This is a genomic window from Bradyrhizobium genosp. SA-4 str. CB756 (assembly GCF_000473125.1).
GTDB lineage: Bacteria > Pseudomonadota > Alphaproteobacteria > Rhizobiales > Xanthobacteraceae > Bradyrhizobium > Bradyrhizobium arachidis.
Genome location: NZ_KI421499.1, coordinates 1,693,757 through 2,140,204, shown reverse-complemented (window position 1 = coordinate 2,140,204; position 446,448 = coordinate 1,693,757). Strand labels below are relative to the sequence as shown.

Genomic DNA, 446,448 nt, shown 5'->3' with positions numbered 1-446,448 from the left:
GCGAACAAGGCCGGGAGCAACGCGGTGATGGTCGTGCCGATGTTCTGCGAGATCGCCATTGCCGACACGCGGGTGCGGGTCGGAAACAGCTCCGGGTAGAAGCTCGGGAAGATCGCGTTGTAGCCCTGGTAGACGACGCCCCACATCAACAGCGACAGCAGGATCGCGAGCGGCACGTTTCGGATGCTGATGGCATAGAGGTAGCCGAACGCGAGCAGACCGGAGAGCAGCGCGCCCACGATGATCGGAGGCTTGCGGCCGACCTTGTCGGAGAGATGGCCGACGAAGGGAATGACGAACACGGCCAGCATGTTTCCGAGCACCGGGATCCAGAGATAGACGTCCTTGGCGAAACCGATGCCGTAGGCGGGCTGCACCGCGTAGGCCGCACCGAAGATGGTCGCAACGACGGGGATGACGTTCATCAGCGCCATGCAGATGACCCTGAGCATGTCGCGCCAGCTCAGCTTGATGGCCTGGACGATGGGCGCCCGCGGCGTTTCCCCCCGCTCGCCCTCGCGGGCAAAGGCCGGGGTCTCGTCGACTTCGCGGCGAATGATGTAGCCGGCGACGATGACGAAGAAGCTGAGCAGGAACGGGATCCGCCAGCCCCAGCTGTTGAAGGCTTCGGTCGGCATATAGGCCGCCAGCGGCAGGAACACGGCCGCCGCCAGGATCTGTCCGGCCTGCACGCCCTGGAGCGCGAAGCTCGCATAGAAGCCGCGCCGTCCGAACGGTGCGTGCTCCAGGATCATCGAGCTGGCGCCGGAGATTTCACCGGCCACGGCAAAACCCTGCACGAGGCGGAGGATGACGAGCAGGATCGGCGCCAAGATGCCGACCTGCTGATAAGTCGGCAGAAGCCCCACCGCCATGGTCGAGATGCCCATCAGGAACATGCAGACGATGAGCACGGTCTTGCGGCCATGGGTGTCGCCCCAATGTCCGAGCACGAAGGCGCCGATCGGCCGGGCCACGTAGCCGACGCCATAGGTCGCCAGCGATGCGACGATGGCAACCGTGGGATTGTCCGACGGGAAGAAGATTTGCGGGAAGATCAGCGAGGCGGCGGTGGCGTAGATGAAGAAGTCATAATATTCGAGAGCCGAACCGATCCAGCCGCTGGCAGCGGCCTTCCTGGACTGACTCGTCTGACGGGTCGCGGTCATCTCAAAATTCCTCCACTGGGTTTTTCTGACGTCCCGCTGCCGGGCTTCTTGGAGCAATTGGGCAGCACTCTCCGCCCGCTCTGCGAAAGCTTCGCGAGCGCTTGTCACTGCCGATAGGTGTCTGATTGGTCGCGACAATAGGCTATCGCTGGGCTAACACAATTACCCAGTTATGCGAGAAACCTAACATGATGTTATTTGCACGCGAAGGCTCACCCCCCACAGCATGGGCGCGGACCGACCCAACAAGCTGTTACAGAGAGATCAACTCAGGCTGATTGAAGGTATGGCGAAAGACGCCGATCAGACTCAGCTCGGCTATCAGCACACCCATTCATCGCCATTTCCGCGGCGGCTTCGGCGCGGCACCGGCCGGTTGACTGTCGTCGTGCAGTGCACGCCATCCGCGGCTTCCAGTCACACAAGACCAGCAAACGCGCAGTCAGGCAGTGTGGCCGGGATCGACCTGCTTCGGCGTCTTCTTGTCACGCTGAGGCGTCATCTTCGCCGGGTCAGGTGCGTTGGGCACACCTCGGGGGCCCAACTGATCACGCTGGATGTCGTCTTCGGACCGTGAAGGTTCGACGCCGTTCGGCTCACGAGGCTTGCTCATCATGAGCTCCTTGTTTTTTGCAGGTCCGCTGTCGGACGCCTCAAATTCCCAGCGCGTTCTCGCCGGCGTCGCGGCCGGGCACGCTGACATGGACTTCGTGGCCCTCACGCAGCGCCAGGGACGCTGCCGCGACAGCCGACTCGAATGCGGCTTCCTTGGTGGCATATCTGCTCTTGACGTCGCCGTCGTGCAGCACGCCCCATTCGTCCTGCACCGGCACAATTGTGTATTGAGCAAGGCCCATGGTCTCCTCCTCCAGCTCTTTCCAATCCGTGTCTATCGTTGCGTGAGCTGCGGGTGCGCGGCGGTCACGCGCCACACCGTGTTGCCGCTGTCGTCGGCGACCAGCAGCGCACCTGATTTGTCGATGGCGACGCCGACCGGGCGGCCACGCGCGTGGTTGTCGTTGTCGAGGAAGCCGGTCACGACGTCCTGCGCCGGGCCGCTCGGCTTGCCGTCCGCGAACGGCACGAACACGACCTTGTAGCCGTTCAGATTCTGCCTGTTCCAGCTGCCGTGCTCGCCGACAAAGGCACCGCCCCGATAGGCGCTCGGCAGGCTGGTGCCGGTGGTGAAGGCCATGCCGAGCGGCGCGACATGCGAGCTCAGCGCGTAATCAGGCACGATCGCCTTGGCGACGAGATCCGGCCGCTCCGGCTTGACGCGGGGATCGACGTGCTGGCCGTAATAGCTGTAGGGCCAGCCGTAGAAGCCGCCGTCCTTCACCGACGTCATGTAATCGGGCACGAGATCGGGACCGAGTTCGTCGCGCTCGTTCACCACCGTCCAAAGCACGCCGGTCTGCGGCTCGAAGCTGAGGCCGTTCGGATTGCGCAGGCCGCTTGCAAAGATCCGCCAGCGCCCGCTGGCGCGGTCGACCTCGAGGATGGCGGCGCGATTGTGCTCGGCTTCCATGCCGTTCTCGGTGATGTTGCTGTTGGAGCCGACGCCGGCATAGAGCTTCGAGCCATCGGGGCTCGCGACCAGACTCTTGGTCCAGTGGTGATCGATCGGACCGCCCGGCAGCTCCGTCAACACCGTGCCCTGCGCGGTGATCTTGGTGTCGCCTTCCGTGTAGGGATATCTGACGATCGCGTCGGTGTTGGCGACGTAGAGGTCGTTGCCGACCAGCGCGACGCCGAAGGGCGAATTGAGGTGATCGAGGAAGACGCTCTGCGCATCAGGCACGCCGTCGCCGTTGGTGTCGCGCAACAGCGTGATGCGATTGCTCGGTCCGGTATCGCCGCCCGATGTCGCCCAGGACTCGACATAACCCATCACGATTTCCTTGGGCCGCTTGATCGGCGCGGATTTCGGCGCCTTGGATTCCACCACCAGCACGTCGCCATTCGGAAGCACGTAGAGGAAGCGCGGATGCTGCAGGCCGGTCGCAAAGGCCTTGGCCTGGAGCCCCTGCGCAACAGTCGGCGTCTCGTCCTTCTTCCAGCCGACGATGCGCGCGATGTGCATCGGCGGCAGCAGATATTGCTGGATGTCGGGCAGTTTTGGATTGGCGCCGATCTGCGCCTTGGGATCGCCGCTGCCGTCATTGCACCCCGCGAGGCACAGCAGCGACGAGCATACAAGCGCGTGGGCAATTGAGAATTTCATCGCGCAACTCCTACGCCGTGGCGGTACACCATGGCCCAGCCGAGCCAACCAGTGACGGGCAGGATCAGCACGGTGATCGCCGAGAGGATGAGCCCGGTCGGCCACACCGAGGTCCAGGCATCGCGCGTGTGGATCAGCAGGTTGAAAATCGCCAGGATCAGTGCCACGGCGTTGCCGATCAGATGCGGCCAGGCCGGCGGCTGTGCCCGCACCAGGCGGTTGCCGAGGAAATCGGTCAGGCCCGCGATCGCCGCCAGCACGCCGAAGACGACGCCGAACAGCAGAAGCCAGGCGGAGAAATCCGCCCACATGATCTCGGCGCTGACGACATAGGCGATGTCGGTCAAGAGCGCGCCGATGAAGCACGCAATCGGGATCGGCACCAGCATTGGATGAATTGGATGGCCTGCGATTTGCGCGGTGGAGCGCACGCGCACAGCTTCTTGCACGGTTGGCCTCATGTGGCTTTCGCCCTGCCCGACCGGCCAACTCGTGCTTGCAGCGAAGGTTCCTACACCTGCGCAGTCATGCCAGGCCGGCCAGATAGGCCGCATAGGCGCGCTTCAAGCCATCGTGAAGCGAGGTGGTCGCGCGCCAGCCGAGCCCATTGAGGCGGCCGACGTCGAGCAGCTTGCGCGGCGTGCCATCGGGACGCGAGGTGTCGAAGCTGATCTCGCCGCTGTAGCCGACGATCTCGGCTACGACACGCGCGAATTCGGCGATGGCAATGTCCTCGCCGGTGCCGATGTTGATGAGCTCAGGCCTCGAATAGGTCTTCATCAGGTGCACGCAGGCATCCGCCATGTCGTCGACAAAGAGGAACTCGCGCCGCGGCGTGCCGGTGCCCCAGACTACGACATTCGTCGCGCCGGACACTTTCGCCTCGTGGAAGCGGCGGATCAGGGCGGCGACCACGTGGCTCATCTCAGGATGATAGTTGTCGCCGGGGCCGTAGAGATTGGTCGGCATCACGCTGATGAAATCGCTGCCATACTGGCTGCGATAGGCCTCCACCATCTTGATGCCCGCGATCTTGGCAATCGCATAGGGCTCGTTGGTCGGCTCCAGCGGGCCGGTCAGCACGGAATCCTCGCGCAGCGGCTGAGGCGCCAGCTTCGGATAGATGCAGGACGAGCCCAGAAACATCAGCTTCTCGGCGCCGTTCTGGTGCGCGGCATGGATCACGTTGGCCGCGATCGCTATGTTGTCGTAGATGAACTCGGCGCGCAGCGTGTTGTTGGCGACGATGCCGCCAACCTTGGCGGCGGCAAGGAAGATCACCTGCGGCCGCACGCGCGCGAACCAGTCGAACACGGCGGCCTGGTTGCAGAGATCGAGCTCGCGGCGGTCCACCGTGACGAGCCTCGCATCCTCCCGTTCGAGCCGGCGCACCAGCGCGGCTCCGACCATGCCGCGATGGCCGGCGACGTAGACGCTTTTGCCTTTCAGCTCAAACGCTGTGCTTGCCACGGCCGGCGTCCCGTTTCGCGTCCGCCAGATCGCTCGCTACCATCTCCTCGACGAGTTGTGCAAACGTCCGCTTCGGCTTCCAGCCGAGCACCTGGCGCGCCTTGCTGGCGTCACCGACCAGGAGATCGACCTCGGTCGGGCGGAAATAGGTGGGATCGATTCTCACCACGGCCTTGCCGCTCGTCTCGTCGACGCCGGTTTCGTCGACGCCCTGCCCTTGCCACGCGATGCGGCGGCCGACCTGCGCAAAGGCCAGTTCGACCATCTCGCGCACCGAGCGCGTCTCGCCGGTGGCGAGCACGAAGTCATCAGGCTTGTCGGCCTGGAGGATCATGTGCATGCCTTCGACGTAGTCCCTGGCATGGCCCCAGTCGCGCTTGGCTTCGAGGTTGCCGAGATAGAGCGTGTCTTCGAGGCCGACTTCGATGCGGGCGACGGCACGGGTGATCTTGCGGGTGACGAAGGTCTCGCCGCGGATCGGGCTCTCATGGTTGAACAGGATGCCGTTGCTCGCGAACATGCCATAGGCTTCGCGGTAGTTCACCGTGATCCAGTAGCCGTAGAGTTTGGCGACGCCGTAAGGCGAGCGCGGATAGAACGGCGTGGTCTCCTTCTGCGGGATCTCCTGCACGAGGCCGTAAAGCTCGGAGGTCGAGGCCTGGTAGAACCGCGTCTCCTTCTCCATGCCGAGGATGCGGATGGCCTCCAGGAGGCGCAGCACGCCGATGGCGTCGGCATTGGCGGTGTATTCCGGGCTCTCGAAGCTGACGGCGACGTGGCTCTGGGCAGCGAGATTGTAGATCTCGGTGGGGCGGATCTGCTGCATCAGGCGGATCAGATTGGTCGAATCCGTCATGTCGCCATAGTGCATCAGGAACGGCACATTGCCGACATGCGGGTCCTGGTAGAGGTGATCGACGCGCGCGGTGTTGAACGAGGACGAGCGGCGCTTGATGCCGTGCACGACATAGCCGAGCGACAGCAGATATTCGGCGAGATAGGCGCCGTCCTGGCCGGTCACACCGGTGATGAGAGCGATCCGCTCGGTCATATGGCCCTTAAGCTCCCGGCGGCCACCCGACACGGGCGGTCCGCGCGTACGTGGCATCCGTCGATTTGACGCCCTTCTTGGACAGAACGGCCGTCAGCGTCAACTCGTATGGGACCAAAGGGGGATTTGGAACGGGCGAAGGGACTCGAGCCCTCGTATCCAGCCTGGAGGACAGGCATTTCCGAGGGCAAAAACAGTCACTTAACCTCATCGAGAACTGGCACGATCGCCGCAAAGCGACGCATCTTGCTTTGCTTAAGAGCAAGGGCGGGCTTCTCGATCAGGAACCAAGATGCCGCGGCAAAGGAGAGACCGATTCCGTAACAGGCCGGGTAAAGCCACCAATGTCCTTTGATGCCGAGACCAAGGAACACGGATACGCCGAGCATGTGCCACAGGTAAAGGCCGTACGACAGATCGTTCCCGTGAAGAAGCGTGGCACAGCTCTTCGCGGTATATGCGAGAGAAATGACAGTTGCGCCCATTACGACGACCCGCACCAGGGTGATGATGTTCGGCTCCATTTTGTATTCAAGCTTGATGGGCTCCCCGAGAGCTACGACGGAAACGACAATCAGGAAGAGATACCCCGCCAGCCAGAACAGAGCGCGCCCTTCAAACCATCGGCTGATGTGCTCCCACCACAGGCGAATGAGAACGCCGATGCCGAAGATCCAAAAGTATGGAGTCACGAGTTCGTTCAACGCGGGGTGCGCCTGGGAAAATGCATCGTCAGTCACATGCGCGATCGAAAATGATCCAATCATCAAGATTGCAATGAAAAGCGATCCCGCTTTCTTGGATACCGCTGCAAGGCTGAGGACAAATGGTAGAACTACGTAGAACGATAGCTCCACCGTCAGTGTCCAGAGCACCCCGCTCGGGTACCCCTGGAAAAGCCACGACTGGGCGTAGATGGCGTCGGGAAACACCGTCCCGGCGAAATGAATCGAGGCGGTCGGCAGGTAGACGATGAGATGTTTCGCGTAGGCCCAGGCGGTCGTGCTGATGCCGCCTGTCGCACCAAAGACGAGTTCGAGGACGAGGAGATTCACGATGAGCGCGGGGTAAATCCGCACGGCTCGCTTCCAGGCGAAAGACGTCACGCTGGTGCTGCGCAAATATGAATCCGAGACCAGAAAGCCGCTGATCACGAAGAATACTGCGACTCCCGGAAATTGTAGCAGCACCTCGAACAGTCCGGCTTTCGGCAGGAGCAGATGCCCCGAACTGTGCATGAATACGACCTGACAGGCCGCGAAAAGTCGCAACAGATCAAAATTGTTCCTGCGGTCCATCATGTCTCCATCCACGGCAACTTAAAGCGCTTCGGCCGGGGAAAGAAGGGGACATTTGTTCGACCAGGCAGACCATCGTCCGCATAGAACTTGGGGATGCGCCGAGCGCGGCGAATGCGGCCCGCCAGCCCCGGCCGATCAGGGCTGTCCGAACCGGAAGTTCACGCCGACCGTCGCCATATGGACCTGGCGGCTGGCATCGACGAAGAACGAGGCGCCGTCGGTGTTGCGCGTGTAACTCGCGCGGTGGGCACCGACATCGATGTAATTGTATTCCGCGAACACCGACCAGTTGCGCGTGAGGAGATATTCGAAGCCGGCGCCGACGGTCCAGCCGAAGTCGCTGCGATCGGGCGTGGTGTAGGACAGGATGATTCCGAGCGCGGGACCGGTGCGGTCATCATGCGTCCGCACCCACGCGGCACCGCCCTTGAGATAAAGCAGAGCCTGCGGGGCGACGGTGTAGCCGACCCGGCCGGTCGCCGTCGCGAGCCACGAGATCTTGCTCGTCCAAACCAGCGGGAATGCGTTGATGGGGTCGAGATGGCTGCCCTTGATGTCGGCGGCGTCGAACATCGCCTGGGCGCCAAACACCCAGTTTCCGGTCTGGTAATCGCAGCCGACCTGTCCGCCGCCCACAACGCCCGAGCCATTGTTAGAACCGAGGCTGCTGCCGTTGAAAGCTCCTTGCGTGGGGTCGTCGACCCGATAGCCGGTGTGCGCCCAGCCGCCGCCGACATTGCCGCCGACATAGCAGCCCGTCCAGACAAAGGGGACCGGCACTGGTGCCTTGTAGATCGGTGCCTTGGCGGCCATGTCCGCGGCCAGAGCAGGAGCGCTCGCGACCGCAAGCGCCGCAACGAGACCAAAGCAAAGCTTTTTCATTTCAACCTCGGTTCAAGTATCGGCAGGATCATACCCGCCTCGGGAACCGAAGGCTGTTGCCGCACGGCCACGATGACCGGAATGCATGCGGCAACCGTGCATTGAAATTGGACTGGAGCGTCATAAGGAGGACTGGAGCGGGTGAAGGGAATCGAACCCTCGTATTCAGCTTGGAAGGCTGAATCCTCCGGCCTCCGGAAGCGTCTGCGCGGACACCAATAAGTCATTGATAAAACGTCGAATACTGCCAAAATAGGGGATGCGAACACAGCAAGAACTCGCGGAGGCCTGTTATGGCTGTTTTGTATGAGCGTTGTACGAGGTTGGCCCTCCCCACGCCGCCTCCAAAGTTTCTGCGCAAATCGCTCCGCTTGACCGAAGACCACCTCTACGATGCGATCGCCATGAGCGAAGACGAAAGGCTCACTCGCACGGTCGTAGAGTTGGGAGACGAAAAGACCAAGGGCCTCACGATCCGCATCACTCCGCACAAGCCGATCTGGTACATCCGCCGACGGGAGAAGACGCTCCGCCTCAAGGATATTCGCGAACTGTCGCTGGAAGACGCCAGATACGTTGCAGACCAAATCGCGCTTGCCGCGAAGCGCAACCGGGACCTGAACGACCTGGTGCACATTCTTCTGGAGTACGCCCCTCGTCCCAGCGACGGCAGCACTTTTCGAGATCGTGACGTCGAGACCAGGCTCGACCACATGCTAGCTTGCCGCGATGAGGCGAAGGGGATCTCACCGCCTCCGTTCTGGACCTGGAAGCAGTTGACCGATGAATTCCTCCAGCGGAAGCAGCGGCGTCTGAAGGCCAGTTATCGCCGCAAGTACGAGCGCTACCTCAGGCTCGAACAGTTTGCATCGATCAACAACAAGATGGTGCGCGACATCAAACTGAGCGATCTGGAACGCGTACGGGACGAAATCGACGCCAATTACGCCCCATCCACAGTGGACCGCGCGCTTAGCCAATCCAAGGAAATGTTGACTTGGGCCTGGAAAAATAAGGCGACCGCCTCCGGATTGGACACGTTGTACAAGTGGTGGGACCGCTGGTCGTACGAATGCACGCCCAAGAAGAGGCCGCCCCGTACTCCCACCATCGAAGAAATCGCACGCACCCTTATCATCGCCGAACGCTGCAGGCATTTGGCCGACGGCGAACATGACACCAATCCGGGAACGATCGGCGCACTTTGGGGGGTAGCCCTGACTGGTCAGCGGTCTGGCGCGTTAACGAAGCTCAGGACGGACCGTCTGTTCCCCGCTGATAAGGAATACCGCAAACTTAAAGCGTGGATGATCGCCAATTGGACCTTCGAAGAAATGAAAGGGGGGCGTGATGGTGGCAGGCCCCATTCACTTCCAATTCCACCCGAAGCGCTCAAGGTCATGAACCGATACCACAAAGAGGCCTGCGGCGATTCCCCGTGGATGTTCCCCGCGCGCAACCCCGACCAACATGTGAGCAGGTCGGCGCTCGATCAATTGATCTATCGTCTGCAAGGAAAGGTCTACGACCACACCGTGAGGCAGAAGCCCCACCGCAAGGGGAAGCCCGGGCCGCAGCCGCGCCCGTTGAAGGTTCGGCTGAACCTGTTCGAGCGATTTGGAGTCCGCCACTGGACGCCGCAGGATTGCAGGAGAACGATCACCACGTTCCTGGTCGACCGCAGGCTTGAAGGAGCGGCCAGTGCCATACTTGGCCACAAGCAACCCAAATCGGACGCCAACCGGGACGCCAATCGCGAGGAGCGCGAGAGACTCGCGCGGGTCACGGAGCAGCATTACAATAGCTCGCAACGCATTCGATTGAAGGCTGATGGCATGGCCCCATGGGTAAAGGCCCTCCTAAGTGCTTACAATCGAGAGCAGAGGCGCCTTCAGACGACCTTGCAGCATCGTGCTGCCGCATAGCGCCGGACCATCTCGTCCCCGCGGCGCAAGCTAACTCGCGACGGTTTTGAATCGGAGAATTTCTTCGAGCTTGCTCTTCGCAGAGGCTCTATCCGCGCCATAGCTGTGCAAAGTATGCGAGACCGCAAGAAGTGCCGTGCTCGCTGCCATCGAATCATACCGCCAACTCACAAGCCGAACTGCGAAGCCCTCATTGAGTGCAAACGCACGCATTCTGGCCGCAAGATCGCGAAAAGCGTCTTGAGCGTCGCCCAATCTCTCTAGCTCGTTCTCACCCAGGTCGACCGGGTTATCCATGTCTCGGGTAGCGCGTCCGAAATTTTTCGTAACGGCCACAAGTGCCATGGCCCCCTTCAGCACTAGCCGATCACGCAATGCGGAATGCGCCAGCCGGGCCAGGAAGCGTTCGAACACGTAACGACGCGTTAATAGCTCGTGCGAGATCCCGATTTTGCGGGATTCGTTGAGGATACGTCGGCGCGTGGTGTCGGCGAGAGCATCCTTGTTCATCGCATCGGCCTCGGGATGAGGGGTTGAATTTCTTCGGCAGCGCGCACCGCGGGTTCAACGGATTTCGTCCATCCCAGCTCGCGGGCGATTTCGAGCACCAAATTTAGATCGCCGCCGGAGGCGGCGTAGTCCTTGAGCGTTTTCATGGCCGGCTCGTCGCCGAGCTTGGTACGGTAGCGCAGCATGTCGACGACGGTGCGGGCTGGGCTTGTGATCCTCACTGGCACGCCCGCGATCTCTACAGTATCGACACCGATGCTGCGTGCGGCTTCACTCCAATGCACCAATCTGACGGGATCGCGCGCCGCGCCGACCACCTTCATGGTTTTGCTTCCGACGGCGTAGAAGATCGCGTCGGGATTTTCGTCCGAAAGACGGTGATACAGAGCGGCCGAACTCAAGCACACAACCCCACTAGGATTGAGGAGGGTTGTTGCGGCGAAGCCGGCGCCTTCGGGCAAGTCGGCATTTGGAGCCATGTAGATACCGCGGGCATATAGAACTGCCGATCCAGCCTCAACGGCTCTGGCCAGCGTTTGCGGATGCACGCCGGCCGCGACGATGTCGGACCGCGCGCGCAGTCGATTGCCGCTTAGCAGGCCAGCAAGGATTTCGGCGGAGGACTTTGAAGGCGTTTCGCTGTTCTGAGGCATGGGTGCTATGTGATTTTGGACAAGAAAAGGTTACAATATCTTGCGGAAAATCACAATGCCCATTCCGATTGTCCAACCGGAAGCGGCCCCTATTCATCAAATTAGGGCCAATTCGTTCCGGACGTCCGCCCTCCGATAGAACGTCGCCCGGATCTTCCTGGGATTGAATACGGGCTCCACGGCGGCGTCCTGGAGCTCCTTCTTGACCACCAAGAAATGCCGGCCCCGCTGCCTGGCGATCGCGAAGAGGGAGACGTATTCCCGGGCGAAACGCTCCACCTCGTGGACGGGGACAACCACGGTCGGGCAGCGGTTGATCGGGTTAACCACGGTGATCGATTTTAGGTGGCCGTGCTTGATGAGAGCGCTCGCGACCTTGGCGGTCGTAGAGAGCTTGTCCTTGATCTGGAGCCCGGTGAGTTCGCCATGGTCGGGCCCACGCACGAGCATCCGAACCTCTTCGAGGTCCAGCAGCAGGGACATGTAGTGTGCTTAGCGTCAACTGGCAGAATGATCCTTGGGCGCACGATGTGCATCGCGCCGCCGACGCCTCAAACGATATTCTTGCCGTATAACGTGGGCTCAGGCGCGACGAATGAGCAAGAACGTGTGTGGAGAGTTCAGAGGTTGTCTTTCGGTTTCAGGTACCTAGCTGCTCAAATGTTGGATCCTGCCGCGCTTTTCTTTCGCGGAGCGATCCCGGCACAAATCGTCGGAGACGAGGGCACAGAGCTGGTGATGGTGTCTGCTCACAGGAGCCTCGATTGGGACGCGTTCATCGGCGAGAGGAGCGGCTGCAATGGCAGCTATTTGATGGGGTCACCTGGTCAGGTCGGACTTGTGCGCGGGACAGTCGTCGATAGCGGCTTAGGAGGAAAGCGGTTGGTGGCCAAGACGCTTCCGTTCTGGAGTGGATGGTAGGCCGCCGTCGCGACAGTATTTTGCGCCCCGCGACGAAAAAGCCCCGCCAGAGCCGGCGGGGCTTTGTGTGCTTCAGGCTAGGGGACCTACTTTGCCCGGATTAGGGACCAACTTATAGGGGACCAACTATGCCCGTCGCTGCACTGGCTCGACCGCATCGATCAGCTGGCAGCCTATCTGCTGGACGACCTCGATGAGATCGACAGATGGCTCCCCGATCAGCAGGGCGAGGCGCTGTTCGAGCGGCTCAGCTCCGATCTGACACCCCTGCTTCTACTCAACGGGCTCGGCGACCTGCCGCAGGACGCCCTGTCTTCTCTGAAAGACGGCGCTATCGCGACCTTGAAAGCGCTGTTGAAAAAAGCACCATCGCGGCTCTATGGAACCTATGATCGTATCGTTCGGGAATGCGAAAGTCTTGGGCTCGAGGACACCGAGCTCGCTTCCTTGCTGCAGCAGGAACGAATGAACATCTTTGACGCGCGTCGAAGACGCGACGACGAAGAGCGCGACGATGAGCCGCTACCGGACGGCTGGGTCGCCCCCTAGCCTGGCGCCGACATGTCGTAATGCAGCAAATGCGGATACAAGGGCGCGGTCGATTGTCGGCGCCTCGCCTTTGCCCTACCAAGTGATCCCCGCATGCCGATCCTTGGAAGGCTCGCTGAGCAATCCGGCCAGCCTCAAGCCTTCCAGGATGCCCTCGAGCCGTTGCTCCCGGATCGTCGCGGCAAGCAGCGTCACGGCCTCGGTCTGGTCGACAGTGAAGCGAACCTCGCGGGAGCGCTGGATCAAAACGTCGGCGAGACTGGTAACACCCACCTCGTGATGACGCAGCGACGACACCGCCTCGCCCGCAAGATAGGCCGCCAAATCCGCGCTCGGTGTCGGTCCGGGACCGGCTTCGCCTTCAACGCGTTGCCTGACAGCGCGGCGGATCAGCTCACCTTGCCGCTGCGCTTCCATCCAGAGCATGAACACCGCGTCCGCAAGCTTCTCGCGCGGCAGGGATCTAAGTGCGGCAATGCGAGCCTGGAGGTTCTCGGAACCTGTTTGGCCGTCGTGCGGGCGCTGCGCGTTCGTCCGCGCTCCCCTGTTTTGCTCTCGAACCATCGTCATGCTCTCCGGCGGAGCGATATATCCGCCGAGCGATCAGAACGAAAGCGCAAACTGACCAGCTCGCCTCCTGTGACCTTGAACAACTGTCCGTCCGTCGGAGTCAACACATCAAAACGCGCTAATTTCATGATCCGATCGCGCCTGCGCGTCGTAGACCCTGACCTGCAACATCGGAAATCGCCGCTTCAGATCGCGGGCTCCATGCTCGACGCCATCTTTCGTCTCGAACTCCGTCTTCACGCAACCGTCGACCACGATCGCATAACCACTCGTCGGCAGATCTCGCGCAGGATTTCGCATCTTTGGGCCCAGATCTTGAAAATGAGTTTCGTTGTGACTGCTTTGGGTGAGTCTCGCCGCAGCGACAAGCCGGACTGTGTCTTGCAGCGGACTTGTCAGCCACAGTTTTGAAGCAAGGTGGGCACTGCCCGGAACAACAGAACCGCCATGCTCGCCAGCGTCGAACCCGCGACAACGAAATAGGCGATGAGCCTTCCGCCGGCTGAGCAGGCTTCGTTTCCATTGCCGCCTGACATTGCGACCGTCCTCTGTTTTCAGCAGCTGGACGAGACATAACCTGAGTCGCAAAATCGCAAGCGGAGCAAATCTTTCGCCGGATTTACCACTGGTTAACGACTCGGGAATGGTGTCTCGGCGGCCTTCCCGGGATCGTCATCCGCAGGCAGATTCGTTCGTTGAAGGCAACCCGTTCGAATCCAGTCTGTCCGCGATGATGCGATCGGTTCGGTTCGACATCTTGCGGCGGGTCTCAGTAGATGATGCCGAGCTTCGCCAGTGTGAGATTGTCCATGTTGCCCGTTTCGGGCAGTCGTTGCAGGATCTGAAACGCCCTGAGCGCGTCGCGCAGCTCCTGGGTGATGCGCCCATCGATCGGGCCTGCAAACAGATGGCGAGCCTTGAGCTCGAGCTGAACTCGCATCACCACGATCTCCGGCTTTTCCGGCCTGGGTGGCAATGCCGACGGCACGGTGGCCGTGGGTGGTCGTCGCACCGGCGCCACGGGCAGCCCGTTCGGACCAACGAGCTGCAGCGGAGCCCCTGGGGCCTGTTGTGCCGGCAGAGCCGGCTTCGGAGCGTCCGGATCCTTGGACGTGCTCGCAGGCGCAGGATTGCTGGCCGCAGGTGCCGTTGTCGTTGTCGTCGAGCCGCCCGGGGCGGCAGATGGCGCGGCCTGCGTCGGCGCGATGCCGGGGCTCGTCGCAACGCCCGGCACCGGCGGTGCCGCGGGATAGGAGTACGAGCCGCCACTGCCCGAATAATGGCTGCTGTGGCTGGAGTGACTGCTGTGGCTCGAGTGGCTGCGGTGGCTCGAATGGCTACGGTGCCCCGCATAGAGATTTGGACCATCGATGTAGTTGGGACGTTCAAAGGTCAGCGGCGCCCTATACGGCCCTGGCTCAGTGACCAGCGAGCCGCCCGCCCCGTCGGCCGGCACGGCAGCTACGACCGGCGACCACACAGTCGCGGTCGCAGCCGCGGGCATGGTCCAGGCCAGCACGCTTTTGATGAACTCCCGCCAGTCCCGCCTCATGCCGCGATTCCATCGATCGGGCGAGCCACCGAGTCACGCCATGTCGTCGGCGCGGATTTGAAAAAGCCGCAGCAATCCGGTCTGGCCGCGCACGTTTCGCAAGCTTGCGCGTAGTTGTTTTTCCAGTCCGAGATGCTCTTGCGTGCGAACGGCCGAAGCGCCGGCGCCAGCGCGCAGAGCGGTACATTGTAGATGGAGACATTCATCCCGGCCTGTTGCAGCAGGCTGACGGCCGGCGCGATGACCCGCGACAGCTGGGAAAGATCGCTCTCCAACAGAGCCATGTTCTTGCGCGCAAGCCCCATCGGCTCAAGGCCCATCAGGGCGACGTGAGCCGCGAACGGCAGATTGCGGTAAATGAAGCGCGCCAGTTGATTGATGCGCGGCAGGGTCTGACCATGCAGGACCGTCCGGATTTCGATCCTGTGCCGCCGCTCGCCGAGGCGATGCAGGCCATGCATGGTCTCGTCGAACGCGCCGTCGGACTGGACGATCAAGTCGTGGACGCGAGCGACGTCACCATAGAGCGGGACCGCCCAGGTCACCTGCCCGCACAACTCGTCAAATCGATCGGGAAATGCGCGATTGCTGAACGCTCTGCCGTTGGTGAGCACGTGCAGATGCGTATTCGGCAGCAGCATCCGCGCCTGCGTGAGCAAGCGGATCAGATCGGGGCCGAGCAGCGTGGGCTCGCCGCCCGTGACGCCAAGGACGTCGAGCTCGGGATCGAGCAGCGGCAGCAGGTCGATCAGCTCGGCGACGCGCCATCCGTCATCGACATCCCGCGGCGGCTGGCTGCACATCAGACAGAGACTGTTGCAGCGTTCGGTGACGAACAGCGTGTTGGCATTGGCGCCGCGTCGGAACAGGATGTTGATCTGGCCGCTGCCGTGGACGCGGGCTGCATCGCCCGGGCCGAGAACCTCGCCGTGAGCCAATGCATGCAACTGCGGCAGATCGTGATCGATCCGCTCGTTGCAAATGGCGCCGGCGATGCCGAAGGACGCGAGCGACGATACGTCGATGACGGGCCCGGCGCGCAGATCGACCAGGACGCGGTTCAACGGGAAGCGCTCTTCCAGGGCCTCGGCGATGCCGAGCACTTTGTAGAGTCCCGGCGCGACGCCGTCGTTGCGGGCATGAAGGTGCAGCGGCCGCGCCATCAGGCGACCTCCAGAGCGGGCCGGCCGAAAGCCCATTCCTCACAGATCCGGCGTGTTGCGGCATCGCTCCTGGCAAGTCGGGCAAACAGCAGGTTGAACAGCCCGGTGTGTCGCTTGCAATGTTCGTTGAACGCGCGATGGCCGACGGGGTCGCCCGAGGTCACCAGCGAACCGGCCGGATCGGGCCCGCAATAATGAACGAATGCGCAATCCGAGCAGCCTGGTATGGCTTCGGCGAGCCCGCCGCCCGCTAGTAGCTGCATGGCGTCGGACGCGATCAGGTCCGCGAAGCGGTCGTGCACGGAGCCGAGACGCAGGGCCTGGATGCCCATCTCCGCCAGCATGCGCCCTTCGTCGGATGCGTACACGCCGCCATCGTAGTTGTAGACCATGGTGCCGAACCCGGCGCCGACGGGTGATCGCAGATCGACGTAGCCAGAGGGAAACGCCGTCAGCATGCTCCCGAGCAACAGGCTCGCATAGACCTCGACGATGGGCGTTCCTCCGCGGTTGAGCCGGAAAATATGGTCGAGCGCGCGTTCGTAGAACGACAGATACTGCTCGGACGTGTAGCCGATCCGCCGCTCGGCCTTGGCCGCGAATCCGAACGGACTAAGCGGGCGCAAGAAGATCGCGCGAAACCCCAGGCGGACATATTCGTCGACGATGGCTTCGGGGCTGAGAAGGCTCCTCGCGGTCAACGTCGTCAGGGCGCAGAGACGATCCTCACCGAGCGCGGCGCGAACGCGTGCGATTCCCTCCAGCGTCCGGGCATGCGAATTGCGCCCCGGCAGCGGACGATTGGAATCGTGCAGCTCCGCCGGTCCATCCAGCGACGTCGAGACGTGGAACTGATGCTGCTGGAGGAAGGCGAGAATCTCGTCCGACAGATGATGCAGAGTCGAGGTGATGGTGTATCGGATCTGGCGCGGCCCGGCCCCGCTGCGTCGCGAGATCGTCTCGACGATATGCCTGATGCGGTCGAATGCGAGCAGCGGCTCGCCGCCCTGGAATTCGACCGTGAGCTCCATACCCGGCGCATCGAACAGGCGATCGATGGCGGCATTCGCCGTCGCCTCGGACATGTCGTAGCGATCTGATTGATCCGACGCCCGCGACACCTGGCAGTATCTGCACGAATGGTCGCAGCGCAACGTCACGACGAAGATGTGGAGCTTTGGTCCGCCGCGCAGGAAGGATTTGCGCGTTCTCAGCTTGGTCGCGAGCAGTCGGACCGGGAGGTCGGAACCACCGCGCCGAATGATCTGAACGGCTTCCAGCCTATCGGCCGTCTGCTCGGGCAGCGACCTGCCCTGCGCCAGTGCGCTGAGGTCGTCGGGCGAGACGAACGCAAACTCCCCGGCTTCGGAGGTCACGAGGATGTTTTCCGGAGCACCCGGCAGCCGCGCAAACCGGAATGGCAGCAGGTCGTATTGGTCCACGCCCCCGGCGATTGGTACGAGAGCCGTCATGAGCTGCCCTGCCCGTTCGCCTCCGCAAATGCCGTCTGCCAGATCAGGTCGCGTAGACCCTTCGTCCGCGCCTCGACCTCCTCGCGGATCGTGAAATCGACCAATGAGATTCGAAACCGCTCCCGGACCAGATCGACCGTGGCCGGCGGTATAATTGTGACGCGCACAAGCAGCAGATTGCCGGCCTTCGAGGTCTCGAAACCGGCAAGCTCGGCGAGCGCGTAGCAGGTTCGCAGTACAGCGGAGGCTGGATGGACCTCACTGTCGACTTCAATAACGTGGTCAGCACAATCAGCCGTGGGCCGGAGCGGCGCCGGCCCTGGAACGTTAACATTCATCCTTATTCCCCCGCTCGAACATCCCGCAACGCGAGTGCCTGTGCAAGGGCAACCCACGGTTCCGCGGCGCTGGCGGCACGCGACTTTCGACCAATGAGATCGGCCCGAGCAACGGCTCAGTGCTCATCCGGCGCGACGATGCTCTGATCAGCGGTGGACGCAGGTTGTCCCCTGCCCCTGGGGAAGCGCGGATGTGGCCATCGCCGTGGACGATGCCCCCGTGCCCGCCACCCGAAGGGCCGGTTGTCCTGACAGGTGACGAGCATGACGCTTCGGTCGCTTGGTCCGCTACGCCTCCCCACGCGCCTGCCAATGTGCGCCTAACTGACGACGACTCCCGTCTTCGCGATCTCTGATCGAATCCGATCGCCGATTCCGCGAAGATCTGCCAACCGGCCCAACGTCGCGAGGGCGTCAGTTCGGCTGGCAAACGGCGCCGCAACGATCCGATCAAGTGCCTTTCGCAGACCCGATCGTGCGCCGTCCCGACAGAGGACGGCAAACGCCACGTCGCCGAGATTGTCACTGGTGAGAAGCGTCTCCGGATCGATGTCCCGCGCGTCGACAAAGCCGTGCGAGTAGTAAAGGCCATGGTCCTTGATTTCGGCTCTCGGCTTCCAAGGCTTCGATCCGACATAGACCACCGTCTGACGGAGCCGCGTCCCTTCGAATTGGCGCTGGGTGATGGCCCAGGCTCGGATGGCTGACAGGAAGGTCAGCATCCGCGTGGTCACATTCGGATCGCGAGTGGCTTGCAGTTCGATCTGCACCAGCGCCGCACGCTTGCGGCCTTGGTCCACCGACATAAGACATCCGACCTTATCGCCCCATATCGTACGGATGTCGGCGGGGATCACAATATGATGCCCGGGAAACCCGAGCAGGCCAGGAAGCCTCGATCTTCCGGACCTCAGAATTGGCAGCAAGGAAATGTCGATATGGTTCATGGGCAGCACGATTCTTGTGCGAACTTGCATATATAGGTGAGACTGTCAGCCCGAGCCAAGCCCTCGAGATTAACGCGAAAGCCGGCTCAGGAGTTCTTTCAGGCGGGCGACAGTGTAGGTCTCGGTTTGTCCGCCCAAGAGTTTGGTAAGGTCCCGGAGGGGTGTCCTTGTAATCCAAGCGGCCTCGGCATGAGCCAAGCCGCGTTTCTTGATCGCCTCTTCGATCTCGATAAGGACGTTCGCCTTCGTGAGTTCAGTATCCGGATCCGCAAATCCAAGGTCGGCAAAAAACGTTGCCCGAACCGATCATGCCGAGTGAGGTCTTCCTCAGTCCATCATGTCGAAAGGTCATCTAAGCACCGTTGACCGGCTTCGGCCTGGAGACTCCAATTGTGCAACGCGCCGTTGCAGAATTTGCTCCTCATCCAGACTGCCATGCTTCGGACTTGGTCAGGATAGGGCGATCGTATCTTTCTCAAGAGTCATGCTGGGGGCCTTGCTGGGCGAATGGCTCGATTTCCGGTCGGACGGCGCGATCGAGCGACCGACCTTCCCGGTGCAATCGGACGTTGGGCCCCTTATGGATCAAGACCTTCATCGGACATGCTCACCCACCAAATTCGCCATCGCATAATGCAAGGAGTGGAGGTGGTGGCCTAGCGAAGCCGCCGCAGCGCGGTGGTCAGGTGCGCGCGCGCCCATGCCACCGCATTCGACTTTGCACCGGCCTGGTCATCCGCAACACCCTGCGCCTCCACGTCGTCCGTTCCGGACACGACGCACCATCGCCACGCGTCTTCGTAGAAAAACGTCTCGAGCCGGAAGATTCCCGTATCGAGAAAATGGCCACCCGCGGGCCCGATTTTCCACTCAGCCGGCATCTGCATTTCGTCCATGAACAGTTTTGCGGAGTGTCGATCAACATCATCGTAGGACGACTTGTCGAGTGCCGCAAACCGGTTCGCTGCGGCGCCCGCTGCTTTGCGTACGTCCCGCACGGCTCCTGAGACCGTGCGACACGTCAACACGATTTCCCTGCTCGGCTTCCTGCAAATTCAGTTTTTTTGCCGCAGCCGATGCCCCGGACGTCGCGAGCGCGAATCCTTGCACGGCGCGATGGTAACCCTTCGCGTCAGATGGCAGACTAAGCACTATGCTGTCCGTCACTTGAGGCCCGGACAGAGAGGTTCGGAGCAGGCGGTGGCGAGATCTGAATCCTTCGAAAACCAATCCTTGGTCCGGGACAATCTGGCCCGCAGGGTAAGGCAATTGCGGTGTTCCTCGCGGATGAGCCAGCGCGATCTGGCCGATCGCGCCGGCGTGCGGCAGGCCCTTGTGAGCCAAATCGAGCTGGGCGCAGCCAATGTGACGCTGGACTCGCTGCTGAAGATCGCAATCGCCCTTCAGGTTGACTTCGACGCCCTCTTCGCAGCGGAGGCCAAGGCACGGCCGCTGGGGGCGACCCGGGTCTTCCGTCATTTACCATGACCGGTTCCCTTGATGGTTCCCGATATTGATACTTTATAACGTATCCATACATTTGAGCTGGTCGGCACTAGACGCAAATGAAGCTTGGCCACGGCGCCGCCCAACCCCGCCAAGCCGGAGGACGGTATGATCGAAGTTGTTGTCAGCGAAAACGGCCGTGTGGTCGATCGACTCCAATTTGACGTCGATACCCTTGTGGCCAACGGGGGCGACGTCGTCGCCGTGCACCGCGGAGCCATGCGCGATCTAAAACCCTCCGAGGATCTTTGGCAGCGGGTGGCCCACGCCGCGGGCTATCTTGCCCGGGTCCGCTCCTTCAAACATGCATCGCGCGCCTTAGAGAACTTCGCTTCGGCACGCCGGGTACGCCCGCTGCCCGGTGCCGGAGGGCGTGTCCGCCTGGTTCACCACGAGCCGCATATCGAGATCGAGGACGACGATCTCTATCGCCTGCAGCGCGACAGAAATGAATGCGAAGCCGACTATCTGGCCCGCTGCGAGATGCTCGGCTGTAACCGGGATGGCTTCATCCGGCTTCCGCGCCGCGCCTGAACCTCATCGGCGCGACGCCCGGCCTCAGCGCATTCGGCCAATTTTTTCGACCCGAAGCCTATCCGCCATATCTTTGGCACATTTTTTTGAGATACTATATAACGTATCAATTCACTTTTGCCATCGGGCAGCAGCCGTCCCGAACTTCTGGCACCCGCAATAGCGGCATGCGGACCGGGCCCTACGCCGGTTAAACGAAGCTCATCTCGCCACTAACGCCGTCACGCACGTACCCTCTCCGTTCGCCGCCGCGACGCTCACTTCGGGCGATCGCGGGGCGCTTTGTGCGTCGGTCAGTCGCCGCCGCACGCGTTGCTTCGATCGCCATTGGCAGAGCAGGAGCGTCCCATGTTCATTGATCATCACCGTCCCGAGCACAGCCGGTTTTTCCCGCAACGTGTTCAGGATGCCAAGTCATGCATGGCCAAGTCTTCCGCAACCAAGTCCTCGCCAGGCAACTCCTTCGCAAGGCAGCTCCATCCCTTTTTTCCGGTCCGAAATGCACCGTCGCCGTTCCCCTTGACGCGCTCAGGGAGGCGAGCCTTGATCCGGCGGTTTGCACGATCCACTATCGGGCGGCTCCGAACTCTTATGGTACGCCGCCCACGCTGATGGGCGTCGTGCTGCGAAGGATAGAAGGCGATTTCCTGCTCAACGTCTGCCAGGTCCAACCGCAAAGGTCCGCAGGCGCCAGCTCGCTGCTTGCCGAACAGCTGGCAGCGAGCGGGCTGCGGCTTCTGGAGCGCGACGCGGCCGACATCAGGCGCGAGCCGATCTACTCCAACGTGCAGGAGGTCTGGTCCAGTGAACATGTCCAGGTCTCGCTCGACGATCGATTGAGGATCGGGGCGGCGCTTTGCGAGGATGGGCCACAATCGATCCGCGAGTTACAGGATCGTGCGCATCCAAGCTGCGACATCGTCTCGGCCGTTTGTGCTTTGAGCTGCCAGGGGCTGCTCGAGCTAGACATTCGCGACAGAGCCCTGGGGCTGAACACCATCGTACGCGCCATCTAGGGGCAGCTCCAGTTCAAGCTGACTCTCGAAGCAGGTGCGGGCCGGCCTGCCGACCCGCTGTCAAATTCGTTGGAGCAGCGGCTGACCGTCTGGGGCCTGATGCTCGTCACCCACAGCATTGAAATCGGAGCGATCGATGAACCTGCATCTGAAGCAGCCACGCGACCTGCTCGGCCGTGCGTACCTGGACATGCTGGCCACGGAAGCTGGCGCTATGTCACGGCCGCTTCTGCGCAGCGGCGATCCCGACGACCCGATCGAGCGGCTGATCGACGAACTGGCAGCAAAGCCGACCTCGGACGCACGGTCATCGATCCGGGCCGACCTGGCTGCGGCAGCCATCCTTGTCGCCCGCGCCATTGAGCCGATCGAGGAGCTGACCCGGGAGCTGCGGCGCGGTTCGCCCGTCGTATCGCTGGCGGTTCTAGGAGCTGAAGCCGTTGCGCTGGTCCGGCGTGTCCTGGGGGCCTGTGCGTTCGGAGCGAGCGCAACGGTGCTGGACGAGCGGACTTTCAGGGACCGTCACACGCGTCCGGTCCTGCTGATCGCCAGGGACGGCACGGCAAACGACCACAAGGCTGAACGCGGCAACGATATCGTCGCCGACGCCCTGCACGCGCGCGTCCCGGTGTTCGGGGTCGCCCCCGACCCGCGCCGCCATCTCCCGCGCGATCTGCTTCGTGCGTGCGACCATGATCTCTCTCTGGGGACGCTCGACGCTTCCGCCATCGCGCTCGTGATCGAGGCCGTGACCGGACGCCCGCCCGCCGCCCCGATCGACGAGCAACTCGTGCGAGCCCTCGAGTTCTCGGACCTCACGCTGGCGATCCGTGCTGACCGTGATCCGGACGACTGCATCGCGCGGCTGACGAGAACCATCGCCACCAAATCGTATTTCGACCACCGCGGTCCCGGTCTCGAGGCGCTTCCAGGCTATGGCCGCGCGCGCGACTGGGGACTCAATCTGGTCGCCGACCTGCGCGAGTACAAGGCCGGTCGGCTCTCCTGGGACTGCATCGAAAAAGGGCTGCTTCTGGTCGGCCCTCCGGGTGTCGGCAAGACGCAGTTTGCTCGCGCCCTGGCAAAATCCGCGAACGTCGCCCTGGTCGCGACCTCGGTCGCGGACTGGAACGCGTCCGCCTACCTCTCGGGAACGCTGGCCGCGATCAAGAGCTCGTTCGAGCAGGCAAGACGGCTCGCCCCGTGCATCCTGTTCATCGACGAGATCGATGGAATCTCCAATCGCGCAACCCTCACCTCCGAGTACAGGGAATACTGGACCCAGATCGTCAATCTGCTGCTCGAGATGCTGGCCGGCATCGAGGATCGGCCGGGCGTCGTGGTGATCGCAGCGACCAATCACCCCGAGCACATCGACGCGGCGGTCAAACGCGCCGGCCGGCTTGATTGTACCATGGAGATCGAGCTGCCCGATATCGAGACGCTGGCGCAGATTTTTCGTTTTCATCTCGGCGACAATACCCTTACCGGGGTCGACCTCACGCCCGCCGCGCTGGTTGCGGCGGGCAAGGCCGGAGCGGACGTCGAAGCCTGGGTCCGGCGCGCCAAGTCGCGGGCCCGACGCGCCGGACGCGACCTGACCCTCGATGACTTGATGCTTGAGATCCGATCGGGACGCGACGTCATGCCCGACAGCACACGGCGAGTGTGCGCCGTTCACGAGGCCGGACATCTCGTGGTGGGCCATGCGCTATCGGTGTTCGAAGCCAAGATGCTGGCGATCCTCGATCATGGGGGTGCCACCGGCTTAGAGATCTCGCGGGCCAATTCGCAGACCGAGGCCGGAATTGAGAATTACATCACCGCATTGCTGGCGGGGCGCGCCGCAGAGGAGATCATTTTGGGGCCGTCCGCCATCACGGTCGGCAGCGGTATCGGCGAAGATTGCGACTTTGCGCGCGCCACGCAGGCTGCGGTCGACCTCGAGCTGCGTTACGGGTTTGGGGCGCATGGCATCGTGCACTTTGCAAAACAAATAGCCGAGTTTCTTCCGCAGGACGTCGCCTTGACCCGTCTGATCAGGCAACGCCTCGACCGCTGCATGGCGCGGGCCCGCGACCTCATCACGGAGAACCGCGATACCGTGCAAGCCGTGGCAGATCAGCTCCGCGCAAAAGGATATCTCGGTCGCGCGGCAATCGATGAGCTTCTGACGGCCCGTCCGATCCGAACGACCATCGAAGCGAGCGGAAGTGCTGAGCGCTAAGCCGTTCAATGGACTATGTCGCGTACATCACCAGCGCCGCATGGCGCAACAATCCGGCGCGGCTGCGCGAACTGGCGGCCGCGAATTACGCCTGCCGTCTCTGCCCCAACGCGGCGGCGACGGGCAGCAGGATCGAAGTTCATCATCGCAGCTATGAGCGTCTTGGCCATGAGATCGACGGTGACGTCACCGCGCTTTGCAGCGACTGTCACCTTGGCGTGACGTCGATGCTGCGCGCGCGCCGCTACGCCAACAGTCCGATCCCCGAGGTCAGCGACACCTGGGTACAGGTTGCCAAACCATTGTTTGATGAAGGAGACAGCTTATGAGCATCGAACGCATCGCATTGAAGCTCGTCGGCGTCGGCCCCATGCTGATGCATTCGGCAAGGCTTGCCGATCCGCTGGATGCGCTGACCAAATCGATCGCGGCCATCACCTCCAAGCGGATGAAGACCGACGCGGACTATGAGCGGATCGCCGAGCTGGAGTGGCGCGGCGGACTGTGGCTCGCCGAAGGACGGCCCTGTCTGCCGCCGCATTGTCTCAAGGCGGTGCTGGTCGAGGGCGCAAGGCGGCGCAAGAAAGGGGTCATCGCCAGAGCGGCCTTCCTGGCCGATGGCCCTGCCTTGCTCGATTACGAGGGTCCAACGGAGCTCGGCGAACTCTGGGCCGACCAGCGCTTTCGTCATCGCCAACTCGTCCGGGTGCGCGATGCGCTCACGGTGCGGACGCGACCGTGCTTTCCAGCCTGGACCGCGCGCGTCGACGCCACCTACCTACCCTCGATGGTCAACCGCGCCGAGTTGATCGAGTTCTTCAAGCTCGCCGGCCCGCACGGGCTCGGCGACCGCCGTCCCGACTACGGCCGCTTCCGCGTCGAGGAGCTCGAGCCGGCCTGAACGTTTCAAGAATATCACGTGGCGTGGCAGGGCGCGGCCCGTCGAGGCATGTCGAGGCCCGGCTCGGCTCATTTCTTCCACTGCAAGGAGCTCATCCGATGCGGCGCAGCGACGAACGGCGTGCAGGGCGACGACGTCGCAGCACGTCATGTAAAATGATCGGCAACCCTCTCAGTTACTGGCGTCGGCTCCCGGCCGGTGCTTTCGACCTGACATTGCGCACCTCGCTTCGACAAACCATCCGGAAGATCGGATCGACGCTGCCCGATTGGAAGGCGGCGGTCGCAGGGGATGCCGGTGCGGCGGTTGGTATCGTCCTTCGTCTGCATCCGCCGTTCCGCATTTCGGCGCGCACGGATCTGGCGATGAGCCTGCTCTTGAACTGCGCGTTCGAGAGCGCCGGCGCGGCGCTGGTGCTGTCACATTCACTGCGACGCATGCGCCTTTCGCGCAGCGAGCGCAGGCGGCTTGCAGACTCCTGGCTCGCTCATCACGGCAGGCTTGCGAAGTCGGGCAAGACAAAACGCGCGATCGGCCTCCGCCATGCGGGGCGAGGACGTCACGACAACGTTCGACCGGCTCATGATCCGTGGGGAGAACCAGATGACGCAGCGTAACAGCAATGACCGGGTTTGCGCACGCCCCGACCCGGCGGCATGGCGGGACGACGAATTGATGACGCTGACTGAGGCGGCGGCATTGTTCTGGCCGGACGGCCCGCTGACCGAGACGAGCTTGCGAACCGCGGTGCGCGATCACCGGCTGGCGATCTCGCAGATCGCGGGAAAATTCTTCACCACCAAGCGCGCTATCGCTGCGCTCGAGATCTGCAAGACTCTACCGTCCGGGCAGGACGGCGAGCATCGACGTGGCGACTATCATCGGGATCTGCGCAAGATCGCGAGCATGGGGCGATCTGTTCGAAAATGACCGACCAGGTATCGGGCCGGCTCAAACATGCTCGCGGTGCGCCGGTTGATCGCCTCGCCCGGCGATGCCACGTCCCTTGCGACCGGTCACAGGCTGCGGGCGATCAGTTCGATCAGGCGGCGTGTCAGGTGTCGTTCGCGGACGATGCCGGTGCCTTTCACGGCGGCCACATAATCGGCGACGCTCGCGAGCGGCGCGCGCCAATCCGCTGGCGCGAAACCGATCGGGGCAGACTTGCGGGCATTCAGGTAGGACAGCGCGGCACGCGGATGGGAGGCGGTTTCATCGGTCGAGATCAGCGACAGTGCGATGCAGTCCGGGCCGGCGTCTGGATAGGCGTTCGACGCAACCATTGCGAGAATGCCGGCCAAATGGTCCTCCAGCGTGATGCGGGAGCGGTCTTGCACGCGGCCGACCGGCCGCAATTGCCCGAAGCCATGCAGGCTCGCAACCGAATCCTTGACGAGGTCCGAGCCGACCACCGCGAGGAGCAAGCGCGCGGCGTCACCCGGCGTCATATGCGCGGCGCTGGATCCGTGCCCCTTGAAGGTGATCAGACGGCGGTCGAACTGCTGAAGATTTCGCAGATGCTGGACCACGGTGGACGCATGCAGCCCGGTGGCCGCAGGAAGCACCTCTCCAGCGAGTTTCAAAGACGTCACCATCGTCGCGGGTAATCCTTAAAACGGCATTCGAATCCTTATGACGTAAAACATTGTTGGTGGCAAATTAGCTGCCGCCGACCCGTCCTCCGCGAGACGAAGATCCCTTGGCTGTCGCGGCGCGACGCCAATCGCGTTGTCACAATTGAGCGGAAAAATAGCTGAGTTGGTGAGTGAAAGCGACGGGTGTTGTCGGCCGGTTCCGCGGTTCTGCGAGGTTGTGGAACCCTTTCGCACTGCAGCGTGACAGTCGCACAAACAATAATTTACGTCGTTGATGTCGTTGGCACGGACCGCAGACCGCTTCCGCGGGCAACGACAGTCAAAGAGGTGAACAGATGAGACCGATGCCGTTCCCCCCTGCCGGGGGACGCGTGGATGGCTTGCGCCCCGAGCGCACCCTGCCCCGCAGCCAGTCGACCGTTCGTTCGTTTTCAGCGCCCGCCTCCCTCGCAACTGGATGCGGGACCGTTCCAACCCAGCGCATGGGAGTGAGCTCATGAACCGGCCCAACAGGAAGATCGAGCGCGACCGTCATTTGCCCTTGATCGGCTACAACGAAATCGAAGCGGGCAAGCGCGAGCTCGCACGCGCATTGTTCGTGGAAGGCGAGAACGAGACCAGCCGGCGGCTGCTTGAGCTTCTCCGCACCTACAAGATCGTCGACGAGCCGCTGCCCTATCTGGCATTCCGGGGCGACGCCGACGACCGTCAGGCCATGATCGTGATCCGGGACGGATACGAGATCAGCACCGAGATCCCGAAAGGCGACTATGAGGACCCCTATGCCTGCCCGCAAGCCGTGGCCAGGTTAGAAGCCCATTGCGACGAGAAGGCTTTTCGCCTGCAGGCCAAGAAGGCGCCGGAGGACATCCGCATCTCCGAGGTCGTGACCCGCTACCTCGCCTTGCTCGACCCCGACAATCTCGACAAGCGCGCCCGCGAGCTTCGAGAACGCCAGTGCAAGGAGCAGAACGAGGCCAGTCCCTGGAATTACTTCCGCAGTTCGAAGAACGGCGCGATCCAGGTGATCGAGAAGGAAGAGAACACGCTTCTCGGCGAGGTCAACCGCAACTTCGGGCGTAGCTACAGGCGCTGGCGGCAGCAGCGGCCCAAGAAGCTGGGTGGCGCCGACCACGAGGGCAACATGATCGCGACCGTGAAGGATCGCACCGTCATTTCCCACCTCTCGGTCATTAACCGCGCGTTTGCGTGGTTCCTCGACGAATACCAGCCCCCGATCCGTCTGCAATTCGACATGCCGCCGGTCGAGGACGAGCCGGGCCAGAAGATCTGCCTGACCTGGGGGGAGGTCCAGCGGGTCATCCTGTGGTGCCTGGGCTACGTCTGGATCGTGGGCGAAGGTTTTGCCACCGAGTGGCGCATGTGCGGGACGAGCTGGCGCCTGGTGCCGGTCCGGCTGCCGCGCAAACTGACCGGTTACCGCCTGAAGCTGATCCGCTTCATCCTGATCTATTTTCTGACCGGAACGCGGTTCAGGGCGATCCTCGATCTCGGCTGGGAGCCAATGGATCGTCGCGGCTGGATCTCACTCGCCACTTGTTGGATCTACCGCAACGGTCGCAACACCCCGCGTAACAAAACAAAGCCGCGCGAGGCCGGTCCGATCCTCCCCCTCGCCCGTCGCCTGTTCGCCAGCTGGCACGCCCGCGACGAGGGCTTGCGCCGACGCGATGGTTGGACACGGCCACGGCGTGGCGGACATTTCTACGTCGTCCATGACGGGCGGGGCAATCCGATCAGCCGGAGGGTGATGGAGGACCTCGTCAAGGAGGCCTTCGCCGCCGTCGAGATCGGGACCACGGCCCACAAGGCCAAGCATGGCGGTGTCACCACCTATCACGAGGCCGGCTTCCTCCTGCATCAGATCTCGTTCTTCTTCGGCACCACCGAGGCTACGGTCGACAAGACCTATCGTGTGTTGCGGCGTGCCGAGCAGATCGGTTTCGATCCGGACCCCGAGGCGGCCAATGGCGCGCTGCGCCCGGAGCTGCTGCGCCTGCCGCCGCCGAACCTCGAGCGACTGACCTTCCGCGGTCTGGTCAATCCACGTGGCTGGCTGCCGAAGATCCGCCGCGACGCGTCCCCGGCGCCAGCACGAACGCCTCCGCGCAAGGCCGCGTGAAGCCCGCCCAACACCATCGGGGTCCCACCTGGGGCCCCGATCCTCGTCACAAGGAGCGACTTTCGATGCCATCCTGCGCCGCAGCCCCCCGCGTCTCGGCCCGCTCCGCACGGCCGCGCAGGCCGCCCTCGCGTGCGCCGAGGCAGTTTCAAATGCTCGCGTCCGCCAACCGAGGATCTGCTAAATGCCGCGAGGAAGAACCGCGATCGCAAGGCCGGCGCCGCGCCCGGACGATGCGCCACGCAGCACCGGGGACGTCATTTTCCTGCTGCAAAGCGAAAGCCTGGCGATGCCGCAAAACCGTGAGGTCGGCCGGCTTCGCTCGTGCGTGGTCATCGTGCTCGCAGCGACTGCCCGTATCGGGCCCCACACCGCGGTGTCGATCCGCTGGAAGGATTTTCGCGACGACGCGGTCGAGGTGCGCGGCGCCCCGCGTGGGCCTACATACAGGCCAGTGTTTCTGCCGATCGCGCGCGAACTGATCGCGCGCTACCGGGCCGCATTGCCCGCGAGCCATATTGACAGCGAGTTCCTGCTGGTCTCGCGCAGCGGCCGCAAGATGCAGGCCACCGACATCAACCGCTCGTTCCGCTCGCTGGCGCGCCATCTCGGCATTCCCGGCAGCCAGTTCGTCTCGCGCCTGCTCGACTATTTCGACCGCCAGTTCGATGCGGCGGACGATCGCGCCGCGGTGGCAGCCCTTGCGGGCCGGCGTCTGGCGCCCGACGAGGTCGGTTCGCTGCCGGCACGGGAGATCGAACGCGCACGGGAAGATCGAGGGCGCCTCGCCGCCGTGCTCAAGGCCCATCACGCTCTCGCCGGCCCGCCCGGCCGGTTTCTCGGTCCCCGCGGGCTGCGCCTCGCGGCCAAGACGCAAAAACTGGCCCGTGCCAAGCGGCTTCCGATGCAGCGCTCAGTGGCGGTCAGGCGCGATTCCGTCTGCCGTCTGCTGACGGAAGAGCGGTGGGACCAGCATCAGGGCCGGCAGCGCCGGCGGCTGAAAGCGCTGTATTTCGACACTCTCGACGATATGCGCATCACGGGCGAGCTGGCTTATGCCGACATCGCCTATCTCTTCCACGTGCGCCTGCGCACCGCCAAGGCCTGGGCGTGGCGGCGGCGGAGGTCACGGCGCACCGAGGCGCAGGCGGCCCGTGAGCTGCAGTGGCGAGCCGCCCTGCCCGCGCTCTATCGCGCCCGCCCGCCTCACGAACGGCTGCTCGGTTTTCAGGCCAGGATCGCCGCGGAGCACCCGGACTGTCCATTCCTGGGGGCGCAGATCAAGGGCGTCCTGCTGGTCGCAGGTGCGCTTGGAGGGCGCCCGCACTGATCCAATCGGCTATTCGGATTACAATGTTGAACTCACGACTTTTGCGAACAGTCTCGCTCAAGCGTGTGCGGCGGCGCCTCGGAGACCACATTGCTTTCGAGCAGAATCATTCGAAGCGCGTTGGCTTAGCCGGACGCGCGTCGCGGTCATGTTCAATTGCCTCGACATCGGCATTGGTGAGGCCCATCTTCCGGCTCATCTCCGAAAGGGCAGTGCCGAGCCGCAGCCGGCCCTCGGGACGCACGGCGGCCTCCAGAATGGCGCGCATTTCCGCTTCCGCGCTGCGATTGTGCTGCGCCGCGCGGACTTTCAAGGCGCGATGCGCCTCCTCGGAGAGGTTGCGGATGGTGACAGCCGCCATGATGGCGCCCCTCCGGGACTAACTGCGATGATGCTTGATAGCATTTTCCCGCCGCACGAACCAAGCCCGGTGCAAAACCCCAAGGATGGCCCGGGCCAGGCTCAACGAGTATGAGCGTGGCACGCGCACCGATGCGCTTTGCCGCCGCGACCCGGGTCGTCAGAATCCTGCTGCAGATGACGTTGTGCGCTTCTGGAGCCGGCTGTGGCATAGACGATGCCTCCGACGAGTTCGAAGCTACCCTCACGGCCCGAGATCGCGTCCAAGAATTCCTCGATTGAGAGCGTCTCGCGCGCGGCACGAGCCATGGCGACTCCCTATTTTTGCCGCGCGTGTCAGCGGCGAGACGCGCTTAAGACTTTCGTCCGCGACGTTTGGCCCGGCAAGCCCTTTTGTCCCGCCAGCATCACAGCATCCCTGAGAACACGGTCCCACATCCAGCGTCCGGCCACGCCCCGCCATCACGCGTCCTTGCGCGCTCAACGAGTGATCGATCGCGTAAGGACGCGTGAAGGCGCGCCGTGGCCTTGCAGCTGGCTTCGAAGCTGGGTGGAACCGAAAATCGCGTTGTCAAAAACTTCGGAAAATCGGCGGTTTACGGTCAAGCAAATCCGCGTAAATCGGCGGCAACGAGACACCCCTGGACGCGATCAAACGGCTCGAAACCGGGTTTTTGCGGTATTTCGGTATAGGAAATTGGTGATTTTAAAGAAGGACCAAGAAAACGCGCAAAATTCCTCACGATCGGAATCGGCCCAGCAGCGCAATCGCTTATCAACGACCGCAATCGTCGCGGTCGAGCCCGCGGTGCCTAACGAGATTGCATCCCACGCGATCGGATGCGTTGAGACGCGTCTCAACGCATCGAGCAAATGATGACAGTTGAGCGAGCGCCTCACCTCGCCTGACGAACTTCAGGTTCGGTGCAATCGTGGTGCAGGTTCGCAAATGCGGCAAAGTCCGACGCCTGCTAACAACGACCCGCCCTGGTTTCGGTGGACGTTAGCGTCTCGAACCAAAATCTTGCGAGAAGCGGAGCCGCCCAATCGCGCGCGAAGCCGCTTCAAAGGTCTAAACGCAGATCATTTCAGATCACTTTATGTTACTCGGCGCAACTAAACCGCCACTGCGCCCGGTGCATCGGGCAACCTGAATGGTCATGGGCGGCGCCTTCCGTGAACCACCTAAAAGCGTTCGCGCGTCGCACCCGGCGAGGTGGTCGAGTGGCCAAGACTCCCATTTTCATTCCACGCGTTGCCATCGTGCACTGCCGATGTCCCGATCTCCAATCCTTGCATGGTCAGCACGCTGTCGAGCGCATAGGAACAACCTTGGACTTATCGCGCAGAGTCCGACATGGCGCTCGACGCCCGCCGCAGTCCAATCCTTGGACGGCCCTCGGCGCAGCCTGCTCACTTTCAGAAGGTTCGTGCGACCGCCCTCAAGGATTCGGCCCGGCAGTGGCAGCACCCCGCCAAGGCGGTTGTGCCAATCCCGCCCTCGCCATTTGGTCAAGCGGAGGACGAAGGTGATATCCCGAGACTCGCACTGCGCATGTCAAGCTTACACAAGGATTCGATCGCCGGCGCAATGCTGTGGAAACTCCGCAACCCACGCTTGAAACCGCTCTTCGGCCCCACACCGAAGCCAAAAGGCGGAAGGCGAGGATGCGCATGCGGTGCCTCCCGGCTCGGATGCTGACGGTTGATTTCTCCCCGCGCGCGCCGTTCCGCCCGATACCGCGCACCCGCGGACCGGAGGTGTCCGGAGTTGTCCGAAGTTGTCCCCGTTGGCGTGATCGCCTCGCCTTGACTCAAAAGCCCCCGCGGGTCGGTCTAGACAAGCGATAACGCAACCTGCCGTTCGGCAATGGGCCAACGGACAGCTGAGAGGAGTAGATCATGGCGAAGCGGGCGAAACCCAAATTCCTGGTGATGACGGTGCGCAGCGACGACCGCGGCGAAGACATCTGGCACATCATTGACGGTCGTCGGGTCACCCCGACGGGTTACGCTGTCGAAGAACACGTCGCCGCCGGACGCGCATTCCGAAAATACCAGGTCGACAAAGAGGAGACGACGAAGCCGGCGCGACGCGGCAAGGTCGCGCTTCGACGTCGGTTCGCCCGCCGAACCGCGCGCGGCCAGGGCTAATCGTTCGGCGGATCGGTGACGGGCGTTTGCAAGGTCGACCCGGTTGAATATAACGCGCCGTCTGAAACGGCGCTTCGCGCCGATGCGTGGGAACGAGGCTTGGGAAGCGCGGAACTGTCGCACGCTCCCCACCATGTCCGCGCCACGTGAACCGGATCAAAATGGTCAAGATCGACGGAGGCGACGTCGCGGGACTGACGCCCAGACAGCTCAATCGCATCGTCAAGGCGATCGAGGAAGACCTCGAATTGCTTGAGGACTTCAATCGGCGCGTCGATCACCTCGAGCGATCCGGTTTCAGCAAACGCTACGAGGCCGACATCCCCAACGTGATCACCAGGTTGGAGAACGTCTCTTTCGAATGCACCGACGGTCCACGTGTTTCATTCGTTGCACAAGTCCATTCGTGGATCGAGGACTTCAGCCAGGACGAGATCGACGCCTTCATCCTGAGCTATCGCATCTTCAGCCAGCGCAATGACAGGCTTTCGATCGCCTCGCTGGCCGGCATATACGACAAGGAGTGGATGCCGCCGTCGGCGCGCGCATGTTTCGAAGATGCCCGCAAACAACTCAACGACCACCTGGACGGTCCCGCGACCGTGACCTTTCCTGACGGCTTTATGCTCGAACGCACCTTGGTCAACGTCATCATCTATGGTGGGCTTGCCCACAGCAACAAGCAGAAGGCCAAAATCTTCGAGTCCTGGGAAAACTCCGGAGTCATGGGCTTCATGTGGGCTGACTTTATGGCCTATGCAAAGGAGGCCGTGGAAACGCTCAAATATATGCGCGGTCTCAACCGGGCGGTCATTGAGGCCCTCAACACCGAGGGTCTGAGGATCGAGGCCGTCGCTTCTTCCTCCACCTAAGTCGCGATGTGATGAGGATGACTCATCAGCGCCTTGGTTTGTCAATTGAGCATGATCTTTTTGGAGACCGCCGCGCACCAGAAAGCTCCTCCCCTTCCAAGCTCCTGTACGTTCGCGCGCTAGCGCGATGCCTAACATCAAGGAACAGTTCAAGGATCCCATCTATTCCGACCCGCAGCGATGGCTGAGTCTGCGCCGTTGAAGCGAGGCAGCCGCGTGAACTATGTGGATTGAGACGGCATTCGTAGCAGGTCACGGTGCATTGTTTTTCTCCGTGCGTCCCAGAGTCCCTGTATCTCCGCGTCGGGCCCTGACATCATGGTTAGCTTGATCGGTCAGCGCGAAGGCGGTTTGAGGGGGCGACCCCGCCTTTTCTTGGCGGCCTTCCCGCGGGGCCGTGCGACCGGCTTCGTCCATTGCGTGAGGACGCTACCTTGTGGCAGCACGAGCTCCGCGACCTGGACGCCGAGGGCCGAGGCGATCTTGTGCAGCGACAGCAAGGTCGGGTTGGCCTTTCCGGCCTCGATCTCGCTGATTAGCGCCTGGCGAAGGCGCGTTTCGTCGGCCAGATCATACTGCGTCCACGATTTCAGCAGCCGGCGCTCCCGCACGTTTCGCGCAAGCAATCGCTGGGTATATGCCGGTTTCCGGGGCCTCATCCGACAGGATGATGCATTTCGCGAGTTCGGAAAAAACACGCTTTACCGTATGAAATGCGCTTCTGCGCATCCTGTGCACCGATTTTCCCGCCCGTTTTTCATATACGGTTCGGCAGTCTGGGAGGGCCGGCCCTGGGCCCGGCCCTGAGGGCGGCGGCAGCACGCCTCTTTCACGCCCGCTCCGTTTTCGGGTGCACCGCACGACCGGTGTACCCGGCGAGATTCGGCAACTGCCGATCTCCTCCGCACGGGGAGGCAAGCGAATCGGATATGATGTCGGCCAACCGGGCCACACGCCCAGGCGCTTCGACATGATGCAACGATCTGACATCGTTTCGGCCGGTATTCCACCGCGCGCTGAACTCCACAAGAGCTGGCCTTACCGGCGTCAACCGACGTCCCGCGCCCCTGGCTCGACCAGCTATCGGAGGCAAGAGCCTGCCTCGATGCGGCGGACATCCTTCCGGACGGCTCGCAACGTCTCTGTCAGCTGATCGATACCGCCTGTGACATCGAGGAGGCAGCGATCCGGGCTCTCTCAAGGTGAGCAGCCTGATCGGCAAATGGCTTGGCTTCTCTAAGCTCCTGCCCGCCGCCGCTTCCGCGGCGATGGCGGTCTACGACCGCGTGGTCGGGAAGTCGCCGCGGCTCAACTTCGACACCACAAGTGGCGGCATCGAGTTGCACGTCTTCAACACGCGCGACGAGACCATCATTGTTGAGACCATCCAGGCCTCGCCGCCGCTGCTCGCCTTCTCCGAAGGAGAAGCACTGCGCGACACCATCAGAGCTGCATCGGGTCAGGTCAACGGCCCAGACACGGACCGCCCAATTGCCGTGGTCTCTCCCGGTCAAAAGGCCGAAATCAGGATCCTCAGGACAAAGCTGGAAGGCAATCAGCCGGACCAGCTGATTTGCGTGACCGTTTCCTGGCGTACTGCCCGCCGTCGCCGATTCTCGCGAAGCTCGATTTCGATTCAGGTCAGCGTCCGGGACATTCGTGATTTGCTTGTCGAGGTCGGCCGCAAGCAACCCGGCGTCATGCTGGTCTGACTCCATCACTCCGTCCGTTCAGGAAAGAATGACTCTGTACCACTACACATCAGCCGCTGGTCTTCATGGCATTATCAGCAATATCGATGATTTCATCTGCCCAGGCATCATTGCGCAGATCCATCGCGCGCGCGTATTGCTTCTGGAAGGCCTCGTCAGACGGCAGGAGCACGGTGAAGAAATAGGTCATGCTGCACATGCCCGGCTCAGCCAGGATGCAACGAACTGTCCACCCTTGGGGCAGCAGTTCCAGTAGGCGCCAGAGCGTACGTACCCTAAAGGAAGAGTGATGACTGTTTCAGAGGAAGTCCGAGTTTGGCAGTTTCGAGTGCGAGGCTTTGCGGTTGCTGGAGCTGTATGTCTCGCCTTGATTTTCTTGCTGAAGATTCTCGATCCAACCGAGTTCGTTAAAAGCATCATTCGTCCGCTTGTTCTGCTTCTCGTATTCCTTTGGCTGTGCGGGCTATATTGCACCTACCGGTATTGGAAAGATTTTAGAGAAGATGAAATACGGCGCGGCGGATCAGCGGAAACCGCTCGCGCAAAATGGCATACACTGCACCCGCCTCCTGGCTAGATGCTGGTGGGCCGCTTTGGGTCAACCCGCGAAGAACTCAGGCTGAGCAAATCTGGTCCGCTCTGCCGCCACGAGCGGACCTCTGGTTTACCCTCAGGTTCAGACGTAACTAAGCGCCATTCCTAGTGGCGCGAAGGCCATAAGCCGTCGATGACGACCGAGCGCATGACTCCCGCTCAACCCTGCGGAGCCGGCGTTTATCGGCACTCGCCCAGGTCCGAACCTACTTACGTCGGGGGGCCGGCGGCAGTGGCCGTCCAATTTGGTCAGCTGTGTGATGACATGCGGCAACGACGTCGCTCAAGCAGGCGCGGGCTGCCCAAGACATTGGTCCCAGTAACAAACTAGGCGTGCACGGCTCTCCCTGCTTTGCGTTACGGGCGACGTCGCAATGGCCAGTTACAGGTCAGAGACCCATTTCTGAGCCGTCGCTGCGGGCCGCATGGCCAGCAGCTTCCGCGGCAGGCGAACCGTCTAGAGGTGCCCTGACGACTCGCCCAACCACGTACCGAAGCATCACCAGACCTCTTCGGGGCTTTCCCGCTGTCATCCACCGGTGACCTCGACTGAGACCGGTCCCTCAGGCGCTCAGGAGCGTACGTGAAACCGCGGTTCATGACGAACCGCCACGATCCCCTTAAACGGAATGGATCAATGGCGAAACGACAGAGCGCGAAAGTTAAGTATCTGGTCATGACGGCCCGTAGCGACGACCGCGGCGAAGAGGCCAAGCATATCATCGACGGTCGCCGTGTGGTTTCGACCGGTCTTGCGCCCGACGAGCACGTCGCGGCACGGCACGTCTTCCGAAATTATCAGGTCGACAAGGACCAGAAGCGGGCCACGCCATCGCGCCTTTGCAAGGGCGGATCTGGCAAACCGCTGGGCACACGACGCGCTCGCACCGCCCGATAGCGTATCAATCGCGCGCAGGCTCGCGTTTTCACAATTCGATGAACATCCATACAGCTTGCGTGAGGGTAAGCTACTTGCGCGTCACGCCAGCAGCTTGTCCAGTGTGATCGGGAGGCGGCGGATGCGCCTTCCCGTGGCGTGATACACGGCGTTCGCAATCGCAGCGGGGACGCCGACGATGCCGATTTCGCCAAGCCCCTTGACGCCCAGCCTGTTGATGCGGTCGTCGCGCTCTTCGACGAAGATCACCTCGATGTCGTGAATGTCGGCATTCACGGGGATGTGGTACTCGGCGATATTCGCGTTCATAATCCGGCCGAAGCGGTGATCCGTCACGGTCTCCTCGTGCAGGGCCATCCCGATCCCCCAGACCACGCTGCCCATGATCTGGCTGCGACCGGTCTTGGGGTTGAGGATCCGCCCGGCCGCGACGGCGCTTACAACGCGCGTGACGCAGATGACACCGAGCTGTTCGTCCACCTTCACCTCGACAAAGACGGCCGAATGCGTGTTGCGTGCGTGCGACTTGTCCTCCGCGAATTGGTTGAGCTTCTGCTTCTCGATCCGCTCAAGCTTGCCGTAGCGCATCGCATCCGCGATCGGGACCGCGCAGCTCTTGTCGCCGTCCTTGGCGATCGTGCCGTCGACAAGGATAACATTGGCCGCATCAGCCAGCGGTGAGGCGGGTATCGCCTTGGAAAGACGCGCGAGTTCTTGGCGAATGTCCTCGGCCGCTCCCAACACCGCATGCGCACTCGATGCGGCCATCCACGAGCCACCCTCGACGGGGGCCTGCGGCAGGGTCGAGTCGGCGAGCCTGACGTTGATATTCTCGATCGGCAGCCCGAGCGCATCGGCTGCCACCTGTGCCACGATGGTGTAGGTGCCGGTGCCGATGTCGGACGCCGCGCAGGAGACTTCGGCATGGCCATTCGCGGTCAGCACGATGCGAGCTGCGACCGGCATCTGCAGCGCCTCCCACACGCCTGTCGCCATGCCCCAGCCGACCAGCTCCTTGCCGTCGCGCATCGAGCGCGGCGCGGGATTGCGCCTGCTCCAGCCGAAGGCTTGCGCACCGCGGGCGTAGCATTCGCGCAGCTGCTTGCTGGTGTAGGGGAGGTCTTCACTCTGGTCGCGGTCCGAGTAGCACTTCAGCCGCAGCTCGACGGGGTCGAGCTTGAGCGCGACGGCCAATTCGTCCATGGCGCATTCAAGCGCGCAGACGCCCGAAGCTGCGCCCGGCGCGCGCATGTCGCAGGGGGTGGAGACATCGAGGCGAGCGAGCTTGTGGGAATAGCGGCTGTTCGGGCTCTTGTAGAGCTGTTCCGCCCAGCCGACGTCGTTGCGCGCGAAATCCTCATAGCGTGAGGTGACGGCGGTGGCCTCGTGCGTGACCGCCTCGAGCGTGCCGTCGGACCTGGCGCCGAGCCCGACGTGCTCGATCGTCGCCGGCCGGTAGCCGAGCCCGTACATCTGCTGCCGCGTCAGCACCACGCGAACGGACCGCTTCAGCGCCAGCGCGGCAAGCGTTGCCAGCACCACCTGGTATTGCGGCCGCAGGCCGGAGCCGAAGGCGCCACCGACATAGGGCGAGAGCACGCGGATATCTTCCGGATTCTTGCCGAACACGCTGCAGAGAAACTTGTGAACGTTCTGGACGCCTTGCGTCTTGTCGTAGATCGTGAGCCTGCCGCCGCCGTCCCAAACCGCCGTGGTTGCATAGAGCTCCATCGGGTTGTGATGCTCGGTCGGAACGAAGTAGTCCGCCTCGTGCTGTACGGGTGCTCCGGCAAGCGCTGCGACGGCATCCCCGCGGGGCTTGCTCGGTCGCTTGACCTCGGCGGCTTTGCCGCGCTCGGCTTCGAGGTCGGTCGCAAACGCCTGCTCCTGATAATCGACACGCACCAACGTCGCGGCGAATTTGGCGATTTCCCAGTCGTCCGCCACGACCAGCGCGATCGGCTGGCCGTTGAACTTGATGCTGTTGTCGTAGAGCGGACGGAATGGCGAGCCTTCGTCCGGCGCCACTTCATCCTTCCAGGCCTCGTCCTTGTCGGCGAGCGGCGTCCGACGCGCATGCGTGAGCACGTCGAGCACGCCCTTCACCTTCAGCGCCTCGCTGGTGTCGAGACGCGCAATGCGCCCGCGCGGAATGGTGGCCGTGACGACGAAGCCATGGGCGAGTCCATCGGCCGAAAATTCGCCGGCATATTTGGCGGCTCCGGTGACCTTGGCGCGGCCATCGACGCGGGACGTTGGCGTTCCGACATAGGCGTTCATCGGCCCCTCATGCGATCTTCTTGTGAGCCTGGGACTGCGGTGTGGCGCTTGCGGCCTGGGTCAGCGTTCGCACGATGGCTCGGCGGGCGAGCTCGATCTTGAAGCCGTTATGCGAGCAGGTCCTGGCGCCCTGCAGCAGGAGATCCGCAGCGCGGGAAAAATGATCCTCGGTTGCGGCCTGGCCGCGCAAGGCCGTTTCGGCTTCAAGGCTGCGCCAGGGCTTGTGAGCAACGCCGCCGAGCGCCACGCGCGCTTCTCTGATCGCGTTGCCGTCCAATTCGAGCGCGGCAGCGACCGACACCAGGGCGAACGCATAAGACAGGCGGTCGCGGACTTTCAGATAGCTGTAGTTATGGGCAAAGCCGCGCGGCGGAAGTTCGATTCCCGTGATGATCTCGCCGGTGCCGATATTGGTGTCTACATGCGGCGTGTCGTCGGGCAGCCGATGGAAATCGGTCAGCGCCATCGTTCGCTCGCCGGATGGACCTGCGATGTGCACGAGTGCGTCAAGCGCCGCCAGCGCCACGCTCATGTCAGACGGATTGGTCGCGATGCAGGAGGCGCTGGTGCCGAGGATCGCATGGTTGCGGTTGAGGCCGTCGATCGCCGAGCAGCCGCTGCCGAAACTTCTCTTATTGCAGGGCGTGGCCGTGTCATAAAAATAGGCGCAACGCGTTCGTTGCATCAGGTTGCCGCCGACGGAGGCCATGTTGCGCAATTGCGCCGAGGCGCCGGCCAGGATGGCGCTGGCAAGCAGCGGATAGCGCTGTTCGACCAGCGGATGGTAGGCGAGGTCCGAGTTCGGCACCAGGGCGCCGATGCGCAAGCCTCCATCGGCCGTCTCCGCGACCTTGCGGAGCGGCAGACGGGAGATGTCGATCAGCCGCGAAGGCTGCTCGACATTTTCCTTCATCAGGTCGATCAGATTGGTGCCGCCAGCAATGAGCTTGGCGCCTGGATGGTCGGTGAGCAAGAGGATCGCATCGGCGATGTCGGTGGCGCGGGAATACTGGAAGTTGATCATGGCCGGCCCATTGCCTGCTGGATGGCAGCGACGATGTTCGGATAGGCGCCGCAGCGGCAGAGATTTCCGCTCATCAGCTCGCGGATCTCGTCGGCATCTCCCGCGTGGCCTTCGGCCAGCAAGCCGGCGGCCGAGCAAATCTGTCCCGGCGTGCAATAGCCGCACTGGAAGGCGTCGTGGTCGATGAAGGCTTGTTGCAGGGGATGCAGCGCGCCATCGCTGGCAAGACCTTCGACGGTCGTGATCTTCGCGCCGTCGGACATGACGGCGAGCATCAGGCAGGAATTGACACGCCGGCCGTCCACAAGCACGGTGCAGGCTCCGCACTGGCCGTGATCGCAGCCCTTCTTGGTGCCGGTCAGCGCGAGATGGTCACGCAACGCGTCCAGGAGCGAAGTCCAGGGCACGAGGTCGAGCGTGCGCCTGTTGCCGTTGACGATGAGACTGACCGGAACGCGGTCGGGAATCTGATGCGTGACGTCGGCCGTGTCTTGGGACATGGCTTGCTCCCTGCGACGGAGGCCGAGCCGAGAAACCAAGCCGGTCTCGACGCGAAGGCGCGTCGTCTCCGCTGGCCAATAGCGCCCAACGGACGGCCGGTTACTTGGTTCCTAAGCGAATTTTCCTTGCCGCGACAAAGCCATCGGCGCGGCACGCAGCACGGTAGCGTGCGCCATGGATTGAGCCGGGATTTTTCCGAACCGCAAAGACGCGACTTCAGCTACATAGCCGGACGCGCGACCGTTTGATGGTGGACGATACGACCCGATCGTAGGTTTCGAGTGCCGCTTCCGTCGCCAACTTGACCATTTCCCGGTAGGCGGCCTCATTCACTTGCGTGAAACTGTCGCGGATTGCTCCGGCCAACTCTTCTTCGGTGACCGACGATCGATTTGGCTCTGCTTGTCTCGTAAGGTGGCTATACAGATTGAGACGGTACACCTCGGTCGAAAGTTGCCAGGCCCAATCTTCGAGATTTAGTTGTTCAGTCATCACCGCTATGCGGAACCGGAGGGATGAGAAGATACGACACCCGCGGGCAAGCAGCAGATAGCGGATGCAGATCATTTAGAAACCAAACCATGGCTGGCCCTTACACTGCCCTGGTTGCGCCCTCGCCGCTTGGTGGCTCCATTGACTTCCAAGGCGAGCCAGGCTTACGGCGCGGGCCAGCGTTGCCAGACCGAACACCGCGAGGTTGAACTGGAACATCAATCTGCGGCCGCACCGATCCGCGGCCCCGATCGCGCCGATCAGTATACTCACGAATGTCGCGGATACGAACGTCGCGTTCTGAGCAAGATTGGAGAAGCCGAGCGCAATCAATTGGCCAGGGACGGCTCCTATGAATTGAATATCGAAGTTGTCGCTAAACAGTCCGTCGGTGGCCCGGCCGAACCGGGCGTCGGTCGAAACTGGTGACCGGAAGTCCATCAAGTCGTACCGCCGCAATGTGTCAAGGTTCTTGCAATTCGCCTGTTTGAGGATTCACCGCGAGCAGTTTGCTGCGATGCGATTGCAGCTGCCGAATGCCCTAATGCATGATTTGCTTCAGAAACGCACGAGTGCGCTCGTGCTTGGGATCCGAGAAGAACTGGTGAGGCAGGCCCTCTTCTACAATCATGCCAGCGTCCATGAACACCACCCTGTCCGCAACGCTTCGCGCAAAGCCCATCTCGTGGGTTACACATACCATCGTCATCCCTTCGCGCGCGAGTGAGACCATCACGTCGAGAACCTCCTGGACCATCTCTGGATCCAGAGCCGACGTCGGCTCGTCGAACAGCATGACTTTCGGCTTCATGCAGAGCGCCCGCGCAATCGCAACGCGTTGCTGCTGTCCGCCCGAGAGCTGGCTTGGATACTTGTCCGCATGCTCGGCGATCCGTACCCGCTCCAGATACTGACGTGCTATGGCCTCGGCTTCCGGCTTTGGCATCTTGCGGATCTTGAGTGGCGCGATCATCAAATTCTGCAGCACGGTAAGATGCGGAAATAGGTTGAATTGCTGGAATACCATTCCGACATCGCGGCGCACCACATCCACATTCTTCGTTGTGTGATCGAGTTCAACACCGTTGACGATGATTTTGCCATCGCGGTGCTCTTCGAGGCGATTGATGCAGCGAATCATGGTCGATTTTCCGGACCCAGACGGACCGCAGACCACCACGCGCTCGCCGCGTGCGACGCGGAAATTGATACCCTTCAGCACTTGGGTGCTCTCGTACCACTTACTCACCCCAGTCATCTCGATGATTGGCGCGGCTGCGGCGGCAACTGTCAAATCCGGCTTGCTTATCATCGAGGTCTCCAGAACTCACGCGGCCATCCAGCCGCCATCGACGAGAATGTTCTCACCAGTGATGAAAGTTGCATCGTCCGAGGCCAGAAACAGCGCGGCCGCAGCAACGTCGTCGGGTACGCCCAGGCGCGGCATCGGCGTGCGGCTGCGTGAGTAGTCTATCCAGCGCGCTTCTGCGGCGCGCCCCGGCTTGCCCGTTACGATCTTGCCGGGCGCCACCGCATTGCAAATGATATGATGCCGCGCATAGTCGGCGGCGATTTGCCGTGTGATGTAGACGACACCGGCCTTCGAAGTGCCATAGGCGATATCCTCCGGGCAGGCGATCATGCCGTGCTGGGACGAGATATTGACAATACGGCCGCGCACGCCGTTGCGCGCCTCCTGCCTCAGCATTGCTGCAACGGCCACCTTGCTCATCAAAAACACGCCGGTGAGATTGACGGCAAAGGCGCGGTTCCACTCGTCAAGGCTGGTCTCGAGCAAGGGCTTGCCTATCCCGATGGCCGCATTGTTAACGAGACCATCGAGCCGCCCGAACGTCTGCACCGCCAGCGCAATCGCCTCCTGAGTTTCCCTTTCCGACGACACGTCAGTGCGGATGAACTCTGCCTCGTGCCCGGCTGCCCGCAGCCGATCGATGGTTGGAACACCGCCTTCACGCACGTCGGTTGTGACATCGGCCAGAACCAGCCGCGCTCCTTCGGCAGCAAAGCGGAACGCGATCGCGCGCCCAATACCGGACGATGCCCCTGTGATCACGATCGATTTGCCAAGTAGTCGCCGGGTCATGACGCTCCGCCGGAAGCCCTACCGTTAAGTCCTATCCAAGATAAATAGTCAGCGGCCGCTTCGCCAACCGGAAAGGCCGGGCTGAAGCCGGTGTCGCGGGTAAGTCGCGCGATACTCAATGGCGCGCGATCGGCAGGCAGGTTGTAGACAATGCCAGCGGTCTCACCCGATGCGGCAAATCGCCAACGGAACTCCGGAAAGTGAGCCGCCAACGTTCGACACCAGTTCGGCAGGTCTGACACGCATCCGCCACCGACGTGATAGATCGCATGGTCGAGGGCCACACCCATCCCGACTGCAGCGATACCGGCGGCGGCATCACGCGAGTAGATCCAGTCGGCGCGCATCGCACGCGGTAGCACCGCCTCGTGACCAGACCGTAGTGCCTGCAGAACCTGGTAGTGCGGGCTAAGCGCATCTCGCACCGGGGTTGGCAATTCCCAAGGACCATAGACCGGGCCGAGTCGGACGATTCGTGTGTCGCAGCCGTGGAGATGCGCGATCCTGATCGCCGCCTGTTCCGCCGCAAGCTTGCTGATACCGTAGAGTGCGGAGGGCGCCGGATGGCTGACCGCCTCCTCAAAACAGCCGGACACGGTCGGAGCAGAAAAACCGTAGACGGCAACAGAACTCACCACAACGATACGCCGGATTCCGCCATGCCCGATCGCGCGCTCCATCAGGTTGACGGTACCGCCGACATTGACATCGACAATCCGGCGAGCATCGGTGCGTTCACGCTGCTCATTCGGCGTCACGGCGGCCGCGTGAATCACGCAGTCGATGGACGCGGTCGCGAGCGCAGCGTCGAGATCGGCCTCGTCAGTAACATCGCCGCTGACATAGACCGCGCCCGCAAGCTCGGGGCGCGCCATCAGCTCAGTCGGAGCCGCCGGTAAGTCGAACAGTACGACGCGCTGGCCTGCGGCAAGCAAATGCTCTGCCAGCGCAAGTCCGATGAATCCGGCACCACCCGTGATCAGCGTGGCCATGACTACCGTGCCGCCAGGGCCCGCCGCTCCAAACGCGCGACCCAACGCGCAATCGGATACAGCAAGACGAAGAAGATCACCGCAGCCGCCATCAGCGGCGTCGGATTATAGGTCTGCTCCTGAGCGACACGCGCCGAGCGCAGCAGCTCGGGTAAAGCGACCAACGCACCGATCGAGGTGGTCTTGACCAGCTCCAGTGAATTGCTGGCCAGCGGCGCCAGCACATTGCGTACGGCCTGCGGCAGGACAATGTAGAGCACGACATGCAAAGGCTTGAAGCCCAGCGCGCGCGCCGCCTCGTACTGGCCGCGAGGCACGGACTCGATGCCCGCACGAAAAATCTCGCCATAGTAGCCGGAGTTGTTGAGCACGATCGCAAGAACGGCGGCAGCAAAACCGCCCAGGGTCAACCCGAGGAACGGCAGGCCGTAGAACGCCAGAATTAGCAGCACGACCACCGGAAACGCCCGGAAGACATCAATATAGACCAGCAGGGCAACGTTCAGCCAGCGATGATGGAAACTATAGGCCACGGCGATGGAGAGGCCCAGCAGGAGGCCGAGCGGCAGAGCCACCAACGCCAGGGTGACGGTGTAAAGTACACCCTGCAGCAGCAGCGGATAGACCCGCATCAGCGCGTCGATGTCGGCAAAATTGTCCAGCAGCGCCTGCATGGTCTTCCCTCATCGTCCCTGCGCTGATCGCCACTCGATCCAGCGGCTGGCGACCACGAGCGGCAGAAAAAACAGCACATAGAAGGCCGCGGCGAGCGTCAGTGGCGAGGGGTTTGCGACCATCGCAGTTACGCTCTGCGCCTGCCCCAGCGTCTCCGGCAACGACACGGCGGTGCCCAGCGCAGTGCCCTTGCTGATCGAGATCGCCCGGTTGGTCAGAAGCGGCACCGACAGCCGGAAGGCCTGAGGCAGGATGATCTGCAGCAACGTACGCACCCGCCCAAACCCGAGCGCGCTCGCGGCATCCCACTGTCCGCGGGGCACCGCCATGATGGCCGACCAGAATATCTCACTACTGAACGCCGACAGCACCATCGCCAGCGACAGCACCGTGGTCACGAACGGCGAGAGGGTGAGCCCCACATAAGGCAGGCCGAAATAGATAAACACAATGATGACGAGTTGCGGCAGCGTCCGCAGTACGTCTACGTAAACAACGATCAACGCATTCAACGGCCGCAGGTTAGCACAACGCAGCAACGCCAGCAGCAGCCCCATCGCGATGCCGAACAGAATAATCAGCATCGCGACGGCAACCGTCACGCGAAAGCCCGCCAGTACGTCCGGAAACGCGAGCGCGATGACCTTCGGATTGAAATAGTACTCGAGAATACGGTCCATCGGCTGTCACCGTGTGGCCGCCGGACCGCTCTTGCGATCCGGCTGTGGTGCCCTCTACTTCTTGCAGGCCGGAATGTGGGCGGCGGGTTCGAAGCCCTTGAAGCCGGGAGGCCCGTAGCCGAAATACACTGTCTCGATCGCCGAGCCGGCATCCGGAGCGGCCCCGTACCACTTCTCGTGCAGCTTGCGCAGCCGCCCGTCGAGTTTCATGCATTCGATCACGTTCTCGACCTTGTTACGATACTCGGTGTCCTCCAGGCGGAACGCATAAGCGAAGTTGCGCCCATTGAAGTCCTTGTAGCCAACCTTGATCGCCTTGTTCTGGCTGGCGGCATATACAGTTGTGGGGATTTCGTTCAGCGCAGTGAATGCGCGCCGCGTCAGCACGGCCTGCACGCTGTCCGGAAAGGTGTCATAGCGCTGCACCTCGAATCCGTACTTCTCTGCATTCGCGGTTGCCCAGGTGTCCGAGATGGTGCCGCGGTTCACCGCCACCGCCTTGCCCTTGAGATCGTCAAAGCTCTTCATCTCGTCGGCGGTACGAACCAGAAAGCCGTTTCCAGTGGTGAATAGCGGTTCGGTATAGAGCATCCGCTCGGAGCGTTCGGCGGTCAGATTCAGCGGGTTGACCAGGAATTCGACCCGCTTGGCAAACAAAGCCGCAAATAGCCCGGAGAAGTTGATATCCACGATCTCGACCTTCGGGCGGCCAAGCTCTTTACCGATCTCGTTGATCAGATCCACGCCGAAGCCTTCAGGACCGTTCGTGCCTCGCACCATCCACGGTGCGACACCGAAATCGGACGCGACAACCAGCGGCTTGTCGGATGGGTGATCTGCCTCCTGGGCACGAGCCTCGATCCAGCCCGCGACCTGGACCCCGGCCATGATCAGCGTGATTGCAAGAAGCTTCGATCGGAGTGTCATCGGTCGGGTCCTTCCATGGATCAAGACTTTCGGGGTTGTGCGGGATGGGTGGCAATCCAATGGCGGGCAATGTCGGCGCGTCGGCACACCCACACCGCGTCACGCGTGGCGACGTGGTCAAGAAAGCGCGCGAGGCCCGCGGCCCGGCCCGGATGGCCGACGATCCGGGTGTGGAGGCCTACCGACATCATCTTCGGCGCGGTCGCGCCTTCGACATAGAGCATGTCGAAGGCATCCTTCAGATAGACGAAGAAGTCGTCGGCGGTCGTCATCGCTCCACGGATGAACTTGGCGTCGTTGTTGACCAGACCATAGGGGACGACCAGGTGCGGCTTGCCGCCGACCGTGATCCAGTAGGGCAACTCGTCATTGTAGGCGTCGGAATCGTAGAGGAAGCCCCCCTCCTCGGCCACCAGCCGCCGGGTGTTCACTCCCGCGCCGTAGCGGCAATACCAACCGAGTGGTCGCTCGCCAATCGTCCGGGCCAGACTTGCCACTGTCCTGCGGATCCGCTCGCGCTCCTCATCCTCGCCAAGATGTTGATGTCGCTCCCAGCGCCAGCCGTGGGCGCACACATCGTATCCATGCTCGCGGATGGCCGCTGCCGCTTCCGGATTGCGCTCCAGCGCAAGGGCGCACCCCATGACGGTGGCCGTCATGCCGCGCTCTGAGAGCAACCGGATCAGCCGCCAGAAACCGACGCGGCTGCCATACTCGAACATCGATTCCGCAGCGAGATCGCGCCCGTCAAAGCCTCCCCCGCCGCCCTCCGTCAGCGCCGTCTCAGTGACGCCGTCGCCATCGGCAAACGAAGCCTCCGATCCTTCTTCGTAATTGACGCAGATGTTGAGCGCGACGCGAGCGGCGCCGGGCCACCTCGGATCCGGCGGATTGCGTCCATAACCGATGAAATCGCGATCCTGGTCGGCTTGCGCGGTCATGACCGTTACCTCTTACGAAGCTGTCGGCGGCATAACGATGGTGACGGCGGCATCGAGACTGCAGAAGACGTCATCGTTCTGCTGACCCGTCACACCCATCGCCACCGCGAATTCCATAGGGGCGTCAAGCACGGTCATCGGATGATGCCACACATTACGCGCGTAAGTGACGATCTGGTCGGGACCGGCGATGAATCCGCGCAGCGTCGCCAGGTCGGGACCGCCGTCCGGCGTCGCTGCGCAGACGATGGCCAGATAGCGCGCGGAACCTAGCGGCACGAAAGTCTGCGCCGAATAAGGATGCCGCTCCAGAGTGGTCAGCGGCAGCGGGAGCTGTCCGACCGCGGCCGCGCCGCTGATCCAGAGTGAGAATGTTTGCGCCTCGTCGGCGCGGTTCAGCATCGTCGGAAGGTAACGCCGTCGCTCACCGGTCGGGCGCGAGACCACGTCGCCGAAAGGACTAAAGGTCTCGGCGGCCAGCGGCTCGAGCGACACTGTGTACGAAGGAGAATGGTTCATTGAAGCTCTGGTACAGCCAACGATGCAGATGACACTCACCGGCTAGTAATACCAGTGGTATACCATTGGAGCTTAGAGGTACCGCCGTGTCAAGGGCGCGAGGCGTGACCTCAACGCAGGGCAGCAATCGAGAGTGAGAGGCCGGGACGGAATGCGGCGGACCCGGAATAGCCCAGCGCAGGTCGGCGAACTGACAGCGGCAGCATTCAGCCGTGGCCGTCGGGCAAGAAAATCCCGAACGTTTCCAACATCCCCTGGCGGACGTTGGTCAGATGCTGGATCATCGCGTGGCGCGCCACTACTGCGTCTCGCTTGATGATGGCATCGACGATCGCGAGGTGTTCGCGACACGCGGGCAACAACCGCTCGGGACGGCGCTCCACATTGCACATCCTGATCTTGCGGCGGGTCTCTCCGATCAGCGTGGCGAGAGAGCGATTGCCGCAGTGGCTCGCAATCTGGTCGTGAATCTCGTCATCCAGCGTCCAGTGCTTGGCTTTGGTGACCTCGGCGGTGGACAGGATCTTCTCCAGGCTGGCCTTGATCGGTTGCAGCACATCAAGGCCAATACGCGTTGCAGCAAGCGAGGCCGCCTCGCTTTCCAGAATGAGGCGCAGATGAATCAACTCGAGGAGCTCGGCGATACCGATGTTGCGCACGATCACCGAGCCATTCGAAAGCTGCTCCAGCCTGCCCTCGCCGAGCAGACGGCTGATCCCGGCACGTAGCGGAGTGCGCGACACCTTGAGGCGAAGCGCAAGCCGTCGCTCCTCGATGACCTCGCCCGGCGTAAGCTGCCGCGATTCAATCAAGTCCAGAAGCTTTCGATAGGTCGTTTCGGTGACGTTACCATCCGACCGCAGACGCTTCGGCGCCTCCGCCGCAGACGCGCGCAGGACGTTTGTTGCGGAATGGGGCTTGCGCGCGGTCGACTTCGTCACGTTCATTCCTCGGGACACTGGTCTGGCAGATCGGTAGTCATGCAACTGCGGCTTGTCGAGGTGCTTCGCGTTCGCGGCTTATCCCGCACCGTGATGGGACATCCGACGCTTGCCGCTGCACCGCGACAGGATGCTTCCGCCGGAACTGCTGCCCAAGAACCGTGCATATTGCTGAAATGAATGGCTTGCAAGAGTTAGGCAAGACGGACGGTCTTGACTCTGGCTTTGCGATGAACCTGGCGTATCCGCGCGGGATACCGCTGGCATGTACGATCAGCCACAGGCAGCGTGTTAGCTGAGTAAATTGGCACTGGGACCGTCCGCTCGCCAATTTGCAGAGCATCAGTCCCAGATAACCTTTGCTCGATCAGCCGTCCCCGGCAGTGCCGCACATGTTTTCAAATGCTTTTTTTGCTGGAGGGAAAGAGACCGGAAACAAACTCTCTCCTCCGGCCCTCAACACAGGCAAGTCGGTAGGGAGAGGAACGCGAAATTCGCTTCACGAGTCGACCAGACTCTTCGCTCTCAACCACGGCTGGCATTCAGCGGATCTTTCAGGCTTTAACAATGGCTTACCGCACGTGCTAACGGCCCCTATGCCCTTAGTGCAATCCTTCGTGGTTTTGTCTTGTATGCCGGCCAGGCCAGCTTATTTTCGGAGTGGTTAGCACTTGCTGGCTTCGATTGCTATTTCATCGAAAATGAACGCAACTGGAAAAATAGGAGGAGACCATGAAATTCCGTCCCCTTCACGACCGCGTCGTGGTCAAGCGCATCGACGCAGAAGAGAAGACCGCAGGCGGCATCATCATTCCCGACACTGCCAAGGAAAAACCCTCCCAGGGCGAAGTCGTCGCCGTTGGCCCCGGTGGCCGCGACGAGGCCGGCAAGCTGATCCCGATCGACTTGAAGGTCGGTGATCGCGCGCTGTTCGGCAAGTGGTCAGGCACCGAGGTCAAGATCGACGGCCAGGAACTGCTGATCATGAAGGAGAGCGACATCATGGGCGTTCTCACCGAGGTGGCTTCCAAGAAGAAGGCCGCCTAGTCCACCGCTCGCGCCGCTCACCCCTGAGGAGTGCCTGCCGGCGCCTCAAAGGGTGAGACGCAAGTAAAAACTCAGGGAAACCCAATATGTCAGCCAAAGAAGTCAAATTCGGCGTCGATGCCCGCGACCGCATGCTCCGCGGTGTCGACATCCTCCACAATGCGGTGAAAGTGACGCTCGGCCCGAAGGGCCGCAACGTCGTGCTCGACAAGTCGTTCGGCGCTCCCCGCATCACCAAGGACGGCGTCACCGTCGCCAAGGAAATCGAGCTCGACGACAAGTTCGAGAACATGGGCGCCCAGATGGTGCGCGAAGTCGCCTCAAAGTCCGCTGACGCGGCTGGCGATGGCACTACCACTGCGACCGTCTTGGCGGCTGCGATCGTCCGTGAAGGCGCCAAGTCGGTTGCCGCGGGCATGAACCCGATGGATCTGAAGCGCGGTATCGACATGGCTGTGGAGGCCGCGGTCGCCGACCTCGTCAAGAACTCCAAGAAGGTCACCTCGAACGAGGAGATCGCCCAGGTCGGCACTATCTCGGCCAACGGCGATGCGGAGATCGGCAAGTTCATCTCGGACGCCATGAAGAAGGTCGGCAACGAGGGTGTCATCACCGTCGAGGAAGCCAAGTCGCTCGAGACCGAACTCGAAGTTGTCGAGGGCATGCAGTTCGACCGCGGCTATATCTCGCCCTACTTCGTCACCAACGCCGAAAAGATGCGCGTTGAAATGGATGATGCCTACGTCCTGATCAATGAGAAAAAGCTATCTCAACTGAATGAATTGCTTCCCTTGTTGGAAGCCGTGGTGCAGAGCGGCAAGCCGCTTATCATTATCGCCGAAGACGTCGAAGGCGAAGCGCTCGCGACCCTGGTCGTCAACCGTCTGCGCGGCGGCCTGAAGGTCGCGGCCGTCAAGGCTCCGGGCTTCGGCGATCGCCGCAAGGCCATGCTGCAGGACATCGCGATCCTGACTGGCGGCCAGGCGATCTCGGAGGACCTCGGCATCAAGCTCGAGAACGTCACGCTCAACATGCTCGGTCGCGCCAAGAAGGTGATGATCGACAAGGAGAATACCACGATCGTCAGCGGCGCCGGCAAGAAGGCCGACATCGAGGCGCGCGTGGCGCAAATCAAGGCGCAAATCGAGGAGACCACCTCGGACTACGATCGTGAGAAGCTCCAGGAGCGTCTCGCCAAGCTCGCGGGCGGCGTCGCGGTGATCCGCGTCGGCGGCGCGACCGAGGTCGAGGTGAAGGAGCGCAAGGACCGCGTTGATGACGCGATGCATGCGACCCGCGCGGCTGTCGAGGAAGGCATCCTGCCGGGCGGCGGCGTTGCGCTGCTCCGTGCTTCCGAGCACCTCAAGGGCATTCGCACCAAAAATGATGACCAGAAGACCGGCGTCGAGATCGTGCGCAAGGCGCTGTCTTACCCGGCCCGCCAGATTGCGATCAACGCCGGCGAGGATGGCTCGGTCATCGTCGGCAAGATCCTCGAAAAGGATCAGTACGCCTACGGCTTCGATTCGCAGACCGGCGAATACGGCAATCTGGTCTCCAAGGGCATCATCGATCCGACCAAGGTGGTTCGTGTGGCGATCCAGAACGCGGCGTCCGTCGCAGCGCTCCTGATCACCACCGAAGCCATGGTGGCCGAACTGCCAAAGAAGAACACCGGCGCGGGTGGCATGCCTCCCGGAGGCGGCGGCATGGGTGGTATGGGTGGTATGGACTTCTAAGTCCGACATTCAGAACTCAACAGAAGGCTCGGCAGCGATGTCGGGCCTTTGCTGATTTCCCGGCAGTCAGCCGGGGTCCAACGCTGGCGCAACGGGAACTATTTCCCGGCAGTTCAGCGAAGGCGCGCAATTCGGACATGTTCTTTCCGCAGCGATAGCAGCAGACGCCGTCTTGCGATCGATCGAACCCTGCCCCTCCTGTTCTGCGACCTTTATTCAATTTTTGCTTCACAAACCCGGCCCGGCGTGTCATTCGGCCTGCATATTGCCCCCTAAGCCGGGGGATCGGCGTCCAAAATTGACCCTCTGTAGGTTGGTCTGTTGCGCTGCCTGCTTTGGAATGAAGCAGGTGGTCGGGGATGCTGGTCGTGGACCCGCCCGATAGCGACCTTGTTCATCTCCGGAATGGTCCCTCGGATCACAGCCCCGACCTTTCCATCTGGTCGCAAGTAATAGGGGCGGATCAGGTACCGCGGGTGTCGATCTCGCTACGGTGAACGAACTCGTCGATCTCGATGGTACGCGTAGAGCATGCATCAACGCGTTGATCTCCGGCAGCGCTTATGAGTTCACGCCTTAGGGCATCCGTGCTGGCAGATTAGGTCACTGACCTAGTTCGCTTGCGTAGCTCCCTGCCACCCTGCGAAGTGTTTGCTTGACTTGATCGTGCTCGCAATTGGCCGCCTTCGCCCGGAACTCCTCCGCGCGGTCACGGAAGTCATGTCGCTTAAATAGAGGTGTGGTCCAGATGTTCCAAGGCTTGCCGGCCGCAAGAATCGCCGCCACTACTCCGGTATCTGTCTGGGGGCTGGGGACCACTGAAGTTGAAATTGACTGATGAAGTACTTTCGCCGACCCGGAAATTGCCGCCCGCAAGCTGATCGAGCTCGCGATGAGCATTTGAGCCGGTCCGGGACGGCCGGCCGCGATAGCCATGTCTTGCCGACCCGTCGCGGGCGGGAAGTTGTGCAGTGCGTCGCGAACCATGTCGGCGAGCGACTTGGCAGCTTCGGCCTGTACAGCTCGAAAATTCCCTCGGGGCGCCGCGCCAACAGCCGGGCGAGGTGCGGCTTGCGCATCTTCAGCGGCAGGCGGCGGAAGTCGTCGCCGTCGCCCGCGAGAATGTCGAAGGCGTAGAGCTGGACCAGTCGGCGCGAGCTGGAGGTGCTTGACGGGTTGATGGACGGTCACTGCAACAAGGTGATTGCGTACAATCTCGGCCTCAGCGTGCGGACGGTCGAAGTTCACCGCGCGCGTATGATGGACGGCTTGGCGCGCCAGCTCGTGCAAGCCCTTCGTTTGAGAATCATGTCGAGACTCTACACACCTAAGGGATAGTGCACGTGTAAACTCTCCGACGATCCGATCCGCAAGGGCCGCTTTGAGTCAGAGAAAATGCATGGAACGGATCGATGAACGCATCCAAAGTCTGGTGACCCAACTGGTTGCTCGCCAACCTGTCCGCTAATGCCTAGATTTTGAGACCCTCGCGGCGTCCAGTGGCGCCGAAGCGCTTCAGTTGCTCCGCACTGGCCTAAAGGTCGACGTCGTTCTTACGGACCTTGCCCTGCCCGAAATGTCGGGCGTCGAACTCATGCGGATCATCCGCATCAACACCCTGCTTTGCCAGTTATCCTCGTTACCGGGTGCCGCATTGCCGAGATTCTTTCTGAGTTTGACGATGATAAGATACTTCAGAAGCCCTTCGCCGAGTTGTTCAAGAAGATCTCTTCGGCGCTGACATAAGGCGGTTCCTGCAAGCTCCGCTCTTCGCCCGACTCGACGCCGCCGATCTCGCGCACAAGGTTCTCTGGGAACCGGTGGCCGACCGCCCTATGCCCAGATATTGGCATTTTGACAGCCGTCAATGCGTCGACCATCCCGCATGGGCTTACATCACCATTTTTGCGGGTTGCCGGCCTCGCAAAATCGGTATCAAATTCATCCGGGTCGCTGCGAGGCCAGAACAATGCCGTGGACCGATCCCCTTGCAGATCCTGACGAGTTGCGGCGTTGTATGCGCGACGTTGCCGCCCTTTCGATGCTTCCGAAGACGTGGCGAAACTATGATTTGCGGCGGATCTGCGACAGCATCGCCGGCGCGCTATTCACGATGCTCCGCGCTGACTTTGTCCTCATTATCCTGCAGAATGATAACACTCGCCTCACGGAGCTGCTCCGCTGCGATCCTGACTTGGACCCTGCAAGTGTGGATCATGTACGGACCGTGCTGAAGCGCGAAAGAACGGCATTTGGCGACGATCGAGGGTTTATCGTCGCCAACGGATCCAGCGGCCGCAACCTGCAGGTCGCAACCGCACCAATCGGGCTGAGCGAGTACGCTGTGCTTGCTGCCGGCTCCTTTCGCGCCACGTTTCCAACCCAAACGGAACGGTTGCTGCTGACTATCGGGGCTAATCAAGTGGCGATCGCGTTCCAGCACTGGTTGGGCGATGCCGATAAGAGACGATTCACCGTGCTGGCGCAGCGATCGACTGACTTTATAAGCATTGCCTCGTTGAGCGGTCATATTCAATACGTCAACCCGGCGGGCCTACAATCGGTGGGTCTCGCCACGTCCGACGATGCATTGCGACTTCGGGTACTCGACTTCGTATCACGCGAAAACCGGCAGGTCGTCCGGAAAACGATTTGGCCCTTGGTGCTGCGTACAGGTCAATGGAAAGGAGAACTCGATCTTGTGCACTTCGGATCCGGACTCCCGATTCCTTTCCTTGTGGATTGCTTCAGGATCGACGATCCGCGAACCGGGCAACCGATGAACGTCGCAACCGTTAGCCGCGATCTCAGCTTGGAGAATCATGCCGAGGCAGAATCGCGCCACCTCAATGAAACTCTCGAACGACGCGTGGAGCAGCGAACAATCGAACTGGCCGCGGCACACAAAAAGCTCATGGCGGAAAAATTCGAACGTGAGCAATCAGATCTCCGCCTCCGGAAATTACGCGACGAAATGTTTCGCATGGCGCGGTTCACGGCAGCTGGCCAGATGGCAGCGTCGATTGCCCACGAACTCTCACAGCCGCTCACAGCTATCATCAACTCGATGAATGCGGCAAAGCGGCTTCTGAACCGCACAGACCGCGCCAGCCTCGCGATAGCGCAAGACGTTGCGAGCGAAGCGGCTGCCGAGGCGCTTCGAGCAAGCGAAATCCTCCGGAGGCACCGCCAATTCGTCAGACCAGACGAGGAGGAACGACGAATTGAAATATTGTCCTTGATGATTGAGGAAGCCGGCGAGCTCGCGTTGAGCAGTGCTGCTCCGCCCGGGGCAAACCTCAAGTTTGAACTAGACGCTAGAGCCACGCACGCATTTGTAAGTCGGGTCCAAATACAACAGGTCCTGGTAAATCTCATTCGCAATGCGCTTGAAGCGATGGCAGATCAGGAACAGCGCGAAGTTTCCCTGGCGACAAGAGTAGTAGGCGATGGAATGATCGAGGTTACAGTCGCTGACGTCGGACCCGGAATCAGCGAGGATATAGCCCACCGGCTTTTCGAGCCGTTTGTTTCAAGCAAGCACAATGGGATGGGACTCGGCCTGTCAATTTCACGCTTGATTATCGAAACGCATGGCGGACAGTTGACGGCAGAGTCAAAGGCAGGCGGCACCAGCTTCCGCTTCACCATTCCGTGCGATGGTGTAGGCGATGTCAATTGAACGAACCGTCTACGTTCTCGACGACGACGAAGCCGTGCTTCGTTCGCTGGAACGTCTATTGAGTTCCGCCAATTTCGAACCGGTTACCTTCGAGAGAGCGGATCAGTTCTTGGCAGCCGCCATGGGGTTCAAACCTGCATGCGTGCTGCTTGACGTCCGTCTGCCGGACATGAACGGGCTGGAAGTCCAGGCACAATTGGCCCGGATGCGGAGCGACCTGTCGGTCATTATCGTTACCGCTCAGGGCGACGTCCAAACGGCAGTCCGAGCGATGAAGGCGGGCGCCAGCGATTTCCTAGAAAAGCCGTACAGCGATCATGCGTTGCTGGGGGCTATCGAGGCGACATTCACTAAGGAGCTCCAGATCGCGGGCGCTCGTGAGGGCGCCGACGCAGTCCTGCGGGTGGCAAGCCTCAGCCCACGCGAACGGGACGTTCTTGACGGGCTGATGGCCGGTCGTCCCAACAAGTTGATTGCATACGAGCTCGGCCTCAGCGTGCGCACCGTTGAAGTACATCGCGCGCGCATGATGGATCGGCTTCAAGTACGCCAGCTCTCAGAAGCCATCCGGCTCGGCATCATGGCGAGGCTTAAGCCTGGCTGATCCGCGGCAAATGCGGTAAGAAGACAAATTCGGAGCTTAAGCTGCCATCGCCATCTAGCTTTCGCTCATGCGGTTCTCCAGCACTACGGTTCAGGAACTTAACAGTCCGCTCGCCTGCAAGGGCGATGAAATGCCGCTCGACGGCTATCGGCGTGCGAAAGCCGAATTGCCGGCAATAGGCCGATCCCTAGTTGAAGCGTCGGGACATCACGCTGAGCAACTGTTTTTTCGGCGCACCGGCAGCCACTATGAGCCCTGCCGCTTATGATACCTGCGCCCTGAATGCCAAGCTTTTGAGGAAGCTACTCAGACTTTCCGCCCGCTGAGTTCGAAGTGGCTATAAAACCTCACGAGGTCCGTTTCATTGACAGCTATCAATTCCGCCGAGTGATCTTGTTCGACAGGAGGGGGAGAAGCCACTCCTCTTTGCTTCGTGCCGGAAATCATCGCTGTGCTAAGATCTTCAGCCTCGCTAGCATGAACGTCTCGCTAAGGCGTAATGGGTTGCGGGATCTTACCGATCTCAGCCGTCGTCACACGTCTTGTAACAGGCCGTTGATGTAGCAAGCAGGCTGTACAGGCGGGTGATGCATCGTTAGTCGAGTAAGTGTGGCAGGATGAGCGCGTAGAAAATGCGGCGCGGTTGGTCGAGGCTAATGGATAGACGACAGTCTACCTCCTCTCCACCATGATTTTCCCCCTGATAACATAGAGAGTTCTTGTGCCGTTGGAAATTTCTGTCGCCGCGTGAACGTCAGGTCGTTCCTGGCCAAGAGCTCGTCTAAGCGCGCTTGGCATGCGGCGCACTGCGTAAGTGCAGGCTGCGCCGTCATCATCAAGCACTACGCCCTTCTGATCTATTACCGCCTGGCCGTTCACATATCGATGGAAGTAAAATCGAGCCATAACAAAGAATCAGGAGGGTCAGCTTTCGTTCCAAAATTTTTTTTGGCTGACAACCGCAAATCAGTCGCTAAGTTCGGTCAGAGATTCTGTAGTAGGTCAGCCTTAAAGTAGTCCTTGTAGTGAAAGTGGACTGCGTGCCTCTTACGGCGCACGGGCTACAATTCGATCCTAGATTGCTCGCCTAAGCTTCTTTCGCCCTTCAAGCCGGCCCGAGCTTCGCTTGGTAGAATTCCGTACGCTTGCTTGAACCGGCGCCCAAAATGAGTGAGGTCGCGAAATCCCCAACCATAAGCAATTTCGCTAAGCATACGATTTGCCTGGGTGGGATCTTCAAGCGCACTGCGGCATCGTGCAAGTCGCCTCGCCAGCACTAAACGTGTGAGCGACGTTCCCTGTTCAGCAAGAACCTGATTCGCGTATCGCACGCTGACGCCTACGGCATCAGCTATAGCGCGCGGATCGAGCTTTGGGTCAGTTAGGCTTGCTTCGATAGCCGCGCGGATATTCAACAATACAAGAGCTTTCGCGGAGGATACGCGGGGACGGCCACCTTCGATCGCTCTGGCGAGCGACACCGCGATCAAGTCGAGGACATCGCTTCCGATTATGCTATCGCTTATGGAACTCGTCTCTCTCGCCAATGAAGGCAATAGGGCGGTCACCGCGGAAGTCAGCCGATCCTGTGCCGTATTGGGCTTTATTAGGTGCGCCACCATATCCCGCGTCTTGCCGAGTCGCGCTTCCAACTCGCGACGCGGAGCCTTGACGACAAGCATTTTGGAGTTCCGCAAGAACTTTCCTTTGTAGGGCAGCAAAGGGTCTAACAGCGTCAGACAGCCAGCATCCAACGTGACCTCACGGGTATCCTGCTCAAGTGTGGTCCCGCCGGACAACTGGTGGCACACAAACAAATGGTCCGACTTCGCGCAGGAGGCGTGCGCTGCAGTATGCCAAACCTGCATCGGTGAATTGCGGAACAGAATAAGCTCCAAATTGCCGAGCCCGCCCACCTCGATCTCAGCTTCAAAGTTCGGGCGCATGTCCGGCTCTGAACTATGGTTCGCGATCTCTTTGCAGGCGACGCTGTGCCAGCAATCGAATCTTTCCCGGGGATGTACCTCTTGGGTTGAGAAGACGGTTTTCACGTGGCATCTCCATCCGCCCAGACAGCCGAAGGTCTAAGCCGACACGGCCGATCCTGGAGTCGGAAAACGGAATTAAGATTCGCCTTCCGATACCGGTAACTGAAACTTTGAGAATGCCGTACTTCTTTTTTCATGTCTCGGGCAACGGAAAGACGTTCGAGGACGAAACGGGCACTGTCTTGCCAGACGCTTTGGCAGCGAGACTTCACGCGTCCGTGATCGCCGCTGAGCTTGCCGAAGGCAGTGATTACCACGGATTCCACGTCCTTGCTGTCGATGAAGTCGGCAACGAAATTGCCCGAATGCCGGTCGTTGTGCCATCTTAACCGTCAAGACCGGGAAAGGCCTCTTGTTCTTACGGCACCGTCAGCCGACAGCCCGTTGAGCAAGTTGCGTTTGGACATCAATATCACCCATCGCCTTTTGAAGTTCGGATCTCGCCTTCGTCATTGACCGCCTCGATCCGAGCGGAAGGATCCCGGCTGATTTCGATCGCCGTTCGCGTGACCATAGTCATGAAGACTGGGCGCAGCTCCTCTAGGCGGACCCCATCGGGCAGCCTCTTGCCGGTCCTCGATGTATCGAGAACCAGCCACTTGCCCGGGATTTCGCGCCTCGGCCCGGTTGACCGTCGTCATGTTGGAACCAAACGCGGCAAGCTAGTTTGCCGAATCCGAGACGGACGGGGAAAACCAACAGGAGATTCTCCCATGAGGATTAATTGGCTTTACACGACGGCGATGGCGTTGGTGATTGGCGCCGGTGCCGCCATTGCGCAATCGCCGGAAGGTTCGCAGAAGCGCGAGGAGAGTCCCCGCGCCCAGTCACCGGCGTCTCAGTCTAGGGAAATGGACCATCCAGCCGCCCAGTCGAAGGAGATGGATCGCGGCGGCGCGGCTGATCGCATCAAGGAGCGCGCGCAGTCCGAGCCGAAGGGCGTCGCCCAGGACATGCAGCGCGGTGAGGCCCCGTCGCCGGCCGAGCGCAGCAAGGAGGCGCAGAAGCCGCAGGGCCGCGAGACCAAGGAGCCGACCCGGCAGAGCCAGGATCAGCCCAGCCGTAGCGAGCGCGCGCCCTCGAGCACGGCGCAGCAGAAGGACCTGCAGCAGGGCCGCGATGCCACGGCTGCCGACCAGAAGCAACAGGCTGAGGAAAAGCTGCGGGGCCGCGAGGGTCAACCCAAGCAGGACCGCGCGCAGGACGCCACCAGACCGGCCGATACGAAGCAGACCCAGCAGCAGATCGATCGCGATCGCAAGGAGCAACGCGATCAGGCCGCCCGGCCCTCCACGTCCTCGCCGCAGCAGAGCGCGCGGCCGGCCGACAACACACAGACCCAGAAGACCGGCCAAGCGCCGGACCAATCGAACCGTCAGACTTCCTCGGCCGCGCTCAACGACGATCAGCGCAGGCAAGTCGTCGATCAGCTGCGGCGTGACAGGACTGCCACCAGCCAGAATCTCAATGTCCAGGTCACTGTCGGCGCGCGGTTGCCGCAGGGCGTGCAGGCGCGCCGGTTGCCGCCCGATATCGTGCGGATCATGCCGCAATACCGGGACTATGAGTACACGGTGATCGACAACCGCGTTGCCATTATCGATCCGCGGCGGCGCGAGGTTGTCGATATTCTCGACGACGGACCGGGTTACAGCGGGGCGGCCGCTTACGGCCGCGATCGTGTCGTCATCAGCGATGACACGCGCAGGCGGTTCAGAGAATTGGTGCGGAGCTCTTCGACTACGGTCGGCTCGACCTCGCCTTCGGCCGGCGGAGGCGGAACCTCCGCGTCGAACTGTCTGTCGCTGCAGCCGGTGCCGGAAGAGCTGGCGCGTAACCATCCGGAGCTCGCCAACTACCGCTATCTCGCCATCGGCGACGAGGTGGTGCTGGTTGACCCGCAGCAGCAGAAGGTCGTCCAGGTGATCGACTGAGCCTGGCTGTTCCCCTCTCCCCGTTCTTCACGGGGAGAGGGTCGGGTTAGGGCTGCACGGTTCTGCGGCATCCCGGCTTGAAAATACCCTGGTGGTTGATTTCGCCGGCCGGCTTGCTGATGTTGACATAGACGAAAACGGTCAATGGATGATTCCTCTTGAGTTGCGCCGGCCCCAGTGCGGATCCTTTTGCGTCGGATTGAATTTGCGGACTTGGTTGTGGTTCAAGGCCGCATGACGCCGATCCGCGCCAGCATCACCGGGCCCGCCGCTCTCCGCCGCCAGGATCAGCGCCTCCATGGCGGCTTGCCCGTCCGGCAGGGTAAGTTCCGCCTTGGGCAGCTTGGCGATGTACTCGGCGGAATCCCCGAGGATGATGAACGCCTACAGCCAAGTGCTGATTGCAATTACCCCGGTCCAGCTCAGTGCCGGCAGAAAATCACGGGCAACCCAAAGCGCCGAAGTCGCCTACAAGGATGGTGGGTGCCGCTTGGGTGGCCTTTCGTGTTCGCTCGAAAAGACTCCCGATCGACCTCTCGTCTCAGTTAGACTCACGTGGAAAACTTTCAACCGCACAATCACCTTGAGAAACCCGTCCTTGCCCTTGGACCCAGGTGCCTTGGCTCCTCTCGCTCGTATATCGCCGCATCAGAGTTGGGGTCGATTGAACGCTGCGAGAACGCGGCGGAAATATTCAGTCAGCAACGAGTACGAGCTTGCCCACCGAATGCCCCTGCCCCGCCTCCGCCAGCGCTTTAGCAGCCGAAGTGAGCTGGTGTTCGACAAGCTCCCGAAATTAAGTCGCGCCGTTTGTGCGATCAGTTGGCGCAACTAAGCTCGTGAATGGTGGGCTGAAGCCGCTCGCGGTCAGTTCCAGAGTCGCCAATGTGACGGGCGGCTGGCGCTTGCTGGGTTCAGGTAGAGGATCCTGTCAATAGTTTCGATCCGTGGTCGATGCGAGTGGCCTGAAATGACCACGTCAAATCCGCGCCTTGCAGGGTGGAATTGCAGTTCCTGAAGATCGTGCAAGACGTAGAAGCTTCGCCCGCCCAGCCGTACGATCTGAGTATCCGGATCATTTTTTGCCCACTCACCTGTATCGATCTTTCCTCTGATTGCGGTGACGGGCGCAATCCGACGCAGTCCTCGAGAACGTCCACGCGACCAACATACCGGCGTGGATGATATGCGCCACTTTGGCCAGCCATCGACCAGCCTCGGGCCGAGCAGGCCATGGGTGTCCGAGATGATTCTAATCCCCAGCTATGCCCCGATAGCGATCAAATTCCGCGTCGCAGCGAAATGACGCGACGGGGTCATCAACGACATCAGAAGCTCGCCCTATTTTAGTGCGGCGCCGATCGCGTTAACTAGGTCGTCTTCCGTGAACGGCTTCAAAATAATTCGCAAGTCGTTTAACTCATTCAGGACGGCGCGATCCAAATAGCCGGTGATAAGGATGACTGGCAAAGTTGGCCGCATCGCACGGATCGCTTTCGCAAGCTCGCCGCCGCTCATTTCCGGCATGGCGAAATCCAAGAGAACGAGATCTATTTCCTGATTGCTTGCGAGCATGCGAAGCGCTTCGCTGCCGCTCTCCGCCGACACCGTTGCATATCCGAGAACATCGAGCATCCTAACCATGGACCTCAGGACAGCCTTTTCGTCATCTACGACCAGAACACGAAATCTCTTGGTGGCCTGCAGACGCTTGCTCGCATCAACGGTGTCCGCATGGTGATCATCATTGTCGCCCCCCGCGCGAGGCAAGAAGACCTTCACCGCAGTGCCCTGATCGAGGCGAGTCTCAATACGCACGCCACCACCGGACTGTTTGGCAAAACCGAAGACTTGCGCCAATCCGAGGCCAGAGCCCTTTCCTGGCTCTTTCGTCGTGTAGAAAGGCTCGAACACATGCAGCAGGATATCGTCTGGGATACCGGTGCCGGTATCCTTGACGGCGAGAACCACGTAGTCTCCCGGCGACGGCTCTTCCGGCCGGAAGGACTCGCTTTCGATGACGGTGTTGAACGTCTCGATGGTGAGCGTGCCGCCCGGCTGCATCGCGTCCCTGGCGTTGATGGCGAGATTGAGAACGATCATCTCGATTTGGTTTGGATCGACCAGAGCGGGCCAGAGATCCGGAGCAAATATCGTTTTGAGTTGCACCGTCCCGCCCAAGGTGGCGCCGAGCAGATCGCCGATTTCGGCGATCTCGCTGTTTAGATCGACCTCGTGGGGTGCAAGTTTCTGTTTCCGCGAAAAGGCGAGGAGTTGCGCAACGAGCTTCCTGCCCCGGTCAGCAGCGGTCCGGATGAGTTCGACGCCTTCCCGGTCGTCAGGGCGTTCCATTGTGCGAGCGAGCAGACGCGCATTGGTGAGTACGACTGCGAGTAGGTTGTTGAAATCGTGCGCCACGCCTGACGTGATCTGCCCGATCGCATCGAGCCGCTGCAGCTGCTGGACCTCGATTTCGGCAAACTTACGTTTCTCCATTTGAGAGCGGAGCTGCTGGTTGGCCTCCTCCAGTTCGCGCCTCCGGTCTTCAATGCGGCGCTCGAACCTCTCTTCAATACGTTTGCGCTCGGTGACCTCCAGGGCGATACCGAAAAACGCAACAGGCGCCTCGTTCTCGAAATTGGTCCGCCCGCGCGTCGCGATCCAGCGTTCCACGCCGTCCGTTTTTCCGATGACCCGGTACTCGATATCGCAGACCCCATCACCCCGCGGGTCGACGCACCGCTGGACCGCAGCCTCGACACGTGCAAGATCGTCTGGATGCACGCCGGCCCTCCACACCTCGTAATCGACAGGGGCGCCTGCAGCCAGGCCCCACATTGCCCGCAACGTGTCGTCCCATTGCAACTCATTGGTTTGCGGATTCCAAGCATAGCGGCCGAGCCGCGCGAGATCGACGGCCGCCTGCAGCCGTGCTTCGCTCTCGCGTAGACGCGCCTCGGCATGCTTCTCCTCCGTGATCTCGCGTATGGCACCGATGAATCGGACCGGCTGTCGGCCTTCAAAGAAATTTCGGGCGTGGGTAGAGACCCAACGTTCTATGCCATCCTCGATTCCATGCACACGGTACTCGGCCACGAAAACGCCATCGCTATCGGGGTCGAGTGAGGCTTCCCACGCCGCTGCGACCCGAGCCTGGTCGTCACGGTGTATGGCCGCGACAGCCATCGGCGCGTCGATGGTGGTGTCAGCGGGTAATCCCCACATTGCCTTAAGGCGTGCATCCCAGTCGAGAGCGCCGGTCCTAGGGTCGCCAGAATAAGGCGATAAGCCGATTAGTTCGACTGCCGCCTTTAGCCGCGCTTCGCTGTCCCGCAGTAACGCTTCTGCTTGTTTACGCCGATCGATGTCTCGGAACGCAACAGAAACACCGGTCGAGGTTGGATAGATGTCGACCTCGAACCAATGCCCAATCAAAGGCGAGGCGCTCTCGAAATGCTGCGCCGTCCCTGTCTCGAGTGCGCGCCGCTGCGCCTCATAGTCCGGCGCGCCGACAGCGTTCGGGAACGCTGAGAGAAACGGGATGCCTATCAAATCGTCGGACTTCTTGTCCCAAATCTCGAGTGCCTTGCGGCTTGCGTAAAGAAAACGTTGATCCTGATCAAGCGCATAAAAGGCCTCGCCGATCCCTTCGAGTACCTCGCGCAGTTTGGCTTCGCTCTTGCGCAAGGCCCGTTCGGCCTGGTCCCGCGCCGCCTTTTCCTTTACGGCGTTGGTGGTTTCGAAAGCAGTGGCGAGATTGGCGACGACCGCGCCCGTCTCGTCGCGGATGGGCGTAAAATACGTCGTGAAAAACGCTTCCTCAGGACCGAAGTTGCGCAGGAGCGTCCAGGGATGGTCTTCCAGCGTAACGGTCTCGCCCGCGAAAACACGGCGGTGGATCGCCTCTTCAGCCGCCTCCCATACCTCGCCCCAGACTTCGCGCCCCGGTCGACCGAAGGCACGAGGATGCATCGTCCCCATGAACGCCCGATGGACCTCATTGTAGATTAGGATGCGCTCGGGACCCCAGATCAGATTCATCGCGAGTTGCGATGCCATCATGAGGTCAATGGTGGTCTTGAGGCTCTGGGGCCAACTGGCAATCGGCCCAAGCGGAGTCTTCTCCCAATCGAACGCGCGAACGCGCGAGCCCATCTCGCCGCCACTGGTCGGCCAAGCTGATCGTCCTAGAAGGTCCTTGCCCACTGGGCGTTCTCGCGGGTGCAGGCGAACAGGGCACCATCGTCCTGAAGTACGATCGCGCGCACCCATCTCGCCGCCGCTGGACGGCCAAGCTGATCGTCCTAGGTGAAGGTCCTTGCCCACTGGGCCTTCTCGAGGGCGCTGGCGAAAAGGACATCACTGTCTTGAAGTACGATAGATTAGCCCAAGCAGTCAGCATCAAAAAGCACCTTCATGCAAGTGGGTTGGCTTGGTGCCCCTGATTATGGGTCGCGCGCGAGGAGGCCTCGCGAGCAGGATACACGCGGTGGTGGACACCAACGGGCTGCCGGTCCATCTCGCGCTCACGCTCGGTGAGGCACATGATCATCGGCTGTGTTCGGGTCTCCTCAGCGCCTTGCTCCCCCAGAACGTGTTCATAGCCGCGCCGAGATGGCGCGGCCTCAAAAACGTACTTCTGTGATGACCGGGGTGAAGTCGACTTGGCGGCTGGCGGAAATCCCTTACGTCGCAAGGCCGGCCACCGCAGGCGGATGATAGTTGCTCCCCGATTTTCCGAACCCATTGCTCGTGCGTTCTTAGTTCCTAAGTGCAATAGTTCACCGACCGTTCAGCCGGCTTGTGAACTAACAGGGCGGCCATGCCGAGCGGTCCCGAGAGGGAAGGATGCTGTTCCGGCGGGCTAGGAACCCGGGCACCCTCCCCGGGTTCCGCCTCCCCCACATCTACACTCGCTTCTGTCCCGGCGGGATACTCAGCTTAATCGCCCGTACACATGGCTGGCCGGCTATGAGGCGTCGTCGATCAGCACGACGTCATTCCCCTTTAATGCAGCTTGCGCCTGGCCTGCGGCGCCTCGAACTGGGCTACCTCGGCGGTCTGCGCCGCCTTGCCGTTGAAGGTCAGCACATTGCCCTCAGACGAGATTGCAACGCTGTCGCCGTCCTTCACCTCGCCGGCCAAAATCATCTCGGCGAGCGGATCCTGCACGCTGCGCTGGATCACCCGCTTCAGGGGGCGGGCGCCATAGGCGGGATCCCAGCCCTTGTCGGCGAGCCAGTCGCGTGCGGAGGCATCGAGCGTCAGCGCGATCTTGCGGTCTTCGAGCAGCTTCTGCAGCCGCGCGAACTGGATCTCGACGATCCGGCCCATCTCGCTCTTCTGCAGGCGGTGGAACAGGATGATCTCGTCGACGCGGTTGAGAAATTCGGGGCGGAAGTGCGAGCGCACCATCCCCATCACCTGATCGCGTACGGCCGACGTATCGTCGCCCTCCGGCTGGTTCACCAGAAACTCCGAACCGAGGTTCGAGGTCATGATGATCAGCGTGTTGCGGAAGTCGACGGTGCGGCCCTGGCCGTCAGTCAGGCGGCCATCGTCGAGCACCTGCAGCAGCACGTTGAACACGTCCGGATGCGCCTTCTCGATCTCGTCGAACAGCACGACCTGGTAGGGCCGCCGCCGCACCGCTTCGGTGAGCGCGCCGCCCTCGTCATAGCCGACATAGCCCGGAGGCGCGCCGATCAGACGGGAGACCGAGTGCTTCTCCATGTATTCGGACATGTCGAGGCGGACCATCGCGGTCTCGTCGTTGAAGAGATATTCCGCGAGCGCCTTGGTCAGCTCAGTCTTGCCGACGCCGGTCGGCCCCAGGAACATGAACGAGCCGGTAGGCCGGTTCGGGTCTTGCAAGCCTGCGCGCGAACGTCGCACGGCGGTTGCCACCGCACGCACGGCTTCGGCCTGGCCGACAACGCGCTTGCCGAGTGCCTCCTCCATCTTGAGGAGCTTGTCCTTTTCGCCTTCCAGCATCTTGTCGACAGGAACACCGGTCCAGCGCGAGACCACTTGCGCGATGTGGTTGGCGGTGACCGCCTCCTCCATCATCTCGCCGGGCGCCTCGTTCTCCTCGATCTCGGCCAACTTCTTCTCCACCTCGGGGATCTTGCCATAGGCAAGCTCCCCCGCGCGCTGGAATTCGCCGCGACGCTGCGCGTTAGCGAGTTCAATGCGCAAGGCATCGAGCTCGCTCTTCAGTTTCGCCGCATCTGAGAGCTTGTTCTTCTCCTTGTTCCAGCGCGCCGTCAGCGCCGCCGACTTCTCCTCGAGATCGGCGAGCTCCTTTTCCAGCGTCCGCAGCCGGCTCTTGGAGCCCGGATCGCTTTCCTTCTTCAGCGCCTCCTGCTCTATCTTGAGACGGATGATCTCGCGGTCGAGCGAATCCAGTTCTTCCGGCTTGGAATCGACCTGCATCTTCAGCCGCGCCGCGGCCTCGTCCATCAGATCGATGGCCTTGTCGGGCAGGAAGCGGTCGGTGATGTAGCGGTTCGAGAGCGTCGCGGCTGCCACCAGCGCGGAATCGGCGATGCGCACGCCGTGGTGCTGCTCGTATTTGTCCTTCAAGCCGCGCAGGATGGAGATGGTGTCCTCGACGGTGGGCTCGCCGACATAGATCGGCTGGAAACGCCGCGCTAGCGCCGCATCCTTCTCGACATGCTTCTGATATTCGTCGAGCGTGGTGGCGCCGATGCAATGCAATTCGCCGCGCGCCAGCGCGGGCTTGAGCAGGTTCGACGCATCCATAGCGCCGTCGGCCTTGCCTGCGCCGATCAGCGTGTGCATCTCGTCGATGAACAGGATGATGCCGCCTTCCGCGGAGGTCACTTCCTGCAGCACGGACTTCAGCCGCTCCTCGAACTCGCCGCGATATTTCGCGCCGGCAATCAGTGCGCCCATGTCGAGCGCGAGCAATTTCTTGTCCTTGAGGCTTTCGGGCACGTCGCCATTGACGATGCGCAGCGCGAGACCCTCGACGATGGCGGTCTTGCCGACGCCGGGCTCGCCGATCAGCACCGGATTGTTCTTGGTGCGACGGGAGAGAACCTGGATGGTGCGGCGGATTTCCTCGTCACGGCCGATCACCGGATCGAGCTTGCCGTCGCGCGCGGCTTGCGTCAGGTCGCGGGCATATTTCTTCAGCGCATCATAGGCGTTCTCGGCCGTGGCGGAATCCGCGGTGCGGCCCTTGCGCAGGGCCTCGATCGCCGAATTGAGATTCTGCGCGGTCACGCCGCCCTTATTCAGGATGGCGCCGGCTTCACTGTTCTTGTCGAGTGCCAGACCCAGCAGCAGCCGCTCGACAGTGACAAAGCTGTCGCCGGCCTTTTCGGCCGCCTTCTCGGCGGCATCGAAGGTGCGCGCCAGTTCCGGCGCGAGATAGACCTGTCCGGCACCGCTGCCCGAAACTTTTGGCAGCTTGTTCAGCGCCTCCTCAGTCGCTTTAAGGATGGCGCGGGAGTTGCCCCCGGCGCGGTCAATCAGGCCGCTCGCCAGTCCCTCATTGTCGTCCAGCAGCACTTTCAGCAGATGCAGTGTCGAGAACTGCTGGTGGCCGTCGCGCATGGCAAGCGACTGCGCCGACTGGATGAAGCCGCGCGAACGCTCAGTGTATTTCTCGATATTCATCGGTTGCTTCCTTCAGCTCGCCGCTCAAGCCCGAAGGCGCTCCCTAATATCATTATTGAATTTCCGCCCGGCCGCGTTGATATCGGTCAACTAGCCGGTGGTCGTCGACCTCATTTGGTATAGCCGGGCGCGCCCCCGGCCGCAGCGGTGTCGCTCTCCGACGGCCCCGCAATCGAGCTAAGTCTCCAATGCCAGTCTCGGGAAGGCGGGACCATTTGGGGGCGGTATTGAATACGGGAAATCTGGCTGGTGGCGGCCGTTTCTCGCGTCTTCCGGTTACCATGCTCACCCTTCGCAAGCGGCTTGCCTAGCCAGCCCCTCAGGTCGACCTTGCGCAACAGGCGCAGTTGTCTCCAAAGGCGGATTTGTTAAGGAACTCATCCGCGAAAAAGGGGCGCCGGGCCAGCAATGCTGCCTCAGCGACGGATCGCGACGGGCAATGATGAAGGCGCGGTCGCGTGCGTGCCGATCGGGCCGGCATCCAGCCGTGCTCCTCACACCACCCTCGTGGATGGTGCCGCTTGGCGCAACACCGAGATATCCCATCCCTACAACGTCGGGATCGCTGGCCGGGGGCCCCGCCTGCCACGCGTGTAATTCAACCGACGCCGATGTTGGTGAACCAACTCGGGTACGACAGCGAATTTGCGTCCAAGAGCGGGCACGGAGTCTTCGCCCTGGAGCCAGAAAAGAACGTCTCAAGACTTGCCAGCAGATGGCGGTCGACCCTTCCCGGCGGACCAAACGCTTCGAATCCAATCGTCCACCAATGGCCTCCCACCACCACCAGTTCCGTTAACTCCACGTTGCATCCCTCGTCGGGCCTCGCCTCCTTCAAGACCTCTTTCGGTGCAGCGTCAGCCTTGAACTCATACTTGAGTAGCCAACGCTTTTTCTCGACGTCGATCCAGCGCGATCCCTCCCGCATGCTCTGCCGAAGATCCTCCGCCAGGGGCAACTCGACGGACCATTTCACCCACGCATCCGCCTTTCCCAGGATGCCCGGGCGAGGCTCGACAATTCTAGGTGCTGATCGCAGCGCCTTGATCTCGAAACTGAGATGACCTTTCCCAGGCGCTTCGCGCAACTTCACCCCGACGCTCGAGGACCCGAAGAAGACCAAGTAGGAATCGGTCCTTAGCTTTTCCAGCCGCTCCGGTAGCCGTCCTTCTCCGGCGTCGAACCACTCCAGAACCCATTCCGGCGCGGGACCCACGAAGAACCACCGCATCTCAGCGCTGTGCAGCATCATCGGGCGTCATGTCATCGATGGAGGAACACGTCGCCTGGCGCGCATGATCCATCATGATTAAGCCTCTCTCTTTCGAGTGAGTCAACCCGTCCTTCCGGCACCATGGCCATCTAGATGCGCAATACATCTCTCGAAGGAGCCTCGACAGTTTACCGAATCCTAGCAGCGACTGTCGCCGGCGCCGGAGTCTTGATTCAAAGAATGACTGACACCCAGCAACGCCTCCGATCGAGTTAGCGTAGTGGAGCGACCGATCTTGAGAGGGGTGACAGAACGTGACGAACCGGCGCGTCGGCGCTATCTCGATACGGAAGAATCGGCGGCCGCGCGAGCCTGGCTTGAGACGGCCGCGACCCGCGGCCCTCGCCCGCGCATCCGACAACTTGCGCCACCGCTCGCGCTGCGCCGTTTTCATGCTGCGTTTCGCCACTTATCTCTGCCTTGCAGTCGTCCTCGCTCACACACCTTGACAGGCCAGTAGCTGTCGCTAGGCACGCCGGTTGAATGGGAATTGCATCGGATTGTGTGGCAAGACGTTTACCCTGCTTGCGGGCGCACGATCCACATCGCGATGTGCTGCACCGAGCGGCCGACAAAGATATTGGCCGCTGAAAATCCTCAAGAAAGCTGACGTCAGTCAAGGTGCTCGCGAGGCCGGAGCCGCTAGATTTCGGTAAATGATGGATTTTGCACTCTTGCAACCAGGGATACCCGATCGAACGCTGGCAGTCATTGCCGAGCGGCGCAATGGTCGCATAGGTGCTCCGCGCTTGGCTGACGAGCCAGCGCCTGATCCTTTTGCTTGATCTGAAACTGGGACCCGATCGCGCCTAGAACAGTCTGGACATGGACCCGTCCAAGGACCTCCAAGAGCTGATCTCCCGTCTCGCGGTCGCGCTCGGCATCGGGCTGTTGATCGGCCTCGAACGGGGCCGGCGTCGACGTCAAGCGAGCCGTGGGTGCATCGCGCGCCTCTCACCCGATACCCTGAGCACGTCGGATGCGGCGGTGGCCATTCTCGGCGCCGTCGCCAGCAATACCATCAGCAAAATCGTTATCTGGTCGGAGCAGTTGCGCTGTGGTTGACCTTTGTCTTCGCTGCCTGAACGGCGGTTGATCGCCAAGGCCGGGGATTGCCGCTCGCTGGCACCGCCAAATCGAAGATGCTCAGTCACTGCAGATGACAATGCTATCGAACAGGGAGACGTCGATGCGTATTGAGCCCGTCTTTATATTTGACCTTGATGGAACGCTGGTGGACAGCGTGTACCAACACGTCCTTGCCTGGAAGCACGCACTTGACGCTGAAGGTATTGAACTATCGGTGTGGCGCATCCATCGCAAGATCGGCATGAGCGGCGGCTTGTTCACCGACCAGCTTCTGCGCGAGACCGGGTTCGAGATTAGCGATGAGCGCGCGGAACGGCTGCGCGCGGGCCACGCCGCCGCGTACCGTCAGCAGGCCAGATACATCCGGCCCCTGCCGGGAGCGCGAGAATTGCTGTCGTGGTTGTCGGAGGCCGGTATTCCGTGGACGATTGCGACCAGCGGCCGCATCGAAACCGCAGCCGTCAATCTGGCCGCGCTCTGCGTCGATCCAGACAGGATCCCGGTGGTGACGCGCTCAGGTCAAATATGCCAAACCCGATCCGGACCTGTTTCTCGCGGCCGCCGCCCGACTGGAAGCACCTATCGAAACAGCAGTGGTTGTCGGCGATAGCGTCTGGGACATGCTGGCGGCAATACGATGCCGGGCCCTGGGTGTCGGTCTTTTGAGCGGCGGCTATGGGCAAGACGAGTTGAGGCAATCCGGTGCAATCCGCGTTTACGATGATCCGGCCTGCACGCGCAGCGACGCGGCCACGCTCAAGATACCTCACGCACCTTCCTTGGCATAGCCGCGGAATCTCATTTTGCAGGCGCAATCAGCCGCGTTGAGAGGAACTCTCGTTCGCACAACAGCTTTTTTGGAAAGACCTCTGGCTCGCTTAGTCCTTGTCGTCAGTGCATGAGTCGCGTGTGAACGTCTCAGATGTCTAACGACGTCACCTCCTCCGGCCTGCTCACGAGAGCCGCCTTTAATGAGAGGGCCGCTCTTGTCACGAAGTGGCGATCGAGGCGCGCACGAGACAACTCCGACTCTCCCGTGATCACGGGCATTGGGAGAATTTCGAGATTCTTAGAGTGTTCGGCCTGCAAGGTATGACCCTGGGCCGGGGATCGGACCCCGAAATATGCAAACGGATTGACACCGTTGGGCTTGCGGTTTGTCAGTGCGGCAGCAGGACAGCCGCTTCATCCTACCTGTGCCCCGAAGCTCGACCGGTGCGAGGAAAGCCATGTCTTGGTCCCTGAAGCTCGGTTCCATCGCTGGAACAGCCGTCCGAATCCACATCACGTTCATCCTCTTCCTCGCCTGGATTTTCGGCGCGAGTTACGTCTCGGGCGGGGCCAATGCGGCCTGGAGCAGCCTTCTGTTCATGATGCTTCTGTTCCTATGCGTGCTGGCGCATGAGTTCGGCCACATCCTGACGGCGCGCGCCTTCTGCGTTCTGACACCCGATGTCATCTTGCTTCCAATCGGCGGCGTCGCGCGGCTGGAGCGCATTCCGGAAAAGCCGCTTGAGGAATTTCTCATCGCGATCGCGGGCCCGCTGGTCAATGTCGTGATCGCGTTCGGTCTCGTCCTCGTCACGAGCGCGACACCGGACGGCGGCGCGCTCGCGGCGGTCGAGAGCGCCAAGGTCTCGATGGTCGACCGGCTCGCATCGGTGAATCTGTTCCTCGCGCTCTTCAACCTGGTCCCCGCCTTTCCGATGGATGGCGGACGCATCCTGCGCGCGCTCCTCTCAGCGTGGCTCGGCTTCGTGCGTGCCACCGAGATCGCTGCAATGATCGGTCAATGGGTCGCGTTCGCGCTCGGCTTTATCGGTCTGTTCGGAAGCCCGATGCTGATCTTCATCGCGATCTTCGTTTATCTGGCGGCCTCCGCGGAGGCCCATATGATCGGCCTGCGCTCCTTGTCGCAAGGCGTGCCGGTCGACGCCGCGACGATGACGCAATTCGCAATGCTCACGCCGGAATCGCGCCTCGACGAGGCGGTCGAGCTCCTGCTGCGCACGAGCCAGCGTGAATTCCCGATCGTCGATCATGCGCAGCGACCGCTCGGCATGCTGTCCCGCGCCGACCTGATCGGCGCCCTGAAAGAGCTCGGCCCCGAGGCCCGGATAAAGGACGTGACATTGTCGCCTTTCCCGACCTGCAACCGTCGCTGCACGCTGGAAGACGCACTCAAACTCCTGCAGGAAAAAGGTGCGCCCGCTGTCGGCGTCCTTGATGGTGCGGACCGGCTGGTTGGACTTGTGAGTTCCGAAACGCTAGGCGAAATGCTGATGATCGCGGGCGCCATGCCGCCTGGATACCGACTTAGCAGCGGCCACCGGCTCGCGGCAGCCTGAACGAACCGGGCTATCCACCGAAGTTGTCGGCTTCGATAACCCTTTGCTGCCGTTGATCTTGATCTTTGCGAGGCTGCATTTGGGGCTCGCGACCTTGAATATATTCCCGATTATTTCATTCGAGCCATGGGCGTTCGCAACGCCCGGTGTCAGAATGACAAATCGCAATACTCAGGTGGCTCTTAAGCAGAGCAGAATTTCTCGCAGTGAATTTCTCCATTGCAGCACTCTTGAGCACCGTAATTGGTGTCGTCTACTCCCAGAGCCAAGTCAGGGCCTCCGAACCGAATTTGCCAATTTGCAGGACCACGGCTGCCCACAGGAATGCCGAAGCGAAATTGGCGACCTGAAAGGGCCAATAGGGCATCGCGAAGATGCCGGCGACAAGTGGAACGACTGCGCGCAATGGGCCGAAGAAGCGACCGATGAAGACGCCGGACACGCCCCATTCCTTTACGAAGGACTCCCCCTTCGAAATGAGATGCGGATGCCGGGAGAAAGGCCACCTGTGGTAGATGGCCTTCCCCAGTTTCAAGCCGATCCAGTAGGATACCCAATCGCCGAGGCCCGCGCCCATCGAGGCGGCGACCCAGATCGGCCAGAACTCGATCTCGCTCACGCCGACCAGCCCGCCAATCGCGATCAACGCAGCCCAAGCCGGAACCAATATCGAGATGAACGCTAGCGACTCACCGAAAGCGAGCACGAAAACAATCGGCGGTGCCCAGGCCTCGTTCTGACGCACGAAATCGATGATTTGCTGTGCGTAAGATTCCATCGGCATTCACATCAACCAAGCATCTACAGAAATATGAGAAGGTGTTAAGGGGATAGCAGTTATCTAGGCTGACAAATCGCTCCGCATGCGGCCCGCCTCGCTTTGTGCGACTTGGCTGAACTCGCTGACGAGTTGTCGGTAACTTGGTCTTGACATTCCCGACGTCAGCGGCCTGCGAGAACCCCCTCTCTAGAAATTTCGCGTCCAGGCTTCACGCAGCGGCTCCGAAACGCTAGTTCAATCGATCCCTTGCCGCCTCTTGGCGGATCGAGTTCACCCAACGAGGTGTCTGCAATACCATCGACGCGCTAGCGCTGCCACTTCGTCCAGCGCAACGGGCTCTTCGAAGAAACGTGTTGCGCCGGGCACGAGGGCGAACTGCTTTTCGCATTTCAGCTGCTTGAACGCTTCCCGGTTCGGCTTAACCGCCTCAAGGTCGTTTCCGCCTACTATGAGCAGCGTCGGTGCGCTGACGCGCACCAAGGCAGCACCGGCGAGATCGGGACGGCCTCCTCGCGACGTGATCGCACCAACTTGATCGGAACGTGCGGCCGCCGCTTCCAATGCTGCCGCTATGCCGGTGTCAGTTCCGAAATAGCCGAGCCGTAGGCCCTTCGTATCCGGGTATTGCGCGAACCAGTCGGCCACACCAATTAGCCGTTCGGCGAGCAGCGCAATGTTGAGCCGCAACCTTTTCGTGCGTAGGTCTATTTCTTGCTCCTCGACCGTCAGCAAATCAACAATGAGAGTCGCAAGATTGGACTCGTTTAGCAGACGCTCCACATAGCGATCCAGGTAGCGATTGCGAGGATTGCTAAGGCCACTGCTGCTACCTTGCGCGAAGAGAATAAGGCAGCTGGATTCTAGCGGCACCGTCAGCTTGCCGAAGAGCGATTGCGAGGCCGCTGGGATGGTTACCAACTGATCTTCAATCGCTAGAGCAGCAGGATTGCGCATCGTCACTTTCCTTCCTGGAGCGCGCTGCGGCGACCGCTATCTCTCCCGCCTACCCGCTTCGAATGAAAACGCCGCCTGCCTTGCGAATAGGCACTGATCGCGAGCAGCGCACTTTGGTTCGCAGCTTTGTTCGCAGCAAGCTTTTGAAAGAACTTTGCCCAACAAGGTCTCGCCCGACCATGACGTCCGTCAATGGAGGGATGATCTTCTCGCCTCTCGGCAGAGTATGATCACAAAACTGAGCCGGCACCCGTTGCAGATCAGCCAGAACTGGTTCGGGTGCAAGGAGGAGAACGCGAACTGACTGCGAAGCCCGCAATCAACCCTCTTGCAACGAGAATTCCATAAGCATCGCGCGGAAGACTCCGAAAATGGCCTTTCCCGCGGCGATCGGAAACTCGACGGACGGATCGGCCTTCTCCTGCCATCAGTTTCGCATTTTTTTCACACGGGCACGAAATTGATTTTTATCACGGTGCCCTCTTCGACATTGCAGTATCTTGGCACGTGGCGCGGAGTTCTCCATATGGTTGCGACCATCTACGTTGTTCCGGATGATAATTTCGACGACTGGGTCGTTCGCGACGACAAGGGGTGCGAGCTCGGTCACTATCCGACCAGGGAAAACGCCGAACTTGCCGCGCGACCGGTTGCGCGGGAATTGGGAACCAGGCTCGTCGTTCATCTCCCTGATGGAAGAACGAATTGCACCAATTTCGCTAGGGGATGGCTCGCCAGATTGTTTGGTTCGTGAGCCGCTGCTCGGCCATCGTCGGTCAGGCCTTGACGGTCGGCCTACGAAAAATGGTAGCGCCTCTGTTTGGAGAGGCATCAATTGAAATGTAACAGGAAGGTCAATTTGCGCCGCCCTGAGCCACGAAATATTGACAACGATCATGGTGCACGGCACGACGGCGCTCAATGTTCCCGGCGCGAGCTTCCGGTGAAGATGACATCTCTATGCTCTGCACGCGAAGCCGCATTTTGCCCTATGCCCTAGCCGTTACGACCAACCGGCGTTCGGCCTGCTGAGGAGGACACCATGTCGATAGGCGATATTGTCTGGATGTTCTTCATATTCTCAGCGCTCCAGCCGATGCTGCGGCAGCACGTTCTCGAAGCCTTGCGGGTGCGCAAGATTTCGCAGATCGAGCGCGAGCGACAGTCCCGGGTGATCCTGCTGGTGCACCGGCAGGAAACGATGCGGTTTCTCGGCTTTCCGCTTGCGCGCTACATCGATATCAACGATTCCGAGGACGTCATGCGCGCCATCCAGATGACGGACGCCGATGTGCCGATTGACGTCGTGCTTCATACTCCGGGCGGACTCGTCCTGGCCGCACTGCAGATCGCCAAAGCGGTACGGGAGCACAAGGCGAAGGTCACCGTCTTTGTGCCCCACCACGCCATGTCGGGCGGTACACTGATCGCACTCGCCGCCGACGAAATCGTCATGAGCAAGCATTCCGTGCTGGGCCCGATCGATCCGCAACTCGGGGACTCACCGGCCGCCTCGCTGATCAAGGTCTTGGCAGACAAGCCGATTGCAAAGGTCGAAGACCGGACGCTGATCATGGCCGACGTCGGCCGCAAGGCGATCACCCAGGTCAAACAGGCCGCATGCGAGCTGCTGACCCGTCGACTATCCGCGGAGAAAGCCGATGCCGTCGCAGACACCCTAACCTCCGGCACATGGACCCACGACTATCCGATATGGGCCTCCGTCGCGACGTCGCTCGGCTTGCCCGTGAGCACCGACATGCCGCACAACGTCCTCGAGCTGCTCAAGCTCTATCCGCAACCCGTCCGAATGCAAAGCGGCGGCGGCGTGGATTACCTGCCGGTCGAGCGGCGCGGATCGGGAGGACCGAAGATGGATGCGTTCGGATGGCCGCGGGTTCCGTAACGCATCCAAGTCGGACAATCAACTCGTTCTATCAATTCTCAAGTGTGATCTTGACGGCAGTCAACGTGCCCGGCCTTGTCACATGTATAAATGCCTGATCACCAAGCGGCTCGAGTGTCGTGACATCCTCGACCGCCTCGGTTGATCCGAATCCCTCAGTCTATTCAGGAGACGATCATGCACCAACTAATTCGCGGAGGCGCGATCGCCGTTGCGCTTCTTGGTAGCGTAAGCTTCGCCGCCGCCCAGCGGGCGTCTGGCGACGTTCACCCCAGTTTGACGGCGAGTCAGCAACAGGCTGTCAGCCAGGGACTCGCGTCTTCGCCATCACAGCCCGCGCCGTCCGGCGAGCAACCGAAGGTTGGCAATAAAGTTCCCGATTCCATGTCAGCGCAGTCGGTGCCAGGTAGCGTTAGCGATCAGGTTCCCGAGACGAAGAACCTTCTTTTCGTCAAACTGCCGGACCGGATCGTGCTGATCGATCCCGACAACAAGCTCGTCACGCAGATCGTCATGGACAGTTCCACGACGGATTCGAGCACCACGGGATCGAATACCGGCGGATCGACCACCAATACCTCGGATCGGCCTTCGCGGTAACGATCCCAGCTAGCTCTTCGGATGATACCGGAGACGCGCCGTGCATGGCATGGCGCGTCTCCGGCAGCAACGGAGGTGATTTGACTGTCAAATCCCATTTCTCGTTGCCATCGCCAGCGGCGGTCGCCTTGACGATCGTCGCTCTCGTTCCGTGGATGAATCGTGCCGCGGCAGGAAAATCGGGCTCACGCAACCGTCGGGCGTAGTGCGCTCCAACAATTTCCGGTTTTCGACAGCAGTTGATAGCGCCTCGTACTCCCTATCGTCAGGCCATCTCCTCCTCCGCCGGATCGCGACGACCTATCAGCCAGTAGATAACGCCGAGCGCGACGATTGCCGCCGCCAATGACAAGATGTGCAGCGCGTCCGTCTCTGTGAGATCGAGGATGATGACCTTCCGGCAGATAGCCAATAACGCGATCATCACGACCGAGCGTATCTGGACAACAGTATCACGGCGCTCAGCAACCACCAGAAGCGTTTTCTTGAACTCGAGTGCAATGATCACCGTCAAGATCATGCCGAATGCAGCCTGAAACGCTGAGTAGTCAGATGGATCGAATCCTCCAGCGAGAACCAGGCCAAACAAAATCTTCAAGGTCAGCGTCCACAGCGCGGCGACAACGATGACGGCGATCAACGCCGTGAGAAACATGACGACGACGTACTCGAAGCGTTGATACAGCGACAGCAGCCCCAATCGTTCTCTCGCATCCCTCAACTCATGCTTGATCGACATTAGGGCCTCCGACACGCCGCGTCTCACGCTTCCGGCGTCTCACGCTTCTACAAGCCTTCCTGGCGGACTCTCTTTCCCAGGCGCTCGGCGTGGACGTTGTATCAATATTACCAGCGGAATCGCCAGCAAGGATACGAACATCATCAGCTTGAAATTGTCGATGAACGCGACAGCTTCTGCCTGTGCTGAAACGAGTTGGGTAAGAGCGGCCCGCCCCTGAACGGTTACGAGACCGAAATGCTGGGCATGGTCGCGTATCACCTGCCGGTAGAGGGTAATGTGCTCGACCAGTTCAGCCTGGGTGGTGGCTGAATTTCGCACAAGCAGATAGCTCATCAGGGAAATGCCGATGCTCGCCCCGATATTTCGCATCAAATTGAAGAGCCCGGTTCCCTGGGTGCGCAACGCTGGCGGAAGGGTTCCGAACGCCACCGTGCCGAGCGGCACGAAGACGAATCCGAGGCCGAAACCCTGCAGCAGACCAGTGCGGACCAGCGTGCCCTGCGATACATCGGGAGTAAAGCCGGTCATGAAATAGAGCGATAGCGCCGTCAGTCCGAAACCAGTCGCGATCAAGATGCGCCCGTCGATATGCCGGATGAGTTGCCCGACCAACAACATCGCGACCATGGTCCCGACACCGCGTGGCGCGAGTACGAGGCCCGCCGTCAACACTGGATAGTTCATGAGCTTTTCAAGATAGGGCGTCAGCATCGACAGCGTCGCCAGCAGCACGACACCGACGATGAAAATCAGGATGAGCCCGACGACAAAATTCCGGTCGCGGAACAGCGCAAGATCAATGAAAGGATCGGCCGTCGACAGGGAGTGGACCGTAAAGAGATAGAAGCCAAGCACGAAAAGCGCGGCTTCCAACTGAATCTCGGGAGAGGAAAACCAGTCGAGGCGCTCGCCCCGGTCCAGAAAAAGCTGCAATGCGCCAATGCCCAGGCTGAGCGACGCAAATCCGAGCCAATCGAGCCGCCGCGCAAGGGGCCGCTCGGTGCGCCGTCCGAGAAACAGCAAAATGCCAAGCGCACACAGCACGCCAACTGGCAGGTTGACATAAAACACCCAGCGCCAGCTATAGGAGTCGGTCAACCAGCCGCCGAGTGTCGGTCCGAGAATGGGGCCCAACATCACGCCGAGGCCGAATATCGCCGTCGCCTGTCCCTGCTGCTCCGGCGGATAGGCGTCGAGCAACACGGATTGCGAGAGCGGCACCAGCGGCGCGCCAAAGATACCCTGAAGCAGTCGAAAGACGACCATCTGTCCTAGCGACACGGCCGCCCCACAGAGCATCGAGGTCACAATGAAGCCGATCACCGCCGTCAGGAATAATGGCTTGCGGCCGAGCCTTGCTTCGAGCCAGCCCGTCGCCGGCGTAACGATCGCCGCCGCGACGATATAGGAGGTCAGGACCCAGTTGATTTGGTCGCTCGTTGCCGACAGGCTGCCCTGCATATATGGCAACGCGACATTGGCTATCGTCGTATCAAGCGCCTGCATTAGAGTCGCAAGCATCACGGTTGCTGTGATCATTCCGCGGTTCACGATGCTGCTCTCTACGGCTCTGCTCGCCACGTCAGGCCCCGAAAATCGCGGTGAGGTCACGCCACAACTCGCGCAGCGATCGCTGGTGGCCGGTATCGATCGAGATCTTGACACTCATGCCTGCGCGCAGTGGCGGGTGGTTCGCGGGTTGATCGAAAAAAAGGCGAACCGGAATGCGCTGCACGACTTTCACCCAGTTGCCTGTGGCATTTTGCGGCGGCAATAGTGCGAAGACCGATCCACTCGCCGGCGCCAGCGACGTTACCCGCGCTGCAATCGGGGTGTCCGGATAGGCGTCGACGATGACCCGCGCCGGATTTCCTTCCCTCACATAGGTGAGATCCGTCTCCTTGATATTGGCTTCGAGATAGAGATCGCGCGTCGCTACCAGCGGAAACGCCGCTTGTCCGGCATTCAAGAACACGCCTATCGCGATGCTCTCGACGTTGTGCGGAATGCCGTCGAATGGTGCGACGATGGAGGTGAGTCGCAGGTTGCGCGCGGCGAGATCGACGGCTGCCTGCGCCTGTCTGACCGTGGATTGCTGGTCGACCGGCAAATCCAGGTTGCCGCCGATCTGGGCGAGCGCCGCCGCTGCCTCCCGCTCCAGGCTAGCCAGATTGGCCTTTGCCGCCTGAAAGTCGCGGATTGCGGCATCAAGTGTCGCCCGAGGCGCGGCGCCAGTGTTGTAGAGCTGCTGCTGGCGTTCATAATTGGCCTGCGTGTAGTCGACCGTGGCCCTTGCCTCATCGATCTGCTTCTGGCGTGCGCGGTAAGTCTCGATCAGCGTGTGCGCCTGGTCGCGTGCAATGCCGAGCTGCGCTTCGGCGTTGCCTAGCGCAAGCCGATATGTCTCCGTATCGATGTTGAAGAGCGGGTCGCCTTTCTTCACCGGCGCGTTCGACTTTGCCGGGATGCCGATGACCTGGCCCGAGATCTGCGCGCTGATCGACGCGCTCACCGCCTGAACATAAACGTCTTCCTCCGACACGTAGCGGCCGGTCATCAGATAAAGCGCGAGCGCGCCGGCAACCAGCGTGATCGGACCGAGGGCCAGCAGCGGTCGGCGCCAGCGGCTTCGCGACGGCACCGGCGCGCCTTCTGCGGCAGGCTTCTCCGTCGAGCCGTGAAGTTCCCGATCCAGGTTAGGAGAACGCCTCGGGAGTGCGCGAGCCGTGTTGGGTTCGCCACTTTTCGTAAATGCTTCGAAGCCGCTATCTGGCATGGCCCGATACTCGCCGTCCCGGTGGTCGCAATGTTGCGTCAATTGGTCGTCGGCACCTTGATGGGCGTCAGCCACTCGCGAAATACAAAAATGCAGGCAGAGAATTGCGCCTTGTCAATGCATGAGGCCGTTCGATTTGCGAATTGAATTTGGCGACCCCCACGTCGCTTGCCCTCCGTGGGCGTTCCTCCCGAGACTTGGACCGCCGGCGAAAGCCGCGCGGTCCGTTTTTTTCCCTCGATAAACGACGAGAGAAGCAGGAGGACATCGTGACGATCACCCCGACCGTCACTCCCGAATGCCGATCCATTCGCGCCATACGGTCAGGAGCGCCGCCATGATTACCGGACCAAGAAAGAGGCCGACTAATCCAAACGACTGCATCCCGCCGAGAATTCCGATCAGCACGAGCAGGAAGGGCAGCTCAGCGCTACCTCCGATAAGAACCGGCTGAATGAAATTGTCGCCGATCAGCAGCACCGCCGCGCCAAAGACAAACAGTCCGACAGGCACCAGCAAGATGCCGTCTTGAACAACCAAAGTCAGAGAAGCCGCCGCAAGCACGACCCAGGCGCCGAGCGGCACCATCGCCAATACAATTGTCATCGCTGAAAATAGCAGCGGATGCGGCACGCCCATCACGACGTAGGCAATACCGACGACAGCGCCCTTCACAATAGCCGCTGCGATCGTTCCGTTCACGGTCGCGCGGGTTGCGGCGGCGATCTTGCCGATCAGGCGAGTGCCGGGATTGCCGAGCAGCCGCCGAGCGGTGACGACCGACCGGTCCGCCAGCCATATTCCGTCGCGCAGCATCAAGGAAAGCGCAATCAGCGTAATGGCGAAGAGGAAGAGACGATGTAGCAGTGCGCCGCCGAGCGTGCCGGTCCAGCTAGTCAGATTTTCGATGTTTACGCCGCGAAGCCATTCCTTGAGAGACTCAGGATTGCTGAGGTTGGCCCGCCACCAGAGATCCAGGTATTCGCCGGCGATCGGCAGCTGCGCAAGCCAGGCCGGAACAACAACTCCGCTCTCGCGCAGGCTATTGAGCACGTGCACAAAAGCATCGCTCCCCTGGGCGACCTGACGCACGGTCAAGACAATGGGTATGAGAAGAACGAGGCCGATTATGCAAGTAAACAGCGACGATGCTAGTAATGATGAGGGACGGCCAGAGATCAGCTGCGCAAATCTAACGTAGAACGGCCATGTGGTGATGGCAATTACGCCTGCCCAGATCATTGCAACGAGGAAATCGCGCGCGACCCAAAGCGCAAGCAACATCACTGCGACTGCGATAGCGGCCTGGATCGTCGCCCGCATGTGCGATTCAAACTGCGGCGGAGGTTCTTCCAGTGTGCGAAATCCGCTTCCGTCGTCGCTTCGCACGAAGTCGTGGCGCGGCATTGGGGGCCCCATCGTGCTGGCACCGACCCGTTTGCTCGCAGGCTACATGGCTAGTCACTTCCCCACGTTGATGGACATCAACTTGCCGATGCCGATGCGCCGTTCCGTGCCGAGCTTCTTTCGCGAGCGCAGTTTTCAAATAACCCAGATCGAATTGACAGCCATCAAATGGTCTGGCCGCGGAGCTGAGGTTATCTGCTCCAGTGTGGTCTCGGCCGCCCTTGTTGTTGATGGCCTAGTCAAATCTTTCGAACCCGAACTCATGAGGACGTGGCCAGGCACAGCTTCCACGAATTACTGCTATGCAGCACGACCATCCGGATTCTTATCTCGCCATTTCCTCTGCTCATCGCGCACGAATTTCGGGCGCGTTCCTACCCCGAACCCGCGATTGAAGGCCATCAAGGTTAGTCCACGCGGCGGAACAACAGGGCGGCGCAGGAGGACTGTCGCCCTCGCATTTGCTTTCCGAAATTGACCGACGTCAGCGTCGCTGCCGGCAATTTCGTCCATGCAGGCGGAAAGCCCATGCGAGATAGCCACCATGCTCGATCGTCCCCGCAATGCTTCGCTTTTTCGGCATCACACGATGCACGTCCCCCGCACCATGTTTGCGGCGGCCATCGAGCGCTTCGGCGGACCGGAGGTGATCACTGGTCATGCTTTAGCGGTGCCGCCGCTGGACCCTGACGAAGTCATGATTGCTGTCGACACCGCCGGCGTTGGCCGGTGGGATGCCGACGTCCGAGAAGGGTTTTATGCGCCCCGAAAGCCGCATTTTCCATTGGTACTTGGCTACGACGGTTCCGGAATCGTCGCGGCTGTCGGCTCGCGGGTGCGACGGTTGAAAGTCGGCGACGAGGTCTATTCCTACAATTGGGAGAACCCGAAAGGCGGGTTCTACGCCGAATACGTCGCCGTGCCTGCCGACAAGGTCGCGCCAATCCCAAGACGGCTTGACCTGCGACATGCTGGCGCGATCCCGATTACGGGATTGACGGCACTGCAGGGGATTGACGACACACTGAAGCTGAAGAAGGGCGAGACCATCATCATTCACGGCGCTTCCGGCGGTGTCGGAACGCTTGCCGTGCAATTCGCAAGACTTCGCGGCGCCCGGGTGTTCGCAACAGCATCAAGCCAAGAAGGCGTGGAACTCGTGCGGGAGATGGGCGCGCATGTCGTGGTCGACGGCAAGCGCATCGACATCGACGACCAAGCGCGCCGCGTCGCGCCCGACGGCGTCGACGCCATCCTGGCGCTCGTCGGTGGAGATGCGCTGGAGAAATGCCTGAACGTGCTGCGGCCCGGCGGCCGGCTGGCGCACCCGAACGGCATCGAGCCGGCCCCAAAGAAGCGGCGCGGCACGGAATTGATCCGCTATGACGGCATTTCCGGCGTTCGCGAGTTCGAACGCCTCAACGCGGCGGTCCACGAAGCTAAACTCAAAGTTCCGATCACGGAATGCTATCCCTTGGCGCACGCCCACAAGGCGCACGAACGTCTGGCCGAGGGTCATGTAGTCGGCAAAATTATCTTAGCGATCCACGCTTCGTAATGGCGAGAGGTCTGTCTCGGCGATCACGCGCCCAAGCCCGCCGACAGGAGACAATTTCCACGTACCCGCGATCGCGTCAGCCAATAGATCAGAATTGGCCGATCGGAACTCTGCAGTTCGTCCATATCTGAGCGGTCACCCGCGAAGATCGATACGGCCCAACGGTGGACGGAAACAATTTTGACGGCCGTCAATGCGCCCGTCATCCGGCACGCGCTAAGCATCACCAAACGTCAATCGAAGCCAGATCGCGGGAGCATGTCATGACCAGCACGACGTTCACTGGCCCCTCGGACGCCCAAACCGATGCTGCCACGGCAGCGCTCGCTCCAACCTGGTGGCTGTTCCTGGTGCGAGGCATTCTCGGCATCACCTTCGGATGTCTCGCATTGATCTTTCCCGGCCCGACAATGCTGTCGCTGGTGCTCCTGTTCTCCGCGTACATGCTTGTCGATGGCGTGGCCGGGATCGTCTCGGCGGTCCGCGCGATGCGCCGCAGGGGCCGCTGGGGATTTCTGATCTTCGAAGGGCTGGTCAATATCGCCGTGGGCATCGGAGCCCTCCTCTGGCCGGGCCTTACCGTCCTTGCCTTCGTGTTACTGGTTGCCTCATGGGCGATCGTCACCGGCGGGTTGATGACGGTTGCGGGTTTTCGCCTCAACCTGGAGCATGGCCGGTGGTGGCTGGTCTTGAGTGGCGTTCTGTCGCTCGCATATGGCACGCTGCTTTTCTTCGCGCCATTAATCGGAGCTCTCGTCCTGACTTGGTGGATGGGCGCGTACGCCATCGCCTTTGGCATCGCCCTGATCGTATTCTCGTTCCGACTTCGAGCGCGGCAGCAGCAGGGGACCAATCCTACGGCCGTGAGCACGGCTGCCTAGGCGGACCTGAGATGACGCCACGACGATCGAGCCATCAAAGTCACAAGAGCCGGGCCAAAGCCCAGCCCGCCCGTGAAATTGAAACGACCGCGGTTGAGGACGAACTCGTCCTGATGAGCCTGATCCAAACGTTTCCGGCAAGCGATCCTCCCGCCTGGATACCCCTCGCCCGTGTTGGCGTTCCTGAGCGACGGGCCAAATCCAAGTCTGCCCGAAAACGGCATTGGTGACCGGCACAATCTCTCCGGCAAGGGCGGGTAGCGAAGAACAATCAACTTTCGCTCTGCGATCGCCGATCGCCGCTCCTGGGCGTTGCAGATCGAATTGGCGGAGGCAAACAGGACGCGCTCGTGGCGGAGACTCTCGAGCGCCCGCAACCTGGCCTCAGCATTGAAACTTTGAGCAGCGAACCGCTACATATCGCGCGCCTCTCGGCCGCCTGCCAGATGGTCGCTGCGCTCACTCTCGATTTGAACCAACCGCTCACAGCAATCATCAACTCGGTCAATGCTGCAAAGCGGTTACTACGTCAGCCTCATCATATCGCAGTAACAGCGCCGCACCGCGAAACCCGCTGCGAAAGTTGATGAGCATCATGGCTGGACGTGTGACACCTTCTAAGATTGGCGTTGATCGGTAGCGTGATGACCCGCCGATCCCACAATCCGCTTTGTACAGACCAGGAGCCAATCATGAGATCCGACCGTGAAATAGAACGCGACGTCCGCGAAGAGTTAAACTGGGATCCCGATCTTGATGCCGAGGACATCGCCATCTCAGTGAAGGATGGCGTGGTCACACTGGCTGGATTCACCAGAAGTTACAGTGACCGGCTGGAAGCCGAGCGCGCGGCGAAGCGCGTCGCGGGCGTGCATGCCGTCGCGAATGACATCGAGGTCCGCCTGCCGTCGATCGATCAAAGACCCGATCCGGACATCGCGCGCGATGCGATTGCCAGTCTGAAGGCTCAACTGCCCATTTCGTACGAAAATATCAAGGTCATCGTTAAAGACGGCTGGCTGACCCTCGAAGGTACGGTGGAATGGCAATATCAGAAAACCACGGCCGAAAATGCCGTGCGAAAGGTAAAAGGGGTCAAGGGCGTGACTAACGTCATCTCACTGAAGCCCAAGGTCGAGCCCACCGACATTCAGCGCAGGATCCAAGAGGCGTTCAAGCGGAATGCGGAGGTCGATGCCAATCGCATCACCGTCGAAACCCACGGCAGCGAGGTGATCCTGAAAGGCACCGTTCGCTCGTGGATCGAACGCGAGGAAGCCGAGCGTGTCGCATGGTCGGCACCGGGCATCACCCGTGTCGAAGACCGGATCGTGGTCAGTCCATGACGGCCGCGGCCTATTATCCGCACGCTAGTTGAAGTCTTCGAGGCAAAAAGGAGAATGCCATGAGGTCATTGGTTCCATTTCGTGAGAGCAGCGCGCCAATGCGACCGGATTTCGGGCTGTTCGGCCTGCATCGGGAGATCGATAGGCTGTTCAACGAGTTCGTGCAAGCAATAGCCCCAAACGACGGCACGAAGTCGCTCACCCCCAACATCGAAATCACCGAGACCGACGAGGCCGTTGAGGTCACCGCCGAGATGCCCGGCCTTGAACGCAAGGACGTCGAAATATTGATCGAGGATGATACCCTCACGATCCGGGGCGAGAAAAAGGTCGAGGAAAATCAGAAAGACAAGAACGTGCAGCACAGCGAGCGCATCTACGGTATGTTCATGCGTGTGCTACAGTTGCCTCCCGGCATTGATCCGTCCAGCGTCCAGGCAGCCATGTCCAACGGCGTCCTCAAGGTCACAATACCGAAACCGGCCAAGTCCATTCCGAAGAAGATCGAGGTCAAGGACGCCTCGCAGGCGGAGGCCAAGAAAGCCGCCTGAGCCGGGCGGCAGCGGGACGCGTAGGTAGCCGCCTCCTCCTCGACCCATGCGTCCGCATACGATCGCCGACAGCTCATCGCGGCGCCTCACTCCCTCATCCCCGCAGAAATTGCTGTCGCTTCTCGGAACCACCAAACCAAGCTGATCGAAAATGCCGAAGGCGCGCACACACCACCATGGCTGCGTGCTTCAATGGAATTCGTAGCGGAGTATGGCGGTGAGTGGAGCCCGGTTTGGTAGTTCATGCTGCTTGGCGCCCATGACTCTGGCGCCCGTGGACAGCGCCCGCCGCGCGACTTCGTCGACGACGCTGTAAGTTTCGGCATCATCAAAAGCTGAATATGTCACGCTGCCATCGAAGTCGCTGACGAGGCCGGGCACAACTGCATCAAGATCGACGACGAGCTGGTCGATGGCACCCGCAGTCGCAGCATGCGCCGCATAGGAAACGTCAGTGGTTGCACGTCGGGGCTTGAGCTCGTCGTAGCGCGCGATCACCGCTCTCAGTTCGCGGAAATAGAGACGGTCGAGAATCGGAATCGCTGTATCTCCCAGTTCGGCATCCGTCTTCCGGCCAGGGTTTCCTTCGATCGTCTCGTCGACCAGCCTTGAATACGTAGTAACGGACCGGAACATCGACGCGAGAGGCTCCTCCGCCGCAAGAGCCAGAGGTGGCGCATTGCGACCCGCAAGCAGGCTGCGGATGGCCTGCTCGACTTTCCTGACATACTGGTGCAGCAGGACCTTTTCGCCTTCGAGGTTCTGCAGTCTGCGGCGCGGGGCGCGTACGTGAAAGGACGGCCGCCGGGTCGCTTCCTCCGCGTTCTTGGGCAGGCCAGGAACCTGCAGCCGTTCTGGCGGAAAATTGGCGAAGGCGTGAATCAGCCGAACGCTCTCCTCCGCCAGTGCAAGCACGAAGATATCGTGCGGCGACGTCATCGCGCGGATCAGCGGCGTTAGATGGAAGCGGTCCGCGACTTCGGCGAGTGGCTTTGGCGAATCCGGCAGGCGGAACGTTCGCAGTTTGGAGGACGTGGCGAGCACCGCCAGTCCAGTAGACAGGTAATGCCAGAACGAATCGACCGGATCCGGCCATCGGCGCTGGAGCCTTCTGATCTTGTCTTCATCCTGGACATTGTGCTCTACGCCCGCGAGGTGATCGAACTGCCCCTCGAAGGCAACGATCTTGCTGTTGTCGACACCGCCTTCCCTGAGCTGAGATAGCGCGTCCCTGGCCAAGTCCTTGAACGCAGTACGATTAAGCGGGGCGTTACTCCCCAAGGGGGATGTCGGCAGATACAGGGAAACGCAGGTCTCGCCCTTGATCTGCGCCAGCGCCTTGAACTCCTCCAACGTCGGAATATCGATATGTAGCATCGGGCCCTCGCCGGCGGAACCTTCGTTCACCTGTAGCATGAGAGACCTTGACCGAAGCTCGGCACTCCGACATTGACGGCGATCAATCAAGGCGGCAATTCCAGCGCCCACGCGAAGACGCTACAGGCTACGAATCCGATCAGGGCGTGCCCCCATTCCAAGACCCCCCAGTCCCGCATCAGCCTGCGCAGCGGCGAAACCGGCTTCCCGAGTCGAACGGCGAACAGCCAGACGTTCACTGGCATCATTACAAAATAGGCATACGGCCAGCTTGCCAGAATCGTAGTGCCTCCAATGATCCAGCGAACGTCGCCACTCTGCCTGAACTGTACAAGAGCGATCGCGGCCGACAGCACGGCAACGGCCGACAGCACCAGGGTGCCGCGCCGATTGCTCAGTTTCCATTCCTCGATCATCGCACGAGTATTGAGCCCGAGTCGCGCTGGCTGCTCGACAAGGCCGATGTAAACCGTAGCGCCGAGAAAGGCGGCGGCGACAGCAAATGCGTAAAGACCGAGCCGCATCGATCGCACTCCTGGCGCAGGCGGTTATCGTACCCTTCGGTTATCGCAGCCTTCAATGCGACATGAACACCGGCACGGTCATCGACTTCATCATATCGCGGGTCACGCCGCCCAGAATGACTTCGCGCAGCCTCCCGTGGCCGTAACCACCCATTACGATCAGGGTCCCGGAATTATCTGCGACATAGGAAAGGATGGCATTGGTAACATCGACGTCAGGGGCCGCAACAGTCGCGATCTCGACCTTGACGTCATGATGCGCGAGGTGAGCTGCCATCTCGACACCGCGGACTTCGTTGTTCTCCGCGTTGGTCTTCCCGTTCAGCACGATCAAGAGATCTACAGCCGTCGCCTTCGCGAGCAGGGGCAACGCGTCGTTGAAGGCGCGCGCCGCCACACGGCTGCCATCCCAACAGCACACCACGCGATCGAGCTTCAACCCGTCCTTCTGGACGTAAGGCACAACGATCAGCGGACGCCCTGATTGGAACAGCGCCGTTTCGATCATGTCATCGTTGTTCGCGCGAGACGGCTCGGATTGTGTGAACACACTCAGATCGAAGCGCCGGGCGAGGACCGCAAAGATCGCGGGCGCCTCCGCTCCTATCGTCCTCAGCATCCGGTGCTCCACTGAAGCCAGGCCACGCGCGGCAGCCGCGTCGAAGCGTTCGATCGCGGCGAGCGCAGATCTCTCGCTGAGGGCGACCATCTGGGCCAGGATGTCAGGCGGAAGCTCCATCACGGTGTAACCCGGAAAATCAGGGGTGTAGGCGAAGGCAACACCGGCAAGGTGGGTGCCAAACATCTCCGCAATCGAAATGGCAAAATCGCAGGCCGGATCGCGGGTTACCTGATGCTCGAGATTGATGACAATGTCCTTGATCATCGAACCGTTCCAGCAAATATGCGATGCAGCCCTGAGCGCAGGTTCAAGACTGACGGCGCAACGGGCATTGATGACGATCAATCGGCGAGCCGCAATTTGAGCGATGCGATATAGCGGCGTACCGATACTCATTCCGACAGATCAAGGGGAAACCTGACGTCACCCTCGCCAGGCTTCCTTGCCGGACCGCCTTCCGAACGCGAGAGTGTCAGTAGCAATCCTCGATCCGGCGAACCCGCCACCTCCAACCGTCCCAAAAGCGTTCACGCCTAACCCGACAGTACGGCTCGAAATCGACGGGCTCATAGGCGTAGCTATAGTAGTATGGCCTCGGCGCTGCGAGTGCGGCGCCAATGAGTGCGCCCGCCGCTAGGCCACCGACTATCGGAGCGACGGGAACTCCATGATGCCATCGAGCGTCGGCCGGGGTTGAGCTTACCACCGAGCCGACTATCACGGTCGTGCCGACCGCGAGTGCAATCATTGTCTTCCTCATCATGAGACCTCCACTTCTTGATTGTGACGAATCAACGTCCGGTGTGTCGAGATCCCGGACGCCAGCCCGCAGCCACGCTGACTCTAGCCGCATGGAAAATGAACCACATTGGCGTCCGTCAAAAATCGCTTGCCGCCTGTGTCGTTTCGCCTCGCAATTCTGCACAAAGACAATTCGGAAATTGATCGTCGTCAGCGCGCCAATCCGCGAGGCGTCGCCGCCGACGCACGCACAGGCGACTGCTGCAAGCACCGGTGTCGCGTGGCGCCCGGTATACTGCGCGGTAGCTCCGAGGTCGCGTCAGCGGTTCGCGACCCAAAGAACGAGGCTGAACACCACGCTGATAAGTAGGCATGTCATCAGCGGGAAATAGAACGTCGTGTTTCCCCGCTCGATGACAATGTCGCCGGGCAGCCGCCCCAATCCGAGTTGGCTCAGATAGGGCCAAAGCAGGCCAACCACCAGGGTCAGCGCGCCTAGTAGGATCAGAATACGTGCCATCACTATCAATCCGTGCGCCGCCTAGTTGTCGCGGCGCTGGCCGAACAATTGGAGCAGCATCATGAAGAGATTGATGAAATCAAGGTAAAGTGCCAGCGCGCCGAGCACGGCCTTCTTGCCGGCCATTTCGCCGGTGTCCGATTCAAGATACATCTCCTTGATGCGCTGTGTGTCGTAGGCAGTGAGGCCTACGAACACGATGACGCCGATGATCGAGATAGCGAACTGAAGCGCGCTCGATCCGAGGAAGATATTGACGAGGGACGCGATCACGATACCGATCAGACCCATCATGAGGAACGATCCAAAGCGAGAAAGATCGGATCTGGTCGTATAGCCGTAGAGGCTCATCGCGCCGAAGGTCGCCGCCGTGATGAAAAACACACGCGCAATCGATTCCCCGGTGAACACAAGGAAGATGCCTCCCAACGACAACCCCATGACGGCGGCATAGAGCCAGAACAGCAGCATCGCCGTTCCTGCGGCCATACGCTGGATGCCGAAGCTCAAGACCAGCACGAAGCCGAGGGGCGCCAGCATGACAAGCCAAATCAGTGGCGTCGCCGCGATAGACTGATAGAAACCGGAAGCCGCGGCCAGGTAAGCCACGAGGCCGGTCAGCGCGAGGCCGCCGGCCATATAGCCGTAGACGCGCTGCATATGGGCCCGCAAACCGGCGTCGATCTCGGCGACTGACGGCGGAAAGCCCGCGCCCCGTGACTTGCGAGCATCAAAATCGTAATAGCTCATGGCTTACTCCTGTGCGGTTCATTCGACTGACCCAGCAGCCCTGAACGTCGGCTGCCGGCAGCCCTGCTAATGAGTATGCAATGCGCGCTCGTTCCGTACCTGGTCAGCGGTATAGGGCACAGCGTTTGGATCGAATGCCTGCCAGCCCGACCGGCGGTATAGCTCGCAACGTTCCTGAAGCCTTACCGCTGACCGGTTCATAATCGGCTCTATTCGCGGCACATCGACCGGAGGCACCCGCGCGGCGACCAATGTTCCCCCGCGGCGAACGCCCTCGGCAAAGACGTGCGCATCTTCTTCGCTGATGCCGGCATTGGTCAGCGCTCCCAGCAGGCCGCCGGTAACGCCCCCGATCGCCATGCTACCCAACATCGCTACAAGCCATCCCACACCCACCACGGCGCCGATGCCGGGAAGCGCCAGCATCGTAACGAGACTGGCAGCGGTCGCCGCCGTTGCGCCGATTGCAGCTCCAACGGCCGCACCCTCGAACTTTCCGTCGCGGGCGGTCTCGCTGCTCGTACCCTGTTTCCGCAAAGGCACAACATTCGCGCTCTCGGTAGCCCTGTACCAGGTGTCGGAATTGTTCGAGATCACGCTGGTCTCCGAAGGCGGCAGGCCCGCGACCTCAAGCGCGATGATGACCCGGCGTGCGTCAGCATAAGAATCATAGAGACGGCAGATAGTGATTCGCATGACACGCTCCCGCTGCGTGAACACGGATCGGCCACTTGCGGATTGGCAGGTGCCGTTAGCGCAGCTAATTCTTGTCCATTGCGAAGAAAGGTGACCTTGACAAGCGTCAACGGAACATGGCGGATTTCGTCGAGTTGCGCGCGGACCGTTGGCCCTCACTTGCGACGCTGAGGATTCGCGTTGGCCAGAGATGAGCGGTGCACCCCTGGGGAACAATCGTACTGCCTTTGCGCTCTACCTTCACGAGAAACGACCTCGCCGCGCCTGACAGCGTGTTACCGGTCCAGCGCTCACGCTGCAGCAAAGCGATCATCTACCTGCGGCAATCTCGCAGGATCCGGCTGACACCGCCGTTTGGACGGCTGCCTGCCAGTCTTGCCACGATATCGGATCGACTGGCGTCCCGTCGGCCCACTTCAAGCTACCGAGCAAAAATGCGATCTGCTCGACGGGCCTACCATGGCGACGCCAAACTGTCTCGAGAAAGACGCGGATCGCGTCATAGCCTTCAATCACCGTAATAGTATCGGTTGCTTTGAACGTGGCCATATCCAGTGACTCCGAGTTGCGCCCGTCATGCGGATTTCTGCCGCGTGGCGCAACAGTCCTAGCCTTCGGGACAAAATGCTTACTCTTCATCCGCCTCGCCACATTGACGGTTGTCAGCCGCTGAGCGCTGAAACATTTTTCTTCGATTGGCGGAACTTGATACTCATCGCGGCACTGACAAAGCTGGACAACGAGCTGGGTGCGAAGCGCATCGGAGCTGCGCATGGCCGACGACCTATTGATCAAGACACTAGTCGTGATCCTTGCCTCGGTCTGCGCCATAAGCCTAGTCGCGCGTCTGAGATTTCCGGCGGCCGGGGGTTACCTGCTGGCAGGTTTGGTGATCGGACCGCACGGTTTGCAACTGATCGCCGCGAGCGATGAAGCAAGGTTTTTGGCCGAGCTCGGCATCATTTTCCTCATGTTCATGGTGGGCCTTGAGTTTTCGCTCTCGGCAATGATTACCGCACGCCGCGACGTTTTCGGCGCCGGCAGTCTGCAAGTCGGGTTTACCGTTTTTGTCGTGACGGGAATTGCGGCGCTTTCGGGTATGAGCCTATCCGGCGCGGTGCTGCTCGGTGGTGCAGTTGCGATGTCATCGACAGCCATCACGCTCAAGCAATTGGTCGACCAGGGAGAGGTCAGCAGCCAACAAGGCCGCCTTGTGCTGGGAATACTGCTCTTTCAGGATCTTGCCGTCCTTCCCTTTCTCGTTGTGCTGGGTGGGTGGCAACCAGTCGGTGGGTCGGAACCGTTGGGAGCACTGCGCCAGCTCGCAACAGCGACGATTGCACTCGGCGCCGCGGCTTTCGTCTGCAAACCGGTTTTTCGCACCTGGCTTACCTGGGTTGCCCGGACGCACTCGGCGGATCTTTTTCTGCTCACCATTCTGTTGCTCGCGCTCGGTACGGCGTTCGTTGGACATGTCGCCGGTCTTTCCGGGCCGATCGGAGCATTCCTCGCCGGTATGGTGGTCGGCGAAAGCGACTTCCGTCATCAGGTAGAGGACGATATCCGACCCTTTCGTGACATCCTGTTGGGCCTATTCTTCGTCACCGTCGGCATGGAGGTGGATCCCTCAACCGTTGTTGTGGCGCCCATGAGCGTCCTAGCCTGGATAGCCGTATGCGTGCCAGGAAAGGCCTTCGTCATGATCCAGGTTGGTGCAATCATGCGCTGGCCAGCACCGGTCGCAGTACGAGCTGCCCTTATTCTGGCACACGGCGGAGAAGCCGGTTTACTTCTACTCACACAGGCGATGCGAGTGAATGCCCTGGAAGCGAACGTTGGGCAGCCCGCTCTCTTGGCCCTAGCGGCGTCCATGGCGCTCGGCCCAATGCTGATTCAAGAGAGTTCGCGATTTGCGGAACTCGTTCGCGGTGCTTCACATCGCCTCAAAGCACGTGCCGAAGAGGCTGCCATCCGCGAGGAAAGCCGAGATCTCAGTGATCACGTTATTCTGTGTGGTTGCGGACGCGTGGGTCGCCCAGTGGCGCTCGTGCTGGATGCCGCAAAAGCTCCTTACATCGCTATCGAGTTTGACCTAACGCGCTTTCGCAGGGCAAAGACGTCCGGACACAAGGTCGTCTTCGGGGACGCGGGCCGCAAACGGGTTATCGAAGCTGCCGGCGTCGCCCGAGCGCGCCTCGTCGTCGTAACCTTCGATCGACGTCATTTGATTGAACGCATTCTTCACTATGTGCGCCAGCAAAATCCAGCGGCAGCCTCCGTCGTAAGTGCAGCCGATGATCAGGAAATCTCATCGCTGGCGCTGGCGGGAGCCAGCACCGTGTTTCCAGAGAACATTGCGGCGGGCCTCGCGCTGGCTGACCAAGTGCTTCTTGTTTGCGGTTTCTCCCAGGATAATGCTGCAAACATCATCACTGCAGTTCGAGCCGAACTCCATCCGGAACTGCGTGGGCACGTCGGCCGCTGAACTGCGAAACCCCGCGCGTTGGAAACTAGACCAGGCACAGGTCCAGCCGCAACGTTCGGACAACACTATTGCAAAGCCCATGCTGATGCGCTGGTTACTCTCACCGCGCTCGATTTCCTAAGTGCAATTTGGTGCACGCCTCCCAAAGAGCAACGATGTAATGATCCCGCTTGCCAAAATGATCGCCACGGCACCGAGCGTAAAAAACATGCTGGTCCGCCCTTCAACGAGAACGTCTTTCAGCAATAGCTTGATCCCGATCAGCACCAGGAGCAGCCCAAGCGAGGTTCTGAGATAACGAAACCGCTCGACGGCTCCGGCCAGCGCGAAATAGAGTGAACGCAAGCCGAGCAACGCCATGATATTGCTCGTGAACACCAGGAACGACTCGCGCGTGATGGAAAAAATCGCCGGGATGGAATCCAGAGCAAAGATCAAATCAGACGCTTCGATCATGATCAATGCCAGCGCAGGCGGCGTAAGGGCCAGCTGCCCTCTTCGCATCACGACAAATCGTTCACCCGCGAATTTCGGGAAGACAGGAAAGAAACGCCTTATCCATATGATGGTCGGACTCTTTTCAATATCCGGGGGGTGTCCAACCAGCCCCATCCTGACACCGCTGACAATCAAGAACGCGCCGAAAATGTAGAGAATCCAGTCGACACGCTCGATTAACGCGGTGCCGGCAAGGATCATCGCGGCGCGCATGATCACTGCACCCAAGATTCCCCAATATAGTACGCGATGCTGAGACGCGATCGGAATGCGGAAGTACGAGAAAATCAACGCGATGAAAAAGAGATTGTCCAGGCCCAGCGATTTTTCGATCAGGAAGCCTGTAAAGAATAAAACCGCGGCCGTTTGTCCGTCTGGTTCACTCCCGGCAAGATCGAGCCCGAACCAATGATTCTCATAGAGAAAAAAGATCACAACATTGAAAGCGAGAGCGACGGTGATCCACCCCGCGCTCAATATCAGCGCCTCCTTGAAGGCTATTGTGCGAGTCTCGCGATGAAATACCCCGAGATCCAATGCCACCAAGAAGAATACGAAAAGAATGAATGCCACCCACAGCCACATCAGGAACCCTCCAGATTTCGAAGATCCTTAAGTGCTGGCGCCGCGCCTCCATTTTTGTGCTTACTGCACTTACCGGACCAATCTTACGGGGTCCCCTGCGCTCCGCATTGACAGAGGCCAAGCGGCGAAGGAACTCTGTGGAGGATGAGACTGCCAGCCCCTGCCACGCTAACGAATCGACCCACGCGGCAGATGCCGCTCCTCCGATCGGCAGCCGCGGCTGCATTCAGACACGCTGCCGGCCAGGTCGAGGCTTTGCTGGTTTTCCCTCCCTGATCTCCTTCATGCTGCGGCCGGTAAGAACAGAGCGATCGAAACGTGCGCTCTCGATGTCCCACGACGGGTCAGCGTACTCGTCGTGACTTTTGACAAGCAACCAATAGTCTCTTCGAGCAGAACTCATGGATCGATTTTTGGTTTGGATTAACGTGAAACCGCCGCGCAGTTTATCTCCCTGCAGCACAATTTGAACTTTGCCGCGGGCCAGTTGCTCCTCTGGCGGCTGATTTTCCAGTGCCTCATACTTTCCCAAGTCCCAGACCATCACGATCCCTGCTCCGTATTGGCCGGGTGGGATCACGCCTTCGAACTTCGCATATTCGAGCGGATGGTCCTCCGTCCTTACGGCCAAGCGCTTGTCCGCAGGGTTCATTGAAGGGCCTTTTGGCACTGCCCAGGATGCCAAAACCCCATTTACGGCGAGCCGGAAATCATAGTGAAGCCGGCTGGCAGCGTGTTTATGAACCACAAAGGCACGCGTGCGATCGCGTCGCCGCACTTGCCCGACCGGTTCGGGCGTTTCCGCAAAGGCTCTTTTGCTTCGATATGCTGCGAGCGACACCTGTTGTCCTTTAGACCGATTTAGAGTTCCGCCGGCGGTATTGGCGATTTCGCCTCATCGCACATCAGCCCTCACGCACGACATCCACCGGCCGCTTGTCATCCCGCAGGCCGAGAAATCGAGGGTGTCTTAGCTTGCCTCCTACTGTCCACTCGGTGAATCCGATCTGCACGACGAGCTTCGGCTTCACCCAATGCACGCCGCGCCGCGGCAACCCATCCTCGGCAAAGGGGGAAATCGGCGTCTCCAGCCGAGCGAGCTTTTTGCCAAGACGCCGCAGCAGATCGTCGGCGAACCCCGTCCCTACCTTCCCGGCATAAACGAGCTTTCCACTCCGGAAGTAACCCAGCAGCAACCCTCCGAACCCGCGGCGGGTCCCCCGTGGATCGGTGTAACCGCCAATGACGAACTCCTGTTCTCGCTTGCACTTGAATTTGAGCCAATCGCGCGTTCGCCTGGACACGTACACACTGTCCGCGTTCTTTGCGATGATACCTTCCCCTCCCGTCCGACACGACTGTCGGTAGCAATCCTCGCCTTCAGTCGTGCGATGTTCCGTGAACCGCAAGGCGTCTTGGAAGTCAAAAGCCTGGCGAAGTACCTGCTTTCGGTACCGGAGCGGAACCCGCCGGATGTCGTAACGGTCCAGGTAGAGCAGGTCGAACAGATAGAACCATACCGGCACCTTACGAATCAGCTCGGTCGGCGGACGCTCCACCTGCATGCGAGCTTGCAGCTTTGCGAAGCTGGTGTTCTGGCCATCGAACGCGACAATCTCGCCATCCGCAATAAAGGACGTGGCTTCCTGCTGATGCATCGCCAGAATCACCTCGGGATATTTTGCATTCAGTCGAATTCGATTCCGGGAAAAGAGATTCAGATTGCGACCATTGCGAAAAGCGAGGCAACGCTCCCCGTCCCATTTCGGTTCAAATAACCATCCCTGTCGCGAGAAGACCTCATTCGTGAGCGTCGCCAACATGGGCGCAACCCATTTTGGCTGCGCGCGCCTTTGAAGCCGGGCCCTAGCGTCAGTGGGTAGTCGGTCGAGCAGATCGCCGAACATCGGGCTCTCACCTTGACCTCGCAAGAAGTCGCTAGACACCATCGTGTTACCTCACCGGAAGGGCTCCCAATCGTCTAAAGCGACGAACACGTTTTCCGATTTTGGCGTTCAGCAAGAACCCGCTCCTGCCAACCTGGCACGACTCTTCCCGCACGGTTGATCGCGACATCCTGATTTGTTGCGTCGCCGATCTGATCAACGAGATCGCAGTGGAGCGCAAGCGTAGCCGTGTCGTAGTACGTACTGACTAGCGTCGACCTGGCCTCCGATCTTGCGGTGAGCATCGCCAGGAGCACGCGCGTCACCTTTTCCAACTTCTCCGCGGCGCGTCGAGTTTCAGTTTGAACTCGGTTAAAATGGGACTTCTCCTTGCACGCACTCAGGATCATGCGCACTGGGGGCCTCCAAGGGGCCACGAACCCGTGCTAAATTCTCACGCCCGGCTCCGTCAGTGCTGCCGCAGACGATTCCTGCACAAAATTGTCGAGAACAGCAGCCGCACCCGCAGCAACAAAGCCGGCGACAACGCATGCGACGACGAACGCACGCATTTTATTTCTCCTAATTCCGGTTACATCGAACGCAAGGTGACACTAACCCGTTCCGCTATTGCTCGCGCTCTCTTCCTACTTTCCGATGCGGGGACGTCTTCTGATCACGTTGGCGCTTGACGAAAGGACGATCGACATGATGCTCGGCGATGAACTGGGCGACAATTTTCACAACGTCGGGCGGCATTGGTATGGATTCCACATAGTTGGTATCCGCGTTAGTGAACCCTTCTCCCTCGGCTGGATCGGCCGTTACGGCGAGGATTTCATACGGCCCTCGCTCCGACGCAACTGGACGCAAGGCTGTCCATAACGCCGGTGTTCCCGACGCTAGGTTGTCGTGATAGCTGGCAGTCTCGGTTCGGTGCAGTTCGATCACGGCTTGACCTACAAAAAACAAGGTCGTGTCCTCTCGCGTGTCAACGCGTGTCCACGGAGAGGCCAATGGTGTTCCGGCAAGCACTGAAACCGGTCCCCACAGAAAGTCTGCCCAGACGCTTTTCGCCTTGCGCCGTTCAACCAAGACGCCAACCGGAATCACCGCAAGAGCTGTTGATCTCATTGAAACGCCTCCCTTCGGAGCGCCGGCAATTTCTCATGCAGAGTGACGATGAGCCAGATGCGCCGCGCCGGCTGGAATCGAAGCGCGCCGTCCCGCCAACGTTCATTCCGCCGCAGTCGCCGAAGGCGGTCTCAACCGGACTTCATTTGCGAGTTGTTGAGCGATCCAGTGATCGTGGTGTTCTTTAGCCCAGTTGAGATCGACCTCGCCGGTACCCATGGCCTCGAACGCACCCTCCATTCCGATCGTACCGATATAGATGTGGGCCAAGATCAGGGCGATGAACAGAACGGCTACCACAGTATGAACGATCTGCGCGAGTTGCATCCCGGCGATGCTAAGACCAAAAAAGGGAAACAGCATCAAGAACCCCGATACGGAGACCGCAGCGCCGCCCGCCATCGAAAGCCAATAGACAAGCTTCTCGCCAAAGTTAAAGCGTCCGGCTGGGGCATGTTTGTTCTTGATGAAACCCCCTCCCTGCTTGATCCAGTCGAGGTCAATTTTTTGGAAAAGGTTGTCCCTGAAGAAGATAACGACAAGGAGGACGAGGCCGATCGCAAACGAGAAGCCTGTGAAATCGTGCACGTACTTTGCCGCCTGCGAGACGAGCGTGAAGGCCTCCGGGCCGATCACCGGCAACAGCAAAACTTTGCCGAAGGTGAGGTTAAGGCCGGTCAAGGCAAGAACGACGAACGACACCGCCGTCAGCCAATGCGCAAATCTCTCAAACGCCTTGAAGCGGACGATTTTCTTTCCCGAGCGCCCCTCGGCAATCCGGATCTGTCCCACACTCAAGTACGCCAATCCAAGGATCGCGATGGTACCGAGGATTATGACCGCGCTGGCCCGATGCAGTAGCACCTCATGGACATACTGCCACGTTCGTCCAGCCGGTTCGATCAAAACACCGGCCCTGGGGTCGGGAATATCTACCCGACCTTCGACACGGGGGGCCTGCTTCAGAAGCGTCTGCTCATCGATGACGCTGGCTGTTGGGTTAGGGGCGCCATCCGGGCCGCGTTTTTGCGCTTGGGTCGGAACCGCCGCGCCAATCGAAAGGAGGGCGACTGCGACGACAAGACGGCGAACACGCACGGGAAACGCCATGACGACCAACCTCTCCGCATTTCCACCTAACACTTCACTGCCCACTCCGCGTTGCGGTTCAAACTCGAACTGCCTCGCCATAAGCAGTCATCCAACCCCATGCGCCAGAACCGTAACCGCGCTTGAATACTCGTTCCTTGTAGATCTGAGCTATGACTTCGCCGTCACCGGCCAGCAACGACTTGGTCGAGCACATCTCGGCGCACATCGGTAACTTGCCCTCGCCGAACCGGTTCGATCCGTATTTTGCGAATTCCTCGGCGCTGCCCGGCGCTTCGGGTCCGCCGCCGCCGGCGCAGTAGGTGCATTTATCCATCTTGCCGCGCGAGCCGAAATTGCCGACCTGCGGATATTGCGGCGCGCCGAATGGGCACGCATAGAAGCAGTAGCCGCAGCCGATGCACAGATCCTTCGAATGAAGCACGACGCCGTCTTCGGTCGGATAGATGCAGCTGACCGGACAGACGGCCGCGCAGGGCGCATCGGTGCAGTGCATGCAGGCCATCGACACCGAGCGCTCGCCGGGCTTGCCATCGTTGATGGTGACGACCCGCCGGCGGTTGATCCCCCAAGGCACCTCGTTCTCATTCTTGCATGCGGTCACGCAGGCGTTGCAGTCAATGCATCGTTCCGCATCGCAAAGGAATTTCATACGCACCATCGCCTTCATCCTTTCCTTCCGCCCGGATCTGGCGATGGGTCGCCTTCGGCTCCTGCATGACCGTCGCTGGATCGTAGCCGCAGGTCGTACGTGCTCATGCTCTCGCCGACCACTGGGATATTCAACAGCCCTGGTGGTCGCCGGCTCCCGTATCACGGGCAACCGGCCGCAGCTTCCGCACCGCCAATCGCAAAGCGAAGCAGGTCGCGCTGGACCAACTTCGTCACAACATAATTACCCTGTCGAAAAGATTCGAGCGCTAAAGCTGACTGGGTTTCGCTTTCCAACTGGACTTAGCGCTTTGGCAACGGATCTGAAAATGACGGACGTCAATTACGAAAGATCAAACAGATCCCGACGACGACGGCCGTTCCATAGAATGTGGCGGCGACCTAGATCGCAGCGGCGACGATCAGGATCAGCAAGGCACGTCCTGCATTGATGGACATTTGACGTTTGTCAACGACATTTTCGTCGGGCAATACCATGATGCTAAGAACTCGACTGCGGTACGTAGATGCGAACGCTCGCAAATTGCGATCCTTGATCGATTCTAGGTTCATCTTGATCCTAGCGTAGCAATCGAGAGCTGGTGCCCGCCTATGATTCATTCAGTGATCGTGCGAATTGTCGATTTCTGCGCTCGCAATCGGTGGACGATCGTTATTGCCGGCGCGCTGCTGATGCTTGGAGCCGCGGCCTTTGATGCGGCCCGCTTCTCGATCAATACTGACACAGAGGATTTGATTTCCCAGGATCTGCCATGGCGTCAGCGCGAGCTCGAATTGTCCAAGGCTTTTCCGAGGAAAGGCATTCTGGTTGTCGTGAAAGCGACGGCCCCTGAAAACGCCGCGCGAGCGACTAGCGCGCTGGCGCAGGCCCTCTCGAAAAACCCTGATCTGTTTCCCACCGTGGAATTACTCGACAGCGGGGATTTTTTCGAACGCAATGGATTATTGTTCGAGTCTCCGGCCGATGTCAAAAGGACCGCGGAGGGATTGACGAGAGCCGAGCCGCTCATTGCGGCGCTCGCAAGCGATCCGAGTCTGCGCGGCGTTATGACGGCGCTCTCGTTTGCGGCCGAGGGCATCCGGGCAGGCCAACTCACGCTGGATCAGCTTGCGTGGCCTCTGTCATTGGCAGATCGAACACTCAGCCAGATTTTGTCCGGGAAGCCGGCCACATTTTCCTGGCAGGAACTGTTGGAAAATCAGCCGCCGCCGACAAGGCGGCTGCGGCACCTTATTGGAGTTCAGCCCACGCTCGATTTTGCCGCGCTTCAGCCTGGTCACAAGGCGGAAGACGGAATACGGCAAGCAGCCTCCGATCTGGATCTGCAAAACGAATTCGGCGCGACCGTTGATCTAACCGGTGAGGTGCCGATGAATGATGATCAATTCTCGGTCATCAGATACAGCGCTGTGCGCGACACGCTGACGGCGGTGTTCGGCGTTCTGATCATTCTCTGGCTGGCTCTTCGTTCCTGGAAAATCATTGCTGCGGTCTTCTTCAGCCTGATAGCCGGGCTTGCGGCGACGGCCGCTCTCGGCCTCGTTCTGGTCACCTCCTTCAATTTGCTCTCGATCGCATTGTTCGTGTTGTTTGTCGGCCTCGGAGTAGATTTCGCCATCCAGTTCAGCGTGCGCTATCGCGCCGAACGGCACGAGCACCCTGACTTGTACGACGCTCTGCGATCGGCTGCCCGCAAGGCGGGCGATCAGCTCTCATTGGCTGCCGCGACCACCGCCATCGGATTTTTCGCATTTCTGCCCACCAACTATCGCGGCCTGTCGGAGTTGGGCCTGGTCGCCGGTTGCGGCATGCTGGTCGCATTCGCCTGCAGCATCACATTGGTACCGGCGAGCCTGGCGCTGCTCAAACCTCCAGGCGAGCCCGCGCCGGTTGGCTTTCGAAGCCTCGCACCGCTCGACAATTTCCTTCAACGGCATCGCATTGCGGTAATCGTTGGCACGTTTCTCGTCATTCTCGCCGGTATACCGCTGTTGTTCCATTTGGAGTTCAACTTCAATCCAGTCGATCTGCAAAATCCGAACTCTCCCTCCGTGGTGGCCTATCGTGAATTACAGAGCGAGCCGGAAGCCAGCGGCAACGACGCTCAGGTATTGGCGCCGTCACTCGAAAGGGCGGATGAAACGGCCAAACGTCTGGCTGCACTTTCCGAAGTCTCACGAACATTGACGCTGAGCAGTCTGATCCCAGCCGATCAAGACGAGAAAATTGCCGCGTTGAAGGCCGCCTCGAAACAGCTTGGCCCAGCCCTCAATCCTTCGATGCGGCGGCCTGGCCCGAGCGATCGGGAGAATGTTGCTGCGATTCAAAAGGCAGCCGACGTTCTTGGCCTGGCCGCAGGAAACGGAAACGACTCCGGCGCCGAGGCCGCACGGCATGTTTCGGATTTGCTGAGGCGCCTCGCGAGCGCAGATGCCGTCATTCGGGCCAAGGCTAACGCCGCGATGGTGCAACCGCTGATTTTCGATCTCGACCTTCTACGCAAATCTCTTGTTCCGGAAGTGGTGACTATCAAGACGATGCCGCCAGATCTCCTGCGCAATTGGGTATCGTCCGACGGGAGAGCCCGCGTTCAGGTGCTGCCAAGCGGCGATCCGAACGATACCAACGTGCTGCGCAATTTCGCGATCGCAGTACTTCGTGTTGAACCGTCGGCGGCGGGGGGTTCGATCAGCTTCTATGAAGCCGCGAGGACAATCATGTCAGCTTTTGTCGAAGCAGGTGTTCTGGCAATCGCTGCGATCGCCATTCTGCTTCTTATAGCGCTGCGCCGCTTCACTGATATGCTGCTGACACTCATCCCCCTCCTCCTTGCCGGCGTCCTTACGCTCGAGGCTTGCGTGCTGATTGGCGTCTCGCTCAATTTCGCAAATATCATCGCACTTCCGCTGCTGCTCGGCGTCGGCGTCGCATTCAAGATCTACTACATCATGGCGTGGCGCGCCGGAAGAATCGGTCTGCTACAATCGACGCTGACCAGGGCGGTACTATTCAGCGCCATGACCACCGCGATTGCGTTCGGGAGCATGTGGGCGTCGAGCTATCCCGGCATGTCGAGCATGGGCAAGCTGATGGCCTTGTCGCTGCTGTGCACGATGTGGGCCGCGGTGTTCTTCCAGCCGGTTCTGATGGGGCCGCCGCGGCAAGTGAAGGTATATTCTGATCAGGACGCAAACTGGCGCCAAGCCGCGGAATAGGCGTCAGTGCCACCACAAGACTTCGACGCAAAGCCGACGACGACGCGCTCGGAAAGACATGCGCGAAATGGACGCGGAAGTCCTTTCTGCGGTTCGAGTCCCATTCTGAAGTTCGCCGGCGCGGCAGGAGAAATGCGACGATGGGCACGGCACTCCGGTCAATGGAGTTCTGACGGCCGTCAAGGAGAACTCCATTGGCGATCCCCATCATGGAATCATCCATCCTGAATTGACGATGATATGTTAACCAGGACAACTCTCACGACAACGACACTGGCCATATTCGTGGCCGCCGTCCTGCATTCCTCGGTACCAAGTGATGCCCTACAAAGCCCCTTCTCAGGCTTGAACGTGAGTTGGTCGGGCGACGGCTTCATCAAACTGGCTAGTGGCCAACGTGAACGCCTACGCTGCCGGGTGACCTGTGGCGTCACCGAAAGCGATACACGACTGCAGCAATGCGCAAGCGACAGCTACCGATTCGATGTCGATAGCAAACATTGTTTCAGAAGGCGGGGCACTGCATGGAACCTGAAGCGAAACCAACCGCAACGCCTCCGCGTAGTGTTTCCGGCCGCGTGAGTAGTGGCGAGATCCGGGCTAGAATTGACGGTGCCGGATTTTCAACCCGTTTGGCCCTGAATACGCAAGATGACCGGCAATCCGTGGTGATTGGGTCGCTGGGTCACGATATCACTGAAGTCTCTGTCGCGATCGCGCTCGCCAGAACAAGGTGAGGGAGAACTCGATCTCCCCACTATCGGTAGAACGGCTTGCCGCCCACCCGCTGTGCAAGTCTGCCCAAAACCGTCACCGTCGGCCGTAGGATCAAGAGGTCTGCGGCCAACGCCGCGAGCATGGCGAACGCGCTCAACCAACCGAACAGGCGGAGCGATGGCAGACCCGAGAAGACGGTTACAATCAGGCCACACGCAAGCACGATGGACGTCAGAATTAAAGGCGGACCAACCAGGACGGTTGCCCGCTCAACGGCAACGGCCGGATCCTCATACGGTCGTTCCTCGTGCCGTAGCCGGTTCAAAAAGTGAATGGTAGCGCTCAGGCCCAATCCAAAAGATACCGTCAGCGCCACGACGCTCGCGAACTGCAGGCCTTCTCCCAGAACCCATAACACCAATCCAGAGAGCACGATCGGGAATATTCCGGGCAGGATGCTCGCCAGCATGACAACGAACGAGCGGAACGCGAGACCGATGAAGGCGGCGACAAACAGGAACTCAACCGTCAGACCTCTGTTCAACTTGTTGATCATGAGGGCGCTGTTACGGGCGGCAATAGCCGACAGGCCCGTCACGGCTATTTTGTAGCTCGGATGCTTTGCGCGGACAGCATCCAGAGCTTTGTCGAGGCCTTCAATGACGGGCAGAAGCTGACTGGAATCGACGTCCGGAACGCGGCCGGAAACCAGAACGGCGTCCTGTTCCGCAGAAATGAAGCGACGCGTCAGATATTCGGGCAAGATATCGACATACTGCTTCAGCGTCGCCACGTCGGACCTGCCCATCTTCTCCGCAAGCCAGCGCCGCAGTGTCTCTAGCGACCATACATTGGCGATGCCAGGCTGCTTGTCGAGGGTCGCATGCACCTCCGCTATCACGGCAAGCGTTTCCGGATCATAAAGTGATTTGCCGTCGGGAACCTTGATCAGGATATCGATCGGATTGGCACCATTGAGCTTCGCATCGAGACGATGGCTCGCGGCAACGGCCTGCTCCCTGTCGGGCACCTGATCGGCCAATCGATAGCGAGGTTGAAGATTGGCGTAGACTAGTCCAAGGCCGCCGACAACCAGGACGCCGAGCAGGCTGTACAGCCCCGGCCGACTCACCATCCGGGCAGCAACCCAGAAACAGAAACGCCGCAACACGTCTAAAGCGGAGTCCGCGCCTCTGACTTCCACAACAAACATCCCTTCGTTCCGGACGAGCAGAACACCGAGAAGCGGCACCAATATCAGAACCGCGAACATGGCAATCAGAGTTGCGACCAGGCCAGCCTCGCCGAACGTCCGGATCAGATGGGATTCTGAAAATTGCAGCGCAATAAACGAAAGACCAGCGGTCACATGCGTCAGTACGCATGCCGGCCCCACCACAAGCATGGCGTTGCGAAATGCCTCGAACCTCCCCTCGCCCTGTAGCAGCCGGTCGCGGCCTGCGAACGTCAATTGCATGCTGTCCGAAAAACTGATCACCATGATCAGCGGCGTCATGACGTTGAGAAACATGTTGAGGCGAAAATCAAGCCAGCCAAGAGCGCCGAGAGCCAGCACGATGGCGATCAACGGTGGGGCGGCGGCGATGATCATGAATGACAACCGGCGGAAGAAAAGGATGGCGATCAAAGCTCCAGCTGCGAATCCGAATGCATTGTAGAGCAGCCGATCGCGCTCCACGGCATTGCGGATCTCGAGCTGCATGACCGGTACTCCGGACAGGCGAGCGGTAAGTCTGCTGCCGGCCAGGTCATTATCGATTGTTTTCTGTATTTCGCCGATGACGTCGCGCAAACGGCTGCTCGCAACGACATCCGGGTCCAGTGCGAGCACAATGAGCGTCAATTGTCCATCTTCGGACAGCAATTTACCGCGAATGATCTCGTTGTTCAGTACGCGCTGGACCAGCCGGTCATATTCGGCGCCGGCAGGAAGCTGGTCCGGAAACAGCGGCGCGGGCAAGTCGGTGCCCTTTGGCGGCTCGCGCGCTGAAAACAACGAGATAATCCCTCTTGTGCCTTCGATCAGTTGCAGGCCGGTGACTAGATCGCGCAGCTTTTCGACCGAATCGCGCACCAGCAGATCTTTGCCCTCCACCACGATGAGGACGTCGAATTCGTTCGACGGGAAGCGCCGCGTCACTTCTTCGAACGTCCTGAACTCGGGTGTCTCGGACCGGAACAGCTGGCTAAGGGAGTCATCGACCTTGATGCGCGCTATCCCGAATGCTCCCGCTATCAACAGCACGACGGTGGCAAGCCCAACGAGCCATGGAAAACGTAGCGAGACCAGACCGATGCGCTCCAGACCGTATGCGATGCTTCGCGAGGCGCTGATTGGACGCGAGTTGGGCTCTGGCTCTGTATATCGCAACGTATCCATGTTCGGTGCCCTGCGAGATGAGCATCCACGCGGCCAGCCGGACTTTGCCGCGAGCCTTCAGTTACGCTCTCCAGTCTACGACCGTGCCCTGCGCCGCGACCATGACGGGCATCAAATCCATGCTCCCAAGCGATCGATCTCGATTTTCAGTTCATCGTCCCTGCTCGCGCGTTCGGAGCTTCGGCTTGATGGTCGTCAGCGTTATCACACTCCCTGCGACGGAGCACGTCGGGCCGGCCCACCCGGTCCCAGTGGCTTTACGCGGCCACGATGAGATAGCGCTTGAACCAATCGCACGCCAAGCGCGCTACTTCATCCAGTGCTCCGGGTTCTTCGAACAAATGCCCTGCTGCCCTTACAATCGCCAATTGCTTTTCGCAACGCAGCTGCGCGAGAGCGGCTCGGTTTAGCTCAAGCACTTTCTTGTCGTCTTCTCCGACAATCAATAACGTTGGAGCCCGAACGCGCGTCAAGGCCGCATCGGCCAGGTCCGGACGGCCGCCGCGCGAAACAACTGCGCCTACTGGATCGGGGCGGATCGCTGCGGCCGCCAGCGCGGCTGCGGCCCCGGTGCTGGCGCCGAAATAGCCTATCGTGAAGTTCTTGGTATCGGGGAACTGGATAAGCCAGTCGGTTATATCGACGAGCCTCTCGGCGAGCAGATCGATGTCGAAGCGCAAGTGCGCCGTGCGCGCATCGACCACTTCCTCGTGCACTGTTAACAGGTCGATCAGCAGGGTTGCCAGTTTCGCCTCGTTGAGCACACGGGCCACATACCGGTTGCGGGGGCTGTGGCGGCTGCTGCCGCTCCCATGGGCGAAAAGCACCACCGCACCTGCGTCCTCCGGGATGGTCAGATTGCCGTTGAGCGTCACGGAGCCAGCAGGGACGCTGACCAATTGTCTCTCAATCATGTGAGCTGCGGGACTGTTCATGGCATGCTTCCTTTTCGCTTGCGATGGCCCGACGCTCATACCGCGAACGGGAATGTTTCCGGAAGTTCTCCGGCTTCCCACGCCTCGCTGGTGTCGAGCGGCTTGAGAGCAAATGTCTCATCGAAATGTACCACCGCATCAAATTGGTCCGGTAGCCGCGCTTGGAAATAGTGACTCTGCCGCTCGGTTTCGGGACGGTAGATCACACCGATCGCGCGCTCGAGCCGAGGCACGCCCAGTTGCCGCATCACCACATCGCTGTCGTCCATGATCAGTAGGAATCGATCGCGCCCTGTAGCATGGAACAGCGCCTCGTAGCTGCCGGCGAGCGCTGGCCGGACGCGCTTGCGCTCGGCCGAACTGCCCCAATCGGAAGCGGCCGTTACCGTGCCACGATGCGTAGTAAAGCCGATCAGAACCGCGTCGTCGGCATATTTGTCGCGTATGAGCTGGCCGACATTCAGTTCGCCGCGCCGGCCCATTTCCGTCGCGCGGGCATCGCCGAGATGCGAATTGTGCTCCCAGACAGCAATTTTGGCGCGAGCGGCTTTTCGATCAAGGTAGCTGACCAGGGCGTCGAGCGTTTCAGCCATATGTCGGTCGCGCAAATTCCATGATGACACCGCCTCGAGGAACACCGAGCGGTAATAAGTCTCGGCGTTCTTCACCAGGCGAGCATTCTGTTCGGCATAGAAGAGATCATCATCCACGGCGCCGCCACGGCGCATACGGTCGGCCGTCCGGCGCTGCAACTCGAGCAACTGGTTGACAACCTCCTCCTCGCACGATTTGGAAAGGTTCAGGCGCGTCATCAGGCCGTAGGCTTGGGTATCCTCGCCGACATGATCGAAGCAGGCGTAACGTTCGCGCGCCTGGATCGCCGCCCCGGGATCGACCTTCTCCAGATAGCGGAGCACCGCTTTCATCGATGCGTGCAGGCTGTAGAGATCGAGCCCGTAGAAACCGACCTTTTCGACACCCGGCGGAAGCCCATCATTGTGTGCCCGAAGCCACTCAATGAACTCGACCACCACCGCGTTACGCCACATCCAGGTCGGGAAACGACGAAAATCGGCGAGCGCGTCTACCGCATCGACGTCTTCGCCAGCGCCGCGCACATAGCGATTGAGACGATAAGCGTCAGGCCAATCTGCCTCCACTGCGACCGCCGTGAATTTCCTTTCTCTGATGAGCCGCTTCGTGATTTCGGCCCGCTCGCGGTAGAACTCGTGGGTACCGTGAGACGCTTCACCGAGCAGAGCAAAGCGCGCCTCACCGATCCGCCCGATCAGCGGATCATAGCCGCGCACGGATCCGACCAGCGGATACGCAGTCTCGCGCAAGGCATTGACGAGCACATCATCTGCTGCGGGAGAAAGTGCGGCTTCAGCGTCGGCCTTGCTTTGGCTCGCCAACAGCTCGCGCACCTCATCGTCTGTCGTCTGTGAAAACTCCTGATACCAACGACCCACCGCCTGGAATGGCTGCGGCGTGATTGCGCAAATGACTTCGTCGGCCCTTCTCTTCATTTCTTCGCAGGTATCGGGCGATGCCGTCGGGACCGCAACGACAATGCGCTTAGGCCCCTGCTGCCGTAACGCTTCGATCGCGGCATGCATGGTGGCACCCGTCGCCAACCCGTCGTCAACCAGGATCACCGTGCGGCCCCGCACGTCGGGCTGCGGACGGCCGTCACGGTAGAGGCGCTCGCGCCGTGCCAGCTCCTGCCGTTCGCGCGCCGCAACGGCATCGATCATAGACGCGGGAATGCCGAGGCCTTCGACGATTTCGTTGTTGAGCACGCGCACGCCACCTGTCGCGACCGCGCCCATCGCCAGCTCCTCATAGCCGGGGACGCCGAGCTTGCGAACCACAAAGACGTCCAGAGGAGCGTTGAGCGTGCGGGCTATCTCATAGGCGACGGGCACGCCGCCGCGCGGCAGCGCCAGCACGAGCACGTCCGGGCGATTGGAGTAGCCTGCAATTTTCTCAGCGAGGCGTCTGCCCGCATCTCGACGATCGAGAAACAGTCCTGGCATCATATCTCCTCCCTTGGCTGCGCCGCCGTTCGGCGCTGGCTTTTCGAATGAAGCTCGCCGCGCAGGCGGTCGGCCGCCAGTCGCTCCAAGGCAGAGGCCAGCAGCGGTGCAATGGCGACCGTTCGCAGTTCAGGCCAGTTCTCCTCGTGCACGTCCACCGAACCCGTCACCAATACCTCGCGAACGGCTGGAAGGCTCAGTTTCTCACGCGCATTCACGAGTCCTCTTCCACGAGCGAATCCTGAACTGGACGTGAGTAACGTTAAACCGATTTCGGCCACCTTGATGGTCGTCAACTCCGGAAACCTGTTCTCGCAACGAGACCGGCGAGATCGTCGGTGGCGTTTCAATCCTGCAAAATGTCGATCGGAAGAAGCGGGCCGAACGGGGGCTGCCGAAAGCGAAGCGCGGCTGCAGGCCGCCGTCGATCAAGCGCTGTTGGAACAAGGGAGTTGGGCCAGCAATTATCACAACCTTCGTCGCGTCGTTGACGGGTTGACGCCAGTCAAGGTCTATGGCCGGGCGGGGGCGCCAGCCTGCTGCATTGAACGAACTCCGGTGTCGAGAGTTGGGAGCGGAACATGTCACAGACAGTTGCCGACATTCTGGTAAGTGCCCTCGAACAGATCGGCGTTCGGCACATCTTCGGACTGATCGGCGACTCGCTCAATCCGCTTGCCGATGTGGTCCGACGCAGCAAGATCGAGTGGGTCGGCGTCCGCCACGAGGAAGGCGCGGCGCAGGCCGCCGCCGGTCAGGCCAAGATCACGGGCACGCTCGCAGTGTGTGCCGGAACCACTGGACCTGGCAGTAATCATCTGGTCGCTGGTCTTTATGAAGCCGCCCGCGATCATGCGCCAGTGCTGGCCTTGTCTGGCGACATGCCGCGCAGGCTTCATGGCACCGATTACATCCAGACCACCGAACCGGATCTCTTGTTTCGTGACGTGTCGCTCTACACCGAAACCATCTCGACCGCAGCGCAGGCACCGGCGGTCATCCATCAGGCGATAGCAGCCGCTTACGCCGGCCCGGGCGTCGCACATCTGACGCTTCCGCAGGACGTGATCGCAGCGAAAGCACAAGGCAGCGTTCCCAGCATTTCAACCTTGATGCCGCGGTCCGAAGTCACCGCCAGCGAGGCAAGCATCGCCGAACTAGCCCGGCGGATTGAACAGGCGGACAAGATAGTGATGATGTGCGGCGCCGGCTGCCGCGGCTCGGTTGACTTGTTGTGCTCTCTCTCGGATCGGCTCAAGGCTCCGCTGATCCATACAGTCAAGGGCAAAGACCTCCTGCCCTACGACGACCCCCGCTGGATGGGCGGTCTCGGCATGATCGGGACGCGGGCCGTCTACAATGCCGTGATGCGTTGTGACCTGCTGCTGATGATCGGCACTGATTATCCCTATTCCAACTTCCTTCCCACCAAGAGCACGGTGATTCAGATCGATGATCGACCACAGGTGCTAGGTCGGCGCGTTCTGACCGCGCTCGGCATTGCCGGATCGGTCCGGCCGACGCTGAAACAATTACTCGGCCGGGTTGCCCAGAAGACCGATACCGAATTCTGGGACGAGGTCACCGACGAGCGCAGGAAATGGGACGCCATGCTCAACAAGCAAGCGGATATCAAGCGGAGCGACCATCAGATCCATCCACAGGCGGTAGCCCGGGCGGTTAGCGATCTCGCCCGTTCCGACGCGATATTCGTCCTGGATACCGGCCTAAATACGCTATGGTCCGCCAATTGGATCCGTCAGACCGGGACGCAGCGGATCATCGGATCCTTCAACAATGCGGCGGTGGGAACGGCCCTCGGCCAAGCCAATGGCATACAGGCGTTGAATCGCTCCCGCCAGGTGATCGCGCTGACCGGCGATGGCGGGTTCAATATGCTGATGGGCGAATTTCTGACAGCAGTGCATCACAACCTGCCGGTTAAGGTCATCATCTACAACAATTCGTCGCTCGGACTGATCACGCTGGAGGCCGAAAGCGTCGGACTGGTGCCATTTCGCGAAGCCATCGACTTTCCAAACCCGGATTTCGCAGCATTAGCCCGTGCGTGCGGTGGCCACGGATACATGGCCAAACGCCCGTGGGAATTGATGGCAGCGGTAGTCGAAGCTTTCTCAATCGATGGCCCGGCAATTGTTGACGCAACCGTCATTTCAAATGAAATGCCCAATTTACCGCACGTCGATTTGGAGATGATCGGGCATTTCGGGCTGGCCAAGATCAAGGAAGCCGTTCTCGCCGTAACCGGGGGATAGCGAGAACAGGTCCGCCCGGGCGTACCGGAACCACCCGCAGCCGGCGGCTACGCTTGGCCCTCCCGCCCGAAAATTGACGATCGTCATGGTCCGTCCAGGAATCTGGGCGCAGGGTCTACCAGGCATCGCGGAACGGCTACGAAGAGGCGCAGATGTTCCCGATCAGGAATACTGTCCCGACCCGTTACCCGCCGGTGATCACGTGGGTGCTGATCGCCACCAACTGTATCGCGTTCCTGTTCGAGATCAGCCTGAGCCCCTACGAGCTTGAGCAGCTGCTGTATCAATTCGCGCTTGTCCCTGCGCGTTATTCCGAGATTCTTGCGTCCGATGAGATCGACCGGGTCATCGACGAAGTCCTGCCGCTCCTCACCATGATGTTCCTGCACGGCGGGTGGCTGCACCTCATCCTGAACATGTGGACGCTATGGCTGTTCGGTCCGACGATCGAAGATCGGCTGGGCCATAGCCGCTATTTGGCATTCTATCTTGCCTGCGGCGTTGCGGCTTCCGTCGCGCATATCTTCTTCAACCCGGTCTCGATCGTACCGGCATTGGGCGCCTCGGGAGCGATCGCCGGTGTCCTCGGGAGCTACATGCGCCTGTTTCCCCTCGCCCGGGTGGTCGTGGTGGTCCCGATCCTGTTCATCCCGCTGTTCTTCGAAGTCTATGCCTTCTTCTATGTCGGGTTCTGGTTCCTCATGCAGGTCTTGCAGGGAATGCTGGACCTGGCGGTAACGCCCACGCGCGCGGACGTCGCGTGGTGGGCCCATATCGGCGGGTTTGTGGCAGGCTTCGCACTTGTCCCCCTCATCGTCCAGTCCGAACGGCGTTACCGGGCCTACTATCGGGACGAAGGCGTGCTCGGCTTCGATCCTGAAGGGCGGATGTGAGGTACTATTCGTGGAGGCTTCCATGTCGATCGGTGATCTCTTCTGGATCTTCTTCATGTTCTCGGCCATCCAGCCGCTGTTGCGTCAGCGCATGCTCGAGGCGATGCGCGTGCGCAAGATCTCGCAATTGGAGGCCCGGCGAAAATCGCGGGTGATCCTGCTGGTACACCGGCAGGAAACCATGCGGCTACTGGGTTTCCCGATCGCCCGCTACATCGACATCAACGATTCGGAGGAGGTTCTGCGCGCCATTCAGATGACAGACGAAAATGTGCCCCTCGACCTCGTGCTGCACACGCCGGGAGGGCTCGTGTTGGCAGCGCTGCAGATCGCCAGGGCGATCCGCGAGCACAAGGCGAAAGTCACGGTCTTCGTGCCGCACTACGCCATGTCCGGCGGTACGCTGATCGCGCTGGCGGCCGACGATATCGTGATGAGCAGCCATGCCGTGCTCGGTCCGATCGATCCGCAGCTCGGACAGTCGCCGGCAGTCTCGCTGATCAAGGTTGTCGAGGAGAAGCCGCTCGCCAAGATTGAAGATCAAACGCTGATAATGGCCGACGTCGGTCGCAAGGCAATTGCGCAAGTCAAACAGTCGGCAAGCGAGCTGCTGGAGCGGCGGCTGCCCGCCGAACAAGCCGCCAAGCTGGCGGAACAGCTCGCATCCGGTGCCTGGACGCATGACTATCCGATCTGGGCGTCGACCGCGAAGCGGCTGGGCCTCCCCGTGAACACTGACATGCCTGACAGCGTTTTCGAGCTCCTGAAACTGTATCCGCAACCCGTCCGCATGCAAAACAGCGGCGGCGTGGAATATCTGCCGGTGCGGCGAAGTCTGCCGGACGGAGGGGATTCTGTGGAGGTGGACTGACGTACAGCGGGTCCGCCTCAGATCGCTGCCAAACTAGCATGGCATGCCGACGCGGTCATTAATGGGTCGTCTCGTCAACGCGCCCACCGACTACCTGCGCAGCGCTTGCGTGAGCGGATGCGACCCCATCCAATACGAACTGAACCGAGAAAGCCGCGAGCAATATCCCGAGCAGTCGGGAAAGCACGGCATTTCCAGTGTTGCCCAGTGTTTCACGATCGGCACGGCCAGAGCGAAGCAAATCACGCAGGTCAGGCACACGAGCAGAATGACGACAACCAGTCTCGATGTCGTGCCTGCGGCGCTGGACAACAATAGCGTGGTGGCAATTGCGCTCGGTCCGGCCATCAGCGGAATAGCCAACGGAAAGACGGCGATATCCAAAACACGCTCGGCCGGGGCGCCGAGCACGCCGCGCGGACCAGCGGTTCGCGCTGAATAACGTCCTCGGACTTCTCGGGTTCTTCGCCGTCGAGCGGCTGTACTCTAACCATGATCTCCTTCTCCTGACGTTGCATGCAAGATAAGTCTGACTATCTCGGCGGCCTGAGCTCGCTGCTAAGCCAACCTACCGCATCACTCCTGAGCGGATCGATGGGGATTGAAAGTGTCGTGGACTGGCCGCACGTCGAGCAAGCAAAGGTGAGTTCTTGATAACCGAGCGAGCCTGGCGCGGCCCTGCCCGCGGCCATAGCGCGTCCACACTTCGGGCATGCGGGTCTCTTGATTGTGGCAAACTCTTTGAGTGTATCAGATGGAGCCAGGAACATTGGTTTCGCCGGCGCGAGCCGCCCTCCTTTTTATTTGTGCTGCGAGCACGTGTATGACTGAACCGCGCAGCCTACGCACTTGTACAATATCGGCCGCACGCAGGATGCGCTACGTCGTATTTTTACGTAGCAATCAACTTACGACCGGTCCATCCAGCTGGTCGAATAACTGGCCAGTGATGACTGGCTGACGCGGCCGATACGATCTCGACGACAGTCAATGCGGGCGCGACGATACTGGCACGGGTGTGTCGATTCGCCTGACCGACAATCAGCGGCCGCGATCCTGGACCAATGGTGGAAATGTGCCGCCAAAGGAAGAAATAGTGTTGAAGCGCTCACCCTTTGAAGCGAGCAACGAATTTCGCGAAGGCCGTGAGCTGATCGGCAACCACCTTCCTGGTCGGACCGTCCTTCAGTTCCAGCGTATGCGGATCAAATTTGGTCTGGGCTAGTCCAACGAATACTTCCGGTGTCCCAAACACGAAGGCGCTGAGATAGGTAAGCGCCATTCGCAGATGATACTGCATTCGCGCGCCGCCCAGCGGACCGCCGGTGGCGGACTGAATGGCGACTGGCTTCTCCCTGAAGGGCTGGTTTTCCAGGCGTGACACCCAATCCAGCGCGTTCTTCAGGCCTCCGGGAATAGTCCAGTTGTATTCGGGCGAGACGATGATTATGCCATCGGCTTTCCTGATGGCTTCAGCGAAGGTCGTCACTTCACTTGGAAAGCCGACGGCCTGAACGTCCGCATTGTACAGGGGCATGCCGCCGTACGGCGGCGCCTCGGAAAGATGAAGATTCGAAGGCGCAAGCTTAGGCAGCGCCCGCATCAGCGCGGTATTGTACGAGCCCTTGCGCAGGCTGCCACTGATCGTCACCACGTTGAGTACCATTGACTACCCCTTTTGCTTGCATGAGACGCTGAAACACCTCACCTCAAGCGGCGATATTTTTCTTTGACGATTGCCCGTTTTCGCCATCGGCAGCAGCAAAAAAAGGTTATTCGAGGAACCAGAACGGCAGGATGGCATTGCCGGTGGGCCCGTTCAGCGTTCCGGCTCCGCCTCGGCTTGCGCAGTTGGACGTGTCGCCGGGCGCTGCGGCTCGGCGCGATCCTCCGCAGGGCACGTCTCCCGGGCGAGGTTCAAGGCGCAACAGATCAAACCCACATGGCTGTAGGCTTGCGGAAAATTGCCCAGCATGCGGCCGGCGAACGGATCGTATTCCTCGGCGAGCAGTCCCACGTCATTACGACGCGAAAGGAGACGGTCGAACAGCTTGCGGGCCTCCAAACAGCGGCCCTGCAGAATGTAATTGTCAGCCAGCCAAAAACTGCACGCCAGAAACGCTCCTTCTCCCGGAGGCAGGCCGTCACCGGGATTTGCGCGTTCATACCGCAGAACAAACTCGTCCTGGACCAGCAATCTTTTTTCGATGGCCCGCACCGTATTCCTCATGCGCGGATCAGTTGCAGGCAGAAAGCCCACCAGCGGCATCAGCAGCAGACCAGCGTCGAGTCGTTTCGAGCCATAAGCCTGCACGAAACTTTCGATATCGCGGTCGAAGCCGCGGTCGCACACGTCGGCGTGGATCTCGTCGGCGACCGCTCGCCAATGTCGAGATGCCTCGATTGATCCTTCGGCGGCGAACTGATGCGCGGCACGATCGAACGCAACCCAGGCCATGACCTTCGAATGGACGAAGTGCTGTCGCTCGCCGCGTACCTCCCAAATGCCTTGATCAGGCTCGCGCCAAGCGCTGGCGAGATATCTCAGCATGATGGGCTGCAGGGCGCGGCCACGTTCGGTTAGACCTATCCCGCCTTTCCCGGCGTGGAACATGGCATCGGCGACCTCGCCAAGAACGTCCAGCTGGAGTTGTTGGTAGGCGGCGTTTCCGATGCGCACCGGCGGCGATCTGTCATAGCCGGCGAGCCACGGAATGGTCAGCTCCGGCAACCAGCGCTCGCCCCCCACTCCGTACACGATCTGCACCTGCTCCGGACTACCGGCGATAGTGCGAAGGAGCCAGTCTCGCCATGTCCGCGCCTCGTCGTAGTATCCGAGATGCATCAGGGCCAGCAGGGAGAAGGTCGCGTCGCGCAACCAGCAAAAGCGATAGTCCCAATTCCTGATTCCACCAATAAGCTCCGGCAGAGAGGTCGTGGGAGCGGCGATAATCCCGCCGGTCGGGGCGTAGGTCAGAGCCTTCAATGTAATGAGCGAACGTTTGACCGCTTCCGTCCAGGGACCGACCTCGGGACACCGATCACTCCATCCACGCCAGAATGCTTCCGTGCGCTTCAGCGCATCGAAGGCATCAATCGCCAGCGGAGGATCTTGAAACGACGCCCCGTAGGAGAGGATGAACGGGACTGACTGGCCAGCCTCGACCGTAGGTTCGCCAACCGTTTTCAGATCCTCGCCGTGAAGCGCGGCTGTCGTACGCAGGACCAGACGCTCCGGACCGGCGATCGCACTAATGCTGCCGTCAGCGAGCCGGTTGACCCACGGCACCGTCGCCCCGTAGTTGAAGCGCACCACAAATTCGGAGTGAAACTCGACTCGCCCCTGTCGACCGAAGGATGCGCACAAGATCGGCGCGGTCTCCCGGTGTCATGAAATCGATAAGCGTCGCACTGCCACTCTTCGTTCGAAATTCCGTTTCGAGGACCAAAGTGCCTGCGCGGTAGCGCCGCAGGGTCTCGATCGGCTTATCCTTCGGTGCAATGAGCCACCGTCCATTTTCTGCTTCGCCAAGCAGAGCGGCAAAGCACGCAGCCGAATCGAATCTCGGCCAGCACAGCCAATCGATCGAACCGTTGCGCCCGACCATGGCTGCTGTCTTGCAGTCACCGATCATCGCATAGTTCTCGATTTTGAGCGCCATACACACCTCTCGGCCTGGGCTCGCTGCCCGCGCTACCGCTCTCAGATATGATCCATAAATTCCCTTCGTCGAAGCACAGCCTCGTCGAAACTGCCGGTGCTCACATCCCTTGATAAGCGATCAGTAAGCGGATTCCACCGTATCGCGGTCAACACAGGATCCCTCGCCACAACCGCTCGGCGGCCGTTTCCGCGAGCGCACCGCCGTCAGAGCTTCCGCCAGCTTCGACCATCGCGTTTCAAAAGTTCAAACGCGCCCGGAGGGCCCCCGCTCCCCGCAGGATAGAATTCCACCCCCTTGCTGCCCACTCGTTTCCAGGCGTCGAGGAGCGGTTGAACCGCCCGCCAGCCGGCCTCCACGCCGTCGGCGCGTTGAAACAGAATGTTGTCGCCGATCATGCAATCGTAAATCAAGGTCTCATATCCCGTCTCAGGCTCCGACTTGAAGTAGTCCTTGTAGAGAAACTTCATTTGGACGCCGTCGATCCTGATCACTGGCCCCGGCACCTTGGTGTTGAACTGCAGCGTGATGCCTTCGCTCGGCTCGACGCCGATGACGAGATAGTTCTCAGCCAGTTGCTCGACGGGCGTGCATCGAAACATCGCAAACGGCGTTTCGCGGAATTTGATCGCCACTTCCGTGCGCTTCATAGCGAGCGCCTTGCCGGTTCGCAGGTAGAAGGGGACCCCGGCCCAGCGCCAGTTGTCAATGTTCAGTTTCATCGCAACGTAAGTCTCCGTAGCACTGTCCGGCCTGACGTCCGGGGTATCTCGGTAACCCGGAATCTCGGTGTCGCCGATTTTCCCGGCAGTGTACTGGCCGCGCACGGAGTTTTTCAGCGCTTCCTCTTCGCTCTGGGACTGGATCGCCGACAGCACCCCGTCCTTTTCCGAACGCACGTTATGGGCATCGAAATGTCTCGGCGGCTCCATAGCGATCAGCGATAACAGCTGAAAGAGATGGTTCGGCACCATGTCGCGCAGCGCGCCGGTCGTGTCATAAAAGCTACCGCGATGGCCAACGCCAAGCTGCTCATCCACGATGATCTGCACGTGATCGATGTGATGGCGGTTCCAGATCGGCTCGAACATTCCGTTGGCGAAGCGCAGCACCAGGATGTTCTGGACGGTCTCTTTGCCAAGGTAATGATCGATTCGGTAGATCTGGTGTTCGCCGAGGATGTTCAATAATTCCGCATTCAGCGCGCGCGCCGACGCCAGATCGGTTCCAAACGGCTTTTCGATCACGAGCCGCCGCCAGGCGCCGGGCTCCTCCTTCAACAAGCCGAGACGGCCGAGTTGGCGCACGATCGGCGCGAAGGCATCAGGCGGCGTCGCCAAATAGAAAAGCCGATTGCCCCAGATGTCGTGCGCGGCTTCCAACCGTTCAAGCTGATGCTTGAGACGATCGTATGAAGGGCCGTCGCCGGGATCGGCCTCGACAGAGGTGATGCATTCCAGAAGGCGTTTCGCGACCGTGTCTTCGACGGGGCGGGTTGCGAACTGATGCAGGCCCTTCATTAGGCTTTCGCGCAGCGCTTCGTTCGACATGCCGCAGCGCGCGACGCCGACGATGCAGAATCTTTCCGGCAACAGTTCGGCTGCCGCAAGATTGTAAAGCGAAGGGATCACCAGCCGGTTGGTCAGGTCTCCCGTGACACCGAAGATGATAAGGGCGCAGGATTGCGGCTTCTGGTGGGGCTGGAAGTTTCTCACAAGCGGCTGACCGTGGGGCTAACGATATCACGTCGCCCTCTGCGCAACACCAATTATCCGCCCCAGGCTTATCAGGCCTGCTGAGCAGGTTCGATTTCAACGCAGTCATCCTGCTCGGCCGCATAGACAGGAGCGTGTTCAGCGCGAGTCCCGACCTTGTTTGCCACCCGGGTGGCGGGCAATTGAAGCACCCGAGCATGCTGTCCTTCCGACAGGAGATTCGCAAGAACGATGGTGCCGTCGGGAAACAGCAGGGCATCGTGGTGCTGCTGCGACGTTTTCGGTTTGATCACGCAGAATTGGGCGACACGGGAGCCCACGCTCTTGGTCAACAACCAGTTGCGATTGTATCTCACGTCCTGCTCGAATGCGAGCTCGGTGCCGGGCAGCAGACAAACGGCGACGGTGGGTTCGTCTTTGGCGGCAAAGCCGCGGGTCGATGTGCCGCGAAAGCTGCTCGACACCAAACTCTCTCCCACCTTTGCGGGGCGTGACGTAACGGCATGTAGGCTGTAGTCGCACATGGATTTTCTCCGCTGGGTTCCTTGACCCGACCATGCTGCCGCAAACCGCCGAGCTAGCCCTTGATCGCCGTCAAGATATCCGTGGCTTGTTTGAAATCGCGAGACGGCGGGGACGGTGGCTTTCATGATCGCATTCGAACAGTTACTCAAAGCCGCGGCAGCAGCGCGATGTCCGGACGGGATCGTATCCAGTCCACCGCTGCCGACCTTGGCAATGGTTAACTTCGCAAGTCGTGGCCGTGATACATCTCGGCATCGCCGCTGTTCACTGCTGTGATGGGACTGCAAGCGCGTTTGCGGTTTCGCGCGCGTCTTGACTGGCGCGTTGTTCACTCTTGTCTCGCACTTGGCCGTTGGCAAGCGCAATGTGTAGCTCCGCCCCGACGACGGCACCCTCACCGATCGCAGCACCCACGCGCTTGACCGACCCGGATCGCACGTCGCCGGCGGCGAATACACCGCCTACGCTGGTCTCGAGCAGCAACGGACGGCTAGCGCCAGCCTTCGAGCGGACGGTGGAGGGAGCGTCCCATCCAGTTAGCACAAAATTCTTGCTGTCCAACGCGATCCCAGCGTCCTTAAGCCAAGCCGTTGCCGGCTCCGCGCCGATGAAGAGGAAGAGGTGGCGGATCGGCTTCTCGGTTTCCTCGCCGGTTGAGCTGTTGCGCCAGCGTACGCGCTCCAATTGCCCTTCCCGGCTGCCATAAAGCGCGACGACCTCGGTGTGAGTCAGCACCTCGATATTATCGAGATTCGCGATGCGGTCGATCAGGTAGCGCGACATGCTGTCTGTGAGGCTTGGTCCACGGACCAGCATCCAGATTTTTTTTGCGAAGTTGCGCAGGAATACGGCAGCTTGACCCGCTGAATTTCCGCCACCGACCAGGACGATCTCCTCGCCCCGGCACAGACGTGCCTCGATCGGCGAAGCCCAATACCAAACGCCGCGTCCCTCGAAACTCGGCAGATTCGGCGCGTTCAGGCGGCGGTAGCGGGCGCCGCTCGCAACCACCACTGTCGAGGCCCTCACACGCCGCCTATCATCCAGGTGCAGCGTGAACGGCGATTCGCTCGAATCCAGTCGCGATATGCCCGCAGGGATCACCATCCGCGCGCCAAATTTCTGCGCCTGGACGTATGCGCGGCCGGTGAGCGCTTGGCCGGATATGCCGGCGGGAAAACCGAGATAGTTCTCGATCCGCGCGCTGGCCCCGGCTTGCCCGCCAAAGGCACGGGCGTCGAAGACGACGACCGACAAGCCCTCTGATGCGGCGTAGACCGCCGTCGAAAGGCCCGCCGGGCCAGCGCCAACGACTGCGACATCATAGGTTCGGCTCTCGTCGTCGATCGGCACCATTCCAAGCGCGCGCGCCATCTCTGCTTCGCTCGGATTTTTCAGGATTGTTCCTTTCGGACAGACCGCAAGCGGCAGGTCTGCCGGATTCGGGGCATATTGCTGGACAAGCTTCGCCGCATCGGGGTCCCTTGCTGGATCGAGCAACTGATGTGGATACGCATTGCGGGCGAGAAAGCCTTGCAGGCGCACAACGTCAGGGTTCGATTCGGGGCCGATTAGGACCGGACCACCGGCGCCGGCCTCGACCAGCGCAACACGGCGGAGGATCAAAGCCTGCATGATCCGTTCGCCGAGTTCGGGCTCCCCAATCATCAACGCACGTAGATTCTCCGGTGGGATCAAGAGCGCTTGGACATCGTCGATGGCGTGAACATCGACAAAGGCGGGCTGGCCTGACAATTGTCCCACTTCAGCGACGAATTCACCGGGTCCCTGCTCCACAATCGGCGCGCAATGGCCTAGCGGATCGCGCCTGGCGACGCGCACCGAGCCCTTGATCAGCACGCACATGCCCGGCGCGACTTCTCCGGTTACGAACAGTGCTTCGCCGGCTTGGTAGCACCGCACCGTGCCGAAGCGACGAAGCCGATCGATTTCATGCGGCGCAAGCTTGGGAAACATCTGCTCGCGGCGGCTATCAATCGTCGGCATCTGCAATCTCGCTGTCGGGGCAAGGTGCCAGGTGTTCCTAGTGCGCCATCAGCAGCGGGATAGGCGCTTCATGCAACAGGCTGTAGGTCACTCCGCCGAGCAGCCGCTCTCGCAGGCGCATATGACTATATCCGCCCATGACGATCAGGTTCGCCCTCCGGCGCTCGGCCTCAGCCATCAATTGCGGCCCGACTTCGCTTGAGCGGCATTTGATGCGATGCAGGCTAGCCTCGATTCCATGATGCCGAAGATGATTGACGGCATCGATCCCCATCGCCGCTTCCTCCTCGGTAGGCCTTTCGCTGGTCGCAACGATGACCGACACTCTTTCCGCCTTGTGCAGAAACGGCATCGCTTCGGCAAGCGCACGAGCCGCCTCTCGGCTCCCGTTCCAAGCGACCATAATGCGGTCGAAGGCGATCTTCGGCCGCTCCGTCTCGGGAACGAGATATACGTTCCTGCCCGAGCCGAACAGCACGCCTTCGACGAGCTGCTCCGGATCCATCGCGCCATTGGGACGAAGCGCCACGAAGGTGTCGGCGGAGCGCGCCTCTCGCGCGGCAATTTTGGCAACGTCATCAGACAAGACATCGAACCGCCGGATCTCGACCATCCGATCCAGCATTCGCAGCCGCTTGGCTAGTGCCTCCTCCACCGCATTGCCAGTTTCGCGAGCATGCTCGACGATTGCGGTGACGGGGTCGCCCTCGATCGGCCCCGGCAATGGCAAAACGTTGAGATACAACCCAATGACCACGCGGGTCTCGAGCCGCCGAGTCATATCGGCGACGGCTGCCAGGCGTATTTCGTCGGAAGCGCCGCCGTCCAGCCACACCATTACATCCCTGATCATCGCTCTCTCCTTGCTCGACGACAGGCGTCGCGATGTTTGGCTGCTCTGTCGCTCGCGTGCAGCTACAGCAGCAGGTTGAAAATACGAAAACACTTTCGCCAGTGAACGCCCGATGGGTTCTTTAGCCCGGAATCGATGATGTTGAACGTGCGCGCGAGCGCGATGCTCAGACCACCCACGATCTCCGGTAGGCGAGCCTCGACATCTTCACCGTAAGCAAGGTCAAGCGGCGGGTGTGTGGCGAGGCGGTCGAGGATTGGCCTCAGCTCGATCTCTTCGTCGAGTCTCACGAATTCGTGGATGCATTCCTGCAATCCCTTCGTGATCGGCAGGTCGAATGGCTCCAGCATCACGCGGCCGTTCGCCTTGGCGACCGCCTGGGCCCGCAGCAGGAGATCATAAAGCTTTTGGTTGATGAAATCGCTGTAGCGCTTGACGTCCTGCTTGTCGACATCGAGGCTGGCTACGATCCGAAAAAATCGCTCGAATCTCGCCATGCTCATAACATGGCTGGCGCGCGGCTGGTTCGATTGCCCGGCGGCGATCATCATAGGCAGCGGTCTCCTCGCCCCATGATACCGTGCGCAGGCCGCCCCCCCTTGACGGTCGTCAGTTTCGCGCGATTTTCTCGCACGGACATGAAATTGATCTTTGTCACGGAGCAATTCCTTGAAGTTGCGAATCTTTGTTGCGTGGTGTGGACTTCAGCGCGGGTCACCGCCGTACCGGCTAGGTCTTTTTCAGGCCGCCGCATCGAATGGTCATGCCGTCGTTGACGCGCTCGCGGGCGCGCCAACCGGCAACGTGCGGAGTTCCCTCGGGCTGTTACTACGTGCAGCGCGCATGTGCAGCCCTGATCGTGAGCGCGTCGAAGCTTGCCGCGCCAAGCCCGAAGACGCAACTGTCGATGCAAGGCCAAGGTCACGCCTGGACTCCCGGCATCCACACCGCAGGCAGGTGGAGGCATGGCGTCAGGTCACGAGAGCCGCGGACCAAACTGACGGGTTGATTTTCAATCAGCTCTGGCGTGCCGGGCGCATTTCGCGTCCGGCGCTGTAGAAATATGCTTCCCGTCTACCGACGACCTAGCGACCTCCTTAAGTTAGCCGCGCCCAGTTCCAGCGCCCGGTGCTCCTCGACGGACATCTCCGGCTCGAAAATCCGAAGCACTCCCTCGCGCCCGACGACGCTTGGAAGTGAGAGAGTGACGCGAAACTTGTCATTATAGCTGCCGATCGGAATCACTGCTCGTTCATCGCGAAGAACAATTTCCGCGATCCGCGACGCAACGATACCAATGCCAAACTGGCTCGCATCGTTGCCTTCGATGATAGAGATATTTGCGTAACGAACATCTGCCTCGATCTGCCTGCGCAAACTGTGAGGCACTCGGCCACGAATTCCGACGAGCTCGCCGACCGGGACGCCGGCGATCCGGGCGGTTGACCAGAGGAATACCTGCGAGATCCCATGTTCGCCGACCACCTGCGCCTCTACCTGATTGGCATCGATGCCGAAATGCGCCGCCAGATGAACGCGGAAACGCAAGGTATCCAAAAACGTACCGGTACTTAGCACCCGATCATGGCTTGCGCTTGCGCGCGCGATATCGGCAAGCGGATCCGGCGGATCGGTCACGACCAATATTACGGCGCGAGGCGCGGCGTGCACGATGCGTGGTACGATCTCTTGATAGATTTCAGCATTCTTGTCGAGCAACCGCAACCTGCCCTGGGGAGCGCTGCGGTCGGTGGCGCCGCCCGCCTTTTCATTGATGCCGGCAGCAATCATAACCAGCTGAGCATCGGCAAGCTCTTCATAGTCGCCATCAACAATGGTGGTCTTTGGGCATAGTGGCGCTCCATAACGAAGATCGGTAGCGACCGCCCTCGCCCGCTTAGGCGTTCGGTCCACGATCACAATTGTCCGGGCACTCCCCCGTACCACCATGGCAAGAGCACAGCAGCACCCTACCTTGCCTGCTCCAACGATTCCGACTTGCATGATGAACCTGCGTTCCAAAGACCGTCAACCGATGCCCCAACACGAGTGCATTATTTGTCGATCGCGTGAACGCCGGTTCGCAACGTTCGTTAGCGTTCGAGGACTTAACAATCGAGACCATCAAAATGTCTGAGCAGGCATCATGCGGATGCAATCTCCGCATGCTTACGGAACAAAACCGGACAGGCCGGCCTAGGCGGAGGCGGGCGGGCCGGATAGTATCGCAGGAGCGATGCATATTTTTCCGAGCCGCATAGAAACTTCCCTCGCTGCTGGCTTCGCAAGGAGCATGAACTCCGCAACGGCTTCAAGCATTGACCATCGTCAATGAACAGGTCCTCTCACGAGCGCCTCGAATGTCAGTCGGCGCAGGCTCGATGTGTCTTCCGTCGACAGTGATGTCGATCGGCTTGGGCGCGTTCGGTCGCAATCCCACAGCCTGTGATGAACAAGCATATAGTCCCAGCCCCTCAGCCCCTCCTGCTCGCCGAATAATACGGACGATTGATGGCTATCAAGGCATCTAGGAAGTAACTGCCTTTAGTTTTCGCTACGCATGTTGGGGCTCGGCCCCATCCTGTCGTCCGGCAGGCGCCCGATCGGGTTGGCGAGATTGGACGCATCGAGATGAGGCCTCTGCATTCGATCACCATCGCCCTGACCGGCAGCTTGGGCTCGCTCAGGACGTCGTCAAGGTCGAGTGCGGTGCCGTTGCCCACGGTTGTCCGATCGGAGCGCCCGGCGCGGTTCTGACCACGCGCCTGCTCTGTTCTGTGCAATGAAACGCGACGATGTCCAGGCGTAGCGTGGCGAGGATGTGCACCGGCGGCACAAGGGCGTCGCCTGATGCTCGAGACGATTCACTCGATCGGCAAAATCGAACGTAGGAGAATGGCTATGAAGGCGCTGGTATACCACGGACCCGGAAAGAAGGCGCTTGAGGATCGCCCAAAGCCGAAGATTGCCGCGCCAACGGACGCTATCGTCAAGATCGTCAGGACGACGATTTGCGGAACAGATTTGCATATCCTCAAAGGCGACGTGCCGACTTGTACACCAGGCCGTATCCTTGGCCACGAAGGCACCGGTGTCATCGAAGAAGTCGGCGCCGCCGTCACCGCCTTTCGGGCCGGTGACCGCGTGATCGTGTCTTGCATCTCGTCCTGCGCAAAATGCGACTACTGCCGCCGCGGAATGTACTCGCATTGTGTCAACGGGGGCTGGATCCTCGGCAACACGACCGATGGCACCCAGGCCGAGTATGTCCGCATTCCCTTTGCCGAAACCAGCCTATACCGCATCCCCGCCGGAGCGGATGAGGAAGCATTAGTAATGCTGAGCGATATCGTGCCCACCGGGTTCGAATGCGGCGTGCTCAACGGCAAGGTTCAACCCGGCGCGACCATCGCGATCGTCGGAGCCGGCCCGATCGGGCTTGCGGCGTTGCTGACGGCTCAATTCTACTCACCGTCGGAACTCATAGTGATCGACTTTGATGACAACCGGCTCGAAATGTCGTCCCGCTTCGGTGCGACGACAACAATAAACAATAGGGACGGTAAGGCAGTCGAGAAAATCATGAAGATGACCGACGGTCGTGGCGTCGATACCGCGATCGAAGCCGTCGGCGTCCCCTCAAGCTTTGACACTTGCGAGGACATCGTGGCACCTGGTGGTGTCATCGCTAACATCGGCGTCCATGGCGTCAAGGTCGATCTGCATCTGGAACGCCTCTGGGACCGTAACATCGCGATCACGACAAGGCTCGTCGATACCGTCACAACGCCGATGCTGCTCAAGACTGTACAATCACACAAGATCGATCCCAGGCGACTGATCACGCACCACTTCAAGCTCGACAAGATCATGGACGCCTATGCGACGTTCAGCGAGGCGGCCAAGACGAACGCTCTCAAGGTCATCATCTCAGTAGCCGAAGCTTGAAAGATAATCTAGGTCGACAGGCTTGACGGCGGTGCGAGATTGATGGCGCGCAAAAAGCCGAAGAGTTCGGTTCCCTGCGCGAACTGAATCGCCACCGAGGGCTGAAGGCCGTTTGTTGGCAAGGTTCTCGAATGGATGAAATGGACGAAGAGAGCGATCAGATAAACGGCTTCCCGCCCGTCACCGCAACAGTTGTTCCTGAAGTGTAGCTCGACAGCGCGTCCGCCAGCATGACAAAAGCCGTTGCAAGTTCGGCAGGCTGCCCTGCCCGCTTCATTGGGACCTGCTCGCCGAAATTCCTCACCGCTTGCTCAGGCATGGTCGATGGGATCAGCGGCGTCCAGATCGGTCCGGGCGCCACCGCGTTGACGCGGATACCCTTCTTGGCGAGCATCTGCGCAAGACCACCAGTGAAGTTTTGGATCGCCCCTTTGGTGGTAGCGTAGGCGAGAAGGATCGGGTTCGGCGCGTCCGCATTGATCGACGTAGTGTTGATAATTGCGCTGCCGGGCTTCATGTGGGGCACCGCCGCCTTGGTTAGATAGAACATCGAATGGATATTCACCTCAAAGGTCAATTGCCATTCCCTGTCACTGATCTCGCTGATGTCTTCGAATGTCGCCTGATGGGCTGCATTGTTGACAAGTATATCTATGCCACCAAGTTCGTCGACAGCGTGTTTGATGATGGAGCGGCAATGCTCGGGATCACTAATGTCGCCGGCGATCAAGATAGCCTTGCGCCCCTCGTTCTCGACCAACACCTTGACCTCCTGCGCATCGTCGTGCTCGATTAGATAGGCGATAAGGACGTCGGCACCTTCGCGCGCATAGGCGATTGCCACCGCACGTCCAATGCCGCTGTCGCCGCCCGTGATTACAGCCCGCATGCCTTTCAACTTACCTGTGCCCCTGTAGCTGTGCTCGCCATGATCCGGACGCGGGTCCATCTTGGCGGTCCAACCGGGTGCGGGCTGTTTCTGATTGGGGTAAGGCGGCTTCGGATAGTCAGGCAACATAAATATCTCCTCTTTCGCGTAACCGCCATCGATAGGGCGCAAGTCTCTTTTTGATCGGCGGGCGCGCCTCTGATTTTCAAGGCATCGAGAGCGCGTTGGCTTTTCAATGGCGCTTCCCACTCTCGCCTCTCGAAGTGTCATCCCTCGTCGATAAAATGTCCGGGTGCACTTGTCATAGTACGTACGCGCTGATGGGTTCTGATTTGGTCTCCGGTCCCGCTCTCGGCTGGGCCAAGAGCGCGGATTTCCGCGTTTCCAATTCAAGGGCTTGTTCGATGAGGTTGAGCTAATTTCACGACGCTCCTCTCGGCCACCGTGAATGTACCCGGCGTCGGCTAATCCTGTATACCGCCGAAGCTGAAAAACTGAGCTCGGCCACGTTCGGCTATTCCCGCGCCAATCTACTAAATACGCGCCAAATTGAACCTTGACGCTCGTCAACATCGCTAGTGTATCCTTCGGCTTTCGTGGGCAAAGGAAGTTGATCCCTATCACGTATTTCCTTCACCTCTGCCGTCGGCGTACCGGCACCGGATCCATCATCGCGTCATACCCATTCGGCTGTCGAATGTGCCTATCAGGGCTTGGGCGCCTCATCGACCCAGGATATTCCGAACTTGTCGAGGCCCTCGGCCAGGAAATCGCCCAACAGCGGCTCGCCGAGCAGATAACGCACGGTCTCCCAACGCGGGTTGCGGTATCCGTTCCGCCGTTCAGCCGCCTGGCTACGCAGATCCTCCCACTCGTCGATCGTCCCATCGCCCCGTCCGAGCCACATCAACGCGACGAGGTCGATCTGTTCGTCCTCGTTCAAGGCCCTGATGAAGCTCGCCATCTCGGCAGCGATAGCGTCGCAACCATCGTCCTGCAAAACGTCGACTTCAGCATCATCAGTAGGATTCGATCCGGACTCCTCATCGGCGGGTAGGTCCTTGACATCAAACTCATGCGCTTTTTCGATCAGAAAGCTGACCTTTTCGCGTGAAACGGCTAGCTCGGACATCGCTTGCTCCCTTAGTTGCGGGCGTTTCGATCAACGTGCCGGACCACGAGATGATCCATGGCGCCATACCGCGGAAATGCGCCGCTTGCCGGCCCGCCCGAGCGGCACGTTCCGCCAATCAGCTATTGCGATCGATTGACAGGTTCGTGGAGTTGAAGGCCTGAGGTCGGAGCTGTCTTCGTCTTGCAGCACTGTCGGGGGCCCTCGATCGCTCCCGAACTGATGATTCCGGATGCGGCTGAATCGGGCTATCGCTGCGGCATCCGTTCTGAACTGCGCTTGTGCAAAGAACCGTTTGAAACTATAGCGCCTGAGCATATGCTACTCCTGTTGGAGCGCGTCCGGGCTTCATCGCGAGCAGACGTCCGATTGGATGATCGCGGCATTTCTGCGCGCTCCAAAGCATGAGCATTCGTTTATTTCTTTGAATTGGTGGAAGATCAGCCCGCCCTCACCCCAGATGGCGCCGGCAGCATCAGTGGATCTCTGAGGACGACGATCTGACGCACGCCGTCCGCGTCGATAACCTCGAGGCTGGACAGCTCCAGACCTTCGCCTTCGATGTATATTTCTCTGGGTTTGTGGACCAGATGGTCATGTCCTTCCAGCACGAGCGAGATTAGGTCGTCCTTTGGATCATAGGAAATCCCAAAGAACGGTAGCCAATGCGCCTCGATCTGATCACCGAGCTCAAGCGACGCCACCTCGATCTCGGCACGTTTGCTGCCCAGCGCTTTTGAAATGAGATCGAAATAGACGCTCCATTGCGATTTTTCGAGCTTCTTTGCCATTGTTCGGAGTCTCCGAGTTAGATTCCGCCGGATTCCCGACGCCAGTAACCGACAGCCCGTTTCTACGCGCTGACAACGATCAATTTTCCACGAAATTTGCCCTGCCAACACAATGCTTGTTATCTATCGCGCGATAGCAAAGTTCGACGCCGTCTTCGACGAAAGACGCCTCAGATGGTGAAACTTCCGTTTTTGCGCAACTGGACGCTTGTGAGTGCGGCTCAAGATCTCAGTACCTCACTAATTTCTTTCGCATCAGCAACGACTGAAGTCAAAGTGCGATCAAACCCTCGATCGCTGACAAAAATGCAATGAATTAATGGCTGATTCATCCTCCCGCTCAGAGATTGAGGAGAGCGATCCCGAGATCGGGGCGCTTTTTCCGCCGCATATGCTTGACTGTTTCGTTGATCGTGACTTCCAGCGTCGGCCGCACTGAACCTGACAGAAAGTGACCACCGCGCACCGAGCCAACCCGCAGACCAAGCACTGCGTGAAGGTGGAGGCTGGCCTTGCCGCTATCGCTCTGCGCCACGTCGCCGATCAGGCTAAGGACTTCGCATTGCTCGTTGACAGCATTGCGCTTGTCGAGCGCGTTTGGGTCTAACGTCCGGCTGCGACTGCTCAGTTGATCGGCCCGAACGACGTCGTTCTCGCCATGGCGGTGAATTCGTATCTTTCGGACCGTTGTCATTGGTGACTCCTGCGATTTCACAGCGGGCGCAAGCGGCCCCGGCGAGACGAGGTCGCCCCCGCTTCGGCCACTATTGCACCACAACGGCCGACACACGGTGGCTAGGCTACGTTCCGCCTGACGTGGCGGCCTTCCTTGACCTCCTCGATGATCTTCGCGCTGAACGCTTCGAGGTCTCCGGGGTTGCGCGAGGTGATCACGCCCTGATCGACCACGACCTGGGAGTCCTCCCATTTCGCACCGGCATTGATGACGTCGGTCTTGATCGACTTGTAGGACGTCATCATCCGTCCCTTCGCGATCCCGGTCTCGATCAACAGCCACGGTGCGTGGCAGACCGCGGCGACGATCTTCTGGGCGTCGAAAATCTCCTTGATGAACTTGAGGGCTTTCGGTTCGACCCGGAGCAGGTCGGGATTGATCTGCCCGCCCGGTAGCACGAGGGCGTCGTAGTCCGACGATGAGACTTGATCCAGCGACTTGTCGACCTTCACCGGCCGACCCCAGTCCTTCATGTCCCACCCCTTGATCTCGCCGGTAGCCAACGAAATTACCTCGACGGTTGCACCCGCTTTCTTCAAACGGTCGCGAGGTACTTCAAGTTCGGATTGCTCGAAGCCATGGGTCGCCAAGATCGCGATCTTCTTGCCTTTCAGATCCATCAGGGAAACTCCTTCAGAAGAGCCTCCCTATCAATCGGCTTTGCGCCCTGTCGTTCCTGCGGCTTCAAACGTCAAATTTTCTATCTGATTGCGGTACGAAGCGATCGACTGTCCTGGCAGTGGCCAGATCATCACCCTTTCGATGGCCGAGATAGATGCTATCCCATTGTGCGTCGAGCACAAAACCAGCGGTCGCCCGAGTTTGGTTGCGCATGGACATCGTTCCAGTGGGTCCCCCGCGGCGGCTTATCGTCCACTCCCCTCAAGTACTCCAGCCAACCCGATTCTAAATTCCGAACGACAATGCTGATACTTGTCAATTGAGGGTAAAAATAATGCACCTGTGTATCCGTGCTTGAACATTGCCTGCGTCGCTTATGGAGAGGCAGGCCGGGCGAGACCTAGAACTCTTTGCAAGGCCATCACTGCGCACGTGCTCACGGCCTGGACGAATGTTCCGAATTGACGCCCATCAAGGCGGCCTAGGCGGTCGCGCCGCAAAATCTTAACAATCTTGGGGGTCGTGACCGACCACTCGGGCTCGACCCGCACTTGGAATGTCCGCATTCAATCCGGAAGGTGTGATCATGAGCTTGACCGGCCTAGAGGTGTTTGACGAAACGCTTCACAAGACGAACACGTGGCTCAAAGAAATTGGAGAGATGCTAGGTACCGATCGTCACGAGGCCTATCAGGCATTGCGAGCGGTGCTGCATTGCCTGCGCGACCGCTTGACAATCGATGAGGCGGCCCATCTCGGCGAGCAATTCCCGATGCTAATACGCGGTATCTACTACGAGGCATGGCGTCCTGCCGGGAAGCCGGAAAAGATTCGGTCGAGGGACGAATTCCTAGCCTTGATTGACACGCGCCTCCCGAACACGGCGCTCATCAACCGCGAAGACGCTGTGCGTGCCGTCTTCCAGACCCTTGAGAACCATGTCTCCGCAGGAGAAATTGGTCACGTAGTTCAGTCGCTACCGAAGGAGATCCGCGCACTTTGGCCACTGGCCTGGGCTGGCCCTGTCGCAAAGTAGGCAGCCGAGGCAGAAACTCGTTGCAACTGGCCGACACGATAGATTAGCGAATGGAGAAGCTGATGGCCCCACGTCCTTACTGGAAGGGCTATCTGCGTGTATCGCTAGTATCGTGTCCGATCCAGCTGTTTCCGGCGATCTCTGACCGCGAGAAGGTCCGATTTCATCTGATCAACAAGAAGACCGGGCACCGTATCAAATACTGCAAGCTTGATGCTGAGACCGGCAAGCAGGTAGACCCGCAAGACATCGTCATGGGCTACGAAGTCGGTGGGGGGCAATATGTCGCCCTCACCGAGGATGAGCTCAAGACGATCGGGATCGAAGGGACGCATACAATCGAGATCGACCAGTTCGTGCCACGAAACGAGATTGACGATCTCTATTTGAGCCGTCCCTACTACATGACCCCGGCGGGGGAAATCGGCCGGCAGGCGTACGGGGTCATCAGAGAAGCAATCAGGAAAGAGGGTATGGTGGCGCTCGGCAGAGTGGTGCTCACTACGCGCGAACATGTGATGGCGATTGAGCCGCGTGGCAAGGGCCTGGTGGGCGTGACGCTGCGATATCCCTATGAAATCCGGGACGAGAGGGATTATTTCGGTGATCTGCCAGAGGAGAGAGTACCGAGAGAAATGCTTGAGCTAGGGAGAAAAATACTCGCGATGAAGGCTGGTCACTTTCATCCCGAACAATTTGAGGATCACTACGAGCGAGCCCTACGAGCGTTAATCAAGAGGAAACAACGCGGCGGAAAGATCGACAAACCGAAGGAGCGGCCCTCGGCTGAGGTTATTGACCTGATGGAGGCATTGCGCCAGAGCGCGGCAGGTGACCGCAGCACGCCTTTAACACATCATCAGCGTGTCACTAGGAGATCCAAGCAAGTCGCGGCGAAACGATCGTCGATGCGGGCCAGGAAGGCAAGCTAATTGGCGTCGCAGCGATACCTGCGAGGGCACTTAGCATCGTCTCCGATGACCAATCCTGCAATCTATCGCTTCGGCGCATTTTTCCGCGTTCCGCTCGCCCGCGGAACCCGTGTCGGCGTCGACAAACCCGGCGATGATAGCCACGCATTCATGCGTTCAGCTGTATCAACCTGGCTGAGTTTCCTGACCAATAGATCCCTTTCGGAGCCAGCAGGCAGCTTCGCGACCTCTTGTTGCAGCCGCTCCTTTGCTACCGCTAGCTGGTCTTCAAAACGGTGTGGCTTTGATCGATGGCGCATGGCAGACTGTACCTTTACCGGGCACGACCGTCAGACGAGGGTCCGACGGTGCCCGCCAAAGACGGCCTAACGTTCCCTGTGATTTGCGCCTGCTTACGCAGGTCCGCCGCAAACTCACGAAGCTGCCGCGCCAGCCTGCCGTTGTAGATTCGCGCCTCATGATCCGTAGCCAGATCAGCAATCAAGGCCGATTCGGCCGCCTGGCTCTCTATTTCATCGATCCGTTTCTGAATGTCCTGCATGCGACGCCTCAATACGCTTTGGCCCAGCAATTGGTAATTACTAAAACCCGACGCAGTCGGAGATTCAGTAATTTTACGTAGCTGCCTGTCCGGTCGATCACCGAGAGGAATTAGAACTCTTCGATGATTATCTTTCCTCTGGTCGCGGCACGCCGCGCTACGAGCCAAACGCGGGAGGCGGAACGATCTTCCGGTTTACCTTGCCCTCTGCCAAAGCCGGCCGATGGTGGTTAAAAAACGATTGGTCGGTTTTGACAACCGTCAACGCCCATTGAAGTCTCCTCGACCAAATTGAACTCTCCTGGACTAAGCAGGAAATCCGGAGTGGGAAGATGCTGATATTCGGTGAACCTCGCCAACTTGATGATGGACTGCCACGCAAGACCGAGGATGACATCCAGCAGGAGTTGCTTGGACCTCGTGGTGTTCCCGGCAAGCCATCGCCGGCAAAGATGACGCCGCAACGCGCGAAGAAGACGCCGACATATCTGGATCCACCGCACACGGCCTAGCGTTGGCGATTTGCGCTCCATCACTCAATTCCGGAAATCTTGACGATGGTCTCCAGGCCTGCCGCCTTGCTCGAGCTCCGAGAACGCCGTACGTCGTTCAAACTGTGGCACCCGCACCGCACCCCCATGTCAGTAACGCGCAAACGCCTCTATGCCATTCGACGGAAGCCTCTCCAAGGGGGGCTTCCTTCGCCGTGGCTTGCTGCGGTTGCCGTTGTCCTCGTCTGTCTACCGGGGCAATACTCGGCGGCGCAATCGGTCGGCTTGGTTACGCTTGATGTCAACGAGGTCGCGAACGGCTATCCCGCCGAGACGCTGAAGATGAAGACAATCGTCAATGACAAGAACGAGACGATCGGGAAGATCAGCGATTTCATCTTCAGCAAGGATGGACGTATCTTTGCCGTGCTTTCCGTGGGCGACTTCATCGGCGCCGGACCCCGCCTGGTCGCCGTTCCCTTCAACAGTTTGAAGCTGGACGATTCGCGCGGCTTCATCGTGCTTCCGGGAGCAAATCGCGCGGCATTGGATAAGCTACCTGTTTACCTGAACAACGCGCAACCTCAGGCGTCCTCGTCCACGCGCTGATCGCGGTCGCGCACCAATCAGTAGACGAGGCCCGGCGCTCCACGAGCACGCAGCGAAGCATCCGCACACCGGGTCACGAGGTTGAACGGAAATTGAGTGTTGTCAATGCGAGGCCCCGTTCCATTCGTAGTCTTGCATAATCGGCGGTATCCTCCTGCTGATGCCCCTTCCCGAGGGTTCTCCTCCCCAGACTTGGACCGCCGACGAAATCCGAGCGGTCCTTCTTTTTCGGCGTACTAGCGACGTCTTGCGAGGTCATTATGATCAAGGACATCTTGGTTCGGTTGGATGGGACAGCAGGAGACTTCGCGCGGCTGGCCGCTGTCAGCCGGATCGCCGCAACTTTCGAAAGTCATGTCACCGGGCTGCTATTCAACCTCTTGCCGGCGGTTATATCAGATGTGGTCCAGGATGCAGGGTCCAGCGGACCGGCAAACCTGCTGCACGATGCAAGGAAGGCCGGCGACGCTGTCGAAGCCACGGTGCTGCAGCGGCTGGAGCGGTTGCAGCAACCAACCTTCCTTCGGCGGTTCGATGTCGAAGGCGAACGCGACGTCGCCGATACTGCTTCGCTGCTGGCACGTGCCGCCGATACCTTCGTGGCGCTTCGCCCGAACGGCCAACCAAACGAACCGCGGGGTCTGATCGAAGAACTCCTCTACGGCGCGGGACGTCATCTGTTTCTGGTTCCGGAGGACAAGAAAATCATGGCGTCCCTCGATCATGTCGTGGTTGCCTGGAACGGAAGCCGGGAATCTGCGCGCGCTCTGTCCGAATCCCTCCCCTATCTGCAGCGAGCGAGGAAAGTTTGGCTTCTCGTGGTGGAAAACGAACGTCCGGCCGAGACCGATGCGCTGAGGAGCAACGATGCCGCGCAGCATCTGCGGCATCACGGCATCAACGCTGTAAAGTATCGCGCGGTCGGAGAGGACGACGAAATTGCCGACATCGTAATCGAGGAATGCCGGCGGCTGGGCGCAGACCTGCTTGTGATGGGCAGCTATGGCCACTCGCGCCTGCACGAATTGTTGCCAGGCAGCACGACCTCACGACTCCTGCATCATTCACCGGTACCACTGGTCATCGCCCATTAGGACGATGCCAGATGGCTGCCGGTTGACGATCGTCAAGGTCACCTCTGGAGTTGCGTCATAGGCTGGACGGACATGCGCACGAGGATGGCATGGCCGTAGTCGATCCAGGAACTCTTATGTGGGCCGCTGCCTGCGAAATGATCGAGCGCGCCGAGCGCTTGCATCGTCAATTCTTCCAGCCGATCACCGCCATCGCTTCCTCAGCCCGTTGGGAGCCTCCAATTGACATCATTGCGACCGATTCCGAGGCTCGAATAACGGTCGCTCTTCCCGGTGTCGACCGCGACGACTTGAAAGTGACGATCGACGAGGATGGCGTTTCGGTTGTTGGCCTTCGCCGTCAGGGCACGATTCCGCGCGACGGCACCGCGGTCCGTCTCGAAATCCCTTACGGGAAGTTCGAGCGCCGGATTGCGTTTCCGACTACGGGCCTACGGTTCGGTCAATCGGAATACCGCAACGGATGTCTCGCGCTGACCTTCTTCAAGCAATCGATGGAAGGGCCGATTGATGGCTGACGCATTCGAACACGAATCCGGCACCACGACCGATCAAAGCCCGGCTGCCGTGCCCGAGGATGCAATCATCGTCTTGCCGGTTCGCAATACACTGCTGTTCCCCGGTATCGTGCTGCCTTTGACGATTGCCCGGCCGTCGTCCATCGCTGCCGCACAGGAAGCCGTCCGCAGCGGCAGCAAAATCGGTCTGCTGCTACAGAACGACCCCACCGTTGAGGAGCCGGGGCCAGAGGATCTGCGGCACGTCGGCACGGTGGCCGAAATCCTGCGCTATGTCACTTCCGAGGCGACCCACTATGCGATCTGCCGCGGCATAAACAGATTCCGCGTCAAGGAATTTCTTTCCGGTTTTCCCTACATCGTAGCGCGCATTGAGGAAGTCGGCATATCTGAGGTGATGACCCCCGAGGTCGAGGCCCGCATGAGTCTGCTCAAGATGCGCGCCCGCGAAGCGATCCAGTTGCTACCGAATCTGCCGCCGGAAATTTCGGCGGCGATTGAAGGCCTGGATTCGCCGTCCGTGCTTGCCGACTTTCTCGGCGGCATCATCGATATTCCCGTAGGCGAGAAGCAGGATCTGCTAGAAACCTTCGACGTAACCCAGCTTCTCGACAAGCTGCTGGGCCTGCTGGCGAAGCGAATCCAGATCCTGCAGCTTTCAAAGGCGATCAGCGAACAGACGCAACAGACCCTTTCGTCGCAGCAGCGCGAGCACATTCTTCGCGAACAGCTTCGCCAGATTCAGAAGGAGCTAGGCGACGACGACGCCAAGTCCATTGAACTGAAGGAACTCAGTGAGAAGATCGACAAGGCCGGAATGCCGAAGGAGGCCGAGGAGCAGGCCAGGCGGGAATTGAAAAGGCTCGAACGCATGCCGGAGGCCGCGGCAGACTATGGGTTGACGCGAAGCTACCTCGAATGGCTGACCGAGCTGCCTTGGTCGAAGCTGGATCCGGAGCAGATCGACGTCGTCGAAGCGCGGCGAATTCTCGATGACGATCACTATGGCCTTGAGAAGGTGAAGCGGCGAATTCTTGAACACCTTGCTGTGCGCAAGCTCAATCCGGAAGGCAAAAGCCCAATCCTCTGCTTTGTCGGCCCTCCCGGCGTCGGCAAGACCTCGCTCGGCCAAAGCATCGCCCGCGCCACGGGACGCAAGTTCGTGAGATTGAGCCTCGGCGGCGTCCATGACGAAAGCGAAATACGCGGACACCGCCGAACCTATCTCGGCGCGTTGCCGGGGAACGTCATCCAATCGATCCGGAAGGCAGGAACGCGCAACCCGGTACTGATGCTGGACGAAATGGACAAGCTGGGTGCGGGATTTCACGGCGATCCGGGGGCGGCGCTGCTCGAAGTGCTCGATCCCGAGCAGAATGCGGCGTTTCGCGACAACTACCTTGCGATTCCCTTTGATCTCTCCAAGGTGATGCTGATTGGCACCGCCAACGTTATCGACAATATCCCGGCCGCGGTGCGCGACCGGATGGAGATCATCGAGATGCCGGGTTACACTGAGGAGGAAAAGCTCGCGATCGCCAAACGCTATCTCCTCGCGCGTCAACAGAAGTCCGCTGGTCTAACCAGCGAGCAATGTGAAATCTCGGACGACGTCATTACAGCCGTCATCCGCAACTACACGCGCGAGGCCGGCGTGCGGAACTTGGAACGCCATGTCGGCGCCATTTGCCGGCACGCGGCTATGCGAATAGCCGAGGCGAGCGTCACACGCTTTATCGCCGCGCCGACGGACCTTCCTGCCATTCTGGGGCCGCCGCGTTTCGAGCAGGAGGTCGCGATGCGAACTAGCGTGCCCGGTGTCGCTACTGGCCTCGCCTGGACTCCCGCCGGCGGCGATATTCTCTTTGTCGAGGCGACCAGCATTCCTGGCCGGGGCAAACTGATCCTCACCGGTCAGCTGGGTGCGGTGATGAAGGAAAGCGCGCAGGCGGCACTCTCCCTCGTCAAGTCGCGCGCCATTGAATTTGGCATCGATACGATCGCGCTGCAGAAATCCGATGTCCACGTTCACGTCCCGGCAGGCGCCATTCCCAAAGATGGCCCAAGCGCGGGCGTGGCTATGTTTCTGGCACTGACTTCACTTCTGACCCGCCGCACGGTCCGGAGCGATACAGCGATGACCGGCGAGATTTCACTGCGCGGCCTGGTCCTCCCGATCGGTGGCGTGAAGGAGAAAGTGCTTGGCGCGCTGCAGGCAGGGATTACCACGATCATGCTCCCTGCCCGCAATCGAAGGGATATCGAGGAGGTCCCTGAAAATGCGCGCAACCGATTGCGTTTCATATGGCTTGAGCGGGTCGACGACGCGATTGATGCTGCGCTAAATCGCCCGCAAACGCGCGATCCCCGCTTCGAAGAAACGCCACAAGTAGCGCCCGCGGAACGGCAAGCGGCGCGTTCCCGATAGCCAGCATCTTCTGGAAGCACACACCAGCCACGCCACGTCTTTATGGGCCCTGCCGGTGATGGATCATCGTGTGACAGCGGGTACCTAGTCCCGCGAGCTTTTCGAAGAGACTACCGAGCCAAGTCACTGACGGGCGTCAATGCATCCCTTGAGCGCATGGAATACGACAATCAAAGTGCGGAGGCAGCGACACTTCAATTTGATCGGAAACCAAGTTGCACTTGGGAGAATGTCATGGCGAGCAGCACAGTTAATTCCGTTTTCGACGCCGAATCCACCTCGGCGAGCGAGAATTTGGCGCAGAATTGGTGGCTGTTCCTGCTGCGAGGCATTTTGGGTATCCTTTTCGGCGTTGTTGCGCTGATCTTTCCCGGCCCAACGATGCTCTCCCTGGTACTCCTGTTCTCGGCCTACACACTTGTCGATGGCGCGGCCGGCATCATCTCAGCCCTAAGGGCGATCCGGCGCAAGGAGGAGCGGTGGGGATGGCTGATCTTGGAAGGCGCTGTCAATATAGCCGTAGCCATCCTTGCCTTTCTGTGGCCCGGCATGACTGTTCTGGCCTTCGTGTTGCTTGTTGCCGCCTGGGCAATTGTCTCAGGCGCGCTGATGACGGCCGCTGCTTTCCGGCTGAGCGTCAGCCACGGCCGGTGGTGGCTCGTTCTGGGCGGATTGTTGTCCGTCGGCTATGGAGCGCTTCTGGTCGCCACGCCGCTCATCGGGGCGATCGTGCTGACATGGTGGATGGGCGCCTATGCCATCGCATTTGGCGTCGCACTCGTCATCCTATCCTTCAAGCTCAAGCTGCGGCTCAGACAGAACCAGCAGATCAGCCGAACGGCTGCCCGAACGGCCGCTTAACAGAATCAGGCAACGGCATTGATGGAAGAATAGTGGATCGCCTCAGCGCGGTCGCGCAACCCAGGCCCAGTCCTTGGACACGTCAACTTTTTTGATTGCTTATCCCCCAAGACAGTACCAAGCCTTACGACGCATAGTTACAATGTGACTGTGATCAATCATGAGGACCTACGGCAATCGATTGACGGTCGCACCAGATACAGGCGAGACGATCCTTTCCTGACGACGTGCCGATGCCCGCGGGACGAGCTGTCTATCTCGACGACCATGAGCTAGTCCGCCGCTGCATGGAGCGACTTTTGCGCTCGGCGAGGCTCGACCCCGTCACCTTCGAACATCCGGCCGCGTTCCTAGTTGCGAAACCGATCGAGGCGGGCCGCCTCTTGCTGGATATCCAGTTGCAAGGCATGACGAACTAGGGCTATTGCGACAGGCAGGCAGTCCGATTACAACGACTAGGTTGCGGACGCAGCACGGCGGATCACGAGTCTCAGTCCGCGCGAGCGGCAGGTGCTTGACGGCTTGATGGACGGTCACTCCAACAAAGCGCTCGTGTACAATCTTCGCCTCGGCGGCGGTCGAAGTTCACCGCGCGTATGATGGACCGGCTTGGCATGCGCTAGCTCGCGCAAGCCCTTCTTTTGAGAAATCACTTCGACGCTCAACAGGCTTAGGGGATAGAGCTAGGCCAATATGGTCTTCCAGCGCAGCGCGGTTCAGGATTTTGACTGTACGCTTGCCCGCCAGCCTAATGGCACCCCGCTGCTGCAGGTTGGTGAAGGAGCGGCATACCGTCTCGACCGAAACCGCAAGGTAGTCAGCGATATCGTAGCGCGAGACGGGCAGCACAACCTGTCCATCTTCGCCCGAGGAACGACCATCGAGGGAAAGGAGAAAGGAACCGACCTTCTCGAGTGCGGTGACGCCGCCAACAATCATCAACTGGGCCTGGGATCTGCCTAACGCCCGAAGGGCTACGTCGCGGAGCTCGCGCGCAAACTTCGGATCACGCTCGGCCAGCTGTTCGATCCCCTCGCCGGAATAGCTGGCAAGCGCCGTCTCGTCCACAATAGCTTCGATGGTGACCTCGTCCCCGTCGCCTCTCACAAAGAAGAAGTCTCGGGGCAGCATCAGATCAAGGATTTGCCGCCGTCCGTCGGTCCGGAGCGCGCACCTGCGAGCCGCCCCGGAGATGACGCAATACCAGTGGCCGGCGGAACTCACACTTCGTGGAATTTTCTGACCACGATTGCAAAGCACAATCTTGGCGGATGCATCTAGTTGCTTCAACGAATGGGCCTGCCCCGAAAGAATCCGCCGATAATAGTCTGCCGCATGCGCGCTTGTTTTCATGATTTGACCCCTGTTTCGAAGGTCGCCGGCACTATCTGGTTCCATAAGTATTCCAGGATGCCCACGTTCCAAAGGTTCGCGGGATTTGCGTATCGTAAAATTACGTAACGCCGGCGGCTCTGGGCCACGCAGCTCCGTCTGCAGCCATGGTGAAGATTTTGTACGCCACACAATTGACGGCAATCAACGAAGCAAGCGGCTCATTCCTCTTGAACGGTATCGATTCAATTCGGACCGCGACTCACGCACGAGGAAGACGATGTGATCCATCCTGACTGCCGGTATCGTCGCGCCGAACTTCACGCTGCGTGTCACCTGGCGTAAACGGCACACCGACCTTTTTCATCAATGGTGTCCGTCATGAAGGTCCGTTGACTTCGCGTCCCTGGCGTCGGCAATTCAAAGCCGCCTTACAGCCGATAGCCATGCTTGATAGACCAACAGTTCGGCGTCGGACGTGTCGAGCGATTAGCGGCCCGCCACATTGACAACGATCATCGCCACTGCCGGGATTGAGGGTTTAATTCTGCGACGACGATCAACCCCAGGAGATACCCATGATTGCATTCAACAGACTTGGCGCCTCTCTTGACTCTGATACCCGCACGGCATCGCCGCACTCACTCAGTCGCGCATTGCGAGCGCAAAGGACTGCTCCCGACTGGATGATTTGGTTTGCGCTCGCGTCGATCACGGCATTCACTACCACTACTACTCCGGCACTTCCGCAAGCCGGCGTAAGTCTCGTCAAGGTCGACTTCTCGGTTGTGGCCAATGGTTACCGCATGAGCAAGCTGCTCGGCAGCAACGTTATCAACGACAAGAACGAAAAGATCGGGACCCTCGATGATGTCATCGCGGACAAGAAGCAAGTGAACTTTGCTGTGCTGCAGGTCGGCGGGTTCCTCGGCGTCGGCGGCCGCCTGATAGTGGTGCCCTATGAGAGCCTCGCCATCGATGACAACGGACAAAAGATCACCCTACCCGGCGCATCCAAGGAGGAACTCAAGAAGCTGACGGAATACCATTATAAGTCCTCCTAGGCGGACCGGAGCGCGCCCGATGTCCGAGCCTCCCGATGTCCTTGACCGGATACGTACGCGAGAAGTGACGGGCGTCTTCCATTCCCGGAAAGCGCTCGACGCCGCGGCGCAGGATTTGTTGTCCTCGGGATTTGACCGGGCCGACATCGACGTCAGCGCCTCGCCCGACGAACAGCAACGGCGTCTGAACTACCAGGCTATTCCGGCTGCCGACCTTGCCGACATACCGGCGGCGGCGCGGAGGCCCTACGTAGGCGGAGACGATCGGCTTGGCCTCGAAGTCGTCACGGCCAGCGTGGTCGGCTGCGTTGTCGCCCTTGTCATGGCGTTCTATCTCGTATCGCGCGAAATGACGCCACCGAGCGTTATCCTCGTCTCTGTCCTCGGCGGGATCGTCGCGGCCGCTGTTGCGATACGTCCGCTGCGACGGGTGATGCAGCGTGACCGGGTTCGCGGATTGGAGCCTGTTGCCGAATGGGAAGGGTTGCTGATCTGGGTACGGGTTCAATCCCCGGAGAAGGAAGCATTGGCCCAGGAAATTCTGCTTCGCCACGACGGAGAAGCAGTCCACATCCACGAAATCGATATCGCCAAGACGGCCGACGATCTCCCGCTTCACTCGCTGCGGCCCGATCCGTGGTTAGGGAACGAACCGCTGGGGCGGCCATAGTTCATCGTTCATTGGAGCCAGCAATGCGAAGCACTCCTCGGGAAACGGCTTCATCGACCGCACAAACCTTGTGAGGAAGTTGATGATCGTCATGGCCGCATCCATTGGCCAGCATAGATTCAACTCTATCGGCAAAAATGATGCGTCGAGTCAGCTTACCGAGTCTCGAGCAGACCAGGAGAACAACATGAAATCCGACAGCGAAATAGAGCGCGATGTTCGGGAAGAACTGAAATGGGATCCCGATCTGAATGCCGACGATATAGCCGTATCAGTCAAGAATGGTGTCGTTACGCTGGCGGGGTTTACCCACAGCTACACCGACAGGCTTGAGGCCGAGGCAGCAGCGAAGCGCGTGGCCGGTGTTCTTGCCGTCGCAAACGACATCGAAGTGCGGCTACCAGCAATCGACCAACGTCCGGATCCCGACATCGCCCGAGACGCAGTTGCCGCGTTGAAGTCACAGCTGCCAATTTCCCACGACCAGATAAAGGTCATCGTCAAGGATGGCTGGATCACGCTCGAAGGCACGGTGGAGTGGCGATACCAGAAGACCACCGCAGACACGGCGGTCCGCAAGGTCAAGGGCGTGAAAGGCGTCACCAACGTCATTACACTGAAGCCCAAGGTCCAGCCCACCGACATCCAGCGCAAGATCCAGGATGCCTTCAAACGCAGCGCCGAGGTGGATGCGGAGCGCATCAGCGTGGAAGTGAGGGGCAGCGAAGTGGTGCTGGAAGGCACCGTTCGTTCCTGGATCGAGCGCGAGGAAGCCGAACGTGTTGCATGGTCGGCGCCCGGCGTCACAAAGGTCGACGACCGGATTGTCGTCCGGCCTTACTAGTCCTCCCCAAGCTAGCAGAACTTCACTCAAAGAAGGAGAATTCCAATGAGGTTAAAATCACTGGTCCCGTTTGGAGACGCCGGCGCATTGACGCGACCCGAGTTCGGGCTATTCGGTCTGCATCGGGAGATCGATCGGCTTTTTAGTGAGTTCGCGCAAGGCATCGGTCCGAGCGGCAAAGCGAACATCGTTCCGAACATCGAAATTTCCGAAAGCGACAAGGCAATCGAAGTTACAGCCGAGATGCCCGGTCTCGAGCGCAAGGACGTCGAGATATCGATCGAGGACGATGCTCTCACCATTCGTGGCGAGAAGAAGGTCGAAGAACAGCAGAAGGACAAGAACGTCCAGCACAGCGAGCGCAGCTATGGTGTGTTCTATCGCGTGCTGCAATTGCCTCCCGGTATCGACCCTTCGAGCGTTCAGGCAACCATGTCGAACGGAGTCCTGAAAATCACGATTCCGAAGCCTGCCAAACCGGAGCCGAAGAAGATCGAGGTCAAGGAAGCCGCCTAGCCCCGCGGCTGCGGGACGCGCAAATCGTTCTCCTCACGGCGCTTTGTGCGTCCCGCTCAATCTGCTGATGCGAAAGCACACCAACACATCTTGCGGTCGACGACCGCTCCGTAACTGAGCGAGCGCGACTACATCGAAAGGAGCCAGTCATGGCGAAAGCAATCGGTATCGACCTCGGGACCACCAATTCCTGCGTCGCCGTGATGGAAGGAAGCAAGGCCAGGGTCATTGAAAACGCCGAGGGCGGTCGCACGACGCCGTCGATGGTCGCTTTCACCGATGAAGGCGAGGTCCTTGTCGGGCAACCCGCCAAGCGGCAGAGCATCACCAATCCGGAGAACACCGTCTACGCCATCAAGCGGCTAATCGGGCGGCGCTATGACGACCCGATCACCGCGAAAGACAAGGGTATGGTTTCCTATCACATCGTGCCCGGCGACAACGGTGACGCATGGGTCGAAGTGAGGGGCAAGAGGTACAGCCCAAGCCAGATCAGCGCTTTCATTCTGACCAAGATGAAGGAAACCGCCGAAGCCCATCTAGGAGATAAGGTAACGCAGGCTGTAATAACCGTACCTGCCTATTTCAACGATGCCCAGCGTCAGGCAACCAAGGACGCCGGACGGATTGCCGGCCTCGAGGTACTCCGTATCATCAACGAGCCGACCGCGGCCGCGCTGGCCTACGGCCTAGACAAAAAGGGCAGCGGAAAGATCGCCGTCTACGATCTCGGCGGCGGCACATTCGACGTTTCCATCCTCGAGGTTGGAGATGGCGTGTTTGAGGTGAAGGCTACCAACGGCGATACCTTCCTCGGTGGCGAAGATTTCGACAAGCGCATCATCGACTATCTGGCAGACGAATTTCGCAAGGAGAACGGCATCGATTTGCGCAGGGATCGCCTTGCACTACAGCGGCTCAAAGATGCCGCCGAGAAGGCCAAGATCGAGCTCTCGAGCGCCACCCAGACCGACGTCAACCTGCCCTTCATCACGGCCGACCAGAACGGGCCGAAACATCTCAATATCAAGCTCTCCCGGGCGAAGCTGGAAGCGCTGGTCGACGATCTGATCGAGCGCACCGTCGGACCCTGCAAGGCAGCGTTGAAGGATGCCGGGCTGCAGGCGTCCGACATCAACGAAGTGGTGCTGGTTGGCGGCCAGACCCGCATGCCGAAAGTGCAGGAAACCGTGCAGAACCTGTTTCAGCGTGAACCGCACAAGGGCGTCAACCCGGACGAAGTGGTCGCGATCGGCGCCGCAATTCAGGCCGGCGTGCTTCAGGGCGACGTCAAGGACGTGCTGCTGCTCGACGTGACGCCACTGTCGCTGGGCATCGAGACACTGGGCGGTGTTATGACCAAGCTGATCGACCGCAATACAACCATTCCGACCAAGAAGAGCCAGGTATTCTCAACTGCGGAAGACAACCAGACGGCGGTCACCATTCGCGTGTTTCAGGGCGAACGGGAAATGGCAGCCGACAATAAGCTGCTGGGGCAATTCGACCTCGTCGGGATTCCGCCGGCACCCCGCGGCGTGCCACAGATCGAAGTCACCTTTGATATCGATGCCAATGGCATTGTCAACGTCTCCGCCAAGGACAAGGCCAGCGGCAAGGAGCAAAGCATCCGGATCCAGGCCTCCGGTGGACTTAGCGAGGCGGATATCCAGAAGATGGTCAGGGAAGCCGAAGCCCACGCCGAGGAGGACAAGCGCCGCAAGGAACTCGTCGAAGCACGCAACCAAGCCGATGCGGCGATCTACAGCACTGAAAAGGCCCTGAAGGAATCGGAATCCAAGATCCCTGCCAATCTCAAGAAGGAGGTCGAACAGGCAATCTCCGATGCAAAGCAGGCCCTCACGGCCGAAAACCCGCAATCGATTCGGCAAGCGACGGATCGCTTGCAACAGACCGCCGCCAGGATCGGCGAGGCACTGAACCGCGCCGCCTCGCAAGGCGCCAACGCGCAGGCGTCGTCGAGCGGAAGCGGTTCTTCCGGTGAAGACGTCGTCGATGCCGAATTCGAGGAAGTCGACCCGCGCGACCGATGAGCATGGTGAAGCACGAACTCGCACATGAAAACAGGCGAATGACATGGCAACAAACCCCGTGGACGAGGATCCTGACAGGGCGCAGGCGAATAGCCGCGAAACGCAGGTGAATAGCGTCGAGACCGGGAGCGGCGATCTCGAGGTCGAGAATGAACTTTTGAGGGAACGTTTGATGCGCGCGCTCGCCGAGACCGAGAATACCCGCCGGCAAGGCGAGCGGCGCACAGAGGAGGCACGGAGGTACGCTATCGCGAGCTTCGCCCGCGAACTGCTGCAGGTGGTCGACAATCTGCGGCGGGCGATCGGTGCCGGCAGTAACCGGGCTGACACTGGCCAGCAGGATCCATTGATCGAAGGCGTGACAGCAACTGACCGCATCCTGACGGAGGTCCTGAAGCGGTTCGGCGTGGAGGAGATGAAGGCGCTGGACGCACCGTTCGACCCCGAGAAACACGAAGCGGTGCTGGAGATCGATGCAGACGGGCAGCCGTCCCGAAATGTGGTTCAGGTTCTCGAGAATGGCTACACGCTGCACGATCGTCTACTGCGGCCGGCGCGCGTTGCGGTAGCCAAAGCCCGACAGCCATCTCCGCAGGCAACACGACAGTGAGGCGGGCTGCGCGCGGACCAACCGCGTACAAAGGAACGGGAGCGGATATTGGCTGCTGACCCCTATGCGACACTGGGAGTAAAAACGGATGCCACGCAAGCAGATATCCAGAAGGCCTATCGCCGTCTCGCGAAGAAATCGCATCCTGACCTCAATCCCGGCGACAAGGCCGCCGAGGAAAAATTTAAGGAACTCTCCGCCGCCTACGATCTGTTGAACGATCCGGAAAAACGCGCACGCTTTGATCGCGGCGAGATCGACGGTTCGGGCACTGAGCGACCGAGACGACGGTACTATCGGGATTTCTCCGATCAAGACGGCTGGTCGACCTACACTAGCAACTCCGGTTTTGCCGATTTCGGCGACTTTTCCGGTGGCGAGGATATCCTCTCGGAGATTTTCGGTCGCGCGGGCCGCGGCGGCCGCAGACGGGGCCAAGATGTCCGCTATCATATCGACCTCGCCTTCCTCGATGCCATCAATGGCGGCAGGCAATCGCTTGTGCTTCCCGATGGATCCACGCTCGAGGTCAACATTCCCCCGGGCGTGCGGGACGGCCAGATACTGCGTCTGAAAGGCAAAGGCCGTCCGGCGGCCGGCGAAGGTCAACCCGGCGATGCCCTGATCGAAATCAGCGTTCAGCCGCACCCCTACTTCACCCGCAAAGGCGACGACATCTATCTGGATCTACCGATCTCGCTGAAGGAAGCGGTGCTGGGCGCTAAGATCAGCGTCCCCACGCCAGGTGGGACCGTTACGGTGACGGTGCCGAAATGGTCGAGCACCGGTCGCTTGCTCCGGCTGAAGGGGCGCGGCGTTCCGCGTCCTGACGGTATCAAGGGCGATCAATACATTACACTCAAGCTGGTTCTGCCGCCGAAGCGGGATCCGGAACTCGAGAAATTCGTCGCCCGATGGCAGCCGGCCGCGGAAAGCCCGCGGCAATCGATGGGGGTTTGACATGCAGATGCAGGAATTCATCGACCGATCACATCTCGACCTCCCGACACTAAATGTGTGGATCGAAGCGGAATGGCTGGTCCCCATTGCTGGCAAAAGAAGATTGGACTTTTCTGATGCCGAACTTGCGCGGGTGCGCTTGATCCAGGATCTCAAGGCCGATTTCGGCGTCAACGACGAAGGCATTTCGATAATCTTGCACCTGCTGGATCAACTGCACGGGCTGCGTTGCCTGGTCCAGGATATCCAGACCATGGAGACGCTGGATCGTACGAAGCATGGGGGCTGAAGCCACATAAAAACGAACGGCGCAAATCCTGCATAAAAGGAAAGAGTGATGTCAATTCCCAAGGGCCTCGGTTCGCACCTGCCGTGCTGACTAAGGAACCCAAGCCAGGAGCCGATCCAGCCCCACCCGCCTCGGATTCGAAATAGCAAGCTTCGGATTCAGAAGCAGAAATCTTGTGCCAGCGCGGGATGTCAATCAAGCCGACCGGTCCGCTTCTGCGCTTGTGGCGAAGGAACGCACCTCCGACGCAATCGCCATTGCCCCACCCAGCGCACAGTGATCAACCCTTTTGAGGTAAAGCAGAAGAGCAAATTCCTTCGAGTTCAGACCTCCAATCGAAGCGCTGACCGTCAGCGTCGCTGCACTGCCGGCTAGATCGTTGACGACACACTCCCACCGCCAAGTGCCATCGATTCATGTGCGCAGGGCGGCTGCGCTCAAATCTGCTCCGAATGTCGGCAGCCCTTTCCTTTGGGCATTGCCGTGCTTTCGCGTGACCTTCGCACCGGTCTCTTATCCTGAGACAAAGCCCGGAACGGATTTGGTCCCAGCGTATCCGTATCGATTGCTCATGTAGTATTCCAAGGCAGAGGCATGCGATCGTTTTCCTTGAGCCGATGCTCCCACGTATTTGTGGTAGCGCAGTTGCGACTAGTCTAACGCTATGGATTGTGGTCTGGAGTTCGGCGATCAGAGAGATGCCGGGCACAATCGCTACGCAGATTAGCGAGATCGACAAAGCAGTCTGCTTGTCTACGCAATACGTCAGCGGCCAATGCTGGGCTGGTAGCAATCGTCGAAACGACTGTGACGCGCACCCCTCGTCGCTGCACCGCCTTAACGACAGGCTGAAAATCTCCGCTTCCGGAGAATAGCACGATCTCGTCTAGTTGCTCCGCCAACGCCATTGCATCGATTGCAAGTTCGATGCGCATGTTGCCCCTGACTTTCCGTCGTCCACCAGCGTCCACATACTCCTTGACCGACTTCGATACGATACTGAAGCCGTTGTAAGCTAGCCAATTGACAAGCGGCCGAATGCTGGACTTCTGCTCCTGATTCTGAGCTATCGCTATGTAGTAGATGGCGCGCAAGATAGTCCCTCGGCTCCGGAACTTCTCGAGCAGTTTTCGATAGTCGAGCTCAAAGCCAAGAGCTTTCGCGCTGAGATGAAGATCTTCGCCATCGATAAAGAGCGCGATCTTCTCTACTCGGGTAGGTGCTCCTCCGCCCCCGCATGTCATAGTAGACCAACCGCCTGTGTTCGCCTCCGGGTGCTAGAAGCCGATACACGCCGTGATGCGCATGTCTCGGCTATACGGGAGCAATTGATCGGCTTTTTCCGCCCTAACTGGGCATCTGCTCGTCAGCGAAGACGCTGTATCACCTACCTGCCGCCGCAAGGCTGCTCGGCCGTCTCTTCGGTAGGTGAAGATATCGGCCGACGCGCAACCATCGACTTGTTGCCCGGCGAACGATGGACTGCAGCCATTAGCCAGATTGCTTGACTTTCCTAACCGGCCGAACGGACGTATGCCTTCGTGCCGATGAATTCAGCGCTGGAGATTCAAGTGAGTGAAGATCTGAAACCGGCGATGCGGTCAAACTGCGGACGCGCTTCGCCTCGACATCATGGCGCGGCTGTCCTCACGCAGTTCGTGGTCAGGGCTAGCTCAGGGCGATAAGTTGGGACGGAATTGCTCCCCGCCGAGCCGCATGGAATCGTGGTCGTTCTTCTCCTTAAGGCATTTCGATCGATAATCCTGACGGTGCGTTTTCCCGCCAGCCTGATCGCGCCACGCTGCTGCAGGCTAGTGAAGCAACGACAAACGGTTTCGACCGAAACTGAGAGATACTCGGCGATGTCGTAACGCGTGAGGGGCAATACGACCTGACCCTTATCATTCGACGAACGGCTCGCCAACGCAAGCAGGAATGAACCGACCTTTTCGACCGCCCTTACGCCGCCGATGATCAGCAGTTGATCCTGAGTCCGCGACAGGGTCTGAAATGCGACATTGCGGAGCTCGCGGGCGAACTCCACATCGCGCTGCGCCAATTGCTCGACCCCTTGACCAGAGTAACTCGCCAGCGCTGTTTCCTCGACGATTGCGTCAACCGTCAGATCTTCGTTGCTATCGACGACGACGAAGAAATCTCCCGGCAACATCAAGTCGAGAATCTGCCGCCGCCCGTCTGAACGGATGGCGGATCGCCGGACCGCCCCCGAAATTACGTAGTACCAATGGGCGGCCGGCTCCGAATTGACTGGAACCTCCTGGCTCCTGGCAAACAGCATAATCTTGGCATGCTCATCGAGCCGTTTCATCGCATGGTTCTGCGCGGCTAACATTCGCCGATAGTAGTCCAGTGCGCGCGTTTTCGCCTTCATGGCTGCACCTTCCCTGTTCTCGTTGTTCCTTATGCTGCCATTCCAACCACACCAACCTTGTGATGATCCAACACTTTTGCACATCTCCGTAGCGTAAGAATACGTAATCGGCCGCCAAGGAAGTCTTTACGGACCGCAATAATTCACCGCAGTCACGACACGCTGGCGCCGCGCGCGCGCTGGAAGAGCGAAATTGGGAAATCAAGCGTAGACGGAGGAATACTCATGGCCACCTTGAGGGCGCAGATCAACCAAAGCGTAATATCCGCGGAGAGATGACGGCCGCCAGACCGACCAACAGCGAGAGTGCCAAAGAGACAACGATCACTTGTCCCATTTGTGAGACGCAACCGGACTTCGGATTGGTCGGGTTGCATCAGGAGATCGATCGGTCGTTCAATGAATTCGCCCAAGGACGGAGTTCCAATGGCGGATCGGCGAGTCTTCTTCCTACGATCGACATCGCAAGACAATGAATTCCTCACAGCCGTCCAGCACAAGCTACGGTCAAGGTTGTCGTCTCAGCAACAATTCGACCCTAGGCCCCACACGGCCTTGTGCCGTTCCGCCGGACATTCGGCCGAACTGATATCGGCGCTGGCCGAGGTTTTACTCATCGAGAACCACGATCGTGAAGGCCGCATTTGTTGCCGATAAGATGCCAAACCGTACCTCATCGCGATTTTGAGCAGGTCGGACACTTTGCACTCGCCACAAAAAGCCGTGCTCGCTGTGACGGGCGGCCGTTGCTCCGGCCCGTTTGGTTGACGATCGTCAGTGAGGGCGGTTCTCCAGGTGGCTAGGATTGTAATGAGGTTCTTCCCTTTGCAGGAGCAGGCGATGGATGACGACGCGACAGCGACAGCGACAGCGACAGCGACAGCGACACCAACGCAAGAAGCGAGCCGGGAGACGGATGCCGCACCGCTGTTCCGGCCGTACCGCCTTGGTCCATTCAATCTGCCCCATCGCGTGGTCATGGCCCCGCTGACGCGCTCGCGCGCCCGCCAGCCCGGCAATGTGCCGGGCGCGCTGGCGGCCTGCTACTATGCGCAGCGCGCCTCGGCCGCGCTGATCGTCAGCGAAGCGACGCAGGTGTCGATGCAGGGTCAAGGCTATGCCTGGACACCCGGCATTCATAGCCGCGAGCAGGTCGAGGCGTGGCAACGTATTACCGACGCGGTGCATCAGGCGGCTGGCCTGATGTTTTGCCAGCTCTGGCACGTCGGCCGCATTTCACATCCGGCGCTACAGCCCGACAATATGCTGCCCGTCGCTCCCTCGGCCATCATCCCTGCTGGAAAGGCCTTCATCGAAAACGAGCGTGGCGAAGGCACGCTCGTTCCCTTTATACGACCTCGCGCACTTGAAATTGAGGAGATGCCCTACGTGGTGGCGCAATTTTTGCGTGCCGCAAGGAATGCAGTGGCGGCCGATTTCGATGGCGTGGAGATTCACGCGGCGAACGGATATTTGCTCGACCAGTTTATCGAGAGCGGCACCAATCGGCGCGCCGACGCCTACGGCGGCGCGGTGGAGAACCGCAGCCGCCTGCTGTTTGAAATCGTCGAGGCCCTGACGCGGGTCTGGGGACCGGATCGCATCGGCGTGCGCATATCCCCGATGGGAAAATTGAACGACATACATGACGACAACCCGCAAGCAACCTATGGCTATGTGGCCGAACGACTGAGCGAATATAAGTTGGCGTATCTGCATATGGTCAACCCCGCGCTGGAGCAGATGCAGAATGGGAAGGACCCCGATCCAGACGCTCTCGATATGGCGAAGCTGGTCCGGAACAGGTTCAGTGGAACCCTGATGGTGGCTGGAGGCTTCGATGCCGAGAGCGGAGCGCAGTGGCTTCGGGAGGGATGGGCCGATCTGATCGCCTACGGCCGGAAATTCCTCGCAAACCCCGACCTGCCAGAGCGTCTGCGTCTGGGCGCGGCGCTCAACGCCGATGATCCCAGCACTTACTACGGCGGAGGTGAGAAGGGATATACCGACTATCCATCGCTGGCCCAGGACCGCGGCGAACAGCCAAAGGCGTGCGTGGACCAGAGCTGGCGATAATCGAGCTGGCAATTTGCAATAGCGCATTGATGGCCGTCATGGTCTATCGAACCTCGCATACTCATGGTGATCGGCGCAGCGAGTGCCGCCCGGCCGAGCGCAATACGAGGACCATGCGCCATGACATTTCAATCCATCAACCCCACCACCGGTGAGCCGTTTGCAACGTATGACGAATGGCCGACCGAGGAGGCACACGACGTCGTCTGCAAGGCTCACCGGGATTACCTTGCCTGGCGCCGAACCGGTTTCGAACACCGCGCTTCGCTGATGCGCAACGCAGCCGAGATCCTGAACAAGAAGGCGCGCGAATATGCGCAACTAATGGCGGAGGAGATGGGAAAGCCCCTCCAGGACGGCATCGCGGAAGCGGAGAAATGTGCCCTGGCCTGCGAGTTCTTTGCCGACAATGCGGAGAATTTCCTGACTCGTCAGCCGGTATGGACGGAGGCACGCAGGACCTACGTTGCGTTCAACCCTATCGGGGTGGTGCTCGCGGTGATGCCCTGGAATTTCCCGTTCTGGCAAGTCTTTCGCTTTGCGGCACCGAGCCTGATGGCGGGCAATGCCGCACTGCTCAAACATGCCTCGAACGTGCCGGGTTGTGCGCTTGCGATCGAACAGATCTTTCGCGACGCCGGCTTTCCCGAAAATCTGCTCCGCACATTGATGATCACAAGCAAGCAAGTCGAGGCCGTGATCGAGCACCCGCTCGTACGCGCTGTGACCCTGACGGGCAGCGCCGCCGCCGGGCGCGCCGTCGCGAGCAAGGCTGGCGCCATGCTCAAGAAGACGGTTCTCGAGCTCGGCGGCAGCGACCCCTATCTGGTCCTGGAAGATGCCGATATCGACTCCGCCGCAGCCATATGCGCCAGAGGCCGTCTGCTGAATTCGGGCCAGAGCTGCATCGCTGCCAAGCGATTCATCGTGGTCGAAAAAGCCAGAGCGGCTTTCGAAAAACGCTTTGTCGAGCTGATGAGTCAGACCAAAATGGGAGACCCGTTCGAGCATGGGACAGAGATAGGTCCGCTGGCGCGGCACGATTTGCGCGACAGGTTGCACCGGCAGGTCGTCGCAAGCCTCGGAAAGGGTGCGCGCCTGCTGCTCGGCGGCACCGTGCCCAATCATCCGGGAGCCTACTACCCGCCGACGGTTCTCACCGACGTGAGGAAAGGCATGCCGGCCTATGAAGAGGAATTGTTCGGTCCGGTTGCGGCAATCATCCCGACCCGGAACGAGGCCGAGGCGATTGCGGTCGCGAACGACAGCCCATTCGGACTTGGCGGCGCCGTGATCACCCGCGATCTTGCGCGCGGGGAAAGGATCGCAGAGTTCGAGATCGAATCGGGAATGGTCTTCGTCAACGACAACGTTCGTTCCGATCCGAGAGTGCCTTTTGGAGGTATCAAGGAAAGCGGCTATGGGCGTGAATTGTCCTGCTATGGCATCAGGGAGTTCGTCAACATCAAGACCGTGATGGTGGCGTAAGGCGCCTTGCTCTTAAGGCGCCTTGCTCTGCGGCTCACGAGGCTGAGGCTGCAGGCGCGGCCGATGGCGCATGCTGGCGCAACCATTGGCGCAAAGCCTCGGCACCCACAGCACCAGCGCGTTGCGCGACGATATTCCCTTTATGGAATAGCATCAGCGTTGGAATGCTTCGAATGTTGTAACGGGCCGACAGCTCGGCTTCGGCCTCTGTGTCAACCTTCAGAAAACGAAGTTCGGGTTCGAACTCGCCGGCGAGGCGCTCAAAAACCGGTGCCATCACCTTGCAGGGCCCGCACCACTCCGCCCAAAAATCGACCACGACGGGAATATCGTTGAGCTGGATGTGGGTGGCAAAGCCGCGCGCGGAAACCGGCGTCGGATGCCCCGTAAACAGGAATTGGTGGCAATGGCCGCATTTCGCCCGGCGCGCATCCTTCCCGGCCGGAATTCGATTGATGCTCGTGCAATGCGGACAAACGATGTGGCGGGCTTGTGCACTCATGTCGGATGGCTCCCGAATTGGCCTCAATGCGTCGCCAAAGGTTGTTTGCGGTCGGGCGGCGGAAAGGTCTCATCGAGATCGGCGAGATCCTGTGGCGTCAGGCGAACATCGAGCGCGCCACGGTTCTCGCGAACATGCTCCGGCTTGCCCGACTGCGGTATCGCACATACGCCGTCCTGGCGCAGCACCCAGGCCAGCGCCACTTGTGCCGGGGTCGCGCCGAGACGAGCCGCGATCGTCTTGAGTGTGACATGACGCAACACGTGGCCCTGCTCGATCGGCGAATAGGCCATAACGGGAACGCCGCTGCGCTGGCACCATGGCAAGAGGTCGAACTCGATTCCGCGACGCTCGAGATTGTAGAGCACCTGATCGGTCGCGACGTTGGCACCAGCGGGCAAGTCGACGAGTTCCTGCATGTCACCGATATCGAAATTACTGACGCCCCAGTTCCGGATCTTGCCTGCGCTCACCAAACCCTCGAAAGCATCGACGGTTTCTTCCAGCGGAGTGAGTCCTCGCCAGTGCAGCAGATAGAGATCAATCTCATGCACCCCAAGCCGGGCAAGACTTCGGTTGCAAGCCGCTATCGTGCCGTGTCGGGTGGCGTTCTGAGGCAGCACCTTGCTCACCAGAAAGATCTCGTCGCGCCGTCCCTTGATGGCCTCGCCGACAAGCCTTTCGGCGCCACCGTCGGCGTACATTTCGGCCGTGTCGATCAGGTTCATGCCGAGATCGATGCCGAGACGTAGCGCTTTGATCTCGTTGGTCCGGTTCAGCGGATTCTCGGCCATGTGCCAGGTGCCTTGGCCGAGCATTGGAATCTGTTCACCTGAAGGAAGTACGGTAGTGCGGGTGGCCTCGGTGACGGTCATGATGCGAGTCCTTTGTTCTTCACGGCAGACTAATTTTCACGCATAGCCCGGCGTGACGGATGGCGCAAAATTGAACATCCCCGCTGCCTGGGTCGATAAACCAGATCACCGGCAGGAAAGGGTTGACCATCGTGGAGCCCGTCACTGCATGCGCCACATATGTCTCGTTGAGCGATGGCCGGCCGATCGTCGGGTCGAGCCTGACGCACGAACCATTGTTCGCCGTCAGGTCACGATAGTTGTAGCGCGCCGAACAGACAAAAAATTGATTTTCTTTTTTGTCGACCACATAGGCCGTAGCCGTCCGGTAAGAGGTGTTGGACTTGACATCCGGCTCAGGGAGCAGCTCGTAGCGCACGTTACCTTGGCCGGACGCTGGGGGTGCGACAGCGATCGCGAGAAACGTGACGATGCCTAGCACTATCTTCCGCATGGCCAATCCCGAACGAATGAGCCACACTAGCCCCTTCATCGCGAGCAAGCGTTGACCGCTATCAATTCAGGAATGGAAACCGCCATTGCTGGCCGATACCTGCCAACCGCTAACCAGTCCGTGTTATCCTCGCCGCGCTGTCGGCGTTCAGTGTGCGCCTGGTCGCACAGCGTCCGCCCGATAAGATGCGCCTCTCATGGATCTGTGAGATACGAAAAGTGCCGTAACCAAGTGCTGATTATTGACAGACGTCAGTATGCCGATTCCGCATGGCAGGTAGTTGATGGTCTTCACTGACTGTTTCGTGAGGGCACGCATCTAACGTGAGGAATACGCAATCGGCAGCCCTCATCACATCGAGACCTGTTCCCACTACGCACCGATGCGGCAGATCCACGCCGCCATCGAGCATTGGCAGCGTGGTGATTTTGAGTGTGGGATTGCTCTGGCCAGTGCCGCGGCGGAAATGTTGCCCGACGTCGACGAGCTCCATTTCCAGGAGCTGCAAAACATCTCGCGCGTCAATGAGATATCAAACTGGTTGATCCGCGGCGCATCTCGAGAGCGCCTGAAAAGCGGTCAAATCGACAGGGTAGTTATTGAGGAGCTCGACACCATCCTCGCGATCTACCGCGCGATCCTGAGGTTCGAAGCGGTCTTTTGGGAGGACAAGACCCCGCAGATGAAGAGCTTTCGCAATTGCGCGCGCACGCAATGCAGGTTCAAATCGCAATCATCGTGAGACAGAGCAGCGTGGCGACGGAGACCGGGTCTCAAATTGCTTGTTGTCAACGACAGCGTTGACTCACGACGTTACCATCCAGACCGTGCCCGCAGCTCCAACATCTCGACTCGAGAGTGATGTGTTCCAAAAGCGCTTGAAACGACCCATTGCCATTTCGGCTGCTTGTATCCTGGCGCTGGCATCGCCGATACTATCCACGCACGCCCGCGACGACGGCCGCCATGCCAATTCGGCACTGAAAGCCTGGTTCGACCAGCTCAGATCGGGCAAGGGACCCTGCTGCTCCGACGCCGACGGCGCGGCGGTCAGCGATGTCGATTGGGAAACCCGCGACGGCCACTACCGCGTGCGGCTCGATGACCAATGGATTGACGTTCCGGATGAGGCCGTCATCACCGAGCCGAACAGGGTGGGAAGAACCATGGTTTGGCCGATGCGGGACTACATGGGAACCACGGTCCGCTGCTTCATGCCCGGCAGCATGACTTGATCCGGAAGGCTCGTGCATCATTGACCCTAAGGCCAATACGACCATGCCCGCGGAACACCACCCGCGCGGAAGTGCTAGAGCCCATTCCACAACCGTAACCGTTCCGTAGCGCTGTAAATTGGACCGTGTTCACTGGCGAACCGATTCGAGCAGGCCGACTTGAGGCGCAGTACCGGTTGCGTAGGAGGCCTGCTGCCGCTCCGCCGCTCGCTCGGCAATCCGGTCATACTCCTCGGCGATCTTCAGCAGGCGATCGCGCGAGATTCGCATACCGAACTGCTCAGCCTTGTCTCTCGTTTTCGCGGCTCGTTCTTGCCAATGTCGCGGATCAAGCACATCTGCCATATTTAGCTCCGTACTTACTCATCTTGAGGGCTATGTTTCTGATCTCCCAAGGAGCTTACAAGTCACGGCGGACAACCCGCGATCTAGGGAAATTACGTAACTGCGGCGGTGACGTTCGTCATGGTGCGGTCAGGTTGCCGCCGCCTCAAGCCGGCAACGGTCTCTTTGGCGGCCGATGCGGGAGAAAAACATCAGACGTTGATGCCAACGAAGGTCCTTGGAAAATCAGTCCGTATGTCGGTTCTGATTGAGAAGCGGGGGCGGCGTCGAAGATCAATCCGCTGCGCGTCACCATCGCGCCGCCGATGTTTGGCGCGCCAGTCGCCAGCGGCAGCGGCAGGCGCAGTCCAAAGGGGCCGGTATCCCGCGAGGTCCCGAGGGTCACCTTCCACAGCAGCCTGCGCGTCTTCAAATCGACGGCCGAGAGCTGGCCCCAAGGTGGTGCAGCGCAGGGCGTCCGGAAAATGCCAAGCCACGGGCCGAGCGCAGCGATATAGGGCGTGCCGGATTGGGGATAGTAATTCAGGCGCCTCTTCGGCGGAGGAGCTTCGCCGACCTGGCTGCCGCCGGCAACCTTTTCGTCCTCGGCGCTGCCGCGCGGGATCAAGCGAATCTTGAACGGCATCGTCATGGTGTTGAACACCATGATCTTGCGCTCGGGATCGATCGGCCGCCGCCCCGGTCGGAGACGCCATCGAAGGCAGGATGGCCGATGCGCGCTGTGCGTATCGGGCGGGCGAGCGCCGAAGGGGCGCTCGCCCGTCAGGGGTGGCATTGCTGAGCGGCAGATACACCATATTCCGGAAGAGGCGGCACCGCGTCGTCTTCGCGCCCCATGTCCCAGGCCCAGTGCAACGCGCCTGTTTTCGAATGGCGGGCACGCACGACACCGGATTGGCCCGTCCACCGCCTGATTATCGCGAAGGCGGCTGCCGAAAATCATGCGGGTGTTGATGACCAGCGGCGGATAGGCCGAATTGGCGCGGGCTGCGTTCTAGCTCTGCTGCTCGAGCGCGCCCTTGACAGCCATCAATTCCGGCCTGCGCCTCATGTGCTTTATTTTCCGACGGCAACATCCAACATCGCCAAGCGTTGGGCACCACTGCCAACCGGTCAAATTGCAAGGAGAGACAGCATGAGAACTTTCGTGATATGCCTTGCGGGTATCATGGCGACTTTTTCCGCATGGCCCAGCTCAGCTCAGGTCTGGGAAGAAGAAGTCATTCGTCCTCCACCTCGCGTGGTCGAACGCGACGTGATCGTGCGCGAGCCGGCGTGGCGTAGCTACGCCTGGGACGACTGCCGGATAGTAGTCGAGCGCCGCCAACGGCCCGACGGCACTTTGGTCGTTCGCAAAGTCCGGCGCTGTTAGAACTCGCGACAGGTTCCTGCGCTGGCAGGCGGTCGGCGCGGCGAGGATCACGCCGTGCCCGCTAGAAACCGTCCATCTCAATACGACAGCGGGCGGCGGGGCCGCGGCGTCACGGATGGACCGCTCGCGGCTGGGAAGCTTGAGCTGGACCATGGATATTGGCCATCTCCTGTCAAGGCAATGAGTTGCGCCGTTTGGCGGCTCCCCAACAGTCGACGTTGGATACGGATTCATGCGAATCGCACAGATTGCCCCCTTGGCTGAAAGCGTTCCTCCGAAGCTCTACGGTGGGACAGAAAGGGTCGTCGCATGGCTGGTCGATGAGCTCGTAGCGCTTGGGCACGACGTGACCTTGTTTGCGAGTGGTGATTCGAGAACGCACGGCAAACTCCATCCTGTCTGGCCTCGTGCTCTTCGGCTCGGCCGCCCAGCCGCAGATCCCATGGTGGCGTGCGCCGCTCTGCTTGAGGCGATGTCGAAGCGCGCCAAGGATTTTGATGTGATACACGCCCATATTGATTGGGTACATTTGCCGCTGTTGAGCCGCCTCGCTGTACCTTTCCTCACCACAATGCATGGACGCCTCGATCTACCTGGCCTCTCTGACGTGGCTCGGGAGTTTCCAGCGGCCCCTTTCGTGTCAATCTCAAACAATCAGCGTCTGCCGCTTGCAGCTGCGAACTGGTGCGGCACGGTCCATCACGGCCTCCCGATCGACCTATTTAGTCCTTCGTACCAGCCAGGCTCCTATCTGGCCTTTCTGGGGCGACTTACCGCGGAAAAGGGGCCTGAAAGCGCAATTCGCATTGCGCATGCGACGGGAACGCCGCTTCGGATCGCAGCAAAAATCCCTCGAGCTGAGAGAGGCTATTACAAGCAGACTCTGGAGCCACAAATTGATGGCAAGCATATCCAACTTATCGGCGAAGTGGACGATAAGTCAAAGGCATCATTTCTTGCAGGTGCCGCAGCTCTATTGTTTCCAATCGAATGGCCAGAACCGTTCGGCCTTGTCATGATCGAAGCAATGGCATGCGCGACGCCTGTAATTGCCTATCGATCCGGCTCGGTGCCAGAAATAGTGGAAGAAAACGTTACGGGCTTCGTGGTTGAGGGTGAGGAGGAAGCAGTTCATGCGGTTAGCCGTCTCGGCCAGATTGACCGCCGCAGGGTACGTGTACGTTTCGAGGAACGCTTCACCGCAAATCGTATGGCACAGGAATACCTCGACAAGTACGAGTCCTTGATGCGCGTCCGGAGGGTCGCGAAAGTCATCTGAGCCTACCGCGCGTTAGACCGTGCACATGCGTTGACGGCCGTCAATGCAGCGGACGCAATGGCAGCGTAGCTGCATGCAATAGAGTTCAAGCCTCCGTGGGGCCGATACTCTGGTTTTTGAATGTGCCAATCAAGGAGACACTCAATGGTGACTACAATGCAGCGCGCACCCGCGACGGAGAGCGGAACTGCGTCTTCCCTGATCGCAAGCGACCGCGTCGAAGGCACCGAGGTCTATGATCCACAGGGCAAGCGCATCGGGAAGGTCGAGCGGCTAGTGATCGACAAGGCCGGCGGCCGCATCGCCTACGCGGTCCTGAGTTTTGGGGGATTCCTCGGTATCGGTGGGAGCCACTATCCGATTCCTTGGCCGATGCTGAACTACGATGAGAAGCTCGCTGGATATCGCGTGGACATCACCGAGCAGCAACTCAAGAAAGCCCCGAAGGCCGAACCAGTGGAAAGCTGGGAGCAAGCGAACCCAGGCCGCGACGAGCGGGTCTATGGTTATTGGGAGCAACCCGCACCGGTGCAAGAGGGCCAAACTTCGTCCCTCATCACTAGCGACAGCGTGGAAGGAATGCCGGTCTATGACGTACACGGCAAGCGTATCGGGAAGGTCGAGCGCCTGATGATCGACAAGCTCACCGGCCAGATCGCCTACGCGATCCTGAGTTTCGGCGGCTTCCTCGGCATAGGAGAGGACCACTACCCTATTCCCTGGTCGATGTTGACCTGCAATGAAAAGCCGGATGGCTTCCAGGTGGACATCACCGAAGAGGAGCTTCGGAACGCGCCGAAGGTCGAGCAAGGGGAAAACTGGGAGCGAACAACTCGGGCCCGCAATCAGAACGTCTACGACTATTGGCAGGTCAGATACTATTGGATTGCTGCTTCCGATTTTCCGTGAACCCTGTCGCGGGCCTCTCATCGAAGGCATCACGCCTCGGCGCCACTGAAATCGGCGATTCCAGCGCGGCGGATGCAGTGGCTTCGGTTGGCCATCCCGCCCTCCGGGCGCGCGCTCGAACTGACGGCGCTGAGCGGCTCGGGCGCTACGATCTCGCGTTGGAAATTGCACATCATAGATTAGCGAGCGAGGTCGTGCACTTAGTAGCGGAGGTCGGCCACCAAACCTTGATCCGCGGCAAGGCCTGCCATGCGAACGCCCGTCTGGCGCACCACCATGTGTATCAGCAGAGCGATCGCTGTTGGCCGGATGCCTACGTATCGCTGCCAACAGCCAACCTTCCAGGAAGCGCGGCGGGTTTCCGGCGCAACGTCAAATGTCCTGCCCGCACTCCGGTCAAGATTGGTGGCCTTGCGATCCAGCACAGACGACTGCGCTTGCGCGCGGACGCCGGCAACGCCGGCGTTGTTTCCGCGAGCTATCGGCCGTCCTTTTGCCGACGCGACCTCGCGACGTCTTGCCGCGACCCGAAATTGACCATCGGATAGTGCGGCGCCGCGAGTGGCAGGCATAGAAGCAGTAGCCGCAGTTGATGCACAAATCTTTCGAAGCAGCACGAGGGCAATCGTCTGTCGGATAGATGCATACACACGCCCCCCCGCAGGGTGGGCCCGTGGAATGAATGCAGGCCATCGAAACCGCACTTACTGGGCTTGCCGTCATTCTCCAGGAGAGGTCATTCTCGTTTTGCGCACGGTTACGCAGGCATTGCAGCCGATGTTGCGGCCGGCATCTACAAAGGAATTTCATGCGCGCCAGGGCTTTATACTCTTACGCCGCCCTGATCTGACAAAGGGTGGCCTTTGGCTCCTGCATGCCGGTCGATGGATCGTATCCGTAAGTCGTGAGCGTGTTCACGCTCTCGCCGAGTACGATCGGATCGGCACCTTTCGGATACTTGGGTCGCAGATCGGCGCCTTCGTACCAACCGGCAAAGTGGAAAGGCATCCAGGCCACTCCCTCGCCTACTCTTTCCGTCACGAAGGCCTTCATGCGAGCCCTTGAATTACTCTCCGGCCCGGTCACCCAAACCCATCCGCCATCCTTGATTCCGCGGGCGCCTGCATCCGTCGGATTGATTTCGACGAACATGTGCTGCTGCAGCTCTGCTAGCCATTTAATGGATCGCGTCTCTTCGCCGCCGCCTTCATATTCGACAAGCCGGCCCGAATTCAGGATCAGGGGAAACTGCGTGGCAATGCCTTTGTCAACGGCAGCCTTCTGAACGCTGAAGCCGATATTGGGCACGCGGAATTGCCTGGCATCCGGCAGCGTCGGATAATCAGCCACGAGATCCGGGCGGGGGGTGTAGATCGGTTCGCGATGGACCGGAATCGGATCAGGCAAATTCCAGGCGATCATGCGCGCCTTGCCGTTGCCGTATGGCGAGCAGCCGTGCTCGATCGCGACACGTTGAATCCCGCCGGAGAGATCCAGCGCCCATGACACCGCATCGGGATTGGCACGATTGACGCGTTGAATGACCTCCATTTCCTGCGGAGTCAGGTCCTTGTCCCAGCCCAGTTTCTTCAGCACGGCCAGCGTAAACTCGGGGTAACCGTCCTTGATTTCGGAACCGACCGAATACGAGCCTTCAGCAAGTAAATTGTCGTGTTGCTCCTTTTCGACTTCCTGCCCGTTCTCCATCACCTTGCGCTTGACGATGCGTTCGACGCCGAACCGCGCGCGGAACGTGCCGCCGCCTTCGCTTACCGAAAGATTGGTATTGTAGAGAATCGGCGTGCCCGGATGTCTGTACTCAGGCGTCCCCCAGCACGGCCACGGCAGGCCGTAATAGTCTCCACCCACTTCCGGAACATCCTTCGGCGCCCGCAGGCTGACCAGATCGAATTTGGCCTGGTTCCTCATGTGCGCCTTGAGCCGCTCCGGCGATTGTCCGCAATAGCCCGTCGACCAGCCGCCGCGATTGATCTCGCGCAGAATATCCTCCGCCGATATCGCGCCGTTCTCTACCTTGATGTTCTTGAACATCCGGTCGGCGAAACCCAGCTTGCGGGCGAGCAGATACATCGTCTCATAGTCATTTTTGGATTCGAACGCCGGGTCCACAATCTTCTCGCCCCACTGCAGCGAGCGGTTCGAGGCGGTCCTCGAACCATCCATCTCGAAGCTGGTGCAGGCCGGTAAAAGATAGATGCCATTCTTGCGTTCCGAAAGCACCGACCATGCGGTCGGATAGGGATCACACACCACCAGCAGTTCGAGCTTTTCTATCCCTCGCTTGGCTTCCGGCATCCGCGTGATCGTGTTGACACCATGTCCCATGACGAACATCGCCTGCACATTGTCGGGCTGTGTGACCTGATCCTTCGGCAATAAAGTCGCGTCGAACCAGCGCGTGCTCGGAATTCCCGGAGTTTCCATCAGCGTTTTGCTCGCGAAGCGCGAAGCGATCCAGTCGTAATCGATCTCCCATACCCTGCACCAATGCTGCCAGGCATCCTGGGTCAGGCCGTAATAGAGTGGCAACGTCGTCACATCGAGGCCGAGATCGGTAGCGCCCTGCACATTGGTGTGGCCACGGAAAATATTGGCGCCGCTTCCGGGACCTCCGACGTTGCCTGTCGCCAGCAGCAGTATGCAGCTGGCACGGACGTTCGCTGTACCGGTCGAGAATTGCGTCTGCCCCATAGCCCAGATCAATGTTGCGGGTTTCTCTTTGGCGAACATTTCCGCGACGTGCTTGACCTGTGCTTCAGGCAGACCTGTAACACGCTCGACTTCCCGGGGCGTCCACTTCGCGACTTGCCTGCGGATCTCGTCGATGCCATACGACCGCTGGCGGATAAATTCCTTATCCTCCCAGCCGTTTTGGAAAATGTGCCAAAGCATGCCGTAGATCGTCGCGATGTGGGTTCCGGGGCGAACGCGAACATACTCGGTCGCGTGCGCGGCCGTCCGCGTCATTCGTGGATCGATGACGATCATGTTGGCCCGGTTCAGCTCCTTGCCTTCAAGAATGTGCTGAAGCGAAACCGGGTGCGCCTCGGCGGGGTTGCCGCCCATGACCATGATGGTCTTGGCATTTCGAATATCGTTGTAGCTATTGGTCATCGCACCATAACCCCAGGTATTGGCTACCCCGGTGACCGTCGTGGAATGGCAGATACGCGCCTGGTGGTCGGAATTGTTAGTGCCCCAGAAGGCCGCAAGCTTGCGGTTGAGGTAGGCAGCTTCATTGGTGAACTTGGCGGATCCAAGCCAGTACACCGACTCCGGTCCGGACTTCTCGCGAATCTCAATGAGCTCGTCCCCGATCTCGTCGATGGCCTGCTCCCATGACAGACGCGTCCATTGGCCATCGACAAGCTTCACGGGGTAGCGCAAGCGACGCTCACTCAAGACGTCATCTCGAACCGCAGCGCCCTTGCAGCAATGCGATCCACGATTGATCGGGCTGTCATAGTCTGGTTCCTGCCCGGTCCAAACGCCGTTCGTGACTGTTGCGATAACCGAACAGCCGACCGAACAATGTGTGCAAATGTTCTTACGGGTGTTAACTGTGGCACTCGCGGGAGGCGGCGGGCCGGCTTCCGCCCGGCGAACGCAACCGAGCGGCAAGTCGCCAAGCACCGCCAGCGCACCGACGGTGACGCCCGAGCGATTCAAGAAGGTACGGCGATCGATGTCCCTGCGTGGTTGAGACGGTGCGACAGCTGCTTGCCCACGACTGCGACGTTCCGACTTCCTGAACAGCATGCACGCCTCCTTATCGGGCGGGATAGCTGTTGACGCGATAGAAGTTTTGAACCTCGGCTGAGTTCGCCTGGTAACGGGACTTGCGCTTACCACTACCAGTGGGCTCAGCCGCGATTGGCTCGATGGTCAACGTTCCAGCGGTCGCGGCGGCAGTGCTTACAATCGCGAGGCGAAGCAGATCACGCCGATACACGGCTGCCTGGACACGTCCCTTCATACACGAACCTTCCCAAGCGGTCCAACGGACGTTATTGATCAAACTCAATTGCCACTATCGCCATCATGCGCACAGCATGACCCATGGGCATCATGACAAACATCAATTTCTAAACAGATTTTTTCCTCCCTCCGTCTAATGCACGCGCATAACAGCTCTCTCCGCTGTGATTGCGAAAAGTGAGGTACCGAGGGCCACCTGCCCTGACCCCGCATACGGCGTTAGCAAACCGCAAGGCCGGACCGGTGAAGGGGCCATTCATCGGGGCTCTCCCTTCGTGCAGCCACGTCACGCATTACTGTCTAGGAGGAGGATCAACGATGCTCTTGGTCGCACCGCCCGGCGCGGGTTGCATGTCTGGCGGTGTGCCCCCCTGTGGGCTTGTCGGTGGAGCGCCGCCCGTGCCGGTCGATAGTGGGCCGGTCAAGCCCTGTGGCTGGGGTTGACCCTGATTGTCCGGCAATACCGTGCGCCCGGTACTCCAAGGAGAATCTTCCGACTTTTTATCTTCATTCTGCGGCTGGGCTGCACCCATGGAGCTGCAAATGCCTAGGATGAACGCGGCAAGCGCGATGCAGGTACACCAACTTCGCATGTCGGCCGTCTTTCGTTCCAGGAGTACGGAGGCACGGCAAAGCATGCCGCTGCAGTTGTCTTAGGGCCTTGACGGGGATCAATTTTCATGAGTCGGAGATGCTCAACTGAGATCCTAATCGGGTGAACGATGATGCTTCAGCAACAGACATTCCACGAAAGAGGCTGCGCCGGCTGTCGCCTTTATCTTGGGGCCGATCACGAGAGTAATCCAGTTCGAAATCGGAGCGACCCGGTCTGAGCTAAGCAGCGCAGGTTCAAGATCTAAAGAATAATTTATTTGCCTGACGACGACTCGGCGACTCGCAAACTTTCAAGTGCTGCAGCGCAGCGGTTTTCTTGATCTCGGTTAGTTACTGACGGGCAGAGCCAAATGCGCGAACGGCCTGCCAGGCCTCGGTGTTTTTCAGCCATGTCTTGATTTCGCGGTATCTTGTGTACGCCAAGCAAAGGCGGGAACTTTCATCAACTTGTCTCGGGCAAGGCCGAACAGGCGCTCGACCAGGACAAGCTTCAAACGTTCGACGACAATTAATGTGACGCGATAATAACAAGAGCCTGTGCCCATCAGCGCTGGATTGAACTTTGACGGCAAAATTGATGACCCTCAACGAACATCGAGAAATGATGCCCGATGCTCCACTGCCACCCAGGTGCCGAGCAGAGGAGCAAACCTCCGATGAGGATATTGATCGTACTAACCTCGCACGACCGACTTGGGGACACTGGGAAGAAGACTGGCCTCTGGTTCGATGAATTCGCTACGCCCTATTACATCTTCAAGGACGCCGGCATCGTTCTCACACTTGCATCTCCCGACGGTGGCCTGCCCCCGGTCGATCCGAGAAGCGAGTGGGCCGAGGCCGAGACCGAAGCGACTATTCGCTTTCGGCGCGATGGTCACGCGCAAGCCGAGTTGGCGAACACCCGGACGCTGTCGAGCATTTCGGCCCGCGACCATGATGCCGCCTTCTATCCAGGCGGCCACGGGCCGTTATGGGATCTCGCCAATGACCCCCACTCAATCACACTGATCGAAACCATGGCCTGCACGGGTCGTCCATTAGGGCTCGTCTGCCATGGGCCCGGCGCGTTGCGTTACACCAGGGCATCCAATGGGCTTCCCCTTGTCGCCGGCAAATCCGTCACCGGATTTTCCAACCTCGAGGAGGCTGCAATTGAACTGACGGACGTCGTACCGTTCCTGGTCGAAGATATGTTGAGGAACAACGGCGGCAACTATTCCCGGAAAGAGAAGTGGCAGCCCTATGCCATCTCCGATGGCGATCTGATCACGGGACAAAATCCAGCATCCTCGGAAGCTGTTGCCAACGCTCTACTCGATCAACTGGGATCAAGGGCCAGACGCAAAAGTTGGTGACGTCGCGACTCGGATCGCCTGAATAGTACTGCGGGCTTGCCCGAATGCGCATGAAACCCTTTCTAGGTTCACTTAGCCTGTTTGAATGGCGACTTCACTGCCTTTTTCACTCCTGCCCCTCCGCCAGCAATGTCTTGCGGATCAGCTTGAACTCCTGCAGCGAAGCAGGGTCGACCTTGGGGAACTGCAAATCGAGCTTGTCGAGCGCGCTGACCACAGTGGAGCCGATCACCACTCGCGCGAACCATTTGTGATCGGCCGGCACCACGTGCCACGGCGCCGCCTCGCTTGAGGTATGCCTGACAACCTCCTGATACGCAGCTTGGTATTTCTCCCACAGTGCGCGCTCGGCGATTTCGGCCATCGAAAACTTCCAGTTCTTCGAAGGCTCATCCAGTCGCGCGAGAAAACGCTGGCGCTGCTCTTCCTTCGATATGTTGAGGAGGAACTTCAGGATGATTGTGCCATTGCGCGCGACGTGGCGCTCGAAGGAAGAGATGTCCTCAAACCGCTCGCGCCAGATATTCCTGGTAACCAGCCGGGCGGGAATCTTCTCCTTAGCGAGAATCTCCGGATGCACCCGCACCACCAGGCACTCTTCGTAGTAAGAACGATTGAAGATGCCGATGCGGCCACGCCGCGGCAGCGCGATCACGCTGCGCCACATGAAATCATGATCGAGCTCAAGCGTTGACGGCTGCTTGAAGGAATGGACCTCGCAGCCCTGCGGGTTGATGCCCTTGAAGATGCTCTTGATGGCGCTGTCTTTGCCGGCGGCGTCCATGCCCTGGAAGATCAGCAGCAACGACCAGCTGTTCTGCGCGTAGAGTTTTTCCTGGAAATCACTCAACCGTTTGTGGTTGGCCTCGATGATCTCCACGCCCTGGCCCCTGTCGAGACCTCCCCTCTCTCTGGTCTTCTGCGATTTGAGGTGAAACTCGCTCGATCCGTCGAAGCGGAACGGAGCTACAAAAGGCTTCAACTCGGCTGCGAAAGATTGCGAAGGCTTTTTGTTCATGATGGACGAGGTGTTGGTCAGGGGTGGTCCGCAGCATGAAATCCGGTGCAAGGGTATCGAAAGCGCGATTCGCTTCTTCAAGCGAGGTCGAGAGGGGTCGAACTGACTGTTGCCCATTCAACCATCAACATCGTCTCGTTGGCTGCAATCAATTTCCAGCATGCAATTCTGCGCCGCTTCGTTTGTGACATCGGCAACCGCATTACGTACTTTTACGGTGCGGGAATTCGCAACATTTCGTTGAACGTTCTTGTGGAGCGATCGTTCATCTTCCCGGCGAGTAAGAATACAAGAGCCTATCCCGTGGACTGCGATCGGCGGATACTCTCGGTACAACCGCGCGCAGTGAAGCGGCTGGAACTCCAATATACCGATGGCGGCGTCCGGCGCTGCGCCGTGCGTTCGGACGGTCAGCGCAGATCGTTAACCTAATGCTTCCGCGGGATGTCGCTGTCTCGGATATTCAGAACGAGGCGACGATTGAGGCCATCGCAGAGTCGCTCATCATCTCGCAGCTATAGGAGAGCCAAAATGCCCAAGTTGAAGACCAAATCAGGCGCAAAGAAGCGCTTCAAGGTGACTGCCACCGGCAAAGTGATGGCGGCCCACGCCGGCAAGCGCCACGGCATGATCAAAAGGACCAAGAAGCAGATTCGGCAGCTTCGCGGCACCCGCGTGCTGTTCAAGACCGACGGCGACAACATCAAGAAATACTTCTTGCCGAACGCCTGAGCGCGGGCCGCGATCACGGTCCCAACCGAGTGTCGTCCCCGCTCAACCCGGCATGTCGCTTTTCCTCTGCTGGTGGGGCCCAAGCGGACGTTCAGTAAGGGAAATGTGAGCAGTTGCGAATTCTAAGTACGCGGCCCTAACTAGCTCCTGAGCGCCATTGAGGACCGATTGCTGTGACGGATGCCGCCTATTCCACAAGCCAAGCATCTGACTTCCAATAGTCGTAGATGTCCTGGTTTGGATGTCCTGGTTTCGTTTGCCCATCTTTAACACTGCTGGGACAGCCGTCCATCCCTCTAGAAACTGCCCGGCAATGCTTTGCCATAACGCAGAACGGGTCAAAATATCTCGTAGTTCTCCTTAGCTAACCGCCCTTTGTATCCGCCACCCACCGGCTTGCGATCCGTCAATGCAAATGCCCGGGCCAGGGCAGATATTGAGCCAGCACAAGCGGAGTGGCGAACATGGATACGGTACAAATCGTTCTAGGCCTATTGCTTCTCCTGTTAGTCGGTGGCCTCGCATATTACCTGTTGCAGCATGGATCGCCGTCCCTGCGGCCGGATCTGGCAACGCGGCGACAAGCCGACTCGCGACGGCAATCGGAAACCCGGCGGGATTTTCAGCGCGTCTTTTCCATGACGAGCGCGCAGGGGAAGGAGGGCCTGATCAAGCGCTGGATGGATCGGACCGGTTGCGACCGCACGGAAGCCATGCGACTGGCAACGGAAGAGTGGCGCCGGGATAACCGCTGAGAGCCGAGTCTATCTCCAAGTCAGTTAAGTCAGTTAAGCGCTGGGCGTTTAGCACTGACTTGCTTTAACCGTCATCCAGCCTTCCGACGGGACCAACCGGCGCGCATTCTTCCAATTCAGGCCGCCGACCACAATTCTGTCATGAGACCATTCATGACGCCGCCGGGCGTTTTTCAGAAAGATCCGCAAGGCAGCGTATGCCTCGACCAGCGCATTTTCGTCCGCTGCTCTGGCTTTGGTCGACTGTTTCCTAACACCGCGCCTCGATGGCGTTCCGAGCGTGAGACCTCTATCCAACTATCTCCTGAACTCAGGGCGCATTGAGGATTGTCAGGGCCAAGTATCGGCGCGTCGAAATGTCGTCGACCTGACATCGCGGTTCGTCCCGTGCAAAGGACAATTCGGATCGGGATCGATCGACATGCCGGCGGGTTCCCTCTCTTGGGTGCCGGACTCATGAGCGATGAACTGGCAGATGCAACCGAGCTCCAATGCTTCGGTCGTTCCGGGACCGGGTATTATGTTCATCGACATCTCAGGTGAATTGGTTCGCATTGATGGCTCTCTCGCGCGATACGGCCGCGGTCTCGTAAACGATTTCGGAAGGCCGGCCGAGAGCGCGCCGCTGCCCAACCGGCCTGATCTGGTAGCCGCCGGACTTTCATGGCGTGTCGGCAGTATTTAGCCGCGACCACGACAAAAGCAGAGAACGCTCTGCGCCGCCCGTTGTCATTGATATCGATCAATTTACTGTTGTCGACGCTAACGCAGAAGTTTGCGGAGGTACTGCTAGCAGGCATTTGGCGAAGACACGCCCCACGTCAGTCTCGCGTCCATCCGACCAACCTCCTCGATGCCGATACGACCAGGCTCGATGCTCTTTCCGCCGCGTCCGGGATTTTCGTCAATGGCAACCCGGCCTTCGACTTGTCTTATGACCTGGACAAAAGACAACGGATTGCGCAGGATGATTTGAAGACTCGGATATCATTAGACTCGGATATCGTTGTGATAAGCGTCAGAATACGGCATGTTCGATCTTCCTGCCTTTTGGATCCCTCAAGTTTCGGAATCCGCTGTCCTGCACTAGGGAAGGCTGCGCCGACGCGCCTAATGTCGGAACCGGGGTGCCTCAGCTCGCCGTGCAAGGTCGTCGTAGCTCTCTGCCACCCTGCGAAGTGTTTCCTTGGTTTGATCGTGCTCGCAATTGGCCGCCTTCGACCGGAATTCCTCCGCGTGGTCGCGGAAGTACTTGGGTGAGTAGTTGCGCTCGATGCCCCTGACGCCAATCCCCGTTGGTCGTTCATGTTGATTGTTGGACGTGAGGTCTAGGTTTCTCCTTGCACGCCGAGGGCGCTAAATAGCCTCTCACTCAAAAGCACGAATGCATAAGATGATCCTCACCGGTCAAGAGGAACACGCCGCCAAGTGAGACCTCACTGCTTCCTCAGTCGTTCGATCTCGATTGTGAAGCGCACCCGCATGACCGGACCGGTATCGTCGCGGACCTCAATGGCGGCCTCGCCGGGTTTGATAGGACGGTGCAAGCTTTCTCGGGCCGCGTCGGCCATGGCTTGCGTGGCTTCCCGCTCTACGCCCTCCATATCCGTGAACTCCAAGCCTTCCTCGTCAACGACAAGGCCCTCTTCGTCGACCAGATCGAAGTAGTAGCGCGCCATTTGATCCCGCCAGTCTTTAGGCCGGTCAATTAACGTATGTTGGCTTCGTTCCAATTTGGACGCCGCGCGGAACCACGGGACCCAAAACACCGGGATCGCCAGCTAGGTAGGCACCGTTAATTGGGCCCGCTTGCGTATTACCGCACGTCGAGTTCTTTGATCGCGAGAGCCGATATCTGGGCCGGTTCACGGACACCGCTTTGCGCGATCTTGATGATCCTCTTCGCGATCATTTCGGCCAGGGGATCATCGCGATCCTTGACGCAAAGAGTATTGAGCGCTTGCCCGTAAGCTGCCGTGATGCGGCTGACCATTTCCGGCTCAATCGCGGCATCTTGAACTAGTTGATGAATAACACCCATCTCTCAACGGCGGGCGCGCCCAACTGCCTCCAACTCTTTCAGGATGCGGTCCCGATGCGCTACGTGACAGGCCTGTAGCTGGCAATACCTATCCAGCAAATCCATTGCCAAGCCCGTGTCGTGACCGGCCAGCGCTAGTTCGTCAATGATTTCGACCTGCCGGGCAATATGGCGCTCACCGAGTGCAACGTGCTGCTCGGCTTCCGCTAAGTGCTGTCGCACCATGGGAAGGTCCATGGGTTCCATCTTCGCACGAAAGCGGAATCGGACCTAATTACAATCGCCCAGGGCGGCCTATTCTTCCGTCTGGTAAGGCAGCGGAATGGGGTCGTGATGCTTCCGCCCCAAGAAAGTATCGGGCGGCGGTTGGCTCAAGAGCTCGACCGATCTTTCCACCATGTCGCGGCATCTGGTCCAAACGTGAGCGATGTCGGCCTCGAAATTCTCAGGTCGATAGACGGTCATCCTCTGTTGCAGCATCGTCTCCCTCCCATGCTGAGACGAACCAAAGAAAGCTTCCCCAGACGCAATTGTCGAAGGGAAGGCCGTGAATGCTGTGTAACACATCCGAAGTTCAGCGGTTCCCCCCGGAACCGCAAGGCCACGCGGGACGGCTTACCGCCCGGGGAGGACGGCAGGATAAAAATCTGCCGGCGCTTCTACGGCTTCCAGTCGGACCCGCACCCAACGTGCTCGCTGCCCGCTGGTCAGGTCGATCGGCTCTCAGCCTCTCCTGAAGAACCGGAGAGAGTGCGGTATGCTCCTTCTGCCTGCTCTCTCGTTAAATTGGCTGCCCAGTCGGTGCCGATCAGCGCTGGACCTCTGCGCTCCCGATCGTAAACCATCCAGCCGGCGCCTCCCATTCGAACAAGAAATCTGCCTGCCCTCGGCCCTCTTTCACTCACCATTGCCTCCTGTTTCCTGGTTAGGATGCAAATTAGGTTGTGTTCATTCCGGGATTGCAGTTCCATGTATGAAACAGGCAAGCCAAAAATGCAATTCCGGGGCCGGGCCAACGAGGTGGCTTGGTAAAGGCGGGGGTTCCCCGGTGCTGGCGCAACAGTACGATGCTCGCCGCAATCGCCGATGCAGAATGTTGAACTGGGGCAGTTGAGCGGCCCCGGCATCGAGGCCATGGAGAAGGGTAACCAGCCGGAGCCGCGTTCCGCCTGAGCGCGGATGAACCACTCTGCCGAGCTCGCGCGAACTCGAGCGCCGCATTGCCGCCGAAAGGCCACGAGATCTCCGACGCCTTGAGGGACTTCGTCGAGAGCCAGCTCGGCCGCGCGATCGGCATCCAGTTGGCGCTCCCACCGCGGATGGCGAGCTATGCCTCGTGAAGGCAAACCGCAAGGCAACTGGCACCCGGAACGCAGAGTTGCGGCGAGTTGCTAGACATGCGCGACCTTGGCGATGTGCTCGAACATCTACACGGGCAGCAGGTTAAGGAAGAGCCGGCACAGCATTGAAGGGAGGTCGGACATGAGTTGCGCGCGCTGCGAGGGCACGCACTGGGTTTGCGAGAACCACCCTGAGCGTCCGTGGGAAGGGTCGAAGGCCTGCGGCTGCGGCGGTGCAGGGGCGCCCTGCCCCGTGTGCAACAGGGTCGGCCCGGACGAGATACCATTGCTCCCGAACGGATTTGAGACCAGCTTTACGACCACTGACATCATGCGCCCACTTCTTCGCAAGCCAACGAAACAATAGTCGCTCTGAGCTTACCGAGACCCCTTTCTGACGATGCGTAAAGAGTTTGAGTTTTGCTTACCGACGGCCGCCAAGGCGGTCCATGAGGGCCACGACTGGAGCAAGCGCTATCCCTTGATCGTCGAGGCGGCGCTGAAGAACCGGCAGAAGCATTTCGTGATCGATGGCGAAGCCGTGGTGCTGACCATGACCGGCCTCCCCGATTGGGACGCCCTGCACTCGCGCCAGCACGACGACGAGGTCCAGCTCTACGCCTTCGATATTCTCGCGGGCGACGGCGACGACCACCGCCGCCTGCCGCTGAAGCTGCGCAAGCCGCACCTCGCCCGGCTGCTGGCGCGCCGCCCCGAGGGCATCTTCGCTGCACCGTTCGAGCAGGGCGAGATCGGCCCCGACCTATTCCGGCACGCCTGCCTGCACGGACTGGAAGGCTTGGTATCCAAGCACGGCGAACGCGCCAATCGCGTGGGCCGCTGCGACCACTGGATCAAGGTGAAGAACCGTAAGCACCCTGCGTTCGACCGCGTCCTCGACAGTTTCGACAGCACGAAGAGCTAGGGCGATGCACTCATAAGGGCGAGGTCAACTGTTGATGCCCAAGCGGAAAGCATCTGCGCGGGTTGAACTTTACTGCTTTTGACCCGTAGCGGACATTTACAAATCCCATAATATGGACGGCACATCTTGCCATTTTCCGTAGGATGGGACTCGCGCAGATGGATCAGTCGGAACCTTCGATCATCATACGGCCGTTTATCGAAGAGGACGCAGAGCAGGTGCGTCTTCTATTAGTCGGGGTCAATCGGCTCCTCGCGCCTCCTCATCTGGCGGAAGCGTTCGAGCAGTACATCGCAATATCTCTGGACGAAGAAGTTGGCCAAATAAGCCAGTACTACGGACGCCGACAAGGCGGATTCTGGGTGACAGCCATCGGCAAAAAAGTCGTTGGCATGTTTGGACTTGAACCTTCTTCATCTGCGGGAATGGAGTTGCGCCGCATGTACGTCCATCCCGACGTTCGCCGCCGGGGTATCGCCCGGCAGATATTGAGGTTCGCTGAGGACGAATGTCGCAAGCTCAACTGTCCTCGGATGGTTTTGAGCACCTCTGCGCTACAGCGCGAAGCAGTTTCGCTTTACAGAGCCGCTGAATATCAGATGGTTCGCGAGGAGGTCGCGATTGCACCCAGCAACAAGACCCTCGGTGGGGGCATTCGGCGCTATCATTTCACCAAGGAGCTATGATGTCCAAGTCGCCGTCCGGCCTGAAGCGGTCATCCTAGATAAAGCCATCGGCTGCTGCGTGCCGTACATGAGCGTTCGCCACAACCATTCGACCGGGCCATATCGAAAATGCCTTAGCCACCAAGCGCTGAAGAATACCTGGCCGATGTACACGGCAATTCCGATTGCCAGCGCCTCGGCCACGCCGAGGCGCCCGAATTGGCCCAGGCCGTATCCATAGAAGATCCAACCGAAGATCATGGACTGAGCGAGATAGTTAGTGAATGCCATCCGGCCCAACGGCACAGCCCAACCCAGCAGCGTTTTTCCGGTCGTTAGTTCGGCTACGGCGACGAATGTTGCACCATAGCCGAGAGCGAGCAGAATCGTGCCGGCGGGTGTGGCCACCGCGTCCAGACTGCGGCTCGCTAAAACGCCGTTGACTTTCAGAAAGATCAAAGCTGCGCCCAGACCAACGCATGCGACCGCCGTTGAGAATAAGAGCACCCGGTCTGGCTTTCGTACAACGTCACTCCGCCAGATGAACGCACCAAGGAAGAACAGCCCTATGGTGCGTGGGAAGACGTAAATGTGCAGAGGAACGATCAGAGGGATTTCGCGAAGCCGGAATGCCATCACCTCCCAGAAGCTGCCGGAGGCATAGACGAGATTGGCTTCCTGCACATCGCTTTGGATTGCAGCAAAACTCGGAAATAATCCAGGCGGTGACCACACCTGCAGCGCCAGATACAGTCCCAGGAACGTCGCCGCGCCGCTGGCCAAGAGCCAGCGGGGACCAAACAGGAATGGCAGAAAGATTAGGCCCGCGATTGCATATTCAGTGAGAATGTCACCGTTCCAAATGAGGTATAGGTGAATGAATCCGAGCGCCAACAACACGATCAGACGACGAAACAAGAGAAGTGCGCGATACGGATTCGTCGAAAGATGCTCGAACTGAATTGCAAGGCCTGATCCGAACAGCAACGAGAAGAGCGCAAAAGCCTTCATGTCGACCGCCAGCATCAAGACGGTCTCGACAGCCCGGTCCAGCGGAGCTGCGGGCCGTGCAGCGGGCAGGAACTGCTCGAAAATGGAAACACGAAATTCGGTGACAAGATTGATAGCCAGGACGCCGAGCAACGCCACCCCACGAAGCGCATCGATGCTTCCGATTCTTTCGGATGGATCGACGGGACTGGAACGGCTCTCATCGATTGCAGCGGTCATGCACCACGACTATAGATCGTGGAAGACCTTCAGTCACTTCAATTCCGCAAGTGGCCCGTTGCCGACCTGCGCTCGAAGAGCCGAAACGTCTGCTCGCAAGAGATGAGCCGACCAAGTGGAGCAGCCCGCCAAGGGCAGCTTTTGACCCATTGCGGACCTCGCCTGTGGCTAACCCTGATGCCGCTCTAGGCAGCCGGAGAAAGTGTGAGCATGAGATCGGGCGGCGTATCAGCGCTTGTCTACCGTTTGACCGTTCGCCTTCCTTCTCGAGTTCATCGATTATGTCGAGCGCGTAGCTAGGGAGCTCGCCTAAGACCAGCAGTGTTGAGTAGAGCTGCTGTGACATACTGGGTGTCGCAGCATGTATCACTCGCTTTATTTCCTCTCGCATTGCCATGGCGATTCTCGCAGTGCCCTTCGTGATCGGAGCTAAGATAGACGCGATCTCGCCGGCTCTGCGCTAGTTGAAGTCACTTGCGGCGATCCTGCTCAATCCGGTTGGCGGTCGCGAGTTTTCTCTCAATGTACTGCTTTAGATCACCGACCTCTTTCTCAAGGGCCTCTCGCGGGATGTTTTAGTTCTTGGCCCCCTCAACGAGGCGGTCAACCAATACGTCCACGCTTTGTGAAGCGCCCGGCGTCCCATATTGCTCCGCAGCGTGAACGCTGTTCTCGACCCAAAAATCAATGTACTCGCGTGTCGTCGTTGGCATGTGACGTTTCTGCCAGTATCGAATTGAGCTTCGCGTGGAGAGTATAGCCAGTGGAGAGTAACTATATGCAGTGCTGGGCAAGGCGGCGCTCGCACGGCGGTGCCAGGCTTAGGTATCGGACGTTCTAGTTGTGGCCTGTATCTCCCGGCTTCACCGGCTATCCTCCTTCCACCCTCGCTGGCCTAGTTCTATCTTCGCAGTGGCCCGTTTCGCCTTTTGAGCGCATAAATGGGAGATGTCCGATTCCCATTACCGAACCTGCCACTGTGGAGCGGTCTATAGCCGAACCGAGGCGATGGCCCCGGGTCGGCAGATCGCCAGCTTCGAGTGCTCGGTTTGCGGCGCGACCATGGAATCATGGAACACCACTTGGGTGCCCACCTATAGATTGATTGCTGGCCCTGTCCGCCTTCCGCGACAGAGCTAGTTATTGCAATTCTTAGCAATTCCGCGGATTAGCCGTCGATGGCAGAGTCGTTCGGCACTTCATTCACTGTCGTTGAGGTGACCTCGGACGACGCTCTGCAGCCAACGAAGCAGATGTGGCTCGCCTCAGCCAAGCCTAATCAGGCATTGACGCTGGTCCTTGCTGCCGTTCCCGAAGGCTGGACGGCGGAAGTTGTGCCAGCGGTCCTCACTGAAAGACAGCAGAGGATGTTCGAGGAACTCAACCTCAAACCCGGCGATGTTTACAGAATCGCTCCAGAGTAGGCCTCCTCGGTGGGTGAGGCGGCGTCTGCTATTACGCAGGCCGAACAGGGGTCAAACGGGGTTCCCTTTTCGGCCGCCTTCCTACATAGTTCGGCATGGCAAAAATAAAAGTGAACTTCAAACCAATTCGTAAATCCGAGGGCGACTGGGCGATCATCGCCGAGTACCCGGGCGCAGAAGCGCGAGAGATTACGGGCTTCACGAGCAAAGCCGAAATTGACGAATGGATGAATGGGGAGCGTCGGATCGCTTGGCTCCGATCACAGGGTTACGCGAAGTGACTCGATGAATCCTTCAGCGTGCGTCAGGTGCTTCTGGCGTGGCTGAAGGTCTGGACTCGCTCGTTATTTCGGCTCACTCAACCAAAGCGCCATTTGCGGGCGGCCGAGACTCTCTCGCGGCAAGCAGGGTGGCTGAACGCTTGCGGCTCGTCGAAGATTCCCGCCGGTAGCCCAACGTGTCGACCTACAAAGAAGTGTTAAACTCGCTTTCAATTTGGCGGCAGCCTTGAAGCGGGCCGCCAGAGTTGGCCATGATCGATGAGTACAAGAATCCTACGCAAAAGGCGGGATCTCGACCAGCGTTCCGATCAATCGCAACAATGCTTGCTGTTCGGGTGCCTTCCCGTCACGCAAGAACTCGCCCAGTTCGATGTGAGAAAGCCGGCCACCAGAGGGCGCATTGGGCTGGTGGATGATGAAAGCATAACCGTTTGTGGGCTCGCGTGCGATGAACCATGCGTCCCCGTTTGGGCTCCGGTATAGCTCGCGCCGGTCTGACATTTTTTTCCTCCCTGCTGCCTTTCTGATGAACGCTTGCGGGAAAGATGCGGAGATCAGTGAAAATACGAAAGCTGATCTTCCGTAACGACGCGCTCAATGTTCTCGGACGTGCACCTGATGCGATATCTTACGCGTCCATCGGACTCGATCGGCATGCACTGTACGATCGTGTAGACCCTTGGCAGTTCAGTTGCGGCGCGTCCTTGGGGACCTTGAGCGTGGTGCCGAACCTCTTCATTCAGCTTATAGGCGTATGGCATATTTGGTTTCTCGGCGTTTACGGGTCTATCGGCGGTCTTGCTAATCTTCAAGAATGGATTTTGTCGCCTCGAATATAGACGATAATCCCTTTGCATCCTACTCAGCTAGTCATGCCGTTGAGCATAGATCTGAAAGATCGCTAGCTAGACGTTTGTTGGTTGGAGTTGCTACCTAAAATCATCTCGACATCGCAGAACGCGCGATTGATCTCGGTTTATGCGGAGCTCCAACAATCCACGGGTTTGGAACGCCTCATCACAATGCCTGTTGACCTTCAGAAATGAAGTCGCCCCCCATTTTCTTGGAGTTCAGATGAGCAAACGCAAACCGGCGACAGCGCTGAAGCGCGCCCGCAATCCTAAATTGGCCGCGCGGGCCCAACGGAACAAGCAGGCCATTGTTCGAAGCCAGAAAGAGGATTTACTTCGCTCTGTTGCGGCAGTTCCGATTGAGCCGCCTCTTGGGCTTCATGATGATCCTAAAGAGCCTCGGGTGGATGCCTTACCCGATGACATCAGTCAGAGAATGACGGGTAGCGATCCAATGAAAGGCTTTGCTTTAGCGACCGCAAACATGCAGGCGTATCAAGCGAAGCTTCTTGAGATTGCCGGGGCCAACGCGCAATTAGCTTTTGAATTCGGCCTCAGACTCGCGTCGATCAGGTCACCAACTGAATTTTTCGGCGTCATTACGGAGTTTATAAACAGGCGGTTCGATATGTTCGGGCAGCATTCGAAAGAACTGGCGGCATATCCGTTCTGGCGCATCAAGCCGCCCCGAGAGCTCACGGCTCTGCCGGGATGATAACTGGCGGCAAAGGATGGACGCAGGATCACGCACGCGCCGATCACGGTTGGTTGCAGTCGGCTAGGGAGCGCGGCTCACAACGAGGGAGTGGAATCAGTGCCTGCCATCGGCGAATAGGTTGACACCATGTCCACAACTGAAACCGTGCTGCTGATCGTTTTGGCCGGACTTGTCGTTTTGATCCTCGCCAACATCGCGTTTCAGGTGGCAGCGGAGCGAAACAATCCCCCGATCGGCGTCTTTACCGATTGCGACGGCGTCCGCCTTCACCATATCGAACGAGGCGGTGCCGCCGCGCCTTGCGTGGTCCTGTTTCATGGGAATGGCACCATGGTTCAGGATCTCGTCCTAAGCGGTTTGGTCGACCGCCTGGCCCAGAACTATCGCGTCGTTTGCTTCGACCGTCCAGAGTTTGGCTACAGCCACCGTCCGCGCACACGCATCTGGACGGCCACAAGGCAAGCTGCCTTGTTCGCGAAGGCTCTTGATCAGCTTGGGGTGCGCAACCCCGTGGTGCTTGGCCACTCCTGGGGAACGCTGGTGGCGATCGCGCTGGCGCTACGAAGCGGCTATGCCGTGAGTGGGCTGGTGCTTGTGTCCGGCTACTATTTTCCAACCGCTCGGATGGACTTTTGGCTCATGTCAGCTCCGGCACTGACGCTGCTCGGCGATCTGATGCGCTACACTATCTCGCCGATCATATCGTGGGCCATTATGCCCAAGCTGATGCGCACCTTGTTCGCGCCGCGCGCCATCCCGCAGAAATTCAAGAACGAATTTCCGATCTCGTTGGCTCTCCGACCCAAGCAGTTGAGGGCGGCCGCCGAGGAGAGTGCGTTCCTTATTCCAGCTGCTGCGCAGCTGCGGCTTCATTATCGGGGTATCCGGTGTCCGGTTAGGATCGTGCACGGAAAGGCTGACCGGCTCATCGAGGCCGACCAGTCGCGCCGCCTCCACGGCATCCTCGACCAGATGAAGCAGGGAGCTGGGCAACACCGTTACCTATGCAGATGCGGCGGGAATAGCGGATGCCGTGGCGGCGCTGGCGCCCTCGGCACCAGTGAGGACCGCATAGGCCTTCTTGTTGCATTGCGGGCGTCCGGAAGTGGCCCGTGGCTGACCTCCGCTTTTGGCCTCACACCGTCCGCTTTTGAGGGCTGAGCGGAAAGCCATCGTGGAGACGCCGAGGGCAGCCTTTGACCCTTACCAGACTCCGCCTTGGCAGGAGCTGGACGAGGCTTGACGTGTTGGCCTGCAGCTCAGTGTCCTGATTTTCCCGGCATCATTAAAGTCCAAGACCGCCTGCACTACGTTTTCCCCGCTGACGTACGAGATCATTGCGCCACCGTGCGAGGGCTGAAGATTGTCCAGCTCGGTCGCTGGGTGTTTCTGCAGACGGCTAGCCCAGTAGCCTCGCAGGTTTTCTCTGCCGGAGATCGCCAATTGGTCACAATCGCAGTAGACCACGGCATCTTCGGCGTACATTTCGAGTAGCGTTTCGATATCGCCGGCGCGGTAGGCATCGAGCCAGTCGACGGCGGCGGCCATCGGGTCAAAAGACATACAAGCACCTCCTGCGCCAGAAACAGAAATTGGCCGGGGTACCCAGCTCAGTCTCTTCGCGACTCGACGCGAAGTTTTTGGTCTTCACTCGGCCAAGCCCATATGCCGAATGCCATAGGGCGGATACTTATCCGCGGGCTCAGTGCGACCTTTTACCTCCCCTCGTCCTTCGCGGCACATTTCTCTGCAAGCCTCATCATCACCTGATCGCGCCGCTGCGTCGACGCGCTGATCTCGCGCAGCATCAGCATGAAGCTAGTGAGGAACAGCACATTGAGGATCATCAGCGCCGGTGCGAGCGGCTCCGCTTGCAAGCTGCCAATGACCGCGGGCGCTGTCCGCAGCGCCCAATGATGTACCCACTCATAGTCGGTTCGCCGAGAGGCGAAACATCCTAGGATTGTACCGTTATGTTAAGAAGGATTTCCGATGCGTGAGGCCATTCTTTAGTTGCCGTCCTGGCCCAAACCATACCAGGCATGATCCATATTATTAATGCCGGACTTGCGATCTAATCCCATTTGAAAGCGAGGAGAATCACCATGCGCGAGCAACAAACAATCGTTGAGGCGACGTTTGTTGATTGGCCTCCCAACTGCGAGGATTGCCACATTGTCACGGCCCTGAGATCCGTCATTCGCGACTCCCGAGAAGGTCGCCAGATCTCTGTCTATCAGTGCTCAAACTGTGGCCGACTGGCTTGGAAGGACGACGCGATAGGGATTTCAGGCGAGCTCGGTGGTGCGCAACGGCGATGAATTTCTGATGTGGCGCCTACGCCCATCGCGGACTGTCTCTGCTGAGCGTCGGCAAAAGCCATTCAGTTATCGAGCCGCCGAGCTGCGCGCAAAGGAGCTTCAGACGATGGCTTTCTTCCTGATCGTCGCTGACTTCGCAATTCTTGCTCATACTGTGTTTAGTTGAGGCAAGGCGCCGGCGCCCCTCTCCCACCCTGGTGTTTGCGCTACTCCGGTCGTTAGCTGTAGGGCAGCGACCCCGCGGCTATGCAGCTTCACGGGCGCAGCCGTATCGCCCTACTTGGTGCGCACTGTGTTGGCTCCGGCTCCTGTCAGCGCATCGGCGATCTTCTGCGGATCGTCGCCATGAAAATCCACCGACACCTCAATCATGCCCTCCAGCTTCTGTCTTCCATCCGGTTCTGGGGCGACCTTGACGTCCGCACCCGCCGCGCGTGCTCCGGCCGAGTTCGCGCCGCCCGCTGGCTGAATGAAGACGTCGCCGCGCGCCACACCGCATTCCTGAACGACCTGCTCCACGGCCAGTTCGGTTTCACGGCGGGTCGCGAAATCTCCGATGATCGTGCTTTCCAAGATAGCCTCCGCGGCAAGGGTCGAGAAGCGGACAACCGGCCTGCGACGTTGAAGGTTCCTAGCACTAGCGCCGCGGCAAGCCCGAGCCTGTGGTCCGTCCCTCTCCGACGGACAGCACCCGCGACGCGCTCGCGCAGAGCAGGAGAAACAGCGCGCGCTCCGCCTGGTACCTCGCGGCAGCGCGGCTGCACTCCGAGCCGGACATCACGACCTCGCCTCCAGCTGTGCAGACGGCCCACTTCCATCTAACGCGTCCGCGCCGCTTCAATACGACATCGAAGCCCGCGTAGTTCTCTTCGCCGGTTCGAGTGTTCATGCCGCGATCCGTCCCGGCAAGCCGCCCTGGAGCTGGTCCAGAAGCCGCTGCTCGCGTTCGATCCGGCTCCGGTAAAGTTCTCGCTCCTTCTCGGTCTTGGCGCGGGCGAGCAGCAGCCGGTAGTGGGCGATGACCTTCTCGCTGCCGCGGATCAGCAGGTCCCTGACGTCGGTCATGACGCCGCCCCCGCGGTCGCAGGCGAGCACTGCCTCTGGAGCTTGGTGAATGCGATGGGGAAGGTTTTCGGACGTCAACGCCTCCAGCGCCGAGTTCTCCTCGGAGAGACGCCATTCGATGAACTGGCGCTCGAGGTCGGAGAGCCGCGTCTTCAGAAGTCTCCGATAGCGGTGGATGTTGTTGCGGTGCGCACGAATGCGGGCAAAATCTTCGTCGATCATCATCGCCACTCCTGACGGTCTTCCAAGCCCTTTTGCGGTTCGAGAAATGGGAAAGCGAATTCCCGGCGAAAAAAATATTCGGCGCGAAAACCCTGTCAAGATTGTAGTGGTGCAGTGCGCCAAACTTGAGCGGTGGCGTGTTAACCAATCCGCGAGCTAAAAAAATTTCGGCGGCCCCCCTTGAATCGCCCTTGCGTTTTTCTAAGTCGTTTTTCACCGCGAGAGCGGTGTGCCGGGCGCCTTCATGGGTCCGGCGCGGGCGCCGGCCGGGTACCAGACCCGCACTGACCCTGCCTTGCGCTCCTTGTATCCAGCTTGCTCTTTGGAGGACTTGGACATGAGGACCACCTTCGACTTCGCGCCCCTGTGGCGCTCCACCATCGGCTTCGACCACTTGGCCGACCTCGTCGACAGCACGCTGCGCCAGCCGAGCGAAGACCACTATCCCCCGTACAACATCGAGCGCACCAGCGAGGACCACTACCGGATCTCGCTCGCCGTCGCCGGGTTTGGCGCCGACGACATCGCCGTGACTGCCGAGCAGAACGCGCTGACCATCGAGGGCAGGAAGCCCGAGAAGGCGGCCGGCGAGTACCTGTACCAGGGTATCGCTGCGCGACCGTTCCGGCGCGTGTTCAACCTAGCCGATTACGTCCAGGTGAAGGATGCCTGCTTCCGCGACGGACTGCTGATCATCGATCTGGTCCGCGAGGTGCCGGAGGCCATGAAGCCGCGCCGGATCCAGATCGGAAGCGGCGCCTCTACCGCCTCGCAGATCGAACAGAAGAAGGCGGCCTGACGCCGGCCAAGGTTCGACGGCGGAGCGCGGCGCGCGCAAGCCCGGCCGCGCTCCCTGGCTCATGCAACGAAGGAGAAAAACCATGGCAGTTCGTGATCTCATTCCCTGGTCCAGAAACCAGGAGGTCGCGCCGCCGCGCGGCACCCGCGATCCGTTCATGACGCTTCACCGCGAAATGAACCGGCTCTTCGACGACGTCTTCCGCGGCTTCGGGGGCGAAAGCCTCTCGCCGCTCATGGAGGGGCAATTCGGTTGGCCCAAGATCGAGCTCCGCGAGACCGACAAGCGGCTGACGATCTCGGCCGAGCTCCCAGGCATGACGGAGAAGGATGTCCAGATCGAAATCGCGAACGGGGTGCTGACCATCCGCGGCGAGAAGAAGAGCGAGCGCAAGGACGACGGCAGATACTTCACCGAGCGTTACTACGGCTCCTTCCAGCGGCAGATAGCCCTCGAGGACGTGGAGGAAGACAAGGCCGAGGCTTCATTCAAGGACGGGGTCCTGACGATCTCGGTACCAAAGTCCGAGAATCCGCGCGCGGGCGTCAAGCGCATCGCGATCAAGTCGCAGTAAAGACCCGGGCGGCGGTCGACGCCGCCCGAACTCACAACCCCCGAGGAAGGAGCGTAAAGGGAGGCATCCATGACCAAAGCTGGCACGAACGCAGGCAATCTCAATCCCCTCTTCCATCCGGCGGCGCACTATGCATCTCCGGAAGACGTCCTGAACGATCCGGAGCTCTCCGCGCCCGAGAAGCGGATCATCCTGTCGTCCTGGGCGTCCGATATGTTCGCCGTCGAGTCCTTTCCCGCCTTGCGCGAGGTACCTGGCATGAGCCACGCCATCCGGCTCGCCGACATCCTCGCCGCGCTGCGGCGGCTCGACGGCGAAGACGACGACCCGCCGCCTGGCGGGGTGCCGATGCGGCGCCGGCCTTGGGCCGCCGCATTACGGAGGTCGGCATGATATTCACGCAGGCCGTCATGACGATGGTTCTGATCGGACACGCTTCGGCGATATGGGCCGTTCCGTCCGTCGCAGTATGGGCAGGGGCTTGGGACCGATAGGCTCCGCATTATCCTGAGCCCGACCGTTTTCCTCTGACACCCTCGAGGTGGCGCCCTCCCAAACTGGCGGATTCCAGATCCATGAGCGGCGAGCTGATCTACTGCAGCAGCTTAGGCAATGATCGAGACGTCGACGGCCGCTCCCGCGCATTCGACAGACAAATGGCTTTCTTCCGGTGACCCTGAAGTTGCCTCTCAATGTCGATTGCTTGATCTGCATTGCGTGCTCGCTTGAGCAAGGCGTTACGTTCATCTCCCGGAGGCTTTCCGTCTGCTCGCTCACGCGCATCCTTTGCAAATTGCGCGAGCCGCGTTTCGAGAGAGTCTGTCTGCTTGAATCGCCGGCGCTTCGATCCCATCGCATATTCCTTTCTGATGATGGTATCGATTGTACGTCTGCAGGCAGATGGCCGCAGGAACATAAGTTTAATTCCGGTTTAGACCTTTGAATGAGCTAGCGCGTAGTAGTCCTTCAGTGGTGAGGTCGTGATACTCGATTTCGGCAACGAACTTCGGTTCGACCCAGGTAGCCTTAGGCTTTTTGAGTTGCTTACTCAATCTACTCTTCGGGCTGACTACAGTATCGAGTTTATCCCTGATCTTGCGCGACGTGGTCCGGCTCCAACCTGTCCCGACCTTGCCGATATAGCGCAGCTCCTTCCCTTCCTGTCGGCCGAGATAGAGAGCGGCAACACCAGTTGGATCTTTTATGAAGCCGACTATCGGGAATTTGCCCTTCTGGACGGCTTTGATCTTCTGCCAGGCTTCAACCCGCTCCGACCGGTAAGGAGCATCTACCCGCTTGGAGACGATGCCTTCGTAGTTCAGTTTCTTGGCTGCCTCGAAGAGCGCCTGCCCGTCACCTTCATGGTGTTCGCCGTAGAGAATAGGCTCCTTAATCTTGTTACTCTCGATTAGCTCCTTTAGCAGCTCCTTACGCGCAAGCTGGGAAAGCTTCCGGAGGTCTTGGCCATCAAGCCAAAGGAGATCGAAGGCGAAGTAAACTAAGCGATCCTGATCCCCTCTCGCGAGATCGGCCTGCAGCTCGGAGAAGTTGGGTCGCCCTTCATGGATAACGACGACCTCACCGTCAATGATCGCCTGACCTTCGATGTCGAAGGCGCCGGCGATGACGGAGAATTTGTGAATCCAGTTGTGGCCGTTGCGCGTGTAGGCGCGCCGGTCGTCGCCGTCGATGTGGAGTTGGATACGGTAGCCGTCGTATTTGATTTCGTGAATCCACTGAGCCCCCGAAGGCGCCTTGATCTTCAGGGTCGCAAGCTGGGGGGCAATGAACCCCGGCATCGGTGGAGCACCCGGCTTTTTTGCCGGTGCCTTGGTACGCTTTGCCACTCACGCAACTCACAAAAAGCCCGCCGTCAGGCTGGGACCAACGGCGGGCAGTCTACCTACCTCAATGAACGAGTCTCGAACGCAAAATCGAGCCCGGAGTTCCTGCGCGTCCTCAGATACAACCGCAATCGCGTTTCCCGGTTGTATTTTAAAGGTCAACGAGAACGTCGGCCGAACGGCAAGAGAACGCGGTGTGATAAAGCGTTTCAGGTAGGCGTGAGTAGCTCAGGAGACTGGCCACTCAGCGGTGTTTAGGAACCTACTTTCCGCGGCGCACTTAGGTTCGAAGAGCGAGCTGGGGGTGTTGCAGTGAAAAGAACGGATGCTGAGATATGCTTGGCCGCGATGCGGTGTGCGCGCGTAGCTTTGAGCAAGTACCTTAATCCGGTGAATCCCTTCGGGGCCATCGAGGCCTTAGATCAAATAATCGATGTCATCGACAGCGACGAGGTCGACCCGGCTTTGTCGCGGATTGACGCGCGGAATCATCTAGGGTCATGGAGTTTAGATACCCCGACGAAGCAAGGCGATGACTGAGTCAGCGTGAGTAACGTTACCGGTTCCTTTTAGCCGAAACGAACCGTTGCAGCGCTGCCGGTAGCTTATTGATCTGTTCATGCATGATGGCTTCAGCCTCGCGCATGCTGATACGGAGTGCTCTGATTACTTTTTCGGGTTTCGCTACGCGGTTGTCCATGGCTCCATCCTTGGTTGGACGGACAGCGCGAGAACAAGATATGACAGACAAGTCAAGCCGCGAGAGTGAGCGCTGGGCCTTTGAACAGACGGCCGGCCGGTTGAGGACGGCTCGGAACCGATTGGGTCCGAAAGAGTAAAGTTCCGACGGCGCGATGGGAACTATCCTCCCTCGCTCCCCCCGGCGAAGCGGCTCGGCCTTCGAGCAAACTGGAAAAATGCCCCCAAGGCAGGGTACGCGCCGAAAATCCTCAGTACGAAAGGATGAGCAAAGTCACTAGTACGGCGTTGAACACGCCCACAGCAATCAGGGCGGCATCAAACAGGATTGTGCTGACCATAGCCCTCCCGATCCACACGGATAGGTAGCAGAATGCTCCCGCGAGAAGTGGAGGTCTATGCGGTTTGTGCCAGCATCGCGAGTGATACGCTGGCGCGAAGATTGCCTCAGTAATCTTGCGGTCCATTCTTCACCGAGAGGGCTGTCTTGGCATTGTCGATCCATGGTCCGCTCGCGGCTGGATAGCCGACGTTCTTGCGCAGAAGAGAAAAGGCAGCCCACGGCCAATTCCGGACGTGCTGCAAAGTAAGCCTTATTCGATCATCTCGTCTGCGAGCAAAGGTCGGCAGCTCGATACCGAACGCTTTTACGTTGATGATCACTTCGAACTTCGCTGGCCGCGTCACCGGGAGATCGCTGGGTTCGTCGCCCTTGAGCGGCCGACGAGCACGCGAGTGTCGCGATAGGAGGCCGCAAGATCGCGTCCATGGCTGCCCGGCCGTTGTTGCGGTATTCCCGGAACGGCATAAAGAGGCGCGCAACACGTCGGACTGGATAACTCAATGCTGTGTCCACTTTTGATGGATAACAACCAAAAATAGCATACTATCTGTAAGGTCACGGAACACAAAACGCAGGTCCACGTTGTAGTGGGTCTAGTGATCACTCCGGGGAGCCTAAAATGCGGGCGACAACGTACGTCGCGCATCAGATCGCGGCCCTGTTGAGCTACGCCAAGTCGAAAGTAATCGAGCGATCGAAAAGGCTGGTTAGACGACGCTCTGCTAGCAGGACGGCGCTCGACCGGGAAGCCGTCGCGGAGATTATTAGGCTCACTGACATCCTGCTCCGGCAGTACGGCCGAGACATCGAAGGGAACGATAGAGTCACCCGCTGCTTCGCTACCGACGAGTTTATAGTCTCTACGCACACAGTGGAGCCGGGCCTCGCTCGATACCAAATTTCGCACCACGCTGACGGTGAGAATAGATCTCAAGTGTTTGTCGCGACGTGGCAGTGCAGTTCGGGCACAACCGACCTGCAACTCTACCGTGACGGACCTTGGCGAAGGCGATTTCGGAGTTTCGCTGACGACTCATTGGATCCGGCTCCACCACGGCTTCTACATTGATAGCGCAAGGGTCCTGATCTGGTTTCACGTCGCCTTGAGCCGACAGCATCTGCTCGCCGCGGGACCAAGGTGGGCTAAAGGAAGGCTAACGGCCTCAGCCGGCGGGTCTACAACTCTCAAGGGCGAGCGGTGAGAAGTCTGCTGCGGGTCAAAATGCGAAGAACTCAGCGCGAGCACATCCAGTCCGCTCCGCCCGGCTAAGCGGACCTCAATGAGCGGTGTCGTAACTTCGGTGATGGGCCCATGTGTGGACGTATATGGACCCCGCCCGATTGCAACGACCGGCTTGATCAGGATCGACGGTCACAACTGCAGACGTATATCCGGCTTCTTGATGCGGCTGGACAATGTCTCCGCCGCGAGCCTCGATGGTTTTCGCCCGCTTCCACCTCAACGGCCCCGAGACATCGGCGNAAGCCGTGCCGGTCCACACATCAGGTTCGGGAAGCGACGGGGTGGCCGTTTCGCCATCTCCTGCCATTTGTTGCAATTGCCGGGTGAGACCTCCTTTCCTTGATTGCCGCTTCGCTTCAGGCCGCCTTCACCGACAGCGCCGGCTCATAAGCTGCGTCGCCTGTGAGCATAGCCCACACGATCCGCGCATTCTTGTTGGCAAGAGCCACGGCCGCGACATTGGGATGGCGCCGTTGCCGGATTTTGCCGAGCCAGAGGCTTCGCGGATCCTGCTTGCCAGTGGTCCGGCTTAAAGCGGCGCGAGCTCCGTGAATCATCAGCGTCCGCAGGTATCGATCGCCGCGTTTGCTGATGCCGAACAAGCGGGCCCGCCCTCCACTGGACCGCTGCTTCGGCACCAGGCCAAGCCAAGCCGCGAACTGGCGGCCGTTCTTGAAACAGCTTCTATCGCCCACGGCGGCGATCAAGGCTGTTGCCGTCACAGGTCCGACGCCTTCGATTTTGCCGAGCCGCTGGCACTGCTCATTCGTACGGAAGATTTCCCTTATCCGCCGGTCATAGGCTGCAACGCGGGTATCAAGCTCGGACAACTCCTCTTGCAATTCCCTCATGAGCGCCCGGAGCATCTCGCTGAGGCCGTCATTGATGTTCCCTACGATGACAGCGAGGCCGCGCCGCAGCTGCGCGATGTCACGGGCAATGACAATGCCATGCTCGGACAGAAGACCGCGAATCTGGTTAGCGAGCCTGACCCGGTCGGCGACCAGGCGTCGGCGAATGCGGTGGACAGCCTGTACCGCCAGCTGATCGGTTGATTTCGGTGGCACGAAGCGCATGGACGGACGGCCGACCGCTTCGCAGATGGCTTCCGCATCGTTCTGGTCGTTCTTGTTTGACTTGACGTATGGCGTCACGAACTGAGGGCTGATCAGTCGGACCTGATGGCCAAGCGCCGTGAGCACGCGAGCCCAATAGTGGGCCCCGTTGGAAGCCTCCATGCCGACCAGGCAGGCCGGTAAATTGGCGAAAAAGCCGGCCACCGCATCGCGACGCAACCTCTTTCGCACAACGACTTTCCCGTGGTTGTCGACGCCGTGAACTTCGAAGACATACTTCGCCAGATCTAGACCTATCCGAACGACCTGCATGATATCCTCCTTCACTGCAGTTGACGCTCGAGATTCCACCGCGGCGAGGGCGGGGTCCATACCATTGGCTCCGGGTTGGCAAGGAGAATCTTCACTTTGCAGCATTGGTCGGAGCAGCCATGTGTTCGGCCTGTTCGTGCGGTACCCATGACCGCTGGCCATAATGCCCTCCGCGGATCAGGTCCCGGTCAAAAGCACGCATTCGATGATGCTGTGGCCCATGTGGGTTGTCCTGATCGCCGGATCGACCGGCACTGCATTACGTGCTGTTCGCCCTCCCAACCGTGACGTCACACCGGGCTGTCCGGTGTGATTTCGTTCACGCCGCAAGAGCGGCGGGTTCCTTGTAGCCTTCATTCTTGGCCATCATCGCCCATGCCATCCTCGCGAGTTTGTTGGCGAGTGCGATAGCGGCAACCTTGGTGGGGCGCCGAGCCAACAATCGAGTGAGCCAGGGCCGATGATCGGTACCATGGATCTTGGCATAGCGGATCACTGCGAGCGCGCCAGCCGTGAACAGGCTACGCAAATAGCGATCCCCTTGTTTGCTTATACTGCCGAGCTTGTCCTTGCCCCCACTCGAGTTCTGTTTCGGTACGAGCCCCACCCAGGCCGAGAAGTCCCGTCCCGATCGGAAAGCCTTGGGATCGGCAATGCTGGCGACCAAGGCTGTTGCCAACGCTGGCCCGACGCCGGGGATCGCATCCAGCCGCTTGCTCGTCGCATTTGATCGATGACAGGCGATGATGCGTCTGTCGAACTCCAGTATCTGAGCCTTCAGTGCCCGCAACTGACTGCCGAGAGCAGCAAGACATGCACGGGCCACTTCCGGGAGCCGGCGGTCGGCGGTATCGGCGACGACCTCCAGCAGCTGCTCGACACCCCTGCGCCCGACAGGGGCGACGATCCCGAACTCGGCAAAATAGGCGCGGATCGAATTGATCACGGCAGTCTGCTGGCGGATGAAGAGATGGCGCGCGCGATGAAGCATCAGACAGCTCTGTTGCTCGACCGTCTTGGCCGGCACGAACCGCATGTTCGGTCTCGTGACCGCCTCGCAAATCGCCTCCGCGTCGGTGCTGTCGTTCTTCTGCCGCTTGACGTAGGGCTTCACGTAGGCCGGAGGCATCAACCGCACCGTATGCCCCAATATCTCCAGCTCACGGGACCAATAGTGCGATGAGGCGCAAGCCTCAATCCCGACGAGGCATGGCGGCAGCTTCTGGAAGAACGCCAGGACGTGCCGACGCTTCAACTGACGGCGTATGACCACCTGGCCGGCTGCATCAACGCCGTGCACCTGGAAGACCGACTTCGCGATATCCAGACCGATCGTCGAAATTGACTGCATAGGCTGCTCCTCCGAATCGTGGGAGCCTCAAACGGCGCCCATTCCTTGGCACTCTCGTGCCGGTGGAGGAGCCGTCCACAGCATCACAAGCGGACACTGGGAAGATGAAAGATTTGCCGGTTGGACGGAAGGTCTCACTACCACGAAATGGTCAAGGGTCTGCCTTTCTCAAACCGGCTTAGACGCTTGGACAAATTGAACGCAGCGAAAACGTCGATGAGTTGGTCCTGACTTTCGCGCAAATGGCCCCAGCCCTCGTTATGCACAGAAACAAGAACGGCATCTGGAAAGGCGTGTGCAGCCTCCAACGCATCTTCGCTCCCCATCGTCATGTGAAAACGGCCACGAGGTTCAGCCGCACCAGTATGCAGGATGACAACCCTCGGCGAAGACTTCCGCGCCACCTCAGCCGTGCCATCGAACCAGAGAGTATCACCCGTGATGTAGACTAAGTCGCCGGGCATCTCTGTTCCGAGAGCGAAGCCCACGACATCTCCAACATCGATACCGATGGGGCCATGGCGTGCGGGGGTGGCAGTCACTATCAATCTTTCGCGACCGTCTTCTTCGAGAAGTCGAGTTTCGAAGGGATTGAAACCAATTGCATTTTGACCAAGGCGCTGCGCCCCCGCCATGGTCGTATAGACCGCCTTGACCGTCGGCAGCAGTGATCGACCCGCATTATCGAGATTGTCGAAATGATGATCGTGACTCAGCAAAACCGCGTCCAGCTTGCCAATCTCGGCTATCGGGATGCTCGGCCCCTCAGTTTTGACATGCCCTACAGGGCTGTGCGGGCCTTGATACTGGCCCGGGGGATCGAAAGTGGGATCGGTAAGCAGGCGATAGCCGCCGTACTCGATGAGCACGGTTGGGCCACCAATCAATGTGAGAGTGATGGAACGGGACATAGCGCATTCTTCGTTGTTGAGGCTCATCGCCGATAAACTGCTGACGCTCTGAGAGAAATCCACTATCCTTTCTCAATGGCTGATAAAAAACGCACAGCGCTAGATTGGGAGGATGTGCGGGTTTTTCTCGCGCTTGCTCGCCACGGCAGTTTGTCAGCCGCCGCCCGCGTGCTGTCGGTGAATCATGCGACAGTCGCACGCCGCGTGCAGTCATTGGAACGATCTTTAGGCGAACGGTTGGTCGACCGGCGTGTGGATGGCTACGTGCTCACTCCAGCAGGCGCACGCTTGCTCGGACCGGCGAACGAGATGGAGACGGCGGCGGCCAACCTGAGCCGTGGGAGCCGGGACGACCAGCCTGTTGGGCTTGTGCGCGTCAATGCACCACCAAGTCTCTCACAGCTTTTTCTCGCCTCTCGTCTCGCTGGTCTTTGTGGAAAGTATCCGGGGATCGACATCAATCTGGCGACCGACTTTCGGACGGTGAGCCTGGAGCGGCATGAAGCCGACATTGCCGTCCGCTTTGGACGACCCCAGGATGGAGACGTTCTTGCCAAGCGGTTGCGGTCGATCGCATTCGGGTTCTACGCTACTGCGGACTACCGGCGCCGCATTAAGGCCGGCGCAGATCCGACTTTCGTCGGATTTGACGAGGTGAACGCCCATTTGCCGGAAGCGCTTTGGCTGTCCAGACACTTCGCCCGCAACCGCATGTCATTTCGGACAGACAGTCAGTCCTCTCAATCTGTCGCGGCTAGAGCGGGTGCAGGCATCGCGCTTCTCCCGCACTTCATCGGCAAAATGGATGATAAACTCGTAGTCTGCGAGCTGGAGCCCGAACCACCATCACGTGAGCTCTGGCTGATCATCAGGCGACAAAATCGGGACAGTCTCCACATCAGAGCCGTTGCAGAGCATATCGCTTTCGTTTTCGCCAATGAACCTGACTTCTTTGAGAAGGAGCGATAAGTCGCGTCAGTCAGCGGCAACTCTTGCTTCAGTCCACGTCGCGCTCACGTTCAGATTGCTTGATCTGTCGGACGGACCACTATCTCATTCACGTCGACATTGGCGGGCTGCTCCATTGCAAACGTGATGGCACGAGCCACGGCTTCAGCAGGTATCGCATTCTTATAGATCGCGAGCATGCGGGCGCTGTCGGAGCCTGTCGTCTTGTATTGCATACCGGTATCGACGGCACCTGGCGTGATCAGGCTGGACCGTATGGGCGTGTTCGCGAGTTCGGCTCTCATCCCCTCGGACAGTGCTCGAAGAGCAAACTTCGAGGCCGAATGCACAGCCCCGCCAGGGGAAAACACTTTCAATCCGTGGACCGAACTGAGGTTGATGATATGCCCTCGCCGCTGTTCGAGGAATACAGGAAGAATGGCGGCGATAGCCCATAGGGCCCCCTTGATATTCAGATCAATCGTCGTCTCCCATTCTTCCGTGTTGATCTCGCTCAAGGGACGGACGAACATTATTCCGGCGCAATTGATCAGTGCGTCCAGCGCGCCATAGTCGCGCAAGACCTGCTCGACGAGAGCTTTCACCAGGTCTTTGTTTGTAATGTCCACGCCGTAGGCGCGAGCAACACCACCCTTGCTTTGGATTCTTTTCGCGACAATATCAGCCTGCGCCTGATTGATATCGGCGACCGCAACCCTTGCTCCTTTGGCCGCCAGGTCTTGGGCCGCTGCCGATCCGATGCCGCCAGCCCCTCCAAGGATTAGGGCTACCTTGTCTATAATCCCGTTCATTCGCCGTTCCTCGTCACAACAAGCGAAACGTAGTTGATGGCGGAGCGAACTTGAATGCGCGTTTTTCAACCGCCGCTGCGAACAAATGCACGCATCAAAGCTGCGATTTTGTCCGCTAATGGGATGGTCCGGCCGTGCTCCGGCCCTGCCAGCACGAGAAGCTGGCAAGGGGCGCTCAAGACAAGGAGCACGCCATGTCTCGGAAACTCAACGCAGCGATCGCCGTGATCGGCATCGATATCGGCAAGAACTCGTTCCACATCGTGGGTCATGATCACCGCGGTGCCATCGTGCTGCGGCAGAAGTGGTCACGCGGCCAGCTGGAAACGCGGCTCGCCAACCTGCCGCCGTGCGTGATCGGTATGGAGGCCTGCGTTGGCGCCCATCATCTCAGCCGCAAACTCCACATGCTTGGCCACGACGCCCGCCTGATGCCGGCGAAATACGTGCGCCCGTATTCGAAGGGACAGAAGAATGACTTCCGAGATGCGGAAGCCATCGCCGAGGCGGTGCAACGCCCGACCATGAAGTTCGTCGCAACCAAGACCGCCGATCAGCTCGACCTTCAGGCGCTGCACCGCGTCCGCGATCGATTGGTCGGTCAGCGTACCGGCGCCATCAATCAGATCCGTGCGTTCCTGCTGGAGCGGGGCATCGCCGTGCGGCAGGGCCTGCATGCCCTGCGGTTCGAGTTGCNGGGTATCTTGGCGACACGCGCCGATGTGCTCTCGCCTCGCATGTTGCGCATCATCGAGGGTCTGGCGGAAGACTGGCGCCGGCTGGATGAGCGTATCGAGGGGCTATCGAACGAGATCGAAACACTGGCCCGTCAAGATCAGGCCTGCCAGCGACTGATGACGGTGCCTGGCATTGGCCCGATCATCTCGAGCGCAATGGTGGCCGCGATCGGCACGGGAGACGTGTTCTCGAAAGGCCGCGACTTCGGCGCCTGGCTAGGACTGGTGCCGAAGCAGATATCGACCGGCGACCGCACGATCCTCGGCAGTATCTCAAGGCGCGGCAATCGCTACCTGCGCGCGCTGTTCGTGCAAGCCGCGTGGGTTGTGCTGGTCAAGGTCAGGTGTTGGGAGCGCTATGGCCTCAACTCCTGGATCGAAGNCGCCAAGAAACGANTGCATCACAACGTGCTGGCGATTGCGCTCGCTAACAAGCTCGCCCGGATCGCCTGGGCGGTCCTCAATAAGGGACGCGCCTTCACGTGCGTCAAGACGGAGGAGACGGCGTCTGGATCTGCTTGATCCTCGCGCCGTGCGCGGCGCGTCTGCGCGCGCAGGCCGGGACGAAGGAACGACCGCCAGGCACGAACAAAGGAACAGCGCGAAGTGAGGAGCTATCGATGACGTAACAATACCCTTACCTGCCGAGGTCTGCGAGAGGATGACACGACGATGGAGAATCGGTCTTCCCGACGCATGCGAACCCTGGTGACCCAAATGGCCCGGTCGAGGCCTGTCCGCTAACCAGATCACATGCGCGCTGATATCCATGATGGCCCGGAGCACTCCGCTCCAAGCAGAGGCCGGATACATTGATGCAAGACCGTATCTACCGCATCGTCGAAATCTTCTTGCACCGCACGGCCGGACCATACATTGGGTCATTTTCGACGCATTTGGCAGAGATTGAGGGCTGGTTGATGTCCGCTCCTGTCCGTAAGCGCCGTACCAGGAGCGGGCCAGGAGCGTTGCGGTTGGCCGAACTGCTTATTCAAACTCCCGAACTGGGGCCTCGAATCATGCGCTACGAACTCGCCGACCATGAATGGACCGCCATCAAGCCGATGCTGCCGAACAAGCCGCGTGGCGTTCCTCGAGTGAACGACAGCGGGTCCTGAATGGCATCTTCTGGGTCCTCCGATCAGGAGCACCCTGGCGTGATCTGCCGACGGCGTTTGGCCCATACACCACTTGCTACAATCGCTTCGTCAGGTGGCGGCGAGCCGGTGTTTGGGGCCGCATCATAGAAGCGCTTTCCACTGCCCATGATGGCGCTGTCCAGATGATCGACACCTCCATTGTCCGCGTGCATCAGCATGGAGCCTGCATCACAAGGAAAGCGCCAATCGATGGGAAGGTCCCGCGGTGGCTTGACGAGCAAAATCCATGCTTTGGTCGATGGCAATGGTCTGCCAGTACGGCTGGCGCTGAGCCCCGGTGAGGCCCATGACGTTCGGCTTGCCGGAAAACTGCTGTCTCGTCTGAAATCCGGGTCAATGCTGCTTGCCGACCGTGGCTATGACGCGGACGGGATCAGGGGGCTTGCCATGAAGAAGGGCGCGTGGGCGAACATCCCGCCGAAAAAGCAATCGCAGCGAGCCGATCTGCTTCAGCTCTTATCTCTATCGCAACCAGGTCGAGCGGTTCTTCGACAGGATCAAACAATGTCGTCGGGTGGCGACGCGCTACGATAGGCTCGCCGCCAACTACCTCGCATTCGTTCAACTCGCGTCAATCAGGCTATGGTTGCGCCTTAATGAGTCCGGTCCTAGAGCTTCTAGGGTCCCAGAAATGTGACTCCCTTTGCGGCCATAACCTGCTCCTGTCATGTACTTTCGGGATTTGGCCCTCGGGATTTGCGTACGTTGCTCGTGCGCTGACCAGAATGCGCGTGCTAGAGAACTTAGATTGAACCTAAGAGCGCAGCCCCGGCAATCGTCAATTTTTGAAAGATTTTCCCGACCATCGGCTGGTCGTTGAGCCGTTACGCCGGCATGACGCAGTGAATGTTTGATTGCCTTTGGTCGCTCCGCTGCCAAGGCAAATCCGCATAGGATCGAACCGAAGCTCAAAAACGCATCGGTCGCGGATGTATTTCTGACGGTGCTTTATGCCCGCATCTCGACGCACTCCAGGATAGGCCGCCTCGCCGGCGCATGGATCGATAGGGTCCGAGAAGCGTTTCGGAATCTATTGCGGAGGCGACATGATGCTCAACTTCGAAGCTCTCAAGTCTTCGCTGGTGATGTACGGGCTGGAGGCGCTGTACGCCATCCTTCTTCTGATCTTCGGCTGGTGGCTGTCAGAAGCGGCGCAGCGCTTCGTGTTCCGCCTGCTGACGGTGACCCACCAGGTGGACGCGCTAGTTACGGCCTTCGTCGCCAGCCTGGCGCGCTACGCCATCCTCGCCGTGATCGGCATCGCCGTCCTGCAGCTCTTCGGAATTCAGACCGCCAGTCTGGTCGCGGTGTTGGGCGCCGCCTCGCTTGCCATCGGTCTCGCCCTGCAGGGAACGCTGTCCAATCTCGCCGCTGGCGTCATGTTGCTCGTCTTCCGACCGTTCCGGATCGGCCACGATGTCGAGGTCGGCGGCAAGGCCGGAGAGGTGCGGTCGCTTTCGCTCTTCATGACCGAGCTCAAAGCACCCGACAACGCCCAGATACTGTTGCCTAACGCGTCGGTCTGGGGCCAGCCGATCATCAATCGCAGCGCCTATCCCGCGACGGGCGAGCTCAAGGTCTCGTTCCCCGTTCCCGCGGGGCCCGCCGCCGATGCAATCGCCCGGTGCGTTCTGCAGGATCTGCGCGAGAATCCGAACTTGCAAAGCCAGCCGACCGTTCATGTTTCCCGGGTCATCGACATCACCAACGCTGACCGGCCCGTCGTCGAACTCACGATGACCGCCCGGGTCAAGCCTTCCGAGGTGGACGCCGTGAAGCAGCAGGTGCTGGACCGCATCGGAGCGCTGGTGGCCCGAAGCCCGAGACAAGGGCCCGCTGATCGGGCGCGCGAAGGGGGCTCGGAAGATGTCCGACGATAAGCGTTTCCCGAGATCGTCATTGTCTCAGTCCTTCCTATCGGCTCCGAGTTCGACCGCCGCCTTGACCTCGTCGATCGGCTCAGCCATCATACGACGACATCGCCGATCCCCTCCTTGCGAGCGCACGTGATGCCTTGCAGGTGGCGCTGTAGCAGAGGTTGCGTGTCATGAATGCGCCGCGCCGTCTGACCGCTATGATCGATAAGACGGCAGGCACAGTGGTTGCCACACTGGCTGCACCCGAGGGCGAAGGAGCATCACATGAACAGAACTGTACTCTTTGCAAACCTGATCGCGATGGTCTGCGTTGCCATTGTTCTGATGCTCCGACACGCCGCGAAGCGCATATACGCATCCCAATGCAAGCCCCGTTCCCGCGGTCCCGGCACCCGATAACGATACAGCGCCAGGGGCAGCGGCGGTCCCCAAAACAAAAGCCAGTAGCGTGGTTGATCAGGGGTAATCCACCCCTGGTCCGCTGAGCAACATCGTCCGTGCTATGCGCCTTCAGGACCATGGCCCCTGTACGGCGGAAGCATTCCAGGGAAAGCCTCGCGGCGCGTGCTGTGCCGTCAGCCACTGGTCGGTGGTGAATGCCTCGATGGCCCAAGTGCCGTTGAACCGGCCGATGCCGGAGTTCTTCTCGCCGCCAAACGGACAGGTCGGCAAGTCGATGACAGGCTGATCATTGACATGGGCCATACCGACTTGCATTCCCTGGGCGAAGTGCATGCCCCGGTGCACGTCGCGCGTGAACACGGCGCCGCTTAATCCAAAACTCGTTTCATTGGCTACAGCCAACGCTTCCTGGGCATTGCCGACCCGGAGGATCGGCGCCACCGGCCCGAATATTTCCTCTGCCGCAAGTTCCATTTGGTTAGTAACGTTCACGAAGATATGCGGCGGCAATACCGATCCGTTCGGCTCGCCGCCGAGCACCTGCTTCGCGCCGTCTTCGCGGGCGCGGCCAATGCGTTCCATCAACTTGCGAAGCTGCGAGTTGTTGATGATCGGGCCGACCATGGTGTCACCGTCGCTTGGATCGCCGATTTTCAGCCTCGCGACTCGCGCGGCGAAGCGCTCGACGAACGTGTGATAAACGGCCTCCTCGACAATGATGCGGTTAATAGCGATGCAGATCTGGCCCTGGTGCAGAAACTTGCCGAACACTGCGGCATCGATGGCCTGATCCAGATCGGCGTCCGCGAGCACAACGAAGGGAGCATTGCCACCGAGCTCCAGATCGACACGCTTAATGATCGGCGCCTTCGCCGCAAGTTCCGCGATGTTGCGGCCGACCGGCGTCGAGCCGGTAAACGAAACCACCCGCGGAACGGGATGACTGACGAAAGCGTCGCCGATTTCGCTGCCCGCGCCGACCACGACGTTGAGGAGTCCCGCCGGCAGGCCGGCTTCCTCGAAAATTTTCGCCAACAGCAATCCCCCTGTCACCGGCGTATCGCTCGCCGGCTTCACCACCACGGCATTTCCCACCGCCAGTGCCGGCGCGATGGTGCGGTTGCTCAGGTGCAGCGGCCAGTTCCACGGACTGATCGCGCCGACAACGCCGACCGGTTTGCGCCGCACCTGATTTTCCTTGCCCGGAATGTCGGACGGAATGATGCGGCTTTCGACGGCATGCGGCACCGAGGTGGCCCACAGCATGACGGTATGAGTCACTTCCCACTCGAGGTTCGCCTTGAGCCGCGTGCTGCCCGATTCGCTGATCAGCCAATCGACGATTTCGCCGCGGCGCGCTTCCATGATCTCTGCCGCCCGGCGAAATACGTGCGCTCGGACGGGCGGTGCCGAGGCAGCCCACTCCACCTGAGCCTTGGCACCCCCTGCAAATGCCGCATCAAGATCGCTGCGATCGGCCTGCTTGATTTCGAGGAGGACGTCGTCGGTATAAGGATTTGTGTCAACCAACCTGCTTTCTGCCCGGCCGTGGCGCCAGTCGCCAGCGATCGGAAGCAGTTCGAAGCGATCATAAGGTTGCAGGTCTATCGTTTGAATTTTTGCGCCAGGCTGTTCTGTGGCTTCGCCTCGATCGGAATTCCGTTTGGCAGTACGCGCGACCATGTCCATCCCCTTACCAGGTTGGCTTTCGTAACCGACGATAATTGTCGGGAGCATCATGCGCCATCAGTTGGTCTCGCTTAGGGCGGGCATTGCCCACGCCTTTACGGCCCACCTGCAGCGCGGCATGGCATCAGTAAAATCTCGGGATCGGACCTCCGTGCGGCGTCGGCCGATCCGACAAATCAAACATGATTTCATCAACGTAACACCAGCCCCAGCCTTCGGGCGGATCATAGGCTTCGATGATCGGGTGATGGGTTGCATGAAAATGCTTCGTCGCGTGGCGGTTGGGCGATTGATCACAGCAGCCGACATGACCGCAGGTTCGGCAGACGCGCAGATGCAGCCATGGATCGCCCAGTTGCAGGCATTCTTCGCACCCAAGGGCACTGGGAAGAACGTCGCGAATTCCCGCCAAATGCCTGCAGCCTTGTGCCATTCCATACTCTTGTCTGCTCTACTTCAACGGTAGCATAGCGTGCGGGCCGGCTGGCCAGCCTTGACGGTCGTCAACTTTCCAGTGCTTCGGCCTATCGGGGCTGCATCCCCATGATCGCCATCGGACAGAGATGCGTAGACTGCGCATCACCGTTATGGGTTTCAATGAGGAGCCCAATGCTGGAACTGTCACCGCGCAAACCCGTTTCGCTCGCGATCAATCATGGCCGCCAGCACCTCGCCACAATCAGAGAAGGTCGTCTACGCTGCCGTTGTGGGCAATCTGCTGGTGGCCCTTACCAAGCTAACGGCAGCCCCTGCTGACCGGCAGCTCTTCCATGCTCAGCGAAAGCGCGCATTCCTTTGTCGATACCGGCAACGAGGCATTGCTGCTTTATGGTTATTACCGGTCGCGCCGGGCACCAGATCCAAGTCACCCACTAGGCTATGGTAGGGAACTCTATTTTTGGAGCTTTGTGGTCGCGCTGCTGCTCTTCGCGCTTGGGGCTGGAGTGTCTGTCTACGAAGGGATCACACATATTGCGGCGCCTTCTAAGATTGAAAACATAGTCGTCAACTACATCGTTCTTGCGCTTTCGGCCGCATTCGAAGGCACGTCTTGGTATATCGCGCTCGTTACGTTCCGTGCCTTCAAGGGCGATCTCAGCTACTGGGACGCCATCAGGCGCAGCAAAGACCCGCCTTCTTTCATGGTCCTTCTGGAAGACACGGCCGCGCTAATGGGCATCTCGATCGCCGCCCTCGGCATCTTCCTTGCGGATCGCCTGCAAAATCCGTCTATCGATGGCGTCGCCTCGCTTCTGATCGACAGCGTTCTGGCGACCATGGCGTTGGTCCTGGCGCGAGAGAACAAGGAGCTGTTGATCGGCGAGCGCGCCGATGAAGCAATCAGCACCTCGATACTTGAGCTTGCGGCAAGTCAGCCGGGAGTGGAGGGCGCAAACGGCGCGCTCACCGTGCATCTTGCGCCGGACCAGATTGTTGTGACACTGAGCCTCGAATTTTCGGATGATCTCCGCACGCCAGAAATCGAGCAATGTGTGGAGTCGCTTGAGCGCCGCATTCGGGAGACGCACCCTGAAGTCGTTTCCGTTTTTGTCAAACCGCAGACAGCCCGAACCTTCCAGTCCTCCCGCAAGGGCAGGTTCGCTGAGCGGCTCCGGCCCTAACCTTGCGAAGAGCGAAGGTCCGCTTGGGCCAAAACCAGGACTCCCGACCTGCTCCCCCCGTCCGTTCTACCGCGAAAGCGGCAATCGATGGCTGGCGCCATTAAAGACACCTCGCGTTCACGAACCATCGCCTATGAACTCGCAAGGCTCCATCAGGCTTCGAACCGAAGGCAAGTATCGTCCAGTTGCGCGACGCGGCGAGGCCGCGAGGTTCTATTAAGCATACTCGCCAGATCTACGCCGCTCGTCGGCCAAGCCAAACCAGGCACTTGGGAGTGCTATGACGCAGAGAGCTGTCATCGGAAAAACCGCATCCCCGGCGTGTGAGGCGCATAGCATGCCCGATAAGAAGGTCAGCGCAGCAGTCACAACCTGAACCAAGCGCATACTGGGCTTGCGCGGTTGCGGCGTGCTTCGACCAAAGTCGCCATCATCCGCATGCCCGCGAGATGGAGCAAAGCGAAAGTCAATCCGTGCAAGCACTAAGGAGAGTAGAACAAGGAGGTTGTCGCGCCGGCTACAGACCACCGGACGCCCCCAGCCGTAGCGGCCAAAACCGCGGCGCCACGCGCGCCAAACCGATCGAGCAATGCTGGACCGACGAGGAAGAAGACGAAGACTTCGGCAGCTACGGCTTCCGACCATCCGCGATCGATCTGAAGACGTGGCGACAGGTCACGCGGAACAACATCGCTGGGAGCTCGGTCTTCCTCATCAGGGGCGGCGATGGCTGGTGGGCCACCATTGGCGCGGAAGGATCTTGACAAGGATCTCGGTCGTTCCGCCCGACGACAAATGACTGTCGCGGCGGACCTAGTTGTTTGCTGACGAAGTCTCGACGGTCCCACCGTGCAACAAGGGCGCAGCGAATTTGGCGGGCATTCCGCAGCGAAAGACGTTGGCGCTCTCAAGGATTCGAATGCTGGTTTCAAGCCATTCATCGCAGAAGGACTCGCTAACCCAGGCGCAGGATTCGTGCTTCGTTGTACGAACGTTGTATGGAAATCGGAAAACAAGCCGAGAACCCCGCCGAGGAAAGCCAGCAAGCGATTGTTTTTTATATGAAATTTTAATGGAGCGGGTGAAGGGAATCGAACCCTCGTATTCAGCTTGGAAGTCTTCGAATTTCTGCTGCGGTCTCAACAGGCATTCCGACAATTCGCAGCCTTTTAGCTTGTTGAGATCACTACGGAATTCGGACTTGTCGGAATGATGTTGGAGCTGGCTGTCGACTGGCGCCACGGCACTCGGACTGCCCCTTGGCGCGACGGCTGCCCTTAACGCTAGTCCGCCGATGCCCGCCGCACGATCTGTAGACCGGGCATGCAGCACCACGCGATGGCCGCCGTGGAGAAGCGACTCGGCCGCTGCGCGACCTAGTCCGTCGGTGCTGCCGGTGATGAATACGACGGCCATTAGGCCGACCTTCGCTGCGGCCGAGCCGCCGGCTTCTTCGCGGCTGCCTCCTTCGGTTTCTTGCCTTCGATTGGCATTAGCATTTCCTTCTGCCCAGCGGAGGCCTTCATCGGCTTCTTGGCCGGCTTGGCCCCCTTCGCCGGCGCGGCCTCCTTGCCAACGGATCGACGGAGAGCTTCCATGAGATCGACGACGTTCGTCGCCGCCGGCTTGGACTTCGGCGTGATCGGCTTGCCGGCGCGCTTCTGGTTGATGAGGTCGATCAGCGCGGTCTCGTAGTGATCCTCGAATTTCTCAGGCTCGAACCGCCCGGCCTTCTGGTTCACGATGTGCTTGGCGAGATCGAGCATGTCCTTGGTGACCTTCACGTCCTGGATCTCGTCGAAATACTCGGTCTCGCTACGCACCTCGTACGGATAGCGCAGCAGCGTGCCGACCAGACCTTTGTCCATCGGCTCGAGCGCGATGATGTGCTCGCGGTTGGTCAGCACCACCCGGCCGATGGCCACCTTGTTCATCTCGCGAATGGTGTCTCGGATTACGGCGAATGCGTCGTGCCCAACCTTGCCGTCAGGGCGGATGTAGTAGGGTCGGATCAGGTAGCGCGGATCGATGTCGCGCTTGTCGACGAACTCATCAATCTCAATGGTGCGTGTTGATTCCAGCGCGATCTCCTCGAGCTCCTCTTTCGTGACCTCGATGAACTGATCCTTCTCGAGCTGGTAGCCCTTGACGATGTCCTCGTTCGGTACCTCGTCGCCGGTGTCCGCATCGACCTTCAGGTACTTGATGCGATGGCCGGTCTGCCGGTTGAGCTGATTGAAGGAAATCTTCTCGCTCTCCGAGGTGGCTGGATAGAGCGCGACCGGGCAGGTCACCAGAGACAATCGCAGAAAGCCTTTCCAATTGGCGCGCGGTGCCATGTACGCAGAACTCCGGTCTTGGGGTACTTGACTCAAGACGAATGGGGGCACCGGGTTCCGACACCCCCAGGAAGCCCATCGCATGATTTCTGCGGGAAGGGTATCGACTCCGTCGTTCCCGTTATGTTCTAATTGGGTATGTCTGATCGACCCGCGAGCTGGCGCATGCCCAATCCGAAACAGATGGAAAAGATGGCCGCTGTTGCCCGCCCACATCCGATGCGGAGCTCAGGATTAGCTGCTGACGCCGATTTGCCGCCGGAATACTGGCGCGCTCTTCTGGAGGACGCTCGCGCCGAAACGGGCCCGGCTCTCTCCGCCGGAGCGCTGCGGCTAAACCAAATTCCTCACCATATCTTGCGGGTGGGATGCCGCCGATGCAGCAGGCTGGTCGAGATCCAGAAGGTGGACGCCACCCGGCTCTACGGCGCAGACGCGGTCTGGAAGGAGGTCGGTAAGCGATTGTTGGACAATACCTGTACACATCGTACGGGGCGATACGAAGAGGATGGTTGTTGGCCAACGTTCGACTAGGCACGGCGAATGGCCCCGAAGCACCATCCAACTCCCCTATCCGGGAGCGACCGAAAGGCACTCGGAAAGGAACTCAGCAGGGCGCGTGCAATGACCGCGATCCTCGAGACGCAGTCGGCCGAAGCCCGCGCCAGAGGCGAGGCACTCATCCGTCAGGCCGACAAGCTGCTTTGCGAGTCCTGGAACGAAAAGATGTGGGCCGATGGAGGACCGATCGATCCGTCCCCTACGATCGACCAAGCCGTGAACGGCGGATACTCCTGGCTCGAGATTGAGTGCTCGCGCTGCAAGACGAAGCGGGACGTCGACTTGGCTGCGCTGAGTCATCCCCCAGCAACATTGGTCCAGGACCTCGCGAGCCGGCTTCGTTGCAGCAAGTGTGCTAAGGCCGGCCGACGGCCAGCTGCCACCCTCCTGCAGCTGACGGTCCGTCCTCGCCAGGCATCTCCGGAGACCTAAACTTGTGCAACCTCTACTCAATGACGAAGAACGTTGACGCGATCCGCCGCTTGTTTGACGCGCTCAACAGCAGCGTCGGCAACCTGCCGAGCATGCCAGGCATTTTCCCAGATTACCCGGCCCCGATCGTCCGCAACGTGCCCGACGGGCGTGAAGTCGCTATGGCGCGCTGGGGTATGCCGTCTTCCTCGGAAGCGCTGATGAAGGCGGCGAAAAAGCGAGCCGAGAAACTCCAGGCTAAGGGCAAGACGGTCGACTTCAAGGAATTGCTGCAGATGGAGCCGGACGGCGGCACTACCAACATCCGCAATACCAGCAGCAAACATTGGAAGCGATGGCTCGCGCCGGACAATCGCTGCCTAGTTCCGCTGACTTCATTTTCCGAGTACAACACCCTGGACGGGAAGAAGGTGCCGGTGTGGTTCGCGCTTGACGAGTCTCGGCCCCTCTCCGCTTTCGCGGGCATCTGGACAAATTGGACATCCGTGCGAAAGGTTAAGGAAGGCCCAGTGACCGCCGATGTTTTCGGTTTCCTGACCTGCGAGCCTAACGCGGAAGTGAAACGCGTCCACCCAAAGGCAATGCCAGTGATTCTGACGACCGCCGAAGAATACGACACCTGGCTGCGGGCGCCTTGGGATGAGGCCAAAGCGCTGCAACGGGCTCTTCCCGATGGCATGCTAAAGATCGTCGCCACTGGCGAGAAGGAAGATCCAGCGACCACAGCGTAGGTTCTGCACAGACCTGCGGAACACGTGGACAAGCTCGGACTCCGCAAAATCGAATCCCTGCCCCGTGCTAACCGCGCGGAACGAGCAACGGGCGAGAGGATTCGTCCCGGCAGGAGCGATCTTCATGCTAAAGACGAGAGAAAGACGGCCGAGAATCCGAACCTTGCGTGGTTGGGCGATCTCCGTACTACAAGACGCAGGTGCCGTCCGTGAATGCGAGGAGCATGGTTGGATGAAAGATCGTGCCGACCCTCACGCCCGCGACAGAGCGCTGGAAATCGCGAGACAATATCCGCCGGCCGGACTGTCTGCTGGCCAAGCCGAGACCGAGATTCGGGAGGTGCTGGAATGGATCGGCGACACTTGTCCGGAGTGCCCGCCCTGAGAACGGGATCACCATTGCGGCGAGCTCTCCGGTGAAACTCATCATCACGTAGGATGGGGTGAAATCTTGAAGGCGACGAGCAAGCCACATAGTGAGCTTGCGTTCGCTTTCAACGGCTCTGGCACACTCGTATTCACCGCCACCGTGGGCAGCCCGGCAGCAATTGGCAGATTATGGTGCGTTCGGAGGGCGGTCGCTTTTGCTGCGATTTCAGCAGGTTCGTGGGATCTCCAAAAGCATAAGGTCCATTTCCCGCGTGAAAGCTTTTCGGCCCTGCCTTACCTGGCGCCACCGAGCGCCGGAGCGTCACCCTACATCCACTGGATCGTAGCGGAGCGACCATCCAGCCCCATCAATTGACGGCTTACGTCGACAAACGTCAGCCAGTCCAATTGGCGAACTGGCTCTATTGCGGCTATCTGGCCATCCAGATCAAATACCCAACAATGAGCTCTATGGAAGCTGCGTTAACCATCGAAAGCTCCTTGAACTAACATGGCAATCGGATCAGCCGGGCACCCCGCCTCTGCCTCTTTGAAGCTGGACGGCATTGGCGGTGCCGCGCGGGATCTGCGGGGGCTCGATGAAAAACGCCATCGGCACTTTTGGTAGATGGTGTTCTGAACTCGACATCAGCAACAGACGATTGATGGTGTTGTCTTGAATGCCACCCTTTGGAAAGAGGCTGCGTATTCGCGCCTGCTTGGCCTCCAGGCGAACTTTCTGCAAAGTCGCTTGCGCCTTCAAATGCGCGCGCGCAAAACGTCCAGATAAGTTCTGTTCGACGTTCGGCTTTGCCCCTCGCTCCTCCAGCTTCGCCAGATACTTGAAGGTATCCCTTAGGAGTGGACGGTAAGCCGCAAACGACTCGTCTGAACCTATTGCGAAGATCTCAGCGACCTCCTGCGGAAAGTGAAAGAGAGTCTCATTCATGCTTCGCGCAAGTGCGGTGAGCGCTGATTCATATACGCGGTCCGGACGCCGAACGGCGAGCTGCATTTCCTGCCAGCGCGCCGGGCTATCGGTGATGACACTGGCTCCGGTCGCCTGCGCGAGATACATCGCGATTTCGAAATTTGGCTGTAGCCTCATGGCATTGAGACGACCGTTGCCCTCGCCGCTCGCGAAAGGTTCTTGCTGGAGGACGGCCAGCCTATCGCACTCCTGAATTTTGAGCATCTGTTGAACAGACACTTTGATCTCTTCCTCGCTTTGGTCCGGATACACTTTACGCATCTGTGATTGGAGGATTGCGGGTGGCATCGACATGATGCTCCGGCGCGTATCTTCTTTTACAAGCTCGACCGTGCGTTCGTCTTCAAACAGACGCTTATCGATGCGGGACGATCGCGCTCTTGCCATAGCAAACATCTGATCACGCAGATGCATGTCAAAATCACAAGGGTCCGGGATCAGATGAACTAGTCCGCGATCCACCATCGGGATGACGGTGAGAAAGAAAATAATGGCCTTCAGCACTTCTTGACGGTAGGAGCTCGGGTTCTTCACCGGGCTATATTTGGGGTTCAGTGTACGGGCATTGACAAACGGATGCTGGATGATCAGCTCGCCGAAATAAAGCGAGGCCCCAAGTGCGTAGTCCGTTATGGCGTCGGGGTGGATTGCACCAGTGTAGACCGCACGCGCTCTGCCGTCGGGCTTAGGCAGCAATTGCAACAGATCGGTATCTTCGGGCCACAAGTCACTATAGAGAAGATAGATCTCCTTAATCTTCTCATCGGTCATCTCACGGCGAACGGTAACCCAATCCCTGCCTTCGGTGAGTCCAAGCACATTCTGAAGCGCGTTGAGGAACATCATGTTGCGTTCGCGGATGCTCCGCTCAGTCCAGGACGGTCGTAGCGCTAATGGCCTTGGTTCGCAGCAATCTCCAAAGTCATGGCCGGAACCGCAGCCACAAATGTCTTTGGGCCGCAGCGGCTTTGACGGAGTCGCTTTTTTCAGAAACTCCCGCTCTTTCTCCGCGCGCCCAAACGCATCTTGGTAATAGACGCGACCGTCATCAAATTTCGCGAACATCTCGCCGCCATACTGATAAAGCTCCCGCTTTGGCGGCAGGAGAACTTCTCGCAGATCGCCCCATTCTCCGGATTGATCCGGATGCAGCCACTCCTTACGACCGGCCGCAATATACCGGCTTGCCCTCGCCCGGATGATCCGGTTGATACGCGCGACATCCGGTGAGGCAAGCTTACGAGTGCGGATGAAAGCATGGGTGCTCACCATCGAGTTGCGGTAGTTGCGCGCGAAGGTCCTTTTTTCAAGCGGACTCACCATGGGATTCTGCGCGTATTCGAGATTGGTCAGTATCAGGCAAAAGTCCCGTGAGAGCGGGAAAATTGTCTGGGAGGCCTTAAGCGCGATTGATGGGTCAAGCGGATACCTGCAGGACGCGGTTTCAGGTGGCAGCGCATAATTGTAGACTGTGACGGGGTGATCGCTGAGGATAAACTTTGTCTCGGCGTCCTCGGCAGAGACGATCTCACGCACGCCTTCGGCCCAGATCGTACAGTGCATGGCACGGATGCCTTGCATTTCGATCATCAACTCATTTTGCGTGAGGGCCGGATATTGCGCTCTTAGCCAATCGAGAGCTTTAGGCGTGCGAATCTTTTGCACATCAATGTAGAGAAAAAGGTCATGAAAATATTCATGCCATTGGCTTATATCTGCTCCGGCGAAGGCGCGCACGGCCTTGGCGCCTTTGGCGTCCATGTTGCCGAACAGATGACGCTCGATCTCGTCATTGACCAATGTGCCGAAGAAAGTCGAATAAAGATCGCGTTGTTGGAAGCATCGCGCGGTGGGCCAGTGGACTAACGAATGTCCGACGGTGACGACCCGCCCATCGTCGAGCGTTTTCTGTGCCGGCGAAAGGTCGAAATAAGCCAGCTCGGTACGCCCCGGCTCGAAGAAGCCGGCTTGATACCATCGGGGTACGTAGTGATTGTTTCTGGTCGCTGACATGCCGAGCGGGAAAGGTCGCCAAAAGACTGGACTCTAGCATGAGTCCCGGTCTTTGCGCATCCTAACCGGTCATTTCAGACGAGTTGCAAACAGCAATTGCAGGCAAGCTACCGCCTCCGACCAGCTAAGCACCCTTCGGGTCGAGTTCAGAGAATCCGGTTACATCCACTCGTAGGCATTTGTTAGAAAGCTTATCAGTCCACGAACTGACTCCTTTCACCGGAGAGATCACTTTGGAGGTTTGACCTTCGAATTCCTAATCTCTGGCGAGTTCGACAAGATACCAGCGTTGAATTTGCGGCTCGTTAAACGTTCAAGCCAATCCTTGGCGGCAACAGCATCAGGTCGACAGAGCGCGCGGTCCCCGCTTCCGAAGGCATGAGCGCTGCCTCGATACGGCGGTTCGAGAAATGAATGTAGCCGCTCGTCTCAGGTAGTGCGGGTCGATCTCGCTGCGGTCGATGAACTCGTCGATCTTGATCATTAGCGTCGATTCCATCGCGACCTTCTCAAGCTCCTCCTTTCACCTCGCGATTGGGTCGGTCCTTGGTGTTCTCTGAGAAGCGGCTGAACCAAGAAAAACCCGTCAGGTCGCATCCTACCTTCGTACCCGCACGCGCAAGCTGAAGCTGGAATTGCCGTAATCTTCACCCACGACAGGCTGGTTTGCGGTGCAAAATCGGAGGACGAAGCCGAAATTTCCCAAGAATTCTCAGTCAGTTGCGCTAGATTTTCCCGACAATTGCAGGTTGGGCCTATATTGTCCTGGGTGAGATTCGTCAATTTTCCAGAATCTGCCCTTCCCGAGGATTTTGTTTAATGGCGTCCCAGAAATTGCCTGCCCGCCTCGTTTCAAAAAGCACGTTTTCAATGTTCCTGCGCACGCAATGCGATCGGGAGCTTTATCTCTCACTCTTTTCGGATGACACGAAGGCACTCGCAGCGGCAGGCATACCGATCCCGTTGAAATCGAGGCCGGGCGTACAATTCATTACTGCGTCTGGCGTCGCGTTCGAAAACGAGCAGTACGACATCCTTGCCTCGGCACTTCCCAACCACGTAACGCACGCCGACAGCGGAAAAAAACCAGTCCCGCTCAAGGCGGCTTTGACGGCGGTGAAAAAGCCGACACTCATCCTTCAACCAGCCTTCGAGCCCCAACAATTCAGAGACGCCTTCTTCACGAACATCGGCGTGCCACCCCACCACGCCGCTATCATTCCAGCCTTCAAAGGCCTCCGACCGGACATCATTTTCGCCGATCAAAGACGCGCTAGCGAATACGAAATATTGCCGTCCGGCAAACGCCGTCGCCTGCTGGACGGCGATACACGGATGGCACTTTGTGTGATCGACCTGAAGAATGTCACGGAGGCGAACGCCAGTTATTCAGCGGAAGTATGTCTCTATGCAATCTTCCTTTCCAACTGGCTTTCGACCGAAGGCGCTGATCTAACAAAACGCTTCTTCGTATCGGACCGCGTCTACCTCTGGCGTCACGTAGAGATGCCTCAGTTTACGAAAATGAAGGCCACCAAGGACGGACAGGATCACGAAAAACGCCTTGATGCGCTGCGGAAGGATCTCGAAGAAGGTTTGATCACCTACCTAATTTATATGCCAAATGTCCGGAAGTTTTTTGTGGACGATCTTCCGCGGGTGCTCGGCGTTGGGGACGCGAAGGGCTGGGCCGCGGTTGACTATCATGTCAACCCGCGATGCGGCTCATGTGACTGGTTGGGTAACACCAACTGGCTCTCGGTCGACGAGAAGAAGGTTTTTGCGGCCAATCCTACCCACTATTGTTTTCATAACGCAGAGACGACCGACCACCTTTCAAAAATGCCTTCGCTGAGCCGTGGGGCAAGTCGCGTTCTCCAAAGTGGTGGACACCCGACGGTTGCGAAAGTGGTGGACATCGACGCTTCGGCCGGCGTGCTTCGCCAGCATGCATTCTTGAAGAAGGACCGTCTACAAATTGGAGCGCGAGCCAGCGCCATTGCGAAGAACGCCGTAACGGTGGATCAAAAAGCCAAAGTGGCGGGACTCGCCCGAGGTCGCCACGCCGAGTACGACATCGTCGTCAACTTCGACGCCGGCTCCGGCTTTCTGACGGGCATTGCGGTTCGGGGAATTTTGTTCGCGCCTTATGCGAAGAAATTCCCGGTGGAGGGCGGTGAGCCCGTCTCGTTCAAATCGTTTGGAGAGGCCGCTTTCGCCATCAACAAAGACCAACTGGTTGCTGAATGGGCGGCGCTTTCATCGTTCATTGAAACGCTCGGAAGCTGGATGGAGGAGTCCGAGAAGCTTTTTTCTGCGCAGGGCTTCGGAGCCGTTAGGACACAAATCTGCTTTTGGGAGCTCAGGCAATATGAGGAGCTGTGCAACGCCTTTAGCCGGCACTTGCTCGAAATATTGACTCTTCCCAATCGCGCTCAGCGCGCGCTCGCGTGGATATTTCCCGCGGATGAGATTATGGAAAAATCCGACGCGATTTGCCCGAACATCATCTTCATCCGCGAAATCGTCACGGCGTTTGTGCGCCTGCCACAGCGTTTTGCGGCAACGCTGCTTGGCACCGCCGAGCACTATTCCCACGCTCGGATGACGCCGCGGAAGGTCGATAACTACTACGTCGAACCGCTCGGGAACGGCATTCCACGCGAGCGAATTTTTGAGATTTGGAAAACGACGACTGGAACCGTCCGCATCTTTGGCCAACCGAAGAGTGTGACGGAAGCCGTGCAGCGCTACGAGACGGTGTTGAAGGCCCATACATGGGCTCTCGCGAGTATCACGGCCCGGCTTCGTGAGGACTTGAAGGCGAACATCGAAGGAAATGCTCCCCCGCTCAATATGTCGATCCCGTTAGGCTTGCAGGGCGTGGCCTACGATTCAAAGCTGTGGGATCGCTGGTCGAGGGTCTCCAGCGCCGTCGTGCGCACCGAGCGACTGAACGCCTTTTTGACGCGCCCCGAATGGCTCGAAGCATCCTACAAAGCGATTATTCTTACGTCTCTCGTCGAGGATCTTGGTAACAATCAGTACGAATTTGAAGTCAGTGACGATTCGACTGAAGCTAAAATTGAAGAAGGCGATTACTGCACGCTCGGCATCGTTGACCAACCGGGCTTCCCCCTGCGGCATGCAGCGTCCCTCGGCCTGACCGTGCAGGACGACAATATGTACGTGCCCATGCACACGGTGATCCTGATTCTCATCCAGAAGTTCGAGCGGGCGAAGAAGCGGATCACTCTCCGGATTGCGCCGCGACGAAAGGAATTCCAGCCAGCCTTCGGCGCCATAATGAAATCCGGCATCATCCCGATCGGTAAGGGCCATCTCTACGTTCTGGAAGGCGCCCCCTACGACGATTCACCAACGGTCACGGCCATTTTGAAGGCCATTGGCGATCCCGGCATTGCGACGCCCGCAAAGGAAGCCCTCCTCGCTCTCGGTACTACAGCAGCTAAAAAGCTGAAGAAAGGTACTGATGCTGCAACACCCGCCGCAGATGTTCTTTGGCAAGGAGCCAAGGTCGCTAGCGAGATCGTTCGCGGCGCCAAAGCCGCAGACGCATTAGCGACCTTTGCAAGCACTTCAAATGAGCACCCCCTCAATCCAAGCCAGATAGCAGCCGTCCGCGCCTGCGCGACCCAGCGTTTGGCGATTGTCTGGGGCCCGCCAGGAACCGGTAAAACTGAAACACTCGTCGCCTTTCTTCACGCGATCGTTCGTGAAGGGAAAGTCCGCAAGATTCTTTTGACCGGACCAAACTACCGAGCCGTCGAAGAACTTTCAGCCAGACTTGCACGCAATCTTGCGAGCGACCAAAAGGCGGCCTGTGACTTCTTTTGGCTTTATGCACGCACTCGCAAGGCCGCCGACATCGACATTTCCGTCCCCCACCTCAATCTCATGGCGGTGAACCGGGACGACGCTTCGGCTGAATACGCGGAGCTCCTGGGGAGCGTTGCTGACAATCAGAAGCTGGTGATTGTTGCGACAACCGCGCATATCGTGGATCAACTGACGCGCGATACGACCGGCGCGATCCTCGGACCCGTATTCGATCTCATCGTTCTTGATGAAAGCTCGCAAGTTCCGCTGAATCTCGCCTTGCGTCCCCTTGCTGCTATGAATCCCAAAGCTCAGATCATTGTCGCAGGCGATCACAAGCAAATGCCGCCCATCCAGCATCTCGAGCCGCCCAAGAACGCCGAGTATCTCGTCGATAGCATCCAGAATTACCTGATTAAGCGGTTTGGAATAGTGCCCGTTCCACTTCTGATCAACTATCGCTCCAATGCAGACCTCGTCGAGTACGCACGCTCGCTCGACTATCCAGCCGCATTGACGGCTAATTCTCCAAAGAAGGATTTGTGCATCCTTCACGCCATGGATCCGGTTATCGCGAAGCTTGCTGCAACCCTTCCAAGCACGACCGCGTACCAAGGGCTCCTTCTGCCCGAGAAGCGCGTGACCGCCCTTATCCATGACGATCCGACATCCTCCCAGGCCAATGAAATCGAGGCCGGGCTTGTCGCGGGGCTTGCCTCTGTGCTGCGTCAGACAATGGCAGCAGAACTGGACGACGGCACGACGAAAGCCTTTACGGGTTTCACCGATGAGACCTTCTTCAAGGATGGGCTTGGGATTGTCACACCTCACAAGGCACAGAAGGCACTTGTCCTTCGAAAGCTCCGCGAGCTCTTTCCAAAGGCAGACCCTGAAATCCTGTTCTCTGCGGTCGATACCGTGGAGCGTTTTCAGGGCGGCGAGCGGAACACGATCATCGTTTCCTATGGCGTGGGCGATACCGAAATTATTGAAGGCGAGGAACAATTCCTGTTGCAGCTCGAGCGTACCAATGTTGCCGTGTCACGCGCGCGGGCCAAGTGCATAATCCTTATGCCGAAGTCGCTGGCCTACCACCTTCCAACGGATCAGCAGGCCGCCGAAACTTCGATCGCACTCAAATCATACCTTGAGGAATTTTGTGGGAAGCGTGAGATCGTCTCGATCACGCTCGGCAAGACGACGAGAACCGCGGAACTTCGCTGGCACTAACTCAAGACTGCATGAAAGTCGAACTCGTCCGCAGCGGTCGAGTCCTGGCCCATATAGTCGGCTTGCCGTTTTCCTGCATGGGCCGTGTTGGCACTACGTACGGACAATAACTTCCATTCGCCGCATTCTTCGATCGATCGACGCATTAGAACCTTTGCGTCGCTCTTCGCGGAGGCAAGCGTGCCGAAGCGCACGTAGAGGTGGGCTCCGTCCTGGCAGTGTTTAGAAAGATTGTTCCATACCTTGGCTAAGTCAGTGACGAATGCGTCGTGACCTGAATGGCAGATCTGGTCGTCGACCGAATAATCAACATCTTCGCTGCCGCCCAAAAACCACATGCGGAGCCACTGATCCTGCACGTAAGTCCGCATTCCGTAATATGGGGGCGACGTTATGACCAGCGACGCGTCTCGGATGTTACGGTAAGAGGCTGCGATACGCGCGTCGGAACACTTGACGTTGCTGAGGCGGCCGAAGGGATTGCTGTCTAGATCGCTTATGCGCGCCAGCTTCTTCTCGATAACGTCCATGACGTCGACATCCGGAGGCAACATTTCACGTTCCAGCCAGAATTTCAGCGAATAGGCCGGCTTCGAGGAGAATGTCCGCGGCATCTGATTTGAGAAATAGCTTGGAATATCGCCACCCACCAGCGGTCCATGGAGGCAGCCGAGGGCGGCGGCGCGAAGAATGGCGCTCTCATGCGTGGGGCGAGATTCGGCGAGCAACCCTTCGCGCAGGCTGCACAATTGCTTCAACGTCTTTGAAGAAAAGGCACGCTTGAAAAACTTGGTATCAGGCTTCTTCGACGATGGCGAACTCACGAGATCGCGTCCCAAAGAAACAATATCTTGGAGCCGCGCGCTTGCCAGTTTAGCCTGCGCTATCGCAGTTGCGATGGGAGACGTATCGAACCCGAACGACGTGAAGCCAAGGCGGCGCGCGGCATAAAGGGTCGTGCCCCGTCCGCAGAATGGGTCGACGATGACAGGGTCATCCTCCCGATGCTTCCGAATGATTTTCATCGGATATTCGAGCGGGAACATCGTGTAGTATGGGCAGATCGCATTGAACGCGAAATCTTTATTGTACGCGAGTGCAGAAGTCATTTCGCGCCCGCTCAAAGCTTGTCGAAGACGGAGCCCATGCGTGGGCTAAACAGGCGGTCGTATGTCTTCAGTAAGAAGCTATCCGTCATTCCAGCGACGTAATCGCAAATAACGCGCTGGTCCTTACCGGAGTCAGCGTAGTCCTGACGTGCGTCCTCGGGGAGAAGCGCATCCGGGTCTGAGCAGAGGGCCTCAAACACGGAAACGACCATTTTCTGGCCTTTGAACTCCAGATGCTGGACGTTCGGGGTACGGATGACTTTCTCGACCACAAGATTTTGGAGTGCGGATAGAAAGCGATCCTGCGGAGCCGGGAGGACGGCTCGAAACCGAATGAGCGGTTCGGAGAATACGTCGATCGTCTCAATTTCAACGCTCGTAACGAAGTGATGCACCAGTCGGCTGATGCAGTGCTTGCGCTCTTTTCCGTTTCCGTAGAGTTGATCGACGAAATGATCATAGACGTCGTTATCGGCTTCACCCGGATATTTTTGTTTCAGTGCATCAAGGAAGGGCGCGCTGTCGGCTTCAGAGACGTGCGCGCGGAAGTGGTTCTCACGGACCAGTCCGAGCGCGATCGCGTCTTCGAGGTCATGAACGCCGTAAGCAATATCATCCGAAACATCCATAATGCTGCAATCGAACGACTTATGCTTAGGCTTGTTGTGCTTGCCAGCAACCGCATTGCATGACGTGAATTCATCGTGATCGAACTTATCAAGCGGTTTCAAAATCCAATCAACGACGTCACTCTCCGCATCGAAGTAACACTTCGGCGGCTTACACACCTTCGTATCGAGGGTACGGATCGACGTCGCAGTCTCGTACAGCGCTGGAACAATCGCCGGGTTCGCTGCGCGGCTGAACGCGACCGGGTATTTTAGCACGGCGAGCATAGCCCTCCGGCTGAGATCTGAGCCGTGCGCCTTGGAAAAGTTTTCAAGACGAGCCAAGATGCGCAGCGTATGGCCGTTACCCTCGAAGCCTCCCGCGTCCCGCATGCAGTAATTCAACGCGACTTCCCCGCCGTGCCCAAAGGGCGGATGGCCGAGATCGTGACTGAATCCTGCCGACTGGATGAGGCTCAACGGAGGAATATGCGGATGCGCTGGGTGAGACGCGTATATGCCGTCGAATTGCCTCGCGATGCTCCCCGCGATTTGAGCGACTTCAAGTGAGTGAGTGAGGCGGGTGCGATAAAAGTCGCTGTCGCCAAGGTTCAGAATTTGGGTTTTGCCTTGAAGCCGGCGGAACGATCCTGAGTGGACGATGCGCGCGTAATCCACGTCCGAAGGACTCCGGCGGTCTTCCGGCTGTTGCTTCCATCCGCTCCGGCGTTCGCTCCAATCCCCCTGTGTGCTTGCCATTCTCTCAAATTCCCAGCCTTGACGAGGGCAGCGATCGCGCAGACTTCCCGTCTAAGCCCCCCTGTCCCCCGCAGAACAGTAATGTGTCGGCCCGCGTCTTCCAACCGGAATTCCGACCCAAAATCACATTTCCGGCGGGCGCGGCCTTGTCTTACTATCGCTCAGCCCCTGTAACGTCCTCGAAGACCGCGTTCAGCCTTGAGAAGGCCGCGTCAAGCGTACACATTTGAATTTAGCGATTCCCGCTTAGCCGACTGATAAGCTTTCTCTCAAAACCTTATCCGTGCCGAAAACCGACTGCCTTCATCCGCGGCGGCTACGATCGAAATCGCTCCGGCAATTGTCTCCCCAAAACGGGAATATTCCGGTACAAAACCTGGAGATTAATCGGCTAGCGCCAGTTCTATAGAAACAGGTCGCTTCAGCGCCGCCCATTCCCCGGTCGCGGTACGCGGCTCAAAATTATCTCTTTAGTAGGTCGCCCGCGTCCACGCCGAGCGCCTTTGCAAGCTTGCCAAGCATGGTAACCGAAGCACTGTAGGTGCTGGTCTCTAACTGGCTGATATAGCTTCGGTCTACCTTCGCTCGAAATGAGAGTTCTTCCTGACTCCAACCCTTTTCATGCCGAAGCCGCCGAAGGTTCTTTGCAACAATGTCTCGCATTCCGTCCATGAAAGACGGCATGCTTCCTGTTGAGCATACTCCTCAATTGAGTATACTCAACAAAGAGAATTGACGAGGCAATATCCCGTATGAATGGTCCTGAGACAGTACAGCTATTGCCGTTCGCTGAAGTTGCGGGGGACACGTATCGATTTGGATACCGCGCGATCGGAGTCAGCGACTACGTTTCTGCGGTCGAAATGCCTGTTCCACTCGTAGAGCAAACGGTGCTCGCGAGAGCTTCATCAACCGTAGCAATTAGTCCGGACGGAACGGTGATTGCGCATTTGCTATGGTCACCCACGTCAGGGACTATCCCGGATCCATCGACCTACCTCGAAGCGCTCGACGTCTTAGTTCGACGAGCCGTAACTTCCGAGAATCTTCGGATGGAGGAAGCAACTGTTTCAGATCTAAATACGCTCCTGCAGCGACTGGAGCGCTCTCTCAATCTGGTCAAGGATGCCATCGGCCAGATGTCAAACGAACCGATTACTCCGGTCTAGATGACGGGACTCTCTGGTTCGCCCCCTCCGTATTAGCGGGCCGTTAGGATGATTCCTGGCTCTTGCTCGGACTCCCCCCCGGCTCTCTCTGGGAGGTAGACGGATTAGTGAGACGTCGGGGCGTACCAACCGTAGGGTCTTTTGCGCCGCCTCCCCGGCTAGCTCGCTTGAAATCCGCATCGCCATCTAGGAACGCTTCCAGCATAAACGGTACGAGATCGACCACCTCCTCCCGTGCGCCGTAGGTCTCTGCGTAGAAAACAGCATATTCGCGCAACCGCTGCGCCAAGCCCGGCGTGAGAACAATGGTCATCTTCACCGGCGTCCGATCCGGCAGCTTCGCAAGCTTCATCCCTCACCTGCCCTTCGCCGCCGTCTGAACGTCTTGATACGGCTTCAGCACCAGATCCTTCGAAACAATCACCCGCAGCGGCCACCCTGGCCGCACCGTGATCGTCGGCTGGACGTCGAGCTCGCGCTCCACCAGGCGCTGCCCCGCACGGTTGGTCGTCTGCTGCGTGCTTTCCCGCAGCGCCTTCACGAGATCGCTCTCGTCACTGCCGATCGATAGCTGAGTCCCTACTCCGATCAGGGTGGCCAGAGCCACGCCTTTGAGCAACTGCCAAGTGTGGAAGTCCACCTGGTCCTCGAGCCCCGCGTAGCCCGCAACATCTGTCGCCGGCAAGTTCTCGATCACGATTGAATTGCCGTTCGGCAGTATGAGCCGGCTCCAGACGACCAGAGCCCGCTTCTGGCCAAAGGCGACGACACTATCGTACTTGCCCACGATTCTTGTCCCCTGCGGGATCAAGAGATGCTCGCCGGTTACCGTGTCGTAAACGTTCTCCGTGACCTGGCCGATGGTGGTGCCAGGCAGGTCCGAATTCAGGCCAGTGACGAGGCTAGCCGGGATGATCGACCCTGCCATCACCGCATAGGTGGATGGCGGCGATTTGAGCGCATGGGAATTGGTGGTTTCGGTGTCGGCTTTCGCGCCCACGAAGGCCAGCTTTCGCGCCTGCGACGACGGGATGATTTCGCTGGAGCGATCGATCATCGCCTGCGCTGTCTTTGCAAGTTCCGCGGCAGATGGACCTGTATCGGGCGTTGGGGGCCGGAATTCAGATGGAGAAGCGGCCGCCGGCGCCTCCGTCGTACTTGCTTGCTTGCGCTTGTCCTGCTTCTCCGACAGGCGGACGAACAAGCCCGATTCCTTTGCCTGCTGAGCGATCCGCGTCTGGCGAATCCGCTCAGCCCGTTCGGCGTCTTCCTCCGGATTGGTTCGGAAGCCAGCGTCCGGAGCGACGCCAGCCTTCTTCTCGTTTTCGGCGAAGGCCCGGCCAATGTCTCCAGGCGACGGCGGCCCTAGCCGCGGCGTAGACGGCGGCAACTCCTCGTAGGACCTTGGCAGCTTGCTCAGGCCCTCAGCCGTCTGCTTGCGGTCGGTATTGTACAGCTCCGCTCGCTCAGACTGCTTGAAGGAGCTCGGCTTGAGCGCAATAAGTATCGCTCCGCCCACGAACAGCGCCGCGACCGCGCAGCCGATCATAAGAGCGCGCTTGTTGAGGCGCCGAACGGCTCGCGGCCGAGCCCGCAGTTCCAGCGGCTCGGGACTCGGATCCAAGCTCGTCATGTAGCGCTCCCGGTACCGAAGATCTGAGACACCGGCCGCGCATCGATGCGGATGATCCGGACGATGCGCTGCGGATCTTCGCCAAGGCGAAGCTCAGCGGCGCCGAACATCCGATCGACGATGTAGTATGAACCGCGGACCCGGTAGTTGACGAGGTTTGGCCGGCCATCGGCTCCGGCGACGAACAAAGGCGGCGCTTCGCCTTGCGGCAGGCCGGACGGCATCTGGATATAGACCTTGCGGCCGTCATCGAAAGCGCGCACCGGCCGCCACGGAGGATCGTCGCCTTCAATGCGATAGCGGAAATTCAAGCTGTCGAGGCGCACTCCGCGATCGGCGATCCGCTCCTCGCTTTCCTGAGCCGTGGCGTTCTGCTTGTGAAGAGCGACGAGCGTATCGGTCGGATACGTCCATGAGATGGACGCCATGTAGGTCTGCTTGGTCGAGACGAGCTCGAGGTGATAGGCGCGCCGGGCCGTCAGCACCACGAGGTTGGTCTGAATGTCCGGAAGCGTCGGCTTGACCAGGATATGTACCCGCCGCGAGCGCCCCTGTCCGCTCGATGTATCGCCGACGACCCAGCGAACCGTATCGCCCGTGGAAACGTCGATCAGTTCCTCGCCCGGCTGCAGCGCGATGGTCGAGACTTTCTCCGGGCTTGCATAAAGCCGGTAGAGCGCTCCTTCTGTCCAGGGATAAACTTGGATGGCGTTGATATACCCGGCGCGTGTGGGCTCCATCCGCGCGGCCTTGTTCGCTTTCGCGATCGCCTGCTCCGGCGGCAGTTTCTCTTCCTTGGCGGCCTTCGTCGGAAACGGCTTCAGCTGGCCAGGCAACGGCAGGACCTTGGGTGTTTCGACGACTTGCACCGGCGCCGGCGGATCGCTCTCTGGAAGGGCCTTCTCAAATGTCATCTCATCATAGGGTGCTTCGAGATTGAGCTTGGTGGCACATCCGGCGAGCCCAAGCGACAAGGCAAGGACGCTGGCCGACGCGAGCTTGGTGAGGGCTTTGGAATTCATTTGGCGTCTCCGATGAGGTCGCGCGACCAGTTGAGGGAATGGACGTAGAGGCCGAGGGGGTTTTTCCGCAGCGTTTCGGCATCCGCCGGCGGCTTGAGAACGGTGGTGACGAGACCGGTGAAGCGCTCGGTCTTCGCGACCGCGCCATTCTCGTAGGTGTTTTCTTTCCAGCGGATCTCGAAGCTGTCGCCGGACGCACGCACCACGGACGTGACCTCAGTGGTCACCGTCTTGGAGCCGATCTTCGTGAACGGATCGGCTTCGCGCGCGTAGTCGTTCAAGGCTTGCGCGCCCCGGTCGGTGACGAAGTCATAGGCATGCAGCCAGTTCGCCCGGACGATGACAGGATCTATCGACAGCGAGCGGACGTTCTCGATGAACCGCGCAAGGAAATGCGCGATCTGCGCATCTGACGGCTGGTAGCCCTCAAGCGCCGGCCCAACTGCTCGGACTTCACCGAGCCGATCGACCTCGACCACGTAGGGAACGACACCGGAGCGAGCGATCTGGGTGAAGATCGTCAATCCGAGGACGCTGGACAGGCCGATGGCTGCCAGCGCTGCCAGCCGCCAGTTGCTGGCCTGCACCCGGGCGGACCCAAGCCGCTCGTCCCAAACCTGAGCTGCCTTCTGATAGGGCGTGACCGGCTCTGGCGTTTCGCCGTACCGGACGGACACGCGCTGAAAGGGGTGACCAGCCATATCCTACTCCTCCCCCAGTTTCGGGCCCGACGAATGCCCACCCTTGTCGCCCTCTTTCAGGGTGTGGGCTGCAACTTGGGCCGCTTCCCTCGCGTGTCCGCGTCCTGACGGACCCGCCCCACGCCCGGCACCTGATGCAGCCGCTCCGTTCGCCGCGCCGCCAGTGCTCGCACTCGATAGCTGATCCACCGTCGAGGCGCGGGCTGATGCGCCGGCTGCCGAAGACGCACCAGTGAGCGACGCTGCGGATCGCATCGCGGTCATTGAGCTACCCGCCGCAAGGCGCAAGCCTCCGGCGGCTGCCGCTCCGCCGCCGATCACCACAGCCGCCGCGCCCGCCACCGTTCCGGCGGCAGCTCCAGCGCCTAGCTGGGGCGCACCTGAGACCAATCCCGCCGCGATTCCTGGCCCAAAAATGCCAAGGCCAAACAGCGAAAGAGCCGCCAGCAACAAGCTCATGGCCGATACAATATCGACCGGCTTCGTCAACGTGCTTGCAAGCTGCCCGAAGATAGTCGAGCCGATGCCGATGATGATTGCGAGAACCATCACCTTCACCCCCGAGGCGACCACGTTACCGAGGGTTTTTTCCGCGAGGAACGCAGTCTTTCCCCAAAGGGCAAACGGCACGAGGATGAAGCTTGCAAGCGTTGTGAGCTTGAACTCGATCAGCGTGACGAAGAGTTGCACCGAGAGGATGAAGAACGCGAGCACGATCAGGATCCAGCAGAACAGCAGGATCAGGATCGTCGGCAGGTTGGTCAGGACATCAAACCCAGAGAATTGCCCGGTCTCCTCGAGAAGTGGATGGGCGGCCGTGAACCCGGCCGAAGCAACAAAGCCTGGGCGCGCCAGGTCGGCCGCGCTCAAGCTCCCGCCGGATGCCTTCAGTCCGATGCTGGAGAACGACGCAAAGACAATATCGGCAAGGTTCTTGAAATTGCCGATGATGAACGCGAAAGCACCGACATAAAGCACCTTCTTGGCGAGCGTGACCATGATGTGGTCGTCCGCCCGCATGCTCCAGGCAAGCCCTGCTAGCGTCAGGTCGATGCCGATCAACGTTGAGCTTAAGAATGAGACGTCGCCGGACAGAAGGCCAAATCCGGAGTCGATGTAGCGCGAGAAGGTGTCGGTGAACCGGTCAATGACGGAGAGATCAGCCATGGCGTCCTCACTCACTTACCGGCGGTGTAGGCATGGCCATCGCCGATGAAGCGATTGAATCGCTCCTTCGCGGCCGCCGAAGATGCCTGCTGTTCGGCTGCACGCAACGTGTCCGCGCGCGCCTGCGTTGCCATGAGCGCCTGGGCCTGCAACGACTGCTTGATCTGCAGCGCGAGCAGTTCGTTGCCAGACTGTTGGGCTTGTAGCGAGCCGACCGCAGCGGACGAATTCGCCATGAGCGTTCGAAGCGTCTGGCCGTCCTGATCCAACGATCCGACGATTGCGGACTGAAGCGTGAGCGACTGCTTCAGTCCATCGTAGCTATTGTCCCAACGTACGGTCGCATCCTGCACCATCTTGTCGGACGAAACCGCCGCCGCGTATTGGCGAGGATACAGCCGCGCGAAGTCCTGCTGGGTTTTCTGAACATCGAACGTAATGTTCTTGGCCTGACCAATCAGCGTGTTCATCTGAGTGATCGTCGACGTGAGTTGGCCGACGACGCTCGTCGGCAGGGCGGCGAGATTTTTTGCCTGATTGCGCAGCGATTGCGCTTGGTTCTCGAGGCTCCTGATCTGATTGTTGATCTGATCAAGCGCTCGTGCGGCAGTCAGGAGATTCTGGCTGTAATTGGAAGGATCGAATACGATACCAAACGCGCCAAGCCGTTGCGAACCATTCACGGCGATCGCGATCGATAGTATCGTTGTGATAATAACTCTTGAAGTTGTACCCAAGAACATGCGGCCGACACTTTCGAGCATGGAAGACTCCAGGAATTGAGATTGAGGTCAGGCCTTCTGGGCCTGTTCGAAGGTGCTGATCAGGTTCGCCGCCCAGTGCAGGTCTCGTTCAGCGAGATAGCGCTTGGCAAAGTGATGGGGGCCGGAGCGGGACAGGACCGCATCGACGGTCCGTTGATCCTCAGGCGAGGACGCCGCGACCAGCGCGAGCGCCACCGGACCGAGGCCGAGTTCAAACAAGCGGTTTCCGGCGCGCGACTGCAGATAGTAGTCTCGCTTCGGGAAGGCTTCCGCGATCAGGCGAATTTGCGTGTCGTTCAGGCCGAACCGGCGATAGGTCTCGGTCTGGGTCGGCTCCAGCGCTCTGGGGTTCGGAAGGAAGATGCGGCTTGGACAGGATTCGATGATCGCAGGGGCAATCTGGCTGTCGGCGATATCGGCCAGCGACTGGGTCGCAAAGATCACCGAAACGTTCTTCTTGCGCAGTGTCTTCAGCCATTCGCGAATTCGGCTCGCAAAGAGCGGATCGTCCAGGAACACCCAGGCCTCATCAAGCACCAGCAGCGTGGGCCGGCCGTCGAAGCGGTCCTCAAGGCTGTGGAAGAGATAGGTCAGGACCGGAGCGACCAACCCCGGCAAAGCCATGAGTTCTTCCATCTCGAAGGTGAGCACGTCGGCACCGGAAAGACGGTCGGCGTCCGCGTCCAGGAAGCGGCCATAGGGTCCTTCCAGCGTGTAGGGTTGCAGCGCCTGCCGCAGCGCGTCGCGGGCAAGCAGCGCGACGAGGCCGGTCATCGTCCGCTGCGAGACCGGCGCGGACCCGAGACTCCTCAGCGCCGACCAGAGCGTCTCCTTGACATCGGGGGTCACGGTCACGCGCTCATGGGCGAGCACGCCACAGAGCCAGTCGAGCGCCCAGACTCTCGCCCCATCTTCTGCGACATCCTTGAGCGGTTGAAAGGCAATGCCGCCCTTGGCGCCTAGCTCGTACCAGGAGCCGGACAATGCGAGCGTGGTGACCCGTGCTGACCGGCCCTTGTCGAACGTGATCAGCTGCGCGTTCGGATATCGACGGAATTGCAGCGCGAGCATCGAAAGTAGCACCGACTTGCCCGCTCCCGTTGGACCGACAATGATGGTGTGCCCGACATCGCCGGCGTGGAGCGATAACCGGAACGGGGTCGCCCCCTTGGTCTTGGCGACCAGAAGCGGCGGGCCGTCGAGGTGCTCACATCGTTCGGGTCCGGCCCATACCGCCGACAATGGGCACATATGGGCGAGGTTCAGGGTGTGGACGATCGGCTGGCGGATGTTGGCATAGGCTTGGCCGGGCAGACCGCCGAGCCAGGCTTCCACGGCGTTGACGCTCTCGCGGATGACCGTGAAGCCCCGGCTATTGATCACCCGCTCGACCGCACGGATCTTCTCATCAGCCTGATGGGAGTCCTCATCGCTTACGGTAACGGTCGTGGTGATATAGCCGAAGGCAACCAGATCGTCGCCGAGCTCGGAGAGCGCCGCGTCGGCATCAAGCGCCTTGTTGCTGGCGTCAGTGTCAAGCAGCGCTGCCTGCTCGTTGAACATGACCTCCTTGAGGATCGCTCCGAGCGACTTCCGCTTGGCAAACCACCGCCGACGGTAGCGCGACAGGGTTGCGTTTGCCTGCGTACGGTCGAGCGGAATAAACCGGGTGGCCCAGCGATAGGCAACGCCGAGCCGATTCAGTTCGTCGAGCAAGCCTGGAAAGGTGACGTGCGGAAACCCAAGGACCGTCAACACGCGCAGATGGCTCCGCCCGATCGCCGGCGACAGTCCCCCAGTCAAAGGCTCATCGCTTAGGAAACAATCGAGATAGGCCGGGATCTTGGGAACGCTGACCGGATGGCGCTTGGTCGAGATGCAGCTATGAAGATAGGTGAGCGCCTCCGCGTCGCTGAGAGGCCAGATCTCGGGCAAGACTGACGAGAGCAGATCGATCGCCCGATCGGTTTCCTGGATGAATCTTTGGAGATGATCGCGGTAGCCTTTCTGCTCGCTGTCAAATCTTCGCTGGCCGTCGGTCTCCCCGTCGGTAATGTCACCGCGCTCATGAGGTTTGGGTGTTTGACCACTACGAGCGCGTTGTCCCCCAGCCGCGCGATTCCTCGCCTGGGGACGCTCCAGAAACAGGCCTTCGAGGCGCGAGACCGTTTCGGCCGGCGGCAAATACATCAAGGTCAGATGCTGCACACTTTCGAAGTGCTGCCCGCCGGGGCGTGAAGGATCCTCCCACGCCACCCCGGCCGGCCCCTCGAAACCGGCCCGTCGCTCCTCATCCACCAGCCAGGACACCGCATCAGGGAATTCCGACCTCGGATAATCGCCAGTTGGGATGCGCGTGGCATCGAAGAAGAGCGCCCAGCCTGAGCCAAAGCGCTTTAGAACGTTGTTGACGCGAGATACGACGCTCATCAGTTCGGCCTCGGTCGCACTGTCGAGGTCCGGCCCGCGGTAGCGTATCGTCCGTTGAAAGCTGCCGTCCTTGTTGAGGATGACGCCTGGCGCGACCAGGCATGCCCAAGGCAGCCAATCAGCCAGCCGGTAGGCGTTGCCGCGGAATTCTCTCAAGTTCAGCATGCGAGCCGTCCCTTGTGCTTGGTGTGACGGATGGCGACCTCGACGAAGGCGGGGTCGCGTTTGGCAAGCCACACGGCCGCGCTGTGGCCGATGACCCAGAGGATGAGACCTGCGAACCAAAGGCGCAGGCCGAGCGCCAGCACGGCCGAGAGTGTCCCGATCAGGATGGCGGCGGCACGCGGGGCGCCGCCGATCAGGATGGGTTCGGTCAGCGAACGATGGAGAACGAGTTCAAAACCATCCGGGCGCATCAGATCAGCGCTCCGCCACCGAACGAGAAGAAGGAAAGGAAGAACGAACTCGCAGCGAAGGCGATCGAGAGGCCAAATACGACCTGGACCATCTTGCGGAATCCGCCCGAGGTGTCGCCGAAGGCGAGCGATATGCCGGTCACCGTGATGATGATGACGGCGACGATCTTGGCGACGGGCCCCTGCACGGATTCCAGGACTCGTTCGAGCGGAGCTTCCCAGGGCATGCCCGAACCGGCAGCGTGTGCCGCCGTGACGCTGAGCAGCACGCAAGCCGACGCCGCACCGAGCGTGACCAGCGGCAACCCGCCGACCGAGCAGAAGCCGCTAAGGCTTGAACGCAGGTTTAGACGCAGTCGAATGGACATATTGCAGTCTCCTTGAGGTCAGGGGCGATGGGAGGTGTTTGGAAGTCCGGGCGGGGTCTCGAGCAGGTAGTCGCCAGACGGGTCGAGACCTTTGAGTTCGGCGACGGCCTCGATCCGCCGTGCGGGCCCCCGCCCCTTGATGAAGACGATCAGGTCGATCGCCTCGGCGATGAGCCGGCGCGGCACGGTTGCGACCGCCTCCTGAATGAGTTGCTCGATCCGGTAGAGCGCAGCTCGGGCCGAGTTGGCATGAATAGTGGCAATTCCGCCGGGGTGGCCTGTATTCCAGGCCTTCAGCATGTCGAGGGCTTCGGCGCCCCTGACCTCGCCGACGACGATGCGATCTGGCCGCAAGCGCAGCGTGGAGCGGACAAGGTCGGCAAGGCTCGCCACGCCCGGCTTGGTCCGCAGCGCCACGGCATCCTTTGCATCGCAGCGCAGTTCTCGAGTGTCCTCGATGATGACGACCCGCTCTTCGAGGCCGGCGATCTCCGCAAGAAGGGCGTTGGCAAGCGTCGTTTTGCCAGACCCGGTGCCGCCGGCGACCAGGATGCTGCGCGCCTCGGTGACCGCAGCGGTCAGCACCTTTGCCATCAAAGGCGAGGCAATCTGCGCCTTGACGTAGTCGGACAGACGGAACGTGGTGGTCGCCGGCTTGCGGATGGCAAAGCAAGGCGCGAGCGCGACCGGCGGCAAGACGCCTTCAAAGCGTTCCCCCGTTTCGGGGAGTTCCGCCGAGACGATTGGCGACGAGCCGCTCGCTTCCGCCCGCACGTGGCTGGCAACAAGCCGGATGATCCGCTCGGACTCCTGTGGCGTCAGGACAACGCCGGTATCAGCGCGGCCCGTCCCGTGCCGGTCGAGCCAAAGCCTACCGTCGGGATTGACCATGACCTCGACCACATCAGGCTCTTCCAGAGCGAGGGCGATCGCCGGGCCCATCGCGGTCCGCAGCATGCCCCGGCGTCGTTCGCGGGTTTCTGGCGAGAGGAGATCAGACATTGCCGACCTCCTCTCGCCCTGCCGGAGAATGCCCCGGCGGCTCACCCGCCGCACCCTGCGCGCGGGAACCAGTATCGCCGGGTTGGGCAGCGCCCAGAGGGGCGCCCTCCTCGAGGCTACGCATGAAGAGATCCGGCTTGACGGCGCTGACGCGGTCCATGACGTCGGCGACGAGCCGGCCACCGGAGGCGACGCGTTTGCCGACCTGGGCGACAAACATCTCGAACCGCTCACGGCCGAGCGCTCGCGCTGCATCCTGATCTTGAGACGGCAGCGGCGGGGTGATGGTCAAGTAGTAGCGGATGAAGAGCGCGATGGTCTCCGCCATCACCGACAGATCGCGATCGGCTCGATCGAGCTGACGGCTCATGCGATCGAGCCTACGGATCAGCGCCGCATCGCCGCTGCTGTCCCGCTCAGGGTTGAGAAAGCGATCCAGCGCGGCATCCACAATGGATGACTTATTGGTTCCTGGACGCTTGGCGGCCAGCTCGAGGCGCTCCGCCACACTTTCAGACACGTAGGCCGACAGTTTCGGTTTCATCAGGGATACTCTCAGAACGAGGGAAGAAGGTCGTCATCGTCGCGGGTGACGGCGTGGGCTCGGCGCACGGCGCTCGTCGCGCTTGCTGCCTGCTGCATCTGGCCGCGATCGGCGGCGACGTCGGTCTCGTCATCGAGCAATCGCTCCTCGAAGGCGCGAGTCTCGTTCACAGCGGGCACGGCCTCGTCGAACAAGGGCAATTGCTGCTTGAGACCGCCCTCTTCGCCGCCCGTCTGCATGAGCTCGCGATACGGCAGGGTCGCAAGGCGAAGATCGGTGGAGCGCACCTCGCCCCGCCAATCGTCGCTGCGGGCTGGCGGCCGATCGGCGTACGCATCGCCTACCAAGGATGGAGGCTTGCGCAGACGGCTGACGAAGTTTGCGTCCTCATAGTGCCGCAGCTTGATCGCGCGGACCGGTGCCAGCCCCGACACCAGCACGATCGCCTGGTCGGGCGGCAGCTGCATCACCTCGCCTGGTGTCAGCAAGGGACGCGCGGTCTCCTGGCGGCTGACCATGACATGGCCAAGCCAGGGAGCCAGCCGATGGCCGGCATAGTTGCGCTGTGCTCGTAGTTCCGTCGCGGTGCCGAGTGCGTCCGAGATCCGCTTGGCCGTGCGCTCGTCATTGGCGGCAAAGGCGATGCGCACGTGACAATTGTCCAGGATCGCGTTGTTCTCGCCATAGGCTTTTGCAATCTGGTTGAGCGACTGGGCGATCAGATAAGCGCGGATGCCATAGCCAGCCATGAATGCGAGCGCGCTTTCGAAGAAGTCGAGCCGGCCGAGCGCGGGAAACTCATCCAGCATCATCAGGAGCTGGCGGTGTATGGGCTCACCGGCCTTGGTGTTCAGCGTCTCGGTCAGCCGGCGGCCGATCTGATTGAGGATCAGCCTGATCAGCGGCTTGGTACGGCTGATGTCCGAGGGCGGCACGACGAGATAGAGCGTGACGGGTTTCTCGGCGCTCACGAGATCCGCGATGCGCCAATCACAGGATTCGGTGTTTCTGCTGACGACGGGATCGCGGTAGAGCCCGAGAAAGCTCACGGCGGTCGATAGAACGCCGGACCGTTCATTTTCGGACTTATTGAGCAGCTCGCGTGCGGTCGCGGCGACGACGGGGTGTACTTTCGGCTCCGCCTCGGTGCCGAGATGATTGGTGGCCAGCATGATCCTGAGTGTCTTCTCAAAGGACTGCGCCGGATCGGCCAGGATCTCGGTGACGCGGGTGAGCGTCTTCTTCTCTTCTGCGTAAAGGACGTGAAGGATGACGCCGACCAGCAGGGAGTGACTGGTCTTCTCCCAATGGGTGCGGCGTTCGAGCGCCCCTTCGGGATCGACCAGGATATCGGCGATGTTCTGGACATCACGGACCTCGGCAGCCCCCTTGCGCACCTCGAGCAGTGGATTGTAGCGGGCGCTCCGCTCATCCGTGGGATTGAACAGAAGGCAATGCGAGAACGTCGAACGCCAGCCGGAGGTCAGCTCCCAATTCTCGCCCTTGATGTCGTGCACCACCGCTGACGACGTCCACGACAGCAATGTCGGCAAGACCAGCCCCACGCCCTTGCCCGACCGGGTCGGCGCAAAGCACATCACGTGCTCCGGTCCATCGTGGCGCAGATAGTTGTTCTCGAGGCGCCCCAGAAATACGCCCTTGGCCGCGAACAGGCCGGCTGCCTTGATTTCCTTCGGCGTTGCCCAGCGTGCCGAGCCGTAAGTCGTCACCAACTGGCTTTGGCGCGCGCGCCACACCGAATTGACGATCGCAAAAAGCGCGCCTGCGATGCCGCCAGCTGCAGCAATCGCTCCACCCTCCTCGAACACCTCGGGCGCATAGGCCTCATAGGCAAACCACCATTCGAACAACCGCCAGGGCAGATAAACGCGATAGCCGATAATCAAGAACCAGGGTTCACCGAGGCGATGCTGATAGCCGAGAGCTGCGGCAGTCCATTGCGTTGCGCCCCACGTCGAAACGGCAACGATGCCGAGTACGACGGCGATCTGGCCGATATAGATTTTCGCCGGAAACATTTTCTGCCCCACTCAACTCTCGCGAACGAGCGCGGCAAGATGAAAAGCGGCAGACGCCTTCGTATTCAACCTGAATAAAAATCGGTTGCGGCAACGAGATCCGTGTCGATCAAGTCTATCGATGCGAGATCGTTGATGCGCAAATCTCGGCTTCTTTGAGGAAGCAGCTCAATAGACTGTGAACGGCCTGATCAAGCTGGATCACTTACCGAGCTCGCTTCGATGTGCGCCGCGCACGAGCCGGTACCGATCGAGAGAGAACGAATCGACCGCCTACTCGATCGCAATGTTCGACGGTGCGCATCGACCGATTAACTGAAAAACGGCGCGTTATACTCACTTCGCGAAATGAGTATAAGCGCGCGAACTCGCCCGCAGCCCTCGGCGGACGTCTATGGCGATCCAGACAGCACCCCAGCGCCATCCGCCGGCGGGTTGGATAGGCCCTCGAAGTTCAAAGGAGGGCGTCAGGCGGAAGCTCCAACGGATCCTGTTTCGGGCGGGCGAGTCCGGTCCGATGCGGAGAATGCCGGCTCTATTCTCCGCATATTTTGCGGTAATTAACGTTGCGGTTGCGGGGAAAAGCCGCCATATTCCCCGCAAGGAGCGCGGGGAATGCCCGACTATATTCACCAACTACCTGATTGGCCTCACTTTTCCTGGGATAGCGACGCCCTGGCGAAGCAGCTCGCGGCCGTACGGCTGCGCCAGGGCCAGCTCATCGGTCGGATGCAGGCGCTCGGCTTCCCCCAGCAGGAGGAGGCTGTCCTCACGAGCCTGACCGAGGAAGTCCTCAAATCCAGCGAAATCGAGGGGGAAAAACTCGATAAGGACGCGGTGCGCTCTTCACTGGCGCGTCGCCTCGGCATGGACGCAGGCGCTCTGCCATCAGCCGATCGCAACGTCGAGGGTGTTGTCGAGATGATGCTCGACGCTACTCAGAAGTTCAAAGCCGAGCTCACGGCGGAAAGGTTGTTTGGCTGGCATGCGTCGCTGTTTCCGACCGGCCGCAGCAACATGAAGAAGATCGCTGTGGGAGCCTGGCGCGATGCCTCGTCAGGACCGATGCAGGTCGTCTCGGGCGACTATGGACGTGAGCGCGTGCACTACGAAGCACCGACGGCCGACAAGCTCGATGCCGAAATGACTGCGTTTCTCGACTGGTACAATACCGAAGAGAACACCGATCCGCTCATCAAGGCTGCAATCGCGCATCTCTGGTTTGTGACCATCCACCCATTCGAGGACGGCAATGGACGCATCGCGCGTGCCATCGCCGACATGTCGCTTGCCCGCTCCGAAGGGATCCCGCAACGCTTCTACAGCATGTCGGCCCAGATACGGACCGAGCGGAAGACCTACTATGACTTGCTGGAGACCACGCAGAAAGGCGATCTCAACATCACACCCTGGCTTGAGTGGTTCCTAGGCTGTCTCGACCGCGCCTTCAGCGGTGCCGAGACTACTCTCGCAGCCGTGCTCGAAAAAGCCGACTTCTGGAAGCGCCACTCCACGGCTCAATTGAACGAGCGGCAGCGCGATATGCTGAACCGTCTGCTGGACGGGTTTGAAGGCAAACTGACATCGAGCAAATGGGCAACGATCGAAAAGTGCTCGCCTGATACCGCCCTGCGCGACATCCAAGGTCTCGTCAATCAGGGTATCCTCGTCAAGGACGAGGGGGGCGGGAGGAGTACGAGCTATTCCCTCGTGTCCCTAAGCGCCGTTGCGCCAGGACGTGCAACACATCGCCCGACTAGCGACGACGACCCATCATGATCCCTACCCGGCCAGCCGCTGGGGAACAGGACCTACCTGCCTGATCAGGCACTTCCTGCCATCGATTAGATGTAGCGCGCCCGCCTGGGTTCTGGGGAAAAGCTGCATTGATCTAGCCAAGCAACTTGAAAGTGTGACAATATCGAGAAATTGCATTGAGGATGGGGACCGATCCGCCCCTCAGAAGGTACCCGGAAGGATTGAATACGGGCGAGAGCGGCTTCGATCGAAGACCGATTTTTTGGACGAGGGCATATTTGTGCGAACGATCCTTGTTTTGTTCGGACTGACGCTTGCGTTGTCTCTTGCGCTGAAGTTTCTTGTCGCCCCACGATATGGCGAGGACGTCGCGGAGCGATTTCTCGAGCGGCTCAAGTATATTCCCTCTCAGACGGAAGTTCTGAGCGAGACAACTCTCGCTCGCTGGCTTGCGGACAGCACGCATGCAAAGGCGATCCGCGGATATGTCTTTCCCGTCCTATTCCCCCTCGACATCCTCTTCCTGATTTGCCTTGGTTTATTTCTTGGCTTTTCATCCACCTCGCTCGCTGACCGGCTAGGCTTTCTTTCTGCCGTTCCGACGTGGATCTGGTGGATTCTCCCCACCTTCTACATGGTGGCGGATCTCGCGGAAGATACCGGCCTTGCGGCAACTTTGAAGTTGTGGATCCGGCTCACCCCTGACTCGTTCCGAGTACTCGCTGCGCTCACCGCTCTGAAGCTCGCGACGGCGACAATGGCTATTGGCCAGTTCGCATTCCTTGGTGCGCTGAACCTGCTGTTGTTCTTTTTTCCGCCGGGCCGGCCCGTATGAGCCGGTACCTGCAATTGCTCTTGATCAATGCTGACCCCTGTTCGTCTGGAGGAAGCCGATGTCCAAGAATATCGTTCTGCTATCGGATGGCACGGGCAACGCAGCAGGCAAGGTTTGGCGAACCAACGTCTGGCGGACCTTTCAGTCGCTCGATCTCAAGACGTCCGACCAGATCGCTATCTACGATGACGGCGTCGGCACATCATCGTTCAAGCCGCTTGCCATTCTCGGCGGCGCCTTCGGTTATGGCCTGAAGCGCAACGTTCTCAACCTCTACAAATTCCTCTGCCGTAATTACCGGGACGGCGACAAGATTTATGCCTTTGGCTTCAGCCGCGGTGCTTTTACCGTTCGGATCGTTGTTGGCTTGGTGCTCAATCAGGGGCTCGTCAAGTTCGCAAACGAGGCAGAACTGGATCGGAAGGCGCGTGCGGCTTATCGCGCCTATCGCCACGACAAATATCCAGTCTGGAATCTCCAATATCCGTTTCGCCTCATCCAGTCATGGCTTGATAAGCGATTCTATAAGCCGCGCGAGCGCACGGTCGAATCCATCGAATTCGTGGGCGTGTGGGACACGGTTGCAGCCTACGGCCTGCCGATCGACGAAATGACGCGCGGCGTTAATGACTGGCTGTGGCCCCTCGAGCTGCCGAACAAACACTTTAATCCCAGTATCAAGAAAGCGCGGCACGCGCTAGCGATCGACGACGAACGTGCGACATTCCATCCTGTTTTGTGGGATGAGGACGAGGCAAATACCCAACCAAGCGGCATCAATCGCGAAGCCGGCCGCGAGCAACTCCTGCAGGTCTGGTTCGCCGGTGTGCACTCCAACGTCGGCGGCGGCTACCCGGACGATTCTCTCGCAAACATTTCATTGGCCTGGATGATGTCGGAGGCCAAAGACGCCGGTCTCGTTTTCAAGGACATGCCCGACGCCGAACCAGATGCGCTCATAAGTACAGACTCGGCCAAGGATAAGGATGGCAGGCTTTACGACTCCCGCAGCGGGCTCGGCGGCTACTATCGCTATAGTCCTCGCAAGATCCAGGATTTCTACGATGCAATGCCGGCAACCGTTGCTCCCGACGGCACATTAAATCCCAGACCAGTCCCGAAGATCCATGAAGCGGTGTTCGGCAGGATCAAGCTCGGCGCACATTTCTATGCGCCGATCGGCTTTCCCAAAAAGTATGAGGTCGTCCGCTGCAGCGATCCGCGCGTCGCGTATTGGCCAACCGGACCGATGATCTCCAGCACCAAAGTAACGGTCGAGCAGAACAGCACAGCCATTTCTGAAGGGACGGCATCGGCTACACGACACGATGCGCAGGAAGCCATCTGGGACCGCGTCTGGCGGCGGCGCGCGATCTACTTTCTGACAGTGTTTGTTACCGGTTATCTGCTGCTCTATCCTTTGCTCAGAGACAGCTACCCGTTCCAGGAGCTACGGACATCCTTCCGTTTCCTGTCCGATACGATCCGGATGATAGGCAACTTCCTGCCGGGCATGGCCACGCGCTGGATCGACGCCTATGCACGAGATCCAGGATGGTTTGTCGTGTGGGCCTCGCTGGTCGCATTTCTGATCTGGATCAGTGCCCGGCTGAAGAGTGCGATCAATGACAGCATGAGAATTCTATGGACGCGGTTTTTGCCGGGCAGCAACCAACCCGCAGTATCCAAAGTTCCCCGGGTTGTCTCACCCATCCTGGCGGTCTTGCTTGCCGGTGCTATTCTCTATCTGGGTCTGTATCCCGCATTCGACTGGCTCCGGCTCGGCTGGCTGCGTCTACCCGAGAGCTGGGAGGACGTCCTGCTGACCTATACCGCGCAACCAGTCCGCGCAGCTCTTTGGGCGTTCTTTGCCTTCTTTTTCCTTCCCAAGGTCTGCGTCAGAAAGCTTCGGCAATCAAAATTCTATCAAGCGCTACTTCGAGGATTTAAGTTCTATCTTGCCCCTGCGCTGTCTGCAGTTGGGATTCTGTATCTGGCCGTCGCCTTTGGCAGCCACTATCTCTTCAACATCCGCGACGGGCTGGGACACTTTTGCACCGAGACGGCCGGACTCGCCGCTCGCACGGAGAAAGGCACAAGGAGCCAAAGGACGGAGATTACGTTTGATACATCGTCTTCGGCCAGGAACACGCCGAACAATGTCTGCATTTCGACGGGCGTTTTCGTCAGGACGGGTAGAGACTACCGGATAGTCGTCCAGCGATTGCCGGCCCCGGACACAAAGCCCCCATCCGGCAAATGGACCTTCTTTGGGGAGGAATCCTATATGGGTGGACAGCCGATAGGCCGCCTGCCGTTCCTTAAGGCAGCAACGATGGCCGTACTCTACCCGTTCCGCCACACATTCGACCGCCCATGGGGAAGCATTATTTTTCGTATCGGGTCGAGGGGCAACGAAGAGGATTTCCTCGACCGCGCACCTCCCAACCAGAACGATGATGTGCGGGTCAATGACGTCGAGTATGAGGTGCCCGATGCGTCCGAGCAGCTTGCCGAAATTCTCACGCCGAAGCGCGACGGCGAACTGTTCGTCTACCTAAACAAGCCCATGTTCGGCTGGTGGGGTTATGAATCGAGCGTTGCAGATTGGATCGGCAACACCGGAAAGGCGAGGATCACCGTTGAAAGCCGCTGAGTTGAAGCGGAGACGTCTCTGCGCACTGCGCCGGGAAGGGAAGAAAACTCTTGGCGACAGCCGTCCTTACCGCCCAATTCCGCGCCTGATGTCGATTGCCCAGGATATTCCCTCCCCGCCCACCTGCCCGGTGACCAATTGCCCGCGCGCTCGCTCCAGCACCGGCCGCCACGGCACCAGCGCGAACTCATGGGATCGCTCGATCAGGGCGAACCGCCCGCTGTTCAGCGTCAGCATGCGCCGGTAAACGCCCTCGATCTTGTCGCCCGCCTTGACCTCGACATGTTCAAGGCCGGTTCGCGTGGATATGTCGGCCGCAGTCCTTGCTAGCTCGCGCGCCTCGAGCGTCTCAAGCATATTCCGGGCAAAACGGATCTGGCCGCCTTCCTCTCGCGCCTCTCGCGCCAGCCCCTGCTCGATCAGCCATTGCCGTCTTGTTCGGAGCGCCGTCTCCACCTCCGCCCCAAAGCCGGTCGATGCGAGCCCATCGGGCTCCCTCCCAACAAGCTTGCGGTCGAGCCAGGTGGCACCCAGCGCGTGCGGCAGATCCTCGAGCCGTTGCCATGACAGCACCGCGGCCCGCACCGGATTGCGCGTTTGCTGGAGCTTCCCGTATTCAAGCGCCCGGTCCAGATAATCCCGTCCTACGCTCCAGCTGCCATCGGCAAGGCGGCTGACCATCCCCTCGCGCCCCATCGCCTCCAGGCGCCGCACGTGGGTTCCGACAAATTCGCCCGACGCTTGCGGATCGAATTCCCGGTGCAGACGATCGCTGTAGATGCCGCCATGGCGGGCAGCGACGCTAGCGATCGTGCGATCGATTGCGCGCGGCTCCGCGACGCGCGCCCGGAGCTCCAGGATTGTGTTCCGGACGGGCGCCTCTTCGTTGGCTCGAAGGCTACCGATCTCGGCATAGTGTGTCCGTCCGTCCACCCCATCGATCACGACATAGCGGCGCTCCGTCAGTTCGTCCGCAAACCCCTCGCCGACGACCCGCCCGACCAGGCGATGCGCGCTTCCTTCCGGATCGAAGATCGCATAGTCGCTTGCCGCCCGCCTAACTCCTGCCGCAGCCATCTCGCGGTGCATCGTCTTGATGATGTCGCCGCGTTCCCCCATGCGTCTGAGCTTCGGCTCGAGCTCAGGGGCGATCCGCCAGCGCCCCGGCTCGGCCTCTTCCGCCAACCCCATCCGCTCCAGGGTTCGCAGCCGTCCGATCCGCGCCGTTTGCCAGCTAGGCTCCCGGCCCGACAACGCACCCAACTCAACAGCTCCGCTAGAGACATCTCGCAGGATGCTCCGGTCAAGCCGCGTGAGCCGCTCGGCCGTGACCTCCTGCTGAAGCTTGCGCGCGACCTCGATCCCCGTTTCAGGACCGAGCTCTCGCGTGACGAGTTCCGCAGCCCGCGACCGAAAGCCATGAGCGATATAGTCGCGCGCGATGACGAGGTCGTTTCCTTCGCCGTCCTTGCCGCGCAAGACGATGTGCGTATGGGGATGGCCAGTGTTGAAATGATCGGCAGCAACCCAGTCGAGCTTGGTGCCGAGATCCTGCTCCATCTGCCGCATGAGGTCGCGGACGAAGGGTTTCAGGTCCGCCAGCTCAGCGCTGTCCTCCGGTGCCACAATAAACCGGAACTGGTGGCGGTCACCGGCGCTGCGTTCCGTAAAGCGCTTGCCGTCGGCGCGGTCGTTGCTGACGTCGTATAGCTCCCCCGGCTCGCCCTCGCGCGTGACGCCGTCGCGCTGGACGTAGCAGAGGTGAGCTCGCACGGCACCTAGGTCGCCGGACTTGATCCGCACGATCCGGGCCTTGACCACGACCCGGCGTTGACCCTGGCTTCGCCCGCGCCCGGCCAGCACCGCACCTTGCGCGTGGCCGCGGCCGATGCGGCCGCCTGAGAACGACGAACCTGTTCGCACACTGGCGCCGGCCTTGGTCGCCTCCTGGCGGACGCGTCGAAGATAGCTGGTCGCCCTCCGGGCCCTGCGGTTGCCGATCCGTCCAAGCTTCACTTCGAATTCGTCGTCGATTTCTCGCATCGCCCGCGTCCGACGTTTGAATGAGCCGGCGATATGTGAAGCCGAGGGGCGTTCGCCAAGACGCAGACGCAATTGCCCAACTTCGCCATTGCGTTGGGTCGAACATGGTGACAACGAAGATACGGAGAGCGCTAAATCTTGGATGTGCAGACAACGGCTTAGGCGCTCCGTAGCGCCAGTGCTTTTATCTTGCCCTCCCGCTTTTTGCTTTCCTAGCGAAAGAGCCGCCGCGACTTGGCAGTTGACTTGTGAAGCCCCGCTGTTCGCGCGCGCTCGCGATAGCGATCGTTACCCGAAGGGGCCGAGACACCCGTAGGGTGGCTCGGTGAGGAGCGCAGCGACGAGTAGAGCGCGGGCCGGAGGCATCGCCCGTATTGCCATCAGCACCGCGAATTCTTGCCCGCGTGAGCGAAGATCCTTTAGTAGCAAACCCGAAATTCTTAGCATCGTGACCGTGTTGCAGCGTTTCGAATGCATACCGAATGTCCGTCACGGGGCGCCAGCGAGCCTGGAAACTGACGGCTGATATCACGAGCTACCCGATGTGCAGCCGCCGGCGCTTACGCTCCTGCTCCGGCCTCTGATCTCGATAAATCAACCTTCTTGAGTGCGCGCAGCTACTCTCCGCCGGCGGATTTGGCGCGCGCGCAAAGCTTGTGCGCGTCCGAAAAGGGCGCGCACAAGCTCTGTTGTTCTTGATGTCAAAGATCCGGACTCCACGTCCAGATCGGCCGCGCGACACCCAGGATATCGCAACGCAGGACCGGGCCGAAATAGCGCGAGTCGAAGGAATTGGGGTGGGGCTGCAGCAGGAAATATTCTCCCTCCACCAGCCTCATGCAGCCCTCCCAGGCCGGCAGAGGCCGCCCTTTCCGGTCCTTCTCGAGCACCTCGGCGGTAACCTTGCCGTTGATGGAAATGGTGCCGATCGGCGCCTTGGCGCGGCAGATCTCGTCTCCGCCAGTCGCCTCGACCCGCTTCAGGAGCGGCACGGGCATTGGGAGGATCTCGTGCGCGATGATCAGGAGCTCGATCCCAGGAGGCGGCTTGAAGACCGCGAGCTCGCCGCGCGCCGGCAGCCGCTGCTCCAGATAATAGAAGCCGAGCGGCGCGCTGCCGGTGGCATTGTAGATCAGCACCGGCACCGCGGGGGCGGACGACATCAGGAGCGTGATGATGCCGGCGCACATGGCCGACAGCGTGGAGGCCTGGCGCCAAAGTCTCGTGCGATCAATCGGCATCGGAGGTCGACCTCCTCTTGCTCGCATGCGACCATTCGACGAGGTCTTCAATGTGATAGCGGACATAGCGTCCGTGCTTGCGGTAAGCCGGTCCGCGCCCTTGCACCCGCATCTTTTCCAGGGTGTTCTTGGTGAGCCTGAGCCAGGCGGCCGCCTCCACCGTGTTGAGGAACGGCTTGTCCGGTTCCTTGTCGTCAGTTTTCGTGGTCATCCAACTTTCCTTCCCGCATTCAGCACAACCAGAGAATGCGAAAAGAAGCGTCGTCAGATCGGGCGCGTTTTGGGGAGTGGCGAAGATTGAGGCTTCTTTTTCGCCATCCCGCGCGAGCAAGAGTCGTCAAAAAGAGAACGCAAAATGCGATCAGCCCAGAAGATCGCGATAGCCGCCCTTCATCAATTCGGTGCCCTTTGCAACGAGGCGTCGCGTGCGATCACGCAAAAATTGACTATGTCCGTGCCATTCTTCAGTAACTTTTTTCTCTCCAAAGATCGCAATTGCGATTTGTCGGTACGTCTTGCCCTTGAGGCTCTCATCGAGCGCGACAAGAGTATGCTGAAGGCGTTCGTCGCTCGGAAGAGAAGATCTTTGAATCGCTCTAAAATCGACGTCAGTGAAGCGCTGCAGACGCTTCAAGAGTTCGGTTTGAGCTGAGAGATCGTCGAGGTCATGCAGTTCAATGACCGGCACAAACGGCGCTGTCAGGTTGGAAAGACCGCTGATTTCGAGAGGAACGCAAATGCCACTGCGCTTCATCACGATCAGCGGGACGCCATCGGCATTGATGACCGCCTGCCGACGGGCGTTGAAGTCGGCGAGTCGACGTACTCTCGCCTCTTCGCCCTCGCTCGGCCTCGTCGCTCTCAACCGCACCACCCGCTTCAAGGCCTTGGCATGCCAGAACACATTCGCCTTGTGAGCGCAGAGTTTTGGATCGGCGAACGCGTGCAATCCCCACTTCTCGGCGCGCCGGAACCGTCGCCTGAGCCGCAACAGCTTGGTCCCATCGCGCAGAGTGATGCAGGGCACTTGCTGGGGTACGGAGCTTCGCCAGTCAGCGATGTAATCGGCATTCCGTCGTAAAAACTCCCACGCCCAATCGCCGCCGTCGTAGTCGGCGTGATCGTTGGAAGCCCCCTGATCGTCGCCGCGACCAGGCCTCGAACTCACCAAAGGATTCAAATTGCGCCCCAGCAGAGTGCTTTTGCCGGATCGTTCCGGCCAAATGAGGCGGGAGCGCGGCCTCCCGGCGAACCGCTCTCACCGACCGCCGCACGTCAGTCCACCGAACTTCCGGGTCAGGCAAAGATGACTGGCGTTATGACTGACGGAGCAACCGAGAAGGGACAGGTTGACTAGCCCGCACTGCGTGCGCGGTTTTGCGCAATGTGGTCCTGCTTTTCATTTGGAGATGGTTCGATGCGGGACGCGCAAGCCTGCCTACTAATTGCCACCTCGCGTCAGTTGAGCCCACCGATCACGGTCGGCATCACCTTCGACAACAGCACCGCCGTCGAGGTCAGCGCCGACAGACAAACAGCCGCTCGGGCGAGACAAATACGCCTCAGCGCGACCGCCTGCGGTTGTGGAAACGCTCTGACCGGGTCCGCCATTGTCGGCTCCACAAGGCGCGCATTTGCGCGAGGTCCGACCTATAGGATGAGTCGCGGCCACCCTATCGGCCTAAATTTGCGGCTGGCCCGATTGACTCTGAGACGACTCGGAACCCGCCAAATCGGCGCGCGAATGAGCCTTCTCACACCGAATCGGGGCGGCCAAGGGCAGGTAAATAAAGCCTTAACCGCTACGCTGGTATGGGCGATTTCGAGCGCCTTATCGGGTGACGCAATTGCTCAGCGGCAAGGCTTTGCATTCCCGATACCCCCCGAGGCGACCGGCGAATTCGGGCGGCAGCTGGTCGAGGCTACGCGTCGTCAAGGAGCAGCTCGCGTAAGATCCACCATCCTCCATTGGCCCGACGTGACCGGAGCGCTTGCCGTGGACGCGGAAGCCCCGCCCGGCGGACCGGACGGGGCTTGATGGGCGCTCTTACTCGCTGTTCTTGCGCGGTCGCGACCACAGCAGAGTGTAGCCTTCACCGCCTTCGTCGTCGAACAGGTTCGCGTAGATCGGCGCGTTGAACGAGGGGTCGTCGAGCTTGAGCGAGAGGTAGCCGCGCCCCTCTTCGGAACGCTTCGACCAGGCCGCGCCGATCTCCGCCCGGCCCACGTAGATGCGGTGGCTGGGTGCGTTGTCGTTGGACCGGTTGGCCTCGGCGACGATCCGGACGCCCTTGGCCTGCAAGCTCAGGGTTACGATCTGGCCCTGGAAATCGTCGCCGACCTTCTTGAAAGAACCGATGTTAGCCATGTCCTTCTCCTGTTGTGTTTCGAGCCCGCGACCACCGCGGCCTCGATGGCGATCTAGGGCCGAGGACGATCGGCGACGCACCCGCTCGGGCCGGAGCGCAGCGGAGGACGTCGTTGTGGCGACTTTCTTGTCTCGCGAGGAATGGGCGAAGCCCAGGGGAAGAAAGTCGCCAGAACGGCGTTGCGGCTCAGACGATCGAGGCGAAGCCGGTCTTCGGCCAGATCAAGCCATCAACGAGGCCACGTGTTGTCCGCGTGCTGAATTACAATCTCGGGAGAAGAAGCCGCGAATCCCGGTCGTGCTGGACAAGAGGCGGCTACGATTCGGCGCAGAACGAGAAACAATCTGCCGCAAAGGGCGGCATCGTCCCGGCAGGTCTAGTCGAGTGCAGTACGCCGCTCCACCGCAGCTATGTGGGCCGGACGGAGACCAGTACGGCGTCTTAAAGCGCTCCGAGGGTGGTCCGGTTACCTCTTGCTCAAGCTCGTAGAACCCCTCGTTCAACGTGCCGATCTGTGCGACCTTGCTCGACTGAGGCTGGCGACGAAGCGTCACCGCTCATCTCTGGCGACTGTGAGAACTGGGTCGAGCATACTCTCCAGCACCCCACCCGACTCCAGCGGGCAGGTGTCCACGAAAAAAGGTCAAGCGCGTCCATGCTGTGCCGCCGATGCAAACCGCACCTCCGCAAGCGAGGGCCTCGCGCCAAGCCAGCGAAGGCACCCCGATCTGCGACAGGGCGAACATCACATGATACCCAGCGATTGCCGCAGGGACTGCGAATGCGGCCGCGATCGCGATGCGCAAGGTCCGGACCCGACTGAGCGCAACGTTGAGCTGACCGACAGAAAGCGTTAGGGTGCCGGAGGCCAAGCCGATAAGCAGCGCGCCGACGACGCCCGCACCATGACGAAATACAAACATCCCGACACTGAGTGCGACGAAAAACGGCAGGGCATACACTGTGAGGGCAAAGATCACCCAGCAGAACAGACTCACACCAAATATGTTGAGAACAAGCCCAATGGCGAGCATGGTGGTGGCTCCATGTGCATGGATTTATCAATCGCGCCTTCCACCACCACGGCGCAGACTCTTATTTAGAAACCGGAAACGAGGCGGAGTTGCGGCAGTTGCAATTCCGCTTTGACGCGTGGAGTCGAGAGGACGGCGCTCACGCGCCGCCGAACCTCCAGACCGGGATGCCGAGCCGCTTCGCCTTGTCGGCGAGGTTGTCCTGTATGCCCGTGCCTGGGAAGTGCATGACGCCGATCGGTAGGAATTCGAGCATGGCATCGTTGCGCTTGAACGGCGCTGCCTTAGCGTTCTTCGTCCAGTCGGGCTTGAAGGCGATCTGGGCCACTTTGCGGTTGGTCGCCCATTTCGAGGCGATCAGTTCGGCACCCCTCGGGGAGCCGCCATGGAGCAGGACCATGTCGGGATGCTTGGCATGAACCTTGTCGAGACGATCCCAGATGAGGTGGTGGTCGTTGAAGTCGAGCCCTCCGGTGAGCGCGATCTTCGGCCCTGGCGGCAACATGACCTCGGTCTCCGCGCGGCGCTTGGCCGCGATAAAATCGCGGGAGTCGATCATCGCTGCGGTCAGGGTACGGTGGTTCACGAGTGATCCCGATCGGGGACGCCATAATGAGCCGGTCTGGGTCTCGAAGCGCTCGATGGCCTGGTCACGGAAGAGCTCCAGGCAGTTGCGGCGCTCGATCAGCGAGATGCCTTCCGCTGTCACGCGCTCGAGTTCGACCGATCGAATTTCGGAGCCATCCTGCTCGCGCTGACTCTTCTGTTGCGCCTGTTCGTTGTCGTCGAGTTGGCGACCGATGCGGTCGACGGCTCGGTGGAACAGGTTGACGGTCGACCAGAGCAGATCGTCGAGGTCTGGTTCAAGCCGGGTGTCGCTTAACGTGGCGACCAGGGCATCGAAGATGTCTGCGACGGCACCGGTAATGATCCTGCCCTCGGGAAGCGGCCGTGGATCGGGCTGGTCGTCGAAGGGGCGGTAACCGAAGAGCTGCAATTCCGTGAGAACGTGTTCGGTCGGAGATGCGTCGTGCGGCGGTTCGATGTCATCGTGGTCGGTCATGGAGGCGATCCTTTGCCGGATCGGCCGCGACCATCGCGGCCTTCGTGGCGATCACTCAGACGGCAGGCGGAACGAGCCAGAACCCAGAGCAGAGCGGAGGGCCGAAGCGCAGCGGAGGATAGCGGAGGCCGGCTATTTTGCTTCGCGATGCAAAGCGCGCCCGCCAGATAAATAAAGTGTCTTCCTATCGCCGGCGCGCGGCGGAAAATAGCCGGTCGCAGCCATTGCCGGCCCGGACCGCCTGTCGTCCGATCGCCCTCTAGAAGGCCGTGGTCGCGTGCTCTTCCGACATCGACCTTCGCTTTGACCGACCTAGTAACGCCGGTCGAACACGCCGAGCTATTCCGCGGTTGCCATCGACGAATGCAGGAAGCGGATGACGTCCTCCGGGACAAGTTGAAGCCGCAACGCTGCTCGCAGGGCATCAAGGCCGAATATGTGCAGATCTTCGTTGAAGTCTCCCAGCCGGGGCGACAATGCGATCGCTTCAATGCCGGCGGCTTCTGCGCGCTGGGTGAGAATAGCCTGTACGGCATCTCCGGCGACATCTGCGTCACGGGCGATATAGAGTCGACGTAGGCCAGACGGCAGCAACATGGCTGAGAGGTGATTGGCTGAGAGAGCAGCAGTCATGGGCAAGGTCGGTAGTACATAACGCAGCGACAGCATAGTCTCGATCCCCTCGCCCGCAGCAAGCACGTCGTCCACCACGCCGAAGCGGACGGCGTTACCAAGCAGGTCGCCCATGGCCCGTCGTGGCGTGTCGATCGGGGCCTTGCCGAGCCGCACGTCATCAAAGCCGTGTGGATCTAGCCAGGTGCGATGCACGCCCGTGATCCGTCCCTCGAGGTCCGTGACAGAGCCTATCATCGCCGGCCAGGTTTCTGTCGGCAAATGCTCATCCGGTCGATAGTAACAACGAGGATGGAAGCGCAAGCTGCCACCATGGCTGATGCAAGTAATTCCGCGACCCTGCAAGTACGCCTCGGCTAACGTCCCTTCAATCGGGCTGGATATCGCAAAGAGCCGACGAGCGGCTTCCTGCGATCCGGCCGGCGCGACCGAACGAATAGGTTTCGGAGCGATTTGCAGTTCTGAACGAGGAAGCTTGAGAAACCGCCTCGCCTCCTCGGCGACCTCGCGAAAGTCTCGCAAGGCAAGGCTTTCGCGAATGATGTCGAGGAGATCGCCATGCTCCCCGGTCGCGGCATCGGTCCACTTGCCGGCGGGGCCCTTCGTCGATTCCTGGAGCCGCACGAACAGCGAGCGGCCCGGCGTGTTGTGGACGTCGCCGACCACCCAGTACCGCCCTGCTCGCTTGCCATTGGAGAGATAGTGTCGGCACACCGCCTCAGCCTCACGCGCGAGACGGCGTGCCAGTTCGGAAGCATCGTGGGGCATCACGCGGCCTCCCGCGCACTGATGCGCGCCACTGGATAGGTGTCGAGCACCCTCGACAGGATCTCGACGCCGCTCGCGTCCGTGGGCACGAACATGCGGAACTTCCAAGAGATGATCTCCCCAAAGAGGCCGTAAGCCCGGAGGCGATCGCGCATGGTGTCGCTGAAACCCGATAGCTCGATGCGGTAGGCGCCCATCACCCGGACGCGGCGAAGCTGGAGCTCCTCCACGAGCTCGAGGACGGTTCGTCCTTCCGTCAGCGCAGCAAAGGCGGCGTCCGGTGTCAGCGAAGGCGCGTCCGTCGCAAGGACGTTTGCGACCCACGCGGCCGAAACCTTGCGTCCGATGATGCGTTCGCCCGTATCTGTCTGGAGCCGATAGACGCGGGTCGATTCGTTCGGTAGCCGCTTCCAGATCGGTAGCAGCAAGCCCGCCACGACGTGGATCGTGGATTCCGTGAACTCGGAGACCTCCGCAAGCTCCGCCAGCCAGGCCGCGGCAAAACGTTCACGGTCCACCTCGGCCCAGTGGCTTTCCGCCATCATGTTCAAGCCGACCGTGTGCTGCTGCTCCATCGGCCGGATCAGGCGGACGCGCCGTTCGATCTCGCCGTCGTCGAGCATGACGCTCCCCGCGGGCACCTGCACGGCGGCACGTCCCGAGCGCTCATTGACCAGCAGGACGGCCTGACGATCGGAACGACGGGCAAGAGCGTCATCCAGACTCATCGGATGATTGCGCTGGCGCTGGGTGATGGTGAGCAGACAGGTCTCGGCGCCAGTGCCCGGATGGACGTAGATCGTCTGCCGGTCAGTGACGACAAAGCTTTCAGCGCGGAGCGTTTCTAACCCGACGTCGTAGGTACCCGACGCGACCGCGCCGTCGATCCGAGCGGTCAACAGCTGCTCGAAGGCGGTGAAGAGGATATTTTGTAGGTCGATGGTGAGCGCGAGCAACCTGTTGAGGAAGGTCGTAATCGGCGGCAGGTCGTCCCTGAGCCCATTGGCGTCAGTCAGCTTCAGGCCGGTCGCATCCTCGAACCGTTCGAGCGAACAGCCATCGACTTTGTGTCGAACAAGCAGCGTATAGAGTTGACGCAACGCGTCACGCCCGTACTGGCTTTCGAGATTGTCCTCGGGCCGGAACAGGCCCTGCCCTCCGGTCTGGCGCTGGCCGCGCGTAATGGCCCCCAACGTATCGAGCCGGCGGGCAATGGTGCTGAGAAAGCGCTTTTCGGCCTTTACGTCGGTCGCGATGGGACGAAACAATGGTGGCTGCGCTTGATTGGTCCGGTTTGTGCGGCCGAGGCCCTGGATCGCGGCATCGGCCTTCCAGCCGGGCTCGAGCAGGTAATGGACTCGCAGGCGGCGATTCCGGGCCGACAGTTCGGCATGGTAGCTCCTCCCCGTGCCGCCCGCGTCGGAGAACACAAGGATCCTCTTGACGTCATCCATGAAGGCCGAGGTCTCGGCGAGGTTGGCCGATCCGGCTCGGTTTTCGACCACCAGCCGGTCGCGCTTGCGCACGATGCGGCGCGAGCGGCCGGTGACCTCGGCGACCATGTCGGTGCCGAAGCGCTGGACGACTTGATCCAGCGCGCCGGGTACCGGCGGTAGCGAGGCAAGCTTGTCGATGAGGCGGTCACGGCGTGCGACGGCTTCCCGGCTCTCGACCGGCTGGCCGTCGCGATAGACAGGCCGGGAGCAGAGGTTACCTTCAGAATCGGTGAAGGGTTCGTAGAGCTGGACCGGGAAGGAGTGGGCGAGGTAGTCGAGAACATACTCGCGCGGGGTGATGTCGACCTGGACGTCGCCCCACTCTTCGGTCGGGATCTCGGCGAGCCGGCGCTCCATCAGCGCCTCGCCCGTCGAGACGATCTGGATGACCGCGGCGTGTCCAGCCTCAAGATCGTTCTCGATGGATCGGATGAGCGACGGCGTCTTCATCGAGGTTAGGAGGTGACCGAAGAAGCGCTGCTTCGCGCTTTCGAATGCGGACCGTGCCGCGGATTTAGCGTGCCCGTTCAGCGTTCCCGTTGCGCCTGTGATGTTGGCGGCTCGCATCGCCGCATCGAGATTGTTATGGATGACGCTGAATGCACCGGCATAGGCGTCGTAAATGCGAACCTGCTCCGGCGTAAGCTGGTGCTCCACCAAGTCGTACTCGACGCCCTCGTAAGAGAGCGAGCGGGCCGCGTAGAGGCCGAGCGCCTTGAGGTCGCGCGCCAGCACCTCCATTGCCGCGACGCCGCCCTCCTCTATCGCCTCGACGAACTCCGCGCGCGTATCGAACGGGAAGTCGGCTCCACCCCAAAGGCCGAGGCGTTGGGCATAAGCGAGATTGTGGACCGTGGTGGCGCCCGTCGCGGACACATAAACCACGCGGGCATTCGGCAAGGCGTGCTGGAGCCTGAGACCCGCGCGACCCTGCTGAGAGGCCGCCTGCTCACCGCGCTCGCCCTTGCCGCCGACCGCATTTTGCATGGCGTGGCTCTCGTCAAAGACGATCACTCCGTCGAAGTCCGAGCCCAACCATTCGACGATCTGCCTGACGCGCGAAAGCTTTTCGCCGCGCTCGTCGGTCCGTAGCGTAGCGTAGGTGGCAAAAAGGATGCCTTCCGAGAGCCGGATCGGGGTACCCTGGCGAAACCGAGATAGAGGCGTAACCAGCAGGCGCTCCATGCCGAGCGCGGACCAATCGCGCTGCGCGTCCTCGATCAGCTTGTCGGACTTGCTGATCCAGACCGCACGGCGGCGACCCTTCAGCCAGTTATCGAGCAGGATCCCCGCGACCTGCCGCCCCTTGCCCGCGCCGGTGCCATCGCCCAAGAACCAGCCGCGGCGAAAGCGGACGGCATTCTCTGCGTCGTCGCGCGCGGCCGCCACGACATCAAAGGTCGAGTCGACCGCCCAGGAGCCCGCGAGAAACTCGGAATGCGCCTCGCCGGCATAGATGACGCTCTCGAGCTGGGCATCCGATAAAACTCCGTCTGCCATAACGTTGACCGGCAGGTGCGGACGATAGGATGGCTTCGGTGGCGCAACGGAAGCCATCGCCGCCGACTGCACGAGCTTGGTCGGGTGTGCGCACGATCCCGGAATACGGATCGACTGCAATCCATACTCCTCGTAAAGCGCATCGGTCAGCCGGGCGCCTTCCGGCGGCGACCATTCGACCGTCTCGTACGTAACTTCGACACCTTCGGGCGCTCCGTTTGTCAAAGAGGGCAATGAGCGCGGTGCAACGGCGCTAGTCGACCGTAGCATAGCTGGCCGCCTGAGGGCGGCGATCTCCATTGGCGCAGCGACGGGCAGCCTTCGAGGCACATGCTGATTCACCCAGTCAAGCAAGGTAGCGACATCACCCGCCATGCCTGGCGAGGCGGGAAAAGCGATCGGATCGGCAGCGGGCAGCTTGTCGATCACAAGCAGCCGTGTGTCGATTTGTGTTCCGTGCTTCGCGTAAACGGCGCCGTCGATCGCCGCAGAAAACACCAATCGCCCGCGTTCCTGGAGCCGCACAAAGGCATCTCGCCATGCCGGGTTATCCGGCGCGAAGCTTGCGCCAGTGATGGCGACGAGGCGTCCACCGTCGCAAAGACGCGCGAGCGCCGAAGCGATGTGCCGCAGGGCCGCGTCCGCCATCCGTCGATCGACCTTCGCCAGTGCCGAGAACGGCGGGTTCATCAAAACAACGCTCGGTGCGACGCTCACGTCGAGGTGGTCATCGATCTGAGCAGCATCGAACCGCGAGACCTTAACGCCCGCGAATAGATGAGCGAGCAGCTCCGCACGGGCCTCGGCCAACTCGTTCAACACCAAGGCGCCGCCGGCGAGCTCGGCAAAGATGGCGAGCAAACCGGTGCCCGCAGAGGGCTCGAGAACGCGATCGGCCGGCGTAACGCCGGCTGCGGCGCATGCCGCCTGCCCGAGCGGGATCGGCGTCGAGAATTGCTGAAGCGCCTGGCTGTCCTCGGAACGTCGCGTGTGGGTCGGCAGACAGCTCGCGATCTTCGCGAGCATCGGCAGCATTGCTGCCGTCGACCCAGCCTTGGCACGCATCGCCGGGCCGAACTTGCGAAGGAACAGAACGGTTGCCGCCTCGCAGACCTCATAGGCGGTCTTCCAATTCCAAACGCCGGCCGTGTCGGAGGCGCCGAAAGCAGACTCCATGGCACTACGCAGAACAGCGGCATCGATGCGCCGGCCGCGTTCGAGCTCGGTCAGGACCTGTCGCGCGGCCCTGACAGCGGCAGAGGTGAGATTTGCAGCGGCACGCATCGAGAGCGGCGTGGCGACGCCGCCGGCAAGAGATTCGGTCATGGCAGGAATTCTTTCGGAGAGCAAGAATGGGTCGAACCATCAGGCGCTCTCCTCTGACCCCGACGGCTCAAACCCTTCCCGGCCCGGCTCTCCCTCTGCGCGCTCGTCCATAAGAATGGGGACCAGCGCTGCGCAACGGTCCCCAAGCAACCGCGGGACGGCCAAAGCCGTCCCGCTCTGTGATGATCACTCAGCCGCGTCGAGCTGTTGCGGATCTTCGTCGCCGACGGTCTCCTGATCCTCCTCGTCGGCGAGGAATTCAGGCAGCGAGCCTGCTTCGCCCTCCTGCTCCGCTGGCACTAAACCCGGATCGATGAGACGCAGCGGCTCCGGCAACCAGCCCGAGCCGTCTAGCAGGCGCTCGGCCTCCTTGGCCATGTCGGCCTTCTTCAGGTGGTCGATCAGTTGCGCCGACGGCTCGCCCTTGGCCTCCCGCACCGCCTCCAGAATACGCGGCTTCGTGACCCGGCCGAGATAGTTGTCGACCGTCGGTCGCCAGCCAGCCTGCACCATGTCGAGCGCGACCGCCCGCGCCAGCACATCAGCCTGGTCGAGACGCGTGCGTACGCCCTGTGCGGAGACGCGGCTCTGATTGTAGCGATTGGCCGGCTCATAGACCGCGTTGACGGCAAATGATGCACAGTGGGCGAACAATGATGCCTGTGCACCACCATCGAGAGCCGTAAGCGCATCCCAGAGATCGTTCTCGCTCTTCGGCAACCGCGCCTTCCAGGCCTCATGTCGCGCCTCGACGGCCTTGCCGGAGACGCTTTCTCTCAGCCCTGGAGCTTGAGCTGGAAAGTTAGGCGTGCGAAGGCCGATCTCAAGACAGCTCCCGGATGATGCGAACCGGTAAAAGGCCGTCAGCACGAAGTTGTGCAGTACCGCCTGAAACGCGACCGCAGGATTTTCTGCCAGCGCATCCCGCAGTGCCAGCGTCCGATGCGCCGTCAGCTCGGTGATCAGCCGATCCGGCAGAGGCTTGGCCGCGTCTTCATCGTCAGCCTCGGCATCGGGAGCGCTACCCGCGACCGCGATCACCGTGCGCTGGACGGAAGGGCCCTCTTCTTGACCTTCGGTCGACGACACGTCGGCGTCCTGCCCGACATCAGGATCAGATGCCGGCATCTCGTCCTCTGGCCGAACGTAACCCCGGTACACGGAGAGGCGTCCTTCGGAATCGATACTGATGAAGACACCAGCTCGGGCGATCTCTGTCGGTTCGTAAAACATTGGCCGGTCTTCGAAAGCCGCCAACGCCGACTCGATTTCGCCGAGACGCTGGTCGACCTCGTCGGGCAGCTCGTCTGCATCGTGATAGTCCGATTCGAGCTTGGCCTGCTCGGCGTTCAGCGCATCGATGGTGGCCTGCTCCTCAGGCGAGAGGTCGACAGGTCTGCCCTCGATTTCTCTTAGGCCTTGGGTGTGACCGTAGGGGAACTCTACGGCGACCGATATCCACTTCCAACCTTCCGCGGCAATCGTCTCAGCCTCGGCCTTGAGCTTTTCGGTTACGAGGCGGTCGAGCAGCACGACGTCCTGAAGCCAGCCGCCGTCGTCGTGCTCGAACAGATCCCGCAGAACGCCGCCGCCCGCGTTCTGATAGGCATCGAGGCCCACAAATTGGGCGCGGCGATCGGACCCGCGTACGGTGTTCTCGGTGAGCAAGCGCCGGATCTGGTAAGGCTCGTCATAGCCGGAACGGTTGACATTCTCCCAGACTTGCTCCTGGCGGGCGTGATCGGCCGTGACCGAGAACGCCATGAGCTGCTCGAGCGTCATGCCGTCTTCGGCATAGACCTCATGCAACTTCGGCGACACCGACGCCAGCCGCAGCCGCTGCTTGACAATCGCAGGGTTCACGAAGTGCCTGGCGGCGATGTCTTCCTCGGTCATGCCGAGAACGCGGAGAGTCTGGAAGGCGCGAAACTGATCGAGCGGGTGCAGACCGACCCGCTCATCGTTCTCCGCCACCGAATCGTCCGCGGCGATGCCCCCTTCACGCACAACGCACGGCACCGCCTGCGTTTTGGACATCCGCTTCTGTTTCACCAGAAGCTCGAGGGCACGATAGCGCCTGCCGCCCGCTGGCACCTCGAACATGCCGGTCTCGTTGCCATCTGCATCAACGACGGCCCGGACGCTCAGACTTTGCAGAAGCGTCCGCTGCGCGATGCTCTCGGCTAGCTGCTCGATCGAGACACCGGCCTTGACCCGGCGAACGTTCGACTGGCTGAGCACGAGCTTGTTGAAGGGAATGTCCCGGGAAGGCGACAGCGTGATCTTTAGTACGGCTTTCGTCATTTTGGCTCTCCACGACGGGCGGCCGTGAGACTCTCTCTCGGCTTCCAACCCGTCGCAAACAGCCTGCCCTCCTCTCACTCTCGCGCGAGGCCAGGCATCACGCAGCCTCGTGATCGGCGACAGCCGACTCCAGCGATGCGGGCTCAATGGAGCCGGGAACGAAGCCGAGCAAATAGTCCGCGGCCTTGCTCGCCTGCGAGGCGGCACGCACGATGGCCCGATTATCTTCGCGCAGGACGTCGAGCCAGGAGCCGATATAGTCAGCATGGCGCACAGTTGGGACGATCCCGAGCGACGCGCAGCTGAATGCGGAACTCAGCTCGGCGACCAGCTCTTCGAAGGCATATTTCTTTGTACCGTACGATCCGCTCTGGTCGCGATTGAGGCGCGAGGAATGCCCGGTCGCATGACCGAGTTCATGCAACGTCGTACGGTGCCAGTTGATGGGTTCGAAATAGGCCTGCGGCGGCGGGACCTGCACGAAGTCCTCGGCCGGTGCGTAGAATGCGCGATCGCCGCCAATCCGAAAGGTGACCCCGATAGCCTTGATCAAAGCCTCCACCGTGGGCTCGATCAGCCCTGCCGGTGGTGGCGGAGCCGCGGTAGCGATCTCATTGGGGAGTCCGGTGCATTGGTCCGTGTTGAAGACGGTAAATCGCTTGAGAAATGGAATGGCCTGTGCATCTTCGCCGGTCTCGGCGGCGCGTCGCTTTTCGTCATTCGGCACGAAGAGATCAGCGTAGAGGACCGTGGTGCCGCGCTCTCCCTTGCGAACATGGCCGCCGAGCGAGAGGGCCTGACGAAAGGTGAGCCAACTTTGACGTGTAAATCCGCGCTCAATCACGGCTCCCCAGAGCATGAGGATGTTTACGCCACTGTACTGCCGGTTAGTCGATGCATTTCTCGGCATGGCCAGCGGCGCTTTCGCCGCGGCCGTACCCCAGGGTTGGACCCAGGGGACGCGTCCGACCTCAAGCTCGGCAATGATCCTGTCGGTGATTTCGCTATAAAGGTTCGCCCGGTCCTGGCCGGCGCGCGCGCGAAAAGTAGGATTTGACATCGCGGGTCTCCGCGACGGGCACCGCGAGCCTCTCTCGCAGCTTGCAACCCGTCACGGAAAACCCAGCCTGCACTCTTACTCTCAACCTCTTCGCAATCTGCCAGGCCACAGGCCTGGAACGGCGTGCGCCAGGGGCGCATCGCCCATTAGAAATGGCACCCGGAGAGCGTGAGCATAGCGACCCGAAGGGGCACGCGGGTCCGAGTGCAGCGACGAGACCGGTTCAGTAGCGGCACCCGGGAACGGGGCAGTGATAGCGGTCGCCGCAGGCGAGCCCCTTTCCCGAGTGCCCCCGGCGAGGAGCACCAGAGCTCTGGCGCGAGGGATGGAAGCCGCCAGGCCGAGACGCTGCGCGGCTCGGTTCACGAGAGCCCGGTGCCGCAGCGGCACGCGCGCAAGCGGAAGATTGCGCTGGTTGGAAGATCAGATCTCCTCGCGCGCATTCGTTTGCGCGTCATAGATCCTGATCTGCAGCATGGGAAAACGCTTCTTCAGTTCCTCGCCACCCGTCCTGGCGCCGTCTCTGGTCGCAAATTCGGCCTTGAGCCGGCCATCGACTTCAAGCCCGTAACCAGAGGCCGGCAATTCATGCGTGGTAGCAACCATTTTATTTCCAATGTGTAGCGAGGTCATTGAGAATGATGAGGTAGCGTGAGTCGGATAAACCGCGCTAGACTAGCACCGCCCGCAAAACTGCGGTGATCGGCCATCATGCGTTGTCGATCGTCATGCGTGGCCCGCATCAAGGATGCGCACCTGCGTCGTCGGAACAGGCAGACGGCTTGCCGCCGGTGCGAATGCATGCGCGATAGAGCCATGGCTCGACGTAGCTGCCCTTCCAAAGTCCCTGGCCGGTGAGCTCGGCCTCGCGGTGAACTTCGTGATATTTGCCCTTGGAGTATTGAGGCCAATCCAGCGCCCGACCGCTGCGCACGAGCCATTCAGCGAGATCCCTGCCAGCGACCGAATAGGCCGCGACCGTGCGGCCATACCGGTCGAGCCTGACCGGGACACAATTCGCTGGGCGCCGCCCAATGAACGCGTCAAGATCATTGGCGGCCTGCGCACCGCAGCGATAATGCAAGCTGTCTTCGCCGCGGCACAGCTGGGTCGTCTCCGGTGCATCGATACCCCAAGGCCGGATACGGACTCCATGCATGTCCAACGTGTCGCCATCGATCACGCTGGCCCGTCCCACAAAATCATCAGCCAACGCTCCGCTCGACAGAATGGCGAGGGTCAGGGCGATGGAGGTCGACGCATTGCATTGCCCTGTGGCTACCGCAAATCTCGCGGATTGAATTTCGGCCAGTCCGATGACTTCAGGGCCGGCAGTTCTCGATCCGGGGTGTCGCCATCGGCTCCTGCTACGGACGATATGTCTCCTCACGAAAGCAGCCCAATTATCCTTTGGCGCACGACGTCATCGCGGAGAGCGGCCGTCCATTCCAGGAGTGCTTGGCGGATCGTCGTCGCGATGATGCCATGGTGGGCGAGCCGGGCAAGAACGAGGGAGCGATCGGCTTCATGACGGTCCACTGATAAGTCCAAGAGCAGCCGAATGTCGTAGCCGCACCGCGCTCCCTCCAATGCCGCGATCAGGACCTCTTCCTCCAGGAACGCTCCGCCCAGGAAAACGACACCAGCGCCGGATTGAGCAAGCTGATCCACAATTCGTGGATCTCGCCACAAGGACAAGGAATCGATGTCGAGGTGCTTGATCGAAGCGGTGATCTGATCGGATAGCAGGTTCTGATCATAGTCGCCGACCGCGATTTGGGACACTCCAAACACGTCCCCGCAAACCGGCAGCAACGCCAGACTTCCGGCTCGGCGAAGATCGAATGGCCGATCGGCCACCCTGCCGCCCCGCGTCAAGTTCAAGAAAATCAGGCAGCTGTGACGCGGGTCGGCCAGCATGATTGTAGACCCCTCCGTCCTGAGGAGAGATCAGGCGGCCTGGCGATCCGAACAGGCCGGGACGAGAACCGGTCCGTCAACGCCCGCCTGCCGGTACATCGCATCGAGTGCCTGATCCGAATCGTGAAGGAAGCCCGCCAGGGCCATGGTTGGCCCGACCGGCTGCGGTTCAGACAGCCGCTCCAAGGGCCAGCCGGCCCGTCTTAGAATGCGCTCCATCCGGGCATCGGTAACAGTCACAATCGATCGCGCGCCTCTTGCGCGTATCGTCTCGAGCATCGCTGCGAACAGCACAAAGGTTGCGCGGTTGAAGCCGTTCGTGCCGGGCTCGACGGAGCGCATGGTGTCAACGCAAAATCGTGAGCTCTCCAGGATACGCTCATCGCTCGGCGCCGGCTTGTTGCCCAGCAGATTGGCGAAAGTATCAGCGAGCATTGTCGGTCCGGTCGTTGGCAGCAGCCTGACGCAGCCGAGGACCTCGCTCTCGTCCGAGACGGCGAGAAGATAAGTTGGACTCAGGGCATCATAGACATCGATTTCCAGATCTCCTGAGACCGAGACGCTCCAGTCAAGCCGATCCTTGAAGACCCGGCGGCGCAGACGATACATCGATGTCAGCAGATCCAGATGGCGACCAAATTGGGACGTGTGAAGCGCGATGGCGTGCATGCCGACCTCCTCAGATTATCCGGGAGGCCTTGAAACCAGAAAGCGCGCGGTTGATCGCCTGTCAGATTTTGCAGGCGGCTTCGCACGTGTTGGATCACACTAGACCAGTCTGGATAGGACACAATGCAGCCTTCGTCTGGCCGGTGCGGGCCAGTGCAATCTCGTCGGCATGCGTGATCGAAAGTCGGTCAGCTCAACAGACCACGACCCAAGGCTATCGCCACACACTGGGCGATTGAAGCCGCGCCTAGTTTGCGCCGCGCGTTTTCAAGGTGAAAGACAACTGTGCGGGGTGCAATTGCAACCAGAACCGCAATATCTGCGGCGGTCTTGCCCTGGGCCGCCCATGCAAGGCACTGGCGCTCGCGCTGGGTCAACTCACCTTTGCTGAGCTGGCGCGTCGCGAAGGCAGCGTCCGGGCGAGCGGCGACGTGCACGTGGAAATACAAACCGGCTTGGTGGATGATGTCCCGGGACTCGCCAGCAAGTCGATCGATATCGATCTCGCGATCGCCCGACGCCAGGGTGAAGGCTGCCATTCGCCCGAAACCGCCTCTTATTGGCACGGTGATTCCCGATCGAATGCCAAAGGTAGTCGCCTCATCAAAGAATTGACGCTGCGCCCGCGAACCGACCGCAATGCGGCCCTCTCCTCCCCAACTGAACAAGTCACGCTCGATCCTGGCACGGAGGACCACCGGATCGAGTTGCTGATACCCAAGATGAAAGTAGCGGCTGGTCCAGGATTTTGGATAGGATGAAATGAGCATGGGCTCGTTCCCGCTCAAGCGCAAATAGGCAAATCGCTGAAATCCAAGCTTTTCAGCCAGCCGCGTCGCGATACGTTCAAATGCGTTCGCATCGCCAGCCGTCTGGATTGCGTCAATAAACTCCTGGAACGTGTTCTCGATCGAATTCATTCTGTTCGAACCGTGTCGGCATTTCGCTAGCCCCTTCACATCAAGTGCTCACTCTTGATGAGATCTGCTGCAATCAAGTGGTCATTGCAGCTAGGCCTCTGCCGTCTCTGGCACGCAGAGAGCATCGACGCTTCTGCTTGCAGGGTCGGCATGACTTGTTCGTCTCTGGTCCCCATCGGTGTTCAGATCGTGCGCCTGTCTCTGCCGGTTCTGGGCGTAGATGCCCTGGCCCTTGATATCGTGCGGGAAGTTGACCACGGCCGCCTCCGAGACGTTATCGTGCGCGACCAGCGCGCCCTCGACTTCCGCGGTGCCCGTGCAGTGGCTGTGGACATTGATGTCGTTGTCGACGCGGCCGGGGATCCAGGAATAGGCCTGGGAGCCGCGCCGGCGGCCGGCACCCGTACAACACTTACCCTTGTAGATAGAGAAATAGGTCCGCTCGAAGCAGGTGTGATCGCCTGTCTCTGGCCCGGCCATGATCGCGTGGGACAGAGATTGCCGGTGGTCTCGCCCTCCAGCACCTTGCCGTCCGCATCGACAATCTCGGGCGCAACGCCGAAGAACGGCTGCGTTTCCGAGGCCGGCTTCAGCTTGGTCGCGCCCGGCAGCGGCCTGATCAGGATGCCGCCGGCCTCGGTGGCGCTGTCCATCAAACCAACGAGAAGAGCCCCGACCATTGTCCCGTGGAAACTGCCCAACCCGCGATCTGAGAATATCCCAGCTCCGGCTCCTCAGATGAGCGTCGGCGACCAAGGCTCCTCCAATACGGAGAGCTGATTGCGTATTTTACGGATACGAGCGAAGCCCGGAAAATTGAGATGCATACCGCCGATGAGAAGGTTGTCCGCAGCAACCATATCCAGCACTCTCTTTCGCGTTTGTGCCGCAAGGACGGGATCAACATCAAAAGCGATCGTCACTTCAGGTTGGACAACCTGGATATTTGGATAGTGAACAATATCTCCCCATAACAGGAGGCCCTCGTTCCCGGAATTAATGCGGTACCCACAGTGCCCCGGCGTATGCCCCGGTAAATGGACTATATTGATTCCGGGCAGCACTGCTCCCTCCGACACGGCTCGAACCCGTCCTCGATAGGCATCGAAGACATTCCGCGCAAGATGAAAGAAAGGGACCGCGGTCTCGTGGGCTTGACTAAGATGCCCGTCGTCCATCCAAAAGCTGAGCTCCATTTCATGGAGCACGAGTTCCGCGTTTGGAAATATCCGTGCCGAATTCGACGCACCCAACAAGCCACCGAGATGGTCCGGGTGAGCGTGGGTCAAAAGAACCGCATCCACCTGCCTCGGATCGATATTGGCCGCAGCCAGACCAGATTGAAGGCGCCCGCCCCAGCCATTTATTCCGCCGGCGCCGCCATCCACCAGCATTGTTTTGCCCCCGCCTTCAATGACGTAAACTCCAAGCGCCATCACCGATGATCGGGGTCGCCCAGAAGCGGCGATCAGTTCCGCCGCATCCGCAGGAGCTATTCCGCTCAGCAGCTCGAAAGGCAGATCAAGATAGCCATCGCTGATGGCAGTAACGATATGGTCTCCGATGCGACGGCGATTGAGACCGGCCGCCTGCCCATCCAGAATTTTGGTCACGGGTGCTGCTCTCCATAGGTCAAGTGATTCGTCATGATCTCGCTCGTCGCCTTCGTTCCCTGTGAGGACGCACATGCTCGGGCGAGACGCTCCGCTTCGAGCGCTGACGTTTCCGCCGCGATAACCTTATGGAAACTTGTCTTCGCTTGCGAACCGACTAAACGATTACGGTCGTTGTTTTGCCTTGACGGGATCCACCGGAGCTATGGGCGTCCATATATTGTTGAATAGCCGATGTCAGTTCCGGGACCGACAGCTGACCATCATCACCGGCAAGTTTCTTGAAATCCTCAGCGATGGTTGCGTACGAGTTCGTTTGCTTGCCTGGGTTCGGAGCGGTGAAAGCCTTCTCGGCATCCTGCAGGCTAACCTCGCCGTTGGACCCAATGCTCTTCGCTATCCGATTGGCGATATCGGCGGCGGTCAGCCAAGGGCCGGCCCCACCAGTCCCCGTCGACCTGACGGTACTCGAGGATCGAGATCCACTGTCCGTTGATTGGTCAAGCGTCAACTCAAGCGCCATATTAGGCGCCACGACCGACTTGCCTTGCGCGCTGAGAAGTGCGGCAAACGTGTCGATCGCCAGATAATCAGGGCCCGCGCTGGAGTTCGATGGCTGATGGGTGCCGCCGCCTCCATCGAGCGGCGTTGGTGCGCTCTGTGCGTCTTTTGAATTGGTGACCAATGGTTGCTGAGACCGTGATGGCCTTACCATGCTGTAGTAGGGCGATTGCGACGAGGCGCTTGGGATATTCATCAGATTTCCCCTTTTTAATTTGCTGGAGGTCAGCGACGCCAAACGGGAGCAATCCTCGTCGCGATCGCCTGCGTCCGAGACCGGATGCGAACATGATCCATGCGAATCAACTCAACCAGAAGCCACTATAGCTACCAGTCTGTAGCTTTCCAAAGAGTAAACAGCTGTCGAGGTAGACGAAAATGACAAAGGGACTTCAAGAGATGAACCGCCCGTAGAGCAAGCGACGCGAGTGTGCGGCGGTGCTTTGAGTGGGATTGCAATCCCTTCGATTTGTTCATGCTGCTGCAAGTGCCTGCCACTCTGACACCTGAGATCGCCTTTTCCAGCCCGACGGCATTTGCAACAAAGCAATCCTTCGTCCACACGATCCACTTCTCCAGGCGAACTGCAGCTGCCAAATCGACAACCGTTTCGGCGCCGCGGCCGCTTGTGAGCTCAAAAGGCGTTTCGTCTCGGCTGCCGTGCGATCCAACCAAGACTTCGGAAGAAAGAGCGTGCGAAGGTGGTCCGCATGATCGAATGTCGCGTCCTGGCGATGACGCAAGCGCCTATCGCCTGTGCGAGCTGGAGGGTCGCGGTTGGAGCTCAGCCTATACCTGAACGATTACGTCGCACCACGGCAGACATGACTTGTTTGATGCTAGTAGCGCCACGCAGCGACTACTGCGACCGGCAGCATTGCGGCTTCCTTGGCAGAGAGATTCGAGCGCACGCATAACCTCCTTCTCAATCAGACATCGGCCATCAGACAAAACTCCGTCACCGAGCCGACCGAGTCGTCGTCACGCTGTTTTGGGACTCCGCGAGGCCATCAATCCAGTCCGGCGAACACCTTGGCCAGGCATATCCCCAACGGCCGCGCGGGTGACCTGGCCGCCTGCGGGACCACCGCCCCGGCTCCATCTGAAAGCGGGACAGCGGAGCACGAGCACATATGATAACGCCCAATGCCGGTTTCGGACCCGATCTCTCGACTACCCGCAGGTTGTCTAGTGATCTAATATCCACGTAAACTAACCCGCATTATGTCAGTCCGCCCGCCTCGAGCAAAAGTTTCGCCGTTCCCGCTGGATCAATGATCATCAAATCATGTCCGCAGGCGATTTCGCGATAGGTCCATTCACTGCTTTTCTTCGCAAGCTCTCCGTGGAGCGGGTACCCCATTTGTGTCGTCGGCGGCTGAGTCACGACCACGTAGGTCTTTGGAAGGCCAGCGTGTCCGCCGTTCTTCAAGCTCACAGGCTCCAAAAAGTTGCGAAGAGGATGAGGCGTGAGCTGGCGATTGAGCCATGCTGCATCGGCCGGATCGAGAACCCCGACGACTTCAGGAGGGAATGGCGGAAGCCATTTCCCATCCTTCGACATGCTGCGAAATGCCGATCTTCGACGCTCGACGTCTTCGGCCGTTGAGCCCGGAAACTGCGATGCCAAATCATCGCCATCCGCTGGAACGGCAGCGTCGAGATAAACCAGGCGGTGAATCCTGTTCTTCACGCGCTCGGCAACCGCCGGCAGGAGCATTCCTGCGTAGGAGTGCCCCGCCAGCACGATATGATCCAACTCCTCGGCCTCGATCAACCTTACGACATCCTCAATGTGAGTTGCGAGACTTGGCACCGGCTCTCGAAGATGAGCGCGTTCACCCAACCCGGTCAAAGTCGGTGTGAATACGCGGGCGCCTGCACTTTCCAGCAACGGCCGCACGCGGCTCCAGCACCAACCGCCGTGCCATGCTCCGTGGACGAGGACGTAGGTAACATTGCTCTTCATCTCAGCTCACCCCTTTAAACGCGTTGAAATCAGAAAGTTTGACCGCTTTAGAGCTCATTTTGGCTGGTCTCGCCCAGTGCCCTGCGCGAGCAATCGTCATGGCAGAGTGGCGTACCTTCCGCGCTCACTTGCTCCTGAAGATCGCCATGCAGACTCGATCGCACGCTTTGACGCCAAGGCGTCTTCGGCGAACGCCTTCTCGGCCGCCGAACGCACTTTTGCATTTGAAAGGAAATCGATCGCAGTCATGGCCAAGGCTTTAGCACCTTCGAGTGCGGCCCTGTCTCCCCGCTCCGACTTCGCCCACGTGGCAAATTCCGGATCATGAAGCCGAACCGATCGCGGTGAGCATGATATCAATGCATGGAGCGTCGGCACGCGGTGGCTCACATTGCCTATATCCCCGCCTCCGACAGGCAGTTTGTGCACGGGCACAAAATCGTCACGACCAAGTTGTCGGGCATTCAGTTCGTATGCATCCGCGAGCGGTTCATTGATCTTGAAGCTCAGATAGTCCGCCTCGTTCCAATGACACTCAACTTCGCAACCCGCACTGACCGCGCCACCGGTCATGCAGGCCTCGACGCGAGCTTTGATGGTTCTCAGGCGTTCGGCATCGGGTGCGCGGACGAACACCCTCAATACGCTTCGATGAGGGATTACATTCGGAGCCCTACCGCCTTCGGTCAGAACAGCGCTCACCTGATCGCCGGCCGGCAAATGCTGCCGCAGCGCCGCCATGGCTTGGTAACTCCCGATCGCTGCATCAAGCGCATTCCGTCCATCGCTTGGGTTGATCGCCGGGTGGGCCGATCTGCCCTTGAACACGGCCTCCAGTTCACACAGGCAGGCAGCACGAAAAGCTTTGGCATTGATCCCAGCTGGGTGCACCATAAGAGCGGCTGAAACGCCTTCGAAGGCGCCATGCCTGGCCATGATCTCCTTGCCACATCCACGTTCCTCGGCCGGGGTTCCAAGCCAGCGGATTCGACCGGGGAGATCAGCGCCCAAGTCCCGAAGTGCCAAGGCAGCACCGAGACCAATAGTAGCAATTATGTTGTGTCCGCATGCATGGCCTACATCGGGCAAAGCATCGTACTCCGACAGGACCGCCACCGCGTGGTCCCCCTCGCCGAATTCGGCCGCGAGCGCGGTCGGCAGTCCGAACGCGCCTCGCTGCACGATCAGCCCTGCTTCCTCGGCGGCCGCAGCAACCATGGCGGAAGACTTCCACTCCTCGAATGCCAGCTCTGGCGTGGCATGGACGGAATGACTGAGTTCAATGAGGGTGACCATGCGCCTATCGATTGACTGACATATGGCGCGCTTCAGCTCGGTAATATCTCGGCGCTTTGCCATACCCATCTCGTCGATTTCCGCAGCAGGACAGCTCGAACGGGGCTACGTTAGCTGCGCGCGCACGATGCATGAAGCTCATGTTTTTCATCGAAATGATGCGATGAATAGATTGATGAGCTCCGTACCGATGGAATAGAACCGTGGGCGGCGCGCATATGGCCACTCGTCACCCATGTTGCGGCAGCCCGACCGACAGGGTAATAAGTTGCGAGACACAATGGGATAAGTCGATGTCCTCTCCTCAAAAGCGCGGCCTCGCTGTCCGCGAAAAGCTCCTCGATACTGCCGATGAACTCTTTTATCGCGAAGGCATTCGAGCCGTCGGCGTCGACACGATCGTGGAGAAATCAGGCGTCGCGAAGACCAGCCTGTACCGCTGGTTTCCGACAAAAGACGACTTGGTCGCGGCATTTCTTGATCGCCGCGATGCGCTCTTCTGGGAACAGTGGGACAAGATCGCCGAGCGGCATCCCGAGGATGCCGCGGCGGAGCTGCTCGCGCAGTTGCGGTGGATCAGCCATTATGTCGCTGGTCCGAAATACCGCGGCTGCCCGTTCCAGATTGCGGCCACTGAATTTCCGGATCTCGGTCATTCCAGTCGCGAGATCTGCATCCGCAACAAGCAGGAGTTGCGGCAGCGGATGCTCAACCTTCTCCGCCGAATCGAGGTCGAAGATCCCCACACCGTCGCCGATCAGCTCATGTTGCTCATTGAGGGTGCCTTCATCAACACGCTGCTAATGGCCAAGTCGAGTGCGGCGAAGCAACTTGTTAAGGCAGGTGCAAAGCTGATCGGCGCACCGGCTTGATTTTCAGCTCGCTCGAAGCACTCTGTTCCCAATCTCCAATCTGGAGAACCGATCGGCGAGAGCCGAGAGGAATTCAGCCGGCGGGAAGAGCTGAGCCGGAGTAGCCACTCCCCCCTTAGCAAGCTTCGTGGATAACAGGCGATGTACCGTCTCGCCGACGATCGGCGCGCTTATCGCGTATATGTCCCGTCCGGCTGCGACGGATCGACGACATACTTCCTCGCCGCTGGCCTGAACCTCGACCACGAATTCTTGTTCGCCAATCCCATATTGGTCCTGAGGCACCGCAAACGTCGACGCACTCATGACAGCCGTGGCATTCCTGATGCCGAGATGCCGTGGCGTCAGGACGACCTCGGGCGAGGGATAGCGATCAAGCACGGCGATATCGCCTATTGGCGCCGGGAAAACATGTCGGGAGAGCCGTGGCGCTTCTTCCGACTGGATCAGCCGGCCATTCTCGTAACGGTATTGCCGACCGCGCAGTCCTTGCGCCGCAAGCCCGGAACCTCGCGTCATCGCCCATGAACTGAGGAAATACGCGATCTCAACTGTCTGGGCCTGCGGCGATTGCGCCACGGTCGCAGACGCCAGCGCGTCCGGGAGCGCTCCAAAAAATCCGGCGGCTGGTACCACGTAACTGCCTGCAAGCGCGGCCGCCTTGTCCAGCTCCCGGCAGAGCAGCTCCACGACGGGCGGCTCCCCCGTCACATCGATATAATGCACACCTCCGTTGATCGCCGCACGCGCCAATAATGGCGCCGTGGCGCCGAACGGTCCCGCGCAATTCACGAGAACGGCCAGGCCGGCCACAAACCGAGTGAGTGCCGCCGCATCGGTTGCTTCAAACAGCTCAAGCTCGCAGCCGATTTCCGCCGCAACGGCTTCCGCATTTCGCTGCCGTGCCGCAAGCCGCATCTCCAGTCCTCGCGCTTTCAGCTCCCGCGCGACCAGTCGCGCGGTATGACCTCCCGCACCATAGATGCCAACCACCGGACCCCTGCTCATACGTCCCTCCTCGCTGCTGGACAGATCCATACAATATCGATACATACCTGTCCGTCTCCATGTCAACGGCCGAAAGTAATGAACCTTACGCTCTATACACATCCTCAATCTGGGCACGCTCATCGGGTCGAGCTTCTTCTGTCAATGCTTGGCCTGCCCTATGCACGAATTGACGTCGATCTGGCGAGCCGTGCAAACAGGACCGAGCGCTTTCTGAAGCTTAATCCCTACGGCGAAATCCCGGTCCTCCTGGACGCCGATCTCGTAATTGCGGAGTCGAATGCGATCCTGGTCCATCTTGCCCGCCGGGAGAACCGAACCGACTGGTTGCCGCTTGATCCGATCCGGCGTGCTCGTGTCGAGACCTGGCTCAGCCGCGCCGCCGGCCCGCTCGCCTATGGTATTGCGAGGGCGCGGGTCATTCGCCTCTTTGGCGGGAACGGCGACCTGGTCGAGGCACAGAGAGTGGGAAGAAGATTGCTGCGGGCGATGGATACCCATCTCGTCCAAGATCGATTCTTTGCTGGCCAGACGCCGACCATCTGCGACTTGGCGCTCTATAGCTATGCCGCGCTCGCTCCGGAAGCCGGTGTTGCCCTCGCGGACCTCGGTCGGGTTGGCGATTGGATCAGGAGGGTAGAAGATCTCCCAGGATTTGTTGCGCTCCGGCGAGTGAGCGATTCCGAATAGCGATAGCGGTGGATTCTGCCTGCGTAGCGATGCCGCCCTCGCCTCGCCCAACAACTAAACGCATCTCTATTCTTGCTATGATGAACGCATCCGATACATCACTGCCGCGAGAGGGGCGATAATGATCCTAGATAAGCAGATCAGAGTGGGGAGAAAGTCGAGCCGCATTAAACTCGAATCCCGCCATATGCGTCTGGTGGTGGCGATAGCCCGTCAAAACAGCGTTACCCGGGCCGCGAGGGAACTGCATCTCTCCCAATCTGCCGTAAGTCACCAACTACTAAATCTCGAGCGAGATCTCAACATCGCGCTCTTCCATCGCATAGGGAAGACAATGATTGCTACGCCTGCAGGCAAGCGCTTGCAAGCATATGCGGACCGGGTCCTGTCGGAATTAGCAGCCGCTGAAGACGCTGTTCGGAGCGAACATGAACAAGGTCGGGTACCGCTGCGCTTGACCGCCGGGTGTTGCACTCATTACCCCTGGCTTGCTACGGCAGTTAGCCGCTTCACCACCACTCACCGGCGCATCGATGCTAGAATCATCTTCGATGAGACCCGAAACGAGCTTTCGGCCCTTCAAGCCCATCACGTCGACATGATCATCACAACGCGCCCTCCCTCGGATCGAGCGTTTGCCCGTTTTGAACTTTTTGTCGACGGTATGGTTGCCGTCGTGGGATCAGAACATTCTCTCAGCCGCCGGAACGGCTCCCGGTCTCTGCGCTGGACCGAATTGTCGGACAGTACAATTCTGATCTACGACATTCCAGATCACGATGAACTTCGCCTCCGGGACGCCGTTCAAAAGGATCGGAACGGCCAGCTCCGCTCGAAACCTTTGAACATTTGGCGGGTCCAGCTGACCGAGGCAATCATTGAACTGGCCGCTGCAGGACAAGGTGTGGGGGTTGTGGGCTCGCGCTATATGCGGAAGTACCAGGGAGACCCGAGATTGTGCTTCATTCCACTCGCGCCGGGCGGCCGCCGAGCTTACTGGGCGGTTTGGCACAAGAGCAATCCGCGCCATTTGCCACTCCTGGATCTTGCCAAGGAGATCCATGAAGCCTGGAACGAGTCATCGTCGGAGGCACGAAAGGCCGCATTCCAGGACTCGAGAGCTTCTACTGGAGCTTTCATAGAGGGACAGATCTAACCATCTTGATCAAGGCAATGTCGCCCGACTTATTGCGGCGCTCGCTGATGCAGCAGCTTCAAGGTATTGTCTTCCTCAGGTCCAATCTGCAAGGACGACACCACTCTTCCGACGCACACGTAAAAGCTTGCGCTGAGCACTAACTCGACCAGCTCTGCCTCGGAAAACCTCCTCTGCAACGCTTCGACGGTCTCAGGCCTACCTCCTGGTCCGTTTGCCATTTCTTCCGCAAGCTGAAGGACCTCGCGCTCCACGTCCGAGAATTCATTGGAGTTGCGCCAGTCCGTCAAGGCATCGAGGCGGGCTTCCGAAACACCGGCAACGCGGGCCATCACCTTGTGAACCCCGACTTCATACTCGTTATTGGTTATTTGTGCGACTCTGATGATCATGAGCTCACGTAATACCCGACTGACCTTGGCCTTCGTCCTCAGGGGCCAGGCAAAATCCGTCCATGCTTTAAGCATCTCGGGAGCGTGACCTAACGCTCGGTAAAGCCGCGGAATAGGAATTCCAGCTGCAAGCACACGCGCGAATATCTCGGATGTTCCGGGCAAGTTAGTATTGTCACTTAATTCTGGAAGCACTGGCATGCGCTGATCCTTCCTGTGGCGTCAAGCTGCGATTGCTTTGACGGAAGCTCTCTGTAAGAAGTCGACTAGAAGTGGATTCACGAGATGAGGAGCCTCGTACTGCGGAAGGTGTCCTGTCCTCAGAAGATGGCTTTCAGCATGCGGCATCAGATCCGACATTCGCGTGTATCGTTCCGCATCGAAAGTGGTTGGATCCTGATCGCCCCAGATAACGAGTGTGGGCACCTTATGAGCAGCAACCCGTGCCATCGTTGCCGAATCGTCCTGCACGGGCATGTGCCTCAGCCCGGACAGAACGGATCGTTTGTATCCCTTGATCTTGAGTTCTTCCGCTGTTCTCCCGAGCAGCTCAGTGGTGATTTTCTGGTCGGACGAATACGCCCGCAGACGTTGCGTGATTGCCTGGGCTCCGAATAGTTCGAAAAGGTAGTCGCCGACGCCTGGGACAAGCATCAGTTCGGTAAGCGGACCAGTGGCCGTCCCTAGCCCGTCTGGCGTAAGCAAGCTCATCGAGGCAACCGATTGCGGTTTCAGCTCGGCGTAGTGTATCGCAGACAGAGCACTCATCGCGATCCCCACCAGGTGCACGGGACGATTCAGGCTGAGCCGATCAAGAATCTGATCGATCTGATCCGTGAAGAATGCGGGGGTCTGCGGATCGTAAGGCCGATCGGAGAAACCACGACCGAAGAAGTCGAACCGGAGCACACGAAATCCGGCCGCGACGAGCGGCTGGATCGTTCGGTCCCAGAACCACATTCCGATTGTGGCACCGCCTAGCAGCGCCACGGTCTGCCCCTCCTCCGGTCCAGTGAGGTCGTAGTGCACGAGACCGCGCTCCAGCTCGATGAACTTTCCGGGCGCCCTCGCGCGAACTGTTTCATCAAGCTCGAGCTCTTCAGTTTCCCGAAGCTCGCGCAGCTCCGTCAAGGCCTTGGCGAAGAGTGCCACTACATTTCTAGTACGCTGATCCGTCATGCCACTCATATTCAAGCCTTTCCGCTGGAAGGTTCACTTCCGACGTGATGGTAACATCGCAATCTGAATTAAAAAATCGCATGTTAGTCATCCAATCATGACGCTGATGAATGAGCCGGCTGGCAGTCGGCGTACTTTCATCTGCCACTTTTGAGCAACGAGGGCTCCATGGGCAGCGAAAGCAAAACGCCATCTCTGTGCCTCAAGAGCTGCCAATCACATGTCCAGGTCCGACCGGAAGACGCTCGCCGCAGCGCGGAGCGAGCTCTCACGGGCTTGATGGTCCTTGCACGTTGGACGCACCCCGCCGGCGGATTGGAGCGGCTATCGTCAGCGATACAAAGTCGCAGAACATCGTAGCCCGACGCAAGTACCGTGCGCTCGCGGAAGCGGACGAGCGCCGCCGCTTTTACCCACCCCAAACCTACGATTTCTGATTCAATTTTCCTCTTGAGACAGTCCGTAAGGCCACCCTGGACAACATAGTCTCGCGCGGTAGCGATGAGGAACACGGCAGAACGCAGCGGGCTTACCTCGGCGTCCGCAATCGGGCGAGTTGACTACGTCCCCCGGCCCTTAAATGCGATACAGGACAGTCCTCTTACTGATATCGCTCCGTATCTAGCCGAGATGGTCTCAATGCCATCGTGGACCAGCAAGAGAAATGAGGGTTTCGCTGGGCCAGCCGCTGATTTCCATTCAATGGATTGTTCGGTCTGCGAGGTAATGGAAACGCTTGATCCAACCGGCAGCTGCAATCAGCAGACCAGTTTTGTGGAAGCCGCTAGCTATATAGATGGCCAATACATTCCGCGGTCCATATTGATCAACCTTGTTTCTGACGCAGCATCGACGCGACGAGGTGTCGCGCACTAGCCTTGTTCCATGGCCCTTCATCGTCTCTCGCGACAGACGAACTGGTGTGCCGCCCTAGCGCAACATCCGCATCCTCCTTACGTGGGCGCCCCTGTCTTCGTCTCGGAGCAAACTATTCCGAACTCTTACCGAAACGCTCTACTGGAACGTGAACGTTAATTGCTTGCATCAGGCCGGTTTGAGACCGTCGGGTTTAGCGCGTTGGCAAAGTGTTGACCGATCCAGTTCAACGCCAGCGCGGCGAATTGGTCCGGTACTTCCCGATGCGGGAAATGGCCGACGTCAGGCAAGAGGACGCGCTGATATGGGCCGCAAAATCCGCGTTGCTCCAAATGTGAGTGCAGCGCTGTAAAATCGGTTGCGCCGAAGATTGAAAGAGTGGGTGTCCTGATCAGACCCGCAGGGACCTTGTTTGCCCGGACGGCATGCCAAAGGCTACGATAGTAGCCGAGCGCATTCTTGATCCCGTTCGGGGCAGAAAGCGTCGCCTTGACCGATTGGATATGTTCATCGTCCTTCAGATTTGGCGACCAAATCCTCCAAATGTAATCAACCATGGGCAGCCCCGGCATCGCTGTGGCCCATTCCGCTGTGTCCAGCTGAAAGAACCAGAAGTGAAACGACCGGTGCACGAATTCCGGATCTCTGACGCTGTCCGAAAGTGTGTAAGGGTGAGCGGTGTTCATCAAGACCGCCGCAGAGATATTGGCAGTGCCCGTCGACAACGCTGCTTGTAATGCAACACCGCCCCAATCCATTGCAACGACAGCGACCGGTACTCCGGGAGACAGTTCCGCGATCATAGCGCTTACGTCCGTGCCCAGAACTTCCGGGTCGTATCGGCCATCCTTCGCCTCCGAGCTGGGCGCATATCCACGCATGTAAGGAGCCACGGCCCGATATCCAGCGGCTGCAAAATGATCGAGCTGACGTAGCCAGGTGCGGGCGTTGTCTGGAAAGCCATGCAGGAAAAGTACGAGCGGACCGGTCCCGCGCTCAAGATACCGGAATCTTACTCCGTTGGCCGTGAGCTCGCGCTCGGCAACACCTCCAGGCACGTCCATCAGCGCTATTTCGCCGCTCATAATAGCGATCCTCTCTCGTCCTTCCGATGCTGAGCTGTCCGATGCCAGTAGTCTGATCTGAGCCGGACAGCGGATTCGCATTCTGCGAAATTGTTATCTCGTTCTAACTTACGTCGCTCTAATCGAATGTCAGAACAACTTTTCCAAGGTGGCCACCCCTGCGGAGCGACGCCATCGCTTCTCGATGATCTCGAACCGAGTAACAACCACCAACTATTGGGTGGATCTGTTCGAGCTCAAATAGTCTCGTCAGACGCTCGAAGCTTTCTCTGCTTCCTGCTGTAGCCACGAAGAATTTCGCGGCCCGTCGAATGGCCTCAAACATGTCGAATGAGATCATTTTTTCTGACGCATATCCGACCAAATGAACAGTCGCTCCCACCGCCGCGGCTAACAGACAATGGGCTACCGTCTCACCGCCAGCAACATTGACAATCACGTTAGCTCCTTCGCCACCTGTCAGCCTCAAAACCTCGCCAGGCCAGAGCTCCTGGTTTTGCGAAACCACGACGTCCGTAGCGCCGATTCGCAGAAGATCCCTGTGGTGACGATCAGTTCGAACGACAGAAATAGGCCGCGCGCCAGCGGCGCGAGCAAGCTGAATTGCCGCGATCGAGACCCCACCGGTTCCCTGCACCAAGACGTTATCGCCAGGCTGAATTGCTCCATTAACGAACATCGACTGCCAGGCAGTAACCGCAGAAACCGGCATTGTTGCAGCCTCCTCGAAGGAGAGGTGCTGTGGCGCGAGAACGAAATCCTCCTCCGAGGCACACATCAGTTCGCGCATCACACCATCGCTCGGCCCTCCAAGCCGCCGTGCTGCGAACTCACGTCGTAAGGCACCATGTTTCCAATCTGGCAGATACACTGCGCAAACTCGGTCGCCCACGCGGAAGCGTCGAACGGATCGACCAATCGCGACAACCTCCCCTGCACCATCTGAAACAGGAACCAGCGGAGGCTTTACAGCAATGTGATAGCTACCGTCGGCGATTGCTAAATCTCGATAGTTCAGAGCTACCGCCTTCATCGCAACGACAATGTCGTGATCCCTTGGCCGGGGATCGGGCCAGTCTGTCTCGGTGAGAGCGTCGATTCTGATAGCGTCGACGTATGCGTAACCTTTCATGATCCTTGCTCGAGTTAGTCCGCAACGCGGCCCGCTCCGTACTCAACTTGCGAAAAACGACGACGAGTTGGTCTCAAATTCCTTCAGCGCCTTCCGGAAAGTGCCCCTGGTGTACTCAAACGGCCACGGTCCGAGGCTAACTCTGGTTGCGCCTGCGGAGGCCAACTCCGCGATCGACGGGCCATTCGGCATCAGCATGACATTTAAGGGAAGCTTTAATGATCGGCTGAGCTTCTCAATCAAAGGAAGCTTGGTTAATCCCGGAACGAAGAAACCATTCGCGCCGGCTGCCCCGTAACGCTCGGCTCGCCGCATCGCTTCCTCAATGAGTTCGTCGGTCTGCGCCTTTGCAATGAGAAGACCGTCGAAACGAGCGTTAATAAAAAGAGGAATACCACGTGATGCCGCAGCGACTCGCGACCGCTCAATCTTCTCACAGTGCCGGTCGATGTCGACCAAAATACGTTTGCCTTGAGAAAGCCCGTCTTCAAGATTGATGCCAACGGCGCCAGCATCGACAACCCGACTCACATTTTCTTCAACCTGCTGCGGTGCATCCCCAAACCCAGCTTCGAAGTCGACCGTCAGCGGAATCGACGTCGCTGACGCAATCTTTTCAACTGCGTTCAGTAACGAGGCCAGCGGTAGCTTCTCTCCGTCTTTGTAGCCCAGAGACTCCGCGACCGAGTAGCTACTTGTTGCAATAGCCTTATGGCCGGCCGATTGACATTCGAGCGCTGACCAGACATCCCAAACGTTTACCAACTGGAAGGGCTTGCTTTTGTGCAACTGTGCGAACTGAGTTGCCAACAGCTGATTATCGTTCTTCGTCATATGCCACACCTTCGTATCGCTACTCCTCTGTATCTTTCGGCAAGACCGCCCAAGTGTCAATTGCGAAATTGGCCGGGAAGCGACGCGCAGGGCCAGAGTTAATGCTATTGGCGCCTGATGGGGTCTGTTGCGCTTCTTCTACCGATTAGTACAAGCACGCACGAACCAATCTGGAGTGGGGACAGAGATGAGTGTTGTTGACCAATGATGGGCTCTCTGCATCTCGACAAGGCATAATGCGTGCCGGGGATCCCTGCGCTCAGCGACAATGGCCATGGCGAAGCGGCCACCGACCGCATGCCAACCGGGATACGAAAACGCCGCCTCGGAAGCCCGAGTGGCGAATGTTTTTGGAGCATCTAAACCTGGCTCTGACTTTCTTCTGAACGGAGCCAGGAATTAGAATGCCCTTCGGGGCATTACCTAGGAAAACTCACTGGCTTCACCGCCGCCATCGCTTGACGAACCGCATGAGCTTCAAGCCAGCATTTGGTTCGACGGGGGACACTTACTGCCCCCCGGTCGGCAGGCGGTTAGTTTGATATTGTTGGCCGCATAGATCTTCAAACAGTGAGCACAACCTTGCCAGCCGAGCGGCGATGCGACACCTGCTCGAGCGCCTCGATCGCCCGCTCAAACGGAAACGTCGCGGATACCGAGATGTTGAGAGCTCCGCGCTCAATTAGCTCCGTCAGAGACTCTAAGTCCGAGCGATCCGGTTCGACGAGATACCAAGATGATCTCACTCCGAGCTTATCTGCCTCCTGCCTCAATTGTGGCGCCCAGGCGGACTGGGCGCTAATCAATAATCCTCCCTTCCGTACGGTTTTCAACATCTCGAGGCAAACTTCACCACCCACCAACTCAAGTACAACGTCTGCATCGTTCACAACGTTAGGCACAGGTCCTGCGTTGTAATCGAGCACGACATCGGCCCCCAATTCGCGCACGAAGTCGTGCTTGCCAGCGCTCGCAACCGCGACGACATACGCTCCCCTCGCCTTGGCGATTTGGATAGCCAAATGCCCGACACCGCCCGCCGCTCCGTTGATCAGCAGCTTCGTGCTAGGCCCCACTTGTCCGATGTCCACTAACATTTGCCAAGCTGACAATCCCGCGAGAGGAACTGCCGCGGCTGCTTCGAAACTCAAACCCTTTGGCTTTCGCGCGAGATGACGCGCAGGTGCAACGATGTATTCGGCATAAGTGCTAGCTGCACGTGGAAACCACGGCATGCCGTAGACTTCGTCTCCAACGCTGAAACGCGTCGTTCCATAGCCGACTTGCTCTACGACACCTGCGACATCCCAACCTGGGATGTATGGTAGGCTTAGCGCCCTCATATATGCCTTCCCCTGAACGGTAAATATGTCGACCGGGTTTACGCTAGCAGCCTTAACGCGAACCAGAACTTCGGTCGGCAGCGGCACCGGTCGGTCAACCTCCGTCAGCCGCAATCGGTCTAAGCCACCCCATTCGGTTTGCTGAAACGCGCGCATCCCACTTCTACTAGACAACGTTAAGCCCTTTCCTTCGACTGCTTGACATAGCTACGTACAGGTCTGTATCGTTGTCAAGCGCATCAACAGGAGAAAATGTATGCTCGCAATCCTAAAAGACGCTCCAAGTGCGTCAACGCTAAGCTCGAACGAGCTAACCGAAACCGCAATGAAGGAAATCGTCTTTGAGCTCGCTCGCGTGAAAAGCCGCCAGGACGTAGAGGCGGCCTTGGCGATCTATCACCCTGATGGGGTGCTGCTTGCACCACCCATGAATGCTCGTTCTGAGGGCTCGGCTCAACTTCGGAAGGGGTTAGAACGCTTTTTTCAACTCGCGCCAGACTACGCTGTTCAACTTGATGGGCTCTCGGCTGATGGGGACACTCTGTGCGGTTGGGGAAAAATCGCTTTCACGCCGGCCTTTACGTTCCGAGGCGACAAACCGAACGGGTCTCGCATCGAAACACCGGCCTTCATTCTGTTCCGATTCAGGGACTGCAAGATCATCTGGGAATCCTTCCATTTTGATCTAGCGGACGTCGCCCGCCAAGCCGGCGTGCCAGCCGAAGCATATCACCGTACATAACGCTTGGCGCTTTCGGCGGATGGCAACCGTGTGGCTGGTACGCCATCCGCCAGACTCCTTGGAGGAGCACACCTTGGCGACTAAGAGCTTGGCGTAAGGCGGCTGAGCGCAGGCTCAGCGAATCGCGCAGGCTTCGCTTCGGTGCTACGGAATTGAGGATGCGATCCTTCCTCCATTCAGGCGATGCGACCAGCCTCTTCACTACAGAAGTCGCTGATTACGTCGCTTTGAATCAGGCCTTTGCTGAAAGGCCAATCGTCCGAAAGCCTCCCCATTAACGTTCCCGGCACTAAGAGGAAATCGCATGGAAGCGCGTTTGAATCCGTTTGAAGAGTCACCTGACGCAATGAAAGCCTTGATGTCGCTAGAATCGTACGTCTCCGAGTGCGGGCTGGAACATTCGCTCATCGAGCTAATAAAAATCCGAGCGTCGCAGATCAATGCCTGCAGCTTTTGCGTCCACATGCATACCCGGGACGCTCGAGCGGCGGGGGAGACTGAAGAGCGGATTTACCTGCTTTCAGCCTGGCACGAGTCCCCGCTCTATACCGCTCGTGAGCGTGCTGCCCTGGCCTGGACCGACTCGCTTACGTTACTGGTCAGGACCCACGCACCCGATCGAGACTACGAGCCCCTGAAAGAGCACTTCACGCCCGACGAGATGGTGAAGTTGAGCCTGCTGATCGGCACGATCAATACGTGGAACCGTATGATGAGCGGTTTTCGTACGATCCATCCTATCGGAGCAAACCAGCGACGAGAATGACTTGCGCAAGGTGGTAGCACCTTTCATCCTCCTTCGCCCGCTCCGTGCGCGACCAAGTTTAGAGGAAACCGAAGAAGCGATAGCAGTTGAGAGAGAGCGGGTTGTTTTATGTTTTCGGCCTTGTTGTTCGCTTATTTGCTTAGCAATTTTTATCGGGCATTCCTTGCCGTCATTGCGAGTGAACTCGCGCGGAACCTGTCAATCAATGTCAACGGAGTTGCCAGCCTACAGGCCTCGTTCCTTCTCGCATTCGCCTTCGCTCAGCTTCCTGTGGGGGTTGCATTGGATCTGTACGGGCCGCGCAACACGCTTATCGTGGGGCTATGCGGTGCCGTTATGGGTGGCGTACTGCTTGGTACCGCTATCCATTTTATTCAGGCGCTTGTGGCGATGTCATTGCTGGGAGCGGGCTTTGCGCCTGTCTTGATGACTGGCTTCTACATGATTGCGCGAAACTATCCGCCAGAGCGTTTTGCCCCCATGTCGTCGCTGCTGTTTGGCTTGGGTAGCCTAGGTGATCCGATTAGCGGCATACCTCTAACGTTGGCAAAAGATGCGTTCGGGTGGAGACCGACAATGCTGATGATGGCTGTCATTACGGCGGGAAGTCTCGCGTGGGTTGCAGCCGTGGTTCGGAATCCGCCGCGTGTCGAAGCGCCAGGAGGTTTGATCTCTGCGCTCGTGAGGGCGAGGCAGATTGTCGGGATTCGTTCGCTATGGCCGATCCTACCCCTTGCTTTCGTTAGCTATGCTGTAGTCGCTGCCACACGAGGTCTATGGATCGCTCCCTATCTTACGCAGGTTCACGGGTTTGACCCTGATGCCGTCGGCTTAAGCGCGACGGCAATGGGCGTCTCGATTGCAGCTGGAGGATTAATCTTCGCTCCATTAAACCGGTTATGCTGCAATGCAAAGTATACTGTTGCGACAGCGGTCGCTTCGACGGTGGTCGCTTGGTTGGTACTCGGCGTAAACGGTAGCGGCTCTGGCGCGCTTGCGCTCGGGCTTTTGCTCTTTGCTGCCTGCTTCGGTGCCAGCTTCGCCATCGTCTTGGCGCATGCAGCCTCTTTCATGCCCGCTCATCTGCTCGGGCAAGGAGTTACGATGATGAACCTTGTCTTTTTCGGCGGAGCTGGATTGGGACAGTGGCTCTCAGGACACTACGTGAGGGCCGCCCAGCTTGCAGGCGTCGCGCCTGCGGATCTCTACGGGCGGCTCTTCACAGCTTTCGGGACCGCTTTGGCGGTCGCTCTCTGTTGCTATCTGTTTGCTCCACGGGAGCTAGAGTGATGTCGCAGGTCGTGTGAGTTCTTGTGAGTGTGCGGCAGAGTCGGCCCTCATAAACTCGGTGAAGGAACTGGGACGAGCGTGACCCTTGTTCAGGCAGGCTGAACCAAGTGAAGGAGCACTTCGTGGCTACACTATCTAAAGCTGCCGACGTTCTCGTTGTTGGCGCTGGTCCCACCGGATTGGCGCTGGCTGCTTCACTAAAACAATCGGGCATCTCTGTCTTAATTGCAGATCAGCACGCGCAAGGCGCAAATACTTCACGCGCTGCGGTTGTTCACGCCCGGACGTTGGAGGTTCTTGAGCCTCTCGGGATAAGCGAGGCCATGGTTGAACAAGGTGTCGTCGTTCCGAGATTTCGCATTCGCGACCGTGACCGTATTCTTCTTGATATCGATTTCTCATTGCTGGATACGCGGTACCCCTACACGCTAATGTGCCCGCAAGACCGCACAGAGAATGTCCTTTTAAATTGCTTTGAGTCTCTCGGCGGCATTGTTTCAAGACCGTTCACACTTCAACACTTCACGTGCGATCGGGATGGGGTCACTGCGTTCTTTTCAGGAAATGATCATCAGCATTCGGTCCGTGCAAAATGGATAGTGGGATGCGACGGCTCACACAGTACGGTGCGCACTCGGAGCAATATAGCATTTCTTGGCGGAAATTATTCGGCCGACTTTATCCTCGCTGACGTAAGCATGCGTTGGCCATTTAATCGCGACGAAGTCGATCTCTTTTTTGCGCCAACTGGCTTGATAGTTGTTGCTCCGCTTCCGCTCGGACGATTTCGCGTGGTTGCAACAGTTAACAGTGCTCCCGAACAACTCGATATCCCATTCGTTCAAGCCATACTGAGCCAACGAGGGCCTAGTCGTGACATTCCTAAGCTAGAAGATATGATTTGGAGTTCGCGATTTCGAATCCAGCATCGTGTTGCTGAAAAGATGCGGCACGGTCGAATTTTGTTGTGCGGTGACGCCGCCCATGTCCACAGCCCGGCGGGCGGACAGGGAATGAATACTGGCATTCAGGACGCCATCAGCTTGGCTTCACCACTTGCGGCAGCCGTCAATGGCGACGATTCGCAGCTCGAAAAATGGTCCAAGGACCGTCATAATATCGCAAAGAACGTTGTTTCTGCGACGCATCGAATTACGCGGGCCGCGACTGTTCGTTCACGGACTGGCCGGGTCGCGCGCAATACCTTACTCGGCATTCTCGGTAAGTTTCCGAGCTTCACAGGCAGGTTAGCGCGACAGCTTGCTGAACTTGATAACTAACCACAAATGACTGCGCATTCCGTTCGGATGATGCAGAGCGCGCTTTGCATGTTTGGGAGACCTCCCGGGAAAGACACTTAAGAAGAGGCGCCGCAGAGTGAAGCGCCGCTGAATTTGTCGTTTGACGTACAACTCCTTCACGACTTTGATGAAAACGCCGGCTGCGTCGGCAGCATCCGCCTTAGAACGCGACGCGAACGCGGAAATGCGAGTTTCAACGCGCCGCGATTGCCCCGAAAGCTTGGACGCGAATGGCTCTTCTCTTTCATGCCATCCAGCTTAAATGGCACGCCAATCCCAAAACGGTCGTTGCGCCGGCAATATCGGTCGCGGCCTTGGTGTTCAAAGTGAAACACGAGGGCGCGATTTTCTGCTGGAAGATATCCTCCGCGCAACCTTTACGTTCGCTGCAACACGGTCGTCCCGAACTATTTCGGCATAAATCGCCACGACCAAGGAGAAAGGCGGCCTTTCTTCGCACCGATTTTCTACATATTCTCTAACCCCAACCTCCACAGGGCGGATGAGGCTGCATTTTGCTCCTCATTGGACCTGCCGCCGAAGCGAAGCTGGTGTCGAAATTTTCCGAGCGCGCTGCGAATGAGCTCAGGGTCTATCACAGATTAGAGATGCCGAAACCGTTCGAGAAATCCGGCGACAGCCGCTTCAAAGCTTATAACGAGCATGCCAAGACATACACTCTCCAGACTTCATGTCGCAACTTTAGTAATAGTTGCCAGCGTCTCTGGCGGGCGGCGCCGCTCCAAGTGCTGCGGCCCCACTTGGTTGGGATCGCGCCCTCGGTAGTCTTCTCCACCGGGGCGGAACGCTTCCGCCATGCTCTGTGTCTGCCACGACGCAATTAACTGGTAGAGCTTTTCGTCCAGTTCGCCTCTCTTCTGATCATCCATGATTTACCTGTCGGTTTGCTCTTTCGCGGTCACATAAGCCAAAGCATCGCCAAATCCATCGAAACTTCCCATGATGGATACAGCGGTCACACCAGCAACCCTGGCACTGACATCAAGCCCTTGGAACAGCATCTTGGTAGCCAGTTGCTGGACCGCGCGGAGATTGAGGTAATTGACACAGTTGCGTATCGCAGTGCTTGCAACAGGCAGGCTGGTGTTGACTCGTTCAGCTCCGCCTCGCGACCGCAGAGCATTGGGCGCGCCGCGAGTTCATAACCACTGGCGAGTTGGTGAGGCCGCAATGGCCAGAAACTAGATCGTCTTTTGACATGCCGACCCCATGATGCTACGGATCTGTACACTTACGCAATACAGATCTGTAGCTGTCAAGGGGTAACGATGGGCACGTCGGCCCGAAGACCTTCGTGATCTATAGGTGCGAACTGCCGTCAGTCGCGACGCCGGCAGCAGGTAGTGCGCGTCTATCGCTATAACTTGAAGGATTGTCGCTTGATGAGTGCGAATGCTCGCGGTCGGCCGCGCAAGTACGTTCCCGACGTTGCGACCGGCGCAATTCTCGAGACATTTTGGAAGAACGGTTACGAGGGCACCACGCTTGACGACCTCAGCGCCGCAACCGGGATGAATCGGCCGAGCATATACCGTGCCTTCGGAAACAAGGAGCAGCTTTACGGCGTTGCACTGCGCCATTACAGGCAGCTATTCGCAGACGCCGTAGCGGCTCGCTTTCTGGCAGAGCGTGAATTGTCTTTAGCTTTGGCAAACGGCTTTGACGCAGCGATCGAGTTCTTTTCAACCGGAAGCCACGGAGCAAGAGGCTGCTTTGAGCTTGCGACAGGGCTCGATATCTCGGAACGGTATCTGGCTGTCCGCCAAGCACTTTCACAAGGAGCTGAATGGCGGCTCAGTTGCGCACGCCTTGTGCTGCGGCGCGCGGGCGAAGCGCCTAACCTGCAGGATCGACTGGACTTCGAAAGCCGTGCTTTGCTGTTGAGGTCAACGCTGGAGTCGCTCGCGATCCACGCGCGCCTTGGAGGCGCTCCGGATCTGCTGCAAAAGCTTGCAGAAGCGGGCGCGCGCGCGATTTGCGACCAAACCTAGCCCCTCTTCGCCCTTGAAGATGGCCTTGCGTACTTTGTGAGCGCTTTCGTTGTTCCGTCCAGGGCCTGGGCAGGACCACCCTTGCCCAGCACCTGGCTGTTCGCAAATGCGCCTTCGATGAGAAGCACTGGGCCGTCCGCCAACAGGTTGGGCTCCTTCAGCCCTGCTGATTTCGGCAGCTGCACGCTACGCTTGCGCAGCTCGCTTTTGTTGTCCTCGCAGACTTTTCTGGCCGGATGGTCCGAATCGGGAAACTCGGCCGTGAAGTACAGGAAAGGACACCCGCGAAACCTAGGCCCCTCGGACATAGTATGACAGTCATTCGATGTGAGCGACCAATTCAACGTCTGGCTGGCCGAAATAGCGGGCCGAAACCTTGTCCCATTATCGGAAGAATTCGCCGTTCTCATCGCCGAGGATCGCCGCGATGAGTTCATCCTTGCTCGGAAACCAGCGATACAGGCTGGTTTTGGCGATGCGGGAGACTTCGACGACCATATCGACACCGACTGTATGAATGCCATCCCGGTAAAAAAGATCCTTGGCGGTGGCAAATACGCGATCACGGGCCGGGGATATTCGTAGCACTCTCTTCGATATGGCGGATTCGGCTTCCATGTCCCCTCACCAAGGCTACGCGCGCGATGCTACTCGATAAACCTGACCGGCGCTCCGATTTCGATTTCGCCGGGACTTATTGGATGGCCATAAACCCCAGCACAAGGCCTGGCGCCAACGCCCCGGACTTCGAGCCGATTATACTTCACGAGTGCACGAAGGATGTCGACGTTTGCCGACAGCCCCCGATGCTCGAGCGTCGGAACTGCGCAGCGGGGTGTCGGCGTGATTATCCGCACGGATAATTCGTCTCCGAACCGCAGTGTGCGGCCGGTCCAGGTGTTCTCGATGAAGCCGCCTCCCCCGTCCGGACAGTCGACAATTATGTTTGCGCGAAAGCGGGCGGCGTCCGTCAGATCGACCGTGCCAGTTGACGACAGGGTTGCGAGCGTATTGGTCGTGATGATGTGCAGTGGGCCGAAGTCAAAGAACGTTCCTTCCGGCGCGGCCCTCGCAATCAGCTGCTGTTCTATCGACACCTCAGCGGTTTTGTCGATCAACGACGTCGGATCTAGCCGATCCAGCTTCATCGCCTTTGGGGCTTGACTGTTATAGGCCACGGCGCGCTTCAGCTCGCGTGAAAGCGATTCATTCGCCGCATCGCTCGGCAAATGGTGCATCTCTCCCCGAGGCGTCGTGACTTCCAGTGACATCTCGTTTTCGTGAACCAGACGCGCAGAGTGCAGCAGTAACTCCCGCCACATGGCCGGATGCTTTGCACTTGCCACCTTGCCAGTTTCTTGATCGATCACCGCAAACACGCGATCGCCATGTAGCCCGCGTTCCGTGACTGAACACCGTTGTATACGTTCGCCTGACATCGACTTAACAGGGAATCGCGCAATCCCAATGACCCGGGCACCATTCAATGACAATCTATGTCTCCGCGATTGACTCTTCCGATTCTTAACGCTACCGTTCTGTATCGTTAAGATCAAGTGCTTCCCGGAGGCGCAATGGCAACTGCACTAGCAACGAAAACCGAATTCGAGCGCGCCACCGCGGCGCGATGGTTCGAAAGATTTAAGGACTTTGGTCAATCACCAAGCGTCGACGGCTTTATGGGTTTGCTCAATTCAGACGTCGTTATGGTCGATAGTGGCCTCACTTTGTCCTATTCGGGCAGCAAGGTCGACGAGTCGATCAGGAAGTTGCTTTCTGCGATCCCGGATCTCCAAATCAAGCCCATCAGGCACCGCACTCGCGGGAATTCAATATTCGTGGAGACCGAGAATTCCGGCACGCACAGCGGCGAGAAGTTGTCTTGGAGCGCGTGTTACGCTGTTTCCCTCACGGGACTCAATGCGTCGCGCTTCAGAATTTACTCGGACCACGCGGTTATGCTTCGGCCGTTCCTCCAAGATGCGCCACCTTTTCCCGGTTACGCGGAAGAGTGGGATCAAAGCGTTGTAGATACAGAGGCTGACCCGCCTGGCCGCTGGGAGCCCAGTAAGTTTGTGGACGCCTACCAAGCCGTATGGCGCAATCCCAGTCCGATGGGTTTCACCAACTTCTACACGCCGGCGGGCACGATCCTCAATCCGGGGATGCCTCGCCCGATCGTTAAGGCAGAAATCCCTGGCTACTATGCTTGGCTCATGCGGCGCGTTCCACACGTCCATATGGCGCTTCTGGACTGGGCTGGCGATCGCGACTTAGTCTATGCCGAATGGATCGGCGCAGGTCTGCAGGGCGAGTTGCCGTTTACGGTACGCGTCGTTGACGTGTTCCACTTTGATGACCGTGGTGTTCATTTCGGGCAGGCCTATTACGACACGCTCAAGACGATCTTGCGGCTCAAGCCGGGCGAAGCGCGGCACCGCGAACCTTTCTTCATCGCTTCCCAGTAATACGCGGACGCGCTCCTCTCAGCGATCCGACACCTGGACCCAAGCCCCCATGCGCTTGGGTCCTTTTTTATGCGGCTTACGCCAAGTGTTTGACGAAGGTTGATGGGCCTCCTGAACTCATTGACCGCGCATAATTCGGTTCTGGCCGCTATCATTCAATGCAATTGGGTGGACCGGCGGTGTCGCAGCCCAGGGAATGGTCAACCCAATTTTGTGCCGACCTTTGAAGACTTCGCGAGGCCCTGTACCTGCGTTAGTCGGCCGACGCCGGGGGTCTGTTCGTGCGCGGTTCTAATGTACTCGATCAGATTGCGCAGATGCGTCGGGAGCAATCGTCGCGATGGATATAGGGCATAGAGAGTGCGCGACACCGGCTTCAGCCGCCCAACCTTTATGACCTGCCCGATCGTCCCGCGATTTCGAGCGGAAGAAAGCCGAAGCCAAGACCACGACTTACCGCTTCGGCTGCGAGCTCGAGCTCGTCGATCCGGTGTACAACATTGCGCAGAGCCGCATATCGATCAGCTTTTTCCGCTTTCTCAGGCCCCCCGCGCTCATGAGCTGCTGGAGAGCCGGGAGGGAAGGGAAAGCTGGTGCTTTCCATCGAGGAGTGACGAGTTGCTCAACGCCAGCCGACGACGAATGTCAGCACGTATTCGACCAGCGGCTGATTTCGCACGCCTCGGCCAAGGAGCCGAAAAGGACAGCGTGGAAGCGCATCGCGGGCCGATGTCGGTCACCTCGGCCGTACGATAGGAAAAACTGTGCTTCAACACGAGTACGCACCTTGAAGTGGGGTGATTGATCACGGCGGACTAACTTCGAGGACGGAAGGCTCGCATGGCGTTTCGACGAGGGCCCGAATCTCGCAAGTGACAGCGCCTACGGCGTGTCGAAGAGATCCCTCAACGAGCTCCAGAGCCTTAGGTTGGGAACCTTGGTGAACTTCAGGCTTAGAAGTTCGCGCTCGTAATGGCTAACAACGCCTTACCTGCCGCTCTAGGACCACCTGCCGTCAATGAATTGGAGGCTGCATTTCCCAAGCTTATGACATGAGGTACACGACTGTAAGCTCTACGCCTCTGGCATTTCCGGGCCCGGCAGCGCGGCCTTCCACTTCGATCGCCCAGGACTTTCGCCACGAACTCTCACTTCACGCGCGCGGCTGTCATTCTGCCGAAGACGCGCGACGCGGGTCACTTGGGACCTGCATAGCCCGCTGTCGCTCAAATCGCCGCCTACCCCATTGCGAAAGCATTGCGACTATTGGCCGAAGGCTTTCGCCTTCTTCGCTAAGTCTGTATTCCACGCGCGGCGGCACCTCGGCATAAACCGTCCTGATGACCAGTCCTGCCTCCTCCAATTCGCGCAATTGCTTCGTAAGCAGTCGCTGGGTCACACCATTCACGCGCCGATGCAGCTCATTGAAGCGCAGGCAACGCGCGTCCAGCAGGTGAAAGAGAACCACTCCCTTCCAACGACCGTCAAGCAGATCGAGCGTAATCTCCACGGGGCAGCCTGGAACGTCACTATAATGTTTGCGCTTCATCTCGATAGTTCCCTTTTGGGAAGCTAGTACGCCAAATGGCCGTATTTCGCACGCGTACAGTTATGGCCATTTGCTCGATATTCCAGCACCTCAAAAGGACTCTCGATGCAAGCAATTAAATTTCGGCGTGGCCATGTCCCATTGGATATTGAATGCTTCAGGCTCGTCACCGAAAATGCTCCCCGACCGGGGGCTCTCGATCTCCTCGTCTCGGTGCGAGCGGTTTCCGTCAATCCCGTCGATACTAAGGTCCGAGCCGGCCGAGTATTCTTGGGCGAGAAGGCGGATACACTGGGTTGGGACGCCGCCGGCGTCGTTGTGGATGTCGGATCCGGCGTGAAACTCTTTCGGCCCGGTGACGAAGTCTTCTATTCGGGCGATTTCGCCAGGCCCGGGGCGAATGCGGAGCTTCACACTGTCGATGAGCGCCTAGTAGGGCATAAGCCGGTCAAGCTCTCCTTCGCCGAGGCAGCTGCGATGCCCCTGACCTCGGTGACGGCTTGGGAGTTGCTGTTTGACGCGCTTCGCGTGGCACCGGGCAAACACTGCGACCGTGGTTCGATATTGATCCTCGGAGGAGCAGGCGGCGTCGGTTCGATGCTGATTCAGTTGGCACGACGGCTGACCGCCCTGAATGTCATCGCCAGCGCTTCTCGACCTGAATCCCGAGATTGGTGCCGATCTCTCGGCGCACATCATGTGATCGATCATTCCCGGTCGATCGTTGATGAACTTGCCGCTCTTGGCAACCCGACCATTGCTCATGTCGCCGCGCTAAATCAGACTGACCTGCACTGGACCGAGATCGCCGCCATCATATCACCACGCGGCAAGGTCGGCGTCATCACCGATCATGACGTTCTTGACGCGACGCCATTGCGGCTCAAAAGTGCGTCCCTGCACTGGGAGAATGTCGTTACCGGCCCATTCTTCGGCGGCCCCCACATCGTCTCTCACCATAGGATCCTCGAGGAGATCTCGGCGCTCGTGGACGATGGCGTCCTTCGCTCCACGATGACCAAAAACCTCGGTTTGCAAACGCCTAGCAGCCTCGTTGAGGCGCATAGGTTGGTTGAGTCCGGCCGCATGATAGGCAAGGTCGTTCTGACCGAACTGCGGACCGAGAAGCTCTAGATTCTTCACGAAGCCCAACACCTCCCGAGCGCCAAACGCTCGCGTTTTGCGCTCGGGCTTTGCGTGCATTTCTACTCGAACGCGTCCACGCTCTCGCATTTGCTTGACAGCGACCTTCTTACTCAAGCTCGAAGACCGAACGCAGGGCAGCAGATCAATGAGCTAGTTCTCTTGTCACAACGACTTTGGTGCCAGGACGCTCGGCTCCACGGCAAAACGCAGGAGACTAACCCTGATTGATTAGGCCCTCTTCCGGAAGCTACTGGGTGTACATCCGAGTTCTCTGCGCATCCATCGCGAAAGGTGCGATTGGTGAGCAAAACCAACCTCCAATGCAACCTCGCTCGGCCGTAGATTGTGGTGCAAGAGGAGAAAACGCGCCCGCTCGACCCTCCGTCGCAACACGTAGCGATGTACGGTAAGGCCGGTCGCCGCTTTGAACCAGGCCCGCAGATGAGAGCTACTGACCCCTGCTTCGCGACTCAGAACCTCAAGTGTGAGAGGGTGATCCAGATGCCCGTCAATGTAGGTCGTAACTCTCTTGAGTTGCAGAGCAGAAAGACGACCAGCCTGCGCAGGCTCAAGAGTGGTCATCCCCATCAATTGAATTGCGAGGGCAGTACCGATGCTGTCCGCGTATAAGATTTCACCAGGGCTATCGGATAGCAGTTCGGTCTCAACTGCTTGAGCCAAGTGCACTATTCTCTCGTTGCGCAACATATGGCGCATTTCGAACTTGAAGGCACCTCCACGATGTCCTGTCTCAGCAGCGGCGCGGTCCAGGACAGCGGGCGAAAGAAGGACCTCCAGGGATTCATACGGCGTCTCCGCGTCAAACCCTCCAGTGGCCCCCGAGGGAATAAGATCAATGTGACCAATTCCACGCAGAGCAGCGTAGCCAGTCTCCCGACAAAAGGTCCGAGTCGATGGACTTAGATGCACGACGATTCGGTGGGCGTCGATGGGATGCAATACGCTGACGCCCGACTGACGGCGCGAAGCTGCCAGGCCCGCCGCCATCGGCCAGCCTGCAGACTCGATCTTTTGGAGCATTGGCAATTGTCCAATCCTGGCTGAACGTGCTCAATATTTGGCGGATCGTGCTCGAATTTCAACGGCGTCAAATCCAGAAACGGTTCTGTTTCGTCGAAAACAGATGAGGTCCAAGATGAGCACTTATGTCGTCGTGGGAGCCGGTCCAGTCGGACAGGAGACGGCTCGCCTCCTGGCTGAGCAAGGACACGATGTGGTTATGACCAGCAGGAATGCCGGTTCGATCGACGCAGGAAAAGTGCGCACAATTTCAGCCGACGCCCGCGATGCCGCCCGGCTGACGGCAATCAGCAAAGGCGCGGAAATGATCTTCATGTGCGCCATGCCGGCTTATCACAGGTGGCCCACTGACTTCTTTCCGATTATGGACAGCACCGTCAAAGCTGCCGAGGCGATCGGCGCCAAGATCGTCGTCCTTGGCAATGTTTATGGTTACGGCGCAAACGCGCCGAGCCCACTCACTCCGGGACTCGCGCTAGATCCGACTTCAAGAAAAGGTACGGTGAGATGCATCATGTGGCAGCGCGCTCTGGGATCGAGTGTTCCCGCTCTCGAGGTCCGAGCCAGCGATTATCTGGGTCAAGGGGCGGTCACCTACTTCTCGTTGCTCGCACTACCCGCACTGCTCAAACGCGAGCCCGTATCCTTTCTGGGCGACTTGGACGCAGTTCACGCCTGGTCGTTCACCAAGGACGTGGCAAGGACGCTCGTGGCGGCCGCCCGTCATAGCGGCGATTGGGATCGGTCCTTTCACGTTCCGAGTCAAAACGCTTCGATCCGGCAGCTTGTCGGAAAGTTCGCAGCCGCCCTTGGCATCGATGCGCCCGACATCCGGCAGCTCTCCTCTGCCGATCTAGAGAGCATGGGCTTTCACGAAGCCGTCGAGATGTCGTATCTCTTTGAGAAGCCACTACTTGTGGACGCTACGGAGACCGAGCAACTGCTTGGAGTACGGGCCAGCAGTCTCGAAGACATGATCCAGGCGACCTTGCCCAGTCATCCAGCATGAATCGCATCAACCGATCGACGCCGCAAACCACGATCCGAATTAACCGATCCGTGCTCCAATGATCGAGATCCTGCGTGCTCGAACGTTGCTGCATCTCGCAGTTGTGAACTGCATCTTCGTTCCCAACTCAGATCGGACGAACTATTGACGGACGCAAGGAGTTCGTCGTGAGTCACATCGAACCGCTCAACTTTCGTCGAAAGCTTTCGGCAGGCTCGGTGCGGTCGAGAATGACAGCATCATTCTCGCTGCAGAGATACCCCGCTCTGGCGACCATTCTCAGCTGCCATCCAGGAGATAGGATCATGACACTCGACCGTCGAAACTTCGGCCGCGCCACGCTCGGCGCCGGCGCCCTGCTCCTCACAGGGGTTCCCCAATTCGAGGCGCAGGCGGCAGCAATTGACGCACCCTCACCGCCGACACTCCCCGCCGTCCATCGATTCAATCTTGGAGACCTGAAAATCACGGCGCTGAGCGACGGGTATCTCAATCTCGGCCTCGAACTCTTTCCAGCCGCCGATCCGGCTGCGGCCGAATCGCTCCTGGCAAAGGCATTCTTGCCGAAAGCAATCCCAACCTCGGTCAATGCTTACCTTGTGACCAAAGGCGACCGGCGGGTGCTGATCGACACAGGCTCGGCATCCGCGATGGGCCCAACGCTCGGCCATATACCAAAAGCGCTCGCCGCCGCTGGCGTTAAGCCGAAGGAGATCGATACGGTCATCCTTACCCATCTCCATCCTGATCATGCCAGCGGCTTAGTCGGCGTCGAAGGTAAGGCCGCTTTCCCCGGAGCGGAAATCGTAGTTGCAGCGCCCGAATTCGCCTTCTGGAATGATGAAGGCATCATGTCCAATGCACCCAGCCAGATGAAGCCGTTCTTCGATATGGCGCGAAAATCGCTTGCGCCGTACCGCGGCAGAGTGCGGAAGATTGTCGGAGAGGTCGAGATTGTGCCCGGGATCACTTCGCTACCAGCGCCCGGGCACACACCGGGCCATCTCGCGCTGCGGATCGGCTCTGGCGACGCCAACATGCTGCTCTTAACCGACGTAATTCACGCGTCCGCGTTGCAATTCGCCCATCCGGAATGGGCCATCGCTTTCGATGTGGACCAGGAAGCGGCGGTCGTCACCCGCAAGAGGCTGCTCGATATGGTGTCGACCGATAGCCTGATCGTGGCCGGCATGCACTTGCCCTTCCCCGGCATCGGTCACGTCACGCGAGAAGGTAGCGCCTACGGCTACGTTCAGATGCCATGGCCGGCGCTGTGACGCGCCGATGATAGTCGCGAATAGCGCACACCCCATCTCGACGAATGGCGGGAAGCGCCGCCGCATATGGTGCGGCGGCGCCACTCAGCCGAATCCAATTTGGCGGTCAGGTCACACGCACCACGACTTTCCCAAAGGGACCTTGTTCCAATCGTGCAAGAGCATCAGGGAACGCCGCAAATTCGAACTCTGAATCGATCACCGGGATCAGGCCGTTGGGTCCGATGGCGCGGACCAGGTTCTCAAGGCCCCTGCGATGCCCGACAAATACAGCCTGAACAGTTGCAAACCCATGGATCGCGGGGACCGACGGAAAGCTCGCGTCGAAACTGTCGATGACGCCTATGAGCGAGATGCGACCGCTAGGCGCCAGCGCCCTCACTGAATTGCCCAGATTGGCGCCACCTGCGACTTCTAAGATGTGATCGGCGCCTCGACCTCCGGTGACCTCGACGACCCGCGCCGCCCAATCGGGGTCCTCCGCCCGATTGATCACGTGCTTAGCCCCAAGCGCCCTCGCGCGATCGGCCTTCTCGGTGCTCGTCGTCGTGACGATCACCTCCGCGCCCACGCTCCTTGCCAATTGCAGCGCGAATAGCGAAAACCCGCCCGTCCCTTGGACCACGACGGTCTGTCCCGGCGCAAGTCGGCCAAGCTCGACTAGGCTGGTCCATGCCGTCAAACCCGTACAGGGCAACGTGCTGGCCTGGGCATCAGTCAAGGTAGCCGGTGCCTTCACAAGCCAATCCTCGGGTAGGGAAATGTATTCCGTCAGGGTCCCGGGAAGCGGTCCGCCGAAGCTTGCAATCACCCCTTTGACGCGCGGCGGAGGGCCATCCGTCCAACCGCCGGTGAAGTTGTTGATAACGCGATCGCCAATAGCAAAACGCGCCACCCCTTCGCCGATCGTCTCGACCTCGCCGACCAGATCCGAACAGGGCGTAAAGGGCAACCCATAGCCGGCATAGCCGTTGTTTTCGATCATCAGCCGGTCGCGATAGTTCAGCGAGACTGCCTTCACTCGGATACCGACCTCCCCAACGCCGGCTTGCGGTTTTGGGATGGTCACAAGCTTCAGTGCCTCGCGTCCTGGCCCCGTTACCTGCCACACCTTCATTGCCGCGGCTCCTTGATCTTCGCCACGGAAGGACAATATTGAAGCGTAGCCTTCTCCGCGAACGGCATTTTGTCCGTTTAGTGTAGCCAAAACTTCTACAAGGAATGAAGCCGTTGGTTGATCGGTTGAGTGGGATTTCTGTTTTCGTGCAGGCCGCCGGCGCAGGCAGCTTCGCCAAAGCAGCAGATCAACTCGGCTTGACGCGTTCGGCTGTCGGGAAGGCCATCTCCCGCTTGGAGGAACGCCTCAACACTCGGCTCTTCCACCGTACAACACGCGGCCAAAACCTCACCGATCGCGGACATGAATTCTATGAGCGCTGTTTAGTTATTATCGCGGACCTGAAGGCGGCGGAAGCAATTCTGGACTCGGATGAGAAAACGCCCTCAGGGACGCTGCGGGTAAGCGCGCCAGTTCTGCTGGGTAGGCAATGTGTGGCCCAGATACTCGTAGCACTAGCGCGGCGTCATCCTGGGCTGGATCTGGATTTGCGCTTTTCGGACCACCTCATCGATCTCGTCGACGAGCGCGTAGATCTAGCCGTCCGGATCGGTCCCCTTCCTGACCGCGCCGGCCTGATCAGTCGCACTCTCGGCACCTTTGACATGGTTGTCTGCGCTGCTCCCGAATATCTTTCGGCCCATGGGCGCCCGGAAAATCCTGACGAGCTCTCGCAGCATGATTGCCTACCGTTCTCGCGTCGCGGCGGACGGATCGAGCCGTGGCGCTTCGAGACCAGCGAGGGCGGCACGACCGAACTGATCGTGGCAGCACGTATTCGCCTCGATGATCTGGACGCGATCGCCGACGCAGCGGCCGCAGGTGCCGGAATAGCCTGCCTCCCGAGCTGGCTGGTCAGCAACCATGTGAAGGACGGGAGATTGGCGCCGATCCTTACGACGTATCGAGCGGTCGGTAACGACGTCTTCGCGGTGCGGCCGCAGACCCCTCATGTTCTCTCAAAGGTGCGGGCCGCAATCGAGGAATTGGCGGATCTCATGCCGGACCGGCTGCGCGGTCCGTATGATGCAGCGATCTAGCGTAAGTGGCGCCGTGCCCGTCGCGTGATGCATTCGGGCGCTAGTTCTGTGAGAGCCCAAAGCAAGTTCCGCTCGCGCTGCTTCCGGTGGTAAGCGGCCGACTGACGCAAATGCCGAGCATCTTGCGGTTTACCTTGCTTCACAGTTTCCGTTCAGAGACCTGCTTCAGAGAGGCATTCCAGACGTCATGCACCTTGTGCATCGCGTCGGGATCGGACTTGCGCACGTCGATGGCGCCAGATCCCTTGACCGCTTCTTCATTGATCACGTGGCACTTGCCGTTGGCTTCGGTCAGGAACCAGGTGTGATACGTGTTGATACCAGGAGCACCGCAGAACCAACCGAGGCGGCTGTTGACGAACTTCGCAAAACTGACCCAGATTCACGATCACGACCACATCCTCGGCGAAGAGGACGACGCGCATGCGCGAGCCCATGCGGCCGACATCCGCAAGCGCTTCGCCGGGCGCAACGCGACTATGCCCCAGATCATCCTGTTCGGTCTGACCGGCGGCCTGATCCCGTGCCCGGCGGCCATCACCGTGCTCCTGCTCTGCATCCAGTTGAAGCAGTTCAGCCTCGGCTTCCTACTGGTGCTGTGCTTCGGCATCGGTCTCGCGATCACCATGGTCTCAGCCGGTGTTGCCGCCGCCCTCAGCCTCCGCCACGTCGAGCGGCACTGGAGCGGCTTCAGCCGGTTCGCCCATCGCGCCCTACGTCTCCGCCGCCCTGATCGTGCTCGTCGGCCTCTACACGGGCTGGTCCGGGTGGCAAGAACTGATGATCTGATCGGCCCCGCGTCCATCCGTCGCCACGTAGGCGGTTGCTGGAACCGGTCGCCTGACATATCCCCTCCCTGGGGATAGGATATGGTATCATGAGCAAGCAGCACGTTCACGAAAGCCACCCGGATATCGTCAAGCGCCTGAAGCGCGCCGATGGCCATCTGCAGAGGGTCATCGCGATGTTCGCCGAGGGGCGCCCTTGCCTCGATCTGGCGCAGCAACTTCATGCGGTCGAGAAGGCGATCTCCGAGGCGAAGAAGACCCTCATCCACGACCACGTCGACAACTGCCTGGACGGCGCCGCCAACGGCGGACCCGGCAAGTCGGCGCGGAACGTGCTCGCCGAATTCAAGGCGATCTCGCGGTATCTCTAGGAGCTCACGATGACACCGGCGCGCATGGTAGTCCTGAGTGCGTTCTTCGCTGCTGGCACCGCCCTCGCTGGCGGGCACGCTGCCGCGCAGAAGCCGGCGGTCATCGCTATGGATGATGGCCAGATCAAGCTCGCCGGCATTGATTTGACGCAAGCTGGTGCGGCCTCGATCGCGCGGCGGGTGTCGGTGCCCGGTACGATCGTGCCAGACTCCGGCCGGGTCGCGCATGTCTCGGTGAAGCTCGCCGGCTCGGTCGCCGAGCTTCGAAAGAACATCGGTGATGACGTCGCCAAGGACGAGATCCTAGCCGTGCTCGAAAGCCGCGAGGTCGCTGACGCCAAAAGCGAGTATCTCGCCGCGAAGCTCAACAACGAGCTGCAGCAGGACCTCACCGCTCGGGACAAGTCGCTTTGGGAGGGCCGCGCCGTTCCGGAGCAGCAGTACATCAAGTCACGGAACGCGGCGGCCCAGACCGAGATGCGCTTCGGCATCGCGCGCCAGAAGCTCATGGCGCTCGGCGTCACGAACGAGGAGATAGCGGGCCTGCCCCAAGCTCCCGACGGCACGCTGCGGAGCCAGAACGTACGGGCTCCCATCTCCGGACGCATCGCCGAACGGAAGGTCGAACTCGGGACCGCCGTCGGCCGCGACAACCTCGAAACGGAGCTCTTCGTCATTGTCGATCTGAGCCGCGTCTGGGTCGAGCTTTCGGTATCTTCTGGCGACCTGTCCTTCGTCAAAGAAGGGCAATCCGTGGACGTCACGCTCCGCGGCCCCGGAGAAACCGGCACAGGCAAGATCGTGTTCATCAGCCCTCTCCTGGACAAGGACACGCGTTCCGCTCGCGTCGTAGCTTCGCTGGACAACCCGGACGGCCGCTGGCGCCCCGGCTCTTTCGTGACGGCCGCCATCGCCGTCGAGAAGCGCGATGCGCCGGTCACAGTGCCTTTCGCGGCGATCCAGACCGTCGATGGCCGCAAGGCTGTGTTCGTCCGGACGAAGGATGGGTTCGAGGCGCGCGACGTGAAGCTGGGCCGGCGCGACGGCCCGACGGTCGAGATCCTCGCAGGACTCGCCGCGGGCGAAACGATCGCTATCTCGAACACTTTTTCCCTGAAGGCCGAAGTCGCCAAGCCCGGCGATGAGGACTGACCGATGATCGAGCAGATCGTCGCCTTCTCCGTTCGACGCCGGTGGCTGGTGCTGCTGGTGACCGTTGCCGCCGCCGCGACCGGATTCTGGTCGCTCCGAAACCTGCCCATTGACGCCGTCCCCGACGTGACGAACGTCCAGGTGCAGGTCAACGCGGTCGCGCCGGCGCTGACTCCCACCGAAATCGAGAAGCAGGTCACGGTCACTCTGGAGACCGCGCTCGCGGGTATCCCAGGGCTGGAATCGACCCGCTCGTTTTCGCGTAATGGCTTCGCGCAAATCACTGCCGTGTTCGCCGACCGGACCAACATCTACTTCGCGCGGCAACTGGTCTCCGAACGGCTGAGCGACGCCAAGACGAGCCTGCCACCGGGCGTCGACGTCCGAATGGGGCCGGTCTCGACCGGTCTCGGCGAGATCTACTGGTGGGCTGTCGAGTACGAAAAGCCGGGCGCCTCGGCGCCCTTGCGCGACGGTCAGCCCGGCTGGCAGAGCGACGGAACGTACATCACGCCAGAAGGCGAACGCCTGGCCGACGATTTCCAGCGCACCGTATACCTACGGACCGTGCAGGACTGGATCGTCCGCCCCCAGATGAAGACCGTTGCGGGTGTCGCTGGCGCAGACGCGATCGGCGGCTTCGTCAAGCAGTTCCAGGTGCAGCCGGACCCGGCGAAGCTCGTTGGCTACGGCCTGTCCTTCAAGCAGGTGATCGAAGCGATCGAGGCCAACAACGCCAGCCGCGGCGCCAACTACATCGAGCAGAACGGCGAGGGTTACGTGGTTCGCGCCGCCGGCCGCGTCGAGAACCTGGCCGACATCGAGAATATCGTCGTCGCGACCCGTGGCGCCGTGCCGGTCCGCGTCAAGGACATCGCCGAGGTCGTCATCGGCAAGGAGCTCCGGACCGGCAGTGCCAGCGTCGACGGGCGCGAGGTGGTGCTCGGCACGGCGCTGATGCTGATCGGCGGCAACAGCCGGACGGTGGCGGCGGCCGCCGATGCCAAGATCAAGGAGATCAGCAAGACGCTACCGCCGGGAATCTACGCACACACGGTCCTCAATCGCACCCAGCTCGTCGACGCGACGATCCACACGGTCGCCAAGAACCTCGCGGAAGGCGCGCTGCTGGTCATCGTGGTGCTGTTCGTCCTGCTCGGAAACTTCAGGGCAGCGTTAGTCACCGCCCTCGTCATCCCGATCACGATGTTGGTCACGGCGAGCGGGATGCTGCAGGGAAAGATCAGCGCCAACCTCATGAGCCTCGGCGCCCTCGACTTCGGCCTGATCGTCGATGGCGCCGTTATCATAGCGGAGAACAGCTTGCGTCACCTGGCCGAGCGCCAGCGCGAACTCGGCCGTGTGCTGTCGCAGCAGGAACGTCTGGACACCGTGACCGCGTCGACCGCCGAGATGATCCGACCTTCCGTATTCGGCCAAGTCATCATCATCCTCGTCTATACGCCGCTCCTCGCTTTCACCGGCGTCGAGGGCAAGACGTTCGAGCCGATGGCGCTCACGGTGATGATCGCCCTCGCTGTCGCATTCGTCCTTTCTCTGACTTTCGTTCCCGCGGCGGTCGCCATAACGATCCGCGGCCGGGTCACCGAAGACGAGAACATACTCGTCCGGACGCTCAAGCGGTGGTACGCGCCCATCCTCCGGACTTCCATTGCCCGGCCTCTTCCCGTCATCGCGGCCGCCGCCCCGCTCTTTTTGGGGGCCACTCTGCTGTTTAGCCGTTTAGGGCAGGAGTTCACGCCGACCCTCGACGAGAAGAACATCGTCATGGAGGTGAAGCGGGTGCCATCGACGGCGCTCGCGCAGTCGCAGCGGATGCAGCTTCTCATCGAAAAGCAGATCAGCACGCTCGACGAGGTCTCGTTCGTGTTCTCCCGCACCGGCACTCCCGACTTGGCTGCCGACCCGATGCCGCCGTCCTCGTCCGACACTTACATCATAGTCAAGCCTCAGGAGGAATGGCCAGACCCCTCGGCAACCAAAGAGGACCTGATCAAGAAGATCGAGGCCGTGACCGCCAAGCTCCCCGGCAACAAGGTCGGCTTCTCGCAGCCGATTGAAATGCGTTTCAACGAACTCATCGCGGGCGTCCGGGAGGATCTGGCGGTGAAGGTGTTCGGCGATGACTTCGGGCAGATGCAAAAAACCGCCGGCCAGATCGCCGACGTCATCCGAAAGATCGAGGGGGCCGAGAGCGTGAAGACCGAAGAGACCTCAGGCCTGCCCTTCCTCGAGATCAAAATCGACAAAGGCGAGATCGCGCGGCGCGGCCTTAGCCTTGTCGCGGTGCAGGACCTCATCGCCACCGCAATCGGAGGCACCGACGCCGGTCTGGTGTTCGAAGGCGATCGCCGGTTCAAGATCGTGGTCCGGCTCCCGGACGCGCTGCGGGACGATATCCCCGCGCTAGAGGAACTACCGGTGCCCCTCCCCCACGGGAATCCGAACACTCCCGCCGCGACGATCCCCCTGCGGACCATCGCCTCTTTCGAGCAGACCACTGGCTACAACCAAATCAGCCGGGAGAACGGCAAGCGCCGCGTAGTGGCCACGGCCGAAGTCCGGGGGCGCGACATCGGCTCGCTGGTCGCGGAGGCGCAAACAAAGGTGTCAGAGCAGGTGAAGCTTCCGTCCGGCAGCTATCTTGCCTGGGGTGGCCAGTTCGAGAACTTCGCGGTCGCGCGCCAGCGTCTGGCCCTCGTCGTGCCGGGAGTGTTCGCGCTGATCTTCATGCTTCTCTTCGGCGCGCTCGGCTCGGTCCGCGATGCCGCGCTTGTCTTCAGTGCAGTGCCGCTGGCGCTGACGGGCGGGATCGCGGCGCTCTGGCTCCGTGGCATGCCGTTCTCGATCTCCGCCGCGGTCGGTTTCATCGCACTGTCCGGAGTCGCGGTCCTGAACGGCCTGGTCATGCTGACCCAGATTCGCTCGTCGATCGCCGGGGGCCACGATCCCCGCCACGCCATTGCCGAGGGCGCGTTGACACGCTTCCGCCCCGTCGCGATGACCGCCCTGGTGGCCTCGCTCGGCTTCGCCCCGATGGCGCTGGCGACCGGGACCGGCGCGGAGGTCCAGAAACCGCTTGCCACAGTCGTCATCGGTGGGCTGTTCACCGCGACGCTGCTGACGCTCGTCGTATTGCCGGCGCTGTACGCCCGATTTGCCATGCCGGCCTTCCGGGTTAGTCTCCGAGATGCCGTCCCGCCCTTCGTCCGTGACCGCGCAGCGGAATAGCCGCACAGTGCTCTCCGTCGTCGGTGGCCTAACTGCCATCTGTTCTGGCGCAGGTGATCGAGCACTTTGTTCAGCCGGGGCTCCCATTTCGGCAAAGCGGCGGAGCGGACATGTCTGGAGGCCGCTGACGGGCCAAAAAGGGACATCGCGGGCCAGGCGAGGACCGGGTTCAGGTTTCGAGAACTTCGTTGGACGGTCTCCCAGCGAACAATGCGAGCATCGGTCGGGAGATCGGTCCCACAGCATTCAATGAGGGTTGGCCGATCAATTCAGCCGACACTCACCATTGGAAAATTCCGGCGCGCCGGTTGGCGTTATAGGCCAGCTCGCCCTTCCCAGTAAGTGGGCGTCCCATAATACCGGTGGGTTCGTGTTTCCCAATCTCGATCCTGCCAAGAGTCATCGCTGAACTCTGGCGCGTCTCTGAGCTGTTGCTCTGTGATATTGGTTCGGAAGCCTTGGAGCGACGTATCATACGTCAGAGCGCCCCAGGGAATGGGGTAGTGGCTGTGACCCAAGCCAACAAATCCGCCGAAGCTCATGACGGCATAAGCTACGCGGCCTGACACCTTGTCGATGATGAGGTGATCAATCTCACCGATATTCTTTCCATCTGCTCCATACACTTCGGTTCCCTGAATGTCTTCGCTCGAGATGCAGTGATGATCCGGGTGGGCTGTTGCGCGGGCCATGACTTTGTCTCCCTCACAGGTGGATTTGGCGGCTTAACTCGGCAGCTACGGGGACGTTCCTGCGTTAAGCGCCCATGGAGGTCCGCTTAGCCTGAGCTGAACACCACGAGAGCCATTCCCATGTCTTTTGTCTGAGGGAAACCGGAACACGCTCAACTGATGAGCTGACTGCTGCTTGTGGCCCTTCAGCGACCTGGAGACGTCCGTTTTCCCGCCGCTATTAGGTGTTGAGCGGACATGCAGGCGGCCTGCCGCTGAGAGCGCGTTTAGGGAACGTCCTACGGGACCTCCTACGTGCGCAATCGAAGCGTTGCGACAGGCCGGTAAAGGTCAAACGGCAGCACACATGGAGACAACACCTGCGTTATTCTGCTCGGTGAGCTTCTAGCAGTCCGTCGGCTTTTTCTGAGATGGTGCCGGCTGGGCCGCACCGGCCGTCGCCTTCTTTGGTTGCTCGGTAGGCGCCGGACGAGTCTGCTCGACAGTGCCTGCTGTCCTATCCGGTTGCTGCTCGGAGGGTGCAGGCTTGGTCGCTGTTGATTGTTCTGCAGCGGTAGGCTGGTTCTGCATCTGGCGCTGCGCGTCGTCTGAAGACGTCGCCGTATGTTCTGAGGCTTTGCTCATCGAAGACGTCGGCGGATGCTGCGTGGAATCCATTGCTGTAGAGCCAGTGGTTTGTCCGGTATAGCCCGGCACATTCCCTGATCCTGCATCGCGGCTGGCCGTGTCGCAGGGACCGGCATAAACGGAACTGGTGCTGAGGGCGAGCACCGCGCTCACGATCATAAGCCTGTTAGTAATCATGACCCTTCTCCTTTGCTGGACCTCGACAATTGAACAAAAGTGTGCGGCCTTCTGTTCCGGTCGTGTGCGGGCGCTCCCAGCGTTGAGGAGGGGTCCGAATTCGCGAGACCTTAAGATCTCAACGAGCGTCAATACAAAGAGCGGAGAGAAACAGTTTCGTATTACCGCTTTGAAGTTCCGAAGCGCGATTTGAGCTGACGCAGGTCGTTCGATGCCTCCGCCAGCAGCCAATCACGAAAGGTCACGATCTTCGGCAAATTTGCAGTCGCCTTTGGGCAAATGACCCAGTAGGTCTTCGACAGTGGCAGTGCCAACGGAAAAGGCCGCACCAAGTGGCCGTGGATAAGGTCCCAAGCTGCCAGCGTGGTGCGAGCCAATGCGATACCCTGCCCGTTGATTGCCGCGTCGATCACCATGCTCGCGCGATTGAGGAGCGGCCCATGTGTCGCCTCGACCCCGTCGAGCCCAGCCTCTTGCAGCCAGTTATTCCAGTCCGCACGGCTATCCATGTGGATCAGCGGAAATCTCAGAATGTCGGCGGGTTTGCTCAGCCGTCGCTTGCCGGACAGCAGCTTCGGGCTGCACACGGCAAACAGGTGTTCTGGGCTCAGCCGGACGGCGTCCAGCCCCGGCCAGTTGCCGTCGCCGTGGCGCACCGCGAGGTCAACCTCCTCGCGCGCGAAGTCGACGTGATGCAGCGTGGCAGAGACGCGCAGGTCGATGCCAGAATGCGCCTCGGCAAAATGGCCGAGCCGGTGCACAAGCCATTTGGCGGCGAAGTCTGGTGAGGTCGAGACGGTGAGCACGCCAGCATTCTGCCGCTGCAACAAACGCTCGGTGCCGATGGCGATGCGGTCGAGCGCGTCGCGCACGATCGCAAGATAATCACGCCCGGCCTCGGTGATGATCAACCGCTGCCGCTCGCGGTTGAACAGCTTAAGCGCAAGCTCCGTCTCCAGCGCCTTCACCTGATGGCTTACCGCGCCTTGAGTCACGCAAAGCTCTTCGGCCGCGCGCGTAAAGCTCTCGTGGCGCGCAGCGGCTTCGAAGGCCTTCAGGGCGTTGAGCGGCGGCAGGCGTGGGCGCATCGCACCGACTTCATGAGAAAACTTAGGGCAGGCACGAGAAACGATGCTTTGCGGGGAAGCATCCCGCAGCACTATTGAACAGCTCCAGCATAGTATTTCAAGCCATATGGAGCCACCCATGTCCATGCTGCTGACCGACCTCTGCTCGATTCCGCCGGTGCAGGCGGCCAACCCAGCCATCCCACTTCATCAATCCAACTCAGGAACGTCGCCGGGCGACTGCCGCCCGGGATGGTGGAATTTACTTGACCGGCCGTTCCAGCGGGTGGCGCTGCGGGAGATTGCCGATGACCCGCACCTGCTTCGCGATCTCGGCCTGACGCGAGAGCAGGCGCTGCGCGAGGCCTCCAAGCCGTTCTGGCGCTGAGACCAAATCAGAAGGAGAAACAGATGTCCGAGCCGATCGTCTACGGCTTTCCACGCAGCACGTTTGTCAACATCGTTCGCCTGATCCTGACTCACAAGGGCGTGGCCTACCAATTCCGCGACCTCGAGCCCGTCATGGGCAAGGCCGATCACCTGGAGCTGCACCCCTTCAACCGCGTCCCGATTCTGAAGCATGACGATCTCACCGTTTATGAAACGAGCGCGATCGCCACCTATCTCGATGAGGCCTTTGGCGGCGTGTCGCTGACGCCGAAAGACCTCAAGGCGCGGGCGCGGATGAACCAGTGGATTAGCGCCGTCAATAACTATTACTACCCCTACATGATCTACCACGTGACACATGAGCGGCTGGTTTTCCCGGAGCTCGGAATTGCCTCCGGCGAGAAAGTGGTCGCGCATGCGCTGCCAAAGGTCGAGACGGCCCTTTCGGTCGCCGAGCGCCAGCTTGCGCATGGCAAGGACTTCCTGCTCGGCGGCGAACTCTCGATTGCGGATTTCTACCTGTTGCCGAGCACGTTTGCCTTCAGCCTCACCGCCGAAGGGGGGTCGATGTACCCGAAATTTCCCCGCTTCTGCCGATGGCGGGAGCGCATGGACAATTTGCCGGCGACGCAAAAGGTACGCGCGTCCGTGCAACGCTTGCCGATCGAACACGCACGCGAATGGGCCACTTCGCACCGGCCGAAATACTGACCATTTCGGCCGGCGCGTGGCGCTAACGACAGAAGCCAGTTCGTCAACCGGAGGCTTCGCCGGCTATGGAGGCCGGCTAGGAAGCTCCGAGTACGGCGGCGCTGGTCCCGCCGTCCTTAGCACGACCAACACGGCGCGGAGGTGAACGCTACGCGACCCTCGGGAGAGGCAGTTCGGCCACCCCCGGCACCACTTCCTTGATGCGAATATTGCGGAATTGCACCTTCGAACCATCATGATGGTTTTGCAGAGCGATATGGCCGCGGAGTGACCGCGCCTTGGGGTCCGTGTAGTCGTTCACAAGCACATCATTTAGGGTCACCTTGATGCGGTTGCCGATGGCTTCGATCATCAACGTGTTCCACTGCCACGGGCCCTTCGCAACATCTGTGCGGGTCGGGGCGCTGATGTTGTAAATTGCGCCAGTGCTCCGTAAGGGATCGTTCTCCTTCTGCGCCTCGGAATTGTACCCGCGAGGATCGATCTGGATTTCGTAGCTCTGGTCGATCGCCGCCATCCAATCGTTCGGATTCGAGCTGTTCAAGTTCGGCACGCGGACGAAAACACCGGAGTTGTCGGTGCGGCTCGCGTTCTGCCATTCGAGCTCGAGCACGAAATCGGAGAAGCTTTCGCGCGTATACCACAGCAGCCCGGATCCGCCGACGGACTCGAGAATGTCGAACACCTGGAGGAAGCTCCCGACGCCCGACATCTGCCAATCGGCCAAACTCCCGGAGTAGAGCGATTTGAACTGCACCGACGGGGCCGGCGTCAGTGCGGCAACGACGGCAGCGCTGGTCTCACGCGCGAGCGTCAGGCCCGTTAAGGACGGGTTGGCAGAGCCGACGGTGGGGAACAAGGCGGGACCGGCAACGTAGGCGTTCGAGATGTGGTGGAAGCGTCCGGTTGGGTCCGTAATCGACATGGCCGGATCATCGCCCATCCACAGCGTGCCCGCTTCATGATGGGTATTGCCCAACTGATCCTTCGTGACGGCAAACGGGTCGGCTGGCGGAGCGCTCTGCCAGCCGCCGTTGTATAAATACTGGACGTCGCCGGCGCTCTTGCTGAGGCGACCAGCCAACTCGACAGCCGCTGCGGCGAGCTTTCTCCATGCGGCGTAGTCGTTCGGCGTGGGCGTGAAATTGACCCAAGCGCGCGCGCTCAGACCATCGTTCTGAAGCGGATCGGCTCCGTTCGTGAGGTTCACGAAGCTGGTCGTGCTGCCCGGTCCGCTGCGCTTGTCCCCGTCCATTTCTCCGAGTCCCCGGAAGACGATTGCCACCCAATCCGGGTCCTCGTTCGAAAGCAGGTTCCGCAAGAGGTCGATGTCGGGCACCATCGTCCACATCGTCGCTTCCGGGTTCTGTCCCTTCTCCGCCGATGCGAGCACCTGAAAATGATAGCGGCGCTTGCTTCCGTCGGGGTTTGTGATCTCGCCACGAACAATCGCCCCGCCCTGTTCGAGCGTCGTGGCCGCGCCGAGTCCGAGGGCGCTGCGCTTGACGCGCACCGTGAGATTGGTGCGCAGATGGGCCATGAAATTGGCACCCATGCTGAACGGGCCGCGGGTGATCGCAAACGACTCGAGGGCCAACCGCGTCGACTCGATGGTGCCCGCCGCCAGGACCACCTGACAGTCGGTACTGAGATTGTTCGGAACGGAAAGTGACCGGAATTGACCATTATAGGTCAGATCGATCCCGCTGACCCTGCCTCCGCTGGTCTGCAGGCGTATGACGTGACACCTGGGAACAAGGAAGAAGCGGCGCCGCGAATTGTCATTCAGGGTCCAGCACTTGGCGATGTCGTCCCGGATGCTTTCGAGCAGCATGGGTCCGCTGCTGAACTTGTCGAACGAAAACAGCCCCGGGCCCGGCGAGTTCGCCTGCACCGCGATCGGAGCTTCTTCGACGAGATCCAAGCTCACGTCAGGCAAAATCACGTTCGTACCTGCAGCAACGGCTCCCAACTGGGCATTGACCGCCGTGTTGAGGGGACCGGACAGGTAATCTGCCTTGTCCTGTACGCCGATCTCACGCTCGACATCCGGGTAGTTCGCGTTCAGAAAATCACGCGCGCCTTTCGGCCACGCACTGAGGTCGGCCGGCATCAGCCGCGGCGACCAACCTCCCCAGAAGAGCGAGCGGCCACCGGGGCAGTAAGCCAGTCCAGTGAACGGCTCGTTGCTGTGCCAAGGAATGCCCCACACGCCGTTGCGCGCGCCTGGATCCTGGTTATTGCGCGTGACCAATGCGCTATCCGGCGCATTCAAGCCGACATGCGGCATGTTCTGCACGTGCGTCGGCGCAAGATAGCCGCCCGCGTCCAGGAGCAGCACCCGTAGGTTCTGGTCGGCGCCGGCGCGATAGATTTTGCTGGCAGCGTACGCGCCGAACATACCGGCGCCGATGACCACGACATCGAATGGCCGGCCGCCATTGTTTACAGCTTCGTCATATGTGCTGCACACGTACCTGCCGAGCAGATCACGCGTGAATTCGGTGTCCTGGATATCGACTGGGGTGGAGGGGTCATTTCGCAGAAAGGTCAGCATCGGAGAGCTCCCTTCGAGGCGTTGTTGCCGCAGCGTAGACGTGCGCACAGGACCGGCGGCCAAGACCTGGGGCGCGTGCGGGGCCAAAAATATGCGAAGCTTGCTTCCCGCTATATGAGCCGGTTCACACGCACAGCGCGAATTAGCTCGCCTCGCCGGGGCCGGACCGGCCTCTCAGAACTCTAGTTGGTCGCGTACCGCGTCGATCCCTGCTTTCGCGCACGCTTCGTCCGCATCGCCGCCAGGGGCGCCGGATACCCCGACCGCAGCGAAGAGAGCCGCCAGCTTCGACGATCAGTCCTCCACCGATGACGACCGCTCCGGGCAGATTGCGAATGCCTGCTTGTATCATGCCCGGCTGGCTGGCCGCATTCAGCTCGTTCGTGCTCGTCTTGAAGGACACGGCGGAGCGATATTGGCCCATCCGCGAAGTTGCGCCTTGCCAGTTGGAAGTCCGCTCGTTGAGCCAGAGTGGACCGGATTTGCTCAACCTGAGTTCTTCGCGCTTTGACCCTAAGAGGTCTTGGGCGACGGTCAGTGGCCTGCTTTGGATTTGCGAGTGGCCCTGTTTAAGTAAATTACTCAAAGAATAATTCTTCTCGCTGCGTATCAAAAGATACAGAACCAATCCCGGGGCTGTATCATTATCCCTTTATCACGGACCGGACCTCGGCCTTTATCCGTGACGAGAACGCCGATTGCGCTCCCGCCTTCCTCTAATGGAAAGGAGCGCGTTATGACGATCATTCGTCGGCGTCGTTTCAAACAAACTAATTCACTTAAAGAACGGCTTCTCGAAGAGGCTCACAAGCTCTTGGACGAGGCTAGGTTGCTGCCACACTGACCGGTGCGCGACGCGGCACTAAGAAGAGCGAGACAAGCAGAGACAGCCGCTCACATGGACGATTGGCTTAACTCGCCCGGCCTACAGCCGCCGAAGAAGGACGATCTCCCGGGGCCGAAGTAAGGCCGCTCAGTTCGTGGCCTGCTTCATCGGCTAAGGCGGTGGACGCCGCGAGGAAACCGCCTATGATCCAGCCATGGACCGCAGGATCCTCGAAGAGCACCTCGCGCTTGCCCGGCGGCACGCCAACATGGGCGCGCAACACATTGCCAGGCAAGAAGGCTTGATCGCCGAACTTGATCGCGATGGACACGACACAGCGGAAGCCCGGAAGATCCTCAATACTCTTCGAGAGACGCAGCGGCTTCACGAACAGGATGTCGAGCGGCTTCTGCTGGAGGTTTCCAAATCTCTGCCGTGAGAGCGAGGCGGCTCTGCGTCGTTCCGGCAAGACTGTCGGCACGCTTTCCCAAAGCAGGCGCCCTGAAAAGTAGCGGGAACTACCGAAGCCGCATCGGCATTTGTGGAGCATGCCCAGATACTTCTTCCACGTCCACAACGTTGCGCCGAACAAAGATGGGGAAGGCGAAGACCTCCCGGACGACGAAGCCGCCTGGCATGAAGCCACGAGATACGCGGGCGCGCTGTTGAACGACATTGATGGCAAGTTCCGGCCCGGCCAAGAATGGAACCTAGAGGTGGCGAACGAAGTCGGGAAACCGCTCTTTTTCATCAGCATCACGTCAAAACAAATGAAGTAAAGACGCCTTTCACGATCCCTAACTGTTCCCGCGCATGTCCTAAGTTATTTTAGGAACGTCTCCCGGCGATTAGCTTTAGCACTCATTCTCGAGTCGCTAACGGGCATCACCATGCTGCGCATCGGTTCGCCGTCCCTTCCGCCCCGTCAAGGGCAATTCGACACGTGCCCGCACTGTGCCGGGCGCCTGACTCGCGTGGAGAGCTTCCTTAACACCCGAGTCGAACAAGCCGGTTCGCATATTCAAGTGTGCCGACTGCCAGAGGCTCACCTGGGACGATTGATGGACGAATCCCTGAGAAGAAAGTTGATCCTGCCTCCAGACTTGGAAAGCACCGAGGAGCTGCGGCAGATGGTTCGAGAGGACATTGAGGAGCAGCGCAAAATCGTCCAAAAGCTCCGCCGCAAATTGAACTAAGGCCGCTGCTCAAGCGGCCTTTTTCGTTCTGGCCAGCAACTGACTTCCGCTGTTGGCCTCTCGGCGACTGCGGTGGCGTCCACTTTTGTGCCGCTGTTGAAGGATGAGCGGACATCTGACACCACCAATATCAAGCGCTCATTTATGAGTACACGCCCTAAGCGATTTGTAGACGACGATGGCCTCTGTCGCCCGGGCGGGACTAACAGACCTCGTACATCCATGCTATCTCCGGCAGAGCTGAGCGGCGCTCTAATTGATCTCACCATATGCCAGATCATCGAACAGGGTCACACTGTCGGCCTTGGTCCACAAGCCGATCATGCCGGCGTCATGAATAGTGCCGTCCTCCACGTCGAATATGGGCTTTCCATCATAGGTCACCTTGAACCGGTTTCCCATGAAGTCGCAACGCAGCGTGTGCCATTGCCCGGACGCCACCGGCGCACTGATGCCATAGCCGCCCTTGCGTCCGACAATGTCGAGCGAGGTTCGGACGCCTTTGATGGTCTTGTAGAGCACCACGTTGTCCTCCATCGCGTTAGCCCGGACGACGTAGTAGTTGTCGGCATCTTTCGCGCGCCAGATGATCCCCGCTGCGCGATCCTCTGAGCCGGCGATAGCCTTGAATTTGACCTCCACGAAGCCGTCACGGACACTCGAACCGTTCTTGATGGCTACCGGGAAGGTCGCCCGCCCGGATTGCTTGAGCACGTTCGGCTTGCTCGGTGCCGTGGCCTCGGCCTCAACGGTCCATTTCGATTGTCCCCGGCCGGTCTTCGTCAAAGTCCATCCTTCCGGCGGCATTCCCGCAGGAGTGCTGTCAAAGTTCAGAGTGTTGGCCACGGCGTTACCTCCCATCGAGAAAATCAGCATGACCGTCCAGGCAAACTTCGCCCGCCCCCAGAATTTGCGTGGAGGGACAGATGGGCAGGTCGATTTGCGTTTCATCACATCCTGTCCTTAAGCGCGCTCTTTACGAACCAAGCCCATCCCGGCGAGTTGATGCAGACCTCCAGCGATGAAGGAGATCATCATGAAAAATTCAGCATCGGCAGCCCTGTTGTCCTCTGCCATACTGGCCTCCGCATTCGGTGGAGGCGCGGCACAAGCGCAGTCCACCCCTGTCCAGCAACCTCAGTCGCCGCAGCAGTCGGAACAGTCGCGCGAGCAGGACCGCAGCCGCGCGGAGGACGTCACGATCGGACGCGACTGGAAGGCCCAGGGCGGCGAGGCAGATCACGCCGGCCAGGCGACGCCGAACGACGACCATCAGACTGTCGGCCGCGACTGGCGCGCTCGTCCGGACGACAAGAATCGGCAATAGGCAATCTGCCAGACCCGAGATGTCGGGCGTGCGGCGGAAGAAGCGATCTCCGCACGTCGCTCCACCACTAGACCATTCCTGAGCGCCACCCGCATGGTCACTCCTCATTTGAGCCCGGTGAGCGCCCAAGCCGGCTGAAGAATCGGATGGGCGACCGGCCGGACCACGGCCGTGATTGCGATCAGCGCTTGATTGCTGAATCCCAGTGGAGTCAGCGTTGACGAGTCGCGCTCTATCCGGCCGACCGGCGCGCCCGGTCCGCCCAAGCCTGGAAAGCCCAGACGCGTCAGCTCACCCATGTTTCCGCGATCAGCTTTCGTCTCTGTCATCATCGCTTCGCCCCATACCCGTGAAATGCGGGCTCCAATATGCCGTCGATCGGACCGCCAGGCCCCGTCGGCTTCAGCTCAAACCGCTTACCGCTTTGTGTCACGCGATAGCAGTCGTCGCCCATGTCCGTGATATAGAGACAAATTTCATCCTTCTGGATGCGCCATTTTCCGACCTGCTTCACACCCATCGAGTAAGTTCGCAGCGTCCCGTCGCCGTCATAAACAAATCGATAGTGGACCTCGTCGGTCAGTTGCTTTCCCGTGAAGGCCGCTCGAATCTGTGCCCCGGTCAACGTCCGAACGCTCTCGGCCGCGACAAAGCCGGCATCGAGGGTGACCAGTCCCCCGATGCCGGTAGCGAGGGCCGCGATGAGACACCTCGCAAGTTGACTTTTCGATTCCGCCAGTCTCACTTTTTGCACGCCTTCCGACAAATCTGGTACTCTGTCTTGCATGCGGGCCCGGCGTAGTTCTTCATGCAGGCGGCTCGCTGGTCGGCGCAGACCTTGCAGGTTTGCGCCTGAGCTCCCTGAGCGCCTGTAAATAGGCCGACCAGCGCGAACACCGCGACGGCAAGGTTTCTCATCCTTCTCATCTCCTTCAGACTTCCTTGGCGTATTGATCGTAGAGCGCGGAGGCGTTTTCCCAGCGGATGGCCTCCATGTAGACGTCGACATAGCGGGCTGCCGCAGCGCCGAAGTCCATGTGATAGGCGTGCTCATACATGTCGAGCACCAGCACCGGGCGGCCACCGGCGAGCGTCGTCGTATGATCGGCAGCCCACTGGTTGACGAGCCGTTTGTTGCGGGGGGAATAGGAGAGGATCACCCAACCCGAACCGCCGCCCTCGGCCTTGCCCATCGCAGCGAACTCCGTGCGCCATCGCTCGATGCTGCCGAGGTCTCGCACGATCGCTTCGGCGAGCGCTCCGCCCGGGCTACTAGCGCCGCCGAGACCGTCGAAGTAGATCTCATGCAGGATCATCGAGTTCGCCGCGATCAGCTCTTCGCGCTTCAGGCCGTTGACGACGAAGTTCGGCGCCTTGGCGAAGTCCAGCTCGGCGAGCTGCGCGCTGATCGCGTTGAGTCGCTTCACCGCACCGCCGTAGTTGTTCTCATAGTGACTGACGAGCACCTTTTCGGAGATGCCGCTGATCGATTTTGGGTCGAACGGCAGCGGCTTGGTTTCGTAGAGCATCAGGCGACTCCTTCGTTCTGCTTGGCTCAACTCTTCGTACTGGCCGTCTTGTCGAGCGCCGCACGCAGGCCCTCGGCGAGCTTCACGGCGTCGTCCTTCGCCCAGAAGTGCATGAAGAACAGCCTTGGCTGCTCGTCGAGCATGTGGCTGTGCAGCGCGGTCACCTCGATGCCGTGTGTCCGCAGCGCCAGGATTACCGGGTTGACCTCGTCGCCGGTCAGCACGAAGTCCCCCGTGATGGCGGCCTTCCCGCCTCCCGTCGGCTGGAAGTTGATAGCGATCGCGACGCCCATCGGGCCCACAGGCGTCAGGGGCATGCCGTCCTGCGTGATCGGGTCCCGCCGCTTGACGTTGAACTGGTAGACGCCGCCGTTCGCCTGGCCTTTTACGCCGATGATCTGTTCGAGCTTCGCCGTGTCGAGATCGACGGCCGACGGGGGGCTCGCCGGCGCCGCGACCGTCAGGGGTGTCTTGCTCTCGGCCAGTGCATCGTGGATCGCCGACGCCAGCTTGGCCGGGTCCCCATGGCCGGCGACGTGCATGTAGAAGGTTGCAGGGCTCGCCCGCAGCAGATGATTGTGCACGGCCGTGATCTCGAGACCGTTCGCGATCATCTTCGCCATCACGGGATTGATCTCAGTCTCCAGCAGAACGAGGTCTCCCATGACCATGGCCCCGCCGTGCGCAGGCTTGAACGCGACCCAGCCGCCCAGGGCCAGCGCCGGTTTGATCGCGACCCCATCCAAGGTCACGGAGAGGTCGCTGCGGGGAAAGCCGTAGCGGCGGACGTCGTCCGAAACCGCCGGCTTGCGGCCAAGCGCCTCGTCTACCTTCTGCCATTCGGCATCTTGAGCATACGCCGGGATAAAGGGCGCGAAGCGAATTGCGAAGAAGCAGACGGCGAGGCCAACCACAGCCAAGATGGTCCTTTTCATAGTGTTGCTCCTCCGGCTCAATTCCGTTCTTTGATCTGACCACTGCTGTCGACGACCAGCTTCACCGGCTTGCCGTCCTTCACCGCATTGGCGGTGATGCCTTCGGCCGTCGATTTGACGTCTTGCACCTGCGAGTAGCCCGCCGCCTGGATCTTGGCGATCAGCTCGTCTTGGGTCAGGGCGTGAGCGGGCGCCCATCCGCTCGCCACCGCGAGCAAGATAGCTGCTCGAAGGATTGCACGTGTACGCATGTTGGCTCTCCTGGTGTTGTCCCTGCCCCAGGTGAAGGCTGTGCGTAGCAGTGTTCCTAGATGACGCCTCCCAATCGAAGCAGGATGCCTGAGACGCAGGAAGCGGCAAGAACGACGAGCATTCCAATGTTGAACCGGAAGATCGCAATCGCCGCGGCTACTGACAAGGCGAGCGCTGGTAGGTCAATGCTAGTCAGCACTGGCGCATCGAAGGACAAGCCGAATCCCTGAACCGGAAAGGTCTGTCGGAACAGCGTGTGGAGCGCGAACCAGATCGACAGGTTGAGGATGACGCCGACCACGGCGGCGGTGATTGCCGAGAGCGCGCCGGCGAGCGCCTTGTTGCCCCGCAGCGCCTCGATGTAGGGCGCCCCGACGAAGATCCAGAGGAAGCAGGGAGCGAAGGTCACCCATGTCGCCAACAATCCGCCGAGCGTTCCCGCCGCCATCGGAGAGAGCCCGGTTGCTTCGCGGAAAGCGGCCATAAAGCCTACGAACTGGACGACCATGATCAGGGGCCCAGGAGTCGTCTCGGCCATGCCAAGGCCGTCGAGCATCTCCCGCGGCGTGACCCAGTGATAATAGTCCGCGGCCTGCTGCGCAACGTAGGCCAGCACCGCGTAAGCCCCGCCGAACGTCACCATCGCCATCTTGCTGAAGAAGATCGCGATCTGGCTGAAGACCTCGTTCGGACCAAACGTGATCAGAAGCGCGAAGACGGGAACGAGCCAGATAGCGAGCCATACGGCCAGGACCCGCAGCGTGCGCGTCGTATTCGGCCGAACGTGGTCCGGAATCCCATCACCCAGCATGCTGTCGATCACGGCGGAGTTCTTGCCGCCATGTTCCAGCGCCGCGAACTCCGGCCGGCCCAGTCGGGCGCCGACGAAGCCGATCAGGGCTGCCGCAACGATGATCAGCGGAAACGGCGCTCCAAAGAAGAAGATCGCGACGAAGGCGATTGCCGCCAGCGCGACCATAATTGGATTGCGAAGTGCACGTTTGCCGACGCGGACCACTGCCTGAATCACGATGGCGAGCACGGCTGCCTTGAGGCCGAAGAACAACGCCTCGACGAAGCCTACATTGCCGTAGGCGGCGTAGATGTAGCTGAGACCCATGATGGCGAAAATGCCGGGCACGATGAACAGTCCGCCCGCGACCAGGCCACCGGTAGTCCGGTGCAGGAGCCAACCTATGTAGGTGGCAAGCTGCTGCGCTTCAGGTCCGGGCAAGAGCATGCAGTAGTTCAAGGCGTGCAGGAAACGGCTCTCCGAAATCCAATTCTTCTCCTCGACCAGAATACGATGCATGACGGCGATCTGTCCGGCTGGCCCGCCGAAGCTCAAAATAGCCACTCGCATCCACACAAGAAGCGCTTCATTGAAGGTAATGCCGTGGGCCGGCGCATCTGCGCCGGCCTTTTGGGTTGCAGCGAGATCAGTCATGCCTTCACCTTGTTGGTGGGCCAGTTGTGCAACTCCTTGGTCGCGTCGCGGCACCATCGGTAGAATGCGTCGTAGAGCCGGAGACCGGCGTTCAACTGCTCGAGGTCATCGTCAAACATGCGCGATAGGCCGAGCGATGCGGCAAGCAGGCCAGGCGCTTCCGGAGACAGATCGAGGCGTCCCGTGTCGGCGGCGCGGACCATCGTCGCCAGCCGCTCCAACGCAGGCGACGACAGGCCGAACTCCTTGACCATGACGTCGAAAGTGCAGAGCTCGCCTCGATGGCTCCAGAATACGTTTTCGATGTCGAACGGCGTGGCCTCGAACCGCTCGGCGACGGCCTCCACCTCGGACGGAGCGACGAACAGGAATACCGCGGTGGGATCGACGAAGCGGCGAACCAACCATGGACACGCGATCCGGTCGATCTTCGGACGCGTTCGCGTGACCCAAACCGTACGACCACGCCCGTCGGGCTTGGGAATCCTGGCTGCCGGCACCGTCGGATGGTTCGCTTCCTTCCAGGCGACTTGACCACCTTCAAGGTTCTCGGCGGCGACGTTGCAGCAACGGAGCCAGGCCGCGGTGCCTTCGCTGAGCTTCTTGCCCTTGTGGCAGACCACGACGACAGACTGGCCCGTCAGGCGGGAAGCCCAATCCTGGACGTCGAGATGCGAGCGCCTTACCGCGCCCGGGATCATGCGTGGGTCGGCCGAAAAGTCCTCGTCGATGCGCACGTCGATGAGCGTCGGCGCGGCGGCCGTGCCTATCAATCGAGACAGTTTATCCGGGGAAATCGTAGTGTACGATGCTGACATGCTGCGCCCTTGGTGATCAGGACGCGATTCTTGGGCATGACGCCTCGCGGGGAGATCGCACATCCCCGAGCCCCGAATAAAAGCTCAGTTGAGCGGGCTGTCAACCCGCGGGGAGGCGAAGGATTCCAGAAATTATCAGAAGAGCGTTACGGAGGTTTCATCCGAAGTAAGGAACTAAGCCGACAGGTAGGCCTCAATGAAGCCTCTGACCGAGCTTCTTGATGATTTCTCGGAGATCTTTCACATACTCTTCGATGATCTTTACGGCTTCCTCCAGACGCGAGGGCTTGGACTCCGGAACTTCCCTATTTCGCTCTGGTCGGTTCGTCTCTTTCATGCCCCACGATTTGACGGCGGCGACAAGGGGTATTGAGCCAGATCAAGGTTCGTACCTGCGATCTTGAAACGTCCGGAGGAGTTCACGTAGACTGCTGGTCCGGGATCAAGCAGACTCCCGGCGAGACTTCGGTCCAAGTTCTGCGCAGCACGCAACACGTGGAGCTTGCGCATGGATACCGAAAAGCAACCCTCTCCCCGACGTACAGTTGCCATCCTCTCGCGAGGAGATGCCGTTGCACGTCGAGAAGCCACCTCGAAAAGCGGCCGCTTCGTCGACGTCTTCGAAGCGCTCGCCGCCGTCGGTGTCGAAGGGCGGCCCGCCATCTACGACGAAAGCTTCGCCGACGCCGTCCGCGAAGAACTGCTCGCAGTGGATGGCGTGCTCGTCTGGGTCAACCCGATTCAAGACGGCCGAACCCGCGGCGCGCTCGACGCCCTGCTGCGCGACGTAGCCGCGCAGGGCGTGTGGGTAACCGCTCATCCGGACGTCATCCTCAAGATGGGCACCAAGGAGGTCCTCTATCGCACCCGCTCGATGGGCTGGGGATCGGACACGGCGCTCTATCAAACCGCCGAGGCGATGCGCGCCGAGCTGCCGGCGCGGCTCGCCGCCGGTCCGCGCGTGATCAAACGCAACCGGGGCAACGGCGGCCAAGGCGTCTGGAAGGTCGAGAAGCTGCCTGCCTCCTCCATGATCAGGGTGCTGGACGCGACCAAGGACGCGCCCGAGGAACTCACGCTCGATGATTTCCTTCGTCGCTGCGCGGAGTATTTCGAGAGCGGCAGCGTGATCGACCAGGCGTTCCAGCCTCGTCTGAGCGAGGGCGTGGTGCGCTGCTACATGGCAGGCGATCGCTGCGCCGGTTTCGGCCATCACAAGGTCAAAGCCCTGGTCGAGTCGCCGGCCGCGCGTTCAGAGGCCGGACCGCGGCTCTACTCGTCGAACGCGGACCCGCGCTTCCAGCGGATGCGGCGGTTGATGGAAGACGAGTGGACGCCGCAGCTCACCTCGCTGCTGGACATCGCGCGAGGTGACCTCCCCGCGATCTGGGACGCCGACTTCATGCTCGGCCCCATCCAGGCCGACGGGAGCGACAGCTACGTGCTCGGCGAAATCAACGTCAGCTCGGTGCATCCCTACCCGAGCGAAGCGCCGGCCGAGATCGCCAGGCGGGTTGCCGACCGGCTGCAGCTCAAGCTCTGACGCATGCTGACGGTCAAAGGGCTCAAGCGCCTGCACCTCTCCGTATCATTCGACCTGCAGGACGGCGAATGCGTCGCCCTGCAGGGGCCTTCCGGGGTCGGAAAGACCTTATTGCTCCGCGCCATCGCGGATCTTGATCCCAACGAAGGGACGGTCAAGCTGGACGGAACGCTCCGAGAGGCGATGCCCGCCCCCGCTTGGCGGAGGCGAGTGACGTACCTCGCCGCCGAGCCCGGCTGGTGGTCCGACACCGTGCAAGAGCACTTCGCTGCCTGGGAGGATGCCCTTCCGCTGGTCGCGAGACTGGGGTTGCCCGACGACTGCGGAGCGTGGTCGATTCAAAGACTTTCGACCGGCGAGAGACTGCGGTTGGGACTTGCGCGGGCGCTCATGCTCCGATCCCGGGTGCTCCTGCTGGACGAGCCGACCTCGGCTCTCGACCCGGCAGCCGCTGCGGCCGTGGAAGGTGTGATTGCCGAACGCATTTCGGAGGGAACGAGTGTCCTCTGGACTACCCACGACGGCGGCCAAGCCCGCCGGGTCGGTACCAGGATTTTTGCGATGAGACCCGACGGCGGCATCGAGGAAAGGCGGCCGTGACCTACATCCAGCTTTCGTACGGCAACCTGGTCCTACCCGCACTCCTTGTCGTCATGGACGGCATCTTCTCGCTCGTTCTCCGCCTCAAGCTTGAGAAGCAACTGGCTGTTGCGACCGTGCGCATGGTGGTCCAGCTCGTCCTCGTCGGATACGTGCTGACCTTCCTGTTTGCCGCCGTGTCGCCGCTCTGGACCGCTCTCGCCGCCCTGATCATGGTCTTCTTCGCCTCGCGGGAGATCGTCGCGCGGCAGAAGCGGCGCCTTCAGGGCGTTTGGAAGTACGGCCTGGGCGCGGGATGCACGCTTCTCGCAGCCGGTACGGTCACGATGTTCGCACTCCTGACGGAGCTACGTCCCGATCCCTGGTATCACCCGCGCTACGCGCTGCCTTTGCTGGGCATGATGCTGGGCAACACCATGACCGGAATAAGCCTCGGCCTCGACGTGCTGACGAACAGCCTGGTGCGCGAGCGGGCCGCCGTGGAAGCGTGTCTCGCGCTCGGCGGCAATCGACATCAAGCCCTGCTGCCGGTCATACGGGACGCCTTGAGAAGCGGCTTTATGCCGATCATGAACAGTATGGCGGCGATCGGTCTCGTTTCCTTGCCGGGGATGATGACCGGCCAGATTCTTGCGGGGGTCGAGCCGGTCGATGCAGTTAAATATCAACTGCTGATCATGTTCCTGATTGCCGGCGGGACTGGACTGGGAACGCTGGCGGCCGTCCTGGGAGGCGCTCGCCTGTTGACCGATCATCGGCATCGGCTGCGTCTGGATCGCCTCGCCGCGTAAAAGTCCACTGAGCGCTCTGGACGTTGCTGCCCTTCAGCGCTCCGCGATCCTGCCTCCGTCAGCAACCCGGTCGCTGGGGTGCAGCACCACCCGCGCGCCCGCAGCGAGCCCGGACAAAACCTCGGCGATCCGATTGTTCCGGTGTGCGATGGTCACAGGCACGATCTTGGCGCGCCCGTTGTCGTCGGCAAAAACGGCCCACTGGTCGCCTTTCCGGAATAAGGCGCTCACCGGCACGGTCAGCGCGTCTGGAGCGCTCCAGGTGGTCACGTGGACGACGACCCGGTAGTCGTGCCCGAGCGAGGCCCACGCCTCGGGCGGATCCACGAAGTCGATGGTCACCCGGACCCGCTGCTCCTCGATGCCGAGCGCCGAAACCTTCAGGAAGCCGGCGGGGTCCACCCGGACTACCTTTCCCTTGATCGGCTGCCCGCCCCAGCCGTCGATCCGGACGGGGGCGCCGACCTTGATCTGGACGGCATCGGTCGACAGGAGGTCTGCCACAATCTCCAGATCGAGCGGGTTGCCGATGTCGACGAGACGTGTCCCGGGAAGGACGGTCGCCTCGCTGTCCTGAATGATCGCCAACACGCGTCCGCTCGCCGGCGCCAGCACCCGGATGCAGCAGGTCGGCTCCGCAGAAGGCGCGGCGTTGGCCGGGTCCATCAATCGAGCGGCCAGGCTGTTCCGCACCGCGCGGCGCATCTCGACTTGGGCCTTTGCGCTCGCCAGCGATGCCTCGCTCGTCGCCACCTCGAATTTCGCCTTGTCGAAGGCCTGCGCCGAGGTGGACTGCGTCCGCAGCAGCGTCTGCGCCCGCTGGAATTCAGTACGGGAGAACTCCAGCGCGGCTTCGATCCGCTTCACCTCGGCTTCCTGCTGCTGGATGGCGGCATCTGCAGCCAGAACCTCCGCCTGGAGCTGGTCGCGCGAGCGCACGTCGATGAAGCCCGGCAGCGTCGGCTGCATCAGGGCGATGACGGTCTGGTTGGCGACGACCTCGTCGCCGACGTGAAGCGACGGGCCCTGCTCGCCCAGCGGATGCGACATCCTCAGGACCTTGCCCGCGATGGGCGCCGAGACGGTGTATACGTGGCGCACGTGGGTCATGCCGTCGTCGTCCGCCGTGACTTCGATCGGCCCCTTCGCGACCGTCGCGAGGTCCACCAGAACGGGCCGAGGCCAGGCGAACCAGACCAGCCCTCCCGCGATCGCGGCCAGTGCCGCAGCGCCGATGATACGTTTGGTCCAATTAGCCTGCATGGCTAGTCTCGCGTTTTGAGGACCGCGACGAGGTCCAGGTTGTCGATGCGCTGGCGGATGACGGCCGCGGAAGCGATGGCGGCCAGCACCACCACGGAGGTCGCGATCACGTAGGTCGAGTGCTCGACGACGAGGCGGACGCGCATCAGTTCGCCCGCCAGATTCGTCTTCATGACCCAGGCGAGCCCGTAGCCCATCACCCACCCCGGCGGCTGCGCGATCAGCGTCAGGATAGCCAGCTCGAGCAGCAGTATCCGCAGGACCTCACCGCGGGTGAAACCCAGCACGCGCAGGCTGGCCAGCTCCCGCGCCCGTTCGGACAGCGAAATGCGGGCATTGTTGTAGACGACGCCGAACGCGATCACGGCGGCGAGACCCGTGTAGATACTCGCCATCGTGGTGACGAGCAGCGCGACGGTCTTGCGGAAGTTCGCCAGCGAAACGCGCTGCAGCGCCACGCCGCCGACCGTCGGCATGGACTTCACCGCCGCGTAGAAGTCCTCCTTGCGGTTCTCGTCGAGGCTGAGGTTCACGCTGTTCACGACGGGCGCCTCGCGCATCAGCTTGCGCAGCGCCTCGATGTCCATCATGCCCCTGATGCCGAAATAGTCCTCGACGGTCGCCACGATCGGCATGCTGACCGTGCGACGGGCGCCCTCCAGCAGATCGATCTCGACAATGTCTCCGGCCCGTACGCCGAGTATGTGACCGAGCATGGCAGAGATGGCGAGGCCGGTCTCCGGAAGCGCGACCGGCCGGAGGTCCGCGTCGATGATGCGCCGCAGATCGGCACCGGCGCGCCGACCGCTGATCGTGATCCGACGCTCCAGGTTGCCATGGCGGATTCGGACCGGCACCTCGCGGAACGGCTCGGCCGTCAGAACGCCCGGCAGCCGGTTCACCTGCTGCACGACGTTCTCGATCCGCTTCTCGGCGAAACCGATGGTCGCATCCTGCCGGTCGGCGAGGAAGTAGGTCACGTCGATCAGTTGCTCCATCGTGTCGCGCGTGAACAGCGAGACGACCAGGATCGCGGTCGCCAGCGCCATCCCTAGCGTGGTGAACGCCGCCCGGACCGGATGGCGGGCGATGTTGCGGATCATCATCAGCGTCGGCTGCGAGACGATCTGATCCAGTTGGACGCTCGCCGGCAGCAGCCGCCGGTACACAGGAGGGGCCGGCGGCTGCATCGCGACGGCCGGCGGCAGCTTGACGACCTCGCGCAAGGCCCGCAGCGCGCCGACGGCGGCGGCGGTCGCGCTGAGGGCGCCGGCGACGAGGTATAGATCCGGCGCCTTCGCGAACACCAGGAAGGGGAAGTGGAAGAAATCCCCGAAGAGCGCGGTGACGCGATATCCGAGCCATGTGCCGACGACGCCGCCCAGGATGACTCCGATGACGACGATGAGCGCCACGAACTTGAAGTAGTGCAGCACGATGCTGCTATCGGCGTAACCCAGCGCCTTGAGAAGGCCGATCTGCTCGCGCTCCAGCGCGACCAGCCGGGTCAGGGTGAGATTGACCAGGAAGGCAGCGACCAGAAGGAAGATCGGCGGAAGCGTGCGGCTCATGTTGTTGAGCATGTCGAGCTCATGATCGAGCCAGGCGTGCGAGGTCTGGTCCTTCCGTCCATGGGCGGCCTGGCCGCCGTAGGGATCGAGCAAGGCATCCATCCGCGAGATCACCTCGCGCTCGGAAGCGCCTGGCTGCAGCTTGACCGACACGGCCGAGAAGGCGCCGTCGAGATCGTAGACGCCGGCAAGCGCCTTCTCCGACATCCAGACAATGGCGTAGCGTCGGTCGTCCGGCATCAGGTCGCCGGGCCCCACGGTGTAGACGAACTCCGGGGACAGCGCGGTCCCGACGATGACGAGCTCGCGCTTCTTACCGTTGAGGATGGCCGAGAACCGCGCCCCTTCCGAGAAACCGTGAGCCCGGGCGAACGGCTCGTTGACGACGACCTCCTCGGTCCGTCCCGGCTCTGGAAGTCGTCCGGAGCGGATGTAGAGCCGGTTGAGGTGGGGCTCGCCGTTGTCGGGCAGCGAGACGAACCGCGCGCTGGCCGGCTCGGAAAAGCCGGGAATGTCCAGCAGCGCCGGCTTGGCGATGCGGGTGTCGACGGCCGCGACGCCGGGTATCTCACCGATCCTGTCGGCGAGCGCCTTGGGGGCCCGCTTCGCCTCGGCGAACACATCGCCGAAGCCGAAGCGTTCGTAGTACGCGATCCGGGTCTCTTCCAAGGATCGGTGCGAGCCGACGGCGAGCACAAGCGTGGCGACGCCGCCCCCGACGACCAGCGCGACGGCAAGGACCTGCGCCCAGAGCCGCCTGACGTCCCGGAACAGTTTGATGTCGAGCGCGCTCATGCCGTCACCAGGTGAGCTCGGCTGCTTCCCGCCGGGCCTCGTTCTTCCGGACACGGGCGATCCGGCCGTCGGCGAAGAACAGCACCCTGTCCGCAACCTCTTGGATGCTGGCGTTGTGGGTGATGATGACGGTTGTCGTGCCGAGCTGCCGATTCACCCCCAGCAGCGCCTCGATGACGCGAATGCCGGTTTTGGAGTCGAGCGCGCCCGTCGGCTCGTCGCAGAGCAGCACCGCCGGCCGCTTTGCGATCGCGCGGGCGATGGCCACCCGCTGCTGCTCGCCGCCGGATAGTTGGGCGGGGAAGTGGTGCATCCGTTCGTCGAGGCCGACCAGCGCGAGTGCGTCGGCCGGGCGCATCGGGCTCTTGGCTACTTCGGTGACCAGCGCGACGTTTTCGTACGCCGTGAGGCTCGGCACCAGATTGTAAAACTGGAAGACAAAGCCGACGTGATCGCGACGGTACTTCGTGAGCTCGCGGTCCTCGAGATCCGTCAGGTCCAGATGGCGGAAGAACAACCTGCCGCTGGTCGGCCGGTCGAGACCGCCCATGATGTTGAGCAGCGTCGTCTTGCCGCTGCCGGAAGGGCCGAGCAGAACGACCACTTCCTCCTCGGCGATCTCCAGATCAACGTTGTTCAGGGCATGCACCATGACCTCACCCGAGACGTAGGTCTTGGTCAGGCCCTTCGCTGTGAACACGGCTTCTGTCATGGCTGCCCTTTCGAGGCGCGATTGTCGGCCGGCCCCACCCTCCCGGTATTGACGCAGGTCAGGGCGTAGCGCTCTCCACGACCGCCGCGGTCTTCGGACTGCCGGCGGCTTCGCGGACGAACATCGCAATGCTCGCGGCCCAGACGAGAGCCATGGCAAGCAGCACCCACTTGAAATCGGAATGGATCATGAAGTTGACGGCGGCCATCAACCCGATCGAGAGCCCGCCGGCGATTGCGGCGCCGACCGCAGCGGCTGCCCGATGGTCCCGGAAGGATGTCCACGCCAGAGTAAGCGCGAGCACTCCGGTGGCGCCTATGTAGCCGCCCATTACCCGAAAAACGTGAGTGAGCCACGATGCCAGCCTCGGCCCGATCGACTGCAATTCAGCCGGGGTGAGGCTCATGTACCGGATGTCCTCCGGCAGCAATGGTGGGCGGAGGAAAAGGAAGTAGATGCCGACGCCGATCAACAGGACGCCTGAGGCCGTCAGGAGCACAGACGATGGACGCCAGCGTGTGTCGGGCATCGTGGCCGCCTCCGATCAGCCGTGCCGATAGGTGCTGCCGGTCGAGCCCTGCCCGAGAACTCTACTCAGGCGCGGCAGGAAGCCCGGGACTTCGGCGGCGTACTTCGCATAAGCCTCTCCGAACTCCGACCTAGCGTCCCGCTCCTCGCCGCGGGCGAGCTTCACGTACATGATGGCCAGCACCGGAAACATCGCCAGAGTGAGGATCGTCGGCCACTGCAGCAGGAAGCCGAACATCACCAGGATGAAGCCCACATACTGTGGATGACGCACGTAGCTGTAGGGGCCGGTGGTCGCCAGGCTCCGGGTCTGCTGCGCTTCGTACAGAACGCGCCACGCGGCGGAGATCAGAACGAGCCCGGCCCCGATGAAGATGAAGCTCAGGATGTGGAAGGGACCGGCGTGCGGGTTGGTCTTCCAGCCGAACATCATCTCGAGCAGGTGACCGGCGTCATGGGAGAACCAGTCGACGTTCGGGTAGTGCGATTGCAGCCAGCCCGACAGGAAGTAGATGGTGAGCGGGAAGCCGTACATCTCGACGAACAGCGCGACCAGAAAGGCGCTGAAGGCGCTGAAGGAGCGCCAGTCGCGGGAGGTCTGCGGCTTGAAGAAGCTGTAGGCGAACAGGATGAACACCGCCGAGTTGACGATGACGAGGCTCCAGAGGCCATAGGCGGGCGCCGTGTCGTGCATCACACTCTCCTGGAATCGTTCGGCCGGCCGCCGTGATGGTGGCCGTGTCCGCCGTGCATGAAGAAGTGCATCAGCGGACAGGCGAGGAGCGGCAGCCAGATGAGCAAACCGATCACGTGAGCCCTGTGCTCGGTGAACAGGAGCGCGCCGGCGATGGCCAGAAATCCCAGCAGGACCAGGCCGGCCTTCGCTTTGGTGGACATGCCCTCCTGAGGGCGCTCTTGATATCCCGGATGATCCTGTACCGACATCGGCAAGCTCCTGTGCTCGGAGCAGCTTAGGCGTGCCGCTGCCATCATTGTTGAGCCAGATCAACCGGCACCGTCTGCGGCAGGAACTTTCGCGTGCGCGCTCCATTGGTCCCGATCAGCCAACCGGGAGCGCCGGCGATGTCCTATGCCCGTTTCGCCGCGATGATCGCGGTTTCGACCATCGTGATGTACGGACTGATGTACCTGAACACATGGGCCCTCGATCACGTGTTCTTCAGCCAGACGCGCGCATGGATGGCCCTGCTGATGGGAGCCGTGATGGCCGTCATCATGCTCGGCTTCATGTGGGGCATGTACAAGGACTCGAGGACGAACGCCGCAATCGTGCTGGCGGCGGCCGTCGCGTTCGCAGGGTCTCTGTGGCTGGTGCGGAGCCAGGAAACGGTGGGTGACGTCTCCTACATGGAGGCCATGATTCCGCATCACTCGATCGCCGTCATGACGAGCGAACGGGCCCACATCAAGGATCCGAGGGTGCGCAAGCTCGCCGACGGGATCATCGAGGCCCAGGTCCGGGAGATCGGCGAGATGAAGCAACTGATCGCCGATCTCGAATCCAAGCCGACGCCGGGCGACGCGAAGGACCTGCCTGCCCGGCCGGCGAAATAAGGAATGCCGCGCTACTCGGTCGGTCTGGTTGACCGAGGCTATTTCGGTGGCTTGCCGCCCGGCATTCCCATGCCCGTCGTAGCGCCGCCACGCATCGACGCCATCATCGGCATCATGCCCATCTGGGGCGCCAGCAGCTCGTCTGCGGCCTTCTTCTGATCGTCGGAAAAGCTGCCAACGAGGTTGGCGAGCGCCACCTTCATCGCACGGGTGCCTTCGAGGCGCGCCGCCAGCCATTTTTCCTGGAGCGTCAGCTTTTGGACGAGGTCCGGCGATCCGGTGCTCTGTTGCGCCATCATCATCGAATCGCGCATCTCTCCCAGCGTCTTGGCATTGGTGCGCAGCGCGTCGGCGAACGCGTGCCAGGCAAACGCCTGAGAGTCCGTGATCTTGAGCTCGGTCCGGAGGAACGCGATCCGCCCCTCCACGCGATCGATCGTCTCCATCCCGTCGCCAGACTGGCGCATCATGCCCATCATCCGCATCATGTCGGGCATCTGCATGTTGCCGCCCATCATGTTCATCGTGCCGCCCATCATGCCTTGCGAGGGGCCGGTCCCGCGGGGTGCTTCCGGAGGCGTTGCGGGCTTGGCCGCGGGAGCCTCCTTCTGATCCGGATGATGACCCTGGTGTTCGGCCGGCGACTGTGCCCAGGCATGATACCCGAGCGTCGTGACGAGAAGTGCGGCGAATGTGAGTGCGCGCATGACAAGCTCCCAGGCGCTGTGATTGCTCGGAGTAGAATGACTGGCTCTTGCGGCGGGCGGCTTGATGCGCGTCAATACGTCCGGAGGGCCGCGCCTCGGGGCCTCAATCAATGATGGTTGATCCAGATCAACTCCGTAGCGGGCAGAGCTTCGACACTGGTAACCGCCTAAATCGAGGTTCAAGCACTCGCCGGGTCTTGCAACAGGTCAATATGGCTGACACCCATTCGACTTCCACTGCTCACCTGCCCCTGGTGGTTCGCCGCGGCTCCTGGCGAGACCGACGTACTGCTGATCGTGATGGCAGCATTCCTTGTGGCGTTCGTCTTCATGCTTGGCGTTCTGATGCTGCGGCTGCATCATTTGCCGGAGCACATCGCTCAGAAGGGACAAAAGATCCAATATCAGCTCGTCGCGACGTTGGGGCTCCTTGCGATGTTCACGCACTACAACTTGCTCTGGATCGCCGGCCTGCTGCTGGCCATGATCGATTTCCCGATTTCACAGGTCTGCTCGATGGAATAGCTGGCTCGGTCAAACGGATCGCCTGGCGCAGAACATCGGGCAGCGAAGCCCGAACTTCTTTGCTCGATGGCGTCGAGCGAGTTTGAGGTGCGTCAAGGACGATGCTGGCCAGTTCTGATGGAATGTCTCCGTCCTCAACCGGGAGAACGGACATGATCACCAAGACACTGCTGGCTGCCGTTACGGCCGCCCTGATTGCGCTCCCCGCCGTGGCGCAAACTGCGGATAAAGAAAAGAACGGCCACCATTACAGTGGCGGTCCGAAGACCGAGGTCCCCCACCATATGGGTCCCAAGGAGGCGGTCGGCTCCTCCAAGAAGACGACCTCAGGAGGTCACCACTACACGGGCGGTCCGTCGACATCGAATCCGCATCACATGGGCGACAAGGACAAGTGACCTTTTCCGGCACGGCTGTGCCGGTCCGTCAGTCGGACTGCCGCAGCCATGCCGGCAACAGGACCCTTGCCTAGCCGCGCGCCGTGCTTCGAGAGCCAGCTCTGGAGCTGCTTGATCTCGGTTTCTTGTTCGCTCGTTCCCTTTTCGGCCATCTTACGGATCATCGGATCCTTGGTCTCCTTCAGGACGACCTTGTTCATGTCGATGGCCCCTGGTGATGGGCGATCATCATCTTCACCCAGGCCTTGGTCGGGTCAGGATCCATTCCCTTCTGCACGTCCGCGTTCATCTTCTCCACTACAATGCGGCCGGAATCCCGATCGCGGCCGGCGTGCTCTATCCGACCTTCGGGCTTCTGCTGTCGCCGATAGTTGCTGCCGCCGCCATGGCCTTGTCTTCAGTTAGCGTGGTCGGCAATGCGCTGCGGCTTAGGACTGTGCGGGTCTGACTTCACTGAAGCCGACGAGTTCTCGTCATATAAACTTGGTTTCAGCCCGTTGGAGCGCCGGACTCACGAGGTCTGGATGGATCCGTGCAACTCAAGCTACTGGAACGCCCGGATTGGGCAAAGACCGGATCAGTACGTTCCGAATCTGCACATTGCCGGTGGCACTGCAGCCCGATATGGCCCTCACGGCGCTCCGTCAGTTGCCGCAATGGGGTAAGTTGACACCAACTGCCCATTCAGGGTCACTTGATCGCCGCATCCCTTGCTTCGATCTCGAATTTATTCCACTGACCGGCAGGTTTCGACGCAATCGACACGTTCATTAGTTGGACAGGTTGGTGTCGAGCAGCGCCAGAAGTGAGCGCACTAGCACTAGTTGTCGACGTCCGATGGTTTGTCGTGACGCGGCGCGGGTCCCGGATCTCGACATCTGGTCACAAGGCTTGGTTGAACGCCGCCAGTGATGGCTGGAGGCTGACCGCCGAGGGGTGGGAAGTTCGCGAATTCATGGAAGCCCGATCGATGTCGGAGGCGGTCCAGGGGGCATCACCCAGCGAGACTGCCCCGCCGGTTTTCGACAAAGCGCCCGTTCCTCTGCTGCGGCAGCCCGCCGATCGCGCCAAGCGGCGGCGCGAGCGCAAAGAACGCCGCCGAGAGGCCCGCGAACGAGCGAGGGCGAGTGCCTCCTGATGAGGGCGAGCCAAAAGAAAAAGCCGCCAGCGCAGCTGGGCGGCTTGATAGTCCCGGACCGTCGATTCCCTCCCAGCCCCGAGCGTACCGCCGTTACCTTGTTTGCGGCCATGCCGGCCCGATCTACCGGATGCATTTCGATTCGGCCATTCAGCAGCCAAGTTGTGCACCGGGCTCTTGAAGGGCCGGTAAGGCCTGAAACGAGGAGGACGGGAGCCGAACCCGCGCGGTGTCGTCGGCCGTGACCGGTCCAACGGCTTGGACCACGCCTAGCACCCCGCATCTCGCCCCCGCTTGAAGTTGGCGTCGAGGTCGCAGCGGGTGAGCTAGGCAAGAACATCAGCAGTGCGGTCCAAGACCTCGAACGGATGGCGCTTGGTACGCGGATCGAGCTCGGACCGGCCGCGGTCATGGATCTGACCGGCTTCCGGACGCCCTCTGTCCTCATCGACCGCTTCCGGGCCGGCTTGAAATGGCACGTGCCGTCGTCCGCGGAGGCTCAGAGTGCGGGAGATGCATACCAGCGCAGCAGTCTTACTCCGATGAAAGTCTGTAAACCTCACCGGGTTCGAGGTGCACTTCTTCGAATGTTTTCTGCTGCTTTTCAGACAGGACCGCCGGTAGGATGTGTGCTGTCCAGCCTTCCGGCACGGCCGCAAGGACCAGCGTCACCGCCTGGCTTGGCTTGGCGAAAGCAAGCCATATTTCCGTCGATCCCGAGTCGGACGTCGCCTCGACGATTGTAAACTCTCTGCCGAACGACTCTGCCATGAAGAGTCAACCAGCCCCCGCTGCAGCAGTTTCTAACTTAGAGCGGCTCACTCGGGCGGCTTCAATCCCGGCGATCGCAGCCAATCGCTCATGTGCGAGCCGGTCTCACATTGCCGGGCCTTGCGGATGACCTGCTCCCGTAGGGGCCCGTGCGGAAGCAGTCTTGCTTCCTCGAGCAAACGCTGAGCCTCTTCGGCAAGACGCACTTCCAGAGATCGAGTCTGTTTAAAACGACGCCGCTCCGTCATGGCGCTGCTCCCTTGTTCGAGGAGGGCGGGAGCGCTAGCGGCGTTCTCATCACAGATAGTAGCCGAGGTCCGGGCTGTGATGGCCGACCGTGCGCCGGTGCCGGTCGCCCCGCAAGGAGTATATTTCACAACCTTGTCGGAACTCTTCAGAAATGGCTCAAGAGGTGTAAGCGGCTCAAACCAAGGATTCAGCGGCACTTGGATCAATTCGGCCGTTGACGTGAAATCGTCTGGGGCGCCCAGCGCTGCGCGGACGGTCAACAGCCCATTTTCGTTTGTGTACGGTTTAGCCACATATTAGCCTAGTGGGAAACATTGCGAGGCGAGCGGCCGATGAATCTCGAAGACTTATACCGACTTCTGCGCAGCGAGCATGTCCAGGCACAAGGGATCGTCGACACCCTCGAGGAACCCCTCCTTGTGCTTGACCAGGGGGGATGTGTTCTGACAGCCAACCGCGGGTTCTACGAGACCTTCAGGGTTGGACGGGACGACACGGTTGGGCGCAGCCTGTTCGACCTGGGCGACGGTCAATGGGACATACCCGAACTCAGGCGCCTCGTCGGCGACATCATTCCAAGGTCCACCGCCGTCGTCGGCTACGAAGTTGCAGCCGACTTCCCGGCCATCGGACCGCGAACGATGCTGGTCAGCGCCCGTCGTCTGGTTCACCCCGATAATAACAGCTCCAGCGTCCTGATCCTGTTCGAGGACGTGACCGACAGACGCCATAGCGACGCTCAAAAAGACATTCTCCTCGCCGAGACGCGGCACAGGATGAAGAACCTCCTCGCGATCGTTCGCTCTCTTGCCAATCAGGGCGATGTGGAAGGCCGGTCAGCGAAGGATTACCGGGACGCCTTTCTAGGGCGACTCCAGGCTGTGACCGAAGCCGAGACCCTCGCGCTGGCCAGCAGCGCCGAGGCCGATCTGAGTGCTCTGGTGGAGCAATCGTTGAAGGCTGCGGGCCCGGACCGATACCGGGTGGTCGCCGGACCGGTCATTCGCCTCAGCCGCCGCCAAGTCGTGCCGATGACTCTCATTCTGCATGAATTGGTCACCAACGCCTGGAAATACGGTGCGTTCTCCAAGCCAGGAGGGCTGGTACACTTCGGCTGGCGCAGGTCGGAGGAGGAGGGGGGCAAGGCCGTCCTTCACCTTGATTGGCGCGAGGAAAACGGCCCACCCGTCACTCCGCCCACTCGCTCCGGCTTCGGCTCCAGGCTGATCGATCTCAGCGCGGTGCAGGGCCTAGGGGGTTCTGTGGAACTGAAGTACGAGCCCACCGGTTTACGAGTTCACATCACAGCGCCTTTGGAGTCCTAAAGACCAGGGAGCACTCATGGACGACGCTCCCCGAATATTGGTTGTCGAAGACGAGTACCTGATCGCACTGGAGCTCGACACCGAGCTGAGGGCCGCTGGCTACCGCGTGATCGGCCCGGTCCCGGACATAGATGGCGCTTTAGAGCTTTTGAAGGCTGAGCGGCCCGACGCCGCCATTCTTGATGTCAACTTGGCGGGAAAATGGATCACCCCCGTTGCCGAGACGCTCCGCTCGATGTCCGTGCCCTTCATTCTCGCCAGCGGCTATGTTGCCGCCGACCTCCAGGCCCAACCGGTCCTACGCGATGCGATCAACGTCGGTAAATCGTGGAGGTCCGAATTTCTGCTCACATCTCTTCGCGACGTACTCAAGCGGGTGTAGCTCGTCGCCCGGAGTGGCCTTTCCCTGCCCCATTTTTGAAATGATGTGGGATAGCTGCCGGAACCGAAGGGGCTTAACCTATGTTAATGTCTGCATAGGGAGGTGTCCTATGGCCGGCGAGTACACAGACTGACTGGCAAAGATGATTGCTGCCAGGATCGAGCGGATCAAGGCCGCCAACGAGTTGACTAACGAGCAACTGCGAAAGTCTTACCTGCAACTAGGACTCTCCGAGGCTCTGCTTCAACTCCCGGTCCCGAAAGTCTGGCGTCCTGATCCGCCGAAGGAATAATGCGGCTCATCATATGTTGTAGGTAGCGAGCGTCTACTTTGGTACTTAGGAACCTCATTTCACCCGAGGTCCAATCGTGTCCGAGACTAGGGACACTGAGCCATCGCCACCGCCTCCGCGACTAGGGCCACCGTGTCCCAAGTGCAGCGGGCCCTTGCGGTACACCACATCCATCCTGGACGTGAAGAACGACAGACGGTGCCGATCTATCGATGTGGCGACTGCCACGAAGAAGTGTGGCTGTGAAACTCATAGGCGAATATCCTTGAACGTCCCGCCCAGTTCGAGCGGTTGGCATCTTGGGCTGCTGCGCCTTGCCGATGATGGAAGAGCGAGCTCAGGAGAGCCGGCGTGGGAACGATGGCGCGCCTGACTTCAACCGCCACGGTCAAGAACGCGCCGTATGCCGAGTGCGACGAGAGGCTAGGCGGAGGCCTTCAGAGAATCGAGACGCTTGCGGAGAAACGCCAGCACCATGATCTCGTCGGACGTGAGCTTGGCGTACTGCCGCTTGAACTTCTGAGCGATCTTGGCTTCAATCATCTTCACGAGGTCACCGGACATGTAAGCGTCCAGGACTTCCGGATGCACGTAGCACTTGCGGCAGATTGCCGGTGTGTTGCCGAGCTGCTTCGAGACGCTCTCAATCGCGGCGACGACGTTGCGCTTCGCCTCGGTCTGGCTATCGTACTTCTTCAATTCGATCAGGGCCAAAGCTGCCAAAACCGTCCCCGCCCAAGTGCGGAAATCCTTCGCGCTGAAGTCCTCACCCGTGATGTCCTTGATGTAGGCATTGACGTCGCCGGAATCCACGGTGCGTGGCTGTCCGTCGTCGTCCAGGTACTTGAAGAGCTCGTGTCCCGGTATCTCGGCGCAGCGCTTCACAATCGCGGCTATGCGCTTATCCTCGACCCGGAGCTTCCACTGCTTGCCTGACTTGCCCGTGAAGTCGAACCGAAGGACGCCCCGGCCAACCGCAACGTGCTTGCGCCGCATGGTGGTCAGTCCGTAGGACTTGTTTTTCTCGGCGTATTCCGCGTTGCCGACCCGGATCAAAGTCTTCTCAAGCAGGCTGACGATCGTCGCCAGCACCTTCTCGCGGGGCAGCCCGTCCAGCTTCATGTCGGCGGCGACCCGCTCCCGCAGGGCGGGCAGCGCGGCCGCGAACTGGATGATGTGCTCGTACTTGTTCTGGTCGCGCAGCTCGCGCCATTTCGCGTGGTAGCGGTACTGCTTGCGGCCCCGCGCATCGAGCCCGGTCGCCTGGATGTGACCGTTGGCCGAAGGGCAGATCCACACGGACTCGTAGGCCGGCGGGATCCCGATTGATTTGATGCGTCGGATGATAGTCGCATCGGTGATGCGCTTGCCGTCCTTGTCGTAGTAGCTGAAGGTGGTTCCGGTTCGCTTGCGCGTGTACCCCGGCGCGGAGTCGGTGACGTAGCGAAGGCCCTCTTCCGCGATGGTGGCCGCGACCTCGGCGGTACGGTCTAGGATTTGTTCTTCGGTGCTGGTCTGTCGGAGCATGGGCCGGTCCCTTGGAAGCACCCTGGGGTGAGGCTCCGCTCTTTTCCAAGGGATGAAGATACCGGTTGGTTCCAGTCAGAGGTCGGTGGTGCGATGTGTAACTGCCTGGCAGCGCCGATATCGGGACCTCAAATGAGATGCGGCCGGTTCCTTTGGCAAAGCGCTACGCAGTCGATGGAGACGGCATGGCTCAACTTCAGACAATCGACACAAAGTTCACGGACACGTTCCTCTCAGTCAGTCTTTGCGAAGGCCGCTATGTCCCAATATTCGCTCGATGTATTGCGTCAGCGCTATGTCCTCGAAAAAAGACCGCTCGAGGCCACGGTCGAGGAGATCTTGCGGGCGGACACCCGCGCGGGAGCCCGCGCCATCCTGGCGTCGATCGATAAGAGGCGCTTCGAGAATAGGTCCGAGGGACAGCGCCTGCGCAAGATGCTTCGCTTTGAGACCTCTCTCTGGGAAGGCGGCCACCATGCCGTGGCAGGCGTGGACGAGGCCGGAATGAGCCCTCTTGCGGGGCCGGTCTCCGCTGGCGCGGTGATCCTGAAACCCGGCACACGGATAGTCGGAATCGACGATTCGAAAAAACTCGACGCGGCGGCTCGCGAAGAACTCGCGAACGAGATCAAGGAGAAGGCAGAGAGTTGGTGTGTGGCGTTGGTCGAGGTCGAGGAGATCGACGCGATCAACATCTATTGGGCTGGCATCGAGGCCATGCAGCGTGCGGTCCGGGGGCTAGGGTTGACGCCCCAGCACTTGCTGATCGATGCAAAGCGGTTGAAGGAAATCGATATTCCTCAGCAGGCCATCATCAAAGGCGACGCCAAGTCCGCCAGCATCGCCGCCGCCTCCATCCTCGCGAAAGTCGAGCGCGACAGGGTCATGCGGGCGCTCGACGTGCGACACCCCGGCTACGGATTCGCGGATCACAAGGGCTACCCGGTGCCGGCTCATTATGAGGCGCTCGCCAGGCTTGGCGCGTGCGCAGCTCACCGGAGATCGTTCGGACCTGTACGCAAGGCTCTCGGGTTGCCGCCCCTGCCGCCGTGGCCTCCAGCAGCCGAGCGCGAAGCCGGCTGAACCCGGGTATTTTGCTCCGCGTCCGCTGCCTTAATTTCGCGACCAACTCCTTTCGCGTACGACTTCCTTGGCCTTTTTGTCGGACCGCAGGCCGAGATAGACCGGCTGACGCAACTCTCCCTTGCTGGTCCACTCGGCGAACTTCACTTCCGCGACCAAAGAAGGACGCACCCAGGTCGTGACTTGCTCATCCTTCACCTTGGCAGGGAACGGCGACTTACCTGTCCTGAGCCTCACGAGCTTGCCGTGAAGCTCTTTGAGAACCTGGTGGCTGAAGCCGGTGCCGACGTGGCCGATGTACCGCCATGCATCGTCTTCGCGTACCGCCAGCACGAGGGCGCCGAAGAAGGGGCGCGTTCGCCTCGGCGCCGTGAAGCCGGCGATCACCACCTCCTGCCGCTGTGCGGTCTTCACCTTGAGCCAGTCCGCTGTCCGGCCTCCAGATGCATACGCGCTGTCGGCACGCTTCGCCATGATCCCTTCAAGGCCTTTCTTCTCGGCCTCGGCGAAGAACTTTTTGCCGTCGGCTTTTCGGTGCGGGCTGAATGCGATCAGCTTGTGGCGTGGCAAGATGGCCTTGAGTCGCTTCTTGCGTTCGAGGAGCGGCAGCCCACGCAGGTCCTCGCCGTCTGCGAACATGAGGTCGAACGCGCAATACAAAAGCTTAGCCTCGCGACGCAGGGCATTTTGTAGCAGTTGGAAATGGGATACACCGTCCTTCCCGATCGCGACGAGCTCGCCATCGATCACGGCGTCGCCCTTCACGCTTTCCAGGGCCTGTGCAACCTCAACATACGAATGGCTGATGATCTTGCCGTTGCGGCTGTACAAGGCCACCCTGCCCCCGCGGATCTCAGAGACCATGCGGAATCCGTCGTTATTGTCCTCAAATACCCAATGGGGATCGTCGAAGGGGGCATCGGTGAGCGTCGCCAGCATCGGCTGCAGGCGCTTAGGCAGCGTTGACTCTCGGCTCATTTCGAAGCCGACTGTCGATCGAGAACTCTCTCGGTGCTGCCGGGACGGAATACCCCGAACACACGCGTCCGAACCGAAACGAACGCTTTCCAGAGTTTCGCGAACCAAGGGATCATGAGCAGCTTCGGCTTCACGATGACGAAGAGCCGCTCGACCACCAGAAGGCTGAATGCGTAGCAGGCCACGATCATCGCTGTCCCGGGGATCCAGTGCCCCTCTCCTGCCACGGCTACCGCGACAAGCTTCAGGGGCTCTACGGTAGCTGTCGGGAGTGCCAACAAGAAAAGCGACGGGTAGGGGCCGAGGCCTCCGATAGACCTTCTTAAGCTCATGCGATGCTCCTCCGAGGAAGAACGACAGCAGCCTGCCGGTTGTTCCTGGTAGCGGAACATACGTCGCTTGCTCTCTTTCCATCCGTGCGGGGGCTTGAGAAGGACTGGATGCGCGCCATCGAACACCATAGCGAAGTCAAGGGCGCAGCGTCGCCCTTGGAAAACGAGGTGACCGCCGGGCGTAGCAGCCCGGTCCAGAGACAAGGGACCACGATAGGCAAAGTGCATGTCGTCCGTATCTCGAAGCGTGTGATGCCTCGCCGTCTCATGGATGTTTTGCCATTCCGCTCTATTGGGTCAGCGGGTCGCGCTCCTTTCAACCTTCGCAACTCCCAAGCTTTGCTTGGTCCAGCACTTCGCGTTCCGCGCGTAGCCAGAACTCGGCATCTCTACCGTGTGGCCGCCCCGCACGCTCCCAAAGCTCGTACGCGCGTCGCCTGGTCTCGCGTTCCAGGCTCTCAAGTTTCAGTCTGCAAACTCTGCGGCTGATCTCACCAGCGAATTCTTCGAGGCGCTTCGCGGTCTCCTGATCGGTTATGAGCGCGGCCGCGTGACGAGCCAACCGAAGCTGATGTTCAAGCCGCCGAAGTTCGGACAGGTGGTCAATGAACGCACTCTGCATAGACCGTGATGGCCTCAGGGATTGTCCGACGTCTTAAGTTCGTGGCTGAGGCTTTCCTCCTTCAGCCATTGCTCCGCCTCGTACCAGAACTCATCTATTCGGCCCTCCGGCTTACCAGCTTCCTCCCAAAGCTTGTAGGCCCGGGCACGTACGTCATCTAAATCTACTTCGGTCATGCTGCTTCATCCTCCCTTGCTATACCGTCAGCTGCCAAAGGTACTGGCCGCCGGGACCAGAACTCCAAATTGCGAAAGCAACCTGTTTGGCGGTGCGGAGTTCCCCAGCCGGCAAACCAACAGAGGTGGGCAACTGATCGTCACAGCCGCGCGGCTGGGGTTCGCTGTCGACCGGACGAACCTGGTGTATCGACCATAGGAACGATGGTCCAAGCCGAAACTTGGCTCTGCATGCGTTTCCGACGCATAGGCTCTCCGACGGATGGCCCGAGCGGCCCCAGCCCTGGGCCAACGTCCAGGCCTGGGGTCGTTTCATTGCATAAACAGACCCGACAAGATCAGCCGCCTCTTGTTACGCCTGGGCGTTTGCGAACGGTCCACGTTTTTGGGAGCGTCGGCTCGTGCGTCTCCAAGCTGGTTCAAGTCGGCTTGGCCGACTTCAAGCAAGCCGAGCTCAAGCCGTTCTCCGCATACGTACTCGGTCGCACCAGCTTAGACGGCCCTTTGGAAAGCTCGCGTTGCGCGCTCTGAGATGAGAACTGATCTGCTCGATCGTCCGTCGCGCGACCGGCGCGTCGCAGAATTCACGACACGCAAACCGGCCGGCCAAGATCCCATTGACCGCAACGACATCTCCCTCACCCGTGCCGATGGCGACTCCTGCCCGACCGGACATCGTCGGACGGCTGGTATCCATCTCGGCCTCCTCGGCTGGGAGCAAGCAGGGCTCAGTTCGGCCAGGCAGAGCCAAGGATGATCGAGCAGAAGTTCTGACGGACATAGTTCATGTCCTTCAGCGCCAGGACGTCGGCCTTCACGTTTCCAACCGTCGTCAGCGGTTTCTTAATGATGCCGTTGGCGAAGTGATCGATGATATTCTCCTTGAAGTTTGTCTCGCGCGGATGATGGGCGCAGACGTGATCGCGCTGTTCATGCGTGAAGTCGTGATAGGCGATGCCGAGCACGTCCATTTCCACGCCCGCGGTCACCAGCGCGATGGTCGGTCGCATATGCTCAGGGATTCCGGGCGTGGTGTGGAGGGCGATCGCGGTCCAGACGTCCTCGATGTCACGCGCGGGCACGCCGTAGCTTTTCATGAATTCGCGCGCGGCATTGGCGCCGTCGACCTCGAAGCGCAGATCGGGGCTCGAATATTTCTCGGTGAGACCCATGTCGTGGAACATGGCGCCGAGGTAGAGCAGTTCCGGGTCGTATTTCAACCCGCGGCGCTCGCCAGTGAGCGCGCCCCAAAGGAAGACGCGGCGACTGTGGTTGTAGAGCAGGTCGTCTTCGGTATCGCGCACGAGCTGCGTGGCGGCGCGCGCGATAGCACTGTCTGGCAGGCGGACGCCGGCGATGATCTCAGACATTGAGCAATCTCCTCGGTCGAATAATGGGCTGGTTGCTTGCCGTATTAGGCAACAGAGGCCCGTGCCGGACAACGAACGGGATGCTGCGGATCAGGACAGCCGTACCTCGTTTCCTGACAAAGGTCCGTCGGCGCCTTCGCCAGCAGGAGGCAGCTCCTTCGTCTTTAGCTCGCGATCTATTCCGTTTCCGCACGTCGGAAGCTGGCGCGGTACTGAACAGGGGTCACGCCGAGACGAGTGCTGAAGACGATCCTCATCCGGTCCGCCGACCCGAAGCCGCAATCGAAAGCGACCGCCTTCAGCGGCCGGTCGCTTGCTTCCAGCATCATGCGCGCCGCATCGACCCGGGCGCGCTCGATGAAATCGTGCGGCGTGGTCCCGGTCGCCTGCACAAAATGTCGTGCCAGATTCCGGGCGCTCATGCCGACGACCGCGGTCAGCGACTCCAGGGTGTGGCGATCCCCAATGTTCGCCATAACATGGTCCTGGATGCGCGCGATCGGTGATTCGGGGTCGACAGGTGCTGTGAGATACGGGCTGAACTGCGACTGTCCGCCTTGGCGCTGGGCAACCACGACCAGCCGCTTGGCGACCTTGAGCGCCGTTTCAGCGCCGTGCCGCTGCCCGACGAGCGCCAAGCCGAGATCTATCCCCGCAGTCACCCCGGCCGCGGTGATCAGCCGTCCATCGCGCACATAGATCAGATCAGGTTCGACTTTTGCCTTCGGAAACCTGGCCGCCAGCGCCTGTGCATCCTGCCAATGGGTTGTGACCCGCCGATCGTCCAGGAGACCGGCATAGCCAAGCACGAAAGCCCCGGTGCAGATCGACCCATAGATGCTCGAGCGCCACGGCAGCTCCTTGACCCAGTGAAGCAGGCACGGTTCGGGCTCCACTTCCGGTGGCGTCGGAGTGCCGGCCACCAGAACGATGTCGAAGCCGCCTATCGCGTCCTCGAAGGTCAGGTCGGCGACCATGCATAGGCCGTTGGACGCGCGGAGCGGATTGCGGTGAGCAGCAACCAATACCGTTTCGTAGCGATCAGAGCTGCCGAGAAACGTGTTCGCCTCGCTGAACACATCCATTGGCCCCGCCACGTCCAGGGCCTGCACCCCCTCACAGACGACGATTGCGACAGCTTGTACCGGCACCTGTTACTGCCTCTCCACTCTGGAGCCTAATTATGCAGGTAGTCCGGCCACTGCAAAAGGTCCGGCGCGATCGGGAGGCAACAGAACGAGCATCCGTGCACGCGGGATCAACCAGGGACTATGGATCTATTGGTCGATTTTGCTCTCCCAGCGGCTAACCAGGCGGCCTATGCGGGTCCAAAAAACACCGTCACGGCAACAGGCGAATTTGTCGCGCCATCATTGTGATCCCGGCGCCTTGTCTGGCATCGTTAGGGGTTCATCCTTGGAATCCACAACGAAGACTGCCACTAAGCTGGCGGGCTCGTTGTCATTCGCGTTCTCACTGACCCTGTGATGTGAACCGGGCATTTCGTAAAAGCTTTCGTCTGCGTGATAGATCTTCGCGGGTTCGTCGCCGACTTGGCTACGGATGGCCCCGGACAGCACATAGGCGTAGATAAAAGCTGACGCTGCGTGGTGATGAGCGAGCGATTTGGCCCCGGGAGGATAAGTCACGGTCACAGCAACCAGCCTCTTTCCTTCGACATTCGGCAGTGCGTGCGCGAAGGCGACTTTCACCTGCTCCCCGTCCTGCGCGTTCGCCGGCGAAGCTCCGAGCGCGATCGTTGCTGCTATCAGCGGGATGGCGGCCGTTCGCATTGCTCTTCTCGCTGCTTTTGCTGTCATACCGCGAGGGTTTGATACCGCACCAACCCGATAGGAAAATCCACTGATCGACATTATCGCACCTTCTCCTCTAACGAGCTCACGCAAGATAGTCCTAGTCATGATGGTGAGCCTGGCGCTGGGAATCCGGGAAGGGCGAAGCAGCGATCAGGTCGCAGGCGTTGGGGCTTTTGAACCCCGGGATGAAGCGTTCGCAGACGGCGGCGTTGACGGTGCCATACGTCGTCGCTGGCTTGTGCGCAAAACCGGCGAAATACTCCTGAATGAAGCCTTCTTTGAAATTTGTGCGCGGGTACTTGGCGATAATTTCCTCGCGCAGCTCCGCTGGGAACTGATCAAACCCCACTCCGATGACATCGAGAAGCACACCCGAGTTCAGGAGCGCCACTTCGGGCCCCATATGCTTCGGGATGCCGGGAGTGGTATGCAGCGCAATTGCTTCCCAGACGGTCTGCACCTGATCTTCTGCGATGTTGTGGGTGCGAAGAAACTGTCGGGCCGCATTTGCGCCATCGACTTCGAAGCGTTCGTCTGGGCTCGAGAACTTCTTGATCAGGCCGAGATCGTGAAATGCGGCAGCGACGTAAAGGAGCTCACGGTCGAAGTGCAGATTCCTCTGTCGACCCTGCTCAGCCGCGAACAGGTAGACGCGGAGCGAGTGATTAAACAACAGATCGGTGGAATGTTCGCGCAAGATGTCTGTCGCCTCTTTCGCGAGCAAGGAATCGGGAATGACGAGAGCCTGGGCGAGATTTCGGGTTGCCATTGTTGCGTCCTTTCAAGAATTACTGTGGGGGTTAGCTGCGCGTTGCGCGCGAGCGAAACGACGAAACGATGCCGATCACCTCGCTCCGACGTCGAGCACGATCTTTCCTTTCGGCTGAGGCCGCACGCGTTCCAGCATCAAGTGAGCCTCGCGCGCATCCGCGAGGGGTAAGACTGCCCCAACGTTTGTTCGCAGCTTTCCACCATCGATGAAGCGAGCGATCTTCGTCAGATATTGGCTGGTGACGTTGACCAAAAAGAAGGCGGCTTCAATACCGTAACGCTTTGCAAGATCCTGATCCGGGCGGGATACTCCCGAGATCAGCTTGCCGCGGTGACGGAGGATCTGAAACGAGCGCTCTTGCGTTTCGCCGCCGACCAGATCAATCACAGCGTCCGCGTCTCGAACTTCTTCCTCGAAGCGCTGCGTCCGGTAGTCGATCACCGTGTTTGCGCCCAGATTGCGCACGATGGAAATATCGCCCGTCGATGCGGTTGCGACAATTTGCAGACCCGCCTGACGGGCCAGTTGAACCGCATAGGATCCAACGTTGCCGGCTGCGCCGTGAATGACCACGGTTTGACCTGCTTTGAGTTGGGCGTGATCAAACAATGCCTGCCATGCCGTCACGGCAATGACGGGGACGGATGCGGCTTCAACGTGGCTTAGCGAGGTTGGCTTGCTCGAAACCATCCCTGCGGACGCGAGAGCGTACTCGGCATAGGCTCCGATAAACCGCGAGTTGGTAACGCCAAAAACCTGATCTCCGGTGCGTAATTCGGTGTCACCGGGTCCCGTCGCGACGATTTCACCCGAAATATCCGAGCCCAGCGTGAGAGGGAGCGGCTGCGGCAAAGCGCTCTTGCCGGACCTGATCCAGCCATCCCATGGGCCAACTCCAGCGGCCGCAACTTTGACGAGGACCTCGCCAGGACCTGGCTCGGGTCGCGGCACGCGCTCGAACTTCATGACGTCTGGCGACCCAAACTCGTGCACGCGCCAAGCCATCATTGTTGAATGGGTTCGCTCTTCACCAACTCGAGGAACGATGCTGCTGGAGGTCATCTCATGCTCCTTGCGCTCAGTTCATCATGCTTGCCGTCGACCCTTCGGGGCGATTGATGGGACGGGCTCGCCCGTATTTCGCAAGGACTGGTGCCCCGGACAACGAGCACGATCCCGCGGATCAGGACAGCCGTACGTCGTATCCTGACAAGGGCCTGCGCGCCTTCGCGGCAAGAGAGGCGCTTTCGTCGCCAGATGTTTCTGGATCTATTCCGGTTCCACTCTGCAGAAGCTGTCGCGATGTTACGTCCAGGCGGGGCTCAGAGGCTTACACCGAGGGTGGAATCCCACGATAGTTGCTCGCGCGCATTCGCAGGCTATGGCTGAAGAACGTCACCGCAGGACGCCCACCTTACGGCCGGGGCAGCGCCCCCTCCTCGGGTTCGGGCCGCTTAGAGCGCCTCCTGCAACCTCGAGTCGTTCCGATCGAGAAGATTGGCCAGGAACCCCTCCCCTGCGGCTCACGTGGTCTCCATTAGCGCACCCCTTGAACGTCCAGCTGCTCCATCTATATAACATCCACCCAGATGGACCATGGATGGAAGCCATGACTAGTAACGTCCGCGAAATCCGGCCAAAGCAGTCGGACTCGGAAAAAATCACGATCAATCTTGGCTTCGTTGATCTCGGTCAGGTCGACTTGATGGTCCAGGAAGGATTCTACTCGAACCGGACCGATTTCATCCGAACGGCAATCCGCAACCAGCTCGAACGTCATGCCGACGTGGTCAAGCAGTCCACGGTCCGAAAGAGTTTGGACCTCGGGCTTCGGCACTACAGCCGCGAGGATCTCGATGCGGCGCGGCGGGCCGGTGAAATGCTGCACATCAATGTTCTGGGCCTTGCCACCATCGCCCCAGACGTGACGCCCGAACTCGCTCGCGCCGCGATTGCCTCTGTCTCCGTGTTGGGAGCCCTGCACGCCAGTCCCGCCGTCAAATCCGCTCTCGCCGACAGAACGAGGTAAGGCCATGCTGAAATTGGACATCGTTCGCGAAGCCACACGCCTCACGCGTTCGGGCCAGCTCGTCGAGGCCACCGCGCTGCTCCAACGCATGCTTCGGGGTGCGCACACACCGGACATCACCGCCCCCACCACACAACGCTCTACCGCGACAAAAAGAAAGCCGCCGATCATCGACGCCAAGCCACACGTCACGGTGACGAGGAGTCCGCGTCGCACGGTCCGTCCAGTGGATCTCGCCCAGAACCTCCCTGGGGTTGGCCCCGGAGGACCGCTGCGGCGCGCCCCGCCGTCCATGGCGGACATCGTGCCGGACGGCACCCGCTTCGTCGAAGGCAGCTACGGCAACGCCGCGGGAAGCCGCACGTACCGGCTCTTCATCCCCAGCGGCTATCATGGACAGGCCATTCCGCTGGTGATCATGCTGCACGGTTGCACGCAGTCGCCGGAGGATTTCGCCGCGGGCACGCGGATGAACTTCATCGCCGAAGAACAGACCTGCTTCGTGGCCTATCCCGCACAGCGGGCCGAAGCAAACCATGCGAAATGCTGGAATTGGTTTCGTCCAGCCGACCAGCAGCGCGGCGGCGGCGAACCCTCGCTCATCGCCGGCATCACCCGCCAGATCATGCGCGACCATTCTGTCGATCCGCAACACGTCTACATCGCCGGGCTCTCGGCCGGAGCTGCGGCTGCCGCCGTGATGGGATCGACGTACGGCGATCTGTACGCGGCAGTCGGCATCCATTCCGGACTTGCCTGCGGGGCCGCCACCGATCTGCCCTCGGCGCTATTGGCCATGAAGCAAGGCGGCGGGCCCGAGGCGATGCCGGGCAAGGGTCCGCCCGTCCCGACGATCGTGTTTCATGGCGACCGCGACAACACGGTGCATTCGAAAAACGGTGATCGAATCGTCCGGCAGTCCATCCGTGGGACGAGCACGACGGCGAAAGTGCAGCGCGGACGGGTGCCGGGAGGGCATGCCTACACTCGCACGGTCCATGTCGACGACGGCGGACGCGGAGTCCTCGAGCACTGGGAGATCCACGGAGCCGGACACGCATGGTCGGGGGGCAGCCCCGCCGGCTCCTACACCGATCCGGACGGACCGGACGCAACGAGAGAAATGCTGCGCTTCTTCCTCGAGCATTAGCTCCCACAGGGGCGGAAGCGAGGTGGCATCCGCTTTTCATCTCGGTGATGGGATGCAGAGCTCGCAATCGTTCTCCATCGAACGGGAGCCCGCTGGCGCTATCAGGTCTTCGGCTTCTGTTCCGCTGCAGCCTCTCGAGCGATCCGCTCCGACTTCAGGCGCTCCCGGTTTGCATGGAATGCCTGTTGGTCGCGTTCATGCTCGGAGACCGGTGCCTCCGCGCGCGTGTCGCGAAACACCTTCTGGGCCTCCCGTTGCGCCGCGGTCGGCGTCATCCGGTCTGATGTGCGATTGTTCATTGCTCCCTCCTTCGGGCGCAAACGGTCCTTGCGCTATGTTGCGCATTCGGACCGCCAACCTTGGGGGTAGGTTTTCCCCCGGCGGGGCTTTTGGGGGGCCAGGGGCATGGATTCGACTCTTCGCGAAGCCATTCGTTCCAATCCCCTGGTGTCTCGAAGATTACGCCGACTTCCGCTGCGCCTTGGCTGGCTTTTTAGCCGCCGCTTCCTTCGCCGGCTCCTTGCCCTCGATCGACATTTTCTTCTGGCCGGCTGCCGCCTTGCGCGGCTTCTTGGGCCGGTTGGCAGCCTTCGCCGGCGCGGCCTTCTTGCCGACTCGGCGTAGCGCCTCCATCGGGTCGACGACGTTGGTCGCGCGGGTTTCGACTTCGGCGTGATCGGTTTCCCGGCGCGCTTCTGGTTGATGAGGTCGATCAGCGCGGTCTCGTAGTCGTCCTCGAACTTCTCCGGCTCGAAGCGGCCAAGTCAGAGTGCTCGAACTCCTATCTCAGACGAATGTCACTCGCACCATTTTGATTTTGGGATAGCGGTTAGCTCGCTGTAGACGAAGAAGCCCTGGAGATGGGCCGCTAGGTTCTTCGGCGATGTGCGCAAGAGACAGCACCGCTCCAATTTCAATGGCCCCTTGACCTGGTCAAAAAGTGCTCGTGCAAACTTGGGGCCGATCCGACCACTAAAGCATCGAAAGCACAACAACTCCATGTTCGAGCTCGCCTGAAGCAAGGCGTGCGCGTGCCGTACGTTCGAACTCCGTTCGATGTTTCTGTAGATAGCTGAACGCCTGCTTCTCGGTACTGAATGTCGTCGCAAGCCGGCACATCTGCCGATTTGCGCCGAACGCGAGAAAGAAGGTGATCGTCCCGCCGCGCTCCGATCTAGCTCTACGCAAGACGTCCGGCCTGTCGCATGATCGACTCCCTAGATTTCGGCGTTTGCCTTACAGGCCACTAAACCCGCGGCTTTCTTGGGCGCTTCTTCGGTGGAGGCGCTGGCAACGCCGCCTGAAGGACTGCGTCAGCTGCTTCCTTGGCCTCACGAACTTCTCGAAGCCGCGCCATGTTCTTACGAACATCGATGGCCTGCTTTTCGACATCGGCCAATGCCCGCGCTCCCTCTTCAGCGGCCAAGCGCTTGCGATCGGAACGCGCGATGGCTTCTGATGATGGCTCTGCCGGCTTCTTGGCGGTCATCGCTCGCCTGGCTCCGCAACGACAAAACCCGCTCAATCCAACGATTGAGCGGGCACAGGGGCCGTTCCAGTACATCCGTGAAACGGCGCCACGATATCAAGCCAGCGAGAGGTTCTCAGCGCTGACTTTGCCTCGCATCTTGTCGGTCTTGGACTCGAAGTTGACCTTTTGGCCCTCTCCGAGCCCGGAAAGACCAGCTCGTTCAACAGCGCTGATATGAACGAATACATCGTTGCCGCCGTCGTTCGGCTGAATGAAACCGAAGCCCTTTTGGCCGTTGAACCACTTAACAGTACCTGTCGTCATTTTCTTCTCCAAAGCGCAAAAGCGCATACCGCACGATGATCGCGCGGCTATCTTCAACGTCGTCGATGTCTTTGGAAAAGGAGCCCGCGGGCGCATTCAACAAGGCACAGCGGCTAATCGAACAACACCAATATAGGTCAGTTTTCGGATTTTGCAAGGAGGCAGGCCAATTAGTTTCGTCCCGCCAATTCTGTCGAGATGCGAGAAAGAGTTTATCGATTGACACTCGTCAACGCGAATGGTCACGTTGATGCACGAAGCTGCATTGCTGTTGCAGGCAGACTAGCACTTCGCGAACATCGCCGCCGTTATCCCGAAGACCGAAATGAAGCTCCTGCGCATTTGGCTGCCTGCAGGACGTATCGCGTTTGCAGCCCAGCGAGGAGACTGATTTGCAGGTACTTGTCAGAGACAACAATGTTGAGCAGGCGCTCCGTGTTCTCAAAAAGAAGATGCAACGAGAGGGCGTCTTCCGGGAAATGAAGCAGCGTCGCTCCTACGAAAAGCCCTCGGAGAGAAAGACCCGCGAGAAATCCGAAGCTGTCCGACGAGCCCGGAAGCTTGCCCGGAAGCAGGCGATCAGGGAGGGATTGCTGCCCGCGCCCCCGAAAAAGAAGCCGTTTGAGCGGAAGCCGCCCTTGCCGGAGGTCAAAGCACGAGCGGAGTAGAGGGTGGCCCTCCGGAGAATGCCGCACGTTAACTGACGTTGCTTGTCGGACCTCGTGCTATCAGTGCTCCGTCACTTGTGAAGGAGCGAAGAGGATGCACATCATGCATTCAGCCGTGGAGTCCTATTATCCTTACTGCCTGAAATCGATGCCTCGCAGCACAATGCCTGGCGGCGTGCCTTCGAACTCGGTCGCGCGATACTTGCTTGCCGCACGGGCTTCGATGCGATCTCGCAGGCGCGTGAACTGGGCTTCCCGCTGCTCGGGTCTGACTTGCGGCCCACCCTCGAGTGAGTCCATCGCAGAGGTCGAGATCGCGCAAGGAATCTCTCTGGCGCCGTCATGCATCGAGAACCGCACGATCATCCGGTCGTATTCGAGGGCGATAAAACGGCCGCTGGTCAATGTCATAGTTTTTCCCTTTGCGTCATCGCGAGTTGGAAGGATCCGCCCTCCCAAGGCATATCGTTCCCGACTGCCTGCCGCGTCGCGGCCGCAACGAGCGTGACACCGCCTCAGCCTTCCCCCGACAGCCGGGCAAAATCATCGAACAGCGCAGCCACCAGGGCGCGATGGCGCGTGTCCTCGGCAGGGAGGCTTGCAGCATAGAGGTTGAGCAGATGCCGTGCCTTCACCGCCGCCTCCGGCCAGGAGCCAGCAGGCACCGTCATCATGCGATTTTCCAGATCAGCCTCGCGCTCGCGCAATTCGCGCAGATTGGTCTCGACCTCGGCCAGCGCCCCGCGCAAGTCCGTCACCTTCTGCGCGGCCATCCCGCGGTGCTTGTCAAGGTCGACCGGCTGATCCGTCATTGACTGATGCTCGCGCCTACGGCTCGCGCATGCGCAAGTTTAACCGAGCCGGCCGACAGCAGCTCCGCGGCTTCGCAGGGGCCCTCGAGGGGCACGGTGATCGTCCTGGCAGTGTGGCGACAGGCTGAGAAGCTCGGACCCTCGATCGTCTCCTCGTCCGTGAAGACCTTATAGGCTCCAGCCGGCAAGACACGCTCTCTCCCGCGGATGCGGAAAGCGACGGCTTCTCGCCGCGAGCGGATGGTCATGCATGCCTGCCTTTCGCAAGTGACGCCCCAACCGACGCTGGCGGTCACGACCATGCTCCCGTTGCGTGGCAATAGCCAGCACTATCGTCACCAGGGCGAACGAGCGTCGCGGCGCGACCGTCGCCTGCAATGCATATATCGCTCCCTACCGGCTCGGCGCGGGCGTAGGATCGCTGCCATCACCGCAGTTCTCAACGGCTTCGACCGGTGACTGAGGGTCACGTGTGCTCCCGCCGAAGGCTTCGCAGGAGCATTCGATGCCGCGCTTTCGCATTTCGGAACGGATCGTGCCGCCGGTGATCGTTCCGTTGTTACTTCTGCTTCTCGTGTGCGGAGCCGCCTTACTGCCGGCCGGCCTTGGCGGCAATCGGGTTTGAAACCAACCCCCATTGGGCGCATTTAGCCCCTGCGCGAGGCATCTCCCCACGAGCGAGCGATGAATGGCACGATCCTTCGAGACGCGCGTCTATCTCGTCCGCGTCCTGACCGACGACCGGACGAGCAGGCTTTGGTTGCCGCTGTTCATCTTTCGAGGACGCGGTGCGCTTGGTCCTGAGGGCTGGTCCGCCTCGCCGTCGCAGGAACAATTGACCTCCGCCGAAATGGAACGGCTCACTCTGAAACAGGGCCAAGTCCACAAGATCCCACGCACCATCCGACTGCAGCTTTGGAACAATCACATAGGTGAAGGCCCTGAGCCGCAGAATGCAACATTCTTGGCCGATGCAGCGAACGACCGACGATCTTTTGACTAGAGCGGAAGCGGCCATCGCGGAGGCGAGAGCTCTTCGTCATGAGCGCGAACGTCTCCTCGCCACGGCTCGAATGTGGACGTCCGCCCCCCAGATCGCCTTGCGGCAAATGCAAACCGGAATCTATGAAGGCGATGGCTTTATGATCGGTCCGACCACCAGACGGTAGTTTGGGACGCAAGCGCTGTTCCAGCTTCCAGCGTCTCCCCGCAACAAATGCATTCGAAGCTATTTACTTCCCGCGCTGGAGCCATTGCTTCGGTGCGGTGATAGACGGCTCCGCATTTGCAGTTTCGATGCTGCTCTTTCATGCAACATGGGTACGCCGATTCGGGCCGCCGGACATCTGGACGATGGGAGATGTGGCCACAACTCGGGCCCTATCGCGAGTAATTTCCGAAGCGACATCGCGCGCGATCAATTCGTTTGTGCGACCGTTCAGCAGACGCGAGCCGCATGGTCTCTCAGCCACCGACGCTCAGTCAAGGCCTTTACTGGCGACCGAAGTTACCGATGTTGTTCAATCCGAACCGGCCCTGGAATCTTAACCTACGTTAATCGTTTGTACGTTACTCGCATGGATCAGAAAGATCGAGGGGCCGCCATTCGTAATCGCATTGATGAGCAAATAGAGGTCATTGCGCAGGCGATCTGCGATAACAAAGAGCCGGTGGCAGCACAGCGCGTGCTTGCAGCACTTGCGGGCCGTCTGGCGGCGGAAGAAGCTTTGGAAACCGGAAACGCCGTGCCCGCCCGACTCGCGCGCGCTAAGAAGGTCGGCTTTGGGGCGCAGAGCTCATCGAGTGGTTTGTGCCCGTCGCCTCCCGCCAGGGTGCATCGCATCCGGCAGGTCCTCACCTAGACGGCCTGAGCTTGGCTCGACGTCGTGAACGTGAAAAACGTATTTGGGCATGCCCACCTAACAAAGGTTAATGGCAGGCGTTCCTGTTAACGGCCGATCCCGGCGCTGGTCTCCAAGGAGAAAGCGTAATCGCTGATGGAGAGGCTAAACATCGGAGGCGTTACACCGTGGCCACGGCGCGCGAGTACATCGATTTTTGGACAGAGAACAGCGTTCATGCGGCGGAGCAATATAGAACAGGCGGCGCCACACAAGACGCCCGGGAATTGGTCCGGCGCCTTGTGGACGGAGCTAACGAGCAAGGCATTTCCGAGGACGCCCTCCGCGAGGAAGTAGGCGATCTCGTGGAATACGTTCGAGACAAGCTCAAAAGCGCAAATCAGGCGGAAAACGATCGCAGAAAATAAGTTGGGACCTGAGGTGGCCTTACTACCGGCGAATGAGCCGTGGCCCCGCAGGGCGTATGCTTCACCTCCTCATGCCCTTATCGCGTCGATGGATGTTACGTGATCATGGGAGTGGTGGCGCGCCATTCTGACAAGCTCAAGCGCCTCGCGAGGCTGTTGCGTCGCGCAAAAAATCGGCCCCAGCTACTTGGCGGCGGCTGGGGCCGTTGGTTCAGCTCGTACTGGCAGGGGGGCTAACAGCCGAGCACAACAACAATCCATCCGCGTTCCCGCAGTTCCTGGGCAAGGTGATCACAGGGGCTGCAGGCCTCTCTGGAGCGAGCCTGAATACATCGCCTGGTTCGAGGTTGAGTTCCTCGAACATCCTTTGCTGCTTTCAGTAAGAACGGCTGGTACAACGCCGCCGTCCAGCCTTCGGGAACGGCCGCGAGAACCAGGGTGAGCGCTTGGCTTGGCTTGGCTTGGCTTAGGCGAGCCACATTTGGCTCGCTGGCTTCGACGCGCCGTCCGAGGTCACTTCCGCGAGTGTAAACGAATTGCCGAACGACTCTGCCATCACGAGCCAATCCCGTCCGGGCGCACCAGTTCTTGTTTGAATTAATCCACTTCGAAAACTAGGCGGCCGAGTCGGCTACTTTGCCGGCCTTTCCGAGAAACCGGCCCATCGCCCGACGCGCGTCAGACGATGGGCCGTCTCGAGCGGATGGCGGCGCCTAACGCCGGTAGCGCGCGGAGGTTCGTTCCTATCAGCGGTATCGCGGCCAACCACGGCGGCCAGATATCCAATTTGCGTTTTGCAGACCAGTGGCACTTCTGGACGTCGAAAATCCGCACGGCGCATCGAGTTCTATCTGCTTTTGGTCGCGCTGCGAGCGCGAAGTCAGGAAATTTCCTAAACGAGTGGCTTCACGGGGCACTGGCGTGACGCGTTAACTGAACGCTAGAGGATTAGACGCGGACACCCACAAAAACGCCGCCCACTTAAATAAAGCGCAGGCGGCGGCTTACCAGCCTCGGGAGGGTGAGAGTAAATCCCGATGAGAATTAGTATCCAGCGCCGTGCCGAGGTTCATCGCTTTGACAAAACGCTTAGAGAGGTGGCTGTAGACCCGGCGAGGCCAGCCACTTGTTAACCTCCCCGGCAGCATCGATCTGCCTTGCCTTTCGCAAGAGTTCCGTGCGGCAGATGCCAGGGGGCATCCCGTTGGCCTGCTGGCGCAAATTTATCGCCTCTTGCGCAAGACGGTACTCGAACGTCGATGATTGCTTCAGGATAGGTTGGGCCGACATGCGTCGTGCTCCGCTGTAAGGTTGAGTGGGAGCGCTATTTCGCGCCCTTACCACCGATAGATGCTACGGGCCGGTCGGCGGTGATGGGAGCCTGCGCCTTTATCTGCGACATAGCCAGGGCTTTGTTCTATTTCCTCGCACAGGATGTGCAAACTGGCCCCAGGGTTTCGCAGCTGGGTAGATCACTCGTCGCCTCTGGACCTCTTATCGGAACGATCAACGCGGTCCGCTCGAAATTCCTCAGGCCCGTCAAGCAGCCGCTGCTTTCTCGTCGATTGGACCTTGGAGCTCGCGGAGGCGTCAGCTCTTTCATCTATCGCAGTGCCAGCCAAGTGAAGAGCACGCTTGCGCTGCCGGCCCACGCGACGACCTTTGACATCCTCTTGCGTCATCCTACTGACTCCCTGAGCTGGAGCTATTTGGAATGCAACGAACGGCAGCCGTGAAACTCAGCAACCGCGGCAAATATCTTTTAGCTTCGCTGCGGTGCGGGCTTCTTCCGCAAGGAAAGGATCCTTATGGACAGGCGATGAGTCAGTACTGCTCGCGGAGCGCTCCCTCGCTTTTGGAGGAAAGGCTGCGTCGTAACAGGACAGGCGCGCGCTGGTGCTCTCGATCGAACGGCAATTCGGCTCCTCCGCGAGAGCCGCTGGTGCTGTACCGAACGCTGATGCGAGGAAAAGCGCGGCCGTACACATACCTGTTCGAACCATTATCATGCTGAACGCCCTTCTATTGGATGTCTGCTCGATCGGGTTTTGCCGGGCGCATGTTCGAAAGCGGCTTACCGGGGGCCACACCAGTCCTTCCGATTCGACTTGCCGCGTGTCAGGTCCCTGCTACTTCTTCTTTGCGGACCCCAAATCCGGCTGCCAAGCGGCATCTTTTCGGCTCGGCGCCGCAGCGATCACCTTCGCCTTTTCCTTCTTCGGCTTCTTGGCTTCGCGATTGCCGCGTTGCTGGCCCTTCGCCATGTCGCTCTCCTGTGATGGTTCGAGTTCGTCGAGTTCGTTGGGCTGCAACACTCGCCCACGGGGAGTGCAGACCCTGACGTCCATGTAGCCTTCGCGCAGCAATTTTCGCGCAAGTCGCAATGCGACCTTTGCCGTGCCGCGGCCGAGGTTCGAGCTGCCGTATTCGTTGGTCCCGCTGACCAGATACGGCACGCGTGTTGCCCTAGCCATTGAGGATGGCGGCCGCGCACACAAGAAGTAGAAGAAACAAGGGAACAATCACCGGCGGCACGATCCATTCAGAGATGCGACCATGCGACATCGAACGCTCCTGCGAAGCCTTCGGCGGGAGCACACGTGACCCTCAGTCACCGGTCGAAGCCGTTGAGAAGTGCGGTGATGCCAGCGATCCTACGCCCCTGCTGTACTAATAGCGAGGGTTAACTGCGCGCAGGTGCCGGCTCCGCTTGGACAACTTCGTTTGCGGCAGGTCACAATAGGGCTGGCTATTGCCGCGCGAGCGGCGCATGGTCGCGACCGCCAGCATCGGTTGGGGCTTCACTTGCGAAAGGCAGCGTGCATGACCATCCGCTCGCGGCGAGAAACCGTCACCTTCAAACATCCGTTCCGCATCCGCGACATCGAGCGCGTCTTGCCAGCCGGCGCTTATGAAGTCGTCACGGATGAGGAGATGATCGAGGGGCTGACCTTCTCAGCCTATCGCCGTATTGCGACCATGATCACCGTGCCCGGTGAAACCGGCTGCGGAACGACGGAGATGTTGTCGATCGGCTCGATCGATCTTGCGAACGCACAAGCTGCGGACGCGAGTATGGTCGATGACTGACCTGCCGTTCGATTTCGATAAGCGCCGCGGCATGGCCGCGCAGAAGGCTACCGACCGGCGCCGCGCCTTGGCTGACGTCGAGGCCAATCTCCGCGAGGTGCGTGTTCGTGAGGCTGATCTCGAAGCCGCATGATGACCGTTCCTGCCGCGTCCTGGCCGGAGGCAGCTGTGGGCACGCCATCTGCTCAACCTCTATGCTGCAAGTCGGCCTACCGAGGATACGCGCCATCGCGCACTGGTGGCAGCGCTGCTCGACGATTTCGCCCGGCTGTCGGGCGAGAGCTGAGGCGAGCGTCGGGCGCTTCGATTCTCGGCCCGACCGGGAAGCAGGGCCACGGACCGTGATTGGTGGCACGCCGTCCTGAGTTCCGATTGGGCAACTGGAGCGAGCCGCGAAGTTGACCTGCGAATGCCGGACATGCCTTCGAATCCTCTCGGGCTGGCGCCGACATTCTCTAAAAGGGCGCTCATGATGATCCGATATTTCTTGGATATCAGAGACGATCAGGAGCTCTACCTTGACGAAAATGGAATAGAGTTTTCTACGCAGCGAGAGGCCGAGATGGAGGCGGCTCACACGTTGGCAGGATTGGCACGTGATTTGGCGGGTCAGGAAGACCGCCCGGACGTTGCAGTCGAGGTTCGAACGGAGGCGGGCCGCCTCTTTCAGGCGGCACTGATCTTCGAAGCCAATAGATCCAAGTAACGGAGCTCTCCTTGTTGCGCGCTTGGACCGTGAGGGATTCTGTTCCGCGCTTGAGCTGACAGTTGCATTGCCCAACTGGCCCTGCGGTGATCAACAGACGAGTTCGTCGGTCCAAACCTTGAAACTGAGTAACGTATTGGGTCCGAATGTCTGGGTGATTGGAACGTCGGCGGCATCGCGGCCCTGTGCGATTAGCACGCGACCGATGCGCGGAATATTGTTGCGAGGATCGAATGTGTACCAGCGCCCGCCGATATAGGCTTCGAACCAGCCGGCAAAATCGCCAGCGGCATATGGAGGTGCCATGCCAATGTCACTGAGATAGCCCGTGCAGTAGCGCGCGGGAATGTTCATGCAGCGGCAGAACGCAATCGCCAGATGTGCATAGTCCCGGCAGACGCCTTTGCCTTCGTTGAACACTTCCCAGGCAGTCTTGGTGGGGCGGGCGTGTTCGTAGCCGAAAGCTATGTGGTTATGGACGAAGTCGCAGATGCCCTTGACCCGTGCCCAACCAGACGCGGTCTTCTCGAACAACTTCCACGCCAGGTCGGTAAGTCGGTCGGTCTCGACATACCTGCTGCCGAGCAAATAGACGATGGTGTCCGGAGGAAGATCTTCCACCGCATGTTGCTGCGCTGATGGTACGATGAGGTCGGCCAGACCGCTATCTCGTACGATGCCGTCCGCTGAGAGGCGCATGCGGCCGGCGGGCGCAACAAGACGGCTACACCAATTTCCGAAACCGTCGCGATAGGGCGTGATCGGTACTGACGGCTCACTGACAAGATGATCGGGCACGACGATGTCGGATGCCCGCGTGAAGTGGGTGCCGACAACTGCAATCAGCGGCGTCGGTTGCGGAAAGTCGTAGATCATCTCGAAGCCAACGCGGATTTTCATGGGATTTGGCTCCAATGAGACGATTGAGAACGTCGCATGACCTCTCTGCGCATCGTCACCGACCAATGCCGCGAGCGCTCAAGCGCGAATGCTATGACATCGCAGCTGCGATCGCCAGCAGCATGCTCGTTTGCGACGGATCAACCGTCCACATACCTGACCGGAACCCATTTCCAACTGAGGGCTTTCTAAAGGATGAAAATGCGATCCAAAAGATCAAACCCATGTCCGTTCAGCCGGTGCAAGACTGGCTGGCCCAGCCCGTGTCCGACAAGGCGTCCTATCAGGGCGCGCGTCGCACCGTGAGTGAAGCCGACGCTGACATTTTGAGGAAGTGCGCACTAAAGAAGCAGCGCGCGTTGATCGGCACCCTCAATAAACGTGCGCGACCATGAGAGAGTTCAAATGTCCTCATTGTGGGCAGCTTTCAGCTTTCGAGGACTCCGAATGCAATCGGTGTAAGCAGCGCTTGATGTTCGATCCTGAGAATATGGCAATGGTTGGCGCGGAAAGCGCCCTGGAATGCGTCAACCGAAACATCATCGGTTGCAATTGGTGCGCTGTTGCCTCGGCTCCCTACTGCCTGTCCTGCTCCCTGACCCAGGTCATTCCTACCACGCAAAATTCCCATAACGTGTTCCTGTGGACGCGCGTGGAGGAAGCCAAGCGCAGACTGATCTATGACCTGCGAAGGCTCCGCCTACCCATCGCATCCGCGGGTGGATTTCAGCTGGCATTCGAGATTCTGTCCGACGAGCATGGACCGGTCCTGACCGGGCACGAATCCGGCCTGATAACAGTGAACCTTGCGGAGGCCGACGATGTGCAGCGCGAGATCAGGCGCGTTTCATTTCGCGAACCCTATCGCACGCTTCTTGGTCATTTTCGACACGAAATAGGCCACTTCTACTGGAATGCGCTGATACACGAAGGAGGCTTCCTATCGCCCTTTCGGCTGGTGTTCGGCGACGAGACCGAGAATTACCAGGCTGCGCTTGCCGCCTACTACGCCCGTCAAGGTCGGTCCGACGATCCGACAAGTCACATCAGCATGTATGCGACATCTCATCCCTGGGAAGACTGGGCAGAAACCTTCGCCCACTTCTTACATATCGTTTCGACCCTGGATTCGCTGGCGGGACTTCCGCTGTCCTTGGATGCGCGCGCTCAGCACACGCTAAACGACCCCTATCTCGAAAGCGATTTTGGCGCACTTTTGGAGCTGTGGGCCCCGCTCGCACTTACGATCAACCGCCTCAACCGCTCGCTAGGTCTTGCCGACGCGTACCCATTCGACATTTCGCCGGCAGTTAAAGGCAAACTACACCTGGTCCACATGTCGATTTCGGCTTTTAGAAATCGGCAAGTATCAAGGGCGACTGGGTAGGTTGTCGATCGTCGGGAGCTCTATCGGATCTGCTCGCGCTTCCAGCGCTCGAGCAATCTCGCTTGCACAGAGGCACGCTTATCATGGCTCAACGAACCACGCTACGAAGCAAACACCAGGCTATTCACTATTTTGAAGTTGAGGCTTCCTTGATGATAGCTCGCGGTGCCAGACTTGAGAACAATAATCGTAAAGCTGCTCATCCGACAGCTTTAGCCGCTCTCGAAGACTCTTTCTCCCGGAGCGTCTCAGTACGGCGCCGCGCTTACACGCCGCCTTGTCGCCCGGCGAAGAGAGCGAGGCTTCTTGGGCTCCGACCTACACACGAGCTGGACGTTTGCGGCTCCATTCGAGACTAAGCTCAAGGCCGCCAACAAGGCTAAGCGCACACGCCTCGGCCGTACAATATGTCCGTCCGGCGTCCGCTTGCGCATTTCACAGGAACGACTCTCCAGTCCCGAGACTGAAATCGGTCTGTGGCGCGACACCTAAACCATTCCAAGCTGTGTCATCCACGCGGAACGACCAATCGTCTGATCCCCGTAGGCGACGGGCGTGTTCTCGTAATTCTTGACTTTCTCAACTGCTGGTGTATGGTCTCACCATCGATACTGGCCGAACAACTGTTCCGCTTTCGCCTCAGATCTTGCGGCGCGCACGTTTCAGACATTCTCCAACATCGACTAATTGGACACTGGCCGCAGCTCCGCGCGCCGGGCCCTGCGCGCACGCGAAAGGAAAAACTTATGAACACGGGTACAGTGAAGTGGTTTAACTCCCAAAAGGGCTTTGGCTTTATCCAGCCAACGAACGGCAGCAACGACGTCTTCGTTCACATCAGCGCTGTCGAACGCGCCGGTATGGGGACTCTGAGCGAAGGTCAGACGCTGTCTTATGACGTCGTGGCAGACCGTCGTACCGGTAAGTCCGCTGCCGAGAATCTTCGTGCTGCTTAAATAGCAGCACGACAGACCTGTCGCTCGAGCCACGGATGTACTGGCAGAGCTTGTGGTCCTGCCCCGCGCCCGAGCCATCGGGGCGGGGTTTTTCATTGAATCCCGTTACGAAATTTAACGGGCTCGTCTGTGGCTTCGCTTCGACGATCGGCCCTTGTGTCGCTGAGTTACGATTAAGCTGAACCGAGGTCTGCCTCGAAGCTCATCGCGCAGATTCATTTCGGAGTGGCTTGTTTCGTCTTTCAGGTGCATAAATCGGTATGCACGATTCTGATCATCGATCTTGTCGGTGCGGGGCCGTCTATAGCCGAACCGAGGCGATGGCACCTAGCCGGCAGATCGCCAGCTTCGAGTGCTCGGTTTGCGACGCTACGATGGAATCATGGAACACCGCTTGGGTGCCCATCTATAGGCTGATAGTCGGCCCAGTTCGACATTCCTCATCTGAAGGATGACTTCACCTCGCAAATCGAACCGCGGCCTGTGGCAGGAATTGCCGTTCATCGCAGAGTCGTTCGGCAACTTGTTTACTAGCGTCGACGTGACCGCGGACGATCGTCGGACCTTACACAAGCCAAGTCAGGCGCCGACGTTGGTACTCGCAGCCGTTCTGGAAGGCTGGACGGCGGAACTCCTGGTTCGACCCTGAGGGAAGAACAGCAAAGGCTTTCGAGGAGTTGCACCTCACGCGGCGCGATGTTTACAGGCTGTGGCTCAACGAAGTGCGACCACGCCGGCATGTTGACTAGACGCGGCTGCATCCGGAACGTGCTATCCTTGGTGCCAAGCAGGAGATTCAATGAGCATCGTAAAACGTCATCTGGCCGAGCAAGAAGAACGCTTGGTACTAATCGAGGAAATTTGCATCGATACAGGAGCGCTCGTCTTGGATACGGCTACAGACGAAGTCTACTTTTCTGCAGACGAAGCGGCTTACAAGAACGCCTACGTCACCGTGTTTCAAGCCTGGGCGAAGGGCACGATCAAGGGCACAGCGGAACAGATATTCGAGGCAACAAAATCCATTCTTGAGGACTAGGGATTCCACTGGACACCAGGGGCGTCAGATAGAGTCGCGAGCGATGAGGAAGAATTATGCCATATGCCTACAAGCTGAATGAGGACGTTCGCCACCAAGCTCAAGGCCCGCAAGGACGCGCAGCCAGTGAACCTCAGATGATTTACACGATCGTACAGCACATGCCCATCGAGTCTGATGGACGAGTTAGGTATCGCATCAGGTGCAAATCCAAGAACATCGAGCGCGTTGTTACGGAAGATCAGCTCTCGTATTTTCAGTAATCGCAAGCGTCGTCGGACGCTACACTATCCGGCGGCGCAAGGAGGAAAAATGTCATCAGACCGGCGGGAGCTCTATCGGAGCCCAAATGGCGACGCATGGTTCATCGCACGCGAGCCGACAAACGGTTACGCGTTCATCATCCACCAGCCCAATTCGCCCTCTGGCGGCCGGCTATCTCATGTTGAGTTGGGTGAGTTCTTGCGTGACGGGAAGGGACCCGAACAGCAAGCATTGTTGCGTTTGATCGGAACGCTGGTAGAGATACCGCCCTTTGCGTAGGATGCACGCGTTTATTATGGCCGCATCGCATGCAATGCTGGTTCAACAGCTGCTACCAACTTGAAAGCGAGTTGTGAAAGCTCTTGTTGGTAGAGCACGCGTGAGGCCTCCGGCCGCGAAAATACTCGACAGGCCATAAGCGTTCAGAAGCCTACCTGCCGAGAGAACCTCCGCCACCTGCGAGAATAGCGGCTTTGGTTGACGGGAGCTGGATAGTAGAGGTGGTCCCCGTCGGCGTGAGCCCGAAGCGGCAGGCGAGCGCGATTGCAGGAGGAAAACGTTATCAAGTCACTTCGCGTATCCCTGTGATCGGAGCCAGGCGATCCGACGCTCTCCATTCATCCAGTCATCAATATCGGCTTTGCTCGTGAAGCCGGTGATTTCTCGAGGCTCTGCGCCTGGATACTCGGCGACGATAGTCCAATCGCCCTCAGATTTGCGAACCGGTTTGAAGCTCACTTTTATTTTTGCCATGCTGGACCATGCAGGAAACCCCGCGGAAAAGGAACCTCGTCCTCCACAAAAATAGGTAGTTACCCACCAAGTGTCACTGTAATCGGGCTCTCCGCCTGCAAAGACTCCGGGCGTACATTGTCAGCGGCGGCAGGGAATTATTTGCACGCTTGAACAGAGGTAGGACTCGCTATCCTCTGGTACGGATTCGTTGGCAGGCGCCGGGCTGGCGATCCAAACCTGTCATAGACGCACTTGTCCCTGCCAAGCGAGAAGCAGCCCGCCCGAGGGCGCCTTGCCGGCTTCTTGGCCGTCGAAGTGAGCCGAACATGCAGGCTGATCCGGTCTCGGCTAAGAGAGGGACTGCCACTCTCCTGTGGCTCGGAAGCCGCCAAACCTGCGAAAGCTAAAGGTCGCGGCGATCGCGATGCCAGTAATCTCTCCTATGTCTAGCTTCCGCACCCCGCCCCATGGTTTCAGAGCTTGGGACGGAGCAGAAGTGTTCCCAATTTCTCGCTCAATTGCTCGATCGAGAACGGCTTACCGAGCGCGGGCGCATCCCGGAACTCCTCCTCCAGCGGCGGTCCGCCATAGCCCGTGCTAAACAGGAACGGAATTTTTCGATCGCGCAAGATGCGAGCTACGGGAAAAACCAGCTCTCCAGCGAGATTCACGTCAAGGAGCGCCAGATCGAAGGATGTCTTTGTCGCGAGTTCGCAGGCCTTCGATACCTGCGCCGCTGATGCGACCACCTTCAATCCCAATTCTTCAAGCATGTCCTCGATCATGAGGGCGACTAAGCCTTCATCCTCAACGAGAAGAACTCTGGTACCGGAGATCTCAGCCATTGGATGCCGGAAGCATAATGGGAAACACCATGCGGCAGCGTGCGCCCTCTGGCTCGAAGACCAGATCGAACTCGCCTGCCAGGTCATGCTCTATGCAACGCTCCATCAGCCGCGTGCCAAATCCACGCCGCTTGGGAGGCGTAACCGGTGGTCCCCCACGTTCGCGCCATTCGCACTCGAGCGTGCTTTGGTTGTCCCTGCCCACCCGCCAAGTGAGTGACACCGATCCATCAGGCAGGGAGAGCGCGCCGTATTTCACCGCGTTGGTCAGAAGCTCGTTAAAGACCATGGTGACACTCAGCGCCGTGCGCGCGTCCAGATCGACGTGCGGCCCTTCTGTCGCCACCCGCCCGCCAGACACCGGAGCAACGATATCGTCGACCAACTTTTCGAAAGGGGCATCCTGCCAGTTTCGCTGAGTAAGCAGGTCGTGCGCTCGGGCAAACGCAATGAGGCGTCCCGTGAACGTCGGCAGAAACTCCTCTAGATCCGCGGCATGGCGAGCCGTCTGGCTCGCGAGCGACTGCACCGTTGCCAGCGTGTTTTTCACACGGTGGTTCAGCTCGTCAATAAGGACCTTCTGAGCGTTCTCAGCTCGCTTGCGCTCGCTGATGTCGACCAGCATGTTGATAGCTCCGACGAGGTTGCCCGCGGCATCTCGCAGCGGCGTCGGATAAGGAATGAACGGCACACGTCCGCCGTCCGGACGCTCGGCCACCGCCTCGGCACCGCGAACCGGCCGGTTTTCACGCAGCGCTACCGCCATCGGGCATTCGCTGTGCGGCAGCGGCGAGCCGTCAGGCCAATAGAGTTTCCAGGTCACGCACCACTCGTCGCCCGGCTGTGGCGTTCTCCCAGCCATCTCGACGGCGGCACGATTGAAGAAATTGATCCGGCCCTTTGCATCGGTCGTGTAGATCGCTGCCGGCAGCGCCTCGAGAAGATCACGCATACGCTGCTCCCCTTCGCGCAGGCGGTCCTCAAGCTGTTTGGTGGCGGTGACATCCTGGGCGACGCGCACACCGTACAGAAATCGGCCTTCCGTATTGCGCACCGACGAACTGAAAATATCGAGATACCGCACCGACCCGTCAGGCCGGAGTGCACGCTTGCGAAAGGTGTAGTTCGCGATGTCACCGCGCACCTGCCGCGCGTACAGCTCGGCATCCTCGGCCCGGTCATCGGGGTCGGTGTAGTCGAAGAAAGTCATCCCGAGCAGCTCGGCGCGTGAGCGTTCGGCGATCCGGCAAAGAGAGTCATTCACCCGCAAGAAGCGTCCGTTCTCGTCGACCTCGGAAATGCCGACGCTCGCCGCCTCATAAGTTGCAGCGAGCCTGGCTTCACTGGCTTTTCGCGCCTCCTCAGCAGCATGCAATTTGGTCACGTCAATGGTAAAGCAACGCGTGTTGACGAACTTGCCCTCCACGAAGCGACTGTTCGATGTAATCAGCACATGCTTGACTGAGCCGTCACGCGCCCGAAGCCGCGCAGGATAGCGCTCGAGTCGCTCGCCGCATGAGAGGCGCTGAAGGATATCGCCGATAGTCCGAGCGTCGGCATGAAACTCCGCCACATGGCGGCCGATGTACTCCTCGGGTCTGTACCCCAGCATATCCAGTTCGGCGTTGTTGGCGCGAAGGATGATCCCTTCGCCGCTGACGATATGAAGGCCAACGGCACCGTTCTCGAAAAAGTCCTCCAGATCCTGCGTCTTCCGGCGGACTTCCTCCTCGACCTCCTTGCGGCCCGTGATGTCTTGGAAGCAATTGATGGCGCCTTGGATTCGGCCAGAGTGGTCGCGCAAGGCGCGGATATTGACCAAGGCTGAAAACCGAGAGCTGTCCGGCCGCGCCATGACGACTTCGGCATTGCGCGTCGGGGTACCGAGGCGAACGGCGGTGGCCATCGGACAGTCGGCATGTGCAAGCGGCGTTCCATCGACCAGATAAAGTTGATGGGAGCCGCAGAAGCGCTCCTTCTTGGCGATATCAGGTGCTCGTCCCCACAGTTGAACGGCCTCGGCATTGTAGGCGACGAGGACCCCCTCGGCGTCACAGAGGTACACCGCACCGGGAATGGCATCGAGAGCGGCACCACCGGCCGCGACCAGCGCCTCGAACTCCGTCGGCTGACGACGAACGGAGAGCGGAAATTCTTCGACATTCGACATGGAAACTGCTCTCGGGGCGAGAGACGGAGGGCCCGGTCCGAACCCGCTGTTCGAAAAAGGACATGGGCAGACGCCCCACTTGGCCCGCCGAACCTTCCCCAACGCCCCCGGCGCACAACTGTTCCTGAATGCCGTGGCTGGTCCGACTAAAGGGCTAAAAGGACTCGGTCGTTTGTTCCCGTCATATTCTAATGTCCTCATGAGGGACCGACCTGCGAGCTGGCGCATGGTGCTCTGCGAGAGCTGGAATGAACGGACGTCGGCGGATGGTGAGCCGATCGCCCCCTCGCCGACCGTCGATCAACCGTCAAGCGATCAACCGCGGCTTCACTTGGCTTCAGATCGAATGGTGCAAGACGCAACGTCGATCTGGCCGCCCTTCCTCACCCGCCGACCACATTCGTGCACGATTTAGCCAGCCGCCCCCGGTTCAGCAAATGTGCTAAGGTCGGCGGCGTTCTGTAGACGGGAGGCGGTCCAGGCGTTTTGATCGCCATCGATTTTCCTGAGGCCGAGGCCAACGAGCTGCGCGCCGCGATCTCGAAAGGATAATCACGCGGCAGGTATGGGCCGCAACGCGAAGGCAAGGAGTGACCGCGATGGACGTCACTTACTGTGTGGCACTGCCGTTCGTCACGCCGGACGACAGGGTCGCGCCCGGGGAGGCGGTGGAGTGCCTGAGCGCCAACGCCGCGGTCATGCGCGCCGAAGCGCTTTCCCGGAAACCGGGCTGCGCGGGCGCGGTCGCCTTTTCCCGGACCGGAGACCCTTCGAGCGGCGAATTCGGCGATGCCAAGCTGATCAGGAAGTTCGGGAGGTACCTGACGATCTCGGCACGCTCTGACCGAACCGGCTAGGATCATTCCTCGCGCGGCGCGACCACGTCTCCAGGTTCGAGTAGGCTAAGCGCGGTTTCGATCTGCGCGAGCAGTCGTTCGATTTCCACGCGTGCGTTCGGGCCCGGATCGCTCTTGAGCTGCTCCAAGAGCCGCTCCTTCCGCGCAAGCAGCTTTGCGACCGCCGACATCGCATCTCCCCAGGTCTTGGCAACTACAAAACAGTTGGTGCGCCGACGACGAACTTGCCAGTCCTGGCTTTCCGAGGAACGGACGAGGCCACCCTGATTTCTTCTTGACCGCTATTTTGCCGGCGGCCGCAGCGGGCCGTCCACCCACTTCCGGGCGGCGGGATCGTGCAGCGGATCGTCGTCGCACTCGGGGCAGACATAGCGCTCCCCATCTCTGGCGGCTTCATCAGGCACGAGCTTCATCGGCCGCCCACAGTGCGGGCACGGCTTCCGGATAGGGTGCAGCAGCGACATTGGACTCCCCGGCCAGGGAACAGCCTAGTGCCGTTTGCCCGGCGGGCACAAGCGATGTCTTGACGTGAGCCTCGCCGACCATCGAAGATGGGCAGTTCGGTGATGTTGTGGGGTGGCGTCATGGAAGAGTTCTACAGCGGCTTGGCGCAGCAAGCGCGCGACCTGGCGGAGAGGGCAGATCCGTTCACACGCAGAAGGTTGCTCGACTTGGCCAAGAGGTACGACGCCAAGAGCAGGCCCGCCGCCGGCGCCGCCCGGCCGCTGCCACCACCACGCACCAGCCCGCCCTCGACGCTCTTCTCCGGTCCCGGCAAAGCATGAGGAAGGCGGGTCCGCAGAGGTCAGTTGAGACCTCCGCGGCCATACCCGGGCGTCAGCCGGCGCACGAGACCGAAGCGGGCCGCAGGATCTTTCTGGCCGGCTGTACGAAGTACGGCGGCAGCGGAAGCATATCCGAAGCGGAGGGAGCTTCTCCCGCTGCCCCGACGACTCCAGCAGGACGCCTGCACTACGCCACGCTTCGCCTTCTCGCGGCGCCGACGTCGGCGTCCTCCGCCTCTGCGCTACGCCCTGATGGAACAATTGCTCGCCGCGCCCGGTCCTCCAGGGCCACCTTCATCGATGGTGCGGTGATCGCAAGGTCGCAGAACCCGAGCGAGGTCTGAAAGGACTTGAGGCTTCTTGAGATCGCTTGAACTATCCAGTCGCGCTCGCCCGGCGCGCTTCGTCAGGAACGACAACGCAAATTCGCCGTTCGACCTGCGTAGCGAATGTTATCCCAAGCGAGCCGCCAGTGAGCGTACTTCTCGTCGAGGACGATCCCCTGATCCGTGAGTTTGTCGTCGAAGCGCTGCGCGATGCAGGCTATCACGTGATCCACGCAAGCACCGGTGAGGAGGCGTTGGAGTGGTGCAAGCGGCAGGTCGCAGACGTGTTGGTCACTGACGTCAGGCTGCCCGGAAAGCTAGACGGTTGGCAGATCGCGGAACGCTGCCGCGATAGGGATCCGGGACTGCCTGTCATCTACGCGACAGGCTACTCGCCCACTACACCGCATCCCGTGCCGGGCAGCCGCATCGTGAAGAAGCCCTTCCATCCCGACGAGATCGTTCGAATGGTAAAGGAGCTCGGCAGCGGCCGGCGCGTGTAGCCCGACTAGGCTCGTCCCTGCTCGGCGGCTCGGCGCGGGTTTCGCCGTTCAGGAGAGGGCTCTGAGCCGGAGCGTCTTGCCTGTCTCGGTTTCGGCCAAAGCTCCAGGCGGCCGATCAGATAGCCTTGCATCTCATCGCATCGCTCCTGCAGGAGGAGCGACACTGCGCGTTCGCGAAAGTAAGCTGAAAAGCAGATCAACAAGCTAGGGCAGGATGCCGAACGCTAAGTAAGGTGTCTGGCGTCCTGGAGCTTAACGGGCCTGCTGCAATTGCGAAGGAGCGCGCCCGTCGAGCGTATCCTGAAGAAGCCCTGCCATCCAGGCGAGACGGATGGCGAGGGGCTCGGCGGGCGACTACCATCACTTGCGATCAGGCTCCTTGGCAGGCGGACCGCTCTTGTTACCCGGCAGACCTTTGATGTTGGAGGTGTCTTGCTGCTGGACTGTCGGATTCTGCTGGTTCGAGCTGGCGCCGACGGTCTCTCCCGGCTTGGCGGCTGGACCATTCTTGTTTCCTGGCTGTCCCGCTATGCCAGCGCCCGAATTCTGCGCGCTCGGAGCGCCGGAGACGTCCGGCTTCGTCGTCTGTGCAAATGCGGCGGGGGCTGAAAGCGCCAGAGCAAAGACCAGCGCGCTCGCAATGGACCTCATGTGAATCCTCCTCTGAAGGAATTCGGAAGCGCGGGTTGCGACTACCTTCACCTCGAACGTCGTGTTGCCTCGCGCGTTCCTACCATTCGCGGCGAGGTGGTTCTTCTTTGCGCTGAACCTGGTCGTCAGCGCCCCCTGGGATCAACGTGCGCGGTCCTCGAACAAGCGATGGGCTGATGCCCTTAGCTAAAACTGGCACGCCAGAGAACTGGCACTCTGCCCTCCGATCTTGGTCGCTCGGAGAGCCAATCGACCCTCGCTCACCCCTCGATCAAGCGGTCAATGGCAGGTGCATTGCACAACTTGTCGTTTAAAACCGCAGCAATCCGAACATGAAAAGCAGCACAACAGTGACGAATGTAGAGATCAGCAGCGAGCCGAGACAGCCCAAGCGGTTCGAGAAGAAGAAGAACATGTTTCAGCCCGCCATGATGTTGCACGCCCAAGCACCATCGGCACCAGCGTTCGGGAAGGCCTGTCGCGTTGCCCCTTGTTAGTCGCCAACAAGCGTACCGATCAGCTGGAGCAGGGCCTAGTGTTCGGGCCCGTTTGCGCCAGCACGCAGGAATTGTCCGATCTCGGTCCGCGAGGTTCGTCCGCCAGAGCAGACATTCGGCTCGTGCTCCACCATTGGGACACCCGATTGCGTATGTCGGACTAGCCGCCAAACATCACCATTCGCGCTTTCGTAGAGAACTCTCGCGGTCATGCCTCTCAACATCTCTGGTTTGACGGTGTTCCTGGAGCGGGTAGGTAAGAACCAATTCTGGGGTTCGAAGTTGAATCCACCTATGTCAGACGCTGTTGATTACTTCCGCGCCTACGCTATCCGGGCCTTGTGCAAGGCTCGGGCGATGCCTCGCGGAAGGATGAAGCAGCTGCAGACCGTGGTTGGGCGGATCTACCACCTGCTCACGAAGGAGGCCGCGTACGGGCCGAACCTACATCATTTGGACGACTTCCGGACGGCGAAGAAGCTCGAGATGTCGCTAGATGACGGCCTCAGGGGCAAGGAGCAGTCGGACCTCCAGGGATCCGCTGGGCGCATCGTGTCCCGCGAGGGTGTGCAAGTGGGTCTTACAAGAAAACTGAGCCAGAACGGAGACGGATTGAGTGGCCGCCGCTGATTCACGAACCGTGGCCAAGCTCTTACGAGAATATGCGCAGCGGATTGCGTTGCGCGGGGGTAATCCGTATCGCGCCAAGGCATATTCCCGGGCTGCGGACAGTCTCGCTGCGCTCGCGGTCCCGCTCCACGTCTTGATTGAGGAGGATCGCCTAACCGAAATTCCGGGCGTGGGCGATGCTATCGCCGACATCATCACGAAGCTGCATCGGACAGGTACCCATCCCAGTTTGCAAAAGCTACGCAAGGAAATTCCCGGGGGCGTTCTCGAGCTATTGACTGTCCCGGGCTTGCGGCCGGACAAGGTGCTTCGGCTGCACAAGGCTCTCGGGATATCTTCCCTTGCAGAATTGGAAACCGCAGCGAGGCAGGATCGCATCAAGAAGGCCAAAGGGCTGGGGGCAGCGCTGCAGACCAAGATCCTGCAGAATCTCGCGATCGCGAAGAGCGGCGAAGGCCATTTTCATCTGCACCGCGCCGCCGCCCTGCTCGAACACGGCAAGATATCGCTTCAGAACGCGCGGCCCGACCTGAAGCACGTTACCTTCGCCGGCGATTTTCGGCGCGGGTGCGAACTCGTCGCCGACCTCGCCCTGGTCGCCGAAGCTCAGTCTGCGGAGGACGGGCAGACTGCCGTCGATGCAGGTGGGCTCAGGTTACATCTCACAGACCGGAAGCATTTTGGCGCAGCACTGCTGCACGCCACAGGTTCGGCCGAGCATATCGCGCAGCTCCGGATGCTCGCGGAACGGAAAGGCATGAAGCTCGATACCAACGGCCTTCGGAAGGGCCGCCGCCTGATCTCCGCCAACGAACGGGACATCTACGATGCGCTCGGGCTTCCCTTCATCGAGCCCGAATTGCGCGAGGGACGCGGCGAGATTGAGCGTGCCTCGAAGGGAAAGCTGCCGACCCTCGTCACCGACCAGGACCTGCACGGAATCCTGCATTGCCACACAGATGCCTCCGACGGGACCGAGACCCTCGAGACCATGGCAAAAGCCACGCTGAAGCGCGGCTTCGAATATTTCGGCGCCGCCGATCACTCGAAGTCTGCGCACTACGCCGGAGGCCTCTCACTGGAGGAGATCAAGGAGCAGCATCGGGAAGCCGACCGGCTCAATAAGAAGTTCGGCAAAGACTTTCGGATCTTGAAAGGGATCGAATCCGACATCCTGGCAGACGGATCGCTCGACTATCCTGACCACGTCCTGGAAAGCTTCGACTTCGTGGTCGCCAGCATCCATGGACGTTTCAAGCTGGATAGGAAAGCCCAGACCGAACGCTTGCTCCGCGCCATCGCCAATCCCTACACCACCATCATCGGCCATATGACCGGCCGCCAGCTCCAGCGCCGGCCGGGGTACGAGATCGACGTCGAAAAAGTGCTTCGCGCCTGCGCCAAGCACGACGTCGCCGTCGAGATCAACGCGCATCCGTGGCGGCTGGATCTGGACTGGCGCTGGCATCAGGCGGCACTCAACTTCGGCTGCATGATGAGCATCAATCCCGACGCGCACTCGATTGCTGAGCTCGATCACATGCATTGGGGTGTCGAGATGGCGCGAAAAGGCGGCGTGCCGGCGAACCGGGTGCTGAATGCCATGCCGCTAACGGAAATCACGCGCTACCTTCGCCAGCGACGGCGCGCCTTTGCCCGTGCGGCCTGACGCAGAAAGGCGGGCCTGGTTCTCGAACGCATCGTCGTGGCCGTGTCGGCAGATCGCGGACACCGGTTCAGCAAGATGCCGCAGCCCGACATCTTCTTGGTGGAAGGCCATGGTGTCGAAGGTGACGCGCACGCCGGACCTTACGTTCGCCACAGATATCTCGCCCGAAGGGAGCCCCGCCTGCCCAATATGCGACAGGCTCACCTGATCCCGTCCGAGCTATTCGGCAAACTACTGAGATGCGGCTACGACGTCGGTGCGGGAGACCTCGGCGAGAACATCACGACGAGCGGCCTCGACCTCGAGGCGCTGCCGCTGGGGACGGTAATCCTGCTCGGACCGACGGCCTCCGTGGAACTGACCGGGCTTCGAACTCCCTGCGTGCTGATCGATCGCTTCCGGCCCGGCCTGAAACGACACGTCCTGTCACCTGAGAAAACGGGTCCGGCCTTCAGATGCGGAGTGATGGCCGTAGTTAGAATCCGCGGACGCGTCGCTGCGGGCGATGTTGCGCGGGTGGTCCTGCCCAACCCTCCTCATCGGGCTCTCCCGCCCATATAGCTCCTCGGCCCGAAGACCTGGCCAGCCGCGACGAAGCGCGATCGCGTTCACCAGCGGCGGCTCGTTTCCAGGAGGGAACGAATCGGCCCGGAGGCGTTGAATCCGCATGTGTGCTGTAGCGTTGCGTCAGTCTCGCTCGGGAGTATCGCGCGTCGCTGGCGCGCGCAAAGCTGCTATTCCAGGTTACATCGACCCTTGTGATCCCACGTTGCGCGAGACTCCACCGCGCGGCCAGGGTTGGGTCTATGAGATCAAGGCCGATGGTTACCGCGCGCAGCTACACCTCGATGATGGTGACGTCAAAGTGTATTCGCGCACGGGCTACGACTGGACCGAGCAGTTCTCGTCAATCGCCGCAGCGGCGCACCAGTTGAAAGCAAACAGTGCCATCGTCGACGGCGAAGCCGTGGTGTACGGCAGCGGCGGATTACCGGACTTTCAGCGGCTCCGGCGCGAGCTGGGCAAGAAGCGCAGCGAGCGCGTCCGCTACCACGCATTCGACCTGCTCTACCTTGATGGTTACGATCTGCGTGACGTTGTATACGAAGAACGCAAGCGCTTATTGCAGGCCCTGCTCAAGCATGCGCCCGAGACCTTCATCTATGTCGAAAGCTTGGAAGCCGATGGCGACCGCATCTTCCACAATGGGTGTGAGCTGGGCTTGGAAGGGCTCATCGCCAAACGGCTGGGACAACCTTACCGCTCAGGCCGGCAAGAGACCTGGATCAAGCTGAAGTGCAAGAAGAGCGAGACCTTTCCGATCGTGGCTTTCGTGGAGAAGCTTGGCGCCCATCCTCGCAAGATCGCCTCCCTGTACGTCGGCCGTCGTGAAAACGGCAAGCTCGTCTATGCCGGCAAAGTCCGCACCGGCTATACGGAGACCGCCGCGCGTGAGTTGCGCGAGCGGCTGGATCCATTGATCCGGCGGACGTCGCCGCTGGATGTCAAAGTCAAAAAGCCGAAGGCCACTTGGATCGAGCCGACGGTCGACGCTGAAGTCGAGTTCGGCGCGCTAACGGACGACGGCCTGCTGCGCGAGGCGGTGTTCAAGGGACTCCGCGACGACCTCGTCGTGAGGACGGTCAGGGCCCCCCGGCTGGTCCCCTCCCCCTCCGGACGGCCGAAGCTCGGAGTCCCCAAGGAAAACATCCTGCAACTGGTGCCCGACGCCGTCGTCCCCTCGAAGCAAGAGCTCGCAGAGTACTGGAAACGTGTTTGGAGGAAGGCGCTGCCGCACCTTGCCAATCGTCCGCTCAAGCTCGTCCGGCACGTCCACGGCACCACGTTCTACCACAAGGGGCCACTTCCGAAGGAAATTCCAGAGGCCGTGCACCAGCTCCGGATCCAAAAGCGCGAAGGCGGCCAAGGCACACGCCTGTGGGTCGACAGCCTTGACGGCCTGCTCGGCTTGGTCGAGATCGGGGCCATCGAGCTGCACCCGTGGAATTCGACGGTGGAGGATTTCGAGCATGCCGATCGTATCGTGATCGATCTCGATCCAGGAGATCGCATTGAATGGGAGATGGTCGCCAACACCGCTCTCGAACTCCGCGCGGCCATGAAACGTCAGGGCTTCGACACTTGGCCGAAGTTGACCGGAGGCAAGGGTATCCATTTGATGGCGCCGCTTAGTGAACCCATACTGCACGATCAGGCGCATCAAATTGCACGAGGCCTCGTCTCTGACTTCGCAGCGCGCAACCCCGCGCGCTATATCCTCTCGGCACAGGCCAAGCGCAGCGGGCGAATCTTCCTCGACTATCTTCGCAACGGGCGCGGCACTACCGCGGTCGGCACCTACTCGCCGCGCGCGCGTGCTGGCTTTCCGATTGCCGCGCCTGTCACCTGGACTCGCATCGAGAGTGGCATCGATCCGGATGCCTTCACGATGGACAATCCATTCCGCGCGAGGCGGAGGTAAGCAGCCATGAGCGACGCGTTCGACCAATTCTCGCAATGGCGAGACAAGCCGCCCGGCAGCAGGCTCGCAATATCAAACCAGATATACGGCGCGGTGATGTCTTTGCCGGAAGCCGAGCGCACAAGCCGGGAGGCGGTCAACGCGGCCGCCGAGAACTGGGCCGAGTTGCGCCGACGTGGACAAACCGTCTGGGTCTACCTGAACGACTTCGAGCACGGACACCAACGAAAGCCGGGCGATTCGGATTGGGTCAAGCTCTTCGGCTCGGATGACGCTGCCGACAGGTGGCTCCAGAAACACGATCCGGAAGGCGTCGCCTGGGAATACAAGGTCGAAGAGGCACCGCGACGAGCCGCCCTTTGGATCTATCTTGCGGATGAGCACTCCAGCGCGATCGGAGACCCTGCTTGGGCTAAGCTGTTTGCCTCCAGGCAAGCTGCAGAACAATGGCTGGAGCAGAACGCTTCCGACGGCACGATTTGGAATTATCCACTCGAGGAGTAAGAAGACGTGAGCACGTTCGTTGACAGCTCAGTATGGTTTGTCGCCGCCTGCAAGCGCTATCGCAACAATGAACTCGCCAAGTCGATACTACTCAGCATCGATCGCTGCATGCTCACTGACCACGTCTTGGTTCAGACGTGGCAATTGCTCAACGCGCAGTTCGGCATGAGCGCCGCGGAGACGTTCATCTTCTCGAGGCGGCGGCACGGTTCCGTCCTGTTCCTGGCGCCGCTTGTGCTCACATTGGCCTGCGCAGGATTTTTCTGGATCTCCCGATGCATGTCGTGCATACGCCGCCTTCTAACCACCTGATAAACTTGAACTCTCGGTCCAATCCATCAGGGGGAAGTTTAAGCTAGTTTCCGCGTACAATAGCGACTACGTCCAAGTTCACTTCACCGCTTTTACTATCTCAACGAAATATGATCACTAACCTCTCCTGTGATCGCTCTTCCTTACTTCAAATCTAGATCCCTTCAGATGCTCCACCATGCTCCAAGCTTTCTCTATTTTCAGTGGAGCGATGACTACGGCCCATGATTGAATGAATTACCAATTGCCGCTTCGCTCCCGTACCGTGCCGGCTTGGATGTCGCGAGTCCGATTCACTGAAGCAGACATTAAGCGCGCTGTTAGAGGTATTCTCGACAGTGGTGCGAAAGTCGCGCGTGTCGAAATTTGGCCTGACGGACGGATTTGTGTGTTGATACAGGGAGAAAGATCGACTCCAATAGATCCTAAGGACGATCCGGAGGTGTCTAGGAGTTTGCTGTGATGAGGGTGGGACGTTCGGCGCTGCCGCTGCCTCGCTACACAAGGCGCAAACGCCTTCGGAAAGGTACATTTGCGTATTTTTTCGACGTGCCAACGTGGGCGCGTAAAAAAGGTTGTCCGGTCAAGAACGAACCGCTCGGCGCCGATTACGATCTGGCCGTGCAGCGCGCCGAGAAGATCTTGCTGCCTGCGTTCGACAGCTGGCTAACGGGGGGCGATGATGCGAATCCCGTGGGCATTGGAGTGGTGATCGGAACGCTGGATTGGATGTTTCACGAGTATCGTCGAACATGGAAACAGAAGACGGCAAAGCGTTTGCAGCCTTTGAGCCCCGGTCAATGCCGCGTGCATGAGACCGGCATTAAAATGATCTGCGAATACCTGTTGAAGGACGGGAGGCGACTTGGCGCGTTGCGCGTCTCGAGCATCGATACGGCATTTGCTGACGATTTGTTCGAGAAACTGCTCTACAAGAATGTCGACGGTGAGAAGATCGAACGCCGGACGACCGTGAACCACGCGATGAAGACCGCCCGCGGTGCGTGGAACACGATCTCACGGGCGCACCCTCATCTGTTTCCGCCGAAGAACCCATTTGAGAAAATGGGCCTGCAATCCACCTCGCGCGAAACACCGCATGCCAATTTTGAAGAGTTAGCGGCGTTCCGTGCAAAAGCGATCGAGTTGGGCTATCCGTCATTAGCAACGGGTGTCCTGATCGGCTGGGAATGGCTGCAGCGTAAGGCCCATATCTTCATCCGGTTTATGGCGGAGCACTACCGGCCTGATAGCCGCCCGAACCATGTCTATGTCATCAACTACAAGACGAGCACGGGCTCGTGGGAGCCGCTCTTCGACAGGAAGGGTAAGCCGCTCTATCCCCTGCTGATGGCAGAGCTCGACGCCATGAAAGCATTGCGGCCGACGGGCGGCCTCATGCTGCGCCGAGATGGCAGTAGTTTACCCTGGAGCGGCAAGGGCGAGATGCTGACTCAAGTCGAACGTATTTCGAAGAAGATCATTCTGGCCGCGGGTTTGCGTCCTGAGCTGACTTTCACGTCGTTTGGCAGGCATGGCGGGACCACCGAGGCGAGCACGTCCGGCCTCACAGAAACGCAGCTGATGCAGAAGGGACAATGGTCATCGACCAAGGCGATGGCGCACTACCTCCATCACGACGACGAGGCAAAGCAGGACGCGCAGATCAAGCGCATCAGGCGGCGCAAGCAAGCGGCCAGAAAGTGAACATTTGTCGGAATGGATTCCGCGGTCTTGTCGGAATGGAAATTAATATGTCCGATAAGTACTTGAAAACATTGGAGCGGGTGAAGGGAATCGAACCCTCGTATTCAGCTTGGAAGGCTGCTGCTCTACCATTGAGCTACACCCGCATCGGTCGATCACCTAACACGGCCGGTTGGCGGTCTCAACTGCCGCTGGCCGGTCTTTCCCGCCTCTCGACCGGGCTTGTTCCCCTCTCCTGGCCCTGCCCCTTAACGACAAAGCGGTTTCACCCTATATTGAGGGTCCCGAAACCAACGAAAGGAGGTGATCCAGTGTCTTATCTCAAGCGCTGTCACCTCGCTGGGATCGCCCGCTAAGCTCTAAGGCTTGGCATCGGGGCGCTCTCAGCCCTGGACCAGCGAGCAAGAAATCGGGCGCGACGGGGCTTCCCCGCCGCGCCTTTTCTTTTGAGTCTTTGCCTCGGCAGGGCCGGCTCAGATGGCGCGGAGCCGCTCGCGCACCGCCACGGCGGCGATCAGGATGCCGACGCACCAGGCCATCACCGCCCGGTGCGGCTCGTCGCCGAGCAGCACGGTGAATACGCCCGCGAGCAGGCACGGGGCGATCGCCTTGCTGGTCCGGCTCGCGAGCGAGAGCAGGAACGGTATTGCGGCGATCGATATCTGCAAGAGGTTCATTGGCGCGCGCCAGTCGGGGCGTCGGGCTTAGAAGCCGCAGACGTTCAGGGTGCGCGGCTGCTTGCCGCGGCGGCTTTCGACGATGCGCTCGCCGCCGTTCTCGGCGGAGCTGCCGTAATAGCGGTGATGGCCGCTCTGGTCGTGCAGATCCGCCGGCTCGGCCTTCCCCGCCCGGCGCGCGTCGCAGATGATCTTGATGGTCGACATGGCCGCCTCCGAAGTGTTCTTGGTGGCCATCAGTCGCGCCGGTTCCGAGCGGCGTTCACACCTCCGAGCGGCAATCGGGTTTCCGGACGGTTTCGTCGCCGGCCCCGTGGTGCAATATTTTCCCCAGCGCCATTGTCGGCGCACGCTGTGGTGATACGTCCTTTAGGCGCGCGCAGTAGAAATCAACGAGGTGACGATGCTTTACGCCATCCTGGCCTACCATGTGGAAGACGAGGTCCTGTCCTGGTCGCCGGAGCAGGACGCTGCGGTCGTGGCCAAGGTCATCGCGGTGCAGGAACCCATGAGGGCCAGCGGACTGCTTGGTCCGGCCGCGCGCCTCGACGAGACCCGAAAGGCCCGCACCTTGCGCGGCCCCGGCGCCGGCATGGTGCTGGACGGCCCGTTTGCCGAGACCAAGGAGCAGCTCCTGGGCTTCCACCTCGTCAACTGCGCCGGGGATGACGAGGCCGTCGCGGCGGCGCGGAAGCTACGTGAGGTCAATCCGACCGCGGTCTACGAAATCCGCCCCGTCATGCTTTACGTCCCGGCCGACGGGTTCGGCGCGACGCCGGGGTGACCGGCGCGCGCCTTACGAAGCCTGGTCCGCCGGCGCGGCATAGAAGCGCCGGATCAAAATCCCGCCGAAAGCGATGAACCAGAGGAAGGGTGCGATGTGCGGCGCGAACGCCGCCACGATCGTGCCCGGAATGAACACGAGCAGCGGAAACAGCGAGGCCATCGTTTCACGCCGCCAGCCGCCCAGGATCGTCCACCACAGCCAGGCATTGAGGCCGGCGATCGCGGTCAGATGCAGGCCGTAGAGCACCGCCACCGCGCTGCTCATGGCGTAATTGGTGTAGAGGCCGTTGGTCACCGGCAACAGCACGATCGAGAGCAGGAAGAACAGATTGAGGATCACCGCCCCGCGGGTGCCGACCGCCTGGCGCGCCAGCCGGCGGTGATGGCTGATCCAGAACAGGCCGGCGATGATGAAGCTGAGCGCAAAGCCCGCGAGCTTGCCGGAATAGGTCTGGGCGAGATCGCTCCAGCCGGGCGCGCTGGTGAACACCGCGGCCCTGGGCAGGTCATAAGCGAGCAGCGTCATGGCGACGCCGAAGATGGTATTGCTGAGCGATTCCAGCCGCCGCATCTCGAACTGGTCGGGCTTGAGCTCGGTCATGCCGGTGCGTGCTTTTGGGGCTGGAACCTTCGGCTGCGTTGTCCCTAGGACTTAACACCGGTTCCGTCCAGCCGCATTGCGATTCGCGTTGGGATCGCCGACTCTGTCGCCTTTCACCGGGGCGATTCGTGGCGACATATCTGGACACGCTCAATGCGGAGCAGCGCCGCGCCGTCGAGCATGGCGTGGCCGACGGCGCGACCGTGGGCGCCCCCCTGCTCGTCATCGCCGGCGCGGGCTCCGGCAAGACCAACACGCTGGCCCATCGTGTCGCGCATCTGATCGTCGCAGGCGCCGATCCGCGCCGCATCCTCCTGATGACGTTCTCGCGCCGCGCCGCGGCCGAGATGGCCGGCCGGGTCGAGCGCATCGCGCGCAAGGTGCTGGGCGAGAACAACGCCGCGATCATGCGCGATGCCCTGACCTGGGCCGGTACGTTTCACGGCATCGGCGCGCGGCTCTTGCGCGAATATGCCGAGCGGATCGGCGTCGATCCCGCCTTCACCATCCACGACCGCGAGGATTCCGCCGACCTGATGAACCTGGTGCGGCACGAGCGCGGCCTGTCGAAGACCGAGAGCCGTTTTCCGGCCAAGGGCACCTGCCTGTCGATCTACTCGCGCTGCGTCAATGCCGAAATGGAGATCGAGAAGGTGCTGGGGCAGCATTATCCCTGGTGCGCCGGCTGGGCCGCGGAGCTGAAGGGCCTGTTCGCCGCTTACGTCGAGGCCAAGCAGGCCCAGCACGTGCTCGATTACGACGACCTCCTGCTCTACTGGTCGCAGATGATGGGCGATGCGCTGATCGCCGAGGAGATCGGCGGCCGCTTCGATCACGTCCTGGTCGACGAATATCAGGACACCAACCGCCTGCAATCCTCGATCCTCCTGGCGCTCAAGCCCGACGGGCGCGGGCTCACCGTGGTCGGCGACGACGCGCAGTCGATCTACTCGTTCCGCGCCGCGACCGTGCGCAACATCCTGGAGTTTCCGCAGAGCTTCTCGCCCCGCGCGGAGATGATCACGCTCGACCGCAATTATCGCTCGACGCAAGCCGTGCTGGCGGCGGCCAACGGCGTCATTGGTCTGGCGCGCGAACGCTTCACCAAGAATCTCTGGACCGACCGCAGCGCCGGGCAGAAGCCGCAGCTCGTCACGGTTCACGACGAGGCCGACCAGGCCCGCTACATCGTCGAACAGGTGCTGGCCAATCGCGAGCAAGGCGCGCTGCTCAAGCACCAGGCGGTGCTGTTCCGGACCTCCTCGCATTCGGGCCCGCTGGAAATCGAGCTCACCCGCCGCAACATCCCGTTCGTGAAGTTCGGCGGGCTGAAATTCCTCGACGCCGCGCACGTCAAGGACGTGCTGGCCTTGCTGCGCTTTGCCGAAAATCCTCGCGACCGCGTCGCCGGCTTCCGCATCCTGCACCTCTTGCCGGGCATCGGGCCTGCGACCGCGCAGCGCGTGCTCGACCAGATGGCGGAGAGCACCGACCCGCTGCACACACTCAGCCAGCTTCCGGTGCCGGCGCGCACGGGCGCGGACTGGACCGACTTCGTCCGCACGACCCAGAATCTGCGCTATTCGGAATGGCCGGCCGATCTCGAGCGCGTGCGGCTCTGGTACGAGCCGCATCTCGACCGCATCCACGAGGATTCCGAGACCCGCCGCGCCGACCTGATGCAGCTCGAGCAGATCGCGAGCGGCTATGCTTCACGCGAGAAATTCCTGACCGAGCTGACGCTCGATCCGCCGGATGCGACCAGCGACAAATCAGGTCCGCCGCTCCGCGACGAGGATTATCTGATCCTCTCCACCATCCATTCGGCCAAGGGCCAGGAGTGGAAGTCGGTGTTCGTGCTCAACGTCGTCGACGGCTGCATGCCCTCCGATCTCGGCGCGGGCACCAGCGCCGAGATCGAGGAGGAGCGCCGCCTGCTCTATGTCGCGATGACGCGTGCCAAGGACGATTTGCACCTCGTGGTGCCGCAGCGCTTCTTCACTCACGGCCAGCAAGCCAAGGGCGACCGCCACGTCTATGCCTCGCGCACCCGCTTCATCCCGGAGCAGCTGGTCTATCTGTTCGAGCGCACCGCCTGGCCGAAGGCCGCCGCAGGCGCAGCCCGCACCGCGGCGCAGGGACCGAAGATCGACATCGGGGCGAAGATGCGCGGGATGTGGCGGTAGTTACGCTTTTTTGACGCGTTTTCTTTACGCGAACCGGTATCCACTTCGCTTGAAAACGCTCTAGGCGTTCAGCCTGTCGAACTGGACCTTGCCCGCCTTCATCACCATTGGGATGTGCTCGCCCTGGCCGAGCAGGCAGGCGACATCGCGCAGCGGATTGCCGTCGACCACCAGCAGGTCCGCGATGGCTTCGGGCGCGATGCAGCCGAGCTTGCCCTCCATGCCGAGCACCTCGGCGCCGATCAATGTCGCGCTGGCAATGACGGCGCGCGGGCCGAGGATCTCGGCACGAATGCGAAACTCATCGCTCTGCAGGCGCTGGGACGGTCCGAGCAGATCGCTGCCGAACCCCATCTTCACGCCGGCGTCGCGATAGATCGCGAGCGAGCGCAGGCCGGCGTCGCGAACATCGGCGATCTTGGCCACGCTCTCCGGTGGCAGGCCGTATTGGGCGCCTTCGTTGGCCAGCGCCTCGTAGGTGACGAGGGTCGGCACCACATAGGCGCCCTTCTCGGCCATCAGGCGGGCGGTCGGAGGATCGACCAGATTGCCGTGCTCGATGGTGCGGACGCCGCAGCGAACCGCGCGTTCGATGGCGGCAGCGGTATAGGCATGCGCGAGCACGTAGGTCTGCCGGCCCCGCGCTTCCTCGACGATGGCGCGGATCTCGTCCTCGGAGTAGCCGAAGGCACCCACCGGGTCGGTCGGCGACGCCACGCCGCCGGAGGCCATGATCTTGATCTGGTCGGCCCCCATCTGCAGTTCTTCGCGCGCCGCCCTGCGCACGCCGTCGACGCCGTCGGCGACGCGCGCCAGCGCGCCGACGCGCACGCAGCACGGACACGGCGCGTCGCTCGCCAGATGATCCGAGCGCGCCCGCATGTCGCCGTGGCCGCCGGTCTGGCTGAGTGCGCGGCCGGAGACGAACAGGCGGGGGCCATCAGTCAGGCCGGTGTCGATCGCCTGCTTCAGCGCATGGCCGGCGCCGCCGGCATCGCGGACGGTGGTGAAGCCTCGCCGCAGCATCCCGCGCAGCAGCAGGGTCGAGCGCAGCGTCACCAGGACGTTGGGCATGTGCACCTGCTGCGCCAGGTTGAGCTCGACGGCGATGGCATGCACGTGAAGATCGATCAGGCCGGGCATCAGCGTCTTGCCCTTCAGATCGATTTTGCGATCCGCAGCGGCCTGGATCGGGCGGTCCGAGACCTCCTTGATCAGGCTGTCTTCGACCAGCACATGGTGCCCCTCCAGCAAGTCCGGCTGAAGCGGATCGAGCAGTGCGGCGTTCTTGAAGAGGATGCTTGGCATCGCGACAGTCCTGTCAGAGATCGGCCGGCGGAAGCAGCGCCGGCAAGGTGAGCTGGGCAAAGGGAAGGCACGCGGCGACATCATCTTCGCCGTACCAGCGCGCCTCGTGAAGCAGATTCAGCGAGCCGAGCGTGCGCCCGCGCCAGCGCACGGGCATGTTGAGCACACTCTCGCAGCCGAGCGAAGCGATCAGCTCGTGATCGGAGAAGACGCTGCGCAGATCATCCCGCGTGCGGCCGATATAGGCCTCGCCGCGGTCGAGCACGGCTTCGGTCCACGGCCCCGGCGCGAGGCGCTTGCGCCCGCCGGTCGGGTAGGGTCCGGGGAGATTGGAATAGAGCCGCGCCGCTTCGCCGCTGTTGCCATCATAAGTCAGGATCGTGAACAGCTTGTGCCCGATCGCCGACTTCACGGCCTGGTCTAGCGCCGCGAACAGCGCATCCGGCTGGTCCGCCCTGCCCTGCGCCGCCGCGACGGCGCAGAGGAGCGGATCGGCCTTGGATTTCGTCCGCGTCATGCCACCTCACCCGCCGCGATCTCTTCCAGCGAGCGGCCGCGCGTCGGCACGCCCATCAGCACGACGGTGACAGCTCCGAGCAGCAGCACGGTGGTGGTGACGCCGAACACGCCGCCAAAGCCGAAGTTCGGATAGAGATATCCGACCAGTATCGGCGAGACGATCGCGCCGATACGGCCGATCGCCGACGCAAGGCCTGCGCCCGTGGTCCTGACCGGCGTCGGGAACACCTCGGCGGTGTAGGCATAGACGCCCGCATAGGTGCCGTTCATGAACAGCGACAGGAAGATTCCCGCCGCCATGATCTGCTGGTCGCTCTGCGCGAAGGCGAGCCCAAGCGCACTGACGCCGCCGAGCAGCATGTAGGACGCAATCGTCGCCTGCCGGCCGATGCGCTCGTTGAAATACGCGGCGCTGAAATAGCCGGGGATCTGCGCGCAATAGATCGCGATCGAATAGGCAAAGCTCTTGGTGATGCTCATACCGTTCTGGACCAAGAGGCCGGGGATCCAGACGAAGAAGGAATAGTAGCTGAAGGTGATCGCAAGCCACATGATCCAGGTCATGATGGTGATGCGCGCCTGCCGGCCAGCGAGCAGCGCGGCGAAATTGGCGAGCAGCGTCCCGCCGGCGGCCGGCACTGTTGCTTCGACGACCGGCTGCGGCAGGACATGACCCTCGCGCGCAAAGCCCGCCTCGATCCTGTCCAGCAAGGCTTCGGCTTCCTTGCCCCTGCCCCGGCTTTCGAGCCAGCGCGGCGATTCCGGCAGCGACCGGCGCCACCACAGCAGCATGACGACCGGGACTGCGGTGATCACCAGCACGATACGCCAGCCGTTGTCGGAGGTCGGCACGATGAAGTAGCCGAGCAAGGCCGCGGCAACGAAGCCGAAGGAGAAGAAGCCGGCCAGAGCCCCGGTGAAGCTGCCGCGGTAACGCCGCGCCACGAATTCCGCGAGATAAGGCGCGATGATCGCGCTTTCCGCGCCGGTGCCCATGCCCGCCACGACACGGGCGGCGAAGAAGGAAGGCCATGTGTCGACCGCCGCGCTGACGATGGAGGCCGCGCAATACAGCGCCAGCGCAGACATCATCACCGCGCGCCGGCCGATCAGGTCGCCCAACGTGCCCGCCAGCAACGCGCCGAACAGGAAACCGATATAGGTGCTGCTGCCGAGCACGCCGATCTGGACGCTCGACAGATTCCAGGCCGTGCGCAGCACCGGCAGGATGAAAGCCAGCACCGCCGCGTCCATCGCGTCGAACATGTAGCCGAGCCCGCCCATCAGCAGCAGATGCGTGTGGAAGCGTGCGAACGGAAGGCGCTCAATGCGCGCCGATATCATCGACATGAAAGTCCCCCTCGATTGTCACGGGCCCGGCGCGCCGCTCGGGTGCGAACCATAGACAAAGCAATATTATCGTCATAATTTATAATCATGATCTGATATATCACTGTGGTGAATGTTCGTGTCGTTCCGCGCACTCGACCTCAATCTCCTGAAAGTCTTCGAGGCGCTGATGACAGAGGGCAGCGTCACGCGCGCGGCGAATGCGCTGCGAATGACCCAGCCGGCGGTGAGCAACGCGCTGGCGCGGCTGCGGGACGCACTCGGCGATCCCCTGTTCGTGAGATCCGGCACCGGCATCCGCCCGACCCAGCGCGCCGTGGTGCTGTGGGAGCCGATCGGCGAGGCGCTGGAAAGCGTGCGCGGCGCGCTTGACGAGCAGGTGTTCGATCCCGCACGTGCGCAGACCGAATTCAGCCTGTCGATGTCGGACTACGTGTCTTCGCTGGTGATGCCGAACCTGCTCGGCCATCTCGGCAAGATTGCGCCGAAGTCGCGCGTCCACACCGTGCCCAATACCGTCATCGAAATCGCCGACCAGCTCGAGGACAACAGGGTCGATTGCGTGCTCAGCGTCTATGTCAACGAGGCGCAGCAACCGGCCGCCATTCGCTCGCGCTTGCTATGGACCGTCGAGTATGCCTGCTTCATGCGGCGCGGTCATCCGCTCGCCGCCCAGAAACGGCTGAGCACGCGGACCTTCCTGAACGCGGGCCATGTCGACGTGAGCCTCGCGGGCAAGACCATGCCGTCCTACGACCTCTTCCTCGCCTCGCGCGGCCTGTCGCGCAACCTGGTCGCGACCGTCAATCACTACAGCGCCGCCTACGAGGTCGTACGCCAGTCCGACCTGATCGCCGTGCTGCCGAGCGACCTGCGCTCGCAATCCCGCCATGCGCCATTCCTGCATGCCATGCCGCTTCCGCTCAAGGCGCCGCCGCGCATCGTCAGCCTGTTCTGGCACCAGCGCAACGACACGGTGCCGGCCCAGCGCTGGCTGCGCGAGACCCTCGTCGAGATGTTCGCCGAGTCCGGCTGAGCACGCGCGCGGGGCCCAATGCGCTCCAAAGAGGAAACGGTGCGTTTCTCGCGGCAACATTGTCGCACGGGCCGCCGCGGCCTAGCTCCACCCCAAACAATCCCTTCCACCGTGACACGCGCAAGCTGCGCCCATAGAGACCTCATCGATGACCGCACCGCTCGAATTCGGACTGGATACTTTTGGCGACGTCACCAGGGACGCCTCCGGCGCCACGCTTGCGCATGCACAGGTGATCCGCAACGTCGTCGACGAAGCGGTGCTGGCGGACGAGCTCGGCCTCGATTTCATTGGGCTCGGCGAGCATCACCGCTCAGATTTTGCGATCTCCTCGCCCGAGACCGTGCTGGCTGCGATCGCATCGCGCACGAAGCGCATCCATCTCGGCTCGGCCGTGACGGTGCTGAGCTCGGACGATCCGATCCGCGTGTTCCAGCGCTTTGCGACGCTGGATGCGCTCTCGAACGGACGCGCCGAGGTGATCCTCGGGCGCGGCTCGTTCACCGAATCCTTCCCGCTGTTCGGCTTCGACTTACGCAAATACGAGGAGCTGTTCGAGGAGAAGCTCGACCTGTTCGCCGCGCTGCTGCCGCAGCAGCCGGTGACCTGGCAGGGCAAGCTGCGTCCGCCGCTGAAGGATCAGCTGGTCTATCCGCCGGTCCAGAACGGCCGGCTCAAGACCTGGATCGGCGTCGGCGGCAGCCCGGAATCGGTGGTGCGCGCCGCCCATTACGACCTGCCCTTGATGCTCGCCATCATCGGCGGCGATCCCGCGCGCTTTGCGCCTTACGTCGATCTCTATCACCGCGCCTTCAAGGAGTTCGGCCGCCCCGCGCAGCCGATCGGGGTGCACTCGCCCGGCTACGTCGCCGAAACCGACGCGCAGGCGCGCGAGGAGCTGTGGCCCGACTACAAGGCGATGCGCGACCGCATCGGCAAGGAGCGCGGCTGGCCGCCAATGGGCCGCGACGAGTTCGTCAGCGAGGCCGAGCACGGCTCGCTCTATGTCGGCTCACCGGAGACGGTGGCGCGCAAGATCGCGAAGACTGCCAAGGCGCTTCGTATCTCGCGCTTCCAGCTGAAATATTCCGCGGGGCCATTGCCGCACGAGAAGCTGATGAAGAGCATCGAGCTCTATGGGCGGAAGGTGGTGCCGATGGTGCGGGAGATGATGGAGTAGCGATCGAGGCAGCCGCTACTTCATCAGCCCGAGCCGGCTCGCGCCGACATAGAGCGAGAGCACCGCGGCATTCGAGACGTTGAGGCTCTTGATCTCGCCGGGCATGTCGAGCCGCGCCACCACGCTGCAGGTCTCGCGGGTCAATTGCCTGAGGCCCTTGCCTTCGGCGCCCAGCACCAGCGCAAGCGGCTCGCGCAGTGCGACGTCCGAAAGGTTCTCGGTGCCCTCGCTGTCGAGGCCGACAGTCTGGAAGCCGCGTTCGTTCAGCGCGGTCAGCGCACGGGCGAGGTTTTGCACCGTCACCATCGGAACCAGCTCCAGCGCGCCCGAGGCGGCTTTCGCCAGCACGCCGGTCGCCTCCGGACTGTGGCGCGCGGTGGTGACGATCGCCTTGACCGCGAAGGCCGCGGCCGAGCGCAGGATGGCGCCCACATTGTGCGGATCGGTGATCTGGTCGAGCACCAGCACCATGCCTTCCTGCTTCAGGGTCTCGATATCAGGCGAAGGCAGCGGATCGGCTTCCGCGAGCAGGCCCTGATGCACGGCATCGGGCGACAGCAGACGGTCGATCTCCTGGGGCCGGACGATCTCGGGCGCAACACGGGTCTCGATGTTGTCTTCCGCGAGCCGCCGGGCGGCGTTCTCGGTCAGCGTCAGCTTACGGATCCGCCGCGCCGGATTAGCCAGCGCCATGGTGACGGTGTGCCAGCCGTACAGGATGACGGGCCCGTCGGGTCCCGAATCGCGGTCGCGCCAGGACGGGCGGCTGGCCGATTTTCCGGGCCGGTTGAAGGGCTTAGCCCCGCCACGCGGGCCTTTCGGTGCAAATTTTCGATCCTTCATGGGCTCGCTTGTGTCACGGGTCCCGGAATATGGCAATTTGGGTGCGAATGGAGACGATTTTAGCTGTTCGTCTCGGTTGACTTTGCCCCACCGCTTCGCCCATAAACGCGCCCGGTCGCGCCCCCATCCGGGCTGTCGCGGCCTTCACGTTCCATGGCCGTCTTCGGTCCGCCGGCAAGGTCCGGCCCGATTGTGCTGCCGTCGAGCGGGGGAGTGTCCCGAGTGGCAAAGGGAGCTGACTGTAAATCAGCCGCCTCATGGCTTCGCAGGTTCGAGTCCTGCCTCCCCCACCAGCCTTCGCTCGCTTCGCGAGCTTCGGCCAGGCAAGCCATCCCAGCTCAACATAAAGCGAAGTGAACGAAGGCTGACGCGCCGCAGCCGACAGGCGTAGGCGGGCCATCACAACGCTGTACGGTTCACGCGCAAAAACAAAACGCCTGCCCGCATCGCGCGGACAGGCGCCTCGTCAACTCGACCGATCAGAGATCAGTAATAGCGGCGCAGCACGCGATGGCCGCCGTAGTAGTACGGCGCGTAACGGTGGGCGTAGCCATAGCGCGGAGCATAGCCGTAATGCGTGCGCGGCAGGTAGCCGTAGCGCGGACCGTAGCCGTAGCGATACGGACGGTAGTACGGGCGGTGATAGGGATAGGCGGCGGCGCGATAGCCATAGCCATAGCCGTAATTGGCGGGCGCAACGACCGCGTCCTCACGATAGGTCGGATACGGCGCGAAGGCGCCCGGGCCGGTATAGGTCGGGCCCTGGTTGACGTAATAGTACTGCGTGGTCGGCTCGACGAGGCGCTCATAGGCGCCATAGCCGTATCCATAACCACCGCAGCCGGTGTTGCAGCCGGAATAGACCGGTGCGACCGGCGCGCAGCTGGTGAAGCCGCAGGCCGCGGCGGGCGCGGTCGCGACGAACATCACGGCAGCCGCCGCGACCAGTCCCGAAATCATTTGACGCATTACTCTCTCCTGTTGAATTCCGTCTTTTGGATTTTGACGTTTCTTAACCCGGCGGCCTGCCGGGAATGTTTGCACGCGGCCGCGGCCGATGAGGCCGCGGACGGTCGTTGAACTCGGGCGCGTAGATCACCGGCGGCGGATCGACCGGCACATCCATCTGCGCCGGCAGCGGCGCGGACGATGCACCCCAGCTCTGGTGATAGCTCTCGGCGGGTTTTGGCAATTTGCGGTTCGCGGGCGGCTCGACCTCGAGCCGGCCATAGCCCGGCCGCAGGCCCAGCGTCGGATAATAATGGCCGACGTCGTCGGGCTGCCGCTCGGCGATATAGCGGCCGCCATAGATCGTCGGCTGCACCTGGACGTTCTTGCCGAGGCCCCAGACACCTTCGACGACGCTGTAGGACGCGTCGATATTGTTGATGATGATCGGCACGCCGGGACGGCCGGGCACGACGATGTCGAAGCCGCCGCCGGCCAACGCCGTCGCGGGCAGTCCGATCAGAAAGGCGGCGAGCGCCATGGCGCGCATGAGGAGGCCCCGGTTATCCGGAGCACAACCTATCCGATCGCTGCGCCGAGAGGGTTAAGGCCAGCTCACCAAATTCCGGTAAGCCTAATGTGTAAGGATCGCGCGCCGCTCAAATGCTGCAAAGCGGGCTAGCGAAGCGTTAACGGCGATCCACCGGCCGACCCAACGACGAACGCCGAGACCATGCGGCATGCTGGCACGAACTGCACATCCTCTGCGGGTTCACGTCGATGTGACACAACCCACACGAAACTGCGGAACCACCCCATCACCGGCACGCTTAGCAACCGTTGCAACCAACATGGAGCCAATGCCATGACGAGCCTGAAACTGATCGGCGCGGCCGCGATAGCCGCATCCACACTTGCAGGCCCTGCAATGGGTCAATCATCCATCACCAATCCCGCCGCCTGCGAATCCATGTTCGCCAGCGCCAATTGCCTGAATGCGGGCGCCGGCAGCCCCTATGCCACCAGTCGCCAAGAGCGGCAATATCGGAGGACGGCCTATCGGCAGCAGAACCGCAATGACAGCGGCTTCTGGCCAGTCGACACCGCGGGCGCAGTTGCGGGCGCCGCCGTCGGCACCGCTGCAGCCGTAGCTTCGGCGCCGTTCCGCGGCTGGGGCAACTCCTATGCCTATGACACTTCGGGCGGCTATAACGGCAACTACAATCGCGGCGAAATGGGCTGGTACGGCAACTGGGATACCTACGCGGCCCGCAACGGCATCGTTTGCCGGCCCGGCACCTGGGTGAAGGGCGAGGACGGCCGCCGGCACATCTGCCAGTAACACATCTGCCAGTAAGGCGTCTCAATCGCGCGCGACAGAGCAGGCGGCCGAAAGGCCGCCTGTTTCCCATCCGCGATGCGCGTTGCGGGTTCTGGCACTTCCCGAGCAAGTCTGGTAATGCGACGCGCGGGCGGGCGAACGCTCCGGCCCATGCCGGGCCCCGCCCCGGTTCCTCGGCGTCGCCGGCTTAGCTCAGCGGTAGAGCAGCGGTTTTGTAAACCGAAGGTCGGGGGTTCAATCCCCTCAGCCGGCACCATTCGACTATTCCCAGCCTTCGCCAGACTTCGTTTCAGTGACAGAAATTGCTGAAACATAGGTGATTTTCCCTTCGTAGACGTTCGCTATCGTCCGCGAGCAGCCGCGCGTTTTGTTGGTATCCGTGTTGGTATGCGCGCTTTTGAAGCCGAGGAGATACCAACAACTGTTCGGGGAAAACAAAAACAGAGGGGGTGGATGATGGCTTTGACGGACGCACCCTGTCGAGCCGCCAAGAAGGCCGAAAAGCCGTACAAGTTGAGCGATAGCGGCGGCTTTCTTTAAGGGGGATGAGCGGCTTTGAGCTTGCTACATCGTCGTAGGCGAAGATTCCCCTTCCGAGCTTTGCCCTCCGCGTATTAGCGGCTTACGCAGCGCGGGACCTTTGGCCGACTCCGAGGCGCCGAACCAGGTGATATAGAGCGTCGGGAGGAAGACGAGCGTAAGAACCGTGCCAACCAGCAAGCCACCCATGATCGCGAAGGCCATTGGCCCCCAGAAGACTGTTGGTGCGATAGGGATCATTCCAAGGACAGTTGACACAGCGGTCAACATGATCGGGCGAAATCGGGAGCCGCTGCCGTCGACCGCGGCTTCCCAGGGCGTCTTCCCTAGGGCGCGTTCGGCGTCAATCTGACCAATCAGAATGACCACGTTCTTGCTGATCATGCCGAGAAGCGCCAGCACACCAAGAATGGCGACGAAGCCGAGCGGCCTTCCTGAGAGCATCAAGGCGGCAACGACACCGATCAGACCAAGCGGCGCCACGCTGAGGACCATGAAAAGTTTCGGAAAGCTCTGGAGTTGCGCCATAAGGATAGTGAACATGACGAACAGCATCACCGGAACCACGGCCAGCACAGATGCCTGGGACTTCTGGCTCTCTTCCACCGTGCCACCCACGACCACGTCGTACGACGGCGGAAGCGTCTTTCTGAAGCTCTCGATCGCCGGCCACAGCGACGTGACCACGCTTGCCGGCAACGTGTTGCCGACGATAGCCGCCTGGACGGTCAAGGTCGGAACGCGATCGCGTCTCCAGATGAGTGGAAATTCTTGATCATATTCGAAGGATGCAAACTGGCTGAGAGGAACGGTTTGCCCGCTCGGCAAGGCCACCTGCAGATTGCGCAGGCTGTCGAGCGAAACTCTCTGCGCGTCGGTCGCACGCGCGACCACGTTGACCAGGTAGATATCGTCGCGAACCTGGGTTATCGGTATGCCGGTCATCACCGCGTTCAACGCGGTTGCGATCGCCTGCGAGCTGAGGCCGAGAAGGCGGGCTTCACTCTGATCGATGCGGATGCGCACCTGTCGATCGGGCTCCATCCAGTCGAAATTGACCTGCTTGGTCTCCAGACTCGAACCAACGATCCGTCCAACATCGAGCGCAATCTCTCGTACCCGTTCTACGTCAGGCCCGCTGACGCGGAACTGTACTGGCCATCCAACCGGAGGTCCAAGCTCGAGCGGAGAAACGAACGAAATCGCTTTGGGAAATTCCTGAGCCAGGAGCTTTTCAAGCTTGGCATGCAGCCGTTCGCGGGCCGCGACGTCCTTGGCGACCACGACGCTCTGGGTGAAGAAGTCATTCGGTAGTTGCACATTGAGCGGCAAGTAGAAGCGGATGGCGCCGCGTCCAACATAGGTGCTCCATCTTGCGACATCGGAATCCACCCCAAGAGCTGCATCCAGACGCTTCGCCGCCGCCTCGCTCGCATAGATTGACCCGTTCTGCGGCAAACTGATGTCTACCAGCAATTCCGGACGATCCGACGACGGAAAGAACTGCCGCGGGATCAACGGCATCGCAAGGACCGCGGCTACTAGCAGCGCCACCGAGATCGCGATCGTCAGCCATTTCCCGCGCATGGCGAATGTCAGGAAGCTCCGGTACATCCGGAAAATCCTGCCCGGATCCGCGGAGTCGCGTTGCCGCGGCGGGACTAGGATCGCAGCGCCGAGCAGTGGCGTAAAAATGACCGCCACGAACCACGATACCAGCAGCGCGATCGTGACCACGGCGAACAGCGAGAACGTGTATTCGCCGGCCGAGCTCGCCGCAAACCCCACCGGGATAAAACCCGCGATCGTCACCAACGTGCCCGCGAGCATCGCCATCGCATGGGTCCGGTATGCGAAAGTTGCCGCTTCGACCTTGCTGGCGCCCTCCGCCAATTTGCTGAGCGTCGCATCGGTCGTGGTCATCGCGTCGTCGACCAGCAACGCGAGCGCAATGATCAGTGCGCCAAGCGATATGCGCTGCATGTCGATGCCGAGTAGCGCCATGATCGGAAACACGATCGCCAGCGTGAACGGTATCGCAAGTGCGATGATCAGGCCTGGTCGTACGCCGAGGCTGATGAAGCTCACCACCATGATGATGGCGATCGCCTGCATCAGCGAGACCATGAACTCCCGGATCGCGTGCTCGACAACAACGGGCTGGTCCGCGACCAAGCTGGGCTCAATTCCGATCGGAAGTTCCGCCTTGATCCGGGCCATTGCCTTACTGAGGTTGGCGCCGAGCGCAAGGATGTCGCCACCATCCCGCATGGCGATTGCAAGTCCTATTGCCGGCTGGCCGTTGACACGAAACATCGGGTGGGGCGGGTCGGTGTAACCGCGCCGTACGCGGGCTATATCGCTCAAGCGCAACATGCGGCCGCCGGCCGAGAAGTTGATGTTGGCGATGTCCTGCTCCGACTGGAAGCTTCCCGACACCCGAATGGAAATAGTTTCCGAGCTTGTCTGTATCGTTCCGGCCGGGCGCACGATGTTTTGCGACTGGAGCGCTGCAATCAGGGCGGATCGATCAACCCCGAGGGCCGCGAGCTCCTTGGTAGAAAATTCGACGAAGATCACTTCATCCTGCTCGCCCAACAGCTCGATCTTCGACACGTCGGGCACGAGAAGCAGCCTCGAGCGGATCTCCTCGACCCGATCGCGCAACTCACGCTGGCTGAAGCCGTCGCTGGTGAAGCCGTAAATGATCCCGAACGTATCGCCGAATTCGTCATTGAACCCCGGTCCAATCACGCCGTCGGGCAGCGTATGGCGCATGTCGCCGATCGACTTGCGCACGTGGTACCATGTATCGGCAACCTCTCTTGCGTTTGCGCTGCCCTTCAGATTCACGAAGACGGTCGAGACGCCGGCCCTCGTGAAACTTCGCAGGAAGTCGAGATGCGGCGTCTCCTGCAGTCGACGTTCGAGGCGCTCCGTCACCTGCTTCACCGTTTCCTCAACGGATGCGCCGGGCCAGGCGGCCTGAACGACCATGGTCTTGATAATGAAGGCTGGATCTTCGTTGCGCCCCAAGCGGAAATAGGACAGTACGCCGGCAATGACCGCAATGATCATCATGTAGACGACCAGCGAGCGGTGTTTCAGCGCCCAATCGGAAAGATTGATTCCGCTCATAGCCCTGATCCGAGAACGCGGACTGTCTGACCCGGGTGAAGCGCCTGGACGCCGGCGGTGACGATGACTTCACCGGTGTCTAGTCCTTGCGAGATCACCGCTTGAGCTTCGTCGAACCGTAGCACATCCACATTGCGAACTGAGACAGTGTTGTTGGCGGGATCGACGACCCACACGGCGGGGCGCTGGTTCATCCTGGTCAGGGCGGAAGAAGGAATATCGATCATCGGCCCGGCGCTCGTGTTCACCCGTCCGACGACCGTCGCGCCCAGCCGCATCGCCGGCGGGGGATCGGTCAGACCGACTCTGACCTCGAAGGTCCTCGTCACGGCGCTGGCCTGCGCGGCGACCTCGCGAACGCGCCCCCTCGCCTTTATTGTCTGATCATCGGCTAGGCTGACTTCGACCTCCGGATCCGAGGAAGCCGACCTGACCAATTGAGAGGGAACGTCGAAGACGGCATCGCGGCCGTCTTGTCGCGCGATCCTCGCAATCATCTGCCCGACCTGGACCACTTCGCCGGCTCCCGGGCCGGTGGCGGTTATCACGCCGGGCGCATCGGCCGTCAGTTCGGTGAAACCGACGAGGTCATGTGCGGCACTCAGTTGCGCCTCAGCCGCGTCGACCTGCGACTGCGCGGTTTGCCGGGCCTGGGTGGCAGCATCGAAATTGGCGCGCGTTGTCCATCCCTGCGCCAAGAGCGTCTCCTGACGGTCGAAGTGATTGCGCGCCTGCGTCAACTGTCCCTGCGCCGCAGCGAGGGATGCCTGCGCCTGACGCAGTCCATTCAGTTCGTTCTGTGACTCCAATCGCGCCAGCACTTGGCCGGCTTTGACCCTGTCGCCAATCTTGGCGTCGTTGCTCAGCAGTCGCCCGGATATCCGGAACGCAATATTCACTTCATCTTCGGCCTCGATCCGCCCTGTAAATGTCAGGGGTGTTGTGACCTTGCGCTTTTCCACAGTCGACGTGCGCACGATTCGCGGAACCGGCGTGTCATTCGTTGCCTGTTCTCTGCCGCAAGCCCCCAGGCTCAGCGAGAATGCCGCCACGAACGTCGACGTGACCATGTATCGGAACGTGCAACGGCTGCCGCTCATAGACATCACCTCTTGCGTTCCAAGGCTGTCTTGCGTTCCAAGGCTGTCTTGCGTTCCAAGGCTGTCGCCCTGGGTATTTTGCCGAACGGCTCCAGCGTTAAAATCGGTAAATCTACTCGGTGCGGCTGGATATAATCGTGGTTTGCCGAGGTGAGTTCGTAGGGAATATCCTGAGAGGTGATCAGGCCTTCACCCGATATCGCCAGTTCTGCTGCCAACACATGATGAGAGCGTGAGATGGAGCATGGCGCGCGGCGGAGCCGTCGCGCGCTACTCGCGCTTCACTCGGATCGGCGCCGTTGATCGCCGCAGCGCAGACGCTGACGCAAGTCGGAAACGAGCCAGGAAGCGGCCATGAAAGGTCCCTCGGCTGATCCAGATGCATGCGCCGCAGCGGGTCAATTGTGGCCGGTCGCGACGTACCGAGCAGCATTGTTTTTTTGCCTGTGGCTGGTGCTTGCCGGTGTCGATGTTGCCGATCTTCCCGCCGCCGCGGCCGCGATTGCCGCGGCAACTTGGACGAGCCTGCACCTGCTCGAGCCGAGCCGCGCGCGGCGATCGGTTCGCGCCATCGCCCGCCTGATCCTTCTTTTCCTGTATCACTCGGTGGTCGCCGGAGCAGACGTTGCAGGGCGCGCACTTAATCCCCGATTGCCGCTGCACCCGGGATTTGTGACCTATCCGAGTCGGCTTTCGCCCGGGCTGCGGCAGAACGTGTTCACGACGCTCACCAGCCTGCTGCCCGGGACGGTGCCAGCGGGCGAGGAGGACGGAGAGATTGTCTATCATTGCCTCGACATCCGGCAGCCGGTCGTGACCGATCTTGCCGCCGAGGAATTGGCGCTGGTTCAAGCCCTATACAATGACTGAGTTCCTGACCGCCGCAGTCGGCTTGATCCTGGCCCTGCTGGCACTCGGGCTGGTGTCGATATTGCGTGGTCCGGGCGATGCGGACCGTATGATGGCAGCGCAATTGATCGGCACCGCAGGCATTGCCGTGTTGCTCCTTCTCGGCACCGTGACGGGCGTCCCGGCGGCCATCGACGTGGCATTGATCCTGGCGTTGCTCGCCACCTTCGCGTCCATCGCGTTCGTCAAGAAGGGGCTTTCCCGCCTCGAAACCGACGGGCTTGATTCAACGGGGGACAGATGAACCTCGCACGCGACGTCGTGACGATTGCCTGCGTGTCGGCGGGAGCGTTCTTCTTCCTCGCCGGCACCGTCGGCCTTCTTCGCTTTCCCGACACCCTGACCCGCCTACACGCGCTGACCAAGGCAGACAATCTCGGCCTGGGCTTCGTCGTGCTTGGCTTGCTCCCACAGGCAGGAAGCCTGCGCGACGGGTTGAAGCTGATCTGCATCTGGATGTTCGCACTGCTTGCCGGCGCCACCGTTTCCCAGTTGATCGCGCGCACGGCGCGCCAGAGCGGAGCGGCCAAATGAGTACCGCAACAGTCTTCGAGATCGCACTCGCCGCCGTGGTGCTGGGCCTCGCCATCTGGACCATCGCCGTCCCCGATACCTATTCGGCGACCGTCGGGTTCGTCGCCTACGGCCTCCTGGTTGCGCTGATATGGGTGCGTCTCGACGCGGTCGATGTCGCACTAACGGAGGCCCGCCATTGGCGGAGGTCTCGGCGGCGTGATGCTGTTAGGGGCGGCCGCCAGACTGCGCGGTAGCGAGGTGGCAACGGCCGGACGTTGCAGCCTAACTGTGCGTCTCAGCGCCGCCATATTGTCTGCATCGACAGCGGCGATGCTGGCTTTCGCAATATTGCTCCTGCCGAATCCGCCACCAACGTTGGCACCGGCGGCCGTCTCGAATGCGGGAGCAACCGGAATGGCCAATCCCGTCACCAATGTGCTCATGGCCTTCCGCGGGATGGACACCATGCTCGAGAAGGTCGTGCTCCTGCTTGCCATCGTCGGTGTGTGGTCGCTCGCGGCGGACCGCAATTGGGGCGGTCGTCAGGGACCGCGCCACGAGGCCGACCCCAAGGGCGTTCTCGCCTTTCTCGCGCGCCTCCTTCCTCCCGCGGGCATCGTCGTCGGCATTTACATGCTGTGGACGGGGGCCGATCACCCCGGCGGAGCATTTCAGGGCGGCGCGGTTCTCGCGTCGATGTGGCTCTTGGTCATCATGGCTGGTTTGGCGGATACGCCACCCGTGAGCAGTCCACGGCTGCGGCTGGTCCTAGTGGCCGGGCCCGGCCTGTTTCTGGCCGTCGGCTTCGGTGGACTTTGCTTCGGAGCGGCGTTCCTCGCCTACCCGGTTGCAATCGCTAAACCTCTGATCCTTGGCATCGAGGTCGCGATGACCCTGACGATTGCAGCGACACTCGCCCTCCTGCTCGCCGGCGCGCCGGAAAGGAGTGTCGAGCCATGAGCGGCGTCACGGTGTTTGGATCATTCGCAGCTGCGGCGATTGGACTTGGGCTCTACGGCCTGATTACCAATCCGCGACCGCTTCGCAAGATCATCGCATTCAATCTGGTCGGCAGCGGCGTCTTTCTGCTGTTTGGCATCGTCGGACGAAGGGGCACCGCGGCGGGCGTTGGCAATGATCCGGTCCCACAAGCCCTGGTGATCACGGGAATCGTGGTGGCGTTTTCCGCAACGGCCCTGGCGATTGCCTTGCTGCTCCGATTGTTCCAGACCGGCGGCCCCTTGACGCTCGGCAGTCGCGCGCCGCCGGGCCCGCGGTCAGATCCATCCGGTGACTAATGTTGCCTCCTGCCTCAGCGCTGGCGACGACGACGTCCGGCTTCCTGCTAGTCCTGTCGATCGCCATACCGGTCGCTGGCATCCTGCTGGCGTTCACTCTCGGCGACCGTTACGTCCGGCAGGTAGCCCTCGCGGTTGTACCGTTGGGGTTGGCGATTGCGGGGGCCATTCTCCTGGCCGTGCCGCAGGGCGGCGGCCTCATAGTCTATCTACTTGGTGCATGGTCGCCCCCGCTGGGAGTGGCCTTGCGCGCGGACGGACTGTCGGCGGTGATGCTCGCGACCACCGCGATTGTGATCTGCGTGGTCGCCGTCTTTGCCACGACTGACTTTCGTCCAGCATCGGACGCACGCACATCCTTCGCATTCTGGATCCTGTTGCTTGCCGTTTGGGCAGCGCTGAACATGATCTTCGTTGGCGGCGATCTCTTCACCCTGTATGTCGCGCTGGAGTTGCTGACATTCGCCGCAGTCCCGCTGGTCTCCCTCGATGGCCGCGCGGAGACGCTTCAGGCCGCGTTACGCTATCTTGTCTTTGCGTTGCTCGGCTCGGTTCTCTACCTGCTGGGCGCGGCCCTGCTCTACGGCTTTTATGGGACGCTCGACATGGTGCTCATGTCGCGTGTCGTCTCAGCGCAGCCGGGCGTGCTCATTGCCGTCGCATTGATGACGATCGGCCTCCTCGCAAAGACCGCGCTCTTCCCGTTGCACCTTTGGCTGCCGTCCGCTCACGCCGGCGCGCCGGCCGCGGCGAGCGCAATTTTATCCGGCTTGGTCGTGAAGGGATCGTTTTTCATACTTTTGCGGCTTTGGTTCGACGTGATACCCGGCTTGCCCAGCCTTGCCGCCACGCAATTCCTGGCGGCACTGGGGACCGGCGCGATCGTGATCGGAAGCGTGGTCGCCTTGCGGCAGGAGCGCCTCAAGCTGCTCGTAGCATATTCGACGTTGGCTCAGATCGGGTATCTCTTCTTGATGTTTCCGCTCGCCGTCAATGCCGTGGGTCAACTCGAGACCGGGCAGGCCCTTGCGGCGGGATTGCTGCAGACGATCTCTCACGCCACTGCCAAGGCGGCGATGTTCCTGGCCGTCGGATCGATCTACACTGAGCTGGGGCACGACCGCATCACCGGGCTGGGCGGTGCCGCACGTGTCCTACCTCTCAGCGTACTGACCTTCGCAGTGGGTGGCCTCGCGCTGATGGGCGTTCAACCCAGCGGCGCAGCCTTTGCGAAAGAGCTTCTGCTGCAGGAGGCAATGAGGACAGGACAGTGGTGGTGGGCCGCGGTGCTGCATGCCGGTGGAATGTTCACGACCGCCTATGTCCTGTTGGTTCTGGCCTTTGCGCTCGCGCCTTCCGATCAACCGATCGCGCCCATCCAGACGGCGCTGCCAAGCCGCGACCTAGCCGCGCTCGCCCTGGCGACCTGTTCGCTGCTGCTTGGCTTAGTACCCTGGGAACCATACCTGCCGATCTCACATGATGTGATGCCGAAATTGTTCAGTCGCGATGGGCTCGCAAAATTGCTCCTGTCCGTGCTGGGAGGTGCGACGCTCGCGATCCTGCTAAATCCCTGGCGGCATCCGCTGGCTGCCTCGTCCGGTTGGAAAGCGATGGGCAAGGTGCTCGAGCCGCTACGGCGCATCTGTTTTCGATTCGGCGACCTGGTCGACAAAGCCGATCGTATTCTTCGCCAATGGGCCGCCGCAGGCATCTCCCTGCTAATGCTCGGCCTGGCCCTCGCCGTATTGATGTTCGCCGCAAACTGAAGACACACCGTTCGGATTGATCCAGCCCGGCAGCAGCTGGTTCTGCCGCACACCACCATCATTCGCACCGGGTTCGCTTTGCAAGCGAGACATCAGCCCAGCCAAGCGGATCAGCCTCAGCACTCCGACTTCGCAGGAAGTGACAGTGTTTGTATTTCTTGCCGTTGCCGCAGCAACACGGCTCGTTGAGTTTCGGTTTGCCGGAACTTCGCATCTCGCTACCCCGGAAATTTGACCAATCACCATATAGGTGGCGTCAGTGGACAGGGGCCGCGGGTTGCCGGCGTTTTCCTCAGCGAAACTTCGCCTGCCTTCGCGATCTGTTGGTATCCGCGTTGGCATGCGGCTGAGTTGCCATGCAAAAGATACAATAATCTCAACTAATTAACACCAATAGTTCATCCCCTCAGCCGCACCATTGGTTTAGCCGCCACCGCGTCCTGGCCTGAAGCGAGAACCAAATCTTCAGGTCGGCGTTATCCTTGGGCTCTAGAGCCGTCTCGCGGAGGTCTAGCGATGGACCCGAATGATCGGACAGCCTTGGCCCTATCCGCTGTCGCCTTGGCCATCGCCCTTGTGGTTGCAACGACAGTCACGTTGGAGCGCGTCAATACCCGCAGCGCCGGCAACGACTCGCCTCCCGGAACGGTAGGCCTCGCTCGGCCTCACCCGCCGCTGGACCGTGCGCCCGGCGAACCGATACAGACGACAGGAGCGCCGTCTAACGGAAGTGTTCGGCAGCGTCCCTGAGCGAACGTCGGCCTCAGCCTGAAGCCTTGCGCGCGCTGCTCTGTTCGAAGTGCTCGACACCCGCGCCGGCGATCTCGACCCAGGCATGTTTCGACTGCTCGAACACGGATCTGACCGGCGCCGGAAAATCCGGGTCCGCGATGGCGCCGACGGCAACGCCGATCATCGCCGGCAGATTGTCGGCCTTCCAACAGACCGTCGAGCCGCAATCGGAGCAAAAATAGAAGCGGACCTCGCCCCCGCTTGCGGCGGCGCGAACGTATTCCTTCGGTGCGCCGGAGATCGTGACGGCTTCGATCGGATAGAACGCAGCGACACCGAACGGTGCCCCGGTTCGCCGCTGGCAGTCGATGCAATGACAGGCCGCGACCAGCTTGGTCGGTCCCGGAAGCGAAAGTGAAACAGCGCCGCAACTGCATCTGGCATCGATCATCGGACATCCTCCAGCCGCCACAGCCCAAGGCTCTTGTCGCGCCAGCCGCCTCCGCCCTCCTCGCAGCGCTCGTTGATCAACTCGCGCGGCGCGGGCCAGTTGAACGGCGCCTTCACCATGTTCAGCGCGCGCCAGTCGCCGTCCTCGCAATCCCTATTGTCGTCCCATTCGGGAAACGTCGTGAGAAGCAGGAAGCGCGCGCCGCTCGCGCGGAAGTTCGCGACAGCGCGAGCGATGTTGGCGAAACTCAAATGCACCAGGCAGTCGCGGCACAGGATCAGATCGGCAGACGGCACCACATCGCGGGTGATGTCGGCGACTTGGAAGCGACCGGGAAGCTCACCACGGGCCGCACGCTCGCTGTTGGCCGCGATCAACGACGGCACGATATCGATGCCGGTGTAACCCACGTTTAGCTTCATGCTGCCAATCCAGCCCGCATCGCCGCAGGGCGCATCGAGCAGCGCGCGCGCGCCGAGTCGTTGCAACAACGGCGGAAGCGCGTCCCGGATCGCGGCGGTGGCGCGGTCCTCCGAGCCGAGGCCCGACACTGACGTGGCCGCGCCCCACAGGTTGGTCCGCTCGATCCGCTCGAACCGCGCGGCGAGATCGAGGCCCGCGAAACTGTCGCGGTCGGCGACGAACCGCTCATGGGCCAGCACGGGTGGACGTTCGGGAATCATCGGACCTGCACGAGTCAAACTTCCGTCGCAAGCCCACTATACAGCCGGTGTGCCGCGCCTGAAATCTCCTTGAAGCGAGCCTGCCGATGATCACCCGACGGATGGCCATGGCCAGTCTCGCCGCGCTGCTGTTGCCTGCCACGGCGCGTAGCGCGCCAAACGAGCAGTTCAGCGTCGCGGCCGGCAACGAGAGCCTGCCCGTCTTGCGCTATGCGGCGAAAGTCACCGGAAAGCGCCCCGCGGTCATCTTGCTGCACGGCTCGCGGGGCATCGAGCTGAGACGACGCGCCTATGAGCGCTATGCGGATGCGCTGTCGGCCGGAGGCATCGACGCCTATCTCCTGCGCTACATGACAACCAGCGACACGGCCGCGCTCGATCCCAAGACGAGCACGCAAGCGAACCGCAAGGCCTATGACACGGGGCGCTTCGACGGCTGGTCGGACACGGTCTCCGCCGCCATCACGACCATTCTCGGCCGCCCCGACAGCTCCGGACATATCGGCCTGCTGGGCTTTTCACTCGGTGGCTTCATCGCCGCCAATACTGCTGCCCGTGACGAGCGCGTTGCCGCGCTCGCCGTACTCTATGCCGGCTTGCCCGACGCGATGGCCAGCAAGGTCAGGCATTTGCCGCCGATGATCGAGCTACACGGTGAAGCCGACCGGAACGTACCGATCGCAAACGGCAAGAAGCTGATCGAGCTGGCGAGGTCCGTCGGCGCGGAAGCCGAATTCGTGCCCTACCCTGACAAGGCCCACGGCTTTGATTTTTCTGATACCGACCCGGCGACTTTTGACGCGATCGGTCGCGTCACTCGTTTCTTCCACAGCAGGCTCGCCGCCTGATCGCGTCGTGGCCGGCTGCCGTCCACGGATCTCGGTTCAACATGCGCTAGCATCCGGCGCCATGCGCCCCAGCACCACAAAACAGAACGCCAGGATTATCGCCGGCGCCGTGACGGCCGTCATCATGACGGCCGTCCTGTTTGTCATCGCGCTTGCATTTCTGCTGGCACGATAGAGGTGGTCAGCGCGGCGGACGGGTGCCGCCGCGCGCCCTTACGCCGCGCGCACGGTGCGCAGGAATTTTCCGACTTCGTCCTTGAGGCGGTTGCTGTCGGTCGCCAGCATCTTTGCGGTCGAGAGCACCTGCGAGGAGGCCGAGCCGGTCTCGGCCGCGCCGCGCTGCACGTCGGTGATGTTCGAGGAGACCTGCTGGGTGCCGTGGGCGGCCTGCTGGACGTTGCGGGAGATCTCCTGGGTCGCGGCGCCTTGCTCCTCGACGGCGGCTGCGATGGTCGAGGACACTTCCGACAGCCGCTCGATCGTCGCGGAGATGTCGCGGATCGCGTTCACCGATTCCTGCGTCGCGGTCTGGATGCTGGAAATCTGCTGGCTGATCTCGCCGGTGGCCTTCGCGGTCTGCTCGGCCAGCGTCTTGACCTCGGAAGCGACGACCGCAAAGCCGCGGCCAGCCTCGCCGGCGCGCGCCGCCTCGATCGTGGCGTTCAGCGCCAAGAGGTTGGTCTGGCCGGCAATGGTGTTGATCAGCTCGACGACGTCGCCGATGCGCGTGGCCGCAACTGACAGCTCGCTGACGCGCTCGGTCGTGGTGCGGGCCTGGGTGACGGCTTCGCCCGCCATCCGCGCCGATTCCTGCACCTGGCGGCTGATCTCGTTGACCGAGGAGGACAGCTCTTCCGTCGCGGTCGCAACCGATTGCACATTGCCGGTGGCCTCGCCCGACGCGGCGACGACGACCGAGGTCAGCTCCTGCGCGCGATGCGCGGTGGTGGCCAGCGTCGAGGACGACGCCTCGAGCTCGGTGGACGCCGATCCGACCGTCTCGATGATCTCGCCGACCGCCCGCTCGAAGCCATCGGCAAGGTTGATCATGTCGCGGCGGCGCTGCTCAGCCGCCTGCTTCTCGGCTTCGGCCTGCGCCGCCTTGAGCCGCTCGACCTCGAGCCCGTTGGTCTTGAACACTTCGACGGTCTTGGCCATCTCGCCGATCTCGTCGTGGCGGTCCTTCTCGGGCACCTCGGTCTTGAGATCGTTGCGGGCGAGGCCTTCCATGGCGAGCTTGAGGCGGGCGATCGGCCGCGACATCGCGTTGAAGCCGATGAACAGCGCGATCGCGATACCGAGGACCAGGCCGCCGGCGCTGACGCCCATCGCGGTCCACGTCGCGGACCTGGCGTCGCGGGTGATGGCTTCCTTGCGCTTGCTCGTCGCCTGCGCGGTCTCGGTCACGAACGTGACGATGCGTGCGAGAGCCGCGTCCAGCACCGGGTCGCACTCCTTGTGCGCGCGGTCGGCAGCCTTGGCATTGTCCTCCATGCTGCTTGCCTGCGCGCCGGCCTGGAGCACCGGATCGCAGCTGGTGAACGCGGCCTTCAGCTGATCGCCGATGCTCTTGACCTGGCTGGCGCGAGCGGGGTCGTCTTGCACGGCGGCATCGAGGTACTGGCCGATTTCATTGCGGTTCTGGTTTGCGGTCTTGAGGCGAGCGGCGTTGCCCGCTTCGGTCGCCTCGGTGAAGATGGCATAGAGCGCTGCATGGTAGGTCTCGGCGCGGCGCTGGGCCCGGGTCAGATTGAGCGCCGAGGATTGTGCGGCGGAGAGCTCGGCGAACCCATCCACGGTCGCCGAGAGTTCGCGTGCGCCAAAGCCAGCGACCACCACCATCGCGCAACCCATCACGGCCACGATCAGCGCGACCTTCCACACGATCTTCAGATTGTTCAAAAAGCTCATCTCAGCCGTCCAATGATGTTCCGCCCAGGCGTAAGCCCAGCAACGTGCATTGGAACCCGGTATCGTTAAGAATTGATGCCAAATGGCCCGAGTAGTCATACGGAAAAATAACCTTCTGCTGCGCACCCGTAAGCTCGGCGTAAGCTTCAGCGCATTTTGCCGGCATCTCGAACAATCCAGCCCGCGGAACGAATTGCGCGCGTCGATCGTTTTCGGCCCATGCGGATCTGGGAAGAAAATCGAAACATGCTTCTGCTGGGGACCGTGACGCTTTGTTGCGCCCTCATAGCCGGCACGCTTGCGCTGCTGGAGCCGGTCTTCGGACCGCCGCCGCAGCGGCAGGTCGCTGACAGAGGACCGATCGATACGGCAGCGCCGGGGACAGTCAGGGTGATCGGTGCGCCCTTCGTGCCGAACGTCAATCCGCGCGAGCGGTAGCACTCACCTCGCCGGCGCGCCGTCACCTTCGCCGGCCTGGGCATGAAGACGGACCAGCTCCTCGACGAACGCGATCACCTCCGCCCGCTTGTGGGGCGGCAGCAAGAGGAAGGCGCGGACCAGCCTCAAGCCTTCCACTTCGTCCAACTTTTCTTTTTCTTGTCCGGCATCCATTCCCGCACTGTCGGGCGCACGGGAAAAATATGCAATCCCTTGCGGGATACCTTCTTGATTCATGCCTCGCGCTTTGGTGGAATGGTCGCAGCAAGGGTGGGGTGGCCCATGAAGTGGATCAGAGAGCGCGACGCACTGATCGCGCAGACACTGGCCTTCGTCCAATCCGTAACCGGCAAGAAGGATGAACTCCATCCGCCGGAGCGCCCGACTGCTGCTTTCGAGGTGACTCCGGACGCGACCATCAAGGCGGTCACGATCGAAGCCGAGCCGGAAGCCGCATCTCCTCCGCCGGAGCCACCTCGGACCCTGCAGGTCCCGCCACCCCGCATGAGTGGCGATTTCCGCACCGAGATGCAGGTCCGGATCGCGAATTTCCGCAAACATCAGGAGCGGTTCGAGCGCGAGCGTGAGGATTACTGTGCGGCAACCCTGACCAAATTGCGCGCCGCCATTCGCGACGGCTCTACCCGTCCGCCGGCCGAAGAATAAGGCCGGCTCCGCGATCGGGACCTTACAGCCAGGACCAAACCAGCAAGAGATTGGCTGCGCAGGCGCCAAACAGTGCCAGCGTCAACGGCAGGAGCATGTGCCCGCAGCAGGTTTTGAGGTCGCTCGTCATGACCAAAACATCCGCTGATTCCGGCTGGAGAGTCCCAGGGATTCTTTTTTTTGGGATTCAGGACTCGTTTACGACTCAAGGCTTGGCCGCCCCGATCACGGCGCCGTGATCGTACGGTCGGCCGGAACCCCTCCCCAGCGCAATCGTTAACGGGCTTTCCCGGAGCGGAAAGAATGCCCTACGCCCTGTTCTGCAACGACGCCCAAATCAGCAAAGCCTATCCTGATGAGTCCGACGTCTGGAAGATCGCACAGCGGAGCGGCCTGGTCGTCGATATCACGACCGACGAGGAGCGACACGGCCCGCGCCGGGTACTCGACAACGACTATGAGATCAAGCCGTGCCGGGCAGCCCAGGGCGAGGACCCCGCCAGGAACAAGGCTGAGGCCGAACGGGACTCGCGCCTGGAGCTTGAACTGAATTCCTAGGCTGCGGCCGGAAGCCCAGAGGATCTCAAGAAGAGATCAGGGTGTCGCGGTCGCCAGGGATGCCTGCTCGCCCGCCAGGGCGACACAGGCCTTGCGCCGATGCAGCCCGCGGATGGCGCCCGTCACCTTCAGCACTTTGCCCGACGGGCAGGACGCGTCCTTGACGAAGGCCACCTCATAGGGTGCCAGCATCAGAGGCTCCGATTTGAGGATTGTCTGTGCAGAGCACGGCAGGCAGGTGAAGCATGAGAGCACTACTGCCGACACAAAGATACGCATGTCCGTCGTCCCACCAGCCCGGTAATTCTCATATAACGCGCCCCGGAGTGCGAGTTCCGTAAGCGGCAAAAATTATTTTTGCTTTACCCCAGTCCCATGACGCGCGTGAGAAGGCGCGCGCCCGAATGTTTGCTTGCAAATGACGCGCCAGATGGTTCACGCAAAGCAAACATCGGCGGCCGGCAAACGAAAGGCCGGCGCGAGGCCGGCCTTTGTCAGATCCTGGATGGCGGTGGCCGGGCTCAGTAGCGCGAGCCCGCCGGCCCGCCCCAGCCGAAGCGGTAGTTCACACCGACCTTGACGGTATGCTCGTCCTCCCGGCCGCGAACCCCGACGATGTCGGCCGGGCCGGAGGTGAAGGTCGTGCTGCCGAAATTATAGTACTGGTACTCGGCCTTGGCCGACCAGTTCGGGGCGAACATGTATTCGAGGCCGGCACCGACGGTGTAGCCGTCCTTGTTGTTGCCGGTCGCGGTGAAGCCCTGCGGCACGCCGGCGATGTTGACGCCGAGGCCGCCATTGCGCCAGGCGTAACCGCCCTTGGCGTACAGCAGCGTCGGGCCCCAGGTGTAGCCGATGCGGCCGGTCACCGAGCCGAGCTGGTCGGTGTTGGACGTCACCTGCGTGCCCAGCGGGAACGTCACGCCGTTGTTGTTGGTCGGGAGCCAGGAGTACTGGGCCTCGACACCCACCACCCAGTTGGGCGCGAACTGGTAGTCGAAGCCGCCCTGCACGCCGCCCAGGAAGCGGGCGTCGCTGGACTGAAAGCTGCTGTCGCCGGCGAACGCGCCGCCGACATGGCCGCCGATGTAGAACCCGGTCCAGTTGTAGATCACCTGCGGCGGCGTATAGGCCGGCGCCTTGGTGTAGGTGCGCGGCTGCATGTCGGCCGCTGCGGCCGGCGCGGCCAGCGCAAGCAGGGCAACTGCGCCCAGCAAAATCGTCTTCATGGTCATCCCCGTTCTTTCATACGACACTCTGGAAACAACGTGGCGTGAATTGGGTTGCTTCGCGGCGATGCCGGAACGTTGATCGTTCGCGACTGTGACGGGGTGGCAACAACGCGATTTTGTTCCGTCGCATCTGCTGGCGCCGACAGATTCTGTCGTCGGCGCGAGACCCGCCGTCACCATTTGTCGCAAGGCGAAACCACCCCGTTCAAAGCTCGCCGAAATGTGATCCAGCAGCTCCGGCAGCGTCCGCTCTAGCACGCGGTGATGAAGGCCGGCTTTGCGCTACCGCGTCATCTTTTCCAGTTCCGGAAAGGCTGCGTAAACCGCGCCAGCGCAGAGCTCGGTGGTCCGGTCGACGACGCGGTCCGCCCGGCCGTTGACGAAGATGACGGCGCGCTCGCGCATGGCCTTGTAGCTGCCGTCGCTCTCGCGCGGGGTGAAATGCAAGCAGCTGATATAGAACTGCCGACCGCCAACCTCACGCTGCACCGGCTCGGCCATGCTGGCCTCGCGCACACCGACCGGATTGTTGAGGTAGGTGCGCATCAAGGCGAGCGTGTCGCTGCGGAAATTGTCGGGAAACGGCTGCGGCCCTCCGGCCTGGGCCCCGCCCATCAGGGTTGGACGGTCACCCTCGCTGCCGAAACAGGCCGCGAGCGCCAGCGGCAGCACCAGGATCGCCGCACGTTTCGTCAATCGCCCCAAGGGACCACATTCTCCGGCCAGTCAGACTCGGACAATGTTCTAGAGCATTTTCGGTTCTGATTGAATCAGAACCGAAGCTCTAGATTCTTGTCTTGACGCGTTTTCTTCACACGAGCCGGCGTCCACTTCGCTTGAAAACGCTCTCGCTCCAAGGTTGCGCAAAGGGAATTCGCTTCGCAATCCAGCCAGCACGGCGCACCGGCCCGCCGGCCAGCACCCGTGCTACCGCGCGGGGCATGACGAACGGGCCGGGCCTGAATTCCGCACGCGGCGACAGGGCAATGCCAGGGATGCCGCCGCGCGGGATCAGTCGTTAGCTGCGCTTCTCGGTCGTCACCGGCTTGGTGACATCCGGCTGCGTCTTCAGCGACTTCTTCGACGACAGGTGCTTGTGGTGATGGCGATGGGTACGCACGGTCTTGTGCTCGTCGGGCGTCACGGCCGCGTTGGCATTCATCGCCTTCGACTTGGTGTCGGCCTTGGCATCCGCCTTGACGTCGGCGGCCTTGCTGTCGGCCTTGACGCCGGCGTCCGGTTTCGCGACCGTCGTCGACGTCTTGGTCTGGCTCTGGTCCGCCTTGATCACCGGGGCGGTCGTGGTGGTCTTGCCGGCCTCAGCCGCGAAGGCCGGGGCTGCGATGACGGTAGCGGCGAGCAAGGCTGCGGAAATGGTCTTCAGCATGGTGGTCTCCTCTTGGAAGGATCTTGAGGCGGCGCCCTCTCGCCGACCCTTCGATCGTAGGTGGGAGGCTAGGCGCCACGCACTGAACCCAGTCTGAAGCCGGTTGCAGGCTTCCGTTCATCTCGATGACAAGTTTGTCATCTGGCTTGGGGAGAATAGATCGTGCGAAGCGGGAATGTTTCTGCCCAATGGGTGTTCCGGTCTTCGGGCAATCGTGTAGGATCGCCACGTTCCATACGGGAGAACTTAGATGCGCAAACTCTCAATGCTTCTTGTGCCGGGACTAGTCGCCATGACGCTGGCGGCCGCACCGGTGCTGTCCAGCGCCTATGCCGCGGGCAGTGACGAGCCCTCCTCACCGCCGAAGTCGGACTCCTCGTCCAAGAAGGGCAAGAAGAAGAGCTCCTCCGTCAGCGATCCCAAATTCCTCGCGGCCTATCGCACCGCCTATACCGCCATCTACGACAACCACGACTACACTGGCGCGATCGGCCAGCTGAAGTCGCTCAAGCGCGACGACGTCGCCGACGTTGCGAACCTGATCGGCTACTCCTATCGCAAGCTCGGCGATTACCAGTCGTCGAAGGTCTATTACGAGATCGCGCTGAAGGACGATCCGAACCACGTCCGCACCTGGCAGTATTACGGCCTCTGGCAGCTCGAGCAGGGCAACCGCGAACAGGCGCAATATCACCTCAACAAGATTGCCTCGCTCGCGGGCACCGACAGCTCCGAATATCGCTCGCTGGCCGCAGCGCTCGACAAGCCGACCGGCGCGACGCTCGTCTACTAAGACAATCGCATCTTGCAACTTCGCGAACGGGCACAACCTTTCGGTTGTGCCCGTTCCGCTTTCTCGGCTAGCCTTGCGCACCAATCCTCCCCTCGCAAATTGGTGCGCAATGGACACGTGGCTGCGATCCGCGATCGACTACATTAGCTCCTGGATCGAATTTCAGCAGACGACATTCCAGCAACCCGGCGTCATCATCGCATTCGTCCATCGGGGCGAAATCGTCGCCGAGCATGCGTTCGGCCTTGCCAATCTCGACACCGGTGAAAAGCTCACCCCGCGCCACCGCTTCCGCATTGCCTCGCATTCGAAGAGCTTTACCTCGGCCGGCATCATGAAGCTGCGCGAGCAGAAAAGACTCCGGCTCGACGATTCGGTCGGCCAATATGTCGGCGGCCTCAATCCGCGCATTGCCGAGACGACGATTGCGCAGGTGCTCTCGCACAGCGCGGGGCTGACGCGCGATGGTGCCGATTCCGGCCAGTTCATCGACAGCCGGCCCTATCTCAACGCGAAGGACCTGCTCGCGGAATTGAAACTGCCGACCGCGATCGAGCCCGGCACGCGCTTCAAATATTCCAATCACGGCTTTGGCCTGATGGGCCTCCTGATCGAAGCCGTGACGAAAGAGCCCTACTCCACCTGGATCAAGCGCGAGATCATTGCGCCGGCGGGCCTGCGCGAAACCGAACCGGACGCGCCGCCGCCGAAGGGCGCCGCATTCGCGCGCGGCCATACGCGGAAGCTGCCGTTCGGCGAGCGCTGCGTGATCCCAGGCGACAATCCCGCGCATGCGATGGCATCGGCTGCGGGTTTCGTCGCCACCGCCGCCGACACTGCCGGCTTCTTCGCCCAGCTCGCACCCAATGCCAAAAAGAGCGTGCTGTCGGTTGCCAGCCGGCGGGAGATGACGCGGCAGCATTGGCGCGTTCCGCAGAGTTTCGAGGCCTATTACGGCCTTGGTGTCAACGCCGGCAAGACCGACGGCTGGGACTGGTTCGGCCATGGCGGCGGTTTCCAGGGCTACATCTCGCGGACCTGCTCGATCCCTGCCTGCGAGCTGTCGATCAGCATCCTCAGCAACTCCATCGACGGAGCGGCGCCGTTCTGGATGGACGGTGCGATGCAGATCCTGCGCGTCTTCAGGAGCCGCGGCGCACCCGACCGACGTGTGCGAGACTGGACCGGCCGCTGGTGGACGATCTGGGGCGCGAACGACTTCGTGCCTGCGGGCAACCGCGTGCTGATCGCCAATCCGCAATTCAACAACCCGTTCATGGACGCCGCCGAGATCGAGGTCACCGGGCGCGACACCGGCAAGCTCGCCTGGGCCGCCGGCTATTCCAGCCACGGCGAGCCGGTGCGCCGCGCCCGCGACAAGCGCGGCAAGGTGAGCGACATCTGGATCGCGGGTGCCAATGTGAAGCCAGCGAACGTCGTGGCACGCGAGATCGCACGCCGCTATCCCCCGCGCAAGCGGCGGCCTACTCCCTGATCAGAGCCTCGACCTCGCCGCGGAACGCCTGCCGTGAGCCGTCGCGCGAATAGAACATGTGGCCGCCGGGATAGACCACGAACTTGACGCGCTGGGTCGCGAAGGCCGGGAGCTGGTCGAGCACCCGCCTGGTTCCGAAATAGGGCGTGGCGAGATCGAACAGGCCGTGTCCGACCAGCACGTTCAGCCTCGTGTCGGTGGCAAGGATCTGGCGCAGCTCGGACACCGACTGCGGCGGGTTGATGCCGCGGCCGAAGTCCCAATGGCCCTCGACGGCGCCGTTCAGGACTTCGTAGGAGCCATCGGGCCGCCAGTTCAGCTTGCGTGTGAGCACGTCGACCGCGGCGCTCGTCAGCGGCGCCTGGAGGGAGTCGCCCGAGGGATCGCCGAAGCGCGAGCTGCTCGAATCCGGATAGGGATCGAGGCCGCGCACCGAACCGTCATAGCGCCCGGTCACCTTGCCGTTCTTGCGGTCCAACTCGCGGCGGAATTCGCCGACGTCGAAGCGGCCCGCGAGCCTGCGGCTGACCGCCTGGTCGATGCCGGTGAGCTCGGCGACCTTGTCGGCGAGCCTGTTGGCGGCCTCCCTGTCCGCCTCGCCCTTGACGAGGTCGGTCAGGAATTCGCCGCGCGCATAAGCCTCGACGTCGGCGAGATCGGTGCGCGTGACCGGTCCTTTGGCCTCGCGCGCGACCGCCACGTAGCTCGGCAAGGTCGCGACATATTGCAGGAGGCTGGTGCCGGTGAACTCGCGGAAGTCGAGCAGCGGCGACACCAGGATCAATCCCCTGACGCCGACGCCATGCTGGAGCTGCAACTGGCGCACGACCTTCGGCCCGCGGATGCCGCCATAGCTCTCGCCCGCGACATATTTCGGCGAGGTTAGCCGGTCGTGCTTCTCGAGCCAGCGGCGGATCACCAGCGCGATCGCATTGGCGTCGCCGTCGACCGAGTAGAACGATTTTCGCGCATCTTCGCCGCTGGCGACGAAGCGGCTGTAGCCGGTGCTGACGGGGTCGATGAAGACGAGATCGGTGAAGTCGAGCCAGGTGTCCGCGTTCGGCTTCACCTCCGGCGAGGCCGACGGTGAGAGAGCTTCGCCGTGAAGCGGCAGCCGCCACGGCCCGGCCGCACCGAACTGGAGCCAGGCCGACGATGCGCCGGGTCCACCGTTGAACAGGAAGGTCACGGGGCGCGTCGCGCGGTCGGCACCGCCGAGCTCGTAGGAAGTGTAAGCGATGTCGGCCAGCGGCTCGCCCTTGCCGTCGAACACGCGGATCGAACCGGCGGTCGCGGCGAAGCTGAGGGTGCGGCCGGGCAAATCGAGGGTCTGCTGCGTGGTGGAGTCCGGCGGGAGACGATGCAGTTCGGCAGGCGACGACGAATTCTGTGACGCGCTTTGCGGGCCGCTGCCGCGTCCGCCCTTCTGACCGGCTGGGGCGGCCGTCTCGGCGCGCGGCTGCGGCGGATCGTCCGCACGCGCAACGCCCGCGACCGCGAAGATCGACACCGCCAGCACCAGGATCGCGCGGCGCGGGTCCCGCAAGGTCGTAACCATGAGCGTTCTCCCTGCCCGGCTATGAGAGCCGGTGCACCTCCGAAGGCTAGCGAGCAAATGCGACGGTTTGGGGGACCGCCGGTTCAGCAACGCCCGAGGAAGCCGGCCGGGCTCAAATCGAGCCGGTTTGTCCGCAAATCGAGATGGACAATCGTCCGTTTGCCTTGACGAGCGGTCCTCCTCGACAATGCAGGCCCAGGTCGTATAGACGAGCCGGGCGGAACTTTCTCCAGCCAGCGGCCTTGCCGGAAGCCATGACCAAGCCCATGCGATATGACCGGATCGCCTTCGTGGCGAGCCCAAGTAACGAGGCGCAGACCGCCTTCAACCAGCTCACCAAGGACTATGGCAATTGCGATCCGCAAGATGCCGACGTCGTGGTCGCGCTCGGCGGCGACGGGCTGATGCTTCAGACGCTGCACCGGAACATGCGCACGGGAAAGCCGATCTACGGCATGCACCGCGGCACCGTCGGCTTCCTGATGAACGAGTATTCGACGCACGATCTGCGCGCGAGACTCGCGGCGGCGCATGAGACCGAGATCAACCCGCTCCTGATGCGCGCGACGGACGCCAACGACCGCGTGCACCTGCATCACGCCATCAACGAGGTCTACCTGTTCCGGCAGACCTACCAGGCCGCACGCCTGCGCATCCTGATCGACGAGCGCGAGCGCATGCCCGAGTTGATCGCCGATGGCATCATTGTCGCGACGCCCGCAGGTTCGACTGCCTACAATCTGTCGGCGCAAGGCCCGATCCTGCCGATCAACGCGGCGCTCCTTGCACTGACACCGATCAGCGCCTTCCGGCCGCGGCGCTGGCGCGGCGCCCTGCTGCCCAACAGCGCCTATGTCGTGATCGAGGTGCTGGAGGACGACAAGCGCCCGGTCGCGGCCGTCGCCGACCATGAAGAGGTCCGGAGGGTCCGCCGCGTCGAGGTGCTCTCGGACAGGTCCATCTCGATGCGCATGCTGTTCGATCCCGGCCATAGCCTGGAAGAGCGCATCCTGCGCGAGCAGTTCGGCTACTGATCCCCAGCTCACTGGCCGCAGGGCTGAACCGCGTCCAGGCCTCCCGCCATGGCGGGATCGCTCAGCAGGTCAAAATCCCTGACGACCGGAACGAAGCTCTTCGTCTCCGATGTCATCAGATAGATCGTCACCAGCAGCGAGGCCTGCGGGCCCGCATTCGTGCGGCAGAATTCCTTGGCGGCGACGCCAAGTCCCATCGATCCGCGCTTACCGTTCCTCCCCTGCTCGACCATCGAGGCGCGCAACGCCTCGAAGCGCGCGGCATCTTCCGGCGACAAGCGAAAGGCGTAGATGGAGGAGTTCTGTGGCTGGGCAGGCAAGCCGCCCCGCTCGCGTGCGCTCAGCTCCATCATGGCGAAGCTCGTCTTGGCCTCAGCCTCCCCCGCCAGCTTGGTGACGACGTCGAGCTTGACCCCGCCCGAACGCGGCCGCAGCGCGTCGGGCAATTGCACGGCGACGCGCAGCATCGACAGATCCGTCGTCCTGGCATCGATGCGGGCGAGCGGCGGGATCGACGTCAGCGGCACCGAGCCGCATCCGCCAAGCATGAGCGCAGCCGCGCTCGCAAGAACGCGCGCAAGGCCGTTCATCGCAGGCTTCTCCGGTCTGGATTAACGAGTTGGCTAGGCCGATTTCCGGCCGGCCGTGCGAGGCTCCAACGCATCGTCCGCATTGTCAGGGACGTATTCCAGGATATCGCCGGGCTGGCAGTCGAGCACGGCGCAGATCCGCTCGAGCGTATCGAAGCGGATGCCACGCACCTTGCCCGATTTCAGCAGGGAGACGTTCGCTTCCGTGAGCTCGATGCGGGCCGCAAGCTCACGGGACCTGATTTTGCGCCTGGCGAGCATGACGTCGAGATTGACGACGATCGGCATGGTCAGATGATCTCGCTGTTCTCGTGCCACAAGCGAACAGCATCCACCATCACGGTCGCGAAGGCGATGAGCGCAAGCCCGCTCAGCACCGACAGCGCATGCGACTGATCGATGCCGAACATCACCACGATCTGGCCGGGCTGGTTGGCCCGCGTCAGATTGACCGTCGTGAGCATCTGCACCAGCGGCGAGATCAGCGCGCCCACGATCAGCGCAAGGCCCATCCGGCGGATGCGCCAGGCGTTCTCGGTCACGAAGACCTCGCCGCGCGCGAAACGGGAGAACAGCATCGAGAGCTGCAACAAGGCGTAGAGAACAGGCGCAAGGCCGATCAGGCTGATCAGCGCACCGGCGAAGCGCGTGCCGGGATTGAGGGTGAAGGGCTGCGCCCCCAGCGGGGACTGGGTGGCGATCCAGTGCCGAAGCACCTCGTCGCTCGACCAGAGCAGCGGCACCGCAATCACCGCGCCCGCGACGCAGACGAGCGCGCCGACGGCGACGATCCGTCCGATCCACCGCAATCGCGGCTCGGCCGGCACGGGATAGGGAAACGCGATCACGCTCATTGGACGATGCTCCCGCTCGATTAAGTATTTTTATTGTTTTACGATAAAAAATGTCAGAATTACGATATCACACAGCCCTTCTTCCGATCCGCCGCGAGATGCAAGCGCAACCGTTCATTAACCCCCGACGCGATATGGTTAACGAAGGTTGACCGCTTTGGCCCGGGCGTCATGTTCCGCATCGATTTCAACAAACTGCGCTTCCTCGTCTGCGACGACAATCCGCACATGCGCCGCATCCTGCGGACGCTGCTGCATTCGTTCGGCGCGCGCGAAGTTTACGAGGCCGAGGACGGCGCCACGGCGCTGGAAATGTACAGCCATTACGTCCCCGATATCGTCATCACCGACTGGGCGATGCCGATCTTCGACGGGCTCGAGCTCGCGCAGATGATCCGGCAGCCGGAGTCCAAGGGCAATCCTTACGCGCCGATCATCATGCTGACCGGCCACTCCGAGAAGCGCCGCGTCACCGTCGCGCGCGATGCCGGTGTCACCGAATTCCTGGCCAAGCCGATCTCGGCGAAAGGCCTCTACCAGCGCATCCTCAACGTCGTCGCCAATCCCCGGCCCTTCATCAAGACCAAGACCTATTTCGGTCCGGACCGGCGTCGCAACACCAACTCCGCCTATATGGGCCCCGAGCGCCGCGTCGGCGAAAAACACGAGGTGCTCCAGCAGCCCTCGCTGCTCGACAAGGCCCGGTCCTCCATCTAGCGCAACGTCTCACACGGGGCCGGCATCATGGCGAAGAACAGCGCAAAGGACATCGAGGTCACGGCCTTCGCCACGCATCAAGTCATCACGCAGCCCAATCCGCTGCGCAAGGTTCTGCGCCGTGTCGAAGACCAGGACATGGACGATCCGATCGGTCGCGCCGAGCAGGCGCTCGCGGGTCTGTCCGGCGAGTTCAAGGACTGGATGACGACCGAGGTCAACCGCCTGTCGGCCGCCTACGTCGCCATCCGCCATGACAGCTTCACCAAGGAGCGGCGCGACGAGCTGTTCCGCGCCGCGCATGACATCAAGGGCGATGCCGCGACGTTCGGATTTCCGGCGGCCGCGGGAGTCGCCGAGAGCCTGTGCCGCGTCATCGAGCACGCGCCCGATCTGGAAAAGGTGCCGGCCGAACTGTTCACCCACCACATCAACGCGATTCTCGCCATCGTGCACGAGAACACCCAGCTCGACAGGATCAGCGTCTCCGCCGAGCTCAGCCGCCGTCTGCGCAAGGTCGCCGACGATTATCTCGCCCAGGTCAACCGCGACCGCCCCGAGCATCTCGAGGCAATCCTCGCGCCGAGCATCGTGCCGGTGGAGTAAGACTCGTCTCTATCTGCACGATCCGTATCGTAGGGTGGGCAAAGCGAAGCGTGCCCACCAATCAGCTCGAATTGTACAGATAGGTGGTGGGCACGGCGCTTTGCGCCTTTGCCCACCCTACGGCATCTCGCTAGGCGGCAATCAGATCATCGTACACCGGATCGATCGCATCGTCCGCGACGATCTCGTCGCAGAACAGCCGCGCCTCCTCGCGCGCCGATTCCGTCGCGAAGCGGCGGAGCAGCACCATCAGCGGCTCGGCGGCGCCGCGGTCGGTCTCGCAATGGGTCAGCACGCGCTCGACCATGCGCCGGCGCAGCCGCGCCGCACCGTCGTCGCTGTCGACAAAGCCCTGCTCGTGGCAGGCATCGAGCGCCACCTGGAACGCGGCGAACGTCGCCTCGGGCAAGCCGGCGCGGCGGAGCAGCGCATGCAGGCTGTTGCCGCCGCGGTCGTGCAGCAGCGCGGAGACACGCGCCAGCGGCAGATCGGCGAGCTCGGCCAGCGCCGCGTCGAACAAATCGAGATTGCTCGACAGCAGCGCGCGCAGAATGAGACCGGCGGTCAGCTGGCCGGTGACACGGAGGTGATGCACCAGACCCTGCATGTCCTCGCCGCGCGAGCGCGCCGCGATGTTCATGGTGGAGCGGTCGCGCGCCTCGATCGTCACGCGCTCGGCGCGGTCGGCGCTCAGCCAGTTCCGGGCGACGACGAATTGCGCCAGCGTCTCGGACAGCTTTGCCACCAGCGCGGCACGCGTTGCCGCCGGCAGATCCTCCAGCACCAGCATCGCCTCGCGGATCGCGGCGAGATGGCCGTGACGCTCGACGATGCGATTCCACGAGAACGGCGCCAGCTCGGCATGGGGATTTTCGATCAGTTCGAGCGCCGACGCCGCGCAGCCGACTTCGGCGATCGCCGCGCAGACCGACACCGGCAGCGCGATGCGGCGGGCGACCGCGCACTGCACCTCGTCATTGCCGGTGGCAACGATGTCGACGAGATCGGCGTCGATCAGCAGCGGTGAATGTTCGAGCACGGGCAGCGCGACGGTCGGCTGGTCTGCCGACAGCGCCCGCACGATCGCGGCCGGCGCATCGAGACTGCGCGCAAACGCCTCGGCCATCGCCTGCCGCACCAGCGGCGAGGGATCGTCGAGCTGCATCAGCAGCGCGCCTTCGGCGGCGACGCGGTCGTCTGTCGAAAGGTCTGAGATCAGCCAGGCCCGGGCCAACGCCCGCGTCGCCTCCGCCCGCTCGCCAGCGGGCGCGGTCCTGATCCAATTGATGAACTGCCGAACGATCATGCTGCTTCCGGCTTACACAACAAACAAAAATGGTGACGGCTCGTCACCTGCAACACAAAATAAACCACGACGCTTAACAAAGCGTTCACCATAACTGGCTGGTTTCATTGACGTTTTGTTAAGGGAACAAAGACGGCGGCCGCACGCTGCGCAGCACGTAGAGGTGCGCTGACTAGCTCGAGAAGGTGCCGCTGCGATCGCTGAAGAGATCGAGCGGTTGCGGCGGACGCACGTCAGGCGTCACGGAAGCGACCGAGGCGTTGTTGCCCCACAATTTCTGCACCGTGGTCGAGACCGGCTGCGTGATGTCGCCTGGCTGATAGATCGAGCGGAATGCGGGGGTGACCGGCGTGTTATCCGCAACCGTCGTCGACGATATCGTGCTCACTGGCGTGACACCGCGTGCATCGGGAAAAGTCTGGAGATAAGCGGCGTTGTCGATGACGGGCGCGGTCGGCTGCATGCCATTGGCGCTTGCGACCTGCGTGGTCGACGGCGTGTCGCCATACATCGCCATCGCGCTGCGAGTGAGTTTCGAATTCGCCGCGCTGGCGTAGCGCGCGTCGAGCACCGAATAGACTTCCGAGACGCTGCGGGCGCGGCCGTCTCCGGCGTAGAAGATCGAGCGGTTGGCGGAGGCCGCATTGGGAAACAGCCGCGCGCCGACGGCCTGCGGGTTGTCCTCGGCATTGGCGATCAGTTTTGCCGCTCCGCCGACGCCCATGAAATGGGCCATGTAGAGCTCGCTGTCGGACGGCCTGCGGCCGAGCAGACCGGTCAGCTTGAAACTGTTCGACTGCGTCAGCGCCGCCGCCATGCTGGATGCGGCTTCCGGATCGTCCCGCAGCTTCATGATCGACCGCTTCATGAAGGGATCGTCGACGGTGTAGCCGCCGGACGAGGTCCTGGTGATGGCGTTGGCGTAGTTGCCATAGCCGAGCTGGGCGCCCGCCTCCTTCACGGTGCCGAGCCAGGTCTGGTCGATGAACTGGTAGAGCCCGTGCGCCGACGATGTGGTGGCGCCCGCCGTCGGATCGAAATCCGATTCCATCTTGGCGGTGGTCAGCATGTACTGGAAGCTGACGCCGGTCCGGTTGGAGACGTCCTTGATCGCACCGGCGACGCGCGCCCGCGTCGGGTCGAGAGCGACCGTCTGCGTGGCACTGGAATTGTCGAGCGACATGATGAAGTGCCCGCCCCGCGCGGCGTTGAGCGGCGCCGGCAATTCGGCGCCCTATCGTCTCACCGTGGGACAGGTATGGTTAATGCGGGGTTAATTGGGCTTCGCCCGTCGGCCCCCGAGTCATTCCCGGGCATCGCGAAGCGATGAGCCCGGAATCCATTCCACCGCACGTTATGCCGTACGATGGATTCCAGGCTCGCGCTGTGCGCGCCCCGGAATGATGGCGGCTACTTCTTATAGACGTCGCTTGGATCGAACAGCCTGTCAGCATCTACGAAGACCAGCCTGGCGCCACCGCCCTCGCCTTCGACCTTGCGATAGAAGCACGACCGTCGCCCGGTGTGGCAAGCCGCGCCCACCTGCTCGACCTTGATCCACACCGCATCCTGATCGCAATCGGTGCGCATCTCGACGACGTGTTGGGTCTGACCTGAGGTCTCACCTTTTCGCCACAAGGCATTGCGCGAGCGGCTGAAGTACCAGGCCTCGCCCGTCGCGATCGTCTTGCGCAGCGCTTCATCGTTCATGTGCGCGACCATGAGCACGTCGCCGCTGACGATGTCGGTCGCGACGACCGTCACGAGGCCGGCTGCGTCGAACTTGGGGAGGTAGGCGAGGCCTTCCTCGATCTCATGGGAGTGAGCGGACACAGCAACCCTCGCCAGTTATTCGCGAGGTCAGCGCTGCAGGCCTCGCACCAGGGACAGGAAACGGGCCTGCTCCGCCGGATTGTCGCGGAACATGCCGGTGAAGCGGCTGGTGAAGGTGGAGGCGCCGTGCTTGGCGACACCGCGCACCGACATGCAGGTATGCTCGGCCTCGATCAGCACTGCAACGCCGCGGGGTTTCAGGATCTCGTCGATCGCCGCCGCGATCTGCGCCGTCAGATGCTCCTGGGTCTGGAGCCGGCGGGCGAAGATGTCGGTGAGGCGGGCAAGCTTCGACAGGCCGACCACGCGTTCCACCGGCGTGTAGGCGATGTGAGCCTTGCCGTAGAACGGCATCATGTGATGCTCGCACTGCGAGGTGAACTCGATGTCGCGCACCAGCACGAAGTCGTCATAGCCGGCGGTCTCGCCGAAGGTGCGGTCGAGCACCTCGGCCGGGCACTGGTGATAGCCCTGATAGAGCTCGTCGAAGGCCTCGACCACGCGGCGCGGCGTGTCCAACAGCCCCTCGCGCTCGGTGTTCTCGCCGATATAGGCGAGCAGCGTCTTCACCGCTGCTTCCGCCTCGGCGCGCGCGGGGCGCGGCTGGTCGGCGCGGACGGCGACCGCGAGGAATTCGGCAGGGTCAAGCTCGGCCGGGCGGCTCTCGGGCTGCCGGTCAGCGGGCTTGTTGGGGCGGATGGATTTGATGGTAGCGTCCATGTCTACTCCGTTCGACGGCCTCAACGGCCGGAGTGTCACCGGCAGACGGGGCGGCAAGCCGCCGGACGCCTGAAGAGAACAGTTTTGACGAAAAAGGCTCCTGCGTCATCACGCTGGCAGCGCAGGTCTGGATCATCCCCACCGCACCGCTGGACTGTTTTTCCGCCAGTTCCGTCCCTATATAGGACCCTGGGCGGCGGCCGCCAAGGCCGATCCGGTAGGTAAGTGCTGGACTCCATCACATGCTGAACGACATCTATAACAAGCGGATCATCGAGCTGGCCGGGAATATTCCGCGCCTCGGGCGGTTGTCCGACGCCGATGCCACCGCCACCGCCCACTCCAAGCTGTGCGGCTCGACCGTGAAGGTCGATCTCAAGATGGAGGGCGACATCGTCACCGACTTCGCCCATGACGTGAAGGCCTGCGCGCTCGGCCAAGCCTCTTCATCCATCATGGCAAGTCACGTGGTCGGCTCGACCGCGAGCGAACTCCGTGCGTTACGCGAAACCGTTCGCAAGATGCTGAAGGAGAATGGCGCGCCTCCTGAAGGCAAATGGGAAGAGATCAAGTTCCTCGAGCCGGTCCGCGACTACAAGGCGCGGCATGCCTCGACGCTGCTGACCTTCGATGCCGTGGTCGATGCGATCGGCCAGATCGAGGCGAAGGCCAAGCAGCCGGCCGCGGCGCAGGGCTAATTCCATCGGTGTCATTCCGGGGCGTCGCAAAGCGACGAACCCGGAATCCAGAGCTTGCCGATCGAGATTCCGGGTTCGTGCTGCGCCCCGGAATGATTTGCCAGGATTTAGGAGCTTACTTCTGCACCGCCGCAGCCGGCGTGGCCACGCTGCCGGTCGGCACCAGGGCTTCCGCCGTCTTGGTCGACTTGGCGGCCTGTGGCGCCTGCTCCGGTTCGGCGCCGAACCTCGCCTGCGTTTTCGGCGCCAGCTCAGCCATTGCCGGCGCGGAGACGTCGACATGCGGCAGCACGTCGGCCACGAGATCGGTCGTCACGAGATTGGTGAGCTTGAGCTCGCCCGCGTCGAGTTCGTGCAGGTCTTCCCACGGCGGCACGCTGAGCGCGAGCGACAACAGATCGCCGGCACCGCCCATGTCAAAGGTGTATTTGGCGAGCCGGCCGATGTCGCGTTCCACGATCATCAGGTCCTGCGCGCTGTAGCTTGCCGCCTTGGCATCGTCGGCCCGGTCGCCCATCCAGATCTGGTGAACCCGGACATGGGCCGCATCGGGCACGTAGCGCTTCTTGCCGGCCAGCAGCAGGAACACGCACATGGATTCGCAATAGGCTTCAGGCGCCACCGCCGGACGGGCCGACGGACCGCCGCGGTTCTGAACGCTGATCCCGACCGTGGTCAGAAGGCCAAGATTGCGGAAGCGCCGGCCGAGCGTGATCGCATCGTTGACGGAGCCGCCGCTGGAGTCGAGCACGACGGTGGCGCCGCCAAGCTGACGCGCGCGCGCGAATTCCTCGAAATCCTTGGGGGTATCGGACGTGATGATCCCGACCGCGCTGACCCACCCACGGCAGTTGGGCTCGCAGGCGACCCAGTTGAACTTCATCGGCAGCTTGCGCTCTTCAAGCGCAGCGCCAGCCCGGGCAGACGATCCAAACGTCGCGATGGCCCCCGCCAGCGCGATACCACAGACGGCGGTTCCCACAAGCAACCAGCCGCGAAGATTGAGCGACGTCAGAAGTTTCAAACTGGTCCCTTCCCCAAGCCCCAAAGCGATTCAGGCAAGCCCCGTTTTGCGTTCCATGAGTCTACACATGGACGTCATAAAAATGGTATCCGGGGGAATACAGATCGTCCATAGGTACTTGCTGCACTGCTCCCAAAAAGCACGTAAAATATGGCGCGCAAACAACAGCTTGCGGTTCCCTGCACCGGAACCGTGCAGCACCTCGCTCAACGTCGCGGCAAAGCGCACATGAAGCATTCAGCCTGCGAACATTGTTCCAATCCGGTCGAGGGCGCACTCCGGCTCCCACGCAGATTCGGCCGCGCGCTGATCTGGCTCTACCGCCACACGCTCTCGCCGCTGGTCGGCTACAATTGCCGGCACCTGCCGACCTGCTCCGTCTACGGCGACGAAGCGATCGAGCGGTTCGGGCTTTGGGCCGGTGGCTGGATGACGCTGGCGCGCCTGCTCCGCTGCAACCCGTTCGGCACGTCAGGCATCGACAACGTTCCGCTCAACGCACCGCAGGGCGCGCACTGGTATCTGCCCTGGCGCTACGGCCGCTGGCGCGGCGTCAACGCCCAGTAAAGAGCGCGCATTTTTCCGATCATGCCGGCGTTTGCTGCGGTGCTCTGCGCATCGCTGCCCCGAGCGGAACCGGAACTTTCGCCTCGCGTTGTTGTGATGCTCCCCCGGGAGGAAACAACAATGCGCTGGAAAATCAGCCCTCATTTTCACTTCAAGCCTGGTCCCCGTTCCGGTCCCGGCGGGCATCATCATAATCACGATCCCAGAACCCTCGACATGCTCGCTATCATCGCCCTGCTGGTGCTCGCGGCCGGCTCCGGCTGGTACCTGGCAACGAGCTTCGCCACGCCGCCGAGCTCCACGGCCTTCATCGTGCCGAGCCAGAGCGTGCACTGGTAGATCAGAGATCAAGCACCAGCCGATCGGCGTCCGATCCTGCGACGCAGACCATGAGATAGCGCTCGCGCTCGTAAGGCGACAGGATGCGGTCGCGGTGCACGGGCTTGCCCTCGATCCAACCGACTTTGCAGGCGCCGCAGATGCCGCCGCAGCACGAGGTGGCGACGTCGACGCCGCCTTCCTGCAACGCGGCCAGCATGGTCTGGCCGGCCCGCACCTCGATCTCCATGCCGGAGCGCGCCAGCAACAGCGTAAAGGGCTTTGCATCCGGATCGATCACAGGTGGCGGCGCGACGAAGCGCTCGACATGAACATTCGCCGCGGGCCACGCTGCCGTTAGCCGCTCGAAATCATTGGTCATGCCTTCCGGGCCGCAACAGGCGACCAGGGTGTCTACCCCACCCTCTCCAACGAGCGCCGCGAGATCAGGACGCCCGCTCCGGGACGTTCGATGCACGACGACGCGTCCCTCTTCGATCAGCGCGCCGAGATGCGCGGCCAGCGGCACCTCCTCGCGCACGATCAGATGCAGTGTGAAGCTGGCCTGATCCGTTCGCTCAAGATGTCGTGCCATGGACAGGAACGGCGTCACGCCGATGCCGCCGGCCACGAACACATAGCGTGCGATGCGCGCATCGGGCGTCATGCCGCCGCGCGGCAGCGAGACGCCGATGACGTCGCCGGGCCTGACCTCGTCGTGCAGCACGCGCGAGCCGCCGCGCCCCTCCGCCTCGCGCTTCACGGCGATGACATAGCGCGTATTGTCGGCGGGCTCGTTGCACAACGAATAGGTACGCACGAGCCCGTTCGGCAGATGCAGATCGATATGCGCGCCGGGCTTGAACGGCGGTAGTTCCCAGCGATCGGGATCGACCAGGGTGAACAGCTTGATCCCGCGGCCTGCCTCCTCGATGTCGGCGACGACCGTCTTGACCGTCGTGATCGGACGCACCTTCATGCCGCGTTCCGCACGATGTTGCCGACCTTCACGAGGCCGCCTTGCAGGATTTTGCAATTAAGGCCGGAGCGGTTGATCAGGGGATCGAAGATCGCCTTGCCGGTGATCTCCTCGATGTGCCGGCACGGCACCGACAGCCGCGTCGCCTCCAGCAAGGTCTCGCCCAGCCAGAAGCGGCGGCCGACCAGATGGTTCAACGGCACGCCCTCGACCGTGACGTTGCGCCGGTGTTCCTCCGGTCTGAGCTCGATGCCGGCGTCGCGCTTGAGCGCGACCAACGTTTCGAGCTCGAACAGGGTGACCTGCCGGCCCTCCTCCGGCTTGTGCGAGTAAAACCCCTCTTCGTTGCCGATCATATAGCGATCGCCTTCAATGCCCCGGCCGGCGACGAGATTGATTTGCTCCGCCGCGCGCATCGGCAGGAACGCACGCGGGGTGAAATGAAGGAAACGCACCACGCCGGTCCAGCCGAGCTGTGTTGCGTTGTGCGCCGAGCCGGCACTGACGGTATCGAGCATGACAATTCCCCTTGGGTGAACGATGGCGCGCCGCCGGCAGCGACGCGCCGCGGGATCAGGTCAGTTCCTTGTTCGCCATCTCCGGCGCGAAACTGGTTGCAGTCGCGGTGATGGCGGCGCAGGCAATGAGCAAGAGCGAGACCGGCCAGGTTGCGCCCCCACTCCAGGCCATCAGAGACGCCGCAATCAGCGGCGTCAACCCGCCGCTCAGGGCCGCACCGACCTGGAAGCCGAGCGATGCGCCGCTGTAGCGCAGCCGCGCGGAGAACAACTCGGAATACCAGGGCGCACCGATGCCGAACATCACCATCTGACCGAACGTGATCGCGACCACGATGGTGCAGACGACGATGGCGGGATCGCGGGTGTCGAGCAACCAGAACAGCGGGAAGGCAAACAGCGCCGAGAAGGCGCAACTCGCATAGAACATCGTCTTGCGGCCGACGAGGTCCGACAGCCAACCGAACAGCGGAATGGCAAACAGCGCAACCAGCGATGCGGCGAACGCACCGTTCAGGACTACCGCGCGCGGCAGCCCCAGATTGGCCGTGGCGTAGGACATCACGAACACGCCGCCGATGCTGGCATAGGCGATCTCGGAGATCTTCAGACCGACCGCGGTGAAGAACGGCCTGCGGTGATGCCTGAAGATCTCGACCAGCGGCATGCTGGCGACCTCCTTCTTGGCCTGGACCTGACGGAAGGCGGCGGTCTCCTCCATGTTGAGACGGATGTAGAGACCGACGCCGACCAGAAGGATTGAGATCAGGAACGGAATGCGCCAGCCGTAAGTCATGAAGTCGGTTTCCGGCAGGCTCGCCACCAGCGCGAACATGCCGATTGCGGCCAGATTGCCGATGGGATTGCCGACCTGCACCATGCTGCCGAGTAGTCCGCGACGATGTGTCGGACAGTTCTCGACCACCATCAGCACGGCCCCGCCCCACTCACCGCCGAGACCGATGCCCTGGAGAAAACGCAGGCCGATCAGCAGCAGCGGCGCGGCGATGCCGATCTGTTGGTAGGTCGGCAGCAGGCCGATCAGGAAGGTGCCGATACCCATCACCATGATGGTGATCGCGAGCATCGCCTTGCGGCCGACCCGGTCGCCGTAATGGCCGAAGATCGCCGCTCCAAGCGGCCGCGCCAGGAAGCCAACGGCATAGGTGCCGAAGGCCGCGATGGTGGCGAGCGTGGGATTGCCGGCGGCGAAGAAGACCTTGTTGAACACCAGCGCGGTCGCCGTGCCGTAGATGAGGAAGTCGTACCATTCGACCGCGGTGCCGATCACGCTCGACCACACGATCCGTCGCAAGCTCGCCGCCTCGTCCGGCGCTACGTTCAGGGTTACGTCGTCTGCTACGGTCATCGATCTCTCCAAAAGGTACCGGCGCCTGGGAAAAGCAGTTGGTTCGGTCCGTGGAGCCCATCGGCAGCCAGGACGGTAAAAATCGATCATGTTTACTATTGGAAATCAACGCCACGGAACGCGGCAACTGCCGTGGATCGCGGCAAAGGGTGTGAAATGCACTAATTTTCGGCGAATTTCTGCGATATACTAGCAAGCCTGCTCACATTATCCGCGTCATTGCCTGAAATTTCCGCGCAGGAGTTTTCTATTGGAATACGCTTGCAGGCAGCCGGACCGGCCGATCCGCGCCATCGGGCTGGCAGTCGGGCGGCATCTGTTGCAAAAGAAGCCCCAGCAGTTCGGGAGATTCATGCGTGCTTGACGTCAGCAAAGCGACAGCGGTCGGGGCCAATATCCGCCAGGCGCGGATTGCCAAGGGCCTGACGCTGGACCAGCTTGCCAAGCAGAGCGATCTCACCCGCGGCTACATCTCCCTGGTCGAGCGCAACCTGAAGATCCCTTCCCTCGCCGCGCTGCTGCGGATGGCCGCTGCGCTCGAGGTCAATGTCGCGAACTTCTTCGATCCGAACGCCGAGCCCGCGCCGCGCTATACGCTGTTCCGCCGCGAAGGCGGCAACGTCCCGCTGTTTCAGGACACGTTTGGTGTCGTGCCGCTGGCGACCGGCCGCACCCGCAAGATGATGGAGCCGTTCCTGCTGAGCCCGCCGCACAAGGCGGCAACGCGCGCCTCGCATGCCGGCGAGGAACTACTGTTCGTCATCAACGGCAAGATCGCGATCAAGCTCGACGGCGAGGAACTGACGCTTGGCAAGGGCGATTGCCTGTATTTTTCAGGAGAGACCCCGCACGAGGTCAGGAGCCTCGGCCGACAGAAAGCGGAAGTGCTCGTCGTCGTGGCCCAGACGCCCTGACGCCTGATTTCAGCAAACAGCCTAAAGCGCGATGAGGTTTGGATGAACCGTCATCGCGCTTTAGCTTGTTGTTTACGCATGATCTTTCCGGAAAACCGCTTCGCACTTTTCCGGATCATGCTTTAGCGGAACCAGAAGAAGCGCCCGGGCGGCGGCGGGATCGGCTCGGGCGGACGCGGCCGCTTCGGGCGCGGTGGTCTCGGCGGCGGCTCCGCGGTGGCCTCCGCGGCAGGCACGATTTCGCTGCCCGGCACCTTCACCGACAGCAGCAGATTCGATTCATTCATGCGCCAGCGATAGCCGACGCCGAAGTCGATCGGCTGGGCGCGCGTGAACAATTCGGCGTAGCGCTCCTGATAGCGCCCGGGGAATTCGTCGATCGGTCCGAGATAGCGGCCGAACGGGAAGAACCGCCACTGCCGCGCGCTGTAGCTCGCAAGCGGAATGCCGGAATCGTCCTGGATGATGGTCGCGCTGTTGGCGAGCAGCCAGTCGCGCGCGACGGTGAAGTTGCCGGAGTGCAGCAGATACGACGCGCTCTTGAGCAGGCTGTTGCCGGGCCCGAGCGTCTCGCAGAACCTCAGGAAGCCCGCTGCGCGCGCGCTCGCGTTGGAGAGATCGGCGGAGAAATAATACAGCGTGCGGGCTTCCCCATCGGGGCCTGCAAAGGTGATGCGGACGCCGCGCGTCGCGCTCGGTCCCGGATTGTCGTTGCCGACATGCATCCCGCCCTTGTTGTCGAGCGCGACCATCTCGACGTTGCGGATGGTCTTGCCGGAGCGCGCGAGGAAGACATAGAGAATCGGCAAGGTGCCGCTGACCTGGTTGGTGTGCAGGTCGACCTTCATCTGCTTGGTGATGAAGAAGGAGAAGCTCAGGATCGAGCCGAGCGAGCGCTCGACGTTGTAGAGCGCGGCGCCGACCGAACCGCGCGGCAACCGCGTCAAATCCGGCACGGTGCCGACCGGCTCCAGGGCGCCGAGCACATAGGTGCTGGCCTTGGAATAGAAGGCATCAGCGTAGAGGAAGTCAGGTCCGCTGAACAAATAGAACATGGTCGGCCTGGGCGCGGCCAGATTGACGTCGGCCCAGCTCCGGATCTTCGCGAGCTGGCGCTGCTCGAGCTGGGCGAAGGCGCCGTCGAAGAATTTGGCGTGGCGTTGCCAGCCTGGGTCCCTCGTGAGCGGCACCAGCGGCGAATCCGCCGAAGGCTGCATGCCCGCAAGGAAGCGCGCGGTGTCGTCGAAGGTGACCTCGGCCGCACGCGCCGACGCGATGGCCGCAGCCAGGAGGGCAAGAGCGACGGCCGCAACTCTCATGGGTCGAAACATGTCTATTCGCGATTGTGTGACGTGCCAGCGGCGACCGGCCGCCTGCGGAAAATAGCATAAATCAACAAGCCCGAGACCATGACGAGCATCCCGGCGAGCGACTGAATAGGCCGCTCGGTCAACAGGTAGTACATCATGAAGGCGGTCACGAGCAGGAAAACGAGCGGCGTGAACGGGTATCCCCAGGTGCGATAGGGCCGCGGCAGCTCGGGATTGGTGATGCGCAGCTTGATGACGCCGGCAACCGTGAAGAACGAGCAGAACAACAGCGCGAACTGGATGAAGTCGAGGACAGCCTCGAAGCTGCGCGTGAACAGCAGCAGGTTGGCCACCGCGAGCTGAAACAGGATGGCATAGGCCGGCGCGCCGCTGACCGACCGCTTCGAGAACACGCGCAGCGCCGGAATGTCCTCCCCCATCGTCATCATCACGCGCGGGCCGATCCACATCATCGCGCTGATCGAGGAGACCAGGCCGACGCAGATCATGGCACCGACGATGCGGCCGCCGAGGCTGCCGAAGATCGCTGTGCCGGCGACGCTGGCGACGTCAAGCTGGCCGGCGAGCGCGCTGACGGGCGTTGAGTAGAGGAATACGGCGTTGAGCGCGACATACAGCACCAGCACGATCAGCGTGCCCGCGAGCAGCGCGCGCGGCAGGCTCTGCTGCGGCGTGTTCATCTCGCCGATGATGTAGGTCGCGGCGTTCCAGCCCGAGAACGAGTACATCACGAACACGAGCCCGATCGCGAAGGGAGCGCTGACGATATGCACGAGATCGCCCGGCTGCGGCGTGAAGGCAATCGGCTGCGGCACGCCGATGATGAAGCCGGCAACGAGGAAGGCGACGATCAGCACGACCTTCAAAATGGTCGAGATCAGCTGGAAGGTCGAGGAGTGCCTGACGCCGGTCAGCTGCACGAGCGAGACCAGCCACACCACGCCGATGGCGAGCGGGATCGGCGGCAGATCGGGGATGACCGATTTGGCGTATTCGCCGAACGCCATCGCCGCGAGCGCGACGGGCGCCGCAAAGCCCACCGTCGCCGAGACCCAGCCGGCGAGAAAGCCGAAGGCGGGATGATAGGCGCGGCCGAGGAAATTGTACTCGCCGCTCGAGCGCGGAAACATCGCCCCGAGCTCGCTGTAGGAGAATACGCCGCACAACGCGACGACGCCGCCGACTGTCCACAGCAGCAGGATCGAGAAGCCGGACGGGATGTCCTTGACCTGGAAGCCGAGGCTGGTGAACACGCCGACCCCGATCATGTCGGCAACGACGATGGCGGTTGCGACCAGAGCGGAGACCCCCGACCCGCGTCCGGTCAGCCGGCCAGTCCAAGGCGCAGTACCCGCATCTGATGCCGTCATCGGGGTCCTTAAACCTCAGGCGTCGCGCCTCCTCGGAGGCATCGTGCAGATTGGTCCAGTCAATTCAAGCAGGGTTAACAAGGGTTAAATGAGGCGAACGCAATAGGTAAATTAACACCTTTCATGCATGGTCTTGGGCAATAAACCCGCCCAAACACCGGGAAATCCCGTTTTCCTCCCCCACAATCAGGACACGATTGCATGGTCCTTTTGAGCGTTCCGGATGTGGGGAAGTTTCTCCGGACGCTTAACGTCACCTAAACGCCGGTCGGCTCAATTGTCTCAAGCTTGCCGATTGACTTGAAGTGCCTTGGGGTCATGGGTGGATGGTCGGGGCCGTTCCGAACGTGAGAGCTGACACGCGTGCCGATCGGACGAATTCCGGTCGGCACGGCCGTGCGCTCCGGATCGGTCTGGTCTCAGCCTTGGTGCCCCTCGCGCTCGCGCTGGTTCAATGCGGCAAGGCGTCCAATCCGGCAGCGCTCGCGGCGAACTCGCAGGCCAACGTCCAAACCAACGTCCAAGCCAATCAGGTCGTCGCCAAGACCAATCCACAGGCCTCCAACCGGCAGGTTGCGGGCGGCGACAGCTTCGAGGATCGCTTCCCTGCCCCGCAGTTCACGGAGCGCTTCCCGTCGGCGAGCGAGAGTTTTCTGCAACGGCAGATGTCGGACTTCTCGCCAAAGCGCGCGGTGCAGCAACAGCCGGAACAAGCTCCCTACAAGGTCGCCTCGCTCGAGCCTCAGGTCCCGTTCAAGCGCCCCGCACGTGACGACCTGACGACGCTCGTCAGCATGAAATCGTCGGCGTTCCCCTATTTCGGCAACAACCCCGCCTCCGATGCGCCGTTCCTCAACATCTCCAAGGGCGACCGCCGCGGCCACCGCAGCTATTCGGGGCGCGTCTACTGGCAGGACGAGACCTACAGCGACAGCCGCGTGCTGGTGCACGTGCCCGAGCATTTCGACGTGCACAAGCCGGGCGTGATCGTGGTGTTCTTCCACGGAAATGGCGCAACGTTGGAGCGCGACGTGCGCAACAGGCAGCTGGTGCCGCAGCAGATCACCGATTCCGGCGCCAACGCGATCCTCCTTGCTCCGCAGATGGCGGTCGATGCCGCCGATTCCAGTGCCGGCAAGTTCTGGCAGGCCGGCGGCTTTAAGCGCTTCATGGAGGAATCGGCGAACCACCTCGCCCGCCTCACCGGCGATCCCAACAGCGCGCGCGCCTTTGCCAACATGCCGATCGTGATCGTCGGCTATAGCGGCGGTTTCCTGCCGACGGCCTGGAGCCTCGAGGTCGGCGGCATCAGCGACCGCGTCCGTGGCGTCGTGCTGCTCGACGCCGTCTATGGCGAAATGGACAAGTTCGCCTCATGGATCGAGAGCCACCGCTCCGGCTTCTTCGTCAGCTCCTACACGCACTACACCGCACGACGCGACCGCGAGCTGATGAGCATGCTCAGGCAGAAGGGCATCAGCGTCTCCGAAGACATGGATGGCCCCTTGCGTCCCGGCAGCGTGGTGTTCGTGGAGACCGGCGAAGGCATCACACATCGTGACTATGTGACGCGCGCCTGGACGCGCGATCCGCTCAAGGACGTGCTGGTGAAGATGTCGGCGACGCCGGCGCTCTCGCTCACGCGGGTGGCCTCCACCAATCCGGCACCGAGCCGCTAGGGCAGCGTTTTCGAGCGAAGTCGATACCGGTTCGCGTCAACAAAACGCGTCAAATTGAGAAAGGTGGAGATATTGCGCCAGCCGGCATTTGGCTGCGCTGCCTGCAATTGTCTCAAGCCTGATCAAAATGTGATGTTGACGGCCGACAATTCCCGGGGGTCACCGGATTGCTTCCGCTGGCGACGACCATAATTTGCCGGCCGAGCTGCGATTGGACTCTTGTGGGGACGAGCCGTGCGTCAGGGATTGTACAAGGTCGACTTCCACACCGTTCACGGAACCGGCTGCGGCGTCGTCTATGTGGTGGATGGCAAGATGCGCGGCGGCAATTCCGCCTTCGCCTTCATCGGCACCTATACGGGCGAAGGCGACAGCATCAAGGTCAAGATCGCGACCCAGCGCCACAACGACGACCCGGCCTTCAGGCCGCTGTTCGGCATCGACCGGATCACCCTGACGCTCGCCGGCCGCGAAGACGGCAACACGGCGGAGTTCGAAGGCACCGCGCTGCAAGTGCCGGGCGTTGCCTTCAGGGCCGTCTTGAGCCGCATCAGCGATTAGCCGTCCAGCTTGCGGACTTAGTTCTTGGGCAGCTTCGGAATGCTCTCGGCAAAACCGTTGAAGCAGGCCAGCCGCTCGTCCTCTTCCTTGAAGAAACGGCAATCGGCGTAGCCCTTGGCCTTCGCCGGCTTTGGCTTCGGCGCCGGCGGGATCACCGCGTCGTAGCAGTTGAGGCGGTCCTTGGTGCCGTCGTCGATGTCGAGGCAGGCCTGGAGCCGCGCCGCGACCGATTGCGGCTTGCCCTTCGGCGCCGGCGCGGCCGTGGCGGCCGCCGTCTTGGTCCCTTTGGGCTTGACCTGCACCAGCGGCTTATCCCCCACCATGGGTGGCTTGTCGGTCTGCGCAAACGCGGAGGCTGAATAGAGCACCGCGGCAACCGCCAGAATCATCCTCATCTCAGTCAACTCTCTTTGGTCCCCATGACCGGCCTTCTAGCGCTCCGGCGCGCGGTTTGCCAAGCACCTTGCGCACAGGAAAACGCTGGAATTCAGGCGGTGGCGGCCGCCGCCGGCCGGGTCAGGACCACCAGGATCAGCGCCAGCACGACGAAACCGACCGCGACGAAGCCGAGTGTGTGCAATAGCTCGCGGGCGAACAGCAGCCCGCCGGTGGCGGAGCCGACCGCCTGGCCGATATAGAGAACAGAGGTGTTGAGCGCGACGGTCGCCGATGCCAGCGGCGGCGCGGCCGCGACCAGGCGGACCTGCTGCATCGAATTGGTCGAGGCGAAGCCGAGACCCCAGACCGCCACCGCGACCGCCATCAGCACGAGGCTACCCGCACCGAGCGCCCAGCCGGTTATCCCCGCAAGCAGCAGGCAGGTGAACAGCAGCGAGGTTCGGAACGGTCCCCAGGTATCGACGATGCGGGTTGCAATCACGACGCCGAGGAAACCACAGACGCCATAGACGGCGAACACCATGCCGATCGCATCGGGGCTTGCCCCGGTCAGCTTCTTCAGCAGCGGCCCCATGAAGGTGAACACCACGAACTGCCCGGACATTTGCAGCATGGTGATCGCAAGCAGAAGCAGGATCGCCTTGCTGCGGCCGACCGCAACCCAGGTCTTCAGGTCGACGGGCACGCCCTTCAAGCCGCCCGGCAGGCGCATCAGCAACAGCACGAAGCTGACGCAGCCGAGCACGCCGATCTCGCCATAGGCCGCACGCCAGCCATAGCGGCTCGCGATGAAGGTGATCAGCGGCAGGCCGACGGCGGCCGCGAGCGACCAGCCGAGAAAGATATAGGCGATGGTGCTGCCACGCCGCTTCACCGGCACGATCATCGCCGCGGTGCCGGCTGCCTGCGGCGTGTAGAGCGCGCCGATCGCGAGCATGACGAGACGGATCACCAGAAGGCTGGTGTAGTCCGGCGCAAAGGCCGAGGCGAGATTGCCAAAGGCGAGCACGGCGAGCGTCGTGGTGAGCAGCGTCCGCCGCTCGATCCGGCTGGTCAGCCACGCCGTCAGCGGCGAGCCGATGCACAGCGTGATCGCGCCGAATGTGATCAGTAGCCCGGCCGCATGGATGGTGACGTCGAGCCCGCTCGCCAATTCCGGCAGCATGCCCGCAGGCGCCAGCACCGAGCAGCCGGTGACGAGATTGCCGAGCATCAGGGCGGTCGGCGCAAAGCGCCGGGCGGCGGGGGCATTTTCCATGCAAACGCATGTAGCGGCGGCTTGTGACGAGTTAAAGGGCGCTGAGCCAAATAGTTGGTGCAAGGCCCCGCTTTTGCGCGCCACTTTCTTGGAATTGCCGGATTGCGCAGGCCGAATCGCCTGATATATCGCTCGTTCCCGCTTACCTGCGCTCGTTCGCAGGAGTGAGCCTCAGGAGAAAAGCAATGTCCGACCAGCCCAAATCCGAGTCTGGCTTCCAGTACAGCCTCTCCAATCTGAAGCCCGTGACCCCCGCCGCCAAAGTCACCCTCACCTTCCCCGACGGCGCCCAGCGCCAATATGACAAGAGCATCACCGGGCTCGAGATCGCCAAGGGCATCTCGCCGTCGCTGGCCAAGCGCACGGTGGCGATGGCGCTCGACGGCGTCGTCGCCGACCTCGACGATCCCATCGAGGCCGACGCCAAGATCGAGCTGATCAACCGCGACGATCCGCGTGCGCTCGAATTGATCCGCCACGACTGCGCCCACGTGCTGGCAGAGGCCGTGCAGACGCTGTGGCCCGGCACCCAGGTCACCATCGGCCCCGTGATCGAGAACGGCTTCTATTACGACTTCTTCCGCAACGAGCCGTTCACGCCGGAAGACTTCGCCGCGATCGAGAAGAAGATGCGCGAGATCATCGCGCGCGACAAACCCTTCACCAAGGAGGTCTGGGACCGCGAGAAGACCAAGCAGGTGTTCCGCGACAAGGGCGAGGCCTTCAAGGTCGAACTGGTCGACGCCATTCCCGGCAACGAGCCGATCAAGATCTACTACCAGGGCGACTGGTTCGATCTGTGCCGCGGCCCGCATATGACCTCGACCGGCAAGGTCGGCAACGCCTTCAAGCTGATGAAGGTGGCCGGCGCCTATTGGCGCGGCGACAGCAACAATCCGATGCTGACCCGCATCTACGGCACGGCCTTCGCCAAGCAGGAGGACCTCGACGCCTATCTCAAGCAGATCGAGGAAGCCGAGAAGCGCGACCATCGCAAGCTCGGGCGCGAGCTCGACCTCTTCCATTTCCAGGAGGAAGGTCCGGGCGTGGTGTTCTGGCATCCGAAGGGCTGGACCATCTTCCAGCAGCTGATCGCCTATATGCGCCGCCGCCTCTCCGGCGACTACAACGAGGTCAACGCACCGCAGATCCTCGACAAGGTGCTATGGGAGACCTCGGGCCATTGGGGCTGGTACCGCGAGAACATGTTCGCGGCGCAGTCGGCCGGCGACGAGGCCGAGGACAAGCGCTGGTTTGCGCTGAAGCCGATGAACTGCCCCGGCCACGTGCAGATCTTCAAGCACGGCCTGAAGAGCTACCGCGACCTGCCGCTGCGCCTCGCCGAGTTCGGCGTGGTGCATCGCTATGAGCCGTCCGGCGCCATGCACGGCTTGATGCGCGTGCGCGGCTTCACCCAGGACGACGCACACATCTTCTGCACCGAGGACCAGCTTGCGGACGAGTGTCTGAAGATCAACGATCTCATCCTGTCGACTTACGCCGACTTCGGCTTTACCGGCGATTTGACGGTGAAGCTGTCGACGCGGCCGGAAAAGCGCGTCGGCACCGATGCGATGTGGGATCACGCCGAGCGCGTGATGGCAACTGTGCTGCGCGAGATCCAGACGCAGAACAACCACATCAAAACCGAGATCAATCCGGGCGAAGGCGCCTTCTACGGGCCGAAGTTCGAATACGTGCTGCGCGACGCCATCGGCCGCGACTGGCAGTGTGGCACCACGCAGGTTGACTTCAACCTGCCGGAGCGGTTCGGCGCGTTCTACATCGACCATGACGGCAGCAAGAAGCCGCCGGTGATGGTGCACCGCGCGATCTGCGGCTCGATGGAACGCTATATCGGCATCCTGATCGAGCACTTTGCCGGCAACTTCCCGCTCTGGCTCTCGCCGGTGCAGGCGGTGGTCACGACCATCACCTCGGAAGGCGACGAATACGCCAAGCAGGTGCTGGAACAGGCGCGGCGCGCCGGGCTGCGGGTCGAGATCGACCTGCGCAACGAGAAGATCAACTACAAGGTCCGCGAGCACTCGCTGGCCAAGATTCCGGCATTGCTCGTGGTCGGCAAGAAGGAGGCCGAGACGCATTCGGTTTCGGTCCGCCGGCTCGGCAGCGACGGCCAGAAGGTGATGACCACTGAGGAGGCCATCGCCGCGCTGGTCGACGAGGCGACCCCGCCGGATGTCAGGCGGGCCCGCGGCGCCGTCTGATCCCTGAAATCGATCTAAACTCGCTTTCGGTTGCGGGCGTGCATCCCTATCTGGGGATTGCACGCCCGAAGACGACCAGCCGATGAGGAAACCCGCTGTGCCCGATGCCATCGAACTCCTGAAGACCCGCCGCTCGGTCAAGCCGCGCGAGATGACCGGCCCGGGTCCCTCCGCGGCCGAGCTCGAGACGATCCTCACCATCGGCGCGCGGGTGCCTGATCATGGCAAGCTCGCGCCCTGGCGCTTCATCGTCTTCGAGGGCGACGCGCGCCAGCGCGCCGGCGAGGTGATTGCCAAGGTCTTTGCGCGGAAGAATCCCGGCGCGCCGGCGGCTGACGTCGAGACCGAGCGCAATCGCCTGATGGACGCCCCGCTGGTGATCGGCATCGTCAGCTTCACAAGGCCGCATCCCAAGGTGCCGGCGTTCGAGCAGGAATTATCGGCGGGCGCGAGCGCCATGAACATCGTCACGGCCGCGACCGCGCTCGGCTACGGCGCCTGCTGGCTGACCGGCTGGTTCTCGTTCGACCGCGACGTGCTCGACGGACTCGGCCTCAAGCCGGACGAGAAGCTCGCCGGCTTCATCCATATCGGCAAGCCGACCAGGCCGAGCGAGGACCGCCCGCGACCGTTCCTTTCGGAAATCGTGACGCGATTTTAATCGAAGGCTTGTTGACGGCTTCGACATCTTGCGGCTTTGATCCCTTCCGCGAGGGAGGAGGCCCGGATGAAACGCCGTGAATTTCTGGTCGGAGCCGCGCTGCTGGCCGGCACGATGGCGCGAGGCCGCGCCGCTGACATCCCCGCTCCCTCGCCCGAGGGGCTCGACCGCATCACCGCGTATTTCGACAACGAGGTCACGAGCGGCCGGCTGCCGGGCGCCGTGATCCTGGTGCAGCAGCACGGCAAGCCGGTGTATCTCAAGACCTTCGGCGTGCGCGACACCAGGACCGGCCTTGCGATGACGCCGGACACGATCTTCGCCATCCACTCCATGACCAAGCCGATCACGTGCCTCGGCGCCATGATGCTGATCGACGAGGGCAAGCTCGCCCTCACCGACCCCGTCTCGAAATACGTCCCCCTCTTTGCCGACACCAAGGTGGGCATCGAGGTCACCGAGCCGGACGGCAAGCTGAAGCTCGATCTGGTGCCGCCGGTCCGCCCCGTCAACATCGAGGATCTGCTGCGGCACACCTCCGGGATCAGCTACGACTATATCGGCGGCAAATGGGTCGAGCAGGCCTACAAGGCCGCCAACATCTTCGAGGGTCAATTCAACAACAGGGAATTCGCCGACCGCATCGCCAGGCTGCCGCTGGCGCGCCAGCCGGGCACGCTGTGGCGCTACGGCCATTCCACCGACGTGCTCGGCGCCGTCATCGAGATCATCTCGGGCCAGACGCTGTATGAATTTTTGAAACAGCGCATCCTCGATCCGCTCGGCATGACCAGCACCAAATTCGCGCTGGCGACGGAAGGCGAATTGGCGAGGATGGCGCGACCACTGCCGAACGATTTCATCCTGCTCGCCGGCGAGCGCGACCGTCTCGACCATCCCGAATGGCAGTCCGGCGGCGGCGGGCTGCTATCGACCATCACCGATTATCAGCGCTTTTCGCAGATGCTGCTCAACGGCGGCGAGTTCGAGGGCAAGCGTTACTTAAGCCCTGCGGCTTTCAAGGCGATGACGACCGATCATGTCGGGCCCGGCTCCGGCGTCGGCCGCGACTATTTCTATTTTCCGGGCGATGGTTTCGGCTATGGCTACGGCCTCGCCGTGCGCACCGATCCAGGCAATGCGAAGCCGCCGCCGCCGGGCTCGCTCGGCGAGTTGAAATGGGACTCAGGCAGCGGCACCTATTTCGGCGTCGATCCCAAGCTCGACATGGTCTACCTCATGATGCAGCAGACCCAGAACGAGCGCAGCCGCATCACGCCGGCGTTCAAGGCGCTGGTCTACGACTGCTATCCGGAGGGGCTACGCCGCCCGTGAGGCGCGCTGGCCGAAATCTGCGAGCAGCTTTGCGATCTCCGCGGCAGGCCGCGCCGCGCTGAACAGGAAGCCCTGCACCTCGTTGCAGCCCTCCGCACGGAGCCAGTCGAGCTGATCCTCGGTCTCGACGCCTTCCGCGGTCGTCGTGATGTTGAGGCTGCGGCCAAGGCCCGAGATCGCGCGCACGATCGCGCCACAATCGGGCCGCTGCGCCAGATCCTTGACGAAGGAGCGGTCGATCTTGATCTTGTCGAACGGGAAGCTGCGGAGATAGCTGAGGCTGGAATAGCCGGTGCCGAAATCATCCATGGAGATGCCGACGCCGAGCTCGCGCAGCTGATGCAGGATCGCGAGATTGGCGTCGGTCTCAGCGAGGAAGATCGATTCGGTGATCTCGAGCTCGAGCCGCTTGGGTGACAGGCCGGACTGCGCCAGCGCCGAGATCACGACCTGAACCAGATTGCGGCTGCGAAACTGCGCCGGCGAGAGATTGACGGCGACCTTGACGTCGCTCGGCCATTTCACGGCTTCAGCGCAGGCTTCGCGCAGCACCCACTCGCCGAGCTGGGTGATGAGGCCGATGTCTTCGGCAACGGGGATGAACTCCGCCGGCGAGATCATGCCCTTGTCGGGATGACGCCAGCGCAGCAGCGACTCGAAGCCTGAGATGCGGTCGGAAGCGATCGACACCAGCGGCTGGTAGTGCAGCTCGAACTCGCCATTGGCGAATGCGCGGCGCAGATCGACCTCCATGTCGCGGCGCTTCTGCGCCTGGAGATCCATCTCGCGCTCGAAGAAATGGTGCACGCCGCCACCGTCGGACTTCGCCCGGTACAGCGCCATGTCGGCGTTGCGCATCAATTCTTCCGACGTCGTCCCGTCGCCCGGCGACAGCGCGATGCCGATGCTGGCGCCGATCACCATCTCCTGGCCGTCGATCTCATAGGGTGCGCGCAGCATGTCGATCAGCAAGGTCGCGCAGGCGCTGGCCTCGTTCGGCGAGACGTCGGCGGCCAGGATCACTGCGAACTCGTCGCCGCCGAGCCGGGCCGCAAGATTGCCGCCGCGGACGGCGGTGGTGAGCCGTTCGGCGACCTCCTTCAGCAGGCGGTCGCCCGACGGATGGCCGAAGGAGTCGTTGATGTTCTTGAACAGGTCGAGATCGATATAGAGCACGCCGACGCGCTTGCCGCCGGCCTGGTCGAGCGCCTGCTTCAGGCGCTCCTGGAAATATTCGCGGTTCGGCAGATCGGTGAGCCCGTCATGGTGCGCCATGTGGGCGATCCGCGCCTCGGCCTTGCGCCGCTCGGTGATGTCGACCACTGCGACGAGATAGCCGTCGCGGTCGTCGAAGGTGACGAGACGGCCGAACGTAAGCACCTCGATCTCGCTGCCGTCGGCGCGCAGATGTCGCCAGTTGCGCGAGGAGTGATAAGTGTCGCCGACGCGTTCGAGCGCCTCGGCATGGCTCTCCCATTCGTCCTGCGGCCAGATCTCGTGCAGCTTCATGCGCAGGAAGGTGGCGCGGCTGTAGCCGTAATGCTGGACCGCGGCGTCGTTGACGCCAAGGAACTGCTTGGTCTCGGCGTCGAACACCCACATAGGCATCGGGTTGTTGTCGAACAGCAGGCGGAACGAGGCGTCGCGCCGCTTCAAGGCGGTGACGTCGGAGATCGTCAGCGAGACCACGTCGGCAAAGGCGGTGGCGCTGAGGCGGAGGTATCGCCCCTCGTTCTCGATCTCGAGCTGCTCGCCGCGGCCGCCCGAGACGGCCTTGAGCAGGAATTCCATGATCTCGGGGGCGGCCAGCAGCGTGCTGCCTTCGCCGATCCGCCGCCACAACAGGCTTCCGGTCGCGAGCTTCAGCAGCGCGCCCGCGCTCTTGTTGTGGTGCACGACCTGGAGATCGAACGGCTTGCCTTCGGCATCGCGCAGCGTCGCCAGCGAAACCACCGCATCGTCGGTCGAGGAGAAGATCGCGTCGAGGAGATTGTATTGCGCGCCGCGTTCGTTGACATAGGCGCCGATCAGGGTCGCGCCCCAGCGCGAGGCGGTCGGCAGCGCGAGCACGTCGTAGGTCCGGACCATGCCGTCGCGCACGCAATGCGCGCTCGCCTGGTGAGGCCGGCCGTTCGCGAGCGCGCTCGCCACCGCTTCCGACAGCGCCGTGGCGCAATCGGGCGACAGTTCGGCGACCGGGATGTCCCAGCGCTCCTCGCCGAGCCATTTCTGCACGTAACGTCCGCTGCGCGACAGCTCGAGCGCGCCGTCATTCCTCAGCAGCGCAATGTGGTCGGCGAGCCGTCCCAGGCTGCCCAGCATCACGTCCTCGTAGCGCGGCAGCCGGTCCCCCGGCTTCAACGCGGCACGCCATTTGCGTTGAAGCACCGGGATGTCGTCAAACATTTCGGTGGCCGGTTTCCCCGACGCTTTCTTCGCGGCAGTCATTGTAGTCCCCAACGCACATTCCCCGCGCATCCAATGCAGCGGCGCTTAATGGCGTGTAAAAAGGACGCAGATGCGGGTTCCGATTTAGTGATTATGACAGTTTTAAGTCAGGTGTTGGTTAGTGGGCGTTAGAGACTATGACGGGCGTTTGAAATGCGGTGCTTGCAATGACGGAGTGTGGATCGACAGCTCGTAGGGTGGGCAAAGCGAAGCGTGCCCACCATTGCCAGATGTGATCGCTGAGAAATGGTGGGCATGGCGCGCAAAGTGCGCGCCTTTCCCACCTACGGACCGTCATGCCAGCCGCTCAATCACCACATCCAGCAGCGCGCGCAGGCGGGCCAGCCGCCGCAAGTCGCGGTGATAGCGACATAGGTGTCGCGGCCGGGCGGGCTCACGCCGATATCGAACGCGACGAGCCTTCGATCGCGGTCGCCGAGCGGGCGCGGCAGCACCGCGAGCCCGCTACCGCCGGCGCAGAGCTCGGCCTGCGCCTGCCTGTTGTTGCTGCGCGCGGCGACTTCCGCCTTCGGCAGTGTGCGCTTCAGCCAGACGGCATCGGGCATGTCGGCGAATTCGGTATTCATGGTCACGACGCGGACACCACTGCCGTCGCTCGCGTGCGGCGGCTTGCTGCCCTTCCTGCCGTAGAGCGCGTAGGGAATGTGCAGCAGCTTTCGCGAGATCACCTCGGGCTCGCTGAACGGCTTGATGCGGAAGACGAGATCGGCCTCGCGCCGCGGCAGGCTGTAGAGACGCGCATCGGTCAGAAGCTCGACGATCACCTTCGGGTGGCGCTTGCCAAAGGCAGCGATCACCGGCGACAGCATCACCGTGCCGAACCAGTCCGACGACGACAGGCGCAGCATGCCGTCGAGCTGCGTCTCCGCGCCGGAAGCGTGCCGCTCGAGCGCGAGCGCCTCTTCCTCGATCCGCTCGGCATGGCGCAGCACGGCCGTGCCTTCGTCGGTCAGCACGAAACCGTCCGCGGTGCGCTGAAACAGCACCTGCCCCAACGCCGTTTCGAGCGCGCGCAGCCGCCGGCCCATCGTCGGCTGGGTCTGGCCGATCTTTCGCGCGGCAGCACCTAACGTGCCTTCACGTGCAATCGCCAGGAAGATGCGCAGATCGCTCCAGTCCATCCAAGAACCCCTCATACAGAAACGCACGATCATCGTACATCCTTGTTCATTTCCATGCAAAAATTCATGGACATATTGGAGGTCGACAACGGAGCAAGACGATCATGACGAGACCTTCGACGATGCGCGCGACCGTGCTGGAGACCCACAACGCGCCCTTACGCCTCTCAACGATCTCCACGCCCGCCATCGGCCCGCGCGAGGTGCTGGTGCGGGTGCACGCGAGCGGGGTCAATCCGCTCGACACCAAGATCCATTCCGGCGCAGCCGCACATGCGCGCCATCCTGTCCCGGCGATCCTCGGACTCGATCTCGCCGGCGTGGTCGAACAGACTGGGCGCGAGGTCTCGCGGTTCAAGCCGGGCGACGAAGTCTATGGCATGACCGGAGGCGTCGGCGGCGTGCAGGGCTCGCTGGCCGAATTCGCCGCCGTCGATGCAGACTTGCTGGCATTGAAGCCGGCCAATCTGAGCATGCGCGAAGCGGCCGCCCTGCCCCTGATCTTCATCACGGCGTGGGAAGGCCTGATCGACCGCGCGGCGCTGAAGGCCGGCCAGAAGGTGTTGGTCCATGGCGGCGCAGGCGGTGTCGGCCATGTCGCGATCCAGATCGCGCGTGCGTTCGGAGCAGACGTGTACGCGACGGGCTCGGCGTCGCAGCGCGCCACCATCGAAGGCTTTGGCGCGGTCTTCATCGACCGCAGCACCGCTGTCGACGCCTACGTCGCGAAGCACACCGGCGGCGGCGGGTTCGACATCGTCTACGACACTGTCGGCGGCAAGGTGCTCGATGCCTCCTTCGAAGCCGTGCGCCGTTTCGGTCATGTCGTGAGCGCGCTCGGCTGGGGCACGCATGCGCTGGCGCCGCTGTCGTTCCGCGCCGCCACCTATTCCGGCGTGTTCACGTTGCTCCCGCTGCTGTCAGGCGAAGGCCGCGCGCATCACGGAGCGATCATGGCGGAGGCGACGCGCCTGGTTGAGGCCGGCAAGCTCGTGCCGCTGGTCGATCCCAGGCATTTCACGCTGGAGAGCGTTGACGAGGCCTATGCACTGATCAGGGATCACGCGACGAAGGGCAAGCTAGTCGTGGATATCTGAGATCGAGTTCGCGGCCTGCGCCGCTAATCCTCGCTCGAGGCCGCGGAGCGGTTGCGCAAATGAGCCTGCGACAGCAGGAAGAACAATGCGCGCTCACCATGATATTTGGCGGCCGGCCGGGTGCGGTCGAACCCGTCGGCAAATATCTTGCCGGACTGGTCGCACACCTGCCACCGCCAACCGAACCGTTTGCGCCTGGTGAGGATCACTTCGAACATGCCGACGGGCTTGGTCCCCTGCTCCTGCCGGTCCTGCAGGTTCATCAACCTGCGCCGGCCTCCCCCATTGGACGGATGCCCGACATATCACGCAGCAGGATGGAAAGAGAATAAGTTTGATTATCGGAAATACGCATCTTCCACCGGCACTTGCGCTGGCCGTAACGAAGTCGCGACACGTCTGGAATAAGCCTTTGGCAGTGGTGTTTTCTTAACCCCCGAACCGCAGCTTGGTAGCGCTGACAGCAATATTCAGCGCCGAACACAAGCAAGCGGCTACGATCTGCTTCTGCTCACTTGTGCACACAAGCGCAGAAGGTAACGGGAGATAGAGCATTGATGCGCCAAGTGAGAAGTATTGTGCCGGATCCGAAGCCCAACGGCAGATCGCATACGGACCATGCGGCATCGCCGCAAAAGCGCCTCAGCGCGCCACGACTTCGACTTCGCCGTCGACGCCGTTCACGACGTTGAAGCCGCGCTCGTAGACCTTGCCCTCGTTCTTGGCGATGGCGCGGTATTCGCCCTCGGAGAGCACGACGCGGGGGAAGGCGCCGATCGATTCCTTGATGACGTCGCCGCCGGGGGTCAGCACCGACCAGGCGGTGTTGGCGAGCGCCTCGCCGCCCCGGTCGCTGACGAGCTTCAGCGTGATGACGGCGGCGCGGTGGGTGATGGTGACGTCGGTGAGCTTGCCGGCCTGGACGCGGATGTCCGAGCGCACCACCGAATTGGCGTCGCCATAATTGGAGATGATGTAGTAGGTGCCCTCCGGCAGCAGCACGACGTCGCCGGCGGCGACGTTCGGCACCAGCGAGGCGCGCTCGCCGGATTCGAACTGGCTGCCCTTGTAGATCGCGAACGAGATCTGGTTCTGCGGAATGCGGCTGGTGCCGACGCGGCCCTCGATGCGCAGGCCCCCGGCGGGCAGCACGAAGGATTCGCGGTCGGTCTCGGCCTTCAGGCTGACGGTGCGCACCGCGCTGACGAGGCCGAAGGCGACGTGCACGACGTAGTTGCCGGGCGGCAGCACGATGTTGGGCGTGGCGTTGCGGTCTTCCTTGATCAGCTTGAAGGTGCCGTTCTCGTCGGGACGGTCGGCAAACACCCGCCAGACCAGGCCGCTGGTGATCGCGGCCGAGTCCTTGCCGTATTTTGCGGTCAGCGACAGCACGCCCTGGCCGGGCACGGCCGCGTTGAGCGGCGCGGCCGGCGGCACGGTTGCGACCGCGGGCGGCGGCATGCTGGGCGTCACCGGCTGGGTCAGGGTCGGCGGCAGGCTCGGGGGGCCGGCGCCCTGTCCGGACGGCGCCAGCTGGATGGCGTTACCGGGGTCGGGGACCGACGCGGGCGGCACCGGGGGCGGACGATCGGAGAAAAGCTGCGCCTGCGCGGCGTTTTGGCTTGAAGTGACGACGCACGCGGCAAGGATCAGCGCCGGCAGCAGCCTGCCGCTGCGCCGCCATCCGATGATGCCGTCACCCCCGCGTGTCATGTCACCTGCTTTTCACTGAAAACGCGGCAAATTCAAGCCTTGGAACGCCTGGGAAATACGGTCTTTGGAACCGGGCTGACGCCTGCGTGATTAGACCAAAGGCAGCCGGCCCTCGCCACACTCCTGCCCCCTGCTTCCCGAACGGTATAAACCATGCTTGGCCCTCGTTCTGGCGGAGCGGATGTACGGCGCCTACTCTGGTTGTGGGGGCTGGCCCGGGTAGGAGAGTTTCGGTGCTTGAGATCTTGAAAGGCCGCGGCGCGAACGGCTCCAATGGCGAGAAGGTCGGCCTCGGTAGCATCCGCCGGCCAGTTGTCGGCCTTGCTCTCGGCGGCGGCGCGGCGCGCGGCTTTGCCCATATCGGAATCCTGAGAACCCTTATCGCCAACGGCATCGTGCCTGATGTCGTGGTCGGCACCTCGATCGGCGCCGTCGTCGGCGGCGCCTATGCGGCCGGCCAGCTCGACACGCTGGAAGATTGGGGACGCAGCCTGCAAGGCGTGCGCACCATCCTCGGCTATCTCGACATCCGCCTCAACGGCTCCGGCCTGATCGGCGGCGAGAAGCTGGCGACCCGGCTCGAGGAGGCGATCGGCCAGACCCTGATCGAGGACCTGCCGATCAAGTTCGCGACCGTCGCGACCGAGGTCCGCACCGGCCACGAGATCTGGCTGACGCGCGGCCGCGTGGTCGATGCGATGCGCGCCTCCTATGCGCTACCCGGCATCTTCTCGCCTGTGCTGATCGGCGACCGCTGGCTGGTCGACGGCGCGCTGGTCAATCCGGTGCCGGTCTCGGCCGCCCGCGCGCTCGGCGCCGAAATCGTCATCGCTGCAAATCTTTCCAGCGACATCTTCACCCATTCCACGACGATCTATGCGCACGGCGCGATGCCGGAGCCGATCGCGCCCGTTGCCGAGGAGCCGGCCGCCAAGCGGCGCTTCCCGCGCTTCTTCTCGCCCGAGAAGACCATGAAGCGGGAGTTCTTCGGCGGCGGCGGACGGCCGGGCATCTCCTCGGTGATGGTTGACGCCTTCAACATCATGCAAGACCGCATCACCCGCGCGCGCCTCGCCGGCGATCCGCCGGACATGCTGATCACGCCGCGGGTCGGTCAGTTCGGCTGGTTCGACTTCCATCGCGCCGAAGATCTGATCGCGCACGGCACGCGCGCCACCGAGCGCGCGCTGGAGTCGATCCAGGAGGCGATCGAGGTGCTGGCGCCGGCGCCCGCGGGCAACGCACCCAAAGCGGGCGAGTAAGGCGCGACGAGGCCAAATCCTCATCGCGCTTCATCTTGTTGTTGAGCATGATCTTTCCGGAAGACCGCGACGCGCTTTGCGCCAACGCGGTCCTTCGAGTCCAGATCAGGCCGTCTTGATGTAGTCGCGCAGGGCTTCCTGCTCGTTCTCGTATTCCTGGACGCGCCGCTTGACGATGTCGCCGATCGAGATCAGGCCGACCACCTTGCCGTTGTCGATCACGGGCAGATGGCGGAACTTGCCTGTCGTCATCATCTCCATGAGCTCGGCGACGGTGTCGGTCTCCTTGCAGGTCACGACCTTGCGGGTCATGACCTCCGAGACCGGCGCCTCCAGCACGGCGGCGCCGCGATCGCCGAGCACGCGGACGATGTCGCGTTCCGACAGGATGCCCTCGAGCCGGCTCTGGTTCATCACCAGCACTGCGCCGATCTTCTTCTCGCCGAGCAGCTTGATCGCGGCCGACAGCTTGGCGTCGGGCTCGACGCTCATGATCTGGTGGCCCTTGGTGTTGAGAATGGAACGTACCGTCATTGCTGCCTCCCTGAATCGGAGCCCTCCGCTTTGCGCGGTCCGGACTTGTTCGCGAGTCTTCAACTAACAGTTTTGGCGCGGGTTTCACGCTCGCGCGCTTGTCGAAGCGTTGCCGCTATGGGCTTGTCGCTTCGGAACATTCTTCGCGCAAATGATGGATGAATTCGGGCCGCGCCGCAAGCGCTGCTTCAAATACGGTCTGAAACGTCCTGTGATGACGCATCCGCAGCATCGCTTCGCACGCGCGGCACGGGATCGAACAGCGTGAACAAGAGCAGGCCGGCGAAGAAGCCGCCGATATGCGCCTGCCAGGCGACGCTCGTGGTTTCGGCATCGACGCCGATCGCGCCGACGCCAAAGATGATGTTCACGCCGAACCACACCGCGAGGAAGCCGAGCACCCGCCCGTCGCGCAGCGCGCGCGACAGCGGCAGCGCCGGAACCTTCGCGGCGGTATCGGCGTCCGATCGGCTGAACGACAGGAAGCTGCCACGGACGAAGGCGAAGCGGATGGCGGCGGCCATCGCGCCGGACACCGAGGCCGAGGCGCCGATCATCGGCGCCACCGCATGCTCATGGGTGACGAGGTGGGCGAGCGCGCCGGCCGCCGCCGTCACCGCCATGAACACGAAGAACCTGACCGCGCCGAAGCGCCGCGCCAGCGCGCTGCCAAACGGCAGCAGCCACAGCACGTTGAAGCCGAGATGGGTCAAATTGGCGTGCAGCAGCGAATAGGTGACGAAGGTCCAGACCTTGGCGCCGGCGCCGCCCGGAATTTGCAGGTTCAGCAGCGAGGCATCGTAGCGCTTGGGGATGAAGCCGAAGACGTCGATGGTCCAGTTCTCAAGCTCCGGCGGCAGCAGCACCCGCAGATGGATCACCGCGAGCAGAACGATATAGGCGGTCAGCGCCACCGGCAGCGTCAGGATCGGCTCACGCGAAGCTTCCCCAGCGGCGTTCGGTACGGCCGGCTGAGAGTCTTGCGGAGAATTTGGCGGGGAATCCAAGGCAGCTTCGCTTTCGGGCGCGATCGGAGCGTTACGCTTGGAGATAGTCGCCTTTGCCGGCCTTGCGCAAGTGCACAAAAGGAAAAGGCAGGGCCCTGGGAAAGCCCTGCCTGTCCGTGTCGACCTTCCGATACCGGGGGAATGAAGGTGTATCCCCACCCCTCCCCGGCCCGTGGCCAAACTGTTTGACGCCTGTGTACGGGCCTCGCCGAGAACCTGGATGAAAGCGGCGAGGCTTGCGACCGCGATCACCATAGCAGGCGAGCAGGCGGCGCAAAGTGCATAGTTAACTTAACGTTAACGCCGCAAAGGCCGGCTGAAGAGCGGCGAAAACGCCGCTCCGGCATGGACGCTGCAAATCCCCTCCTGCACAACAACGAAAGGGATCGCGGGTGCACTGAAGCGGGACAGGACTGTCCCGCGAGGTGGCGCCCCGGGGTAAGCGTTCAGTCATGAAACATCCGTCGAGCCGCGCATTCTTCGCGTATTGGGACAAGAAGCGCGGCGCTGCGCGGGCCCCTGACCGGGCCGACATCGATCCGGCAGCCGTCCGCGGTCTGCTCGGCGACATCTTCGTGCTGTCCTGCGAGCCCAAGCTCGGCTTCCCCTTCCGCGTCGCCGGCACGCGGGTCTGCGCGCTGGCGGGAGCGGACCTCAAGGACGCGAGCTTTTCGGCGCTGTTTGGCGAGGCCAGCCGCGGCGAGATCGAGGAGATCACGACCGTCGTCGCCGACGAGACGCTGGGCGCGATCGCCGGCGTCACCGCCGCGCGCGAGGACGGCAGCAAGGCCCATCTCGAGCTCTTGCTGCTGCCGTTCAACGCCCGTCCGCACACGCCGGTGAGCGTCACCGGCGTGCTCGCGCCGTTCGACGACGAATGCGGCGCGCTCGGCCCCTTCACCCTCACCTCCTGGCGCTATCTGCACCAGCCCGAGAAATTGCTGCCGCGCGCCATCCGCAAATTGCAGATCGCCCGCGGGCTGATGGTGTATGAGGGGCTGCGCTAGGAGCAGCCTTCGCGTCTGACGCGTAGCTTCGCACAGTCCGCGGCCGATCCTGGAAAGTCTGATCGCGCAGACGCGACCGCGAGCTTGCCAATCCATCACGGGAACCTTAGCTTTGAGGATGCGTTTGGCCATTGCCGTGGCAAGCAACAACGCGGCTCGGTTGGTGAAGATGCGTCTGCCGGGCCTCCGTCGAGGGACGATTCCCGTGATGGAGCACGCGACCAGAGTTGGTAATCGATTGTTAGCTGCGCTACCGCCGGCCGATTTCGCTTTGCTTGCCCCTCATTTGCGAAAAGTGCCACTCGAGCACGACCAGGTCCTGGTGCGATCAGGCGACAAGATCGAGCATCTCTGGTTTCCCTGCAGCGGCGCGATCGCCCTCATCATGGAGCTGCCGAACGGACAGACGGCAGCAACCGCCGTGATCGGCAACGACGGCGGCATCGGGATCATGACCGCGTTCGGCCCGACCCGATCACCCATGACCGCAATCGTCCGCGTTGCCGGGACGGCGCTGCAGATCTCGCCCGCGCGATTTCACGTCGCGCTCGAACGCAGTCCCGCCATCGCAAGTTCGGTACAGCTTCTCACCAGGGCGATGCTGACGCAGGTCCAGCACGTCGCGGCCTGCAATGCGTTGCATTCCGTCGAAGCGCGCCTCGCCCGCTGGCTGCTGCACATCCACGACCGGACGGATGGTGGTGACATCCTGCCCCTGACACAGGAGACGCTGTCGGAATTGCTCGGCGTCCGGCGCACCACGGTCACGCATGTGGTGAGCGCGTTGCGCACATCACGGGCAATCAAATCCAACCGGCGCGGCCAGCTCGAGATCGACAGGCGCCGGCTCGAGGTCATCGCCTGTGAGTGCTACAAGGTGATGAGCCGCAGGATCGATCGGATCGTCTTGCAGGATGCGCCAAGGGTCCTTCACGCCGCGCCGGCGCGGATTGGCTGCCTCCCCCCAGACCCGCCCTTCGCCGAGACCGACTCGTAGACCCAAGCCTCTCTGGCGAACCATTCGTGCGTCGCGGCGCATATCCGGCAATAGGTGCGCGAAAAAAACACCGCACTGCACCGAAACCTTTCACGATCCATCTCGATGCCCGTCGGAATGGCATCTCCCGTTTCCGGGCACTTGATCATCACCATACCCATCCTGATTTCCTCCAGCTTGGCATCACCTCGGCAATGAGGGGGCCGCAATCGGCTGGACGGCGTCTCTTCTTGCGAAGACGCTCGTCCAGCCGATCCGCGCGGCCAACCGCTTCGATTCAAGCAGCCCTACGCAGGACCCGGTTGAAGCTCTGCTTGATCGGCTCGGCCGTTTCGGTCGCGACCTTCTGGGCGAGGTCCCAGAGTTCGCGGTTCTGTGCCGACGTTGCTTCCAAGGTCTTGCGGCTGTGGGCCGTGGAGAGGTTTACGAGATCGGCAAACGACCTCGCATCGACGAGCTGGGAAATGAAATCCAGCGTGGAGCTAGTATTGATATGGGAAATTTCGATCAGCTTGATGCCGTAGTCGGAGGCTCGCTTGGCGTTGGTCGAACAGGCATCGCAGACGGCTGCGGTGATCTCCTCCGACGTCGCCCTCATCTTGGCAAAGTTGGCCTGGGCCCGCGTGGCGCCCTGATCGGCGAGACCGCCGAAGATCGTCTGCATGTTGAAGAAGGGTACGTCGAACCGGAGCTTTGCGCTTCCGTTGGCCCCCACGTCTTGCGGCGCGGCATTCGTTTCGACTTTCACATTGGCATCATTCACGGGCTTTCATCCTTTCAAGCGAAACTAGATAATGGATTGAAGACTCCCCGATGGGGTCGCGGTGCATGCCGCACCGGGACACCAGTACTCCGATTTTCAATGCGGTGGATTGCTGCGGATAACCGCCCCCGCCCCCCTTTACGAAGCCAACTATGCCAGACGAAAGTCGCAGGTTCGGTTCGCTTTCAGACTCTCCGCGTGAATTTATTCACTTCGCGCGACGAAGACGGCGCAGACCGCGTCCTGCATCTTTGAAGTTGTTGCGATCGCATGCGCCAACTTGAGATTAGCGCAGCAATTCCCGTCATGAAGTAAACGATCGCGCTTGCGGCATGACCTTTTTTGCCGGATTTGCGTCATTCCCGATGCCGTCGCCAGCCGATAGCTTCCGCGCCGTATGAGGCAACCGCGATCGGGTGAAATCATGATCTGGCGCATTCTGGCATGGAGCGCCCTCGGAGGCCTGGCGGCGCTCGCGGCGATCGGCGGAACCTGGTTGCTGCTGCTGCCCGGCGCGCCGGCACGGGGAGCCGCACCCGCCATATCGAGCGAGGAGTCCGAGGCGACGCTCGCCGCATTGAAACCGCCGAAGCGAAGGCGTCCCCTCATCGCCATCATCGGCATCAACGACAAGAGCGAGACGACCGATTATCTGATGCCCTACGGCATCCTCGCGCGCGCCGATGTCGCCGACGTCGTGACGCTGGCAACGCAGCCGGGTCCCGTGACCCTCTATCCCGCGCTGAAGGTGCAGCCGCACGCGACCATCGCCGCGTTCGACGCCGCCCATCCCGACGGCGCCGACTATGTCATCGTGCCGGCAATGACGCCGGAAGACGACGCGGCCGCCTTGCAGTGGATCCGGAGCCAGGCCGGCAAGGGCGCAACTGTCATCGCCGTCTGCGTCGGCGCCATGGTCGTTGCCAATACCGGGCTGCTCGACGGCAAGCGAGCCACGACGCACTGGTATTCCGTGGGCGATCTGAAGAAGCATTCCGCGATCCGCTATGCGGCCGACCGCAGGCTCGTGGTCGACCGCGGCGTCGCGACGACGACCGGCATCACGGCATCCATGCCGATGGCGCTCACCCTGATCGAGGCCATCGCCGGCCGCGCCAGGGCCGAAGCGGTCGCCAGCGAGATCGGTCTTGCGGCATGGGATGCACGCCACCGCAGTGACGCGTTCCAGTTCACGCGTCCTTTCGCGCTGACGGCGATCGCAAACACGCTCGCATTCTGGCGCCGAGAGCAGCTCGGGATCGCGCTGACACCAGGCATCGACGAGGTGTCGCTCGCGTTGATCGCCGATGCGTGGTCGCGGACCTATCGCTCCCGCGCCCTCACCTTCGCCGCCGCGGAGCAGGCGCAGACGAGCCGCAGCGGCCTCGGCATCCTGCCCGACAGGATCGCGGCCGACTGGCCGGCGGCGCAGACCCCGCCGGCCGCAACCGGATTGCCGCCGGTGCAGGCGCTGGACCACGCGTTGCGCGCCATCGACGCGCGCTACGGGCCGCGTACAGCCGATTTCGTGGCGATGCAGCTCGAATATCCGAGATAACCGGGCCGCACGCGGCCCGGCGCTCTCGCAAAAAGCGACGCAGCGCGCGATTGGTCAGGGCATCGCCAGATGCCAGGCACCGTTCAGAAAGCCGTCGCCGGTGACGTCGCCGGGCCTTGTGTCCTTGGCGAAGGTGTATAGCGGCTTGCCCTTGTAGGCCCACTGCTTCGAGCCGTCGTCGCGCGTGATGATAGTATAGCCGTTGCCGGCAGCATCGCTGGCCTCGGCCTTCAGCACCGGCCAGTTGGTCGCACAGGGACCGTTGCAGGCCGACTTGCCGTCCATATCCTTGTCGAAGGTGTAGAGCGTCATGCCCTTGGCGTCGGTGAGCACGGTGCCCTTGTCGGTTTTGCCGGTCTTGGTCGGCGGCGCAGCGAAGGCCGCGGGGATAATTGCGAGCGAAGCTGCGAGCGCGAGCGCGAAGCGGATCGATGGCGTCGTCATGATGTCTCCTGTCATGCAATTGGCTTGCATGAGTAGGACGCCACGCGACGCTACCTATTCCCGAGAGCGCTGCAAGGATATTTTTCGCTGCGCGCATCGTCGCGGAGGAATAAATTGGGATGATCGAGATGGAACGACGGACCGAGATGAGCAAGCCGCATTGGTGTCCCGCACGCGCATCGGATCTGCCCGCGATCAGCATGATCGCAGCGCGCATCCATCCTGATCTGCCCGAACGCCCCGAGGTGCTCGCCGAGAAGATGCGGCTCTATCCCGACGGCTGCCGCGTGCTGATCGCCGGCGATACGATCGTCGGCTACGGACTCGCGCATCCCTGGACGCAGCACCACATTCCGCCGCTTGACGACTTCCTGCAAACATTGCCTGACGGTGCGGACTGTCTCTACGTGCACGATGTCGCCGTGCTGCCCGACTTTCGCGGCGGCGCTGCGCGCGACTACGTCACGACGATCGAAGCGCTGGCACGCGCCTCAGGCCTCACGACGCTCGCGCTGGTCTCGGTCTATGCCACGCGTCAGCTATGGGAACGGCTCGGCTTTCACCCCGTCGCCGCAGATGAGCAATTGCGCATCAAGCTCACATCCTACGGCGAAGCTGCGACCTACATGCTGCGCGACCTCGCTGCGACGTAACGCCCCTCCCCTCCGGCCCGGCTCACGCGGGCGTGAAGCGCCTCGCTCGAACCGGCTTCGATCAGCTCCCGTCGAAAGGCTGTGCGGACCGTTCCGGTCTCGCCGAACCGAGACTGGAGAATTTCCATGAAACTCACATTGTCGAAAGTTGCTTTGATTGCTTTCGCTGCAACGGCCGCATTCAGCGCGACCAGCGCCAACGCCGCGCAGTACCGGACTTATGGCTGCGATACCGCCTTCTTCGAAGGCTGCACGGGCTTCGTCGAAGCGCCGCAGCAGGGCGGACGCCGCGTGGTTCGCATCACCAACGACATCTCGCCCATCTACATGCGACAGACCGATCCGCGTTACAACACCTCGCTGCGTGATGCCGGCGGCGGAGGTGGTGGCGGCGGGGGTGGTGGCGGTGGCGGCGGCGGCCGCTGAGCTCTCACCGACTTTTCAGATGATGTCGCCGGCACGATCCGGCGGCATCATTCACGCCGAACGGTGTCCGATCAGCCGCGGCGCTTCTTCCTCGCCTTCTTGCCCGGCGCGCCCTTCACGGGCCACGGCGTGACTGACGGCTCTGCTTGCCCCGGCTTGTTCTTGTGCTTCTTTTTCTTTCCGAACGAAGGCGCAGTGTCGAATTGCGGCCCGCGCTCGCCGAGCGCTTTGCCGCGCGGCTTGAACTCGCGTGCATCGCGCGAGCGATCGCCTTGACGCTCACGATGTTCGCCGTCGTCTCTCTCTCGCCGCGGCGCGTGTGATCGCTCCTCCGACGGCGCCTGCCGCGCCGGCGCATCCGCCATCGGCTCGATGCGGATGCTGTCCTCCTTGTCCGGGCGCTTGATCTTCGCGGCGAAGGCGTCCGCGACCCGCTCGGAGATCTCGAACTCGGTGGTGGTGTCCATGATCTTGATCGCGCCGATGTCGCGCTTGTCGATGCCGCCGCGGCGGCAGATCATCGGCAGCAGCCAGCGCGCCTCCGCATTCTTGCGCCGCCCGATCGCGGCACGGAACCAGACGCTGGCCTCCGCCATGCCGTGCTTCGACGACGATTTGCCGGACTTCGATCGCGGCTTGGCGCGATCCTCGCCGCCTTCAAACCTGTCACGCCCGCGATCCGGCCGGCCTGTTCGCTCGCCGGGATCGATGATGTCCTCGGGCGACGGCAGCCGCGCGCGATAGAGCCGCGCCAGTGCGGCTGCGATATCCTCGGCCGACCGCTCGGCGAGCAGCGCCTGAGCCAGCGCGAGATCGTCGGCGGTTGTCTCCTCGGTGAACAGCACGTCCTTCATGCGCTCGTGATCGAGCTTGCGGATCTCCTCCGCCTGCGGCGCGGTGCCCCAGGCTGCATCGATGCCGGAGAGATTGAGCAGCAACTCGGCGCGCCGCCGCCGTGCCGGCGGCACCAAGAGCACGCTGGTCCCCTTGCGCCCGGCGCGCCCGGTGCGGCCGGAGCGATGCTGCATGACTTCGGCGTCGTTGGGCAGGTCGGCATGGATGACGAGGTCGAGGCTCGGCAAATCGATGCCGCGGGCGGCAACGTCGGTCGCCACGCAGACGCGCGCGCGTCCGTCCCGCAGCGACTGCAGCGCCAGCGTGCGCTCGTTCTGCGTCAGTTCGCCCGACAGCGCGACCACGGCGAAGCCACGCTCCAGCAGCGCCGCCTGCAAGTGCCTCACGGCATCGCGCGTGCTGCAAAACACCAGCGCGCTCGGCGCCTCGAAGAAACGCAGAACGTTGACGACCGCGTGCTCGACATCGCCGGGCGCGATCCGGATCGCGCGGTAATCGATGTCGGCGTGGCCGCCTTCGTCGCCGGCGACCTCGATCCGAAAGGCGTCGCGCTGATATTGCCGCGCCAGCGCAACGATGCCGCGCGGAAAGGTCGCCGAGAACAGCAGCGTCCGGCGCGTCTCCGGCGTGGTTTCGAGGATGAACTCCATGTCCTCGCGAAAGCCGAGATTGAGCATCTCGTCGGCCTCGTCGAGCACGACCGCGGCGAGTTCGGAGATGTCGAGGCGGCCGCGGCGCAAATGATCGCAGAGACGGCCGGGCGTGCCGACCACGATGTGCGCGCCGGCGGCGAGCTCGCGCTGCTCACGCCGCGGATCCATGCCGCCGACGCAGGAGACGACGCGTCCGCCGGCATGACCGTAGAGCCAGGCCAGCTCGCGCTGGACCTGAAGCGCGAGCTCACGGGTCGGCGCCACGATCAGCGCGAGCGGTGCGGCCGCGGGTGCGAACTGCTCGGCGTCATCGAGGAGATTTTTGGCGATCGCCAATCCATAGGCGACCGTCTTGCCGGAGCCGGTCTGGGCCGAGACCAGAAGGTCGCGGCCGGTGGCTTCGTGGGCGAGCACCGCGAGCTGGACGGGGGTCAGTGAATCATAGTTCCGCTCGGCCAAAGCTCGGGCGAGCGGCGGGGTCAGGGCCGGAAGAGACACGAGATAGGAAACCTTGGTTGATTCAGGCGCGGAATGGTGAGCCGGCGGACCTGAGCTGGCGTGCGCGGCAATCGGCCCGGCCGCACGCTGGCGATGTGATTGAGGGCTCTTTACGCCAAGCGCAGGGAAATCACCATGCCTGTGATGCATGGCTTTTCGACAAGAGCCGCGCCTGAAGGTTGCAGCGGACTTTCGCGGCCACCTCGATTAACCTGAAGCCAACCGGCTCCCAAGGGAACGACCGCGTGACGCCTTCCATCAAACGCGCCTGCGGCGATTGCACGCTTTGCTGCAAGGTGATGGCCATCGAGGCGCTGGCTAAACCGGCGGGAAGCTGGTGCCGGCACTGCAAGCCCGGCCAGGGCTGCGCGATCTACGCCGAACACCCGGCCGAATGCGCGAGCTTCAGCTGCCTCTGGCTCGTCAACGACCTCCTCGACGAGCGCTGGAAGCCGAGCCGGTCAAAATTGGTCCTGACCACGTCCGAGGACGGCATCGAAGTCCGCTGCGACCCCGGCTCTCCGAACGCCTGGCGCAGGGAGCCCTACGCCAGCGAGATCCGCGCCTGGGCTGTAGAAGGCGAGCGCAACGACATGACGGTGGTCGTGATCGCCGGCCAGCGCGTGATCCTCGTCACGCCGGAGCGCGAGCTCGATCTCGGCAGCGTCTGGCCGGATGATCGCATCGTGCGCGAGCTGGAGGGCACGAAGGTCGTGGGCGCGACGGTGAGCAGCGCGGCAGCGAGTGGGCACGGTTCGGCCGAGAGCGAACCGTCGGCTCGGCGCATTGCGTTAGGCTCCGGACACGATCGAGGTGACCCGCAGGCCTGGAACAGTTGGCTTGCACTCGAGCAGGCAAAACAGGTGACCAAATAATGTCCGACAACAAGACAGCAGAGGCCATTTTGGCCGACCTCAATCGCAACTACGTCCGCGCCGTTGACGAGGCCGACGTCGCCTGGTTCGACGCCAATCTCGCGTCGGACTTTCGCAACACCAATCCGGACGGCACGCTGATCGACCGGTCGACATTCCTGGTGCAGATCGGCCGCGGCTCGACGGTGCGCGACATTCGCGAGCACGACGTGATCATCCGTGTTCTTGGAGACTTCGCCATCATTCACGCTCGCACCAGCTATCGTAAGCCTGACGGCAGCGAAGGAGCCGGCCGGTACACGGATGATTGGCAATTCCGGGACGGACGTTGGCAGTGCGTCTCCGCTCACGTGTCGCGCGCATAGGCAAGACGGCCGCAGGCGCCCGGCCTCACGTTCGGGCTGGAGCGGACACGCCGGCGGCCGGCCTTGCCACATCCGCCATTCGATCCCAAATCGTACCGCACGAAAGCCGGGATGATCGCGATCAGCCGTGGCTAATTAGTGAATGTCCTATCAGCCGATGCTAGATAAGTCCGGTGACCTGGCGCAGTTGAATTCAGGCAACACGGCATGGGGAGCACGACGATGCGATTGGCAGTCATTTCCGATATCCACGGCAATCTTGCTGCGTTGGAAGCGGTGCTGGCCGACATCAAGGCGCGCGGTGTCGATCGTACGGTCAACCTCGGCGATTGCGTCACCAGCCCGTTGTGGCCAAGGGAAACTTTCGAAGCGCTCCAGTCGCTATCGGTGCCGACCGTGCGCGGAAACCATGATCGCTGGATCGAGGAGTTTCCAGACAACAAGCTCTCGCCGGCAGGTCTGTTTGCGCGCAACGCATTGACTGCGGAGCAGCGTCGCGCACTCCACAGCCTCCCCTCCCGAATATGGCTGGATGACGGGATCCTGGCCTGCCACGGCACGCCCAACGACGACATGACCTGCCTGTTGGAAGAAGCACTCGAGGACGGCCGTTTCGTGCCGGCACGTCGCGACGTGCTAACCGCGCGCCTTTCGAGCGAGCCAACGGCGCGCGTGGTCCTTTGCGGTCACAGCCACCGCCAGGCGGCCGTTCAAGGGCCGGGCGACTGTCTGGTTCTTAATCCCGGGAGTGTTGGTTGCCCCGTGTTCGCGGACATTCCCTTTGCCGCAAACCTGGAACACCGCTCGCCCCACGCCCGTTACGCGATCCTCACGAAGCGAACAAGAGGCTGGCAAGTCGAACTGCTAGCCCTGGAATACGACTGGGAAGCCGCCTCCGCACAGGCGCTTGCCAACGGCCGTCCGGACTGGGCGCAAGCCATGTTGACCGGACATGTCAAATAGCCGGCCTTGCCGCACCGTCCATTCGATCTCAAATCTTGTCTCATGAGAGAGCAACAGGGAAACATGGCTGACAGCATATCGCTTGCCGACAAGCTCGCGACCTTCGAGGATTTCTGGTCGCCGCGCACGGTCACGACCTTCAACGATTGCGACGTGATGGTGGTGAAGGTGAAGGGCGAGTTCACCTGGCACAAGCACGACGACACCGACGATTTCTTTCTCGTCCTGAAAGGCCAGCTGGACATCGAATTGCGCGATCGCACCGTGACGCTCGGACCGGGCGAGCTCTACGTCGTGCCCAAAGGTGTTGAGCATCGCCCGGTGGCGCGCGAGGAGGTTCACCTGATGCTGATCGAGCCGACCGGCACGCCGAACACGGGCGACAAGGCAACCGCCGCAGCACGCAAGCTCGCCTAAAGCACCGTCCGTCGCCGCCTCAATCCTTGGAGGTCACCAGTCTGTTGAAGCTGCCGACCAGCCTTGCCCGTGCCCGCACGACATAGTCTTTTGCCGCCCGGCTCAAGGCGCGGACCATGCGCCAGGCTTCGGTCGCTTTCAGCCACGCCCTCACCTCGGCGAACTTGCCATAGGCCCAGGCGAACGCCGGAATCCGCATCAGCTTGTCACGGGTAAGATGGAACAGACGCTCGACCAGCACGAGCTTGAGCAGCTCGCCGATGATGAACGTCACAGCACCGCTCACGATCTGGCCGGTCGCCGCGAGGTAAGCCGCCACCGGCTTGATCGGCTCGAGGATGATCACCGGCACGGAAAACAAGGCCAGCGACGGGTAAGGCGGCAACGATCTGATCCACTCACGCAACCGCCTGAATTCGAAATGACGCCCGATCCAGCGCGCGATCGGCCTCGCCACGGCGATGAAGACCGCATCCACCAGGAAGTAGATGGCGGCCAGGATGTAAGTGACGGGTTTCAGGATTCGCTTCACTGGACCTCTCCCGCGAAGTGAAAGCCGGAACTTGGGCCTAAGTTTCACAGCTGCGCGGATAAGTCGCGGATATTGCATGGAACTTTCTGGGCATCCGCTTCCGCTCAGATCTCCGCATAGACCTCCAACAGATTACCATCGGGATCGCGGAAGAACAGCGTGCGATGTCCGAAGGACTGATCCGTCGGCGGCGACAAAAGCGTCACGCCCTGGCGCACGAGCTCGTCGGCGCATTGATCGACCTCGGCCGCGGACACCTTGAAGGCCAGTTGCAGCGAGGCAGTCCCCGCCGGCACCGGCGCATCGTCCGCGGTCCGGCTCGGTCGGGCCAGCGCCAGCGTGTTGCTGCCGAGGCCGTATTCGATCCAGTTCGGCGAGAGCTCGCGCAGCAGGGACAAGGCCAGGACACCCTCGTAGAAGCGCCGCATCGCCGCCATGTCGCGCACGAAGATGACGGTGTAGTCGATCGCGCGGATGGCACGGAAGGGCGAGCTGGCGGGTGGAGTGGGTTCGGCTGTCATCTCGTTCTTCATTCCAAACTCTGACTTGTAGCTCGCACGAAGCCAACGGGTCGGCGCAAAGCACCGCCCGATGACAGGCACCGCGGAATGCGGGACCGGCGCCCCGGAATACGCTGCGCTCGATCCGGGCTACAGATCCTATTCCACCAGCTCCGGCCACGGCACGATGGTCGACTTCACCGTCTTCATCGCCATCGCGTCCCTCACCGCCTGTGCGACGCCTTCTTCCGTGAACGGATAGATCGTCTGCATCTTCAGCCAGGGATATTTACCCGCCGTGCGATAGAGCATGTCGACGCCGAGCGGCAGATCGTTGCCGGTGAAGCCCCAGGATCCCAGCACGTTGAGGTCCTTGGTGCAGATCCGGTGCCAGGACGTATCGATCGAGCCAGCATCGGTGAACTGGCCCATCTCGACATAGGTGCCGCCGTCGCGCAGCATCTCGATGCCTTCGGGGCCGGCGGTCGGATGGCCCGAGCAATCCATCACGAGATCGGCGCCGAAGCCGCCGACAATCTCGCGCACACGCGCGATGCGCGCCTCGGGCGATTTGATCTCCTCGATGTTCACCGTCGCCTCGGCGCCGAACTCGCGCGCGAGCTTGAGCCGCGGCTCCTCCGGCGCACCGACGCAGATCACGCGCCCTGCTCCCATCTCCTTGGCGGCCGCGACCGCCAGAATGCCGATCGGGCCCGAGCCCTGGATCACCACCGTGTCGCCCCAGGAAAAGCCGCCGGCACGGGTCGCGCGGTTGAAGGCGCGGATGCAGGAGGTGAGCGGCTCGGACAGCGCGCCGAGCCGCAGCGACATGTCGTCGGGCAGTTTGTAGATCTTGGTGCCCGGCAGCATGTCGAGATCGACATAGACATACTCCGCCCAGCCGCCCCACATGTGCGGCGCCTTGTCGAAGCCGAGATAGCGGCCGTAATAGACCGGTGTCAGGCACTTGTTGGCCGTCTGCGGGTAGTGAATGCAGTAGTAGCAGCGTCCGCACGGCATCAGCGGCGGGATCATCACCTTTGATCCGACCTTGAGCGGCTTGCTCATGAAGTCCTCGGTGAACTCGTCGCCGCATTCGACGATGATTCCGCCGAGCTCGTGGCCGAGCGTGAACGGCCAGGGCAGCGGCTTCGGCCAATGCCCTTTCAGGATATGCAGATCGGTGCCGCAGACGCCGCAGGCGCCGACCTTGATCAGCGCGGCCTTGCGGCCGACTTTCGGCCACGGCACTGTTTTGATGACGGGCTCGCTGCCGGGGCCTGCGTGGGTGCAGACGCGGATCTGGTCCATGGCGGTTTCCTTGCTGCCCGCTTGTTATGATTGATGGTGCGGGTCTGCGATCAGCCTATGACAGCCGTGCGACATTGCAAATACTCGAACGCGTGCCTCAAAGCGCCGGAGCAGGTCGTGCTCCGCTCAATTTGTGCGAGGAGGCGCCCTCTCAAGACGCTCGCCGGTCATTCCATGCTCGCTCAGGAGCCAAACCGCCGGACTCGCGTTCTCGCCGAACATGGTCGCCAGCACGTCCAGTCCACTCGTTTCGCGTTGCAGGCTGCGCACGGTCGCACGATGCACCACGCGTCGAAACGCAATCGTCGGCGTTGTGTCGCGCTCGTCGCTGATCATCACCCAGGTGCTCAGCTTGTCATCGATGTATGAGGTCGTGGCTCGCCTCAGGGCTTCGAGGTCAATCTGGTTGGCATTCATCACCTCCAAGGCATTCGGATCATCCAGCAGCGCGAGCAAGAGATGCTCTAGCGTGGCAAACTCGTGCTTTCGCGCTTCGGCGTAGGCCAGAGCCCTTTTCAGGGTCAGGTCAAGTTCGTGGGTAAATCCCGCCGGCCATTTGATGCTTGCACGCGGTTGTCGAGACGAGGCTACACCGGGCTCAGGCGATCCGCGTCGAATGGCGGCCGCAAGCGTATTCCAGTCAGCCAAGCCAAACAGCTCGGCAGTCAGTTCGAGGCTTTCGGCAACCGAAATCTTGAGGCCTTTGGAGACGAGAGAGGCGCGCAGCGTTTGCGCCATGGCTTTGGCATCGCGGAAGTCGCGCATGGCTTACTCCTTTGCTTGAACAATTCGGAAAAGCCAGTGCTTGCGTTGCTGGCCCGTTGTTCGGCAAAGGGGCCAAGACGATGCGTGCGATACGTTCACCATCCCCGAAGGGTGCAAGCGGCAGGTCGTATCCACCGGAGAGAAAGGTGGCGCGCCGAACGCAAGGTGTCAATAGTGACAGCATGAGCAACCGCAAATAGTCATGCCAAGCTATTGATCTCGTAGTCCGTATGGAGCAACGCGGAATGCGGGGCCGGCTCCGCAGGATTGCGCTACGCTCCATCCGGGCTACGGTCTCCGCCGAGATAGGCGTTGACACGCCGCAGTTGTGTCCGCAGGCTGCTTGCGCCGGAGCGCGGCCTGCTTCGGCTGGGATCAGACCATGGACGTGCGACCGGGCTCCGAACGCATCTTCGTCACGGCAGACACCGATCCGCTCGACGGATACGTGCAATGGGCGCCGGCAAAATCGCTGTGGCTCGCGGGCATGACGGCCGCCGCAATCGTCCTCGGACCGGTTTGTTTCTCGGGGTCGGCGTTCGTGCTCTTCCTCGCAACCAGCGCCGTCACGCTGTGCTGTGGACATTCCGTCGGCATGCATCGCAAGCTGATCCATGCAAGCTTCGACTGTCCGTTCTGGCTCGAACGCCTTCTCGTCTATCTCGGCATGCTTGTCGGCATGGCCGGCCCTTATGGCATGATCCGCCTGCACGATTTCCGCGACTGGGCGCAACGCCAGGCGGCGTGCCACGACTATTCCTGCCACCGCGCCGGCTTCTGGCGCGATGCGTGGTGGCAATTGCACTGCCGGCTGGTCTTGCGCCATCCCCCTCGCTTCAGGCTGGAGCCGCGACTGGCCAATGACCGCTTCTACGCCTTCGTCGAGCGCACCTGGATGTTGCAGCAATTGCCATGGGCCGCGCTGTTCTTCGCGATCGGCGGGATGGACTGGCTGGTGTGGGGCATTTGCGTGCGGGTCAGCGTCTGCGTGACCGGGCACTGGCTGGTCGGCCATTTCTCCCACACCAGGGGCGAGCAGGTCTGGATCATCGATGGCGTCGGCGCGCAGGGCTACAATGTCCGCCTCGCGGCGCTGATCAGCATGGGCGAGAACTGGCACAACAACCATCACGCCTATCCCGGCTCGGCGAAGATGGGACTGTTGCCGGGACAGATCGATCCGGGCTGGTGGCTGATCCGACTGCTCGAAGCTATCGGATTGGTCTGGAACGTCCGGACGCCGCACAATCTCCCGGAGCGGCCCGGCCTGCGGCGGCTGGCGGGCGCGACGTTGCGCGACGGGGTCGCCGATGCTGCGTGACTATCAGGCAACGGATGCCGAAGCGATCGTGCGCGTCGCGCTCGCCGCATTCGCGGAATTCGAGCCGCACTTTTCCGACTGGCCGCTGTTTAACGCCAATGTCGCGAAGATGCCGGGGCTTGCCCAGACCGGCGAGATCATCGTCGCCGAAGATGACGGACGCATCGTCGGTGCCGTCGCCTACATCGGGCCGAAAGCGAAGAAGCCTGCGTTCTTCGATCCGGCGTGGCCGGTCATCCGCATGCTGGTGGTCGATCCCGCCGCGCGCGGCAAGGGCGTCGGCCGCCAACTGACGGAAGAGTGCCTGCGCCGCGCCGAGCGCGACCAGGCTCAGGTCATCGCCCTGCACACGACGCCGATCATGACCGTCGCGCTGCCGATGTATCTGCGCATGGGATTTGTGAAGACCGGCGAGGCACCGGATATTCTGGGCGTGCCCTATGCAGTCTATGTCAAGACGCTGGCGTAAGATGATGTCGGGATCGATTCTTTGACAGTCGGTTGAATGACAAGCTGGACTAGCAGAACCTGCGCAGCAAATGGCATCGACATCCATTATCTGCGAACCGGCGGCAACAAGCCCGCCCTGATTGCGCTGCATGGACTGACCGGAAGCGGCGCCTGCTGGACGCTACTGGCCCGCGCGCTCCAGGATCGCTACGACCTCATCATGCCGGACGCGCGGGGCCACGGCGCGTCGAGCGCTCCGCGACTCGGATATCTGTACCACGACCTCGCAGACGACGTCATTGGGCTCATCGCGATGCTCGGGCTCGAAGCACCGGTGCTGCTCGGCCATTCCATGGGCGGCATGACGGCGGCTGTCGTTGCGAGCAGAATGGGCGCGGCCATTCGCGGCGTCGTCCTTGCCGACCCAACCTTCCTCAGCGCCGAGCGCCAGCGCGAAGTCTACGAAAGCGACGTTGCCGAGCAGCATCGGCGGCTGCTCGGTCGGGACAAGGATGAGGTGCTGGCCGAAGCACGGCAGCGGCAACCGCACCGGTCGGGCGAATTGCTCGAGCTGATCATCGACGCGCGGCTACGGACCGAGACGCGTGCCTTCGAGGTTCTCACGCCGCCGAATCCGGACTATCGCGAGTTGGTCCAAGCGATTGCGGCCCCGAGCCTGCTTGTCGTCGGAGACAATGGCGTTGTCTCCGTCGAGACGGCGCGGGAGCTGCCTCAATCCACGCCTTCGCCATGAGGTGATCGCGAACGCAGGCCACGGGCTGCCGTATGACAGGCCGGTTGAGTTTGCGGCGGTGGTCAGGTCGTTTCTGGAGACGGTGGATGTCCCACACACCCAATTGTCTTGA

The 446,448-nt window shown here is 61.0% G+C and carries 442 protein-coding genes, 3 tRNA genes and 18 pseudogenes (1 of these 463 running past the window's edge); 194 read left to right on the top strand and 269 right to left on the bottom strand.

Annotated elements, in window-relative coordinates:
- The 9 genes from BRAGE_RS0110645 to BRAGE_RS48350 all read right to left on the bottom strand — a co-directional run.
- A protein-coding gene (locus tag BRAGE_RS0110645) for an MFS transporter (protein ID WP_027564436.1) crosses the window boundary here: on the bottom strand, window positions 1–1,169 show its 5' portion. 220 nt of this gene lie to the left of the window's left edge; the window shows 1,169 of its 1,389 coding nt (coding positions 1–1,169); its start codon is at window positions 1,167–1,169; its stop codon lies beyond the left edge, outside the window.
- A gap of 442 nt (window positions 1,170–1,611) precedes the next feature.
- Window positions 1,612–1,782, bottom strand: coding sequence for a hypothetical protein (locus tag BRAGE_RS55785; RefSeq protein WP_167336494.1), 171 nt, complete (start codon window positions 1,780–1,782; stop codon window positions 1,612–1,614).
- A 40-nt stretch (window positions 1,783–1,822) separates the two neighbouring features.
- On the bottom strand, window positions 1,823–2,026 hold the full coding sequence (locus tag BRAGE_RS0110635; RefSeq protein ID WP_027564437.1) for a hypothetical protein: 204 nt from the start codon (window positions 2,024–2,026) through the stop codon (window positions 1,823–1,825).
- 32 nt (window positions 2,027–2,058) lie between these two features.
- Entirely contained in the window at window positions 2,059–3,393 is a 1,335-nt protein-coding gene (locus tag BRAGE_RS0110630; RefSeq protein ID WP_027564438.1) for a PQQ-dependent sugar dehydrogenase, read from the bottom strand.
- A complete protein-coding gene (locus BRAGE_RS0110625) occupies window positions 3,390–3,842 on the bottom strand; it encodes a DUF2231 domain-containing protein (RefSeq protein ID WP_027564439.1) in 453 nt (150 codons plus the stop codon). Before BRAGE_RS0110625 ends, BRAGE_RS0110630 begins: the two co-directional genes overlap by 4 nt.
- A gap of 76 nt (window positions 3,843–3,918) precedes the next feature.
- Entirely contained in the window at window positions 3,919–4,863 is a 945-nt protein-coding gene (fcl, locus tag BRAGE_RS0110620; protein WP_027564440.1) for a GDP-L-fucose synthase, read from the bottom strand.
- Complete coding sequence (gene gmd, locus BRAGE_RS0110615) at window positions 4,844–5,914, bottom strand: GDP-mannose 4,6-dehydratase (RefSeq protein ID WP_028146247.1); 1,071 nt, start codon at window positions 5,912–5,914, stop codon at window positions 4,844–4,846. Before gmd ends, fcl begins: the two co-directional genes overlap by 20 nt.
- Before the next feature lie 197 nt (window positions 5,915–6,111).
- Window positions 6,112–7,215 carry an acyltransferase family protein gene (locus BRAGE_RS0110610; protein ID WP_035729581.1) on the bottom strand — a complete coding sequence of 368 codons (1,104 nt, stop codon included), beginning with the start codon at window positions 7,213–7,215 and terminating at the stop codon, window positions 6,112–6,114.
- Window positions 7,216–7,350: 135 nt separating this feature from the next.
- Window positions 7,351–8,097: an outer membrane protein gene (locus BRAGE_RS48350; RefSeq protein WP_035729578.1), complete on the bottom strand. Its 747-nt coding sequence runs from the start codon at window positions 8,095–8,097 to the stop codon at window positions 7,351–7,353.
- 371 nt (window positions 8,098–8,468) lie between these two features.
- Between BRAGE_RS48350 and BRAGE_RS0110595 the strand changes: the two genes are divergently transcribed.
- A complete protein-coding gene (locus tag BRAGE_RS0110595) occupies window positions 8,469–10,022 on the top strand; it encodes a tyrosine-type recombinase/integrase (protein ID WP_231164059.1) in 1,554 nt (517 codons plus the stop codon).
- A 30-nt stretch (window positions 10,023–10,052) separates the two neighbouring features.
- Here BRAGE_RS0110595 and BRAGE_RS0110590 read toward each other — a convergent pair whose 3' ends face one another.
- The 3 genes from BRAGE_RS0110590 to BRAGE_RS0110580 all read right to left on the bottom strand — a co-directional run bounded on the left by BRAGE_RS0110590 (window position 10,053) and on the right by BRAGE_RS0110580 (window position 11,668).
- Window positions 10,053–10,532, bottom strand: coding sequence for a nucleotidyl transferase AbiEii/AbiGii toxin family protein (locus BRAGE_RS0110590; RefSeq protein WP_027563728.1), 480 nt, complete (start codon window positions 10,530–10,532; stop codon window positions 10,053–10,055).
- Window positions 10,529–11,185, bottom strand: a complete 657-nt coding sequence (locus BRAGE_RS0110585; RefSeq protein WP_035729575.1) for a type IV toxin-antitoxin system AbiEi family antitoxin domain-containing protein — start codon at window positions 11,183–11,185, stop codon at window positions 10,529–10,531. The genes BRAGE_RS0110590 and BRAGE_RS0110585 overlap by 4 nt, the downstream gene beginning before the upstream one ends.
- Before the next feature lie 96 nt (window positions 11,186–11,281).
- A complete protein-coding gene (locus BRAGE_RS0110580) occupies window positions 11,282–11,668 on the bottom strand; it encodes a hypothetical protein (protein ID WP_027563726.1) in 387 nt (128 codons plus the stop codon).
- Between the two features lie 780 nt (window positions 11,669–12,448).
- Here BRAGE_RS0110580 and BRAGE_RS54440 point away from each other — a divergent pair.
- Entirely contained in the window at window positions 12,449–12,655 is a 207-nt protein-coding gene (locus BRAGE_RS54440; protein WP_028146246.1) for a hypothetical protein, read from the top strand.
- A gap of 75 nt (window positions 12,656–12,730) precedes the next feature.
- On the opposite strand, the gene BRAGE_RS0110565 is transcribed toward BRAGE_RS54440, so the two are convergent.
- From BRAGE_RS0110565 to BRAGE_RS48345, 8 genes and pseudogenes are all read right to left on the bottom strand, one after another.
- The gene (locus BRAGE_RS0110565) at window positions 12,731–13,219 is read right to left on the bottom strand and encodes a hypothetical protein (RefSeq protein ID WP_027563724.1); all 489 of its coding nucleotides are present in this window, start codon (window positions 13,217–13,219) and stop codon (window positions 12,731–12,733) included.
- 775 nt (window positions 13,220–13,994) lie between these two features.
- Window positions 13,995–14,777 carry a peptidoglycan-binding protein gene (locus BRAGE_RS52670; protein ID WP_028146245.1) on the bottom strand — a complete coding sequence of 261 codons (783 nt, stop codon included), beginning with the start codon at window positions 14,775–14,777 and terminating at the stop codon, window positions 13,995–13,997.
- On the bottom strand, window positions 14,774–15,940 hold the full coding sequence (hxsC, locus tag BRAGE_RS0110550; RefSeq protein WP_027563722.1) for a His-Xaa-Ser system radical SAM maturase HxsC: 1,167 nt from the start codon (window positions 15,938–15,940) through the stop codon (window positions 14,774–14,776). The genes BRAGE_RS52670 and hxsC overlap by 4 nt, the downstream gene beginning before the upstream one ends.
- Window positions 15,940–17,412, bottom strand: a complete 1,473-nt coding sequence (gene hxsB / locus BRAGE_RS0110545; RefSeq protein WP_027563721.1) for a His-Xaa-Ser system radical SAM maturase HxsB — start codon at window positions 17,410–17,412, stop codon at window positions 15,940–15,942. The genes hxsC and hxsB overlap by 1 nt, the downstream gene beginning before the upstream one ends.
- Window positions 17,409–17,750, bottom strand: coding sequence for a hypothetical protein (locus BRAGE_RS0110540; protein ID WP_027563720.1), 342 nt, complete (start codon window positions 17,748–17,750; stop codon window positions 17,409–17,411). The genes hxsB and BRAGE_RS0110540 overlap by 4 nt, the downstream gene beginning before the upstream one ends.
- Window positions 17,751–18,070: 320 nt before the next feature.
- Window positions 18,071–18,697: a hypothetical protein gene (locus tag BRAGE_RS0110535; protein ID WP_141263306.1), complete on the bottom strand. Its 627-nt coding sequence runs from the start codon at window positions 18,695–18,697 to the stop codon at window positions 18,071–18,073.
- A gap of 69 nt (window positions 18,698–18,766) precedes the next feature.
- Window positions 18,767–18,976: pseudogene (locus tag BRAGE_RS57900) on the bottom strand (XRE family transcriptional regulator); the annotation flags it as partial.
- A 377-nt stretch (window positions 18,977–19,353) separates the two neighbouring features.
- Window positions 19,354–19,695, bottom strand: coding sequence for a hypothetical protein (locus BRAGE_RS48345; protein ID WP_028146244.1), 342 nt, complete (start codon window positions 19,693–19,695; stop codon window positions 19,354–19,356).
- Window positions 19,696–19,813: 118 nt separating this feature from the next.
- Here BRAGE_RS48345 and BRAGE_RS57570 point away from each other — a divergent pair, with 118 nt between their 5' ends.
- From BRAGE_RS57570 to BRAGE_RS51615, 8 genes are all read left to right on the top strand, one after another.
- Window positions 19,814–20,185 (top strand): helix-turn-helix domain-containing protein, encoded by a 372-nt coding sequence (locus BRAGE_RS57570; RefSeq protein ID WP_084334914.1) that lies wholly within the window; start codon window positions 19,814–19,816, stop codon window positions 20,183–20,185.
- Window positions 20,186–20,311: 126 nt separating this feature from the next.
- Complete coding sequence (locus BRAGE_RS0110515; RefSeq protein WP_141263308.1) at window positions 20,312–20,737, top strand: hypothetical protein; 426 nt, start codon at window positions 20,312–20,314, stop codon at window positions 20,735–20,737.
- A gap of 416 nt (window positions 20,738–21,153) precedes the next feature.
- Window positions 21,154–21,753, top strand: a complete 600-nt coding sequence (locus BRAGE_RS0110510; RefSeq protein WP_027563716.1) for a hypothetical protein — start codon at window positions 21,154–21,156, stop codon at window positions 21,751–21,753.
- Between the two features lie 136 nt (window positions 21,754–21,889).
- On the top strand, window positions 21,890–23,980 hold the full coding sequence (locus BRAGE_RS48335; protein ID WP_051377815.1) for an AAA family ATPase: 2,091 nt from the start codon (window positions 21,890–21,892) through the stop codon (window positions 23,978–23,980).
- A gap of 8 nt (window positions 23,981–23,988) precedes the next feature.
- Window positions 23,989–24,309, top strand: a complete 321-nt coding sequence (locus BRAGE_RS0110500; protein ID WP_027563715.1) for a hypothetical protein — start codon at window positions 23,989–23,991, stop codon at window positions 24,307–24,309.
- A complete protein-coding gene (locus BRAGE_RS0110495) occupies window positions 24,306–24,881 on the top strand; it encodes a hypothetical protein (RefSeq protein WP_027563714.1) in 576 nt (191 codons plus the stop codon). The genes BRAGE_RS0110500 and BRAGE_RS0110495 overlap by 4 nt, the downstream gene beginning before the upstream one ends.
- Window positions 24,882–24,979: 98 nt before the next feature.
- Complete coding sequence (locus BRAGE_RS51620; RefSeq protein ID WP_156950849.1) at window positions 24,980–25,498, top strand: hypothetical protein; 519 nt, start codon at window positions 24,980–24,982, stop codon at window positions 25,496–25,498.
- On the top strand, window positions 25,485–25,811 hold the full coding sequence (locus BRAGE_RS51615; protein ID WP_027563713.1) for a hypothetical protein: 327 nt from the start codon (window positions 25,485–25,487) through the stop codon (window positions 25,809–25,811). Before BRAGE_RS51620 ends, BRAGE_RS51615 begins: the two co-directional genes overlap by 14 nt.
- 86 nt (window positions 25,812–25,897) lie before the next feature.
- Here BRAGE_RS51615 and BRAGE_RS0110480 read toward each other — a convergent pair whose 3' ends face one another.
- Window positions 25,898–26,464, bottom strand: coding sequence for a hypothetical protein (locus tag BRAGE_RS0110480; RefSeq protein ID WP_141263312.1), 567 nt, complete (start codon window positions 26,462–26,464; stop codon window positions 25,898–25,900).
- A 508-nt stretch (window positions 26,465–26,972) separates the two neighbouring features.
- Here BRAGE_RS0110480 and BRAGE_RS0110475 point away from each other — a divergent pair.
- Together BRAGE_RS0110475 and BRAGE_RS0110470 are read left to right on the top strand one after the other, a co-directional pair.
- The gene (locus tag BRAGE_RS0110475) at window positions 26,973–28,619 is read left to right on the top strand and encodes a hypothetical protein (protein ID WP_027563711.1); all 1,647 of its coding nucleotides are present in this window, start codon (window positions 26,973–26,975) and stop codon (window positions 28,617–28,619) included.
- A 289-nt stretch (window positions 28,620–28,908) separates the two neighbouring features.
- A complete protein-coding gene (locus BRAGE_RS0110470) occupies window positions 28,909–29,949 on the top strand; it encodes a hypothetical protein (protein WP_141263314.1) in 1,041 nt (346 codons plus the stop codon).
- A gap of 106 nt (window positions 29,950–30,055) precedes the next feature.
- Here the strand turns inward: BRAGE_RS0110470 and BRAGE_RS0110465 are convergent, their stop codons facing one another.
- Entirely contained in the window at window positions 30,056–30,310 is a 255-nt protein-coding gene (locus BRAGE_RS0110465) for a FitA-like ribbon-helix-helix domain-containing protein (protein ID WP_027563709.1), read from the bottom strand.
- Between the two features lie 1,901 nt (window positions 30,311–32,211).
- Between BRAGE_RS0110465 and BRAGE_RS0110455 the strand changes: the two genes are divergently transcribed.
- Both BRAGE_RS0110455 and BRAGE_RS0110450 read left to right on the top strand, forming a co-directional pair.
- On the top strand, window positions 32,212–32,463 hold the full coding sequence (locus BRAGE_RS0110455) for a hypothetical protein (protein WP_027563708.1): 252 nt from the start codon (window positions 32,212–32,214) through the stop codon (window positions 32,461–32,463).
- Window positions 32,464–32,624: 161 nt separating this feature from the next.
- On the top strand, window positions 32,625–33,335 hold the full coding sequence (locus BRAGE_RS0110450) for a hypothetical protein (RefSeq protein ID WP_027563707.1): 711 nt from the start codon (window positions 32,625–32,627) through the stop codon (window positions 33,333–33,335).
- 335 nt (window positions 33,336–33,670) lie between these two features.
- On the opposite strand, the gene BRAGE_RS52110 is transcribed toward BRAGE_RS0110450, so the two are convergent.
- Window positions 33,671–33,946: a helix-turn-helix transcriptional regulator gene (locus BRAGE_RS52110; protein WP_063617226.1), complete on the bottom strand. Its 276-nt coding sequence runs from the start codon at window positions 33,944–33,946 to the stop codon at window positions 33,671–33,673.
- Between the two features lie 591 nt (window positions 33,947–34,537).
- On the opposite strand from BRAGE_RS52110, the gene BRAGE_RS0110440 reads away from it, so the two are divergent.
- On the top strand, window positions 34,538–35,047 hold the full coding sequence (locus BRAGE_RS0110440) for a hypothetical protein (protein WP_027563706.1): 510 nt from the start codon (window positions 34,538–34,540) through the stop codon (window positions 35,045–35,047).
- A gap of 49 nt (window positions 35,048–35,096) precedes the next feature.
- Here the strand turns inward: BRAGE_RS0110440 and BRAGE_RS54430 are convergent, their stop codons facing one another.
- Window positions 35,097–35,294 carry a hypothetical protein gene (locus BRAGE_RS54430; protein ID WP_347336543.1) on the bottom strand — a complete coding sequence of 66 codons (198 nt, stop codon included), beginning with the start codon at window positions 35,292–35,294 and terminating at the stop codon, window positions 35,097–35,099.
- 984 nt (window positions 35,295–36,278) lie between these two features.
- Here BRAGE_RS54430 and BRAGE_RS0110430 point away from each other — a divergent pair.
- Window positions 36,279–36,539 carry a hypothetical protein gene (locus BRAGE_RS0110430; RefSeq protein ID WP_027563705.1) on the top strand — a complete coding sequence of 87 codons (261 nt, stop codon included), beginning with the start codon at window positions 36,279–36,281 and terminating at the stop codon, window positions 36,537–36,539.
- Between the two features lie 81 nt (window positions 36,540–36,620).
- Here the strand turns inward: BRAGE_RS0110430 and BRAGE_RS0110425 are convergent, their stop codons facing one another.
- The 4 genes from BRAGE_RS0110425 to BRAGE_RS0110410 form a co-directional block, all read right to left on the bottom strand.
- Window positions 36,621–38,819, bottom strand: a complete 2,199-nt coding sequence (locus BRAGE_RS0110425; protein ID WP_027563704.1) for a xanthine dehydrogenase family protein molybdopterin-binding subunit — start codon at window positions 38,817–38,819, stop codon at window positions 36,621–36,623.
- Between the two features lie 7 nt (window positions 38,820–38,826).
- Entirely contained in the window at window positions 38,827–39,843 is a 1,017-nt protein-coding gene (locus BRAGE_RS0110420; RefSeq protein ID WP_027563703.1) for an FAD binding domain-containing protein, read from the bottom strand.
- Entirely contained in the window at window positions 39,840–40,343 is a 504-nt protein-coding gene (locus BRAGE_RS0110415) for a (2Fe-2S)-binding protein (protein ID WP_027563702.1), read from the bottom strand. The genes BRAGE_RS0110420 and BRAGE_RS0110415 overlap by 4 nt, the downstream gene beginning before the upstream one ends.
- 217 nt (window positions 40,344–40,560) lie before the next feature.
- Window positions 40,561–40,911, bottom strand: a complete 351-nt coding sequence (locus BRAGE_RS0110410) for a hypothetical protein (protein WP_231164061.1) — start codon at window positions 40,909–40,911, stop codon at window positions 40,561–40,563.
- Window positions 40,912–40,977: 66 nt separating this feature from the next.
- Between BRAGE_RS0110410 and BRAGE_RS54420 the strand changes: the two genes are divergently transcribed.
- Window positions 40,978–41,265, top strand: a complete 288-nt coding sequence (locus BRAGE_RS54420; RefSeq protein WP_141263316.1) for a hypothetical protein — start codon at window positions 40,978–40,980, stop codon at window positions 41,263–41,265.
- A 112-nt stretch (window positions 41,266–41,377) separates the two neighbouring features.
- On the opposite strand, the gene BRAGE_RS0110400 is transcribed toward BRAGE_RS54420, so the two are convergent.
- The 9 genes from BRAGE_RS0110400 to BRAGE_RS0110360 all read right to left on the bottom strand — a co-directional run bounded on the left by BRAGE_RS0110400 (window position 41,378) and on the right by BRAGE_RS0110360 (window position 48,615).
- A complete protein-coding gene (locus tag BRAGE_RS0110400; protein ID WP_051377809.1) occupies window positions 41,378–42,148 on the bottom strand; it encodes an amino acid ABC transporter ATP-binding protein in 771 nt (256 codons plus the stop codon).
- Between the two features lie 15 nt (window positions 42,149–42,163).
- Window positions 42,164–42,940: an SDR family NAD(P)-dependent oxidoreductase gene (locus BRAGE_RS0110395; protein WP_027563698.1), complete on the bottom strand. Its 777-nt coding sequence runs from the start codon at window positions 42,938–42,940 to the stop codon at window positions 42,164–42,166.
- Window positions 42,937–43,932 carry an NAD-dependent epimerase/dehydratase family protein gene (locus tag BRAGE_RS48315; protein ID WP_051395267.1) on the bottom strand — a complete coding sequence of 332 codons (996 nt, stop codon included), beginning with the start codon at window positions 43,930–43,932 and terminating at the stop codon, window positions 42,937–42,939. The genes BRAGE_RS0110395 and BRAGE_RS48315 overlap by 4 nt, the downstream gene beginning before the upstream one ends.
- 2 nt (window positions 43,933–43,934) lie before the next feature.
- Window positions 43,935–44,606 carry an amino acid ABC transporter permease gene (locus BRAGE_RS0110385; RefSeq protein WP_027563697.1) on the bottom strand — a complete coding sequence of 224 codons (672 nt, stop codon included), beginning with the start codon at window positions 44,604–44,606 and terminating at the stop codon, window positions 43,935–43,937.
- A 9-nt stretch (window positions 44,607–44,615) separates the two neighbouring features.
- The gene (locus BRAGE_RS0110380; RefSeq protein WP_027563696.1) at window positions 44,616–45,287 is read right to left on the bottom strand and encodes an amino acid ABC transporter permease; all 672 of its coding nucleotides are present in this window, start codon (window positions 45,285–45,287) and stop codon (window positions 44,616–44,618) included.
- Between the two features lie 54 nt (window positions 45,288–45,341).
- Window positions 45,342–46,214, bottom strand: a complete 873-nt coding sequence (locus tag BRAGE_RS0110375; RefSeq protein ID WP_051377804.1) for a substrate-binding periplasmic protein — start codon at window positions 46,212–46,214, stop codon at window positions 45,342–45,344.
- Window positions 46,215–46,234: 20 nt separating this feature from the next.
- Window positions 46,235–47,155, bottom strand: coding sequence for an allantoinase PuuE (locus BRAGE_RS0110370; protein WP_027563694.1), 921 nt, complete (start codon window positions 47,153–47,155; stop codon window positions 46,235–46,237).
- 12 nt (window positions 47,156–47,167) lie between these two features.
- Window positions 47,168–47,650: an ureidoglycolate lyase gene (locus BRAGE_RS48310; protein WP_051377802.1), complete on the bottom strand. Its 483-nt coding sequence runs from the start codon at window positions 47,648–47,650 to the stop codon at window positions 47,168–47,170.
- A gap of 230 nt (window positions 47,651–47,880) precedes the next feature.
- A complete protein-coding gene (locus tag BRAGE_RS0110360) occupies window positions 47,881–48,615 on the bottom strand; it encodes a GntR family transcriptional regulator (protein ID WP_199820260.1) in 735 nt (244 codons plus the stop codon).
- Window positions 48,616–49,347: 732 nt separating this feature from the next.
- Between BRAGE_RS0110360 and BRAGE_RS0110355 the strand changes: the two genes are divergently transcribed.
- Window positions 49,348–49,662: a co-chaperone GroES gene (locus BRAGE_RS0110355; protein ID WP_027563692.1), complete on the top strand. Its 315-nt coding sequence runs from the start codon at window positions 49,348–49,350 to the stop codon at window positions 49,660–49,662.
- Window positions 49,663–49,748: 86 nt separating this feature from the next.
- A complete protein-coding gene (gene groL, locus BRAGE_RS0110350) occupies window positions 49,749–51,401 on the top strand; it encodes a chaperonin GroEL (RefSeq protein ID WP_027563691.1) in 1,653 nt (550 codons plus the stop codon).
- Window positions 51,402–51,772: 371 nt separating this feature from the next.
- Here the strand turns inward: groL and BRAGE_RS56765 are convergent.
- Window positions 51,773–51,930: pseudogene (locus BRAGE_RS56765) on the bottom strand (Ku protein); the annotation flags it as partial.
- 629 nt (window positions 51,931–52,559) lie between these two features.
- Here BRAGE_RS56765 and BRAGE_RS52660 point away from each other — a divergent pair.
- The 4 genes and pseudogenes from BRAGE_RS52660 to BRAGE_RS0110325 all read left to right on the top strand — a co-directional run bounded on the left by BRAGE_RS52660 (window position 52,560) and on the right by BRAGE_RS0110325 (window position 55,687).
- Window positions 52,560–52,739, top strand: coding sequence for a LuxR C-terminal-related transcriptional regulator (locus tag BRAGE_RS52660; protein ID WP_283808082.1), 180 nt, complete (start codon window positions 52,560–52,562; stop codon window positions 52,737–52,739).
- Window positions 52,740–52,890: 151 nt separating this feature from the next.
- A pseudogene (locus BRAGE_RS57895) lies at window positions 52,891–53,142 on the top strand (response regulator transcription factor); the annotation flags it as partial.
- Window positions 53,143–53,370: 228 nt separating this feature from the next.
- On the top strand, window positions 53,371–55,083 hold the full coding sequence (locus tag BRAGE_RS51610; RefSeq protein ID WP_159073971.1) for a PAS domain-containing sensor histidine kinase: 1,713 nt from the start codon (window positions 53,371–53,373) through the stop codon (window positions 55,081–55,083).
- Window positions 55,073–55,687 (top strand): response regulator transcription factor, encoded by a 615-nt coding sequence (locus BRAGE_RS0110325; RefSeq protein ID WP_027563690.1) that lies wholly within the window; start codon window positions 55,073–55,075, stop codon window positions 55,685–55,687. The genes BRAGE_RS51610 and BRAGE_RS0110325 overlap by 11 nt, the downstream gene beginning before the upstream one ends.
- Before the next feature lie 672 nt (window positions 55,688–56,359).
- On the opposite strand, the gene BRAGE_RS57890 is transcribed toward BRAGE_RS0110325, so the two are convergent.
- Window positions 56,360–56,593: a DUF6894 family protein gene (locus BRAGE_RS57890; protein ID WP_430642168.1), complete on the bottom strand. Its 234-nt coding sequence runs from the start codon at window positions 56,591–56,593 to the stop codon at window positions 56,360–56,362.
- 155 nt (window positions 56,594–56,748) lie between these two features.
- Window positions 56,749–57,738: a helix-turn-helix domain-containing protein gene (locus tag BRAGE_RS48300; RefSeq protein WP_051377798.1), complete on the bottom strand. Its 990-nt coding sequence runs from the start codon at window positions 57,736–57,738 to the stop codon at window positions 56,749–56,751.
- A gap of 113 nt (window positions 57,739–57,851) precedes the next feature.
- On the opposite strand from BRAGE_RS48300, the gene BRAGE_RS0110315 reads away from it, so the two are divergent.
- The gene (locus BRAGE_RS0110315) at window positions 57,852–58,064 is read left to right on the top strand and encodes a DUF6894 family protein (protein WP_027563689.1); all 213 of its coding nucleotides are present in this window, start codon (window positions 57,852–57,854) and stop codon (window positions 58,062–58,064) included.
- A 384-nt stretch (window positions 58,065–58,448) separates the two neighbouring features.
- Window positions 58,449–59,669, top strand: a complete 1,221-nt coding sequence (locus tag BRAGE_RS0110310) for a DUF1236 domain-containing protein (protein ID WP_027563688.1) — start codon at window positions 58,449–58,451, stop codon at window positions 59,667–59,669.
- Between the two features lie 141 nt (window positions 59,670–59,810).
- Here BRAGE_RS0110310 and BRAGE_RS48295 read toward each other — a convergent pair whose 3' ends face one another.
- The 3 genes from BRAGE_RS48295 to BRAGE_RS51605 form a co-directional block, all read right to left on the bottom strand.
- Window positions 59,811–59,969, bottom strand: a complete 159-nt coding sequence (locus BRAGE_RS48295; RefSeq protein WP_245161727.1) for a hypothetical protein — start codon at window positions 59,967–59,969, stop codon at window positions 59,811–59,813.
- Between the two features lie 567 nt (window positions 59,970–60,536).
- The gene (locus BRAGE_RS57885) at window positions 60,537–60,884 is read right to left on the bottom strand and encodes a metallophosphoesterase family protein (protein WP_430644511.1); all 348 of its coding nucleotides are present in this window, start codon (window positions 60,882–60,884) and stop codon (window positions 60,537–60,539) included.
- A gap of 126 nt (window positions 60,885–61,010) precedes the next feature.
- Complete coding sequence (locus tag BRAGE_RS51605; protein ID WP_159073970.1) at window positions 61,011–63,875, bottom strand: hybrid sensor histidine kinase/response regulator; 2,865 nt, start codon at window positions 63,873–63,875, stop codon at window positions 61,011–61,013.
- Window positions 63,876–64,116: 241 nt separating this feature from the next.
- Between BRAGE_RS51605 and BRAGE_RS57880 the strand changes: the two are divergent.
- Window positions 64,117–64,275 (top strand): annotated as a pseudogene (locus BRAGE_RS57880) (IS5/IS1182 family transposase); the annotation flags it as partial.
- A 401-nt stretch (window positions 64,276–64,676) separates the two neighbouring features.
- Here the strand turns inward: BRAGE_RS57880 and clpB are convergent.
- Window positions 64,677–67,316 (bottom strand): ATP-dependent chaperone ClpB, encoded by a 2,640-nt coding sequence (gene clpB / locus BRAGE_RS0110285; protein WP_027563687.1) that lies wholly within the window; start codon window positions 67,314–67,316, stop codon window positions 64,677–64,679.
- A 598-nt stretch (window positions 67,317–67,914) separates the two neighbouring features.
- Window positions 67,915–68,568: a hypothetical protein gene (locus tag BRAGE_RS0110280; protein ID WP_027563686.1), complete on the bottom strand. Its 654-nt coding sequence runs from the start codon at window positions 68,566–68,568 to the stop codon at window positions 67,915–67,917.
- A gap of 846 nt (window positions 68,569–69,414) precedes the next feature.
- Here BRAGE_RS0110280 and BRAGE_RS56400 point away from each other — a divergent pair.
- The 3 genes and pseudogenes from BRAGE_RS56400 (at window position 69,415) to BRAGE_RS0110260 (ending at window position 72,026) form a co-directional block, all read left to right on the top strand.
- Window positions 69,415–69,654, top strand: coding sequence for a hypothetical protein (locus BRAGE_RS56400; RefSeq protein WP_027563685.1), 240 nt, complete (start codon window positions 69,415–69,417; stop codon window positions 69,652–69,654).
- 124 nt (window positions 69,655–69,778) lie between these two features.
- Window positions 69,779–70,466 (top strand): annotated as a pseudogene (locus BRAGE_RS48285) (HAD family hydrolase).
- 441 nt (window positions 70,467–70,907) lie between these two features.
- Window positions 70,908–72,026 (top strand): site-2 protease family protein, encoded by a 1,119-nt coding sequence (locus tag BRAGE_RS0110260; RefSeq protein WP_027563684.1) that lies wholly within the window; start codon window positions 70,908–70,910, stop codon window positions 72,024–72,026.
- Between the two features lie 253 nt (window positions 72,027–72,279).
- Here the strand turns inward: BRAGE_RS0110260 and BRAGE_RS0110255 are convergent, their stop codons facing one another.
- Complete coding sequence (locus BRAGE_RS0110255; protein ID WP_027563683.1) at window positions 72,280–72,804, bottom strand: DedA family protein; 525 nt, start codon at window positions 72,802–72,804, stop codon at window positions 72,280–72,282.
- 273 nt (window positions 72,805–73,077) lie between these two features.
- Window positions 73,078–73,761 carry a dienelactone hydrolase family protein gene (locus BRAGE_RS0110250; RefSeq protein ID WP_027563682.1) on the bottom strand — a complete coding sequence of 228 codons (684 nt, stop codon included), beginning with the start codon at window positions 73,759–73,761 and terminating at the stop codon, window positions 73,078–73,080.
- A gap of 526 nt (window positions 73,762–74,287) precedes the next feature.
- Here BRAGE_RS0110250 and BRAGE_RS54410 point away from each other — a divergent pair.
- From BRAGE_RS54410 to BRAGE_RS54405, 3 genes are all read left to right on the top strand, one after another.
- Window positions 74,288–74,515 carry a DUF2188 domain-containing protein gene (locus tag BRAGE_RS54410; protein WP_108914666.1) on the top strand — a complete coding sequence of 76 codons (228 nt, stop codon included), beginning with the start codon at window positions 74,288–74,290 and terminating at the stop codon, window positions 74,513–74,515.
- Window positions 74,516–74,803: 288 nt separating this feature from the next.
- Entirely contained in the window at window positions 74,804–75,667 is an 864-nt protein-coding gene (locus BRAGE_RS0110240) for an SDH family Clp fold serine proteinase (RefSeq protein ID WP_027563681.1), read from the top strand.
- Between the two features lie 177 nt (window positions 75,668–75,844).
- Window positions 75,845–76,267 (top strand): hypothetical protein, encoded by a 423-nt coding sequence (locus tag BRAGE_RS54405; protein WP_141263322.1) that lies wholly within the window; start codon window positions 75,845–75,847, stop codon window positions 76,265–76,267.
- A gap of 265 nt (window positions 76,268–76,532) precedes the next feature.
- On the opposite strand, the gene BRAGE_RS0110225 is transcribed toward BRAGE_RS54405, so the two are convergent.
- The 4 genes from BRAGE_RS0110225 to BRAGE_RS0110210 form a co-directional block, all read right to left on the bottom strand.
- Window positions 76,533–77,006: a phosphate-starvation-inducible PsiE family protein gene (locus BRAGE_RS0110225; protein ID WP_027563679.1), complete on the bottom strand. Its 474-nt coding sequence runs from the start codon at window positions 77,004–77,006 to the stop codon at window positions 76,533–76,535.
- 39 nt (window positions 77,007–77,045) lie between these two features.
- Window positions 77,046–78,548 (bottom strand): DHA2 family efflux MFS transporter permease subunit, encoded by a 1,503-nt coding sequence (locus tag BRAGE_RS0110220; protein WP_051377790.1) that lies wholly within the window; start codon window positions 78,546–78,548, stop codon window positions 77,046–77,048.
- A 43-nt stretch (window positions 78,549–78,591) separates the two neighbouring features.
- The gene (locus tag BRAGE_RS0110215) at window positions 78,592–79,785 is read right to left on the bottom strand and encodes an HlyD family secretion protein (RefSeq protein WP_084334888.1); all 1,194 of its coding nucleotides are present in this window, start codon (window positions 79,783–79,785) and stop codon (window positions 78,592–78,594) included.
- Window positions 79,786–80,073: 288 nt separating this feature from the next.
- Complete coding sequence (locus BRAGE_RS0110210; protein WP_159073969.1) at window positions 80,074–81,192, bottom strand: AI-2E family transporter; 1,119 nt, start codon at window positions 81,190–81,192, stop codon at window positions 80,074–80,076.
- Between the two features lie 544 nt (window positions 81,193–81,736).
- On the opposite strand from BRAGE_RS0110210, the gene BRAGE_RS0110205 reads away from it, so the two are divergent.
- The 4 genes from BRAGE_RS0110205 (at window position 81,737) to BRAGE_RS0110190 (ending at window position 85,528) form a co-directional block, all read left to right on the top strand.
- On the top strand, window positions 81,737–82,750 hold the full coding sequence (locus tag BRAGE_RS0110205) for a quinone oxidoreductase family protein (protein ID WP_199820259.1): 1,014 nt from the start codon (window positions 81,737–81,739) through the stop codon (window positions 82,748–82,750).
- Between the two features lie 263 nt (window positions 82,751–83,013).
- Window positions 83,014–83,631 (top strand): HdeD family acid-resistance protein, encoded by a 618-nt coding sequence (locus BRAGE_RS0110200; RefSeq protein ID WP_027563674.1) that lies wholly within the window; start codon window positions 83,014–83,016, stop codon window positions 83,629–83,631.
- A 692-nt stretch (window positions 83,632–84,323) separates the two neighbouring features.
- The gene (locus BRAGE_RS0110195; protein ID WP_027563673.1) at window positions 84,324–84,977 is read left to right on the top strand and encodes a BON domain-containing protein; all 654 of its coding nucleotides are present in this window, start codon (window positions 84,324–84,326) and stop codon (window positions 84,975–84,977) included.
- 59 nt (window positions 84,978–85,036) lie between these two features.
- The gene (locus BRAGE_RS0110190) at window positions 85,037–85,528 is read left to right on the top strand and encodes an Hsp20/alpha crystallin family protein (protein ID WP_027563672.1); all 492 of its coding nucleotides are present in this window, start codon (window positions 85,037–85,039) and stop codon (window positions 85,526–85,528) included.
- A gap of 189 nt (window positions 85,529–85,717) precedes the next feature.
- Here the strand turns inward: BRAGE_RS0110190 and BRAGE_RS0110185 are convergent, their stop codons facing one another.
- From BRAGE_RS0110185 to BRAGE_RS0110155, 7 genes are all read right to left on the bottom strand, one after another.
- On the bottom strand, window positions 85,718–86,905 hold the full coding sequence (locus BRAGE_RS0110185) for a hypothetical protein (RefSeq protein WP_027563671.1): 1,188 nt from the start codon (window positions 86,903–86,905) through the stop codon (window positions 85,718–85,720).
- Between the two features lie 86 nt (window positions 86,906–86,991).
- A complete protein-coding gene (locus tag BRAGE_RS0110180) occupies window positions 86,992–87,429 on the bottom strand; it encodes an anthrone oxygenase family protein (RefSeq protein ID WP_027563670.1) in 438 nt (145 codons plus the stop codon).
- Between the two features lie 52 nt (window positions 87,430–87,481).
- Complete coding sequence (locus BRAGE_RS0110175) at window positions 87,482–88,447, bottom strand: universal stress protein (protein ID WP_347336540.1); 966 nt, start codon at window positions 88,445–88,447, stop codon at window positions 87,482–87,484.
- A gap of 664 nt (window positions 88,448–89,111) precedes the next feature.
- Window positions 89,112–89,312, bottom strand: a complete 201-nt coding sequence (locus BRAGE_RS0110170; protein ID WP_027563668.1) for a DUF2905 domain-containing protein — start codon at window positions 89,310–89,312, stop codon at window positions 89,112–89,114.
- A gap of 21 nt (window positions 89,313–89,333) precedes the next feature.
- Entirely contained in the window at window positions 89,334–90,062 is a 729-nt protein-coding gene (locus tag BRAGE_RS0110165) for a Bax inhibitor-1/YccA family protein (protein ID WP_027563667.1), read from the bottom strand.
- A gap of 66 nt (window positions 90,063–90,128) precedes the next feature.
- The gene (locus BRAGE_RS0110160; protein WP_027563666.1) at window positions 90,129–90,758 is read right to left on the bottom strand and encodes a hypothetical protein; all 630 of its coding nucleotides are present in this window, start codon (window positions 90,756–90,758) and stop codon (window positions 90,129–90,131) included.
- Between the two features lie 309 nt (window positions 90,759–91,067).
- Window positions 91,068–91,532: a hypothetical protein gene (locus tag BRAGE_RS0110155; RefSeq protein WP_027563664.1), complete on the bottom strand. Its 465-nt coding sequence runs from the start codon at window positions 91,530–91,532 to the stop codon at window positions 91,068–91,070.
- Between BRAGE_RS0110155 and BRAGE_RS0110150 the strand changes: the two genes are divergently transcribed.
- Window positions 91,531–93,243 (top strand): cation:proton antiporter domain-containing protein, encoded by a 1,713-nt coding sequence (locus tag BRAGE_RS0110150; protein WP_027563663.1) that lies wholly within the window; start codon window positions 91,531–91,533, stop codon window positions 93,241–93,243. The two genes, BRAGE_RS0110155 and BRAGE_RS0110150, sit on opposite strands and share 2 nt — an antisense overlap.
- 117 nt (window positions 93,244–93,360) lie before the next feature.
- Here the strand turns inward: BRAGE_RS0110150 and BRAGE_RS48275 are convergent, their stop codons facing one another.
- The 8 genes from BRAGE_RS48275 to fdh3B all read right to left on the bottom strand — a co-directional run bounded on the left by BRAGE_RS48275 (window position 93,361) and on the right by fdh3B (window position 99,117).
- Window positions 93,361–94,326, bottom strand: coding sequence for a TerC/Alx family metal homeostasis membrane protein (locus BRAGE_RS48275; RefSeq protein ID WP_035729559.1), 966 nt, complete (start codon window positions 94,324–94,326; stop codon window positions 93,361–93,363).
- A 226-nt stretch (window positions 94,327–94,552) separates the two neighbouring features.
- Complete coding sequence (locus BRAGE_RS52640; protein WP_051377782.1) at window positions 94,553–95,167, bottom strand: DNA polymerase ligase N-terminal domain-containing protein; 615 nt, start codon at window positions 95,165–95,167, stop codon at window positions 94,553–94,555.
- Between the two features lie 64 nt (window positions 95,168–95,231).
- On the bottom strand, window positions 95,232–96,233 hold the full coding sequence (gene ligD, locus BRAGE_RS0110135; RefSeq protein WP_027563662.1) for a non-homologous end-joining DNA ligase: 1,002 nt from the start codon (window positions 96,231–96,233) through the stop codon (window positions 95,232–95,234).
- Between the two features lie 74 nt (window positions 96,234–96,307).
- Window positions 96,308–96,628 (bottom strand): hypothetical protein, encoded by a 321-nt coding sequence (locus BRAGE_RS0110130; RefSeq protein WP_035729557.1) that lies wholly within the window; start codon window positions 96,626–96,628, stop codon window positions 96,308–96,310.
- A gap of 30 nt (window positions 96,629–96,658) precedes the next feature.
- Window positions 96,659–96,784, bottom strand: a complete 126-nt coding sequence (locus BRAGE_RS57565) for a hypothetical protein (protein ID WP_283808059.1) — start codon at window positions 96,782–96,784, stop codon at window positions 96,659–96,661.
- Window positions 96,785–96,839: 55 nt separating this feature from the next.
- The gene (locus BRAGE_RS52635; RefSeq protein WP_084334884.1) at window positions 96,840–97,346 is read right to left on the bottom strand and encodes a DUF3305 domain-containing protein; all 507 of its coding nucleotides are present in this window, start codon (window positions 97,344–97,346) and stop codon (window positions 96,840–96,842) included.
- A gap of 102 nt (window positions 97,347–97,448) precedes the next feature.
- The gene (locus BRAGE_RS0110120) at window positions 97,449–98,456 is read right to left on the bottom strand and encodes a formate dehydrogenase subunit gamma (RefSeq protein WP_027563659.1); all 1,008 of its coding nucleotides are present in this window, start codon (window positions 98,454–98,456) and stop codon (window positions 97,449–97,451) included.
- A gap of 58 nt (window positions 98,457–98,514) precedes the next feature.
- Window positions 98,515–99,117: a formate dehydrogenase FDH3 subunit beta gene (gene fdh3B / locus BRAGE_RS0110115; protein WP_027563658.1), complete on the bottom strand. Its 603-nt coding sequence runs from the start codon at window positions 99,115–99,117 to the stop codon at window positions 98,515–98,517.
- Window positions 99,118–99,719: 602 nt separating this feature from the next.
- On the opposite strand from fdh3B, the gene BRAGE_RS48265 reads away from it, so the two are divergent.
- Window positions 99,720–102,344 (top strand): MMPL family transporter, encoded by a 2,625-nt coding sequence (locus BRAGE_RS48265; RefSeq protein WP_035729554.1) that lies wholly within the window; start codon window positions 99,720–99,722, stop codon window positions 102,342–102,344.
- A gap of 757 nt (window positions 102,345–103,101) precedes the next feature.
- Here BRAGE_RS48265 and BRAGE_RS48260 read toward each other — a convergent pair.
- The 4 genes from BRAGE_RS48260 to BRAGE_RS54400 all read right to left on the bottom strand — a co-directional run bounded on the left by BRAGE_RS48260 (window position 103,102) and on the right by BRAGE_RS54400 (window position 108,732).
- Window positions 103,102–105,462, bottom strand: a complete 2,361-nt coding sequence (locus BRAGE_RS48260; RefSeq protein WP_051377780.1) for an efflux RND transporter permease subunit — start codon at window positions 105,460–105,462, stop codon at window positions 103,102–103,104.
- A gap of 257 nt (window positions 105,463–105,719) precedes the next feature.
- The gene (locus BRAGE_RS0110095; protein WP_027563657.1) at window positions 105,720–106,397 is read right to left on the bottom strand and encodes a dienelactone hydrolase family protein; all 678 of its coding nucleotides are present in this window, start codon (window positions 106,395–106,397) and stop codon (window positions 105,720–105,722) included.
- Window positions 106,398–106,432: 35 nt separating this feature from the next.
- On the bottom strand, window positions 106,433–108,439 hold the full coding sequence (locus BRAGE_RS0110090) for an erythromycin esterase family protein (protein ID WP_027563656.1): 2,007 nt from the start codon (window positions 108,437–108,439) through the stop codon (window positions 106,433–106,435).
- A complete protein-coding gene (locus tag BRAGE_RS54400) occupies window positions 108,436–108,732 on the bottom strand; it encodes a hypothetical protein (RefSeq protein WP_141263324.1) in 297 nt (98 codons plus the stop codon). The genes BRAGE_RS0110090 and BRAGE_RS54400 overlap by 4 nt, the downstream gene beginning before the upstream one ends.
- Window positions 108,733–109,017: 285 nt before the next feature.
- Here BRAGE_RS54400 and BRAGE_RS0110080 point away from each other — a divergent pair, with 285 nt between their 5' ends.
- The 3 genes from BRAGE_RS0110080 to BRAGE_RS0110070 all read left to right on the top strand — a co-directional run bounded on the left by BRAGE_RS0110080 (window position 109,018) and on the right by BRAGE_RS0110070 (window position 112,476).
- Window positions 109,018–110,712, top strand: coding sequence for a thiamine pyrophosphate-dependent enzyme (locus BRAGE_RS0110080; protein WP_027563654.1), 1,695 nt, complete (start codon window positions 109,018–109,020; stop codon window positions 110,710–110,712).
- Window positions 110,713–110,864: 152 nt separating this feature from the next.
- Window positions 110,865–111,605, top strand: coding sequence for a rhomboid family intramembrane serine protease (locus tag BRAGE_RS0110075; RefSeq protein WP_027563653.1), 741 nt, complete (start codon window positions 110,865–110,867; stop codon window positions 111,603–111,605).
- A 22-nt stretch (window positions 111,606–111,627) separates the two neighbouring features.
- On the top strand, window positions 111,628–112,476 hold the full coding sequence (locus BRAGE_RS0110070; protein ID WP_027563652.1) for an SDH family Clp fold serine proteinase: 849 nt from the start codon (window positions 111,628–111,630) through the stop codon (window positions 112,474–112,476).
- A 58-nt stretch (window positions 112,477–112,534) separates the two neighbouring features.
- Here the strand turns inward: BRAGE_RS0110070 and BRAGE_RS52630 are convergent.
- The 9 genes and pseudogenes from BRAGE_RS52630 to BRAGE_RS0110025 form a co-directional block, all read right to left on the bottom strand.
- Window positions 112,535–112,824, bottom strand: a pseudogene (locus BRAGE_RS52630) (MarC family protein).
- Window positions 112,825–113,584: 760 nt separating this feature from the next.
- Window positions 113,585–114,142 (bottom strand): NADPH-dependent FMN reductase, encoded by a 558-nt coding sequence (locus BRAGE_RS0110060; RefSeq protein WP_027563650.1) that lies wholly within the window; start codon window positions 114,140–114,142, stop codon window positions 113,585–113,587.
- A 153-nt stretch (window positions 114,143–114,295) separates the two neighbouring features.
- A pseudogene (locus BRAGE_RS48250) lies at window positions 114,296–116,138 on the bottom strand (glycoside hydrolase family 15 protein).
- A gap of 206 nt (window positions 116,139–116,344) precedes the next feature.
- Window positions 116,345–117,853 carry a glucose-6-phosphate dehydrogenase gene (gene zwf / locus BRAGE_RS0110050; RefSeq protein WP_027563649.1) on the bottom strand — a complete coding sequence of 503 codons (1,509 nt, stop codon included), beginning with the start codon at window positions 117,851–117,853 and terminating at the stop codon, window positions 116,345–116,347.
- A 71-nt stretch (window positions 117,854–117,924) separates the two neighbouring features.
- Window positions 117,925–118,377: a hypothetical protein gene (locus BRAGE_RS48245; RefSeq protein WP_051377778.1), complete on the bottom strand. Its 453-nt coding sequence runs from the start codon at window positions 118,375–118,377 to the stop codon at window positions 117,925–117,927.
- A 265-nt stretch (window positions 118,378–118,642) separates the two neighbouring features.
- A complete protein-coding gene (locus BRAGE_RS48240) occupies window positions 118,643–120,385 on the bottom strand; it encodes an FAD-dependent oxidoreductase (RefSeq protein WP_051377776.1) in 1,743 nt (580 codons plus the stop codon).
- Between the two features lie 37 nt (window positions 120,386–120,422).
- Window positions 120,423–121,238, bottom strand: coding sequence for a universal stress protein (locus tag BRAGE_RS0110035; protein ID WP_027563648.1), 816 nt, complete (start codon window positions 121,236–121,238; stop codon window positions 120,423–120,425).
- A gap of 62 nt (window positions 121,239–121,300) precedes the next feature.
- Window positions 121,301–121,789: a DUF1931 family protein gene (locus BRAGE_RS0110030; RefSeq protein ID WP_231164064.1), complete on the bottom strand. Its 489-nt coding sequence runs from the start codon at window positions 121,787–121,789 to the stop codon at window positions 121,301–121,303.
- 523 nt (window positions 121,790–122,312) lie between these two features.
- Entirely contained in the window at window positions 122,313–123,242 is a 930-nt protein-coding gene (locus BRAGE_RS0110025) for a lactate/malate family dehydrogenase (RefSeq protein WP_027563646.1), read from the bottom strand.
- An 897-nt stretch (window positions 123,243–124,139) separates the two neighbouring features.
- Here BRAGE_RS0110025 and BRAGE_RS0110020 point away from each other — a divergent pair.
- Window positions 124,140–125,186, top strand: coding sequence for a zinc-dependent alcohol dehydrogenase family protein (locus BRAGE_RS0110020; protein WP_027563645.1), 1,047 nt, complete (start codon window positions 124,140–124,142; stop codon window positions 125,184–125,186).
- Between the two features lie 157 nt (window positions 125,187–125,343).
- Here BRAGE_RS0110020 and BRAGE_RS0110010 read toward each other — a convergent pair whose 3' ends face one another.
- From BRAGE_RS0110010 to BRAGE_RS0109990, 5 genes are all read right to left on the bottom strand, one after another.
- Complete coding sequence (locus BRAGE_RS0110010) at window positions 125,344–126,201, bottom strand: SDR family oxidoreductase (protein WP_027563644.1); 858 nt, start codon at window positions 126,199–126,201, stop codon at window positions 125,344–125,346.
- 580 nt (window positions 126,202–126,781) lie between these two features.
- Window positions 126,782–127,207 carry a DUF3775 domain-containing protein gene (locus tag BRAGE_RS0110005; RefSeq protein ID WP_027563643.1) on the bottom strand — a complete coding sequence of 142 codons (426 nt, stop codon included), beginning with the start codon at window positions 127,205–127,207 and terminating at the stop codon, window positions 126,782–126,784.
- A 440-nt stretch (window positions 127,208–127,647) separates the two neighbouring features.
- Window positions 127,648–127,998 carry a DUF5335 domain-containing protein gene (locus BRAGE_RS0110000; protein WP_027563642.1) on the bottom strand — a complete coding sequence of 117 codons (351 nt, stop codon included), beginning with the start codon at window positions 127,996–127,998 and terminating at the stop codon, window positions 127,648–127,650.
- Between the two features lie 340 nt (window positions 127,999–128,338).
- Window positions 128,339–128,692 (bottom strand): PCC domain-containing protein, encoded by a 354-nt coding sequence (locus tag BRAGE_RS0109995; protein WP_084334880.1) that lies wholly within the window; start codon window positions 128,690–128,692, stop codon window positions 128,339–128,341.
- Window positions 128,693–128,793: 101 nt separating this feature from the next.
- A complete protein-coding gene (locus BRAGE_RS0109990) occupies window positions 128,794–129,354 on the bottom strand; it encodes a type 1 glutamine amidotransferase domain-containing protein (RefSeq protein WP_027563640.1) in 561 nt (186 codons plus the stop codon).
- A 557-nt stretch (window positions 129,355–129,911) separates the two neighbouring features.
- Here BRAGE_RS0109990 and BRAGE_RS0109985 point away from each other — a divergent pair.
- Both BRAGE_RS0109985 and BRAGE_RS0109980 read left to right on the top strand, forming a co-directional pair.
- Window positions 129,912–130,391 carry a DUF2267 domain-containing protein gene (locus BRAGE_RS0109985; RefSeq protein ID WP_199820257.1) on the top strand — a complete coding sequence of 160 codons (480 nt, stop codon included), beginning with the start codon at window positions 129,912–129,914 and terminating at the stop codon, window positions 130,389–130,391.
- 50 nt (window positions 130,392–130,441) lie between these two features.
- On the top strand, window positions 130,442–131,323 hold the full coding sequence (locus BRAGE_RS0109980) for a Ku protein (RefSeq protein WP_231164065.1): 882 nt from the start codon (window positions 130,442–130,444) through the stop codon (window positions 131,321–131,323).
- Window positions 131,324–131,636: 313 nt separating this feature from the next.
- On the opposite strand, the gene BRAGE_RS48235 is transcribed toward BRAGE_RS0109980, so the two are convergent.
- Window positions 131,637–131,864: a hypothetical protein gene (locus BRAGE_RS48235; protein WP_035729551.1), complete on the bottom strand. Its 228-nt coding sequence runs from the start codon at window positions 131,862–131,864 to the stop codon at window positions 131,637–131,639.
- A 332-nt stretch (window positions 131,865–132,196) separates the two neighbouring features.
- Here BRAGE_RS48235 and BRAGE_RS52615 point away from each other — a divergent pair, with 332 nt between their 5' ends.
- The 8 genes from BRAGE_RS52615 to BRAGE_RS54395 all read left to right on the top strand — a co-directional run bounded on the left by BRAGE_RS52615 (window position 132,197) and on the right by BRAGE_RS54395 (window position 138,465).
- Window positions 132,197–132,376, top strand: coding sequence for a hypothetical protein (locus BRAGE_RS52615; protein WP_057836313.1), 180 nt, complete (start codon window positions 132,197–132,199; stop codon window positions 132,374–132,376).
- A 45-nt stretch (window positions 132,377–132,421) separates the two neighbouring features.
- Window positions 132,422–132,964, top strand: coding sequence for a PRC-barrel domain-containing protein (locus BRAGE_RS48230; protein ID WP_084334876.1), 543 nt, complete (start codon window positions 132,422–132,424; stop codon window positions 132,962–132,964).
- Between the two features lie 260 nt (window positions 132,965–133,224).
- Entirely contained in the window at window positions 133,225–134,058 is an 834-nt protein-coding gene (locus BRAGE_RS0109960; protein WP_027563636.1) for a universal stress protein, read from the top strand.
- A gap of 89 nt (window positions 134,059–134,147) precedes the next feature.
- Window positions 134,148–134,576, top strand: a complete 429-nt coding sequence (locus BRAGE_RS0109955) for an Hsp20/alpha crystallin family protein (protein WP_027563635.1) — start codon at window positions 134,148–134,150, stop codon at window positions 134,574–134,576.
- A complete protein-coding gene (gene lon, locus BRAGE_RS0109950) occupies window positions 134,569–137,004 on the top strand; it encodes an endopeptidase La (protein ID WP_027563634.1) in 2,436 nt (811 codons plus the stop codon). Before BRAGE_RS0109955 ends, lon begins: the two co-directional genes overlap by 8 nt.
- Before the next feature lie 234 nt (window positions 137,005–137,238).
- Entirely contained in the window at window positions 137,239–137,865 is a 627-nt protein-coding gene (locus tag BRAGE_RS48225) for an HdeD family acid-resistance protein (RefSeq protein WP_051377772.1), read from the top strand.
- A 233-nt stretch (window positions 137,866–138,098) separates the two neighbouring features.
- Window positions 138,099–138,284: a hypothetical protein gene (locus BRAGE_RS0109940; RefSeq protein WP_027563633.1), complete on the top strand. Its 186-nt coding sequence runs from the start codon at window positions 138,099–138,101 to the stop codon at window positions 138,282–138,284.
- A 61-nt stretch (window positions 138,285–138,345) separates the two neighbouring features.
- Window positions 138,346–138,465 (top strand): LuxR C-terminal-related transcriptional regulator, encoded by a 120-nt coding sequence (locus BRAGE_RS54395; protein ID WP_108914665.1) that lies wholly within the window; start codon window positions 138,346–138,348, stop codon window positions 138,463–138,465.
- Here the strand turns inward: BRAGE_RS54395 and BRAGE_RS48220 are convergent.
- Window positions 138,451–139,218, bottom strand: a complete 768-nt coding sequence (locus BRAGE_RS48220; RefSeq protein ID WP_159073967.1) for a helix-turn-helix domain-containing protein — start codon at window positions 139,216–139,218, stop codon at window positions 138,451–138,453. The genes BRAGE_RS54395 and BRAGE_RS48220 overlap by 15 nt on opposite strands.
- Before the next feature lie 557 nt (window positions 139,219–139,775).
- Here BRAGE_RS48220 and BRAGE_RS48215 point away from each other — a divergent pair.
- The 8 genes from BRAGE_RS48215 (at window position 139,776) to BRAGE_RS0109895 (ending at window position 146,204) form a co-directional block, all read left to right on the top strand.
- Window positions 139,776–140,261, top strand: a complete 486-nt coding sequence (locus BRAGE_RS48215) for a PRC-barrel domain-containing protein (RefSeq protein WP_027563632.1) — start codon at window positions 139,776–139,778, stop codon at window positions 140,259–140,261.
- Window positions 140,262–140,280: 19 nt separating this feature from the next.
- Window positions 140,281–140,931 (top strand): hypothetical protein, encoded by a 651-nt coding sequence (locus tag BRAGE_RS0109925; protein ID WP_027563631.1) that lies wholly within the window; start codon window positions 140,281–140,283, stop codon window positions 140,929–140,931.
- Window positions 140,932–141,118: 187 nt separating this feature from the next.
- A complete protein-coding gene (locus tag BRAGE_RS0109920; protein ID WP_027563630.1) occupies window positions 141,119–141,775 on the top strand; it encodes a BON domain-containing protein in 657 nt (218 codons plus the stop codon).
- Window positions 141,776–141,820: 45 nt separating this feature from the next.
- Window positions 141,821–142,291, top strand: coding sequence for an Hsp20/alpha crystallin family protein (locus tag BRAGE_RS0109915; protein ID WP_027563629.1), 471 nt, complete (start codon window positions 141,821–141,823; stop codon window positions 142,289–142,291).
- Window positions 142,292–142,440: 149 nt separating this feature from the next.
- A complete protein-coding gene (gene dnaK, locus BRAGE_RS0109910) occupies window positions 142,441–144,345 on the top strand; it encodes a molecular chaperone DnaK (RefSeq protein WP_027563628.1) in 1,905 nt (634 codons plus the stop codon).
- Between the two features lie 43 nt (window positions 144,346–144,388).
- Window positions 144,389–144,955, top strand: a complete 567-nt coding sequence (locus BRAGE_RS48210; RefSeq protein WP_051377768.1) for a nucleotide exchange factor GrpE — start codon at window positions 144,389–144,391, stop codon at window positions 144,953–144,955.
- A 48-nt stretch (window positions 144,956–145,003) separates the two neighbouring features.
- Entirely contained in the window at window positions 145,004–145,915 is a 912-nt protein-coding gene (locus BRAGE_RS0109900) for a DnaJ C-terminal domain-containing protein (RefSeq protein ID WP_027563627.1), read from the top strand.
- A gap of 1 nt (window position 145,916) precedes the next feature.
- The gene (locus BRAGE_RS0109895) at window positions 145,917–146,204 is read left to right on the top strand and encodes a chaperone modulator CbpM (protein WP_027563626.1); all 288 of its coding nucleotides are present in this window, start codon (window positions 145,917–145,919) and stop codon (window positions 146,202–146,204) included.
- 662 nt (window positions 146,205–146,866) lie between these two features.
- Here BRAGE_RS0109895 and BRAGE_RS48205 read toward each other — a convergent pair.
- Window positions 146,867–147,448 (bottom strand): NYN domain-containing protein, encoded by a 582-nt coding sequence (locus BRAGE_RS48205; RefSeq protein WP_035731086.1) that lies wholly within the window; start codon window positions 147,446–147,448, stop codon window positions 146,867–146,869.
- Between the two features lie 386 nt (window positions 147,449–147,834).
- Window positions 147,835–148,596, bottom strand: a complete 762-nt coding sequence (locus BRAGE_RS48200; protein WP_051377766.1) for a helix-turn-helix domain-containing protein — start codon at window positions 148,594–148,596, stop codon at window positions 147,835–147,837.
- Between the two features lie 840 nt (window positions 148,597–149,436).
- Here BRAGE_RS48200 and BRAGE_RS0109880 point away from each other — a divergent pair.
- Window positions 149,437–150,672 carry an alkene reductase gene (locus tag BRAGE_RS0109880; protein WP_027563625.1) on the top strand — a complete coding sequence of 412 codons (1,236 nt, stop codon included), beginning with the start codon at window positions 149,437–149,439 and terminating at the stop codon, window positions 150,670–150,672.
- Window positions 150,673–150,735: 63 nt separating this feature from the next.
- Entirely contained in the window at window positions 150,736–152,160 is a 1,425-nt protein-coding gene (locus BRAGE_RS0109875) for an NAD-dependent succinate-semialdehyde dehydrogenase (protein WP_231164067.1), read from the top strand.
- Window positions 152,161–152,194: 34 nt separating this feature from the next.
- On the opposite strand, the gene trxC is transcribed toward BRAGE_RS0109875, so the two are convergent.
- The 3 genes from trxC to BRAGE_RS0109860 are packed head-to-tail and all read right to left on the bottom strand — an operon-like array spanning window position 152,195 to window position 153,970.
- A complete protein-coding gene (gene trxC / locus BRAGE_RS0109870; protein ID WP_027563623.1) occupies window positions 152,195–152,662 on the bottom strand; it encodes a thioredoxin TrxC in 468 nt (155 codons plus the stop codon).
- A 23-nt stretch (window positions 152,663–152,685) separates the two neighbouring features.
- On the bottom strand, window positions 152,686–153,537 hold the full coding sequence (locus BRAGE_RS0109865; RefSeq protein WP_027563622.1) for an aldo/keto reductase: 852 nt from the start codon (window positions 153,535–153,537) through the stop codon (window positions 152,686–152,688).
- A 19-nt stretch (window positions 153,538–153,556) separates the two neighbouring features.
- The gene (locus tag BRAGE_RS0109860; protein WP_141263326.1) at window positions 153,557–153,970 is read right to left on the bottom strand and encodes a hypothetical protein; all 414 of its coding nucleotides are present in this window, start codon (window positions 153,968–153,970) and stop codon (window positions 153,557–153,559) included.
- A 382-nt stretch (window positions 153,971–154,352) separates the two neighbouring features.
- Here BRAGE_RS0109860 and BRAGE_RS0109855 point away from each other — a divergent pair, with 382 nt between their 5' ends.
- Both BRAGE_RS0109855 and BRAGE_RS0109850 read left to right on the top strand, forming a co-directional pair.
- Window positions 154,353–154,712, top strand: coding sequence for a hypothetical protein (locus BRAGE_RS0109855; RefSeq protein WP_027563620.1), 360 nt, complete (start codon window positions 154,353–154,355; stop codon window positions 154,710–154,712).
- A gap of 148 nt (window positions 154,713–154,860) precedes the next feature.
- The gene (locus BRAGE_RS0109850) at window positions 154,861–155,205 is read left to right on the top strand and encodes a hypothetical protein (RefSeq protein WP_051378434.1); all 345 of its coding nucleotides are present in this window, start codon (window positions 154,861–154,863) and stop codon (window positions 155,203–155,205) included.
- Window positions 155,206–155,334: 129 nt separating this feature from the next.
- Here the strand turns inward: BRAGE_RS0109850 and BRAGE_RS54390 are convergent, their stop codons facing one another.
- From BRAGE_RS54390 to BRAGE_RS0109835, 3 genes are all read right to left on the bottom strand, one after another.
- Window positions 155,335–155,550, bottom strand: a complete 216-nt coding sequence (locus BRAGE_RS54390; protein ID WP_108914664.1) for a hypothetical protein — start codon at window positions 155,548–155,550, stop codon at window positions 155,335–155,337.
- Window positions 155,551–155,695: 145 nt separating this feature from the next.
- Window positions 155,696–156,196 (bottom strand): hypothetical protein, encoded by a 501-nt coding sequence (locus BRAGE_RS0109840; protein ID WP_027563618.1) that lies wholly within the window; start codon window positions 156,194–156,196, stop codon window positions 155,696–155,698.
- Window positions 156,197–156,745: 549 nt separating this feature from the next.
- Window positions 156,746–157,075 (bottom strand): hypothetical protein, encoded by a 330-nt coding sequence (locus tag BRAGE_RS0109835; protein ID WP_027563617.1) that lies wholly within the window; start codon window positions 157,073–157,075, stop codon window positions 156,746–156,748.
- A 79-nt stretch (window positions 157,076–157,154) separates the two neighbouring features.
- On the opposite strand from BRAGE_RS0109835, the gene BRAGE_RS0109830 reads away from it, so the two are divergent.
- From BRAGE_RS0109830 to BRAGE_RS54385, 4 genes and pseudogenes are all read left to right on the top strand, one after another.
- On the top strand, window positions 157,155–158,201 hold the full coding sequence (locus tag BRAGE_RS0109830) for a glycosyltransferase family 4 protein (RefSeq protein WP_027563616.1): 1,047 nt from the start codon (window positions 157,155–157,157) through the stop codon (window positions 158,199–158,201).
- Between the two features lie 144 nt (window positions 158,202–158,345).
- Window positions 158,346–158,723 (top strand): annotated as a pseudogene (locus BRAGE_RS52610) (PRC-barrel domain-containing protein); the annotation flags it as partial.
- A 6-nt stretch (window positions 158,724–158,729) separates the two neighbouring features.
- Window positions 158,730–159,110 (top strand): PRC-barrel domain-containing protein, encoded by a 381-nt coding sequence (locus tag BRAGE_RS0109820; RefSeq protein WP_035731079.1) that lies wholly within the window; start codon window positions 158,730–158,732, stop codon window positions 159,108–159,110.
- Entirely contained in the window at window positions 159,107–159,658 is a 552-nt protein-coding gene (locus BRAGE_RS54385) for a hypothetical protein (RefSeq protein ID WP_141263328.1), read from the top strand. Before BRAGE_RS0109820 ends, BRAGE_RS54385 begins: the two co-directional genes overlap by 4 nt.
- 283 nt (window positions 159,659–159,941) lie before the next feature.
- Here BRAGE_RS54385 and BRAGE_RS0109815 read toward each other — a convergent pair whose 3' ends face one another.
- Window positions 159,942–162,890 (bottom strand): formate dehydrogenase subunit alpha, encoded by a 2,949-nt coding sequence (locus BRAGE_RS0109815; RefSeq protein WP_027563614.1) that lies wholly within the window; start codon window positions 162,888–162,890, stop codon window positions 159,942–159,944.
- A gap of 1,490 nt (window positions 162,891–164,380) precedes the next feature.
- On the opposite strand from BRAGE_RS0109815, the gene BRAGE_RS0109810 reads away from it, so the two are divergent.
- On the top strand, window positions 164,381–165,082 hold the full coding sequence (locus BRAGE_RS0109810; RefSeq protein WP_027563613.1) for a type 1 glutamine amidotransferase domain-containing protein: 702 nt from the start codon (window positions 164,381–164,383) through the stop codon (window positions 165,080–165,082).
- A gap of 106 nt (window positions 165,083–165,188) precedes the next feature.
- Here the strand turns inward: BRAGE_RS0109810 and BRAGE_RS0109805 are convergent, their stop codons facing one another.
- A complete protein-coding gene (locus BRAGE_RS0109805; RefSeq protein ID WP_027563612.1) occupies window positions 165,189–166,100 on the bottom strand; it encodes a polyphosphate kinase 2 family protein in 912 nt (303 codons plus the stop codon).
- A 531-nt stretch (window positions 166,101–166,631) separates the two neighbouring features.
- Here BRAGE_RS0109805 and rpmI point away from each other — a divergent pair.
- Both rpmI and BRAGE_RS0109785 read left to right on the top strand, forming a co-directional pair.
- On the top strand, window positions 166,632–166,832 hold the full coding sequence (gene rpmI, locus BRAGE_RS0109790; RefSeq protein WP_027563611.1) for a 50S ribosomal protein L35: 201 nt from the start codon (window positions 166,632–166,634) through the stop codon (window positions 166,830–166,832).
- 464 nt (window positions 166,833–167,296) lie between these two features.
- Entirely contained in the window at window positions 167,297–167,587 is a 291-nt protein-coding gene (locus tag BRAGE_RS0109785; protein WP_027563610.1) for a hypothetical protein, read from the top strand.
- A gap of 1,436 nt (window positions 167,588–169,023) precedes the next feature.
- Here the strand turns inward: BRAGE_RS0109785 and BRAGE_RS0109780 are convergent.
- The 3 genes from BRAGE_RS0109780 to BRAGE_RS0109770 all read right to left on the bottom strand — a co-directional run bounded on the left by BRAGE_RS0109780 (window position 169,024) and on the right by BRAGE_RS0109770 (window position 169,865).
- Window positions 169,024–169,266 carry a DUF6894 family protein gene (locus tag BRAGE_RS0109780; RefSeq protein WP_027563609.1) on the bottom strand — a complete coding sequence of 81 codons (243 nt, stop codon included), beginning with the start codon at window positions 169,264–169,266 and terminating at the stop codon, window positions 169,024–169,026.
- 137 nt (window positions 169,267–169,403) lie between these two features.
- Complete coding sequence (locus BRAGE_RS0109775) at window positions 169,404–169,628, bottom strand: hypothetical protein (RefSeq protein WP_027563608.1); 225 nt, start codon at window positions 169,626–169,628, stop codon at window positions 169,404–169,406.
- Between the two features lie 3 nt (window positions 169,629–169,631).
- Entirely contained in the window at window positions 169,632–169,865 is a 234-nt protein-coding gene (locus tag BRAGE_RS0109770) for a hypothetical protein (protein ID WP_027563607.1), read from the bottom strand.
- A gap of 1,503 nt (window positions 169,866–171,368) precedes the next feature.
- Here BRAGE_RS0109770 and BRAGE_RS48190 point away from each other — a divergent pair.
- Window positions 171,369–171,893 carry an RNA ligase family protein gene (locus BRAGE_RS48190; protein WP_084334870.1) on the top strand — a complete coding sequence of 175 codons (525 nt, stop codon included), beginning with the start codon at window positions 171,369–171,371 and terminating at the stop codon, window positions 171,891–171,893.
- Window positions 171,894–172,051: 158 nt separating this feature from the next.
- Window positions 172,052–172,579, top strand: coding sequence for a GNAT family N-acetyltransferase (locus tag BRAGE_RS0109740; RefSeq protein WP_027563604.1), 528 nt, complete (start codon window positions 172,052–172,054; stop codon window positions 172,577–172,579).
- Here the strand turns inward: BRAGE_RS0109740 and BRAGE_RS0109735 are convergent.
- Window positions 172,574–173,788, bottom strand: coding sequence for a DUF418 domain-containing protein (locus BRAGE_RS0109735; protein WP_027563603.1), 1,215 nt, complete (start codon window positions 173,786–173,788; stop codon window positions 172,574–172,576). The two genes, BRAGE_RS0109740 and BRAGE_RS0109735, sit on opposite strands and share 6 nt — an antisense overlap.
- A 1,178-nt stretch (window positions 173,789–174,966) precedes the next feature.
- Here BRAGE_RS0109735 and BRAGE_RS0109725 point away from each other — a divergent pair.
- On the top strand, window positions 174,967–175,212 hold the full coding sequence (locus tag BRAGE_RS0109725) for a hypothetical protein (RefSeq protein WP_027563602.1): 246 nt from the start codon (window positions 174,967–174,969) through the stop codon (window positions 175,210–175,212).
- A gap of 554 nt (window positions 175,213–175,766) precedes the next feature.
- On the opposite strand, the gene BRAGE_RS52605 is transcribed toward BRAGE_RS0109725, so the two are convergent.
- Complete coding sequence (locus BRAGE_RS52605) at window positions 175,767–175,994, bottom strand: hypothetical protein (RefSeq protein ID WP_028146235.1); 228 nt, start codon at window positions 175,992–175,994, stop codon at window positions 175,767–175,769.
- A gap of 573 nt (window positions 175,995–176,567) precedes the next feature.
- On the opposite strand from BRAGE_RS52605, the gene BRAGE_RS0109710 reads away from it, so the two are divergent.
- Both BRAGE_RS0109710 and BRAGE_RS48180 read left to right on the top strand, forming a co-directional pair.
- Entirely contained in the window at window positions 176,568–177,059 is a 492-nt protein-coding gene (locus tag BRAGE_RS0109710) for a phasin family protein (protein WP_027563600.1), read from the top strand.
- Window positions 177,060–177,188: 129 nt separating this feature from the next.
- Entirely contained in the window at window positions 177,189–178,223 is a 1,035-nt protein-coding gene (locus BRAGE_RS48180) for an alpha/beta fold hydrolase (protein WP_231164069.1), read from the top strand.
- Between the two features lie 42 nt (window positions 178,224–178,265).
- Here the strand turns inward: BRAGE_RS48180 and BRAGE_RS0109700 are convergent, their stop codons facing one another.
- The 5 genes from BRAGE_RS0109700 to BRAGE_RS57720 all read right to left on the bottom strand — a co-directional run bounded on the left by BRAGE_RS0109700 (window position 178,266) and on the right by BRAGE_RS57720 (window position 180,673).
- Complete coding sequence (locus tag BRAGE_RS0109700) at window positions 178,266–178,625, bottom strand: nuclear transport factor 2 family protein (protein ID WP_027563599.1); 360 nt, start codon at window positions 178,623–178,625, stop codon at window positions 178,266–178,268.
- 152 nt (window positions 178,626–178,777) lie between these two features.
- Window positions 178,778–178,939, bottom strand: a complete 162-nt coding sequence (locus BRAGE_RS54380) for a hypothetical protein (protein ID WP_156950845.1) — start codon at window positions 178,937–178,939, stop codon at window positions 178,778–178,780.
- Between the two features lie 720 nt (window positions 178,940–179,659).
- Window positions 179,660–179,956 (bottom strand): hypothetical protein, encoded by a 297-nt coding sequence (locus BRAGE_RS0109690; RefSeq protein WP_027563598.1) that lies wholly within the window; start codon window positions 179,954–179,956, stop codon window positions 179,660–179,662.
- Window positions 179,957–180,020: 64 nt separating this feature from the next.
- On the bottom strand, window positions 180,021–180,272 hold the full coding sequence (locus BRAGE_RS48175) for a hypothetical protein (RefSeq protein ID WP_035729543.1): 252 nt from the start codon (window positions 180,270–180,272) through the stop codon (window positions 180,021–180,023).
- Window positions 180,269–180,673, bottom strand: coding sequence for a hypothetical protein (locus tag BRAGE_RS57720; protein WP_347342528.1), 405 nt, complete (start codon window positions 180,671–180,673; stop codon window positions 180,269–180,271). Before BRAGE_RS57720 ends, BRAGE_RS48175 begins: the two co-directional genes overlap by 4 nt.
- Before the next feature lie 334 nt (window positions 180,674–181,007).
- Between BRAGE_RS57720 and BRAGE_RS0109670 the strand changes: the two genes are divergently transcribed.
- From BRAGE_RS0109670 to BRAGE_RS0109660, 3 genes are all read left to right on the top strand, one after another.
- Entirely contained in the window at window positions 181,008–181,469 is a 462-nt protein-coding gene (locus BRAGE_RS0109670) for an Hsp20 family protein (protein ID WP_027565181.1), read from the top strand.
- Window positions 181,470–181,551: 82 nt separating this feature from the next.
- On the top strand, window positions 181,552–182,043 hold the full coding sequence (locus BRAGE_RS0109665) for an Hsp20/alpha crystallin family protein (RefSeq protein ID WP_027565180.1): 492 nt from the start codon (window positions 181,552–181,554) through the stop codon (window positions 182,041–182,043).
- A gap of 69 nt (window positions 182,044–182,112) precedes the next feature.
- Entirely contained in the window at window positions 182,113–182,436 is a 324-nt protein-coding gene (locus BRAGE_RS0109660; protein WP_027565179.1) for a hypothetical protein, read from the top strand.
- Between the two features lie 527 nt (window positions 182,437–182,963).
- On the opposite strand, the gene ligD (BRAGE_RS0109655) is transcribed toward BRAGE_RS0109660, so the two are convergent.
- The 6 genes from ligD (BRAGE_RS0109655) to BRAGE_RS0109615 form a co-directional block, all read right to left on the bottom strand.
- Complete coding sequence (gene ligD, locus BRAGE_RS0109655; RefSeq protein WP_027565178.1) at window positions 182,964–183,890, bottom strand: non-homologous end-joining DNA ligase; 927 nt, start codon at window positions 183,888–183,890, stop codon at window positions 182,964–182,966.
- A gap of 553 nt (window positions 183,891–184,443) precedes the next feature.
- Complete coding sequence (locus tag BRAGE_RS54375) at window positions 184,444–184,587, bottom strand: hypothetical protein (RefSeq protein ID WP_156950844.1); 144 nt, start codon at window positions 184,585–184,587, stop codon at window positions 184,444–184,446.
- Window positions 184,588–185,033: 446 nt separating this feature from the next.
- A complete protein-coding gene (locus BRAGE_RS54370; RefSeq protein ID WP_156950843.1) occupies window positions 185,034–185,249 on the bottom strand; it encodes a hypothetical protein in 216 nt (71 codons plus the stop codon).
- Window positions 185,250–186,528: 1,279 nt separating this feature from the next.
- On the bottom strand, window positions 186,529–187,560 hold the full coding sequence (locus BRAGE_RS0109625) for an IS110 family transposase (protein WP_028146233.1): 1,032 nt from the start codon (window positions 187,558–187,560) through the stop codon (window positions 186,529–186,531).
- A gap of 319 nt (window positions 187,561–187,879) precedes the next feature.
- Window positions 187,880–188,911, bottom strand: a complete 1,032-nt coding sequence (locus BRAGE_RS0109620; RefSeq protein WP_027565185.1) for an IS110 family transposase — start codon at window positions 188,909–188,911, stop codon at window positions 187,880–187,882.
- A 137-nt stretch (window positions 188,912–189,048) separates the two neighbouring features.
- On the bottom strand, window positions 189,049–189,849 hold the full coding sequence (locus BRAGE_RS0109615; RefSeq protein ID WP_035729539.1) for an MBL fold metallo-hydrolase: 801 nt from the start codon (window positions 189,847–189,849) through the stop codon (window positions 189,049–189,051).
- Between the two features lie 48 nt (window positions 189,850–189,897).
- Here BRAGE_RS0109615 and BRAGE_RS0109610 point away from each other — a divergent pair, with 48 nt between their 5' ends.
- Window positions 189,898–190,791, top strand: a complete 894-nt coding sequence (locus BRAGE_RS0109610) for a LysR family transcriptional regulator (RefSeq protein ID WP_027565183.1) — start codon at window positions 189,898–189,900, stop codon at window positions 190,789–190,791.
- Between the two features lie 50 nt (window positions 190,792–190,841).
- Here BRAGE_RS0109610 and BRAGE_RS0109605 read toward each other — a convergent pair whose 3' ends face one another.
- Complete coding sequence (locus tag BRAGE_RS0109605; RefSeq protein ID WP_027565182.1) at window positions 190,842–191,582, bottom strand: SDR family oxidoreductase; 741 nt, start codon at window positions 191,580–191,582, stop codon at window positions 190,842–190,844.
- Between the two features lie 65 nt (window positions 191,583–191,647).
- Window positions 191,648–191,854: a hypothetical protein gene (locus BRAGE_RS54365; RefSeq protein WP_108914762.1), complete on the bottom strand. Its 207-nt coding sequence runs from the start codon at window positions 191,852–191,854 to the stop codon at window positions 191,648–191,650.
- Here BRAGE_RS54365 and BRAGE_RS0109600 point away from each other — a divergent pair.
- From BRAGE_RS0109600 to BRAGE_RS51595, 3 genes and pseudogenes are all read left to right on the top strand, one after another.
- Complete coding sequence (locus tag BRAGE_RS0109600) at window positions 191,777–192,841, top strand: IS110 family transposase (RefSeq protein WP_028146232.1); 1,065 nt, start codon at window positions 191,777–191,779, stop codon at window positions 192,839–192,841. The genes BRAGE_RS54365 and BRAGE_RS0109600 overlap by 78 nt on opposite strands.
- A gap of 497 nt (window positions 192,842–193,338) precedes the next feature.
- Window positions 193,339–194,116 (top strand): annotated as a pseudogene (locus tag BRAGE_RS52585) (IS5 family transposase).
- Window positions 194,117–194,525: 409 nt separating this feature from the next.
- Entirely contained in the window at window positions 194,526–195,359 is an 834-nt protein-coding gene (locus BRAGE_RS51595) for a mechanosensitive ion channel family protein (protein ID WP_051377765.1), read from the top strand.
- A 507-nt stretch (window positions 195,360–195,866) separates the two neighbouring features.
- On the opposite strand, the gene BRAGE_RS0109585 is transcribed toward BRAGE_RS51595, so the two are convergent.
- Together BRAGE_RS0109585 and BRAGE_RS52580 are read right to left on the bottom strand one after the other, a co-directional pair.
- Entirely contained in the window at window positions 195,867–197,441 is a 1,575-nt protein-coding gene (locus BRAGE_RS0109585) for an aldehyde dehydrogenase family protein (protein WP_084334473.1), read from the bottom strand.
- Window positions 197,442–197,571: 130 nt separating this feature from the next.
- Window positions 197,572–197,880, bottom strand: a complete 309-nt coding sequence (locus BRAGE_RS52580) for a UBP-type zinc finger domain-containing protein (RefSeq protein ID WP_084334408.1) — start codon at window positions 197,878–197,880, stop codon at window positions 197,572–197,574.
- A gap of 337 nt (window positions 197,881–198,217) precedes the next feature.
- Here BRAGE_RS52580 and BRAGE_RS48150 point away from each other — a divergent pair, with 337 nt between their 5' ends.
- Complete coding sequence (locus BRAGE_RS48150) at window positions 198,218–199,069, top strand: cation diffusion facilitator family transporter (RefSeq protein WP_347336523.1); 852 nt, start codon at window positions 198,218–198,220, stop codon at window positions 199,067–199,069.
- A gap of 813 nt (window positions 199,070–199,882) precedes the next feature.
- Here the strand turns inward: BRAGE_RS48150 and BRAGE_RS56745 are convergent.
- Both BRAGE_RS56745 and BRAGE_RS0109570 read right to left on the bottom strand, forming a co-directional pair.
- On the bottom strand, window positions 199,883–200,485 hold the full coding sequence (locus BRAGE_RS56745; RefSeq protein ID WP_084334410.1) for a hypothetical protein: 603 nt from the start codon (window positions 200,483–200,485) through the stop codon (window positions 199,883–199,885).
- Entirely contained in the window at window positions 200,485–201,408 is a 924-nt protein-coding gene (locus BRAGE_RS0109570) for a Ku protein (RefSeq protein WP_027559857.1), read from the bottom strand. Before BRAGE_RS0109570 ends, BRAGE_RS56745 begins: the two co-directional genes overlap by 1 nt.
- A gap of 165 nt (window positions 201,409–201,573) precedes the next feature.
- On the opposite strand from BRAGE_RS0109570, the gene BRAGE_RS0109565 reads away from it, so the two are divergent.
- The 4 genes from BRAGE_RS0109565 to BRAGE_RS56740 all read left to right on the top strand — a co-directional run bounded on the left by BRAGE_RS0109565 (window position 201,574) and on the right by BRAGE_RS56740 (window position 203,517).
- Window positions 201,574–201,942 carry a hypothetical protein gene (locus BRAGE_RS0109565; RefSeq protein WP_027559858.1) on the top strand — a complete coding sequence of 123 codons (369 nt, stop codon included), beginning with the start codon at window positions 201,574–201,576 and terminating at the stop codon, window positions 201,940–201,942.
- A 9-nt stretch (window positions 201,943–201,951) separates the two neighbouring features.
- Window positions 201,952–202,401, top strand: a complete 450-nt coding sequence (locus BRAGE_RS0109560; protein WP_027559859.1) for a hypothetical protein — start codon at window positions 201,952–201,954, stop codon at window positions 202,399–202,401.
- Between the two features lie 2 nt (window positions 202,402–202,403).
- Complete coding sequence (locus BRAGE_RS0109555) at window positions 202,404–203,132, top strand: SOS response-associated peptidase (protein ID WP_027559860.1); 729 nt, start codon at window positions 202,404–202,406, stop codon at window positions 203,130–203,132.
- Between the two features lie 124 nt (window positions 203,133–203,256).
- Window positions 203,257–203,517 carry a hypothetical protein gene (locus tag BRAGE_RS56740; RefSeq protein ID WP_084334474.1) on the top strand — a complete coding sequence of 87 codons (261 nt, stop codon included), beginning with the start codon at window positions 203,257–203,259 and terminating at the stop codon, window positions 203,515–203,517.
- A gap of 507 nt (window positions 203,518–204,024) precedes the next feature.
- On the opposite strand, the gene BRAGE_RS48145 is transcribed toward BRAGE_RS56740, so the two are convergent.
- Window positions 204,025–206,505, bottom strand: coding sequence for a DUF4238 domain-containing protein (locus BRAGE_RS48145; RefSeq protein WP_063617183.1), 2,481 nt, complete (start codon window positions 206,503–206,505; stop codon window positions 204,025–204,027).
- A gap of 424 nt (window positions 206,506–206,929) precedes the next feature.
- A pseudogene (locus BRAGE_RS56735) lies at window positions 206,930–207,028 on the bottom strand (Ku protein); the annotation flags it as partial.
- Between the two features lie 296 nt (window positions 207,029–207,324).
- On the opposite strand from BRAGE_RS56735, the gene BRAGE_RS0109535 reads away from it, so the two are divergent.
- A complete protein-coding gene (locus BRAGE_RS0109535; protein WP_084334412.1) occupies window positions 207,325–211,575 on the top strand; it encodes a DEAD/DEAH box helicase in 4,251 nt (1,416 codons plus the stop codon).
- Here BRAGE_RS0109535 and BRAGE_RS0109530 read toward each other — a convergent pair.
- From BRAGE_RS0109530 to BRAGE_RS0109460, 15 genes are all read right to left on the bottom strand, one after another.
- Window positions 211,572–212,684, bottom strand: a complete 1,113-nt coding sequence (locus BRAGE_RS0109530) for a DNA methyltransferase (protein WP_027559863.1) — start codon at window positions 212,682–212,684, stop codon at window positions 211,572–211,574. The genes BRAGE_RS0109535 and BRAGE_RS0109530 overlap by 4 nt on opposite strands.
- Before the next feature lie 11 nt (window positions 212,685–212,695).
- Window positions 212,696–214,051: an anti-phage deoxyguanosine triphosphatase gene (locus BRAGE_RS0109525; protein ID WP_027559864.1), complete on the bottom strand. Its 1,356-nt coding sequence runs from the start codon at window positions 214,049–214,051 to the stop codon at window positions 212,696–212,698.
- Window positions 214,052–214,513: 462 nt separating this feature from the next.
- The gene (locus tag BRAGE_RS0109520; RefSeq protein WP_349626519.1) at window positions 214,514–214,714 is read right to left on the bottom strand and encodes a helix-turn-helix domain-containing protein; all 201 of its coding nucleotides are present in this window, start codon (window positions 214,712–214,714) and stop codon (window positions 214,514–214,516) included.
- 549 nt (window positions 214,715–215,263) lie between these two features.
- Entirely contained in the window at window positions 215,264–215,572 is a 309-nt protein-coding gene (locus BRAGE_RS54355; RefSeq protein WP_108914432.1) for a DUF2274 domain-containing protein, read from the bottom strand.
- A 3-nt stretch (window positions 215,573–215,575) separates the two neighbouring features.
- A complete protein-coding gene (locus BRAGE_RS56730) occupies window positions 215,576–216,853 on the bottom strand; it encodes a TrbI/VirB10 family protein (protein WP_027559866.1) in 1,278 nt (425 codons plus the stop codon).
- Entirely contained in the window at window positions 216,850–217,875 is a 1,026-nt protein-coding gene (trbG, locus tag BRAGE_RS0109505) for a P-type conjugative transfer protein TrbG (RefSeq protein WP_027559867.1), read from the bottom strand. Before trbG ends, BRAGE_RS56730 begins: the two co-directional genes overlap by 4 nt.
- The gene (gene trbF / locus BRAGE_RS0109500; protein ID WP_027559868.1) at window positions 217,872–218,576 is read right to left on the bottom strand and encodes a conjugal transfer protein TrbF; all 705 of its coding nucleotides are present in this window, start codon (window positions 218,574–218,576) and stop codon (window positions 217,872–217,874) included. The genes trbG and trbF overlap by 4 nt, the downstream gene beginning before the upstream one ends.
- A gap of 3 nt (window positions 218,577–218,579) precedes the next feature.
- Window positions 218,580–219,743 (bottom strand): P-type conjugative transfer protein TrbL, encoded by a 1,164-nt coding sequence (gene trbL / locus BRAGE_RS0109495; protein WP_027559869.1) that lies wholly within the window; start codon window positions 219,741–219,743, stop codon window positions 218,580–218,582.
- An 11-nt stretch (window positions 219,744–219,754) separates the two neighbouring features.
- Complete coding sequence (trbJ, locus tag BRAGE_RS0109490; RefSeq protein WP_084334414.1) at window positions 219,755–220,507, bottom strand: P-type conjugative transfer protein TrbJ; 753 nt, start codon at window positions 220,505–220,507, stop codon at window positions 219,755–219,757.
- 27 nt (window positions 220,508–220,534) lie between these two features.
- A complete protein-coding gene (trbE, locus tag BRAGE_RS0109485) occupies window positions 220,535–223,102 on the bottom strand; it encodes a conjugal transfer protein TrbE (RefSeq protein ID WP_027559871.1) in 2,568 nt (855 codons plus the stop codon).
- Entirely contained in the window at window positions 223,096–223,353 is a 258-nt protein-coding gene (locus BRAGE_RS0109480) for a VirB3 family type IV secretion system protein (RefSeq protein ID WP_027559872.1), read from the bottom strand. The genes trbE and BRAGE_RS0109480 overlap by 7 nt, the downstream gene beginning before the upstream one ends.
- Window positions 223,353–223,721 (bottom strand): TrbC/VirB2 family protein, encoded by a 369-nt coding sequence (locus BRAGE_RS0109475; protein ID WP_231164071.1) that lies wholly within the window; start codon window positions 223,719–223,721, stop codon window positions 223,353–223,355. The genes BRAGE_RS0109480 and BRAGE_RS0109475 overlap by 1 nt, the downstream gene beginning before the upstream one ends.
- A gap of 18 nt (window positions 223,722–223,739) precedes the next feature.
- The gene (gene trbB / locus BRAGE_RS0109470; RefSeq protein ID WP_027559874.1) at window positions 223,740–224,723 is read right to left on the bottom strand and encodes a P-type conjugative transfer ATPase TrbB; all 984 of its coding nucleotides are present in this window, start codon (window positions 224,721–224,723) and stop codon (window positions 223,740–223,742) included.
- Window positions 224,716–225,267, bottom strand: coding sequence for a hypothetical protein (locus tag BRAGE_RS48135; RefSeq protein WP_051377764.1), 552 nt, complete (start codon window positions 225,265–225,267; stop codon window positions 224,716–224,718). The genes trbB and BRAGE_RS48135 overlap by 8 nt, the downstream gene beginning before the upstream one ends.
- Before the next feature lie 11 nt (window positions 225,268–225,278).
- A complete protein-coding gene (locus BRAGE_RS0109460) occupies window positions 225,279–227,306 on the bottom strand; it encodes a conjugal transfer protein TraG (RefSeq protein WP_027559875.1) in 2,028 nt (675 codons plus the stop codon).
- A gap of 615 nt (window positions 227,307–227,921) precedes the next feature.
- Between BRAGE_RS0109460 and BRAGE_RS48130 the strand changes: the two genes are divergently transcribed.
- The 3 genes from BRAGE_RS48130 (at window position 227,922) to BRAGE_RS48125 (ending at window position 232,555) form a co-directional block, all read left to right on the top strand.
- Window positions 227,922–229,085, top strand: a complete 1,164-nt coding sequence (locus tag BRAGE_RS48130) for a Fic family protein (RefSeq protein WP_051377762.1) — start codon at window positions 227,922–227,924, stop codon at window positions 229,083–229,085.
- Window positions 229,086–229,326: 241 nt separating this feature from the next.
- Window positions 229,327–229,899 (top strand): hypothetical protein, encoded by a 573-nt coding sequence (locus BRAGE_RS0109450; protein WP_027559876.1) that lies wholly within the window; start codon window positions 229,327–229,329, stop codon window positions 229,897–229,899.
- A 58-nt stretch (window positions 229,900–229,957) separates the two neighbouring features.
- Window positions 229,958–232,555 (top strand): DUF2235 domain-containing protein, encoded by a 2,598-nt coding sequence (locus BRAGE_RS48125; RefSeq protein ID WP_035729530.1) that lies wholly within the window; start codon window positions 229,958–229,960, stop codon window positions 232,553–232,555.
- 66 nt (window positions 232,556–232,621) lie between these two features.
- Here the strand turns inward: BRAGE_RS48125 and rlxS are convergent, their stop codons facing one another.
- The 22 genes and pseudogenes from rlxS to BRAGE_RS52565 form a co-directional block, all read right to left on the bottom strand.
- Window positions 232,622–234,598, bottom strand: coding sequence for a relaxase/mobilization nuclease RlxS (rlxS, locus tag BRAGE_RS0109440; RefSeq protein ID WP_027559877.1), 1,977 nt, complete (start codon window positions 234,596–234,598; stop codon window positions 232,622–232,624).
- Between the two features lie 701 nt (window positions 234,599–235,299).
- Window positions 235,300–235,839 (bottom strand): S26 family signal peptidase, encoded by a 540-nt coding sequence (locus tag BRAGE_RS0109435; protein WP_051377759.1) that lies wholly within the window; start codon window positions 235,837–235,839, stop codon window positions 235,300–235,302.
- Entirely contained in the window at window positions 235,829–236,050 is a 222-nt protein-coding gene (locus tag BRAGE_RS0109430) for a helix-turn-helix domain-containing protein (protein WP_027559878.1), read from the bottom strand. The genes BRAGE_RS0109435 and BRAGE_RS0109430 overlap by 11 nt, the downstream gene beginning before the upstream one ends.
- A 150-nt stretch (window positions 236,051–236,200) precedes the next feature.
- Window positions 236,201–237,019, bottom strand: coding sequence for a DUF2285 domain-containing protein (locus tag BRAGE_RS0109425; protein WP_141263351.1), 819 nt, complete (start codon window positions 237,017–237,019; stop codon window positions 236,201–236,203).
- A 278-nt stretch (window positions 237,020–237,297) separates the two neighbouring features.
- Window positions 237,298–237,450, bottom strand: a complete 153-nt coding sequence (locus BRAGE_RS54350) for a hypothetical protein (protein WP_156950842.1) — start codon at window positions 237,448–237,450, stop codon at window positions 237,298–237,300.
- A gap of 436 nt (window positions 237,451–237,886) precedes the next feature.
- Complete coding sequence (locus tag BRAGE_RS0109420) at window positions 237,887–238,207, bottom strand: DUF736 domain-containing protein (RefSeq protein WP_027559880.1); 321 nt, start codon at window positions 238,205–238,207, stop codon at window positions 237,887–237,889.
- A 558-nt stretch (window positions 238,208–238,765) separates the two neighbouring features.
- On the bottom strand, window positions 238,766–239,242 hold the full coding sequence (locus tag BRAGE_RS48120) for a hypothetical protein (protein WP_347336524.1): 477 nt from the start codon (window positions 239,240–239,242) through the stop codon (window positions 238,766–238,768).
- A gap of 139 nt (window positions 239,243–239,381) precedes the next feature.
- A complete protein-coding gene (locus BRAGE_RS0109410; RefSeq protein ID WP_027559881.1) occupies window positions 239,382–240,305 on the bottom strand; it encodes a DUF2493 domain-containing protein in 924 nt (307 codons plus the stop codon).
- A 339-nt stretch (window positions 240,306–240,644) separates the two neighbouring features.
- Window positions 240,645–241,706: a DUF7146 domain-containing protein gene (locus BRAGE_RS0109405; RefSeq protein ID WP_027559882.1), complete on the bottom strand. Its 1,062-nt coding sequence runs from the start codon at window positions 241,704–241,706 to the stop codon at window positions 240,645–240,647.
- Entirely contained in the window at window positions 241,706–246,028 is a 4,323-nt protein-coding gene (locus tag BRAGE_RS0109400; RefSeq protein WP_027559883.1) for a strawberry notch-like NTP hydrolase domain-containing protein, read from the bottom strand. The genes BRAGE_RS0109405 and BRAGE_RS0109400 overlap by 1 nt, the downstream gene beginning before the upstream one ends.
- A gap of 186 nt (window positions 246,029–246,214) precedes the next feature.
- Complete coding sequence (locus tag BRAGE_RS0109395; protein WP_027559884.1) at window positions 246,215–248,332, bottom strand: ParB/RepB/Spo0J family partition protein; 2,118 nt, start codon at window positions 248,330–248,332, stop codon at window positions 246,215–246,217.
- 97 nt (window positions 248,333–248,429) lie between these two features.
- On the bottom strand, window positions 248,430–249,392 hold the full coding sequence (locus BRAGE_RS0109390) for an ArdC family protein (protein ID WP_027559885.1): 963 nt from the start codon (window positions 249,390–249,392) through the stop codon (window positions 248,430–248,432).
- A gap of 423 nt (window positions 249,393–249,815) precedes the next feature.
- Window positions 249,816–249,998, bottom strand: coding sequence for a hypothetical protein (locus BRAGE_RS0109380; protein ID WP_027559886.1), 183 nt, complete (start codon window positions 249,996–249,998; stop codon window positions 249,816–249,818).
- A gap of 136 nt (window positions 249,999–250,134) precedes the next feature.
- On the bottom strand, window positions 250,135–250,605 hold the full coding sequence (locus BRAGE_RS0109375) for a thermonuclease family protein (RefSeq protein WP_231164072.1): 471 nt from the start codon (window positions 250,603–250,605) through the stop codon (window positions 250,135–250,137).
- 173 nt (window positions 250,606–250,778) lie between these two features.
- Complete coding sequence (locus BRAGE_RS0109370; protein ID WP_027559888.1) at window positions 250,779–251,312, bottom strand: hypothetical protein; 534 nt, start codon at window positions 251,310–251,312, stop codon at window positions 250,779–250,781.
- A gap of 30 nt (window positions 251,313–251,342) precedes the next feature.
- Window positions 251,343–251,981 (bottom strand): acyl-homoserine-lactone synthase, encoded by a 639-nt coding sequence (locus BRAGE_RS0109365; RefSeq protein ID WP_035729523.1) that lies wholly within the window; start codon window positions 251,979–251,981, stop codon window positions 251,343–251,345.
- A gap of 188 nt (window positions 251,982–252,169) precedes the next feature.
- Window positions 252,170–252,901, bottom strand: a complete 732-nt coding sequence (locus BRAGE_RS0109360; RefSeq protein ID WP_027559890.1) for an autoinducer binding domain-containing protein — start codon at window positions 252,899–252,901, stop codon at window positions 252,170–252,172.
- A 213-nt stretch (window positions 252,902–253,114) separates the two neighbouring features.
- Window positions 253,115–253,542, bottom strand: a pseudogene (locus BRAGE_RS0109355) (AMP-binding enzyme); the annotation flags it as partial.
- A gap of 93 nt (window positions 253,543–253,635) precedes the next feature.
- The gene (locus BRAGE_RS0109350; protein ID WP_231164073.1) at window positions 253,636–254,514 is read right to left on the bottom strand and encodes an MBL fold metallo-hydrolase; all 879 of its coding nucleotides are present in this window, start codon (window positions 254,512–254,514) and stop codon (window positions 253,636–253,638) included.
- A 157-nt stretch (window positions 254,515–254,671) separates the two neighbouring features.
- Complete coding sequence (locus tag BRAGE_RS0109345; protein ID WP_141263349.1) at window positions 254,672–255,313, bottom strand: hypothetical protein; 642 nt, start codon at window positions 255,311–255,313, stop codon at window positions 254,672–254,674.
- A 984-nt stretch (window positions 255,314–256,297) separates the two neighbouring features.
- Window positions 256,298–257,044 carry an alpha/beta hydrolase gene (locus tag BRAGE_RS0109340; RefSeq protein ID WP_027559894.1) on the bottom strand — a complete coding sequence of 249 codons (747 nt, stop codon included), beginning with the start codon at window positions 257,042–257,044 and terminating at the stop codon, window positions 256,298–256,300.
- Window positions 257,045–257,140: 96 nt separating this feature from the next.
- The gene (locus BRAGE_RS52565) at window positions 257,141–258,340 is read right to left on the bottom strand and encodes a M20 family metallopeptidase (protein WP_231164074.1); all 1,200 of its coding nucleotides are present in this window, start codon (window positions 258,338–258,340) and stop codon (window positions 257,141–257,143) included.
- 293 nt (window positions 258,341–258,633) lie between these two features.
- On the opposite strand from BRAGE_RS52565, the gene BRAGE_RS0109325 reads away from it, so the two are divergent.
- Window positions 258,634–259,212 (top strand): TetR/AcrR family transcriptional regulator, encoded by a 579-nt coding sequence (locus tag BRAGE_RS0109325; protein ID WP_027559897.1) that lies wholly within the window; start codon window positions 258,634–258,636, stop codon window positions 259,210–259,212.
- 3 nt (window positions 259,213–259,215) lie between these two features.
- On the opposite strand, the gene BRAGE_RS0109320 is transcribed toward BRAGE_RS0109325, so the two are convergent.
- Window positions 259,216–260,220 carry a saccharopine dehydrogenase NADP-binding domain-containing protein gene (locus BRAGE_RS0109320; protein WP_159073931.1) on the bottom strand — a complete coding sequence of 335 codons (1,005 nt, stop codon included), beginning with the start codon at window positions 260,218–260,220 and terminating at the stop codon, window positions 259,216–259,218.
- 78 nt (window positions 260,221–260,298) lie between these two features.
- Between BRAGE_RS0109320 and BRAGE_RS0109315 the strand changes: the two genes are divergently transcribed.
- Together BRAGE_RS0109315 and BRAGE_RS0109310 are read left to right on the top strand one after the other, a co-directional pair.
- On the top strand, window positions 260,299–260,910 hold the full coding sequence (locus BRAGE_RS0109315; protein ID WP_027559899.1) for a glutathione S-transferase family protein: 612 nt from the start codon (window positions 260,299–260,301) through the stop codon (window positions 260,908–260,910).
- Window positions 260,911–261,031: 121 nt separating this feature from the next.
- Window positions 261,032–262,066 (top strand): LysR family transcriptional regulator, encoded by a 1,035-nt coding sequence (locus BRAGE_RS0109310; protein ID WP_027559900.1) that lies wholly within the window; start codon window positions 261,032–261,034, stop codon window positions 262,064–262,066.
- Window positions 262,067–262,095: 29 nt separating this feature from the next.
- On the opposite strand, the gene BRAGE_RS0109305 is transcribed toward BRAGE_RS0109310, so the two are convergent.
- From BRAGE_RS0109305 to BRAGE_RS0109280, 6 genes are all read right to left on the bottom strand, one after another.
- Window positions 262,096–262,659 carry a carboxymuconolactone decarboxylase family protein gene (locus tag BRAGE_RS0109305; protein WP_084334422.1) on the bottom strand — a complete coding sequence of 188 codons (564 nt, stop codon included), beginning with the start codon at window positions 262,657–262,659 and terminating at the stop codon, window positions 262,096–262,098.
- Between the two features lie 21 nt (window positions 262,660–262,680).
- The gene (locus BRAGE_RS51590; protein WP_159073932.1) at window positions 262,681–263,610 is read right to left on the bottom strand and encodes an alpha/beta fold hydrolase; all 930 of its coding nucleotides are present in this window, start codon (window positions 263,608–263,610) and stop codon (window positions 262,681–262,683) included.
- A 1,058-nt stretch (window positions 263,611–264,668) separates the two neighbouring features.
- On the bottom strand, window positions 264,669–265,598 hold the full coding sequence (locus BRAGE_RS48105) for an alpha/beta fold hydrolase (protein ID WP_063617184.1): 930 nt from the start codon (window positions 265,596–265,598) through the stop codon (window positions 264,669–264,671).
- A gap of 118 nt (window positions 265,599–265,716) precedes the next feature.
- Window positions 265,717–266,730 carry a zinc-dependent alcohol dehydrogenase family protein gene (locus tag BRAGE_RS0109290; RefSeq protein ID WP_027559902.1) on the bottom strand — a complete coding sequence of 338 codons (1,014 nt, stop codon included), beginning with the start codon at window positions 266,728–266,730 and terminating at the stop codon, window positions 265,717–265,719.
- A gap of 42 nt (window positions 266,731–266,772) precedes the next feature.
- Complete coding sequence (locus tag BRAGE_RS0109285) at window positions 266,773–267,564, bottom strand: isocitrate lyase/PEP mutase family protein (RefSeq protein ID WP_027559903.1); 792 nt, start codon at window positions 267,562–267,564, stop codon at window positions 266,773–266,775.
- Window positions 267,565–268,127: 563 nt separating this feature from the next.
- Window positions 268,128–269,063 carry an NADP-dependent oxidoreductase gene (locus BRAGE_RS0109280; RefSeq protein WP_027559904.1) on the bottom strand — a complete coding sequence of 312 codons (936 nt, stop codon included), beginning with the start codon at window positions 269,061–269,063 and terminating at the stop codon, window positions 268,128–268,130.
- Window positions 269,064–269,232: 169 nt separating this feature from the next.
- Between BRAGE_RS0109280 and BRAGE_RS0109275 the strand changes: the two genes are divergently transcribed.
- The 4 genes from BRAGE_RS0109275 to BRAGE_RS52560 all read left to right on the top strand — a co-directional run bounded on the left by BRAGE_RS0109275 (window position 269,233) and on the right by BRAGE_RS52560 (window position 272,985).
- Window positions 269,233–269,649 carry a nuclear transport factor 2 family protein gene (locus BRAGE_RS0109275; protein ID WP_027559905.1) on the top strand — a complete coding sequence of 139 codons (417 nt, stop codon included), beginning with the start codon at window positions 269,233–269,235 and terminating at the stop codon, window positions 269,647–269,649.
- 304 nt (window positions 269,650–269,953) lie between these two features.
- Window positions 269,954–270,415: a carboxymuconolactone decarboxylase family protein gene (locus BRAGE_RS0109270; RefSeq protein WP_027559906.1), complete on the top strand. Its 462-nt coding sequence runs from the start codon at window positions 269,954–269,956 to the stop codon at window positions 270,413–270,415.
- Between the two features lie 108 nt (window positions 270,416–270,523).
- Window positions 270,524–271,705 (top strand): MFS transporter, encoded by a 1,182-nt coding sequence (locus tag BRAGE_RS48100; protein WP_051377752.1) that lies wholly within the window; start codon window positions 270,524–270,526, stop codon window positions 271,703–271,705.
- A gap of 122 nt (window positions 271,706–271,827) precedes the next feature.
- On the top strand, window positions 271,828–272,985 hold the full coding sequence (locus BRAGE_RS52560; RefSeq protein ID WP_084334480.1) for an FAD-dependent monooxygenase: 1,158 nt from the start codon (window positions 271,828–271,830) through the stop codon (window positions 272,983–272,985).
- A 710-nt stretch (window positions 272,986–273,695) separates the two neighbouring features.
- Here BRAGE_RS52560 and BRAGE_RS54345 read toward each other — a convergent pair.
- Window positions 273,696–273,896 carry a hypothetical protein gene (locus tag BRAGE_RS54345; RefSeq protein ID WP_028146227.1) on the bottom strand — a complete coding sequence of 67 codons (201 nt, stop codon included), beginning with the start codon at window positions 273,894–273,896 and terminating at the stop codon, window positions 273,696–273,698.
- 3 nt (window positions 273,897–273,899) lie between these two features.
- The gene (locus BRAGE_RS57560; protein ID WP_283808058.1) at window positions 273,900–274,028 is read right to left on the bottom strand and encodes a hypothetical protein; all 129 of its coding nucleotides are present in this window, start codon (window positions 274,026–274,028) and stop codon (window positions 273,900–273,902) included.
- A gap of 381 nt (window positions 274,029–274,409) precedes the next feature.
- On the opposite strand from BRAGE_RS57560, the gene BRAGE_RS48095 reads away from it, so the two are divergent.
- Window positions 274,410–275,018, top strand: coding sequence for a TetR/AcrR family transcriptional regulator (locus tag BRAGE_RS48095; RefSeq protein WP_051377751.1), 609 nt, complete (start codon window positions 274,410–274,412; stop codon window positions 275,016–275,018).
- A gap of 384 nt (window positions 275,019–275,402) precedes the next feature.
- On the opposite strand, the gene BRAGE_RS52555 is transcribed toward BRAGE_RS48095, so the two are convergent.
- Window positions 275,403–275,636, bottom strand: coding sequence for a TetR/AcrR family transcriptional regulator (locus BRAGE_RS52555; RefSeq protein ID WP_084334424.1), 234 nt, complete (start codon window positions 275,634–275,636; stop codon window positions 275,403–275,405).
- Window positions 275,637–275,665: 29 nt separating this feature from the next.
- The gene (locus tag BRAGE_RS0109240) at window positions 275,666–276,505 is read right to left on the bottom strand and encodes an MOSC domain-containing protein (RefSeq protein ID WP_283808081.1); all 840 of its coding nucleotides are present in this window, start codon (window positions 276,503–276,505) and stop codon (window positions 275,666–275,668) included.
- Between the two features lie 87 nt (window positions 276,506–276,592).
- On the opposite strand from BRAGE_RS0109240, the gene BRAGE_RS0109235 reads away from it, so the two are divergent.
- Complete coding sequence (locus BRAGE_RS0109235; RefSeq protein WP_027559908.1) at window positions 276,593–277,486, top strand: nuclear transport factor 2 family protein; 894 nt, start codon at window positions 276,593–276,595, stop codon at window positions 277,484–277,486.
- 1,168 nt (window positions 277,487–278,654) lie between these two features.
- On the opposite strand, the gene BRAGE_RS52550 is transcribed toward BRAGE_RS0109235, so the two are convergent.
- Window positions 278,655–279,035, bottom strand: a complete 381-nt coding sequence (locus BRAGE_RS52550) for a winged helix-turn-helix transcriptional regulator (protein ID WP_084334426.1) — start codon at window positions 279,033–279,035, stop codon at window positions 278,655–278,657.
- A 105-nt stretch (window positions 279,036–279,140) separates the two neighbouring features.
- On the opposite strand from BRAGE_RS52550, the gene BRAGE_RS0109225 reads away from it, so the two are divergent.
- A complete protein-coding gene (locus tag BRAGE_RS0109225) occupies window positions 279,141–280,169 on the top strand; it encodes a zinc-binding alcohol dehydrogenase family protein (RefSeq protein WP_027559910.1) in 1,029 nt (342 codons plus the stop codon).
- A 240-nt stretch (window positions 280,170–280,409) separates the two neighbouring features.
- Here BRAGE_RS0109225 and BRAGE_RS57875 read toward each other — a convergent pair whose 3' ends face one another.
- Window positions 280,410–280,763, bottom strand: a complete 354-nt coding sequence (locus BRAGE_RS57875) for a helix-turn-helix transcriptional regulator (protein ID WP_433994938.1) — start codon at window positions 280,761–280,763, stop codon at window positions 280,410–280,412.
- A 574-nt stretch (window positions 280,764–281,337) separates the two neighbouring features.
- On the opposite strand from BRAGE_RS57875, the gene BRAGE_RS0109215 reads away from it, so the two are divergent.
- Both BRAGE_RS0109215 and BRAGE_RS0109210 read left to right on the top strand, forming a co-directional pair.
- Window positions 281,338–282,231: an NAD-dependent epimerase/dehydratase family protein gene (locus tag BRAGE_RS0109215; RefSeq protein ID WP_027559912.1), complete on the top strand. Its 894-nt coding sequence runs from the start codon at window positions 281,338–281,340 to the stop codon at window positions 282,229–282,231.
- 305 nt (window positions 282,232–282,536) lie between these two features.
- Window positions 282,537–283,508, top strand: a complete 972-nt coding sequence (locus BRAGE_RS0109210; protein ID WP_027559913.1) for an MBL fold metallo-hydrolase — start codon at window positions 282,537–282,539, stop codon at window positions 283,506–283,508.
- Window positions 283,509–283,614: 106 nt separating this feature from the next.
- On the opposite strand, the gene BRAGE_RS0109205 is transcribed toward BRAGE_RS0109210, so the two are convergent.
- Window positions 283,615–284,625: a zinc-dependent alcohol dehydrogenase family protein gene (locus BRAGE_RS0109205; RefSeq protein ID WP_027559914.1), complete on the bottom strand. Its 1,011-nt coding sequence runs from the start codon at window positions 284,623–284,625 to the stop codon at window positions 283,615–283,617.
- Window positions 284,626–284,738: 113 nt separating this feature from the next.
- On the opposite strand from BRAGE_RS0109205, the gene BRAGE_RS0109200 reads away from it, so the two are divergent.
- Entirely contained in the window at window positions 284,739–285,665 is a 927-nt protein-coding gene (locus BRAGE_RS0109200; RefSeq protein ID WP_027559915.1) for a LysR family transcriptional regulator, read from the top strand.
- Between the two features lie 139 nt (window positions 285,666–285,804).
- Here BRAGE_RS0109200 and BRAGE_RS57555 read toward each other — a convergent pair whose 3' ends face one another.
- Window positions 285,805–285,933, bottom strand: coding sequence for a hypothetical protein (locus BRAGE_RS57555; RefSeq protein WP_283808057.1), 129 nt, complete (start codon window positions 285,931–285,933; stop codon window positions 285,805–285,807).
- A gap of 115 nt (window positions 285,934–286,048) precedes the next feature.
- On the opposite strand from BRAGE_RS57555, the pseudogene BRAGE_RS48085 reads away from it, so the two are divergent.
- The 4 genes and pseudogenes from BRAGE_RS48085 to BRAGE_RS0109175 form a co-directional block, all read left to right on the top strand.
- Window positions 286,049–286,454, top strand: a pseudogene (locus BRAGE_RS48085) (urease accessory protein UreH domain-containing protein); the annotation flags it as partial.
- Between the two features lie 88 nt (window positions 286,455–286,542).
- Window positions 286,543–286,824, top strand: a complete 282-nt coding sequence (locus BRAGE_RS0109185) for a metal-sensing transcriptional repressor (RefSeq protein ID WP_027559917.1) — start codon at window positions 286,543–286,545, stop codon at window positions 286,822–286,824.
- Between the two features lie 9 nt (window positions 286,825–286,833).
- On the top strand, window positions 286,834–287,976 hold the full coding sequence (locus tag BRAGE_RS0109180) for an efflux RND transporter periplasmic adaptor subunit (RefSeq protein WP_027559918.1): 1,143 nt from the start codon (window positions 286,834–286,836) through the stop codon (window positions 287,974–287,976).
- A 3-nt stretch (window positions 287,977–287,979) separates the two neighbouring features.
- Complete coding sequence (locus tag BRAGE_RS0109175; RefSeq protein ID WP_027559919.1) at window positions 287,980–291,228, top strand: efflux RND transporter permease subunit; 3,249 nt, start codon at window positions 287,980–287,982, stop codon at window positions 291,226–291,228.
- A gap of 314 nt (window positions 291,229–291,542) precedes the next feature.
- On the opposite strand, the gene BRAGE_RS0109170 is transcribed toward BRAGE_RS0109175, so the two are convergent.
- The 3 genes from BRAGE_RS0109170 to BRAGE_RS0109165 all read right to left on the bottom strand — a co-directional run bounded on the left by BRAGE_RS0109170 (window position 291,543) and on the right by BRAGE_RS0109165 (window position 293,812).
- Window positions 291,543–291,920: a PRC-barrel domain-containing protein gene (locus BRAGE_RS0109170; RefSeq protein ID WP_027559920.1), complete on the bottom strand. Its 378-nt coding sequence runs from the start codon at window positions 291,918–291,920 to the stop codon at window positions 291,543–291,545.
- A gap of 384 nt (window positions 291,921–292,304) precedes the next feature.
- Window positions 292,305–292,724, bottom strand: a complete 420-nt coding sequence (locus BRAGE_RS52545; protein WP_181411737.1) for a hypothetical protein — start codon at window positions 292,722–292,724, stop codon at window positions 292,305–292,307.
- Window positions 292,725–292,885: 161 nt separating this feature from the next.
- Window positions 292,886–293,812 (bottom strand): transcriptional regulator GcvA, encoded by a 927-nt coding sequence (locus BRAGE_RS0109165; RefSeq protein WP_027559921.1) that lies wholly within the window; start codon window positions 293,810–293,812, stop codon window positions 292,886–292,888.
- A gap of 118 nt (window positions 293,813–293,930) precedes the next feature.
- On the opposite strand from BRAGE_RS0109165, the gene BRAGE_RS48080 reads away from it, so the two are divergent.
- Together BRAGE_RS48080 and BRAGE_RS0109155 are read left to right on the top strand one after the other, a co-directional pair.
- A complete protein-coding gene (locus BRAGE_RS48080; RefSeq protein ID WP_035729517.1) occupies window positions 293,931–294,179 on the top strand; it encodes a DUF1127 domain-containing protein in 249 nt (82 codons plus the stop codon).
- A gap of 23 nt (window positions 294,180–294,202) precedes the next feature.
- Entirely contained in the window at window positions 294,203–294,892 is a 690-nt protein-coding gene (locus BRAGE_RS0109155; protein ID WP_027559922.1) for a glutathione S-transferase family protein, read from the top strand.
- Window positions 294,893–295,040: 148 nt separating this feature from the next.
- On the opposite strand, the gene BRAGE_RS48075 is transcribed toward BRAGE_RS0109155, so the two are convergent.
- Together BRAGE_RS48075 and BRAGE_RS56725 are read right to left on the bottom strand one after the other, a co-directional pair.
- Window positions 295,041–297,449, bottom strand: coding sequence for a family 16 glycoside hydrolase (locus BRAGE_RS48075; protein WP_051377744.1), 2,409 nt, complete (start codon window positions 297,447–297,449; stop codon window positions 295,041–295,043).
- 174 nt (window positions 297,450–297,623) lie between these two features.
- Window positions 297,624–297,855 (bottom strand): annotated as a pseudogene (locus tag BRAGE_RS56725) (GlcG/HbpS family heme-binding protein); the annotation flags it as partial.
- A gap of 634 nt (window positions 297,856–298,489) precedes the next feature.
- Between BRAGE_RS56725 and BRAGE_RS0109145 the strand changes: the two are divergent.
- The 3 genes from BRAGE_RS0109145 to BRAGE_RS57550 all read left to right on the top strand — a co-directional run bounded on the left by BRAGE_RS0109145 (window position 298,490) and on the right by BRAGE_RS57550 (window position 299,471).
- A complete protein-coding gene (locus BRAGE_RS0109145) occupies window positions 298,490–298,714 on the top strand; it encodes a hypothetical protein (RefSeq protein ID WP_027559924.1) in 225 nt (74 codons plus the stop codon).
- 109 nt (window positions 298,715–298,823) lie between these two features.
- A complete protein-coding gene (locus tag BRAGE_RS0109140; protein WP_027559925.1) occupies window positions 298,824–299,054 on the top strand; it encodes a DUF6894 family protein in 231 nt (76 codons plus the stop codon).
- A 282-nt stretch (window positions 299,055–299,336) separates the two neighbouring features.
- On the top strand, window positions 299,337–299,471 hold the full coding sequence (locus tag BRAGE_RS57550) for a hypothetical protein (RefSeq protein ID WP_283808056.1): 135 nt from the start codon (window positions 299,337–299,339) through the stop codon (window positions 299,469–299,471).
- A gap of 252 nt (window positions 299,472–299,723) precedes the next feature.
- Here the strand turns inward: BRAGE_RS57550 and BRAGE_RS0109130 are convergent, their stop codons facing one another.
- On the bottom strand, window positions 299,724–300,422 hold the full coding sequence (locus BRAGE_RS0109130) for a family 16 glycoside hydrolase (RefSeq protein ID WP_231164075.1): 699 nt from the start codon (window positions 300,420–300,422) through the stop codon (window positions 299,724–299,726).
- Between the two features lie 85 nt (window positions 300,423–300,507).
- Here BRAGE_RS0109130 and BRAGE_RS0109125 point away from each other — a divergent pair, with 85 nt between their 5' ends.
- A complete protein-coding gene (locus BRAGE_RS0109125; protein WP_035731043.1) occupies window positions 300,508–300,798 on the top strand; it encodes a hypothetical protein in 291 nt (96 codons plus the stop codon).
- A 104-nt stretch (window positions 300,799–300,902) separates the two neighbouring features.
- Here BRAGE_RS0109125 and BRAGE_RS0109120 read toward each other — a convergent pair whose 3' ends face one another.
- From BRAGE_RS0109120 to BRAGE_RS0109085, 7 genes are all read right to left on the bottom strand, one after another.
- A complete protein-coding gene (locus BRAGE_RS0109120; RefSeq protein ID WP_027559928.1) occupies window positions 300,903–301,130 on the bottom strand; it encodes a hypothetical protein in 228 nt (75 codons plus the stop codon).
- The gene (locus tag BRAGE_RS0109115) at window positions 301,127–301,564 is read right to left on the bottom strand and encodes a hypothetical protein (RefSeq protein ID WP_141263345.1); all 438 of its coding nucleotides are present in this window, start codon (window positions 301,562–301,564) and stop codon (window positions 301,127–301,129) included. The genes BRAGE_RS0109120 and BRAGE_RS0109115 overlap by 4 nt, the downstream gene beginning before the upstream one ends.
- Before the next feature lie 166 nt (window positions 301,565–301,730).
- Window positions 301,731–302,327, bottom strand: a complete 597-nt coding sequence (locus BRAGE_RS0109105; RefSeq protein ID WP_027559930.1) for a superoxide dismutase — start codon at window positions 302,325–302,327, stop codon at window positions 301,731–301,733.
- Between the two features lie 26 nt (window positions 302,328–302,353).
- A complete protein-coding gene (locus BRAGE_RS0109100; RefSeq protein ID WP_027559931.1) occupies window positions 302,354–303,262 on the bottom strand; it encodes a DUF1259 domain-containing protein in 909 nt (302 codons plus the stop codon).
- Between the two features lie 17 nt (window positions 303,263–303,279).
- Window positions 303,280–303,513: a PepSY domain-containing protein gene (locus tag BRAGE_RS0109095; protein ID WP_027559932.1), complete on the bottom strand. Its 234-nt coding sequence runs from the start codon at window positions 303,511–303,513 to the stop codon at window positions 303,280–303,282.
- Between the two features lie 56 nt (window positions 303,514–303,569).
- Complete coding sequence (chrA, locus tag BRAGE_RS0109090) at window positions 303,570–304,961, bottom strand: chromate efflux transporter (RefSeq protein ID WP_027559933.1); 1,392 nt, start codon at window positions 304,959–304,961, stop codon at window positions 303,570–303,572.
- Complete coding sequence (locus tag BRAGE_RS0109085; protein ID WP_027559934.1) at window positions 304,958–305,779, bottom strand: chromate resistance protein ChrB domain-containing protein; 822 nt, start codon at window positions 305,777–305,779, stop codon at window positions 304,958–304,960. The genes chrA and BRAGE_RS0109085 overlap by 4 nt, the downstream gene beginning before the upstream one ends.
- A 508-nt stretch (window positions 305,780–306,287) precedes the next feature.
- Between BRAGE_RS0109085 and BRAGE_RS0109075 the strand changes: the two genes are divergently transcribed.
- Genes BRAGE_RS0109075 through BRAGE_RS0109065 form a run of 3 tightly spaced genes read left to right on the top strand, consistent with a single transcriptional unit; the run spans window position 306,288 to window position 308,713 of the window.
- Entirely contained in the window at window positions 306,288–307,322 is a 1,035-nt protein-coding gene (locus BRAGE_RS0109075) for a Cj0069 family protein (protein WP_027559935.1), read from the top strand.
- A gap of 3 nt (window positions 307,323–307,325) precedes the next feature.
- The gene (locus BRAGE_RS0109070) at window positions 307,326–307,922 is read left to right on the top strand and encodes an ABC transporter ATP-binding protein (RefSeq protein ID WP_027559936.1); all 597 of its coding nucleotides are present in this window, start codon (window positions 307,326–307,328) and stop codon (window positions 307,920–307,922) included.
- Complete coding sequence (locus tag BRAGE_RS0109065; RefSeq protein ID WP_027559937.1) at window positions 307,919–308,713, top strand: ABC transporter permease; 795 nt, start codon at window positions 307,919–307,921, stop codon at window positions 308,711–308,713. Before BRAGE_RS0109070 ends, BRAGE_RS0109065 begins: the two co-directional genes overlap by 4 nt.
- A 33-nt stretch (window positions 308,714–308,746) precedes the next feature.
- On the opposite strand, the gene BRAGE_RS0109060 is transcribed toward BRAGE_RS0109065, so the two are convergent.
- From BRAGE_RS0109060 to BRAGE_RS0109035, 6 genes are read right to left on the bottom strand one after another with little or no spacing between them, the layout of a single operon-like run.
- On the bottom strand, window positions 308,747–309,976 hold the full coding sequence (locus BRAGE_RS0109060) for an efflux RND transporter periplasmic adaptor subunit (RefSeq protein ID WP_027559938.1): 1,230 nt from the start codon (window positions 309,974–309,976) through the stop codon (window positions 308,747–308,749).
- 2 nt (window positions 309,977–309,978) lie between these two features.
- Window positions 309,979–312,342, bottom strand: a complete 2,364-nt coding sequence (locus BRAGE_RS0109055) for an ABC transporter permease (RefSeq protein WP_027559939.1) — start codon at window positions 312,340–312,342, stop codon at window positions 309,979–309,981.
- A 4-nt stretch (window positions 312,343–312,346) separates the two neighbouring features.
- On the bottom strand, window positions 312,347–313,054 hold the full coding sequence (locus tag BRAGE_RS0109050; RefSeq protein ID WP_027559940.1) for an ABC transporter ATP-binding protein: 708 nt from the start codon (window positions 313,052–313,054) through the stop codon (window positions 312,347–312,349).
- 58 nt (window positions 313,055–313,112) lie between these two features.
- Window positions 313,113–313,583: a hypothetical protein gene (locus tag BRAGE_RS0109045; protein WP_027559941.1), complete on the bottom strand. Its 471-nt coding sequence runs from the start codon at window positions 313,581–313,583 to the stop codon at window positions 313,113–313,115.
- 15 nt (window positions 313,584–313,598) lie between these two features.
- Window positions 313,599–314,276: a methyltransferase family protein gene (locus tag BRAGE_RS0109040; protein WP_027559942.1), complete on the bottom strand. Its 678-nt coding sequence runs from the start codon at window positions 314,274–314,276 to the stop codon at window positions 313,599–313,601.
- A complete protein-coding gene (locus BRAGE_RS0109035) occupies window positions 314,276–314,527 on the bottom strand; it encodes a DUF2933 domain-containing protein (RefSeq protein ID WP_027559943.1) in 252 nt (83 codons plus the stop codon). Before BRAGE_RS0109035 ends, BRAGE_RS0109040 begins: the two co-directional genes overlap by 1 nt.
- Before the next feature lie 138 nt (window positions 314,528–314,665).
- Here BRAGE_RS0109035 and BRAGE_RS0109030 point away from each other — a divergent pair, with 138 nt between their 5' ends.
- Window positions 314,666–315,157 carry a DUF305 domain-containing protein gene (locus BRAGE_RS0109030; RefSeq protein ID WP_027559944.1) on the top strand — a complete coding sequence of 164 codons (492 nt, stop codon included), beginning with the start codon at window positions 314,666–314,668 and terminating at the stop codon, window positions 315,155–315,157.
- 38 nt (window positions 315,158–315,195) lie between these two features.
- Here BRAGE_RS0109030 and BRAGE_RS48060 read toward each other — a convergent pair whose 3' ends face one another.
- Entirely contained in the window at window positions 315,196–315,864 is a 669-nt protein-coding gene (locus BRAGE_RS48060) for a Spy/CpxP family protein refolding chaperone (protein ID WP_035729508.1), read from the bottom strand.
- 315 nt (window positions 315,865–316,179) lie between these two features.
- Here BRAGE_RS48060 and BRAGE_RS48055 point away from each other — a divergent pair, with 315 nt between their 5' ends.
- On the top strand, window positions 316,180–316,389 hold the full coding sequence (locus tag BRAGE_RS48055) for a hypothetical protein (protein ID WP_141263343.1): 210 nt from the start codon (window positions 316,180–316,182) through the stop codon (window positions 316,387–316,389).
- Window positions 316,390–316,541: 152 nt separating this feature from the next.
- Complete coding sequence (locus tag BRAGE_RS0109015; RefSeq protein ID WP_027559945.1) at window positions 316,542–316,787, top strand: hypothetical protein; 246 nt, start codon at window positions 316,542–316,544, stop codon at window positions 316,785–316,787.
- On the opposite strand, the gene BRAGE_RS52105 is transcribed toward BRAGE_RS0109015, so the two are convergent.
- The 3 genes from BRAGE_RS52105 to BRAGE_RS57870 form a co-directional block, all read right to left on the bottom strand.
- Window positions 316,763–316,987, bottom strand: coding sequence for a DUF305 domain-containing protein (locus BRAGE_RS52105; protein WP_027559946.1), 225 nt, complete (start codon window positions 316,985–316,987; stop codon window positions 316,763–316,765). The two genes, BRAGE_RS0109015 and BRAGE_RS52105, sit on opposite strands and share 25 nt — an antisense overlap.
- 1,472 nt (window positions 316,988–318,459) lie before the next feature.
- Window positions 318,460–318,696, bottom strand: coding sequence for a hypothetical protein (locus tag BRAGE_RS48045; RefSeq protein ID WP_035729505.1), 237 nt, complete (start codon window positions 318,694–318,696; stop codon window positions 318,460–318,462).
- Between the two features lie 47 nt (window positions 318,697–318,743).
- A complete protein-coding gene (locus tag BRAGE_RS57870; RefSeq protein ID WP_430642170.1) occupies window positions 318,744–319,205 on the bottom strand; it encodes a hypothetical protein in 462 nt (153 codons plus the stop codon).
- A 72-nt stretch (window positions 319,206–319,277) separates the two neighbouring features.
- Here BRAGE_RS57870 and BRAGE_RS0108985 point away from each other — a divergent pair, with 72 nt between their 5' ends.
- On the top strand, window positions 319,278–320,270 hold the full coding sequence (locus BRAGE_RS0108985; RefSeq protein WP_027559947.1) for a sensor histidine kinase: 993 nt from the start codon (window positions 319,278–319,280) through the stop codon (window positions 320,268–320,270).
- A 16-nt stretch (window positions 320,271–320,286) separates the two neighbouring features.
- Window positions 320,287–320,652: a response regulator gene (locus BRAGE_RS0108980; protein WP_027559948.1), complete on the top strand. Its 366-nt coding sequence runs from the start codon at window positions 320,287–320,289 to the stop codon at window positions 320,650–320,652.
- A 715-nt stretch (window positions 320,653–321,367) separates the two neighbouring features.
- Here the strand turns inward: BRAGE_RS0108980 and BRAGE_RS0108970 are convergent.
- On the bottom strand, window positions 321,368–322,471 hold the full coding sequence (locus tag BRAGE_RS0108970; protein WP_027559949.1) for a DNA topoisomerase IB: 1,104 nt from the start codon (window positions 322,469–322,471) through the stop codon (window positions 321,368–321,370).
- A gap of 258 nt (window positions 322,472–322,729) precedes the next feature.
- Here BRAGE_RS0108970 and BRAGE_RS0108965 point away from each other — a divergent pair, with 258 nt between their 5' ends.
- Complete coding sequence (locus tag BRAGE_RS0108965; RefSeq protein ID WP_027559950.1) at window positions 322,730–323,554, top strand: ribonuclease HII; 825 nt, start codon at window positions 322,730–322,732, stop codon at window positions 323,552–323,554.
- A 30-nt stretch (window positions 323,555–323,584) separates the two neighbouring features.
- Here the strand turns inward: BRAGE_RS0108965 and ligD (BRAGE_RS0108960) are convergent, their stop codons facing one another.
- The 9 genes from ligD (BRAGE_RS0108960) to BRAGE_RS0108920 all read right to left on the bottom strand — a co-directional run bounded on the left by ligD (BRAGE_RS0108960) (window position 323,585) and on the right by BRAGE_RS0108920 (window position 330,683).
- Window positions 323,585–324,532: a non-homologous end-joining DNA ligase gene (gene ligD / locus BRAGE_RS0108960; protein ID WP_027559951.1), complete on the bottom strand. Its 948-nt coding sequence runs from the start codon at window positions 324,530–324,532 to the stop codon at window positions 323,585–323,587.
- Window positions 324,529–324,864 carry a hypothetical protein gene (locus tag BRAGE_RS0108955; RefSeq protein ID WP_027559952.1) on the bottom strand — a complete coding sequence of 112 codons (336 nt, stop codon included), beginning with the start codon at window positions 324,862–324,864 and terminating at the stop codon, window positions 324,529–324,531. The genes ligD (BRAGE_RS0108960) and BRAGE_RS0108955 overlap by 4 nt, the downstream gene beginning before the upstream one ends.
- A gap of 316 nt (window positions 324,865–325,180) precedes the next feature.
- Window positions 325,181–325,486 carry a DUF2934 domain-containing protein gene (locus BRAGE_RS52520; protein ID WP_084334428.1) on the bottom strand — a complete coding sequence of 102 codons (306 nt, stop codon included), beginning with the start codon at window positions 325,484–325,486 and terminating at the stop codon, window positions 325,181–325,183.
- A gap of 14 nt (window positions 325,487–325,500) precedes the next feature.
- Window positions 325,501–325,662 carry a DUF2934 domain-containing protein gene (locus tag BRAGE_RS52515; protein WP_084334430.1) on the bottom strand — a complete coding sequence of 54 codons (162 nt, stop codon included), beginning with the start codon at window positions 325,660–325,662 and terminating at the stop codon, window positions 325,501–325,503.
- Between the two features lie 728 nt (window positions 325,663–326,390).
- On the bottom strand, window positions 326,391–327,032 hold the full coding sequence (locus BRAGE_RS0108940; RefSeq protein ID WP_027559954.1) for an HD domain-containing protein: 642 nt from the start codon (window positions 327,030–327,032) through the stop codon (window positions 326,391–326,393).
- Between the two features lie 176 nt (window positions 327,033–327,208).
- Window positions 327,209–328,183, bottom strand: coding sequence for a GlxA family transcriptional regulator (locus tag BRAGE_RS0108935; protein ID WP_027559955.1), 975 nt, complete (start codon window positions 328,181–328,183; stop codon window positions 327,209–327,211).
- Window positions 328,184–328,402: 219 nt separating this feature from the next.
- Window positions 328,403–328,825, bottom strand: a complete 423-nt coding sequence (locus BRAGE_RS0108930; RefSeq protein WP_027559956.1) for a cupin domain-containing protein — start codon at window positions 328,823–328,825, stop codon at window positions 328,403–328,405.
- A gap of 121 nt (window positions 328,826–328,946) precedes the next feature.
- Window positions 328,947–329,618 carry an HD domain-containing protein gene (locus BRAGE_RS0108925; RefSeq protein ID WP_027559957.1) on the bottom strand — a complete coding sequence of 224 codons (672 nt, stop codon included), beginning with the start codon at window positions 329,616–329,618 and terminating at the stop codon, window positions 328,947–328,949.
- A 75-nt stretch (window positions 329,619–329,693) separates the two neighbouring features.
- Window positions 329,694–330,683: an NADP-dependent oxidoreductase gene (locus tag BRAGE_RS0108920; RefSeq protein WP_108914437.1), complete on the bottom strand. Its 990-nt coding sequence runs from the start codon at window positions 330,681–330,683 to the stop codon at window positions 329,694–329,696.
- Between the two features lie 547 nt (window positions 330,684–331,230).
- On the opposite strand from BRAGE_RS0108920, the gene BRAGE_RS0108915 reads away from it, so the two are divergent.
- Window positions 331,231–331,650, top strand: coding sequence for a CopG family transcriptional regulator (locus tag BRAGE_RS0108915; RefSeq protein ID WP_027559959.1), 420 nt, complete (start codon window positions 331,231–331,233; stop codon window positions 331,648–331,650).
- A 4-nt stretch (window positions 331,651–331,654) separates the two neighbouring features.
- Window positions 331,655–332,800 (top strand): extracellular catalytic domain type 1 short-chain-length polyhydroxyalkanoate depolymerase, encoded by a 1,146-nt coding sequence (locus BRAGE_RS0108910; protein WP_027559960.1) that lies wholly within the window; start codon window positions 331,655–331,657, stop codon window positions 332,798–332,800.
- A gap of 101 nt (window positions 332,801–332,901) precedes the next feature.
- Here BRAGE_RS0108910 and BRAGE_RS0108905 read toward each other — a convergent pair whose 3' ends face one another.
- The 5 genes and pseudogenes from BRAGE_RS0108905 to BRAGE_RS0108895 all read right to left on the bottom strand — a co-directional run bounded on the left by BRAGE_RS0108905 (window position 332,902) and on the right by BRAGE_RS0108895 (window position 334,595).
- The gene (locus tag BRAGE_RS0108905) at window positions 332,902–333,099 is read right to left on the bottom strand and encodes a hypothetical protein (RefSeq protein ID WP_027559961.1); all 198 of its coding nucleotides are present in this window, start codon (window positions 333,097–333,099) and stop codon (window positions 332,902–332,904) included.
- A gap of 160 nt (window positions 333,100–333,259) precedes the next feature.
- Window positions 333,260–333,561: pseudogene (locus BRAGE_RS54340) on the bottom strand (Ku protein); the annotation flags it as partial.
- Window positions 333,562–333,772: 211 nt separating this feature from the next.
- Window positions 333,773–333,988 carry a hypothetical protein gene (locus BRAGE_RS56710; RefSeq protein ID WP_084334432.1) on the bottom strand — a complete coding sequence of 72 codons (216 nt, stop codon included), beginning with the start codon at window positions 333,986–333,988 and terminating at the stop codon, window positions 333,773–333,775.
- Between the two features lie 58 nt (window positions 333,989–334,046).
- Window positions 334,047–334,289, bottom strand: a complete 243-nt coding sequence (locus BRAGE_RS52505; protein WP_084334434.1) for a transcriptional regulator — start codon at window positions 334,287–334,289, stop codon at window positions 334,047–334,049.
- Between the two features lie 96 nt (window positions 334,290–334,385).
- On the bottom strand, window positions 334,386–334,595 hold the full coding sequence (locus BRAGE_RS0108895) for a cold-shock protein (protein WP_027559962.1): 210 nt from the start codon (window positions 334,593–334,595) through the stop codon (window positions 334,386–334,388).
- 392 nt (window positions 334,596–334,987) lie between these two features.
- On the opposite strand from BRAGE_RS0108895, the gene rpsU reads away from it, so the two are divergent.
- Window positions 334,988–335,263 (top strand): 30S ribosomal protein S21, encoded by a 276-nt coding sequence (gene rpsU, locus BRAGE_RS0108890; protein WP_027559963.1) that lies wholly within the window; start codon window positions 334,988–334,990, stop codon window positions 335,261–335,263.
- A gap of 132 nt (window positions 335,264–335,395) precedes the next feature.
- On the opposite strand, the gene BRAGE_RS0108885 is transcribed toward rpsU, so the two are convergent.
- Complete coding sequence (locus BRAGE_RS0108885; RefSeq protein ID WP_027559964.1) at window positions 335,396–335,674, bottom strand: DUF1488 domain-containing protein; 279 nt, start codon at window positions 335,672–335,674, stop codon at window positions 335,396–335,398.
- A gap of 104 nt (window positions 335,675–335,778) precedes the next feature.
- Window positions 335,779–336,075 (bottom strand): hypothetical protein, encoded by a 297-nt coding sequence (locus BRAGE_RS0108880; protein ID WP_027559965.1) that lies wholly within the window; start codon window positions 336,073–336,075, stop codon window positions 335,779–335,781.
- 688 nt (window positions 336,076–336,763) lie between these two features.
- Here BRAGE_RS0108880 and BRAGE_RS54335 point away from each other — a divergent pair.
- The 3 genes from BRAGE_RS54335 (at window position 336,764) to BRAGE_RS0108860 (ending at window position 338,344) form a co-directional block, all read left to right on the top strand.
- On the top strand, window positions 336,764–337,078 hold the full coding sequence (locus tag BRAGE_RS54335; RefSeq protein ID WP_036055886.1) for a hypothetical protein: 315 nt from the start codon (window positions 336,764–336,766) through the stop codon (window positions 337,076–337,078).
- A 574-nt stretch (window positions 337,079–337,652) separates the two neighbouring features.
- Window positions 337,653–337,937 (top strand): hypothetical protein, encoded by a 285-nt coding sequence (locus BRAGE_RS0108865; protein ID WP_027559968.1) that lies wholly within the window; start codon window positions 337,653–337,655, stop codon window positions 337,935–337,937.
- 167 nt (window positions 337,938–338,104) lie between these two features.
- Window positions 338,105–338,344: a hypothetical protein gene (locus BRAGE_RS0108860; RefSeq protein ID WP_027559969.1), complete on the top strand. Its 240-nt coding sequence runs from the start codon at window positions 338,105–338,107 to the stop codon at window positions 338,342–338,344.
- A gap of 2,129 nt (window positions 338,345–340,473) precedes the next feature.
- On the opposite strand, the gene BRAGE_RS56390 is transcribed toward BRAGE_RS0108860, so the two are convergent.
- On the bottom strand, window positions 340,474–340,800 hold the full coding sequence (locus BRAGE_RS56390) for a hypothetical protein (protein WP_063617186.1): 327 nt from the start codon (window positions 340,798–340,800) through the stop codon (window positions 340,474–340,476).
- A gap of 367 nt (window positions 340,801–341,167) precedes the next feature.
- Here BRAGE_RS56390 and BRAGE_RS0108835 point away from each other — a divergent pair, with 367 nt between their 5' ends.
- The 3 genes and pseudogenes from BRAGE_RS0108835 (at window position 341,168) to BRAGE_RS0108825 (ending at window position 342,140) form a co-directional block, all read left to right on the top strand.
- The gene (locus BRAGE_RS0108835; protein WP_027559972.1) at window positions 341,168–341,434 is read left to right on the top strand and encodes a hypothetical protein; all 267 of its coding nucleotides are present in this window, start codon (window positions 341,168–341,170) and stop codon (window positions 341,432–341,434) included.
- Window positions 341,427–341,720 (top strand): annotated as a pseudogene (locus BRAGE_RS48035) (hypothetical protein). Before BRAGE_RS0108835 ends, BRAGE_RS48035 begins: the two are co-directional and overlap by 8 nt.
- 183 nt (window positions 341,721–341,903) lie before the next feature.
- Window positions 341,904–342,140: a DUF6894 family protein gene (locus BRAGE_RS0108825; protein WP_430642171.1), complete on the top strand. Its 237-nt coding sequence runs from the start codon at window positions 341,904–341,906 to the stop codon at window positions 342,138–342,140.
- A 90-nt stretch (window positions 342,141–342,230) separates the two neighbouring features.
- Here the strand turns inward: BRAGE_RS0108825 and BRAGE_RS0108820 are convergent, their stop codons facing one another.
- Window positions 342,231–343,040, bottom strand: a complete 810-nt coding sequence (locus BRAGE_RS0108820) for a transglutaminase-like domain-containing protein (protein ID WP_027559974.1) — start codon at window positions 343,038–343,040, stop codon at window positions 342,231–342,233.
- Between the two features lie 65 nt (window positions 343,041–343,105).
- Between BRAGE_RS0108820 and BRAGE_RS0108815 the strand changes: the two genes are divergently transcribed.
- The 4 genes from BRAGE_RS0108815 (at window position 343,106) to BRAGE_RS0108800 (ending at window position 346,422) form a co-directional block, all read left to right on the top strand.
- Complete coding sequence (locus BRAGE_RS0108815; RefSeq protein ID WP_027559975.1) at window positions 343,106–343,435, top strand: hypothetical protein; 330 nt, start codon at window positions 343,106–343,108, stop codon at window positions 343,433–343,435.
- Window positions 343,432–344,427 carry a zinc-binding metallopeptidase family protein gene (locus BRAGE_RS0108810; protein WP_027559976.1) on the top strand — a complete coding sequence of 332 codons (996 nt, stop codon included), beginning with the start codon at window positions 343,432–343,434 and terminating at the stop codon, window positions 344,425–344,427. Before BRAGE_RS0108815 ends, BRAGE_RS0108810 begins: the two co-directional genes overlap by 4 nt.
- Before the next feature lie 746 nt (window positions 344,428–345,173).
- The gene (locus BRAGE_RS0108805; protein WP_027559977.1) at window positions 345,174–345,383 is read left to right on the top strand and encodes a cold-shock protein; all 210 of its coding nucleotides are present in this window, start codon (window positions 345,174–345,176) and stop codon (window positions 345,381–345,383) included.
- A 799-nt stretch (window positions 345,384–346,182) separates the two neighbouring features.
- Entirely contained in the window at window positions 346,183–346,422 is a 240-nt protein-coding gene (locus BRAGE_RS0108800; protein WP_016839771.1) for a hypothetical protein, read from the top strand.
- A 1,472-nt stretch (window positions 346,423–347,894) separates the two neighbouring features.
- Here the strand turns inward: BRAGE_RS0108800 and BRAGE_RS0108790 are convergent.
- Together BRAGE_RS0108790 and BRAGE_RS0108785 are read right to left on the bottom strand one after the other, a co-directional pair.
- Window positions 347,895–348,266, bottom strand: a complete 372-nt coding sequence (locus BRAGE_RS0108790; protein WP_027559978.1) for a response regulator — start codon at window positions 348,264–348,266, stop codon at window positions 347,895–347,897.
- Window positions 348,259–350,436, bottom strand: coding sequence for a PAS domain-containing sensor histidine kinase (locus BRAGE_RS0108785; RefSeq protein WP_027559979.1), 2,178 nt, complete (start codon window positions 350,434–350,436; stop codon window positions 348,259–348,261). Before BRAGE_RS0108785 ends, BRAGE_RS0108790 begins: the two co-directional genes overlap by 8 nt.
- 229 nt (window positions 350,437–350,665) lie before the next feature.
- Here BRAGE_RS0108785 and BRAGE_RS56695 point away from each other — a divergent pair.
- Together BRAGE_RS56695 and BRAGE_RS48030 are read left to right on the top strand one after the other, a co-directional pair.
- Window positions 350,666–350,901, top strand: a pseudogene (locus BRAGE_RS56695) (hypothetical protein); the annotation flags it as partial.
- 134 nt (window positions 350,902–351,035) lie between these two features.
- Window positions 351,036–351,280: pseudogene (locus BRAGE_RS48030) on the top strand (hypothetical protein).
- A 15-nt stretch (window positions 351,281–351,295) separates the two neighbouring features.
- On the opposite strand, the gene BRAGE_RS55755 reads toward BRAGE_RS48030, so the two are convergent.
- Together BRAGE_RS55755 and BRAGE_RS52470 are read right to left on the bottom strand one after the other, a co-directional pair.
- A complete protein-coding gene (locus BRAGE_RS55755; RefSeq protein WP_167336493.1) occupies window positions 351,296–351,463 on the bottom strand; it encodes a hypothetical protein in 168 nt (55 codons plus the stop codon).
- Between the two features lie 111 nt (window positions 351,464–351,574).
- Window positions 351,575–351,757, bottom strand: a complete 183-nt coding sequence (locus BRAGE_RS52470; RefSeq protein WP_084334442.1) for a hypothetical protein — start codon at window positions 351,755–351,757, stop codon at window positions 351,575–351,577.
- Between the two features lie 120 nt (window positions 351,758–351,877).
- On the opposite strand from BRAGE_RS52470, the gene BRAGE_RS56690 reads away from it, so the two are divergent.
- Together BRAGE_RS56690 and BRAGE_RS0108765 are read left to right on the top strand one after the other, a co-directional pair.
- Window positions 351,878–352,078: a hypothetical protein gene (locus BRAGE_RS56690; protein WP_027559980.1), complete on the top strand. Its 201-nt coding sequence runs from the start codon at window positions 351,878–351,880 to the stop codon at window positions 352,076–352,078.
- Window positions 352,079–352,550: 472 nt separating this feature from the next.
- Window positions 352,551–352,907 (top strand): response regulator, encoded by a 357-nt coding sequence (locus BRAGE_RS0108765; RefSeq protein ID WP_027559981.1) that lies wholly within the window; start codon window positions 352,551–352,553, stop codon window positions 352,905–352,907.
- A 360-nt stretch (window positions 352,908–353,267) separates the two neighbouring features.
- On the opposite strand, the gene BRAGE_RS0108760 is transcribed toward BRAGE_RS0108765, so the two are convergent.
- A complete protein-coding gene (locus BRAGE_RS0108760; protein ID WP_027559982.1) occupies window positions 353,268–353,558 on the bottom strand; it encodes a hypothetical protein in 291 nt (96 codons plus the stop codon).
- A 707-nt stretch (window positions 353,559–354,265) separates the two neighbouring features.
- Between BRAGE_RS0108760 and BRAGE_RS56685 the strand changes: the two genes are divergently transcribed.
- From BRAGE_RS56685 to BRAGE_RS48015, 7 genes are all read left to right on the top strand, one after another.
- Window positions 354,266–354,685 (top strand): hypothetical protein, encoded by a 420-nt coding sequence (locus BRAGE_RS56685; protein WP_231164076.1) that lies wholly within the window; start codon window positions 354,266–354,268, stop codon window positions 354,683–354,685.
- Window positions 354,672–356,354, top strand: coding sequence for a DNA polymerase/3'-5' exonuclease PolX (locus BRAGE_RS0108745; RefSeq protein WP_027559983.1), 1,683 nt, complete (start codon window positions 354,672–354,674; stop codon window positions 356,352–356,354). Before BRAGE_RS56685 ends, BRAGE_RS0108745 begins: the two co-directional genes overlap by 14 nt.
- A 75-nt stretch (window positions 356,355–356,429) precedes the next feature.
- Window positions 356,430–356,915, top strand: a complete 486-nt coding sequence (locus BRAGE_RS56680; protein WP_051377735.1) for an MOSC domain-containing protein — start codon at window positions 356,430–356,432, stop codon at window positions 356,913–356,915.
- A 106-nt stretch (window positions 356,916–357,021) separates the two neighbouring features.
- Complete coding sequence (ligD, locus tag BRAGE_RS0108735; RefSeq protein ID WP_035729499.1) at window positions 357,022–358,836, top strand: DNA ligase D; 1,815 nt, start codon at window positions 357,022–357,024, stop codon at window positions 358,834–358,836.
- Window positions 358,837–358,842: 6 nt separating this feature from the next.
- On the top strand, window positions 358,843–359,340 hold the full coding sequence (locus tag BRAGE_RS48020; protein WP_035729496.1) for a hypothetical protein: 498 nt from the start codon (window positions 358,843–358,845) through the stop codon (window positions 359,338–359,340).
- 6 nt (window positions 359,341–359,346) lie between these two features.
- Window positions 359,347–359,652: a hypothetical protein gene (locus BRAGE_RS0108720; protein ID WP_027559986.1), complete on the top strand. Its 306-nt coding sequence runs from the start codon at window positions 359,347–359,349 to the stop codon at window positions 359,650–359,652.
- A gap of 462 nt (window positions 359,653–360,114) precedes the next feature.
- Window positions 360,115–361,359 carry a hypothetical protein gene (locus BRAGE_RS48015; RefSeq protein WP_027559987.1) on the top strand — a complete coding sequence of 415 codons (1,245 nt, stop codon included), beginning with the start codon at window positions 360,115–360,117 and terminating at the stop codon, window positions 361,357–361,359.
- Between the two features lie 72 nt (window positions 361,360–361,431).
- On the opposite strand, the gene BRAGE_RS0108710 is transcribed toward BRAGE_RS48015, so the two are convergent.
- From BRAGE_RS0108710 to BRAGE_RS0108700, 3 genes are all read right to left on the bottom strand, one after another.
- Window positions 361,432–361,505 (bottom strand) — tRNA-Gly (locus BRAGE_RS0108710).
- Between the two features lie 327 nt (window positions 361,506–361,832).
- Window positions 361,833–362,036 carry a hypothetical protein gene (locus BRAGE_RS0108705; RefSeq protein ID WP_027559988.1) on the bottom strand — a complete coding sequence of 68 codons (204 nt, stop codon included), beginning with the start codon at window positions 362,034–362,036 and terminating at the stop codon, window positions 361,833–361,835.
- Window positions 362,037–362,063: 27 nt separating this feature from the next.
- Window positions 362,064–362,243 (bottom strand): hypothetical protein, encoded by a 180-nt coding sequence (locus BRAGE_RS0108700; RefSeq protein WP_027559989.1) that lies wholly within the window; start codon window positions 362,241–362,243, stop codon window positions 362,064–362,066.
- 196 nt (window positions 362,244–362,439) lie between these two features.
- On the opposite strand from BRAGE_RS0108700, the gene BRAGE_RS0108695 reads away from it, so the two are divergent.
- Window positions 362,440–362,820: a YciI family protein gene (locus BRAGE_RS0108695; RefSeq protein WP_027559990.1), complete on the top strand. Its 381-nt coding sequence runs from the start codon at window positions 362,440–362,442 to the stop codon at window positions 362,818–362,820.
- Between the two features lie 12 nt (window positions 362,821–362,832).
- Here the strand turns inward: BRAGE_RS0108695 and BRAGE_RS0108690 are convergent, their stop codons facing one another.
- On the bottom strand, window positions 362,833–363,423 hold the full coding sequence (locus tag BRAGE_RS0108690; protein ID WP_027559991.1) for a TMEM175 family protein: 591 nt from the start codon (window positions 363,421–363,423) through the stop codon (window positions 362,833–362,835).
- Between the two features lie 128 nt (window positions 363,424–363,551).
- On the opposite strand from BRAGE_RS0108690, the gene BRAGE_RS0108685 reads away from it, so the two are divergent.
- Entirely contained in the window at window positions 363,552–365,609 is a 2,058-nt protein-coding gene (locus BRAGE_RS0108685; RefSeq protein WP_027559992.1) for an ATP-dependent helicase, read from the top strand.
- Between the two features lie 60 nt (window positions 365,610–365,669).
- On the opposite strand, the gene BRAGE_RS0108680 is transcribed toward BRAGE_RS0108685, so the two are convergent.
- The 3 genes from BRAGE_RS0108680 to BRAGE_RS0108670 are packed head-to-tail and all read right to left on the bottom strand — an operon-like array spanning window position 365,670 to window position 368,786.
- Window positions 365,670–366,917 carry a metal-dependent hydrolase family protein gene (locus tag BRAGE_RS0108680; RefSeq protein ID WP_027559993.1) on the bottom strand — a complete coding sequence of 416 codons (1,248 nt, stop codon included), beginning with the start codon at window positions 366,915–366,917 and terminating at the stop codon, window positions 365,670–365,672.
- Window positions 366,918–366,930: 13 nt separating this feature from the next.
- The gene (locus BRAGE_RS0108675; RefSeq protein ID WP_027559994.1) at window positions 366,931–367,434 is read right to left on the bottom strand and encodes a GAF domain-containing protein; all 504 of its coding nucleotides are present in this window, start codon (window positions 367,432–367,434) and stop codon (window positions 366,931–366,933) included.
- Window positions 367,431–368,786, bottom strand: coding sequence for an MFS transporter (locus BRAGE_RS0108670; protein WP_027559995.1), 1,356 nt, complete (start codon window positions 368,784–368,786; stop codon window positions 367,431–367,433). Before BRAGE_RS0108670 ends, BRAGE_RS0108675 begins: the two co-directional genes overlap by 4 nt.
- 112 nt (window positions 368,787–368,898) lie before the next feature.
- Between BRAGE_RS0108670 and BRAGE_RS0108665 the strand changes: the two genes are divergently transcribed.
- Both BRAGE_RS0108665 and BRAGE_RS0108660 read left to right on the top strand, forming a co-directional pair.
- On the top strand, window positions 368,899–369,822 hold the full coding sequence (locus BRAGE_RS0108665) for a LysR family transcriptional regulator (protein ID WP_027559996.1): 924 nt from the start codon (window positions 368,899–368,901) through the stop codon (window positions 369,820–369,822).
- 148 nt (window positions 369,823–369,970) lie between these two features.
- Entirely contained in the window at window positions 369,971–371,002 is a 1,032-nt protein-coding gene (locus tag BRAGE_RS0108660) for an LLM class flavin-dependent oxidoreductase (RefSeq protein WP_027559997.1), read from the top strand.
- Window positions 371,003–371,017: 15 nt separating this feature from the next.
- On the opposite strand, the gene rlmB is transcribed toward BRAGE_RS0108660, so the two are convergent.
- A complete protein-coding gene (gene rlmB, locus BRAGE_RS0108655; protein ID WP_027559998.1) occupies window positions 371,018–371,845 on the bottom strand; it encodes a 23S rRNA (guanosine(2251)-2'-O)-methyltransferase RlmB in 828 nt (275 codons plus the stop codon).
- A 207-nt stretch (window positions 371,846–372,052) separates the two neighbouring features.
- Here rlmB and BRAGE_RS0108650 point away from each other — a divergent pair.
- A tRNA-Tyr gene (locus BRAGE_RS0108650) sits at window positions 372,053–372,138 on the top strand.
- A gap of 193 nt (window positions 372,139–372,331) precedes the next feature.
- On the opposite strand, the gene BRAGE_RS0108645 is transcribed toward BRAGE_RS0108650, so the two are convergent.
- Window positions 372,332–372,814: a hypothetical protein gene (locus BRAGE_RS0108645; RefSeq protein ID WP_027559999.1), complete on the bottom strand. Its 483-nt coding sequence runs from the start codon at window positions 372,812–372,814 to the stop codon at window positions 372,332–372,334.
- 43 nt (window positions 372,815–372,857) lie between these two features.
- Window positions 372,858–373,343, bottom strand: a complete 486-nt coding sequence (locus BRAGE_RS0108640) for a hypothetical protein (RefSeq protein WP_027560000.1) — start codon at window positions 373,341–373,343, stop codon at window positions 372,858–372,860.
- Between the two features lie 315 nt (window positions 373,344–373,658).
- Between BRAGE_RS0108640 and BRAGE_RS0108635 the strand changes: the two genes are divergently transcribed.
- Window positions 373,659–374,135, top strand: coding sequence for a hypothetical protein (locus BRAGE_RS0108635; RefSeq protein ID WP_027560001.1), 477 nt, complete (start codon window positions 373,659–373,661; stop codon window positions 374,133–374,135).
- Between the two features lie 181 nt (window positions 374,136–374,316).
- Window positions 374,317–374,391: transfer RNA gene (locus tag BRAGE_RS0108630), tRNA-Thr, on the top strand.
- Between the two features lie 308 nt (window positions 374,392–374,699).
- On the opposite strand, the gene BRAGE_RS48010 is transcribed toward BRAGE_RS0108630, so the two are convergent.
- The 3 genes from BRAGE_RS48010 to BRAGE_RS54325 are packed head-to-tail and all read right to left on the bottom strand — an operon-like array spanning window position 374,700 to window position 379,131.
- Window positions 374,700–377,813: an efflux RND transporter permease subunit gene (locus tag BRAGE_RS48010; RefSeq protein ID WP_084334446.1), complete on the bottom strand. Its 3,114-nt coding sequence runs from the start codon at window positions 377,811–377,813 to the stop codon at window positions 374,700–374,702.
- Window positions 377,810–378,913, bottom strand: coding sequence for an efflux RND transporter periplasmic adaptor subunit (locus tag BRAGE_RS0108620; protein WP_092213836.1), 1,104 nt, complete (start codon window positions 378,911–378,913; stop codon window positions 377,810–377,812). The genes BRAGE_RS48010 and BRAGE_RS0108620 overlap by 4 nt, the downstream gene beginning before the upstream one ends.
- 5 nt (window positions 378,914–378,918) lie before the next feature.
- On the bottom strand, window positions 378,919–379,131 hold the full coding sequence (locus BRAGE_RS54325) for a hypothetical protein (RefSeq protein WP_141263064.1): 213 nt from the start codon (window positions 379,129–379,131) through the stop codon (window positions 378,919–378,921).
- Between the two features lie 136 nt (window positions 379,132–379,267).
- On the opposite strand from BRAGE_RS54325, the gene BRAGE_RS0108615 reads away from it, so the two are divergent.
- From BRAGE_RS0108615 to BRAGE_RS0108590, 7 genes are read left to right on the top strand one after another with little or no spacing between them, the layout of a single operon-like run.
- Window positions 379,268–379,783, top strand: coding sequence for a Na+/H+ antiporter subunit E (locus BRAGE_RS0108615; protein WP_027560004.1), 516 nt, complete (start codon window positions 379,268–379,270; stop codon window positions 379,781–379,783).
- A complete protein-coding gene (locus tag BRAGE_RS0108610; RefSeq protein WP_027560005.1) occupies window positions 379,776–380,066 on the top strand; it encodes a monovalent cation/H+ antiporter complex subunit F in 291 nt (96 codons plus the stop codon). The genes BRAGE_RS0108615 and BRAGE_RS0108610 overlap by 8 nt, the downstream gene beginning before the upstream one ends.
- A complete protein-coding gene (locus BRAGE_RS0108605; protein ID WP_027560006.1) occupies window positions 380,063–380,356 on the top strand; it encodes a cation:proton antiporter in 294 nt (97 codons plus the stop codon). The genes BRAGE_RS0108610 and BRAGE_RS0108605 overlap by 4 nt, the downstream gene beginning before the upstream one ends.
- A complete protein-coding gene (locus BRAGE_RS56675) occupies window positions 380,353–380,592 on the top strand; it encodes a Na(+)/H(+) antiporter subunit B (protein ID WP_245161724.1) in 240 nt (79 codons plus the stop codon). The genes BRAGE_RS0108605 and BRAGE_RS56675 overlap by 4 nt, the downstream gene beginning before the upstream one ends.
- Window positions 380,558–381,298 carry a Na(+)/H(+) antiporter subunit B gene (locus tag BRAGE_RS56670; RefSeq protein WP_349626518.1) on the top strand — a complete coding sequence of 247 codons (741 nt, stop codon included), beginning with the start codon at window positions 380,558–380,560 and terminating at the stop codon, window positions 381,296–381,298. The genes BRAGE_RS56675 and BRAGE_RS56670 overlap by 35 nt, the downstream gene beginning before the upstream one ends.
- Window positions 381,295–381,636 (top strand): NADH-quinone oxidoreductase subunit K, encoded by a 342-nt coding sequence (locus tag BRAGE_RS0108595; protein WP_027560008.1) that lies wholly within the window; start codon window positions 381,295–381,297, stop codon window positions 381,634–381,636. The genes BRAGE_RS56670 and BRAGE_RS0108595 overlap by 4 nt, the downstream gene beginning before the upstream one ends.
- Window positions 381,636–383,405: a complex I subunit 5 family protein gene (locus BRAGE_RS0108590; RefSeq protein ID WP_027560009.1), complete on the top strand. Its 1,770-nt coding sequence runs from the start codon at window positions 381,636–381,638 to the stop codon at window positions 383,403–383,405. The genes BRAGE_RS0108595 and BRAGE_RS0108590 overlap by 1 nt, the downstream gene beginning before the upstream one ends.
- Window positions 383,406–384,168: 763 nt before the next feature.
- Here BRAGE_RS0108590 and BRAGE_RS0108585 read toward each other — a convergent pair.
- Entirely contained in the window at window positions 384,169–384,588 is a 420-nt protein-coding gene (locus tag BRAGE_RS0108585) for a GFA family protein (protein WP_027560010.1), read from the bottom strand.
- Window positions 384,585–385,271: a class I SAM-dependent methyltransferase gene (locus BRAGE_RS0108580; protein WP_027560011.1), complete on the bottom strand. Its 687-nt coding sequence runs from the start codon at window positions 385,269–385,271 to the stop codon at window positions 384,585–384,587. Before BRAGE_RS0108580 ends, BRAGE_RS0108585 begins: the two co-directional genes overlap by 4 nt.
- Before the next feature lie 86 nt (window positions 385,272–385,357).
- Here BRAGE_RS0108580 and BRAGE_RS0108575 point away from each other — a divergent pair, with 86 nt between their 5' ends.
- Window positions 385,358–386,119 carry a dienelactone hydrolase family protein gene (locus tag BRAGE_RS0108575; protein WP_027560012.1) on the top strand — a complete coding sequence of 254 codons (762 nt, stop codon included), beginning with the start codon at window positions 385,358–385,360 and terminating at the stop codon, window positions 386,117–386,119.
- Window positions 386,120–386,332: 213 nt separating this feature from the next.
- On the opposite strand, the gene BRAGE_RS0108565 is transcribed toward BRAGE_RS0108575, so the two are convergent.
- Window positions 386,333–388,030, bottom strand: coding sequence for a methyl-accepting chemotaxis protein (locus tag BRAGE_RS0108565; RefSeq protein WP_027560013.1), 1,698 nt, complete (start codon window positions 388,028–388,030; stop codon window positions 386,333–386,335).
- Window positions 388,031–388,276: 246 nt separating this feature from the next.
- Here BRAGE_RS0108565 and BRAGE_RS0108560 point away from each other — a divergent pair, with 246 nt between their 5' ends.
- Window positions 388,277–388,468, top strand: a complete 192-nt coding sequence (locus BRAGE_RS0108560) for a hypothetical protein (protein WP_027560014.1) — start codon at window positions 388,277–388,279, stop codon at window positions 388,466–388,468.
- A 3-nt stretch (window positions 388,469–388,471) separates the two neighbouring features.
- Here BRAGE_RS0108560 and BRAGE_RS54320 read toward each other — a convergent pair whose 3' ends face one another.
- Complete coding sequence (locus BRAGE_RS54320) at window positions 388,472–388,705, bottom strand: hypothetical protein (protein WP_141263066.1); 234 nt, start codon at window positions 388,703–388,705, stop codon at window positions 388,472–388,474.
- A 45-nt stretch (window positions 388,706–388,750) separates the two neighbouring features.
- Here BRAGE_RS54320 and BRAGE_RS0108550 point away from each other — a divergent pair, with 45 nt between their 5' ends.
- Window positions 388,751–389,134, top strand: a complete 384-nt coding sequence (locus BRAGE_RS0108550; RefSeq protein ID WP_027560015.1) for a hypothetical protein — start codon at window positions 388,751–388,753, stop codon at window positions 389,132–389,134.
- Between the two features lie 303 nt (window positions 389,135–389,437).
- Window positions 389,438–389,692, top strand: coding sequence for a hypothetical protein (locus tag BRAGE_RS0108540; RefSeq protein WP_027560016.1), 255 nt, complete (start codon window positions 389,438–389,440; stop codon window positions 389,690–389,692).
- Between the two features lie 36 nt (window positions 389,693–389,728).
- Here BRAGE_RS0108540 and BRAGE_RS57715 read toward each other — a convergent pair whose 3' ends face one another.
- The 4 genes from BRAGE_RS57715 to BRAGE_RS0108520 form a co-directional block, all read right to left on the bottom strand.
- The gene (locus BRAGE_RS57715) at window positions 389,729–389,971 is read right to left on the bottom strand and encodes a DUF6719 family protein (RefSeq protein ID WP_027560017.1); all 243 of its coding nucleotides are present in this window, start codon (window positions 389,969–389,971) and stop codon (window positions 389,729–389,731) included.
- Between the two features lie 242 nt (window positions 389,972–390,213).
- The gene (locus tag BRAGE_RS0108530; RefSeq protein WP_027560018.1) at window positions 390,214–390,921 is read right to left on the bottom strand and encodes an outer membrane protein; all 708 of its coding nucleotides are present in this window, start codon (window positions 390,919–390,921) and stop codon (window positions 390,214–390,216) included.
- 285 nt (window positions 390,922–391,206) lie between these two features.
- Entirely contained in the window at window positions 391,207–391,629 is a 423-nt protein-coding gene (locus BRAGE_RS0108525) for a hypothetical protein (RefSeq protein ID WP_027560019.1), read from the bottom strand.
- Window positions 391,630–391,942: 313 nt separating this feature from the next.
- Window positions 391,943–392,311, bottom strand: a complete 369-nt coding sequence (locus tag BRAGE_RS0108520; RefSeq protein WP_027560020.1) for a His-rich protein BRANT — start codon at window positions 392,309–392,311, stop codon at window positions 391,943–391,945.
- A gap of 250 nt (window positions 392,312–392,561) precedes the next feature.
- On the opposite strand from BRAGE_RS0108520, the gene BRAGE_RS0108515 reads away from it, so the two are divergent.
- Window positions 392,562–393,104: a tetratricopeptide repeat protein gene (locus tag BRAGE_RS0108515; protein ID WP_027560021.1), complete on the top strand. Its 543-nt coding sequence runs from the start codon at window positions 392,562–392,564 to the stop codon at window positions 393,102–393,104.
- Window positions 393,105–393,213: 109 nt separating this feature from the next.
- Window positions 393,214–394,599 (top strand): serine hydrolase domain-containing protein, encoded by a 1,386-nt coding sequence (locus tag BRAGE_RS0108510; RefSeq protein ID WP_027560022.1) that lies wholly within the window; start codon window positions 393,214–393,216, stop codon window positions 394,597–394,599.
- Here BRAGE_RS0108510 and BRAGE_RS0108505 read toward each other — a convergent pair.
- Window positions 394,589–396,157: a S10 family peptidase gene (locus BRAGE_RS0108505; RefSeq protein WP_027560023.1), complete on the bottom strand. Its 1,569-nt coding sequence runs from the start codon at window positions 396,155–396,157 to the stop codon at window positions 394,589–394,591. The genes BRAGE_RS0108510 and BRAGE_RS0108505 overlap by 11 nt on opposite strands.
- Before the next feature lie 254 nt (window positions 396,158–396,411).
- Here BRAGE_RS0108505 and BRAGE_RS0108500 point away from each other — a divergent pair, with 254 nt between their 5' ends.
- Window positions 396,412–397,191 carry an NAD kinase gene (locus BRAGE_RS0108500; RefSeq protein ID WP_027560024.1) on the top strand — a complete coding sequence of 260 codons (780 nt, stop codon included), beginning with the start codon at window positions 396,412–396,414 and terminating at the stop codon, window positions 397,189–397,191.
- Window positions 397,192–397,199: 8 nt separating this feature from the next.
- Here BRAGE_RS0108500 and BRAGE_RS0108495 read toward each other — a convergent pair whose 3' ends face one another.
- Genes BRAGE_RS0108495 through BRAGE_RS0108485 form a run of 3 tightly spaced genes read right to left on the bottom strand, consistent with a single transcriptional unit; the run spans window position 397,200 to window position 398,635 of the window.
- Entirely contained in the window at window positions 397,200–397,781 is a 582-nt protein-coding gene (locus tag BRAGE_RS0108495) for a hypothetical protein (RefSeq protein WP_027560025.1), read from the bottom strand.
- Window positions 397,782–397,814: 33 nt separating this feature from the next.
- On the bottom strand, window positions 397,815–398,069 hold the full coding sequence (locus BRAGE_RS48000) for a helix-turn-helix domain-containing protein (RefSeq protein ID WP_051377734.1): 255 nt from the start codon (window positions 398,067–398,069) through the stop codon (window positions 397,815–397,817).
- A gap of 2 nt (window positions 398,070–398,071) precedes the next feature.
- Window positions 398,072–398,635, bottom strand: coding sequence for a DUF2975 domain-containing protein (locus BRAGE_RS0108485; RefSeq protein WP_027560026.1), 564 nt, complete (start codon window positions 398,633–398,635; stop codon window positions 398,072–398,074).
- Window positions 398,636–398,806: 171 nt separating this feature from the next.
- Here BRAGE_RS0108485 and BRAGE_RS0108480 point away from each other — a divergent pair, with 171 nt between their 5' ends.
- Complete coding sequence (locus BRAGE_RS0108480) at window positions 398,807–399,352, top strand: response regulator (protein ID WP_008549760.1); 546 nt, start codon at window positions 398,807–398,809, stop codon at window positions 399,350–399,352.
- 27 nt (window positions 399,353–399,379) lie between these two features.
- Complete coding sequence (locus tag BRAGE_RS0108475; protein WP_027560027.1) at window positions 399,380–399,958, top strand: Hpt domain-containing protein; 579 nt, start codon at window positions 399,380–399,382, stop codon at window positions 399,956–399,958.
- 130 nt (window positions 399,959–400,088) lie between these two features.
- Here the strand turns inward: BRAGE_RS0108475 and BRAGE_RS0108470 are convergent, their stop codons facing one another.
- From BRAGE_RS0108470 to folE, 4 genes are all read right to left on the bottom strand, one after another.
- Entirely contained in the window at window positions 400,089–401,264 is a 1,176-nt protein-coding gene (locus BRAGE_RS0108470) for a DUF2336 domain-containing protein (protein WP_027560028.1), read from the bottom strand.
- Between the two features lie 172 nt (window positions 401,265–401,436).
- Window positions 401,437–402,489 carry a transglycosylase gene (locus BRAGE_RS0108465; RefSeq protein ID WP_027560029.1) on the bottom strand — a complete coding sequence of 351 codons (1,053 nt, stop codon included), beginning with the start codon at window positions 402,487–402,489 and terminating at the stop codon, window positions 401,437–401,439.
- Between the two features lie 185 nt (window positions 402,490–402,674).
- Window positions 402,675–403,097, bottom strand: coding sequence for a phosphoribosyl-AMP cyclohydrolase (gene hisI / locus BRAGE_RS0108460; RefSeq protein WP_027560030.1), 423 nt, complete (start codon window positions 403,095–403,097; stop codon window positions 402,675–402,677).
- 27 nt (window positions 403,098–403,124) lie between these two features.
- Window positions 403,125–403,817 (bottom strand): GTP cyclohydrolase I FolE, encoded by a 693-nt coding sequence (folE, locus tag BRAGE_RS0108455; protein ID WP_027560031.1) that lies wholly within the window; start codon window positions 403,815–403,817, stop codon window positions 403,125–403,127.
- A 242-nt stretch (window positions 403,818–404,059) separates the two neighbouring features.
- Between folE and BRAGE_RS0108450 the strand changes: the two genes are divergently transcribed.
- Window positions 404,060–404,515, top strand: coding sequence for an iron-sulfur cluster assembly scaffold protein (locus BRAGE_RS0108450; RefSeq protein WP_027560032.1), 456 nt, complete (start codon window positions 404,060–404,062; stop codon window positions 404,513–404,515).
- A gap of 115 nt (window positions 404,516–404,630) precedes the next feature.
- Here BRAGE_RS0108450 and BRAGE_RS0108445 read toward each other — a convergent pair whose 3' ends face one another.
- Window positions 404,631–405,539, bottom strand: a complete 909-nt coding sequence (locus tag BRAGE_RS0108445; protein ID WP_027560033.1) for a hypothetical protein — start codon at window positions 405,537–405,539, stop codon at window positions 404,631–404,633.
- 228 nt (window positions 405,540–405,767) lie between these two features.
- On the opposite strand from BRAGE_RS0108445, the gene yidD reads away from it, so the two are divergent.
- Window positions 405,768–406,106 carry a membrane protein insertion efficiency factor YidD gene (gene yidD / locus BRAGE_RS0108435; protein WP_027560035.1) on the top strand — a complete coding sequence of 113 codons (339 nt, stop codon included), beginning with the start codon at window positions 405,768–405,770 and terminating at the stop codon, window positions 406,104–406,106.
- 120 nt (window positions 406,107–406,226) lie between these two features.
- Window positions 406,227–406,445 carry a hypothetical protein gene (locus BRAGE_RS0108430; protein ID WP_027560036.1) on the top strand — a complete coding sequence of 73 codons (219 nt, stop codon included), beginning with the start codon at window positions 406,227–406,229 and terminating at the stop codon, window positions 406,443–406,445.
- Window position 406,446: 1 nt separating this feature from the next.
- Here the strand turns inward: BRAGE_RS0108430 and BRAGE_RS0108425 are convergent, their stop codons facing one another.
- Genes BRAGE_RS0108425 through BRAGE_RS0108415 form a run of 3 tightly spaced genes read right to left on the bottom strand, consistent with a single transcriptional unit; the run spans window position 406,447 to window position 409,290 of the window.
- Entirely contained in the window at window positions 406,447–407,403 is a 957-nt protein-coding gene (locus BRAGE_RS0108425) for a PDR/VanB family oxidoreductase (RefSeq protein WP_027560037.1), read from the bottom strand.
- The gene (locus tag BRAGE_RS0108420) at window positions 407,400–407,921 is read right to left on the bottom strand and encodes an MOSC domain-containing protein (protein ID WP_027560038.1); all 522 of its coding nucleotides are present in this window, start codon (window positions 407,919–407,921) and stop codon (window positions 407,400–407,402) included. Before BRAGE_RS0108420 ends, BRAGE_RS0108425 begins: the two co-directional genes overlap by 4 nt.
- Before the next feature lie 55 nt (window positions 407,922–407,976).
- Window positions 407,977–409,290, bottom strand: coding sequence for an MFS transporter (locus BRAGE_RS0108415; RefSeq protein ID WP_027560039.1), 1,314 nt, complete (start codon window positions 409,288–409,290; stop codon window positions 407,977–407,979).
- 356 nt (window positions 409,291–409,646) lie between these two features.
- Between BRAGE_RS0108415 and BRAGE_RS0108410 the strand changes: the two genes are divergently transcribed.
- Entirely contained in the window at window positions 409,647–410,204 is a 558-nt protein-coding gene (locus BRAGE_RS0108410; RefSeq protein ID WP_027560040.1) for a helix-turn-helix domain-containing protein, read from the top strand.
- 122 nt (window positions 410,205–410,326) lie between these two features.
- Here BRAGE_RS0108410 and BRAGE_RS0108405 read toward each other — a convergent pair whose 3' ends face one another.
- Together BRAGE_RS0108405 and BRAGE_RS0108400 are read right to left on the bottom strand one after the other, a co-directional pair.
- Entirely contained in the window at window positions 410,327–411,535 is a 1,209-nt protein-coding gene (locus BRAGE_RS0108405; protein WP_108914439.1) for a hypothetical protein, read from the bottom strand.
- A 2-nt stretch (window positions 411,536–411,537) separates the two neighbouring features.
- The gene (locus tag BRAGE_RS0108400; RefSeq protein WP_027560042.1) at window positions 411,538–412,905 is read right to left on the bottom strand and encodes an APC family permease; all 1,368 of its coding nucleotides are present in this window, start codon (window positions 412,903–412,905) and stop codon (window positions 411,538–411,540) included.
- 326 nt (window positions 412,906–413,231) lie between these two features.
- Here BRAGE_RS0108400 and BRAGE_RS0108395 point away from each other — a divergent pair, with 326 nt between their 5' ends.
- Window positions 413,232–414,584: a hypothetical protein gene (locus tag BRAGE_RS0108395; protein ID WP_027560043.1), complete on the top strand. Its 1,353-nt coding sequence runs from the start codon at window positions 413,232–413,234 to the stop codon at window positions 414,582–414,584.
- 234 nt (window positions 414,585–414,818) lie between these two features.
- Window positions 414,819–415,145 carry a GrlR family regulatory protein gene (locus tag BRAGE_RS0108390; RefSeq protein ID WP_027560044.1) on the top strand — a complete coding sequence of 109 codons (327 nt, stop codon included), beginning with the start codon at window positions 414,819–414,821 and terminating at the stop codon, window positions 415,143–415,145.
- A 17-nt stretch (window positions 415,146–415,162) separates the two neighbouring features.
- Here BRAGE_RS0108390 and BRAGE_RS0108385 read toward each other — a convergent pair whose 3' ends face one another.
- Window positions 415,163–415,540, bottom strand: a complete 378-nt coding sequence (locus BRAGE_RS0108385; RefSeq protein ID WP_027560045.1) for a hypothetical protein — start codon at window positions 415,538–415,540, stop codon at window positions 415,163–415,165.
- Between the two features lie 92 nt (window positions 415,541–415,632).
- Complete coding sequence (locus BRAGE_RS0108380; protein WP_027560046.1) at window positions 415,633–416,802, bottom strand: MFS transporter; 1,170 nt, start codon at window positions 416,800–416,802, stop codon at window positions 415,633–415,635.
- Between the two features lie 185 nt (window positions 416,803–416,987).
- On the opposite strand from BRAGE_RS0108380, the gene thrS reads away from it, so the two are divergent.
- The 3 genes from thrS (at window position 416,988) to BRAGE_RS0108365 (ending at window position 421,026) form a co-directional block, all read left to right on the top strand.
- Window positions 416,988–419,030 (top strand): threonine--tRNA ligase, encoded by a 2,043-nt coding sequence (gene thrS / locus BRAGE_RS0108375; RefSeq protein WP_051377732.1) that lies wholly within the window; start codon window positions 416,988–416,990, stop codon window positions 419,028–419,030.
- Between the two features lie 97 nt (window positions 419,031–419,127).
- On the top strand, window positions 419,128–419,691 hold the full coding sequence (locus tag BRAGE_RS0108370) for a nitroreductase family protein (RefSeq protein WP_027560048.1): 564 nt from the start codon (window positions 419,128–419,130) through the stop codon (window positions 419,689–419,691).
- 66 nt (window positions 419,692–419,757) lie between these two features.
- On the top strand, window positions 419,758–421,026 hold the full coding sequence (locus tag BRAGE_RS0108365) for a serine hydrolase domain-containing protein (protein ID WP_027560049.1): 1,269 nt from the start codon (window positions 419,758–419,760) through the stop codon (window positions 421,024–421,026).
- Here BRAGE_RS0108365 and BRAGE_RS0108360 read toward each other — a convergent pair.
- Together BRAGE_RS0108360 and BRAGE_RS47995 are read right to left on the bottom strand one after the other, a co-directional pair.
- Window positions 421,012–423,474, bottom strand: a complete 2,463-nt coding sequence (locus BRAGE_RS0108360; RefSeq protein WP_027560050.1) for a putative bifunctional diguanylate cyclase/phosphodiesterase — start codon at window positions 423,472–423,474, stop codon at window positions 421,012–421,014. The two genes, BRAGE_RS0108365 and BRAGE_RS0108360, sit on opposite strands and share 15 nt — an antisense overlap.
- A gap of 294 nt (window positions 423,475–423,768) precedes the next feature.
- Window positions 423,769–424,616: pseudogene (locus tag BRAGE_RS47995) on the bottom strand (LysR family transcriptional regulator).
- 104 nt (window positions 424,617–424,720) lie between these two features.
- Between BRAGE_RS47995 and BRAGE_RS0108350 the strand changes: the two are divergent.
- Complete coding sequence (locus BRAGE_RS0108350; RefSeq protein ID WP_347336526.1) at window positions 424,721–425,713, top strand: zinc-dependent alcohol dehydrogenase family protein; 993 nt, start codon at window positions 424,721–424,723, stop codon at window positions 425,711–425,713.
- 23 nt (window positions 425,714–425,736) lie between these two features.
- On the opposite strand, the gene BRAGE_RS55750 is transcribed toward BRAGE_RS0108350, so the two are convergent.
- Together BRAGE_RS55750 and BRAGE_RS0108340 are read right to left on the bottom strand one after the other, a co-directional pair.
- Window positions 425,737–425,976 carry a hypothetical protein gene (locus BRAGE_RS55750; protein WP_231164077.1) on the bottom strand — a complete coding sequence of 80 codons (240 nt, stop codon included), beginning with the start codon at window positions 425,974–425,976 and terminating at the stop codon, window positions 425,737–425,739.
- 379 nt (window positions 425,977–426,355) lie between these two features.
- Complete coding sequence (locus tag BRAGE_RS0108340) at window positions 426,356–427,426, bottom strand: hypothetical protein (protein ID WP_027560053.1); 1,071 nt, start codon at window positions 427,424–427,426, stop codon at window positions 426,356–426,358.
- Window positions 427,427–427,659: 233 nt separating this feature from the next.
- On the opposite strand from BRAGE_RS0108340, the gene BRAGE_RS0108335 reads away from it, so the two are divergent.
- Window positions 427,660–428,688, top strand: coding sequence for a patatin-like phospholipase family protein (locus BRAGE_RS0108335; RefSeq protein ID WP_027560054.1), 1,029 nt, complete (start codon window positions 427,660–427,662; stop codon window positions 428,686–428,688).
- A 105-nt stretch (window positions 428,689–428,793) separates the two neighbouring features.
- Here BRAGE_RS0108335 and BRAGE_RS0108330 read toward each other — a convergent pair whose 3' ends face one another.
- Both BRAGE_RS0108330 and BRAGE_RS0108325 read right to left on the bottom strand, forming a co-directional pair.
- Entirely contained in the window at window positions 428,794–429,222 is a 429-nt protein-coding gene (locus tag BRAGE_RS0108330; protein ID WP_027560055.1) for a CBS domain-containing protein, read from the bottom strand.
- Window positions 429,223–429,410: 188 nt separating this feature from the next.
- Window positions 429,411–430,229 carry a rhomboid family intramembrane serine protease gene (locus BRAGE_RS0108325; RefSeq protein ID WP_027560056.1) on the bottom strand — a complete coding sequence of 273 codons (819 nt, stop codon included), beginning with the start codon at window positions 430,227–430,229 and terminating at the stop codon, window positions 429,411–429,413.
- Window positions 430,230–430,681: 452 nt separating this feature from the next.
- Between BRAGE_RS0108325 and BRAGE_RS0108320 the strand changes: the two genes are divergently transcribed.
- Both BRAGE_RS0108320 and BRAGE_RS0108315 read left to right on the top strand, forming a co-directional pair.
- Window positions 430,682–431,236 carry a PAS domain-containing protein gene (locus BRAGE_RS0108320; RefSeq protein ID WP_027560057.1) on the top strand — a complete coding sequence of 185 codons (555 nt, stop codon included), beginning with the start codon at window positions 430,682–430,684 and terminating at the stop codon, window positions 431,234–431,236.
- A 169-nt stretch (window positions 431,237–431,405) separates the two neighbouring features.
- The gene (locus BRAGE_RS0108315) at window positions 431,406–432,233 is read left to right on the top strand and encodes a Crp/Fnr family transcriptional regulator (protein ID WP_027560058.1); all 828 of its coding nucleotides are present in this window, start codon (window positions 431,406–431,408) and stop codon (window positions 432,231–432,233) included.
- 277 nt (window positions 432,234–432,510) lie between these two features.
- Here the strand turns inward: BRAGE_RS0108315 and BRAGE_RS0108310 are convergent, their stop codons facing one another.
- Window positions 432,511–432,996 (bottom strand): phasin, encoded by a 486-nt coding sequence (locus BRAGE_RS0108310; protein WP_027560059.1) that lies wholly within the window; start codon window positions 432,994–432,996, stop codon window positions 432,511–432,513.
- A 424-nt stretch (window positions 432,997–433,420) separates the two neighbouring features.
- On the opposite strand from BRAGE_RS0108310, the gene BRAGE_RS0108305 reads away from it, so the two are divergent.
- Complete coding sequence (locus BRAGE_RS0108305; protein WP_027560060.1) at window positions 433,421–434,554, top strand: DJ-1/PfpI family protein; 1,134 nt, start codon at window positions 433,421–433,423, stop codon at window positions 434,552–434,554.
- 54 nt (window positions 434,555–434,608) lie between these two features.
- Here BRAGE_RS0108305 and BRAGE_RS0108300 read toward each other — a convergent pair whose 3' ends face one another.
- On the bottom strand, window positions 434,609–434,998 hold the full coding sequence (locus tag BRAGE_RS0108300) for a COG4315 family predicted lipoprotein (protein WP_027560061.1): 390 nt from the start codon (window positions 434,996–434,998) through the stop codon (window positions 434,609–434,611).
- A gap of 146 nt (window positions 434,999–435,144) precedes the next feature.
- Here BRAGE_RS0108300 and BRAGE_RS0108295 point away from each other — a divergent pair, with 146 nt between their 5' ends.
- Both BRAGE_RS0108295 and BRAGE_RS54310 read left to right on the top strand, forming a co-directional pair.
- Window positions 435,145–435,651, top strand: a complete 507-nt coding sequence (locus tag BRAGE_RS0108295) for a GNAT family N-acetyltransferase (RefSeq protein ID WP_027560062.1) — start codon at window positions 435,145–435,147, stop codon at window positions 435,649–435,651.
- A 126-nt stretch (window positions 435,652–435,777) separates the two neighbouring features.
- Complete coding sequence (locus BRAGE_RS54310; RefSeq protein ID WP_027560063.1) at window positions 435,778–436,077, top strand: hypothetical protein; 300 nt, start codon at window positions 435,778–435,780, stop codon at window positions 436,075–436,077.
- Window positions 436,078–436,148: 71 nt separating this feature from the next.
- Here the strand turns inward: BRAGE_RS54310 and BRAGE_RS0108285 are convergent, their stop codons facing one another.
- Window positions 436,149–438,083: a DEAD/DEAH box helicase gene (locus BRAGE_RS0108285; protein WP_051377729.1), complete on the bottom strand. Its 1,935-nt coding sequence runs from the start codon at window positions 438,081–438,083 to the stop codon at window positions 436,149–436,151.
- Between the two features lie 179 nt (window positions 438,084–438,262).
- Here BRAGE_RS0108285 and BRAGE_RS47990 point away from each other — a divergent pair, with 179 nt between their 5' ends.
- From BRAGE_RS47990 to BRAGE_RS0108265, 4 genes are all read left to right on the top strand, one after another.
- The gene (locus BRAGE_RS47990) at window positions 438,263–438,958 is read left to right on the top strand and encodes a hypothetical protein (RefSeq protein ID WP_231164078.1); all 696 of its coding nucleotides are present in this window, start codon (window positions 438,263–438,265) and stop codon (window positions 438,956–438,958) included.
- Complete coding sequence (locus tag BRAGE_RS0108275; protein WP_027560065.1) at window positions 438,958–439,323, top strand: nuclear transport factor 2 family protein; 366 nt, start codon at window positions 438,958–438,960, stop codon at window positions 439,321–439,323. The genes BRAGE_RS47990 and BRAGE_RS0108275 overlap by 1 nt, the downstream gene beginning before the upstream one ends.
- Window positions 439,324–439,545: 222 nt before the next feature.
- Entirely contained in the window at window positions 439,546–440,286 is a 741-nt protein-coding gene (locus BRAGE_RS0108270; RefSeq protein ID WP_027560066.1) for a metallophosphoesterase family protein, read from the top strand.
- Between the two features lie 63 nt (window positions 440,287–440,349).
- On the top strand, window positions 440,350–440,703 hold the full coding sequence (locus tag BRAGE_RS0108265; RefSeq protein ID WP_027560067.1) for a cupin domain-containing protein: 354 nt from the start codon (window positions 440,350–440,352) through the stop codon (window positions 440,701–440,703).
- Between the two features lie 19 nt (window positions 440,704–440,722).
- Here BRAGE_RS0108265 and BRAGE_RS0108260 read toward each other — a convergent pair whose 3' ends face one another.
- From BRAGE_RS0108260 to BRAGE_RS0108245, 4 genes are all read right to left on the bottom strand, one after another.
- Window positions 440,723–441,235, bottom strand: a complete 513-nt coding sequence (locus BRAGE_RS0108260; protein ID WP_027560068.1) for a hypothetical protein — start codon at window positions 441,233–441,235, stop codon at window positions 440,723–440,725.
- Window positions 441,236–441,339: 104 nt separating this feature from the next.
- Complete coding sequence (locus BRAGE_RS0108255; RefSeq protein WP_027560069.1) at window positions 441,340–441,756, bottom strand: VOC family protein; 417 nt, start codon at window positions 441,754–441,756, stop codon at window positions 441,340–441,342.
- A 138-nt stretch (window positions 441,757–441,894) separates the two neighbouring features.
- Window positions 441,895–443,046, bottom strand: coding sequence for a zinc-binding dehydrogenase (locus tag BRAGE_RS0108250; protein WP_027560070.1), 1,152 nt, complete (start codon window positions 443,044–443,046; stop codon window positions 441,895–441,897).
- A 126-nt stretch (window positions 443,047–443,172) separates the two neighbouring features.
- Window positions 443,173–443,811: a Clp protease N-terminal domain-containing protein gene (locus BRAGE_RS0108245; protein ID WP_027560071.1), complete on the bottom strand. Its 639-nt coding sequence runs from the start codon at window positions 443,809–443,811 to the stop codon at window positions 443,173–443,175.
- Window positions 443,812–444,193: 382 nt separating this feature from the next.
- Here BRAGE_RS0108245 and BRAGE_RS47985 point away from each other — a divergent pair, with 382 nt between their 5' ends.
- From BRAGE_RS47985 to BRAGE_RS47980, 3 genes are read left to right on the top strand one after another with little or no spacing between them, the layout of a single operon-like run.
- Window positions 444,194–445,132, top strand: coding sequence for an acyl-CoA desaturase (locus BRAGE_RS47985; RefSeq protein ID WP_051378427.1), 939 nt, complete (start codon window positions 444,194–444,196; stop codon window positions 445,130–445,132).
- Window positions 445,122–445,601: a GNAT family N-acetyltransferase gene (locus BRAGE_RS0108235; RefSeq protein ID WP_027560072.1), complete on the top strand. Its 480-nt coding sequence runs from the start codon at window positions 445,122–445,124 to the stop codon at window positions 445,599–445,601. The genes BRAGE_RS47985 and BRAGE_RS0108235 overlap by 11 nt, the downstream gene beginning before the upstream one ends.
- Before the next feature lie 36 nt (window positions 445,602–445,637).
- Window positions 445,638–446,336 (top strand): alpha/beta fold hydrolase, encoded by a 699-nt coding sequence (locus BRAGE_RS47980; protein ID WP_199820238.1) that lies wholly within the window; start codon window positions 445,638–445,640, stop codon window positions 446,334–446,336.
- Window positions 446,337–446,448 lie beyond the last annotated feature (112 nt).

What these genes read in the sequence shown, in the direction of transcription:
- BRAGE_RS0110215 (WP_084334888.1), bottom strand. Translation starts at nt 79,785, where the DNA reads ATGCCAGATAGCGGCTTCGAAGCATTTACGAAAAGTGGCGAACCCAAC.
- rlxS (WP_027559877.1), bottom strand. Translation starts at nt 234,598, where the DNA reads ATGCGAGAAATCGACGACGAATTCGAAGTGAAGCTTGGACGGATCGGC.
- BRAGE_RS0109665 (WP_027565180.1), top strand. Translation starts at nt 181,552, where the DNA reads ATGGCAGTTCGTGATCTCATTCCCTGGTCCAGAAACCAGGAGGTCGCG.
- BRAGE_RS0109915 (WP_027563629.1), top strand. Translation starts at nt 141,821, where the DNA reads ATGAGGTTAAAATCACTGGTCCCGTTTGGAGACGCCGGCGCATTGACG.
- BRAGE_RS48080 (WP_035729517.1), top strand. Translation starts at nt 293,931, where the DNA reads ATGTCCATGCTGCTGACCGACCTCTGCTCGATTCCGCCGGTGCAGGCG.
- BRAGE_RS48060 (WP_035729508.1), bottom strand. Translation starts at nt 315,864, where the DNA reads ATGCGCGCACTCACATTCGCCGCACTTCTCGTCACGACGCTCGGGTAT.
- BRAGE_RS0108480 (WP_008549760.1), top strand. Translation starts at nt 398,807, where the DNA reads ATGTTCCGCATCGATTTCAACAAACTGCGCTTCCTCGTCTGCGACGAC.
- BRAGE_RS0110510 (WP_027563716.1), top strand. Translation starts at nt 21,154, where the DNA reads ATGCATGGCCAAGTCTTCCGCAACCAAGTCCTCGCCAGGCAACTCCTT.
- BRAGE_RS0109775 (WP_027563608.1), bottom strand. Translation starts at nt 169,628, where the DNA reads ATGGGTGTTATTCATCAACTAGTTCAAGATGCCGCGATTGAGCCGGAA.
- BRAGE_RS54390 (WP_108914664.1), bottom strand. Translation starts at nt 155,550, where the DNA reads ATGGCAGATGTGCTTGATCCGCGACATTGGCAAGAACGAGCCGCGAAA.
- BRAGE_RS0110355 (WP_027563692.1), top strand. Translation starts at nt 49,348, where the DNA reads ATGAAATTCCGTCCCCTTCACGACCGCGTCGTGGTCAAGCGCATCGAC.
- BRAGE_RS48175 (WP_035729543.1), bottom strand. Translation starts at nt 180,272, where the DNA reads ATGAACACTCGAACCGGCGAAGAGAACTACGCGGGCTTCGATGTCGTA.
- ligD (WP_027559951.1), bottom strand. Translation starts at nt 324,532, where the DNA reads ATGAGCCGAGAGTCAACGCTGCCTAAGCGCCTGCAGCCGATGCTGGCG.
- BRAGE_RS0108760 (WP_027559982.1), bottom strand. Translation starts at nt 353,558, where the DNA reads ATGAGGTCCATTGCGAGCGCGCTGGTCTTTGCTCTGGCGCTTTCAGCC.
- BRAGE_RS0110170 (WP_027563668.1), bottom strand. Translation starts at nt 89,312, where the DNA reads ATGGCACGTATTCTGATCCTACTAGGCGCGCTGACCCTGGTGGTTGGC.
- BRAGE_RS0109840 (WP_027563618.1), bottom strand. Translation starts at nt 156,196, where the DNA reads ATGGTGTTCAACACCATGACGATGCCGTTCAAGATTCGCTTGATCCCG.
- BRAGE_RS0109170 (WP_027559920.1), bottom strand. Translation starts at nt 291,920, where the DNA reads ATGGCCCGCGCAACAGCCCACCCGGATCATCACTGCATCTCGAGCGAA.
- BRAGE_RS0108865 (WP_027559968.1), top strand. Translation starts at nt 337,653, where the DNA reads ATGGATCAGAAAGATCGAGGGGCCGCCATTCGTAATCGCATTGATGAG.
- BRAGE_RS0109095 (WP_027559932.1), bottom strand. Translation starts at nt 303,513, where the DNA reads ATGCGTACACGTGCAATCCTTCGAGCAGCTATCTTGCTCGCGGTGGCG.
- BRAGE_RS0109045 (WP_027559941.1), bottom strand. Translation starts at nt 313,583, where the DNA reads ATGCCCGACACACGCTGGCGTCCATCGTCTGTGCTCCTGACGGCCTCA.
- BRAGE_RS0109620 (WP_027565185.1), bottom strand. Translation starts at nt 188,911, where the DNA reads ATGCAGTCAATTTCGACGATCGGTCTGGATATCGCGAAGTCGGTCTTC.
- BRAGE_RS0108905 (WP_027559961.1), bottom strand. Translation starts at nt 333,099, where the DNA reads ATGAACAATCGCACATCAGACCGGATGACGCCGACCGCGGCGCAACGG.
- BRAGE_RS48275 (WP_035729559.1), bottom strand. Translation starts at nt 94,326, where the DNA reads ATGTGGCTGTGGGTGGCATTCATTCTTTTCGTATTCTTCTTGGTGGCA.
- gmd (WP_028146247.1), bottom strand. Translation starts at nt 5,914, where the DNA reads ATGACCGAGCGGATCGCTCTCATCACCGGTGTGACCGGCCAGGACGGC.
- BRAGE_RS0110225 (WP_027563679.1), bottom strand. Translation starts at nt 77,006, where the DNA reads ATGTCGATCAAGCATGAGTTGAGGGATGCGAGAGAACGATTGGGGCTG.
- BRAGE_RS48015 (WP_027559987.1), top strand. Translation starts at nt 360,115, where the DNA reads ATGAGGGTGGGACGTTCGGCGCTGCCGCTGCCTCGCTACACAAGGCGC.
- BRAGE_RS0108350 (WP_347336526.1), top strand. Translation starts at nt 424,721, where the DNA reads ATGACGAGACCTTCGACGATGCGCGCGACCGTGCTGGAGACCCACAAC.
- BRAGE_RS0109125 (WP_035731043.1), top strand. Translation starts at nt 300,508, where the DNA reads ATGAAAAATTCAGCATCGGCAGCCCTGTTGTCCTCTGCCATACTGGCC.
- BRAGE_RS54410 (WP_108914666.1), top strand. Translation starts at nt 74,288, where the DNA reads ATGGTTGCGACCATCTACGTTGTTCCGGATGATAATTTCGACGACTGG.
- BRAGE_RS48075 (WP_051377744.1), bottom strand. Translation starts at nt 297,449, where the DNA reads ATGCTGACCTTTCTGCGAAATGACCCCTCCACCCCAGTCGATATCCAG.
- fdh3B (WP_027563658.1), bottom strand. Translation starts at nt 99,117, where the DNA reads ATGGTGCGTATGAAATTCCTTTGCGATGCGGAACGATGCATTGACTGC.
- BRAGE_RS0110635 (WP_027564437.1), bottom strand. Translation starts at nt 2,026, where the DNA reads ATGGGCCTTGCTCAATACACAATTGTGCCGGTGCAGGACGAATGGGGC.
- BRAGE_RS0109380 (WP_027559886.1), bottom strand. Translation starts at nt 249,998, where the DNA reads ATGGTTGCTACCACGCATGAATTGCCGGCCTCTGGTTACGGGCTTGAA.
- BRAGE_RS0108895 (WP_027559962.1), bottom strand. Translation starts at nt 334,595, where the DNA reads ATGACGACAGGTACTGTTAAGTGGTTCAACGGCCAAAAGGGCTTCGGT.
- BRAGE_RS56400 (WP_027563685.1), top strand. Translation starts at nt 69,415, where the DNA reads ATGGACCCGTCCAAGGACCTCCAAGAGCTGATCTCCCGTCTCGCGGTC.
- BRAGE_RS0109525 (WP_027559864.1), bottom strand. Translation starts at nt 214,051, where the DNA reads ATGGCAAGCACACAGGGGGATTGGAGCGAACGCCGGAGCGGATGGAAG.
- BRAGE_RS0110060 (WP_027563650.1), bottom strand. Translation starts at nt 114,142, where the DNA reads ATGGTACTCAACGTGGTGACGATCAGTGGCAGCCTGCGCAAGGGCTCG.
- BRAGE_RS0110175 (WP_347336540.1), bottom strand. Translation starts at nt 88,447, where the DNA reads ATGAGTATCGGTACGCCGCTATATCGCATCGCTCAAATTGCGGCTCGC.
- BRAGE_RS0110425 (WP_027563704.1), bottom strand. Translation starts at nt 38,819, where the DNA reads ATGAACGCCTATGTCGGAACGCCAACGTCCCGCGTCGATGGCCGCGCC.
- BRAGE_RS0109535 (WP_084334412.1), top strand. Translation starts at nt 207,325, where the DNA reads ATGGCGTCCCAGAAATTGCCTGCCCGCCTCGTTTCAAAAAGCACGTTT.
- BRAGE_RS0110180 (WP_027563670.1), bottom strand. Translation starts at nt 87,429, where the DNA reads ATGCGGCTCGGTCTTTACGCATTTGCTGTCGCCGCCGCCTTTCTCGGC.
- BRAGE_RS0110080 (WP_027563654.1), top strand. Translation starts at nt 109,018, where the DNA reads ATGTCACAGACAGTTGCCGACATTCTGGTAAGTGCCCTCGAACAGATC.
- BRAGE_RS52550 (WP_084334426.1), bottom strand. Translation starts at nt 279,035, where the DNA reads ATGAAGCGCAAACATTATAGTGACGTTCCAGGCTGCCCCGTGGAGATT.
- BRAGE_RS54335 (WP_036055886.1), top strand. Translation starts at nt 336,764, where the DNA reads ATGGCACGATCCTTCGAGACGCGCGTCTATCTCGTCCGCGTCCTGACC.
- BRAGE_RS56740 (WP_084334474.1), top strand. Translation starts at nt 203,257, where the DNA reads ATGCTAAAGACGAGAGAAAGACGGCCGAGAATCCGAACCTTGCGTGGT.
- BRAGE_RS0109990 (WP_027563640.1), bottom strand. Translation starts at nt 129,354, where the DNA reads ATGGATCTGAAAGGCAAGAAGATCGCGATCTTGGCGACCCATGGCTTC.
- BRAGE_RS48130 (WP_051377762.1), top strand. Translation starts at nt 227,922, where the DNA reads ATGCCCGACTATATTCACCAACTACCTGATTGGCCTCACTTTTCCTGG.
- yidD (WP_027560035.1), top strand. Translation starts at nt 405,768, where the DNA reads ATGAAGCATTCAGCCTGCGAACATTGTTCCAATCCGGTCGAGGGCGCA.
- BRAGE_RS0109860 (WP_141263326.1), bottom strand. Translation starts at nt 153,970, where the DNA reads ATGCGGAAGATAGTGCTAGGCATCGTCACGTTTCTCGCGATCGCTGTC.
- BRAGE_RS0109175 (WP_027559919.1), top strand. Translation starts at nt 287,980, where the DNA reads ATGATCGAGCAGATCGTCGCCTTCTCCGTTCGACGCCGGTGGCTGGTG.
- BRAGE_RS0108670 (WP_027559995.1), bottom strand. Translation starts at nt 368,786, where the DNA reads ATGTCGATGATATCGGCGCGCATTGAGCGCCTTCCGTTCGCACGCTTC.
- BRAGE_RS0110325 (WP_027563690.1), top strand. Translation starts at nt 55,073, where the DNA reads ATGTCAATTGAACGAACCGTCTACGTTCTCGACGACGACGAAGCCGTG.
- groL (WP_027563691.1), top strand. Translation starts at nt 49,749, where the DNA reads ATGTCAGCCAAAGAAGTCAAATTCGGCGTCGATGCCCGCGACCGCATG.
- BRAGE_RS48235 (WP_035729551.1), bottom strand. Translation starts at nt 131,864, where the DNA reads ATGCAGGACATTCAGAAACGGATCGATGAAATAGAGAGCCAGGCGGCC.
- BRAGE_RS52635 (WP_084334884.1), bottom strand. Translation starts at nt 97,346, where the DNA reads ATGAGATCAACAGCTCTTGCGGTGATTCCGGTTGGCGTCTTGGTTGAA.
- BRAGE_RS52545 (WP_181411737.1), bottom strand. Translation starts at nt 292,724, where the DNA reads ATGATTACTAACAGGCTTATGATCGTGAGCGCGGTGCTCGCCCTCAGC.
- BRAGE_RS0109365 (WP_035729523.1), bottom strand. Translation starts at nt 251,981, where the DNA reads ATGCACGCCATCGCGCTTCACACGTCCCAATTTGGTCGCCATCTGGAT.
- BRAGE_RS48225 (WP_051377772.1), top strand. Translation starts at nt 137,239, where the DNA reads ATGGCGAGCAGCACAGTTAATTCCGTTTTCGACGCCGAATCCACCTCG.
- BRAGE_RS0110400 (WP_051377809.1), bottom strand. Translation starts at nt 42,148, where the DNA reads ATGATAAGCAAGCCGGATTTGACAGTTGCCGCCGCAGCCGCGCCAATC.
- BRAGE_RS0109855 (WP_027563620.1), top strand. Translation starts at nt 154,353, where the DNA reads ATGCGGCAGATCCACGCCGCCATCGAGCATTGGCAGCGTGGTGATTTT.
- BRAGE_RS0110590 (WP_027563728.1), bottom strand. Translation starts at nt 10,532, where the DNA reads ATGAACAAGGATGCTCTCGCCGACACCACGCGCCGACGTATCCTCAAC.
- BRAGE_RS52505 (WP_084334434.1), bottom strand. Translation starts at nt 334,289, where the DNA reads ATGACCGCCAAGAAGCCGGCAGAGCCATCATCAGAAGCCATCGCGCGT.
- ligD (WP_035729499.1), top strand. Translation starts at nt 357,022, where the DNA reads ATGTGTGCTGTAGCGTTGCGTCAGTCTCGCTCGGGAGTATCGCGCGTC.
- BRAGE_RS0110195 (WP_027563673.1), top strand. Translation starts at nt 84,324, where the DNA reads ATGAGATCCGACCGTGAAATAGAACGCGACGTCCGCGAAGAGTTAAAC.
- BRAGE_RS0110515 (WP_141263308.1), top strand. Translation starts at nt 20,312, where the DNA reads ATGATCGAAGTTGTTGTCAGCGAAAACGGCCGTGTGGTCGATCGACTC.
- BRAGE_RS0108790 (WP_027559978.1), bottom strand. Translation starts at nt 348,266, where the DNA reads ATGGCTGAGATCTCCGGTACCAGAGTTCTTCTCGTTGAGGATGAAGGC.
- BRAGE_RS0110410 (WP_231164061.1), bottom strand. Translation starts at nt 40,911, where the DNA reads ATGATCTGCATCCGCTATCTGCTGCTTGCCCGCGGGTGTCGTATCTTC.
- BRAGE_RS55755 (WP_167336493.1), bottom strand. Translation starts at nt 351,463, where the DNA reads ATGTCGGCGGTCGCAAAGCTGCTTGCGCGGAAGGAGCGGCTCTTGGAG.
- BRAGE_RS48045 (WP_035729505.1), bottom strand. Translation starts at nt 318,696, where the DNA reads ATGGCAGAGTCGTTCGGCAGAGAGTTTACAATCGTCGAGGCGACGTCC.
- BRAGE_RS0110370 (WP_027563694.1), bottom strand. Translation starts at nt 47,155, where the DNA reads ATGACCGCGCAAGCCGACCAGGATCGCGATTTCATCGGTTATGGACGC.
- BRAGE_RS0109225 (WP_027559910.1), top strand. Translation starts at nt 279,141, where the DNA reads ATGCAAGCAATTAAATTTCGGCGTGGCCATGTCCCATTGGATATTGAA.
- trbL (WP_027559869.1), bottom strand. Translation starts at nt 219,743, where the DNA reads ATGGCTGATCTCTCCGTCATTGACCGGTTCACCGACACCTTCTCGCGC.
- trbE (WP_027559871.1), bottom strand. Translation starts at nt 223,102, where the DNA reads ATGCTGAACTTGAGAGAATTCCGCGGCAACGCCTACCGGCTGGCTGAT.
- BRAGE_RS0108640 (WP_027560000.1), bottom strand. Translation starts at nt 373,343, where the DNA reads ATGCGCGCCATGGCGCTCGCCGCCTTTCTGATCGGACTGCCCGCGACG.
- BRAGE_RS0110450 (WP_027563707.1), top strand. Translation starts at nt 32,625, where the DNA reads ATGGTCAAGATCGACGGAGGCGACGTCGCGGGACTGACGCCCAGACAG.
- trbG (WP_027559867.1), bottom strand. Translation starts at nt 217,875, where the DNA reads ATGAATTCCAAAGCCCTCACCAAGCTCGCGTCGGCCAGCGTCCTTGCC.
- BRAGE_RS0109430 (WP_027559878.1), bottom strand. Translation starts at nt 236,050, where the DNA reads ATGACCACGAAAACTGACGACAAGGAACCGGACAAGCCGTTCCTCAAC.
- BRAGE_RS48350 (WP_035729578.1), bottom strand. Translation starts at nt 8,097, where the DNA reads ATGAAAAAGCTTTGCTTTGGTCTCGTTGCGGCGCTTGCGGTCGCGAGC.
- BRAGE_RS0109585 (WP_084334473.1), bottom strand. Translation starts at nt 197,441, where the DNA reads ATGGTCGCGCGTACTGCCAAACGGAATTCCGATCGAGGCGAAGCCACA.
- BRAGE_RS0109070 (WP_027559936.1), top strand. Translation starts at nt 307,326, where the DNA reads ATGCTGACGGTCAAAGGGCTCAAGCGCCTGCACCTCTCCGTATCATTC.
- folE (WP_027560031.1), bottom strand. Translation starts at nt 403,817, where the DNA reads ATGGACGCTACCATCAAATCCATCCGCCCCAACAAGCCCGCTGACCGG.
- BRAGE_RS0109395 (WP_027559884.1), bottom strand. Translation starts at nt 248,332, where the DNA reads ATGACGAAAGCCGTACTAAAGATCACGCTGTCGCCTTCCCGGGACATT.
- BRAGE_RS0108245 (WP_027560071.1), bottom strand. Translation starts at nt 443,811, where the DNA reads ATGCGCGACTTCCGCGATGCCAAAGCCATGGCGCAAACGCTGCGCGCC.
- BRAGE_RS0108300 (WP_027560061.1), bottom strand. Translation starts at nt 434,998, where the DNA reads ATGACGACGCCATCGATCCGCTTCGCGCTCGCGCTCGCAGCTTCGCTC.
- BRAGE_RS0109035 (WP_027559943.1), bottom strand. Translation starts at nt 314,527, where the DNA reads ATGTCGGTACAGGATCATCCGGGATATCAAGAGCGCCCTCAGGAGGGC.
- BRAGE_RS0108470 (WP_027560028.1), bottom strand. Translation starts at nt 401,264, where the DNA reads ATGATCGTTCGGCAGTTCATCAATTGGATCAGGACCGCGCCCGCTGGC.
- BRAGE_RS0109475 (WP_231164071.1), bottom strand. Translation starts at nt 223,721, where the DNA reads ATGTCCATTCGACTGCGTCTAAACCTGCGTTCAAGCCTTAGCGGCTTC.
- BRAGE_RS48265 (WP_035729554.1), top strand. Translation starts at nt 99,720, where the DNA reads ATGATTCATTCAGTGATCGTGCGAATTGTCGATTTCTGCGCTCGCAAT.
- BRAGE_RS0110380 (WP_027563696.1), bottom strand. Translation starts at nt 45,287, where the DNA reads ATGGACCGTATTCTCGAGTACTATTTCAATCCGAAGGTCATCGCGCTC.
- BRAGE_RS0109830 (WP_027563616.1), top strand. Translation starts at nt 157,155, where the DNA reads ATGCGAATCGCACAGATTGCCCCCTTGGCTGAAAGCGTTCCTCCGAAG.
- BRAGE_RS54345 (WP_028146227.1), bottom strand. Translation starts at nt 273,896, where the DNA reads ATGGATGATCAGAAGAGAGGCGAACTGGACGAAAAGCTCTACCAGTTA.
- BRAGE_RS0108785 (WP_027559979.1), bottom strand. Translation starts at nt 350,436, where the DNA reads ATGTCGAATGTCGAAGAATTTCCGCTCTCCGTTCGTCGTCAGCCGACG.
- BRAGE_RS0108315 (WP_027560058.1), top strand. Translation starts at nt 431,406, where the DNA reads ATGCGTCTGCCGGGCCTCCGTCGAGGGACGATTCCCGTGATGGAGCAC.
- BRAGE_RS0108580 (WP_027560011.1), bottom strand. Translation starts at nt 385,271, where the DNA reads ATGATTCCCGAACGTCCACCCGTGCTGGCCCATGAGCGGTTCGTCGCC.
- BRAGE_RS0109570 (WP_027559857.1), bottom strand. Translation starts at nt 201,408, where the DNA reads ATGGCACCGCGCGCCAATTGGAAAGGCTTTCTGCGATTGTCTCTGGTG.
- BRAGE_RS0108485 (WP_027560026.1), bottom strand. Translation starts at nt 398,635, where the DNA reads ATGAGCGTGATCGCGTTTCCCTATCCCGTGCCGGCCGAGCCGCGATTG.
- BRAGE_RS0110580 (WP_027563726.1), bottom strand. Translation starts at nt 11,668, where the DNA reads ATGTCCCTGCTGCTGGACCTCGAAGAGGTTCGGATGCTCGTGCGTGGG.
- BRAGE_RS0109075 (WP_027559935.1), top strand. Translation starts at nt 306,288, where the DNA reads ATGGATACCGAAAAGCAACCCTCTCCCCGACGTACAGTTGCCATCCTC.
- BRAGE_RS0108415 (WP_027560039.1), bottom strand. Translation starts at nt 409,290, where the DNA reads ATGACCGTAGCAGACGACGTAACCCTGAACGTAGCGCCGGACGAGGCG.
- BRAGE_RS0108590 (WP_027560009.1), top strand. Translation starts at nt 381,636, where the DNA reads ATGTTGCCTCCTGCCTCAGCGCTGGCGACGACGACGTCCGGCTTCCTG.
- BRAGE_RS48260 (WP_051377780.1), bottom strand. Translation starts at nt 105,462, where the DNA reads ATGGATACGTTGCGATATACAGAGCCAGAGCCCAACTCGCGTCCAATC.
- BRAGE_RS0109605 (WP_027565182.1), bottom strand. Translation starts at nt 191,582, where the DNA reads ATGAACGGGATTATAGACAAGGTAGCCCTAATCCTTGGAGGGGCTGGC.
- BRAGE_RS0108340 (WP_027560053.1), bottom strand. Translation starts at nt 427,426, where the DNA reads ATGACACGCGGGGGTGACGGCATCATCGGATGGCGGCGCAGCGGCAGG.
- BRAGE_RS56680 (WP_051377735.1), top strand. Translation starts at nt 356,430, where the DNA reads ATGCCGCAGCCCGACATCTTCTTGGTGGAAGGCCATGGTGTCGAAGGT.
- BRAGE_RS0108295 (WP_027560062.1), top strand. Translation starts at nt 435,145, where the DNA reads ATGAGCAAGCCGCATTGGTGTCCCGCACGCGCATCGGATCTGCCCGCG.
- thrS (WP_051377732.1), top strand. Translation starts at nt 416,988, where the DNA reads ATGTCCGACCAGCCCAAATCCGAGTCTGGCTTCCAGTACAGCCTCTCC.
- BRAGE_RS0108805 (WP_027559977.1), top strand. Translation starts at nt 345,174, where the DNA reads ATGAACACGGGTACAGTGAAGTGGTTTAACTCCCAAAAGGGCTTTGGC.
- BRAGE_RS56690 (WP_027559980.1), top strand. Translation starts at nt 351,878, where the DNA reads ATGGAAGAGTTCTACAGCGGCTTGGCGCAGCAAGCGCGCGACCTGGCG.
- BRAGE_RS0108820 (WP_027559974.1), bottom strand. Translation starts at nt 343,040, where the DNA reads ATGAAAATCCGCGTTGGCTTCGAGATGATCTACGACTTTCCGCAACCG.
- BRAGE_RS0110395 (WP_027563698.1), bottom strand. Translation starts at nt 42,940, where the DNA reads ATGACCCGGCGACTACTTGGCAAATCGATCGTGATCACAGGGGCATCG.
- BRAGE_RS56730 (WP_027559866.1), bottom strand. Translation starts at nt 216,853, where the DNA reads ATGACGAGCTTGGATCCGAGTCCCGAGCCGCTGGAACTGCGGGCTCGG.
- BRAGE_RS56670 (WP_349626518.1), top strand. Translation starts at nt 380,558, where the DNA reads ATGCTGTTAGGGGCGGCCGCCAGACTGCGCGGTAGCGAGGTGGCAACG.
- BRAGE_RS0108835 (WP_027559972.1), top strand. Translation starts at nt 341,168, where the DNA reads ATGACCATCCGCTCGCGGCGAGAAACCGTCACCTTCAAACATCCGTTC.
- clpB (WP_027563687.1), bottom strand. Translation starts at nt 67,316, where the DNA reads ATGAATATCGAGAAATACACTGAGCGTTCGCGCGGCTTCATCCAGTCG.
- dnaK (WP_027563628.1), top strand. Translation starts at nt 142,441, where the DNA reads ATGGCGAAAGCAATCGGTATCGACCTCGGGACCACCAATTCCTGCGTC.
- BRAGE_RS0110475 (WP_027563711.1), top strand. Translation starts at nt 26,973, where the DNA reads ATGAACCGGCCCAACAGGAAGATCGAGCGCGACCGTCATTTGCCCTTG.
- BRAGE_RS0108450 (WP_027560032.1), top strand. Translation starts at nt 404,060, where the DNA reads ATGCTGAACGACATCTATAACAAGCGGATCATCGAGCTGGCCGGGAAT.
- BRAGE_RS0108385 (WP_027560045.1), bottom strand. Translation starts at nt 415,540, where the DNA reads ATGAGGATGATTCTGGCGGTTGCCGCGGTGCTCTATTCAGCCTCCGCG.
- BRAGE_RS0108920 (WP_108914437.1), bottom strand. Translation starts at nt 330,683, where the DNA reads ATGACCTCCAGCAGCATCGTTCCTCGAGTTGGTGAAGAGCGAACCCAT.
- BRAGE_RS54320 (WP_141263066.1), bottom strand. Translation starts at nt 388,705, where the DNA reads ATGAATCAAGAAGGTATCCCGCAAGGGATTGCATATTTTTCCCGTGCG.
- BRAGE_RS0108530 (WP_027560018.1), bottom strand. Translation starts at nt 390,921, where the DNA reads ATGAAGACGATTTTGCTGGGCGCAGTTGCCCTGCTTGCGCTGGCCGCG.
- BRAGE_RS48315 (WP_051395267.1), bottom strand. Translation starts at nt 43,932, where the DNA reads ATGGCCACGCTGATCACGGGTGGTGCCGGATTCATCGGACTTGCGCTG.
- BRAGE_RS0109100 (WP_027559931.1), bottom strand. Translation starts at nt 303,262, where the DNA reads ATGAAAAGGACCATCTTGGCTGTGGTTGGCCTCGCCGTCTGCTTCTTC.
- BRAGE_RS57560 (WP_283808058.1), bottom strand. Translation starts at nt 274,028, where the DNA reads ATGCTGTTCCAAGGGCTTGATGTCAGTGCCAGGGTTGCTGGTGTGACC.
- BRAGE_RS0109435 (WP_051377759.1), bottom strand. Translation starts at nt 235,839, where the DNA reads ATGCCGATTGATCGCACGAGACTTTGGCGCCAGGCCTCCACGCTGTCG.
- BRAGE_RS0110540 (WP_027563720.1), bottom strand. Translation starts at nt 17,750, where the DNA reads ATGAATGTTAACGTTCCAGGGCCGGCGCCGCTCCGGCCCACGGCTGAT.
- BRAGE_RS0109985 (WP_199820257.1), top strand. Translation starts at nt 129,912, where the DNA reads ATGTCCGCATTCAATCCGGAAGGTGTGATCATGAGCTTGACCGGCCTA.
- BRAGE_RS0108825 (WP_430642171.1), top strand. Translation starts at nt 341,904, where the DNA reads ATGATGATCCGATATTTCTTGGATATCAGAGACGATCAGGAGCTCTAC.
- BRAGE_RS0108940 (WP_027559954.1), bottom strand. Translation starts at nt 327,032, where the DNA reads ATGTCTGAGATCATCGCCGGCGTCCGCCTGCCAGACAGTGCTATCGCG.
- BRAGE_RS0109410 (WP_027559881.1), bottom strand. Translation starts at nt 240,305, where the DNA reads ATGACCGACCACGATGACATCGAACCGCCGCACGACGCATCTCCGACC.
- BRAGE_RS0109270 (WP_027559906.1), top strand. Translation starts at nt 269,954, where the DNA reads ATGGAAGCGCGTTTGAATCCGTTTGAAGAGTCACCTGACGCAATGAAA.
- BRAGE_RS0109940 (WP_027563633.1), top strand. Translation starts at nt 138,099, where the DNA reads ATGCCCGCGGGACGAGCTGTCTATCTCGACGACCATGAGCTAGTCCGC.
- BRAGE_RS52615 (WP_057836313.1), top strand. Translation starts at nt 132,197, where the DNA reads ATGCTGATATTCGGTGAACCTCGCCAACTTGATGATGGACTGCCACGC.
- BRAGE_RS0109785 (WP_027563610.1), top strand. Translation starts at nt 167,297, where the DNA reads ATGGATACGGTACAAATCGTTCTAGGCCTATTGCTTCTCCTGTTAGTC.
- BRAGE_RS0109980 (WP_231164065.1), top strand. Translation starts at nt 130,442, where the DNA reads ATGGAGAAGCTGATGGCCCCACGTCCTTACTGGAAGGGCTATCTGCGT.
- BRAGE_RS0109315 (WP_027559899.1), top strand. Translation starts at nt 260,299, where the DNA reads ATGAACCTTACGCTCTATACACATCCTCAATCTGGGCACGCTCATCGG.
- BRAGE_RS0110035 (WP_027563648.1), bottom strand. Translation starts at nt 121,238, where the DNA reads ATGATCAGGGATGTAATGGTGTGGCTGGACGGCGGCGCTTCCGACGAA.
- BRAGE_RS0109805 (WP_027563612.1), bottom strand. Translation starts at nt 166,100, where the DNA reads ATGAACAAAAAGCCTTCGCAATCTTTCGCAGCCGAGTTGAAGCCTTTT.
- BRAGE_RS51620 (WP_156950849.1), top strand. Translation starts at nt 24,980, where the DNA reads ATGCGGCGCAGCGACGAACGGCGTGCAGGGCGACGACGTCGCAGCACG.
- hxsC (WP_027563722.1), bottom strand. Translation starts at nt 15,940, where the DNA reads ATGGCGCGGCCGCTGCACCTTCATGCCCGCAACGACGGCGTCGCGCCG.
- BRAGE_RS0110095 (WP_027563657.1), bottom strand. Translation starts at nt 106,397, where the DNA reads ATGAACAGTCCCGCAGCTCACATGATTGAGAGACAATTGGTCAGCGTC.
- BRAGE_RS0109700 (WP_027563599.1), bottom strand. Translation starts at nt 178,625, where the DNA reads ATGTCTTTTGACCCGATGGCCGCCGCCGTCGACTGGCTCGATGCCTAC.
- BRAGE_RS0110535 (WP_141263306.1), bottom strand. Translation starts at nt 18,697, where the DNA reads ATGAACCATATCGACATTTCCTTGCTGCCAATTCTGAGGTCCGGAAGA.
- BRAGE_RS0109205 (WP_027559914.1), bottom strand. Translation starts at nt 284,625, where the DNA reads ATGAAGGTGTGGCAGGTAACGGGGCCAGGACGCGAGGCACTGAAGCTT.
- BRAGE_RS0109520 (WP_349626519.1), bottom strand. Translation starts at nt 214,714, where the DNA reads ATGCGAGACATTGTTGCAAAGAACCTTCGGCGGCTTCGGCATGAAAAG.
- BRAGE_RS0109310 (WP_027559900.1), top strand. Translation starts at nt 261,032, where the DNA reads ATGATCCTAGATAAGCAGATCAGAGTGGGGAGAAAGTCGAGCCGCATT.
- BRAGE_RS0109360 (WP_027559890.1), bottom strand. Translation starts at nt 252,901, where the DNA reads ATGAATTCGATCGAGAACACGTTCCAGGAGTTTATTGACGCAATCCAG.
- BRAGE_RS0109480 (WP_027559872.1), bottom strand. Translation starts at nt 223,353, where the DNA reads ATGCGCCCGGATGGTTTTGAACTCGTTCTCCATCGTTCGCTGACCGAA.
- BRAGE_RS0109460 (WP_027559875.1), bottom strand. Translation starts at nt 227,306, where the DNA reads ATGTTTCCGGCGAAAATCTATATCGGCCAGATCGCCGTCGTACTCGGC.
- rpmI (WP_027563611.1), top strand. Translation starts at nt 166,632, where the DNA reads ATGCCCAAGTTGAAGACCAAATCAGGCGCAAAGAAGCGCTTCAAGGTG.
- BRAGE_RS57565 (WP_283808059.1), bottom strand. Translation starts at nt 96,784, where the DNA reads ATGCGTGCGTTCGTCGTCGCATGCGTTGTCGCCGGCTTTGTTGCTGCG.
- BRAGE_RS0109770 (WP_027563607.1), bottom strand. Translation starts at nt 169,865, where the DNA reads ATGGACCTTCCCATGGTGCGACAGCACTTAGCGGAAGCCGAGCAGCAC.
- BRAGE_RS0108425 (WP_027560037.1), bottom strand. Translation starts at nt 407,403, where the DNA reads ATGAAGGTGCGTCCGATCACGACGGTCAAGACGGTCGTCGCCGACATC.
- BRAGE_RS0109015 (WP_027559945.1), top strand. Translation starts at nt 316,542, where the DNA reads ATGATCACCAAGACACTGCTGGCTGCCGTTACGGCCGCCCTGATTGCG.
- BRAGE_RS0109835 (WP_027563617.1), bottom strand. Translation starts at nt 157,075, where the DNA reads ATGGTCCAGCTCAAGCTTCCCAGCCGCGAGCGGTCCATCCGTGACGCC.
- BRAGE_RS48245 (WP_051377778.1), bottom strand. Translation starts at nt 118,377, where the DNA reads ATGTGCGACTACAGCCTACATGCCGTTACGTCACGCCCCGCAAAGGTG.
- BRAGE_RS0108475 (WP_027560027.1), top strand. Translation starts at nt 399,380, where the DNA reads ATGGCGAAGAACAGCGCAAAGGACATCGAGGTCACGGCCTTCGCCACG.
- BRAGE_RS0110565 (WP_027563724.1), bottom strand. Translation starts at nt 13,219, where the DNA reads ATGGTTCGAGAGCAAAACAGGGGAGCGCGGACGAACGCGCAGCGCCCG.
- BRAGE_RS0110430 (WP_027563705.1), top strand. Translation starts at nt 36,279, where the DNA reads ATGGCGAAACGACAGAGCGCGAAAGTTAAGTATCTGGTCATGACGGCC.
- BRAGE_RS0108405 (WP_108914439.1), bottom strand. Translation starts at nt 411,535, where the DNA reads ATGTTTCGACCCATGAGAGTTGCGGCCGTCGCTCTTGCCCTCCTGGCT.
- BRAGE_RS0109560 (WP_027559859.1), top strand. Translation starts at nt 201,952, where the DNA reads ATGGCCCCGAAGCACCATCCAACTCCCCTATCCGGGAGCGACCGAAAG.
- BRAGE_RS48220 (WP_159073967.1), bottom strand. Translation starts at nt 139,218, where the DNA reads ATGAAAACAAGCGCGCATGCGGCAGACTATTATCGGCGGATTCTTTCG.
- BRAGE_RS0109875 (WP_231164067.1), top strand. Translation starts at nt 150,736, where the DNA reads ATGGTGATCGGCGCAGCGAGTGCCGCCCGGCCGAGCGCAATACGAGGA.
- BRAGE_RS52565 (WP_231164074.1), bottom strand. Translation starts at nt 258,340, where the DNA reads ATGGTCACCCTCATTGAACTCAGTCATTCCGTCCATGCCACGCCAGAG.
- BRAGE_RS0108955 (WP_027559952.1), bottom strand. Translation starts at nt 324,864, where the DNA reads ATGAGCTTAAGAAGGTCTATCGGAGGCCTCGGCCCCTACCCGTCGCTT.
- BRAGE_RS0109155 (WP_027559922.1), top strand. Translation starts at nt 294,203, where the DNA reads ATGTCCGAGCCGATCGTCTACGGCTTTCCACGCAGCACGTTTGTCAAC.
- BRAGE_RS0108620 (WP_092213836.1), bottom strand. Translation starts at nt 378,913, where the DNA reads ATGAGCGGCAGCCGTTGCACGTTCCGATACATGGTCACGTCGACGTTC.
- BRAGE_RS0108560 (WP_027560014.1), top strand. Translation starts at nt 388,277, where the DNA reads ATGCTTCTGCTGGGGACCGTGACGCTTTGTTGCGCCCTCATAGCCGGC.
- BRAGE_RS54350 (WP_156950842.1), bottom strand. Translation starts at nt 237,450, where the DNA reads ATGGCGGACCCGGTCAGAGCGTTTCCACAACCGCAGGCGGTCGCGCTG.
- BRAGE_RS57890 (WP_430642168.1), bottom strand. Translation starts at nt 56,593, where the DNA reads ATGGCTCGATTTTACTTCCATCGATATGTGAACGGCCAGGCGGTAATA.
- BRAGE_RS0109925 (WP_027563631.1), top strand. Translation starts at nt 140,281, where the DNA reads ATGTCCGAGCCTCCCGATGTCCTTGACCGGATACGTACGCGAGAAGTG.
- BRAGE_RS0108365 (WP_027560049.1), top strand. Translation starts at nt 419,758, where the DNA reads ATGAAACGCCGTGAATTTCTGGTCGGAGCCGCGCTGCTGGCCGGCACG.
- BRAGE_RS0110205 (WP_199820259.1), top strand. Translation starts at nt 81,737, where the DNA reads ATGCTCGATCGTCCCCGCAATGCTTCGCTTTTTCGGCATCACACGATG.
- BRAGE_RS0108705 (WP_027559988.1), bottom strand. Translation starts at nt 362,036, where the DNA reads ATGAACCTCTTGCAGATATCGATCGCCGCAATACCGTTCCTGCTCTCG.
- BRAGE_RS56745 (WP_084334410.1), bottom strand. Translation starts at nt 200,485, where the DNA reads ATGGCCGTCGTATTCATCACCGGCAGCACCGACGGACTAGGTCGCGCA.
- chrA (WP_027559933.1), bottom strand. Translation starts at nt 304,961, where the DNA reads ATGACTGATCTCGCTGCAACCCAAAAGGCCGGCGCAGATGCGCCGGCC.
- BRAGE_RS0108880 (WP_027559965.1), bottom strand. Translation starts at nt 336,075, where the DNA reads ATGACGGATCAGCCGGTCGACCTTGACAAGCACCGCGGGATGGCCGCG.
- BRAGE_RS48020 (WP_035729496.1), top strand. Translation starts at nt 358,843, where the DNA reads ATGAGCGACGCGTTCGACCAATTCTCGCAATGGCGAGACAAGCCGCCC.
- BRAGE_RS0108400 (WP_027560042.1), bottom strand. Translation starts at nt 412,905, where the DNA reads ATGACGGCATCAGATGCGGGTACTGCGCCTTGGACTGGCCGGCTGACC.
- BRAGE_RS48210 (WP_051377768.1), top strand. Translation starts at nt 144,389, where the DNA reads ATGGCAACAAACCCCGTGGACGAGGATCCTGACAGGGCGCAGGCGAAT.
- BRAGE_RS48295 (WP_245161727.1), bottom strand. Translation starts at nt 59,969, where the DNA reads ATGGAGGCGCTGATCCTGGCGGCGGAGAGCGGCGGGCCCGGTGATGCT.
- BRAGE_RS0109735 (WP_027563603.1), bottom strand. Translation starts at nt 173,788, where the DNA reads ATGACCGCTGCAATCGATGAGAGCCGTTCCAGTCCCGTCGATCCATCC.
- BRAGE_RS0109865 (WP_027563622.1), bottom strand. Translation starts at nt 153,537, where the DNA reads ATGACCGTCACCGAGGCCACCCGCACTACCGTACTTCCTTCAGGTGAA.
- BRAGE_RS0108680 (WP_027559993.1), bottom strand. Translation starts at nt 366,917, where the DNA reads ATGCCAAGCATCCTCTTCAAGAACGCCGCACTGCTCGATCCGCTTCAG.
- BRAGE_RS0109320 (WP_159073931.1), bottom strand. Translation starts at nt 260,220, where the DNA reads ATGAGCAGGGGTCCGGTGGTTGGCATCTATGGTGCGGGAGGTCATACC.
- BRAGE_RS0108985 (WP_027559947.1), top strand. Translation starts at nt 319,278, where the DNA reads ATGAATCTCGAAGACTTATACCGACTTCTGCGCAGCGAGCATGTCCAG.
- BRAGE_RS51595 (WP_051377765.1), top strand. Translation starts at nt 194,526, where the DNA reads ATGATGCTCAACTTCGAAGCTCTCAAGTCTTCGCTGGTGATGTACGGG.
- BRAGE_RS51610 (WP_159073971.1), top strand. Translation starts at nt 53,371, where the DNA reads ATGCCGTGGACCGATCCCCTTGCAGATCCTGACGAGTTGCGGCGTTGT.
- BRAGE_RS48205 (WP_035731086.1), bottom strand. Translation starts at nt 147,448, where the DNA reads ATGACATGCGGGGGCGGAGGAGCACCTACCCGAGTAGAGAAGATCGCG.
- BRAGE_RS0110495 (WP_027563714.1), top strand. Translation starts at nt 24,306, where the DNA reads ATGAGCATCGAACGCATCGCATTGAAGCTCGTCGGCGTCGGCCCCATG.
- BRAGE_RS0108615 (WP_027560004.1), top strand. Translation starts at nt 379,268, where the DNA reads ATGAAAGGTCCCTCGGCTGATCCAGATGCATGCGCCGCAGCGGGTCAA.
- BRAGE_RS48240 (WP_051377776.1), bottom strand. Translation starts at nt 120,385, where the DNA reads ATGCCGACGATTGATAGCCGCCGCGAGCAGATGTTTCCCAAGCTTGCG.
- BRAGE_RS47985 (WP_051378427.1), top strand. Translation starts at nt 444,194, where the DNA reads ATGGACGTGCGACCGGGCTCCGAACGCATCTTCGTCACGGCAGACACC.
- BRAGE_RS0109120 (WP_027559928.1), bottom strand. Translation starts at nt 301,130, where the DNA reads ATGATGACAGAGACGAAAGCTGATCGCGGAAACATGGGTGAGCTGACG.
- BRAGE_RS0108255 (WP_027560069.1), bottom strand. Translation starts at nt 441,756, where the DNA reads ATGACAGCCGAACCCACTCCACCCGCCAGCTCGCCCTTCCGTGCCATC.
- BRAGE_RS0108520 (WP_027560020.1), bottom strand. Translation starts at nt 392,311, where the DNA reads ATGCTGAAGACCATTTCCGCAGCCTTGCTCGCCGCTACCGTCATCGCA.
- BRAGE_RS0110155 (WP_027563664.1), bottom strand. Translation starts at nt 91,532, where the DNA reads ATGCGCAGCTCCGATGCGCTTCGCACCCAGCTCGTTGTCCAGCTTTGT.
- BRAGE_RS0110160 (WP_027563666.1), bottom strand. Translation starts at nt 90,758, where the DNA reads ATGCGAATCACTATCTGCCGTCTCTATGATTCTTATGCTGACGCACGC.
- BRAGE_RS0109055 (WP_027559939.1), bottom strand. Translation starts at nt 312,342, where the DNA reads ATGAGCGCGCTCGACATCAAACTGTTCCGGGACGTCAGGCGGCTCTGG.
- BRAGE_RS48335 (WP_051377815.1), top strand. Translation starts at nt 21,890, where the DNA reads ATGAACCTGCATCTGAAGCAGCCACGCGACCTGCTCGGCCGTGCGTAC.
- BRAGE_RS0110165 (WP_027563667.1), bottom strand. Translation starts at nt 90,062, where the DNA reads ATGAGCTATTACGATTTTGATGCTCGCAAGTCACGGGGCGCGGGCTTT.
- BRAGE_RS0110005 (WP_027563643.1), bottom strand. Translation starts at nt 127,207, where the DNA reads ATGTCCGAGCTAGCCGTTTCACGCGAAAAGGTCAGCTTTCTGATCGAA.
- BRAGE_RS0108595 (WP_027560008.1), top strand. Translation starts at nt 381,295, where the DNA reads ATGAGCGGCGTCACGGTGTTTGGATCATTCGCAGCTGCGGCGATTGGA.
- rlmB (WP_027559998.1), bottom strand. Translation starts at nt 371,845, where the DNA reads ATGAAGGATCGAAAATTTGCACCGAAAGGCCCGCGTGGCGGGGCTAAG.
- BRAGE_RS48145 (WP_063617183.1), bottom strand. Translation starts at nt 206,505, where the DNA reads ATGTCAGCGACCAGAAACAATCACTACGTACCCCGATGGTATCAAGCC.
- BRAGE_RS48010 (WP_084334446.1), bottom strand. Translation starts at nt 377,813, where the DNA reads ATGAGCGGAATCAATCTTTCCGATTGGGCGCTGAAACACCGCTCGCTG.
- BRAGE_RS0108250 (WP_027560070.1), bottom strand. Translation starts at nt 443,046, where the DNA reads ATGGACCAGATCCGCGTCTGCACCCACGCAGGCCCCGGCAGCGAGCCC.
- BRAGE_RS0108800 (WP_016839771.1), top strand. Translation starts at nt 346,183, where the DNA reads ATGAGCATCGTAAAACGTCATCTGGCCGAGCAAGAAGAACGCTTGGTA.
- BRAGE_RS0108265 (WP_027560067.1), top strand. Translation starts at nt 440,350, where the DNA reads ATGGCTGACAGCATATCGCTTGCCGACAAGCTCGCGACCTTCGAGGAT.
- BRAGE_RS0110470 (WP_141263314.1), top strand. Translation starts at nt 28,909, where the DNA reads ATGCCGCAAAACCGTGAGGTCGGCCGGCTTCGCTCGTGCGTGGTCATC.
- BRAGE_RS0110210 (WP_159073969.1), bottom strand. Translation starts at nt 81,192, where the DNA reads ATGCCGCGCCACGACTTCGTGCGAAGCGACGACGGAAGCGGATTTCGC.
- BRAGE_RS0108305 (WP_027560060.1), top strand. Translation starts at nt 433,421, where the DNA reads ATGATCTGGCGCATTCTGGCATGGAGCGCCCTCGGAGGCCTGGCGGCG.
- BRAGE_RS0108605 (WP_027560006.1), top strand. Translation starts at nt 380,063, where the DNA reads ATGAACCTCGCACGCGACGTCGTGACGATTGCCTGCGTGTCGGCGGGA.
- BRAGE_RS48095 (WP_051377751.1), top strand. Translation starts at nt 274,410, where the DNA reads ATGAGTGCGAATGCTCGCGGTCGGCCGCGCAAGTACGTTCCCGACGTT.
- BRAGE_RS0109780 (WP_027563609.1), bottom strand. Translation starts at nt 169,266, where the DNA reads ATGGCGCGCTACTACTTCGATCTGGTCGACGAAGAGGGCCTTGTCGTT.
- BRAGE_RS0109740 (WP_027563604.1), top strand. Translation starts at nt 172,052, where the DNA reads ATGGATCAGTCGGAACCTTCGATCATCATACGGCCGTTTATCGAAGAG.
- BRAGE_RS48180 (WP_231164069.1), top strand. Translation starts at nt 177,189, where the DNA reads ATGTCCACAACTGAAACCGTGCTGCTGATCGTTTTGGCCGGACTTGTC.
- BRAGE_RS0108430 (WP_027560036.1), top strand. Translation starts at nt 406,227, where the DNA reads ATGCGCTGGAAAATCAGCCCTCATTTTCACTTCAAGCCTGGTCCCCGT.
- BRAGE_RS0109530 (WP_027559863.1), bottom strand. Translation starts at nt 212,684, where the DNA reads ATGACTTCTGCACTCGCGTACAATAAAGATTTCGCGTTCAATGCGATC.
- BRAGE_RS0108635 (WP_027560001.1), top strand. Translation starts at nt 373,659, where the DNA reads ATGACGAGCCTGAAACTGATCGGCGCGGCCGCGATAGCCGCATCCACA.
- BRAGE_RS0108510 (WP_027560022.1), top strand. Translation starts at nt 393,214, where the DNA reads ATGGACACGTGGCTGCGATCCGCGATCGACTACATTAGCTCCTGGATC.
- BRAGE_RS0108645 (WP_027559999.1), bottom strand. Translation starts at nt 372,814, where the DNA reads ATGCGTCAAATGATTTCGGGACTGGTCGCGGCGGCTGCCGTGATGTTC.
- BRAGE_RS0109085 (WP_027559934.1), bottom strand. Translation starts at nt 305,779, where the DNA reads ATGTCAGCATCGTACACTACGATTTCCCCGGATAAACTGTCTCGATTG.
- BRAGE_RS55785 (WP_167336494.1), bottom strand. Translation starts at nt 1,782, where the DNA reads ATGAGCAAGCCTCGTGAGCCGAACGGCGTCGAACCTTCACGGTCCGAA.
- BRAGE_RS0110150 (WP_027563663.1), top strand. Translation starts at nt 91,531, where the DNA reads ATGGCCGACGACCTATTGATCAAGACACTAGTCGTGATCCTTGCCTCG.
- BRAGE_RS0108815 (WP_027559975.1), top strand. Translation starts at nt 343,106, where the DNA reads ATGCCGCGAGCGCTCAAGCGCGAATGCTATGACATCGCAGCTGCGATC.
- BRAGE_RS0110120 (WP_027563659.1), bottom strand. Translation starts at nt 98,456, where the DNA reads ATGGCGTTTCCCGTGCGTGTTCGCCGTCTTGTCGTCGCAGTCGCCCTC.
- BRAGE_RS0109325 (WP_027559897.1), top strand. Translation starts at nt 258,634, where the DNA reads ATGTCCTCTCCTCAAAAGCGCGGCCTCGCTGTCCGCGAAAAGCTCCTC.
- BRAGE_RS0109235 (WP_027559908.1), top strand. Translation starts at nt 276,593, where the DNA reads ATGGCAACTGCACTAGCAACGAAAACCGAATTCGAGCGCGCCACCGCG.
- BRAGE_RS0109340 (WP_027559894.1), bottom strand. Translation starts at nt 257,044, where the DNA reads ATGAAGAGCAATGTTACCTACGTCCTCGTCCACGGAGCATGGCACGGC.
- BRAGE_RS0109180 (WP_027559918.1), top strand. Translation starts at nt 286,834, where the DNA reads ATGACACCGGCGCGCATGGTAGTCCTGAGTGCGTTCTTCGCTGCTGGC.
- trxC (WP_027563623.1), bottom strand. Translation starts at nt 152,662, where the DNA reads ATGAGTGCACAAGCCCGCCACATCGTTTGTCCGCATTGCACGAGCATC.
- BRAGE_RS0108665 (WP_027559996.1), top strand. Translation starts at nt 368,899, where the DNA reads ATGTTCGTGTCGTTCCGCGCACTCGACCTCAATCTCCTGAAAGTCTTC.
- BRAGE_RS0109290 (WP_027559902.1), bottom strand. Translation starts at nt 266,730, where the DNA reads ATGAAAGGTTACGCATACGTCGACGCTATCAGAATCGACGCTCTCACC.
- BRAGE_RS0108395 (WP_027560043.1), top strand. Translation starts at nt 413,232, where the DNA reads ATGGTCGGGGCCGTTCCGAACGTGAGAGCTGACACGCGTGCCGATCGG.
- BRAGE_RS0110185 (WP_027563671.1), bottom strand. Translation starts at nt 86,905, where the DNA reads ATGCTACATATCGATATTCCGACGTTGGAGGAGTTCAAGGCGCTGGCG.
- BRAGE_RS0110385 (WP_027563697.1), bottom strand. Translation starts at nt 44,606, where the DNA reads ATGCAGGCGCTGCTGGACAATTTTGCCGACATCGACGCGCTGATGCGG.
- BRAGE_RS0109995 (WP_084334880.1), bottom strand. Translation starts at nt 128,692, where the DNA reads ATGACAACGGTCCGAAAGATACGAATTCACCGCCATGGCGAGAACGAC.
- BRAGE_RS0110090 (WP_027563656.1), bottom strand. Translation starts at nt 108,439, where the DNA reads ATGATGCCAGGACTGTTTCTCGATCGTCGAGATGCGGGCAGACGCCTC.
- BRAGE_RS0108980 (WP_027559948.1), top strand. Translation starts at nt 320,287, where the DNA reads ATGGACGACGCTCCCCGAATATTGGTTGTCGAAGACGAGTACCTGATC.
- BRAGE_RS0109895 (WP_027563626.1), top strand. Translation starts at nt 145,917, where the DNA reads ATGCAGATGCAGGAATTCATCGACCGATCACATCTCGACCTCCCGACA.
- BRAGE_RS0110075 (WP_027563653.1), top strand. Translation starts at nt 110,865, where the DNA reads ATGTTCCCGATCAGGAATACTGTCCCGACCCGTTACCCGCCGGTGATC.
- BRAGE_RS0108885 (WP_027559964.1), bottom strand. Translation starts at nt 335,674, where the DNA reads ATGACATTGACCAGCGGCCGTTTTATCGCCCTCGAATACGACCGGATG.
- BRAGE_RS0110240 (WP_027563681.1), top strand. Translation starts at nt 74,804, where the DNA reads ATGTCGATAGGCGATATTGTCTGGATGTTCTTCATATTCTCAGCGCTC.
- BRAGE_RS0108565 (WP_027560013.1), bottom strand. Translation starts at nt 388,030, where the DNA reads ATGAGCTTTTTGAACAATCTGAAGATCGTGTGGAAGGTCGCGCTGATC.
- BRAGE_RS0110255 (WP_027563683.1), bottom strand. Translation starts at nt 72,804, where the DNA reads ATGGAATCTTACGCACAGCAAATCATCGATTTCGTGCGTCAGAACGAG.
- BRAGE_RS0110020 (WP_027563645.1), top strand. Translation starts at nt 124,140, where the DNA reads ATGAAGGCGCTGGTATACCACGGACCCGGAAAGAAGGCGCTTGAGGAT.
- BRAGE_RS52670 (WP_028146245.1), bottom strand. Translation starts at nt 14,777, where the DNA reads ATGAGGCGGGACTGGCGGGAGTTCATCAAAAGCGTGCTGGCCTGGACC.
- ligD (WP_027563662.1), bottom strand. Translation starts at nt 96,233, where the DNA reads ATGTTCGGCGATCTGCTCGACCGACTACCCACTGACGCTAGGGCCCGG.
- BRAGE_RS48215 (WP_027563632.1), top strand. Translation starts at nt 139,776, where the DNA reads ATGATTGCATTCAACAGACTTGGCGCCTCTCTTGACTCTGATACCCGC.
- BRAGE_RS0110000 (WP_027563642.1), bottom strand. Translation starts at nt 127,998, where the DNA reads ATGGCAAAGAAGCTCGAAAAATCGCAATGGAGCGTCTATTTCGATCTC.
- BRAGE_RS57720 (WP_347342528.1), bottom strand. Translation starts at nt 180,673, where the DNA reads ATGATGATCGACGAAGATTTTGCCCGCATTCGTGCGCACCGCAACAAC.
- BRAGE_RS0108420 (WP_027560038.1), bottom strand. Translation starts at nt 407,921, where the DNA reads ATGCTCGATACCGTCAGTGCCGGCTCGGCGCACAACGCAACACAGCTC.
- BRAGE_RS54355 (WP_108914432.1), bottom strand. Translation starts at nt 215,572, where the DNA reads ATGAAGCTTGCGAAGCTGCCGGATCGGACGCCGGTGAAGATGACCATT.
- BRAGE_RS0109615 (WP_035729539.1), bottom strand. Translation starts at nt 189,849, where the DNA reads ATGAGCCTCAACAACGAAGAATGCGCTATGTCCCGTTCCATCACTCTC.
- BRAGE_RS0108550 (WP_027560015.1), top strand. Translation starts at nt 388,751, where the DNA reads ATGAAGTGGATCAGAGAGCGCGACGCACTGATCGCGCAGACACTGGCC.
- BRAGE_RS0109660 (WP_027565179.1), top strand. Translation starts at nt 182,113, where the DNA reads ATGACCAAAGCTGGCACGAACGCAGGCAATCTCAATCCCCTCTTCCAT.
- BRAGE_RS0108690 (WP_027559991.1), bottom strand. Translation starts at nt 363,423, where the DNA reads ATGACCGAGCTCAAGCCCGACCAGTTCGAGATGCGGCGGCTGGAATCG.
- BRAGE_RS0110070 (WP_027563652.1), top strand. Translation starts at nt 111,628, where the DNA reads ATGTCGATCGGTGATCTCTTCTGGATCTTCTTCATGTTCTCGGCCATC.
- BRAGE_RS0108695 (WP_027559990.1), top strand. Translation starts at nt 362,440, where the DNA reads ATGCTTTACGCCATCCTGGCCTACCATGTGGAAGACGAGGTCCTGTCC.
- BRAGE_RS0108380 (WP_027560046.1), bottom strand. Translation starts at nt 416,802, where the DNA reads ATGGAAAATGCCCCCGCCGCCCGGCGCTTTGCGCCGACCGCCCTGATG.
- BRAGE_RS0108495 (WP_027560025.1), bottom strand. Translation starts at nt 397,781, where the DNA reads ATGAACGGCCTTGCGCGCGTTCTTGCGAGCGCGGCTGCGCTCATGCTT.
- BRAGE_RS0108575 (WP_027560012.1), top strand. Translation starts at nt 385,358, where the DNA reads ATGATCACCCGACGGATGGCCATGGCCAGTCTCGCCGCGCTGCTGTTG.
- BRAGE_RS57875 (WP_433994938.1), bottom strand. Translation starts at nt 280,763, where the DNA reads ATGACCACTCTTGAGCCTGCGCAGGCTGGTCGTCTTTCTGCTCTGCAA.
- BRAGE_RS0110220 (WP_051377790.1), bottom strand. Translation starts at nt 78,548, where the DNA reads ATGATCACAGCAACCGTGATGCTTGCGACTCTAATGCAGGCGCTTGAT.
- BRAGE_RS52580 (WP_084334408.1), bottom strand. Translation starts at nt 197,880, where the DNA reads ATGGCACAAGGCTGCAGGCATTTGGCGGGAATTCGCGACGTTCTTCCC.
- BRAGE_RS48000 (WP_051377734.1), bottom strand. Translation starts at nt 398,069, where the DNA reads ATGCCGATCGTCGTCAATCTCGACGTCATGCTCGCCAGGCGCAAAATC.
- BRAGE_RS0109280 (WP_027559904.1), bottom strand. Translation starts at nt 269,063, where the DNA reads ATGCGCGCGTTTCAGCAAACCGAATGGGGTGGCTTAGACCGATTGCGG.
- BRAGE_RS0109140 (WP_027559925.1), top strand. Translation starts at nt 298,824, where the DNA reads ATGCCCAGATACTTCTTCCACGTCCACAACGTTGCGCCGAACAAAGAT.
- BRAGE_RS0109810 (WP_027563613.1), top strand. Translation starts at nt 164,381, where the DNA reads ATGAGGATATTGATCGTACTAACCTCGCACGACCGACTTGGGGACACT.
- BRAGE_RS0109305 (WP_084334422.1), bottom strand. Translation starts at nt 262,659, where the DNA reads ATGCCAGTGCTTCCAGAATTAAGTGACAATACTAACTTGCCCGGAACA.
- BRAGE_RS0110585 (WP_035729575.1), bottom strand. Translation starts at nt 11,185, where the DNA reads ATGCCTCAGAACAGCGAAACGCCTTCAAAGTCCTCCGCCGAAATCCTT.
- BRAGE_RS0108925 (WP_027559957.1), bottom strand. Translation starts at nt 329,618, where the DNA reads ATGGCAACCCGAAATCTCGCCCAGGCTCTCGTCATTCCCGATTCCTTG.
- BRAGE_RS0108500 (WP_027560024.1), top strand. Translation starts at nt 396,412, where the DNA reads ATGACCAAGCCCATGCGATATGACCGGATCGCCTTCGTGGCGAGCCCA.
- BRAGE_RS0108360 (WP_027560050.1), bottom strand. Translation starts at nt 423,474, where the DNA reads ATGACTGCCGCGAAGAAAGCGTCGGGGAAACCGGCCACCGAAATGTTT.
- BRAGE_RS0108270 (WP_027560066.1), top strand. Translation starts at nt 439,546, where the DNA reads ATGCGATTGGCAGTCATTTCCGATATCCACGGCAATCTTGCTGCGTTG.
- BRAGE_RS0110375 (WP_051377804.1), bottom strand. Translation starts at nt 46,214, where the DNA reads ATGACACTCCGATCGAAGCTTCTTGCAATCACGCTGATCATGGCCGGG.
- BRAGE_RS0110500 (WP_027563715.1), top strand. Translation starts at nt 23,989, where the DNA reads ATGGACTATGTCGCGTACATCACCAGCGCCGCATGGCGCAACAATCCG.
- BRAGE_RS0108675 (WP_027559994.1), bottom strand. Translation starts at nt 367,434, where the DNA reads ATGACGCGGACGAAATCCAAGGCCGATCCGCTCCTCTGCGCCGTCGCG.
- BRAGE_RS0109405 (WP_027559882.1), bottom strand. Translation starts at nt 241,706, where the DNA reads ATGCCCCACGATGCTTCCGAACTGGCACGCCGTCTCGCGCGTGAGGCT.
- BRAGE_RS0108235 (WP_027560072.1), top strand. Translation starts at nt 445,122, where the DNA reads ATGCTGCGTGACTATCAGGCAACGGATGCCGAAGCGATCGTGCGCGTC.
- BRAGE_RS48150 (WP_347336523.1), top strand. Translation starts at nt 198,218, where the DNA reads ATGCTCAGCGAAAGCGCGCATTCCTTTGTCGATACCGGCAACGAGGCA.
- BRAGE_RS0108810 (WP_027559976.1), top strand. Translation starts at nt 343,432, where the DNA reads ATGAGAGAGTTCAAATGTCCTCATTGTGGGCAGCTTTCAGCTTTCGAG.
- BRAGE_RS0109040 (WP_027559942.1), bottom strand. Translation starts at nt 314,276, where the DNA reads ATGCACGACACGGCGCCCGCCTATGGCCTCTGGAGCCTCGTCATCGTC.
- BRAGE_RS52470 (WP_084334442.1), bottom strand. Translation starts at nt 351,757, where the DNA reads ATGTCGCTGCTGCACCCTATCCGGAAGCCGTGCCCGCACTGTGGGCGG.
- BRAGE_RS0109060 (WP_027559938.1), bottom strand. Translation starts at nt 309,976, where the DNA reads ATGCAGGCTAATTGGACCAAACGTATCATCGGCGCTGCGGCACTGGCC.
- BRAGE_RS0108970 (WP_027559949.1), bottom strand. Translation starts at nt 322,471, where the DNA reads ATGCTCCGACAGACCAGCACCGAAGAACAAATCCTAGACCGTACCGCC.
- BRAGE_RS55750 (WP_231164077.1), bottom strand. Translation starts at nt 425,976, where the DNA reads ATGAACCTGCAGGACCGGCAGGAGCAGGGGACCAAGCCCGTCGGCATG.
- BRAGE_RS48100 (WP_051377752.1), top strand. Translation starts at nt 270,524, where the DNA reads ATGTTTTCGGCCTTGTTGTTCGCTTATTTGCTTAGCAATTTTTATCGG.
- BRAGE_RS48230 (WP_084334876.1), top strand. Translation starts at nt 132,422, where the DNA reads ATGGTCTCCAGGCCTGCCGCCTTGCTCGAGCTCCGAGAACGCCGTACG.
- BRAGE_RS52555 (WP_084334424.1), bottom strand. Translation starts at nt 275,636, where the DNA reads ATGGAAGCCGAATCCGCCATATCGAAGAGAGTGCTACGAATATCCCCG.
- BRAGE_RS0109400 (WP_027559883.1), bottom strand. Translation starts at nt 246,028, where the DNA reads ATGACCGAATCTCTTGCCGGCGGCGTCGCCACGCCGCTCTCGATGCGT.
- BRAGE_RS0109275 (WP_027559905.1), top strand. Translation starts at nt 269,233, where the DNA reads ATGAAGGAAATCGTCTTTGAGCTCGCTCGCGTGAAAAGCCGCCAGGAC.
- BRAGE_RS57715 (WP_027560017.1), bottom strand. Translation starts at nt 389,971, where the DNA reads ATGCGTATCTTTGTGTCGGCAGTAGTGCTCTCATGCTTCACCTGCCTG.
- BRAGE_RS0109130 (WP_231164075.1), bottom strand. Translation starts at nt 300,422, where the DNA reads ATGAAACGCAAATCGACCTGCCCATCTGTCCCTCCACGCAAATTCTGG.
- BRAGE_RS0110455 (WP_027563708.1), top strand. Translation starts at nt 32,212, where the DNA reads ATGGCGAAGCGGGCGAAACCCAAATTCCTGGTGATGACGGTGCGCAGC.
- BRAGE_RS0108540 (WP_027560016.1), top strand. Translation starts at nt 389,438, where the DNA reads ATGCCCTACGCCCTGTTCTGCAACGACGCCCAAATCAGCAAAGCCTAT.
- BRAGE_RS0110260 (WP_027563684.1), top strand. Translation starts at nt 70,908, where the DNA reads ATGTCTTGGTCCCTGAAGCTCGGTTCCATCGCTGGAACAGCCGTCCGA.
- BRAGE_RS0108505 (WP_027560023.1), bottom strand. Translation starts at nt 396,157, where the DNA reads ATGGTTACGACCTTGCGGGACCCGCGCCGCGCGATCCTGGTGCTGGCG.
- BRAGE_RS52515 (WP_084334430.1), bottom strand. Translation starts at nt 325,662, where the DNA reads ATGACCGAAGTAGATTTAGATGACGTACGTGCCCGGGCCTACAAGCTT.
- trbB (WP_027559874.1), bottom strand. Translation starts at nt 224,723, where the DNA reads ATGTCTGATCTCCTCTCGCCAGAAACCCGCGAACGACGCCGGGGCATG.
- BRAGE_RS0109210 (WP_027559913.1), top strand. Translation starts at nt 282,537, where the DNA reads ATGACACTCGACCGTCGAAACTTCGGCCGCGCCACGCTCGGCGCCGGC.
- BRAGE_RS0108915 (WP_027559959.1), top strand. Translation starts at nt 331,231, where the DNA reads ATGACTAGTAACGTCCGCGAAATCCGGCCAAAGCAGTCGGACTCGGAA.
- BRAGE_RS0108660 (WP_027559997.1), top strand. Translation starts at nt 369,971, where the DNA reads ATGACCGCACCGCTCGAATTCGGACTGGATACTTTTGGCGACGTCACC.
- BRAGE_RS48190 (WP_084334870.1), top strand. Translation starts at nt 171,369, where the DNA reads ATGCGTAAAGAGTTTGAGTTTTGCTTACCGACGGCCGCCAAGGCGGTC.
- BRAGE_RS0109420 (WP_027559880.1), bottom strand. Translation starts at nt 238,207, where the DNA reads ATGGCTAACATCGGTTCTTTCAAGAAGGTCGGCGACGATTTCCAGGGC.
- BRAGE_RS0109050 (WP_027559940.1), bottom strand. Translation starts at nt 313,054, where the DNA reads ATGACAGAAGCCGTGTTCACAGCGAAGGGCCTGACCAAGACCTACGTC.
- BRAGE_RS0110190 (WP_027563672.1), top strand. Translation starts at nt 85,037, where the DNA reads ATGAGGTCATTGGTTCCATTTCGTGAGAGCAGCGCGCCAATGCGACCG.
- BRAGE_RS0108275 (WP_027560065.1), top strand. Translation starts at nt 438,958, where the DNA reads ATGTCCGACAACAAGACAGCAGAGGCCATTTTGGCCGACCTCAATCGC.
- BRAGE_RS0108610 (WP_027560005.1), top strand. Translation starts at nt 379,776, where the DNA reads ATGACTGAGTTCCTGACCGCCGCAGTCGGCTTGATCCTGGCCCTGCTG.
- BRAGE_RS48105 (WP_063617184.1), bottom strand. Translation starts at nt 265,598, where the DNA reads ATGAGCGGCGAAATAGCGCTGATGGACGTGCCTGGAGGTGTTGCCGAG.
- BRAGE_RS0110200 (WP_027563674.1), top strand. Translation starts at nt 83,014, where the DNA reads ATGACCAGCACGACGTTCACTGGCCCCTCGGACGCCCAAACCGATGCT.
- BRAGE_RS48120 (WP_347336524.1), bottom strand. Translation starts at nt 239,242, where the DNA reads ATGCTCGCCATTGGGCTTGTTCTCAACATATTTGGTGTGAGTCTGTTC.
- BRAGE_RS47980 (WP_199820238.1), top strand. Translation starts at nt 445,638, where the DNA reads ATGACAAGCTGGACTAGCAGAACCTGCGCAGCAAATGGCATCGACATC.
- BRAGE_RS0109215 (WP_027559912.1), top strand. Translation starts at nt 281,338, where the DNA reads ATGAGCACTTATGTCGTCGTGGGAGCCGGTCCAGTCGGACAGGAGACG.
- BRAGE_RS0108700 (WP_027559989.1), bottom strand. Translation starts at nt 362,243, where the DNA reads ATGTCGACCATCAAGATCATCTGCGACGCGCGCCGGGCGGGGAAGGCC.
- BRAGE_RS0109725 (WP_027563602.1), top strand. Translation starts at nt 174,967, where the DNA reads ATGGCAGAGTCGTTCGGCACTTCATTCACTGTCGTTGAGGTGACCTCG.
- hxsB (WP_027563721.1), bottom strand. Translation starts at nt 17,412, where the DNA reads ATGACGGCTCTCGTACCAATCGCCGGGGGCGTGGACCAATACGACCTG.
- BRAGE_RS0109185 (WP_027559917.1), top strand. Translation starts at nt 286,543, where the DNA reads ATGAGCAAGCAGCACGTTCACGAAAGCCACCCGGATATCGTCAAGCGC.
- BRAGE_RS54375 (WP_156950844.1), bottom strand. Translation starts at nt 184,587, where the DNA reads ATGGACAACCGCGTAGCGAAACCCGAAAAAGTAATCAGAGCACTCCGT.
- BRAGE_RS0110030 (WP_231164064.1), bottom strand. Translation starts at nt 121,789, where the DNA reads ATGATGATCGCCGCCGGGCAATCGAACCAGCCGCGCGCCAGCCATGTT.
- BRAGE_RS0109670 (WP_027565181.1), top strand. Translation starts at nt 181,008, where the DNA reads ATGAGGACCACCTTCGACTTCGCGCCCCTGTGGCGCTCCACCATCGGC.
- BRAGE_RS0110630 (WP_027564438.1), bottom strand. Translation starts at nt 3,393, where the DNA reads ATGAAATTCTCAATTGCCCACGCGCTTGTATGCTCGTCGCTGCTGTGC.
- BRAGE_RS0108320 (WP_027560057.1), top strand. Translation starts at nt 430,682, where the DNA reads ATGAAACATCCGTCGAGCCGCGCATTCTTCGCGTATTGGGACAAGAAG.
- trbJ (WP_084334414.1), bottom strand. Translation starts at nt 220,507, where the DNA reads ATGCTCGAAAGTGTCGGCCGCATGTTCTTGGGTACAACTTCAAGAGTT.
- BRAGE_RS54365 (WP_108914762.1), bottom strand. Translation starts at nt 191,854, where the DNA reads ATGACCCACGATGTGGAACGAGTTCTTGCCGATATCGATGCCGATCAC.
- BRAGE_RS0108515 (WP_027560021.1), top strand. Translation starts at nt 392,562, where the DNA reads ATGCGCAAACTCTCAATGCTTCTTGTGCCGGGACTAGTCGCCATGACG.
- BRAGE_RS52605 (WP_028146235.1), bottom strand. Translation starts at nt 175,994, where the DNA reads ATGTCAGACCGGCGCGAGCTATACCGGAGCCCAAACGGGGACGCATGG.
- BRAGE_RS0109030 (WP_027559944.1), top strand. Translation starts at nt 314,666, where the DNA reads ATGTCCTATGCCCGTTTCGCCGCGATGATCGCGGTTTCGACCATCGTG.
- BRAGE_RS0109960 (WP_027563636.1), top strand. Translation starts at nt 133,225, where the DNA reads ATGATCAAGGACATCTTGGTTCGGTTGGATGGGACAGCAGGAGACTTC.
- BRAGE_RS0109920 (WP_027563630.1), top strand. Translation starts at nt 141,119, where the DNA reads ATGAAATCCGACAGCGAAATAGAGCGCGATGTTCGGGAAGAACTGAAA.
- BRAGE_RS0109815 (WP_027563614.1), bottom strand. Translation starts at nt 162,890, where the DNA reads ATGCTGTTCAGGAAGTCGGAACGTCGCAGTCGTGGGCAAGCAGCTGTC.
- BRAGE_RS0109565 (WP_027559858.1), top strand. Translation starts at nt 201,574, where the DNA reads ATGCCCAATCCGAAACAGATGGAAAAGATGGCCGCTGTTGCCCGCCCA.
- BRAGE_RS52520 (WP_084334428.1), bottom strand. Translation starts at nt 325,486, where the DNA reads ATGCAGAGTGCGTTCATTGACCACCTGTCCGAACTTCGGCGGCTTGAA.
- BRAGE_RS0109610 (WP_027565183.1), top strand. Translation starts at nt 189,898, where the DNA reads ATGGCTGATAAAAAACGCACAGCGCTAGATTGGGAGGATGTGCGGGTT.
- BRAGE_RS0109390 (WP_027559885.1), bottom strand. Translation starts at nt 249,392, where the DNA reads ATGTCAAATCCTACTTTTCGCGCGCGCGCCGGCCAGGACCGGGCGAAC.
- BRAGE_RS0110315 (WP_027563689.1), top strand. Translation starts at nt 57,852, where the DNA reads ATGCCGTACTTCTTTTTTCATGTCTCGGGCAACGGAAAGACGTTCGAG.
- BRAGE_RS54405 (WP_141263322.1), top strand. Translation starts at nt 75,845, where the DNA reads ATGCACCAACTAATTCGCGGAGGCGCGATCGCCGTTGCGCTTCTTGGT.
- BRAGE_RS0108330 (WP_027560055.1), bottom strand. Translation starts at nt 429,222, where the DNA reads ATGACGGTACGTTCCATTCTCAACACCAAGGGCCACCAGATCATGAGC.
- BRAGE_RS0109370 (WP_027559888.1), bottom strand. Translation starts at nt 251,312, where the DNA reads ATGCTGGCCGACCCGCGTCACAGCTGCCTGATTTTCTTGAACTTGACG.
- BRAGE_RS48135 (WP_051377764.1), bottom strand. Translation starts at nt 225,267, where the DNA reads ATGAAACCGAAACTGTCGGCCTACGTGTCTGAAAGTGTGGCGGAGCGC.
- BRAGE_RS0110610 (WP_035729581.1), bottom strand. Translation starts at nt 7,215, where the DNA reads ATGATGGACCGCAGGAACAATTTTGATCTGTTGCGACTTTTCGCGGCC.
- BRAGE_RS0109710 (WP_027563600.1), top strand. Translation starts at nt 176,568, where the DNA reads ATGAGCAAACGCAAACCGGCGACAGCGCTGAAGCGCGCCCGCAATCCT.
- BRAGE_RS56685 (WP_231164076.1), top strand. Translation starts at nt 354,266, where the DNA reads ATGCCTCTCAACATCTCTGGTTTGACGGTGTTCCTGGAGCGGGTAGGT.
- BRAGE_RS57550 (WP_283808056.1), top strand. Translation starts at nt 299,337, where the DNA reads ATGGACGAATCCCTGAGAAGAAAGTTGATCCTGCCTCCAGACTTGGAA.
- BRAGE_RS0110250 (WP_027563682.1), bottom strand. Translation starts at nt 73,761, where the DNA reads ATGCGCAATCCTGCTGCTCTAGCGATTGAAGATCAGTTGGTAACCATC.
- BRAGE_RS0110420 (WP_027563703.1), bottom strand. Translation starts at nt 39,843, where the DNA reads ATGATCAACTTCCAGTATTCCCGCGCCACCGACATCGCCGATGCGATC.
- BRAGE_RS0108585 (WP_027560010.1), bottom strand. Translation starts at nt 384,588, where the DNA reads ATGATCGATGCCAGATGCAGTTGCGGCGCTGTTTCACTTTCGCTTCCG.
- trbF (WP_027559868.1), bottom strand. Translation starts at nt 218,576, where the DNA reads ATGGCTGGTCACCCCTTTCAGCGCGTGTCCGTCCGGTACGGCGAAACG.
- BRAGE_RS0108965 (WP_027559950.1), top strand. Translation starts at nt 322,730, where the DNA reads ATGTCCCAATATTCGCTCGATGTATTGCGTCAGCGCTATGTCCTCGAA.
- BRAGE_RS54310 (WP_027560063.1), top strand. Translation starts at nt 435,778, where the DNA reads ATGAAACTCACATTGTCGAAAGTTGCTTTGATTGCTTTCGCTGCAACG.
- BRAGE_RS51615 (WP_027563713.1), top strand. Translation starts at nt 25,485, where the DNA reads ATGACGCAGCGTAACAGCAATGACCGGGTTTGCGCACGCCCCGACCCG.
- BRAGE_RS48200 (WP_051377766.1), bottom strand. Translation starts at nt 148,596, where the DNA reads ATGAAGGCGAAAACGCGCGCACTGGACTACTATCGGCGAATGTTAGCC.
- BRAGE_RS0110025 (WP_027563646.1), bottom strand. Translation starts at nt 123,242, where the DNA reads ATGCAAGTCGGAATCGTTGGAGCAGGCAAGGTAGGGTGCTGCTGTGCT.
- BRAGE_RS0109625 (WP_028146233.1), bottom strand. Translation starts at nt 187,560, where the DNA reads ATGCAGGTCGTTCGGATAGGTCTAGATCTGGCGAAGTATGTCTTCGAA.
- BRAGE_RS0109955 (WP_027563635.1), top strand. Translation starts at nt 134,148, where the DNA reads ATGGCCGTAGTCGATCCAGGAACTCTTATGTGGGCCGCTGCCTGCGAA.
- BRAGE_RS48125 (WP_035729530.1), top strand. Translation starts at nt 229,958, where the DNA reads ATGTCCAAGAATATCGTTCTGCTATCGGATGGCACGGGCAACGCAGCA.
- BRAGE_RS0110415 (WP_027563702.1), bottom strand. Translation starts at nt 40,343, where the DNA reads ATGTCCCAAGACACGGCCGACGTCACGCATCAGATTCCCGACCGCGTT.
- BRAGE_RS0109145 (WP_027559924.1), top strand. Translation starts at nt 298,490, where the DNA reads ATGGACCGCAGGATCCTCGAAGAGCACCTCGCGCTTGCCCGGCGGCAC.
- BRAGE_RS0109105 (WP_027559930.1), bottom strand. Translation starts at nt 302,327, where the DNA reads ATGCTCTACGAAACCAAGCCGCTGCCGTTCGACCCAAAATCGATCAGC.
- lon (WP_027563634.1), top strand. Translation starts at nt 134,569, where the DNA reads ATGGCTGACGCATTCGAACACGAATCCGGCACCACGACCGATCAAAGC.
- BRAGE_RS52105 (WP_027559946.1), bottom strand. Translation starts at nt 316,987, where the DNA reads ATGAACAAGGTCGTCCTGAAGGAGACCAAGGATCCGATGATCCGTAAG.
- BRAGE_RS0109165 (WP_027559921.1), bottom strand. Translation starts at nt 293,812, where the DNA reads ATGCGCCCACGCCTGCCGCCGCTCAACGCCCTGAAGGCCTTCGAAGCC.
- BRAGE_RS0109880 (WP_027563625.1), top strand. Translation starts at nt 149,437, where the DNA reads ATGGATGACGACGCGACAGCGACAGCGACAGCGACAGCGACAGCGACA.
- BRAGE_RS56675 (WP_245161724.1), top strand. Translation starts at nt 380,353, where the DNA reads ATGAGTACCGCAACAGTCTTCGAGATCGCACTCGCCGCCGTGGTGCTG.
- BRAGE_RS0108930 (WP_027559956.1), bottom strand. Translation starts at nt 328,825, where the DNA reads ATGCGAACGGCCGCCATCCCGCTGATAGCAGCAACGATCGCGCTCGGA.
- BRAGE_RS0110280 (WP_027563686.1), bottom strand. Translation starts at nt 68,568, where the DNA reads ATGATGCTGCACAGCGCTGAGATGCGGTGGTTCTTCGTGGGTCCCGCG.
- BRAGE_RS0110310 (WP_027563688.1), top strand. Translation starts at nt 58,449, where the DNA reads ATGAGGATTAATTGGCTTTACACGACGGCGATGGCGTTGGTGATTGGC.
- BRAGE_RS57570 (WP_084334914.1), top strand. Translation starts at nt 19,814, where the DNA reads ATGGTAACCCTTCGCGTCAGATGGCAGACTAAGCACTATGCTGTCCGT.
- BRAGE_RS0109285 (WP_027559903.1), bottom strand. Translation starts at nt 267,564, where the DNA reads ATGACGAAGAACGATAATCAGCTGTTGGCAACTCAGTTCGCACAGTTG.
- BRAGE_RS0108910 (WP_027559960.1), top strand. Translation starts at nt 331,655, where the DNA reads ATGCTGAAATTGGACATCGTTCGCGAAGCCACACGCCTCACGCGTTCG.
- BRAGE_RS0110465 (WP_027563709.1), bottom strand. Translation starts at nt 30,310, where the DNA reads ATGGCGGCTGTCACCATCCGCAACCTCTCCGAGGAGGCGCATCGCGCC.